Source organism: Microvirga sp. M2 (genome assembly GCF_047497095.1).
Lineage (GTDB): Bacteria > Pseudomonadota > Alphaproteobacteria > Rhizobiales > Beijerinckiaceae > Microvirga.
Genome location: NZ_CP134064.1, coordinates 447501 through 832500, shown reverse-complemented (window position 1 = coordinate 832500; position 385000 = coordinate 447501). Strand labels below are relative to the sequence as shown.

Below are 385000 nucleotides of genomic sequence, written 5' to 3'. Positions count from 1 at the left end.
GATTGCACGTGTCCCGCCCTACTCATATCCAACCATCTCACTGACTCGTACGGGGCTATCACCCGTCATGCCTGCTTTTCCAAACAGTTCCGATGACGATCAGGTTGGCATTGGCCTGGTCCGCGTTCGCTCGCCACTACTAACGGAGTCTCAATTGATGTCCTTTCCTCCAGGTACTTAGATGTTTCAGTTCCCTGGGTTCGCTTTAAACCCCTATGAATTCAGGGCCTAATACCTTCATCTGACCCTCCGTAGTGCAACGCCACCCAAAAGATGCCGTCACAATACAAAGGGTCGAAGGTGGGTTTCCCCATTCGGAAATTCCTGGATCAAAGCTCGTTCGCAGCTCCCCAAGACTTATCGCAGCGTACCACGTCCTTCATCGCCTCTCAGCGCCAAGGCATCCACCAGATGCTCTTACGACACTTGATTACTCTCATGATCGATGCCCGCTCGGCAGCGGCCATCGACCCAAAAGAAAGACCTGCCTTCGGATCTCTCCGAAGACATGTTTTGCTTGCCAAAGCATATCCGGCGCACCTGGCTGCGGGCCAGGGCTGGTTCGCGGGACTAGGTTGCCCGCTGGCCGAATATGCCGCCTCTTTACGATTTCAAACATCCGCGCCGCTCACCCCCAAGAGGGGAGGGCGCGAATCCGACAAGATCCCGCACGCCAAGCGCGCAGAATTCCAGAAAAACCCCCAGCACCAAAGAATGGTGGAGCCTGTCGGGATCGAACCGACGACCTGAAGCTTGCAAAGCTACCGCTCTCCCAGCTGAGCTAAGGCCCCGTTGCGCAGGACCCTCGGACCGCAAGGTCCGCAAGCCCGACCGGGCGCCGCGCCGCGTGGCGCGGACAGCCAAGGCCACGGAGGTGGCCGCCGGCGTCTGAGGCCCCAGAATAATGGTGGGCCTGGGACGACTCGAACGTCCGACCTCACCCTTATCAGGGGTGTGCGCTCTAACCACCTGAGCTACAGGCCCGATCCGCCGCACGACACGGCAGGGTTTTCCGGAGAAGAAGAAGCGAAGACGGCAGCGTCCCGCAAGAAGGGTCTGACTTGACCCTGTTTGTTCCAAGAGATCCGAGAAGACCGGCAGATGCCGACCTTGAGGGATCATCCTTAGAAAGGAGGTGATCCAGCCGCAGGTTCCCCTACGGCTACCTTGTTACGACTTCACCCCAGTCGCTGACCCTACCGTGGTCGCCTGCCTCCTTGCGGTTGGCGCAGCGCCGTCGGGTAAGACCAACTCCCATGGTGTGACGGGCGGTGTGTACAAGGCCCGGGAACGTATTCACCGTGGCGTTCTGATCCACGATTACTAGCGATTCCGCCTTCATGCACTCGAGTTGCAGAGTGCAATCCGAACTGAGACGGCTTTTTGGGATTAGCTCCCCCTCGCGGGTTCGCTGCCCATTGTCACCGCCATTGTAGCACGTGTGTAGCCCAGCCCGTAAGGGCCATGAGGACTTGACGTCATCCCCACCTTCCTCGCGGCTTATCACCGGCAGTCCCCCTAGAGTGCCCAACTCAATGATGGCAACTAGGGGCGAGGGTTGCGCTCGTTGCGGGACTTAACCCAACATCTCACGACACGAGCTGACGACAGCCATGCAGCACCTGTGTTCCGGCCAGCCGAACTGAAGAGGAATGTCTCCACTCCCCATACCGGACATGTCAAAGGCTGGTAAGGTTCTGCGCGTTGCTTCGAATTAAACCACATGCTCCACCGCTTGTGCGGGCCCCCGTCAATTCCTTTGAGTTTTAATCTTGCGACCGTACTCCCCAGGCGGAATGCTTAAAGCGTTAGCTGCGCCACTGACGAGCAAGCTCGCCAACGGCTGGCATTCATCGTTTACGGCGTGGACTACCAGGGTATCTAATCCTGTTTGCTCCCCACGCTTTCGCGCCTCAGCGTCAGATCCGGACCAGTCAGCCGCCTTCGCCACTGGTGTTCTTGCGAATATCTACGAATTTCACCTCTACACTCGCAGTTCCACTAACCTCTTCCGGTCTCAAGCCTTGCAGTATCGAAGGCAATTCTGTGGTTGAGCCACAGGCTTTCACCCCCGACTGACAAAGCCGCCTACGCGCCCTTTACGCCCAGTGATTCCGAACAACGCTAGCCCCCTTCGTATTACCGCGGCTGCTGGCACGAAGTTAGCCGGGGCTTCTTCTGCGGGTACCGTCATTATCGTCCCCGCCGAAAGAGCTTTACAACCCTAAGGCCGTCATCACTCACGCGGCATGGCTGGATCAGGCTTGCGCCCATTGTCCAATATTCCCCACTGCTGCCTCCCGTAGGAGTTTGGGCCGTGTCTCAGTCCCAATGTGGCTGATCATCCTCTCAGACCAGCTACTGATCGTCGCCTTGGTGGGCCATTACCCCACCAACCAGCTAATCAGACGCGGGCCGATCCTTCAGCGATAAATCTTTCTGCTCTCGCACGTATCCGGTATTAGCCCAAGTTTCCCTGGGTTATTCCGAACTGAAGGGCACGTTCCCACGCGTTACTCACCCGTCTGCCACTGACCCCGAAGGGCCCGTTCGACTTGCATGTGTTAAGCCTGCCGCCAGCGTTCGTTCTGAGCCAGGATCAAACTCTCAAGTTGAACTTCAGAATTCGATCTCGACTGTTCGTCTTAAAACGCAAAATTGACAGAGCACCTCTCACTCCGGCCAAAACCGGAGCGGTGTACTCACCAAAAGCGCAAGACCTGGTCGATGTCTTGTTCAAAGCAGCCCCAAAGGGCCGCCGCAAGGACACCGCCGCCTGCGCTTCTTCTTCCTTCTTCACTTGTCAAAGAGCAAAACCCCGGTCCGAAGACCAGTCCCGGTCCGAAGACCGGAGCGAAACGCCCCGAAAGGCCGCCTCGCCGACGCGGCAGTCCCGAAGGCCGCCGCCGATGAAGAGCTGTCTAATCGAACATTCCGCCGCCGTCAACCGGCATCTGCAAAGAAAGTCGAAAGATCTTCGCAGTGTTCGTCCGGCACGTCATCGAACAGGCCAAGCAAAACCGCGCCCGGACAACGCAGGTCGCCCAGGCCGAACCGTCGAACGCCCCGAAGGACCTCGACCGATACTCAGGATTTGCCTCCAGAGGAGCCAGCCGTCCCGCGGAACACGCCGCAAAACCACAAGGCTCATGGATCAGGCCGGCAACGAGGGACCCCGTCGCCGGTTCCGGCACGCCCACGTCCGCTCCGGGCATCGCTGCCCGGCCCGGCCGCCGTGTGATCCGGAAAAAAACAAGCGCGAGGCCGAAAGGGCGTCGCGCCGGGTTGGGCCGATATAAGCAATCCGCAGCGTTATGCAAGCGAAGAATCACGGTCCCCAGAACCCGGCGCCGGCACGCCGAACCAGGCTTGGTGCGCACGCACCGCCGGACAATCGTAACAGAGACGGGGCGGTGATTGAGCTTCGCTATACGTTCTGTGTCGGGGGGCTGGCCTCCTCGACGGGTCTTGCTGGTGCCCTGCGAAATCGTCGGACCCGCGTCTTTGTGAGTTTGCGAGATTCGGTGATGAGCGCATAACTCATGTGTTCGATCCGGTCGGGAGGGAAGGATGCTCCTCGGAAAGCCGTTCCGGTCCTTCGCTCTAGCCAGCCTTGCCGCCGCGGGCCTGGTCTCGTCGCCATGCCTCGGCCAGACTGTGCGCTCCCTGTCGGGGACCCGCGTCGAGGTCTTCGCCCATGTGCCGGCCGCCCGTGCCATGGCCGTTTGCGGCGACGCGCTTTATGTCGGCACGAAAGGTAATGGAGTCTATGGCGTTCCGCTCACAGGTGCGCCTGCGGTGCGGGCTGCTTCCGGTCTCGCCGCCCCGAATGGTGTCGCCTGCCTTGGGAATAGGCTCTACGTTGCATCGCGCGACCGTATCTCGTCCTTTACGCCGATATCTGGCGGCGGACTTGCGAATCGGGCGGATCTGCCGGTCAGGTTGCCGAACTTGGCCCACCACGGCTTGCGCTACATTCGGGCGGGGCCGGACGGCCGGCTGTACATTTCGATCGGTTCACCCTGCAATATTTGCCAGCCCGAGGGTCTGCAGGGGACGATTGTCAGTATGAGTCCAACCGGCGGAGAATTCCGGCGTGTGGCTTGGGGCATCCGCAATTCCGTCGGGTTCGATTGGGACGGTGGGGTCATGTACTTTACCGATAATGGCGCCGACGGGATGGGAGACGACACTCCGCCCGACGAGCTCAACGAGCTGCAGCCGGGGGCCTTCTATGGTTTTCCTTACTTCGGCGGTCGGGTGCGCTTGCGCGGCTTCGAGGCGGCGGCCCCGCCCGCACCGCAAGTTCCACCCGCATATGAGTTCCAGGCCCATGTCGCCACACTGGGGATCCACTTCTATCGCGGCACCATGTTCCCCGAACTGCGGGGCGAGGCGCTCATTGCCGAACACGGGAGCTGGAATCGCAGCATTCCCGTCGGGTATCAGGTTGTGCGGCTGCGGATCGGCAGCAGCCGCTCCGGCAACGGACAGAGTTTCCTGAGCGGTGTTGGGCGTCCGGTCGACGTCCAGGAACTGCCGGATGGGTCAATCGTCGTGTCGGATGATACGGGGGGCCGGATCTGGCGCGTCAGTCGCTGATCCAGGCACAATAAAGCGAAACACGACCGGTGCATCGAAAGACCCGGAGACGCCTCCGAAACTGCCTGCGGCAGATCTTATCAGGAAGAAAGCCTCGGCCGACCGCTCTCCGAAGCGGCCCACGCGGTTCCGTCCCTTCAAGTCGTCCTCTATCCTCTCGGAGTACTGACACAGAGTAGTGTCAACTACCCCATAAGCACACGGCGCGTCGATTGTCGCCTGAACGACCGAAACGGTATTCTGCTTGCAAGAATCAAAATATCAGCAGGGTATCATGTCGGACAAACGCTCTTTTCTGGCGCAGCCCCCCTTCAACAAATCGCGTTCAGAGAGAATGATAACTGAACGCGACCTAAAGATACTCTGGATATCACGCACCTTAACAAACATGGACTACCAGTGCTGCGAGGAGATCCTGAGCCTCGACCGCTACGATCTCGAAATCGAGCAGAAGAACTTTATCAAGGCTCAATTGCTCCGAAGGTATCGGGAGCGGCGCGCTCCCTACCAAAAGCTCCTGGAGAGCCTCTAATACCAATTCCCGCTGATCATCATTGGTGCGCCCACTCGCGCAAGCCGATCGACATGATGGTCCAAGGCTGATCGATCAGCTTGTTCCAAGCCGCACAGCAGTGGTCGAGAATGTCCGTGTAGGACGTGAAGATCCGGTTGGAGATCCAGTTCTCCCTTATGAACTGCCAGATGTTCTCCACGGGGTTCAGCTCAGGCGCCATTGCCGGCAGCGGCACCAGAGTGATGTTGGGCGGCACCTTCAGCTTCCTCGAGACGTGCCATCCAGCTTGGTCGAGCAGCAGCACAGCATGCGCGCCAGGCGCCACCGCCTGCGAGATCTCGGCCAGATGCAGGGACATCGCCTCGGTCGTGCAGCGGGGCAAGACCAGGCCGGCGGCTTTGCCTTGGGCCGGGCAGATCGCCCCAAAGATGTAAGCAGACGCAGTCCGCAGATCGCGTGGGGCGGAGGGACGGGTGCCGCGCTTGGCCCAGCGCCGGGTGATCTTGTTCTTCTGGCCGATGCGGGCCTCATCGGCAAACCAGATCTCTATGGGCCGGCCGCCGGCCTCGTTGGTCGCGATCTCCTCCAGACGCGTGGGGAAGTCTTTTTAAAAGCAGCCACGGCCGCGTCGCTCCTGGCGTGATGACGCGGGCGAGCCGACAGCTTACGGAAGCTCAGAGACCGCAGCTCACGGCTGAGCGTCTGCTTCGAGATCCGGATCCGGTACTCCTCCCAGAGCCACTGCATCAGGTCGGCCAGGCGCCAGCGCACTACCCCGTGGACGGCTGGGATCGGGCCGCTCTCGATCATCTCGCTCAGGCGCTGCCGATGCGCGTCGCTCAGGATCGAAGGCTGTCCCGGCGCCTTCCCGTCCAGAAGCCCATCGGGCCCATGGGCATTGAAGCGCAGGACCCAGTCACGCACCGTCTGCAGGCTGACCCCGCCGATCTCGGCCGCTTGGGTGCGCGAGCCCCCCTCGTAGATCACCGCCAGGGCCAGCAAGCGGCGGGTCTGCGGGGCATCCTTGCTCCGGCGGGCAAGTTGGCGCAGACGAACGGCATCGTAATCGGGCCGGAGGGCGACGGGAATGGACATGGCAAACCTCCTCGCTTGCCATGTTGAATCACATCTCAGGCGCTTTGACGCTGCGACGAGTCGCTCTCACCAGGACGTGGTATAAAGCATCGGATGTAAGATCAAACTCAGGCTGGCGCTCTCTTCCCTCGTAAGCGCCCCTTCGGGGACCCGAAGAACCGTGTCTGCGGAAACCGGATCCGGCAGGAAGGGAGCATCGGATGCAATCCCAGAAATGGCTTCCACTTCCCGCGTCCGATACTCTAGCCACCCATGGCTGCATAGCTTCCGAGGCTCAATGTCTGGGAAAACGGGCGGTTCGCACCACCGACCAAGCTCAGGACAGCGTTATTGCCGTCGAGTGTGAAGAGAGCGAAGGGGCCGTGACGCTCGTTCACCATCGCATAGCCTTCGAACGCCGGATAGTCGTCCGCCATGCCTGTGACGGTAAGAGTGGCGGTCTGCAGGTCGAGTTCGATGTGGGCCTTCCAGTCAATGAACGGCGCGACTGGAACGAGAGGATCCGCCGCTGCTCCGACATAGTCAACCGAGACTGGCCCCGTTGCCGGCACGATCACCGTTCCCGGATTTGCAGCCGGCGGGTAGGGCTCGTTCCAATTTTAGACTTCAGCGCCCGGGTAGCGGAAGTTATAGAAGCGCATGCCGTCGATTGGGGCGCGGGCCGAGGCGACGGGCTGACCGGAATCGCATTTGACCTGCCTGGTAAGTCCGCAGCTATGGTTCTGCGTCATGGTTGGACGAGGCGTATGGAGATCCTGAAGAAAGACTTCTGAATGCATGCGCGCCGGAGCATTGCGATCCGAGGAGTATCCACGATTGTCGCCGAGAAAGCAGTCAAAGCCGGGAGGCCCGGAAAGCATCTCCTGCGGGATGAACGCCTTGAACCAAATTCGTACGCTGCTCAGGGGATTGCCGTCGGCGGCGGGCTTCTCCACGACACCGATGGCGCGGCCGGCTGCCCGCAACGAGGCGTCGATCCCGTAGGCGACGGCCTTGAGCGCCGGCCCGATGACAAGCTGGTCGATTCCTTGGCTGTCACCCATGATCGTCCGGCTCCCGAGGTCCCTCCGCATCCTCCTTTCGGCGTCTGCCGGTGAGGCGCTCCGCCCGCTCGACCGCCGCATCGTCACCCTCGGCGATTGCCTGGTTGACAAGTCTGATCTGAGCCGCCTTCGCCTCGAGGCTCTGGACCTCCGCCCTGCGCCGGCCTGCCTCGAGGAGCTGCATTTCGATGGCATAGCCGTCAAGTGCGTCCCCATTGCCGAGGAGGGCTTCCACGATCACACCCTCGGTCCGCATCACGAGTTCCCCGTGCTGCAGGAGCACTCCGGGTACAGAGAATATGCGTCCGCGATCGTCCGAGATAGAGGCGTTCAGCTTCGGGTCGAACTGATGGAAGGCGTCGCTCGGGCTTAGCTGAACCTCGCTGACGACGTTGACGAGCGATCCGTCGTACGCGCGCACTGCGGATAACTGCTCAAGAATGGAAGTCCGCACCATGGCACGCTTATCGTCTCGCACGACCTCCTCAAGCAGGTCATCGAGCCGCGAAATCGGCACCTCACGACGAGAGCTGCGATCCCCGTTGAAGAACGCGATCCGGACGTCTGTGAGGTGGAGCATCGTGATGAACTTCTGGTTCATTTGTCGAAAGACGAAGTTCAAGGTCCGGCTCAAATTGATGTTCTCGATCTGGCGCTCGGTCGCAAGCTCCTCTTCGGACTTAACCGTTTCCTCGTAGCTCGTGTTCACCTCGACATCGCGCTTGGCGGAAGCCCGCGCCGTATGCTTTTCGGTGGCATTCGCGATGTTCTTGACCAACTCTTCTCGCGCTGCATTGGAGCTGCCTTTTGCGCCCGCCTTGACTTTGGCGCTGCCCCAGCCCCACTTGGCGCTCGCCTCACCCTCTGCATAATACTCCTTGGTGGACTCGTATTTGCTCTGGTCCGATTGTTCGCTGGTCACGGACGTCTCGAGATCGGCGGCGCTTTCCTCCGTGAGGGAGTCCAGCACGCTCGAGGCCGACTTGCGGGTGGTCTCCCGTTGCAGGAAGGTTCGAATGCTGATCTTGGTTTTCTCGCCCGGCAGAAGGGAGAAGGTCTTTACGATTCGCCCGGCACCATAGTCGCCAAGGAACGACGTCAGCTTGATCGACTCGACCAGATAGAGATGCGGGTCAGGGGTGTTTGGAACGGGGACGGGATCGACCGTCGGTGTTCCGTCGACTCGTACGCCTTTCACGTAACGCTTGCCGCCGAGAATGTCGGCGATGAGGTCGTTTATTTGACCCTTGTCCGGCTCAACGGGCGGAGGGGGCAGCGGTTCGGTGGGGGATGGCCGCGGCGGAGAGATGCCGGTGGTACCGAGGTCGGCTGCCGAAGGGCCGCGAGCCAGGCGGGCGCTCGGCACACGCATTCCTCGTACGGCCGCCCGCTCCGAGACGCCGGTGCGAAGGTATGTCTCAAGCTCGGCGCGGAGCACGTTCTCGGGCAGCTGCTGGAGTTCGCGAAACGCCGTGCTGGACGGCATCTCGGACGCAACCGGAAGAAAAATATCATCTTCGAACGAGAGGGCGATGAAGTTCTTGCCTTCGTAAGATGTCGGCTCCGGTATGTCGTACCGGAGGACTGGCGCTGTACCGCCCGGCTCAAGCTGAATAAGCGGCGGGTTGCTAGCCATGGTAACCCCCGACACGTAGAATTAATACGAGCTAAAGTAATCCGAATCGAGACTACTGTCATCAGGTCCCAAATTAGGTACTTAATGAATGCCCGCTATGGATAACAATTCCACTTTGAATGCATCACCTTCGACATCGGCGCCCCGCGTTTTCCGACAAGCGGCCTGATTCCGCTTTTTGCCGGGAGTGGATCCTTACTCCGCAGCTGGCTCGTTATTCCAGGAACGTGATGCGGCCGTTGGCGACGTCATGCATCGCGGCAACGATCTTGAGTTCATTCTGAGTGGCGAGATCGCGAAGAACCTGGCTGTCCCGCCGAAGATCCTGAACGGCCAACCTGGCATTCGTCGTCGCAACCCGCTGCACGAATTCCTTGTTCTTCGCGGTGTGCTCGCCCGGGGCATCCCGATTGGCTTCGATCGCAGGCTTGATGCGCTGAAGAAGATGAGTGAGTTTTCCAAGCTCCACGCCATCGATGGCGCCCTTGATCGCGCCGCACTCGCTGTGGCCCAGCACGACGATCAACTTCGCACCAGCCAGCTTGGTGGCAAACTCGGCGCTGCCAACGATATCGTCCTCGGCAACATTGCCGGCAATGCGGGCACTGAAGATGTCGCCGATGCGCTGGTCGAACACCAACTCAGGCGGCACGCGGGAATCGATGCAGCCGACGACGACCGCGAAGGGATATTGCCCGCCGGCCGTCGCCCTGACCTGTCCGAGGAGGTCGCAGTTGCGCATGTTCTGCGCCAGGAAGCGCTCATTGCCGGCCTTGAGCTCCTTCAGGGCGTCATCGGGGCTCGTGGCGGCTTGCCGCTCCTGCGTCGGCGCCGCGCATTGATCGGCCGCAAAGGCTCTGCCGAGGGATACCGTGGCGGCGGTCAGGGCTCCAGCGCAGCAGAAGTGTCGCCTCGATAACATCTTAATCTCCCTTGGCTCGACCGGCTCTAGACCGGCCCAGATCGTCCCTGCCCTCGCTTGCAACGGTCTTCGGAATCCGTCACGGCGGCCCGGTCTGCCGCTTCGAACAGCTTGGCGGACAGGGCTCCGGACAACGACCGGAGCCCTTGCGAAGGTTAGAGCATCGAACGCAAAAGTGGGAACCGGCTTTACGTGAAAAGGTGCTCAAGACCATGGACTTACAGCCGTATTGCGCCGGGAATGAGGTGATCGGACAAGCCCGCTTGACCAGAGAGGACGCCTGAAGCCGGTGCGTCGCGAGGCGCGGGCCACCCGTCGGAAGCCGGAGGGCATTGGGCCAGAGCTGGGGCGAAATCGCTTCACATCGAACACGGTGCCTGGCTAAATTCCGAGCAGGTGCCGAGCGCTTCCGAACGCAATGACGTGAGCCCAAGCCGATGACATCCGATTTCATCTTCATGTTGACTTACGCCGACCTCACCATTCCGGATGCCTGTGACCGAGTTCCCGAGGTTCTGAGCGCCGGCGTGCACCATATCGGCTTCAAGGATGTTGGACTTCCATTCGCCGGCTTGCGCTCCGTCGCGGACGCGATCCGGGCAGCCGGTGCGACGCTCTACCTGGAGGTCGTCAGCCTGGACGCGCAGAGCGAGGAAGCGTCAGCCCACACTGCAGTCGATCTTGGGGTTGATGTCCTGATGGGCGGAACGCGTCCCCATATGGTCGTGCCTATTCTCGCTGGTACAGGCATCCGCTACTACCCCTTCCCGGGCAAGGTCGTCGGACACCCGAGCGTCCTTACGGGAACGATCGAGACCATCGTCGAAAGCGCCTATCGTCTGGCGGCGCTGGATGGCGTACACGGCCTCGACCTTCTCGCCTACCGCTTCCAAGGTGATGTGCCGGATCTGATGGGCCGGGTCTGCCGCGCGGCCGCCACGAAGCCGGTGCTGGTGGCCGGCTCCATCGATCGGCCAGAGCGGATTGCTGCCGTCATCGAGGCTGGCGCAGCTGGCTTTACCATCGGCACGGCAGCGCTGGACGCGGCCTTCCCGGCGCGTTCTTCTGCACTTGCCGACCAGCTGGAGTTCATCATCCAATACGCATCGTCCCAATCGAAGCCGCTTGGTCGGGCCTGACCCGGGTCCGTTGCCCGAAGTGACAACGGATCGGATCCCGGTCGCCTCCTCTGCTCTCGGGACTGAACGCGGCCTTGCTGATGATCATCCCAGCCGCACTCTTGCTTCAAGGCATCACTCGCACTGAGCAACGGAGGTACTCATATCCCTCTATCGGAATTCTTGCTCAACGCGAAAATCGGCCTAGCATGGAAGCCCTCGCATGGAAGCCCTGGCATGGAAGCCCTTGATGGGGCGGAAACGCCAATCCCGATGATGGCTGCTGTCCATGCTGGCTCCGTTCACGGAGGCGATCTTGTCTATTGCTGACGGGGCGGACGATCGGATCGGTTCTGCAGTCAGCGCCTTGGCCATGCGAGGCGTGAGCAAGGCGTTTGGAAGGATCGATGTCCTGCGTAACATCGAATTCACGCTTGGGGTCGGCGAGATCCACGCTCTCATGGGTGAGAATGGCGCAGGCAAGTCCACACTCATGAAGATCGCGGGTGGGATCTACCACGACTATCGGGGCGAGATGGCGGTCTTTGGCATGCCGGTGCGGTTCGCGAGCCCACGGGATGCCTCTCGGGCCGGGATTGCGGTCATCCACCAGGAGCTCAATCTCGTCCCGACCATGACGGTCTCCGAGAATATCTTCCTCGGAAACGAGAAGGTCCGGGGCCTGTCGTTCCTTATCGATCGAAATGCACAGGCGCGCGCCGCTGCCCGTCTGCTCGATCCGCTCAACTTTCAGGCTTCGCCGCACGCTCCCGTCAGCGATCTGCGCATCGGCGAACAGCAGCTCGTCGAGGTCGCCAAGGCGCTGGCGCAGAACGCGCGCATTCTCATCATGGACGAACCAACCTCTGCGTTGTCCGTCACGGAGGCGGAACGCCTGCACGCCATCATCCGCCGCCTTTCTCTGGAGGGGGTTAGCGTCATCTACATCTCGCACCGCATGGAAGAGGTGTTCGACCTCGCGCAGAGAGTGACTGTCCTGCGCGATGGCTCGGTCGCAGGGACCCTCCCGGCAGCCGACATGTCCCGTCGCGACCTGATCCGCCTTATGGTAGGCCGTGACGTTCAGGAGCTTCTGATGCTTCGGCATGAAGAGCCTGCGCGAGAGGCGGGCCCGATCGGGAAGCCTCCCGCCCTATCCGTGCGCGATCTCTGGCTCGCGCATCCGAAACCCACCGCGAGCCGGTCTCGGCTCGTGGACAGGGTATCCTTCGATGTCACCGGAGGAGAGGTCCTCGGGCTTGCCGGACTGATGGGCGCTGGTCGGAGCGAGGTGCTCGAAACCATCTTTGGCGCGCAGACAGCGGACTCAGGCGGCCAAGTCGTGATCGATGGCCTGCCTGTCACGATCCGCTCCCCCGCCGAGGCAAAGCAAGCCGGCCTCGCCCTGGTCACGGAGGATCGGAAGCGCGACGGCCTCGTGCTTGGTGCGGGCGTCGATTTCAACTTGGCTCTGCCGGTGATGCAACGGCTCGCATCCGGGCCATTCGTTTCGCGCAGGTCCGAAAGGGATGTCGCCGAACGGCAGATACAGTCCCTCGGGATCCGGGTCCGGAGCCAACGTCAACCGGCCGGGACCCTGAGTGGAGGCAATCAACAGAAAGTTGTCCTGGGCAAGTGGCTCGAAACCTGCCCAAGCGTGCTCCTCCTCGACGAGCCGACCCGCGGAATCGACGTCGGCGCAAAAGCCGAGATCTATCGCCTGATCAATGACCTGAAAGCGCAAGGGATTGCAATCGTGTTGGCAAGCTCGGAGTTGCCGGAACTGATGGCGCTGAGCGACCGCATCCTAGTGCTTCGGGAGGGGCAACCCACCGCATTATTACAAAAGAGCGAGTTTTCGCCCGACCTCATCCTGGACTACGCATCGCCCGGCGGGGCGGTGCAGGAAATCTTCCAAAGAGGAACCGGGATCATCCTTGAGGTCGAAGGAGAAACTTGAATTGCAACCGGCCGCAGAGCCGGATCCGAACAAGAACACTCCGAACAAGAATGCTTGGAGGAGCCCTTGGTCACGCGCGTATCCGCAGAAACGCTCAGCGCCTTCCTGCTCAGGACGAAGCTCTACTGGAGCCTCCTCATCCTGCTTGCCGTGGGAATCGTCACATCGCCCGTGTCATCCAAGGGCGTCAATATTTTCCTGAGCGCCGGCAATCTTTCCGATGTCTTGCGGCAAGTATCGAATAACGGGATCGTTGCGATCGGCATGACCCTTGTGATCCTCACCGGAGGAATCGACCTCTCGGTCGGATCGATCATGGCACTCGGATCGGTGCTCTGCGCCATGCTGCTCACCTATGATGAGCGAACCAGCGCCACTCTGCTGTCCTTTCCAATCCTGGCCCTGGTTTGTGCGTCGTTTGCAGCGTGGGGGGCCGCACAGCTGATCGGACTACGGGATCGCATCGTCGGCACGAACAAGCCTTCTCCCCACCGAATCTTCGCCGGACTGATCGGGCTGGCGGCAGCGATCACGGCATGGTGGCTTGCGGCCTCGCAGGTGCCGGCCAAGTTCGGCGTCCTCGGCATTCTCATCGTCGTACCGGCGGTAGGCCTCGCCTTCGGATGGCTCAACGGGCTCATCATCACCAAGGGTCGCCTGCAGCCCTTTATCGTAACGCTCGCGATGATGGTCGGCGTGCTTGGGATCGCTCGAATCGTCGCGGGCCAAGACGCAGCGGTGCATCCCGTCTATACGGGCACCAACGCGACGGAGGACTTCGACCTCCTCCGCGCACTGCTCTACCGCGTCGTGCCTGTGCCGGGCCTGTTCTTCCTTGCCGTCGTTATTCTCTCGGCTTTGCTGCTGCGGGCCACGACTTTCGGGCGCTATGTCTACGCCATCGGGGGCAACGAGCAGGCAGCCCGCCTGTCGGGAGTTGCGGTCGACCAGGTTAAAATCGCCGTTTATGCGATCTCGGGGTTTCTCGCGAGCCTGGCCGGCGTCCTGTATACTGCACAGTACAGACAGGGAAAGCCCGACGCCGGCGTCGGCATGGAGCTCGATGCCATCGCGGCCGTCGTGATCGGTGGCACGAGCCTTATGGGCGGCAGGGGATCCATCGCCGGAACCTTCGTCGGCGTGCTGATCTTCGGATTCCTCGGCAACATCCTCCAGCTCAACAATATCGACAGCAACACGCAGCTCGTGCTGAAAGGCGGCATCATTCTTGCCGCCGTACTCGTGCAGGAGCGCTCTCTCGGCGACCTCTTCAGCCTCAGGAAGCTATTCGCCGGAGCGGCTCGCCGTTCAGATGCCGTGCAACCTGGCTCTTCTTCCATCCCTCACGCCGAAGTGACTGCATCTGCAGCAGAGGCGCGATTGGCCGATCATCAATAAGACAAGGAGGACCAGGCGATAATCCGACGCAGCCTTATGAGCTCTTATGAAGACGAGATACAATCAACGGGAGGAAACCATGGAACGCAGAACTTTTCTTAAGACCACAGGTGCAGGTCTCATCGTGGCCGCTTCACCGCTTCGCTCGGTATTTGCACAGGGGAAAAAATACCGCTTCGGTTTTTCGCAGTCGACCACTCTTGAGCCCTGGCGCGTTCAGTTCAACAAGGACATGAAGCGCGAATCCGACATGCATCCCGAAGTCGAGCTGCTGATTTCGGACGGTCAGGACAAAACCGAGAAACAGGTCGCGGACGTGGAGAACTTCATTCGGCAGGGCGTGGACGTGCTCCTGATATCGCCGAAGGAATCCGCAGGCCTCACGGGCGTGACCTTGAAAGCAATCGAGGCCGGAATCCCGGTCATCGTCCTCGACCGCAACGTGGATACGGACAAGTACACCCAGTTCATCGGCGGCGACAATGTGGTGATCGGCCGTGCCGCGGGGGAATATGCCGTGAAGGTCTTGGGCGGCGCGGGCCAGGCCAAGGGCAATATCGTAGAGATCTGGGGCGGCTTCGGGACTCAGGCGTCGCATGACCGCTCGAATGGGTTTCACGAAATCGCCGACAAGGAAAAAGGCATCAAGCTCGTGAACGAGAAGATCGATTGCGACTGGAAGCAGAACAAGGCCTACGATTTGATGGCCAACCTGCTCAAGGCCAACGAGCAGATCGATCTGGTCTACGGGCACAACGATCCCATGGCCTATGGTGCATTCCTCGCGGCCAAGGATGTCGGACGTGAAAAGGACATTAAATTTCTTGGGGTCGATGCGATCCCGAACGAAGGCGTGCAATGGGTGAACAAGGATCAGCTGACAGCGACGTTTCTTTATGCCACCCCGGGCGCCGAAGGCGTCCGCCAGGCACTCAAGATCGTCAAGGGCGAGACGGTGCCGAAGACCATCACTCTCCCGACCATGACGGTCGACAAGAGCAACGCCCTTCAGATCCTCAAGGAGAACGGTCTTGCCTGATCAAGCGCTCACCGGCGCGGGCCGCGCCCGCGCCGGTGGACCTTATAGTGCCCGCATCCCGATCACGTCCCGACGGAATGCCAGCACGATGAGAGGATGACATCCATCTCTCGGAAGCACCGCGACCATCGATGCGACCGTGACAGGGCGGGCCGACCAAGCCGCCTTCGTCAATGGCGGACTTTCTCGATTCCGGGCCATTCGGCCGGCGTCGCCCAGGCGTAGGGCCCGGGATACCGGACCGTTCCACCCAGACGATGAGCGGCGTGCCAGCCCCAGCGCGGATCATCGAGAAAAGCACGGCCGATCGCCACCTGATCCGCCTGCCCTCTCGCGACGATGTCGTTCGCCTCGACCGGGTTCACGATCAATCCGACGGCACGGGTGACGATTCCCGTCTCCGCCCTAATGGTGGCGGCCAGAGGAATTTGTGCGGTGTCGGGGTCTGTTACGGTCGAGTCGGGACTGGGGATGCCGCTCGATGTCACGCATACATAGTTCAGCCCCGTGTCCCTGAGAGCTTTCGCAAGCATCACCGCGTCGTGGAGCTCCAAACCGCCACGAGCCCAGTCGCTGCCTGTCATCCGTGCCCCCACCACGCATGAAGGCACCGCTTCCCGAACCGCGCGGGCAACGGCGAGCGGCAGAGCCATGCGACGCTCGGCGTCCCCACCCCATCGATCGTTTCTGCGGTTCGACAGGGGCGAATGGAACTGGTGCAGCAGATACCCATGGGCCATATGCACCTCGATCACCTTGATGCCGATGCGCACGGCTCGCAGAGCGGCGTGAACGAAGGCCCCGACGATCCGCTCGATATCGGCGTCGTCAGCCTGAGACGGAACATGCCAGCCTTCCCGATGCGGAATTGCCGATGGAGCGAGGGTAGGCCAGGATTCTGCGTTCGGCAGCGCGCTACCACCTTCCCATGGGCGCTGAGCCGATCCCTTGCGGCCTGCATGCGAAAGTTGGATTCCGAACTGCGTGCCCGGTGCGGCAACCGCCATGGCTTCACGCAAGACCTGTGCGAGCGCCCGCTCGTTCTCGTCGGAGTAAAGACCGAGGCAGCCATGCGTGATGCGGCCCTTTCGTTCCACCGCGGTCGCCTCGAGCATCACGAGGCCGGCACCCGACATGGCAAGATTCATGAGGTGCTGGAGGTGCCAGGCTGACGCGCAGCCGTCATGAGCCGAGTACTGAAACATGGGGGCGACGGCAATTCTGTTCGGCAGATCGATCGGGCCGAGTTCGAGCGGCGAGAAGAGTGCAGGAGGGTTGGACATTGTCGATCCCGAAGACTACGAGGCGTTCATTCCCAGGCAGGGCATCGCAGCGTGCACCCGGCACAAGATCCGGGCGCACGCTGCCGAGCCCTCGAAGTGTCAGACGTTGAACTGGAACCCGTCGACGACGAATGTCTGGCCGGTGATGAAACACGGCTCCGATGTCGCCAGGAAGGTCACGAGGCGTGCGACGTCGTCGGCACACCCGAGGCGGCCTAGGGCAATGCCCTTCACGATCTCTGCCTCTCGTGCCGTGACGTCGGTCCCGATCTCGGTCAGGATGACCCCGGGGCAGATGGCGTTGATCGCGATCGTCGGCCCTAGTTCCTTGGCAAGGGCACGCGTCATGCCCAATATGCCGGCTTTTGCGGCGGCATAGGCGAATTTGCTGACTGCGGCAGTGACACCGCCCGAAAGCGCGTTGAGCGACGACATGGATACGATTCGCCCACCGCCCTGCTCCAGCATGAGCGGGGCCGCGTGATGGATATAGTTGAAGCAGCTCTTCAAGTTGATCGCGATGCCGCGGTCGAATTCCTCCTCGCTGGTTTCGAGGATTCCCTTGGGCTGGGATTGCCCGGCATTGTTGAGCAGAAAGTCGATTCGTCCGAAGGCCGAATGAACATCGCGCACGATCTCGCCTGCCCGGTCGTGAACGGCCACGTCCGCCTGGTAGGTACGGACGTCACGGCCAAGGGCGCGGATATCCGCCGCCGTCGCCGCCATCTCGCTGTCGAGCAGATCGACAAGCCCGATATCGAAGCCCTTCCGCGCCAGGTCCAGTGCGCATGCGCGCCCGATCCCTCTTGCTCCTCCAGTAACGATTGCAACCTGATTCACTTCAGCCTCTCATCGATCTGCTAACGGGTTTCGCTTGACAGGAGAAGTGTTCCTGATCGATCCTCGTTCGACAAGGAGAACATGGTTCATATATATGAACGAGAAGGCAGCCTTTGAAGTGAAATCGGCGGTGCGGGTCCTGGAGCTGCTGGAGCTACTCGCCCGCTCGACGGATCCAATGAGTCTCAAGGACATCGTGCTCGAGCTCGGCTATCCGAAAAGTAGCGCCCACAGCCTGCTCGCAACGCTGGTCTCGCGGGGCTATGTCACCCGTGAGGAGCCTGAGTATTACCGCCTGCACGAGGCCTGCCGGCTCGGTCCGGGATGGAGCAGCGGGCGCGAGGCTCAGCTCGTCGCCGTTGCGCAGCCGATCATGGACAACCTGCGCGATACAGAGGGCGAGACGGTCTTCCTCGGTGTGCGCAAGCGCGACGGACGCGTGAAGTCCATTGCCAGAAGCATCAGCCGTCAGGTCATCAGATTCGAGGCGGACCTATCCGGCTCGGATCCGGCCTACTGCACGGCCATGGGCCGCGTGCTGCTGGCGTTCTGGGATCCGCACCGCGTGGATGACTATCTTGGCCGGGAGCGTCTCATCCGGCACACGCAGTTCACCATCACCGACCGGCTCGAGATCAGGCGCACTCTCGAGACTGTGCGCCGGGACGGTTACGCCATCTGCGATCAGGAAGCCTATCTGGGCGGCTCCGGCGTCGCCGCGCCGGTGCGCGATGCCTCCGGCGAGGTGATCGCGGCCCTCAACGTGGCAACCATTACTCAGCGCTTCGAGAACTCCAAGGCGCGCATGATCGACGCGATCCAGCGCCACACACATCTTCTCAGCTCGAAACTCGGGTTCAAGGGCGCTTAGCTTTAGGAAAAGACATGGATATCTACTTCGAAGGCCGGACGGTGCTGGTAACGGGGGCCGCCCGAGGGATCGGCCGAGGCATTGTCGAGGGTTTCGCCTCCCGCGGCGCAAAGGTCTATGCAACGGACATTCTCGAGGCGGAGCTGGCCGAGCTTAAGGCCTCGTCCCGGGCCGAGCGCGGCGGCGAGATCGTGGTGCGCAGGCTCGACGTCACCGATTCCGACGACGTCTCTAACTCTATTCGCGAGATGGAGGCACAATGCGGTGGCTTCGATGTGCTCGTCCATGTCGCGGGCGGCGTCAGAGGTCAGACCAGAAAGCCCGTCGAACAGGTGACGCCGCATGAATGGGATGACATTTACGACGTCAATGTCAGGGGAGCATTCCTTGTCGCCAGCGCCGTCGTGCCCGGCATGAAGGCAAGACGCAGCGGAAAGATCGTGATGATCTCCAGTGGCGCCGGACTTGGAATCAGCCTCACGGGCATCCAGGCCTATGCAAGCGCCAAGGCGGGGCAACTCGGGTTGATGCGGCAGCTCGGCTACGAGCTCGGCCCCTTCGGGATCAACGTGAACGCCATTGCACCGGGCTTTCTTCGGACGAGTCCCGATTACGAGCGGCAGTGGGCGTCCTACGGCCCGGAGGGCCAGAAGGCGATGATCGACAGCATCCCCTTACGCCGCCTCGGAGAACCTCAGGATATTGCTCACGCCGTTCTGTTCCTCGCCTCCGATTACGCGAGCTGGATCACAGGTCAGGTTCTGCCCGTCAGCGGCGGCCCGAATTAATGGAGAATAGGTATGGATGAACCAGGCAAGCCGGCCATGGAGCCCTGGCAGTGGCCGGAGGAGCAGTGGCGCCGCGTCGTCAACGGAGTCCGGGCAGGCCGCTCGCTGCGTCCGGAGGCATGGCCGAACAATGCCCGCTGCGCCGTCGCGCTCTCTTTCGACTCGGACCATGAGACCGCGGATTTGCGGGATGGCGGACGCTCGACGAGCGTCATGTCTCAAGGGCAGTATGGACCGCGCCAGGGCGTACCGCGCATTCGCACGCTCCTGAACAGGTTCGACGTCAAGGCAACCTTCTTCGTGCCTGCGGTCGCAGCCTTGCTCTACCCTGACGAGCAGCGCCAGCTCGCCGACGAAGGGCACGAGATTGCGCTCCATGGCTGGATCCATGAGCGCAACACGCTCCTCCCGGAGCAGGCCGAGCGGGATCTTCAAATGCGCTCGTCCGATACGCTCGAACGGATCACGGGGACCCGACCCGTCGGCATCCGCACTCCTTCGTGGGATTTCAGCCCCAACACGCTGAAGATCACAAAGGAGATGGGCCTCCTCTACGATTCGTCGCTGATGGCTGACAACGATTGCTATGAGCTGGTCATGGACGGCGAGCCGACAGGCGTCATCGAGCTGCCGGTGGAATGGATCCGGGACGATGCCGCCTATCTCCATATGGATCGCTGGTCCGGCCTGAGGCCCTACATCGGGCCGGCTGACGTCCTAAGCATTTTCGCAAAGGAATTCGAACTTGCCTATTCCGAAGGCGGGATCTTTCAGCTGACGATGCATCCCGATATCATCGGGCATCGGTCGCGCATCTGGATTCTGGAAGAGCTGATCAGGACCATCAAGGCACGGTCCGATGTATGGTTCGGCACCCATGCGGACGTCGTCCGTCATGCGAAAGCGGCAGGATAGCGGTGTCGCATCCCTAGAGCCTTTTCCGCAAAAGTGGATGCCGGTTTTGCGTGGAAAGACGCTCAAGATCAAAATGTTAGAGCGGTCGGACGTGATTCCGATTTCACGTCCGACGCTGGAGAGAATGCGGGTCCGGGGGCCATCGAAGTCCCCGGACCCGGTCCCGTTACTTCGGGCTCACATCCGTCTTGAACCACTTCATCGATAGATTGCGGAGCGTACCGTCAGCCGCGGCCGATTGAATGGCCTTGTCCAGGATCTCTTTCAGTTCCGGCTCATTCTTCCGGATCCCGATGCAAACGTTCGTCGCCATGATGCCGCCGGTCAGGAGCGGCCCCGATGCCACGAGGGTGCCATTGCTCTTCTCGACCATGCTCGTCACAAAGACGATATTGTCGAACTGGGCGTCGATCCGGCCCGCATTGAGGTCGAGCTGAGCCTGCTCGGACGACTTGTACGCTTTCACGTCGGCATCGTTCTTGAAGTTCTCTTCCATGAACTGCTGCTGGCTGGTCGACAGGGCGACGCCGACCGTCTTCCCCTTCAGCTTCGCGCGGATGGCATCCAAAACTTCCTTCGAACTTCCATCGTTGACGGAAATATCCTTCCCTGCCCCGGGAAGGTTCGCGAGCGGGCCGCTCTTCTCGACCAGGAAAGTATTCGGGGTAATGGCGTAGGGCGTGGTAAAATCGATGACTTCACGGCGCTTCGGATTCGGCCCCATCGTCAGCACGGCGTCGAACTTGCTGGCGAGAAGCGCCGGAATCTGGCTGTCCCAGTCCTGTGCGACGAAAGTGCACTTCAGGCTGGCGCGCTTGCAGACCTCCTTGGCGACATCCATGTCGAAGCCGTCCAGCGTTCCGTCCGCCGAGATCAGGTTGAAGGGCGGGAACGCACCCTCGACACCGACTGTGATCTCCTTCCACTCCTTGGCAGAGACAGGCGCAACGGATGCGCCGAGCAACGCGGCGAATGCAACTCCTATACCAATCGCTCTGATGTTTCTCATCGACTTACCCTCAACTAGCGAGAATCTGGTTTTGCGAGTGCTTTTCATTGAACTCGGTAGGTCGCTCGCATCCTGAGCGGACACGATTTCATCGAAAAGTTCTTCGATCCTAGTCTAACGGGCGGCTCGTATTCTTAAAGCGGAATGACGTTCTCATATATGAACGATCGACGGATCGATGCGGAGCGGAACAGGGCTGACGCACAGACACGACTGCCCGGACCTCCCGACTATATACCACTCCCGAAGAACCGGCTCGCCCGTGACTTTCGGCGTTGAGGCTATCGCGGCCCGTGCGGGGCTCGCCTCTCGGCCTGGCCTGCCGTCTGCCGGCTTCGTCAAGAACCGCTTGCCGGTGACGACGCGCCCGGGCGCCGTGTGGGGCTTGGCAGAATCGTCGGCCCAGACTGGAGTTGCGGCCTATCCTTCCGGCCCGCTGCTGGAACGACCAGGATGATCGTTCGCTATCTCGCGCGAGGCCGAACGTACGACGGCGTCGAGGCATATGCCCAATCACAGTGACATTTTACTTGCATCCGAAGGGGCATGCACACACGATCCATGTCATCGGTGCGTCAACCTGCCGCCTCACATTCAACCGGAGGGATTGCCGTGGACCTTGGACTGAAGGACTTGCGCGCCATTGTCACGGGCGGCAGCAAGGGCATCGGCCGTCGATGCGCCGACATTTTCGCCGACGAGGGGGCGCATGTCTCCATCTGCGCACGGGACCAGGCGGAGGTCGACGAGACCGTTGCGGCGCTGCGCGCCAAGGGCGTCACCGCTTTCGGCAAGGCGCTGGACGTCGCCGACAAAGCGGCCTTGGAATCCTGGGTGAAGGAGAGCGCCGCCGCGCTCGGCGGCATTGACATCGTGGTCGCCAACGTCTCGGCACTGGCTGTGGAGGACAACGAGGATGCCTGGAAGAAGGGCTTCGAGGTCGACATGATGCATACGGTTCGCGTCGTGAACGCGGCGATGCCCCACCTCGAAGCCTCGAAGGCGCCCTCGATGACGTTCCTGTCGAGCGTCTCGGGACGTGAGGTGGACTTCACCGGCCCGGCCTACGGCGCATTCAAGGCCGCGCTCGTCCATTATGCCCAGGGGCTCGCCCACAAGCTCGCCGGCAAGATGATCCGCGTGAACACGGTCTCGCCCGGCAATACCTACTTCGACGGCGGTATCTGGCAGAACATTGAGAAGAACGTTCCCGACCTGTTCAAGGAAGCCCTTTCGCTCAACCCGACCGGCCGGATGGCCACCCCTGAGGAGATCGCACGCGGCGTCGTGTTCCTGGCGAGCCCGGCCTCATCCTTCACGACAGGAACAAACCTGGTGATCGACGGCGCGCTGACCAAGGGCATTCAGCTCTGACCGCGCAGACCAGTCCTGGCTGGCCTTCAGTGGCACGGCATGCAAAGCGCGTCGTGGTCATTATGGTGAAGCGTCTTCGATCGCTGCTGCCAAGCTCGCGCAGTAGGAAAGCCAAATGACTCCGATGCTCAAGGTTTCCCAATACTGACGGACAGCCTCGGTTAGCATTGCAACCGGCACATCTGACAGACGAGTCCTGCTCTTGAAACTTGACAGGCTCGAGGAGATGGGTGAGTATTTGCATGAGCAACGTAGCTCGCGTCTCTCAACAGAACGTTCGCGTCCCCCATAAGTTTTAGTTTCGGCAACGGAGCCCGCACCACCCGGTGACGGGCTATTATTGTTGGAGCAGCCATTGTGGGCAATCACGCCGTAGTCCGCATCGGCCTACTCTTCTCGACGACGGGACCATACGAGACGATTGGCCGGTCGATGCAGAGCGGTGCATGCCTCGCGATCGAAGAAATCGCATCGGATCCGCGGTTCGACTTCCGTTTCGAGGCAATATCGATCGATCCAGGCGGACGCGGTGATGAATACGCACAAGGAGCCCAGTGCCTTCTTGCCAAGGAGCGGGTGACGCATGTCATCGGATGCTATACGTCCTCAAGCCGCAAGGAGGTGCTCCCCTGCTTCGAGAAGTATGACGGAGTCCTCTGGTACCCGTCGCATTACGAAGGTTTCGAGACAAGCGACAACGTCGTCTATACCGGTGCCTCCCCGAACCAGCATATCGTTCCGCTGACCGGCTACCTGCTGCGCAAATGCGGGAAGACCGCGTTCTGCGTCGGCTCGAATTATGTCTGGGCCTGGGAGAACAATCGCATCCTGCGGGAGGCGGTTCATGCGCATGGCGGCAAGATTCTCGCCGAGCGCTACTTTCAGGTCGGCGAAGTGGACTTCGCCTCCGTGATCCACCAGATCATCGAGCTTCGCCCGAACTTCATCTTCAATACCCTTATCGGCGTTTCGTCCTACGCGTTCTTCCGGGAACTGCATAGGGCCACCCGAGCACGGGGCATCGACCAGCCGCGAATGCTTCCCGTGGCGAGCTGCTCGCTGTCGGAACCCGAACTCCAGGAAATCGGTCCGGAGGCATGCAGCGGTCACATAAGCTCGAGCGTTTATTTCGAAAGCATCGACAGCGAACGCAACATGAGCTTTGTCGGCCGCTACCGCACGCGATTCCCGAATGCGGGCCCGACATCGGCCGATGCCGAAGCTCCATACGTTGCCGTGCATCTTCTGGCACGCGCCATCCGCCAGGCGGGTTCGCCCGACATGGGTCCGGTTCTCGCAGCGCTCCCTTCCGTCGCCATGGAGGCGCCCCAAGGAAAGGTGCGGATCGATCCTGGAAACCGTCACTGTTACCTGACCCCCCGAATCGGAATCTCGAATGGGAACGGGGGTTTCGACATCATCTACGAGTCACCCCATCCCGTCCGTCCAGACCCGTACCTCGTCTGGCAAGACCTCACGAGCAGCGAGATGCCGCAGCTAAGGATCGTGTCGTGACACCGCACCTCATCAAGAACTTCCGGGGCATGCGGGTTGCCGTCGTCCATATGCCGGATCGCAACCGGCAGATCATCGTCGAGATCCTGACGAGGCTCGGGCTCGTCACAACGGTCATCGACCCGCAAGACGAACCCGTCGACGCATGCAGCATCGCTCACTCTACCGATATCGTGTTCTTCGATGCGGACGCCCCCGACTGCTCCTTCGCGGTCGGGGCAGGCGGAGAGATGCCGATCCCGACCGTCGCGGTGCTGGGCCTCGAGACACCCAGTCGCCTGGAGAGAACACTCAATCTCCAGCCCACCGCATTGGTGTACAAGCCGATACGGGCAACGGGCATCTATACGGCGGTGTTCTTTGCCGCCAACCAATTCAGGCGCTTCCACGAGCTGAGGGTCCGCCTGGCCGATCTCGAGGCGCGCCACGGTGCCCGTCGCTTCGTCATCAAAGCCATCGTGGCGCTCATCGAACAATATGGAATCGACGATGAACAGGCATACCGGATCCTGAGGCGGGAAAGCATGAAGCGCCGCCTCACGGTGGAGGAATTCTCAGAGACACTTATCGCGGCCGGGCCATCGGCTCTCCGGCACGATGCCCTAGCAGCACGATAATGGAGGATCGTGGCATGACCGACGAAACGACCCAGAGCGAACACTCAAATCAGGACACGGTGACGCCGAGCGGCCTCGAAACGGACCGGCGCGCACTTCTGAAGGGGGCGGCCGCCGTCGGCGGCCTCCTGGCCGGATTCACGGGACCGACGTATCTTCGGGACTTCAATTTCACCCAGACGGCGCGCGCGCAGGGGAGCGGACCGGTGAAGCTCGGCTTCATCGAAGACGAGTCCGGCAACCTTGCCGTCTACGGACTCCAGAAGGTCCATGCGGCCCAACTCGCCGTCAAGGAAATCAACGAGGGCAAGACACTCAGGGGTGCGCCCAATATAGGCGCGGGCTTCATGGCCAGTTCCGGGGACATCGCCGGCAAGCCGCCCGTCATCAGCAAGGAGGGAACCAATCTGGACCTCGTTGGGGATCCCGGCGAGAAACACCAGTCCGCGCTGCTCTACGAGGAGGTCGCGGACATCCTCGTGGATTCCAAGGACAAGGGAATCCTCGGCCGTGAGATCAGCCTCGTGTCGGCCGACGGTCAGAGCAACAATACCGTCTGGCAACAGCTCGCGCGCCGCATGATCCAGCAGGACAAGGTCGACGTTCTCGTCGCGGGCTTCGCAAGCGCCGAACGGGAGGCGATCCGCCCGATCGTCGACCAGTCCCGCCAGCTCTACTTCTACACGAACCAGTACGAGGGCGGCGTCGCGGATGCGAACACCTTCTGCACTGGACCGGTCTGCGAGCAGCAGGTCATCCCGACAGTCCAGTACATGGTCGAGAAGTTCGGGCCGCGCTGCTATACGATCGCTGCCGACTACAATTTCGGGCAACTGACGGCGGCCTGGACGAAGGCCTTCATCCCATTGGTCGGCGGGCAGATCATCGCAGAGGAGTTCATCCCGCTCTCGGTCTCGGAGTTCAGCCAGGTCATCCAGAGGGTCCAGGCCGCCAAACCCGACTGGGTGATGACCCTTCTCGTGGGATCGAACCATCACAACTACTATCCGCAGGCCGCCGCGGCGGGCCTCAAGTTCCCGATGGCCTCGACCGTCAACATGGCGCAGGGCTACGAGCACAAGCGCTTCCCGCCCCCGTCGCTGGCAAACATGCACAACGCCATCCAGTACCAGATGGAAGTTCCCAGTGCCCGAAACCGCGCCTTCGTAAAGCGCTGGATGGAGATGTTCCCGCAAGATCAGTACATCGGCGAGATGGCGCAGAACACATACTTCACGATCCATCTCTACGCCAAGGCGGCCCGCCTCGCGGGCACGACCGATCAGGCAACGGTGAAGAAGGCCCTGGAACTCGGATGGAACATTGAGGCGCCGGAGGGATCCGTCTTCCTCGAGCCCGGCACCCACCACTGTGCCCATCCGATACGCCTCGCCGTCTGCGACGAAAACCACAACGTCAGCTTCGTGCGTGACTGGCCCTTGATCGAGGCATGGTGGCTCCAGCGTCTCGGCGTGAACCTGATCCGCCATCCGGAGTACAAGCAATACACGCCGGCGGAGGATCCCTACTTCACGATGTTCGGCAAGGCCTGAACCTTACGACCGCGCGGCGTCCCCTCCCCGGGACGCCGCGTCCACGAGTGCGAGACGTCCCCGGGGCCGGATCATGGACAGCCTGGCGGTTGCCTTCAGTATTCTCTATCAACTCGCGACGAATGCCTCCTTTCTCCTGCTCGCCGGGCTGGGGCTCATCGTGATCCTCGGCATGATGAACATCATCAACCTCGCCCATGGGGAACTGATGATGCTCGGGGCTTACACGGCCACCATGCTGTATCATCGCGGAATTCCGTTCCCGATCACGGTCGTCGCGGCCTTCTTCGTCGTCGCCCTCGCGGGAGCCGTGCTCGAGCGGCTCGTCGTCAGGTGGTTCTATGGTGAAAGACTGGGGGCTCTCGTCGTGACATGGGGGATCAGCCTGGTCCTTTCCCAGGGAACGCTCATGGTGCTCGGTCCCTTCATGCCCTCGATCCCCATCCCCGGCGGCTCCGTGGCCGTCGGCCAGTATTCCTTCTCCGTCTATTGGTTGATCCTGGTGACGGTGACCGTGCTTCTCCTCTTCGGGCTGGGATTGCTCTACAACCGGACGAGCTTCGGTCTGCATGCGCGGGCAACCATGCAGAAGCCCGAGATCGCCCGTGCGCTCGGCGTCGATACGGACCGGATCTATCTTCTCACCTTCAGTCTCGGTGCGGGTCTCGCCGGCCTCAGCGGAGCACTCCTGGCCCCGACCGTCTCCATAGCGCCGTTCATGGGCCAACAGTTCGTGGCCCCGGCCTTCATCACCGTCGTCGTGGGAGGGGTGACCAACGTCATCGCGGGCGCGCTGGGGGCGAGCAGCCTCCTGTCGCTTGTCAAGACACCGGTCGGCTTCTGGCTCGGAGCATTTCTCGGCAACGTCGCCCTGCTTCTCGCCGCGCTGGTGATCATCAGGCTCATGCCCGATGGGATTTCGGCCACCTTCCAGCGCTGGCAGGACCGGCGTTCACGAATGGCGTGAACCATGCGCGGACCCATCACCACCCTCACGGGGACAAACGATATCGGCCACTCGCCCGTCTTCTGGGCAGGCTTCGCGCTGGTCCTCGCCGCCCTTGCAATCTATCCGGGCACGGCCACCGAGTTCGAAGCGAACAACGTCGCCTTCTATCTCCTGAACATCCCGCTTGCACTCGGTCTCTGTCTCCTGTGGGGATATGGCGGCGTCCTCAGCTTCGGACAGGTCGCCTATTTCGGAATCGCGGCCTATGTCTACGGCATCGTCGCCGGGAACATGAACGGGAGCCAGTGGGGCTCCTTGATCGGCATGGTCGGTGGGCTGGCCGCGAGCGCCGTCGCGGCCGGCGTCTTCGGCTACTTCGTCTTCTATGCCAGGGTCCAAAACTGGATCGTGCCGATCCTCACGCTGGTCCTCACCCTGCTTCTGGAGACATTTCTCGGTCAAACGGCCGGCTATCAATGGCGGGTCGGACAGGTTCAGCTCGGCGGGTACAACGGCATGACAGGTATCCCGCCGTTCCAGCTCGGGGATCTGATGTTCTTCGGCTCCTATTTCTACTACTATGTCCTGGTCGTGGTGGTCCTGTCCTACATCGGTTGCAGGATGCTCGTGAACGCGAATGCCGGCGAGGTTCTCCTGGCGATCCGGGAGGATCCGCTGCGAACCGAGCTGCTCGGTTACGACATCCGTGCCCGGCAGTGGTCGATCTTCGTTCTCGCCAGCATGTTGGCTGGATTGAGCGGCGTCCTCTACGTCCAATGGGGAAATTACATCACGCCGACGCAGGTCGGCCTCGCACAGGCCTCCCTCCCGGTCATCTGGGTCGCCGTCGGAGGACGTGACAGCCTGCTGGCCTGCGCGATCAGCACATACGCGCTGAACTGGCTGACCTATACCCTGTCGTCCGCCGGCTACCAGTCGGCGCTCGTGATCATCGGCTTCCTCCTCATCATCGTGATGCTGTTCTTCCCGCGAGGAGTCGTCGTCACCATCGCGCGGGCCACCATCTGGAGGCGCAAGGAAAGGAGGGGCGTCGACGATGTCGGATACGATCCTCGCCACTGAAAGGCTCGTGAAGCGCTTCGGCGGCGTCACGGCCGCAGACGCCGTGAGCCTGTCCGTCAAGCGCGGCGAGCTGCGTTGCCTCATCGGACCCAACGGGGCAGGAAAGTCGACGCTGTTCGCACTTCTTTGCGGCATCTACCGGCCCGACTCCGGGCTGGTGTGGTTCAATGGGCGGGACGTCACGTCGCTTCATGCCTTCCAGCGCGTGAGACGGGGATTGGGCCTCACTTTCCAGACCAACCGTACGTACCATGCTCTTTCGGTTCGCCAGAACCTCGAGACCGCACTGGGCGCCCCGAGGGGAGATCGGCCGGAAGGAGCCGAGGCGCGGTACCGACATGTCCTTGGTCGGTTTGGACTGGAAAGGGATCTCGACAGGCCGGCGCGGGAGCTTCCTCACCACCAGCTTCAATGGCTCGAGATCGCCATGGCCCTGGCCGGCGGCCCGGACGTTCTTCTCCTGGACGAACCGACCGCAGGAATGTCCCCAGACGAAACTCTCCAGACGGCACGCGTCTTGAAGCATCTGAACGGAGAGGGGCTCACCATCATCGTCGTGGAACACGACATCGCCTTCGTGCGGGAGCTGGCCCAGCTGGTGACCGTACTCCACCAAGGCCGCGTCTTCGCGGAGGGAACGGTCGCCGAGATCACTCAGCATCAGGACGTGCGCCGTATCTATTTAGGCAGGACCTGACCGATGAACCCGACCCTAACGACCAACGGCCTGCGCTCGGGATACGGAACCGGAGACGTTCTGCAGGGCGTCTCCATCGAGGTGAATCCGGGCGAAATCGTCGGCGTGCTCGGACGGAACGGTATGGGCAAGAGCACGCTGATGCGTACCGTGATCGGACTGCTTCCGGCCCGCGCCGGCAGCATCATGTTCGGGGGAGCGGACATAACCCGGGAGCGTGCGGACCTGCGAGCGCGCCGCGGCATCGGCTACGTCCCCCAGGGACGCGAGATATTCCCGCACCTCACCGTCCTCGAGAACTTGCAAATGGGACATCTCGTCAATGCCGGGCGTGGACACTCCGCACTGGACGAGGTTTACGGCTGGTTTCCGTTCCTTCACGAAAGGGAGCGTCAGAGGGGCGGCACTCTGTCCGGAGGGCAGCAGGAGATGCTCGCGATCGCCCGTGCCCTCGTGAACGGTCCTAGCCTCCTGCTGCTGGACGAGCCGAGCGACGGCGTGCAGCCGAGCATCGTCCAGCAGATCGGCACGTTCATCGTCGAACTCGTCGCCAGAAAGGCGACTGCGGTGCTTCTCGTGGAACAGAACATCGATCTGATCCAAACCGCAGCCCACCGGGCCTACGTGCTCGAGAAGGGCCGCGTCGTAACGAGCCTGGAGCACAGCGACATACGCGATACTGAGAGGTTGACCGAGTTCCTTTCGGTCTAAGCAGGGAGTGGAACCATGAGCTGGCTAGAGAACTCGTACATGGCCCGCAAGGGCATGGCTCGCGGCAAGTCCGGGGAGACCCATCAATTGAACGGTGAAAAACAGGGCAAGTACCACTACGTCTACGGCCCCTATGCCGAACCCGTGCTGAGGATCCAGCCCGGAGACGTCGTCGTCGCCGAGACCCAGGATGCCTTCGAGGGAGCCATCAAGACCGAGTCCGATTCTCCCTCGGAAATCTTGCATATGCCGTTCCTCAACCCGCAATGCGGCCCCATCGAAGTCGAGGGCGCCGAAAAGGGGGATGTCCTGTGCGTTCACATCCATTCCATCAAGCCGCGCGGGCCGCAACCCGTCGGGACGACGGCTTTGATCACTGAATTCGGCGGGCTTGTCGGCACCACCAACACCGCCCTGCTGAACAAGCCGCTCCCGGAGAAAGTCAAGAAAATGGAAGTGACGGAAGCCGGAGTGAAGTTCAACGACAGGGTCACGCTCCCATACGAACCGTTCATAGGCACGCTTGGCGTGTCGCCGGAGATCGAGGCCGTCAGTTCGTTGCAACCGGACTACTGGGGCGGAAACATGGATCTTCCCGACGTTGCGCCCGGCGCGATCGCCTACTTTCCGGTGCACCACAAGGGCGCCTATCTCTATCTTGGCGACTGCCATGCGAGGCAGGGGGATGGGGAACTCTGCGGCGTAGCGGTTGAGATACCGTCGACAACGACGGTTCAGGTTGATCTGATCAAGGGATGGTCGATCGCCTGGCCCCGCCTTGAGAACGAGGAATTCATCATGTCCATCGGCAGCTCGCGGCCGATGGAGGATGCCGCCCGCATCGCCTATCGCGAGCTTCTGCGCTGGCTTTGCGCTGATTACGGTTACGACGAGGTGGAGGCCTATTTCCTTCTTACGCAAGCCGGGCGCGTTCGCCTGGGCAATATGGTCGATCCCAAGTACACATTGGGAGCCTCAATTCTGAAACGATATCTGACGTAACTGCCCTTGCACGCAGCAAGGACCGAAGTGGGAGGCCTTCCGGGAAGCCCTCTCGCCGGAAGCGGTCGGAGCACCGATTGGGCCCAGCCGACAGCATCGGACGTGGAACCGGACCCACATCCGATGCTGTAGTGAATTCAAGTCATCAGCCACACCGAGTGATTAAGCTTCACAAGGGCAGATTTCGCAGAAAGATCTGTGCGGATCGCGCGATTCTGCGACTCGACCGCCGCGTCAGAGGCTCAAGAGCCGTTGGCCGCCCGCCAGTCGTGTTCGAATCTTTCGATGTAGAACATATATCAAAATATCCGAGAGCGCTTACTTGCCTCTGCTGTAACTTGAATGTTTCATGAGATAACTTCTTATGACTCGCGATGCACCCCGATCTTGTGAAATGTATTTACCCGCTTTACCCGCATTAGTATCTCCCACCGTATGGGCCCCACTTATGACTTTGGCTGCTGACCCTAGGTCCGGGATCGGAATGCCGGTCTCCGAGAACGCAGGTTTAGAGGCGCTTGCCGATCTTGGGATGTCGCCGTCATCATCCTCCCGGTTACGTCTGAAATCGGTGTCGATATGGGGAAGATACACCCTATCGTCGAGGCTGATACACCGACGAAGATGAGAGATCTCCAGGTCATCAAGATCACATCGGCTCTTCATTGCTCGCAATGAGTCGGCCAAGACCAGCCGTTTCCGATGCTCATCTCACCGACAGACAATACAGGATTTCCCCTTTCCAGCGTGCCCTGCGAGTACGGGCCGAGGGAATTGCCCTCGCGAAACCGCCATACCGGAAGACATCGGCGTACGGGAGCGCTCCGTGCCCGCATCGTCAATCATAAGGAAGCGATTAGAGAACTTCTATGAACACCGACCTGATGAAGATCCCGGACCTTCTCGCTGACTTCGCGAGCAAAGACATCACAGTCTGGGTGGATGGCGACCGCCTGCATTGCAATGCGCCCGCGGGCGCGCTCACGCCGGAGTTTCGCGACCAGCTGCGAGACCGCAAAGGCGAGATCATCAGGTTCCTGAACATGGCCGCAGCGACGGACCGGCAACAGCCCGCCATCGTGCCGCTCCAGCCCCACGGGACGCAAACACCCATCTATGCCGTGCCTGGGCACGATGGAGCTGCCGTGGCGTACTCGGATCTTTCGAGGCATCTGGGCGAGGATCAGCCGTTCTTCGCGCTCGAACCGCCGGGCCTCGACGGTCGAACCGAGCCGAAGGAGAGCATCGAGGCTATCGCCGAATACTTCGCCGACCAGATCCTTGAGTTCCAGCCGAGGGGCCCGTACGTCCTTGCCGGCTATTGCTCCGGCGCCGCGGTCGCTCTCGAACTGGCGCAGCGCCTCGTTCAGCGCGGGGCGGAGGTTCGGTGCGTGGCATTCTTCGGCCCTCTTCATCCGAGTACATATCGGACTCTGCCCCGCCTGCTGCTGTTTTATGCGATCCGCCAGGTCAGCGCAGTCGCCATGCACCTGCGACAGCTGGCGAAGCTACCGTCGCTTGAAGAGCGCACCTGGTATATTACCAATCGCCTTCGAAAGCGCCGGGAAGGTAACCAGGCACGTCAGGCCGAGAGCCCCACCGGTGAGGGGCCAGCAAAGGACGATCCGGTGCTGGCGCGCCGGGATCGCCTCAAAGTCGCGATCCTCGCGGCGTTTCGGCGGTATGCACCCACCCCTTATTCGGGCCGTGTGTGCCTGTTCCTTCCCAATAAGGCCTATCTGCGATCGGGGACGGGGCCGCTCCGGTGGCTTCGCGTGGCGCCCCATGCCGAGGTCTACTACGGACCCAAGCACTGTTATGGTCCTCACATGCTCCAGGAGCCATATGTGCCAGCCATCGCCGAGCTGTATCGTCAGTCGGTCCGGAAATCCGAAAGGGCATTTTTCTGAACGAGATTCTTTTCACGCAAAACCGGTTCCCACTTTTGCGTCCGATGCTCTAGGCCCCTGACGACGAGACCCGGACCATCCAGATGCCGACGGCGAGGATCAAGCCCACCGCGACAATGAAGCCGACGAAGCCCACCGGAAGGCCCTCCCACTTATCGTGAGCAGGATCGGGTGCCCAATTGCCTCCGATCCAGCGTTCGACCGTCTCATGATAGCGGGCCAGCGCAATCCGGAACGGAGTTGGCGGCGTGTCGGCGGCCTCATCATCGGTGCCGAGCGGGGCTCCGCTGGGATCGAACATGGGGTTCTTGTCCCCGGTTAGGCCGCTATCGATGTCGCCCTGGAGCATCGCCACGGTCGGTCGGACGGAGGGTGGGGGCGGATCCATCCGCTTGATGGTGTGGGCCGGAGGGATGTCAGAGCGATTCGTCAAGCGCTCCTCCTGGATTATGGGCCGGCTGCGCCACAAACACGGCATTCACCCAGCGTGCGATCGCACATGCTGTGCCTGTCTGCTCCGCGGCCATTCCTGACTGGGCTGCGCAAGATCGACGAGGGACCTGGTGGTGTGCCCTCAGAATTGGCCCTGAACACCTTCCTCCGATTGTCCTTCATGTCAACTACGCGCCAGCCCTTTCGCGCAGCCAGGATGGAAACCGACACGCGCAAGCTGCCTTATCCCGATGAATTTGCTACGATGCTCCCGTCGTCGCGAACAGGCCCGAATGGTTCGACGGACGCTTACCTCGCCCGTCATCGGTCCAATGACGAGACAACGGTGCCGGTCCTGCCGGCCGGCTAGTGGCAAGGGATTCTATCCCCATGACTTACATCACCACCAAAGACGGCACCCGGATCTTCTACAAGGATTGGGGCCCCAGGGACGCTCAGCCGATCGTGTTCCACCATGGCTGGCCCCTGAGTGCCGATGACTGGGACAACCAGATGATGTTCTTCCTGGCGGAGGGATTTCGCGTGATCGCCCACGACCGGCGAGGCCACGGGCGGTCGGACCAAACCGACGGCGGCAATGACATGGACACCTATGTGGCCGATGTCGCCGAGTTGGTCATGACGCTCAAGCTCGAGAACGCGATCCATATCGGACACTCGACGGGTGGCGGCGAGGTGGCACGTTATGTGGCGCGCGCCGAACCGGGACGGGTGGCCAAGGCCGTGCTCGTCGACGCGGTCCCTCCGGTGATGGTCAAGAAGGATTCCAATCCGGGCGGGACCCCGATCGAAGTGTTCGACGGATACCGTGCCGCGCTTGCCGCCAACCGCGCCCAGCTTTACCTCGAAATTCCGAGCGGTCCCTTCTATGGCTTCAATCGGCCAGGCGCGAAGGTGTCGGAGGGCTTGATCCGCAACTGGTGGCGGCAGGGCATGATGGGGAGCGTCAAGGCGGGGTATGAGTGCATCAAAGCCTTCTCCGAGACCGACTTCACGGAGGATTTGAAGGCGATCGACGTGCCGGTGCTGGTGATCCACAGCGAGGACGACCAGATCGTGCCCTATGCCGATTCAGCGCCGCTGACGGTCAAGCTCCTGAAAAACGGCAAGCTCAAGACCTACAAGGATCTGCCGCATGGCCTGTGCCAGACTCACCCCGAGATCGTGAACCCGGAGATCCTTGGCTTCGTCCGCGGGGAGAATGTGAAGGGAGGCCAGCAATCGGCCGCCGCCGCGCCTGTCACGGTATGAAAGAAGGCGGCGGACCCGGCCATGCGGCCGGGTCCGCCCGAAGTATTCTCATGTTGGCCATGTGGACCGCCGTTGGTTCGTCATCCACCTGACTGCGGATCACCCCTCACGGACAGCCGGGTCGACCAAATTTCCGCGCTTACAGCTGAGGATCTGATCGGGCTTGGCATCGAAAAGCCGCTCGATCTGCCGAATTGCGAGTTCCCTCCGATGCTCGGCAATGCTCAACCCCATCATTCAGCCACAAGGCCGCTTCTTCTCAAGACCGTGAGGAAGGCGAGCGGTAAAACGGTCGTCAGCACGATGGTGACAAAGGCCGCTGCCATGCCGAGGCTCACCGAGCCCTGCTCGAACTGGCGCCAGATAAACGTTCCGATGGTCTGCATTCCTACGGGTGCCAAGACAATCGAGGCGACCAGTTCGCGCGATGCAAGCGCAAAGACGAGCAGCATCGCCGAGGCGAGACTCGGGAACACGAGAGGAAGCAGGATACGCCGAAAAGCCACCGGCGGCGTCGCCCCGAACACTCGGGCCGCCGCCTCCAGGTTATCGCCGACCTGCAGGAGAGCGGCGGTCGCATATCGGGCCGTCTGAGGCAGGAGAATGCAGCAATAGGCCAGGAGAAGAACGAACACGGTATTATATGGCGTGAACGGCAGGCCCGGCATGTTCCAGGCCAGGATCAACCCGACCGCGACGACAATTCCGGGCAGCGCATTCGGAATCACAGTCATCACATCGATCAGCCCGCGCCCGCGAATCCTTGTCTTCACAATGATATAGGCGGCGCAAACACCAACGGCACCCGTGATGACGGCTGTTCCGACACCAAGCATCAGACTGGTGAGGAGTGCGCCGAGCGCCCCCGCGCGATTGCCGAACAATCCTGCAAAATTGGCGATGGTGATATTGTCGAGCGAGAGACCGCCGGAAATCGTGCGCGAGAGCGCCGTCGCGAGGATCGCCAGCATCGGAATGCCGGCCACGGCGAACGCGACGATGGAAAAGCCCGCCAAAACGGGAATGGCCAGAGCACCGAGAGGTCGCTTATCCCCGTTCTGAGGCTTACCGCCAACGGTCTGGTACGATCGGCGCGACAAAACCCAGCGCTGCACGAGAAAAGCGGCCAGCGACAGCAGAACCAACATAAGAGACAGGATCGCAGCCCCCGGTAGATCCACGGGCCAATCACCGACCCGCGCATCGATCCCGGTAACCAGCACCTGAAAGCCCGCCCTGCGTCCGAGGGCCGCCGGCGTCCCGTATTCCTCGATAGCCGCAGCGAACACCAAGAGCAGGCTCGCCGCGAGGCCAGGCGCCGAAAGCGGCAACGTAATGCGATAGAAGGCTTTCGCCGAAGTGGCGCCGAACACCCGCGCCACATCAGCGTAGCGGGCGCCGACCGCCTCGACGGTTCGCGAAACCGCGAAATAGACCACCGGAAAGGTATTGAACGTCATGACGAGCGTCATGCCGAGCGGCGAGAAAAGAAAAGGCGAAAGATTGAAACCGAGAAGCTGCTGCAGATAGCCCCTCGGCTGGAGCGTCATGATCCAGCCGAGCGTGGCGATGTAGGGTGGGATCATGAATGGAACGAGAAGCAGGACGTCCCAGAGAGGCGCGAGAGGAACGCGGTAGAGCGCACGGACGACACCGAGAGGGACCGCGAGCAGCGCCGACGCAATCACCACCCAGAAGCCGAGCAGGACGGTATTGCCGGCCATTCCAATAAGTCGCTCATCCGCAAGTGTCGGCCCAAGCAGGGAAAGGGGCTCTGCAAAGGAGCCCCGTCCAAGCTGAGGGAAAATGGCCTGCAGGACGATGGCCGCAAAGGGCACGGCGACGACGATGAAGAGGCTGAGTCCAGCCGCCCAAGCTGCAGGCGCGGTGCCGCCGATGTCCTTTACACGCATGCGAGAAGGCTCACTTGAAGATGTTGGAGACCTGCTTCAGGATCTCCTCACGCTTCCCGTAGACGGCAGTACTATCGTAGTCGAGAAGCTTCAGGTCGCCGACCAGGGGGCGCGCAGCCGGAATATCGGTTCGGGCCGGCATCAGGAACGTGTCCGCAACCAGCTTCTGACCTTCATCTGACAGCATGTAGTCGATGAACTTCTTCGCGTCGTCCTGGCGCTTGGACCACTTGAGGATCATGGCTGGGCGCGGCGCGATGACCGTGCCCGATGCCGGGAAGATCACGTCGATACTCTCGCCCTTGGCCTTCCCGTCGAACGTGATGTAGTCGACCGCACCGAAAACGGCGGCCTTGGCTCCTTGCAGGACCGGGTTCAGCGCCTCGGCATTCGCGCCCGCGACAATGGCGCCGTTCCCCTTGAGATCCCTGAACAGCTTGTAATCGTCCTTTCCGCCGAGTGCTGCCGTGAGCTCGAAGGACGATCCGGACTGCGCGGGATCGGGGATGTTGACAAGGTCCTTGAACTCGGGTTTCGCGAGATCCGCCCACTCGCTCGGCTTCGGAGTGCCGCTCTTGGTGTTCCATGCGATTCCGAGTGCCGACGCACCTTGGGCAACGGCGGTATCCGTCTTCAGCGAGTCCGGCACCTTTTCAGCATGAGGGCTTGTATAGGGCGCAAGCCATCCACGCTTTGCGAAGTCGGTTGCCGTGTCCCAGGATGCGGAGATCAGTACGTCGACGACCGGATTGGCTGCTTCGGCCTCGATACGGGCCATGACCTTACCGGTGGTTGCCTGAAACACGTTGACCTTGATGCCTGATTGGGCGGTGAACCCTTTGGCAAGCTTGTCGATGAGGCTTTGCGGGCCAGCGGTGTAGACTGTGATATCGGCATGGGCGGCACTGGCTGTCAGCAGGGCTGCCGCGATGGCGGGAGCAGCGCTTTTCAGGAACTTCAACATATCTTTCCCCCTCCTTTTTCGGGGTTTCTTCTCCTACCCGAACCAGTGAATTCGGTCCGGATCGATGGAAAGTCCGACCTCGTCTCCGCGCCGAAGCCGCGTGTGGCTCAGAAGCTGCAACTCGACTCCCGTCAGGCCAATGGGCGCGACCGTCGCCAGATGGCTATCGCCGCGAAACTGTGATCGGAGCACCGTTGCGTGCAGAGCATGGCGTGCGGACGCGGAGATCGACACGGATGCCAGGGGCAGAAGCGCACGGGCAAGACGGACGCCCCGGAAGGGTGCGATCGTCACCGCGTGGTCGCTTCCAGCGAAAAACCACACGCCGTCTCGCCATTCGAGATCGGCTGTGCCGCCCAGACGCAGGAAATCTGCAATCTCGGACGTTGCTGGCCTTTCAATCAATATGTCCGGAGAGGCAAACTGCGCGATTTCTCCTGCTCGCATCACGGCCACCTGGTCGGCCAAGGTGAGTGCCTCGGCGTGATCGTGCGTTACATAGACGGCGGTCAGCTGCAGCGACGCGATGAGCTCCGCCAGTTCGCTGACCATGGTCTCACGAAGTTCGCGATCCAAGTTTGACAACGGCTCATCGAACAGGATCAGTTGCGGCTCGGCGACGATGGCGCGCGCGATCGCCACGCGCTGCTGCTGTCCGCCAGAAAGGTCGCTCGGGCGGCGTTCCATGTAGGGTCCAAGCCCAACGCGCTCCAGCGCGCGCAAGGTCCGGCTCTCCCTTTCCGCCCTTCCGACACCTCGCATCTCGAGGGGGAACGCAACGTTGCCGCCAACCGTCAGGTGTGGCCATAGCGCATAATCCTGGAACACCATGCCGAGATTGCGCTTTTCCGGGGGTAGGAACGTCCTTGTTGCGACATCGGCAACGACCTGCCCTGCGATGGACACGGATCCTCCCGTCGGTGACAGGAGCCCTGCGATGAGACGCAAGAGAGTGGTCTTTCCACAACCGGACGAGCCGAGCAGCGCGAGCGTGCTTCCTTTTGGAAGCGACAAGTCGATTCCTTTGAGGACAGGGGTTTCACCGAAATGCAACTCCAGTCCTCTTGTCGATACGGCGTCCTCGCCACAGTCACGGATTTGGGTCATGAAATGAAGGCTGGAGTTGGAACACCGCGCCCGCTGAACTATTGCGATGTCATGACAGACATGTGACGACGTCGCCGTATCACGCCTGAGTGTGGCGTGATGGCATGAAATATCGACAGACCCTGGACAACATCGCCTTCGATCGGTCTGTCATCGATGATGACGCGACCGCAACGATCTGCAGGTGTGTGGATTGTTCACCGTTTCTCGGAGTTCGATGCGGCGAGCGATGATCCGATGACGCGTGCCGCAGTCGGTGAACAGGACATGTGGCAGCTTCCTCCTGGTGAAAGCTGCGCAGCTCAACCTGCCTGAAGCAAAGACGCGCGTATCCGGCGCGATCCTGTTCGCAAAGGCCTCGGAGAGGCCTGAACGTGTGGGGCTATGGTCCTAAGCGGCGAGATGCTCGAACACCTTTTGGTGCCCAATAAATTCGCTCTTGATCCACATCAGGTCGGTAGCGGATTGTTGCGCCAGGAGAATACCGGGTCGCAAGCCTGGCGGCTGAAATCAGAGGTACAATCAGACGGGATGACTGATGCCTTCATCTGGAATGCGGTCGCGAGCATAGTGGGGATGGCGGCAGGCTGACTGGGATCGAAACCTGCCCGATGTCGATCCTGTGGATTCAATTCGATCCGAATTCAGGTCTCCGGCAGTTGTCCCAAGATGTCCATTCGCTGTCTCGATCTGTCAAGCAAAGGCCTGCGTACCGTCTTATCCTCGGCAGCGACGGGCTGGGGTATCAACCCTGAGCCAGGTGTCAATCACGGTCGCTGTACCGATTGGCACGGGAAAGGACCCCGATGCGAGTGGGAGGAGCCTGTCACATGATCGCATTGTCTCCATCACAGTCTGCGACGGCCGCGCCATTGGTGCCCCCTCTGTTCTTAATGTTGACAGCCGTGGCGGCACTTGCACCGACCTCGGCCCACGCTGGGCCCTGCTCGGCCATGATCGATCAGCTTCAGGCTGTCGTCGATGCACGGATCGACACCACCGCGGGCACTGGCGGGATGGCCCGCGAGAGCACGGAGGTGACGGCGCATCGTCAGCCGACTCCGGAATCCATCGCCCGCGCCGAGAAGGAGCTTGGCGAAGGTGCGGGATATGGACAAGCTCTTTCATTGCTCGGCCAGGCGCGCGCGGCGGACCAGGCAGGCGACGCGGCGACCTGCGGAAAGTTGCTCGACGCCGCGCGCGGTGCACTGAATCGGTAGAAGGTGCGGGCCTAGATTCGCAGTCGGCCGGTACGGAGGCCCCGATGGGACCCGAAGCAGGGTTTGCCGCTATCCGCCACGGGCCGGAATTGTGTGCAACCCCAGAGCATGGGACGTGAAAAGTGAATTGGCACTTTCGGGATCGATCCGATGCTCCCACGATAGACCGGCGCATGGTTCTTGAGAAAAACCGGGGTCCCTTTTTCGCACGATGCGCTAGTGCAGGTCGAACTCCGGCATCATCAAGGCCATGATCCGGAAGGCCGTTCGTCCTGCCACCTCGACCGGAACCTGCTCCGGGGCAAAGAGAGAAGCGATGACGGTCGCACGTCCCACCATATTCTGGATCACGGTCGTCACCATCGCGCTCCTGATGCTGGTGCTGCTGCGTCCGATCCTGCTGCCATTCGCAGTCGGTATGACGCTTGCCTACCTTTTGGCCCCGGTCGTCGACAGATTGGAGCAGGTCGGAATCAATCGCTCGCTCGCAGCCCTGATGCTCGTGCTGCTTCTGGTCGTCGGTTTCGTCGGTCTCGTGCTGGTGATGCTCCCGGCTCTCATCGGGGAACTGCGATTCTTCATCGACGAGTTCCCTCGCTATATCACGCGGGTCCAGGCTCTCATGGCCGACACGAGCCAACCCTGGCTCCATGCTCTCTTGGGTCAGGAACTCCGGATCGAGGACTCGGCCACCCACGCGATGGCAGCGACAGGCAGCGCCTGGCTTGACGACCTCCTCCGCTCGGCATGGTCGGGCGGGAAGGCTCTGTTCTCGCTTCTGTCACTGCTCGTGGTGGTTCCGATCGTCAGCATCTATCTTCTGATCGACTGGGCGCGAATGACGGCGATGATTGACGGCTGGGTATCGGCCAAGCACCGCGAGGAGGTTCGGGCCCTCGGGCGGGAGATCCACGAGACGGTGGCTGGTTTCGTGCGCGGGCAGATCGTTATCTGTCTTATCCTGGCCCTGTTCTACGCCGCTGCCCTGCGGCTGACGGGCCTCAACCATGCCGTTCTGATCGGAATTACGGCCGGCCTGATCAGTTTCGTTCCTTTCCTCGGACTCGGCGTTGGCCTCGCCGTCGCGACCTGTGTCGCCATCGCCCAGTTCTGGCCTGACTGGACACCCCTGGCCGCCGTAGCCGGCACTTTCCTGATCGGGGAAATCCTTGCCGACTACGTCCTGTCGCCACGCATCATCGGGAATCGGGTCAAGCTTAACCCGGTCTGGCTCATATTTGCGCTATTCGCCTTCGGGTATCTGTTCGGCTTCGTCGGCCTGCTGGTTGCAATCCCACTCGCTGCGTCGCTGGGCGTGATTCTGCGGTTCGCCATGCGGAGATCGCTCGCAAGTCCGGATCCGGACGCCATGCCGGCGTCATCCGCATCCGCCGCACCTGCTTCCGCACCGCTATCCCTCGGAGAAGGCGAGATCAGGCGATCCGCCGATGCCAGCCGCATCGTAGGGCGACGGGGCGCAATGGTCATTCGCCCGAATAAAAAGCTCGGGGCCGCCAGGGACACGACGATCACCTAAGCCGATCTGCCTCGCCGCCAAGAACCGGTGGTATCCTGCCCGATGCGGGCTCTCAGGAATTTCGGCCCGGGGGTCGATCTGGTCCTTGATCGTGACCGTGTGAAGGCCTGCCCTCCCGCTGGCTGCGATCGATGCCCGTCGGATCGCTCACTGCCTCTTGCCTCCGGCATCGGACGTGGAATCGAACCCAGATCCGATGCTGTCGGCCTATGGTCTCGAGCCTCTTTTCACGTCCGATGCTTTGGTCAGACCGGTGGCAGCCGCTGCCGAATAATGGCTGCGTGAAAACGCGCGCCATAGAGCAACCCTTCATCGTTGAAGTCATAGGCCGGGTTGTGCAGAGGCGCTGAGGCCTTGCCGTTACCGACGAAGGCGAAGCAACCGGGGACGTGCTCCAGGAAACGAGCGAAATCCTCCGATCCCGTCATCGGCTCGCGGGCGGTCACGACGTGATCCGGTTCGAACACGGTCCGAGCGGCCGCGAAGGCCTCGTCCACCAGGGCGGCATCGTTCAGGAGCGGCACGAACTCGCGCGTGTAGACGACTTCGGCGGCGACATTGTAGGTCGCGGCCGTGCCCTCGGCGATGACGCGCATCTGCTTCTCGATCTCGGCGCTAACCTCCGGCCGGAAGCTGCGGGCATCGCCGAGGATGCGGGCGAGCCCCGGCAAGGCGTTGCGCGTGCCGTCGGTGATCAACTCCGTGACCGACACGACACCGATGTCGGTCGGGCTCAGGCGGCGGGACACGATGGTCTGGAGGTTCATCACCGTCGCACAGGCGGCGACCAGCACCTCGTTACCCCAGTGCGGACGAGCCGCATGCCCGCCAACGCCTTTCAGGACGATCTCGAAATTATCCTCGGCCGACATGATTGGCCCGACGCGGGTCTGGAAATGCCCGACCGGAAGTCCCGGCATATTGTGCAGGCCGTAGATCTCGTCGAACGGGTAGCGCTCCATCAGTCCGTCGGCCAGCATGGCGAGCGCGCCCTTGCCCCATTCCTCGGCGGGCTGGAAGACGAAGCGCACGGTGCCGTCGAAACCGCCTTCCTCCGCGAGAAGCTTGGCGGCGCCGAGCAGCATGGTGGTGTGCCCGTCATGGCCGCAGGCATGCATCGTGCCCGGGTTCTGCGAGCGATAGTCCTGCACGCCCTGTTCGGTGATGCGCAGAGCGTCCATGTCGGCCCGGAGTGCGATGGCTCGATTGCCGGTGCCCCGTTTGAGGGTGCCGACGACGCCGGTGCCGCCGACGCCCTCGGCGACGTCATCGAGGCCGAACTCCCGTAACTTGGCAGCCACGAAGGCGCCCGTTCGCTTCTCCTCGAAACCGAATTCGGGGTGGGCGTGCAGATCGCGCCTCCACGCGGTCATTTCCCGTTCGAGGGCATCCATATCCATGGTCATGGCTTCTCCTTATCGGAGCGCGAGGCGGGTGACGACGTCGAGCAGGATGTTGGCACCCGCGACAAGGTCGTCAGGGGGCGTGTGCTCGCGTGGATTGTGGCTGATGCCTCCGATGCTGGGTACGAAGATCATCGCGGATGGCGCGATCCGGGCGATCATCTGGGCATCGTGGCCCGCTCCCGATGTCATCCGCTTCGAGGGCAGCTCGCGCCTTCGAGCGGCATCCTCCACCAACTCCAGGATCCTTTTGTCGAACGTCACCGGCTCGAACCGTGCCAGTCGCTCGACCGAGATCCCGACGTCCTCGGCAGCCGCCAGTTCCCTCAGGTATGCGGCAAGGGCTGCTTCCTCCGCCTGGAGGCGCTGCTCGTCGGGATCCCGCAGATCGACCGTGAAGGTGGCGCGCGAGGGGATCACGTTGATTGCGTTCGGCTCGAAGCTTATGCAGCCGACCGTCGCGACGGTCGGCGTACTCGCATTGCGGGCCCGGTCGCGCAGGAAGGTGACCACGCGCGCCGCGGCGTGACCGGCATCCCGGCGCATCGACATGGGGGTGGTGCCGGCATGATTGGCGTCGCCCTCGATCGTGACACGCTGCCAGGAAATACCCTGGAGATTCTCGACGGCGCCTATCGGCACACGTTCCCTTTCCAGCACCGGTCCCTGCTCGATGTGCAGTTCGACATAGGCGTGAGGCTTGAGGAAGCCCGGTTCCACAGAACCGGCATAACCGATCCGCTGCAGCTCAGCGCCGAGAACGGCGCCATCGGTGCCGACCGTTGCCAATGCCTCCTCAACCGAGAGTCCGCCGGCATAGACGAGGGAACCCATCATGTCGGGGGCATAGCGCACGCCCTCCTCGTTGGTGAAGGCGGCGACTGCGATGGGGCGGGTCGCGGTGAACCCGGTCGCCTTCAGGGTCTCGATCACCTCCAGGCCCGAGAGCACGCCATAACAGCCGTCATAGATACCGGCATCGATCACGGTGTCGATGTGGGAACCGATCATGACGGGAGCCTCGTCCGCATTCGCGGCATTCTTCCAGATCCCGAAGATATTACCGATGCGGTCGACGACGACATCGAGGTCAGTCCGGTGCATCCAGGCGACGAGTGTGTCGCGTCCGGCCTTGTCGCTATCGGACGCGGCGAGCCGGACCAGTCTGCCATCTCCATCGCGGCCAATCTGCCCCAGGTCACGAATACGACCAAGCAGGCGCTCCGCATCGATCGAGAGCGCGGTCATGCGTGCACCCCTTCAGTCCGACATGCGGAATTGGCCAGGACGGCGTCGGGTGGAATGCCGACCAGCTCCGCGTAGCGGTCCGGATCCGTGGCCCCTTCGGTGTTGATGACGAACACGCGGGACGCCTCATCGAGGTGGAGCGCCGCCCTGATCTTAGGATCCGCCGCCGAACGGATGAGGCCCGCAAGGCCCACCCCGCCACTCTCGCCCGCCACGATGGCCGGGTCGTTCCCGGCGGGCCGGGCCAAGCGGTTCATCATCGCGACCGCATCTCCCTCATCGACGGTCATGAAGGCATCGGCAGCGCGGGACAGCACCCGCCAGGCGATCGGTGATGGCTCGTAGCACTCGAGCATCGCCATGACCGTCGGCTCGCCGTGCTCGATCTTGACCGGATGTCCCGCCCGCGCGGTCTCGAAGAGGCAGGCCGCCCGTGCCGGATCGACGACGACGAAGGTGGGCCGTCGTTCGCCGAGCACGAGGGCAAGATGACCCGCCACGGCAGCGGCGACGCCGCCCACCCCTGCCTGCACGAACACATGGGTCGGTGGTTCGGGAAGCTGGCGCAGGGCCTCGCGGACCATGGCGGTGTAGCCCTGCATCACCAGCCCTGGAATGCGCTCATAGCCCGGCCATGATGTATCGGAGACGACTGTCCAGCCATTCTCGGCTGCGACACGTGCGGCCTCGGCGACAGAGTCGTCGTAGGTGCCCTCGACCCGGACCATCTGCGCGCCGAAGCGGGCGATGGCCGCAACACGCTCGTTGCTCACGCCCGAGTGAACGAAGATGGCGGCCCTGGCGCCGACAAGTTGCGCGCCATGAGCCACCGAGCGTCCATGATTGCCGTCGGTGGCACAGGCGACCGTCATCCCGGCGGCGATGGCCCGAACCTCGGACGTGTGCAGCTCGGCGATGTCGACCGGGCGTCCGAACTGGTGACTGGCTTCCTCCAGGACGAGCCGGATGACCGCGTAGGAGCCGCCCAGGGCCTTGAAGCTGCCGAGGCCCAATCGGAAGCTCTCGTCTTTGAGATGGATCGCGCCGACGCCGAGTTCGGCGGCAATGGCCGGAAGAGCGTGCAGAGGCGTGACGGTGTGGTTATCGCGATAGGTAAGATACCGCTCGACCTCGTCGACAGCCTTCGGCCCCAACGTCTCGGCATCGATGGGATCGAGGGGCTTGCGGTAGTCGGGGTGCTGGTTGAGCAGAAACATTGCCGTCCTTCCTGGCTATCACGCCTGGCCATCACGGCGAGAAGATATTGCACTTCACGCGAGAAAAGCGCTCTATCTGGACCGACTGAATGCAAGATTTTTTCGCGTGAGTGTGCCTGTGGCGTCCAAGTCTTCATCCTCGACCACCCTGGACAACTTCGATCTCGCTATTCTGAACATCCTCCAGCGGGACAACTCGACCCCGCAACGGGTGATCGGCGAAGCCGTCAATTTGTCGGCACCGGCGGTGCAGCGCCGCATCCGGCGCATGGAGGAGGCCGGGGTCATCCAGGCCAATGTCGCCATCATCGATCCGGCCCGGGTCGGGCAGCCGATTACCATCTTCGTCGAGGTCGAGGTGATCAGCGAGACGGCGGAACTGATCGATGCCGCCAAGCGGGAGTTCGCGGCGGTTCCAGAGGTACAACAGTGCTACTATGTCACCGGAGAGGCCGATTTCGTGCTGATGGTCGTGGTGCCGACGATGACGGCCTACGAGGCGCTCACGCGGCGCCTGTTCTTTGGCAACAACAATGTCAAGAGGTTCCGCACCTTCGTTGCCATGGACCGGGTCAAGGTTGGACTGGCGGTTCCCCTGCCTGAATGACAGAGTCCTGTGAGTCCAGCCGAGATCTGAGCGCCATAGGGGCATCGTTGGTGGCACGGAACGAATGATCTCCCGCCCCGCCTCCGCCTGAATGTTCGTTCGCCATGGAATGAATTCCCCCGGATCGTCGGCTGGGTATTGGAATCATATTCGCGCCGTCCACGCGAGAACGCACGCTTCCAGATCGGAAGACAGGGCCATCGTCGACGGTCCGGTCACTCGCCGCGAGTCGAACCATGCCTTATGGGTTATCATCTATCCGTTTCAATGATCCTGTCAGTCATCGGGGTCATATTTCAGCCCTCATGAGAGCCAACCATTCTGAATAGGCTGCATATGTTTCAGCTGGCACCTTGAAGCGGAGACTCGAATGCTGGATCTGGTGATTGCCGCCAGACGGAAGGATCTCGGCGGCTTCGAGGTCGGCCGCGTGCTGCCCTTCATGAGGCGGCGCATGGTCGGGCCCTTCATTTTCTTCGATCATATGGGCCCCGTGGACCTGCCACCGAACGTGCCTCGGACAACCGATGTGCGCCCTCACCCCCATATTGGACTTTCGACCGTCACCTACCTGTTCGACGGCGAGATCGTGCACCGGGACAGCACGGGAGCGCAGCAGGCCATTCGGCCCGGCGCCGTGAACTGGATGACGGCCGGCAGCGGCATCAGCCACTCCGAACGGTTCGACGGCCCCATCCGGCAGAGCGGCGGGCGAGTGCATGGCATCCAGGCCTGGGTGGCCCTTCCCGAGTCGCAGGAGGAGACGGAGCCGAGCTTCGTCCATCATGGCGCTGACGAGCTGCCGGTGTTCGGAGAACCAGGTGTGTCGGCGCGGCTGATCGCCGGACGAGCCTTTGGGCTGTCCAACCTGGTCAGGACCCAATCACCCCTCTTCTATATCCATGCCGACCTGCACCCGGGAGCCCGGATCGGCCTCCCCGGCGAGTATCCGGAGCGGGCCGCTTACATCGTGTCAGGGCGGGTAGACGCGGATGGGCAGGAATATGCGGCGGGACAAATGTTGGTCTTCACCGGCAGTTCGGATCCGGTCCTGACGGCGCTCGACGCCTCAACGGTCATGCTGCTGGGCGGCGAACCCTTGGGACCGCGGCACATCTGGTGGAATTTCGTATCATCACGCCAAGACAGGATCGAGCAGGCCAAGGCAGATTGGCAGAGCGGTCGCATTCACTTGCCCCTGAACGATGATCAGGAGTTCATCCCGTTGCCGGAAGATCCGAAGCCGGCGCCCGAACCGATGTCGTAAGCCGGATGACCTCCGAACCTGCGACAACGCCGATCGTCCTGGACCTCTTTGAGCCTTGCCGTCCCCGCCCGAGAATGAGCGCATCGTTGCGATTCGCTAGAGCATCGGACGCAAAAGTGGGAACCGGTTTTGCGTGAAAAGATGCTCAAAAGCATCAACTGACAGCATCGGATGCGGGTCCGATGTCACGTCCGATGCGCTAGGCAGCCGCTAGCCACTCGCGCAGCTTGGTCCATCGCCGCTTCATCTGTCCGCCCCTCACGGCCATGGCGGCGGCCTTCTTCTGTCCCACCAGCACGACGAGACGCTTGCCTCGGGTGACCCCGGTGTAGAGCAGGTTGCGCGCCAGCATCGTGTAGTGCTGTGTCACGACCGGAATGATCACGGCAGGATACTCGGAGCCTTGTGACTTGTGGATCGTGGTCGCGTACGCGGGCACCAAGGTGTCGAGCTCGCCGAACGGGTAGGACACCTCCCGACCGTCGAACGAGGCGATCAGGGCTCCTCCCTCGTCATCGATCCTGACGACCGTCCCGAGGTCGCCGTTGAACACCTCCCGGTCATAATCGTTCTGGGTTTCCATCACCCGGTCTCCCGGCGAGAAGCGCCAGCCGAACCGTTCGATCCTGGCGGGAGGGTTCGGGTTGAGCACCTCCTGAAGCTGGATGTTGAGGTTGCAGGCACCGAGCACGCCCCGGTTCATCGGGCAGAGCACCTGAATGTCCTTCATCGGGTCGAGCCCGAACCGGCGCGGCATGCGCTCCCTGATCATCTGGATGATCTTCGGCACGCCCTGCTCAGGATCGGCGATCTCCACGAAGTAGAAGTCGCTCTCTTCTCCAGGCTTCGGCGGCTCGGGCAGCTGGCCCTTGTTGATGCGGTGCGCGTTCACGACGATCCGACTTTCCGCAGCTTGCCGGAAGATCTCGGTCAGGCGGGCCACGGGAATGCGGCCCGAAGCTATGATATCGGCCAGCACCTGCCCCGAGCCGACCGACGGCAACTGGTCCACGTCGCCGACCAACAGCAAACCTGCATGCGGAGGGACCGCCTTGGTCAGCGCGTTCATCAGCGGCACGTCCACCATCGAGGTCTCATCCACCACCAGCAGATCGCAGTCGAGCGGGTTCTCCTCATTGCGCGAGAAGCCGCCATGCTTGGGATCGATCTCCAGCAGCCGGTGAAGGGTCTTCGCCTCCAGCCCGGTCTGCTCGGTCATGCGCTTGGCCGCGCGTCCGGTGGGAGCTCCCAACGCCACCCGAACACCTTTCGCGACGAGCACGCGCAGAATGGTATCGAGCAACGTCGTCTTGCCGACACCCGGACCGCCCGTGACCACGGACAAGTTCGACCCGAGCACCAGTTTCAGAGCCTCGCGCTGCGAGGCCGCCAGGGTCTTGCCCGTGCGGTTCTCCACCCAGGGAATCGCCTTCTCCAGATCGACCTCAGGCCAAGGTGGCGGCCTGGATGCCCGCTCGATCAACCGGGATGCAATGGCCTGCTCCGCCAGATACAGTCCTTTGAGAAACAGGCATGTCTCGTCGCCAATGACGTCCGAGACGATCTCTCCTTTCGCAAGCTCGTCAACAATCGCTGCGCGGATCAGTTCTCCGCCCACTTCGAGCAGCTGCTCGGCCAAGCGGGCCAACGCCTCGACCGGCAAAGCACAGTGGCCCTCGTCCATGGCGGTCTGAAGGGCAAACGAGATACCGGCCCGGATCCGCTGAGGCGCGGTCTTCTCCATTCCGAGCTTGGCGGCAATCGCATCCGCCGTCCGGAAGCCGATGCCGCGGATCTCCCTGGCCAGCCGGTACGGATCCTCGGTCATGACTTGGATGGCCTCGTGGCCATAGGTCCTGAAGATGCGCACCGCTCGTGCGGTGCCGACCCCATGCGCGTGCAGGAACACCATGATCTCCCGCACCGCCTTCTGCTCCGCCCAGCCCGCCACGATGCGGGACGCCCGCAGCGGGCCGATACCCTGCACTTCGGTCAGACGTTCCGGCTGAGCTTCAATGATCTCGAAGGTATCGCCCCCGAACGCCGTCACGATCCGCTTCGCCATGGCGGGGCCGATCCCCCGCATTTGGCCCGAGGCAAGATACTTCTCGATGCCCTCCACACCGGTCGGCGGTGTGGTCTTCAGAATCTCGGCCTTGAACTGAAGTCCATGCGTTCGATCGCTGATCCATACGCCACTGGCGGTGATCCATTCGCCTGCGGATACGCTGGGGGTATGCCCGACCACCGTCACAAGGTCCCGCTTGCCCCGCGCATGCACCTTCAGAACCGCGAAGCCGTTCTCGGGGTTGTGAAAGGTGACGCGCTCCACCGATCCCGCGAGGGTTTCGAGAACGGGCCTCTGATCAGCCTGTGGCGATCGGAACATCTGGTTCATGCTGTCTGCCGGGGAACTCCCGGCCTCTTCGACTTTCTCGCTCGATGGCCCGGCCCATGAGGTATGGCTCCTCTGCTGCCGGTCACTCCATCCGAGCCTCACTGGTGCCAGCCTCACGGCCGACTCAGAGCAAGCTCGAAAGGAGCCGGAGAAGGTGAAACGTGACTTGACCTTGGTGTATGTTCTATATGTGTTCTTTTCGAGGTCTCGATCAAGAGAAGCCGACGAGAATCGGGCTGGAAACGGATCGAACCCGGTGTGTCCTGCCCGATGTTTCCTGCCCGATGTTTCCTGCCAATAGCCGAAGGATATGAATTTTATCTCCTTCCCCTGTCGTCGCCGCGCTACAACGGTGAGACCATTTTTCCGCAAAGGAGCCGATCATGTGGCCGGATCACCGCATTCAAGACCTCTTCGAGATCGAATTGCCGATCATCCAGGCTCCCATGGCGGGATCGGTCGGGGCCGAGATGGTGATCGCCGTTTCCGAGGCGGGAGGACTAGGCTCCCTGCCCTGTGCGATGCTCAATCCGGAGCAGATGAAAGCCGAGATCGGGATTGTTCGCCAGAGGACCTCCCGGCCCATCAATCTCAACTTCTTCTGTCATCGCCCCCCACAGGCCGATGCGGCTCGCGAGGGGGCCTGGAAGAAGCGGCTGGAGGGCTATTACCGCGAACTCGGACTTGATCCACGAGCGCCCGTTCCGGCAGCGGCCCGCGCCCCCTTCGACAACGCTATGTGTGACCTTGTTCAGGAGTTCACGCCCAAAGTCGTCAGCTTCCACTTCGGACTGCCCGAGCGCGCGCTCCTGGACCGCGTAAGAGCGACCGGTGCGAAGATCATCTCGTCGGCCACGACAGCGGATGAAGCACGGTGGCTGGAGGACCAAGGGTGCGATGCCATCATCGCCCAGGGCTACGAGGCCGGCGGTCATCGTGGCGTCTTCCTGAACGGAGACATCTCGACCCAAGCGGGCACTATGGCATTGGTACCGCAGGTCGTAGATGCCGTGAAGGTGCCCGTGATCGCCGCCGGTGGCATTGCGGATGCGCGAGGCATCGTTGCGGCTTTTGCCCTTGGAGCCTCGGCGGTCCAAATCGGAACGGCTTACCTGTTCTGCCCCGAAGCCAAAATCAGTCCGCTTCATCGTGACGCCCTCAAGAGAGCGAAGGATAACGACACCGTTCTCACGAACGTGTTCACGGGCCGGCCCGCCCGTGGACTCGTCAACCGCATCGTCCGAGAGGTCGGCCCCATGTCCGACCTCGCACCGGAGTTCCCCCTTGGAGCTGGAGCGTTGGCGCCGCTGCGGGCCACAGCGGAGGCCGCAGGATCAGGAGACTTCTCTCCCTTGTGGTCCGGACAGGCTGCGGTCTTCGGTCGAGAGATGCCCGCCGGCGACCTGACGCGGCAGCTTGGAACAGAGGCGCTTGCCTATCTGTCCGGGCTGGCTCCCGCTCATTCACCTCGGCCGGCTTGAGATGGGATCGGCATCAGGCATCGCATCCGCCAATGAACATTATGGGGCTCCATCGACGTAGCGCTTTTACCGGCTCCTTCGTTGCATAGATCCGGAGCTGAGCACATCGTGCCAATAAGTTAGCGCATCGTGTGAAAACGTGGACCCGGTTTTTCGCAAGAACGATGCGCCCTTTTCAAGAAGGGAGCGGCTCGCGGTTCTCGTCCGAGCACCAGTTTTTCCGAACTATACTTCGTGGGTATACTCCGGCCGACTGTAAACGGTTACACAAATATTTGCTTTGACAGTCCCGCGGGGCCTACCCAGCAACCACTGGTGCCAATCGTCGCTGGGCGGACGCTGCTTGATCGAGCGAGGAGCAGGGCCATGAATATGATCGAGAGTCTCGAGATCGACCGCTGGTCAGGCCCATTCCCGGCGGAGGCGCAAAAGAGCGCTCTGGACGCCCTCGAAAGCGGCAAGGTCGTGTTCTGTCCCAATCTGGCATTCACCCTGAGCGACGAGGAAACGACATTGCTGTCGTCCGACTTCGCAAGCGGAAAGGCCAAGAATATCAGCCTCGACCCGTCCAAGGGAGAGATTCGCGGCACGGCCGAGCACAGCGAGACAGAGCGGCTGCACGGGATGTTGAGGCGCTTCTCCAAAGGCACCGCGCAGCTCGTGGCGGGCCTCTTCCCCGGTTACGGACGAGGGATCGAGCAGGCGCGGACGAGCTATCGCCCGGTCGAGATCGTGGGCCGCCAGACATCGCCCCGCAAAGACGACAAGCTGCTGCATGTGGACGCCTTTCCGTCACGTCCAACACACGGCCGCCGCATCCTGCGGGTCTTCTCGAACATCAATCCGGCCGGGAAGGCCCGCGTCTGGCACGTGGGCGAGCCCTTCGAGGATTTTGCCCGCAAGTATGTTTCCGCGGTGCGTCGTCCCTATCCGTTGGAGCCCTCGCTGCTGGCGGCTCTCGGGATCACAAAGGGCAAGCGGAGCGCCTATGACCAGATCATGCTGGGCTTGCATGACAAAGGCAAACTCGATGCCCGCTACCAGAGGGAAGCGCCGCAGACCGAATTCGCGTTTCCACCCGGCACCACATGGCTCTGCTATACGGACCAGGTGCTCCATGCTGCCGTCGCCGGTCAGTTCGCTCTGGAGCAGACGTTCCACGTTGACATTGCCGCCATGGGGAACTCGGAGCGAGCACCGCTCAAAGTGCTCGAGAAGATCATGGGACGGTCTTTGGTCTAGCGCTGCGCACGACAGCCGGAGCAATCAGAGCTCGGTATTCAGGACGGGAGAGACGACTGTTGGCATCGCCATCAATTGCCGATCCCCTGAACGTTCCGTTGACCCGCCGCGGCATCTTTGCGGCACCGACAAGGCCTGAGCACGCGTGCTGACTCGATTTCTGAGCCCTGAGGTTCGCCGGGCACGCCGGATGGCACGGATCGCCCGCTGGAGCCGGCCGATCGCCGGGCCGGTGAGCCGGCTCAGGGCGTGGACCAACATGCTCATCATTGACCACGGGATTTTTCGGCTTGCCTACCTCAACCGGCACCAAGTGTCGGACCGTCTCTGGCGCTCGGCGCAGCCCATGCCACATCAGATCGCCTGGTTTGCGGCCCAAGGCGTGCGCACCGTCGTCAATCTTCGCGGCGGGCGCGAGTACGGATCCTGGCCGCTGGAACAGGAAGCCTGCGAGCGGTATGGGATCTCCCTTGTCGAGTTCGTCCTGCGCTCGCGCGAGCCTCCCGACCGCGATACTCTCCTGAGCGCAAAAAAGCTTTTTCTCAATCTGCAGTACCCGGTTCTCGTGCACTGCAAGTCGGGAGCCGACCGGGCAGGGCTGTTCGCTGCCCTTTACCTTCTCGGGCACGAGGGCTGCAGTGCCGGCGCGGCCATGAGACAGCTCGCGCTGCGCTATGGCCACCTCCGTTATGCCAAGACGGGCATTCTCGATGCTTTTCTGGAGCTTTACCGTACGGAAGGCGAAGCCAGAGGACTTTCCTTTTTCGAATGGGTCGAACGGATCTATGATCCGCAGGCCCTTCGGCACAGCTTCAAGCCCGGCTTCTGGTCGAACGCGATTGTCAAAGAGGTCCAGCGTCGTGAATAGCCGCTCTCGAACTCGCGCCGCGTCCGGACCAAGAATCGCCGGCCGCGACCATGAGCGACCTGGACCTTTGGCGGTTCGTACAATCAGGAGTCTCATCCGAGGGACCATGCCCAACGCCTGGAAAGAATGCGAGGACATCGCCAGGATTGATGAGGAGATTGCCGCGGGCCAAAAGCGTGTGGCCGAGAGGATCCATCTCATTCAGTGGCTGATGGAGAACGGTCATGACACCGCCGAGGTCAGGAAGCAGCTTCAGGATGACGAGCAGGCCCTCAGAAATTGGCGCGAGCATCGACTAGATCTCCTGGAGGAGGTCGCACGCCAAGAAGAGCCCGAACTTTGATGCTTCTCTTCTTCGTCAACGGAATCATTTCGGGACTGCTGCGGTCAAAATTGCCCAGTGTCTCATGCGGGGCCGTATCCCTTGGATGCGCTGAAGCCCGCCTTTCGATAAATCGCGGCCCGGGCTGGGCAATCAATCCAAAGCCCCTTTCCGGAAATGTCGAGGAAGACGCCTGATCGGAGGGCCGGAAGCGGAACCGTGCCCGCCATGCGTCGTTTCACTGCTGCGGAGTTCCCGGGAGACGAACGATGGGCAAAGGAAGCGAGAAGCACCGCAGCACCGTGAAGCGGAACAAGCTGCGCGAGAAGGCAAAGAGGTTGATCGGCGAGGGGAAGAAGGTGACAGGCCGGCTTCTGAGATACGATCATCGGGGTAAAACGGCCTGACCGACACGCGGGAGCGGTTCCGGGAAGCACATTTCCGCTGCGGGCGTGGGTCGGGCCTCAACCGTTCGCCAGACTTCTGTGTTGATAAGGCATGCAATTCCTCTGCGACGCCCCTGGGCAAACAAGCTGGTTCCGGATCGAGACCGAGGGTGAAGCGATCCTCGAGTCGCAGATCATGGGCCACGCGGTCGAGAAGCATTTTCGCCAAGCCTGGGATGCGGCAACCGCGACCTACCGCTCCACCGCGAGTCGCTTCATCGAGCAGAACATCGGCCTCAAGTCCTACGTGCAGCGGACCATGCCGGTCTTTCTCACCTTGCGGGACGCGGAGGGCAATGGCCTGGCAACAGCCATGCTTCCGCCAAGCGGACGCAACGACCCCTCCTTCAAGATCATTATCGTCGGCCCTCAGAACCGGGACCCCTACCCGGATCATGGCGAGGCCATTCGCAAATTGGGAGAGCATTTCGGTCTCGCCCTCGACCATAACCGGTGCTATCCCTACTCGCTCACCAGACCCTCCTGAACAGCCCTCATAGGGAAGCCTGAGCACGTGAAGCAAGCCTGTCTGCAATCGTGTCGAAACGCCTGAAGGCATTTGCGTAGGACCGCCTCATGAAGAAGATCGGCTTTCTCTCGTTCGGACACTGGTCACCCTCACCGCAATCCCAGACGCGGTCGGCCCGTGATGCCCTCCTTCAATCGATCGACCTTGCCGTAGCGGCCGAGGAGCTCGGCGCGGACGGCGCCTATTTCCGCGTTCATCACTTCGCGCGGCAGCTCGCCTCCCCCTTTCCGCTGCTGGCGGCGATCGGCGCGAAGACGAGCCGTATCGAGATCGGCACCGCCGTCATCGACATGCGCTACGAGAATCCTCTCTACATGGCCGAGGATGCAGGCGCGGCCGACCTGATCGGCGGCGGGCGTCTCCAACTCGGCATCAGCCGCGGTTCGCCCGAGCAGGTGATCGATGGCTGGCGCTATTTCGGCTATGAGCCCGAAGAAGGCCGGAGCGACTCCGACATGGCCCGGCATCACACAGAAGTGTTTCTGAACGTCCTCGAGGGCAAGGGCTTTGCCGAGCCGAACCCACGCCCGATGTTTCCCAATCCGCCCGGCCTGCTTCGCCCCGAACCCCATTCGGAGGGCCTGCGCGAGCGCATCTGGTGGGGGTCCGCCTCCAATTCCACAGCGGTGTGGGCCGCGCAGCAGGGCATGAACCTCCAAAGTTCGACCCTGAAGGAGGACGAGACGGGCGAGCCCTTCCACGTCCAGCAGGCCAAGCAGATCCGCCGCTACAGGGCCGCATGGAAGGAAGCGGGACATGACCGCGAGCCCCGCGTCTCCGTCTCACGCTCGATCTTCGCGCTCGTGAACGATCTCGACCGCGCCTATTTCGGGCACGGCAAGGACAGCGACCAGGTCGGCATCATCGACAACATGCGCGCGATCTTCGGCCGCTCCTATGCCGCGGAGCCGGATAGGCTCATCGATGAACTCAGGGCGGACGAGGCGGTCGCGGAGGCCGACACGCTGCTTCTGACGGTGCCGAACCAACTCGGCGTCGCGTACAATGCCCATGTGATCGAGGCCATCCTGAAGCATGTCGCTCCAGGGCTGGGCTGGCGATGACGATGGCGCTTTGGATCAGCCCCGAAGGCTGAGCGGCAAGAGCCGAGGCGCCAAGAGTCGAGGCGCCAAGAGCCGAGACCTGCCGCTGCCGCGGGCACGTCGAATTGCTTGACCTCCTGCTCACGGACAGGAGGGCCGAAGCGTCCGAGTGCATGCTCCGGCATCTGTCGGAACCCAGCACCGTCAAGCCGGTCGCGCGGCACGAGGATCCGGAAGCGACAGGCGACGGCCGCTCCATCCCCAGCAACCGATCGGCCTTTGCGTGAGGGCCGTCTTGCGTGCGGTGAGCCGTTCGCTTCGATGCATCGCGACCGGCTCTTGAAGGCATCAGTCCTCTGCTTGAATGCCACGGTAGCGCACGGCGTTGCTCCACACCTGCTCGAAACGCCTGAGCGTGCGGAAGGTTACTTCGAGATCCCGGACCTCGTCCTCGTCCCGCGTCACGAGTTTATGATAGGTCCGGTCCATCTGCCTGATCCTGTCGCAAAGCTGGCGGCCCTTTTCGGACAGACGGATGCGCGCGGAGCGACGGTCCCTCTCCGAAGCGGTACGAATGACGTATTCCGTTTCGACAAGGCGCTTGAGGCTGTAGGAGGCGTTCGATCCCAGATAGTACCCGCGCTCGATCAGATCGCGCACCGACAGCTCGCTCCGACCGATCGTGAAAAGCATCATCACCTGGGATGGGCTGAGCTCGTCGATTCCCGCCTGGAGCAGATCCGCCCGGATGAGATCGAGCGAGCGGCGATGCAGTCGCTCGATGACACGCACAATTTCAATATGCGTGATGCCGATTGGCTCCGGGCTCGGCCGATCGGCATCGTCCCGGAGCATCTGGAATGCGCTTTCTTCATCCTGGCGCTCGTTTTGTGAGGCATCCATCTCAATCACTGCTTCTTTCCACACTGCTCTTTATGGCAGATAATATGCGTCTTATTGCATAATATTCCCACCATTGCAGCGAATAATTTAGTTCGAAATTCGAATTAAAGTACAAACATTTACGAATCGTATGTCATACATCAGCATAAAATCGCCAAAGTTCTAAAGCTTTATTGATATTCTTCCTTAAACGACCTCAGTTTTATTATGACGATCAGACTTTATGGGTAGACGCTATACCAAAATCGAGCGATAACTCCCTTCCAATAACTTTGGGGCAAAATTTGGGTATGTCTACGAAAAGCCACCTTTGGAGGCTGTCCGCATGAAGAAGACGGCGAACCTCGAAGCCGCCGAACTCATTCACCAGGGGCGCAAAGCGTTTGTCACAGGTTTGGCCTATGCCGCGGCTCTCAGCGCGATCATCAATGTCCTTCAGCTGACCGTTCCGCTCTTCATGCTGCAAGTGCATGACCGTGTTGTGAACAGTCAGAGCACCGACACGCTGATCATGCTGATCATCGTCGCGACGATCGGGCTGGCGCTCTTTTGCATCCTCGACTACGTGCGGGCGCTCACCTACCAGGTGATGGCCAGCAAGTTGGTCCGGAAACTGAACCTTCCTGTCCTTCAGGCGGCGGTATCGGCTTCGGTCGCGCATGGCGTCTCGCAATCGGGCCAAGCCATTCGCGAGCTCAACGACATCCGGGCATTCGTGGTCGGAAACGCCATCAGCGTTCCACTCGAGGCTCTCTGGGCGCCCATCTTCCTGGCCGTTCTCTTCGCGCTCCACTGGCTCTACGGCCTCGTGGCCCTGGTGTCCGCGATCATTATCCTTTCTCTGAGCCTGCTCTCCGACTTCCTGACACGACGCGCCACGAAGCGGGCCAACGAAGCATCCGTCCGCAACATCGCTGAAATCAGCGGCAGTCTTCGTCATGCGGAGGCCATCGAAGCGATGGGCATGCTGCCGGCCCTTGCCCGCCGGTGGCGCAGGAACCAGCTTCAGACGCAGGACCTGCTCGACGTCACCACCCGCCGCAGCCGCGCGCTCTCGTCCGTCACGCGCACCTGCCGGTATCTGATGCAGATCGCGATTCTGTCGACCGGCGCGGTCCTGGTGATCAATCAGGAAGTCAGCGCCGGATCGATGGTGGCCTCGAGCATCATCATGGGGCGCATGCTTCTGCCGTTCGATTCCATGGTCGACGGCTGGCGCCAATGGGTCCTCGCCATGACCGCCTGGAAGAATGTGCAGGATCTTCTCGAAAACCAGGCGCCGAAGCGCGAAACCACGCCGACCCCCCGCACCCAAGGAGAGTTGACGGTCGATCGTCTCGTCTATGCTCCGCCCGGCTCGGACGTGCCGGTGCTCAAGGGCCTGACCTTCGCGCTGTCTCCCGGCGAAGTGCTCGGCATCGCCGGTCCGTCGGGCGCAGGCAAGTCCACCCTCGCCCGCCTCCTCATCGGCGTGACGAAGCCGACGACGGGCGGCGTCTACCTCGACGGCAACAATGTGTTTCTGTGGGAACGGGATTCGTTCGGCGACATGGTCGGCTACCTGCCTCAGAGCGTCTCGCTGCTCGACGGGACGATTCGGAGCAACATCGCCCGCATGCGGGACGCCGATCCCCGGCTCGTTCTGGAGGCGTCCCGTCTCGCCGACGTTCACGACATCATCGGGCGCCTGCCCCTCGGATACGACACTCATATCGGTGACGGCGGCTATGTCCTTTCGGGCGGACAGCGGCAGCGGATCGGGCTCGCTCGGGCGCTTTACGGAAGACCCCGTCTGATCGTTCTCGACGAACCGAACTCCAACCTGGATACGGACGGTGAGCGGGCCCTGATCCGCGCCATCGAAGCCATGCGGGCCGACGGAGCGATCGTCATCCTGATCGCCCATCGCCCTTCCGTCATGCAGGCCGCCGACAAGATCATGGTCCTGCAGGAAGGCAAGATTACCCAGTTCGGGCCCCGCAATGCGATCGCCGGCATCATCACTCCCGGCGAGAAGCCCGCGCAGGCCGTGACTGCCCTTAGGGGGAATACATGACGAAAGCGGTCGATATCATCAGGAACCCCGTGGCCCTTGCCGCACCGAACGTGCCTGTCGAACTGAAGCCGTGGATGGAGGCATTCCGTGAGGAGGAGCCGCGCGAACCGTCCTATCGCATTCCGGTGGTCGCCGGTCTCGCCACGATCTTCCTCGGCATCGGCGGCCTGCTGACCTGGGGCTTTGCGGCCCATCTCGACAGCGCCGCGGTCGCCAATGCGACCGTCGTTGTGGATTCCAAACGGAAGACGATCAGCCACCTGGAAGGCGGCATCCTGAAGGCGCTGATCGCCCACGAGGGACAGGTCGTGAAGGGCGGCGAAGCTCTGCTCCGGCTGGACGACACCCGCGCCAAGGCCGAACTCGAACAGCTGCGTTCCAGGCGGATTGGTTTGGAGGCGCGCCTCGTTCGTCTGCGGGCCGAGCAGTCGGGCGCCGATGATCTGACCTTCTCGGAGAATCTGCAGGCGTCCGGTGGGCCGACGGCGGCGGACATTCTCGCCGCCGAGCGCCGGTTCTTCATTGCCCGACGCGAGATGTTCGATCGCAAGGTGGATATCCAGCGCAAGACGATCGCGCAGCAGGTCGCGGAACTTGAGGCCGTGAAGGCGCAGACCGATGCCAATGCCCGGCAGTCCGAACTGCTCGATCGCGAGCTCAAGGCCATCGCGAGCCTGGTCGAGAAAGGCTATGCGCCACGGCCCCGCCTGACCGAGATGCAGACCCGCGAGAGCCAGCTGGTCGGGCAAGCCGGAGAGCTCGCCTCGCGCAAAGCGAAGGCGGAGCAGGCCAAGGCGCAGGCGGAACTCGAGATCCTGTCCCTGGGCAACGATTTCCAGCAGCAGGTTGCCGCCGACATTCAGACCGCTCAACTCGATCTCGCCGATACGACGGAGCGGATGACCGCCGCAAGCGATGTGCTGCGCCGGATCGAGGTGGTCTCACCCGAGAACGGCATCGTGACGAATATCCGTTTCCATACCCCTGGGAGCGTGATTACGGCGGGACAGCCGATTCTCGATATCGTGCCCGAGAACGAACCGCTGATCGTCGAGGCGAAGGTGGGCCTGCGCGATATCGATTCCGTTCATGTCGGAGCTCCGGTTCAAATCCGATTGACGGCCTACAACAATCGCAGCACGGCGCCGCTTGCCGGCAAGCTGACCTATCTGTCAGCCGACCAGCAGATGGACGATCGCACGAGCTATCCCTACTACGTCGCCCGCGCCGAGATTCTGCCGGAGAGCATCAAGTCCAATCCGGCGACCTCTCTCTATCCGGGAATGCCTGCCGAGATTCTCATCATCAACCGGCCGCGCCGGGCCATCGAATATCTGCTCGAACCCATCACCGACAGTTTCAATCGCGCGTTCCGGGAAGAATAGACGGCGCCCGTTACAGTCACCCGGCGCGTGCCGCCCATCCGTGACGGCAGGCGCCGCCTTACCGGCCACTCGAATAAGTTCCTGTTTTTAGCACCGGGAAAGCCATGTCCGGGCCATTTCGATAAAAAGTAGTTCGAAATTAGAAATATTACCTGATTTTTATACTGATGTTTTTCAATAATTTCCTGAGAACTTGCCTATTTATTGCCATCATTTAGCTGGTTTAACTAAAAATATTCTCAGCATTATTTACAAGGATGTGATTTCACTTTACGTATTCTACCGTCGAGCGCGGCGCTGGGCAGTTCGCGGCGCGCCTGATTCCTCGTTGCGCGGCTAGCGCTTCATTTCGGTTGAACGACACGGACGGGCGGAGTCCGTTCGTCCGGTTCAGACAATAAGGATGACTGATATGGCAACCATCGGAGGCGGAGCCTTCAACGACCACCTGCACGGCACGAACGGCCCCGACGTAATTTTCGGGAATGGTGGCGACGACCTGATCTTCGGCGGCAATGACAGCGACGCGCTCCATGGCGGCGAGGGCAACGACACCCTCTTCGGCGGCAATGGCGACGACTGGCTGTCGGGCGGCGAAGGTCACGACATTCTGTTCGGCGGCAACGGCAATGACGTTATGCAAGGCGGCAACGGCGACGACGTTCTGTTCGGCAATAACGGCGACGACATCCTCCAGGGGAATGCCGGCGACGATTACCTTCGTGGCGGCAACGGCGACGACATCCTGATGGGTGGCGACGGCAACGACATCCTCGAGGGCGGCAACGGCGACGACATCCTGATGGGTGGCGCCGGCGACGACGTGCTCCGCGGCGGTAACGGCAATGACGTCCTCATCGGCGGCGCCGGCGACGACATCCTTCACGGCGGCAACGGCAGCGACACCTTCGTGTTCACCGGCGGCGGCGGCAACGACATCGTGCTCGACTTCAAGGTCGGTCAGGACATCCTGCAGATCTCGAAGGGCATCAACGGCACGGACATCGCGACCGCCGAGGATCTCGCCAGCCGCGTTCACCAGATCGGCCACGACACGTTCATCGATCTCGGCAACGGCGACTCGATCACGCTCCGCAATGTCGATGCCGACGACATCACCCATAATCCGTCGGACGTCTTCAACGTTCAGTAAGACGTGCGACTCGGCCGGGTAATCATGGATGCCGCGGTCTTAAAGCCGCGGCATCCCCATTTACGCACCAGATTGGCAGAGCCACACATGTATGAGGCCACAGAAGCGATGCCGTCGGCGGAACGGATCGCACATCCGACAATCTCCAGCCTCGGGCGCGATGTGATCCTGCTTGCATGGGATGTCGCGCAGGCCGTCCGCTTCTCCTCTCCCAAGCTGAGCGCGGAGGGCGAGGCGATTTCACCCCTGGCGTCGTTGCGCCTGCCCCTCTCTCGCGGCGGCGTCCGGCTTTTGTGGGTCCTGCGACGCCCCGGCGAGGGTGAGCGCGAGCTGGAGCTGATGACCGGCCCGCTCGGCGTCAGGACGGCGGCGACGATCGACGCCGACACCGCGCTCCCTGCCGTCGATGCGCACGGCCTGCTCGAGGGCATCGCTACGTCGGGCCGCGTCGCCCTCGTTTCCGCGCTCTTCAACGTCTGGAGCGTGATGTTCCGTCTGAAGCGGAGCAAGACGTTCATCCGAATTCTGCGGGATATCCTCGCGCAGATCTCGCCCGATCCCGGCCCCGCGACGACGGTCGCCCAGGTTTCCGGCGACCTGGTTCTGCTCAGGACCGCGATCTCCGCCGCCTTCGACAAGATCGATGCGATCTATGCGCTCGGTGGCGACGGGCCGACCCGGATCGTCGAACGCCCCTACAAGGTCGCGATTCGGGGAGGCGAACGAGAAATCGTCCACCTCCTGACCGACGGCACGGCGGTTCCGTCAGGCGAGTCCCTTCTTGTCCTGATCGGTCCCAAGGGCGTGTCGGTCCGCAAGCTGATCCGGCCGGAGACGGATCTCCCGTCGATCGAGCGCTGGTTCCGCGAGCAGGCCCAGACGGCCCCCGGTCTGCGCGAGCATCTTCTGATCGACATCGCCGAACGGTCCGCAGCCGGGCATGCTCTCGCCCTCGAAACACAGCTGCGCGCGCCTCTACGGCCGAAGCGGGCCTCAAGCCGCCTGTCGACGCCATCGGCCGAGATCGTCTGTGCTCTCTCGACACCGGCCGGCACGCTCGTGACGGGATGGTATCGCGATCCGGTCGATCTTTTCGCCGGCATCGACGCGCTCGGACCCTCGGAAGGAGCGTGGGACCTCACGCAGCACCTGCATCGCTTTCCGGTGGAGGTCGCAGGCCCGACCAGGGAGACCCGGGTTCCGGCGACGGGCTTTGCCGTTCTGGCTCCGGCGAGGGCCGCGTCGGCTCCGATCCTTCAGCCACGCTTTCGGCTGCGTCTGAAATCGGGAGCCCATCATCCCCTGATTCCGCATCTCCAGCCGGCCGATCCGGTGGACGCGAGGGCGGCCGCCCTGCGATCCGTGCCGCCCCAGCACGTCGACGAGGCGGTGCTGTCGAACGTTCTCGCACCGGTGATCGCGGACCTGCACGATCAGGCGCGGCGGCGCGTGGGGTCTCCGACCGTTCAGACGATCGGCAAACAGATCCTGCGGCCGAAGGTTTCGGTGATCGTTCCGCTCTACAAGGCTTTGGACTTTCTCCGCTTCCAGATCGCATCCTTCGCGACCGATCCGTGGTTCCGGGCCAATGCGGAGCTGATCTACGTCCTCGATTCTCCGGAGCAGGCCCAGGAGGTCGAGCACCTCCTCGGAGGCTTCCATCTGATCTACGGCCTTCCCATGATCCTCGCCGTCATGGAACGCAACGGCGGCTATGCGCGCGCGAACAATGTCGGCGTCTCGCTGGCCCGCGGCGATGTCCTGGCTCTGGTCAATTCCGACATCATTCCCACTGCGCCCGGCTGGCTTCAGACTCTGGCGGCGCGTGTCAGCGGGCGCCGCCGCGGAATCGGCGCCGTCGGCCCCAAACTTCTGTTCGAGGACGGCTCGATCCAGCACGCCGGGATGTACTTCTCGAAAGACCATCGCGGCCGCTGGCTCAACCAGCATTTCCATAAGGGCATGCCGCGCGATTACGCGCCGGCCTGCGAGGATCGCATCGTTCCCGCCGTAACGGGTGCGTGCCTCGTCACGCCGAAATCCGTCTTTGAAGCCGTGGGCGGCTTCACCGAGGATTATGTCATCGGAGATTACGAGGACAGCGATCTGTGCCTCAAAATCACCATGACAGACCGTAAGATCGCGTACTCGCCCGACATCGAGCTCTATCATCTCGAGCGCAAGTCGATGTCCCTCAGCAGCGAATACATGCGTGGAATCGCCTGGCAGTACAACTGCGCGCTCCACACGGAGCGCTGGAGCGATCTCATGACGTCGATCATGCAGGCCGGACGGCCGCGCAGAACAAGGAACGCAGCGATATGAATGCCCAGTTCGACCTCAGCGCCAACGAAATCACTCCCGTCGCGGAATCGGATGAGCGCCTGTCTCGGCTGATGGACGAGATCGCGCGCAACGAAGCTCTGCCGGCGCCGTCGCCGGAGAACGTCTTCGTCGGCGATGGCGACTATCGGGCGATCGGTCTCGAATATCTCGGGCATTACGTTCGCATCGGCGGCCTCAAACCGACGCACCGGGTTCTCGATATCGGATGCGGGATCGGCCGCATGGCCGTGCCGTTGACGCAGTTCCTCGATCCGCGGACCGCCTTCTACGAAGGCGTCGATCCGGTCAACGAAGGCATTCAATGGTGCGTTCAGAACATCGGCTCCGCCTATCCCAATTTCCGCTTCTGCCGCGTGGATGTCGCGCATGAGCTCTACAACCCGGGCGGCGCCATCAGCGGCGACAAGGTCGTCCTGCCCTTCCCGAATGCCCATTTCGACTTCGTCACCATGGTGTCGGTCGCAACCCATCTGCCGGCGGCCGAGATCGCGGCCTATGCCAGCGAGATCATGCGGCTCCTGGCCCCCGGCGGCCGCCTCTTCCTGACGGCCTTTCTCGTCGATGAGGCCGACCTTTCCCGTCCGGACGCCCGTCCCAAATTCCTCAAGGGCGAGGCTCCCGGCACCTGGATCGCCGATCCGGCCGCTCCGCTGGGAGCCATCGGGTTCGACAACGGCATCGTTCAGGACATCCTCAAAAAATCGGGGCTCGCGATCCAACGGGTCAGCTTCGGCCACTGGCGCGGCGTCGAGAGCGCCCACTACCAGGACGTCATCATCGCCACGAGGCCGGAGTAAAGCGCTTGACGATGCGGGTCCTTGTCGTTGCTCACAATCATCCCGATTTTCATCCCGGCGGGACGGAGATCTTCGCGCATGATCTGTTTCGCGAGTATCGCTCGCGCCCGGATGTCGAGACTCTGTTCCTAGCCGCCACGAACCATCTTCACCGCGAGCAGCGTCCGGGCACCAGCTTCCAGTCGGTCGGAGACGCGCCGGACGAAGTGATCATGTGGAGCGGGCACTTCGACCGCTTCTACTTGAGCCAGATCGACAGCTATGGCGTCGTGCCTCACCTGGTGAACCTGCTCGAGGAATTCCGTCCGGACGTCGTGCATATCCATCACGTTCTCCTGCTCGGGGTCGAGTTCATCGCGCTCGTCCGGCGCATCCTGCCGAACGCCAGGATCGTGATGACGCTTCACGATTACTACGCCATCTGCGCCCATGACGGCCTGATGATGCGCACGAAAAACCGGGAGCGCTGCGATCGCGCGACTCCGGGCCGGTGCAGCAGCTGCTTTCCGGATATTGCCGCGGACCGGTTTCTCCTGCGGGAGCAGTTCGTCAAGACCCTGTTCGGGCAGGTGGACCGTTTCATCGCGCCGAGCCGCTTCATCAAGGACCGCTTCGTCGCCTGGGGGCTTCCGGCCGACGAGATCGAGGTGGTCGCCAACGGCAGGCCCGCCGTCGACCCGGCGCCGCACCGTCTCTCTCAGGACGGCCGTCGTCCGGTCTTCGGGTATTTCGGCAATCTCAATCCGTGGAAGGGCGTCGTGAGCCTTCTCAAGGCATCGCAGCGGCTGATCTCGACCGGTGTCGTGGATTTCGAGCTGCGCCTCCATGGCGGCGCGCCGTTCCAGTCGCCGGAATTCATCGAGGAACTCGACTCTCTCGTCGAAGAGACGGACCCCCATGTTGTCCGTCTCGGCCCCTACCGCCGCGAGGAGCTTCCCACGCTGATCTCGGCCGTCGACTGGGTCGTCGTGCCGTCGATCTGGTGGGAGAACGCGCCCCTCGTCATCCAGGAGGCCTTCCTGCACCACCGGCCGGTCATCGCGAGCAATATCGGCGGCATGGCCGAGGCGGTGCGTGACGGAATCGATGGATTGCACGTGCGGGCCGACGATCCGGTTTCGCTGGCGAATGCCATGCGCAGGGCCATGGAGACTCCGGGCCTCTGGGATCGGCTGGTCGCCGGGATACAGCCGCCGGCGGACATCCGCGAAGTCGCCGAGAGACATCTTTCCGTCTATCGCGCGATCGGACAACCGGCTGAGATCATCGAACTGGAGGCCGATGCGGCATGAGCACAGGACAAGTCGACAGGGCGGTTGCGGTCACCCAGGCCCCGGCCGCCGCACAGATTCAGGGACGGCTGGATGCGATCGAGGGCCGCCGTCTGTTCGGATGGGTTTGGGATCGGAATCGCCCGAACGAGCGCATCCAGATCCGCATTCTCCTCGAAGGCCGCACGGTTCTCTCCGCAACCGCCGACATGCCTCGCATCGATCTGCGGCGCAACGGCATCGGCGACGGCGTGCATGCGTTCGAGGTCGAACTTCCGGAAGCGATCGCAAGCGTCTCGGACAAGCTCGCCGTCGTGGCGGTCTCGCCCAGCACGGGCGAAGAAGTCGTCCTGCAGGCTCCGAGCCAGGATGAAAGGGCCGCGGAAGCCGCGGTCAGCGGGCCCCTCAATCGCGTGCTCGACCGCGTCGAGCTGTTGATCGAGGCGCAGCGTCGCTCCCAGATGATGCAGCGTGAGGTCGTCGATGCCTTGCGGAGCACCTCGAAGCAGGTCGACGAGATCGTGGGGCAGGAGGACGGGATCGCGGCGGCCCTCGATGTCGTGCGCACCAACCAGACGGAGCTGGCGGAAAAGATTTCCGGCATCGAAGTTTTTCATCTGCGCTTCGACAAGGTCCTGGCGGATTTCGACAAGCGTATTCAGGAACTGACGACGGCGGCCGACCGTCCCATGCGCCGGGCCGTGGCGCTGCTGATCGCATTCGGCGGCCTTTCCGCCGTGAGCGCGCTGATCACATTGGTGACCGTTTTGCGTCACGGCCTCCGGTAAGCGGCACCGTCAAAAAAAGGAATCGATGAGATCGTACGAAGCGATCCGAGAACAAGCATGACAGGGCAGATCACGTGAAAGACAAACTGAATCTTCCGGTGGACGGCGAGACGGCACTTGCGACACCGATCGGAGACGATCTCGCATTGATCAGCGGCGTCGCCGACACAATGCCGGATACCATCGAAGTCTTGCTCAACGGCGATCCTTCCATGACGATGAAGGCCGGTGTCGTCAGCTGGCAGCGGAAGAATGCTCCGGCCGATGCGGCGACCGGCTTTGTCGCCGTCGTTCCGATCCGCCTCGCCGCCAAGGTTCGCCTGCGGTCGATCGTCGTGCGCCGGAACGGGCCTCCTATTCGCTATGACCTGGTTCGCCCCGCCGCCTCGGTTCAGGATCTGATGGAGATTCTTTTCGTCGATACGGCGGAGCGCTTCACCGACGTCACGGACGGGATCACCCAAACCCTGATAGAAGGTCAGGGCAATGCGAAACGCCTGGCCGCCGCCTTGTCGGTCCTGACCGCTGCCGCGAAAAACGACGGCTGGATCGAGGTCATGGGGCCGCTCGATACGGGCGAGCTCCTCCTTCAGGGATGGGCTCATACCCTGCCGTCGGACGAACTGCGCGTGCTTGTGGCGCAAGACGGTCTTCTCGTCGGTGAGGTCAAGGCGGCTTCGGTCCAACGCGACGATCTCGGCGGGAACGGCGTCGGCTTCATCGGCCTGCTCGATACCGGACCGGTTTCCGTGGAGCCGGAGAGCCTCCAGCGGATATTCTTCCGCACGAAGGACGGCTGGCGCACGCTCGACGTCTACGAAAAGCGCGTTCTCTTGCCGACGACGGACGTTCCGGCCCATATCCGCGACGGCCTGGCCCGGGCGTCGGCCCACCCTGACACGATGCAGGTTCTTCGCCGCGCCGGCGAGCGCTTCGACGGACGCGACACGGTCTCGAGCCTGCAGCAGCCTGTCAGGATCGGCATGGACATGGTGGCCGAAGTGCCTGGCGGCGGCCTGCTCGTCGCCGGATGGATGCTCGATCCGGAGGGGCATGCGGACACGATCCTGCTCAGGGCGGGATCCGACTTCGCGCGGATTGACGATGCCTGGACGCGTCTGCCGCGCCCGGACGTGTCGGCGGCCTTCCAGCATAACGAGCTTTTCGCAGGACGCCTCGATCCCCGCAGGCTCGACCATGGCTTTCTGGCCTTCGTTCCCGGCCTCTCCTGCGCGGGGGATACGCCGGTCTATTTCGAGCTCATGGTCGGCGACAGCGTGGCGTTCTATCCTTTGAAGCCCATGCGGAACCTCTCCCGTCAGGGGCTGGAACGGCTGGTCTCGCCGCTCGATCCGCGCACGGCAGCCGCGGGCGCAGCGATCGATCTCCATATCGGACCGATGATGCAGGCGCTTGCCGCACCGGCTCCCCGCGTGGTCGAGACCCGCGACTTCGGTTTCGATGGCTCCGGCGCCCCGAAGGCGCTGGTGGTCGGCGCCGGCCATGACGTGGAGGAGTTGAGCGCCGCTCTCGTCCTGCTGGCGCTCGACGCGGAAGCCCGCAACACTCCCATGATCGTCTCGGCTCCCATCGAGGCCTTCGGAAGCCTCGCGCCCGAAGCCGAGCGGCTCGCCCGCTTCTATGGCCTCAGGCTCCGTATCATCGGGTCCGAGGAGGTGCAGGATGCCTGCGACGCCTTCGAGGCGGCCATTCAGGCAACGGATGCCGAGGCTCTCGTGCTCCTGGCGGCCAGCGTTCTTCCGCGCCAGTCGGGATGGCTGTCCTCGCTCGAGCGGGCCTATCGCAAGCGCGGCGGCAAGGCGCTCGTGAGCCCGACCATCGTGTACGAGGACGATTCCATCCGGTTCGCCGGCACGTGGTTCGACGCCGACGAGCAGAAGCTCGTCGACCGGTACATCGGGTATCCGCGCGACGTCGTTCACGGCTCCGAGCCGGCCGAAGTCATGGCAGGGTCGACCGCGTGCTGCATGGTCGCCCGCTCGGCCATCGAAGCGGCAGGCGGCTTCACCCGCTCCTATCTGGGAACCAGCGACAAGGGGCGCGACCTCTGCCTCAAGATGAGGCTCTGCGGAACGATGTCGGTGTGGACGCCCGATGTCGAGATGATCTCGGCCGAGGACGACGCAGGCGCAACCGGTCCGGCCATCCGTCGCCTCGCCCAGCGGATCGACCGCTGGAGCTTCGATCGCAAATGGTCCCTTCTCGTCAACAACATGCGGTGATGACAATGACCGAACATTCTCCACGCGTCCTGATCGTCTCCCATGGTCACCCGAGCTTCTCGCTCGGAGGCGCTGAAATCGCCGCGCACAATCTTCACAAGGGCCTCAACAAGGTCGGAGGTGCGGAGTCCCGTTTTCTCGCGCGCGTCGGGCATCCGGTCGTCCGCCACAGCGGCACGGCCCTCATGAGCCTGCGCCAGAAGGGTGGCGACATCCTCTATCACGCGGACGATTACGACCATTTCCTGGTCTCGAACCGCAACACCGAGGAACTCGATCGCGATTTCCTGCGCGTCCTGCGGGACCTGAGGCCGGATGTGGTCCATTTCCATCACTTCATCGGCCTGGGCCTGGAGACCCTCTACGCCGTTCGCCGCGCTCTGCCGGACTGCGTGATCGTGATCACGTTCCACGAGTTCCTCTCCATCTGCCACCACCACGGCCAGATGGTGAAGACCGGAGGAACGAAGCTCTGCCACCGGGCTTCCCCGGCGGATTGCAACGCCTGCTTCCCGGAGATATCCCCGGCCCGCTTCCTGCGCCGGGAGCATTTCGTCCGGGGCCTCCTCCAGGTCGCCGACTACTTCGTCTCGCCGAGCCAGTTCCTTGTCGACCGCTACGTCGAATGGGGCCTCGATCCCTCGCGCTTCATCGTGATCGAGAACGGCCTCGACATCGCGGAACCGGTTCCCCCGCGCGAATTGCTGACCGCCGGGCGCAACAGGAGGGGGCGCCGCTCCCGTTTCGCCTATTTCGGACAGATCACCCAGTTCAAAGGCGTCGACGTCCTTCTCGACGCCGTGGCACGGATTCCGGACAAGATCTGGGGCGACGACGCCCAGCTGATGATCTTCGGCGGCAACCTTGAGCGGCAGCCCAAGCCGTTCCAGCAGAAGATCGAGACGCTCGTGGAGCGCGCCGGAAACCGCGTCCGCTTCTACGGCGCCTACCAGAACAGCGAGATGCCGCGCCTGATGCGATCGATCGACTGGACGATCATTCCCTCCATCTGGTGGGAGAACTCTCCGATCGTCATTCAGGAATCCTTCTTTCACGGCCGCCCGATGATCTGTTCGAACATCGGCGGCATGGCGGAGAAGATCACCGACGGCGTCGACGGCCTGCACTTCCGGGTCGGCTCGTCCGAGGACCTCGTCGACCGCATGACCGAGGCCCTGACGAACCCGCGCCTCTGGGAGCAGCTGCGCGCCGGGATCAAGCGTCCGATCAGCTACGAGGACTGCGCCCGACGGCACCTCGACCTCTATCAGCAGCTTGCCGCCGAGAAGGCGACGAAAAAGGTTCCGGCCGCCGCGCTGACCGCGTGAGATCGTCCGACAGGCAACACACTGGCATGTCCAGGAGAGATTTTCTATGAAACGTATCCTCGTCATCAGCCCCTCGGGCGAAGTCTATGACCACGACAACGTTCGCTGGTACAATTACAAGGACGTCCAGGGCAGCATCGGCCACTACCACAATATCGGCGACGCCTTCGTGTTCGACTCGTCGCTGAAGCTTCTGAATTACGACCGGCTCGATGCACTCGAGATCGCCAAACCCAATATGGCCGATCTCGACCGCATCAACGCGGAATACGACTACGTCTTCCTGCGCGGCTCCAATTACATCCATAGCGAGATGAATTGGGAAAAGGCGATCGAGGTTCTGAAGAAGCTGCGGATCCCGGTGATCGCCTGGGGCATCGGCGCCCAGGCCCCGGTCAAGGGCAAGCTCGAGCTGTCCGAGCAGACCAAGACGGTCCTGCGCCTGATGGCCGATTCCACGACATCCATCGGGGTGCGCGGCGCCTACTCGGCCCAGGTCCTCTGGGATCTCGGCATCAAGAACGTACGCATCGTCGGCTGCCCGACGGCGTTCCGCCGCAACAATCCCGACCTCGAGATCAAGCTGCCCCCGCTCGACACGATCAAGACGGCCGGCATCACGGTCCGCCGGGAGGTGTCCAGGACCTACGCCCGGAACGTCGAGCGGTACCTGACCTTCCATCGCGACATGGTGAAGGAGATGGCCTCCCGCTTCGACGTGGTTCTGATGGCCCAGGGCGAGGTCGAGGAAAAGAAGATGGTCTTCGGCACTCCCGCGCAGAGGGAGGAGGCGTTCGCGACCTTGAAAGCCAATGCCTGGGTCGGCCAATGGTATCTCGACGAGACGATGGAAAAGCTCCATCGCGAGCGTCTGTTCTATTCGGATGTCGTGGCGGATTACGAAGATCTCGTCCAGCAAAAGGATATGGTCCTCGGCTACCGCCTGCACGGGAACCTGATGGCGCTCGCCAACGGCACCCCGTCGATCTACTTCACCTATGACAGCCGGACCGTGGAATTCGCCGAGACCTATCAGATCCCGAGCTACGACGTGTTCTCGGGCAAGACGTTCTCGCTCGAGGAGTACTGGGACCAGTCGCTCTTCGACAAATTCAACCGCGCCTATCGGTTCATGTATCGCGAGATGCGCCAGTTCCTGGTCGAGAACGGCGCCGACACGAAGATGGTCGACGTGATGAGGAAGCCCGAAAAAGAGCAGCTGAAGGCCGCATAAGGCTAATCCGCCGAGAATGACGTAGCAGCGCGTTGCAAAGGGAAGAGAATATGACCGTATTGGTAACAGGTGGTGCCGGTTACATCGGCAGCCATATGGTGCTGGCCCTGGTGGATGCGGGCCAAGAGGTGGTCGTCCTGGATGACCTGAGCACCGGATTCCGGGGGCAGGTCCACCCGAAGGCTCACTTCGTGCAGGGAGACATCGCGGATGAAAGCCTCGTCGCTGACATCATCCGCAAGCATGGCGTTGACGCGATCGTCCATTTTGCGGGGTCGATCGTGGTGCCGGACTCCGTGGCCGATCCGCTGGGCTACTACTTCAACAATACGGTGAAGTCCCGCGCCCTGATCAGCGCGGCGGTTCAGAACAAGATCGAAAACTTCATCTTCTCCTCAACAGCCGCCATTTATGGCGATGCCAAGGAGAGCCCCATCGCCGAGACGGCCCCGCTCAACCCGGTTTCTCCCTACGGCACGTCGAAGCTGATGACGGAGCTGATGCTCCGCGACACCGCCGTCGCTCACCCGTTGAGATACGTGGCGCTCCGTTACTTCAACGTCGCCGGTGCCGACCCGCAGTGCCGCTCTGGCCAGTCGAGCCGCCGCGCCACCCATCTGATCAAGGTTGCGACACAGGCAGCCCTGGGCGAACGGAACGGCATCGACGTCTTCGGGACGGATTATCCGACCCCGGACGGAACCTGCCTGCGCGACTATATCCACGTCTCGGACCTGGCGAGTGCTCATATGCTCGCTCTCGATTACCTCCGGGCCGGCGGGAAAAGCACGGCCATGAATTGCGGCTATGGCCGCGGATACTCCGTCCTGGAGGTCGTCGAGGCCGTGAAGCGCGTGTCCGGCGTCGCATTCGATGTCCGGCTGACGGACCGGCGTGCCGGCGATCCCGCGGCCCTGATTGCCGGGGCGGATCGCATCCGGGAGACCCTTGGCTGGAAGCCCGCTCTCGAAGAGCTCGAGACCATCATCGCCCATGCCCTCGCGTGGGAAGAAAACCTCAAGAACAAGGCGGCAGCGGCTTAATCCGCCAGCCTACGGACGCTAAGGCAAAATCAAATGCTCGACACCATCATCCGACAAGCTTCCTCCGATCAACGGATGCCGAAGGCGGGGCAAGGATCCCAGCCCTTGCGGGTCGCGATCCTCTGGAAGTTTCCCTCACTCGGCTTGTATTCCAATTCCGCCTTCGACGATCTCTTCAACGCGATCGGGCACAACAACGGTAACCTGGCCTTCGTTCATGCCATCGCCAGCCAGATCACGAACCCCGTCACGTTCTTCGGCTGGACGACCTCGGCGGAGGACCTGAAGGCGAATGCCGATATCATCGTCATTCCCTGCGCCAATCAGCTCGGCAAGCATACCGATTTTGGCGATATGGCCGGGCGACTGGAGGCATCCGGCCTCCCGATCGTCGCGATCGGACTCGGCGCTCAGGCCGACAGCTACGACCATGATATCGAGCTGAAGGAAGGGACAGTGCGCTGGGCCCAGGTCATCGGGGGGGCCAGGGTTTCGCCGACGGCCTCGAACATCTACACCCGCGGCGCCTATACAAGCGGCCAGCTCGACAAGCTCGGGATCACGGGATCGCTGCCCGGCGGATGCCCGTCGCATTTCATCAACCAGCAGAAAGGCCTCGGCCACAAAATTCACAAGAACTGGACCGGGATCGGCCTGCCGCGGGCCATTACGGTCGCGGCCGGCCATCAGGCCTGGATGAAGACGCGGGAGATCGAGCATCAGCTTGTCAGCCTGATGATGGACCCGGCCGCTCCGGGCCAATACGTCGTCCAGTCCATGGCCGAAATGGTCAAGGTCTCCCGCGGGATCTTCGATGGGATCGAGGAACACGCCCTGAAGGGGATCCATAACCACACGGTTCCGCACTATACCTTCGACGAGTTCAAGGCATGGTGCCGCAACTACGTGCGCTCGTTCTACGACGTGCCCGCCTGGATGGATTCGCTTCGCCGGTACGATCTGACGATCGGGTGCCGCTACCACGGCGTGGCCCTTGCCCTCCAGGCCGAGCGGATGGGCCTCACAGTCACGATCGACTCGCGGACCCGGGAGCTCTGTGAGAACACAGGCGTTCCTCATATCGCGGCCGAGGACCTGACGGCGCCGATCACCCGGTTCAATCTCAAGAAGCTGATCAAGTTCGACCCGACCGCTTATGACAAGCACCGGAGCGAGGCGGCAGCGAAATATCTCGACTTCCTCGTGGCGAACCGTCTTGAGCCCGCCCCGTTTCTGAAGCGGATCGCGGAGCGAGGATAAGGCCATCTCGCATCGATCGTCGTCTCTGCCGCCTGCCCGCGGACGGCTCGATGGACCAACCGGAGATCACCGCCGATGAAGACGCTTGCCCCGTCATCCTGGACCTGCGTGGCCCGAATTCTGCCGGCATGGTCGGCCGCTCTCACTGTCCTGAGTGCATGTGCGGCACATGCCGGGGAAGCGCCCATGTTCTCCGTCTCACCCGTCCCGGAAGTCGTGTACAGCTACCGGTCTCAGCAGTGCGACTGGCGCACGATCCCGGATTCGCCGGCGAGGTCCTACAGGCGGGAGGACGGTTCCCTTGTCCTGATCGCCTCGCACTTTCGGAACAGGATCTTCGAGGGCCGCAACTTCGACGACCTTCGTCCGAATTGCGGCGTCGTCTCGCAAGGCGCGGAATCGGTCGATCCCTCCGAGTTCGACGACCGCTACTGGATCCAAAGCCTCATTCCGCTCGGCAATGGCCGGATCCTCGCATTGGCCAGCGAGGAGTATTCCGGGCTGCGGCACGATGGCGTCTGCTCCAAGGGTCGCGACAAACCGGCCTGCTGGTATCTCTCGATCGTCGGGCTGGAAGCGAACGATCGTGACTTCTCCTTCAAGCTTCTGCCGCGGGACCGGCGCCTGATCGCCGGATCCAACCGGAGGTTCGACACGTCCGTCAACGCGGCCGGCTTCCTCACTGTCACGAACGCCGTCTTCGAGGGTGATTACGCCTATTTCATCGCCTGGACGGAGGATGCCGCCGAACCGGGGCGGCGCGGAAACTGCCTGTTCCGTGCGCCTCGAAGCGATTTGGTGAACGGCTGGCAGGTCATGAGCAAGGGCCGGTTCGTCGCGCCGCCCGACCCTTATCCGGGTGACGGCCGCCGCCCTGTTCAAACCACATGCGACCGCCTGGGCGGGGAGGACATGTCGGGCAAGGCACGGTCGCTGGTCTGGCTCGAAACCAGGCAGATGTGGATGGTCGTCTGGTCGACGCGGGTCAATGGGGTCGGCGGGGTCTATTACGCCACCTCGCCCGACCTGAAAAATTGGTCGTCGTCGGCCGTGCTCGCGCCCCTCGAACCGTTCTGGGGCACCGAGAAGACCGGGGCGTTCTACGACTACCCATCACTCATCGACCATGCCAGCACGTCGCCGATCTTTCAGTCGGCAGGTGACGAATTCTATCTGTACCTGACCCGTCTCAACTGGCAGCAGAAGCGCAATACGATGGACCGCGACCTCGTCCGCTTCAGGGTGACCATCGATTGAGATGGTGCGGTTGCCATCTGGCTTGGCCGGTCGAGCATCCGCACCAAAGGTTTTCCGGCTTCACTCGCACCCTGAACGCCCTACCGGAACACGATCGTCTTGTTCCCGTTCAGAAGCACCCGGTGCTCGATGTGGAACTTGACTGCGCGAGAGAGTGCCAGGCACTCGACATCGCGGCCGATGGCGGTCATGTCGTCCGGTGAATGCTCATGGCTCACGCGCTGCACTTCCTGCTCGATGATCGGTCCTTCGTCGAGCTCCGGTGTCACATAATGAGCGGTCGCGCCGATGAGCTTGACCCCACGGGTATACGCCTGGGTGTAGGGGGCAGCCCCCTTGAAGCTCGGCAGGAACGAGTGGTGGATATTGATCGCCCGGCCCGACAGGTATTGGCACATCTCGTCGGACAGCACCTGCATGTAGCGGGCCAGCACGACCAGATCGGCCCCCGTCGTCTCGATGACGTCCCGAAGGCGGGCCTCCTGCTGCGCCTTCGTCTCCTTCGTGACCGGCAGATGGTGAAACGGGATCCTGCGATTTGTTCCGAGATCCTCGAAGTCGCGGTGATTGGAGACGATCCCGACCACGTCCATGTTCAGGGCGCCGATACGCTGGCGATAGAGAAGATCGTTCAAACAATGCCCGAAGCGCGACACCATGAGCAGCACTTTGGCCGGAGTGCCGGTCTCATGGAGGCTCCAGTCCATGCCGTAGCGCTCGGCGATCGGCTTGAAGAGGCCCTCGAGAGCCGAGCGCTCCGTCCGCGGATCGACAGGCGTGAACGCGACGCGCATGAAGAAGCGCTCCGTCTCTCGGTCGCCGAACTGCGAGCTGGTGATGATATTGCATCCGTTGTTGACCAGAAAACTCGAAATCGCCTGGATGATGCCGATCGTGTCGTAGCACGAGAATTTCAGAACATAGCGTGGATCTTCGAGCTTCATGATCTGTCGTTTCGATCTGATGTTGGGCTTTCGATGTCGGCCCGGCCTCGAGGCGGCGCAGGTTGCCCCCGCCGCCTTCCGTCATGACCGATGGCGTCCGTTATCCGTTACCCATAGATCGGGAATCGGCCGCAGAGCGCTTTGACCTCTTGGCGGACCCGCTTCTCGGTTGCGCTGTTGGCCGTCTCGCCGTTCTCGGCGAGCCCAATCAGCACCTGAGCGATCCAGTCGGCAACCTGCTCGAATTCCTGAATGCCAAACCCGCGAGAGGTGGCGGCCGGCGTGCCCAGACGGATGCCCGAAGTCACCGCCGGTTTCTCGGGATCGAACGGAATGCCATTCTTGTTACAGGTCAGCCCGGCCCTCTCAAGGGCTGCTTCGGCGGCTTTGCCGGTCACGCCGAAGGGGCGCAGATCAACCAGGACGACATGGCTGTCCGTGCCGCCGGATACGATAGCGGCGCCGCGCTCGACCAGTCGGGCGGCCAGCGCGCGGGCGTTCTCCACCACGGCGGCCGCATAGGTCCTGAACTCGGGTTGCAGCGCCTCACCGAAGGCGACCGCTTTAGCGGCAATCACGTGCATCAGCGGGCCGCCCTGCATGCCGGGGAACACCGCAGAATTGAGCTTCTTGGCGATAGCCTCGTCGTTGGTGAGGAGCATGCCGCCGCGCGGGCCACGGAGGGTTTTGTGGGTCGTGGTCGAAACCACGTGGGCATGCGGGAACGGCGATGGATAGACACCCGCGGCCACAAGCCCGGCGAAGTGAGCCATGTCCACGAACAAATAGGCGCCCACTGAATCCGCAATCGAGCGGAAGCGTGCGAAGTCGATGATGCGCGGATAGCTGGAACCGCCGGCAATGATCAGCTTGGGCAGGTGCTCCTGCGCCAGCCTTTCGACCTCCGCATAATCGATCTGCGCATCCTCCTGGCGAACGCCGTAGCCGACCGCCTTGAACCACTTGCCCGACATGGTCGGCGGGGCGCCATGCGTCAGATGCCCGCCGGCGGACAGGGCCATGCCCAGGATTGTGTCGCCGGGCTGCAGCAGGGCCATGAACACGGCGCCGTTGGCTTGAGCGCCGGAGTGCGGTTGCACGTTGGCGAAAGTGCATCCGAATAGCTTGCAGGCGCGATCGATCGCAAGCGCCTCGACTGTATCGGAGTGCTCACAACCGCCGTAATAGCGCCGGCCTGGATAGCCTTCGGCGTACTTGTTGGTGAAGACGGAGCCCTGGGCCTTGAGAACGGCTTCCGACACGATGTTCTCGGACGCGATCAGCTCGATCTGATCCTGCTGCCGGTGCAGCTCAGCCTGTATTGCGTCGAAAACCTCTCGATCGTACGGCCCTGCGCTCGACAGGTCGCCGTTCGCAAGTGGAGCAGCAAGCGGATGCGTAGACATTGTGTCCTCCCTTAACATTCGGCAACATTGACGGCGAGGCCGCCGAGAGACGTCTCCTTGTACTTCGTCTGCATGTCGGAACCGGTCTGGCGCATCGTCTCGATCACCTGATCGAGCGAAACGCGGTGGGTTCCGTCCCCGCGAAGCGCCAGCGAAGCGGCCGCAATGGCTTTGTTCGCGCCGAATGCGTTTCTCTCGATGCAAGGGATCTGCACCAATCCTCCGATGGGATCGCACGTCATGCCAAGATGGTGCTCAATCGCGATTTCCGCCGCGTTCTCCACCTGAGACGGCGTGGCGCCCAGCACCGCCGCCAGCCCCGCAGACGCCATGGAAGCCGCCGATCCCACTTCCCCCTGACAGCCGACCTCGGCTCCCGAGATGGAGGCATTGCGCTTGATCAGACTGCCGATTGCGGCGGCCGTCAGCAGGAACGTGTGACTGCCCTCCCGCGTGTACTCGGCACAGAAATCGCGGTAGTAGCGCAGGACGGCCGGGACGATACCGGCTGCCCCATTCGTAGGGGCCGTGACGACCCGGCCTCCGGAGGCATTCTCCTCGTTGACCGCGATCGCGTAGGTGCTCACCCAGTCCATCACCTCATGGGCGACGCGATGGTTCCTGCTGCGCCCTTTCTGCAGTTCCTCGAAGAGGCCCTTTGCCCGGCGCTTGACTCGAAGGTTTCCGGGCAGTTCGCCCTCCATGCGCAGCCCTCGGTCGATGCAGGCGAACATGGCTTCGCGGATGGCGTCCAGACGCTGCTCGACCTCCTCGCGGGTGTGAACCGCCAGCTCGTTGGCGAGCTGTACCTCGCCCATCGTCACGTTCTCGTTCGTGCAGATGCGCAGCAGTTCCTCGGCCGTACGGAACGGGTATGGCACGGGCGCGTCCCTGCCGTCCGCAACCTCCCCGTCCGACACGACGAACCCGCCGCCGATCGAGTAATAGATTCTCTGGGCGATGATGGTGCCATCCATCCCGAAAGCCGAAAAGCGCATGCCGTTCGAGTGGCCCGGCAACACATCCTTCATGTTGAAGACGATGTCCCGGGCCGGATCGAAATCGGCCCAGACATCGCCACCGACGGGAACCCGTGTTCTCTCCTGAAGATCCTGGACCAGGTCCGCGACCCTGTTCGGATCGACCGTGTCCGGATCCTGGCCGAGCAGGCCAAGGCAAATCGCCGTGTCGGTTCCGTGCCCGCGACCCGTCCAGGCCAGCGATCCGTAAAGCTCGGCCGTGATCCGGCCCGGATGGTGGCCGTCACGCGTCAGCTCGCCGATGAAGCGCTTTGCAGCCACCATGGGGCCTACCGTATGCGAACTCGATGGCCCGATACCGATCTTGAAGAGTTCAAAAGCGCTGGTCACGGGAGCCTCGCTTGCCGATCAGGCAATGGACGGTTCGAACTCACGGGCTGCTTCGATCAGGTAGTCGCGCACATAGGCGGAGAACGATCTCCAGCACTCCACCTGATAGGTCGGCATGTCATCGAGCCTCATGAGCACGATCTCGGCCTTGCCCATCAGCGTGCGGGTCGCCATGCCGGCCGGAAAGGCAGCGTCGGCAAGATCCAAGGGACAGCCGCTATTGAGCACCTCGGCCGCGCGGCGGCCGGAGACCGTAAACCCGACGTTGCGGTGACTGACGTCCACGAGGGTGTAGAAGCGGGTGCCGAGCGCCGTGTCGACCTCTCCCGCAATCATGGCCGCATCAGCGTAGGGCCCTGTCAGAAGCCACTCGTTCGGGCCAAGGCGGATCGACGACCGTCCTGCCGATCCCGAGCGGGTGTTGATCGGAATATCGAGGCTGAACCCCGCAACCGTCCCGGCGCTTGTCACCTCGGCCTCGTTCAGCCGAAGCGCGTAGCGAGCCCGGGCCGGGAGAGGTCGGATGACGACCTGTACCGCATCGTCGGGCCCCACGACGGCTTTCTCGACCGGCAGCGACGTGTCATGGCGGACGGCATGGCTTGTCTTAAGCATTGATGCGCTCCCCTGCAGGATCGAAGAACACGGGCTCACAGACTTTCGCGCTCGTGAAGCCCGTCGGATTCGTGACATAGATGCGGCTGCCGATGCGCGTCCGTCCGCCGGACAGCAGAGCGAGCGCAATCGAGCGGCCACAATTCGAACTCCAGTAGCTGGAGGTCACGTGTCCCATCATGCGCATGGGGATCGCCTGGTGAGGATCCGTCACGATCTGAGCCCCCTCTTCGAGCACCTCACCCGGATCGTCGGTCATGAGCCCCACGAGCTGCTTGCGCCCGGCGCTGAGGATGTCGGGCCGCGAAAGGGAGCGCTTGCCGACGAAGTCGGGTTTGGTTTTCGCGACAAGTCCCGACAATCCGAGATCGTCCGGAGTTACGGTGCCGTCCGTTTCCTGACCGACGATGATGAAGCCCTTCTCGGCGCGCAACACGTGCATGGTCTCGGTGCCGTAGGGTGTGATGCCAAAGGTCCGCCCGCCCTCGAAGAGCGCCTCCCAGACCGATTGCCCATAGTCGGACGGCACGTTGACCTCGAAGCCGAGCTCACCCGTAAACGACACCCGGAACAGGCGGCAGGGAACGCCGCAGATGGAACCGGTGCGCACCGACATGTGAGGAAATGCCTCGGGCGACAGGTCGATGTCGGACACCAGCGGCTCAAGCACCTCGCGCGCCTTCGGCCCCTGGAGGGCGATGACCGCGTACTGCTCCGTGATCGAGGTCAGAAAGACCTTGAGGTCCGGCCATTCGGTCTGGAGATAATCCTCCATGTGAGCCAGCACTCTCGGCGCCCCGCCCGTGGTCGTGGTCACGTGGAAGCGGTCGGGGGCAAGGCGCGCGACGACGCCGTCATCCATGATGTAGCCGTCTTCCTTCAGCATGAGGCCGTAGCGGCACTTGCCGGGTTCGAGCTTCAGCCATGCATTGGTGTAGATGCGGTTCATGAACTCGGCGGCATCCGGGCCCACGACCTCGATCTTGCCGAGCGTCGAGGCATCGAAGATGCCGACGCCCGTACGCGCGGCCTTGCACTCGCGCGCCACCGCGGCATGCCTGTCCTCGCCCGGTTTCGGATAATACCAGGCCCGCTTCCAGAGCCCGACATTCTCAAACTCGGCGCCCTGGGCAACGGCCCATTCGTGGATCGGCGTCGTACGGACCGGATCGAACAGGTGATGACGGCTCGGGCCGACGAACGCCCCGAAGGTGGTCGGGGTATAGGGAAGCCGGAACGTGGTGGTACCGACGGCCGGGACGGGCCGGTCGAGGATGCCGGCCACCAGGCCGAGCGCGTTCATGTTCGACGTCTTGCCCTGGTCCGTCGCCATGCCGGTCGTGGTGTAGCGTTTGACGTGCTCGATGGACTCGAAGCCCTCACGGACCGCGAGCCTGATGTCCTTCGCCGTCACGTCGTTCTGGAAGTCGATGAAGGCGCGCGCACGCTTTGGATCGGTGCTCGTCGGCAGCACCCGCACCGGTTTGAAGCCGACAAGACTGTTCGTGGCCCCGAAGGTCCGCTCGGATGCGTGCTCCGCCGCCTCGGCACCGGCCGCCCAACCCTGGGACAGGCATTCCCAAAGCTGGTACGTTCCTTTGGCCGCGCCGGCCGAGCGCTCGGCCTGCACCGACGTGCCCGGCACGAAGGCGTCGATCGACGATTCGTAGCGAGCCTTGCCGCGTGATTGGGAGAACAGGTGAATGGCGGGTGTCCAGCCGCCGGACATGCCCACGCAATCGCAGGGCAGCGTGCGAGGCGAGCCGACGCGTCCGTCGCTATCGACGGGAGCCACGATGAGGCCGGTGACGCGCTTGCGCCCGCGGGAACCGACCACCGTATGCCCGGTCAGCACCTCGCAGCCCATGGACCGCAGGTGTCCGGTCTCCGGCCCGCATTCGTCCTCGCTCCGGACATCGACCATGGTGACCGCCAGTCCCGCCGCTCTGGCATCGGCAGCCGCCGTATAAGCGGAGGCGCCGTTGGTGGCGAACACGATCTGCCGTCCGGGCGCGACACCATAGCGGTTGATGTAGGCCCGGACGCTTTCCGCCATCATGATGCCCGGCCTGTCATTGTCGGCGAATACAAGCGGGCGCTCATGGGAGCCGGTGGCGAGCACGACCTGCTTGGCGCGCACCTGCCAGAGCCGCTCGCGCGGCAGATTGGATGACGGGTCGGCGAGATGATCCGTCACGCGCTCCGCAAGGGCTATGTGGTTATGGTTGTAATACCCGACGGCCGTCGTGCGCGGCAGGATCACCACATTGGTGCAAGCATCCAGCGTGTCGAGCGCCGTCCGCACCCAGTCCTGGGCCGTGACACCATCGATCAGCGAAGTCACGTCGTTGAGCAGCGAACCACCGAGCTCCGGCTGCTCGTCCACGAGGACGACGCGCTTGCCGCTTTCGGAGGCCGCCAGCGCCGCGGCAAGCCCCGCCGGGCCGGAACCGACGACGAGCACGTCGCAATGGGCATGGCGATATTGATAGCGATCCGGGTCAGGAATTTCAGGCGCACGACCGAGACCGGCGGCGGCGCGGATGCGCGGCTCGTAGACTTTGGTCCAGAACGATCGGGGCCACATGAAGGTTTTGTAATAGAAACCGGAAACGATCACCGGCGAGAGGAGATCATTGACCTCGCCCACATCGAAATCGAGCGATGGCCAGTGGTTCTGCGACCCGACGGTCAGGCCGTCGAAGATCTCCGCCACCGTGGCGCGATTGTTCGGATCGGCACGTCCCCTCCCCCTATCGACGTCGAGGAGCGCATTCGGCTCGTCCGATCCGTGGCTGACGATGCCCCGCGGACGGTGATATTTGAAGGAACGGGCGACGAGATGAATCCCGCCGGCGAGCAGAGCGGAAGCGACGGTGTCGCCCGCATATCCCTGAACGGGCTTTCCGTTGAAGCTGAACGAGACAGGCTTCGTGCGATCGATGCGGCCGCCCTTGGGGAGTCGGTAAGCCTGGGCCATCAGAGCCTCTCCTGCCCGGGTGCGCGGTCGGGCCGCTTTTCACCCGTTTTGTACGTTTGAACGAACCGGTCGCTCGCCGTGTCACGCAGGGCATTGAACCAGCGCTGGCAGCCATGGGCATGGTTCCAGCGCTCGGCGAAGATGCCCTTCGGGTTGGTGCGAACGAACAAGTACTCCGCCCATTCCTTGTCGCTGAGTTTCGAAGGCTCGGCTGGGCGTGCGATATGGGCCTCGCCTCCACACCGGAACTCGATCTCCGGGCGCGGGCCGCAATAGGGACAGGTCACAAGCAGCATGGTGAGCCTCAATGTGCAACGGCTGCAGCCGCGGCCTCGTCGATAAGCCGGCCGGTGCGGAAGCGGTCCAGGGTGAAGGGCGCGGCGATCGGATGCGGCTCGCCTTTCGCGATCGTGTGCGCGAAGACGTGGCCGGAGCCCGGCGTTGCCTTGAAGCCGCCCGTTCCCCACCCGCAATTGACGAACAGGCCGGGCACGGGCGTCTTGCCGATGATGGGTGATCGGTCCGGCGTCACGTCGACGATGCCGCCCCAGTTGCGCAGCATGCGCATCCGGGTGAATTGCGGGAACAGCTCGCAGATCGCGTCGAGTGTGTGCGTCGCAATGTGGATGCCGCCTTGCTGGCTGTAGGATACATACTGGTCCGTGCCTGCCCCGATGACGAGTTCACCTTTGTCCGACTGCGAGATGTATGCATGCACCGCGTTGGACATGACGACGCAGGGGAAGACCGGCTTGACCGGCTCGGAGACCAGCGCCTGGAGCGGAAAGCTCTCCAGCGGCATCCGGACGCCGGCCTTTTCCATGATCACGCTGGTATGCCCCGCCGCGACGACGCCGATGCGCGGAGTGCGGATGAAGCCTTTCGTCGTCTCCACGCCTTCGACCGCGCCGCTGAGACCGCGGCGAATGCCTGTCACCTCGCAGTTCTGGATGATGTCGACGCCGAGCGCGTCAGCCCCGCGGGCGTAGCCCCAGGCGACCGCATCATGGCGGGCGGTGCCGCCGCGGCGCTGCAGGGCGGCCCCCATGACCGGGTAGCGCAGGCTCTTTGAGATGTTCAGAGGCGGGCAGAATGCCCGGGCTTCTTCCGGCGTCAACCACTCGTTGTCGATGCCGTTGAGGCGGTTCGCGTAGACGTGGCGCTTGAAGCTCTGCACATCATGCACGTTATGGGCCAGCATCATGACGCCGCGGGCCGAATACATGACGTTGTAGTTCAGCTCCTGGGACAGGCCCTCCCAGAGCTTGAGCGCATGCTCGTAAATCGCCGCACTCTCGTCATAGAGGTAGTTGGAGCGGATAATGGTGGTGTTGCGCCCGGTATTGCCGCCGCCGATCCACCCCTTCTCGAGCACGGCGATGTTTCGCATGCCGTGTTCCTTCGCCAGATAATAGGCCGTGGCGAGACCGTGCCCGCCTCCGCCGACGATGACGGCGTCGTAGCCGACCTTGGGCTCCGGAGCACGCCACTGACGCTCCCATCCCTGGTGGGCATTCGCTGCCTCCTTCAGAAGCGTGAAAAGCGAAAATCGGCGCATCGGTACACCCTCGTGCTGTCCGACAGTTATGCCGTACATTGGCCACCGGGCTTCGCATCGGCGCGACACTGGGATAGAATGGATGCGACAGGGGATGAAAGAAAATGGCGCAACCCGGCCCCAAGCTGAAAGTGGGCTTCGTGCTCATGCCGCGGTTCACCCTGACGGCCTTCTCGACCTTCCTGGACGTGCTGCGCCTAGCGGGCGATGAGGGCGATCTCAGCCGACCGATCGCCTGTGCCTGGGAGGTCATGAACCCGCAGCGCAGGCCGGTCCGGTCCAGCTGCGGGATCGACATTCAGCCATCCTCGGACTTCATCGACCCGAAGGCTTTCGATTACCTCGTGATCGTCGGAGGGCTTCTGCATGGCGCCCACGGGATCCCTCCCGAGATTGCTCATTACCTGAGATCCGCAGCCCGGGCCGGCGTGAAGCTCATCGGAGTCTGCACGGGCAGCTTCGTCCTATGCCGCCTGGGCTTGATGGACGATCGCAAATGCTGCGTCAGCTGGTATCATTACCGGGACTTTCTGGAGGAGTTTCCGGACCTCGTCCCCATCGCCGATCGCCTCTACGTGATCGATCGTGATCGGATCACGTGCTCCGGCGGGGCCGGCGTGGCCGATCTCGCGGCTCGTCTGGTCAGCGACCATTTGGGGGCGGCTCAGGCTTACAAGGCTCTGCACATCCTTCTCGTCGAACGGCCCCGTTCAGGAGACGCAGCACAGCCCGCGCCGTTCCTGGCCGCCACGAGGGACGATCACCTGGTCTCGCGGGCCCTGCTCCTCATGGAGCAGAACCTCATGGAACCTCTCTCCATTCAGGATCTTGCCGGGGCGCTCGCCTTGAGCGTGCGGCAGCTCGAGCGTCATTTCCGCAAGCACTTGGGCGAGAGCCCTCAGGAAAGCTACATGGCCCTGCGCCTCAAGCATGCGCGGTGGATGCTCGAACACAGCGCTCTTCCGGCCGTGCTGATCGCTGCCGAGCTGGGATTTTCCGACAGCTCGCATTTCGGCCGGAGCTTCAAGGCGCGCTATGGCATGACCCCCGCCCATTTCCGCCAGATCAGCCGTCAGGAGGCCAGACCACCGGCCGCCCGGCCAGCGGCGGGGGAGTACGACGGCACGAATGCCGACCGCCGGGTCTTCGACCAGGATCATGCGCCGGAGTCATAAGCGAAGAAACGAGCGTGTGCCCGCATCTTCGCCGAGGACACACCCGTTCAGGCGGCTTTGCGCCGCTGGAAGGGCCCATGCGGAATTTCCGGTGGGGCGAAGCTCTCGGCCTTCGCCCGATCCCACCGTCCATACCAATCGGCCAGTTCGGGGATTTCCTGGCCCGAAACAAGGAATCCTTCCGGCAGGTACGGATAGGCCTCGTTGCCGTCGAGGAACTCGTTTTCCTTTTGCCGGAACATGAAGTGATACGGCATGAAATCGCTGGGATTGCTCAAGCCGGCAGCCCCTGCAATCTCGCCCAATGCCTGCATCGTATTGCGGTGAAAGCGCGCCACCCGGTCGCTCTTGTCGCCGACATCGATCGCGCGCTGGCGGATGGGATCCTGCGTCGCGATGCCGACAGGGCATTTGTTGGTATGGCAGGACTGCGCCTGGATGCAGCCTATGGCGAACATGTAGCCGCGCGCGGCATTGCACCAGTCGGCGCCAAGCGCCAGGGTGCGGGCAATATCGAAGGCCGAGACGATCTTGCCGGCGGCGCCGATCTTGACTTCGTGCCGTATCCCGGCGCCGCGCAGCGTATTGTGCACGAACGTGAGCCCCTCGAGCATCGGCATGCCGACGCGATTGGCGAATTCCACTGGCGCGGCGCCCGTTCCGCCCTCGGCCCCGTCGACGACGATGAAATCGGGGATGATGCCGGTTTTGAGCATGGCCTTGACCATGCTCATGAATTCGCGGCGATGCCCGATACACAGCTTGAAGCCGACCGGTTTGCCGCCGGAAAGCTCCCGCAATTGGCCGATAAACCTCATGAGGCCGATCGGTGTCGAGAAGGTGCTGTGGGCCGCCGGCGAGACGCAGTCCATGCCCATCGGGATCCCGCGCGCTTCGGCGATCTCCTGGGAGATTTTCGAAGCCGGGAGCATGCCGCCATGGCCGGGCTTCGCCCCTTGGCTCAGCTTCAGCTCGATCATCTTGATCTGCGGATCGGCGGCGAGTTCGGCGAATTTCTCGGGCGAGAAGCTGCCATCGTCGTTGCGGCAGCCGAAATAGCCGGAAGCCACCTGGTAGATCAGGTCGCCGCCGCCCTGCCGGTGATAGCGGCTGATCCCGCCCTCGCCCGTATCGTGGGCGAAACCACCCTTTCTCGCACCGGTGTTGAGCGCCAGAATGGCGTTGGCCGACAACGACCCGAAGCTCATCGCCGAAATATTGTACAAACTGGCATTGTACGGCCGTTTACAGGCGGAGCCGCCGATGCGGACCCGAAAATCCATATCGGCAATCGTCACGGGCGTGGCCGAGTGGGTGAGCCACGCATAGCCGGAGCTATAGACATTCTCGATCGTCCCGAAGGGGCGCTTGTCTTCGACGCCCTTCGCCCGCTGGTAGACGAGGCCGCGGTCCTGACGGCTGAACGGCACCTCGTCACGATCGCTCTCGATAATGTATTGCCTGATCTCCGGCCGGAAGCTCTCGAGCAGGAAGCGCAGGTGCCCGACCGTCGGATAGTTGCGCAATATCGAATGGCGGCGCTGACGCAGATCGTGAATGCCTAAAGCGAACAACGCCCCTGAAACCGCCGCAACGATGAACAGCCATTGGCTGTAGACCGTTGCCCCGACGAGCGAGGCGAGCGTCACGAGGCCGGCAGCCGCAAAAACGGCATAGCGCTGGTATGAGAGGATAGTCTTCACCATTTTGGGATTGTTTCGAAGCGTCCGTAGGCGGCAGATAGGGGAGCTCTTATCTTGGCCGGTCCGGAACGGATAAGCAATGGTGGGCGAACCGTTCCGGTGATGGATCTCCTGGCTGCCGCCTTGGCACGTTATAGGATCGCGCAGCGCCGATTGAGCAGGCAGCCTCGAAACTTAGCCGATCTTGGCGGCGCCGCACATCCTCGCAGGACAAACCGCAACTGAATCAGACTGGAGCCCGAGGTTCGGACGGCTCATGGCCGTTCGTGCGATCCGGCATTCCCTCCGGAGTCAGTGTGCGGACGATACTGTCATCCAGAGCCTCGTAGTCGTGATAGGCAATCGTCCGGTAGAGGTCCTTACGGGTCTGCATGCGCTCCAGCATGTTCTGCGTGCCGCCATCACGGACAATGGCTTCGTACAGGTCTTCGTGCGCCTTTGCCGCCACTCGGAGGGCGCTGACAGGCCAGATAACCATACGATATCCCATGTCCTGGAACTCGTTCGCGCTGAAGAACGGCGTTTTTCCAAACTCGGTCATGTTCGCCAGCAGCGGGGCGTTCACGCGTCTTGCGAACTCCCGAAACATTTCGGCATCGTGAAGGGCCTCGGGGAAGATCGCGTCGGCGCCGGCCTCGAGATAGAGCTTTGCGCGCGCGACAGCGCCCTCAAGCCCTTCGCTCGCAGCCGCATCCGTCCGCGCGATGATATGGAGATGGCGGCGCGCTTTCGCGGCGGCGGCGACTTTTGCAGCCATGTCCTGCGGTGAAGCCAGCTTCTTGTCGTTCAGATGCCCGCATTTCTTGGGCAGAATCTGATCCTCGATATGGACCGCGGCGGCGCCCGCATCCTCGAAACTGCGGACCATATGCATGACGTTGAGGACCTCGCCATACCCCGTGTCGCCGTCCACGAGGATCGGCAGACCGGACGAACGGGCGATCTGCCGGATGAAGAAGCAGACCTCGTCGACCGTAATGATGCCCAGATCCGGCAGCCCCATCGATGCACTCATCGCCGCCCCCGACAGATAGAGCGCGCCAAATCCCGCTGCCTTGGCCTGGAGCGCCGCCAGACCGTTGTAGGCTCCCGGGATCTGCAGGATTTCGGGGCGGCCCAGCAACTCACGGAACCGGTCTCCGGCGCTGGTCGTGGGAAGGTCTTTTGCAACGAGATACGGCATCGTGGAACCCTTCTTCATTCTCTTGTGACTTAAGCAATGTCGGATGGCCCGGCCTCAACGGCCGTGGCTTTCACGCAAGGACTGGTTTCGCTCAGGCGCCGGGGCCATCAGCCGGCTTGGGCACGAGGCGACTCGGGACGAGCACGGCCCCTTCCATGAGGCGCCGAGCCGTCCTGTAGACGACGGCCTCCTGGGCGAAGGCTTCTCCATCCTTCGCCCCTACCACGGACGCGACGGGGATAACCCCGGACGGGTGGGCGACCCGGATATCGGCCTCGGAACCGGGATCCGAGGAGGCCAGCCGGCTCGCGACCGTGCCTGGAATTCTCACGGCCACCGCCAGGCACATGGCGGCGGTCAGCGGGGTCGCGCGGTGAGGCTGCCCGGCCGAGATCATGCGGGTCATGATGTCCATGTCGGCCGCAGACAAGCGGCTTCCTTTCAAAGTGGTGGCTTCCCCCGGGGCTGCGAGAAGCGACACGATGGGAAGATTTCGCGTGCGTGTCCGCGCCTCATCCTCGTCCGCGACGATCCCCATTCTCACGGCGGCCGCCACCCGGAGCGCCTCGAACAGCGCGAGCGCCTTCGGGTTGCCCGCCAGCTCGTCCGGATGTTCAGAGCCCGTGAAGCCCAAGGCCGCGGCTTCCACGAACACGGTGGGATTGGCCGCGTCGACCAGAGACACGGCAATCCGTCCGACGCCCTCGATATCGAGAAGGTCCTGCGCATGCCCGGTCGGCAGCAGCCGACCGGTCGCCGCCCCGCCGGGCTCCAGGAAGGACAACCGGATCGGAGCCCCCGTCCCGGCCACTCCGTCCAAATGGAAATCGCCTTCGACGGCGGCCCTCCCGTCGACAACCGGGAACTGGGCGACAATGATCTTGCCCGTATTCGTATTATGAATCCGGACTTTTGCGACCGAGCCGTCGGGCCGGACCAGCCCTTCGTCGACCGCGAAGGGCCCGATGGCGGAGGAGATGTTTCCGCAATTCGCCCTGTACTGGACCAACGGCTCTCCGACCGCGACTTGCGCGAAGGTATAGTCCACGTCCGCATCGGGCCTCGTCGACGGGCCCACGACGGCGACTTTCGACAGGGATGAAATCCCGCCTCCCAGCCCATCGAGCTGACGTCCGTTCGGATCCGGGCTCCCGATCGCGGCGAGAAAGATGGGATCCCAATCGGCTTTGTCGTTGGGAAGATCCTCGGGCCTGAAGACGATCGCGCGGCTGGTCCCGCCCCGCATGTAGACGGCTCGAACTGGAATCTGTGGCATATCGGGTGACCTTGTCGACGGGTTCGGTCTCAGGATTGTCCGTTGTGGCTCTGCAGGCGGCGAAGCACGAAGGGCAGGATTCCTCCCGCACGCCAGACCTGGACGTCGCTCTCGCTGTCCAACCGGCACGTCAACGGCACGGTGGTCGCCGAGCCGTCCGTCCGGATGATCCGGCACTCCACGACGGCTCCGCGCTGCGCCTGGCCGGCCATATCGTCGATCTCGAATCTCTCGGTGCCGTCCAGTCCGAGCGTCGTCCGCGTCACCCCGTTCAGGAACTGGAGAGGCAGAACGCCCATGCTCGCAAGGTTGGCCCGGTGAATCCGCTCGAAGCTCTCCGCGATCACGACGCGGACCCCGAGGAGCCTCGTTCCTTTCGCGGCCCAGTCGCGGGACGAGCCCGTTCCGTATTCCTTGCCGGCGATCACCACGAGGGGGGTTTCATCGGATGCGTAGCGGGCGGCCGCCTCGAAAACAGGCATGACGTCGCCGCTCGGCTGATGCCGCGTGAAGCCGCCCTCGATTCCGGGAACCATCTCGTTGCGAAGGCGGATATTGGCGAACGCGCCCCGGACCATCACCTCGTGGTTGGCTCGCCGCGCTCCATAGGCATTGAAGTCGCGGACAGACACCCCCTGCTCCGTCAGGTAGCGCCCCGCGGGTGAATGGGCGGGAATGTCGGAGACGGGCGAGATGTGATCGGTCGTGATGCTGTCCCCCAGGAGCAGGAGCGGACGGGCGCCCACCAGGCTGTGCGAGGATTGCGGCTGCCCGGTCGTCTCCCCATCGAAATAGGGGGGGCAGCGAATATAGGTGCTTTCCTGATCCCATGGAAACAAGCTCCCCGTGCTCCCGCTGAGAGCGGTCCATTCACCCTCTCCGGCGAAGAGCTCGGCATAGGAGCGGCGGAACAGATCGGGCGACAGGGTGCGACCGAGCACTTCGGCGATCTCCGCGGATGTCGGCCAGATCTCTTGAAGCAGGACCGGACGGCCTTCGGGCGTGGTTCCGACAGGCTCCCGGGTCAAGTCGACCGTCACGCGTCCTGTCAGGGCATAGGCGACGACCAAAGGCGGCGACATCAGATAATTCGCGCGGGCCAGAGGATGAATGCGGGCCTCGAAGTTCCGGTTTCCCGAAAGCACGGAGCACACCACGAGATTCTTGTCGCGGACCGCCTCGTCGACCCAGGGGGCGAGCTGCCCGGAATTGCCGCCACAGGTGGCGCAGCCGTAGCCGGCGACCTGAAATCCGAGCCGATCGAGATCAGCCTGAAGACCGCTCTCCTCGAGGTAGCCGCCCACGACCCTGGAGCCGGGCGTCAAGGAGGTCTTGACCCAGGGCTTGACCTCGAGCCCCAGCGCGACCGCCTTCCTGGCCACGAGACCGGCCGCGATCATGACGGCCGGGTTGGAGGTGTTCGTGCAGCTCGTGATGGCCGCGATCACGACGGCGCCATCCCCGACTTCGTCATCGGCCTCCGGAGGCGCGGGAACCTGCATTTCGGTCCGGAAGTTCTCCGGCACCCGGTGGAGCGGCACGCGATCCTGCGGTCGCCGCGGACCCGCGGCGCAGGGCTCCACATCGCCGAGATCGAACGGGATGATCGTGTTGAAATCCGGCTCCTGCGCTCCGGCCTCGCGCCAGAGCCCCTGAACCTGGCAATAGGCCTCGATGAGCGCGACTTGGCTCTCCTCGCGCCCCGTCAGACGGAGATAGTCCAGGGTCGCCCGATCGATGGGGAAGAAAGCGCAGGTCGATCCATATTCGGGCGCCATGTTGGCGATCGTCGCCCGGTCGGCCACGGCAAGATCGTCGAGGGCCGGCCCGGTGAACTCGATCAGCTTGTCGACGACGCCGACGGAGCGCAGGCGCTGGGTGAGCGTGAGAACGAGGTCGGTCGCCGTCACCCCAGGCCGGAGCCGGCCCGTGAGCCTCACCCCCACAACATCCTGAAAGGACACCGCGAGAGGAAGCCCGAGCATGGCCGCCTCGGCCTCGATGCCGCCGACACCCCAGCCGAGAACGCCCAGGGCATTGATCATCGTGCTGTGGCTGTCCGTGCCGACCATCGTGTCGGGAAAGGCGACGATTGCGTCGTCATGCCGCTCGACGCGGATCACGGAAGCGACGTGCTCGAGATTGACCTGATGGAGGATGCCGGAGCCCGGCGGCACCACACGCAACGTGTTGAAGGCTTGCTGGGCCCATTTCAGGAAGCGGTACCGCTCCGTGTTGCGCTGGTATTCATAAGCGAGATTCCTGTTGAAGGCGCCGGCATGGCCGGCCTCGTCGACGATCAGGGAATGATCGACGACAAGATCGACGGGAATCAGCGGATTGACGCGGCTCGCATCGTCCCCGAGGCCCTGCATCGCGCTCCGCATGGCCGCGAGATCGACGAGGCCCGGCACTCCGGTATAATCCTGCATCAGCACGCGCGCCGGATGAAACGCGACTTCGGCCTGTTGTCCGGACCGAGGCTTCCAGTTGGCGAGCGCCAGCACGTCCTGGTCCGAGATCCCGTTTCGGCCGGAATTGCGGACCATGTTCTCGAGCAGGATCTTGAGGCAGAACGGCATCCGCCCAATGTGGGCAAGGTCGTTCCGCTCGAGCGCTTTCAGGGAAAAATACGCGATTGGCTGCCCGCCGACATCGAGGGTCCGACGGATGCTTGCTTTCAGGGACATCATGAAATCCGTGTTCGAAACGACGACATTATCGCTGCAGCTTGTGCTTCGACGTGCTTGAGGACGCGCCCGGGACCGCCCCGGGCGCGGCACCGACCGACAAGCCCGCCCTCGCGGCGGCGATGTGACGACGCATGGTCAGCTCGGCCAGCTCCGCGTCGCGATCCGCCAGGGCGTCCGCAATCCGGCGGTGTTCGACGAAGGCGCGCCGCACGCGCCCGGCAATTCGCCTCTGCCGACGGCGGCACAGACGGATGAGATTGTAATACTCGCCGCAGAGGAGATTGATGAGGGTCTCGTTGCGGCTGCACTTGACGATGAAAAGATGAAAATCGTCGTCGGGATCGCCCTGAAGATCCTCGATGTTGAAGGTGCTTTCGTCGAGATGGGCCTCATGCCGGGCCAGGATGAGCCGCAGCTGCTCGATTTCGGCGTCGCTGATCCGGATTGCCGCTTCCCGCGCGGCCATTCCTTCGAGCGCCTCGCGCACCACGAAGATCTCCTGGATCTTCTCGGGCGTCAGCTCGATCACACGGGCGCCGACATGCGGGGCGCGCGTCACGAGCTTCCGCTCCTCCAGACGGCTGATGGCCTCCCTCAGAGGAGCCCTGCTGGTCCCGAGCTGTCGCGCCAGCTCCGGCTCGCTCAGCTTCTCACCCGGCTGGAGCTGCCCCCGCAAGATGGCATCGCTGAGCTGGTTCAGGATGCGGTCGGCCGTGGTCAGCCTCTCATCCGCATCGTTTGATGGCTCTCCTGACATTCGGCGTCTCCTCACCCAGGTCTCTACACTCCTCTCGGCTCAATCGTCAAGAAGTGTCGACAATATTTGGATTATTTGGCCATATCTTGTCACAATAGCCGTGCCAGAGAGCGCAATTGTCGACATCCATGCTTGACAATCCATCGGCTCCGGGATCGAATGAGAGACATGCAGCGTGCAATATCGATCCGCTGCCAACAACAAGCCGCCCAACTGCGTGGAGAAGGCGGCCGTCAATCGATGAACCCAAGCAGCACGCCGCTGCCAGAGGCATCTCTGTAAAAAACGCTCCGGAGGAACCATGCCCTACTCTCGCAGAACAATCCTGCACACCGCCGTTGCAACTGTCTTCGCAACGATCCTTTCGACTGCCGCCATTGCCCAAGACAAGGACTTCAAGATCCTGATCCCGAGCGGTCCGGGCGGAGGCTGGGATCAGACGGCGCGCGCCATGCAGCAGGCCATGACGCAATCAGGCGTCGCCAAGGGCGTGCAGGTCACGAACGTTCCGGGCGCCGCCGGAGCCATCGGCCTCGCTCAATTCGTGAACAACACGAAAGGCGATCCCAGCCAGCTCATAATGAGCGGATCGGCCATGGTGAGCGGAATCCTGACGAACAACGCACCGGTCAAACTCGATCAGGTGACGCCGATCGCTCGCTTGATGGCGGAATACCTCGCCGTCGTGGTACCGCCGGATTCTCCGATCAAGACGGCGAAGGACCTGATGGATCGCGTGAAGGCCGATCCCGCCAAAGTCACCTGGGGCGGCGGAGCGGCAGGCGGGATCGATCATGTCGCCGTAGGCCTGTTCACGAAACTGGCCGGAGCGGATCCGGCAAAAATGAATTATGTCGCCTTCTCGGGCGGTGGTGAGGCCCTCGCGGCGATCCTCGGCGGCAAGGTGACGGCCGGCATCTCCGGCTACGGCGAGTTCGAAAGCCAGATCAAGGCCGGCAAGCTGCGCCTGATTGGGATCACGTCGGCCAGCCGCATTCCCGAGATCGATGCTCCGACTTTCAAGGAACAGGGAGTCGATCTCGAGGTGTTGAACTGGCGCTCGGTGATGGCGGCGCCCGGCATTACGCCCGAACAGAAAAAGGACATCATGACGACCATCGAGGCGATGGCGAAATCGAAGGAATGGCAGGAGATTCTCAAGCAGAAGAACTGGGCCGATTCCTACCTGCCGGGCGACGCCTTCGCCAAATTCCTGGCGGAGGATCAGGCGCGCACCAAGGAGGTTCTGACCTCCCTGGGACTTGTCAAATCATAGGCGGACGTCTCCGCGCTCTCCGACAAACGCCGCGCCTTCGCGCGGCGTTTCCTTATCTCGCGCCATTCTCGGCGGCGTGGCTCCGGTTCGCCGTCCGACGATGCAACACAGCGCCGATGCCGGTCAGTTCGGCGCCGCGCAGTCCCGGTGTGAGATCGGGAACCAAACGGCGACAGTGTCCGTTGGTCGCCCTGGCTCTCGGTGTCGGAGCAGCCGGTTTGCGGTCGTTGCTTTGGTTTGGAGTTTCCTTCATGCGACAAGCCCCGAAATCATCTCGATACGCGCAGGACGAAAGGGCCCGGCCGGCCATCGAAACCTTTCCGGTCGCGTGAAGGTGTCCGATGCGGGACAACCAGCACAGCGTCGGGGAAGAGCATAAAGGCACGCGATCGGCCCCCGTCCATGCCTATCTGTACGACGCGGACGGCCATGATCGCGAGGTGGCGCTCGACGGGCTGTGCATCCGGGATCTCGGCTGGCGCAACCTGCTCTGGGTCGATGTGGGCACCCGGGACCGTCAGGTCCTCGAGCCCCTGGTCGGGCTGTTCGATCTCAAGAGGGATTCACTTCGCGAGTTGCTGCGCCCGCAGGACGACCTCTATCTCGACAATTATGGAGAATATTTCCAGTTCGACGTCATGGCGCTCAGCCCGGCAGGCGAGAGCGGACACGAGGCATTGCTGCCGAGGCACCGGGCCGTGCACCTGGAATTTCTCGTCGGGCCGCGATGGATCATGACCGTCCATGACGCGGACCTGCCGTTCCTGAGAGCCTTTCGCGAACAGGACAAGGGCGAAACCCTGATCGGCGCCTTGAGCCCGCCGGCCCTTGTGGCGTCGCTCCTCGATTGGCATCTCACCGCCTATTTCGATGCCCTGGCGGCCCTTGAGGCCTTCCTCGACCGCCTGGATGAGACCATGCTGACCCGCGCCGCCAAGCGCAGCCTGCTGCCGGGCGTCGTCGAGGTGCGCCGGCGCGTGTCGCGGCTCCGGCGGCTGCTCGCGTCGCACCGTCTCGTGTTCTATGGCCTGTCCCGGCCCGATTTCGCCCACGTGGTGGAATCGGACGCATCCTCGCATTATCGCTCCTTGGAGCGGCGTTTCGAGCGAGCGGTGGACGCGGTCGATCATGCCCGGGATCTCGTCAACGGGTCCTTCGACCTCCTTACAACACGCACGGCCGAGGCGACCAACGACTTGGTGCGCCGCCTCACCTTCGTCACCCTCCTGCTGGGCGTGTTCAGCGCCATTGCCGGCATTTTCGGGATGAATTTCGAGATCCCGTATTGGCATTGGGGAGCGGAGGGCTTCTGGGGCGTGATCTCGGCCCTGGTGGCCGTGAGCATCGGCGTGACCGTGATCGCCCGGCGCAGAAACTGGATCTAGAGCATCGGACGCGGGAAGTGGGAACCGGTTTTGCGTGCAAAGATGCTCAAAAGCATCAACTGACAGCATCGGATGTGGGTTCGAACCCACATCCGATGCTGTGGAGCTGATCCCACTGGCGTGGAATCGGCTCATTTCTTTGGTGTACCGCATCCTTGACGGCGAACCGAAGCCCCTTCGCCGAAGAAGGCTCCGGGCCTTGACGTTCAGATGGCCTTGACGTTCAGATGGCCTGGACGAGCTGATCGATGCTGGCCTTGGCGTCGCCGTAGAACATGCGGGTATTGTCCTTGTAGAAGAGCGGGTTTTCGATTCCGGAATAGCCCGTCCCCTGGCCGCGCTTCGACACGAAGACCTGCTTGGCCTTCCAGACCTCGAGAACCGGCATCCCGGCGATCGGGCTGTTCGGATCCTCCTGGGCCGCCGGGTTCACGATATCGTTCGAGCCGATGACGATGACCACGTCCGTCGCGGCAAAGTCCTCATTGATCTCGTCCATTTCCAGCACGATGTCATAAGGAACCTTGGCCTCCGCGAGCAGCACGTTCATGTGCCCCGGCAGGCGGCCGGCGACCGGATGAATGGCGAACCGCACCTCTTTGCCCTTGGCGCGCAGCCGCCGCGTCAGTTCCGACACCGATTGCTGGGCCTGCGCCACAGCCATGCCGTAGCCCGGCACGATCACGATGCTGTCCGCCTCCTCGAGCGCCGCCGCCACGCCGTCGGCATCGATGGCGATCTGCTCGCCGGCGATCGCCATGACCGGACCGGCGGTGGTGCCGAACCCGCCGAGGATCACGCTGATGAAGCTGCGGTTCATCGCCTTGCACATGATGTAGCTCAGGATGGCACCCGAGGAGCCGACCAGCGCGCCCGTGACGATCAGAAGATCGTTGCCGAGGGTGAACCCGATGGCTGCGGCCGCCCAGCCCGAATAGCTGTTGAGCATCGAGACCACCACGGGCATGTCGGCCCCGCCGATTCCCATGATCAGATGATAGCCGATGAAGAACGCCAGAAGCGTCATCGCCACCAGCGTCCAGATGCCGGCCCCGTTCACGTACATCACGCCAAGCGCCAGCGAGAGCAGCGCCGCGCCGGCATTGAGCCCATGCCCGCCGGGCAGCTTCTTCGCCTTGCCGCTGACCTGGCCGGCGAGCTTGCCGAAGGCGATCACAGAGCCGGTGAACGTCACCGCGCCGATGAACACGCCCAGAAACACCTCGACCTTGAGGATCGCGATCTCGACCCCGGTCTTGTGCGCGAGCACCCCGGCAAAGCCCGTGAGCGCCTGCCGCGCGGCCTCGTCCAGGGCGAGCACGCGGGTGAGTTCGAGTTCGGCATTGAAGCCGATGAACACGGCCGCGAGACCCACGAAGGAGTGCAGCGCCGCCACCAGCTGCGGCATCTCGGTCATCTCGACCCGTTTCGCCACGTACCAGCCCAGGCCCGAGCCGATCACCAGCATGACGGCGATGACGGCATAATGGCCGACGCCGGGGCCGAACACGGTCGCGCCCACCGCCAGCGCCATGCCGGCCATGCCGTACCAGACGGCGCGCTTGGCGCTCTCCTGGCCCGACAGGCCGCCGAGCGACAGGATGAACAGGATGGCGGCCGCCACATAGGCCGCGGAGACGATTCCAACGCTCATCGGACGATCCTACTTCAAGACTTCTGGAACATGGCGAGCATCCGGCGCGTGACCAGGAAGCCGCCCACGATGTTGATCGTGGCGATCAGGACCGACAGCGCGGCGAGAGCCATCACGAGCCAGTGGCTCGACCCCACCTGCAGCAACGCGCCCAGGATCACGATACCGGAAATGGCGTTGGTCACGGCCATCAGCGGCGTGTGCAGCGCATGGCTCACGTTCCAGATCACCTGGAAGCCGACGAAGCAGGCGAGCGCGAAGACGATGAAATGGGCCATGAAGCTCGCCGGGGCGTAGGCTCCCATCAGGGCGACCAGGAGGCCGCCCAGGACCAGCAGCCCGACCTGTGCCCTGGTCTGGCTCCGGAAGGCTGCCACCTCCTGCGCGCGCTTCTCCGCGGGGGTGAGCTCCTTCGGCTTTTCCTTCGGTTTGGCGGCGGCGATCGCCCGCACCTTGGGCGGCGGCGGCGGATAGGTGATGGCCGCCTCGTGCGTCACGGTCGCCCCGCGGATCACGTCGTCGTCCATGTCGTGGACGATGGCGCCATCCTTCTTCGGCGTCAGATCGGCCACGAAGTGGCGGATGTTGTTGGCATAGAGGGTCGAGGCCTGAGCGGCCATGCGGCTCGGGAAATCGGTGTAGCCGACGATGGTGACGCCGTTCTCGGTCACGATCTTCTCGTCGGGCACGGTCAGGTCGCAGTTGCCGCCGCGCTCGGCCGCGAGATCGACGATCACGGAGCCGGGCTTCATGGCCTCGACCATGTCGTGGGTCCACAGCTTCGGGGCCGGCCGTCCGGGAATCAGCGCGGTCGTGATGACGATGTCGACCTCGGGCGCGAGCTCGCGGAACTTGGCGAGCTGCTTCTCGCGGAACTCGGGGCTGGAGGGCGCGGCATAGCCGCCGGTGGCGGCGCCGTCCTGCGCCTCCTCGAACTCCAGGAACACGAATTGGGCGCCCATGGACTCGATCTGCTCGGCGACCTCGGGGCGCACGTCGAACGCATAGGTGATCGCGCCGAGCGAGGTCGCCGTTCCGATGGCGGCGAGCCCCGCGACGCCGGCGCCGACGACGAGCACCTTGGCGGGCGGGATCTTGCCGGCCGCCGTGACCTGGCCGGTGAAGAAGCGGCCGAAATGGTTACCGGCCTCGATCACGGCGCGGTAGCCGGCGATATTGGCCATCGAGGAGAGCGCGTCCATCTTCTGGGCGCGGGAGATGCGCGGCACCATGTCCATGGCGATGAGGGTGACGCCTTGCGCCCTCGCCAGTTCCAGGAGCTCGGCATTCTGCGCCGGCCAGAAGAACGAGATCAGCGTCTGGCCGGGACGCAGCTGCGCGACCTCGGCCGCGACAGGCGGCTGGACCTTCGCCACCACCTCCACGGCGGCGAGCAGGGATGCGGCATCCGGCACGACGGTCACGCCGGCCTGAGCGTAGGCCGCATCCGACAGTCCCGCGCTCGCCCCGGCCCCGGCCTCGACAAAGCACGCATGTCCGAGCTTCTGCATCTGACGCGCGGATTCCGGCGTCAGAGCGACACGCCTCTCGCCAGGAGAGATCTCCTTGAGTGCCCCTATCTTCATCGTCTGAGATCCTTAGAAACGTCGGTGAGCCCGGCCGATCATGCCGTCGCGGAACATCGCCGGCAAGCGGGTCGGCCGAGCCGTTGAGGCGGGCGGCCCGCCGGGACGAGACCCGGCGGGATTGGAATATGGGCTTCTAGAGTATCGGACGCGAAAAGTGGATTCCACTTTTCGCTAGCACGGCTCCCTGGGGTCCGCACGATGGGCCGGCGTTCAACGTTGCGCGAGCCTAATGCGAGACAAGAACGCCCTTGGACTCGAAGATATCGCGAATCTGCCGGACATAGCCGTGATAGGCCTTGTCCTCGTGCGTCCGCGTCCATTGGCGGGGGCGTGGCATGTCGATCTTGAGGTCGAGATCGACACGGCCGGGGCGCGGCGACATGACGAGCACGCGATCGGCCAGGAACACGGCTTCGTCGATGCCATGGGTGATGAACAACACGGTATTTCGAACCCGCAGCCACATCGATTGCAGATCCATGATCATCTGCTCGCGCGTCAGGGCATCGAGGGCGCCGAAGGGCTCGTCCATGAGGAGCAGACCCGGCTCCTGGATCAGCGCCCGGCAGATCGCAACGCGCTGACGCATGCCGCCCGAGAGTTCGGAGGGATATTTATTGCCGAAGCCTTTGAGGCCGACCTGCGCGAGTAGCTCCTCGGCCCGCGCGCGGTATTTGGCAAGATCCAGGTGCTTGATCTCGATGGGAAGCAGGATGTTGTCGAGGACCGTGCGCCAGTAGAGAAGAAGATCCGATTGAAAGACCACCCCGGTCTTGGGGTGGGGCCGGTTGACCTTTTCGCCGTCGATCGCGATGTTGCCGGTCGAAGCAGGTGTCAGACCCGCGAGCAGCGAGAGCAACGTGCTCTTGCCGCACCCGCTCGGTCCGACCACCGCCACGAAGCTTCCCGGCTCGATGTGGAGATCGATTTTGTCGAGGGCGAGGACGTCGTCGTCCTCTCGCGTCTGGTAGCTTTTCGAGAGCCTCGATATGTCGACTGCGGCCCCGCTGGTCTGGCTAGAGATACCCATTGAACTGCCTCACTGTACGTCCCTTGATGTGACCGAACGCCATTCGCGTGTCTCACTTGCACCTGTCTTACTTGGCAGCATCGCGCTTGTAGGTGACGCGAGACTCCACCATATCGACGACGAAGTACAGCAGAACGCCGATCGCCGAGATCGTCACGACCGTTGCGAAGTTGAGCGTGGTGTCGAACAGCGAGTTCGCCTGAAGCTGCAGATATCCGAGGCCCCGTTCGGCGGAAACGTATTCGCCGATGACCGCTCCGATCACGGCCAGAGAGACCGCCACCTTGAAGCCCCCGAAGATGTTCGGCAGCGCCGCGGGAAGGCGGATCTTGAAGAAGATCTGCCATTCGTTCGCCCCCATGGAGCGGGCCAGGTTCACGAGATTCTTGTCGAGGGACTGCAGGCCGACGACGGTCGAGATCACGATCGGAAAGAAGGAGATCAGGAACGCGAGCGTGATCTTCGGTGCCCAGCCGTAGCCGAGATACAGGACGAGGATGGGCGCGAGGGCGACCTTCGGCACCGTCTGCAGCGCAACGAGGATCGGGTAGATCGCCCGCTCGAAGGGCTTGGAATAGAAGATCGACAAGGCCAGCGGAATGCCGATCGCCGCTCCGAAGGTGAATCCCGCGATGACCTCGAAAAGCGTGACGTAGGAATGGGCCGCGAGCAGCGGAATTTCGCTGACGATGCGCTTTGCGATCGCCAGCGGCGTCGGCAGAACGAACTCGGAGAGGCCCAACAGCGGAACCAGGGCCTGCCAGGTCCCGATCAGGACAGCCGCCAGGATGAGCGCCGAGTAGCGCTCCATCCATGTGCTCCGTGCCTTTTTCTTGCGCTTCATGCTCTTCGACTGCTTCCCCAGCGCCTGACCGACGCCGACAATATCTGTGCTCGCCACCGTAGCCTCACTGCTTCAGAAGTTCGTTGGTGTAGAAGGAGGACAACGGCTTGACGCTGCCGATATCCTCGTCGAGCTTGATGAGCTCGATCGCATTGGAGATGACTTTCTCGTCGATCCAGCCCATGGGCTTGCCGTCCGGACTCGGCATCGACGCGGAAGTCGCCTCGATCTGCTTCTGGATGACCTTGTCGGACGGACCGCCCTGCCAGACCCCCTTCAGGACCGCCGTCGCGCCGGCGGGATCGGCTCGGGTCGCATCGATCGCTTTTGCGTTCGCCGTGAGGAACTTTCTGAGTGTCGCTCCCTTCTTCTCGATGCCTGAATTGCTGGCCACAAGGGCCAATCCAGGCACTCCCAGCCCGTATTCCGGCAGGTCGAGGGTCGGGAACGTGGTTCCGGTTCGCTCCTCCAGCACGGGAAGGTCGTTGGTCCGGTAGACGCTGACCACGTCGACCTGCTTCTGCAGGAATTGAGGAACCCGCGACTGCGCATCCATCTGGATCTTCTTGACCTTGCTGCAATCGACCTTGTTGATGTCGCAGAAGGCGCTGAGGTAGGAGGTGCCCGTCTCGCCGACGGCATGGGCGACCGTCTTGCCCTCGAGATCCTTCGGCGTCTTGACCGGTTTGTCTGGATGCGAAATGAGCGCGATGGGCGTCGTGGGCTGATACAGGGCGATGATCTTGACGGGCATCCCTTTCTGAATGGCCGAAATCGCGAAGATCCCTGGGAGCACGACGACATCTTCCTGGCCCTGGATCAGGGCGCCGAGCGCGGCCTGTGCGCCCGCCCCTTCGCCGAGCTTCGGTGTCAGGCCCGCGTCCTTGTACAGCCCTTTCTGCTCTCCCAGATAGAAAAAGCCGTATTCGCCCTTCAGCTTCCAGCTGAACCGGACATTGATGTCCTCGGCCATCGCGCTTTGACTTGCCAGGGTGGCGGCGATGACAGCACTCGCCGTTAGCGCAACCCTTCGAACGAGACCTGCGGCATGAGACATTCTTCCCTCCCGAATACGACGCCCTGTGGCGCCATCTTTCTCTGAGCGGCCTGCCCTCTTCTATGGTGAGCGTGGAGGCATTTACGAACCGCAGACTTGATCTCATGTTGTGATCACAAATTGACGGTGTCAAGGGCAAGTTTCAGTCGTCTGTCGTTCGAAACGAACTCTCCCGCGAAAGACATCTGCGGCCTGCCGTGATGCTATAGCGTGGGTGAAAGAGACTTGTCGTCACGGCGGTCGGCGGCCCGGAGCATCGGACGTGACAAGTGGATTTGCACTTTTGGGATCGATGCGATGCTCCCTTCCTGGAAAGAGCGCATCGTTCCGGCGAAAAACCGGGTCCACATTCTCGCACGATGCGCTCGCGAAACCGACGGGGCCGATCGGGATTGCCGGACCAAACCTTCCTTCGAAGGACGGGGAGCAGCGCTCCCGCCCAACGGGTCTCGAGGAGCATGCCGGCATCGACCGCAAAAATGGGAACCGGTGTTGCGGGCAAGGTTGCACGCCAGGGCAATCGACGGCAAGGGCCTGCCCGGCGAGATCGCAAATCGGCATCCGCGCTTTCCGGAGGCTTCTTGGCGGAGGCTTCTTGGCGGAGGCTTCTTGGCGAGGAGAATTCGTTTCGCCGGCAGAAAAATCATGCGGCAAACCAAGGGGCGGAATGCCGATCCCGCCCCGTTGGAATCAACTTGGGTGCGTGGACGCGAAGGTGCTGGGCAGCGATTTCAGGATGGCGCTTTTGCTGAGATTGCGCGCGATGAAGACCAGCCATCCCTTTCGCCTGCCGTCGGGCCAGGCGGGCAGATATTCCGGGGGATAAACGACGTGCTGCACGCCGTGGATCACGAGGGGGCGCGGATCGCCTGCGACCGGCAAGAGTCCTTTCACGCGCAGGACGCTCCGGCCGCGGTTGACGAGGAGCAGCTCCAGCCATTCCACGAAAGACGGCCAGTCGACTTCGCATGCGACATCGACCGTGAATGTCTCGATCCCGTCGCTGTGCCGGCCGACCGGCAGCGTGGTCGACATCTGGGCATAGCCCGGCTCCCAACTCTCCCGCTCTTCGAAGATATCCTGTGCGCGCGGTATCGCGTTCTTGCGTGAGACGAGCGGGCTGACGCGCGGATTGATCCTGGAAATACCGAGCCTGACGGCATCGAGCTGCCATGGCTCGACGATGTCCGACTTCGTGATGAGGATGGTATCGGCCAGGGCGACCTGCTGGCTCGCCTCCGCGAACCGCCCGATGCTGTCGAGGCCGCTGACGGCGTCCACGGCCGTGACGATGCGCCCTGCCCGGTAGCCGCGCCGCAGGCGAAGGTCGCTCATCACCGCATGCATGATGGGGGCGGGATCGGCAAGACCCGTGGTCTCGACGACGACCTGGCGAAAGCGCACCGCGTCTCCGCGCTGCGCCATCGCCAGGAGGTCCACCAGGGTCGATACGAGATCGTCGCGGACCGCGCAGCACAGGCACCCGGACGAGAGCAGCACGGCATCTGCCGAAACTTCCCGCACGAGAAGATGATCGAGCCCGACCTCGCCGAACTCGTTGATGACGACGGCCGTATCGGCCAGGTCGGGTTGACCGAGGAGGTGCGTGAGAAACGTGGTCTTGCCGCTTCCGAGAAATCCCGTCAGCACATGAACCGGTATTCTCTGATCGGTTTCGGAGGACGACGTCCGCACGGTCAGGCGACCTCGAATATCGCATCCACCTCGACGGCGACGTTGCGCGGCAGGGAGCTGCAGCCGACCGCCGCGCGGGCATGACGCCCCGCCTCGCCGAAGACCGCCACCATCAGGTCGGACGCGCCGTTGATGACCTTGGGATGATCCTCGAAGGCCGGATCGGCATTGACGAAGCCTCCGAGGCGCACGACCCCCACGACCCTGTCGAGATCGCCGTTCAGGGCATGCCGAAGCTGTGCCAGGATGTTGACCGCGCAAAGGCGGGCCGCGGCTTGGCCCTCTTCGATGGATATGCCCGCGCCGAGCTTGCCGGTGAACTTGTCCTGGCCCCCTTCCCGAGGCACCTGCCCGGACACATACACCATGTTGCCCACGCGCCGCGCCGGCACATAGTTCGCAGCCGGAGCGACCGCGTCGGGCAGGCTGATGCCCAGCTCGGCCAACTTATGCTCGTATCGTCCCCCCATCACACACTCTCCTCAAGATACCTTGCGGGCCAAAAAGTCGAATTGCAGCTCCTGCCCCATCGTGAAGGGCAGCTCGATGCCCTGCGATCCGGCGACGCTGAGCAGCGCCCGGCAGGTCGTCCGGATGTCATGGATCACCCCGCGCTTCGCGGCCGTGGCGTTTCCCGCCTTCAGGGCCGTCAGGATGGCCTCGTGGTCGGATGCGTTCCACGGCATGGAGGGGATCAGCAGCGACATGTACATCGTCGGCCCGAACTGCAGCCAGAGAGACTCGATGAGCGGACTCAGCACTTCGGATTCGGCGGCGTTGTAGAGCGTGAAGTGGAATTCCTGATTGATCGAAAGGCAGTTCATGATGTCGCGCCGTTCGATCGCCGCGAGCAGGTGCTTGTTGATCTTGGCAAGCTCGGTCATCAGGCCCGGCGTCGTCTTTTCGACCGCGAGCTCGGTTGCCATGCCCTCCAGCAGCTCCCTCACGGCGAAGAGATGGCTCAGCTTTTCGGGGTTGAGGCGCGGCACGCGGACCGAGCCGCCCTTCGTCTCCTCAAGGGCATTCGCCGCGACGAGCCGGCTCAACACCTCCCGGACGGGCATCGGGCTGGTTCCCAAAGCCTCGGCGAGCTTGCGCAGGCTCATCACCTGACCGGGCAGAAAAGCGCCGACCATAAGGCCGCGCCGCATGTAGTTCAGAACATGCTCATGGACATGGCCGCGCTCGGGCTTGGTCTGCGCGGGTTTTTCGGTCTTTGATTTGTCGCTCATCGCTGATCCATATTCCGCGCCTTCCGTCTCTTGTCCGAGGCTCTCTGGCTTCGCGGCACGCGGCCCTGAAAGAGTCCTTCAGGCGCCCTCCCCGAAGCGGGATCTCGGCGGTGGAGAGTTGACGGCGCCGGGTTTGTGATCTCATAGTGTGATCAATATTCCAAACCATGCGCGATGGCAACCTGTATTCCCATCCCGCCCTCAAGCGGCCTCACAGCGCGGCCAACGCGGACGCCACGATGCATCATAACACCGCCCTCATCGACAGTCATGGAACGGCTTCCGGCTCTGCCGCCCGGCCGGCGGTTCCCCGAGAACTCTCCAGGTCATGACGAGCCGCGGCATGCCGATGCCGGCTCTCACTCAGGCGATCCTCCGGGAGACGGTTGCCGCCCATGCGGCGCGGGGGCGCTACGTCCTCGGCAATGTGCGCCTCGATCCTTCCACGATGGAGGGATGCCTCACGCCGGCCGCAGGCGCGGATTTCGTCCTCGCCGACCTGACCGTCGAGGCCGGAAAGATCGCCAGGATCGCTGCCGCGCGCCCTGCATCCGGACGCTCCGGCCAGGATGACGCCCCTGTCGTCGATATCGGCGGACAGGTGGCGCTTCCCCTGTTCGTCGACTGCCACACTCATCTCGACAAGGGCCACATCCTGCCCCGGACGGGAGACGTCGATGGCGCCTTCGCGACAGCGTTGTCCGCCGCCAAAGCGGACCGGGAGGCGAACTGGTCGTCCGACGATCTGTTGCGCCGCATGGATTTCTCCTTGCGCTGCGCCCATCACTACGGGACGAGAGCCCTCCGGACGCATCTCGACTCGCAGCCGCCGCAGGACGCGGTTTCGTGGCCGGTCTTCCGGGAGCTTCGGGAGCAATGGCGCGGTCGTATCGACCTGCAGGGCTCCTGTCTTTTCGGCATCGATTTCGCCCGCGACGAGGCGTTCCTCGCGCGTATTTCACAAGTGGTCGCCGCCAGCGGCGGCGTGCTCGGCGCGGTCGCCTATCCTGTCCCCGATCTCGACAGGCTTCTCGACAGGATGTTCGCGGCCGCAGGACGCTACGGCCTCGATCTCGATTTTCATGCCGACGAAACGGCAGACCCGTCGTCGGATTGCCTGCGGCGCATCGCTCTTGCCGCCCTTCGGGCCAAGCCGCGTGGAAACGTGCTGGTCGGACATTGCTGTTCCCTCGCCGGCCAGCCCGCATCGGCGGTCGACGACACGCTCGGCCTCGTGGCCGAGTCCGGCATCGCGGTCGTGTCGTTGCCCACCTGCAACCTTTATCTGCAGGACCGACGGCACGACGGCACGACGCCCCGGTGGCGCGGCGTCACGCTTCTGCACGAGATGAGGCGCCGCGGCATTCCTGTCGTGCTCGGTTCGGACAATACCCGGGATCCGTTCCACGCCTATGGCGATCTCGACATGCTCGAGACCTATCGCCTCGGCACGCGCGTTCTTCATCTCGACAACCCGACCGGGACCTGGCCGACGACCGTTTCGACGATCCCGGCGGCCATCATGGGGCTCGACCGGACCGGAGCAATCCGCGAAGGGCAGAGGGCCGACTTCATTCTGTTCGAGGGCCGTTCCTGGTCCGAGATCCTGTCGCGCCCGGAAAGCAACCGCGTCGTCATCCGCGACGGCTGCCCGCAACCCTCGTCCCTGCCGTCCTATGCAGAGCTCGACGGGCTCGCCGGCCTGGCTCCGGATTGACCCCGACAACAGTTTCGCCCGCCGAGGGAACGGCGGGCGAGCGCATCCAGAAGGAAGCATCGGATTCGATCCCAAACGTGGAATCCACGTTTCACGTCCGATGATCGAGAACGACGGGAAGACGATACCGTCGTCAAACGGCAGCGCCGACCTGATACAGCTCGACCTTGGTTCCGTCCGGATCGGCGATGTAGATCGTCAACCCGTAAGGGCCGTTGTGGAGTTCGTTGTAATAGCGCACACCGGCTTTCTTGAGCTTGGCGTCGAGCGACCGGACGTCATTGACCTCGAACGCGATGTGGTCGAGCTGACGATGACCGGCCTCGCGGCCGTTAATGAGCGCGATGCCCTGATGGAAGGCGGTGAACGGCCGTCCATCGGCGAGCGGCTTGGCCGGCCTGATCGTGAACCCGAGCAGGTCGGTGTAGAAGTCGACCGACTTCTCGATGTCGGACACCATGATCAGCTGATGACCGTAATTCGTCACGCGGGGCTTTATCTGGTCGCCGATCCAGTCGAGAACCTCCGACGAGGAGGCCACCTCGCAGAAATACTGCTTCCAGACCTGCTTGGCCGTGGCTTCCCAATCCGAATTGACGCCGGAAATGCAGTCGTCGACGGCGACGACGTCGAGATCGCGGAGATAGGCTTCACGAATGCTCGTCTCCACGCACGCATTGGTCGTGGCCCCCGTGACGAAGAGGTGCTGCGTGCCGAGCATCTTCAGCATCATCTCGAGGCGTGTCTCGTAGAAGGCTCCGAAACGGTGCTTGCGGATGACGAAGGACGGATCGAACGCGGCCAGGGGCTTGAGCTCGTCGATGATCTCCTCGTCCCAGCTGCCTGCCAGGGCCGAGACCTGCTTGCGGCGCGCCGTATGGCCCAGAAGCTTCTTCTTGGCGCGATTGTGGTCGAGGGCGAAATGCTCCTGCATCGTCCAGATCACCGGGATCCCGACATCCTGGCATCGCTCGATGAGCCGGGCGAGCGGCGGAACGATCGACGCCAGGCGCTTCGTGTCGACCCCGGAGATGCCGAGGGTGCCCTTTTCATGGATGAAGGCGTTCTGCAGGTCGATGACCAGCAGCGCCGACTTGCGGTAGTCGAGGACTTCCAAGCTCATCTGTGTTCCTCCGGCTTGTCGTTCTTGTTCTCGGCCATGTCGATGCCGAGAACGCCGCCGCGCCCCCAGCTGTCCTTGGCGGTCTCATGGATGACGACGTGCAGATGATCGGGCTTGCAGGCGGCCTCTTCCACCATGGCCTTCGTGATGGCCCTGACGAGGTTGCGCTTCTGCTCGACGGAGCGCCCCTCCCACATCTCGACGATGACGAACGGCATGTCTCTCCCCTTCCTTCTCTCTGGATGTTGTTCTAGCCGGCCCAAACCGGCGCGGCCGGTGCGAAGCCGGTGACGAAGTCGTTGTCGCCTTTGTCGCTTCCGCTGATGAGCCAAAGCGGACGGTTGGCGTAGTTGATCAGGACCTGCTCCTCCATGCAGAGGCTGTGGGCAGGATGCTGCGGGTCGCGATCGAAGCGGCTGGTCGCCGGCATGATCCTGACGACGAAGAGCGGCTCCGACGGCTTGAACTCATCGAGCGCCTCCGGTCCGACCGCATGGATCCCGACGGCTTTGGGATGCGGCCGAGCGGATCCGACCGGGAGCAGCACCACGGCCCCGGAAAGCGGCGACACCGGCCAGTAGCGCCCCTCCCTGCCGTCTTGGAGGAACGCGGCGTAGCGGCCCGCCTCCACGAACAATTCGCTGTCCCAGAGGATGAGATCCGGTCCGAGGATCGCCCGTGCGGCGTCGATCACGGGCTGGCTCTCGCACAGTTCGAGGAAGCACCAGGGATCGGTCAGCCCGATCCCATGGCCCCATGGGTTGTGGATGCCCGACAGTCTTTCCTGACGGATCGTACCCTTGCCGGCGACGATCGCCGCCACCGCCCCGAGGACCGACAGTCGCCCGGGCATCAGCGGGTCCCGGCCCGCAAGATCCGGCTGGAAAGACGGAGTCGCTGTCATGACGGCAGCGTCACGCATCGGCCGCGGCCGTAATGCCTTTCGGCGACGGCGCCCTGCTCGTAGACGACCTCGCCGCGCGCGACCGTCATGACGGGCCAGCCTTTCAGCGTCCAGCCTTCATAGATGCAGGTGCCCTTCCCGGTGTGATTCACGGTGCGCTCCTCGTCGAGGTCGACGAGCACGAGGTCGGCGTCGAAGCCGACATCGATGTGGCCCTTGCGAGGCCAGAGGCCGAAGCGGCGCGCGGGATTGAACGAGTTCATCTCGACGAGACGGGTGAGCGGGAGTCCCCGCTGATGCACCCCGAAATGGAGCATCAGGGACAGCTCCCAGGGGAAGGACACGACACCCGGGAACTCCGTCCACAGATCCTCGCCCTTCTTGGGCAGGAAGGGCACGTGATCGGTCCCCAAGCTGTAGACCGAACCGTTCAGCATGCCCTTCCAGAGACCCTCGAGTTCATTCCGATCCCGCAGCGGCGGCGAGATCTTGGCCCGCATGTCGAGATCCTCGTCGTAGCAGGTCCGCGTGAGATAATGCGGGCAGGTCTCGACCGTCACGTGAACGCCGCGGGCTTGCGCCTCCGCCGCGAGCACCGGTCCCATGCCGACCGAGGTGTGGACCAGATGCAGAGAGCACCCGGTCTTCTCGGCGAGGAAAATCATGCGGCGGATGGTCTCCACCTCGCAGAAGGCAGGACGCGATTCCGTGTAGGCGCCGAGATCCTGGCGGCCCGACGCAGCGATTTCCTTCTTGATCCAGGAAGCGATCTGCGTGTTCTCGCAGTGAACGTTGATCACGCCTCCCGGGACCTTGGACAGGATGCGCATGGCGGCATAGACCCAGCCGTCGGTCGCCGGCACGATGCCGATCGGATTGTCCGGCTCGTAGCCGAAATAGCATTTGAACGATTTGACGCCCGTCTTGGCGATGATCTCCGGAATCTCGGCGATATGTTCCTCGCGCTGGATGCCGAAATGAAAGCCGAAATCGACGACGGAGTTTTCCTCTCCGATCGCCTTCCGCTCCTCATAGAAGGGCAGATAGGATTCCTTGAGGTTGCGAATGTAGAGCAGGACCGTCGTCACGCCGCCCGATGCGGCGGCCGCCGTCTCGGTCCGCATGTCCTCGGCGAAGGGAAACTTCACGCCGAGATGGCAGTGCGGGTCGATGAGGCCCGGCATCAGGACGCGCCCTTCGGCGTCGATCGTCCGGGTGGCATCCGGCAGAACCGCGTCGGCTCCCGTGAGGACGATCTTGCCTCCCTGAACCGCCACACCCCCATGGAACTCGCCGTCGTGACGAACGACGCGGGCATTCTTGATGACCAAATCCGCTTTCATTGCCTTTGCTCCAGAATCCCTTCAATCCGACGACGAATGCCGCTCCACTGGCTGCGACCGACGGTGATGGGAGCCCGCGCCCCCATGCCGCGCGCCCAGATGGCCTTGAGTCCCCTCGCGGCCGCCGCCTCCCGGTCGATGGTTCCCGGAGGTGCCGCCACGTCGACGAGGAGCGCGTGTTTCGGCAGGAGAGCGAGCTGCTCTGCACCGATCAGCGGCTTGGGAACCGTCCCGATGACGATGTCCATCTCAGGCAGGATCTGGGAAAGCTGCTCCAGCGTGAAGGATTCCGCGCCGGCCGCATAAGCGGCTGCCCGCTGCACGGGGTTGCGCGCCGCCACATGGACCTTCGCGCCGAGAGCGACGAGCGTGCTCGTCAGGAGCGACCCGATCGTGCCTTGGCCCACCAGGCAGATATTGGACTTGTGGATGGTGATCTGCGTGTTCTCGATGATGACCTTGAGCACGCCCTCGACGATCGCGGGGCCGCGCAGCAGCATCAGGTCGACATCCCATTCGTACTCGTGCAGCGTGATGCCGAGCGCCTCGCAATGAGCCTTCAGGTTCGCGTCGGCCCAACCGAGAATGATGTGCCCGGGTGTTCTCATGCCCGCCAGCATGTCCCGCGTCGGGACGATCTTGCCCGGAGCCTTCGGGGCGAACAGCGCGCCTTCCGCCGAGATGCCCGGAATGGGAAAGAGGGCGATGTCGGCGCCTGTCAGAGCGTCCGCGGCGTCGCGGGCATGATAGACCCCTTCGATGCCCTCTTCGGGCCATGGAAAACCATAAGCCCGGACGGCGGCTCCGGCCTGAACGGCGCAGCGTGCGATCTCCTGCTCCCGCGCGTCGCCCGCCACGATGGCGATCACTGTATCGTGCCAGCTCATCACATTCTTACCTTTTCAATGACCTGCTGCTTGGACAGCCCGGCAATTCCCATCGCTTCCGCCGTGCGCCCGCCCTCGCGGTAGTCGGTTCCGACGGCAATCTGAGCCAGGCGATAGAGTGCCTCCGCGACCGGAGCTTCGACCTTCGCGATCCGGGCGAATTCCAGGAAAGGCAGCAGGCCGTGACCGAAATCCTCTTTGTAGTAGCGGTTCTGCAGCGAATCCGGCCCCTTGATGCGGCTGTTGGCCGTGCCCCCCGAAATCGCCGCGCGATAATCGGCGGTATCCGTCACGTCGGGTTCGACCGTGCCGAGGAGCTTCATCTCCTCGATGAGATTCGGGAGCTTGTGCCCGAAGGCTTCGGCGACCGCGAGGCGCTCCCGGTCGAGCTGCTGCATGACGCGGGCCACGCCAGGCGTCATGGCATCGACATAGAACGTGAAGTCGCCGCCCGTGGCTTCCACCCAGGCGGCCGCCAGAACGGCGCCCGGCGGATGCAGGATCATGTTGACGTTGGAAAGATCGGACGCAATCACGTCCTCGACCGGGACAAGACCGGGATAAAGCGTCGCGGCGACCTCGATGGCACGGGCGCCGCCCTTGAGGCTTGCAGCCTTCAGGTGCTTTGCGCGTCCGCTGATCGTGACGCCGTCAGGGCGGTATTTCCGCGCCACGTAGGTCATCGTCGAGAATTCGACCACGGGAGGCGCCGCCCGGCCGCTCCGGGAGAACGTCTCGGCGAATTCGAGCGCTCCGCCGGTATGCCCGGGATTGAGCACCACGAGCTTGTCGGAGGGCCAGCCGGCGGCGGCCAGGGCGGCCGCCATCGCGGAATGCGTGAATGTCGGCAGCACGACGACCGCCACGTCGACGCCGGAGATCGCCGCCTTGAGATCGGTGGTGATCAGGGCCGGTTTCGCGACGCCTTCGCCGAGCTTGCCGTCGTAAGCGATTCCGCCGAGCCGGACATGGGGCTCCAGAGTGTCGGCCGAGCGTGCCCAGAAGTGGACATCGTGGCCTGCTTGAATGAGCTCGACGACAGATGCCGCGCCGCCTGCTCCTGCGCCCAGTACTGCTGCTTTCATGTCGTTCCTCCGAGGGCGGAAGCGCAGTCGTATCGCCCGGTCCCGTGAGGCACCGCCGACTCTGCCTTCTCGTCTCCCTGACTTGGCCTTATTATTTGATCACAGTTTATGATCACATACGTGCTTGTCAAGCACGAGAACGAAATTTTGCCGTCGTCGCGCATGGGTCGAAACCACTGCGGGCGCCCGGCGAATATCGCCAGCCGGAGATGGCGCAGGAACGAGGACACGCGCAGGATGACAGAGCCTGGGCGCTCCGGAATGCTCCATAAGGACGAGGCGGCCGAAGAAGAGACGAATGTCGCGTTCGTCCCTCCCCGGTCGAGAGCGCTTTTTTCGAAAGAGATCCGCTTCGGCGAAAAACCGGGTCCCCTTTTCGCTAGCGCGTCCCGCCGGGTCCGCACGGTGCGCTAGGCGACCGCCGGGACGGCGCTTCGCTCCGGCGCGCGGAACTCCTGCTCGATGCACTGAGCCACCATTTGCGCCGTCGCGGCGGACAGCGTCCAGCCCAGATGGCCATGGCCCGTATTGTAGAAGACTCCCGGCAACCGCCCCTTTCCGACACGCGGCATCATGTTGGGCATCATCGGGCGCAACCCGGCCCAGGGAACGACCCGGCTGGTGCCGACAGCCGGAAACAGCATCCGGGTCCACTCCACGAGAGGCTTGACCCGATCATCGCGGATATCGCGGTTCATGCCGTTGAATTCGGCCGTCCCCGCCACCCGGAAGCGGCCGTTGCCCAGCCGACTGGTGACGATCTTGGCGCGGTCGTCGAGAAGGCTTACCCACGGGGCTCCTCTCTGGCTCTGCTCGTCGTCCAGATGCACGGTGATGGAATAGCCCTTGACGGGATAGATGTTGACCCGGTCGCCGAGCATGCCGGCGAAATTCCGGCTGGCCGCGCCCGCGCATATCACCACGACGTCGGCCTCGATGGTGCGGCGGGACGTGTCTCCGCCATCAGACGGCGAGCCGAGCGAATAGCCGATGCTGTAGGTCTCGTTTCGGGCGATGTCTTCGACCGCTGCATCGTAGATGAAGCGGACACCCCGCCGCTGGCAGGCCCTGGCGAGACCGGACGTGAACTTATGGATATCGCCCGTCGAGTCCGACGGCGTATGAAAGCCGCCATAGAAGTCGCCGTGCAGGGCCGGCTCGATCGATTTCACTTCGGCCGCGGTAACAGGCCTGCGATCCAGTCCCCCTTCGCTCAGCAGGGAGTTGACCTTGAGCGCGTGCTCGAAGCTCGGCTTGTCCCAGTAGATGTGCAGGATGCCGCGCCGGACGTGATCGAAGTCGATTTTCTCCCGCTCGGCGATGGCGAACAGATATTCGCGCGCGGATATCGCCAGCCGGGTGGTGTCCACCGTGTTCCTGCGATAGTGGGCGATGTTCGAGACGAACTCCGCCAGCCAGGAGTATTTGTGCCAGCTCGGAAGCGGGTTGAGCAGCAATGGAGCGTCGGTCTTGAGCATCCATTTGATGCCCTTCAACACCGTCGATCCGTGATTCCACACCTCCGCGTTGCTGGCGGAGAGCTGCCCGCCGTTGGCGAAGGATGTTTCCATCGCCGCATAACGCTGGCGCTCGATCACCGTCACGGAGTAACCGCGCTCGAGCAGGGCATAGGCCGTGGTGACGCCGGTCACGCCGGCGCCGATAATGACAACATGGGACATGGGATCCTCCAGGACCGAAGTGAAAGCGGATCAGAAAATCCGCCGCTGTCCCCAATCTGTCCCTGTACCTGAGAGCTTGGCCGCAGCCAGGAAGCGGCTGCGGGTTTCCCCTTCGGTGGGCACGCGCAGTGCCTCTCTCCAGATCGTTCAGCAGCATGGTCACCCTTGCCTGAGAGTTTCCTGGGGGGTTGCTCCGTCGGCGCCGGCGGTGCGCGACGCGCCCCCCGATCTCTCCCATGCAGCCTCTTGAACGCAGTTGTCTCCGCCGATGAAGTGACCCGCGCTCGCCGCGGGCCGCGCTTCGTCAGTTGCCTTCGTCGTACAGAGTCGTCGTCGTCTCGACATCCTCCTTGTGCAGGCCGGCCCGTTCCACTGCGGCCGCCGCTAGGGTGCGCGCCATCCGGCGAATTTCGGCTTCGTCGACGCCCTGCACCTTGCCGTCCGCGTACAGAACCCGTCCGTCGACCCAGGTCTGGGTGATCGAGGCCGTGGACGCGGAGAACACCAGTGCCTGCAAGGGATCGTAGAACGGGGTCCATTCGACGTGATCGAGATCGAACAGGATGAAGTCCGCCTTCTTGCCGACCTCCAGCGAGCCGATCTCATCGTCCCACATCAGCGCCCTGGCGCCTTCGATGGTGGCGGCCCGAAGCGCCTGCCTGGCCGTGAAGACATCCGGCTTCAGACGGGCATCCTTGAACATGCCGGCGACGACCAGCATCTGCCGCATCAGGTTCATGTTGCCCGCGGCCGAGACGCCGTCGGTGCCGAGGCCGACCTTGACGCCGGCCTTGACCATCTCCGGATACTTGCCGATGGCCGTCGCACCCTTGCCCAGCTTGAAGGACGAGCAAGGGCAGAACGCGACGCTCGCGCCCCGCTGGGCGAGCAGGCGAACCTCCTCGTCGGACACCGCTGCGCCATGGGCGATCACCAGGTTCCGGCCAATGCCTCCCGCCCGATCGATGCGGGTGATCGGCCAGCAGCCATATTTGCTCTCGCACACCTTCGCCTCCTCGATCGAGGTGGCGAGGTGATATGTCGTGCCGACACCGAGCCTCTCCGCGAGCTTGACGGCCCCCACATGGAGCTCGAGACTGCAGGGCTCCTTGCCTTCGATGTTCACCCAGCAGCGCGCGCGCCCGTCCAGCGCTCCGTTGTAGCGTCTGACGCAATCCTCCAGGACCTCGAGCGCGGCTTCGGCATTCGGGAAGAAATGGTGATCGGCCATTTCCTGGGTCCAGCCGCGCGGTAGCTCCGCGGGCGGGTTATCGGCCGCATGGCGTCCGGTGATGCCCCGGATTCCGGTCTTCTCCATGGCCCGGACGACGATGCCGGGATCGTATTGGGATCCCATGTCGAGGAAGCAGGTCGTGCCGCAGCGAAGCATCTCGGTGATCCCGAGAAGCGCCCCCCAATACTCGTCCTCCTCGGTGATGTGCGCGTAGAAAGGCTTGGCCCAATGGAACACCCAGGCGCGGGTGTTGAGGTTGTCCGGGAAGACGGCTCGCGAGAGCGTCTCCGAGAGATGGACATGGCTGTCGACGAAGCCGGGGCACATGCCCAGCATGGCGCCGTCGATGACCCGGTCGAAACTCTCCACGTCGTGACGGGAGGCGACCTCGTCCGCCGGACCGATATCGGCGATGCGGTCGCCGGCGACGACCACGCTGGCGTTGCGCAAGACGGAATCGTTCTTGTCGACCGTGAAAACGAAGTTCAAGTTTCGGATGAGCGTGCGCATATGTGTATCCACCTGAAACTGTACAGCCGCGGATAGGCACTGCCCTGCGGGTTCCAGCAGCAAAAGGCTCTTGTAGGGATGCAGCCGGACGCTTGGGCCGCCTGACTGCATCCTGATCGGCGGGAGCGTCGGTCAGGCCAGGACGGCTTCCCGCGTCGTTTCCTGCCGTTTCGCCGTACCAGTGAGGATGAGGCGGTCGGTGTCGGCGTAGTCGGAGAGGAGCTCCGATCCGTTGGCGGTGACCAGCAGCATGTCCTTGTTCTGCATGCCGAAGCCATACCCGGTATCGTAGCATAGCGGCTCGAAGCCGAGAACCATGTTCTCCTCCAGGACCGCGTCGCTTCCCGGCCTGCCGAGCACGGGCGTCAGGCCGAGATACGGATCCTCGTGGAGGTGGAGACCGATACCGTGGCCGACGAAGGAGATCGGCGGCAGGTTCATCTTCGCGAGCTTTGCGATGAAGGCATCGTAGATCTCCCGGCAGCTCGCCCCCGGCTTCACCTTTTCCATGATCTCGTATTTGCACTCGACGAGATGCGCCCAGATCTCGTCCGCCATCGGCGGCGCTTCGCCCACGACGGCGGTGCGGCAGACCCCGGCCTGATAGCCGTTGATGACCGAGAAGATCTCCACGCGGCACACATCCCCGCGCTTCAGGATGCGCTCGGACGGCCCGACATTCGGAAGAACGCTGCGTTCGCCGGTCGCAACGATCAGCAGCTTGAAATGGTCCGCGCCCAGCGCATAGACGTTGCGCGTCAGGTGGCCTGCGATGTCCATCTCCGAATCGCCCTCGTCGACGACCGCGAGCGTGTCGGTGATCGCCCGATCGGCGATGCGCGACAGCCTGCGCAGCAGCGCGATCTCCTCGGCGGTCTTGATCTGACGCAGCCGCGCCAGGATCGCCTCCGCACGCTCGAACCTCGCCTGCGGCATGGCGGCCACGAGCCGGCTGAAGTCGCCTGCCGGGAGATAATCCATTTCGAGGCCGATGCGCGCCTTGGCAAGTCCGAGCTGGGAAAGCTGATCCGCCAGCACGAGCATCGGATCGTCGGAAAACTCGGCCCAGATCCGCGTCGGCACGTCGGGCAGCCGGCGCCTGATCGTCGACGCCTCCATGTCGACGCCGAACAGCGCCGTTCCGCCATCCGCCGTGACGATCGTCATGGCGTGGCGATGGCGGATGAGAGGCTGGGACGGAACCACGAATCCCGTCGTGTAGGCAAAGTTTTCAGGCGAAGAGCAAATGATGGCATCGAGACCGTTATCGGCCATGGCCTTGATCTGTTTGGCGACGATTTCTTCACGCATTCTGTCGTTCCTCCCTCGTTTTTTCTGCAGGTCCTCAGTCGCGAACCCGATATTTTTCGACCTTGTCGATGCTGACATCGATGCCCATGCCGGGGCCGGACGGCACGACGATCGCGCCGTCGACGAACTGCATCGGCTCGACGAGCAGGTCGTCCTTGTAGTAAATTCCACCGACCTGGCCGTGCTGCGCTTCGGCGGGTGTCGAAACCGGAATGACGCAGGACAGGGTGACGGCCGGGCACGCCGCGGCCAGTTGGACATTGGCCAGATTGCCGATCCCCGTTTCGATGGAACCGTTCACGTTGCACACGATCCCGGCGGCGCGGCATACGGCGCCGACCTCCATGGCCTTGTACAGGCCGCCGGCCTTGGTGGTGTAGATCGAGACGATCTGGATCCCGCCGGAGCGGATGATCTGGATCGAGTCGTGCGCGTTCCAGGCCGACTCGTCCGCCATGACCGGAGCATCGATGCGGCGGCCGACTTCGGCGATCCGATCGATGCCCATGACCGGCTGCTCGACGTATTTGAGCCGGTTCTTCTCCATCCGGCGCACGATCTGGACCGCCTCGCCCGGCGTCTTGTAGCCTTCGTTGGCGTCGACGCAGATCTCGACGGCATCGCCCGCGACCTCGCGCACCGCATCGACCATTGCGACATCGCGCTCCGGATCGACGCCGATCTTGACCTTGATGGTCCTGACCCCTTCCCTGACCAGTTTCGCGACCTCGCCGCGGGCTTCCTCGATCGGGATCAGGCCGATCGAATGAGTCACGGGGACGCGCTCGCGCGCCTTGCCGCCCAGCAACATGTGCACCGGAACGCCGAGCCACCGGCCGGTCAGGTCGTAGGCGGCGAATTCCACGGCGGCTTTCGAATAGGGATAGCCGCGGATGACGGCGTCCATCCGGGCATGCATCTCGGCGAAGTTGCCGAGTTCGACTCCGATCAGGGCCGGCGCCAGGTATGTGTCGATCACGCCGCGGGTGATCTGCGCGGATTCCCCGAAGTAGCGGCCGAATTCGCCGCCCCAATCCTTGAGAGCCGGGGCCTCGCCCCAGCCGATCCTGCCGTCGCTGTCGGTCATCCTGACGATGACATAGCGGCCGATGACTTCGGTGAGGCCCGCCCATTTATGCTCCCGTCGGGTCGGCAAATGAACAAGCAGGGTTTCGACGGATGTGATCTTGGGCAATGTCGTGCACCTTTTTCCTTGTCACCGCATGACCGATGCGTTAGCTTGCGATCATCGAATGTGATCACACACTATGATCAAATTCGAACGGCCGTCAAGCGCCTCCGGACCGGGTTTGCTTCGGGGAGGCGCCGACCGGTACTGTCTGCCGATAGTCGTCGAATAGAGCAGAGGACCAACGATGATCGTAGAGGCAACCAATTACTTCGCGAAGGAGGGCCGCGCGGAAGATGTCTTGAAGCAACGGCGCAGGGCGACCGAGATCCGGCGGCAGCTTGGTCTTGCGCCGGGACGGATTCTCGTCCGAACCGAGGGGGACGGCCCGGATGTCCGTTGGGAATGCAGCTTCGAGACCCGCGCGGATTACGAGGCCGACATGGCCGCCAGGAAGGCCTCGACGGATTTCACGGAGGCCCGGCAGACCATGCACACGCTGCTCTCCCGCTTCGAGCGGCATCTCTACGAGGTCGACCAATGACCTTCGCGGGGTTTAGTTCTCTGAACAGGGCCGCATCCGTTAAGACCGGGCTCTGAACCATGTCCGGCACCGCCCTGCCCCGCACCCCCTCATTCCGGCTCGACGGCCGGCGCGCGTTGGTCACGGGCGCCGGACGCGGCATCGGCCTGGCGGCCGCGGCGGCGCTCGCCGAAGCCGGTGCATCCGTTCTGCTGTGCGCCCGCACAGAACACGAGGTTCAGTCCGCGGCCGCCGCCATCAGGGCGAAGGGCGGGGCCGCCGACGCGATCGCTCTCGACATCACCGACATCGAGAGAGCCGGACGGGTCGTGGCCGCCATGGAGCCGTTCGACATTCTCGTCAACAACGCTGGGATCAACCGGCCGAAGCCGTTGCGGGACGTCGGTCCCGATGATTTCGATGCAGTGTTCGGGCTGAATGTCAGGGCAACGTATTTCCTGACGCAGAATGTCGCGTCGACGCTCATGGCGGCGGGCCGGGCCGGATCCATCATTCACATCTCCTCCCAGCTCGGACATGTCGGCGCAGCCGACCGCTCGCTTTACGTGGCCTCCAAGTTCGCGGTCGAAGGCCTCACGAAAGCCCTCGCGGTCGAGCTCGGTCCCCACAACATCCGCGTCAACGCCGTCGCGCCGACCTTTACCGACACGCCCCTCACGCGCTCCTACGGATTGGGACAGGCGGCCTTGGAAGGGATCAAGGCGAAGATCAAATTGGGACGCATCGGCGCGGTCGAGGATCTGATGGGAGCCATCGTCTTTCTGGCGTCCGACGCCGCCGCGCTCGTCACCGGGACCTCTCTCGTCGTGGACGGAGGCTGGACGGCGGATTGATGCGGCGCGGATCGCAGGCAGGTTTGCGGCGACGATAACGAAGAAGGGAATTGAACATGATCGGGCCCTTTCAATCCTGGCTCCAGCCCATGAGCGAGCTTTTGGACGAGATCAAGAGCGGCTATATTCTCGTCTGCTGCGCGGGCGAAGCCGTGGTCGTCACGTTCCCGCCTTGTGCCGAAGGTCGCCCGACCCTGTCAGACCAGGCGTCGCGCGCGATGGATCGCGACGCTCCGGGGCGGAGCGCCGTCGACCGAGGTGGCATGCATGCCGGCATAAGCCTGCGGTAGGCGGCCGTCACCGCGGCCGGTCGCAAGTCCGCGCCGGCTCCCGGGCCCAGGCTTGACATTTGTACCCCGGTGGCCGACCTTGCGGCGCCATGCTCACGATCAAAGCCCTTTCAGCCATGCGCGCGGGCCGTCTGAAGACGGGATTCTGAGCCCCGGACACAGTCTCTGGTCCGGGGATTGATGGCCCATGCGCCAACGCGACGAGCCCATCGTGCGAAAAAGCGGATCCGGTTTTTCGCAAGGACGATGCGCTCTTCTGGGAGTGAGCATCGGATTCGATCCCAAAAGGGCAAATCCACTTTTGGGTCCGATGCTCGAGGCGAGCATCGAAGGCAGCCGTTTCGCTTCCGAAGCATGAATCCTTTCCCATCCGATCACGAAGGCCGTCTGCGCGTGCAGAACGGCGGGACGTGATGATGTGAACCGTTCGGACCCAGGGCCGACGGCGCGGTCGACCGCGTGGATTCCGCTTCGCCTTAATCCCATCGCTCGCTTCGGAATCATGCAACGCAGGAGAAACGCAATGAACATCGATCACATCATTCGAGCACGCTGGAAGGAGCAGGCCCGCTCGTGCCGGTATGGTGACTTCGACAGCATCATCACCTTGGCGACCGAGGTGGCGAACAGCTCCCACTCGACGCTGGGCATGCGAACCGCTGCTCACAAGACGCGCTCCACTGCGGACGTCGCGCGTACGCCGCGCGCCACCGAAGCTGAAAGGCGGGGAGCGACCGATAGTTTCATCCACCTGAAGGGAGAGCTCGGGGCTCTCTGGGATCTCATCTAGAGCCATTTTCGGCAACGCAATGAGAGAGCAGTTTCCACACAAGCGGAGACTGCTCGGGAAACAACTCGAAGAACCGCGGCGGATCGGCTTTGACCTCCTTCATACCCCCACACATGCGTGAAACCGGCAAGCGCCCCATGCGCGCCGGAGATGTGGGCGCGTGGGCCCCTGTTCCGGGCCTGCAGACCCTCGAACGATCGCTTACGTTTTTTGCCGCGGAGCACCGGCTCTGCATGAAGCCCGTCAGGCTGGCGACGAACCAGGCGCTGTTCTCGGCGGGCGAGGCATGTCATTCGCTCTATCTTCTCGCATCCGGGCTGGTGCGCGTGTTCGACACACTGGCCGACGGCCGGCGGCACATCACCGACTTTGCCAGGCCGGGCGATCTTCTGCCGATGCTCGACGAAGGGGCCTATTGGCAGAATGCGGAGGCCGTCGTGCCATCCAGGGCCTATGCGGTCTCGCGACAGCATTTCCGCGAACTCGTCGAGCGACATCCGAGTCTCGCCTGTCAGCTGAACGGGATGATCCGGGCCTCTCTTCATGCGGCGAACCGGCGGCAGGTGCTGCTCGGATGCCTGTCGGCTCTGGAACGGGTCGCGTGCTTCCTGATCATGGCGGCTCGGCACTCCGCCGGCCGGGGCGGGCCGGGGAACACGGTCGAATTGCTCATGAGCCGCTACGATATCGCGGATTATCTCGGGCTCACCGTCGAGACCGTCAGCCGCACTCTGACGCGGCTGAAGCAGCATGGGCAGATCCGGCTGCCGACTCCGCAGGAGATCGAGATCGTGGACAAGGCCGGCCTCATGCGGTTGGCCGGATTGCCGGGCATCGCCGGGGCGGCCCATCGGCAGCACCTGTCGTAGGACAGCCCGGACGAGAATGGGTCCACAAACATGCGGCCCGGCGAGTGCATGTCTCGCCGGGCCGCCTACGATCTTGATGCCTGTAGGGGGCTTCCCCTTGTCCTCTACAAGGGTCGCTTCAGCCGTGATGCGACGAAGCCGACGATTCCTTCCCGGAAGAGGAGCACGCAGACGACGAAGACACCGCCCTGGATCACGGTGACCCAATCGCCGAAGGACGCGAGATAGTTCTGTAGAAGAACCACGAGCGCCGCGCCGACGATGGGACCGAAGAACGTATACATTCCCCCGATCAGGGTCATGAGGACGACCTCTCCGGACATGGTCCAGTGGACGTCCGTCAAGGTCGCCAGCTGAAACACGATCGCCTTGGTGCCTCCCGCGACACCCGCCAATCCGGCCGAGATCACGAAGGCCACCAACTTATACTGATTGACCCGGTATCCCAGCGAGATGGCGCGCGCCTCGTTGTCCCGGATCGCCTTCAGGACCTGCCCGAAGGGCGAATGAACGATGCGGTAGAGCGCGAACAGGCAGGCCAGGAAGACGACGACGACGAAAAAGTACAGTGTCTTGTCGTCGGACAAGGGGATAAGCCCGAACAGCGCGCCCCGCGGCACCTTCTGAATGCCGTCCTCGCCTCCCGTGAAGGGAGCCTGAAGCGCGAAGAAATAGACCATCTGGGCGAAGGCCAGCGTGACCATCGCGAAGTAGATGCCCTGGCGCCTGATGGCGAGCGCGCCGAAAACGCAGCCCATCAGGACCGCGACCCCTGCCCCACACAGGATGGCGAGCTCCGGAGAAAGACCCCACACCTTCGCCGCGTGGGCCGCGACGTAGCTCGACATGCCGAAATACGCCGCGTGTCCGAACGACAGGAGACCCACATAGCCCAGCAGCAGATTGACCGAGCAGGCGAACAGGGCGAAGCAGAGGATCTTGATCACCAGGATCGGATAAAGCAGGGACGGCGCCACGAGAAGCACGGCGCCCAGCCCGAGCATGACGAACAGGTGGTAGCGCGGCATGCCCAGTTTCTGGAACGAGGCCGCGGCGGGCACATGGCTGTGAGACGACATGTTAGGAGCTTCTCCCGAAAAGGCCTGCGGGCTTTGCCATGAGAACGATGGCCATGATCACGAAGATGACGGTCGCCGAGGCTTCCGGCCAAAACACCTTGGTCAGGCCCTCGACGAGCCCCAGCGAGAAACCCGTGACGATCGATCCGAGGATCGAGCCCATGCCGCCGATGACGACAACCGCGAAGACGACGATGATGAGGTCGGAGCCCATCGTCGGATTGACAGAGTAGATCGGGGCCGCGAGCACGCCGGCAAAACCGGCGAGCGCGACGCCGAAGCCGTAGGTCATGGTGACCAGGAGCGACACGTTGATGCCGAAGGCCTCGGTCAGGGCCGGGTTCTCGGTCGCCGCCCGCAGATAGGAGCCGAGCCGCGTCTTTTCGATGACGAACCAGGTCGACAGACAGACGATGAGCGACGTGACGATCACGAAGGCGCGCGAGTTCGGAAGGAACATGAACCCGAGATTGTGCCCGCCGGTCAGAAGGGGCGGCAGCGTATAGGGCATGCCGGTGGCGCCGTAGAAGTTCCGGAAGAGACCGGTGATCATCAGCGCGAGGCCGAATGTCAGGATCATCCCGTAGAGATGGTCGAGGTCGTAGAGCCAGCGCAGCAGCAGACGCTCGATGAGCACGCCGAACGCGCCCACCAGAAGGGGCGAGAGGATCAGCGCCCACCAATAGCCGACGCCCAGATAGTTGAGCAGCATCCAGGCCCCGAACGCGCCCATCATATAGAGTGCGCCGTGGGCGAAATTGACGATGTTCAGGAGACCGAAGATCACCGCGAGCCCGAGGCTCAGCATGGCGTAGAACGCGCCGTTGATGAGCCCCAGCAGCAGCTGGCTGAAGAACACCTGAGGAGGAATACCAAGCAGTTCGAACATGAAATCCCCCTTCTACACGCCCAGATAGCGGCTGAGCTTTTCGGCGCTCGCTCCGAGATCGGCATTGGTCATCATGTCGACGATCTGCCCGTGCTCCATGACGTAGTGGCGGTCGGCGACAGTCGAGGCGAAATGAAAATTCTGCTCCACGAGCACGATCGTGTAGCCGCGTTCCTTCAGCTGCGTGATCGTCCGGCCGATCTGCTGCACGATGACGGGGGCAAGACCCTCCGTCGGCTCGTCGAGGAGCAGCAGCTTGGCGCCGGTCCTGAGGATGCGCCCGATCGCGAGCATCTGCTGCTCGCCGCCCGAAAGCTTCGTGCCCTGGCTTTTCAGGCGCTCGCGGAGATTGGGAAACATGTCGAGGATTTCCTCGACCGAGAGGCCGCCGTCCCGGACGACGGGCGGAAGCCGCAGGTTTTCTTCGACGTTCAGGCTCGAATAGATTCCGCGGTCCTCCGGGCAGAAGGCGATCCCGCATTTCGCGATGGCCCGCGCGCTCAGGCCGATGGTCTCCTGCCCGGCATGGCGAATGGAGCCTTTTCGCCGGCGCATGATCCCGATGATGGCCTTCAGCGTCGTGCTCTTGCCGGCGCCGTTGCGCCCGAGCAGCGTGACGACCTCCCCGGCCGGAACATCGAACGTCACGCCGTGGAGAACATGGCTTTCGCCATACCAGGCCTCGAGCCCCCGTACGGCGAGCAGCGGCTTGGATCCGCTGGCTTCGGTGGAAACCCTATGCATGAGGCACCCCGATATAGGCTTCGATGACGCGGGGATCCTTGGACACGGTGGCGTAGTCGCCTTCGGCGAGAACCTTCCCGCGTGTCAGGACGGTGATCCGGTCGGACAGCGAGGCCACGACCGAGAGATTGTGTTCCACCATCAGGATCGTGCGGTTCTGCGAGATCTTCCTGATGAGCGTGGAGACGCGCTCGACGTCCTCCTGGGTCATGCCCGCCATGGGCTCGTCCAGGAGAAGCATCTCGGGATCGAGCGCCAGAGTCGTTGCGATCTCCAAGGCGCGCTTGCGCCCATAGGACAATTCGCGGGCCGGAACCAGGGCGAACTCGTCGAGCCCGACCGCCGAAATCAGCGCCCAGGCCTCGTCGTGAAGCGACGCGAGGACGCGCTCCGAGCGCCAGAAGTCGAACGAATCGCCCCGGATCCGACGCTGAAGGGCGATCCGGATATTCTCGAGCGCCGTCATGTGGCCGAACACCGCCGAGATCTGGAACGACCTCACGAGCCCGAGCCGGGCGACATTGGCCGGCGACATCCCGGTGATGTCGCGGCCGTTATAGACGATGCGTCCGCTCGTCGGGCTCAGCACCTTGGTGAGGAGATTGAAGCAGGTCGTCTTCCCGGCTCCGTTGGGACCGATGAGGGCGTGAATCGTGCCGCGCCGGACGGCGAGCTTGACCCCGTCCACGGCGACAAAGCCCTTGAACTCCTTGGTGAGCTCCGATGCGCTCAGAATGATATCGTCCGCCATGGCTCCACAGACATCGTTCGATGGCGCGCGCCCGAAGGCACGCGCCAGTTTCATGTTGGAAGGGTCGAAATCCGCCTTTGACGGCGCTCGGCTATTTGACCAGCGGGCAATCGCTCTCGGACAGAGGACGGAAAGCCTCGTCGCCGGGAACCGTGCGCAGGATCTTGTAGTAGTCCCACGGAGCCTTCGACTCGGCGGGCGTCTTCACCTGCGCCAGATACATGTCGTGCACCATGCGGCCGTCGGCCCGGATCTTGCCGTTCTTCGCGAAGAAATCGTTGACGGGCGTTTCCTTCATCCGGGCCACCACCTTCTCGGCGGAATCGGTTCCGGCGGCTTCGATCGACTTCAGGTAGTGCGTGACGGCCGAGTAGACGCCGGCCTGGGACATGGTCGGCATCGCGCCATGCCGCTTGAAGAAGCGCTGCGACCATTCGCGGGTTTCGTCGTTGCGGTCCCAGTAGAATCCGGTCGTCAGATAGAGGCCCTGCGCGGTCTGGAGGCCGATCGAGTGAACGTCGGTCAGGAAGATTGCGAGCCCGGCGATCTTGGCCTTTTGGGTGAGGCCGAATTCCTGCGCCTGCTTCAGGGAGTTGATGGTATCGCTGCCGCCGTTGGCGAGCGCGATCACGTCGGCGTTCGTGCTCGGGATCCGCATCAGGAACGAGGAGAAGTCGGAGGTGTTGAGCGGATGCTGCACCGCCCCGACGACCTTTCCGCCCGTCGCCTCGACGACGCGTGAGACGTCGGCCTTCATGGTGTGGCCGAACGCGTAGTCGGCCGTCAGGAAGTACCAGGACTTGCCGCCCTCCTGCACGATCGCCTTCGCGGTGCTCACGGCCGCCGCATAGGTATCCCAGGTCCAGTGAATGCCGTTCGGCGAGCAGGCCTTGTTGGTCAGATCGGCCGTTCCGGCGCCGGAGACGATCAGGACGCGGTTCTTCTCGCGCGCCAGTTCCTGAACCGCGAGCACGACGGAGGAGTTGGGCACGTCGATGATCATGTCGACGCCTTCCGCGTCGAACCAGCGGCGGGCGATCTGGGTGCCCACATCGGCCTTGTTCTGGTGATCGGCGCTCACGAGCTCGACCTTCTTGCCGCCGATCTTGGTGCCGAAGTCCTCGACCGCCATCTCGGCGGCGACGACCGAACCCTTGCCGGCGAGCGAGGAGAAGACGCCGGTCTGATCGGTCAGCACACCGATCTTGACGGTGTTGTCCGATACCTGTGCAGAGGCCGCCGTGATGGAACAGGCAGCGCCGATGAGCCCGAGACAGAGTTTTTTCATGAGAGTCCTCCCGACTTTTTATGACAGTGACGGCGTTCTTGACGCCTTGTTGCTTTGACCGGAGCTTGCCAGAAAACCGCTACCGATCAGCAAAAATGTATTCCGCTGTGCGGAAAGATGGGGCTGTTGTGGGGCCGGGGAGCCCGAAAGCTCCCCGAGCCGGTGAAACGTGCGCCGACGCCGAGCCGGCGACGCATCGTCCGCAGGCTCTTTTCTCGCGTCGCCGCCTTTAGATTTTCTCTCAGAGGAGGCCGCGGATAAGACCTCCGTCGACCGCGATGTTCTGCGCCGTGATGTAATCCGCGTGACGCGAGCACAGGAAGGCGCACAACGGACCGAAATCCTCCGCCGTGCCGAGGCGGGCCGCAGGCACCGATGCCGCCATCCGGGCGGACGCTTCCTGCTCGGTGATCGAATCCCGCGCCGCGCGGGCCCGGATGACGCGGTCGAGCGCGCCGGTCGCCATGAGGCCCGGCAGGATGTTGTTGACCGTGACTCCCTTGCCGGCGACTTCGCGCGCGAGCGTCGCCATCGCGCCCGTCAATCCGGCCCGGACGCCGTTGGCGAGAGCCATGTTCGGATACGGTTCCTTGACGGCGAAGGACGTGATGTTCACGATCCGGCCGTAGCGGGCCTCGATCATGCCCGGCAGCAGAATCTGCGCCGCCTGGATGGCCGACAGCATGTTGACCTCGAGTGCCCGGCGCCAGGTCTCGATCGCGTGATCCGTGAACTCGCCGGTCGGAGGCCCGCCCGCATTCGTGACCAGGATATGAATCGGTCCGAGCTGGCTTTGGGCTTCCTCGATGAGACGCGCCGGCTGATCCGGATCGGCGAGATCGCCCTGCACGAAGATCGCCTTGTCGCCGAGAAGCGTGAGCGCCTGAGCGCCCTCTTCGGCATTGCGCCCGTTGATCGCCACCCGGACGCCGGCCTCGGCGAGTTCACGGGCGCAGGCGAAGCCCAGCCCCTTCGTTCCGCCCAGCACCAGCGCGGTTTCGCCGCTTATTCTGAGATCCATCTTGTGCCCTTTCCCCGAAACGTCGTCAGTTCGGACATTCTTCGCACGATTGCCGTTCACGCCCCTTACGAAGGCGTGACGGCGAAGTCACGCCCCGGTGTAGTTGGGAGCGCGTTTTTCCAGGAACGCCCGCATGCCTTCGTTCTTGTCGCTGGTCGCGAAGAGAACCTGAAGAGCCTTGCGCTCCAGAGCCAGCGCCGCGCCGAGCGATGCATCCTGACCGTAGAGAATGACCTCCTTGATCTGCGCGAGCGCAATCGGCGGGAGCTTGGCCATCTGCTCGGCCATCGTCATCGCGGTGTCGAAAACGGCCTCGTCCGCGACGAGCTTGCTGACGAGCCCCATGGCGAACGCCTCTTCGGCATCGATGATCTCGCCCGTCAGGCACAGGCGCATCGCCTTGAACTTGCCGATCGCCCGCGTGAGGCGCTGGGTTCCGCCCGCGCCCGGCATGATGCCGACGCGCACTTCGGGCTGCCCGAGCTTCGCGCTGCGTCCGGCCACGATGATGTCCGCATGCATGGCGAGCTCGAGCCCGCCGCCGAGCGCGAATCCGTTCACCGCCGCGATCACGGGCTGCGGGCAGCGGCCGATCGCCTCCCAGAGTCGCTCGTTGTGGCGCAGATACATGTCCACGGCGCTGATCTCGGCCATGTCCTGAATATCGGCGCCGGCCGCGAAGCTCGTCTCGTCGCCGGTCAGGACCACGCAGCGCAGCGCCGTGTCGTCCACGAAGCTCTCGAAGATTTCCGCCAGCCTGCGGCGCACCGGCATGTTGAGGGCGTTGCGCACCTTCGGCCGGTTGATGCGAACCACCGCGATGGTGTCGCTCCTGCGGTCGAGAATGACTTCCGGATTCTCTACGCTGTCCATCATGCCTTCTCCAACACGAGGGCGATGCCCTGTCCCACGCCGATGCACATGCTGCACAGGGCGCGTTTCGCGTCGCGCTCCTGCATCTCCAGCGCCGCCGTGAGGGCGAGGCGCGCTCCGGACATGCCGAGGGGGTGGCCCAGGGCGATGGCGCCGCCATTGGGATTCACGTGCTCCGCGTCGTCCGGCAGGCCGAGCTGACGCAGGCAGGCCAGCGCCTGGGCCGCGAAGGCTTCGTTGAGCTCGATCACGTCCATGTCGGCAATCGTCAGACCCAGGCGGGCCATCAGCTTCCGGCTGGCCGGCACGGGCCCGATGCCCATGATCCGCGGCTCGACGCCGGCGGTCGCAAGGCCCGCGACGCGCGCCAGGGGCGTCAGGCCGTACTTCGCGACCGCTTCGCCCGAGGCGACGATGAGCGCCGCGGCGCCGTCGTTGACGCCCGAGGCGTTGCCGGCCGTCACGCTGCCGCCCTTGCGGAACGGCGTGGGCAATTGGGCGAGCTTCTCCACGGTGGTCTCGCGCGGATGCTCGTCGCGCTCGACGATGATCGGATCGCCCTTGCGCTGAGGAATCCTGACGGCCACGATCTCGCGGCCGAGGCGGCCCGATTGCTGCGCGCGCGCGGCGCGCTGCTGGCTGCGCACGGCAAACGCGTCCTGGTCCTGGCGGGAGACCTGGAACTGCTCGGCGACGTTCTCGGCCGTCTCGGGCATGGAGTCGATGCCGAAGCGCTCCTTCAGGATCGGATTGACGAAGCGCCATCCGATCGTCGTGTCGAAGATCTCGGCCGAGCGCGAGAAGGCGGTCTCCGCCTTGCCCATCACGAAGGGCGCCCGCGTCATCGACTCGACGCCGCCCGCGATGAAGACCTCGCCCTCCCCGGCCCGGATCGCGCGCGCCGCCTGGCCAACGGCGTCGAGGCCGGAACCGCAGAGGCGGTTGATCGTCGTTCCGGGCACCGTGTCGGGCAGGCCCGACAACAGCACCGCCATGCGGGCGACGTTGCGGTTGTCCTCGCCGGCCTGATTGGCGCAGCCCATGATGACGTCGTCGATGGCCTCAGCCGGAAGCTGGGGCGCGCGCGCCATCAATTCGCGCAGGACGAGGCCTGCCATGTCGTCGGCGCGGACGGACGCGAGGGCGCCGCCGAAGCGCCCGACCGGAGTCCGCACGCCCGCGCAGATATATGCTTCCGCCATCATGCGGTCTCCTTAAAGGGGGCAGTCTTTGGTGAAGTTCGGACGGCGCTTCTCGCGCAGGGAGGCGAGCCCCTCCTGAACGTCCGGACCCTTGAAGCCCATGAACTCGAGCGCCAGGGACGTGTCGAAGGTCGGCCCGGCCATGCGCAGCCAGTTGTTCAGCGCGTACTTGGTCCAGCGGATGGCGGTCGGCGATCCGGCGGCGAGCTTCTTGGCCACCTCGAGAGCCTTGTCGTGAAGCTGCGCGTCGTCGACGCAGAGCGACACGAGGCCGATGCGCTCCGCCTCCTCGCCGGTCACCGGCTCGCAGAGGAGAAGATAATATTTCGACTTGGCGAGACCGCACAGAAGCGGCCAGACGATCGCGGCGTGGTCGCCGGCTGCGACGCCCAGGCGCGTGTGCCCGTCGATGATGCGCGCCGAGCGCGACGCGATCGACACATCCGCCAGGAGACCGGCCACGAGACCGGCGCCGACGGCCGGGCCCTGCATGGCGGACACGATCGGCTTCGAGCAGTTGACCAGGTTGTAGACGAGATCCCGGGCTTCCTTCCACACCCGCGTGAGGGTGTGGAAATCCTCCGTCATCTCCTTCACGAGGTCGAGATCCCCGCCGGACGAGAAGGCCTCGCCCGCGCCGCGGATAATGACCGCCGAAACGTTCGGATCGGAATCGATGTCGCGCCAGATGCGAACCAGCTCGCCATGCATGATCTCGTCGGCCGAATTGAGCCGTCCGGGATTCTCCATCGTGATCCGCAGGACACGGTCTTCCGGCCAATCGAACTTCAACCGGCGATAGCTGTCATAGGGGCCGCTCATATCTTCTTCTCCCGATCTTTCCAGTAGGGCTCTCGCAGGATGTTCTTCTGAATCTTTCCGATCGGAGTCTTCGGAAACTCCGCCACGAACTTCACGACGCGGGGCCGCTTGAAGCGGGCAAGGCGCTCCGCGCAATGGGTCACGAGGTCGTCCTCGCTCACGTCCATGCCGGCCTTGATCTGGACATAGGCCGCCGGCACTTCGCCCCATTTGTCGTCGGGGATTCCGAAGACCGCGCATTCGGACACCGCGTCGTGCTCATAGAGCACGTTCTCGATCTCCTTGGGATAGACGTTTTCGCCGCCGGAGATGATCATGTCCTTCGAGCGGTCGACGAGCGTGACGAATCCCTCCTCGTCCACCGTGGCGAGATCGCCCGTCCAGCCCCAGCCCTTCCGGAAGAAGTTCGCGGTCTGGTCGGGCTCCTTGTAGTATTCGAGCATCACGTTCTCGCCGCGCGAGACCAGTTCGCCGATCTCTCCCGCCTTCACCGGGTTGCCGTCGCGGTCCACGACCGCGACATCCACATTGTAGGCCTGGCGGCCGACGGTGCCGAGCTTGGCGGGCAGATACCAGTGCCGGAGCACCGTCAGAACGCCCACCTCGGACTGGCCGTAGATCTGCGTCAGCTTCACGTCCGGAAGCTTTTCCAGCATCTCGCGCTGCACCCAGTCGGGCATCGGCGCGCCCGCGAAGGAGAGCTTCGTCCAGGTCTTGAAGTTGGCGGCGTCGAAATTCGGATCGCTGACGACCATGCTGGCCTGGGTCGGCACCATGAAGGCCGCCGTCATGCCGCTCTCGCGCGCCATGGCGGCGAAATCGGCAACGTTCCATTTGGACAGGAACGTGGAGGTCGCGCCGGCGAGGACCGCGGGCTGGAACATGATGTTGAGCGCGGCGACATGGAAGAGCGGGGTCACGATTCCGACGACGTCGCGCTCGTCGATGGCCTCTTCGACCATGACCGTGTGAGCCGTGATCATGCGGTTGCGGTGACTTGTCAGAACGCCCTTCGGGCGCCCCGTCGTGCCGCCCGTATAGGTCATGCTGAACGGGTCGTCTTCATCGATTTCGACGGTTGGGTAAGCCTCGGACCCTCGCGCGAGAACATCGTCGAACGGCACCGCGCCCTCGACCGCCCCGCCGACGCTGATGAACGTCCTGATCTTGGTCAGGTTGGCGCGGATCGCCGCAACCTTCTCGGCGAAGACGTGCTCGAAGATCAGGATTTCGACATCCGCCTTGTCGAGCACGTATTGCAGCTCTTCGGGCGCATAGAGAACCGAGACGTTGACCAGGACGCCGCCGGAACGCGCGGCGCCGAAAAAGGTGATGCCGTATTCCGTCCGGTTGCGGCTGACGATTCCGACCTTGGCGCCCTTCTCGACCCCCAGGTCGATCAAGGCGTTCGCGAGCCGGTTGGCCGCGAGATTGAGATCCCGGTAGCTCAGCGACGTGCCCTGCCAGAGGATGGCGGGCTTCGACGGAAAACGCTCGGCCGAGCGACGCAACATGTCACCAGTCAGCATCCAGTTCCTCCCTTGTTCTGCCTTGAATAACGTTCCGCTTCTGTCGGGGCGGGCGCGTGGACTTTCTCCGAGAGCAGTGTTATTCGCAATGTGTATTTGCGAAAAGCCTTTCCGCACAGCGGAAGAATGGGGGAGCGGCGATGGACCGTGAGGACCGACAATTCGTGGATGCTTTTGCCCGGGGACTGGCCATTCTCGAGGCCCTGTCCCGGGTGCAGCGTCCGTTGAGCAACGGCGAGCTCTCGCGGGCGACCGGTCTTCCGCCCTCTACCGTCAGCCGGCTCACGCATACGGCGATGGAACTGGGCTATCTCCGCTTCAGCCAATCCAAGCGCGCCTACGAGCTGACCCCCAAGAACCTGACGCTCGGCTATCCCGTGCTCGCGGGGATGACGATGCTCGACCGCGCGAAGCCGCTGCTGAAGCAGCTGTCCGAAAAGACCGGCGAGACGGTGGGCCTCACCATTCGCGACGGGCTTCACGTGACCTTCGTCGAAGTCGTGCAAGGGTCCGAACTCGTGGCGGTGCGGCTCGCGACGGGCGGCCGGCTGCCCATCGCGGTGTCGGCTGCGGGAATCGCGATGCTCGCGGCGATGCCGGAGCGGGATCGCCGTCTCATCGCCACGCGCGTTTCATCCCATCTTTCCAAGCGCGGCGGCAATGTCGACGCCTTCAAGGCGAATCTGGCGGAGGCCTGTGAGCTTGGCATCTCGTTCGTGCGCGACGCCTGGCGCCGCGGCATCGGCGGCATCGCCATCGGGTTCGAGGACAACGGCGAGATGGGAGCCATCACCATCCCGATCGCCACCGGCAGCGTGAGCGAGGCGGACATGCGCGGCCGCCTCGCCGATGCGCTGAAGGACACCGTCGGGTCCCTGTGGGGACCGACGGTCTGAGTTCACTCGGTCCAGACCGCGACGTCGAGCGCCGCGCGGCGGCGCAGCCACTGGCTGGGGCGGTAGCGGTCGTCGCCCGTCAGCGACTGCATGGCCCTCAGCACGGACAGGACGTTGCTCGGGCCCACCGACTGAGCGAATTCGAGCGGGCCCTTCGGATAATTGAGGCCGAGGCGCATCGCCTTGTCGATGTCGTGGGGAGCCGCCAGCCCCATCTGGGCCATCTCGCAGCCGAGATTGGCCACCATGGCGACGATTCTCTGCGCGATGAAGCCGGGCGAATCCGCGATCGCGGTCACGGCACGGCCGCTCCCGATCAGGGCATCCACGACCGACTGGCGGATCGCAGGATCGAAGCCGGGAGCCGTCATGAGGGTGATCCGCACGGAGGTGTCGAAGCTCAGATCCAAAGCCACGAGCCGGCGGGCGTCGCTTTTCGTGCGCGTGGCGAAGGCGGTCGCGTCCTCTCCGAGCGGCGCCGCCAGCAGCGGCGCGACGCCGTCGTCCTTGTCGAGAAGGGTCAGTCCCAGTTCGGCGGCCAGGGCCTTGAGCCGTTCGCCCGGCTCGACCAGGACGACCGCCTTGGCGGCGGCGTCCGTTCCCGCCGCATCGGCGGACGGCTTCTGCGCGCCCGCGCCGTAATCATAGAAGCCGCGTCCCGTCTTCCGGCCGAGCTGTCCGGTTTCGAGAAGGTAGCGATGGAAGGGCGTCGAACGCAGGCGCGGATCGCCGAAGAAGCTCTCGTGGACGAAGCGCGTGACGGGAAAGTTCACGTCGATTCCGGTCAGGTCCATCAGTTCGAACGGCCCCATGCGGAAGCCGCAGCAATCGCGCATGACGGCATCGATCTGCGCAGGCGTCGCGACATTCTCGTTCAGGATGGCGAGCGCCTCGGTTGTGTAGGCGCGGCCGCCGAGATTGACCAGGAAGCCGGGCGTATCGCGCACGACGACCGGGTCCCGGCCGAAGCGGCTGCCGAGCGCCACGAGCGTATCGATCACCGCGTCGGTCGTCTCCGGGCCGGGGATCACCTCCACGAGCCGCATCAGGGGAACCGGGTTGAAGAAATGCAGGCCTGCGATTCGCTGGCGATGCTTCAGTCCGGCCGCGATGGCTCCGATCGGCAGGGACGAGGTATTGGACGCAAGAATGGCGTCTTCCCGGACGATCTCCTCGAGCTTCTGGAACAGGGCGCGCTTGACGTCGAGATCCTCGACGATGGCCTCCACGACCACGTCGCAATCGCCGAGGCCTTCGATCCGGTCGGTCACGTTCAGGCAGGCGACGGTGGCTTCAGCGTCCTCGGCCTTGAGCTTGCCTTCGTCGACCCGCTTCTGCAGGCGCTTTGCGATGTCGTTCCGGCTCTTCGCCGCGGCATCCGCCCGCGTATCGAAGATCATCACCCGGACGCCGGCGGTCGCCGCAACTTGCGCGATGCCGGTGCCCATGGCGCCGGCTCCGACGATGCCCAGGGTGATTTGGGATTCGTTGGTGGTGCCCATTGTTCTTGTCCTTTTCCTGCCTTGGGCAAACCCGTATCCCACAGCGGGCCTCGCTGCTGCCGGAGCAGCAGGGACCGGCGCGTGAACGGCTTGCGGAATGGCGTTCCCGAATGGCCCCTAAAAGAGCGTCGGGCAGCATTACGGTCAAGCGAAATTGCGGAAAACTATTCCGCAGTGCGGAACACTTTCCGCCGTTTTCGCGCTCCCGCTCCGCTAGAGTGACGGCGCCCGACCGGGCTGTCATCGTGTCCACCTACCGAGCTCGAAACTGCTGATGTCGAACGACATTCCCGACCTGACCGGCCCGCAGGCCACGCCTGTCCTGATGGAACGAGGCGAGGGCTATCGCATCCTGACCCTCAACCGGCCCGCACGCCTGAACGCCTTCAACATCGCCATGCACGAAGCATTGATGAAGGCCCTGGACGAAGCCGATGCGGATGCGGAGTGCCGGGCCGTGATTCTCACGGGCGCGGGGCGCGGCTTCTCGACGGGCCAGGATCTCGCGGACCGGATTCGCCCCGACGGATCGGCGCCCGATCTCGGCGACAGCCTCGAGCGATATTACAACCCGCTCGTGCGCCGTCTCCGCGCGTTCCGCTGCCCCGTCATCGCCGCCGTCAACGGCGTCGCCGCCGGCGCGGGCGCCAATATCGCGCTGGCCTGCGATATCGTCATCGCGGCGCGTTCAGCGCGCTTTCTCGAACTGTTTTCCAACCTCGGCCTGGTTCCCGATTGCGGCGGAACCTGGTTCCTTCCGCGGACGATCGGGCCGGCCCGCGCCAAAGCCCTGGCGCTCCTCGCAGAGCCGCTCTCGGCCCAGCAGGCGGAAGAATGGGGGCTCATCTGGCGGATCTGCGAGGACGAGGCTCTGCTGACCGAGGCAAGAGCGATGGCCGCGCGCCTCGCAGCGAAGCCGATCCTCGGCCTGACATTGATCAAGCAGGCGCTGGAGGCTTCCGCCACCAACGACCTGAATGACCAGCTCGACCTCGAGCGCGATCTGCAGCGTGAAGCGGGAAAGGACCCCGGCTACATCGAGCGGGTGCATGCGTTCATGGCAAAGCGCTGAGATTCAGCGTGGAGTTCGCCCTTCCTGGGTCCGGTCCGGGATGAGCGGGAGAAGCCGTGGCCTGGACGTCGATCAAAGCTGAGCAAGAACACATCGTCGAAGCGCATTTATCGGTCAATGGCGTTTATCGATGGAGCGGCGAAGAGCACGCCATTCGCATGTCCCGATCGACGGGGACCGCCTCGGGCGTTCCGGCCTGAAGCCCGAAGGCACCGTGGAACCGCTGTCGACGACCCGGCTATCCGTCACGGGGAGATCCGCGGTGTCGTCCTGATGGATGCCCGTCCGCCAGTGATGTCCATGACCATCCGGGCGATGGCCGGGGCGTTCGCTTCAGGCAAGTCCACCGTGAGCGTTGCGCCGGATTCGGTGAAGCTCTCCTGACGGATCCGGACGTCAGGCGTGCCCGTCAGCCGCGCCTTCACCAAAGCAAGGTCGGAAAACACCACGACGATGATGGCTTCCTGAACGGGCACGATGTCGACCAATGGCCCCGCCCGCAGACAGGCCGCAGCCGTTCCGCCATAGGCCCTGACGAGACCGCCGCTCCCGAGGAGAATGCCCCCGAACCAACGGGTGACGACAACCGCGACATTGTCGAGGATCAGCCGGTCGATCGCCTGCAGGATCGGCTTGCCGGCGGTGCCGCTCGGCTCACCGTCATCGCTGCATCGGTAGCTCTGGCCGACCCGCCAAGCCCAGCAATTATGGTTGGCCTCCCTGTCCGAGTGCGCGGCAATGAAGTCCCTGGCATCCTGCTCGCCCGCAATCGGTCCGGCCGTCGCGACGAACCTGCTCTTCTTGATGATCTGTTCGAGCGAGGTGAGGCGTTCCAGGGTCAGCATGCGGTGCAGGAAGGGTCGGGCCGACTTGGCAATGTCGGCGACAGATGTGAGTGTTGGTCTTCGTTCATATCGATCCGATGCACGAATGTCTTGCAGGCGATCAAGCGGACGGTCGGTGTGCGATCCTCACATGGGTGCATCCTACACGATCCCCCATGCGCGGTAGCGGGTGCGGCCGGTGAGCTCGCGGGGCAGCGCGCCGCCGAGCTGCGCCAGCATGAGATCCACGGCCTTCGGCGTGACCTTCATCAGCTTGGCGGCGAGCGGCACCGTCACCAGCGGGCGCGACAGGAACAACTCGACCAGTTCCGGCAGCTTGGAGTTCGAGCGGCACTCCTTGGTGACCCGCTGCATCAGTTCGCGGGCGAGGATGAGCCGGTCGAGGTCCCTGTTGCCGATGACGATCGCCTCCTCCACGACCGAGCAGAAGCCCTGGAGTTTCTCGAGTGCCCCTTCGCGGCCCTGTGGCCGGAATTTGGATTGCTTGAATCCGGCCGCGAGGGGAAGCAGATGGCTGGTCAGGCCCCGCGCTCGCAGGATGGCTCCGGCCATGATGAGGCCGAGCCATGGCAGGCGGGCATAGAGGTTGAGATCGAGCCAGGCGTTCCAGGCAATGGCCGCGGCAGCGATCGCGGGCCAATGGGTGGTCCGTTTCACGACATCGAGCCATAGGTCTTCGTTTTCGGTTTCGTCGAGGTCAGGATCGTAGACCAGGTGCGACCGGGTTTTCGGCAGCGGGGTTTCGCCGGCCAGCACCTTGTCGGTGCGTTCGAGCAGAGCATCGATCTCGGCGAAATGCGCTTTCCACGGATCGGCATCGTTGGCGAAAGGCAGATAGGCCTCGTCGTCTTCCGGATCCGGCGTGCCCTTTGGCCGTTTGTGATTGCCCTCCCCTCTCTCGGGCCCGATGCCACGCAGGGCCGCCAGGCCGTCGATCGAGAGCGGCCAGGGAGCCGGACGTGCGAGCGCGGTTCGGCGGGCTCTCAGGGTCGTGGCGGCGCGTGTGAGCTCGTGGGTCGGATGGCGGATGTCCATGCCGGCATCGTGGAGCACCAGATCGCCGATCTCGACGAGCTGTCCGTCAAGCATCAGCGCCCGCACGGCCTCCGTCATGTCGCAGCGCGACTGCCAGCCGGCGGACAACCCGCTTGCTTCCAGGCGGGCGTCGAAGCGAAGGATGCCGATCGTCAGCTGCTCAAGCCGACCGGCTATCGTCTCCCAGGGCAGTTCCGGAAGATCGTAGGAGCGGGCAACCGACCATTCTTCATCATCGAAGTCACTTCCTCTGCCGATGAGAGCCACGCTTGTATCCTGCACCTAAGTTATTGATGCTGCGAGATATAGCTTGAACGGACGAAGCTAAGCAAGCCATCACTACGATGACGGATGCTTGGAGACGATCCTTTGAAGCCGGATTCGACCCGTCATAGGAAGCTCTGTCGGTTCCGATCGGCGAAGGATCTCATTCACGACGGATCTGAAAATGGATCTGGTCAAGGGTTCGCTGTTCGAGAGGACAATCGTCATCTCGCTCAGATGCGAGCCCCGGGGAGCGTTCCTGCGGCTAGCTCATTCTCCTCCGGCGCATGGCTTGGAGCTCTCCTTCGAGATCGAGCTTTCCGATCTTCATCATCCGAACGAGAGCCCGGAAGTAGCCGCCTGGGTTCCGAATCCGGGATTCGCCGGCCGATACGTCGTCATCGTAGAGTTGCAGGACATAGATCACAGCCGCTGCCGCATTGACAGGACCGATTTCTGCGACGGCTTCGTTCCATGCACTTTCATGGGCGCCGAGCGATGCCCGCAGATAGCGCCCTGCCCCGACGAGATCAGGGAGATCACGGATTGGTTTTCCGAAATCGGCCGTAATGGGGCAAGCCTCGACGATCAATCCCGGTGTCGGTTGCGCAGTCGATCGTCCCTTCGATGGAGGAGCCTCGATTTCCTTGAGAGAGGTGTTTGTACAAGACTCTCTGGGAGATTCTTTTTCTGTTTCTATGTGTCGGCCCCAGAGTCCGCCATTGCCGGTCTGATCGAATGCTTCTTCGACGAGATTCCTTAGGTTCTGCCAGTCTTGCAGCAGGTCCGCGGGAAGCTCTTCCGTCGATCGGGCCGGGGTGCGGCTCAGAAGCTCGCTGTAGCGCCTTTCGAGGGTGGAGCGATCCACGGTCGGGGCATGCTGAGCGAGGGCGCTGATGGCCTCCTCCGTGGCTCGCCTGGCGATCGTGACCTCGTCATAGGTTCTCTTGCGGATTTCGCGCGTGATCTTCTGTTCGGCCAGCATCGCGGTCCATTCTCCCCGCCTGGCGTAAACCGGAGTGAGATCGAAGCCATAGGCATCGATGACGTCGCCCGCCATGTTGCGGATCGCGTACCTCTTCCCGTTCGGCGAATCCTTCGCCACGATCAGCTTGAGGTCCGTGAGCTGCGCCAGGATACGCCGGATCGAGCGGTCGTTGAGCCCCGTGCGGCTTGCCAGGTGATCGTTGGACGGCCACACCAGCAGCTTCTCCCATTCCTGCTCGCCCCAGCAGGCGACGAGTTCGGAGAGCACCAGACGCTGTGCGGGGCGTAAGGCAAGCGCCTTCTCGGCATCTCGGGTCGCGGCCGAGAGTTCCTTCCGTGTCACCATGCAGCCCGCCGCCAGGGCGAGCTTCTTCGCGACCAGAGCGGCATGAACCAGCCGCCGGCCTCCTGTCGATGCAATTTGCACCACACCCTCCTTATCGAGGGCAAAGCGAGATCGTTCACCGCCTCGGTGTCTTGACACTCGATTCGTCTGGGTGGATAAGAATGGTGTGACTTATCCTTGCCACCCAGTGGTGAGATCCAAAGGCCCCGAGGTCGCCAAACCTTGGGGCCTTTTGCTTTGCCGCGGTTACATCACGAAGTCCCCTCCTCCCTCGCCTCGGCATAGGCTTCGGCCAGGACTGGAAGCTGTTCGACGAGGTATGCCGCGAATTCCGCGTCAAAACCCTTGTCGAGACTGATCCTCAGATCGCGGCCGGCATGACTGACCTTGGCGACCTTCCGACCAGAAGCAGTTGAAATCATCCGAGCCCCTCCCCTTCCGGAGGAGGCGCCTTCGACGACCGGCTTCTTCGTGGCGACCGAGAGCACACGGGAGAAGCGGGTGTCGGTATCGAGGCTTGCGAATGCCGGCTCGGCGATCGCGTTCTCGGCCGCCCTCCGGCCCGGTGCGGTCGCCAGCGCATCCGCGAGCGCGATCCAACGCGCCCTACCCGCTTTCGGGGCCGGCCCGATGGCGCTTGCGATGGCTTCGGGGATCGATTTCGCGACCGCGATGTAGCGGCTCAGATCCGCCTTGTCGGTAGACAGCGCCTGCATGATGACGGCTCGGTCGAAATCGAGAGCCTCGAGATGGAGTGCGAAGAACGCCTTCTCGATAAACGAAAGATCTCGCCGGTCGAGGTTCTCCTTACCCTGGGCGACGACGAGCTCCTGGTCGGTCAGGTCGCGCACGACGGCCCTGACCTTGATCCCGAGCCGCCGGGCCGCCCCCACCCTTCGGTGTCCGAACGCGATCTGGTAGCGGTCCTTGGCGGCGGGATGCGGGCGCACCAGAATCGGCACCTGCTGGCCGCTTTCCCGGATGCTTTCCGCCAGGGCATCGAGGCTCGCATCGGTCGCGTCGGCCATGCGGTCCGACACGAAGGACCCGTCGAGCAGGATGGGATCCAGCTCGATGATCGCGGATCCTGCCTCCACCTGATCGCGGATGTCCGTCAGTTGCTGCAGCGAGGCCCCCATGGCGGCAATCGCGCCGCTGCGGATGCGTGGCGCAGGCGCCGGTTGAGGAGCCGCGTTGGGAGCTCCCAACTTATCGGAGGGTTTGGCCGACGCCGAAAAGATGGCGTCCATTGCTGTCTTTCGGCTCATGCTGCGCGACCCCACGCTTTGCGGACCATTGCCTCGACCTCTCCATTCACGGCATCGAGGGCCTCGACGGCGCGGTCATATGTTTGACGGTTCATGGATTCGCGGCCGACCTCGTAGAGGGTCTGCTTGGTGAGGCCGGCGTCCGACACGGCCGACGACTTCACCATGGGGCTGGTGAGAACCGCTTCGCCGAAAAGGTTGCGCAACAGAGCGGTGATGCGGGTTTGCGGTCCGTCCTGAGGCTCGTAGCGCGTGATCAGATACCGCAGCGCGTCGTAGCGGATCACGCCTCCTGCCCCGCGGACAACCTCGAGAAGGTCGTCCGTCATGGCGAGAAACTGGGACATGGACGCGACGTCGAGCATCTGCGGATGAACGGTGATGAGCAGCGAGGTTGCCGCGCACAGAGCCGAGAGCGTCAGGAAGCCGAGCTGCGGCGGGCAGTCGATCACGACCACATCGTAATTGTCGGCGACGGAATCGAGCGCCTTCGCGACCCGTTCGAAGAAGAGCTGATCGCGCTGGCGCGACGTGAGGGCCTTGGGGGTCTCGTGCTCGAACTCCATGAGCTCAAGATTGCCGGGCACGATGTCGAGGCCGGTGAAGTAGGTCGGCCGGATGATTTCGGACAGCGGGCGCCGCTCCTCGCCGTAGCGGATCGCGCCGTACAGGGTTTCGCCAGGCCCGACGTCGATTTCGGGCTGGACGCCGTGCAGGGCCGACAGGCTGGCCTGCGGGTCGAGATCGACGGCGAGGACGCGATACCCCTTGAGGACGAGATACTGGGCGAGATGCGCCGAAGTCGTGGTCTTGCCCGATCCACCCTTGAAGTTGACGACGGAAATGACCTGGAGATGCTCATCGCCCTGGCGCCGCGGTGAGAATTTCCGGCCCGATTTGGTGGTCTCGTCGAAGAATTCGCGCAGCGCATGGATGTCGGCCAGCGAATACGACCTCCGGCCATACTGGGTGATTTCGGGTTGCGGGCCCTGGCCTTCGATGGAAAGCTGCCGGAGCCTGCTGTCGGAGATCCCGAGAATCTTTGCGGCCTCGCCAGAGGAAAACCGGCGCAAAACCTTCTCGGCGCTGGGAGGATAAAAGGCAGCTGCCATCGCTTGCAGCTGCGAGCGTAGGATCGCAGCGTGCTCACCGATGGCGGAGCCCGATTCGGGAGACGGCATTGCAGCGTCTGGTCGCACAGCTTGCTGTTTCACGGCGGTCCTTTCATTTACGGCAAATCGACAAATACACGCCTAATACCGTAAGGGTTAATGGATTCTGCGATTCGGTTCGAGAGTCGAGTCCGTTGGGAGGTCCCAACGGCATTTAGCTGTTGAGAACCGAGGCCTGAAAAGGGCATGAATCCGTTGCTGCGCAACCGATTCTGCCTTCAGGACGGATCCGATTCGGGGTCGGCGCGACAGTGCCGCACGTCTCAAGGCGCACTTCAATACCTCTTTCAGGACCGCCGCGACCTGATCGCAGTGCGGTCTGCCTCAACGGATTGTCGCTCCTGAAGCTTGTTCGGCAGCGCCACGCCTCTCCGCCGACGGGATGCGCCATCGCGACCGGGCACCGCAGGATCGAGCCGCCGGAGAGCATCGAAACGGCCGCCGAGGCTGTGATGGAGAGGGTCCTGGGGCAAACGGCTGCGCGGCCGCCGGCTCAGAGGGGCAGGGCATCGCACTTTGAAGCCGGGCAGCGTGCCGTTACTTCCTGCATGGGCGAATGCACCGGTTGAAGGCGTGGGAGCTCATTGGGGGAATCTCCATTTCCGCCGCAAAGGGTAGGCTCATGAAGAGGTCTGAGTTTAACATGGAGAGGGCTGCGATCTGGATGTCGGTGTGCCGGTGAGTGCGGCATCGGGATCTGCACTGTGGCAATCGGCCCAATGCGCCTGCACCGTTCCCGGCCATTCGGTGCAAGGAATGCGATAGTCACCCTTCGGTAACGAGACCTCGATCGGCGCCGGAAAGCCTTATTGCCGTTTGATCCCGACCTTCGGGCATGGGGTGAATGACTGAGGGCGCAAGGCCCGATCCAATGCGATGCGAAAGAATTGGATTGCAGGTTGCAGGGATAGGAGCTGCGCCCGCCGCCTCTCGATGGTGCTCTGCCTTTGGCATGTGTCCTTGGAGTTGGGAGCTCCCAACGCGCAAAACGATGCGAGCCTGATCCGCCTCGGCGCCGATGAGATAGGCCACCAAATCGGTCGCATGGCCTCTGTCCAGGCCACTGCTGCGTATCGCGGGCCCAGCGGGCTCACACGTCATGTTCCCGTTTCCCTCAGCCGATCGAGCGGCGTCTTCGAAAGCCAGAAGCGCGATGCTCCCCTAAGATACCGGGTCGCACAGCATTCCCTTGTTCCCGGAAGACCGCCAAAGATCGCCGCGCCAAAGCCGGGGAGGTGCTGGGAAGTGGATGAAAAGGCGCCCCCGCAACCCTTGCTCGATACCCATGTAAGAGGGCAGGGGACGACATGCCCCGATACGGGTGGCCACGATGCTCTTTGCGGGGCCATCCTCAAACCGCCCGCTCACATCCAATCCGTGGGACGCGCGCAAGAGCGATGCGGGCCGATGGAACGCCGATACGAACCCGGGTCTGTTGCTCTCGGCTCCTGCGCCGATGAGTTTCGAGGCGAGCCGCCGTGTCGCTGACCTGCTGGAGCCATGGATCGGCCCTTGGCGCGAGCCTGGACATGGCGGCTCAGAGTCAAATCGGGAGGGGGAGGGGGAGGGGATTCTTGGCCGGTTCGCCCGTTGGTCGGAAACGGGCGCGTGTGAAATGATGTTCCGGCGAGGTCTGTCGCCTGTCTCGCCACGGCCCGTCGCGCGCGATCCCCGACTCCGGTCGAGTGCCGTGGGCCCGGCCTGACTGCCGCGGGGAGGCGGTTGCCCCATTCGATGATCCCCGCAATGCTTTGGTACGCAAGCCCGGTCAGTCCTTGCGTTCACGCTGCGCGGACGGGCCCTGAGGGGGCGGAACCGGATGGAGTTTGCGGTCGCTCCACCTTGGCGAACGCCTCTCCCCCGCTTCTAAGGACACCTTTTTGTCCTCCCGCTAAGTCATTGATGATACGAGAAGCATTTCGACATGAGGAAGCTAGGCAAGGCATTGCTACGATGACATGTGGGCGGGCTCCGGCATCCGGGAGAAACGTCGATCCCTGTCGCAAGCGGTCCTGGCAGCTTGCCCTGTGGGACCGCGCGTTGCCGTATGCTGGAGGCTCGGGTGCACCTTGTTGAACCCCATCAGCCTGCTTCTGAAAAGCCCTCGTCTCATCATGAGGTTAACACGAGGCGCCCGAAACCATCTCCAGGCAAACCGCCATTTCCTCCTTTCGCAGCCCGGGAACTCCTGCGCAGCATCGGACGTGAAACATGCAAATCCACCTTTCACGCACGATGCTCTACCCCAGGCGTCGATCAGGTTGTCTTCGACGCCGCTCCCGGGCCGGGGCCGCCGTATGCCTCGCCGAAGCTGTCGAATCCCGTTCGATCAGGCGGCAGGCGAGCTCTGTCCGGCGTACGACGCGTTGTCCCCGCGTGGAGAGCTCGATGAGCATCTCGACCGCCGCCTCGCCCAGTTCACGGGCCGGAATGTGCATCGTCGTGAGACGTGGTGTGAGGAGGTCCGAGATCGGCAGATTGTCGATCCCCATGATTGAAATCTCTTTCGGACAGTCGATCTGGCGGGCCGCCAAGGCCGCGAGGGCTCCGAGCGCAAGGCTGTCGGCGGCGCAGAGAAGCGCCGTCATAGGCAGCATTCCCTTGTCGAGCCGCTCGCCGATCGCGCGTTCGGCGCATTCCGGTGTCCAGTCCTCGACGCTGATGACATTTTCGTCGGGGTAGGGCAGCCCGTGCTCGGACAGGGCATCCCGCCAACCTTCGAGGCGCCGCCGAATCGTGGGGCGGCCGGGACGCATGACGAAACCGATATTCTTATGCCCCAGGCCGATGAGATAGTCGCAAGCCATGCGTGTCGCAGAGCGGTTGCAGGGGCTGACGCTCGAAATGCGCATGAGCGGATCGTCGCCGTTGATCAGAACCGCTGCCTTGCCGCTCTCATGGATGCGCTGCATGACCTGACCGTCATCGATCGTCAGAAGGAGCACCCCGAGGAAGTCCTCTCCATCGAGCGCGTCGATGAGGGGGGCATGGCTTTCTTCCGGATCGGGAAGAGGCACGAGAGAGATGTCGATTTCCCGTAATGCGGCGGCGGACTTCAGGCCCTCCAGCACATGCCAGGTAAATTGGGTGCGGCTGTAATCGGTCATCGCAGCCTTGCTGGCGAGAACCGCAATTCGGGCGCCCTGAATCGTATTGGGCAGGGGATAGCCCGCGTTTCTCGCCGCCTGAAAGATTTTCTGGCGCACATTCTCTCGAACGCCCTTCTGGCCCGTCAGGGCGCGGGACACCGTGCTGATGGAAACGTCACAGGCCATGGCGATATCGCGAAGGCGGCTACGGACGACGGTTTTCGGGGAGGGGAGTGGCTTTTGCGACATGGCAAGCACACTGCAAAAAATTTTCATGTTGCGCAATTCGCCCCGGTGATGAAAAATCATTTCAATAACAATCGATGCCCGGGAGGCAGCGCATATGAGGGAGGGAGGGCGTCTCATGCACCAACTCGACCGTCTGGTCGCAGGCATGGTGGCCTTGCGTCACGACGGAGCGTTCGACGAACCGAATCTTGACGGCACTCCTGGCGATTACATCAGCTTTGACGGGTGGGAATGGCCTCAGGGTGTCGGTCTCTACGGTCTGGTCCGCTACTGGGAGTTCACCGGAAGCGACGAGCACCGCCGTCTGATCGAGGCTTGGTACGAGCGCCAGCTCGGCAAGGGCCTCCCAGGGCTCAATGTCAATACAACCGCCCCCATGCTCGGTCTGTCCATGCTCTGGGACAAGACCAGGGACGAGCGCTGGCGCGCGCCGCTCGAGCATTGGGCGCGTCTCGTGATGAACGAGCTTCCCCGCACCGAACAAGGCGGCTTCCAGCACATCGTTTCAGACGGCGTGAACCCGGGCGAGCTGTGGGACGATACGCTCTTCATGGTGTGCCTGTTCCTGGCGAATTACGGTCGCGCCGCAGGCCGCGACGATCTCGTTCAGGAATCCATCCGGCAGTTTCTGCTCCATACGCATTACCTGACCGATACCGAAACCGGCCTCTGGTTCCATGGCTGGACCTTCGAGGGGCGGCACAATTTCGCACGCGCGCGATGGGCGCGCGGCAATGCCTGGATCACGGCGGGTCTTCTCGACTTCATCGAGCTGGGCGGCATCGCCGGCGGTGTAAGGGACTATCTCCTCGGCTGCCTGCGGACGCAGGCCAGGTCCCTTCTGAACCATCAGGATCGCACCGGGGCCTGGCATACCCTGATCGACGACCCGTCGTCCTACCTCGAGGCATCCGCAACGGCAGGCTTCGGCTACGGACTCCTGAAAGGCGCACGCCTCGGCGCATTGGGCGAGGAGGCACGGCAGGCCGGACTTCGCGCCTTGAACTACGTGCTCGCCCATATCGATGAGGACGGCACGCTGCAGAATGTCTCCTACGGCACCCGCATGGGACGCGATCTGCAATTCTACCACGACATTCCCATTCAGCCGACGGCTTACGGTCAGGCACTGGCCATCCTGCTTCTGGCGGAGGCCGTCCGTCACATGAACGACGCTCAACAGGAGTCCGCGGCATGATCGAGGTCCGCTACGGTGCAGCACCCGAAACCATCGGCACCATGTCGACCGAGGACCTGCGCTCGACCTTTCTCGTCGAGCACCTGTTCCCCGAGGACGATATCCGTCTCGTCTATACCCACATCGACCGCATGATTCTCGGCGGCGCCGTTCCCGTCGGGAAAAGCGTCACGTTCGGCGAAGGCACCGCCATCGGCACGCCCCATCTCCTGTCGTATCGCGAGATGGGTATCGCCAATCTCGGCGGAAGCGGTCGCGTCGAGGTGGATAGAAGGACCTTCGATCTCGAGAACCGCGATATCCTCTATGTGGGACGTGGCGCGCAGCGACTGACCCTGTCGAGCGCCGACGGCGTCAATCCGGCGCGGTTCTACATGACCTCCGTGCCCTCGCAGGTGGATTATCCGCACCGGCTGATCACCCGCGCCGAGGCGAAGCCTTTGGAGCTCGGAGAGGAGAAACGCTCGAACAGGCGTTCGCTGCGCATGTACATCCATCCCGAGGTCTCGCCCTCCGGGCTTCTCCTCATGGGCATCACCGATCTTTCTCACGGGAGCGTCTGGAACACCATGCCGCCGCATCTGCATGAGCGGCGCATGGAAGCGTATGTCTATTTCGATCTGGCGCCTGAAGACCGCGTCATCCACCTGATGGGCCGCCCGGACGACACCCGTCACCTCGTCGTGGCGGATGGCGAGGCGATCCTCTCCCCGGCCTGGTCGATCCATATGGGCGCCGGCACAGGTCCTTACGCCTTCGTGTGGAGCATGACCGGCGAAAATCAGGAGTACACCGATGTGGACCCGGTGCCGGTAAGCGCCCTGCGGTGAGAATAGCCATGGCGAGAGAAATGTACCTGACCCATTCCCTGGAACCCGGCCAGGCTGTCGGCCACTGGCAACTCGGCGACATTCACGAGGAGCGCTACGACGTTCCGGACCGTACCATGGAAGGGAAGATGGACGCCTTCTTCTTCCTGACCAAGGACCGCAACTTCATCCCCCATCAATATCCGTGCCGCACGGATTTCATCGAGCAGTATCGTGGCAAGGCCCCTCGGCCGATCACGCGCTTCGAGCCGACCCGCGTCTGGCTGCCTTTCGGGTCTCCGCGCGTAGACCTGTCGGGCTTCTGGTTCCGCGCAACCCGGGTCGAATGCTGGGCGCGCACGACAATCGACAGCCCGTGCGATCAGGTGGCGCGGTTCAGCTTCGCAACATGCGGCGGCGCTTTCCTGGAGGTGAACGGCAGACGCGTGGTGGAGCTTACCCGGTATCAGCGCAATTTCGAGGAACGCATCGAGATCGAAGTGCCGTTGGAGGCGGGCAGGAATGAATGGCGGGTCTGGTTTGCCGATCTCTGCGAACGCGATGCACGCTACTACTTCACTCTCGAGCTGATCGCGGGCGAAGGGCTATCGGTCGGCATGCCGAGCGCTGTCGACGGAGCGCGCGCTCTCGCCATCGAGAACATGCTCGAAGGCATGCGCTTCGAAAGGCCGTCCTATGGGCGAGGCGAGGTCGCCATCGTGTTCGACAATCCCGCCGCCGTTGCGCTCGACGTCCATGTGGAAGTGCGGGGCGACTTCATGTCGACGGAGGGGACCCTCGAATTTCACAGGAAGCTCCCGGTTGGCGCGAACCGCGTCGTTGTCGCCGATGCGGGCGAATTGCCGGCCGACTTCAGACATTTCGACATCACGCTGCGGGATGGCGACTTCCTGGCGACGCGCGTCCTGGGCGTCGAGATCTGTCATCTGGACGAGCAGCCTCCCGCTTCCGCCGATATCAAGGTGAGGATTCAGGCCGTTCTCGACCATGTGGCCGAGCGCGGCGAGCGCGACATGGTGGCGGTGTTGGCGCGGCTCGCCGTGAACAATGGTGGCCCGGAGACGGATCGCATCATCGAAGCCTGCCTGCCGATCATCGGCGATTGTCACGATTGTGCGGATTTCCTCCTCGTCCCGCTCCTGTGGTCGCGCATTGCCTGGCCGGATCGCATCGCGCCGGAGACCCGGGCGCGCATGGACGAGGTGATCCTGCGCTTTCGCTACTGGATGGACGAGCCCGGCAACGACGTCATGTGGTACTTCAGCGAGAACCATGCGCTGCTGTTTCACACCGCCTGTCATCTCGCCGGCACGCTCTTCCCGGATGCGACCTTCACGCGTTCAGGACGCAAGGGCCGTGAGCAGGCCGAGATCGGCCGGCGCCGCCTCCTCGAATGGCTGACGCATTTCGAGGCCTGCGAGATGGCCGAGTGGAACTCGGCGCCGTACTTCCCGATCGATTTGAAGGGCCTGTGCGCCCTTTATGCGCTTTCGCCCGACGCCGCCATTCGCGAACGCTCCGGTGCCGCCATCCGCCGCCTTCTCGAGATCATGTCCCTGTCGAGCCACCACGGCATGATGACAGCCTCCCAGGGCCGCAGCTACGAGCATACGCTCCGGCCGGGACGTACGCTCGAACTGTCGGGCATCTCCTATCTCGCCTTCGGCACGGGATCGCTCGGCCGCCGCTTCCATGCGCTGCCGCAGCTCGCTTTGTGCTTTGCCGAACATGGCTTGACCGTCGATCCGGATCTCGCCGCCATCGCCGATCTCAAAAGCGCCGGAGCCTATGAATGGCGCTACAAGCAGGGCGAGAACGGCATTGCCTCGCTCTATCACTTCAAGTCGAAGGATTATGCCCTGGGCAGCATCGCGGCCTATCGCTGGGGCGAATGGGGTTATCAGGAGACCGTCCTGCATCTGCGCCTCGGCGAGCGCCCGGAATCGCAGATCTGGATCAACCATCCGGGCGAGGTGATCCATAGCGGCTATGGCCGTCCTTCCTATTGGGGCGGGTGTGGAACGGTTCCGCGCGTTCACCAGTATCGTTCTCTCGCGGTCATGGAATTCGATGCTCATCCGATGCAACCGGACTTCACCCATGCATGGTTGCCGGAAGCCGAGATGGATGAGGTCCTTCGTGAGGGAAGCCGCATCCTGGTGCGGTCCGGCCATGGGCTCTGCCTTCTCGTCGCAAGCGCTCCTCTTGATCCGGTGACGAGAGGGCCGACCGCAGGATGCGAAGTGCGCCTGCCCGGACATGTCGGACGCTGGATCGTGCGCCTTTCCGACGTCGCGACGGAAGGCAGCCTTGAAGCCTTCGGACGACGGTTTGCCGGCTTGGCGGCGGAAAAGCGGGACAATGACATCACCGTCGTTCACGACCCCGATTTCGGCACCGTGGCGTGTAGCCCCGATGGGGTCGTGCGCACGGAGAGGGAAGCCATCGACCCGAAGACCTGGACGTTGTCGGGAGAGTTGAAAGCCTTGCCGGAAGGAAGGCGCGTGACGCTGCCTTCCCGGCACAAAAAAGAAGAGCAACTCAAGATTGCCTGAAACACATTCATCATGGGAGGAAAGTGATGAAGGGACTTAAAAGTCTGACCTACGGGGCCCTGGCCCTCGCGCTCAGCGCGGCCGCCGCCCAGGCGGCCACGGAAGTGCGCATCATGTGGTACTCGGACGGGAACGAAGGCGAGGTCCTGCAGGATCTCGTAAAGCGGTTCGAGGCCCAGAACCCCGACATCAAGGTCGTGGTCGACAATGTCGCCTTCGGCGTCGTCAAGGAACAACTGCCTGTGCAGTTGGAAGCCGGACGCGGACCCGACATCGTGCGTGTGGTCGAGCTGAAGTCGCCCGCCAAGCACTGGCTCGATTTGCGTCCTTATCTCAAGGACGCCGCGACCTTCGAGAAGAGCTTCAGCAACACGCTCGACTGGATGCGCGAGGACGGCAGCAATGCGCTGCCCGGCTTCATGACCCAGCTCACCATCACCGGTCCCCTGGTGAATACCACGCTCTTCGAGCAGGCAAGCGTTCCGGTTCCGGGCGAGAAGGCAACATGGGACGAGTGGGCGGCGGCTGCCAAAAAGGTTGCCGACAGCCAGAAAATTCCGATCGCCCTCGCCTTCGATCGCTCCGGCCACCGCTTCATGGGGCCGGCGATCTCGATGGGTGCGAAGATCATCGGTCCGGATGGCAAGCCGGCGGTGGTGGACGAAGGCTTCAAGGCCATGGCCCAGCGCATTGCCGACTGGCACAAGAACGGCATCATGCCGCGTGAGATCTGGGGCGGTGTCGCCGGAACGACCTATAAGGGTGCGAACGACGAGTTCGTGAACGGCCAGGTCGCCGTGTACTTCTCGGGCTCCTGGCAGGTCGCCCAGTTCTCGCAGAAGATCAAGGATAACTTCGACTGGTCCGCCGTGCCCGAGCCCTGCGGGCCTGCTGCCTGCACCGGTATGCCGGGCGGTGCCGGCCTCGTTGCGGTAAAGTACACGACCCACCCGCAGGAGGTGGCGCGCGTGATGGAATATCTCGCAAGCGAGCCCGTGGTGCGCGAATTCTCCGAGCGCACCCTGTTCCTGCCGGCACACCAGGCGGTCGCCGCGAAGGGTGTGGACTTCAAGACGAGCGATCCGAACGTGAAGAAGTCCCTGAGCATCTTCCTCAAAGCAACCCAGACCGCCGATCCGCTCGCGCTCAAGATGCAGAGCTACAGGTGGTCGGGCCCGATCTACGCCGCCGTCGTCAGCCGGCTCGGACAGGTCGTTGCCGGCGAGGCGCAGCTCTCCGATGCTTATGCCCGCATCGAGGATGACATCAAGCAGAAGGTCAGCGAGGCCTCCCGCTAAAGCCGAGAGGTGCTGCAATGAGCACCACGACCCCCGAAATGCGAGGACAGGCGTTCAGCCTGTCCTCCGTACTGGTTGTGCCGTTCCGCTTTCTCATGGGCCTGCTGAACGCTCCCATGAGCGCCGTGCAGCGTCGGTTCGGGATCGGCGGAGTGGGGGCCGCGTTCCTGGCCCCGAACATGCTGATCTTCGGCATCTTCGTGCTCATTCCCGTTGCCATCAATGCTGCGTACTCCCTCACTGGCGGCACCGCGATCTTCTTTGACGGGCGCTATTTCGCCGGTTTGGACCAGTATCGGACGCTGCTCTCCTGCAACGACTACACGGTCCCGTCCACCTGTCTCCAGGACGCCTTCTGGCAGAGCGTGCACAACACGGCATTCTTCGTGATCGTGCAAGTGACGGTGCTCGTGCTCGCTTCGTTGGGAACGGCACTTGTCCTCAACCGTGAGATGCGGGCACGCGGCTTCTGGCGCAGCGTCTTCTTCTTTCCCGTCCTGCTTTCGCCGGTCGTGGTCGGCTTGATCTGGAAATGGATCCTGCAGCGTGACGGGCTGCTCAACGCGCTCCTCCTGGATTTCGGGCTTGAGCGGACGTTGTGGCTTGCGGAGCGCAACTGGGCCATGTTCTGGGCCGTTTTCGTGTCCGTCTGGGCGCATCTCGGCTTCTATGCGCTCATCCTCCTGGCCGGCCTCCAGGCGATTCCGCGCGATCTGTACGAGGCTGCGATGATGGACGGAACAGGGCGCCTGCGCACCTTCCGGCGCATCACCTTGCCGCTCCTGTGGCCCAACCTGCTCGTCGTCATCATCCTGGCGCTCATCCGCGCCGTTCAAATCTTCGACGAAGCCTTCGTCCTGACGGGCGGCGGCCCGGGCACCAGCACCATGTTCATCACCCAATACATCTATGAGACGGGCTTTGCCCATGTTCTGCGCAATCTGGGGCTCGCATCGGCAGCGTCCATTCTCATGGGCGTCGTCCTGGTCGGCCTTACGGCTCTGCAGCTCGTGGTCTCGAACAGGCGCGCCAGAAAGGAAGCGGCATGACCGCACTCGCGACCTTCATTCTGCGCCGGCGTGGCGGCGCCGGCTGGCATTGGACCGATGTGCTGGCCTATATCTGGCTGGCTCTGGGCCTCGTCCTGATGTTCGGCCCGGTCCTCTGGCTCGTGGTCTCGTCCTTCAAGACGCCGGGGGCTCTCGCGGAATTTCCGCCGACCTTTCTGCCGCTCGGCACGCAGGTCGCGACGGTTCAAGGCTATGATAACCCGCTGCCGCTCTATCGGGTAGCGCAGGGCGACGGCACCGAGCGGATCCTTGCCCAGGTGCGGCGGGTCGGCATCATGGCGCAGATGGTCGATCCGCAGAATCCCGATACCGTCATCCGCGTGCCGATCGACAAGCGCGTGCCGGTTCGCGAGGTCAGCCTAGCCACCACGAACTACAGCGAGCCGCTGCAGCAGTTCGACTTCATGCGCTATTTTCAGAACTCACTCTTCGTGACCATCACGGCAACCCTCATAACGCTCGTGGTGAACTCCATGGCGGCCTATGCCCTCTCGAAATACGAGTTCAAGGGTCGAACAGCCGTGCTCGGCATCATTCTCGCAACCTTGATGGTGCCCCTGTCCGTCATCGTCGTGCCGCTCTATCTCGTGGTGAATTCCCTCAACCTGTTCGATACGCTCTGGGGCGTGATCCTGCCGACGGTGGCGACGCCGACCGGCGTGTTCCTACTACGGCAATACATGCTCACGATCCCTGACGAGCTGCTCGATGCGGCGCGGATGGACAAGGCGTCGGAGTGGCAGATCTACTGGCGCATCATCCTGCCGCTCGCAGCTCCGGCATTGGCCGTCCTCGCCATCTTCTCCGTGATGTGGCGGTGGAACGACTTCCTTTGGCCGCTGATCGTTCTATCCCGCAAGGAGAACTATACCTTGCAGGTCGGCCTCAATGCCTTCTCGGGCGAATTGAACGTGCAATGGCATTACGTGCTGGCCATGACGGTTCTGTCGATCATTCCAGTCGCCCTCATCTTCCTGTTCCTCCAGCGCTACATCACGGCAGGCATCGCCAATACGGGTCTGAAATGATGTGCGCCGAATTCAGAAAGAGCATGTCGTGAGTCACCTCGTTCTTCGCCAGGTCACAAAGGAGTACGGCGCCGTGCGGGTGCTGCACGGCATCGATCTCGAAGTCAGGGACGGCGAATTCGTGGTCTTCGTCGGCCCGTCGGGCTGCGGAAAATCCACATTGCTGCGGACGATCGCGGGGCTCGAGCGTACAAGCTCGGGCGAGATCAGGCTCGACGACCGGCTCGTCAACGATGTTTCGGCCGCCGACCGGGGCCTCGCCATGGTGTTCCAGTCCTATGCGCTCTACCCGCACATGAGCGTGCGCCAGAATCTGGCATTCGGGCTGGAGAACAGCCGAATGCCACGGGATGAGATCGACAGGCGCGTGTCCGAGGCCGCCAAGATGCTGCTGATCGAGCCGCTTCTGAACCGCAAGCCACGCCAGCTCTCCGGCGGTCAGCGCCAGCGGGTCGCGATCGGTCGCGCGATCGTGCGCCGGCCCGGGATCTTTCTCCTCGACGAACCCCTGTCCAATCTCGATGCGGAGCTGCGCGTGGTGATGCGTGCAGAGCTCGCTGCGCTCCATAAGCGCCTTGGCGCCACGATGATCTATGTCACGCACGATCAGACGGAGGCGATGACTCTTGCCGATCGCATCGTCGTTCTGCGCGACGGAAAGATCGAGCAGATCGGCACGCCGCTCGAGCTCTACAACAATCCCGCCAACCGTTTCGTGGCTGGATTCATCGGTTCGCCGCGCATGAATTTCATCGAGGCCGAGATCATTCCCGTTTCTGGCGGGGTCGGAATCCGGGTCAGCGGGAGGCAGCAGAGATTGCCATCTCTCGACCTCGCGCCCGGCTCCCGGATCGTCCTCGGCATCCGGCCGCACGCCGCAACCGTTACGGAAAGCGATCAGGGCGCCATTCCGCTCGAGCTAACCCTTGTCGAGCAGCTCGGTGCGGAAACGATCCTGCACGGCAGGACGGATCGTGGTGAAACATTCACGGTATCGGCGCCGGGACAGCGGCGCTTTTCCATAGGGGAAAGGATCGGCATCGAGGTCGTCCCCGAGGCGCTGCATGTTTTCGATGCAGAAGGCAAAGCTCTGCCGTGCGTTCAACAGGGCGTCTGAGAGCTCGGACCCTGCTGCCCTTTGCAGACAACGGCGGCGGCGCCGATAAACGCTATCGTGATTTCAAGGTGCAACCATCATGTCAGTTTCTTTCGATCTGCAGGGCAAAAGGGCAGTCGTTACGGGAGCCAATACGGGCATCGGACAGGCGATTGCCGTTGCTCTGGCCGAGGCCGGCGCCTCCATTGTCGGAGTCGGCCGCTCGCCGATGGATGAGACGGAGGCGCGAGTTCTCGCAGCGGGTTCGACATTTCGCTCCGTCAGATCCGATCTTTCGAGCCTCGAGCCGATCGAGACAGTGATGAGTGCCGCTATGGACGGCGGCGGGCGGATCGATATTCTCGTCAACAATGCCGGGATCATCCGACGTGCGGACGCGATCGACTTCACCGAAGCCGATTGGGATGACGTGATGAACGTCAACCTCAAGACCGTATTCTTCCTGTCTCAGGCGGCGGCCCGACACATGCTGGCCGACGCAAAGGGCGGCAGAATCATCAACATTGCTTCGCTTCTCTCCTTCCAGGGAGGCATTCGCATTCCCTCCTATACGGCAAGCAAGAGCGGACTCGCCGGCCTCACGCGCCTTCTGTCGAACGAGTGGGCGGCCAAGGGAATCAATGTCAATGCCATCGCGCCGGGTTATATCGAGACCAACAACACCGAAGCGTTGCGGCAGGACCAGAAGCGCAGCGCCGAGATCCTTGGGCGCATTCCGGCCGGGCGCTGGGGTCGGCCGGAGGATATCGGCGGAGCGGCAGTCTTCCTGGCCTCACCGGCAGCGAACTATGTGCACGGTGTCATCCTGCCGGTCGATGGAGGGTGGCTGGCCCGCTAAGGCATCGGACGTGAAAAGTGGGAACCGGCTTTGCGTGAAAAGATGCTCGAGAGCAGAGACTGACTGCATCGGATCGAGGTTCGATTCCATGTCCGATGCGCTAACGCACCAAAGCAGAAGCGACCGGGAGCAGCCCCGCACCGAGGGTCTATCCGTTTCGACGATGTGGAGGACCGGCGCCGGTCAGGAGAACTCGGCGCTGGGACGAAATGAATAGCCCTCGATGCGAGGGAGGGATCTGTCGCTGCGAGGGGGCACAGGATCGCAACAGATCCAAGCGGGAATGCGCTTACGGGAAGGACGCCTCGTCAGGCCGGGGGAGAAGGCCATTGAGAAGAAGATCCACAGCGATCTCGAAATGCCGTTCCATGTCGATGGGACGGCGATCCGAGAACAGAAGCATCGAAATGTTCAGGGACAGAGCAGGCGCGAGCAGAAGTTCGGGGAACTCCAAAATGGCGGATGAGCGGATCTCGCCTTTTTTTGATCCAGCCTCGAGGCTTTGGCGCAGGCGTTTGACCACCGGACCCATGAAGTTCTGATGGTGCTCGTCGATCAATTCCGGGAACCGGCTTGCCTCGGCAATCAGGAGCCGGAAGATCTCCCGACTCCGTGGATCGGTGGATAGGATCCGATACAGATAGCAAAGGTAGGCACGCAGGAATTCCGGTGCGGTGGACGAACTGCTTGCAGCGAATTCTTCGGCCTGGACATGGAGTGGCCGTGAGAACTCCCGGACCATCGCGACGAAGACCTGCTCCTTGCTCTCGAAATAGAAGTAGATCGTACCTTTGGTGACGCCGGCACGCGCCGCGACATCCTCAAGACGCGTGGCGGCATAACCCTTCTGGACGAATTCCTCGAAGGCTGCCTCCAGGATCTCCCCGGGACGTTCTGCCTTGCGGCGGGCTCTGACACCTCCGGACATACGATAGCTCTCCACCTCCCCTTGCCGAACGCAGGCGCCCATGGGTTTTCCCAGCACGATCATTCGGGAGAGGCAGCGGGGTAACGCGCGACAGGCACCCTTCTGCTTCCGCCATCTTGCTGGCCCACCAAGGTCTACAACTGACTGACCCGCAGGTCAATAAATGTTGACTAACCCGTAAGTCAATGAATATATGCGGCGCACAATCAATCAACCGAGTTTCCCGATGATCCGCCCCTTGATGTCGGCAGTCCGTCTCCTTTTGTCCGCAGCACTGCTCCTCACAGCCCTCTCGGCTGCCGGCGCGCAGCAGCCCGGAGGCGCACAAATGCCGCCCCCGCAGGTGACCGTGACCAAGGTCGAGGCGAAGGAAGTCCCCGTCACCTACGAGTATGCGGCCCGGATCTCGGCCCATCGCGAAGTCCAGGTCAGGGCGCGTGTCGGCGGGATCCTGCTCAAGCGCAACTTCAACGAAGGCGCAAGCGTCAAGGCCGGGCAAGTCCTGTTCGAGATCGATCCCGCTCCCTTCGAGGCGGAGCTTGCCCGTGCCAAGGCACAGCTTCAACAAGCCCAGGCGCAATACAACCAGGCCGTCCGGGATGCGGAACGCGCCCTGCAGCTCTATGCAAAGGGCGCAGGCAGCGAGAAGGCCCGCGATGACGCGATCTCCGCCAAGGAGCTTGGCGCCGCCGCCGTCGCGGCTGCAGACGCACAGGTGCGTACGGCCCAGCTCAACCTCGACTACACCAAGGTCAGGGCGCCCATCAGCGGCATCACGAGCCTGGAGCAGGTACCGGAAGGCAGCCTGATCGGCACCAGCGGGGACAGCAGCCTGCTGACCTCGATCACCGAGCTCGACCCCGTCTACGTGAACTTCTCGTTCGCCGATCGGGAAGGCAGCGAGATCCGGCGCCTCCTCGATACCCAATCCTCGAACGCATCTCCGGCCAAGATCCTCAAGGTCAAAATCACCTTCGGCGACGGACAGACCTACGATCAGGACGGCACCATCGACTTCACATCCAGCAGCATCGACACCGAAACCGGAACTCTGCAGGCCCGCGCCGTCGTCAGGAACTCCGATCGCCGTCTTGTCCCCGGCCAGTTCGTGCGCGCGACCGTGACCGGTCTGACCCTCAACGATGCCATCGTGGTGCCCGAGGCGGCCGTGATGCAGGGTCCGCAGGGGCAGTTCGTCTATGCCGTGAACGACAGCGGTCATGCGGAGGTGCGACCGGTTCAGCTCCGCCGGCAGGTCGAGGGCGGCTGGATCGTCGCCTCGGGCCTGAGATCGGGCGACAAGGTCGTCACCGAGGGCGTCATCAAGGTCCGTCCCGGCGCGCCGGTGACGGCCTCGGTCGCGTCCAACGACACCAACGTGGTGGTAAAGCAGTGAACCCGCGCTTCTTCATCGACCGGCCGGTCTTCGCCGCCGTCATCTCCATCGTCATCGTTCTCGCCGGAGCCCTGGCCATCCGGGTGTTGCCGATCGCGCAATATCCCGAGCTGACGCCACCTCAGGTGGTCGTCAGCGCCACCTATCCCGGCGCGAGCGCCGAGACGGTCGCCCAGACGGTGGCCGCACCCCTGGAGCAGCAGATCAACGGCGTGGAGGGCATGCTCTACATGCAGTCCTCGAACTCGAGCGCCGGGACGATGCAGCTGACCGTGACCTTCGCTCTCGGCACGGATCCGGATCAGGCCACCATCGACGTCAACAATCGCGTGCAGCGCGCGACCCCGCTTCTGCCCTCCGAGGTGACACGCCAGGGCGTCACCGTGGCCAAGCGCTCGACCTCGATCCTCGGCATGGTCGCGATGTTCTCGAAGGATCCGCGCTACGACCGGACTTATGTCGGCAACTATGCGCTCCTGAACGTCATCGACGAGCTCAAGCGCATCCCGGGCGTCGGTGACGCTTCGGCCCTCGGTTCGCTCGATTACTCGATGCGCATCTGGCTGCGCCCGGACAAGCTCGCCCAATACAAGCTGACGCCGACCGACGTCGCTGCCGCAATCCGTGAACAGAATGCCCAGTTCGCCGCCGGCCGCTTCGGCGACGAGCCGACCGACAAGTCGGTCGCCTTCACGTATTCGGCTACGACCATGGGCCGCCTGCCCGACAGGGAGGCGTTCGAGAACATCATCCTGCGCTCGGACGCAAACGCCGCGGCGCTGCGCCTCAAGGACGTGGCCCGTGTGGAGCTCGGCGCACAGAGCTACACGGTCACGGCCGAGCTCAACGGGACACCCGCCGTCCCCATTGCCGTGTATCTCCAGCCCGGAGCCAACGCGCTCGCCACCATGGAGGCGCTCACCGCCCGCATGGAGGAGCTGAAGCAGGCCTTCCCGGAGGGGATCGATTACCAAATTCCGTTCGACACGACCAAGTTCATCAAGGTTTCGGTCGAGGAGGTCATCCATACCTTCATCGAGGCCATCGTGCTGGTCGTCGCCGTCGTGTTCCTGTTCCTGCAGAACTGGCGCGCGACCCTGATCCCGGTCATTGCGGTGCCGATCTCGATCATCGGGACCTTCGCGGGCATGTATCTGTTCGGCTTCTCCATCAACCTGCTGACCCTGTTCGGTCTGGTGCTGGCCATCGGCATCGTGGTGGACGACGCCATCGTGGTCCTGGAGAACGTCGAGCGCATCATGACGACGGAGCACTTGCCGCCGCGTCAGGCCGCCATCAAGGCCATGGGCGAGGTCACCGGCCCGGTCATCGCCATCGTGCTGGTGCTGTGCGCCGTGTTCGTGCCCGTCACGTTCATGGGTGGACTGGCCGGCGAGATGTACAAGCAGTTCGCCGTCACCATCGCGATCTCCGTGACGATCTCCGGCATTGTCGCGCTCACGCTGACGCCCGCTCTCTGTGCGCTGATCCTCAAGCCCGGTCACCGGGAGCCGGCTCTGCCGTTCCGATTGTTCAACCGCGCCTTCGACCGGCTCACCGCCGGCTATACGGCCGGGGTGCGCTTCCTCGTGCGCCGCGTCGTCGTCGGCCTGTTGATCTCGGCGGGTGTCGTCGGCGCGACCGGATACCTCTTCATGACCATCCCGGGTTCGCTCGTGCCGGACGAGGACCAGGGCGTTCTGTTCAGCATTGCCATTCTGCCGCCTGCGGCTTCGCTGAGCCGCACCCAGGCGGTCGTGGACACGGCCAGCCAGAACTTCCGGAACCATCCGGCCGTGGAGAACGTCTTCGCGGTATCGGGCTTCGACCTGCTCTCCGGGAGCATGAAGACCAGCGCAGGCACCTCCTTCGTGTCGCTGAAGGATTGGGCCGAGCGGGTGGCGCCGGAGCTCGATGCCCGCAAGCTGGCGGGACCGTTCATCGGCATGAACGCCGGCATCAAGGACGGCATGGTGCTCGCCTTCAATCCTCCGCCCATCATGGGTCTGAGCACAACGGGCGGCTTTGAGCTCTATCTGCAGGATCGTACGGGTGGTGGCGTCGCGAGCCTCAACGCGGCGACCGCGAAACTGGTCGAAGCCGCGTCCAAGCGTCCGGAGCTCGCCGGCGTAAGGACGACCTTCGATACGAGCGTCCCGCAATACAGGATCGATCTCGACCGGGAGAAGGCGAAGGCCCTGAATGTGCCGATCAACTCGGTCTTCGAGGCCATGCAGAGCACGTTCGGCAACCTTTACGTGAACGACTTCACGCTGTTCGGCCGCAACTACCGCGTGATGCTGCAATCGGAATCGAATTTCCGTCAGACCCCGGACGATCTCAGACACGTCTTCGTCAAGGCGGGTTCGGGCAGCATGATCCCGCTCAGCACACTCGTGACGGTCGAGCGGGTCATCGGACCCGATCAGCTGGAGCGCTTCAACGCCTTCAATGCCGCCAAGGTGACGGGCAATCCTGCTCCTGGCTACACCTCGGGCCAAGCCATCGCGGCGATGCAGGAGGTGGCCCGGGAGGCGCTGCCGGAGGGCTTTCAGATTGCCTGGACCGGCTCCGCCTATCAGGAACTGGAGACGGGCGGTACCGGATCCCAGGCGATGATCTTCGGCCTCGTCATGGTGTTCCTGATCCTGGCGGCGCAATACGAGAGGTGGAGTCTGCCGCTGGCGGTCATCACGGCGGTGCCCTTCGCCTTGTTCGGCGCTCTCCTGGCCATCTGGCTCCGCGGGCTGACCAACGACGTGTACTTCCAGATCGGACTGGTCACGCTCATTGGCCTCGCGGCCAAGAACGCGATTCTGATCGTGGAGTTTGCCGTCCTTCGACGGCAGGAAGGCGCGAATGCGATCGACGCGGCCATCGACGCGGCGCGTCTGCGCTTCCGTCCCATCGTGATGACGTCGCTCGCCTTCATTCTCGGCGTCGTTCCGCTCGCGGTCTCGACAGGCGCGGGCTCCGCGAGCCGCCACTCCATCGGGACGGGCGTCATCGGCGGCATGCTGGCCGCGACCTTCATCGCGACCTTCCTGATCCCGATGTTCTACCGCCTGATCGCATGGCGACAGCCGAAACCCAGGGACGACGAGGAAGCTCTGCCGATCGCAACGCCGTCCGAGGTCTCGTAACCTGACAGGAATGGTCTGGTCGCTCTTCCGTCAGCGGAGCGGCCAGACCGAGTGAATCCATCATCCTTGCACCATGACAGTACAAACCGATCGTTCGTCCATCCCGGCCCGTGATCGCATCCTGGACGCAGCCGAGGATCTGATCTGCACCGGTGGGATCGCCGGATTCACGCTCGATGCCGTTGCTCTTGCGGCAGGGCTCAGCAAAGGCGGTCTCCTGTACCACTTCAGCTCCAAGGACAGTCTGATCTCGGGCCTGCAGCACCGCATGGCCCTGCGGCTCGAGCAGACGCTCCGGGACGCGGAGCGCCAGCGGGAGCCGATCCTGGAGGCGTTCATCCGCGAACTGCGCCAGGATTATGAAACGGGTGGGCGTCGTTTTGCGCCGCTGCTGCTGGCGCGTGAGCAACAGAATCCGTGCTATGAACTGCAAGCCCTGATGACCTGTCTTGTGCAGCGGAGTGGTCAGGGAGGCAAGGAAGCAACCCTGCTCCTGTTGGCATCCCTTGGGATGGTGCTCACCAGTCTGGCCCGGCTGCCCTGCATCGATCCGCAGCAGGCCGCAGAGCTTTTTGACGAGATGCTGGCAACCCGTGCCAAGCATCCATAGAGAAATCGGTTTAGACCGCAACACTGCCGAGAGCGATTTTGTGATCCGAACTGGAGAGGCGGTGTTCCGTGACGCGCCCGATGGAGGCAAGGCTGGCGGGCGTTTCCGCGGTGGTCTCTCGAACATCGCCTTGCGATGCAGGGATCGGGCTTTAGATAAAGGCGCTGTGCGCCAGATCTGCGGGGATCCGATCGTTCGATGACCGGCGAGGCCGGCCGCCCTGGCGGTCCCTTGGGCCGGTTGCAGACTGCGAACCATGACCGCAACGGATGTTCCCAAGGGTGATCGACTGGCGCCAAGTCGAATATCGAGCGCGCTTGTGCAGATATGAGGTGTCATGCGGCTCTTCATCGGACTCCTCCTCACGGCTGTGGCAGGCTGGGTGGATGCCATCGGATTTCTGCAACTCAGTGGGCTCTATACGTCCTTCATGAGCGGAAACACCACGCAACTCGGTGTCAGCCTCGGAACGACGGGCGGATTCGCCCGCATTCTGCCATTGGCCCTTGTCGCTGCGTTCTTCACCGGAGCTTTTACGGGCAACCTGTTGGCCTTGCTGTCGGGCCGCTGGTGCCTGCCGACAGTTCTCGGGATGGTCTCCTGCCTCCTCGGCCTCGCTTTCTGGATCTTCGGCTCAGGTGAAACGGTTCATGGCGTGTCTCTGCTTCTATCAGGAGCCATGGGAGCTCAAAACGCAGCCTTGCGGCAGGTGAAAGGCGTTCACGCAGGGACAACCTACGTGACCGGCACCCTCTTCAGCGCGGGGCGGGATCTCGCTGCGGCTGTTCTGGGGAAGGGGCCCCGCTGGAGATGGCTTCTTCACGTCGCGGTCTGGCTCTTCCTGATGGCTGGCGCGGCAGGCGGAGCCGCCACGTTCGGCCACGCCGGTCGATGGTCCCTCGGCCTCCCGGCGATCCTATTGGCTTTGCTGACGAGCACGGCATCGATCTGGGTGTGGCGCGCGAATCCAAAAGCGGAGAATTGAATTGTTCCACCCGATGTCCATGAACTTCCACGCAAGGAATTTCGACGCCAGCGCTGAAGCCCGACGCCACAGAATGCAAGCCCGATTTAGGCGGGACTGACAAGACGCGCGGCAACGGCGCGGACTGGCAACCGCGGCAGGACAGCGGGAGCGAAACCGGCCAAAAGGACGCGAGACTTCTCGCTCCCGGAACGCATCCACGCGCCTCTCGTTGCCCGGTTGGCTGTCCAGGACGGCAGCCGACTGGTGTCGATCGACGAGGAGCCGCGCCATGGCCGATAACGACCGTTGGAGGAACGAGCAGGAGCACCACAGCTATCGTGACGATGATCGCGAGCGCTGGCGTGATGAAGATTACCGTCGCGGTGGCGGCGGGGGTGCTTACCGTGGCGGCTATGGCCGCGGCCGTGGATCGGATGCAGGCCCAAATGCCCAGCGGGGCTCAGACGCCGGGAGTGCCGGATATGACCGGAATCAGGCTCGCGGCGGCTATCGCGGCGACCAGGACGCGGAAAGCATGAGCGACCTGTATGGTCGCGGTGCCTATGGCAGCGTCTATCGCGGCCGCGATAGGGCCGATCCGCGCAGCAGGCCGAACCGTGACTTTGGAGGCAACGACTACAATCGCGGTTTCTACGGTGCCGACCAGGGGCGGAGTGGCCGCGTGCATGGACCTCATCAGGACAGCTGGGGCTATCGCGGCGAGCGAAGCGGCTGGGATCGCTTCAGCGATGAGGTATCGTCCTGGTTCGGCGACGATGAAGCGGCACGTCGCCGTGAACAGGATGCCCGCCAGGGCGATCAAGGTGCCCAGCATCACCGTGGCCGTGGTCCCAAGGGCTATATCCGTTCCGATGAGCGTATCCGTGAGGACGTCAGCGACCGTCTGACGGACGATCCTTTCGTGGATGCCTCCGAGATCGAGGTCGGCGTTTCGAGCTGCGAAGTGACCCTGTCCGGTACCGTCGACAGCCGGGAGGCCAAGCACAGGGCTGAAGACTGTGCGGAGCGTGTATCGGGCGTGCGGCACGTCCAGAACAACCTGCGGGTTCAGCCGTCGGGCATGGGGCAGGGCACGGCTGAGGGCGCCGCTTGACTGCGCCACCCTCTCACCATGAGCCTCTTTGGAGATCGCCATGACCACAATGAAGGCAGTCCGCATTCATCGCTTCGGTGGGCCCGAGGTGTTGATGCTCGATGATGTACCCTGGCCGCAGCCGAAGGATGACGAGGTTCTCGTACGAGTCCATGCGGCCAGTGTGAATCCCGTCGACTACAAAATCCGAGCCGGCTCCTACACCGTCACGGATGATCAGCTTCCGTATACTCTCGGGCGTGATCTCTCGGGAACGGTCGAGCTCCTGGGAACGCGCGCCCACACACTCAAGGCCGGCGATCCGATCTTTGCGTTCATCGGCGTGGATCGAGGAACCTATGCCGAGTACGTCGTGGTCAAAGCCATGGAGATGGCCGCCAAACCCGCGACGATCGACCACGTGCAGGCGGCCGCCGTGCCTCTCGCCGGCCTGACGGCTTGGCAGGGCCTGTTCGATCATGGCCAGTTGCGGGCGGGGCAACGGGTTCTCGTTCATGGTGGAGCAGGGGGCGTCGGTCATTTCGCCATCCAGTTTGCCAAGGCGAAGGGTGCGACTGTTCTGACCACCGCGTCAGGCTCCGATCTCGATTTCGTGCGCGAACTCGGTGCGGACGAGGCCATCGATTACAAAGCCGACCGTTTTGAAGATCGCGCCCGCGACATCGACGTGGTGTTCGATCTGGTTGGCGGCGGAACCCAGGAACGCTCCTGGAGTGTGTTGAAGGAGGGCGGCATTCTGGTCTCGACATTGGGCGCGCCTCCAGCCGAGGCAGCAATCCGGCACAAGGCTCGTGCCGCAGGGTATCGCGCACGGCCTAACCCGGCGCAGCTGAGCGAGATCGGACAGCTGATCGACAATGGTCAGGTGCGGGTCGCCGTCGCCCGGACGTTCGCGCTCGCGGATGCAGGTGCAGCGCAGAAATATCTGGAACAGGAACATGTGCGCGGAAAGGTCGTCCTGCAGGTTGCCGACAAGACCTGACGAGGCTCCCGGCAGATGCCGATGAATGGTTCGGTCAGCCAGGAACGGCACCGCTCATGGAGATCAAGCAACTCCGCACGAGTGGCCAAGCGATCCGATGCTCCGTTCTGGGAAAGAGCGCATCGTTCCTGCGAAAAACCGGGGCCGCACTTTCGCACGATGCGCTAGCCCCGGGTGTCTCCGTGAGACCCAAATGGGCTTGCAGAGGTGAACATTACCAGGCGCGAGCAGTTCTCGACCGAGCAGCTCGCCTCACCGCTGCAGAAAAGGAATGTGGAATGAGCGATCACTCCTGGGTACTTGATCACACGGGCGGCACCTCTCTACCCCCACGCAGAGCAATCTTAGCCGGTGGGATCGCGACAGCGGCCTTCGCGGGCGCGGCTGCCGCGCAGTCACCGGAGAACGCTCCCACTGCAGGTCCTGTCACGCCTGGGCGCGGCTCGCAGCTTACGGGCAAGATCGCCGTGGTAACCGGGGCAGCCCGCGGGATCGGACGGGCCATTGCCATCGAGTTCGCCGCCAATGGAGCTGACGTCGCAGCCATCGACATCTGCGGCTTTGTCTCGCCCGCATCCAATGCCGCTCCCGCCACGCCGGAGGATCTTGCGGAGACACTACGGCAGGTCCAGGCAGCCGGCCGGCGCGCGCTCGCCATCCAGGCCGATATCCGCCATATCGAAGCGCTTCGGGCAGCGGCTGATCGCGTTGAGGCTGAGCTTGGAAAGATCGACGTGGTGGTGGCCAACGCGGCCATTCAGCGCTGGAAGCCGCTCCTCGAGATGGATGACTCGGATTGGCGCGACGTGATCGACAACAATCTGAATGGCACGGCCAACACCATCCGGGCCTTCGCGCCCAAGATGGTGGCTCGGAAGTCCGGTCGGATCATCGTGCTGTCGTCAATGCAGGGCAAGCACGGGACCAAGGATGCGAGCTCTTATTCGGCATCGAAATGGGGCATTCTCGGACTCATGAAGAGTGCCGCAATAGAACTCGGCCCACATGGCATCACCGTCAATGCGCTGATCCCGGGCCTCGTCGACACGCCGCTGACCCGTTATGAAACCCGCTACCGGGAAGCGATTGCCGAAACCCAGCCCAATCCGCCCGAGCATCCCACTCCCGAGCAAGCCTGGGACGCAAGAAAGGTCCAGGTACCACTGAAAGTGGGTTGGCTGCGCCCTGAGGATGTCTCGCCGGCTGCTGTCTTTCTGGCCTCCGACGCCGCCGCGATGGTCACTGGTGCCGGGTACGAGGTCACAGGCGGAGACAGCGCGCATAACATGTAGGGGCGCACAGGCCCATTATCCGGACGCTTACCGCATCGGACGTGACATCGAACCCGCATCCGATGCTGTCAGTCCCTGTTCTCGGGCATCTATTCACGCAAAACCGGTTCCCGCTTTTGCATTCTATGCGTCGCATCTATCTTTCAGGGACGATGCGCTCTTTCCTGGCAGGGAGCATAGGGTGAAATCCCAAACGTGCACAGCTGCCTCTCATGCCCGATGTGCCGGGTCAGAAAACGGCCAGTGTAACCCATTGGGCAACCAAGGCAGGTTTGTCGTTGTCTGCGATTTCGACCGTCGCCGTATGACGCAGGCGAATTTCATTGTCGGCACGGTGCACGAACTCGTCGAGGACGAAGCGGCCGCGGATGCGGGCGCCACTGCGGACCGGTGTGATGAACCGAACTTTGTCGAGACCGTAGTTGACGCCGATCGTCTTGCCTTTGAGATGGGGAAGAGCCTCGTCTGCGAGGGACGGCAGGAGTGAAAGGGTGAGGAAGCCGTGCGCGATCGTGCCGCCGAATATCGTGCTCTTTGCTCTGTCGGGATCGATATGAATGAACTGATAATCACCCGTTGCCTTGGCGAAGCGGTCGATCTGTTCCTGGCTGATGCTGCGCCAGGGAGAGACTCCGATCTCTTGGCCGACCAGCGCCGGGAGGCTGTCGGGATGGAGCTCGTGCGCTTGGGTGATGCTCATTCGATGGTCCTTTCAAGAGTTGCGATGCGGCCTGCCTTCTTCACTCTCTTCATTGCAGCAGGACGGGAGAATGCCGTGGGAGAGCTATCGGTCAGGATGATCGGAGCCGGATTCTTTGTTGAAGAAGGCTTCATATCAGGCGGGAGGCCCGCCACTTGGACGGTTCCCGTGAACCTGACCCATACCCTCTTCGCGGTTTGGGAAGACGTTCACAATGTCAGGAGGGTTCTGCCAGCGCAGCTCCGCTCCTGTGATCGCACCTGCGAGATTTCGCAGTCACCGGCTCGGATGAACACCGAATGGCATTCTCCACGAACTCGGCGATCACCTGAACGTACTGCTCCGGCGAGATGCCGCGGCGGCGGTACTTGCTGCGCTTGACATACCAATCCTGCAGGAGCGGTTTGATCAGAGAGGCCGTCATCTCGACGTCTCGAATGCGGAAGACACCGCTTTTGACACCGTCGGTCAGCGCGTCAGCAATCAACTTTTCTGTCGAAAGCTCGCTCTTCGTGGCTTTCTCGCGCCCTTCCCTGGGAAAAGCCTTCGCCTCCATGTAGGCGAAGGCGAACCAGGGCTGCATGACCTCCGTGAGGTAGACATGCGTCTCCAGGAGCCAATGCAGACGTTCGGCCGGATTGCCTAACACGCTCTCGGGCGGAGATCCGAGTGCCTCCGACACGGCGGAGGAGACCTCGCCGAGGATCATCATCAGGAGCGTATCCTTGGTATCGAAGTAGGTATAGAGCGCCCCCATGCTCAGGCCCGACTCGGTCGCGAGATCACGCAGGCTCATCGAGTGGAAGCCCTTCCGGTTCGCGAGCGTCAAGGTCGTTTGAATGATCAGCATCAGTTTCGCGACCGCGACATGCTGTTTCTGTGTGCGGATCGTGGCACGGTGCCGTTCCACCATGCGGGCGCAGATTGCCTTGAGGGAAAAGTCAAAATCCGCCTGAAAGGATTTCAGCGTGCGCTGCCGCGGCTTCCACTCGGGAGTGGCGAGCTCGCCGGCCGGCGCTGGTCGAACAGGCAACCCGTCCGCCTTGTGAGATTGGGTCCGCTTCATGGTTCAAGGATTAATCGACGTGGTTCGCCAAATCAATCGCAGCTTGTTGTTGCGCGGCGGGAAATTTCGTTTTAAAAAACGAGCGCTCGCTCTTTTTATGGCGGGCATGACCGCCGCAGAAGGGGGGCTCGATGGGCTTTGACATTGATCTGAGCGGACGCTCCGCACTTGTTACGGGGGCATCCAGCGGGCTTGGGCGGCATTTTGCCAAGGTTCTCGCTCGGGCGGGTGCAAAGGTCATCGTCGCCGCGCGCCGGGTCGGCGCGCTGGAGGATGTCTGCAATGAAATCTCCGAACTGGGCGGGGCTGCCCGCGCCGTGCCGCTCGACGTGAACGACCAGGCCTCGGTCGAGAAGGCGATCGAGGCCGCGGCTTCTTCCAGCAGGCTCGACATTCTGGTCAACAACGCCGGCGTGACCGTGACAAAATCGGTCCTCGACGTCTCCGAAGAGGAGTGGGACCGTGTCGTCGACACGAACCTCAAAGGAAACTTCCTCGTCGCACAGGCCGCTGCCCGCATAATGAAGTCCCAGGGGAGCGGGGGCGCGATTATCAATATCGCGTCGATTCTCGGATTGCGGGCCGCAGGCCACGTTTCTCCTTACATGGCGTCGAAAGCGGGCGTCGTTCATCTGACCAAAGCCATGGCACTTGAACTTGCGCGATATAACATTCGGGTCAATGCGCTCTGTCCCGGCTATATCGAAACGGAGCTGAACCAGGACTTCTTCGCGAGCGAAGCCGGCCAGGCGCTCATCCGACGCATTCCGCAGCGCCGCCTCGGCAGCCCTTCTGATCTCGACGGGGCTCTCCTGCTCCTCTGCTCGGACGCAGGCTCGTACATCACGGGCTCCGCCCTCGCCGTCGATGGCGGTCACCTCGTCTCCAGCCTCTAGGATATCCCATGGACTTTCGTATCTCGCCGCAGATCGAAGACTACCGCTCGCGCATTGCCACTTTCGTTGAGCGCGAGATCCTCCCCCTTGAGGTTGACCCTTCCTCCTATGACGAGCACGAGAACATCGCTCACGCTGCGCTTGAGGCGGTGCGCGCAAAAGCGAAGGCCGAGGGTCTCTGGTGTCTCCAGCTGAAGCCGGAGACGGGTGGCGCCGGTCTTGGCAAGGTCGGAATGGCTGCGTGCTACGAGGCCATGAACCGCTCGATCTTCGGGCCTGTGGTATTCAATTCAGCAGCGCCGGATGACGGCAACATGATGGTCCTCGAGGCCACGGGTACGCCTGAGCAGAAAGAGCGCTGGCTCGACCCGATCGTCCGTGGCGATGTACGCTCCGCCTTCGCGATGACCGAACCGCATCCCGGTGGGGGCTCCGATCCCAGTATGATTCAGACCCGTGCGGAGAAGCGTGGGGACACGTATGTCGTGCACGGCCGCAAGTGGTTCATCACCGGCGCCGGCGAGGCCAGTCACTTCATCCTGATTGCCCGCACGTCCGACGATCCTCGCCATGGTCTCACGGCGTTCCTGTTTCACAAGGACCAGCCCGGCTGGCGCATTCTGCGCCGCATCCCGATCATGGGCCCGGAGGAACACGGCGGTCATTGCGAGATCGAGTTCGATGGCCTGGAAATCCCGAAGGAGAACGTCCTTCTGGGGGAAGGACAGGGGCTGAAGGTCACGCAGATTCGTCTGGGGCCGGCGCGGCTGACGCATTGCATGCGCTGGCTCGGCCTCTCCAAGCGCTGCGTCGAGATCGCACAGGCCTATGCGGCGGAGCGAACCGGATTCGGCCAGCGCCTTGCCGACCGGGAGAGCATCCAGCTGATGCTGGGCGATCTCACCCTCAAGATCGAGATCGGGCGGCTGCTTGTCATGAAGGCCGCATGGGCTCTCGACCAGGGCAGCTTCGCGCGCAAGGAGATATCCATGGCGAAGATCCACGTCGCCAACCTGCTGCATCAGGCCGCCGACACCGGTATCCAGATCAATGGAGCGCGCGGCTATTCGAAGGATACCGTACTGGAGTGGATATACCGCTACGCCCGTCAAGCCAGGCTGGTGGATGGAGCCGATGAGGTTCATCGCATGGTGCTCAACCGCTTCCTTATCTCCGAGGGCTCGGCCTTCTGGAGCTGGCCGGTTGCCGACGGCAGCCCGTTCACGAATCCGGCGTGAGGTCGAAAGACTCATCGGACCACGATAGAAGCCGCACGGATCTTGACCGCCGACGGCTCTCCGATTCGACTTCCGGGCGGTGCTGCGAGCCGTGCGGAAGTCATGACAATTCTTTCTCTTGCAGATCAGGAGATTGCCGATGGCCGACGATCCTTTGACCACCCACGCCCATCCGCCGGAGTTCGACGTCAACGGGCTCGATCGCTTCCTGCGCGCCGCTATCCGGGATCTTGGCGGTCCCATGACCTTGGAGCGGATCGCGGGCGGACAATCCAACCCGACCTTCTTCGTCAACTACGAGACGAGGCGGCTCGTTCTCCGCAAGCAGCCCCCTGGCGAACTGCTCCCTTCGGCGCACGCGATTGATCGTGAGTACCGGGTCATGGGCGCTTTGAGGAAGGCCGGCGTTCCCGTTCCCGACGTCGTTCTCTATTGCGACGACAGAGAGATCCTCGGAACACCCTTCTACATCATGGATCGTCTCGATGGGCGCGTCTTTCACGACGGCGCTCTTCCCGGCGTGTCGAGCGACGAGCGTCGCCTCATGTATCGTTCTCATGCCCAGGCTCTGGCGGCTCTTCATAATGTCGATCCGGCAAGCGTCGGCCTCTCGGATTACGGAAAGAGCGGCAACTATTTCGCCCGTCAGATAGGGCGCTGGACGAGACAGTGGGAACTTTCCCGCACCCGCACGGATGCCAATATCGATCGGCTGATCGATTGGCTGCCGAAGAACATTCCCGAGGACGATGCGACCGTCGTGACGCATGGCGATTTCCGGATCGGAAACGTCATGTTCCATCCTCGGGAGCCCCGGGTGATCGCAATCCTCGACTGGGAATTGTCCACACTGGGGCACCCTCTGGCGGATCTGGCTCATGCCTGCATGGGGTGGCATTCCGCACCGCACGAGTATGGCGGGTTGATCGGCCTGGACCTGGCTGCTCTTGGCATTCCGCGTGAGACCGAGTTCACCGAAGCCTACTATGAGGCGGCCCGTCACGGGCTCAGGATGACCCGCTTTCACATGGCCTTCGCGCTTTTCCGCTTTGCCGTCATCTTCGAGGGAATTGCGGCGCGCGCGAAGGCCGGCAATGCCGCCGATGCGAGTGCCGCAGCCGTCGGCCCTCTCGCGGCCAGCTTCGCGCAGCATGCCGTTGATGCTCTGAGTCGCGACCCCTAGAGCATCGGACCCAAAAGTGGGTCCACTTTTGGGTCCGATGCTCCACTCCTTAAATGGCGCATCGTTCGGAGCGAAAAGCCGGGTCCACTTTTCCGCACGATGCGCTAGAGCCTTTTCCGCAAAAGTGGATGCCGGTTTTGCGAAGAAAAGGCGTCTTTCTCAAACAACAGGAGCCTTTTCCATGAACCGAAGTTCATGGAAAAGGCTCTAGTCGTGGCCCAGCAGACTCGCCTCGCACATCGCTTGCGGTCAAAAGCTACGATCGAATGTCCTTGAGTTGGTATGGCACGATGTTTCGGCTGTCAGGATTGACATCGATGCCCTTGTCGAAGGGCGGTATCGCACGCTGAGGGCAATCTGCCCTGTCGCAAAGCCTGCAGCTGATACCGATTTTGACGACTGCCGCAGGGTTGCGCGCGTCGATAACGTCCGAATAGACGAACTCGTTCGCGTGTGCCAGTTCGCATCCAAATCCGACCGCGTAGCGAAGGCGAACTGCGTCGAAACGCCCTCCTCCCTTCGTAATCGCATGAGCAACCGACAGATACTGATCGCCGTCCGGCATCTCGGCAATCTGGACCAGGAAGCGATCCGGCGTTTCGAACGCCTCATGGATGTTCCAGATCGGGCAGGCACCGCCATAGCGCGCAAACTGAAGTCGCGTTGCACTATGGCGCTTCGTAATGTTTCCGGCGCGATCCACCCGCAGGAAATACATCGGAACGCCTTCGTTCCCGGGCCGCTGAAGAGTCGAGAGCCGATGACAAACCTGCTCTATGCTGACACCGAACCGGGCCGCGAGGCGCTCCACGTCATGCCTCGTCCGGCGGGCCTCTTCGGCAAATCGGGCATACGGCATCAGCAAGGCGCCGGCGAAATAGTTCGCCAAGGCTGCGGTGCAGACGGCACCGGCATCCGTCCCCTGAAATGAGGCGTCGGCCACAACCGCGTCGATGGCGTCAGAGAAGGCAAGGATCGCCAGATGGCGCGCGACGGCGAAAGCGAGTGTCGCTCGAGGCAGGGTGTCGTTCAGAAGCAGCACCCTGCGAGCGCGGTCCAAGTCGCTGACGAAGGATGTGCCCTCGGACGGCGAAATGCATGACACCGATATGTGGTAGTTCGTCTCAAGATAGCACGAGAGGCGATTCAGCAAGCTGTCCGGGCCTTCAGCAATCCGGGACGAGAGGGTCTCGGCGGCTCGATCAAGGGAATCGACGTAATTGCCGATAAAGTGGAAGAAATCCCTGACCTCTTCGAAAGCGGATTGCCGGCTGCCGAAATTGCCTTCGGTAGCCCGTAGAGCGTCATCCAGCGAACGGTACTTTTCCTCGACCTTTCGATAGACCCTGTGAAGGTCGATCAGGGCCCGTCCCAGCTTTGGCGCATGAAGCGCGGCGCTTCTGAGTTCCTGCAGCGGAATATCGAGGCCGCTGAAGATCGGATCACCGAGCACTTCCCGTAGCGTCGCAGCCAATCGAATGTTGTCGTCACTGGAAAAGGCCGAGACGTCGACCCGCAGGACGCGCGCCAGTTCGACGATTACTGTCCCGGAGAGACTTCGCTGGTTCGTCTCGATCTGGCTCATGTAGCTGGACGAGACGCCGATCCGCTTGGCCAGGTCGATCTGCGTGAGCCCGCGCGCCTCCCGCAGATCACGGATCGCCGCGCCAGCATAGATCTTTCGCTTCATGCAAACCTGCAAACTTTACTCTTTTGCATATTCACATGAAAAATGTTGTCTCCGCAAGCCGTATTGAGGAGAGAACATCACAACGCACGTTTACTTCATCGCTGCTTCTCGGGCTCGCCGAGGAAAGGTCCAATCATGCTAGGTGTTCTCGAACGGCTTGAAGAGCGGCGGGCGCAGGCCCGTCTTGGCGGGGGCGAGAGGCGCATTCAGGCGCAGCATGGGCGCGGCAAGCTCACGGCGCGCGAGCGCCTCGAGCTGTTGCTCGACACGGGCTCGTTCGAGGAGTTCGACATGTTCGTCGAGCACCGCTCGGCGGATTTCGGCATGGACAAGGCCAAGATCCCGGGCGACGGCGTCGTCACCGGCTGGGGCACGGTCAACGGCCGCACGGTGTTCGTGTTCGCCAAGGATTTCACCGTGTTCGGCGGCTCGCTGTCCGAGGCGCATGCCCAGAAGATCACCAAGATCCAGGACATGGCCCTGAAGATGCGCGCCCCGATCGTCGGCCTGTTCGATGCCGGCGGCGCCCGCATCCAGGAGGGCGTGGCGGCGCTCGGCGGCTACGGCGAGGTGTTCAAGCGCAACGTGATCGCCTCCGGGGTGATCCCGCAGATCTCGGTCATCATGGGCCCGTGCGCGGGCGGCGACGTCTATTCGCCGGCCATGACCGACTTCATCTTCATGGTGCGCGACCGCTCGTACATGTTCGTGACCGGCCCCGACGTGGTCAAGACCGTCACCAACGAGACCGTCACGGCCGAGGAGCTCGGCGGCGCCAAGGTCCACACCACCCGCTCCTCGGTGGCCGACGGCGCCTTCGACAACGACGTCGAGGCGCTGCTGCAGGTGCGCCGCCTGATCGACTTCCTGCCGGCCAACAACCTCGACGGCGTGCCGGAATTCCCGAGCTTCGACGATCCGAGCCGCACCGACGCCAGCCTCGACACCCTGATCCCGGACCATCCGAACAAGCCCTACGACATGAAGGAGCTGATCCTGAAGGTCGTCGACGAGGGCGACTTCTTCGAGCTCCAGGAGGCCTATGCCAAGAACATCATCACCGGCTTCGGGCGCCTCGAGGGCCGCACGGTCGGCTTCGTGGCCAACCAGCCGATGGTGCTGGCCGGCGTGCTCGATGCGGACGCCTCGCGCAAGGCGGCGCGGTTCGTGCGCTTTTGCGACGCGTTCAACATCCCGATCGTCACCTTCGAGGACGTGCCGGGGTTTCTGCCCGGCACGGCGCAGGAATATGGCGGGCTGATCAAGCACGGCGCGAAGCTGCTGTTCGCCTATGCGCAGGCGACGGTGCCGCTGGTGACGGTGATCACCCGCAAGGCCTTCGGCGGGGCCTATGACGTGATGGCGTCAAAACATATCGGCGGCGACATCAACTATGCCTGGCCTTCCGCGCAGATCGCCGTGATGGGGGCCAAGGGCGCGGTCGAGATCATCTTCCGCCAGGATCTGGGCGATGCGGCGAAGATCGCGGCGCGGACCCAGGAATACGAGGACCGCTTCATGTCGCCGTTCGTGGCGGCCGAGCGCGGCTATATCGACGAGGTGATCATGCCGCATTCGACCCGGCGGCGGATCGCCCGGGCGCTCGCCATGCTGCGCCACAAGGAAACCGAGCAGCCCTGGAAGAAGCACGACAACATCCCGTTGTAGAGGAGGGGAGCATGAGTGACGGCAGAAATGAAGCTCCAGACGTCTCCCTCGACGAGGTCGCCAAACTCCTGTGGGATGTTGGTGAGCCCGGCAACGGCAGAGATGATGCGCATAACCGTATCGACGAGATGTCCCGGCTCCTTTGGGCCATCAGTGAACGAAATGCGGACGAGCACACGGCCGCCCCTTCAACGTTCTCGAGCTGACCTCACAAAGTATGGCGCACGGACTGGCCCTTGAACCCCCCGTCCGCCTCATCGTTCCCCCTTCCCTTGGACAGATCTGATTCATGTTCGACAAGATCCTGATTGCGAACCGCGGCGAGATCGCGTGCCGGGTGATCAAGACCGCCCGGCGCATGGGCATCAAGACGGTGGCGGTCTATTCCGAATCCGACCGGGACGCGCTCCATGTCGAGATGGCCGACGAGGCCGTCCCGATCGGCCCGGCCGCGGCAGCAGGGTCCTATCTCGCGATCGACAAGATCGTCGCGGCCTGCCGGGCCACCGGCGCCCAGGCGGTCCATCCCGGCTACGGCTTCCTGTCCGAGCGCGAGGCGTTTCCGCAGGCGCTGGCCGCGGCCGGCATCGTGTTCATCGGGCCGCATCCCGGCGCGATCGCCGCCATGGGCGACAAGATCGCCTCGAAGAAGGCCGCCGCCGCCGCCGGGGTCTCGACCGTGCCGGGCTATCTCGGCGTGATCGCGAGCCCCGAGCAGGCGGTCACCATCGCCGACGCGATCGGCTATCCGGTGATGATCAAGGCCTCGGCCGGCGGCGGCGGCAAGGGCATGCGCATCGCCCATGCCGCCGACGAGGTCGCCGAGGGCTTCGCGCGCGCCACATCCGAGGCGGCGAGTTCCTTCGGCGACGACCGCGTCTTCATCGAGAAGTTCATCACCGATCCGCGCCACATCGAGATCCAGGTGCTCGGCGACAAGCACGGTAACGTGATCTATCTCGGCGAGCGCGAATGCTCGATCCAGCGCCGCAACCAGAAGGTCATCGAGGAGGCGCCCTCGCCGCTGCTCGACGCGGCCACCCGCCGCCGCATGGGCGAGCAGGCGGTGGCGCTCGCCCGGGCGGTCGGCTACGACTCCGCCGGCACCGTCGAGTTCGTCGCCGGCCAGGACAGGTCGTTCTACTTCCTCGAGATGAACACCCGCCTGCAGGTCGAGCATCCGGTGACCGAGATGATCACCGGCATCGACCTCGTCGAGGAGATGATCCGGGTCGCGGCCGGCGAGCCCCTGCGGCTGAGCCAGGCCGACGTGCGGCTCACCGGCTGGGCGGTGGAAAGCCGCATCTATGCCGAGGATCCGGTGCGCAACTTCCTGCCCTCGACCGGGCGGCTGGTGACCTACCGGCCGCCGCCGGAGGGCACGGCGGCCGGGGTCAGCGTGCGCACCGACACCGGCGTCTTCGAGGGCGGCGAGATCTCGATCCATTACGATCCGATGATCGCCAAGCTGGTGACCCATGCGCCGACCCGCGAGGAGGCCATTCAGGCCCAGGCGAGCGCGCTCGATGCCTTCGCGATCGCCGGCATCCGCCACAACATCCCGTTCCTGGCAACGCTGATGCAGCACCCGCGCTGGCAGGCGGGCCGGCTCTCGACCGGGTTCATCGCCGAGGAGTTCCCGCACGGCTTTGCGGTGCCGGCGCCGGAGGGCGCGGTGGCGCGCCGGCTGGTCGCGGTCGGGGCGGCGATCGATCATCTTCTGAACGAGCGCAAGCGCCGGATCTCGGGCCAGCTGCGCCCGGCCGCCTCGCTCCGGTTCGAGCGCGAGCGGGTGGTGCTGCTCGGCTCGGTGCGCCACGACGTGGTGATCGAGGACATCGACGGCGGCATCGCGGTGGTGCTCGACGGGGAGGCGTGGCCGGTGATGTCGGCCTGGGCGCCGGGCGAACCGGTCTGGACCGGCACGGTCGGCGGTGAGGCGATCGCCGTGCAGGTGCGGCCGATCCTCAACGGGGTGGCGCTGGCGCATGCGGGCGCGGCCGCCGAGGTGCGGGTCTATACCCGGCGCGAGGCGGAGCTGGCCGCGCTGATGCCGGCGCGCCAGGAGGCGGATACCGGCAAGACGCTGCTGTGCCCGATGCCCGGCCTGGTGAAGGCGATCAGCGTCAGCCCCGGCCAGGAGGTCAAGGCGGGCGAGCCCTTGTGCATCGTCGAGGCGATGAAGATGGAAAACGTGCTGCGCGCCGAGCGCGACGGCATCATCGCCCACATCCACGCCAAGGAAGGCGATAGCCTCGCCGTCGACGCCACCATCATGGAGTTCGCGTGATGGCGGCGATGGACGATGTGTCGTTTGCCGCCGATTTTCCTGAGGCCACCCGCGAGCAGTGGCTTGCGCGGGTCGCGGGCGTGCTGAAGGGGGCGGATTTCGCCAAGACGCTGGTCGCGCGCAGCCAGGACGGGCTGGCGATCGGGCCGCTTTATCCCAAGGCCGAGGGCGCGGCCGGGATCGCACGTGCGCAGGCCGGGCGCTGGCTGGTGGCGCAGCGCATGGACCATCCCGATCCCGATGCGGCCCGCGACCTCGCCCTGCGCGATCTCGACGGCGGCGCGGATGCGCTCACCCTGGTCACCCGCCGGGCCCCGGCCGCACGCGGCTTCGGCGTGACCGTCGCGACGGTCGAGGATCTCGACCGGGCGCTCGCCGGCGTGATGCTCGACCTCATCCATCTGCGCCTCGATGCCGGCGGCCAGGGCCGGGTCATGGCCGAGCGCCTCATCGCCCTTGCCGAACGGCGCGGCCACACGCTGGCGGAGCTGTCGCTCGATCTCGGCCTCGATCCGATCGGCGCCCTGGCCTCCCAGGGAAGCCTTGCGGTCGCGTGGAACGAAGTCTCGGCCCGCATGGGCGCGGTGCTCGCGGATCTGAGCGCGAAAGGCTTTGCCGGCCGCGTCTTCCTGGCCGACGGGCGCGCCTATCACGAGGCGGGCGCGAGCGAGGCGCAGGAGCTGGCGGCGGTGTGCTCGCAACGGGCGTCAGCTATCTGCGGGCGCTCGCGGCGCAGGGCCACGCCCTCGAGGCCGCGCGCCACAGCCTGTCGTTCCTGCTGGTGGCGGATGCGGACGAGTTCCTGACGGTCGCGAAAGTTCCGGGCGCTGCGCCGGCTCTGGGCCCGGATCGAGCAGGCCTGCGGCCTGGAGCCGCGCCCGCTGCGGCTGCACGCGGAGACCGCCTGGCGCATGACCACGCGGCGCGATCCGTGGGTGAACCTGCTGCGCGCCACGGTGGCCACCTTCGCGGCCGGGATCGGCGGCGCGGATGCGATCACGGTCGTGCCGTTCACGGCGGCGCTGGGCCTGCCGGATGGGTTGGCGCGCCGGCTGGCGCGCAACACGCAGCTGATCCTGCTCGAGGAAGCCCAGCTCTGGCGCGTGGCCGATCCGGCTGCCGGGGCCGGCGGCTTCGAGGCGCTCACCGAGGGCTTGTGCGAGACCGCTTGGGGCCTGTTCCAGGCGCTCGAGCGCGAGGGCGGCCTCGTCGAGAGCCTGCGGCAGGGCGCGCTGCAGGGCCGGATCGCGGCCGTGCGCGCCCGGCGGGACAAGGCCGTTGCCACCGGCCAAGAGCCGATCACCGGCACGAGCGCGTTTCCGAACCTTGCCGAGGCGCCCGTGACGGTGCTGCTGCCGGCCGTGCGGGAGGCGCCGCCGGAGCCCGGCCCGGCCGCCGTGGCGGTCACGCCGCTGCCGTCGCTGCGCACGGCCGAAGGCTTCGAGCGCCTGCGCGACCGGTCGGACGCGCATCTGGCCCGGACGGGCGCGCGCCCGCGGGTGTTCCTGGCCAATCTCGGCCCGGTCTCCGCCTTCACGGCGCGGGCGACCTTTGCCAAGAACTTCTTCGAAGCCGGCGGGATCGAAGCCCTGATGAACGATGGCTTCACGGCTCCTCATGCCCTGACAGCTGCCTTTGCTGCATCGGGCACTGAGATCGTCTGCCTCTGTTCATCGGATGAGGTCTATTTTGGACCAGCCGAGGCCGCAATCACGCCAAACGAGACAGCCGCTGAAGAGACCGCTCGAAACCTGAAGAGGGCAGGGGCCTCGCTCGTGTATATGGCTGGCCGTCCGGTCCTCCGCGAGGACGCACTGCGCTTGGCGGGGATTCACGATTTCATCCACAACGGATGCGATCTGCCGGCCGTGGTCGCCTCCATCCATTCAGCCGTTGATGGTTCCACCTCGGATCGAGGGGAGGTCAGAGTTCCATGACACGCATACCGGATTTTTCGCAGCTTGGCTGGGCGGGCGCCCCCGAAGTCTCGAGCGTCCTGCCGCCCGCCGGCGAGCCCGAGCCGTGGCTGACGCCGGAGGGCATCGCCGTGAAGGGCTCGTACGGCCCCGCCGACCGGGCCGGGCTCGACTGTCTCGACACCTTTCCGGGGCTCGCGCCGTATCTGCGCGGACCCTACCCGACCATGTACGTCACCCAGCCCTGGACCGTGCGCCAGTATGCCGGCTTCTCCACCGCCGAGGCCTCCAACGCCTTCTACCGCCGCAACCTCGCGGCCGGCCAGAAGGGCCTCTCGGTCGCCTTCGACCTCGCCACCCATCGCGGCTACGATTCCGACCATCCCCGCGTCGCCGGCGATGTCGGCATGGCCGGCGTCGCGATCGACTCGCTCTACGACATGCGCACCCTGTTCGCCGGCATCCCGCTCGACCGGATGAGCGTGTCGATGACCATGAACGGCGCCGTGCTGCCGATCCTGGCGCTCTTCATCGTGGCGGCCGAAGAACAGGGCGTGCCGGCCGCCAAGCTCTCCGGCACGATCCAGAACGACATCCTCAAAGAGTTCATGGTGCGCAACACCTACATCTACCCGCCGCACGGGTCGATGCGCATCATCGCGGACATCTTCGCCTATACCGCGGCCCACATGCCCAAGTTCAACTCGATCTCGATCTCCGGCTACCACATGCAGGAGGCCGGCGCGACCCAGGACCTCGAGCTCGCCTACACGCTCGCCGACGGCGTCGAGTACATCCGCGCCGGGCTCGCGGCCGGGCTGGCCATCGACCAGTTCGCGCCGCGGCTGTCGTTCTTCTGGGCGATCGGCATGAACTTCTTCATGGAGGTCGCCAAGCTGCGCGCCGCGCGCCTGCTCTGGGCCAAGCTCGTCGCGGGCTTTGCGCCCACGAGCGAGAAGTCGCTTGCCTTGCGCACGCACAGCCAGACCTCGGGCTGGTCGCTGACCGCCCAGGACGTGTTCAACAACGTCACCCGGACCTGCCTCGAGGCGATGGCGGCGACCCAAGGCCACACCCAGTCGCTGCACACCAACGCGCTCGACGAGGCGCTCGCCTTGCCGACCGACTTCTCGGCCCGGATCGCCCGCAACACCCAGCTGTTCCTGGCCCAGGAGAGCGGCGCCACCCGGATCATCGACCCGTGGGGCGGCTCGTATTACGTCGAGCGCCTGACGCACGAGCTCGCCGGGACGGCCTGGCGCCATATCCAGGAGGTCGAGGCGCTCGGCGGCATGGCCAAGGCGATCGAGGCCGGCATCCCCAAGCTCAAGATCGAGGAGGCCGCCGCGCGCACCCAGGCGCGCATCGATTCCGGCCAGCAGAAGATCATCGGGGTCAACGCCTATCGCCCGCACGACGAAGCCGCGATCGAGATCCTGAAGGTCGACAACGCGGCCGTGCGGGCGAGCCAGATCGCCCAGCTCGAGCGGCTGCGCGCCGAGCGCCGCCAGGCCGATGTGGACGCGGCCCTCGCGGCCTTGTCGGCGGGCGCGGCCGGCACCGGCAACCTGCTCGCTCTGGCCGTGCAGGCCGCGCGCGCCAAGGCGACGGTGGGCGAGATCTCGGCCGCGCTGGAAAAGGTCTGGGGCCGCCACCGGGCCGAGATCCGGGCGATTGCAGGCGTGTACAAGCGCGAGGTCGGCCTGGCGTCGCCCGCCGTCGAGACGGTGCGCCGGCTGGTCGAGGCGTTCGAACGCGACGACGGCCGCCGGCCGCGCATTCTGGTCGCCAAGATGGGCCAGGACGGGCACGACCGCGGCCAGAAGGTGATCGCCTCGGCGTTCGCCGATCTCGGCTTCGACGTCGATATCGGGCCGCTGTTCGCCACCCCGGCGGAAGCCGCGCGCCAGGCGGTCGAGAACGACGTGCACATCGTCGGGGTGTCGTCGCTCGCGGCCGGGCACCTGACCCTGGTGCCGGAGCTGAAGCGCGAACTGGCGAAGTTCGGGCGCGAGGACATCATGATTGTGGTCGGCGGCGTGATCCCGCCGCAGGATTTTGCGGCGCTCACCGAGGCCGGCGCCGCGGCGATCTTCCCGCCCGGCACAGTGATCGCGGACGCCGCCGCCGGCCTCATCGACGACCTCAACCGCCGCCTCGGATACGGCCCCAAACACGCCGCTGAGTGAGCTGAACAAACGGAGTTTCGACCGTCCGGTCGTCCCGCCCGTGAAACGATGGAATGCGGCGTCGTGATCACCGGCGCCGGCCGAAGCGGGCGCGGAGCTATCCGTGGTGGTGGTCGAGAAGGCCTCCGAGGTCGGTGCCCGCATTTCCTCCGGTCCCGAAGCATCACCTGACACGACACAAGGAAATCAAACGCGATAAGTTGATTTCGAAATCAAATTCGGTAAAGTGCCCATGACGAGCCGGGCGTGGTTTTCTGGGTGGAGAGATCCCTAAATTGCCGCACGGTCACATTCATGGAGATGCTTGTGCAGCACGGTGGGTCTGAGGTCTTGTCGTGGCAGATCCGCAGGGATCGCTTCGGGGACGTCTATCGTGCGACAGGCAAGTGGCGGGACCAGACCATCGCCACGATGGCGTCGCGGCAGCTTCCGGAGCGAGGCGACCACATCGCGATATACGATGGCAGTTTGGCCGTTTCATATGGGCGCCTCGTAGGGGAAGCACGGGCGCTTGCCGCTTATCTGAGGGCGCTGGGTCTCACGGCAGGCGACGTCATCTCGTATCAGCTGCCGAATTGGTATGAGGCCGCGGTCATCAACTTGGCTGCGGCGATCGGCGGTTTCGTGGTCAATCCGCTGGTCCCGATTTATCGGGATGCCGAGGTTGGTTTCATGCTGGCGGACTGCAAAAGCCGCGTTCTCTTCGTTCCGGAACGGTTCCGCAGTTTCAGCTATCTGGACATGGTTCGGCGTCTCCGGCCGAATCTGCCACATCTGACGAGCGTCATCGTTGTGCGCAGCCATGAGCCCAACGAGTTCACGACATTCGAGCAGACCCTCTCGACGAGCGGTACGCATTGCGATCCGGCCGCAGTCGATCCGGATGCGATCAAGCTCATTCTCTACACGAGCGGGACGACAGGCCGCGCGAAGGGTGTGCTTCACACCCACAACACGATCATGGCGGCGATCGACGCATTCGGCGAATTCTGGGACGTCAGGCCTCACGACGTCACCTTCATGGCTTCTCCGGTCAGCCACATCACCGGCTATCTCTATGCTCTGGAGCAGCCGTTCGTTCTCGGCACTCCCGCAGTGTTGATGGATGTCTGGCAGGCGGACGTTGCCGTCCAGCTGATACGTCAACGCCAATGCACGATCGCCTTCGGGGCAACGCCTTTCCTGAAGGAATTGGCTGAGGCGGTCGAGCGCAGCGGCGAGCCCTTGTCGAGCCTGCGGCTTTTCCCGTGCGGAGGCGCGCCTGTGCCTCCGGAGCTTGCCTACAAGGCCGCACGTGCGCTGAAGCCTTGCACCGTCTGCCGAATCTACGGCGCATCCGAACTGGCAGGCCCGATCGCTTTCGGTGTCAGGAACGGCAATGCGAAGCTGGCTGCCGAGACCGACGGCGAAATCTGGAATTCCGAAGTGCGTATCTGCGATCCTGTGACGGGACAGGATCTCGGTCAGGGCGCCGAGGGTGAGATTCTCGCGAGAGGCCCCCAAGTCTCCGTCGGTTACCTCGACCCAAGTGATGATGCGAAGGCGTTCGACGAGCAGGGCTTCTTCCGGACAGGCGACCTCGGCAAGGTCGACCCCCCCGGCTATATCGTCACGACCGGGCGATCGAAGGATCTGATCATTCGGGGCGGCGAGAATCTCAGTCCGCGCGAAATCGAAGATCAACTCTTGGAACATCCTGCCATTCGCGAGGCTGCCGTTGTCGGTATGCCGGATGCGCGGCTCGGTGAGGCAGTCTGCGGATTTGTCGTGTGCGATAGCGGCAGGTCGGTCGATCAGGCGGAAGTGGCCAATTTTCTCGTTGAGCGCCATCTCGCCAAGCAGAAGATTCCCGTTCGCATCGAGGAGCTTGAAGAGCTTCCGAAAACTCCCTCCGGAAAGATCCGGAAGGATCTTTTAAGAAAGATGGCGGCCGATCTGGTTCAACCATAGAGGGCGCATCCGTCGCCGATGCGTCAGCGTGCTGAGCCTATCCCCAACGGACCCATCACGCTCGTTTGACCCTCGCCCGATCGTAGCCGCCGGACCAGCGCCGGGGCTATAGGGCCGAAACGCTGGTTGCCTTCGCTTGAGATCTCTTCCGGGGCGCCTTTGCCTTGGCGGCGGTGTCGCTTTTGCGGCTTTCCGACTTCGGCAATTCCGACGGAACAGGACCTATGCCCTCGAACAGGATCGTTGCCGCCTGCTGAGCAATCTCGTCCGGGGTGAGGCGGCCCGGCTTATACCACTCGACAGACCAGTTCATCATGCCGAGCAGCAGAAGCCGTAGAACCGATATATCCAAGTCGCTTCGAATCTGACCCGTTTCCTGAGCTTCCTTGAAGAGCACACGCCAGACCTGGGCGTTCTCATCGAGAACTCTCAGAAAGTGATCGCGTAGCTTGGCTGGAATCTGGTCGAAGATGCGCATATGAGCGGACACATAGTCATCGCCCGAAAGAGTGATCGCGAAGTGGCCGCGAATCGCGGCCGTGATCCGCTCGCGAACGCTTGAGTCCTCGGGAACCTCTTCCAGGGCCTTTCGAACGAAGATCGCCGTGCGCTCATTCGCGATGGCGAGAACTTCGGCGACAATGGCCTCGCGGGATTCGAAGTAGTAATAGATGCTGCTGGTCTGGGTCCGGGCCTTCTTCGAGATGTCGGAGAGGCGCGCGAGAGCATACCCCTTACGCCGGAAGACAAAAGCGGCTGCATCCAAAATGCGCGCACGCGTCACCTCCGACTTCTTGGGTGCTCTTTCTGTAGATGCCATCTTCTTCAACCGGACTTGTTTTGTTGCCACCTGTATAAATCTTCCCTGATACGTACCTCAGGTCAAGGATGATAGCGCCCACCCGCGCTTTCGTCATCCAGACTGCACTACTGTATAACGCCGATTGCGGCTAGCTTTTCTTTATCGCTCCGTCCAGACCGACGGAACGGGCCGACTGAAAGGCTTCGGACTGATGCGAAAGCTGGTGAGTATCGAAGTGCGCCGCCAGGGCAACGCTGAAGCCTTGCGCGTCCAAGGTCCGGTTCAGGGAGCGCTTCAGGATGCGCAATGCGAAAGGAGGTGCCTCGGCGATCTTCTCCGCCATGGCGAGCGTCGTTGCCTCAAGCTCCTCGCGAGGCACAACACGATTGATCATCCCCAGCTTTTCCGCCTCTGCGGCACTCAGGCGCCCGCCTGTATAAAGCAGCTCCCGTGCCTTTCTCTGCCCCAGTACCCAAGGGTGGATGAGCACCTCAACGGCAGCCGCTCCAAGCGTATGCACGACCGGATCTGCAAAGAACGCGTCCTCCGATGCGATAATGATGTCGCACATGTTGGCGACCATCAGTCCGCCTGCGATGCAGGCACCCTGAACCTGAGCGATGATCGGTTTGGGGGCGTTCAGTATGCGCAGGCAGTAGTCAAAATAGCGCCTTTCCTCATACATCCAGCGTTGCTCAACCGAGAAGCCGGAGCGCTCGCGCTGCGCCTCCTTGAGATCATGCCCCGCAGAGAAATGGTCGCCCTTGCCCGCCAGGACGATGACGCGCACAGCATCGTCCTCAACAGCCGTGGTTATGGCCTGGTCGAGCTCATCCAACAATTCGCGGCTCTCCGCGTTGCGAAACTCCGGCCGGTTGTGACTGATGCGCTGCACGGGACCGAAGCACTCGACCGCAATGGACCGGAAGTTCATCGCACAGCCTCCTCGAAACTGCGCCTGAGAGCGCCAAGGCGCTTCAGTCTGCCGGCTTCCGGGGGCATCGGCACTTGCGCGTGCACGGCTTGAATCCGTTCGAGCCGTGCTCGGAGATCGGCCGGCATTGCGCAGGATTTCGGTGGCGGACCCAGGGCGACATGGATCGTAAGATACTGAGCGAGCGCCGCGAGATAGCCCTCCCGCTCGTTGATGATCTCGAAGAGCAGATGCAGGCGCTTGTCGTCCAATTCAAGGATCCTTGTCGTCACCACGACCCTGTCCCCGAGAAGGAGCTCCCGAATGTGCACGACCTGGGACTCCAGAACGAAGTTCGACTGACCTGATCGCGCCCGGAACTCAATCCCATAGTCCCATTCGTTGTGGGCGGCGATGGCGGGATCCTTTACCGCGGCAAGATAGTAGCAAGCATTGACATGCCTGTTGTCGTCGATCCACTCTGGAGGAACCGTCATCTCATGTCGTGGCAGGCGCGCATCAGCTCGATAGTACAATCACAACTCCGAACGTGACTTTTTAGACCATAAGCTCCGCTATTGCGGATGGGGTGCGACTTTCCAGACTTGAGGTCCGGCGCGGCTTCTGTTCCCACGAAAAACTAGGTTCACGCGTGCTGGAGGTCAAGTATTTTGAATTGAAATTAAATTTTTATAATGTCCCATGACGTGCCTCGGAGCGGGCTCGGACATCGGGACAAGACGCCTATAAACTAAAGGATACAAGCTAGATCCCGCCCAGGATGTCGTAGGCGAGGCGCGTCTAATTTTAAAGTCGAATACGATTTCGAAAAATGTTGACGCGTTCGCGGCCCGATGATTAACTTCCAAACAACGGCCACGGCGGATCATTCCGGACGGTGAGGGCCGGCCGAACAAGAATTGGGAGTGGCGACCGGCCATCCGGAAGTTCGCCGCGGAGGACGCGATGACAACACAGGTTTCTCGACGAACAGTTCTGACCGGTGCCGCGGCGCTAGGAGCCATCGCGGTCGGCCGGCCTTACGGGTCTCTTGCGCAGACAAGCGGTCCCGTCAAGATCGGGGTTCTGCTGCCTCTGACCGGATCGCAGGCGAGCTACGCTCCGGATTGCCAGCTCTCCGCCCAGATCGCGGTCGATCAGATCAACGCGGCCGGCGGAGTGCTCGGGCGCAAGCTCGAAATCGTATTCCGGGACGACAAATCCAATCCGAACGCGGCTCTCGCCGCGGCACGGGAGCTGATGGGAGAGGGCATCAACCTCTTCATTGGCGGGCTCAACACGCCATCGGCGCTCGCCATCGCGGGGATCATGCCGGACGCCAAAAGTGTCCTGATCACGATCGGTTCGGTGGCCGATTCTCTGACGCACGAATCCTTCAACCGGAACTTCTTTCGCATCACGGACAGCGCTTACAGCCGCGCGCAGGCTCAGGCGCGACTTGCGGCTGAGAAATACCCCGATATCACGAAGTGGAGCGGGATTCTCCCCGATGTGGAGTTCGGGCATGCTCTTTGGAGGTCCTATTCCAGCGGGCTCAAAAAGTTCTATCCCCAGATGGCAAGCAAGCCAGCCGAGATTTCCGATCCTATCCTGCAGAAGTTCGGGGCCATCGACTTCAAGAACCAGATCTCGAGCCTCATGCGCCAACCGGCCGAGGGCGTCTATCAGTCTCTGACGGGTGAAGATTTCTTGACGATGATCACCCAGGCCCGTCCGTTCGGGCTGACGAGAAAGATCAAGGTCTTCATGGATCTGAGCGGCGAACTGGTCTTTGCAAAGACACTCAAGCAGAACCTGCCGGAAAACTTCTGGTCGGGCAGCCACTGGTATTACGGCTCGTATCAGAACATCGCAGCGGGCCGCGCCCTCTACGAGGAGTACGTCAAGCGTACCGGCGACAAATATCCGACCGGCTATATCGGCCCGGCCCATATGGCGCTATACGCCTATGTCAATGCCATCAAGGCGGCAGGAACGACCGACACGGATGCGGTCATCAATGCGCTCGAAGGAACCAAGTTCGAGAGCGCGAAGGGTGTGATCTCGTTCCGGAAAGAAGACCATCAGGTGATCTCGGACATCAATCTGATCAAGATCAATCCAAAGAACGATGACATGGGCTGGGTCGTTGCCGACGAAGCCAAGATTCCGGGTGGCAACCTCCTGGGACCGGCGACGCCTGGAAAGCCGCTCGTCATTCAGGACTAGCATGTGCGGGATCCTCCTCCCTCAAAGAGGTGGGGAGCTTCTCCCGTCGATCGCCAAGGCACCTTTGCGGCCTGCACCGCAAAGGCATGGGATTTGCTGAACATTCCTGGTGAAGTTGAATGAGCTTACGTGGGCTTGAAGGAAAGGTCGCTCTCGTCACGGGGGGCGCGGGGGCAATCGGGGCGGGAATCGTCGCGCGGCTGCTCGACGAGGGGTGCAATATCGTCGCGGTGGATCGCGACAACGCGGCTCTTGAGAAACTTACACAGGCTGCAGGCGCTGACCGCGTCCAGATATTGACGGCCGATCTGGCGACCCAGGAGGGTGCGCAGCTCGGAGTTCAGCGTGCCGTGGAAGTCTTCGGCAGCATTGATCTGGTTGCGAATGCCGTTGGTATTCTTGGCAAGTCGGGACCGATTACGGAACTGACCGTCGAGGATTTCGATCTCGTCTATGCGGTCAATGTGCGGGGGATATTTCTCACGCTGCAGGCCGCGCTCCGGCAGATGATCGCTCAGGGACGGGGCGGATCCATCGTGAACTTTGCCTCCATCGCGGCCCTGAAGGCACGTGCCGACCGGTCGTTGTACGGCGCTTCGAAGAGGGCGGTCGTCGCGCTGAGCCTGTCAGCCGCCATCGAGAACGGACAATACGGAATTCGCGTCAATGCCGTATGTCCGGGGGCGATCGATTCTCCAATGGTGGCGCGGCTCGCCCAGGAGGCCGGCATGGGGCCTTGGGGCAGTAGCGGCCGTGCCATCGAACGCAATGGCCGGCCGGACGAAGTTGCAAACCTGGTCGCGTATCTTCTCAGCGACGAGGCCAGCTACAGCACCGGGGGCGTCTACACGGTCGACGGCGGCTCGACCGCCTGACGCGGGGCCCGCGCCCTCATCGATCATAAGATGTTAGGAGAACGGAAATGGCGGCTGAAGCTGCAACGACAACCGATTTGACTGGACGATTGGCGGTGGTCACCGGCGCGGCGAATGGGATTGGTCAGGCATCTGCCGTCCATTTGGCACGCAACGGCGCGGATGTCGTACTGATCGATATCGATTCGCAGGGTCTCGAGAGGACCCGCGAAGCGGTCGAAGAGCAGGGACGCAAAGCGATGCCCCTGGTTGTCGACTGCAACGAGTTGGAGCAGATCGTCGAGGCATTCAAGAAAATCGAGGCCGATTATGGGAATGTCGAAATCCTCCTCAATAATGTCGGTCAGAGCGCACGCGAGCGCGCTTCCGAGTTCTGGTGCTCCGAGCCCGAGACATGGGATTTCATCCTGAAGCTGAATCTCTACAGCACCCTTGCGTGCTCGAGGCAGGTTGTCCCTGGAATGCGGGAAAGGCGTAGCGGCAAGATCATCTCGATCGCATCGGAGGCGGCCTATATGGGCTCGATCGGGGTTGCCGACTATGCAGCCGCGAAAGCAGGCGTGATCGGAATAACCCGTTCGCTGGCGCGGGAGCTCGCTCCCTTTCATGTGAATGTAAACGCCATTTGCCCTGGCCCCATCAGGACGGCTGCCGCTGATCGCCTCCCGATCTGGGAGCAATATCTCAAGGAAACCCCCATGGGGTTTGCGGGAGAGCCGCAAGATATCGCCAATGTCGTCGTGTTCTTCGCAAGCGACCAGAGCCGGTACGTCACGGGACAATCCCTGATCGTCAACGGCGGACGTTGGTGGAGCTAGAGCATCGAACGCAAAAGTGGGCACCGGTTTTGCGTGAAAAGATGCTCAAGCAAGGAGAGCATCGAACGCGGGAAGTGGGAACCGGTTTTGCGTGAAAAGATGCTCAAGGTCAAATGGCAAAGGGCCGGACGCGAAATCGAACTCACGTCCGACGCTTTAAGTAACAGAAAAAGCGCAACATAATGCAGAGGGAGGAAACATGGGCACGCGAGTTACAAGACGCACAATTCTTACCGGCGTGGCAGGAGCGAGTCTTCTCGCCGGCCTCGGACTGCCGCTATCCCGAGCCTTCGCACAAAGCGGGCCCCTCAAGCTCGGATTTGTCGGCCCGCTGAGCGGAGCACAGGAGATCTTCGGGGCTCCGATGCTGCTCGGTGCCCAGATCGCCGCCGAGCAGATCAACGCGGCCGGCGGCGTCAACGGCCGGAAAATTGAGATCGTCGCTCGCGATGACAAAGCTGCGGGTCCCGAGGCGGTCAAGCAGGCCCAGGGCCTCGTCGGAGAGGGGGTTCACCTGCTCTTCGGAGCCATTCAGACGGCGGTTGCGTTGGCCATCGGGCCGCTGCTTCAGCCATCCGACGCCGTTCTGATATCCTGCGCGGCGATCGCCGATAGCCTTACGCATGAGAGCTTCAATCCGCATTACTTCCGCATCAGTGACAACTCCTACATGCGATATCGCGCCCTCGCGCGCGTGATGGCTGAAAAGCATCCCGAAATAACAAAGTGGACGGGCATCTTTCCGGACGCGGCATACGGACATCAATCATGGGACGGCTTCGTCGACGGGTTGAAGGAATACTATCCCAGCATCGCCAAGAAGGATGTCGAAATCATCGAGCCCGTCCTGACAAAGTTCGGTGCGACAGACTTCAAGCCGCAGCTCACAACCTTGATGAGGTCTCCGGCGGAGGGTCTCTTCAATAATACAAATGGAGCGGACGCCGTCACGCTGATCGCCCAAGGGGCCAATTTCGGTCTGGCGCGAAAGTTCAAGGCGATCGCGGACGGGGCGAACGAATTCAATGTCCCCCGGGCCCTCAACAAGCGCATGGTCCCGAATTTCTGGACCGCCATGCATTGGTACTATGGGGGGTACCAGGACACCGAGATGGGCAAGAGGCTCTATGAGGACTATGTCGCCAAGACGGGAGACAAGAGTCCCATCGGATACGTCGAGCAGGGCCATGCAGCCGTCTATGCCTACGCGAATGCGGTGCGCGCGGCCGGTTCTTCCGAAGCAGCTGCAGTCGTGAAGGCCCTCGAAGGAATGAGCTTCGACACGGCCAAGGGGCGCAGAACGTTCCGGCGGGAAGATCACCAGGCCATTCTCGATGTGAATTTCATCACCTTCGACGTCAAGGACACCGACCCGGGATGGGAAGTGTCCGACTTCGTTCGAATTCCGGGAGCCGAGGTCATCGAGCCGCCTACTCCCGGAAAGGAAATTCAGTTCCGCTTCAAGTAGCAGCAGAGGAAACCTGAATGAGACAGGATGTCAGTGGCTGGCAAGTTCGCTGGGATGACGAGCGCGCTCACGCATTCAAGGCCGAAGGCGCTTGGGCGAACAAGACGATCGCCGACTATGCTGACGAGATGATGCGTAAAGACCCGGACCGGGTTCTGGTGATCGACAGGGAGCGTGAGTTCACGCTCCGGCAGATATACAGCGAGGCTCGGACGCTCGCCCGGGCTCTCGTCCGTCGGGGATACCGGCCAGGCGATACGATCTCGTTCCAGCTTCCCAACTGGTACGAGGCGGTCGTCATCAACCTTGCCGCCGCCATGTCGGGTCTCGTCGTGCATCCCCTCGTGCCGATCTACCGGGACATGGAAATCAGTTTCATGCTGCAGGACTGCCGCAGCAAACTGATCTTCATTCCCGGCTCCTTCCGCAAATACGACTATCGGGAGATGATGCGGCGCATCGCACCGAACCTTGCGAACTCCGTCGAAGTCGTCATTGTCCGCGACAGTTCCGACGGGTTCCTCGCCTATGCCGATCTCCTCGCCGAGGCCGACGAGACGACGGAGTTGCCGAGAGCCGATCCCGACGCGATCAAGATGATCATGTATACGTCCGGTACCACGGGCCGGGCGAAGGGCGTCCTGCACAGCCACAATACCCTTCAGGCAGAAAACCGTGGGCGACTCACGCACCTGAATCTTACCCCTCAGGACGTGATGTTCAATCCTTCGCCGGTCACGCATGTAACCGGAGCGCTCTATTCTCTATGCCTGCCGTTCACGGTTGGAGTCACGACCGTGATGCTGGATGTCTGGGACCCGGAGGTGGCCTTCGACATGATGCGCCGGCGTCGGGTCAACGGCATCGTTGCGGCGACGATCTTCCTGCAAGGCCTCGTCGACGAAGCCAAGAAGAAGGGAGATACTCTGCCCGAACTCCGCTTCTTCCTTTGCGGAGGGGCCCAAGTTCCGCCGGATCTCGTCCGGGAGGCCGCCCGAGTATTCCCCAACTGCGTCGCTTCCCGGATCTATGGGTCCACTGAAGTTCCCTGCATCACCGCAGGAGTTAACAGCAAGACGCAGCAGGATCTCGGAGCGGATACGGACGGCCAGGTATGGCTCGCCGAAGCTGTCGTCGCGGATCCAGTGACCGGCGTGCTCCTGCAGGAGGGGCAGGAAGGCGAAATACTCGCGAAAGCGCCTCAGCAGTTCCTCGGATATGTGCATGTCGAGGACAACGCCGATGCCTTCGACGAGCAGGGGTATTTTCGCATGGGCGATCTCGGCCGCCTGGTTCATGGCGACTTCATCGTTGTGACGGGGCGGAAAAAGGATCTCATCATTCGGGCGGGAGAGAACATCAGCCCGAAGGAAATCGAAGACATTCTCTTCAACCATCCCGCGGTTTCCGACATCGCGATCGTCGCCATGCCCAATGCGCGGACCGGCGAGGCCGCGTGTGCCTTCGTCATTCCACGGAACGGCCAGCACATCGACCTTCCTGAAATCAAGCGCTATCTCATGGACCGCGGCACCGCGATGCAGAAAATTCCGGAACGCCTGGAGATCGTGCGCGAACTGCCTCGAACGTCGGTGGGCAAGGTTCGAAAAGACGTTCTCAGGCAGGTGGCAAGAGAGCTCGTGGAGCGGGAACTGCAATGAGCGCCAATGAGACAGGAGCCCTTTCCGGGCGGCGGATCGTCGTAACCGGCGCGGCATCGGGGATCGGACGCGCCACGGCGCAGCTGTTCTCCCAGGAGGGAGCGCAAGTCGCGCTTCTGGACCGCGACGGTGCCAAGTTGGCAGACCTCTCCGGTACCGCGATCGAGGTCGATGTTTCTCAAGAGACGTCCGTTTCGGAAGCCATCGCGAAAGCTGCCGCCGCCATGGGGGGCATCGACGGTCTCGTGAACGTCGCCGGCGTCTTTCCAGTCGCGCGACTGGAGGACACAAGCCTTCAGGACTGGGAGAGAACAATCGCCGTCAATCTGACAGGGCCTTTCCTCGTCACACGTGCGGCGCTTCCGCATCTCCGCCAGGCCGATTCGGCAACCATTGTGAATCTGGGATCAGGCTCCGCGATTCTGCCTTATCCGGACTTGTCCGCCTACGGAGCCACGAAGGGCGGCATTGCCGTTCTGACAAAGGTGTGGGCGGCAGAACTTGCGCCGCGCATTCGTGTCAACGTGGTCTGTCCCGGCATGACGCGGACCCGCATGGTCTCGGATTGGCACCCCGATCCGCAGGCTCTCACGCAGAAGGCCAAGGAAGTCTACGCACTCCAGCGGATCGCCGAACCCGAAGAGATTGCGCGCAGCATACTGTTTTTGACCTCCGACGCGTCGAGCTTCGTGACTGGCGCAACCTTGGCTGTCGACGGCGGCCGCACTTTTCACTAAACAGAAAACGAATTCGAATTCGAAAATAATTGACGCTGTGCAAACCTATGCGTAGACTGCTCGTCCAATGATAGCGGCAAACGAAAGGCCGCCCGAGCCCAGCGGCGGCGCAGCGTATTTCTCGGCGGCAGGTGCGAAATGGATCTGAAATTTTCCAAAGAAGACGATGCTTTTCGAATGATGGTGAGGGAGTTCGTGCGTGCTGCAGTTCCCGCCGATATGGCGGTGCGGACGCGGCAGGGGTTCCACTCGACAAAGGAAGATCTTCAGACCTGGAACCGCATTCTCTTCGAAAGGGGATGGGCCGCGCCCCATTGGCCAAAGGAGTACGGGGGCACCGGCTGGACGCCTCTGCAGATCTACATTTTCGAAGAGGAATGCGCGGCAGCCGATGCCCCCTTTCTGAGCTATTTCGGGCTCCGGCTGCTCGGGCCTCTGATTTACACGTTCGGCACGGATGAGCAGAAGTCCGCGCTTCTTCCGCCTATTCTCAGCGGTGAGACATTCTGGTGCCAGGGTTTCTCCGAGCCAGCGGCCGGCTCGGACCTCGCATCCGTCAAAACGACGGCCGTTCGCGACGGGAATGAATGGGTGATCAATGGCCAGAAGATCTGGACGACGGAGGCCCACTACGCGGATCGAATGTTCTGCCTGGCCCGCACCGATTCGACCGTTCCGCCGCAAAAAGGCGGACTGTCGATGTTCATGTTCGATATGAACACACCCGGCATCTCCGTGCGTCCTATCATCACGATCGACGAGGGGCACTCCGTCAATGAAGTCTTCCTCGAGGATGTTCGCATTCCGGCCGACGCCGTGCTCGGGCGTGCCGGTGATGGGTGGACGCAGGCGAAGTTCCTCCTGAGCCATGAGCGCGTGTCGAATGCGCAGGTCCCGCGCTCCAAGCGGGACCTGGAGTTGCTCAAGCAGATTGCGGCACAGGAGAGGGTAGGGGAGCAGCGCGTCATCGACCTCCCCGAGGTCCGCCTGCGCATAGCGGAACTCGAGATCGACCTGTACGGCCTCGAATGGTCCGTTCTGCGGGAGCTCTTCAACGGCCATGGCGCAAAGAGCCAGCCGATCGCGTCGGGTCTCAAGATTCTCGGAAGCGAAATTCAGCAAAGACTCTCGACGCTCCTGACCGACATCATCGGCCCGAAAGGAGTCGTCCTTTATGACGAAAGAGAGAGCGGCGTAGGCGGCCTTCCGGGGAATGCACCAGACTACGTTGTCGGCTCCACGGCCAGGCAGCTCTTTCTGCGGGCAGCTTCGATCTACGCGGGAGCCAACGAGATTCAGAGAACGATCATCGCCAAGCAGGTCTTCAGTCTCTCGAGCTAGCCCGTTTGCCGCCGTTTGATCGGCGCAGATCTTCCTGACCGAATGACACCTTAAACCAACCGAACTAGGGAAGCGGCTTTGGAATTCTCACTGACAGATGAACAAAACCTCCTACGCGATAGCGTGAAACGCTTCGTCTCCGAAGAGCACGATCTGAACAAGCAACAGGAAATCTTCCGCACGGACCCGCGGTTCTCCGCAGCGCACTGGAGCATGTTCGCGGAGCTCGGTTGGCTTTGCCTCATCGTTCCTGAACAAGCGGGAGGCCTGGGCGGGTCCGCAGAAGATGCCGCCGTCATTGCCGAAGAGCTTGGCCGAGGTCTCGTGGGGGCTCCCTTTCTGTCCACGGGGATCCTGGGAGCGGAGTTGATCAGCCAAGGCGAGCCAACGTCCCGGCGTGACGAGCTCCTCGGGGCCATCATGGAAGGGAAGCGCCGGCTGGCGCTTGCGCTCGAAGAGAGCGCCTCCCGCTACGGGATGGATACGATCTCGACGACGGCACAGGTCTCCCGGAGCGGCGAAATCGTGCTGAACGGCCAGAAGATCCTCGTTCAGGACGGAGCCGATGCGGATGCGTATATCGTCAGCGCCATAGAGGCCTCCCCCGACGGCAGCAGGAACCTCGCTCTGTATATTGTTCCAATCGATGCAGAAGGCGTGGAGATCAGGCGTTACCGCATGATCGACGGACGTTGGGCAGCCGACGTGAAACTCACCAGTGTTCACCTCCCAAGCTCAGCCCTTCTCATTCCCTCGGATCGGGCCAGCGACGTTCTGGAGCGGGCACTCGATCACGCGCGCATCATCCTGGCGTCCGAAGCCCTCGGGGCTATGGAGGGAGCTCTTGAGATGACGGCAGATTATCTCAAAGGGCGCACACAGTTCGGCCGCGCGTTGGCGAGCTTCCAGTCGCTGCAGCATCGGCTTTCCGACATGTTCGTCAAGGTCGAGAATGCCCGTTCCATGCTGTACCGTGGCCTATCAATGCTCGACGCGGACCCGCAACAACGGGCCGCAGCCGTTTCAGCGACAATGATCACGTTCAATCAAGCTTCTGAATTTGTGGGGAGCCAAGCCATTCAGCTTCACGGCGGCATGGGCATGGCCGAAGAGTATCCGATAGGTCACTTCTATAAGCGGCTTCGGGTCATCGGCAAGTCGTACGGCGACCTGAGCTGGCACATGAACCGATACACGCAAACGACTCGGATGTCCGAGATTCAGGGGGCCGCATGAAGTACCAGGATTTCGAGAGGCTGTCCGTCACGACCAAGGACCGCGTCGCCACGATCACACTCCAGCGGCCCGATACGTTGAATGCCGTGGATGCCAGACTCCATACGGAGTTGAGGCATGTCTTTCGCCTTGTCGCAGATGATCCGGAGTCGGATATCGTCGTTCTGACCGGGACCGGACGAGCGTTCTCGGCGGGCGGCGATCTTGCCTGGCTCCAGTCCATGATCGACGATCCGAGCCGCTTCACCGGGATCATCGAGGAAGCCAAGCAGATCGTCTTCTCGATGCTTGAGTTGCCCAAGCCGATGATCTGCCGAATGAACGGCGATGCAATCGGTCTCGGCGCAACACTGGCCCTGTGCTGCGACATCATCGTGGCATCCGAGACGGCCCGTTTCGGCGATACGCATGTTCGAGCCGGCCTCGTGGCGGGCGATGGCGCGGCCGTGATCCTGCCTTACGTCGTCGGCTTCATGCGCGCCAAGGAGCTTCTGCTGACCGGACAGTTGCTGAGTGCAGCAGAAGCTCATCAGATGGGGTTGATCAACCATGTCGTCCCTGCGGACCAGCTCGACGCCAAGGTCGGTGAGATATCCGAGAGACTGGTGCGTGGGGCGACGCAGGCCATCCGATATACCAAGATTGCGGTCAACCGGGGGCTTCGCAAGCTCGCCCAGGACCAGATGGACGTGCTGATGACTTACGAGGCGTTGTCGAGCCAGTCAGCGGATCATGCTGAAGCGGTGCGCGCCTTTCGGGAAAAGCGCAAGCCGCAGTTTACAGGACGCTGAGGATTCCATGGCCGAGCGCATCAGACTTCGCCAGATTTGCCTTCTCACTGAGCGGCTCGAGCCGATCATCGATACGTTAATCGCGGTTTTTGGCCTTCAGGTCTGCCATGGCAAGGCGGATCTCACGCGATACGGTGTTCCTTATGAGGAGCCTCCTGCGCATTCGGCCGCCTTTTTCTCCAAGCACGGGTTGGCCAGCGCACAGCTTCCGATCGGCGATACGTTCCTGGAACTGGTCAGTCCGACACGCCATGACACACCGGCGAGCCGATATCTCAGTCGCCGCGGTGGAGGCGGCTACATGGTGATTGCCGAGGTCGAACACCCGGATCCCTTCCTCGAACGCGCTGAAGTCAACGGCGTCAGGCTCGCCGGAACGGTCGATTATCCCACTTATCACGAGCTTCAGCTAGACCCGCGCGATATTGGGGCGTCGATTCTTTCATTGTCCAGCCATAAGGAGGGCGCGCCCTTCGATGGCCAATGGTACCCGGCGGGTGCACATTGGCGCGAGAAGGTCCAACCCGGGTACAAGGCGATCCGCTGTGCGGAACTCGCCTGCTCGGACCCCGCGCGAACGGCGCGGCAATGGGCGGCGGTGATCGGCACCGACCCGATCGCTGTCGGGGATGCGTGGCGTATTCCGCTCGAGCGTTCGGAGATCAGGTTCGTCCATGACCGGGAAGGCCGAGGCGATCGTCTCGATGCGATCTATATTGAAGGCGGCAATTTTCCGTCGGCTATAGATGCTGCGAAACAGGCAGGTCTCGCCGCGGCCGGCCGTTCGATCAATATTGGAGGTCTCAAGTTCAAGGAGGTGTCTTCCGATGGCGCCAATTGATCTTCTCTTTACGGTTATCAATGGCCTCTCAACCGGAATGGCAGTGTTCCTCGTTGCGGCCGGTCTGACATTGATCTTTGGTATTCTGAAGATCCTCAACTTCGCCCATGGCGCGTTCTTCATGATCGGCGCCTATGTGGCCTACACGATCACAGGCAGCAATCCGTCGTCCTTGTGGATCTTTATCCTCGCCGCACTCGTCGCAGGGGTGGTCGTTGCGGCTCTTGGTCTTATTGCGGACCGGGTCGTTCTGCGCCGCCTGAGAAACGTGGACGAGGCCTATATGCTGATTGCGACGTTCGCCGTCGTTCTCATCTGCTCGGGCGTCGTCAAACTGATCTGGGGCGTGAACTACGCATCGGTCAACCCGCCCCCGCTCCTCGACGGAGCCGTCTCGGCCGGTCCTCTCTTTATTCCGAGCTACTCGCTGTTCGTCATCGTCGCTGGGTTCGTCGTCTATCTTGCCCTCGATATCGCAATTCACCGGACGTGGATCGGAAAGCTGCTCCAGTCTGTCGCGAACGACGGCTGGATGTCCGGTCTGCTCGGCATCAACGTACCGTTTGCGCTGACAAGCACGGTGATCGCGAGCTTCATGCTGGCGGGGCTTGCCGGCGGTCTCCTGCTCGCCAACCAAACGCTCTCTCCCATCCTCGGAGAAAGCTACCTTCTGCTGGCGTTCATGGCCGTGATCATCGGCGGCCTCGGGAATGTGCGGGGCGCCTTTCTGGCATCCGTGCTGCTCGGCGTCATCGAGAGTGGGAGCTCGCTGCTCATCCCGAACATGCCCGGCATGGCGACTTACGTGTTCGTCATCCTGTTCCTGCTCGCAAAGCCACAAGGACTCCTGGGAGGACATCGCATATGAAAGTCGTCAACGCCATGCTCCTCGTCATAGGCCTTGCGGTGATGTTCACCATCCCCCTATGGGCCGATCAGGGCATCCTCTTCATTGCGGGCCTGGTTCTCGTCGAAGTGGTTTTTGCCCTGTCGTGGAATCTGCTCTTCGGATTCACCGGGCTCGCCAGCTTCGGGCATGCGGCATTCTTCGCCATCGGTGCCTATCTCTGCGGCTATGCCCTCCGAGCGGGGTTCGAGGCGCCGTTCCTTCTCCTGATCCTCGCCGCAGGCGCAGCCGGCGCGGTGGCGGCCGTCCTCACCGGAACCGTGCTGCTGCGGCGGACCACCGGAATTCATCTGGCGATCTTCACACTCGCCTTGGCCGAAGTTCTGCGTATCCTGGTGGGTTACAGCACTGCTCTCGGACGCGAGGATGGGCTCGCGTCGATTCCGCGCCCAACCCTCGGTCTCGGGTTCACGAGCTTCGACTTGACCTCGGGCGAGGCCTATTACTGGTTCCTGTGTATTGCTGTCGCCGCCATAGCTGGTTTCCTGTGGCTCATTGCCCATGGACCATTCGGTCGAATCCTGGTCAGCATCCGACAGGACGCCGAGCGGACCGCGTTCATGGGCATCAATGTTCCGGCCTACCGGCTCGCGGCTTTCACGATCTCGGGTGCAACATCGGGAATGGCCGGCGCGCTCTACGCTCCTTGGGCGCAAATCGTGACACCGGAATCCGCGCATTGGCTTCATTCCACCCAGCCCATGCTCGCCTCTCTCCTTGGTGGCGCTCAATCGTTCTGGGGGCCCGTCGTCGGCACCGTTCTGTTCTCGATCATCAACTATTCGACCCGAAATCTCGTCGGGCTCTCCGAACTGGTCATCGGGGCGATACTTCTCGTGATCGTGCTGGCGGCCCCGAGCGGCGTGGTCGGTCTCGTGCGTGAGTTGAGACGCCAAGTGTCGAGGCATGGCTCTCCGGTCAAGAATGGAGCGGAAGGCCAGGCTGAATCGAAAGGCAAGCTCGCCCAGGAGGCAGCATGACGACCCTGTTGAGCGTAGATAATATCTATAAAAGCTACGGCAGCCTGCCTGTTCTCAAGGGTATCTCCCTAACGGTACAGGAAAAGGAGACCTTTGCCATCATCGGCCCGAACGGCGCCGGCAAGACGACACTCTTCCGGGTGATGACGGGCGAAGTGCTGTCGGAGCGGGGAAAGATTACCTATGCCGGCCATGACGTGACCGCCAAACCGGCGCATGACCGCGTCACGCTCGGTATGGGACGGACATTTCAGGTCGCCCGGGTCTTTCCTGAGTTCAGCGTCGAGGAAAACATTGTCGTGGCCATCGAGGCGCGACTTCGGAGCCGCGCTGAAAGCCCGCTTCCGTGGTACAAACCATGGCCGAGGAGCAGCGTGCGAGAGGAGGCCGGAGTTCTTCTGCAGGACCTGGATCTCTGGGGCAAGAGGGCGACGGAGGCGAAATTCCTTTCGCATGGCGATAAGAAGCGCCTTGAACTTGGAATCGCACTCGCGGGTAAGCCGCGAATCCTGATGCTCGACGAGCCGACGGCGGGGATGTCGCCATCGGACCGCATCGCGACGACCGAATTGATTATTCGGCTGAGAGCCGCCAACGCGATGACGGTCGTCATGACCGAGCATGACATGGATGTCATCTTCGGCCTCGCGAACCGTATCCTCGTGATGAATCAAGGCGAGATGATCGCGATCGGGACGATCGACGAGGTGCGTGCCAACCCGATCGTCCGCGAGGTTTACCTAGGCAAGGAAATGTACGGTGCTGACGGTTGAAAAATTGACGGCCTTCTACGGCGACAGCCAGATTCTGCACGACGTGTCACTCGCAGTCGAGAACGGCGGACGTGTGGCCATCGTCGGTCGAAACGGTGCGGGAAAGTCGACACTTTTCAAGAGCATCATGAATGCAGGACCACGAGCAGACGGAAAGATTGTGTGGAACGGCGCCGATCTCGGCAATATGCCAAGCTACAAACGCGTCCGTGCAGGTTTGGCCCTGGTGCCTGAAGACCGACGCATCTTCACGCATGTGACGGTCCTGGAAAACATCGCCATGTCGCAGTACGGCGTTCCAGCTGGCGAGAAGGCACTTGACCCCGCGTCGGTGGTTCAACGCTTTCCGATGCTTGTTCCGCTCAAGGACAGGCTCGGCGGGCAGCTGAGTGGGGGCCAGCAACAGATGGTGGCCATCGCACGAGCCATCGCGGCACGACCGAAGCTGATGATGCTGGATGAGCCGACAGAGGGTCTCGCACCCGTCATCATCGAGCAGCTCGCAAAGGATGTGGTTGCCGTTTGCAAGGAGAACAAGGCCGGTCTTCTCCTGAGCGAACAGAACCTGTGGTTCGCAAAGCAATGCACGGACCGGGTCTATGTGATCGACACCGGACGGATCGTCTTCGAAGGCGACTGGGCTACGCTCGACGAGAACGCGGATATCAAGCAACGCTACTTGGCGGTGTGAGTCGACTGAGGTGGTAGGATTGTGACACACGGAACAACGGACAGCAGCATTTACGACTACGTCATCGTCGGCGCCGGGTCGGCAGGCTGCGTGCTCGCCAACCGCCTCTCTAGGGATCCCGGGAACTCCGTCTGCGTCCTGGAGGCCGGAGGCAAGGATAACTGGATCTGGTTTCACATTCCGGTGGGCTATCTCTTCGCCATCGGCAATCCACGTGCCGATTGGATGTTCAAGACGGAGGCCGAGCCGGGGCTCAACGGCCGCATTCTCAATTATCCGCGCGGGAAGGTCCTGGGCGGTTCTTCGGCGATCAATGCCATGATCTACATGCGCGGTCAGCGCGAGGATTACGAGAATTGGCGGCAGATGGGTCTCCCGGGCTGGGGCTGGGATGACGTGAAATCGGTCTTCCGCCGGCATGTCGATCATTGTCTCGGGGTGAGCGAGCACCATGGCATCGGCGGCGAATGGCGTGTCGAGGAGCCACGGATGCGATGGGATCTACTCGACACCTTCATCGAAGCGGCTGTCGAGGCTGGCATCCCCCGCGTCAGCGATTTCAATACGGGCGACAACGAGGGTATCTCGTATTTCCACGTCAATCAGAAGAACGGGAGGCGTTGGTCTGCGGCCCGCGGCTTCCTGAAGCCCGCCCTCTCGCGCCGCAATCTGCGGCTCGAGACGAACACTCATGCCACACGCATCCTGTTCGAGGGCAAGCGCGCCATCGGGGTTGAGATTCTGCAGAACGGTTCCTTGCGCCGCATCATGGCCCGCAGGGAGGTGATCCTGTCGGCGGGAGCGATTGCTTCGCCCCAACTCCTGCAATTGTCCGGAATCGGTGACGGCGCTTTCCTGCAACACCATGGCATCGACGTGGTGCAGCACTTGCCGGGTGTCGGGGAGAACCTGCAGGACCATCTGCAGCTGCGCCCGATCTACAAGGTTCAGGGCGTGCGAACGCTCAACGAGGATTACCGGTCCTTCGTCAAGAAAGTGCAGATGGGCGTCGAATATGCGCTGTTCCGCCGGGGTCCGCTGACGATGGCGCCCTCTCAGCTCGGGGCCTTCGCCCGCTCGTCGCGTGAATACGCCACCCCGAACCTCCAGTTTCACATCCAGCCGCTGTCTCTGGACAAGTTCGGCGATGAACCGCATCGCTTCCCGGCCTTCACCGCGAGCGTCTGCAACCTCCGCCCCACCAGCCGCGGCGCGGTCAGGATCCGGAGCGCACGACCGGCGGAGCCTCCCTCCATCCGTCCCAACTATCTCTCGACGGAGGATGACCAGAGAGTAGCCATCGACGCTTTGCGACTGGTACGACGCATCGTCTCCATGCCGGCTCTCCGTCGATATCATCCGGAGGAGTACAAGCCCGGTGCGCATTTAGCGACGGACGATGAACTGCTGAACGGCGCCCGCGAGACCGGCACCACCATCTTCCACCCGGTCGGTACGGCCAAGATGGGCGTCGAGACCGATCCCATGGCTGTCACCGATGCCCGGCTGCGTGTCCGCGGAATCACGGGACTTCGCGTGATCGACGCATCCATCATGCCGACGATTACGAGCGGCAACACCAACTCACCGACCTTGATGATCGCCGAGAAAGGGGCCGCCATGATCCTGGAAGATCAGGCGCGTGCCTCCACTCCCATGCTGGCACGTGCCTGAGACACGTGTCGGCGCCCGGTTGACCGATACCATCCGTTGCTCGTCGAGGCGATTGACCAAGCCGCCAGGGCATGGAGGCGCTCCCAGGCGCGCAGAGAGCCAGGAGTGCGGATCGGCTGTCGATACGACAGTAACCTAATTCTGTGCGGAGGCCGCATGAACACATTATTCCGTCTTCCCCACGCTCAGCAAACGGCCGCCAGCGGCATAGACCGCGTGGCGGTGATCGGCGCGGGCTCCATGGGAGCTGGAATCGCAGCACAGTTCGCCAATGCGGGCGTCGTCGTCGATCTTCTCGACATTGCCGGTTCGGAGGCCAGCCGGCGCAACGGCCCTGCGGAAACGGGTGTCGCCGGGCAATTGAAGTCAAATGGCTTCATGCATCCGGATGCGGCCCGGCTTGTCCGGGCCGGAAATGTGGAGGACCACCTCGATCGCCTGTCCGAGGCCGACTGGATCATCGAGGCGGTGGTCGAGCGTCTCGATGTGAAGCGGGAACTCTATCGAAAGATCGATGCGGTTCGCAGACCCGGATCCATCGTATCGTCCAATACCTCGACGATCCCGCGCGCAGCGCTCCTCGAGGATGCAGAGCCGACCTTCAGGGCCGATTTTCTCATCACGCACTTCTTCAATCCGCCACGCATGATGCGGCTCGTCGAGATCGTCGCCACGCCCGAGAACGCCCCGGACCTGGTTCTGCGTGCAAAGGCCGCCTGCGAAAACCTGCTCGGAAAAACGGTCGTCGATTGCCGCGATACGCCGGGCTTCATCGCCAACCGGATCGGGTGCTATTGGATCGCTGTCGGAATTCTCGAGGCCAAGCGCCTCGGGCTGACCATCGAGGAAGCGGATGCCGCCATGGTGGCGCTCGGGATCCCCAAGACGGGCGTGTTCGGACTGCTCGACCTGATTGGGGTCGATCTCGTGCCTCACATCTGGGGTAGCCTGGGTCGGGCACTGGACCGCCACGACGACTTCCATCGCTTTGACCTGATCGGAGATCCGCTGATCCTCTCCATGATCGAGCGAGGCCTGTTCGGGCGCAAGGCCAAAGCCGGCTTCTACAGGTTGGCCGCCGACAAATCTCGCGAGGTCCTGGATCTTGCCACGGGGGAGTATCGCAGGGAGCGGCCTGTTTCCCCCTCCGCCTTTCCTGTCGGCGCCGGTAGAGCGCGGGCGTTGGTCTCGCGAGATGATCGCCTCGGCCGATATGCTGCATCCGTATTGGCCAACGTCATCGCCTATGCAGCTCAGGTCGGAGCCGAAGTTGCCTCCGATGTGGGAGCCATCGATGTGGCGATGACCCTGGGCTATGCGTGGAAGACGGGACCTTTCGCGCTTGCAGACGAGGTCGGACGGAAGAGGATCGCAGCGACACTGTCCGAACACGGCAGGCAGGTCCCCCAGCTGCTCGCTCAAGACGCCGCGTTCTTCGACGCTGCCGGCAATGCGCTTTCCATGGATGGCATGTCGCGGAGCTCGACCGCCAACCCCACGCCGCTCGCACGAGCAAAGGCCATGGGAGCGCCGCTTCTCGGCAACGATGCCGCTTCGGTGTGGGATCTCGGCGACGGCGTCGCGTGCTTCGAGATCCATACGAAGATGAACAGCATCTCACCGGCGGTTCTTGAGATTCTGTCCGAAACGATACGGGCGGGTGGTGCTCTCTTCCAAGCACTGGTGATCGGGAATGACGAGCCGCGCGCATTCTCCGCTGGCGCCGATCTCTCCTGCATCGCCGGACTGGCGCGCGATCGAAAGTGGGATGCGGTGGAGAGCGTCCTTGTTGCCGGGCAAGAGGCATTTCTCGCCCTAAAGTATGCTCCTTTCCCGGTCGTGGCGGCTGCCCATGGTCTGACGCTCGGCGGCGGCTGCGAACTGATGCTGCACGCCGACAGGGTGGTGGCCCATGCGGAGCTGAACGCCGGCCTCCCTGAAGCAAAGGTCGGTATGGTGCCGGGGTGGGGCGGCTGTACCCAGCTTCTCGTCAGGGAGCAGCGGCGGATAGGTTGTCATGATCCGCGCGCAGCGGCGAAGCGCGCGTTCGACATCATCTTCGGGGCACAGCCGTCGACATCGGCCCTCGATGCATCCGCAAAAGGCTTATTGCGTCCGGGCGACGCTATGGTGATGCACCGGGACCACGTGACCGGCGCCGCCAAGGCCCTTGCATTGGCTCTCTTGAACGAAGGATACCGAGCGCCGGAGCCTGCATCGCTTGTGCTTGCCGGTCCGGATCTTAAGTCCGAAATTCTGAGCGGTGTCCGCGATCGGCACGCGGCAGGTTATCTGACCGACCACGACATGGTGATCGGCGAGGCGCTGGCGACGGTTTTGACAGGTGGAGCAGGACCTGCACTCCGTCTTGGCGAACGAGAGGTCATGGCGCTGGAACGGCAGGCTGTCATGTCGCTGGTGAAGCGGCCGGAAACCCAGGATCGAATGGCTCATATCCTCTCGACCGGAAAGCCGCTGCGTAACTAGAGCGTTTTTTGCGCCATGGAGCTGGCTCCATGTTGGTGGGATTGGCTCTAATCGTTCCGATCGCTGTCGCGCGGGTCTAGCGCCACTATGGAAGGTTCGTCCCGACACACGAGGTGAGCCAGGTCAAAGGTCCGAATAACGTCCCCGGTCGTTCGGACGTCGCCGGCTGAGAGTAGTGTCCCGATCCGAAGCAGAAGGATGATGAGAATGAAGCTTCTTGTGTGTGTGAAGCGGGTGGTTGATTACAACGTGAAGATCCGGGTGAAGTCGGACGGGTCCGGGGTGGAACTCGCCAACGTGAAGATGTCGATGAACCCGTTCGACGAGATCGCGGTCGAGGAGGCGGTGCGCCTCAAGGAACAGGGCAAGGCCAGCGAGATCGTCGCCGTCTCGATCGGCCCGCAGCAGGCCGGTGAGACCATCCGCACGGCGCTCGCCATGGGGGCCGACCGCGGCCTCCTGGTCAAGACCGACGCTTCCGTCGAGCCGCTTTCCGTCGCCAAGATCCTCAAGGGCGTGATCGCCCAGGAGCAGCCCGATCTGGTGATCATGGGCAAGCAGGCCATCGACGACGATGCCAACCAGACCGGCCAGATGCTCGCCGCCCTCTTGGGCTGGCCGCAGGGCACCTTCGCGTTCAAGGTCTCGTTAAGCGAGGGCGCGGTCGACGTGACCCGCGAGGTCGATGGCGGCCTGCAGACGGTGGGCTTGAAGCTGCCGGCGATCGTGACCACGGACCTGCGCCTCAACGAGCCGCGCTATGCCAGCCTGCCCAACATCATGAAGGCCAAGAAGAAGCCCCTCGCCGAGACCACGCCCGAGGCGCTCGGCGTCGATGTCGCGCCGCGCCTGAAGGTGCTCAAGACCGCCGAGCCCGGCGGCCGCAAGGCCGGCGTCAAGGTGGCCTCGGTGGCCGAACTCGTCGCCAAGCTCAAGACCGAAGCCGGCGTGCTCTAAGGGAGACCAGGAATGACCACGTTGCTGATTGCCGAGCACGACAACGCTCGGCTCAAAGATGCCACCCACAAGGCGCTCTCGGCCGCCCTGGCGCTCGGCGCGCCGGTGCATGTGCTGGTCGCCGGCGCCAACGCCCGCGCGGCGGCGGAAGCCGCGTCCCGGCTTGCGGGCGTCGACAAGGTGCTTTTGGCCGATGCTCCCGCTTACGAGCACCAGCTCGCCGAGCCGCTCGCGGCGCTGATCGTGGCGCTGGCCGGCCCCTATGCCGCCCTGGTGGCGGCCTCGACCTCGACCGGCAAGAACACCATGCCGCGGGTCGCGGCGCTGCTCGACGTGATGCAGGTCTCCGACATCACCAAGGTGGTGGCGCCCGACACCTTCGAGCGCCCGATCTATGCCGGCAACGCGATCCAGACCGTGCAGACGAGCGACCCGAAGACCGGTGCTCACGGTGCGCACCGCCGCGTTCCCGGCGGCCGGAGAGGGCGGTTCGGCCGCCATCGAGACGGTGAGCGCGGCTGAGGATCCGCAGCTGTCGACGTTCAAGGGCGAGGAGATCGCCAAAACCGACCGGCCCGAGCTGACTTCGGCCAAGATCATCATCTCGGGCGGGCGCTCGCTCGGCTCGGCCGAGAACTTCAAGACCTACATCGAGCCGATCGCCGACCGGCTCGGCGCGGCGATGGGGGCCTCGCGGGCGGCGGTCGATGCCGGCTATGCGCCCAACGACTGGCAGGTCGGCCAGACCGGCAAGGTGGTGGCGCCCGATCTCTACATCGCGGTGGGGATTTCAGGGGCCATTCAGCATCTCGCCGGCATGAAGGATTCCAAGGTCATCGTGGCGATCAACAAGGACGAGGAAGCCCCGATCTTCCAGGTCGCCGATTACGGCCTCGTCGGCGACCTCTTCTCGATCCTGCCCGAACTCAAGGACGCTCTTGGCGCTGCCTGACTGACATGTAGCACCTGAGATACATGCGGCATGCCGCTGCCCGCGTGCGCGCATATTCGGGCCGAAACCGCTGCACGCATTTCCCTTGTGCGTTCGGGAGTGGGTCATCCCGAACGGGAACCGGGCTTGCTGACTGCCAGCCCGTGCCTTTCGCAAGGAGGTTGGTCCTGAGCCGATCGTCATGGTCGACCGTGTCTCTGCGATCCACTGCGTGATCTCGCGTCCGGAGATGTCACATCCGCGCCTGTCAGACGGCGGGGGAGCGCCATCGTCAAGTGCATTGATCGGCGCCATCCTCGGGGATGTCGGACTCGGTACCGGATGGCGGTCGTTCCGACGCAGAGATGGAACTTCCAGCGTTCAGGCTTGTTCCGAACTGAGCCGCGTCAGTCCATGAGCACAACCGTCGTAGGGGGACCCGATGAGCAAGCCCGAGGAAACCGTGCAGCGTCCGGACACGCCCCATTACGAGGACGCCACCGGCGGCTGGGGCTCACTCAAGGGAGTCGGTCGCATCCTTGCCGACCAGAAGCCGACCTTCGGGGCCTTCCGCACGCTGATGCGCCAGAACAAGCCGGGCGGGCACATGTGCACCTCCTGCGCCTGGACCAAGCCTGCGCATCCCCACCTCTTCGAGTTCTGCGAGAACGGCGCCAAGGCGACGATCTGGGATCTCACGCGCGACCGCTGCACGCCCGACTTCTTCGCCGCCCACAGCGTGACCGAGCTGCGCAGCCTGTCGGATCACGCGTTGGAGGAGACGGGACGGCTCACCCATCCGATGCGCTACGACACCGCTTCGGACCGCTACGTCGAGACGACCTGGGACGAGGCTTTCGAGGGGATCGGGGCGAAGCTCAGAGAACTCGACCCGAAATCGACCGTCTTCTACATGTCCGGCAAGGCCAGCCTGGAGACCGCTTATCTCTACGCGCTGTTCGCGCGGCTCTACGGACATAACAACCTGCCCGACAGCTCCAACATGTGCCACGAGACCACGAGCGTGGGACTTGAAAAGGTGATCGGGATCGGAGTGGGCACCTGCGTGCTGTCGGACTTCGACCATTGCGACCTGATCCTGTTCTTCGGACAGAACACCGGAACCAACTCGCCCCGTTTCCTCCATACGCTCAAGGCCGCGAAGGAGAGGGGCTGCAGGATCGTCACCTTCAACCCGATCCGCGAGAGAGGCCTCGTCGAGTTCGCGGATCCCCAGAACCCCGCCCAGATGACGGTGAAGCCCGCGACCCGGATCTCCGACATCTACCTCCAGGTCCGCCCCGGGGGCGACATCGCGGCGCTCGCGGGGATGTGCAAGCGCGTGCTGGAGCTTGACGCCGAAAGAGGAGGGGGGATTCTCGACCGAGCCTTCATCGAGGCGAACACCACAGGATTGGAAGAACTCACGACGCGGCTCGGCGAGGTGTCCTGGGAGGAGATCGAAAGGGAATCCGGCCTGCGCCGCGAGGAGCTCGACGAGGTGGCCGAGATCTATGCCACATCGAAGAACACGATCGGCATCTACGGGATGGGACTGACCCAGCACGTCAGGGGGTGGCTCAATCTCGCCATGCTCGTGAACCTGCTCCTGCTGCGCGGCAACATCGGACGGGAGGGGGCCGGCATCTCGCCCGTGCGGGGGCATTCCAACGTGCAGGGCCAGCGCACCGTGGGGATCAGCGAGAAGCCCAAGAACGTGCCGATGGACAAGCTCAAAGAGCTTTTCGGTTTCGAGCCGCCGCAGGAGGAAGGGCGCTCCACCGTGAATCTGGTCGAGGGGCTGCTCGATGGCTCCGTGCGGGGCTTCATCTCTCTGGGCGGCAATCTTGCCCGCGCCATCCCCGACCGGGAGCGCGCCGAGGAGGCCTGGCGCGGTCTCGACCTCAACGTGTACGTCGCGACCAAGCTCAACCGTTCGCATCTGCTGCCGGGGCGGGCCAGCTGGCTGCTGCCCTGCCTGGTGCGCGCCGAGGAGGACATGCAGGCGACGGGGCCGCAGGCCGTGACGATGGAGGACAGCCTGAGCATGATCCACGGCTCGCTGGGCAAGCGCAGTCCCGCCTCGCCGCATCTGAAGTCCGAAGTCGCCATCGTGGCGGGGATCGCCAAGGCGACGCTGCCGCCGAATCCCAAGGTGAAATGGGACGAGTGGACGGGTGATTATGGGCAGATCCGCGACCTGATCGAGGCCACCTACCCGGACAAATTCGGCGACTTCAACGGACGGCTCTTCACGCCGGGCGGGTTCTATCGGGGCAACTCCGCGCGCGAGCGCGAGTGGAAGACGGAGAGCGGGAAGGCCCAGTTCACCGCACCCGAGGTGCTGACTTCCCTGGGCAAGCCGCCCGAGGGCGAGGAGATCACTCTGATCACGCTGCGCTCGAACGACCAGTTCAACACCACGATCTATGGCTTTTCCGACCGCTTGCGGGGGCTGTCCGGGCCGCGCGACATCCTCCTCATCAACCCCGAGGAGATGGGACGGCGGGGCCTCTCGGAGGGGCAGAGGGTGACGCTCGAATGTGCGGTGGAGGATGGCACCGAGCGGGTCGTGCGGGGGCTGAAGGTCGTACCCTACGACCTGCCGGACGCTTGCGTCGCGGCCTATTATCCCGAGGCCAATCCCCTGATCCCCGTGGGCTATCACGACGAGTTGTCCAAGACGCCTGCCTACAAGGGCGTGCCGGTGCGCATCCGTCATGATGAGGGACATGCGTGAAGAGGCGCCGGAAGGAACCTGTTGCGGCCCGGCGCTCCGCAGGCGGCTTGCGTTATAAACATTGATGCGGGTCGAGCCGGAGCCGGGCGGGGTCGCAGCCATGAACAAAATTCGACGCTGGAAGTCTATGGTCTCGAGCATCTTTCCACGCAAAACCGGTTCCCATTTCTGCGTTCGGTTCTCTCGCGTCCGTGACCCCGTTCCGTAGCTTTTTTAATGGACGGCCAAGCGCGACGCTGCCCAGCTTCGACGCCCACGTGCTCGTGTCTGCAAAGGTGGAGCCGATCACCTGTGGCATCAGCGCAACGCCCCGCCCGTTTTGATCTTACGTCATGCAGATTGAGACGCTGAGCGATTCCTTGTGAGACGCTGAGGCAATCGCCCTTGGGAATCCTATGCTATGGGGTTCGTCAAATCGGAAGGAGTGCATTGGCTCCTCAATAAGCGCGAAGAGGGGCAGCATGCGTCATCGAACCAGCCATTCCGGCGTCAGAGCATTGACCCCTCGCCGCAGAAACTCAGCGCAGTTGCTGGCCTCGACATCAGTCGTTGCGGTGAGCCTTCTCCTGGACAGCGCGCAGTCCTTCGAGCTGGTCGAGGTCACCGACGTCACGGTCTCGGGAGCCGTGGGCTCCCCATGGCTGATCGACGGGCTGCTTGTCGTCGGGGGCACGCGCGCCGGCAACCTGCGGATCGAGAATGGCGGGGTTGTGGAGAACCGTACCAGCGGTACGGAAAGAGCCGATGGCATAATCGGCAGGGAATTCTCCGGTTCGGGCACCGTGACCGTCACGGGCCCTGGCTCTCAATGGAAAGGCCCTGTCTTCATTGCGGTCGGCCGTGCCGGGAAGGGCATCCTCAACATCGATGATTTCGGCGCGGTTCAGACGACAGGGCTCAATCTCGGGACATTCGCCCAGGGTTCAGGAGACATGTCGATCTTCGGAGGCGGCAAGCTGACGACCGATACGGCCCGGATCGCTGATGCCATCTTGTCGAAGGGCAACGTCACGATTCGCGGGCTGGGTTCGGAGTGGATCAACCGATACTTCATAGTGGTTGGATCTATCGGGACCGGTACGCTCTCCATCGAAGACGGAGCAAGGGTGCGCACGGATTCGGTGCCCATCGCCAGCGATGCCCGGGCGTCGGGCAGAGTCACGATCAAGGGCACCGCCGGAAGCCGCGGCGTTTTGGAAGCGCAGAAAATCTCCAAGGGAAGCGGCACGGCGAATCTGCTCATCGATGGCGGCATCCTTCGGGCGAGAGGGTCTGAAGGTCAGTTCCTCAGCGGCTTTCCCTCCGGTTCGGTCGTGATCGGCGATGGCGGCGCCTTCATCGATACCGGCATCTATGATATCGGCATCCCGGTTGCTCTCGCCGGAACCGGCAGCGGAACCGATAAGCTGGTCAAGCAAGGCTCCGGCACCCTGACCCTCAGCGGCTACAACGCGTATTCGGGCGGTACCGTTATCGAGGCGGGAACGCTCGTCGCGACGGCTAACGCCAATCTCGGCTCCGGTCAGGTCACCAACAACGGCATCCTGACTTTTCAGAACACCGGGTGGAATTTCGATCCGGCGATCAGCGGCTCGGGTGCGCTTCGTAAGGAAGGCACGGGGGCTCTCACCCTGAACGGTGTGAACCTGTATACGGGCGGGACGGTGATTACGGGGCTGGGGGCGATCCACACCCATGCGGCGGGTCTCGGGAGCGGCGGGGTGACGATCGGCTCCAGCAGCTATCTGCGCGTCGACGCCGGCACGGATGCAACGTTCACGGCCGGGCCGCTTCAGGGCGCAGGGCGCTTCCTCAAGGGCGGCGCCGGCACGCTCACCCTCAGCCGGGCGAACCCTTACAGCGGCGCCATCACGGTCCTGACCGGCACGCTGGCGCTGGGAGGGACCGGATCGATCAGCGGATCGGCGCTGCAGCTGGACGCCGGCACGGCCTTCGACGTTTCCGCGGCCGCCGGCACCTCCACGCTCAAGGGCCTGACCGGAGGTCCGACCGCGACGCTGCGACTCGGCGGGCGCGCCCTCGCCCTCGACTTGGCGGGGATCAATGCCTTCGAGGGTACCGTCACGGGTGACGGCGGGCAGCTGATCAAGCGAGGCGCCGGCACCCTCACGCTCACCGGCAGCAACGATTATTCGGGCGGCACCAGCCTCGAACAGGGTGTCATCCTCACCCATGCGTTCGGCCTCGGCACCGGCGCCGTGAGCCTGGGCCGCAACACCCTGCTCACGCTCACGGGAACCGGCGACGAGGTGTTCGCAGGCGGCCCCCTCATCGGAGAGGGCCACCTCGAGAAGACCGGCGGCGGCACGCTCGCGCTGCACCAGGTCAACTCGTATAGCGGCGGCACCAGCCTGCAGGCCGGCACGATCGTTACCCATGCCGCCGGCCTGGGCAGCGGCGCCATCGTCAACAATGGCACGCTCGAGATCTGGCAGGATGCGGGCGCCGACGCGACGTTTACGGGCGGGCCGATCTCCGGCTCCGGCGCGCTCATCAAGCGGCGCGCCGGCACGCTGACGCTCGACACGGTGAACACTTATACCGGAGACACCACCGTCGCGGACGGCACCCTGGCGCTGGCCGGCGCGGGATCGATCGCCGCCTCCGGGCTGACGCTGGCGGGCGGCGTCTTCGACATTGCGGGCGCGTCCGGCGATCGGATCGTGGCCGGCCTGAGTGGGACCGGGACGGGCAACGCCATTCGGCTCGGCGCCAACACGCTCATCGTCGATGAACGGGGCGTCGGCACGTATCGCGGCACCATCGACGGCAGCGGGGGCCTGACCAAACGCGGTGCCGGCACCCTCACGCTCGGGGGCCTGAACACCTATGCGGGCGAGACCCTGATCGAGGCCGGCACGCTTCAGGTCGACGGTACGGTGACCCACGATGCGCGCGTCGCGGCGGGCGCGACCCTGTCCGGCAGCGGCCAGATCCAGGGGACCGTGACCGTCGCTGACGGCGGCACACTGGCGGGCGGCGGCGACCTCCTGCGCATGGGCGCGCTGCAGCTCGGGGCGGGGGCCCTGACCGACGCGATCCTGGCCGACGCGAGCACGCCCGCCTTTCAGGTCGCCGGCGACCTGACCCTGGCCGGCGCGTTGCGGATCAACCCGGCCTCGGCCCTATCCTATGGCAGCTTCCGGCTGTTCGACTACGGCGGGGGGCTGACCGATCACGGCATGGCGCTGGCAGCCGTGCCGGCCGGCTTCCAGCCCGGCAGCTTCTCACTCGCGGCCGGTGCCGGGGCCGTCGATCTCGTCGTCTCGGCGGTCGCCGGCGACCAGACCTGGCGCGGCGGCGCCGGCACCTGGTCCACCGGGGCCGACTGGACCCAGCCGGGCAGCAGCCTGGCGACCCCATGGGGCGGCAACACCGCGATTTTCGGTGGCCCGGCGGGCACGGTCACGGTCACGGGCCGGCAGAGCTTCGCCAATCTGCGCTTCGAGAGCGACGGCTATCGCCTCACCGCCGGTGCGGGCGGGGAGCTCGCGCTGGCGGGCAGCGAGGCCGGCGTGTTCATCAATCCCGGCCTGACGGCGAGCCTCCTGCTGCCGCTCACCGGTCCGGGCCGGCTCGCCAAGAGTGGCGCCGGCACGCTGGTTCTGGCCGACGTCAACACCTATGCCGGCGGTACCCGCATCGAGGCCGGCACCCTCGTCGGCACGGCCGCGAGTTTCGGCTCGGGCGACATCGAGAACCACGGGATCCTGCACGTCGATCAGCCGATGGATGGTGTGCTCGCCGCCGTCATCTCGGGGAGCGGCGAGCTGCGCAAGACCGGCCCCGGCACCCTTACGCTGTCCGGCACCAACACCTATAGCGGCGGCACCGTCATCAGCGGGGGGCTCAAGGCCGCGGCCGACGCCAATCTCGGCGCGCCGACGGGCGACCTCGCCTTCAACGACGGCACCTTGGTGCTGGGCGCATCCTTCGATCTCGCGGCGGGGCGGACACTGGTGCTCGATCACGGCTCGGGCACCATCGACACCAACGGCCACGCCATGACGGTGCAGGCCGGGCTGACCGGAACGGCCACCTTCGTCAAAGACGGCCTCGGCACGCTGACGCTGCGGGGGCCGAGCACCTTCACGGGCACGACGATCATCGCCCAGGGCACGCTGGTGGCCCAGGCGGACAGTCTCGGGAGCGGCCCCATCGACAACCGGTCCGCACTGGTCATCGATCAAGGAACCGATTCCATGTTCACTCCGGCGATCGATGGCAGCGGCACCCTGGTTAAGCGGGGTCTCGGGCGCCTCGACCTGACGGGCACGAGCGGACTGACGGGCGACACTTTCGTGCGTGAGGGCAACCTCGCCGTGAACGGCTCGCTCGGGCAGTCTCATGTGACCGTGGGGGCGAGCGCGATGCTGTCCGGTATTGGCACGGTCGGCGGGCTTGCGGCCCAGCGCGGCGGCACCGTGGCGCCGGGCAACTCGATCGGCACACTGACGGTCGAGGGCGACGTCGCATTCGGTGCGGGATCCGTGTACCAGGCGGAGGTCGACGCCGCGGGCGCGAGCGATCGCATCACCGCCAGCGGTATGGCCACCCTGACCGGCGGCACGGTCGAAGTCCGGGCGGCGAGCGGCCGCCATGCCCCCGGTACCTCTTACACGATCCTGACGGCCGCCGGCGGCGTCAGGGGCGCCTTCGCGGGCGTGGCCGCGAACTTCGCCTATCTCGATCCCACGCTCAGCTATGGCGCCACCGATGTGCGGCTGCTCCTGACGCGCAAGACCGACCCGACCGATCCGGGGGCGCCTCATCCTGTCGCCTTCCACTCGGTCGCCGTCTCGGCCAACCAGTACCGCGTGGCCGATGCGGTCGAGGCACTCGGTGAAGGCCACCGCCTGTTCGACACCGTGATCGGCGCCAGTGCCGGCGGCGCCCGCCAGGCCTTCGACGCCCTTTCGGGTGAGGCCCATGCTTCGACCGCAACAATCGCAGTGGCGGACGTCCAGCGGGTGCAGGACAGCATCCTGAGCCATCTGCGCAACGAGGCAGAGACCGCTCCGGCGAACGTGGCCGACCCGACCCTCGACCCGCATCGGATCACCTTCTGGGGTGAGGGCTTCGGCTCGTGGGGGCAGGTGCGCTCCAATGGCAACGCCGCTGGCATGGACGCCTCCACCGGAGGTTTCATTCTCGGGGCCGAGACGAAGATCGATGAGAGCTACCGCCTCGGCATCGCCGGCGGCTTCATGAGCACGTCCTTCGACATCGACAAGCGCCTGTCGTCGGGCACCAACGAGACCGTATTCGGATCCGTCTACGGGGCTGCCAAGTGGGATGCGATCAATGTCCGCCTCGGCGTGCTCTATGGCCGCAACGACGTGGACGTGAACCGTACCATTGCCTTCCCGGGGTTCGGCGACCGGGCGAGTGCCTCCTACACCGGTTCGACCCTGGCGGCGTTCGGCGAGGTCGGCTACGGGTTCGATCTCGGCCAGGCGAAGGTCGAGCCGTTCCTCGGGGCCTCGGTGATGCGCCTGCACCTGGACGGCTTCCGCGAGGACGGCGGTCCCGCAGCGCTGTTCGGCTATGACCGCACCTACGACCTCGGCACCACGACACTCGGGATCCGCGCGGAGACGCGGCTCGGCACCGATCTCCCACTCACCCTTCACGGCTTGGCGGGATGGCGGCACGCCTTCGGGAACGTGAACCCGTCAGCCCTGCTGGCCTTTGCGGACAGCGCCTCCGCGTTCACCGTCGCAGGCATCCCGGTCGATCGGGATGCCCTGGTGGCCGAGGCTGGCCTCGACTGGCAGATCACCCCGGCCATGACGCTGGGCGTGTCCTATGCCGGCCAGATCGGCCGAAGGGCGCAGGACCATGCCCTTAAAGGCACCTTCAACTGGCGCTTTTGACGGAGCGTTGCCGGAGCGAATAACCGTCGCATGGAACTGAGGCTGGCAGCCGAGGTCCCGCGTGAGGGGCTCTTCATAGCGGCATCTGCACTTGGAGCATGGTACGCAAAAGGAATTCCACTTTTGGGATCAATTCGATGTTGCCAATTGCTGCCGGGCATTATGGGTTTGGGTCCTTCACCTCAAAACGGCTCGATTAACGTCGCGTTAACCATGGAAACGCGAGATAAGCCAATGCGAAAGATCCATCCCGGCTTCATAGCGCTCGCCATTATAGCGGGACCAGCCTCCCTTATCCTCGCGCACCAAAAACTCGCCGACGTGCAGGAACTCCATCGCCCGTCCGACATCTCCGCCGCAATCCGGCAGGCCTATTCGAAATGCACGGAAGCCGAGCGGTCATCGAGGCCGCCTCGGTGCGACGAATACATCAGACTCTTCGACCACTGCGCCGCACAGCATGCCTCATGCGATCCCCGCTCGGTCTATGATGTTCTTGTCGAGCTGAACGTCGCACTCCGAAACCCCGGATCCGGACCGACGGCAAAGCCGTTGTGACGGCCATCAAATTATGCGGCATTCGTCGCCGGATGATGCGCATACCGCGTGACCGCATCGCAGGGCGCCGGCCGCGCAAATGCAGCGGTCTTCCACCAGCCCCCACCTCCTCTCATCCATTCTCGGCAGCGTCCGTTCCGGACCTGTCCTGCGCTGTCCATCCTTCCATCCAGGGGAATGCCTTCACTGCGCCCGAGTCAGGCGCTTCGGGTCTATTGCGTTTTCCGCATCAATTCAGCTCATCACAAAAGGTTTGACCCCATCCATGGCTCCGGGTTCCACTGAGCCCGTGATCAGGAGAATCTGGAGTGGTCATGGTTATACCTGACGCGTCGACGATCTCGGCACGGTCATCTTGGCGATGATCGGTGTCGGGTGCTGTCCGGACGGTGGAACCATGCTCTTTGCGATTGCTCCGATTTGCTCAATGTAATCATGACAAGCGGGGAACTTATGTCAGAGTCTTTGCGCTCATTGGAGAGCGGGTCGAAAAACGGCACGCGGACCGGCGATTATCTTGATCGAGCAGAGATACGGGAAGCCTACCTCGAAGAGCTTATCGACTTCCTGAGGATGCCGACCGTTTCGGCGCGAGGCGACATGGAGCCGATGCAGGCCGCCGCAGATTGGCTGGTCCGGCGGCTTCAATCCCTGGGGGCGGAAACGCGGCTGCTCGAAAGCTCCGGCTTTCCCATCGTCTATGGCGAGATCAAGGGAGACAGTCCTCGCAGCATCCTGTTCTACAACCATTACGATGTGCAGCCGCCCGAGCCCTACGAAGCCTGGAGCAGCGATCCGTTCGAACCGGCGATCAGGGACGGCTACCTTTTCGCCCGGGGCTCCGACGACAACAAGGGCTCCTTGATGTCACGGATCCACGCCGTTGAATCCGTGCTCAAGGAGAGAGGCAGCCTTCCCGTAACGGTGAAATTCCTCTTCGAGGGGGAAGAAGAATCCGGTTCCACCAGCCTTCCAGGAACAGTTCAGCGCTATCAGGACCTTCTTGCGGCGGACGCGTGTATTTGGGAAAATGCCCGTCGCGATGATGCCGGCAATCCGAGTGTCGCCCTCGGGAACAAGGGAATGCACTCGTTCGAGTTGCGGGTTCGGACGGCGAATACGGATTCGCACTCGGGAAAAGCCAATATCTATCCCAACGCGATCTGGCGTCTGATCTGGGCGCTCGCGAGTCTGCGGAGTTCCGACGGTGCTATTCTCGTCGACGGCTTCTACGACGGCGTTCCACCTCTCTCCCCGGCCGATGAGGAGCTGTGTCGCAACACGCCCGCCAATGGAGAGGCTCAGGCGCGCAAGCTCGGCCTGACGGAGCTGATGTCGGGCAATGACAATCTCTCGGTCAATCGCGCTCTCTACTACACACCGTCATTCAATATCCAAGGCATCAGCGGTGGTTATACGGGGCCTGGGCACAAAACCGTCATTCCTTCTGAAGCGTTTGCCCGGATCGAGTGCCGCCTGGTCGGTGACCAGGACCCGGACGACATCGCGGCGAAGATCGCTCTCCAGTTGCAGAAGAACGGCTACGGCGATGTGGAGATCGTCAGCAAGAAGGCGGGGGCTTGGCCTTACCGGACTGCGGTCGACCATCCCTTCGTGCAGTTGGTGAGCCGAACCGGCGCGGAGGTCTACGGGCGGCCGATCGTGCTCATGCCGAGCTCACCGGGAACCGGACCGCGTTACGTGTTCAAATACGTGCCGGAAATGCCGATCGTCGCGTTGGGAGTCGGGCACGCGAACAGCCGGGCTCACGCACCGAACGAGAACATCGCCATTGAGGATCAGTTCCTGACCACGAAGCATGTGGCCAGCATTCTGCGCCAGTTCGCGGGTGTGTAGACGCAAGAGACTATAGAGCCATAATAACCGACAAGAGGGTCCAGAAATGAAGCGAAAGTGGTTTGCGGGCATCATGCCGAAAGTGGCGGCTGCGATGCTGATCTCCGCCGGGCTGAACTCGGCGCAAGGGAAGGATCTGGTCATTGCGCAGGGGATCGATGTCCCCGGCTTTGACATTCACAATCACAGCACGACCGCGGTCGAGGCCGTTTTCGTGAACCTCTTCGACTATCTGATTATGCGCGACGGCAAAGGCGAGCTGCAGCCCGCTCTCGCAACCAGCTGGGAGCAGGTTTCCGATACGGCGATGCGGTTCAAGCTCCGTGAGGGTGTTCTGTTCCATGACGGTCAGGAGCTGAAGGCCGAGGACGTGAAGTTCTCGATCGAACGTCCGGCCCTCGACAAGGGGCTCATGCAGAATTCCTTCTACAATACGATCAAGGAAGTGGAGGTCGTCAACGATCGCGAGGTGATCGTCCATACCAAGGAGCCGGATCCCATCCTCCTGAACCGACTCAGCCGGATCGGATCGGGAATCGTACCGAAGCACTATGTCGACAAAGTCGGCTGGACCGGGTTTGCGACGAAGCCGATCGGCACCGGGCCCTTTCGCTTCGTCGAATGGAAGCGCGACGACCGTGTCGTCATGGAGGCGTTCGACAAGCACTGGCGCGGACGCCCGGCCTGGGACAGGCTCATTCACCGCACAATTCCGGAGGATTCCACGAGGGTCGGTGAACTGCTGAGCGGGGGCATCGACATTGCGACCAATATCCCGAGCCAGGACGTGGAGCGGGTCAAGGCTTCGGGAAAGGCCGTCACCAAGCCTTGGCCGAGCTTCCGGGTCATGACTCTGTTCGCCAACATGAAGGAAGGATCTCCGCTGGCCGATCCCCGGGTGCGTGAGGCCGTGGACCTCGCCATCGACGAGAAAGCGCTCATCGATACGGCGATGAGCGGGCTGGGCATTCCTGTGCGCGGGGCAGTGGCTCCAGGGCTCAGCGCCGTACCGATGGATCTGCATAACACGTCCCTCTATGATCCGGACAAAGCGGTGAAGCTCCTGGCCGCCGCCGGTTATGGGCCGGGCCAGCTGTCGCTCAAGCTGCAGGGGCCCAGCGGCCGATATGCGCTCGACGTGGAGATGATGGAGGTCATCGCCGTCATGTTGGAGACCGTCGGTATCAAGGTCGAGATCGAAGCGCTGGAATGGAGTGCCTATCAGAGCCGCGTTTGGGAACCGAACAAGATCGAAGGACTGGCCTTGATTGGTCACAGCAACTCCCTGCAGGATGGTTTTCATGCCGTCCAGCGTGCGCGCTGCGGATATGAATTCAGCAAGAAGACCAGTTGGTGCGACAAGCGGTTCGACGAACTTGTGAACCTGTCGGCGGTCACGGTCGATCCGAAGAAGCGCGACGAGTATCTGTCGGAGGCATTCCATCGCTTGACGGACTCACGTTCGATCCTCTTCCTGTTCCAGGTGCAGAACATCATCGGTATCAACAAGGCCGTTGATTGGGAGCCGAGCCCGGACGAGCAACTTTGGATGTTCGACGCAAAGCCTGCGAGCAATTGAGAGAGCCCCCGGGCATGTCTAGAGCATCGAACGCAAGAGTGGGAACCGGTTTTGCGTGAAAAGATGCTCGATAACAGAGACTTGCTGCATCGGATGTGGGTTCGATTCCACACGCGATGCAGGAGACGCGAGCGAAGAGGACGGCATCGGTCATGATCAACTACGTCATTTGGCGAATACTCCAGATGATCCCGATATTGCTGGGTGTCACTCTCATCGTCTTCGTGTTGCTGCGCGTGTCCGGGGATCCCGTTCTGCTGATGCTTGGCGAGGATGCCCAGCCTGAACAGGCCGAAGCGCTCAGGCTGGCGTTGGGATTGGACCGCCCTCTCTATCAGCAATACCTGATGTATATGGCCGATCTCCTGACGGGAGATTTCGGAAACTCATTGCGATATAACGGCCAACCGGCACTGCAGGTCGTCCTCGAACGGCTCCCTGCGACCGCCAGTCTCGCGGCCATGGGACTGTTCTTTGCAATTGTGATCTCGCTTCCGGCAGGGATCATCGCGGCTCTGAACCAACACAGAATACCGGATCACATCGCCTCGTTCTTTTCCATTCTTGGACAGGCCATGCCGAATTTTTGGCTCGGGATCATGCTGATCCTGATCTTCGCCGTGACGCTCGGCTGGTTTCCCGTGTCAGGAAGCGACAAACCTTTCTCGGTTATCCTGCCGGGTCTCACACTCGGCTCGGGCCTCGCCGCGATCCTGACCCGGATGCTAAGATCGTCCCTGCTCGAGGTCATGCGGCAGGATTATATCCGGACGGCTCGGGCGAAGGGATTGCCGCAACGGGCAATCGTCGTTCGGCACGCCCTTCGCAATGCCGCGCTGTCCTATCTGACCGTGATCGGTCTCGAAGCCTCGGCACTCATGGCGGGCGCCGTCGTAACGGAGCAGGTCTTCGCCTGGCCGGGTATCGGTCTTCTGGCCATTCAGGCCATCAGCTCGAGGGACATGGCCGTGGTTCAGACCATCGTCATTCTCTCATCGGTCATCGTCATGAGCATGAATCTCCTCGTCGACATTCTTTATTCCGTTGTTGATCCGAGGATCCAGCATGGCTGACACCGAAACGCTTCAAAGCTTGAGCTCGCCGCTTGCCGTGTCCGGCCGTGTACTGCGTCTCAGCCCTCTCGCGACATTCGGCCTGGGGATGCTGGCGATCTTCGTCCTGATGGCCGTCTTCGCGCCCCTTCTGGCGCCTTATGATCCAACCGCTCCAAATCTCCGCGCGCGTCTCGTGCCGCCGATGTGGCTCGCCAAGGGAAGCATGGATCATATCCTTGGAACGGATCATCTCGGGCGGGATATGCTGTCGCGACTCATCTATGGCAGCAGAATTGCTCTCAGCGTCGGATTTCTCGGCGTCGCACTTGCTTCATCCATCGGAATATCGGTCGGGCTGATTGCGGGCTTTTGGCGAGGTCGGCTCGATTCCATCCTGATGGGCGTGGTCAACATCCTGCTGGCGATCCCGAATACGCTGTTGTACCTGACAGTGCTGGCGGTGTTTGGCCAGAGCCTCTTGCTGATGATTATCGTGATCGGCTGCATCAACTGGACGACTTTTGCCCGCGTGGTGAGAGGCGAGGTCCTCAGCCTCAAAGAACGCGAGTTCATAGAAGCCAGTCGTTCGATTGGCCAACACCCCGTGATCATCCTCCTGCGGCATGTTCTTCCGAACGTTCTGGGGCCCATCATCGTGATTGCCACATTGAACGTGGCAACCCTCATCATTCTTGAGGCATCACTCTCCTTCCTCGGGTTCGGCGTGCAGCCTCCGACCGTGACTTGGGGCAGAATGCTGGCCGACGGCCGCAACTATATCGCTACCGCTTGGTGGCTCGCCGCCATTCCGGGCCTGATGATCACCGTTCTCACCCTGTCTCTGATCTTTATCGGGGATTGGCTGCGTGACCGGCTGGATCCACGGAACGCCTCATGAGGGGTCGGGTTCGCCGACGGCCGGGAGGTCGGACAAACGATTCTTGGGGGAGAGCCACATGACGGACACACGCGAGCGATCGGAGGCCCCGGTTCTATCCGTGAAGAACCTGACGACATCCTTCCGCATGAAGGATGGTGAGTTTCGCAGGATCGTCAAGGATGTCTCGTTCGATGTCGGGCCGAGGGAAACCGTCGCCATCGTCGGAGAGTCGGGCTCTGGAAAGAGTGTCACGGCTCTTTCGATCATGCGATTGGTCGCGGCGTCCAGCAGCCGTATCCAAGGCAGCGTCTGTCTTTGCGGAACCGAGCTACTGTCACTGCCGGAGCAGAAGATGCAGGCTGTTCGCGGCAACGAGATCGCTATGATCTTTCAGGAGCCGATGACCAGCCTCAACCCTGTCCTTCCAATCGGGTATCAGATCGCGGAGGTCTTGATCCGTCATCGGGGAATGTCCAAATCCGCCGCGCAGGCGGAGGCGATCCGGCTTCTCGACAAAGTCAGGATCCCGGAGGCGAGATCCCGCTTCAAGGAGTACCCGCATCGCCTTTCGGGCGGCATGCGGCAGCGCGTGATGATCGCGATGGCGTTGGCATGTCGACCCAAGCTGCTCATCGCGGATGAGCCCACGACCGCTCTCGACGTCACGATTCAGGCGCAGACACTTGCCTTGATCAAGGCTCTCCAGGAAGAGGACGGCATGTCGGTTCTCTTTATTACCCACGACATGGGCGTCGTGGCCGAGATCGCCGACCGTACCGTCGTAATGTATAAGGGAGAGGCCGCGGAGATCGGGCAGACCGAAGACATTTTCGATCGGCCGAGACATCCCTATTCCCGCAATCTTCTGTCCTCGGTGCCGAGACTCGGATCAATGACCGGGTCCACGAAACCCATGCGCTTGCCTGTCTTCGAGACCGGCGACAGCACAGCCGATATGCTGCTGCCGCGGCAGGCGACGAAGCCCGGTCCCAGTCAGCCGATTCTATCCGTCCGAAATCTGACGACCCGGTTCGATATCCGTTCCGGCCTTCTCCGCAGGGTCGGAGGGCGCGTCCATGCCGTCGAGAATGTGTCCTTCGATATCCTGCCGGGAGAAACGTTGTCTCTTGTCGGGGAATCCGGTTGCGGCAAGTCAACCACAGGCCGCTCCGTGGCCCGCCTTGTCGATCCCGTGAGCGGTGAGATCTTTCTCGACGGGACCAACATCATGGAACTCGACCGCAGGTCGCTTCGCGCCATGCGGCGCAAGATTCAGATGATCTTTCAAGATCCCTTTGCCAGCCTGGACCCTCGCATGACGGTCGGCGCTGCCGTCGCTGAACCGATTCTGACCCATGGCGCGCAAACAGGACCGATGGTGAGGGAGAAGGTCGCCGACTTGCTCAGGCGTGTCGGTCTGAGCGCCGATATGGCAAGCCGGTATCCTCACGAATTTTCCGGGGGGCAAAGGCAGCGGATCTGCATCGCCCGTGCGCTCTCGTTGGAGCCGAAGCTGATCGTCGCCGATGAAGCCGTTTCCGCGCTCGACGTGTCGATCAAGGCGCAGGTCATGAATCTGCTGCTCGATCTCCAGGAAACGCTGGGCCTGTCGTATCTCTTCATCTCGCACGATATGGCAGTGGTCGAACGCGTCAGTCATCGCGTGGCCGTCATGTATCTCGGCGAGATCGTCGAGATTGGCCCCCGATCGGCAGTGTTCGAGAACCCTCAACATCCCTATACGAGGAAGCTCATCGCGGCGGTTCCCATTCCGGACCCTGCACGGCGGGGCATGAAACGCCTGATTTCGAGCGACGAGATCCGCAGCCCTATTCGACCGCCGGATTATCAGCCGCCCATTCGTGTGTATCGTCAGATTTCAGAAGGGCATTTTGTCCAGGAATGGGGTGAGGAGTGGCGGAGCGCGGCATAAACCCGGCCAAGCCTGAAACACCGAGCCCATATGCCATGGAGCGGCATGGCATATGCCAATATCGTCGTTCGGGACGGGTGGAAATTTAGATGCGCATCATCGTTCTGAAGTGATTTTCGACCGCTCGCTTGAAGCTGAGCGCTGCAGGCGTCAGCGAGCGGGACCTGAGATAAATCGTTGAAAGGCGAGATGTGATCCGGGGTGGATCGATGGGGCGTGCCGAAAAGAAGTCATCGGCTCTGCACTGAATGCTAGCGCCGCTCTGAATGGAAATGCCTTCTCCGCGCTGTACGAGCTCATAGATCATTTGGGGCGTGTTGACAGTGATGAAATGATTGAGCCTGAAGCCCTCTCGGGCCGCCGCGCCATCGAAGATTTGGCGAATGACCGATGTCGGAGGAAATGAGATCATCGGCTGGTCGCGCAGCGCAGTGAGACTTATCCTTTCCTTCGCGGCAAAGGGATGGTCCTTCCTGACGATGATATGATAGGTCGTTTCGCACAATTCCTCGACCACGAGATCCTCGCTCGCCTGCATGAACGAAGCCAGGGCAAAATCTGCAACCCCGGCGCGGATCTGGTTGACGACTTCGCCCCGCAGGGCCTCCCGGATGTCGATGACGACCTTCGGATATTGCTTCCGATAGGACGAAATGATCTCGGCGATGAGACCATTCGCAAGGGACAGGGGGCAGGCCACGACAACGTGGCCGCCTGTTTCGTTCTGAAGTGACGAGAGGGCCTCGGCAGCGATATCGAACTCGCATAGAATGCGGTCAACGCTCGGAAGAAAGCCGGCCCCTGCAGACGTCAACGTGACGTTACGGGTGTCCCGATGGAAGAGCTTGAAGCCCAGTTTCTCTTCCACGGACCTGATGACGCGCGAGAGACCGGGCTGCGACATGCGGAGCTCTGCGGATGCGGCAATGAAGCTCGAGTACTTGGCAACCGTCTGTACGGCCCGCAGTTGCTTGGAACTCAGATCGGGAAGCGTTGGAGCCATTCTGAATCCTCCTGGAGGAACGATCCGCCATGGAGCGGGAAAGGTGTCGACAGTTTGCAACCATCCTTCATCAAAAGCCTTTGGGGGGCAAGGGCTGGAGACAGCTTGAGCCGGTGCGGTGCTCTTGATGGAACGTTACATAAGGTCATAGGTCGATATTCCTGCGATGACCATCTCCGGCTTCACGAGCACCGTCACTGTGGTCTCGAGGCCCATACTGGGATTTCGCGAGACTGGTTCCAGACGGCGCCGAGACGCCATTGAGACTTCACGCAGCCACACGACGTGCTTGAACGGGTCAGTCCCCGGCGATCTGGGGCCTCACATCCGGGTTTCCGGCGAGGATCCGGGCAGACGCTCGGAAAGGAGAGGCGCTTTGGCGTTGAACGACGCCGAACTCGACCGAATGCCGGCCGAACAGGACAGGTTCCCGGGGGAGGACGACATCGATCCGGTCGCTTCTGACGCTGCCTTGAAGCGCGCGTAACGAACCTCCTGAACGGATTGCACAGGCGGCGACAACCCGGATGGCCACGGATGCTGTGCTCATGGATGAAACTGGCCCCGGCGCATCGTGCGGGCCGAGTTCCAGCATCGGATGGGGGCGATGTCACATCCGATGCTCTCGTATCATGCCGGGTCCGGTCGCGGCGGGAGGCATAGGGCCAAACTGGCCGCCATAAGATTAATGGCTGGTCAACGCCTATCGGGCATCTTGCTCATGCACCTTGAGACTGTGGACAGGGGCTGCGCAATTGACAATGAATCCCATGAAGTGGTCGATCTGACATGTCGGGCTGGCGAGACGAGAGAAACGAGAAGGCGCGAGCCCGACTGAAGAGGCGCCTGTCGGAGCACTTTCCCGCATGCGTTCTGTCGCATGCGCACAGGCAGCCGTTGATTCCGCCCACGCAACGGCGCGCCATGGAGTCGTATTGGCGTCACCGTCCGCTCCTGGCCGATCGGTTGGCTCGGGCACTCGCGGCCAAGAGCGGGCAACCCGCTGGCTGGCAGTGGCGTCTCGGTTCCGGCAAGGAGGAAGGGTTGCCGATGTCGTTCCGCACGCCGCCATCTCCGTACCGCGAGCCTGCCTTCTCGCTTGGATCAGGGCATTGCTGCGTCTGTGGGCAGCCTGTCTATCGCTTAGGATGGCACCGTGATGTCTGGGGTGACGGCACATCCAACAAGAACGCCACCTGGCATACCGCTTGTGTCGTCGCGTGGCAGCTTTGGACCGCGCCCGCGGATCATCTGAGGATGCTCAAGCTGCGCCAGAACAGGAAATGCGCGACCACCGGACGTCGTCTGCTGCGGACCGCCGAGGTGGACCATCGTGTTCCGCTCTTCGCCGTCTGGTCCCAACATCGTGCAAGACCCTGGCCGGACGTGCTTGCCTTCTGGGGCGTTCCCAATCTCCAGGTCATCAACCGGGCGGCTCATGTCGAGAAATGTGCCGTAGAGGCTGCGCAGCGATCGGAACGACGGAGAGTTCCACCGAGCGACGAACCGGTTTACGGCTGACCTCCGTGGCGCATAAGACGTGCAACTCATCACAGTCTCGGACGCCTTGGAGGAAGACGGGATTCCCACCGCAGCATTGTCCCGGCGGGGGATCCAATCCGATGCTCCACTCCTTGAATAGCGCATCGCTCAGAGCGGACCCGAAGGGCCACGTTCGTGAAAACCGGGTCCACTTTTCGCTCGCGCGGCCCGCCGGGTCCGCACGATGCGCCAAGGTATCGGACGTGTCGGCGAACTCACGTCCGTTGTTCAAGAATTAGGTCTCTTAACACAACGGCATCATTGTGCGCTTCATCGTGGGCTGAATACACCAACGTGACCGGCCCGCGCCGTGCGAGGGATTGCAGCCGATCGAGAAGGTCAGGCCTCTGGCGCACCTCCTTCGCATAGCGACCGCGGAATTCCTCCCAACGCTCGGGAGCATGTCCGAACCATTTGCGAAGATCGGCACTGGGCGCGATATCCTTCATCCAATCATCCAGAGCAGCGGATTCTTTGGAGACCCCACGAGGCCAAAGCCGGTCGACGAGGATGCGGGTGCCATCCTGGGCAGCAGGTGGCTCATAGGCCCGCTTGAGCCTGACATTTGCCGCTGGAACCTTTGTGCTCATTCGGAACGACCTGAATGTTGCGGAGTGATCGGGGAACACATTCTTTATGGGTCACGCGCGCCTTGCGACACCGCTCGAACCCTACTGGGAAAGCATGAAACTCCACGGCGCAGTCGGCCGGATGACCGAGATCCGTCAGACGGTCGACCGTGCCGTCAATCGTTGTTCGATCCGACACGAACCACGTCCCGGTCGGCTCCTTTGGCAGCCGCGCCACAACTCCTCATGCTTACCTTCAGCCTCAAGCTCCCGTTGGCGGTCAGCTTTTGCCCTCACCTGGCCTGCTGACTCATATGGCCCTCGAAATGGCCCATGAAAGTCATCCTTTCTCTGCCGGCATACCTCGCAACGAGGGAGCGGCATCATTGGGACTTGCTCGGGTCATCGGACGGGTTCACATACTTGATAACAAATGGGCCATCCGAGTCGATCTGGATGACGGTCTCAGGACTTGCGAAGGCAAAATGATTCATGTTCGCCGGAAGATCGACGAACCCGCCATCACCAAGTTTATCGGCTTTGGCCTCATCCAGTTTGTCACCCATGCCGAAGTTGAATTCACCGGAGATCACCGTCACGCGCTCAGCCGTGGGGTGGCTGTGGGCGGGAATTCTGTAGCCTGCGGGCAGCTTCAGCCGCATCGTGAATGGACCCGTTTTGGCAGGATCGCCAGACAGCACAGACATCTGGGCACCTTTGGGCACGATGGGCGGTGTGGGCTCCCATTGGAGTTGATCAGCCCTCATGGCGTGACCAGCTTTCTGGTCTTGGGCCATAACGTCGCCGGTCGCAGCGATGAGGAGGACTGTCATCAGGATGAGCGGGCGCATGGCGAACCTCTCTGGGTGTTGGTGGGCTCTCTCGGCTCGATGCCGATGGACAAGGCCGAGAGGGTCGCAAGCGGAGCAATTCCTGACTGCTGCGGCTTCAGAGGCCGCTCCCGGTCCGCGGTCCCTCGATGTCCGCTAGGCTAAGGCCGGTCCGGGTGCCTCAGTGGTCATCGCGGTTGGAGTTCGAAGGCGGTTCCATGCTGAACCTCCTTTCCAGGATGCACCGATCTTCCGAGGGTTGGCGCGCTGCACGACGGCAGCCGAGAAAGGGTCCGCCTCTCGTATGGTAATGTCAAGAACGAACATGCCGGCTGCCTGATCGACCTGCCCGTAGCCTAAATGCAAGACCGGACACAGACCGTCCCATGGGCGCCGTCATCCCAGGAGCAGGACATCGCCGGAGCCTTCAGAACATTGCGTCCGGTTCATCTGCTCCAGGGACATCGTTCGCGAAGCGGGGAGTATCGGCCGTCGAAGCGGAGTTGAACCGCCCGCGCAGGACCCCATTCCTGTCGACCCACCCGCCCTTATCCTCGCGGGGGTCGCGCCTGGTCTTCCGAGGTTGCTTGGCCACTTATGCGGCACCGGTATTGAAAGCCAGGCAGGCATCCTTGCCCTGACCCTCGGCACCTCCTTCGCGAAATGAGCCTACGCCGCGTTCAGGCCTCCGTCGCAAACTCGGCTGTTCCCTGGCAGGATTCGCAAGGTGATGCTGCGCGGTTGCAAAATCAACGACTTGACGCCGCCGTCGTGACGGAAAGCGGTGCCGGAGAAGCTTGTGCTTCAAGTTTGCGACATGTGTGGGCGCCCGGCACAGCGAGGCCGCCGTGGCGCCGCTTCATCGGAAACAGTCCCATCAAGTCGGCTGGTCACGAACCTTCGGAAGTGTGGGCGAGGGGGCTGCAATCTGAGAGGATGGACCCCAACCGGCACGTGCTCGCTCCTCGAGCCTTCGAACGAACAACGCTGCCGGATAACTGACTGCAAAATAAAGGAGTCCTGTCACCGTATAGATAGTGAAGTACTGATAACTCCTGGCCGATATGATCTGTCCCGTAAACATGAGTTCTTGAACAGTAACAACCGATGCAAGCGCCGTATCTTTGAAGAGCGCAATGAGATAGTTTCCCAGTGCCGGCAGCACTATCCTGAAAGCCTGCGGCAGCACGATCAGCCTAAACGCGAGGAGCGGAGACAGAGCGAGGGAGTTCGCGGCTTCGATTTGACCGCGCGGGACGGCTTGGATCCCGCTGCGATAGACCTCGCTCATGTAGGCGGTGTAGTTTGCGGTTAGGCCGATGACCGCGGCTGTCAATGGTTCAAGGCGGATCCCGACGCTCGGAAGAACGTAATAAATGTAGAGGAGCTGAAGGATCAGTGGCGTTCCCCGGATGAATTCCACATAGAGATTGGCCGGTAGGCGGATCCAGCGCGTTCGGGCCAATCTCGCGAGGGCCACCGGAATGCCGAGGAACCCGGCTAGGACGATGACGATAAGGGTCAGCAGGACCGTGGTCAGCAGTCCCTTGAGAAGGGCGTCGCCATAGTCCCGAACGACTGAAAGATTTAGAAGGTCCATACTGGCTTCCCGATCCTGCCTGCCCCAGAGGGGCAGGCAGCCCTATGCTGAGTCAGAGCGGGAAGAAGAACAGATTGCGGTTGGACAGGCCGTATTTCTTGAGAATGGCTGAAACCGCGCCGTTGCCGCGAACTTCGGCAAGTCCTTGCGTGAACGCCGCACGCAGGCTGCAGTCCTCCTTCCGAAGGGCGTAGCGTGCGTAGCCGTAGCCGTATTTGAAGATCAGTTCGTCCGGAACCTTGACGTTGTTGACGATTTCGATCGGCGCCGACCCGTTGGCCTTGAGGAATTCCAAAACCTTGACATCGTCCTCGACAATAGCGGGAACGCGCCCGGTCGAGATCGCGGCAAACTCTTCGGCATCCGTCTGGAAGGCAACGACATCCGCGCCGATTTTCCGCAAGTACTCGTCGGCAGCCGAACCAGCGATCGCCCCGATCTTCTTGCCTTTCAGCATGTCGAAAGAGGTCAGATTCTCCGGATTCCCTTTCTGAGTGACAATAGCTGGCCCGTACCACCACGCCGGTCCAGTGAACGAAACGACCTTCAGCCGATCCGGAGTGATGTGGATGTTGGACGATACCGCGTCGATCCGTTTCGCCAGCATGGCAGGAATGAGTTGCCCGAAAGGCGCAACCTCATATCGGATCTTCGTGACCCCCATCCATGCAAGGGCAGCCTCATTGATCTCAACATCAAGGCCGCTTGCTTTGCCCGTCGCGGGATCAAGGGAGGTATAGGGAGGGGAGGGCGAGATGCCCAGAGTGATGCCGTCCTTGACGGCCTTCTGGTATGAGCCGTCGCCGCAAGCGTCGAAGAGCGGCGATGCCTCGTGCTGAAATTCCTCCGCACTGGCGGTCGTGATGAAGAGGCTCAAGGCGAGTCCGATGGCTGTTCTCAACATAGTCCGTTCCTCCCAGGTTTCGAATGACCGTTTTCCGGCTTCTTGTCTTGATCTATGGCTGTTGCGCCCTTCGGCTGAACATTCAAATCGAACCGGCGCCTCATGGCGAGACACCGGGGCTGGTTCACGTTCAGGGCATCCGGCCTAACCCTTTAGAAATAGCTTCCTTTGTCTCGGAATAGCTCTCTGCATGTTCAGAGAAACAGCGGCGAAGGATCCGGAACGAACTTTCGGATCTTGTCACGATCGATCTCCACGCCTAGGCCAGGCCGTTCAGGAATCGACAGATAGCCTTCGTCGTTGAGCTCGAAGGGCTTCACGAGAATGCCATCGACATAAGGGCTTCCGCCGATGAATTCCACGAGGTCCGCATCCGGGAAGGCGGATGCCATCTGCAGATCGGCGGCAACGCCAAGCGCGGTATTCCAGCCGTGGCCGATATATTTGACGCCGAATTCGGCCGCCATCCAGGCGATCCGCCGCTGTTCGCTGATGCCGCCGACCTTTGTGACATCCGGCTGAACGATGTCGAAGGCACCCCGGGTCAGCCATGGAACGAAGGCTTGGCGTCGGGTGAGAACTTCGCCTCCGGCGATCGGAACCGGGCTGACCCGCCGGAGGTGGCAGAAGTCATCGAGCGCATCAGGCTTGAGCGCCTCCTCGAACCAGCCGACATCGTAGTCGTTCAGCATCTCGGCCGTCCGTATGGCCCACTTGAGCCCATGCGGCCAGTATGCGTCACTCGCGCCCGCATCCACGAGCAACTTGTTGTCGTGTCCGGCCGCTTCGCGTGCGGCCCGAACGATGGCTTCATCAAGCTTCGTGTCCAGCGCCCGACCGAACGGTCCCCAGCCGATCTTGAACGCGCGGAAGCCCTTTTCACGGTATTCGGCGATGACATCGCCCATCCGGGCTGGCTCTTCCATGAGAAGAGAGCAGTAAGGCTGAACCCGGCGCCGATAGGTGCCGCCAAGCAAGCGTCCGACCGGCATTCCGGTGGCCTGGCCCAAAATATCCCAGAGCGCGATATCAATGCCGCTGATGGCATGGGTGAGTGTTCCACCCCTGCCCATCCAGAAGGTGTTCTGATGGAGTTTTTCGGTCACGCGCTCCGGTTCAAGCGCATTTTCCCCGGCATAGAGCGGCTCGAGAACTTTCAGTCCGGCCTGAACGAGGCGACCGTCGGTGAATGCGCTGCCGAAGCCCGTGATGCCTGCATCCGTATGGACGGCGATGATCGCATGAATCGAGTCTTCCGGCTTGATCTCCGCTGACCATCCGCCTTTCGGACTCTCACCGAAGAGGGGCGCTGCCTCGATCGACCGTATCCTGATGGGCGGAATCGCCGTTGCATGTCGAGTGTGGCCGGGCACTGTCTCTGCCATGTGAAGTACCTTATTCTGGAGAGTGAAGGGAAAACCAGAAGGGAGATCAACTATTGTCGGCCGATGCCCGCTCGGACCGTCGTCGGGCAATGAGGCCGATGAAATCGACAGCGTGGGTCTGAATGTTGATGTGGTCGTCGAGAGCCTTGGTCATCGCCTTCAGGTCGCCGGCCTCGAAAACGCGCACAAGTGTCCGGTGCTCTTGAACGATATCGGCCATGTTCTTTCCGAGGGTCGACAGACCGACAATGATGGTGAGCTGCCGGGACAGCATTTCCCACAGATCGCAGATCACCTCGTTCCCGCTGAACCGGCACAAGGCGCGATGAAAGGCGGTATCGGCGTTTGCGAGCCCGTAGGCGTCTCCACGCGCTCCCATCAGCTCGAGTTCGTCGATGTGGTGATGCAGGAGCTGCACCTCCTGCTTGCCGTTGCGCCTGGCCATGATGGCCCGCGTCGCGGCAGCCGTCTCCAGGGCGACCCGCGCTTCGATCAGGTGGTCGATCCGCTCCTGCGTAACGGTGCGCAGGCGGATCCCCTTATAAGGCTCGTTGACGACAAGGCCCTGGCTCTCGAGGATCCGCAGCGCCTCCCGCACGGGGACCCGGCTGATGCCTAGACCCTGCGCGAGCTCGGCTTCGACGATCCTGTCTCCGGGAAGAATGCGGCTCGATGCAGCTGCCGCAACGATCTCATCGATGACCATGTCGACCAGCGTCCGGGGTTTCAATGGCCGCCACCCGTTCTGTGGTGCGGCTTCGGCACGCTGCTGACGCGGCGCTTCTCTTAAACTGGTTTTCGTCCTGGTCATCAATCGGTCACTCAAGATTTCTGGCTGGTCCGAGAGCCGCTACCGAACGCGCTGGACCAGCTGGCCGCCGATCCCGTGGTCTCCCGCCTCGAAGAGCCGCGACCGGATCAGGATGGCCATTGACATGTCGTAGAATCGTATACCAACATACGATTAGCAAAACAAGATCGCATGGGGAATGAGGCAATGGCCGGTGACGAGTCCAAAAGTCGAATTCAGCATGGGGTGGATTTCGACAGGGCCGGGCGCCAGGCCGGCTACCTGCGGGCGCCTCTATCTCGCAACTCGTCGGGATGGGGCACGGTGGAGATCCCCATCGTTTGCGTGAAAAACGGCTCCGGTCCGACGGTATTGTTGACCGGCGGCGTCCATGGGGATGAATACGAGGGGCAGATCGCGGTCTCGGACCTCGCCCGCACGCTGGACCCCATGGCCATCCAGGGACGTGTCATCATGCTTCCCGCGGTCAATGTGCCGGCCGTCTTGAACGATACGCGCCTGTCGCCTGTCGACCATCGCGACCTGAACCGCTGCTTCCCGGGGAATTCCCGCGGCACGTTCTCGGAGATACTGGCCCACTTCATCGACACGGTCGTGCTGCCGCGGGTGGACGTCTCGATAGACGTTCATACCGCCGGGCATTCCATGGAGTCGGCCCTTTCGACCAATATGCATTATCTGCCTGATCCACAGATGCGCCAGCGCACCATGGATGCGGCAGCAGCCTTCGGGGCGCCCTTCAACGTGGTGTTCTGGGGTGTCGACGAGGGAGCGACCCTGACCTCCTCCGTCGAGCGTCGTGGCATCCTGTCGCTTGGAACGGAACTCGGGGGGTGGGGCCGCGTCAACGTCGAAGGCGTGTGCATCGGCAAGCGGGGCCTGACCAACGTCCTCAAGCACCTCGGCGTCATGGAGGGCAGACCGGACACGTCTCAGCGCGACGGGGCGCCCGGAACGCGCCACATGATGGTGCGCGATCAGGATTGCTACCTCTTCGCCCCCGCCGGCGGCGTCTTCGAGCCGCGGCATCTGGCGGGAGTGCCCGTCGAAGAGAACGATATCGCAGGCTACGTTCATTTCGTCGAGGACATCGACCACGCCCCGATCGAGATCCGCTACCGTCGATCGGGCGTGCTCTGGATGGCATCGGGACCGGGCCGCGTGCAACGCGGCGATGTCGTCGCCGTGGTGATGAACGACTACGACGAGGCGCTCGCAGGCGCATGAGGGTTAGCCGCACTGACGCGGGATATGAACCGTATCAGCCCGAAAGACGCGCGGCCGGCGGAAATCACAGAACAGAACAAGGCGAGGGTTCGACGCCTGGAGTCTTGCAAGAGGGTATACGGCCAAGACAACGGAGGACGAGATGAATCACTGCAAAGGCTTTGGCATAGCCGTGTTGGGTGCGGCCATGCTGTTGACGGTCCCGGGAGCGGCTTTTGCTCAAAACAAGGGGGGTGATGTTGTCATTGGCATCGTCCAGGCTCCCCCATCCCTCGATGCTCATGTGACCACGGCGCAGGCGGCCAGGAACGTCACGCTGCACATTTACGAAACGCTGTTTGCGCGAGACGAGAATGCAAAGCCCGTTCCGGAACTGGCGGAAGGCGTGAAAATCTCCGAAGACGGAAAGACCTACGTCTTCCCGATCCGCCAGGGAGTAAAGTTCCACAACGGCAAGGAGCTCGATGCGAACGATGTCGTTGCATCGCTTGAACGGTATCGTAAGATCGGCGCCTCCGCCCCTCTGCTGAACGCGGTCGACACGGTCCGTGCGACCGGTCCGCGGGAGGTCACGATCACGCTCAAGGAGATCCAGTCCACTTTCCTCGACAACCTATCATCGCCGCGTGCGCCGATAGCGATCTATCCAGCCGAGGAGGCTGCCAAGCCAGCGAACCAGATCAACTACATCGGCACGGGTCCATACCGGTTCGTCGAGTACAAGCCCGACAGCCACGTGAAGATCGCACGGTTCGACGGATACGTGACGAACCCCAACGCCAAGGGCCGTGACGGCCTGGCCGGCAAGAAAGAGGTCTTTCTCGATTCTGTAACCTTCCGGTTCATGCCCGAAGCCGGCGCTCGCAATGCCGCACTGGAGGCGGGCGAGGTGCAATTTCTGGAAACGGTCGATGGGCCGACTGCGAAACGTCTACAGGGCGACAAGAAGTACGCCGTTTACAAGGTCCTTCCCTTCGCCTTCCAGGTGATCAAGTTCAACCATGCCCAACCACCCACGAGCGACGTGAACTTCCGTCTCGCCGTACAGGCCGCCCTCGACATGGAAGAGGTCATGGCGATCTCCTATCCTGATATCTATCAGATGGATGGAGCGTGGCTCTACCCGGGCGCCGCCTTCTACACGAAGTCCAATACGGAGAAGTACAACCAATCCGATCTGGCGGCCGCGAAGGACCTGCTCGCAAAGTCGGGCTACAAGGGCGAGAAGCTCACCTTCATTGTCGACAACCTGCGCGCCAACACGGATACGGCAACGGTCGTGCAGCAGAGGCTGAAGGATATCGGGGTCAACATCGAACTCTCGGTAGCGGACTGGCCAACCGTTTCAAAGGTCGGCTTCACGCCGGCGGGCTGGAACTTCTGGGCGCACGGTTACGGAATCGAGCCCTACGAGGGTCCTGCCTCGGTCATGGCGCCTTGGGTCAACGGCACCTCGCAGCAAAAGAAGGACGAGAAAATCGATGAGCTCTACGCCGCCCTGACGACAGCCATGGACGAAGGAAAGCGCCAACAGATCTTCGCGGATTTCCAGAAGCACATGTACGACAACGCCGTCGCAATGAAGGCTGGCAATTACGGCCTGTTCCAGGTGTCGAGCGCGAAACTGAAGAACTTCGAGCCCTCCCGGATCCCACGCATGTGGGGCGTGTGGCTGGAGCGGAACTGACGATGCCGGGCGGGTAGGGGATGTCTCTACCCGCCTCGAAAGGAGGGATGATGGCGCGGTTTCTGACTAAACGGCTTGCTGGCGCATTCGTCGTCCTGGCGCTCGTGTCGCTGATGTCGTTCGCGATTATCTGGCTCGTGCCGGGCGATCCGACTGCGGCTTTTCTCGATACCAGCGCCACGCCGGATCAGGTGGAACGGCTGCGCCGCGACCTTGGCCTCGACCAGCCTATCGTCATCCAGATGTTCGATTGGTATGGGCGCATCCTGCAGGGTGATCTCGGGCATTCCATTCTTCTCAACCGCAGCGTTACAGCCGCCATCCTTGAACGCCTTCCGGTAACGCTCTCGCTTGCCGGCATCGCGCTCGTGCTTGCTCTCGTGGCCGGCATCTCGGCCGGTATCGTGGCTGCGGTCAACCACAACCGCTGGCCGGATCAGGTCGTCATGACGGTTGCCCTGTTCGGGCTGTCGGTTCCAGATTTCTGGCTCGGGATCATGTTGATCCTGCTATTTGCCGTGAAACTCGGCTTCTTCCCGACCGGCGGGTACGTCCCTCTCGGCGAGAATCCTCTCGGCTGGCTGGGCAGCATCGTCATGCCAGCCATGACGTTGGCCGTCATTCAGGTTGGCTTCATCGCACGCATGACCCGCGCATCGATGCTGGAAATCCTGAATCAGGACTTCATCCGGACGGCCGACGCCAAGGGACTGAAGCGCACTCATATAATGCTGCGCCACGGCCTCCCGAATGCGCTTGTCCCTGTTCTCACAGTCGCCGGGATCGTCGCGGGCGCTCTTCTCGGCGGCGCCGTCATCATTGAGCAGGTCTTCTCCATTCCGGGGGTCGGGCGCCTCATCATCGGAGGCATTCTGTCGCGAGACTACCCGGTGATCCAGGGCGGCCTGCTGTTTCTGGCCGTGATCTATCTCGCCGTAAACCTTGTCGTTGACATCCTCTATGCCTTTGTCGATCCGCGAGTTCGTCTGGAATGAGTACTGTCGTATCCGGCTTGAAAGCATCCGGCCAAAGTCCCACTTGGCGGGCCGCGACGCGGCTCCTGCACAATCGTTCTTTTTTGATCGGCGCCGGGCTGGTGCTTGCGATAGCCCTGATGGCCCTTTTCGCCGATGCGCTGGCTCCCTTCGATCCGCTGCGCAACAGTTTTCGGACACGGCTTCTTGCCCCGGATGAGCGCTATTGGTTCGGCACGGACCATTTCGGCCGGGATATCCTCTCACGCGTGATCTTCGGTGCGCGGATCTCGCTCACGATCGGCATTCTCACGGCACTCCTGACGGGTATTGCGGGGACGCTGATCGGGGCGACGGCGGGGTTCTTCCGGCCGCTGGACAACCCCGTGATGCGCCTGATGGATGCCCTGATGGCATTTCCGGCGATCCTCCTCGCCATCGCGGTCGCGGCCGTTCTCGGCGCGTCAGTGACGAATGTCATCATCGCTCTGGCCATCGCGACGACGCCGCATACGGCTCGCATCGTGCGAGCGTCGGTGCTCGTCGTGCGCGAACAGGAGTTCGTCCTGGCCGCGCGGGCGCTTGGCGCCTCGGAAACGAGGCTTCTTTTCCGGCACGTGCTGCCCAATGCTCTCGGCCCGCTGATCGTACGCCTGACCTATGTGTTCGCCACAGCTATCCTGGCGGAGGCGGCCCTGTCGTTCATCGGAGTCGGCCCGCCGCCCCCGGCACCATCTTTCGGCAGCATCATCGCGCAGGGGCGGGACTTCATCGCGGAAGCACCCTGGATCACGATCTTCCCTGGCCTGGCCATCATCATATCGGTCTTAGGACTGAACCTCCTCGGTGACGGGCTGCGCGATGTCCTCGACCCGCGGATGAGGTCCTGAGGTGACGAAGATGACGCGCCCTATTCTCGAAATCCAAGGCCTCACGACGGCTCTGGCCAATAGCAAGGCCACGATCCTCGAAGATGTCTCCTTCTCCCTGCAACCGGGCGAAGTCCTTGGCGTCGTGGGCGAGTCCGGAAGCGGAAAGAGCATGCTAGCGCTTTCCGTGATGGGCCTCGTCCCTAAGGTGATCCGGCGAACCGCCGGATCGATCACCCTCGATGGTGAGGATCTGACCGGCTCGTCGCCCGAGCATTGGCGGGAAAAGCGCGGGCGAGACCTCGCGATGATCTTCCAGGAACCAATGACTGCGCTCAACCCCGTCATGCGGGTCGGAGACCAGGTTGCGGAGGTTCTGCGCCGCCGAGGCGCGCCTGCCGCGAAGGCGCGACAGGCGGCAATCGATCTCTTCATGCAGGTCGAGATTCCCTCTCCTGAGCAACGCGTGAGAGCCTACCCGCACGAATTGTCGGGCGGCATGCGCCAGCGGGTCATGATTGCCATCGCGCTTGCGGCGGACCCAAAGGTTCTCATCGCGGACGAGCCGACAACCGCGCTCGATGTCACCGTCCAGGCGCAGATCCTAGACCTTTTGCGCAGGCTGCAGAGAGAAAGGGGATTATCCCTTCTCTTCATCACGCACGATCTTGGCGTCATCGCAGAGATCGCCGACCGGGTTTTGGTTCTGTATGCCGGGCGTGTTGCGGAACTTGCTTCCGTCCGGAAGCTCTTCGACAGCCCACGGCACCCTTACACGCGCGCCCTGTTAGCTTCCATCCCGGATACCAAAGGGCCGCGTGGACGGCTCGTGACCATAGAGGGAGCGGTGCCATCCATCGGCACCATGCCCAAAGGATGTCGTTATGCGCCGCGTTGCACGTTCCGGCGCGACATCTGCGATAAGGAGCCACCCCGCTTAGGCATTGTCGGGCCCGGCCAGGCCGCAGCATGTCTACAGCCCTTTGGCTTCGAGCAGCCGAAGAAGAGGCTCTGGCATGACGTCCGAAACAGTCATTGAAGCGCGCGGCTTGACCAAGGTCTTTGGCGATCGGAGCGGGCTCTTCAAGGAGCGCTCCTCAGGGACGCGGGCCGTGGACGGAATCGATCTCGCCGTGCGCTTAGGCGAAACCCTCGGCCTCGTCGGCGAATCCGGTTGCGGCAAGTCGACCACGGGTCGCCTCCTGCTTCGTCTGACCGAGCCCACGTCCGGATCCGTCTTCTTCAATGGACGCGACCTGACGGAACTGTCCAAGGCGGAACTGCGCCGCAGTCGACGGGAAATGCAGATCATCTTTCAGGACCCCTACGGCTCCCTCAATCCGCGGATGACGGTCGGCGATGCGATCGCCGAAGCCTACGTGATCCACGGCATCGGCGATGACGCCAAACGGCAGCGCTCGGTCCGTGAAATGTTGGATTTGGTGCGCCTTCCCCATTCGGCGGCCGCGCGTTATCCGCATGAATTCTCCGGTGGCCAGCGCCAGCGCATCGGCATCGCCCGTGCCCTTGCGCTGAGACCACGATTCGTGGTGTGCGACGAGGCGGTCTCGGCCCTGGACGTCTCCGTCCAAGCCCAGATTATCAACCTCTTGCAAGATTTGCAGCGTGAACTGAACCTGACCTACCTGTTCATTTCGCACAATCTGTCGGTTGTACGCCATATTTCCGACCGGGTGGCGGTGATGTACCTCGGACGCATCGTTGAGCTTGCCAAGGCCGACGCCCTGTTCGCGAACCCGGCCCATCCGTATACCCGGGCACTTCTCTCGGCCACCCCGCGATCTCATCCGGACGAACCCCGCCACCGCCACCGGCTGAGCGGGGAACTGCCAAGTGCGCTCGCCATACCGCAGGGCTGCCGGTTCGCTTCTCGCTGCCCCTTCGCGCAGGAGCGCTGCCGGACCGTCGATCCGCCGCTCGGCTCCCTGCCCGATCACCGTCTTGTCGCTTGCCACCGCGCCGCCGATGGCACGCTCCCCGTCGATCAATTGAATGCCTGAGGAAACACGATGCCCAAAGTTCTCATCGTCGAGTGCATGCAGGAGATCTCCTCCTTCAATCCGCTTCCATCCGAATACGAGAATTTCCATATCGAACGGGGTGAGGAGCTTTATGCCCAGCGAGGGCTCAATACGGCCATTGGCGGAGCCCTGTCGGTGTTCGAGGCAAATCCCGACATTTCTCTCGTTCCAGCGATCGGAGCGCGGGCGGGCAGCGCCGGATTGCTGTCGGAGCGTGGGTGGCAAAGGCTTTCGACGGAAATCCTGGACGCGATCAAGGCACGCATGGACAATGTGGACGGCATCTATGTCTCGCTCCACGGAGCCATGGGGGCCGACGGCGAACTTGACCCAGAGGGATATCTTCTGTCCGAGATCCGCCGATTGGCGGGACCTGACGTGCCCATCGTGATATCGCTCGATCTGCACGGAATCCTGACAGACAGGATGCTGCGCCAGATCGACGGGCTGGCGATCTATCACACATATCCGCATGTCGATTTCGCGGATACGGGTGAGCGTGCCGCCCGGCTTCTTCTGACACGGCTCCGGAGCGGCAGGAGGCCGGTGATCGCCCGTGCGGTCATTCCCGCTCTGGTGCGTGGAGACGAACTGATCACCCGAACCGGCTGCTATGGCGATCTTATCCGTGAGTGCCAGCGCATCGAGAGGGATGGCACCGCGATGGCGGCCGGGATCATGATCGGCAATCCCTTCACCGATGTCCCGGAACTCTGCACCCAGGTGCTGGTGATGACCGACGGAGATGAAGGCGTTGCTCGCCGCGAGGCCGAGCGCCTGGCGCGGGAATTCTGGCCGCAGAGGTTCCGGATGCAGGGCAAATTGATCCCCCTCGACCGGTCCATCGCCCAGGCGAGCACGATCGATGGCCCTGTCGTCTTCACGGATGCTGCGGACGCCACATCGTCAGGAGCGACCGGCGATTCCAATATTATCCTCAAAGCCCTGCGGGATGCAGGATACGGGAAGCGCGTCCTGGCGCAGATCGTCGACCCTTCGGCGGCTTCCGAGGCCCACAAAGCGGGGGTCGGAGCGACGGTCGAGGTCACCCTCGGCGGTTTCTATGACAAGAAGCGTTTCGAGCCGATGCCCGTGCACGCCGAGATCCAGTCCCTGTCGAACGGGCGCTCTCAGCTCGAGACCATGAAAATCGGCCTGGACGCGGGCCCGACTGCGGTCCTGACCTTCGACAACTTCACGGTGGTGGTGCTGAGCCGAACCGTCAGCCTCTTTGATCGGGCCATGTACTATTCCAATGGGCTTGATCCGCAGGATTTCGACCTCATCGTCGTCAAGTCGCCTCATACGGAACACCACATGTATGACGGCTGGGTCGAGAAGAATTTCAATATCGACGCGCCGGGCGCAACTTCGGCGAACCTGAAGAGCCTGGGACACACGATCTGCGCCCGGCCGATGTATCCGTTGGACGAGATCGTCGAGTTCATCCCGACATCCAGCATCTATGCGCGCTGACATCCATCAACCCCTCATCCGCGAGTGGCTACTCCTATGAAGATTGAATCGGTCGACTTCTTCTACTTGGCGATGCCCGAGATCACGACGGAGGCCGACGGCAGCCAGGATGCGCTTCTGGTGCGTGTCACAGCAGGCGGGCACTCCGGCTGGGGCGAGTGCGAGGCCTCGCCTCTTGTCTCCATCGCGGGTTTCGTCTGCCCCATGTCCCACGGGGTCTGTCGACCCGTCGGGGCCTCCGTCCTGGGCCGAAACATCGATTCTCCTGATGACATCGCGCTCATCGCGGCAGAGGTCGAGTACAACAGCATGGATCTCCTGCAGGCCGCGCACACGTTCTCCGGGGTGGAAATGGCGCTGTGGGATCTGCTCGGAAAGGTGAGGGGTGAGCCTGTCTGGAAGCTTCTTGGTTACGATGCGTCCCACAAAAAGACACCTTACGCGTCTCAGCTTTTTGGCGATACGCCGCATGAGACGTACCAAGGCGCAGTGAAGGCCCGGAAGGAGGGCTTCAGGGCCGTCAAGTTCGGCTGGGGGCCAATCGGGCAGGGCCGGGTCGAGAGTGATGAAGAACACTTTCATGCTGCGCGCGAGGGATTGGGGCCCGATGGCATCCTCCTGGTCGATGTCGGACAGATCTGGGGCGAGGATGTGGAAGCCGCGGCGGCAAGGCTGCCTGCGCTGGAGGCGACGGGTGCCACCTGGCTGGAGGAGCCTTTCCACGCCAGTGCGCTTGAAGCCTATGGTGCGCTCGCCCGCCGCAGTGGCAAGGTGAGGATCGCTGGCGGGGAGGGGGCGCACAACGTTTCCATGGCGCGACATCTCATCGATTACGGTCGTGTCGGGTTCATTCAGATCGATTGCGGCCGCATCGGCGGCATCGGACCGGCCAAGAAGGTCGCGGACTACGCCGCAGCCCGTCATGTCACATTCGTGAATCATACGTTCACGTCCCATCTGGCCTTGAGTGCGTCATTGCAGCCTTATGCCGGTCTCGCAGACCACACGATCTGTGAGTTTCCGTTCGCACCGAAGCCGATCGCCCGCGAATTCACCGCCAATGCTCTGCAGCGGGACGAAAACGGTGAGATTGCGGCCCCCGATGCTCCAGGACTCGGGATTGAAATCGATCGGGAAGGCGTCCGGAAGTATCTTCTCGACGTCGAGATCAAGGTGTCAGGACGCACGCTTTATGTGACACCGGAGCTGGCATAAGCGAAGAATCCGGTACCGTTGTTCACGGTGCCGACGGCTTCTCCAGATCGGGAACCGGATATGTCAGGTGTTGCTGTCGGCGCGGTATTGCTCGTCGCCTCGAGCCTCCTCTCGACCATGGAGGTGATCTGCGTCCGCCTTCTCGACGGGCACGCCAGCAATGGTCAGATCCTTTTGTTCCGAGCCGGCGGACAGCTGGCTTTGGCGAGTGCGAGCCTTGCGTTCGTCGGCGGCCTTCCCCTTCTCCGGACGAAGCGGCTCCGTGTCCACCTGATCCGCGCCGGCCTCTCTGCCGGGTCATGGTGGCTGTATTATGCGAGCTTCCAGACTCTCGATCTCGCACTCGCCACGACGCTGAGCTTCTCCAGCCAGATCTTTGTCGTCATTCTGGCGGCGCTGTGCCTGGGCGAGCGCCTGACTCCGCGCAGGCTCGGCGCGACGCTCCTCGGACTCTTTGGAATTGCCATCGCGGTGCGGCTCTGGGGCGTTCAGTCCATCGACGGCCGGGCCTTGTACGGTCTTGCCAGCGCTTTCCTTGGTGCGGTGATGCTCGTCATCACGCGCTCGCTGTCGCAGACCGAGCGGACGCAAACGATCATGTTCTATATCGGAGTGATCGTGTTTTTGGCCGCAGTCCCTCAGGCGGCTCTCGACTGGAGGTCCCTTACGGGCCGCGATACAGGGCTTCTCCTGGCCATGGGGCTTCTTGGTACCAGCGCCATGTGGCTTATGGTGGAGGCATATCGGTACGCGGAAGCCTCTTCCCTGGCACCATTCCCTTACTTCCGCCTGATCTTCTCGGCAGTGGCCGGATCTGTCTTCTTCAGCGAAGTCGTGCGGCTGGAAACCTTGGTCGGTGCCGGCCTGATCGTCGGGAGTGCGCTCCTTATTATCTCCGAGGCGGGGAAACAAGCCGATCATCCTCGTGGAACCCGACCACGAATGATCTTTCAATGGAAGAAAAGGGTAGGCAATGAGCAGCAATAGACGATTTGAAGGACGCAAAGCCATCGTCACCGGGGGCGCCTCGGGCATAGGCCTCGGCGTCGTGACGAGGCTCGTGTCCGAAGGAGCGCAGGTGGCGATCTGGGATATGAGCCCGGGCGCACCTGACGAGGCACGCGACACGATCGGCAGTCACCTGACCGGCATCCGCGTCGACATCACGGATCCGGATGGAGTGCATGCCGCTCGGCAGGAAACGCTCGCTGCCTTAGGGGGCATCGACATTCTGGTTGCATGCGCCGGCATCACGGGACCGAACGCGACGACCTGGGAATATCCCATCGACGCCTGGCGGAAGGTCATCGATGTCAACCTCAACGGCTTGTTCTATTGTAACCGCGCCGTCGTTCCTTCGATGCTGGAGGGCGGTTATGGCCGCATCGTCAACGTGGCCTCTGTCGCCGGCAAGGAAGGCAACCCGAACGCCTCGGCCTACAGCGCCTCGAAGGCTGCCGTGATCGGTCTGACGAAATCGCTCGGCAAGGAGCTTGCCACGAACAGCATCACGGTGAACTGCGTCACGCCGGCAGCGGTCCGCACTCCGATCTTCGACCAGATGAGCCAGACCCATATCGACTACATGCTGTCGAAGATCCCCATGGGGCGCTTCGGTGAGATCGAGGAGGTGACTGCCTTGATCTGCTGGCTCGCGAGCGAGGAGTGCTCCTTCACGACGGGCGGTGTCTTCGACATCTCGGGCGGGCGCGCAACCTATTGAAATGGCTCGTTTCTGGGTTCCGCCACAAACTTGATGCATAGCGGTTCCCCGTTTGCGGCCCATGTCTAGAGCCTTTTCCATGAACTTCGGTTCATGGAAAAGGCTCCTGTTATTTGAGAAAGACGCCTTTTCTTCGCAAAACCGGCATCCACTTTTGCGGAAAAGGCTCTAGCGACCAAAGAATCGTGCGTCCTGACTGCGGCGAAGCCTGAGCAGGGGCGATTCTTCCGGGAGTTCCAGCTTGCCGATGCAGATTTTCTCACCTTTGCGAACCGGGGCCGCCAGCCTGCAATCGGCCGCGAGGTAGAACGGAGCCGGTGCGTCGGCCGTCAGCGGTCCGGCAGGCCCGAACTCGGCGGTGACTCCGGAGATCGTGTGATGATGGCCTCCCATGGCCAGAAGCGTTCCAGCGGGGAGATCCTCTGTCGCGACAGCGATCAGGTCGTAGCGCGGCCGGTAATCGGACCCGTACCCGGAGACGCGGTGAACCGCCGCCTCGAGGATACTTGAGGCGGCTTCGAGCCCCAGAAGGTGGCGGGGCAGGTAAACCATCGCCGTTTCTCCGGTCCGGCTGACAATGTGCCCCTTTTGAGCGAGCATGTCCCAGCTCTTGGCATCCTCGCAGCGGATGACTGCAAAGACGCCGCCTGCGAAGCTGACCTCATCCGGCTTGCGGAGACAGTGGAACACATCGAGGCGCCGTCCACCAGCGAGAAGCCCGCCACTCTCACGCCGTGAAAAGATCGTTGGCACTTCGCTGATACGGGCGAGAGGAGCATGGAGGTCCATGCGGTCGGGTTGCAGTCCGGTCGCATTCGCAACGACCATGAGTTCGCAAAGGTCGGGAACGGCGCGCTGCGGAAAGGTCGCGATGGCAGCGTGCCGTTCTCTCAGGATTTCATCGACCGCACGCTCGCCCAGGTCCCAATGAGGGGCAAGATTCACATCGTCCGCCACCCGCCCGTTGCTGCTCACCTGCCGTGTGGACGGATCGACGACGAAGTCGTACTCACTCGACTTCCCGGCCGCGATGATGTCGAAGCCCATCACCTCCGCCCAGGTCACCAGACCGATAAGAAGGCTCGGCTGATCGCCGTCGACGGTCGTGACGATCAGGTCACGGTCCGCGGCAAGAGCCTTGAGCCCTGGCCCGATGACGCTGTCCAGTTCCTTCGTCACGAGCGCAAGATGCTTCCCGGCTTCCATCGCGATGAGCGCGTGCCTGGCTGCCGCGACAGGCTGTCCTGTCGCCTCGACAACGACGTCGACCGGAAGTTCGGCCACGACCGCAAGATCGGCGGCTGCGATGTAATCGCCTCGATCCCAAGCGGCCCTGGCATCCCTTGCCGATGTGCAGATGTGAATGTTTCGTGGCGCGATACCGGCGGCCCTCAGCCCCGATGCCGCGCTCTCCGCCGTCAGATCGACGGCGATGCGTGCGTTCATCAGCGGGACGCGCTGAGCCTGGCCGAGAAAGCTCTGCCCGAAGCCGCCTGTTCCGACGACGCAGGTCTCGACAGGGCGCTCGGCTTTCGAAAAATAGGCATGGTAGTTCATGGCGGATTCCTCCCAACCGATATGCTCGGTGGCACTCGGACTGTTTTCGTTGAGCGGTCGGACGGGCCATCTGCCCGCGCGGAGCGTTACCGGAGCATGCCCCATGCCTTCAGGAAGAAGTCCGGAGCGCCGAAATTGCCGGACTTGAGCGCGAGTGCCAGGTCGGTTCCCGCAAGCGTCCGCGTCCACGGAACGCCCGGATCGATCTCCGGCCCGATCGTGAGGGCCCGCACGCCAAGTGCGTTGACGACAGCGCCCGACGTTTCGCCGCCGGCCACGATCAGGCGCGTGAAGCCGCGAGCGGGTAGCGAGCGCGCGATCTCGGCCAGGGTCCGCTCCACGATCTCGCCTGCTTCCATGCGGCCGAGCTGCTGCTGCACCTCCTGCACCGCTTCCGGTTTCGCCGTCGAGTAGATGAGGACGGGACCGCCCGTCTCCTGGGTCGAAAGCCAATCGAGAACGGTCGCCGCCGTCATGGTGCCGGATGCGAGGGCTGTGGGATCGAGGCGAAAGGCCGGAACGCCTCGCTCCATCGCAATTTCGACCTGCCGGTTGGTTGCGCTCGAGCAGGATCCGGCCAGGATGATCTCGCGTCCTCCGGGGGCATCGAACCTGTCGGCAGGGGCCTTTCGGCTGACGCTCTCGCCTGCGCGGTAGGCCGCAGGCAGGCCCATGGCAACACCCGATCCGCCGGTGATCAGCGGAAAATCAGCCGCCGAGGCGCCGATCGAGCGCAGATGCCGATCGGTCAGGGCGTCGACGATCACGATCTGATGGCCGGCTTTCTGTTCCCGCTCGAAGGCGGCCCGGATCGCATCGGGACCCGCCTCGACATCTTCGAATGTCACGAGGCCGACGGAGAGCTTCGTCTGCCGCTGGAGAACCCGCACGAGATTGGCGTCCCGCATGGGCGTCAGCGGATGATCCTTCATGCTGCTCTCATGCAGCGGCACGCCATTGACGAAGAGATACCCCTTATAGATCGTGCGGCCGGTGGCCGGGAAGGCGGGGCACGCGAGGGTGACGTTGCCGCCCGTGAAACCGAGAAGTGCTTCAGTGACCGGCCCGATATTGCCTTCGTCCGTGGAGTCGAAGGTGGAGCAGTACTTGAAGAAGTAGTGCTGCGCTCCTGCCCGCCGCAGGGCCTCGGCCGCGGACAGGGAGAGTGCGACAGCCTCCGTCGCCGCGATGGTTCTGGACTTCAGGGCGACAACGACGGCGTCAGCTCCGGAGAGGTCCACATCCGGTCCCGGCACTCCGATGGTCTGAACGGTCCTGAGCCCTTCGCGGGCGAGCATGAGCGCGAGGTCGGTCGCTCCCGTCAGATCGTCTGCGATGCATCCGAGTTTCATGCCTGATCGCTCCCTCCAGAAGACGAGTTGCAGCCGCCCGACCAAGCCGAGAGCCAGCCAAGCCCATCCTCGGTGCGTCCGCGCGGCCTGTACTCGGCACCCACCCAGCCGTCATATCCCATCCCGTCGAGGGCACGGCAAATCCCGGCATAGTCGATCTCGCCCTCGTCCGGTTCCGCACGGCTGGGCACGGCCGCGATCTGAACATGCCCGAGGAGCTTGAGATGGGTTTCGAGACGGCGGATCAGGTCGCCCTGCATGATCTGGGTATGATAGCAGTCGAACATGATCTTCACGTTCGAGCGCGCCACCTGCTCGATGATCCCTGCCGCCTGCTCGACGCGAGAGAGAAAGTAGCCGGGCTTGTCACGGTGGTTGATGGGCTCGATCAGGACCGTCATGCCGGCCCGGCCCGCCTTGTCGGCTGCAACCTTCAGGTTCTCGATGAAGGCGCGCTCGGCAGCCTCGAAGGCATCGGGCGATACCACCCCGGCCATGCAATGGACGGCGCTTGCGCCGATCTGGGAGCCGTACGACACAGCCACATCCACGGTCTGCTGGAATTCGCCCTCTCGTCCCGGCACCGCGCCCAGGCCGAAATCACCCCCGTCCGCGTTGCCGACCGGCGTGTTCAATCCCAGCATCGTCAGGCCGTTCCGCTGCAGTTCCTCGCGCATCGCCGAAGCGGGCACGTGATAGGGCCAGTGCATTTCGACAGCCCTGAATCCGCTGGCGGCAGCCGCGGCGACCCGATCCAGCTCGGAGCGTTCGGTGAAGAGAAAGCCAAGATTGGCCGCGAAGCGGGGCATCGGTTCATCCGCATGTGTTGGAGTGGATGTGAGGCTCGGTGCATGAGCCGTGGCTCTCTTCCGGATCATCTGAGCCGGTCGCCTGATCGAGCTTGAAATGGGTCACGAGATCGCGAACCTGCGCGCGCGTCAGCAGCCGCGGGTTGAGGCCGTGCAGCAGAAGATGGAGCTTCGCGGTCTCTTCCAGTTCCTCGGTCGCGTAAACGGCCGCCTCGAGATCCTTGCCGGCCACGACCGGACCGTGATTGGCAAGAAGAACCGCGCTGTAGCGCCCGGCAAGGCCACGGATGGCGTCCGCGACGGCGGGGTCGCCCGGACGGTAATAGGGCACGAGCGCGGTGCGCCCGACCCGCATCACATAATAGGCTGTCATCGGCGGAAGCACATCGTGCGGGTTCACTTCCGGGAGCATCGATACGGCGACGGAATGGGTCGAATGCAGATGAACGACGGCGCCCGCATCCTGGCGCGTTGCGTACAGCGCCGAGTGAAGGGGCAGCTCCTTGGTCGGCGCATCGCCCGAGAGAAGGCGACCCTCGGAGTCGAGGCGGCTCAGCCGGGCCGGATCGAGGAAACCGAGCGAGCTGTTGGTCGGCGTCGTCAGCCACCCTCCATCGTCAAGACGAATGGAAATGTTTCCCGATGAACCGGCCGTCAGTCCGCGCTCGAACAGGGACCGACCGAACCGGCAAATGGCCTCTCGAAGCTCGCTCTCGGTGCTCACGTCACGGCTCCTGGAGATGCTCGACCATGGGGAGCAAATGGAATGGCGGTGATACGGTCAGATCTCAGACGGCATTCTTCACGCGCTGCCATGTCTTCTCCATGTGAGCAGTCAGCACCGCGCACAGGCGATCCGCATCCCGCGCCTCTAACGCGCGGATGATCTCTTCATGATCGGCAACGGCTCCGGCCCACTTCTCCGGCCCTTCATTGCCGATATACCGGATCCGCCGCAGGCGGGCCTGCAGAATACCGTGCACATAGGCCAGAGCTTCGTTCTTGGAAAGGCGCAGGATGGCCGAATGAATGTTCTGGTTCAACTTGAAGTAGGGCAGGCGATCCTGCTTCTCGTACATGTCGATCATGCGGTCATGCAGCGCGCGCACCTCTTTGATCTCGTCGTCCGACGCGTGCTCACAGGCGAGGCGGCCGGCCAGGCCTTCCATGTTGCCGAGGACCACGAGGCTGTCGTGGACGTCTTTAGCGCTGAACTGCCGCACGACCGCACCGCGCCCCGGCGACAGCTCGACAAGTCCCTCACTTGCGAGGAACTTGAGCGCTTCCCGCAAAGGGGTGCGAGACACTCCAAGCGTCTTGCCGAGGTTGCCTTCGTGGATCCGGCCCCCGGCCGGAAGCTCGCCCTCGATGATCATGTCACGGACCCGCGTCACGATGGCATCGTGAAGGCTGGGGCGGGCGATAGGGCCGCGGATATCAAGGTCTTCATCGAGCAGGACTGATGTTCCCGTTGTCATTGTTCGATCCGATTCCAGCCACTCAAACGCACAGAAAATGAAGCTTTGTTCCATATAGACTTTATTCTGAGCGCACGCAAACAAAATGCTGTATGCAGAATGCTTGTGCACCCACAGTTTCGCTGCTAGCGTCCTTATCTCATCTCAGGAAGGGGTTGCTGTGAGCTCGCATTCTTCAACGTCAAGTTCAGCTAAGCCGACGATTGCCTTTGCCATGGGCGATCCGGCCGGCATCAGCCCGGAACTGGCCGCCAAGCTCATTGCGTCCGACGAGTTTCGGAGCCGGGCCGACCTGCTCGTCTTTGGCGATCTGCGGATACTGGAAGGCGGCGCCAAGGTAGCCGGCGTCGCCATGGACGTAGACGTTGTGACAAGCGAGGACGTTCTTCCCGATCACATCGATCGTCCGGTGTTTATCGACCTGAAGAATCTCAACCCGGACCAAGTCGTTCCCGCCACAGCAACTCTGGAAGGCGGCCTGTTCGCCACGGAGAACTTCCGGCGCGCGCTCCTTCTGGCCCAGTCGGGACGCGCCGACGGTGTGTTCTTCACGCCTTTCAACAAGAAGGCCATGCGCCTTGCCTATGACGGCTACGACGACGAGATCCGCTTCGTTCGTGACGTGCTCAAAACATCGGTCGACGCAAGCGAGTTCAACGTGCTGGGCAAACTCTGGAATGCCCGCGTCACCTCGCACATTCCATTGTCACAGGTATCCTCCGCCATTTCGGAGCCATCGATCCTCAGATCTCTGAGCCTTGCGGACCAGTGCATGCGCGCCGCCGGGTTCAACCCGCCACGGATCGCGGTTGCCGGCCTCAATCCTCACGCGGGCGACGGGGGCAACTTCGGCCGCGAGGAGATCGACGTGATCGAGCCGGCTGTCCGCCAGGCCGTCGCCAAAGGCTTTGCCGTCGAGGGGCCGTTCCCGTCTGACACCGTGTTCCTGCGCGCCAAGAACGGCGATTTCGATGCCGTTCTGACGATGTATCACGATCAAGGGCAGATCGCGATGAAGCTCATGGGCTTTGATAGGGGTGTCACGCTCATCGGCGGATTCCCGTTCCCAATCTGCACCCCCGCGCACGGAACGGCCTACGAGATCGCAGGTCGCGGAATCGCCAATCTCGGCGCAAGTCGCGAGGCGCTCTCTTTGGCGATCCGCATGGGATCGGAAGCGCGGACCCGCCGAGCCGGTTGCGAAGCCGCAACGAACGTCGCTGCGGCCGTCAATCCCTAAGAGCAAGATCAGCGCAAAAGCTGACGCTGTCGGATGGAAACGTTCAAAAAGGAGGAAATGAGTAATGCTCAAGAAAACGTCATGGCTGATTGCGACCGCGATTGCGGTCACGTTCGCAGGGGGAGCCCAAGCCGACTGGAAACCGACGAAGACGGTCGAGTTCGTCGTCACTTCAAGCCCGGGCGGCGGCACGGACAACTTCGCCCGTGTCGTGCAGTCGATCATCTCCAAGTACAAGTTGATGGACCAATCCGTCATCGTCACCAATAAGGGTGGCGGCAGCGGCGCAGAGGGATTTGTCTATACGAAAGTCGCTGCGGGCGATCCCTACAAGCTGACTTTCGGGACCAACAACGCCTATCTGCTGCCGTATGTGGCGAAACTCGCCTACAAAGCAGACGATTTGACGCCGGTCGCAGCCATGGCCCTCGATGAGTTCCTGCTCTGGGTCAATGCGGAATCGCCCTACAAGGATGCCAAGAGTTACATCGAGGCCGTGAAGGCGAAGCCGGAGACCTTCAAGATGGGCGGCAGCCAATCGAAGGACACGGATCAGACGCTTACAAGCCTCATCCAGGATGCGGTGGGTGCTAAGTTCATCTACGTTCCCTTCCAAGGGGGCGGTGCGGCCGGCGTGCAGCTTGCCGGCGGTCACATCGACTCGAACACCAATAACCCCAACGAGAATGTCGGGCAGTGGAAGGCCGGGACCGTAACCCCCCTCTGCGTGTTCAGTCCGACGCGCCTGCCGGAGGGCCCGAAAGTCACTGCCGCGATGGGCTGGTCCGACATTCCGACCTGCAAAGAGGCCGGAATTCCGATCGATCAGTTCCAGATGCCGCGCACCGTGTGGCTGCCGGGTGGCGTTCCCCCTGAGGCAGTCGCGTTCTATGCCGACGTCCTGAAGAAGGCGAGCGAGACACCGGAGTGGAAGGAGTACATCGAGCGTACCTCTCAAACCGGTCGCTTCCTGGCCGGTGCGGAGTTGAAGAGCTTCATCAGTTCGGATGATGCCAAGAACCGCAAGGTCTTCGAGAAGGAAGGCTGGATCGTCCGCTAACCGTGACGTTCCCGATAGCCGGCGTGGACTTGTCTGCGCCGGCTAACCCCGCGCGGCATCGTCTAGCAGGATGAGCACCATGATTTCTCGTTTTACGGCTGAGATCGGAACCGCACTGCTCACGGCAGGCTTAGGCCTCGCTGCCGTGGTCGGCGCTCTCGAATTCGGTATCGGTTGGGGCGATGCGGGGCCGGAGCCTGGCGCATTTCCCTTCTATGTCGGCCTTCTCGTGGTCGCTGCAAGCGTCGGCACCCTGATACGATCGTCCATCGGCCGCCAGAGTTTGCAATCGGTCTTTCTGGACCACGAGCAGGCGAGGCGCGTCGCCTCGTTCTTCATTCCGACCGCCATCTTCGTGGTCGTTTCACTCCTGCTCGGGCTTTATGTGGCAGCGGCGCTCTACCTCGCTTTCGTCATGCGAGTGCAAGGCCGCTACCGGCTCTTCATATCCGCCGCCTCCGGTATCGCCGCAGCAGTCGCATTCTACCTCATGCTCGAAGTCGCATTTCAGGTCCCCCTGCTGAAAGGACCTCTCGAAGCCGCTCTGGGCCTCTACTAGCCTCCAGCCCCAACGGAGACAGGCCGTGGAAAACTTTGCATCCCTTCTTCATGGTTTCGGCGTTGCGCTATCGACGTATCATATCGCTCTGATGATCGTCGGCGTTCTGCTGGGCATCCTCGTCGGCGTTCTGCCGGGCCTCGGCGCACCGAATGGCGTTTCGCTGCTGCTGCCACTGACGTTCACAATGGATCCGGTCGCGGCGATCATTCTGCTCACCAGCATGTACTGGGGCGCATTGTTCGGCGGATCCACGACCTCCATTCTGTTCAACATCCCGGGCGAGCCTTCATCCGTCGCAACGACATTCGACGGCTATCCGATGGCCCGGCAGGGGCAGGCTACGCAAGCCCTGACGCTTGCATTCCTGTCGGCGGGATTCGGAGCTTTGGTGGGCGTTATCCTCATCACGGTTCTCTCGACCTGGGTGGCGAAATTCGCGCTCCGGTTCAGCTCGCCTGAGTATTTCGCGGTCTACGTCGTGGCTTTTGCCAGCTTCGTCGGCCTCGGTGGCGCGTCCCCATTCAAGACCGTCGCCTCTATGGGGCTGGGCTTTGCCTTTGCGTCCGTCGGCATGGACACGGTCTCGGGCGGACTGCGCCTCACCTACGGTTTCAGCGAGCTCATGTCCGGCATCAGCTTCCTTACCGCGGTCATTGGCCTCTTCGGTATCGGCGAACTCATGCTCACCATGGAGGAAGGGCTTCGTTTCGATGGTATCAGGGCCCGCGTCAGGATCGGAGATGTCCTTAAGACCATCGCGACGCTGCCGCGCTACTGGGTGACGCTCCTGCGCAGCAGTGCCATTGGCTGCTGGATGGGCATCACACCCGGCGGCCCGACTGCGGCCTCCTTCATGAGCTATGGATTGGCCAAGCGCTTCTCCCGCCGCAAGGAGGCCTTTGGAAAAGGCACGCCGGAAGGTATCGTCGCTCCGGAGACGGCGGACCATGCCGCTGGCAGCAGCGCGATCCTGCCGATGCTGGCCCTGGGCGTCCCCGGGTCGGCGACTGCCGCCGTGATGATGGGTGGCCTGATGATCTGGGGTCTCAATCCCGGGCCCATGCTGTTTATCGAACGGCCGGATTTCGTCTGGGGTCTGATCGCCAGCATGTATCTTGGCAATGTCGTGGCTGTGCTCTTGGTGCTGATGACGATCCCGCTCTTTGCCTCGATCCTGCGCATTCCTTTCTCCATCATCGGCCCGGTGATCGTCATCGTGTGCTTCATCGGTGCCTACACCGTTGCGGGGCGACCTTTCGATCTCTGGTTGGCGCTGGCCTTTGGTGTCGTAGGGTACCTGTTCAAGAAGCTGGACTATCCAATCGCCCCGCTCGTTCTGGCGATGGTGATTGGAGACAAGGCCGAAGATGCCTTCCGGCAGTCGATGATCATGTCCAAGGGATCCGTGTCGATCTTCTGGTCGAATGGCCTCGTCGCAACGCTCATGGCGATTGGTCTCGCGCTTGCCTTCAGTCCTGCTCTCGCCGCCCTGCTGGGCAAGCTGATGCGGCGGAAGACATCTGCCGCGACGGCATGAGTGCAATGTCAAGAGGATCGCACGGTACCCGGGCGAGACCGTATGAAGGAGGATTCAGTGACGCCGTCTAGTTCCGTTGCCGTGGCGTTCCTCGGGATCGGCCTTATGGGGTCTCGCCAGGCACGGCGATTACTTGAGGCAGGCTATGACGTGACCGCCTGGAACCGGTCACGTGAGAAAGCCGAAACGCTCATCCCGTTCGGGGCGCGCGTCGCCGAGACCGCCTCCCAGGCGGTTCGGAATGCGGACATCGCCGTTCTCATGCTCGAGAACGGAGGCATTGTAAGCGACGTGCTGTTTTCGCAAGGGGTTGCCGAGACCTTGCGACCGGGCAGCATCGTCGTCGACATGAGCTCCATCAAGCCGGCGGAGGCTCAAGATCATGCCCGGCACCTGGCCGAGCGTGAGGTCGACCACATCGATGCACCGGTTTCGGGTGGAACGGTGGGGGCGGAGCAGGGGACGCTGGCGATCATGGCTGGCGGCGACGAGCAGGTTTTCTCCCGCGTGAAGCCGATCCTGGACGTCATGGGCCGTCCCGTTCATGTCGGCCCGCACGGGGCCGGCCAGCTCGCGAAGCTCGCCAATCAGATCATCGTTGGCGTCACCATCGGTGCCGTCGCCGAGGCGCTGCTCTTGGCGCAGCGCGGTGGAGCGGATCCGGCCAGGGTTCGCGAGGCTCTTCGCGGCGGGTTTGCCGAGAGCCGCATTCTTGACCTCCATGGTCAGCGGATGGTGGAGCGGGACTTCATCACCAAGGGGCGGTCTGTCACGCACCTTAAGGATCTCGACAATGCCCTCGATGCGGCGGAGCGGCTCGCCCTGGACGCCATCCCCTACACCGCACTCACGGCCGATCTCTTCCGCGGTCTCATCGCGAACACGGGCGACCTCGACCATAGCGGACTCCTCGTCGAGCTCGAACGCCGGAATGGCGTCGCCGTCTGACGGCGTTTTAGGAGACATATGAAATGACTGAGAAGAAGGGCCTGCGCAGCCAAGCCTGGTTCGGGCGCCAGGACAAGATGGGGTTCTATTACCGCTCCTTTCTGAAGAACAGCGGGTTCCCGCAGGATCAGTTCGAAGGGCGTCCGGTGATCGGGATCTGCAACACCTGGTCCGAGCTGACGCCGTGCAACGCGCATTTCCGCACGCTTGCGGAGCACGTGCGCTACGGGGTGCTGGATGCCGGCGGCTTTCCGCTCGAGTTTCCGGTCTCGTCGCTCGGCGAGGTCACCATGCGGCCGACCGCGATGCTCTTTCGCAACCTCGCGGCGATGGACGTGGAGGAGGCGATCCGGGCCCACCCGCTCGACGGCGTGGTCCTGCTCATGGGCTGCGACAAGACCACCCCGGCCCTCCTGATGGGCGCGGCCTCCGCCGACCTGCCGACCATCGGCGTGTCCGGCGGCCCGCAGCTGCGCGGCGTCTATCGCGGCAAGAGCATCGGCTCGGGCACCAACATCATCTCGATGAGCGAGCAGCTGCGCGCCGGGGACGTCACCCTCGCCGAGTTCCACGAGGCCGAAGGCGCCATGAACCGCTCGGCCGGGCATTGCATGACCATGGGCACGGGCTCGACCATGGCCGCGATGGTCGAGGCGCTCGGCGTCGGCCTGCCGGAGAATGCCGCCATCCCGGCCGCCGATGCCCGCCGCAATCACCTCGCCCGCATGGCCGGCCGGCGCATCGTCGAAATGGTGCGGGAGGATCTGGTCCTCTCGAAGCTCCTGACCCGCCAGGCCTTCGAGAACGCCATCCGCACGCTCGCCGCCATCGGCGGCTCGACCAACGCGGTCGTGCATCTGCTTGCGATCGCAGGCCGGGCCGGGATCGACCTGACCCTGGACGATTTCGACCGGCTCGGCCGGGACGTCCACTGCCTCGTCGACCTCATGCCGTCCGGCCGCTTCCTGATGGAGGATTTCTATTATGCGGGCGGCCTGCCGGTGGTGCTGCGCAGCCTCGGCGAGCGCGGCCTGCTCCACAAGGAGGCGCCGACCGTGAACGGCCGGCCGATCTGGGAGAACGTGAAGGACGCCCCCTGCTGGAACCGCGAGGTGATCACCCCGTTCGAGGAGCCGTTCAAGCCGGACGCGGGCATCGCGATCCTGCGCGGCAATCTCGCGCCCGACGGCGCCGTCATCAAGCCGTCGGCGGCCTCGCCCGCGCTGATGCAGCATACGGGCCGGGCGGTGGTGTTCGAGACCATCGAGGAGCTGCACGCGCGGATCGACGACGACAGCCTCGACATCGACGAGAGCTGCGTCATGGTGCTGAAGAACTGCGGCCCGAAGGGTTACCCCGGCATGGCGGAGGTCGGCAACATGCCGCTGCCCCAGAAGCTGCTCAAAAAGGGCGTGCGCGACATGATCCGCATCTCGGATGCGCGCATGTCGGGCACGGCCTACGGCACGGTGGTTCTGCACGTGGCGCCCGAAGCGGCCGCGGGCGGTCCGCTGGCCCTCGTCCGCACCGGCGATCTGATCACGCTCGATGTTGCGGCGCGCAGCCTGCATCTTCATGTGGACGCTCAGGAACTGGAGCGCCGCCGCGCCGCCTGGACGCCGCCGGCGCCCCATGCCTCCCGCGGCTACGTGAAGATGTATGTCGATCACGTCATGCAGGCGGACAAGGGCGTCGACCTCGACTTCCTCGTGGGGCGGACCGGCTCGCCCGTTCCGCGCGACAATCACTGAGACAACGACCAACGGAGCATCGAAGGGTGTCCGGATGCGAGACACCCCTCGGCATGAGCGACGACCTGGAGGGCTTGCGGAAGCAGCCCGGATCGGGTGGCCAAGCACCTCGGCCTGCCGCTGGCCAGCGTGGGCGAGGTGCTCAACAGCCCCGCTTAGATCCCTAAGCGACGGGCGCACGAGAAGGGCCGGGGCAGGTATCGCTGAGGGACAGGACGGACGGATCTCACGGTGATTGGTCTTTGGCTTGATCAAATCATCGCCGGAAGCGAAGATTGTCTCATGCTGAAACTCCTCCATCGCATCCGACGCTGGTTTCGCCGGCAACCTCCCGCCCCAGAGCTCACGGTCATCGAATACGAGGCCGTGTCTCTGATTGCATACGAAGGCAGGGCCGCTTACGAGCGGGCCCGCGAGCAGGCGGAGTACTGCCTCAGCCGCGGAAGCGAGGCAGGTTGCCGGTTCTGGTCGGATGTCGCCGTTGAGGTTGGCCGGCGGACAGGGATGACGAATACGAAGAAGACGCGGGAGCAGCCGAGGTGAGGAAACCTCGTCCGCATGAGTTCACCGGGCGTCATCTGCCCGCCCCCTGGCTCCGGGCTCTATCCAAGGCGCTGTTGCATTGGAGCATCGGACCAAAAGGTGGATTTGCACTTTCTGGGATCAAGTCGATGCTCCCGCTATGGAACAGCGCATCGTGCGGAAAACCGGGTTCGCTTTTCGCTCGCGCGGCCCGCCGGGTCCGCACGATGCGCCAGGGGAATGCAACGGTGCCCCGCGCGGGCGCTTTCGTTTCTTGGCGCTATCCTGCTGGAGCTGCGGTGGGGGGATAATGTGGGCTGACCTGACGGCGGTGTTGCCATCGGCAGCGCCAATTTGACAGCACCCTCGGAAGCAAGTCCTGCGAGTGCCAAGAGCTTCGAAGCCCGGGGCCGACGTGAGGGCACTATCACTTTCTGGGAATGCTCTCCGGGACAAATGCCTCAAAAAGGTGAGGCGGATAATCCATTTCCGCCAGCGACGGGCCGCGAGCGCCCTCTATGGTTGAATTCAGATCCCGTCTCGGCCGGACATCTCTGCGAAGTCCATTGCCGGAACGGGCTGAAAGCAAAGACCTGGTTCGTTTCGAAATCGAAGTGCGTCTCTACAAGCCGCAAGGCCAAAGATGGAAAAGAATAACATTTTGGGGGTGGTGGACGGACGGAGGGCTCGAAACCTCCACCACATTGTCGACTGGAGCATCGTCTCCTGGCCCGCGAGCCGAATGATCGCGCTTGGCCGCCTGTTTATGGTGAACGTTGCGATCACCGCCATCTATGTCGACCCGCCTCACCCCACCGAGAACGTCCACGCCATCTATGGGCTCCTGGGAATCTATTTCGCCTTCGCGATTCTGTGTGTGGTGATGGTGTACTGGCGTTCGCCGAACCAGCGCGAACAGATCCTCAGCCACGCCTTCGATATCGCGGTCATATCGTGCCTGATCTATCTGAGCGAGCGGCCATCTAGCCCCTTCTTCGTGTTTTTTACCTTCATACTGCTGTCCAGCACTTTGCGCTGGAGCTGGCAAGGCGTCGTCGCAACAACCATCATTCTGACGAGCGCCTTCTTCGTTCTCTTCGTCCTTCTGGTGATCCTTGACGAGCTGCCGCCGGGTGGTCCCAACGAGGTCGGTCGGGTTATCGTGCGCGCAGGCTATCTCGTGATGGCCGGAATTATGCTGGCCTATGTAAGCGCCTACCGCGAACGGACCCGCCGCCGCTTGACCCAGCTTGCCAGATGGCCTGGTCCGGACGGGGAGGAAAGGCATCCGCTCCCGATCAAGGGCGCCCTGACACATGTGGCGCAACTCATGGACGTTTCGCGGATCCTGATCGTGTGGGAGGAAGCGGAGGAGCCGTTCACGCAGGTCGCTCTTTGGACCCCCGACGATCTCCAGGTCAGCCGCGAGCCTCCCGATCGTTTCAATTCGCTTGTCGCGCCTGCCCTGGTCGGCCAGACCTTCGAAGTGGTGTCGCGTAGCGAGGATGATGGTCCAAAAGAGTCCTCGCCCGATTCCCATGATCCCTTGGCGGTTGACCAACTTCTGCGCGAGACGTTTGAAATCGACTGTGCAATCACGGCCCCGTTCAATCAGCCGCATTGCCGGGGGCGTGTGTTCCTGCTCGATCAGCCGAAGAAAGGGGATGATGATCTGGTTATCGCGGAACTGGTCTCCACACGCATCGGGATGGACCTGGAGCACCGGATCCTGCGGGATCAGGTGGAGAGCATGGCGGCCTATGCGGAGCGTGTTCGCCTCGCACGAGATCTGCATGACGGCATTCTGCAAAGTCTCGCGGCGGCGAACATCCGCCTTCAGCTCTTGAGCAAGCAATCCGACAGTGCCGTCGGCGACCGGCTGGAGCAGATCCGCCATGATCTGGTCGATGAACAGCGCCGCGTTCGCGATTTTGTCGAGATGAACCGGCTGAATCCGAGTGACCGTACAGCAAGGGTCGTACTGGTTCACGGGCTTCAGGATCAGTTTGCCAAGCTCATGCAGCAATGGGACTTGAACGGCACACTGACCGTTCTCCCGCCGGATCTGGCTGTGCCCTCCATGCTGGCCCACCATGTCAGGCACCTTCTGAAGGAAGCCGTATCGAATGCGGTTCGCCACGGGAAGGCCTCTCGCATTTCGGTTCTGGCGGCATTGGATCGAGGCTGCCTTTTACAGCTCCACATCGAGGACGACGGGAAAGGCTTCGAGCATCTTGAAGGACAATACGACGACAACGCGCTGTCGACCTTTGATATCAGTCCGCGTTCGCTCCGGGCGCGGGTCAAGGAATTGGGTGGGGCCCTGGAGCTGGAGACCTCACCTGCCGGCACCATACTCAAGATGCGGGTGCCCTTAAGATGAGCGACCGACAGACGCTGCGAGTGGTCCTCGCGGACGATCATCCGATCTTCCTCGACGGTCTGGCCAACCTGATTGGGACTTCGCGGATGTTCGAAATCGTCGCGCTCTGCAATGACGGCGCCTGCGCGCTCCAAGCCATTCGGGAGAATAAACCCGACCTTGCGGTACTCGATATCGCGATGCCTCATCTCACAGGCCTTGAGGTGCTGGACACGGTCAGGTCCGAGCACCTCGACGCCAGGGTCGTCTTTCTAACCGCTTCCGCAACCGACGAGCAGCTCCTCGGCGCAATCGAGAAGGGCGCGGCCGGGATTCTGTTGAAGGATACGGTTGCGACCACGCTCCTGGAATGCCTCGTAGCGGTTTCGTCCGGCGGAACATGGCAGTTGCCGCTCTCCCTCGGGGAGGCCGCCGAGCGCGAGACGCAGAGGCGCAGGAAGGTCGAGCGTCTGAACAGAATCCTCACTCCCCGGGAACTTGAAGTCATCATGCTCGTGGCCGAAGGTCTGTCGAACAAGGAGATCGCCCGACGGACGAACGTGACGGAAGGAACCATCAAGCTCCATCTGCACAACATCTATGGAAAGCTCGGCGTCGCCAACCGCACTGCCCTGACGCGCATCGCCCTTACCTTAGCCGACAGGGCCTGAGAGCCTGCCCTCGACCCGCCTCTCTCGAGCGGGAGCATCGAACGCAGAAGTGGGCACCGGTTTTGCGTGAAAAGATGCTCAAGATCATGATGTTGAAGCGTCGGACGTGAGTGCGATTTCACGTCCGATGCTGTAGGGAACTCACGAGCGCTTCAAGCTGAATGTGAACAGCTTGTGGCCGGCGCTGAGCGGAATGAACCATAGACCTAGGAAGAAGGCGAGGTGCCGCAGGCGAGGGCTTCCCAGGGCGAAGGCCGATCGAAGAATCGTCAAGAACGCCTCTCGGTCCTGAACCCGACGTGCCTTTGCTCCAACTTTTGTAAGGAGGAAGGACGCATAGGCCATTCGCGTCATCATGGCGCGGTATGTCTGCGCCCAGTCGTAGGAGACCCGCCACTCGTTGCGGTGGCTGCGCGACGTGAGCGTGTCGGAGATCTTGACCGCGACGAGAGGCTCCCACACGAAATGCAGCTTGGCATGCGCATCGTGGGCCAGACGCAGCAACCAACTCCAGTCCTCATGATCTCCATCGTTCTGGAATGGGAAGCGAAGAGCAAGGCTGCGCTTGAGCATAATCGTCGGTGTCGCGACATATCCCGGCCTGGCGAGCAGGTTCGGACGGTCGATCAGGTACTCGCTGATGTGCTGGGACTCGGCAGGCGGCCGCGCGGGCCACACCGCCCGGTTCGAGCCGAATTCCGCATAGACCCGACAGGTCATGATAGAGTTTTCCTGCCTAGGGAGTTGCTGGGCGGCCCGCACTTGGAGCTCCAGTTTGTTGGGCAGCCACTCATCGTCATCATCCAGGAACGCGATCCAGAAGCCGGCCGCGGCTCGGATGCCGGTGTTGCGGGCTGGACCTGGACCCATGTTGCGCCCGTGCGAGATGACCTTGATCCTGTTGTCGTTCAGGGCCACCAGGTTCTCAACCGTCTGAGGATCGTGGCCGTCGATCACGACCAGGATCTCAATATTCTGGTAAGTTTGCGACTGCACACTCGCAACCGCGCGGCAGACAACCTGCGGCCGGTTCAAGGTCGGAATGACGACGCTCACAAGGGGCGCTTCCGACTGCGAGGGCCGGCCGAGGTCGTACGGGGATGGATCACGGGGCGGGGCTGCTTCGGAATCGGTCATCACGGGCGTCCTTCGTCTGTCGGGTGACGGCTGCCGCTCTTCCAGCATCGGCAGAGCATCATGGCCGATGGGCAGAGCGACGATGGCTCTTGTTTTGCTTGGCGGTGGTGCAAAATATTCTAGAGCCTTGTTCGGCCTCCCCCGGGTGGTGCTGCGCCAAGGTGGTGGAGGTTTGAACTTTGATGGCAATGATTCTGTTTGCAGCCATGTTTCTGGGCGGTGCAATTCTTGGTGCGCGGCTGAGATACGTATTTCTGATCATTGCCGTTCTGTCCTATTGCGTCCTGAGTTTGATCAGCTATTTCACGATAGCGGGCGGATTCGGCTTCTGGGGCCTGGTCATCGGCGGCGTCGCCCTTCAGCTCGGCTACCTTGCCGGAGCACTGATCCCCTCGCGTTCGCCCAAGAAGCGCACTGGGAGGCGCTAGCTCGCTTTCGAAGCCGTCCCTATCACCGTCGCCTCACGGCCTCATCAGCGCATGGCGACCGGGTCGGTATCGACGACGACCTCCAGTACGTCGCCGGGCTCCAGTTCCGTGTCTGCCGTCGACGGGATGCTGCGGAGGCCATCATCGGACTTGCGGTGGATGATGAACTCAGGCCCGGATGCCCCTGTGCGCAGCTGCGCCTTGAGCCGCCCCGCAACAAGGAGCTTCTCACTGGCACTTCCGATCTGGGACTGGATCTTTCCGACCAGGATCGAGGTTTGCTGAAGCTCCTGGCTGAGGCGGACCTGACGCTCGTCCTTCGACTTTTCCAGATTGTGCTGCAGGTCGCGCAGTTCCTTTTGACCCTGCGCTGCCCTGGCCTCCGCTTCCGTCTGCTGCCCCTTCAAATACGCCATGGTGCGACTTTCCTCGTCGACACGCATTTGAGAAGAGACGCCGCGCGCCAGGTTGCCGGCCACGCGCTCGATGATCTCTTCCTGACGCCTGACGAATGCCGTCTGCTGCTCGACGGATGACGCCAGGACTCCGGCGCGCTCCTGCGTCGCTCCGATCGCGCTATTCAGGAATGCGACTTCCTTGCGGTAGACGGAAAGGCGGTCCCGCAGGTTCCTCCGCTCGAGGTCGACAATCCTATTGACGAGGGTCTGGTTGACGGGTGCGTTCGACAAGACGCTGAAGTCGGCATCCTCGGTATCGTTCACCTCTGCCTGCAGGCTGATGAGCCGGGCCTGGGATTTGACGAGCTCGAGCCAAGCGGACGAATGCTCCGACTCGAGGTCCGGGGCTAACAGCATGGGATTACCCGAATGGAAGCGCACCGCGTCGACGCCGCCCGCGAGGGCAACGGCGTGGCGAACAGTGAGGCCGGGGAGGTACGGATGAGCGCCGGGCTTCGCCACGTCTCCGCTGATGTAGAACGGCCGGTGCTCGACGAGCTCGATGGTGACTTGCGGATTCCGGACAGCGCCGCTGGATTCCAGACTTTTGGCCAAGGCGGCGCGCAGTTCGGGAAGCGACAGGCCGAAAGCATGCAGCTCGCCCACGAACGGCACGGAGATATCTCCGTCGACATTCACCGTGACGCGCCGGTTGTAGTCGGTCAGGCCGAAGACGGCTATCTGGAGGACGTCTCCTGCGCCGAGCCGGTAGGCGGCCGAAGCAGCAGTCGGGACGAACTGGGCACTCAGCAGCATCGTCGCAAGAAGCGCCCATCGGGCCTTCAGAACACGCATGCTCATCGTATGGTCTCCTTGTCATGCTTTTCGGTCGGGGGCGTAAAGGCCCGCACGTAGTCGATGGCGAATTCCGCCGGGAATGCCGTTGTGTGGTCCGGAGCGCCGGGCCATTCGCCTCCCACCGCAAGGTTGACGACGATGTACATGGGCTTGTGCATGTTGACGGGCGTCGGAGCCTGGGCGACGGCCTTGCCGTCGAAGAACCACGTCACATCCTTGGCGGTCCATTTCACGCCGAACATGTGGAAGTCGGCCGCGAGGTCCGGCGTCCGCACGAGGGTCGTCGACTTGTCGGGGCGAGCCTTTGGCCCACCGTACAATGTCGCCCAGTATTCGCCCGTCCGGTGGCCCAGAGTTTCCATGATGTCGATTTCGGGCGGCCACGACTGGTCGAGCGGAATGAGCCACAAGGCAGGCCAGAGGCCCTGTCCCGCAGGTATCCGGGCGCGGATTTCCACGTAGCCGTACTGGAACGCGAAGGAGCGCGCGGTCGTCAGCAGGCCCGAGGAATAGGGCTGGCCCTGAGCCGCCGCACGGTGAGCCGCCGGGACAGGATTGGCCCGGATCAGAAGCTTGCCGTCGTCGATGCTGAAGGGGCCGAGCGCAGTGAGGCTGGCGGGATCCTTGCCGGGCCGCGGATCGACGTAGAATTCAAGTTCCTTGTTGTTGGTGCGCGCTCCCCAGGGATAGTGAGGCTCCCAAGTGCCCGACCGGTAAGGGCCTGACCGGTCGTTCGAGAGATCCAGTTCGTCGAATTCGTCGCTGAAGGCGAGGCTCCATCCGTCAGGCGGCATGCTCTCGCTCGCTGCCGCTCCGTGCACCGGGCGGGCGGCGCACACCGCCGCGATGCCAACGCCGGCCAACGGGAAGGCTGCCTTGAGGAGAATTACCGAGGCGGGATCCTGAAGAACTCCGATCCTGCGCATGTACCGGAGGAGCATCGCAGCCAGAAGGCTCGATGCCGCGGCGACAGCCCAGGCCTGGCCCACGATTCCATCGATGGCGTTGCCCACCACCATTCCGGCAACGACGGCCGCGAGTGCAGGTCCGAAAAGCCTGCAGCTGTCGCGCATGGGGCGTGGTGAGAAAGCCACGGCGACCGGCAGGATCCAGGCCGCTACTCCGAGGGGAATGCAGGATGCGGCGGTTGCAACTGCCGCCGCATAGGCGTCGACGAAAGCTGGAAACGCAAAGGCCAGAACCGTCCTGCCGCATAGGGCTGCGGCCACGACCGCAAGGGTCAGCACGCCGGCGAGCCAGGTGATGTCCCTGACCAGAAGCTGCGGGGCTGTCTCGGGCGAGTGATGGAACGCCCGGATGATCGCCGGATAGCGCACCTGGGCAACCGTGCCGAGCAGCCCGATGGCCACGAAGCTGAAGCTGGACCCGAATGCAAACAGGCCGAAATCGTGCGGGCTCGATAGGGTCGCGGAGATCCAGCGACTGGCGAAGGTATAGGCCAGCCAGAATCCACTGAAAGCAAAGAGCGGAAGACCGCGGCGGAGCAGATCCACGGCTGTGCGGGCTTGCTCGCGCGTCAGCCGGCGCGGCTTCGCCATGGCGACGGCGCAAGCTCCATACCAGAGCACGAGAACCGCGAAGCAGCCGCTCACGCCGGCCAGGAGGAGGCCGGCAAGCCGGGGGAGGGTCAGTCCGGCCTGTAGGATCAGGGCCGAGGTCGTGAACGCCCTGATCTGGGATGCGGTGCGGAAAGCCACGACCCGCCCGTTCGCAATCATCATCGCAAGGCCTGCCACGATCGCCAGCGCCGCGTCCCAGCCGGTGAACAGCCCGCCGACGAACGCGGCGAGCGCAACGGCCGGGAACAGGACGACGCCCATCCCGAGGGCGATCAGCCAGCGTGTCTGGATCAGGTCCTCGACCGTGTCCTGCGCCAGGGTTCCGTCCTTGGCCAGGATCCTGTCACCCAGCGGGGCAAGACCGAGGTCGCACAGGCTGGAGCATTGGCATATCACCGACAGCAGCACGAAGGCCCCGAAGGAGGCGGGATCCAGCAGCATGGGGGCCAGCAGGGTGGTGCCGGCTCCCAACGCGCTGAGGACAGGCGCGCCGACCGCGTAAGTTGCGGGCCGCTCGAGAAAGCTCCGGGACGACGTCTCACGATCCGAAGACAAGGCGTGGTGCAGCGCGCGGTCCCCCGTATCAGAGATGAGAGACATGATCGGTGCTCAGCTCGGTGCGGTAGGCAGCCGGAGGATAGGTCTGTAGAGCCCGGTTCATGGGATCTGTGTCGGGCACCGCGTGATCCGGAATGTTCCGGCCCATGGTGGAGGAGCCATGGTAGAATCTGAACAACGTTACGAGAGACCGCCAGGCCAACAGAAAGCCCACCATGATGGCGACCAGAAGGCTCCCGAAGGCCGTCAGCGTCACCTGCGGGTAGGCAGGCTGCAATGGCTCTTCGGCATCGGTGACGATCTCGGCATCGGGCATGACGGCGTTGACCCGCGCTTGCTGGGCCAGCATCTGCGTGACGGCCCTGTCGTAAGCCTCCTTGGTGAACGCTGCGCGGCTCTTCAATTCTTCCAGACGAAGCTCGTTCTGCCGACGCAGGATCAGCTTCTCGCTCAGCGTCTCGATCTCGGCCTGCATGATGTCCTCACGCTGCCGCCAGCCGGCGAGTTCGATCTCCGCGGCTTTCACGATGCGCTCCGCTTCCTCCGTGATCCTGGCCGTGATGGCCTGGGTCTCCGGTCCCAGGACGGCAGTCTTTGAAAGAGCGGCCGCCAGAGCCTCCTTAAGCTGTCGCACGGTGGGCGAGGCGAGAATTTCCGGCGCATTGTCGAGCGCACCTGCAGCCTTCGCGTCCCGCAGAGTCTTCAGCCGGATGGAGGCTTCAATGGCTCGGGCATGGGCCTGCGCGGCCTCCGTACTGAGCACCGCCAGTCGTTGGTCGAGTGCGACCTGGCTGCCGGTATCGGCGAGGCCGGACGTCATGAGCAGGTTCTCGACCGCCGCCTCCGCGGCGCGATGCGCAGAGCCGCGCAGTTCCGCCTCGGCCCGCGTCAACATCGCGGCGCGTGTGACGAGCTCACGCTTCCTGATCATCTGCTCGTCGAGGTAGGCGGCCAGAAGGGTCCTGGTCATGGCTGCGGCCTTGGCCGCGTCGCCCGACCAGAACCCGAGCTTGATCGTATAGGACTTGCGATCCCGCTGGACGGAGAAATGGTCCGCCAGCCGCCGCCGCACCTCCGCCTCGGAGATTGGTGCGGGGGCTGCCGCGCCGAGCCACGAGCGAATACCTGACAGATGGGACGGGGAGGCAAATTCCGGGTCCTTGAGCAGGTTGTGCTTCCTGATCACGATGTCCGTCAGTTTGGGAGACGTGATGCGATCGATTTCGGACTGGATCGCACCCTCGTCCAGGGTTTGCCGCCATGGCTGGGTGTCCTCGGCCGATGCGGTGTCGGCCGGACGCAGCACAATCATTGCAGAGGCCACATAGCGGCGCGGGATGTAGGGCCAGGCGATGGCGGTGAGGATCACAATTGGAATGAAGCCCCATAGGAACCGTCGCGTAAAAGCGCGCCAGGTATGGCTGATCGCCGTCCGGCCGGATTTCGCCGCATCGTTCGCATGCGCGCCCGGCCGCTGCGCCGGGGCTATGCGCAGCGAGCGATCGGTGAGTTCGGACCTCCGGGTGGAGGAGGGGGAAAGCGAAGCGGGTGTAGCGTCCATGATCATCTGCGAGCTATGCTGTAAGCGCGGCGACGGAATACAGCCGCCGTTGATCGGAAGAGCAGGTACATCGTGGTCGTGGCGATGAACTGCCCTGTGCTGAGAAATCCCTGGCGGAAGCACTCGGTGCGGAACCTGACCTCGTGCATGCAGTACGAAAGTCCTCCCCGCCGCGAGCGCTGTTCGATGCTGGAGCGCATTCGCACCAGAACCTTGGGAATCGCGTGGAAACGTGCGCCCGACTGGGCAAGTCGAACGAAGAGGTCGTAGTCCTCGAGCTTGCCGAACTTCGCCCTGTATCCGCCGATGTCCCGAAGCGTGTCGGCCTTGATCATCAAGGCCGGGTGGGTCAGGACATTACGCCACCGGAGAGCACCGATAATAGCCTCGTGATCCACCGGGCAGATCTTGAGCTGCGTGGCCGCACCATCCTCGAAGAACTCCTCGCACCATGAGGAGAGAACGTCGGTGTCCGGATGATCGCCGAAATAGGCAAGCTGAATCGCAAGGCGATCCGGCGTACTGATATCGTCACTGTCCATGCGCACGACATACGTGCCTTTGCAGAGCTGGAGGCCGGCGTTGAGTGCCCGCGCCAGACCCTGCTGCATGGGGAGCCTCAGCACATCGGTGCGGCTGATGCGCCGATCCCGCCGATACGCTTCGATGATGGCCTCCTGGTCGTGGCCGACGGACCCGTCCAGTACCAGAACCATCTGATCCGGCGGGACAGTCTGGCTGTACATGCTCTCGAGGGCCTCCTTAAGGTTGGAAGCCTTCTCGGCGGCATAAGTAGACATCAACACGCTCGTGTTCATGATTCAGCTCATTGAATCGAGAGAGGTCTGGACAGCTCAGTTCGCACCGACGCGGTGCAGGACCACCCAGGGTGTGCGCAGAAGGATCCGCGCGTCGAGGAGAAGATGCCAGTTCTCGACGTATTCCACGTCCAGCACGACGCGCTTGTCGTAGGAGAGGTCACTGCGCCCGCTGACCTGCCACAGGCCCGTTATCCCCGGCCGGACGGCCTTGTAATGTGCGAGATGGCTGCCGTAACGGGCGAGTTCGGACTCGGTAATCGGCCTGGGACCCACAAGACTCATTTCGCCCTTGAGAACATTGAAGAGCTGCGGAAGCTCGTCGAGGCTCGTTTGCCGAAGAGCCCTGCCGATGGTGGTGACGCGAGGATCGAACGTGAGCTTCTGGTCCCGTGCCCACTCCTCCGCAGCCTCGGGATGATGAGAAAGATATTCCCTGAGCAGGGGCTCAGCGCCAACCACCATCGTGCGGAACTTCAGGCAGCCGAAACTCTTGCCGCCGTGGCCGATGCGCCTGTGTCGGAAGTAGACCGGTCCGCCGTCCGTGGCGACCAGGGCGGCAACCGCCGCAAATAAGGGAAGCAGCAGGACGAGTAGAATAAAAGCCGCAACGACGTCGAAAGCACGTTTCAGACCTTGGGCGGTGTGTTGTCCTGTTGCAACCTTACTCTGCACCGGCTGGCTGGTTCCCTGGCTACGCGCGCCCACTATGGGCGGCGTATGCACATCATGAAACTGATCGATGTCGATAGTCATTGCCGCTTCCTGCTATCCGTAAGTATTAGGATTTCTCGAAAGTGGTACAAGAGCAGCTTTAACGCGCCCCGGTCCCGTCAGGCTGTGCTGAGTGGGCCAATGACTACAGAGTGTCTCGAAATATTTCTATATACCTTACGATATATATAAGTATTGCTCATACTCGAATAAAAAGTTCACTCTCGAGAAATGGCTGCAAAGGTATCGCCTGGACAAGGTTCATCTATGTTGAATTATACTTAGTCCTGCTGATCAGAACCCGTGCGCCCAATCTCGCAAGCCGATGGACATGATGGTCCAAGGTCGGTCGACGAGCTTGCTCCAGGCAGCGCAGCAGTGGGTCTATGCTGATGGAGCCATACTTAGTTGTTGATCAGGAGCTGCGCTGGTCTGTAATCCGATTTCTGGCCGATGGTCCTATGCCTCTCGGCCGATCCGTCGCCGGAGCATGGTCGTGGACACGCATCATCGTGCACAGCCAGTCGACGGCTTCAAGCAATGCTCCCCGGATAGGAACTGGCGCATAGCCGAGTTCCAGACGCGCCTTGCAGCAGTCCAGCAATGCGGACCGACACGCCACACGAACCCCCTCCCGTGTTGCCGGTGGCCTCCGACCCGTGACATGATCGGCGAGCCACTCAGCCAAGGCAGCTGTCATGAAGGCAACCGGCCTGGGAATGCTGTGCCGTGGCATGCGGTGTCCCGATGCGTCTTCGAGCAGGTGCAGGAGCGCGCGCAGGCGGATATTCTCCCCGCCCAGAACATAGCGCTCTCCCGTGCGTCCGCGCTCGGCCGCCAGGATGATGCCGGTCGCGACATCGCGCACATCGACCAGGTTGAGCTCACAGTCGAGGAAAAAGGGCAAGCGGCCGGCCAGGAACAGCGAGAGCATGGCCGTCGGCGGGGTCATGTTGCGGTCATCAGCTCCAATCGGCACCGCCGGGCTGACGATGACCACATCCTGCCCATTCCGCACGGCTTCCAGCGCCGCCTGCTCGGCCTCGTGCTTCGACCGGGTGTAGGGGCCTGCCATGTCTCTCAAGGGCGGCAGGACGTTCTCGTCGATCGGCCGCCGCCGAATGGAGTGCTTGGGCAGCAGAATGGCCTCTGTGGAGCAGTGAACAACCCTGCCGACTTTCATGTCCGCCGCGGCCTGCAGAACCGCTTGCGTACCGCGGCCATTGATCACGCCGAAATCTTCCCTTCTCGGCATCCAGAAATGGGCTGCTCCAGCCAGGTGAAACACGCAGCCGATGCCGTCCATGGCTTGCCTCAGGCGTGCGCCATCGAGAATCGAGCCATGCAGGAATTCGATGTCCGGCGGAAGATCGGACGGACAGGCGAGGTCGAGCACTCGAACGTGGTGACCGCAGGCACGAAGAGCGGAGACGAGATATCGGCCAATGAACCCGCAGCCACCCGTCACCAATGTTGCGCTCATCTCGGTCTCTGGCTATCGGCACCAGCCCCTGGTCTAGTATGAACGGCGTTTCATGGTCGAAAACGACAAGTCCATGAAGGTTCCCGATGAGCACGGAAGATATGATGAGCTCACCGCCTCGAATTCGCATCCTCCTCTCTGAGGGCGCGAGCACTTCGGCCCGCGAGGCGATCACTGCGCTAACCCTCAAGGGTTACCATGTCGAGATCTGTGATCCGGATGCTCATTGCCTCGGGCGCTTCTCGTGGCTCATTGAGAAATTTCATCGCTGTCCCGGTCTGGGCATCGATCCAGAGAAGTACCTCGAGTTCATCCTCGATCAGATCTCGACCGGGCGTTTCGATGTCCTCCTGCCCATCCATGAACAGGGCTTTCTGTTCGCGCGCATCCGTGAACAGATCGCGGCTCATGTCGCAATCGCTTTGCCAAGCTTCGAAAGTTACGCCCGCGTTCACAGCAAAGTCGGGTTCAGCCGCCTGCTGACAGAGCTCGGATTACCGCAGCCCAATACGCGGTTCCTGGAGAACAGCCGGGACCTGGCCTCGATCGACGAATTCCCGGTTGTCCTGAAAACCTCCCTCGGAACAGCCAGCCGTGGCACCTGGATCATTCGCGATGCGACCGATCTTGAGCGTGCCGTTGACGGCATCCAGGCCGCGATGGCTCCCGACGAGCCGCTCCTGGTGCAGGAACTGGTCCAAGGCTATGTCGAGCATGCCCAGGGCGTCTTCTGCGACGGACGCCTCATCGGCATTCACGTGGTTCGACAACTTGCTGGAGGCGCGGGTGGCGGTCCCGCCCGCAAGGAGAGCATTCGCCGCCCGGAGGTTCGCACGCATCTGATGCAGCTCGGAGCATGGCTGCGCTGGTCCGGGGCGCTGTCGGTGGACTATATTTTCGAAGAGAAACGCCAGATTCCCCTCTATATCGACTGCAACCCTAGGCTCGTGGAGCCCATGAGCGCTTGGTTCGCCAACCTTGATCTGGCGGATCTGCTGGTGCGGGTTTCCTTGGGCGATGTGCCGTCCGGCATCCTTGAAAGCCACGAAGGAGTTCGCACGCATCTGGCGCTTCAGGCGTTGCTCGGCTGTGCGCTCCGGAGCGGTTCGCGACGGGAGATCCTGCGCGAGTGCTGGCGTCTTCTGACCCGGAGCCCCCCTTATGCCGATAGTCGTGAGGAGTTGACGCCCGTCGCGTTGGACTGGCTGAGTGCAATTCCCGTGATCGCGACGGCTTTATGGCTTCTGACGGCTCCGGGAGCCGCGCGTGACCTGTCCCGAAAGGGCTGGGGCTCCCATTTGCTTACGCCGTCGAGCGATCGATACATCCGGACGCGAATGGACGGCCCGTCGTAGAATGGTCCAAACATGCTTGAGCTTTGGAATCACCCTGTGCTCACGAACCCCGATCCCGAAGAGGCGTCCGACAGCCGCGGTCGAAAGCGACTCCGTCAGGCCGATCCGCCTCAAGTCATCGAGAGCGGCCCTGTAGGCACGCACGGCCTCGGCCAAGCCCCTGGCGTCCTCTCGGGTTTGCCGGCCGAACAGCATCGGGCCGATTTGCCTCAAGGTTATGGCGCCGTTCCCCGCAGCGCATCGCCAGGCGACCCTTGCCGGAGGCCAGCGCTTCGAGTTGCCGGGCCATCAGGTTTGCGATTTCGGCGGCTGCCTCGAGAACCAAGCGGGACGCCTGGGCCGGCACGATGAGAACCGAGACCCACCGAAAGTACGGGGAACCTCGGTTCCTGACCCTGGTTGTGTAAAAACGCCGGCGGCGGAACAAGGCTGGCGTTTTCTCAAGTTGCCTCGAGCAAGCCCGTCAGGGACGGGAATGGCTGTTCTCCAGGGTGAGGGCGCAGCCACGCGGGGACCTCATGCGGGTTGACCCTTGGCGGCCCAAAGATTCGCGACGGGTGAGGGTGCGAAATCCACGTGCGATGCGCTCTCTCGGCAGCCTTGACGTACATCAAGGTCCGTTGACTTCACGGGGATGTAGGGGAGACTTCCCCGACAGTCCTGGGTCTTGGGCGAGGGGGGCGAGGGGTGGTGGATGATGCAGAAACCAAACCGGTGGCTGTTCAGAATAGCGGCGGTGATAGCGGCGGTCGCTGTCCTGTACGGGCTGTGGCAGTTCCTCCAGCCCAAGGGCCTGCCCGCTGGCCTGGCCAGCGGCAACGGACGCATCGAGGCGGTCGAAATCGACATCGCCACGAAGACGGCCGGTCGGGTCGAAGACATTCTGGTCAACGAGGGTGATTTCGTCACGGCGGGTCAGGTGCTCGCCCAGATGGACACAGACGTGCTTCAGGCCCAGCTCAAGCAGGCCGAGGCGCAGAAGCAGCAGGCCGTCGTCGGCGTCGAGACCGCCCGCCATCAGGTGGTGCAGCGCCAGGCCGAGAAACAGGCGGCGGTCTCCCTCGTCGCTCAGCGCGAGGCCGAGAGGGATGCCGCCCAGAAGCAGTTTGCCAGGTCCCAGGAGCTCGCATCGCGCGGGACCACGTCGCAACAGGTTCTCGATACCGACCGGGCCCAGTTCGAGAGTGCAAACGCAGCCGTCAGCGCGGCCCAGGCCCAGGTCGCGGCGGCCGAAGCCGCCATCGCGACAGCCGAGGCTCAGGTCATCAACGCCCAGGCCGCGGTCGATGCCGCCGCAGCCACCATCGAGAGCATTCAGGCCAACATCCGGGACAGCACCCTCCGGTCCCCCCGGGACGGGCGTGTCCAGTTCCGGGTGGCACAGCCGGGTGAGGTGCTCGGCGCGGGCGGCCGGGTGTTGAACATGGTCGATCTGAGCGACGTCTACATGACCTTCTTCCTGCCGACCGAAGCCGCCGGGCGCGTGAGGATCGGGACCGAGGTGAGGATCGTCCTCGATGCGCTGCCGCAATACGTCATTCCAGCCAAGGCGACGTTCGTGGCCGATGTCGCCCAGTTCACCCCCAAGACGGTCGAGACGGCCAGCGAACGCCAGAAGCTGATGTTCCGGATCAAGGCACAGATCCCGCCTGAATTGCTGAAGAAGTACATCCGTGATGTGAAGACCGGTCTGCCGGGCATGGCCTATGTCAGGATCAGCCCGGATGCCGCGTGGCCCGCCAACCTGCAGAACCTGGTGCCATGACGGGTCCGATGGGAAGCGCCGCAGCGACTCCCGTAGCCCGCTTGAGGGGCATTTCGCTCGTTTATCGCAAGACGCGGGCCCTCGATGCGGTGACCCTCGACTTTCCTGCCGGTTGCATGGTGGGGCTGATCGGTCCCGATGGGGTCGGCAAGTCGAGCCTCCTGTCCCTTGTGGCAGGCGCCCGGGCCATCCAGGCGGGCCATGTCGAGGTGCTCGGTGGCGATATGGCCAAGGCGTTGCACCGCCAGGATGTGTGCCCCCGCATCGCCTACATGCCGCAGGGCCTCGGCAAGAATCTCTATCCAACCCTCTCGGTGTTCGAGAACCTCGAGTTCTTCGGGCGCCTGTTCGGCCAGGACCGGGCCGAGCGTGAGCGCCGGATCGCCGATCTGACGGAGAGCACCGGCCTGGCGCCGTTCGTCGGCCGGCCGGCCGGTAAGCTCTCCGGCGGCATGAAGCAGAAGCTGGGCCTCTGCTGCGCCCTCATCCACGATCCGGACCTGCTGATCCTCGACGAGCCGACCACGGGCGTGGACCCTCTCTCGCGGAGGCAGTTCTGGGAGCTGATCGATCGGATCCGGGCAGACCGGCCCGGGATGAGCGTGATGGTGGCGACCGCCTACATGGAGGAGGCGGCGGGTTTCGACTGGCTCGTGGCCATGGACGACGGGCGCGTGCTGGCTACCGGCCCGACCGGCGAACTGCTCGGCCGCACCGGGACTGCCACGCTCGAGGAGGCGTTCATCGCCCTGATGCCCGAAGAGAAGCGTCGCGGGCACAAGGCTGTCGAGATTGTGCCCCGGCAGGAGGACGAGGCGGAGATTGCCATCGAGGCCAAGGGCTTGACGATGCGTTTCGGCGACTTCGTGGCGGTCGACCATGTCAGCTTCCAGATCCCGCGCGGCGAGATCTTCGGCTTTCTCGGCTCCAACGGCTGCGGCAAGACGACCACGATGAAGATGCTGACGGGTCTTCTGCAGCCGAGCGAGGGAGAGGCCTGGCTGTTCGGGAAGCCCGTCGATGCTCAGGACATCGAGACGAGGCGGCATGTCGGCTACATGTCGCAGGCGTTCTCGCTCTACACGGAGCTGACCGTCCGTCAGAACCTGGAGCTGCATGCCCGCCTGTTCCAGGTTCCCGAGGATCTCGTCCCGAGCCGGATCGACACGATGGTCAGCCGCTTCGGCCTGGCCGATGTCATGGATGCGCTGCCGGACAGGCTGCCGCTCGGACAACGCCAGAGGTTGTCCCTCGCGGTCGCGATGATCCACGAGCCGGCAATCCTCATCCTCGACGAGCCGACGTCCGGCGTGGACCCGATCGCCCGTGATGCCTTTTGGCAGATCATGGTCGACCTCGCCCGCCAGGACAGGGTCACGATCTTCATCTCGACCCACTTCATGAACGAAGCCGAGCGTTGCGACCGGATCTCGCTGATGCATGCCGGACGCGTTCTCGTCAGCGACACGCCGAAAGGCCTGGTCGAGAAGCGTGGGGCGAGGACGCTGGAGGAGGCGTTCATCGGCTATCTTGCGGATGCCGTCGCCGAAAGCCAGGCCGGCGCTGCGCCGGAGGAGGAGGGAAAGCCGCAAGGGGCCCGGACCACAGGGCGCGCGGATGAACTCCCCTCCGGCCCGTCCGGAGAACGCGCCAAGGGCCGCTTCTTCAACCCGCGGCGCATGGTCAGCTATACCATCCTGGAGGCGCTCGAGCTGCGGCGCGATCCGATCCGCGCCACCTTGGCCCTCGTCGGCAGCATCCTGCTGCTGTTCATCATGGGCTACGGCATCAGCATGGATGTCGAGGATCTGACCTTCGCGGTTCTGGATCGCGATCAAACCTCGGTGAGCCGCGAGTACACGCTCGATCTGGCCGGCTCCCGCTACTTTGTCGAAAAGGCGCCGATCATCGACTACGAGGATCTCGACCGGCGCATGCGGGCGGGCGAGCTCTCCCTGGCGCTCGAGATCCCGCCGGGCTTCGGGCGCGACGTTGCCAGGGGACGGGAGGTTCAGATCGGGGCCTGGATCGACGGCTCCATGCCGCAAAGGGCGGAGACGATCCGCGGTTATGTCCAAGGGATGCACGCCCAGTGGCTCGCCTCTCAGACCGGGGCGGCGAGTCTCGCCACCATCGAGACCCGCTTCCGCTATAACCCGGACGTGGAGAGCCTGAAGGCCATTGTGCCCGCCGTCATTCCGATCCTGCTGCTGCTGATCCCGGCCATGCTGGCGGCGCTCAGCGTCGTGCGGGAAAAGGAGCTTGGCTCGATCGTGAATCTCTACGTCACGCCGGTCACCAAGCTGGAGTTCCTGCTCGGCAAGCAGCTGCCCTATGTCGGGATCGCCCTGCTCAACTTCATACTGATGACCCTTCTTGCAGTGACGGTGTTCGGCGTGCCGATCACGGGGAGTTTCCCGGCGCTCGCCGCCGGCGCGGTGCTTTATACCTTCTCGGCGACCGCCCTGGGTCTCCTGATGTCCTCCTTCATGCGCAGCCAGATTGCGGCCATCTTCGGCACGGCGATCGCCACGATGATCCCTGCCACCCAGTATTCCGGCATGCTCGATCCGGTCTCGTCTCTGGAGGGGGCAGGGGCCTTCATCGGAAACATCTATCCGGCGACCTACTTCCTGACCATTTCCCGGGGCGTCTTCTCCAAAGCCTTGGATTTCGGCGACCTCCGCGCCTCGTTTATCCCGCTGCTGATCGCGATGCCGGTCCTGATCGGCTTGAGCGTGATGCTCCTGAGGAAGCAGGAGACCTGATCGATGCGTGCGTCCAACATCCTGAACCTCGGCATCAAGGAGCTGCGCAGCCTCGCCCGGGACCCGATGCTGCTGGTTCTCATCGTCTACTCTTTCACGCTCGCGATCTATACCGCCGCGACGGCCATGCCGGAGACGCTTAACAAAGCGCCGATCGCCATCGTCGATGAAGACCGCTCCCCACTGTCGGCCCGCATCGTCGGCGCCTTCTATCCGCCCTCTTTCATCGCCCCGGTCCTGATCACGCCGGCCGAGATGGACGCGCGCATGGATGCCGGGCTCGATACCTTCGCTCTCGATATCCCGCCCAATTTCCAGCGGGACGTCCTCGCCGGCCGGCAACCCACCATTCAGCTCAATGTCGACGCAACCCGCATGAGCCAGGCCTTTACCGGGAGCGGCTACATCCAGCAGATCGTCAGCGGCGAGGTCAACGGGTTCGTGCAACGGTATCGCGCCGTACAAACCCTACCGGTGGATCTTGCCCTGCGGGCTCGGTTCAACCCCGAACTGAACAAGGGCTGGTTCGGTGCCGTCATCCAGGTCATCAATCAGGTCACGATGCTGTCGATCATCCTGACCGGAGCCGCCCTGATCCGGGAGCGTGAACATGGCACGATCGAACATCTTCTTGTGATGCCGGTGACCCCCTTCGAGATCATGACCGGCAAGATCTGGTCCATGGCCCTGGTGGTGCTCGTGGCCTGTGCATTCTCCCTCACATTTGTCGTGCAGGGCCTGCTGGCGGTTCCGATCGAAGGCTCTGTGGCGTTGTTTCTGGTGGGGGCGGCCTTGAATCTGTTCGCAACGACGGCGATGGGCATCTTCCTGGGCACCGTAGCCCGGTCCATGCCGCAGTTCGGGATGCTGTTTATTCTGATCATCGTGCCGCTGCAGATGCTGTCGGGCGGGATGACACCGCGCGAGAGCATGCCGGACCTCGTTCAGACCATCATGCTCGCGGCTCCGACGACACACTTCGTCATGCTGGCGCAGGCCATTCTGTATCGCGGCGCCGGCATCGAGGTGGTGTGGCCGCAATTTCTTGCGCTCTTGGCCATAGGCATGGTCCTGTTCAGCCTCTCTCTAGCGAGATTCCGCAGGACGCTTAGCCAAATGACTTAGCGCAAGCGAGGTTTCTCAACGGCAAAGAGATCGCCAAGGCGATCGCTATGAGCATCGAGGGAAAGTTGCCCTTGTGACGGGAGCCGGGCAGGGGATCGGCCGTGGGATTGCCTTGCGGCCGGCGCAAGACGGCGCCGTCATCGCCCTTGTGGACATCGATCAGGACCAGATGAACGCTGTCGCCGAGCGGTGGTCGATCATGCCGAGAAGGAGCTCGGCGGGTTTGACATCATCGTCAACAATGCCGGAATGGCCCAGGTTCAGCCCCTTCTCGACGTGACGCCGGAGGAGGTCAACAGGATCCTGAACATTAATCTTCAGGGGGGTGCTCTGGGGCATCCAAGCCGCAGCGAAAGAGTTCGCCGGCGATGGCGTCACGGTCAACGCATACCGCATAGCGGCCACTTTCGACTGGATCAAGCGCTCACAGGCCGTACGCTTACCCAGCCGATGTTACCACCTCGTATATCCATCCAACAAAACGACATTCAGTCCATAAGGACCGTGTTGCCGTAACGCAACAAGAAGTTAAGAAAGGTAATTGACGGGCAGTTAGGACTAGACTGATAGGCAAATTCTCTTAATTCTGCGCCCCGCATAGTAGCTAAGTCGGTCATTGTGAACGTTGCGTGCGCCATTGGGCTCTCAGCCATGGCCGTATTCGCAACGTTTTAGTTCGACTTCCGTCGCGTGGAAAATCGTGTCGCCGACAAGACGCGAGTTCATCTGCGATGAGCCGCTATCGATCATAGAAGATAAAGAACGATCGTTGCGTCAGGATCAAAAGCGCATCGATGCATGGGGGACGTAGTTTACATGACGACCGAAACACTTGTTGGCGGCGATCTCACCAACTATACCTCAGGTACATGGGCTTCCAATCGCGTGGTCACTGGCGCTGACGGCAAGTTTTACCTCGCCAACTTCGTCAACGGAACCAGCGTCAACGTTCAGCAGTGGGATGGGAGCCAGTGGCTTCCCTATGCGTCCTTTACGACTGCACAGGTGGGTGCGGTCTCGTTCGGCGACGAGATGGACCTTGCCGTCGACGCGGACGGTCATCTTCACATCGTCATGGAGAGCTATTACGGCTCGGGAGTCTCGGGCGAGCGCGGGATCACGCACGGCGAGTTTTCCGGCTCCGCCTGGAGCTTCAGCAAAGTCCAAACCTCAACTCACAGCAACGGCTGGCTCAATTATGACAGCCCGAGCGTGATCGTCGACCAGGCGGGGGCGGCCCATGTGGTATATGTGTTCAAGGACGCGGCCACTCATACCGACTATATTCGCTACGCGACAAAGACGGAATCGGGCTGGAGCATCGACACCCTGGTGACCGGGACCAGTGGCGGCGGCACCGACGAGATGTTCTATCCCTGGATCGGCATCGGCCCGGACGGCGCCATTCATGTGACCTATACCCGCGAGGACAATCAGAACGACGTCTGGGGCAATCTTTATCACACCACCAAGACTGGAACTGGCGCCTGGAGCGCTCACGAGAAGCTGATCGACGGCGTCGCCGAGGGTAAGGACTACTTCTACGAAAGCAGCCTCGACAGCGACGGAGTGCTGCATGTCATCGTCACCGAAAGCATAATGACCCCCGACTGGACCGTCGGGCAAAGCACTGTCTACGAGTATGTGAAGGGACAGGGCAAGGCCGTCCTGTTCTCCAATGCTTCCGGCTCGCTCTATGCCACCGGATATCAGGAACTTGGTGGCGTCGAGTATATGCTGGTGGCCAAGTTTGCCAGTGACGGAACCCCGCAGGGCGCCAACATCTACACCCGCCACTCTGGCGGGGTTTGGGTGCAGGGCAACGCGGTTGACGTCCCCGACAGCTACGAGCTCACCCTGGCTGTCAACCAGGACGGCAAGGTCATGGTCGTCTCGCTTGATACAAACTTGGCGGGGTTGACCTACGACACCGGCAACGCCGGCGGCATTCCGCCATCCCCGAATCCGGTCGTCACAACCGGAAGTGGCTCCACCGCCTATGTCGAGAACGGTACGCAGGCCGTGGATCCCGATCTGACGCTGACGGATGCCGACAGTGCCTCCCTGGCTTCGGCGACTGTCGCCATCACAGACAACTTCATGGCCGGGCAGGATGTCCTCGCCTTTGTCAATACCAGCGCTGCCATATACGGCAACATCGTTGCCTCCTACAATGCGTCCGCGGGCGTGTTGACGCTCGTCTCCTCCGGCGGCATGGCGACGCTGAGTCAGTGGCAGGCTGCACTGCGCGCCGTGACCTATACCAACTTGTCCGACACTCCCGACGTCGCCGACCGCACGGTTTCGTTTACGGCTAATGACGGAACCCACACCAGCAATATCGCGGCTAAGGTGGTCACGGTCCAAGCGGTCAATGATAGCCCGGGCTTCACTGGGCTCGATGATACACCGTCCTATGTGGAGAATGGCCCGGCGGTCGTCCTCGACAGCAACGTCAGCCTTTTTGATGCGGAACTCGATGCCGCCAACAGCTGGGCCGGTGCGACGCTGACGCTGGAGCGCCAGGGCGGAGCCGACGCCAGTGACCAGTTCCTGGGCTCGGGCGTGCTGACGCTGACCGGATCTGGGGACGTGGTGGTCAGCGGAACGACTGTCGGAACGTGGTCGTCTGCAATCGCGGGCAGGCTGCAGATCACTTTCAACGCCAACGCCACCCCGGCCCTGGTCGATCAGGTGGCGCAAAGCATCGCTTACCAATACGCGGGAGACGCTCCTCCGAGCTCCGTCTTGATCGGGTGGACGGTCAACGACGGCGCTTCCCAGTCCGGCACAGGTTCGGTCAGGGTGAACCTGATCGCCGTCAACGATGCACCGACTGCCACGAACATGACCCAGACGCATACGTTCCTGGAGGATAGCGCGCCCGTTGCCCTCGGCGACATCGTGGTCACCGAGGTCGATACCGGCGACACCATCATCGCGACCCTGACTCTCAGCAATCCCGCCGCCGGCACCCTCACCACCGCCACGTTCGGCTCCGCGACGGTGACCTTCGACGCCGGCACCGGCGTATGGACCGCCACCGGATCGGTTGCGGATGTGAATGCCGCGCTTGCTGCAGTCACCTTCGCGCCCACCGCCAACTGGGACCAGAATGTCACGATCACGACCCGGATCAGGGACGCAGCCGGCACGGGACCGGCGGACGGAACCATCACGCTCAACGTCACCCCGGTGGACGACCCGCCGACGGTCTCCGTGCCGGACGGCATGACGGTCGCCGAGGACGGCACGATCGCCCTGACAGGAATCGCCATCGGCGATGTCGACGGCGACGCGGGCACGTTCACCCTCGACCTGGTCACCGGCGAGGGCGATTTCTCGGTCGCGGCCCATCCGGGCCTTACCGTCACCATCTCGGTCCCGGGCCATATCACCATCCAGGGCAGCATGACGGATCTCAAGGCTCTCATCTCGAGCGGCGGGATCACCCTCACGCCCAACGCCAATTTCCACGGCACCCTGAACCTGACCGTGAGTTTCAGCGATGGTGCATACCTGAGCACCGATACGACCTCGATTGCCGTCACTCCGGTCGCGGACACCCCGACCGTAACCTTCACGACCGTGGCAGAGGACGACATGAGCGCCCCCGGCCTCATCATCTCCCCGGCCGGCGTCGATGGCGCCGAGGTGACCCACTTCCTGATCACCGGGATCACGGGCGGTACCCTCTACCTCGCCGATGGCATGAGACAGATCGTCGACGGGGATTACATCACCGTCGCGCAAGGCGCGGCCGGCCTGAGGTTCAAGCCTGCGGCGGATCAGAACGGCAGCAGCGGATTCGGCTTCGATGTCCAAGCTTCGGTCGGCGCGGACGGCACGAAGCTGAGTCCGGCCGTGCCGGCGAGCGTCATCGTGACGGAGGTCAATGATGCGCCCACCGCCGTGGACGACGTGCTGCCCTCAGTGGCCGAGGACAGCGGCGCGATCGTGATCCCGTTTGCGGATCTCCTCGCCAACGACAGCGCAGGTCCTCTGGAGTCTGGTCAGACGCTGACGATCACGGCGGTGTCCGACGCGATCGGCGGTACGGTGCAGATCGTCGGGGACAGTATCGTCTTCACGCCCGCTCCCGATTTTTACGGTCAGGCCTCCTTCAAGTACACGGTGACGGATAACGGCACCACGAACGGCGCTGCCGATCCGAAGTCCGCAACGGCCGCCGTATCGTTCAGCGTGACGCCTGGCGCGGATACGCCCATGGTGATGAGCGTCACGACGAACGAGGATACTCAGAGCGGAGCCATTGTCGTCAGCCGCTCGCCGGTCGACGGCTCTGAGGTGACGCATTTCAAGATTACGGGAATTACCGGAGGCACCCTCTATCTCAATGATGGCGTGACGATCGTTGCCAACGGCTCCTTCATCACCGCCGCACAGGCTCATGCCGGGCTGAAGTTCACGCCAGCTCCGAACTCCACGGACCAGGGCAGCTTCCAGGTTCAGGCAAGCACCAGCGCCTCGGACGCCGGCCTCGGCGGCGGCACGGTGACGGCGACCATCGACATCAATCCCGTCAATGATGCTCCGACCTCGACCGATGGCCGGGTGACGCTGGACGAGGACGGCTCGTACACTTTTGGAGCATCGGATTTCGCGTTTGCGGACCCGAACGATGCGGCCGCGCCGAACGCGCTCATGTCCGTCGTGATCGACAGCCTCCCGGTTCGCGGAGTCCTCAAACTGAACGGCATCGCCGTGTCTGCGGGACAGGAGATCGCTCTCGCTGACATCATCGGCGGCAAACTGGTCTATACGCCCGGCCCCGACGAGAATGGAAACGGGTACGCCAGTTTCACGTTCCGGGTGAAGGACGATGGCGGCAAGGCCGACGGCGGTGCCGATACGTCGGCTCAGCACGAGATTTCCATCGATGTCACCCCCGTGAACGATGCTGCCGTCATCGCTGGTGATCTCACCGGATCTGTGAAGGAGGATGACGTCACCACGGTCTCGGGAAGCCTCACGGTCACGGATATCGAGGCCGGCGAGGCCTTCTTCCAACCCATGGCGGCTGTGGAGGGTGCTTACGGCACCTTCTCGTTCGATCACTTGACGGGGATGTGGACCTACGTGCTCGACAATGCGAGCCGCCAAGTCCAGGACTTGCGCGAGGGCGAGACGAAACACGAGACGTTCACGGTCAGGTCGCTTGACGGGACCGAAAAGGCCGTGACCGTCACGGTCGTCGGCACCAAGGATGCCGAGGTGATCGACGGCGTGGACGTGGAGAGAGAGGAGATCGTCCATGGGGACGGCTCGGTATCGCAGGTGGTCACGATCCCGGTGGTGACGGCGGGCCGGAGCGAGACCGACGGCAGCGCCCTGTATGCCGACATTCCGCTGGTGACGGCGGGCGGGCGCCCCGTGCTCACGGTGCAGGTCGGGGTCGGGCTCGGCCTGACCGCGTCGGGCTTTGCGGCGCCGAAGGCCGCCGGCGCCTCGCTCGCCGACCTGATCCGCGAGATCCAGGCCCATGCCGGCGCGGCCGACCGCACCACGCTGAGCGGCGGCGGCGCGGGCTTCCTGGCCGGCCTGCCGGCGAGCACGCCGCTCCTCGTCCAGGCGCTCACGCTCACCCAGGCCGGCGCGGTGGCGGGCGTGCCGCTCGTCATCAGCGGCGACAGCAGCGCGCAGGCGCCGGCGACCGCGCTCGTGATCGACGCGCGCGGGCTGTCGGCCGGCACCGTGATCGCGCTCGACAACGTCGCGTTCGCGACGATCCTCGGCGCCGTGCGGGTCACCGGCGGGGCCGGCTCGCAGGTGGTGTATGGCGACGGCGCGGCCCAGCACATCGTGCTCGGGGCCGACGACGACACCCTGCACGGCGGCGGCGGCAACGATTACATCGGCTCCAAGGGCGGCAACGACTGGCTCTACGGCGATGCCGGCAACGACACCGTCGCCGGCGGCATCGGCGACGACCATCTCTATGGCGGCACCGGCCATGACCGGCTCCTCGGCGAGGCCGGCCATGACCGCCTCGAGGGCGGGTCCGGCAACGACACCCTGCTCGGCGGCTCCGGCCACGACACCCTGGCGGGCGGCACCGGCCACGACCGGCTCTACGGCGATGCCGGCAACGACCGGCTCTATGGCGGGTCCGGCCACGACCGCCTCGACGGCGGCAGCGGCCATGACCGGCTCGACGGCGGCGCCGGCAACGACACGCTGCTCGGCGGGACCGGCAACGACACCCTGGTGGGCGGGCTCGGCCGGGACCAGCTGTGGGGCGGCGCCGGCCGCGACGTCTTCGTCTTCACGACGGTCGCGGAGAGCCGGGTCGGGGCGCAGCGCGACGTCATCCATGACTTCCAGAGCGGCCACGACCGGATCGACCTGCGCGGCATCGACGCCAACACCCGGCTCGCCGGCAACCAGGCGTTCAGCTGGACCGGCGCAGACGGCCCGTTCCTGCACCCGCAGGAGAGCGCGGCCTTCCTGGCCACGGGCTTTACCGGCCGGGCGGGCGAGCTGCGCTTTGCCAACGGCCTCCTGATGGGCGACGTCGACGGCGACGGCCGGGCCGATTTCGAGATCCGGATCGTCGGCCCTCTCGCGGCCGGCGACGTGATCCTGTAAGCCCCCGGGCCGGGCGCGACCTGCGCCGCCCGGCCCGCCCTGCCATGAGCGGCTTTGACCGCCATCCGTGCTCGCATCCGCCCCCCTTCCGGAGATCCTCATGAAACGCCTCCTGCTGTCCCTGTCCGTCCTGCTCGCCGCCGGCCGGCCGTAGCCTCGGCCGCCGACCTGCCGCCGCGGGCCGCGCCCGTGCTTCCGCTGCCGGCGGCGCCCGCCGTGAGCTGGAGCGGCTGGTATCTGGGCGCGCACGGCGCCTGGCTCGGCGACAGCGGCGAGGCGGTCCGCACCGACGCGGCAGGTGTCGCGCCGGCGGCGCTGCCGGCCCGGGCGGGCTTGCGCGCCAGCGGGCTCGGCGGCGGTGCGCAGGTCGGCTATCTGTGGCAGGTCGGCGAGGTGGTCGCCGGCCTCGAGGCGGATCTGAGCGCGCTCGATGTGGGCCAGGGCCGCAGCAGCCTCGGCGTGGACGGCCCGTTCGCGCTGCGCACCGACCTGAGTTCGCAGCTGCGCTGGTTCGGCACGCTCAAGGGCCGGGTCGGGCTCGTGCTGCCGAGCCTGGCGCCCTTCGTCGCGTCGTCGCTGGTCTATGTCACGGGCGGCCTGGCCACGGCGCAGATCGAACACCAGGGCGCGATCACGGTGGTGCCGCCGGGCGTCGGCCCGGCAGCGCGCCGCACCGGCTGGCGCCCGGGCTTCGTGGTCGGCGCCGGCGCCGAGCACCGGCTGACGCCGAGCCTGTCGCTCACGAGCGAGACGCTGTACTACAAGCTCGCCGACGAGACCCTGACGCTGGCGCGCGCCGGCGATCGGGTCGGCTACCGGTTCAAGAACGACGGCTGGATCAGCCGCATCGGCCTCAACGTCCGCTTCTGAGACCGGCCGGCTCCAGCGCATTGCGCGGACCCGGCTTTTCACGTCCGATGCTCTCGTCTGCAGCAGGCGCTGTCCGCGTAGTGCCTGGCAGAGACTGGGTTTGGTCGCGCCATCGCGTGACGAGAGGCTCAGCGAGTCGGCGCTTCGTTCGTTAAACTGGTGCTCTCAACTTTCTTGAAACGCTTCCTCGCGCCTGCTGCGGATGGCTGGCAGGGCCACGGCGAGGATGAGGACAGCGGTAGCTGCCAGGAGAATCGCCGAAATAGGACGATGAATGAAGATCGAGAAATCTCCCTTGGAGATCACCATGGCTCGCCGGAAATTCTCCTCGATCATCGGGCCAAGCACGAAGCCGAGCAGCAACGGTGCCGGTTCGCATTCAAGCTTCTTCAGAGCGTAGCCGAAGAATCCGAAGCCGACCGCGAGGAACAGGTCGAAGACTGAATTCTGCACCGAATAGACGCCGACGCAGCAAAACAGCAGAATCGCCGGATAGAGCACTTTGTAGGGGACCGTGAGAAGCTTCACCCAGATGCCGACGAGCGGTAGGTTCAGGATCACCAGCATCAGATTGCCGATCCACATGGAGGCGATCAAACCCCAGAACAGGGAAGGGTTGCTGGTCATGACCTGGGGGCCAGGCTGGATGTTGTGAACGATCATCGCTCCCAGCATCAGCGCCATGGTCGCGCTTCCGGGAATTCCCAAGGTGAGCGTCGGAATGAATGCCGTTTGCGCCGCAGCATTATTGGCCGCTTCAGGGCCTGCAACGCCCTCAATCGCGCCTTTTCCGAACCTCTCGGGCGTCTTTGAAACTTTCTTCTCCAGGCTGTAGGCAAAGAAGGAGGACAGCGACAGGCCCGCTCCGGGGAGTACGCCAACAGCCGCACCGATGGCGCTGCCGCGCATCACAGCCGGCATCATCTGCTTGAAGTCGGAAAGAGACGGCCAGAGGTTAGTGATCTTGCCCGTGTAAGCCTCTCGAACTTCTTTGTGCTCCAAGCTGGCGATGATCTCGCCGAAGGCGAAGATGCCGACCGCGATCACAATGAAGTCCACTCCCTCCCAGAGTTGCGGCAGTCCGAAGGTGAAGCGCATCACGCCCGAGGCAACGTCCGTTCCTACGAGACCGAGCAGCAACCCGAGCACGATCATTCCGATTGCCTTGAGGAGCGGTCCCGATGCGAGGGAGACCGCACCAACCAGGCCCATGGTCATGAGCGAGAAATACTCCGCCGGACCGAATGCGAATGCAAACTCCGTGAGAGGCTTCGCAAAGGCTGCCAGGATCAGCGTTCCAACACAGCCGGCGAAGAATGAACCGAGAGCAGCGGTCGACAGCGCAACGCCCGCGCGCCCCTGCCGTGCCATCTGGTATCCATCGAGCACCGTGACCACTGAAGAGGTTTCACCCGGCAGATTGACCAAGATAGCCGTTGTGGATCCGCCGTACGCTGCACCGTAATAAATTCCGGATAGCATGATCAATGCGGATAGAGGCTCCAGTCCGAATGTGAAGGGCAGGAGCATCGAGATCGTGGCCAGCGGGCCCAGTCCGGGCAGCACCCCGATCAGAGTTCCCAGAAAACAGCCAACGAAGGCATAAAACAGGTTCTGCAGTGTCAGGGCGCTCGCAAACCCGAGCATCAGATTGTCGAATAATTCCATTGTAACCTCCTCAGCCCGCGATGAATGTCGGCCAAACTGGGAACTGGAGGTTCAGCGCATAAACGAAAACGACCAGAGAGAAGACGATCAGGACGAGTGTGTTGATGAGTGTCGCTCGCCACGTAAATTCGTGGCTGGCGAGACTTGACCCGATGATCAGGGCAACCGTCGACAGGACGAGACCAAGGGTGCCGAGCAACAGACCGAACACGAGCACCGAAGCGAGGATGATGAACAGAGGTCTGAGCGCCCAGTGCTCCATCTTCTGAGGCTCTGCATGGAGCCGAATGGCACCGAAGGCTACCATGATACCGATTATGGCCATGAGGACGCCGAGCCAGAATGGAAAGTAGCCGGGGCCCATCCGGGACGCAGTGCCCATCCGATATCCATAGGAAGCGACGGCAAAAGCGACCCCGAGTATGATGTACAGGAGGCCAGAGGCGAAGTCTTTCTGACGCACGATTTTCATTGCATTATCCAAAGACGCATGGTCGTCCTCTCCGCTCTTGGAAAAGCAGGCGAGGGCCGTGTGCAGCACAGCCTTGGCGTGCCGCACACTCACAGTTCCGCAGGCTGGATTTGCGCTGCTTCTTATTGAGCCTGGATGTTGGCCTTCTCAGCGATTGTACGCCACTTTTGGAGCTCGTCTTGAATGAGCTTGCCGAAGGCTTCCGCGGACATCGGTGTCGGTCGGGCAGCATCGCGAGCAAGGAATTCCTTGGTCGCCTCTGTTCCCAGGACCTTGTTGATGTCGGCATTGATCTTATTGATGATCCCATCAGGGGTGCCGGCTGGCGCGAGAATTCCCCACCATTGCTCGACATCGACGCCCTTGACGCCAGCCTCCGCGGCTGTCGGGATTTCAGGAGCGACGCTGGCGCGCTGATCGCTGGTAACGACCAGCCCTCGCAGCTGACCGCCACGGATGAGCGGTAGGGCTTGAGTCATGCTGCTCATGAAGAGGTCCGAATGACCGCCGATCACGTCGGTCATGGCTTCCGAGCCGCCCTTGTAGTGGACCGGCACCATCTTGATTCCGGCGCTCTGCGCGAAGAGTTCGGCTCCGAACTGGTTGACAGTGCCGACGCCGGACGTGGCGTAGGTCAATTCCTTGGCCTTCGCCGTTTCCAGGAACTCCTGAACGTTCTTGGCCGGTACGGCTTTTCCAACCACCATAACCAGCGGGACCTTGCCGATCATGGCGACCGGCTTGAAGCCCTTGACCGGATCGAACGGCAGATTCTGCTGCACGGCCGGATTCATCGTGAAGGTCACGGACGCGATCAACAGCGTATGCCCGTCCGGAGACGCCTTGGATACATGGGCGGATCCGATCGCAGCCCCGGCGCCCGGCATATTCGATACAACGACCGGCTGCCCCCACATCTTGCCGAGATTGTCTCCCAAGTGGCGCGCCAGGATGTCGTTCGATCCGCCCGCAGCGAATGGAACGACCAGGGTAACGGGCTTTGTCGGGAATTGCTGTGCAAAAGCCGTGGTCGCGAATGTCATTGCCGCTGCTGTAAGAGCGTATCTGACGAATTTCATGGACTCCCTCCGAAATGATCATGTGATATTTTATTGCGAACGCTGCTTTTGCATTGTGCAGGGCTCGCCGATGTCTTCGCATCGATTCAAAGGCTTTGCGGGACGGAGGTATATCGTCCCTCTATGCCAATGGCGGTATGAGAAGCTGATGGAGACGGCCTGTCGAATAAAAAATCCACCATCAGCCATAAAGCCGGCTTCTACAGATGCTCTTCCCGGACCGTCTGTTTGAGATGATCGATAAAGTCATTCACGACGACCGATTGAGGGGCGGCCTTGGGTCGGATGAGCAGGGTTTTGGCCTCGATGCGAGGGTTCAGGTTTCGGACGACAAGGCCTGGAATTCCCATCGTGCCCACCAGAAGGGGGTCGACGAGTGCAACGCCGGCACCAAAGCGCGCGAGCATGATGCCGGTCAAGGAGACGCTCACCTGGACAACGATGTTAGGCGCAATCCCGGCTTCGCTGAGCGCACGGTCGACATAGGGGCGGAAGACGATTTGGGGCAGGTAGGTGATGATGGGATAGGGGGCGAGATCCTTGATATTGATCTCGTCGAGTTCGGCCAAAGGATGATCTTCCGGCATGACACAGGCAATGCTCCAACTCATGAGCACCTCCGTGTCCACCGCCGAACTGACGATCGGCTCGTGCGCGATTCCGATCTCGACCTCGCGGTTGATCACCCGGTCGAGAACTTGCGGAGACGTGAGCGACTGGAGGGTGCACTGCACCCGCGGCCTCTTTGCCACGAAGGTTGCGACAGCCTTTGCCAGATATCCGTTGGCAATGGGAAAAGCCGCCGCGACGGGAAGAGTGCCGAGCCGGCCGCCTACCAGGTCCTGGGTAAGCCGTCCCACGGCCTCGATTCGACCGAAGATCTCGGCGACGTCCGGGAAGATGGCCTGGGCCTCGTCGGTCGGCTGCAGCCGGCCGCCGACTCTGTTGAAGAGCTTCATCTTCAACCGGCTTTCACAGTGCTTCAGCACGGTGCTGATGGCAGGCTGCGTCACATTGAGCAGTTGCGCGGCTCCCGTGACCGAACCGGTTACCATGATGGCGTAGAAGACCTCCATCTGTCGAAGGTTCATCATCCTCGCTGCTTCCTCCCGTCGAATTCACCCTTAGCAGGGGCATTATTAGAATTTATGTTTGTGCTCGGATAAGTGATTAGACATTGATATGGATCGGGCAAATGATCAACCGCCCGGAGCTCCGGCATGGATGCGCCAGGCCCATGCCGGATGCATTGTCTTTCGTCGGGGCTGCGAGATACCCGGTGCGGAGGAGGGTAGCCGTACAGAATGGATATGAAGAGCAGCAAGCTGAGGCTCAATGACGAGGGGATGGTGCAGGGCTCACCGGAATCGAGGGTCAGCGTCCGTGAACTGTTCTGGGCCTTTCTGCTGGTCGGACTCTCGGGCTTCGGCGGCGTTCTCCCCTTTGTCCGCCATATGCTCGTCGACAAACGCCGCTGGCTCACTCCTGCCGAATTCACGGAGGTGCTGGGACTTTCCCAGCTGCTTCCAGGCCCGAACGTCGTGAACATCAGTATCTATGTCGGGGCGCGCTTCGCGGGTGCTGTCGGCGCTTCGGCCGCTTTCCTGGGGATGATGGTGGCCCCCATCGCAATTGTCCTCTGCCTCGGCGCCGCCTATACCCGTTATGGCGACCTTCCGGCTGTCGCGAACGCTTTCCGCGGGGTTGCCTCCGCGGCTGCCGGGCTCGTCGTCGCAATGGCGATCAAGATTGCCTGGCCGGTGCTCCGCTCCGGGCGCGCCATCGTCAGCGCCGCTCTTGTCGTCGGTGCGATCGTGGTGATCAAACTACCACTCGTCTGGACACTCGCCATCATGGCGCCGGTCAGTGTCCTCTGGATCTGGTGGAAAGCGCCATGAGCGACAATGACAGCCTGTGGGGATTCGTTCTCCACCTCTCGCTCCTGTCTCTAATAGCCATAGGCGGGGTGAATTCCGTCCTCCCCGAGCTTCATCGCTTCGTCGTCCTTGATCATCCATGGATGACGAACGAGCAGTTCACCGCTCTTTTCGCGCTCGCCCAGGCGGCTCCGGGCCCGAACGTGATCTTCGTCACCCTGATCGGCTGGCAGGTTGCCGGCCTGGTCGGCGCCCTTGCGGCGACGATCGCAATTTGCGGTCCGGCAACGATCATCGCGTATGTGGGCACACGCCTGTCGACTCAGTGGCAGCATCTCAAATGGTTCAGAATGCTGCGGAGCGGGCTTGTCCCCCTGACGACAGGATTGATGATCGCCAGTGCGTGGCTTCTCACGGTCGCATCCGCTCAGAATGTTTTCAGCTACGTCATTACAGCCGTAACAGCTTTCGTGATGCTGACGACGCGGATCAATCCGCTGTGGCTCCTCGCGCTCGCAGGGGGAGCTGGCGCTGCAGGGTTCCTCTGAGCGACCCTCGTTCGTCATAAATCGAATTAATGAGCAGCTGCGACTTAATGATTGGACGTTGATCCTCATCGATTGAATGCTCCAGGCCAATCATCCACCTGATGCAGGGGCCTGAATAATGACGACGGTGACAATCGGCATCATCGACCCGTTCCACCAAAAGAGCATCGAGACAATCGAGGCTGCAATCCCGGCCGAATGGCGACTCAGCATCGCCAAAGGACAGAATATCGACGAGAAGGCGCGAGCACTTGGTGAGGCGGATATCGTCTTCGTGATGGCTGCGCCGATGCCTGCCTCGCTCATCGATGCGGCACCGCGCCTGAGGTTCATTCAGAAGCTCGGGGCCGGTATCGACCGGATCGATCTCGACCAATGTGCTGCACGCGGAATTGGCTTGGCGCGCCTCCAGGCCGGGAACTCGATACCCGTGGCAGAGCATACCCTTCTCCTGATGCTCGCCGCGTGCCGGCGTCTTCCGCTGCTCGATCGGCAGACGCGCGCGGGCGGATGGGACAAGGAGGCAGCGCGCGGAGTGAGCCGGCAGATCAACGGCAAGACTGTCGGGATTGTCGGCTTCGGCGCGATCGGACAGGCTGTCGCCAAGCTGCTCACGGGCTTCGGTGCGAACATCCTCTACTACGATCCACGGCGGGCCGGTTCCGAGCTCGAGAGGGAATTGCAGGTGACTTACGTATCCCTCGACGAGTTGACCGCGCAGTCGGACATCGTGTCCCTCCATCTCCCGCTGATGAAGGAGACGGCTAAGGTTTTCGACGCAGGACGTCTTGCCGCAATGAAGCCTGGATCGATCCTGATCAACTGCGCCCGCGGCGGTCTCGTCGACGAGACCGCTCTGCACGATGCGCTCGTCGGAGGACACATTTTTTCGGCCGGAATCGACGCCTTCGAGCAGGAGCCGCCGGTCGGGAGCCCGTTGCTCCTTCTCGATCAGACCATCGTCACTCCGCACACCGCCGGTGGCACGATCGACAATTTCAAGCCCGTCGTGGAGCGGGCGGTGCGCAACACCCAGCTCTTCCTCTCCGGAGAGGATATCCTTGCACAGGATTTGGTGCTGGCCCCGCGCCGGTCGGCAGCGTGACGTCATGACGATGGAAGGCTCCACGGTGGTCAAGAGGAAAAACGGCATGGGTCTGCATCCCTTCATGATCGGCAACCGGTGGCGTGAAGGCCAGGGGACGCCGTTCGCCACGGTGAATCCCAGCGACGGGACCGAGGTTGCCCGGATTGCCGGTGCGGCCCCTGCGGATATCGATGACGCTGTGAAGGCGGCACGCGCGGCTTTGAACGACCCGGCCTGGGCCGGGTTGAGACACCATGAGCGTGCTGCCCTGCTCTACCGCATGGCGGACCTTGTGGCCGCGAACGCCGGGCATCTTGCACGCGTGCAGATGGAAGACAACGGCAAGACTTTTGCGGAGTGTCTGTCCCAGGCGAAGAGCGCCGCCGCCACGTTCCGCTACTACGGCGCGGCCTGCGAGACTTTCGAAGGCGAACTCACGACCCAGCGTGGCCCCAGTGTCACGATGACCGTCTACGAGCCTGTCGGAGTGATCGCTGCGATCACGCCCTGGAACTCGCCGCTGACGCTTGAAGCGCAGAAGCTCGCTCCCATTCTTGCCGCCGGAAACACCGTCGTTCTCAAACCATCGGAGGTGACGCCCCGCATCGCGCTCGAGTATGCGCGGCTTGCCATCGAGGCCGGGTTCCCGTCGGGCGTCATGAATGTCGTGACCGGCGCAGCCGATGTGGGGCGCGCCATGGTCGAGCATACCGGCATTGACATGGTGAGTTTCACCGGAGGAACGGCCGCCGGACGTGCCATCGCGGCGGCGGCTGGACAGCGGCTCAAGCCGGTTGTGCTCGAACTCGGCGGCAAGTCGCCTCACATCGTCTTTGCCGATGCGGATCTCAAGAAGGCGCCGAAGGGCGTGGCCGACGGGATCTTCTCGGGCGGAGGCCAATCCTGCATCGCCGGATCCCGCGTTTTCGTGGAAGCATCGATCTTCCAGACCTTCATGGAGGCCTTCCAGACGGCCGCCCGGGACTACACGCTGGGGGCACCCGACAACCCTTCGACCCGAATGGGCCCGATGGTGAGCTTCAACCATCGTGAACACGTCGCCCGGGCTGTTGAACTCGCCCGCGAGGAGGGGGCGCAGATCCTCGTCGGCGGCGATCTGCCGACCGGGGAGGCATTCAAGAACGGCGCTTACTATCCGGCGACCGTCATCAGCGGCGTCACAAACCAGTCACGGGTCTGCCAGCAGGAGATTTTCGGGCCCGTCGCCGTCGTCCTGCCGTTCGAGAGCGAGAGCGATCTGATCGAGCAGGCCAACGACACGGAATTCGGTCTCGCAGCCGGCCTCTGGACGAGTGACTTCGCGAAAGCCTGGCGCGTGGCGCGGGCGATTCAGGCCGGAACGGTCTGGATCAACACCTACAAGGAAACATCGATTTCGACTCCCTTCGGCGGCTTCAAGCAGAGCGGGCTTGGTCGCGAGAAGGGGCTCGACGGCATGCGAACCTACATGGAGCCGAAAGGCCTCTATTGGCACGTGGGCTGATGCAGCCGGCCTGCCGGTCACAAAAAATCTTACACATCTGCCCGCTTGAGGAAGCGGGGCGCAAAATTTCGGGAGGATTATGAATGTCGACGACCGTTGAAGTCATGGCCGATGCTTTCAAGGAAGCCGGCACGCCATTTCTCGTAGGTCATCCGGGTGGCGAGTCCGTCGAGCTGATGGAGGCTGCGCGCCAGCGCGACATGCGCTTCATCCTGATGAAGCAGGAAACGGCCGGCGCGATGCTCGCGGCGACCTGGGGCGAGATCACGGGCTCTCCGGGCGTCTGCCTCTCGACGCGCGGCCCCGGCGCGGCGAACATGGTGAACGGCGCCGCACACGCGTTTCTCGACCGTGCTCCTCTCATCCTTCTCACGGACCGCTATTCGCAGCCCGCTCACGAAGTCGGTCTGCGGCAGCGCATCGACCAACTCGCAGTCTATGCGCCCCTCGTCAAATGGGGAACGACGGTCGATGCGCGGACGATCCGCCAGCAGCTTCGCCGTGCGATGCGCACGGCGACGGCGCCCGCCCCTGGGCCGGTGCAGTTCGACATTCCTCAAAGCGAGACAACCAAGGAGGCCACGCCGCTCCTGGCCGAGCCGCCATTGATGCCGAACCTTCTTTATCCGGAGCCGGATGCGGCAGCCCTGAAGCCGATCGTCGATCGGGTGCGGGCTGCCCGCAAGCCGATCATCCTCGCAGGTCTCGGGATACTGTGGGACAGAGCGTCGGGCGAACTCGTCGCGCTCGCCGAGCAACTCGGTGCGCCGGTTCTCGTCACGTCCAAGTGCAAGGGGGCCATCCCGGAGGATCATCCTCTGCGCGCCGGCTGCATCATCGGCGGCCTGATCGAGCGCAAGCTCGTGAGCGAAGCGGACCTGATCATCACGGTCGGTCTGGACGGCGTCGAGTTGCAGCCCAAGGCCTGGCCCTACACGACACCTCTCGTGGCCCTGTCCAGCACTCCGTCTCTTGACGCACTCGTCCCGGCCGAGATCGAGGCGATCGGTGACCTGAAGGTTCTCCTGAACAAGATCACCGACCTATGCGCGGGTGGAAGCAACTGGGGCGAGCGGGCCGCGTCCGTTTTCCGCCAGGATGTCACCGATGCTCTCAATACCCCGAGCAGGGGGTTGTCGCCGCAACGGGCGATGGAGGTTGCGCGCGCCATCCTGCCGCGTGACACCATCGCGACCTGCGACGCCGGTGCAAGCCGTCTCCTGGTCGTGCAGAAATGGCAATCCTACGGACCGCGCGAGTTCCTGACCTCCAACGGCCTCGGCTCGATGGGATATGCGGTTCCCGGCGCATTGGCCGCGCGCCTTGCTCATCCGAACCGCCCGGTCGTCGCCTTCACCGGAGACGGTGGTTTCCTGATGGCCGTCGCCGAGCTCCAGACGGCAGTTCGCGAAAACCTGCCCATCATCGTCGTCGTTCTCGACGATCAGCAGATCGGGTTGATCCGCGTGAAGCAGGAAATCAAGGGCCTTCCGCTGCACGGTGTCGGGGTCGGCGGCTGCGATTGGGAGAAGGTGGCCCAGGGCTTCGGAGCGGACGGTGTCACGGTCGATACGGAGAACGGCTTGCAGGATGCGCTCGGTGCCGCCCTGAAAACCGGCCGGACGACGGTGATCGGCGTCAGGATCGACGGCTCCGGCTATGTCGAACAGTTCAACGCCCTGCGCGAGCTCTGATCGGCGATGCTGATCGATCTCACCGGCAGAACCGCAATCGTCACCGGGGGCAGCGAAGGTCTCGGCAAGGCGATTGCGGCCCGTCTCGCGAGGTCGGGCGCACACGTGGTCGTCCTGGCCCGGCGCGAGGACGTGGTGAATATCGCCGTCCAGGACATGCGCCGGGAGGCGGTCGGTCAGGTCGTAGGGCATGCCTGCGACGTGACCGACGACCGCCGCGTGGAGGAGGTTGTCGCCGCAACCGTTGCCGAGTTCGGCGCGGTCGACATCCTCGTCAACAACGCGGGCAGCTCAAGCCGCAGCCCTTTCGAGGGGCTGAGCCGAGACGGCATGATCGCCGACATGGACCTGAAGCTCTTCGCGGCCGTCAACCTCGCCCAGAAGGTCGTGCCGGGCATGAAGGAGAGGCGCTGGGGGCGGATCATCAACGTGGTCAGCGCCAACGGAAAAGCTCCGAAGGCCGCCAGTGCTCCGACCACCTTGAGCCGATCCGCCGGAATGACCCTGACGAAGGTCATGTCCCAGGAGCTCGCGCCCTGGAACATCCTCGTCAACGCTCTCTGCGTCGGCATCATCAAGAGCGGGCAGTGGGAGCGTCGGCACAGGCGCGATGCACCGGACATGCCTTTCGAAAAATACCTTGAGCCGCATGCGCGACCGGTGCCGCTCGGACGGTTCGGGGAGCCTGAGGAGTTCGCCAATGTGGCCTGTTTCCTCGCATCGGATGCCGCATCCTACGTGACCGGGACAGCCATCAATGTCGATGGCGGCCTATGTCCGGTCACCTGAACATTCAAACAAAGGGGGATCATGTCGTCATGAATTTCGAACTCACCGCCGAGCAGCGCAGCATCGTCGGCACCATTCGTGAGGTCACGCAGGGCGAGTTCAAGGGGCGAGCCCAGCGTTATATGGACGGCAGCTTCCCGTGGGAGAATATCCGCCGCCTGGCGGAAATCGGGGTTCTCGGCATGGCGGTGCCCGAGGAATACGGCGGCTCGGGCATGAACGTCTTCGATACGGCGCTGGTGCTCGAGGAAATCGCCAAGGGATGTTACGTCACCGCGATGGCGGTCCTCGGCGAAGTGGGGTCGCAGACCCGCATCATCGCGACATATGCTCCCGAAGCGTTCAAACGGCGCATCCTGCCGGCCGTTTGCAGCGGCGACGCGATCCTGGCGATCTGCATGACCGAGCCGCACGCGGGAACGGACGTCGCCAACTATCGCACCAACACCACCATCAAGGGTGACAAGGCCATCGTGAAGGGCGTGAAGACGCTCATCAGCCGCGTGGATGAGGCCGCCGCGTTCGTCATTTTCAGCCGTATCGACAATCAGCCAGGACGCGAGGGCATCGGCTGCGTCCTCATCGAGAAAGGCACCCCGGGACTTGAGATCACGGCCCGCTATCACACGATGGGCGGCGAGAACCTGGCGGAAGTGCAGTTCAACGATTGCGAGATCCCTCTCGAGAACGTGGTGATCCGGGAGGATGGCTTCCGCAAGCTTCTCTCCGCCTTCAACACGCAGCGCTGCCTCAACCCCAGCATCTCGCTCGGACTGGCCGAGGGTGCGTTCGAGGAATCGGTGCGCTATGTCCGGGAGCGTACGGCCTTCGGTCGGCGGATCGGCGACTTCCAGGGAATGCGCTGGAAGCTTGCCGAGATGTATCGTGACATCGAGGTCGGGCGCAGCGTCCTCTACCGGGCCTGTGCCAGCGCGAACCCGTTTCCGGATCCGCACCAGGCTGCACTTGCCAAGATGTATTGCAACGAGATGTCCATCCGCGTGACCAGCGAGGCCATCCAGGTCCATGGCGGATACGGCTTCACGGACGAGTACGCGGTATCGAGACTCTATCGCGGCGCGCGTTACGGCACTCTCGGCGGGGGCACGACGGAAACGCTCAAGGATCTCGTCGGCAAGAGGATCATGGCCGATTTCGATGAGGTAGACGGTTTTCTGGGAATGGGAACGTTCTGATGAGCATGGCACACGGCAATGCTGGAGTCGAGGCCCAAGCGTCGGCGGTGCCGGCTCACCAGGGCTATCCCTTCTCCGGTCTGGTGGTCCTCGATCTGTCCCACATCTACAATGGCCCTTACGCCACCTTCCTCATGGCGATGGCCGGAGCCGAGGTCATCAAGATCGAGCCGCATGGCGGCGAGCATCTCCGGGTGCGCGCCGCTCTCGGCGGAGCGGCTCTGCCGTTCGCCATGCTGAACGGCAACAAGAAATCGGTGACGCTCGATCTGAAGTCGAAGCGCGGACGCGAGCTTTTTCTGCAGATGATCCGCTCAGCGGATGTGCTCGTGGAGAATTTCGCTCCGGGCGTGACAGAGCGGCTCGGCATCGGCCCCGAGGTGCTGCGGGCCGAAAACCCAAGCCTGATCTACGCCTCCAGCACCGGCTACGGGCGCTCGGGGCCCTATCGCGATTATCCGGCGATGGACATTACCGTGCAGGCGATGTCCGGCATCATGAGCATCACCGGCTTTCCTGACAGCCCGCCGGTGAAGTCCGGTCCTGCGCTCTGCGACTTCTTCGCCGGCATCCATCTCTATGCCGGTATCGCCACGGCGTTGTATGAGCGGGAAAAGACCGGGCGTGGGCGCCTCGTCGAGGTTTCGATGCAGGAGGCCGTCTATGCGTCGTTGAGCTCCAATCTTGCGCTCTATCACGGTAGCGGCGGCGAGGTGCCGGTGCGCACCGGCAACCGGCATGGAGGATTGGCGGAGGCTCCTTACAACGTCTACCCGACCAGTGACGGACATGTCGCCATCATCTGCAACAACAACCGTCACTTTCATGCGCTGCTCAACGCGATGGGCCGCGAGGATCTGCAAGACGATCCCCGTTTCCAGGATCTCAAGTCGCGAGTGGCGCATATCGACGAAATCGATGAGCTCGTCGCCGATTGGACGCGGCGGCACACGAAGACCGAGCTTGTCGAGCGGCTCCTCGCCCATCGTGTTCCTCACGCGCCGGTTCGCGACCTGAGTGAGGTCGTCAACGATCCGCACATGCACGCCCGTGGGAGCCTGCAATGGATCAATCATCCGCAATACGGCCGCATGGTCGTGCAGAACAGCCCGATCCGGTACGAGGGAGTGACGCCCATGCCTCTCGAGCCGAGCAGCGCGCTTGGGGCCCAGAACAGCGAGGTCTTCCGCGAGAGGCTGGGTCTGTCGGAACAGGAATTCGAAGAGCTTCGCCGTGAGGGCGTGATCTGATCTCGGAGTTCGGGAAGAAGCTTCCATAGGGAGGGGTGGCGACACATCGTCACCACCCCTTCATCGTCATGCTCAAAGTTCTACAGGGCCATCAACGACCAAGAGGGGAGGCTGCCCGGCCTTGGCGGCCTCCTTCTGAAGCGCCGCGATGTCGATGGCGTTGTAGGGAATGCCTGTGCGCTCGCGCGTGGCTTCGAGGCGGGATTCCATTTCGCCCGGCATCAGGATCTCGTCGAAACCTTCAGCCTTGGGGCAATCGTGCACGCGCCGGACGAGCGTATCCATCCGATGGCGGAACTCCTCCCGAGTGACGAACAGGTCCGGTTTGATCGCGAGGAAGAAGTGACCGACATCCTGGGGGCGGTCGAACACCTCGAACTGATTGGCGACGTCTCCGGCATAGGCGGCTCCGGACAGGACCCCGCCGAGGACGTCCATCAGCATGGATAGGGCCGAGCCCTTCGGGCCGCCGATCGGCAGCACGACCCCGCCGTTGAGGGCCGCGTTGGGATCGGTCGTCGCGCGGCCGTCGGCATCGAGGGCGTAGCCGAGAGGGATTTCCTGACCGAGCTTCGCCGCACGCCGGATCTTGCCGCGGGCAGCGACGGCCGGCGACATGTCGAGAACATACGGCACCTCGGATCCACCCGGAACGCCGGCGGCAAGAGGGCTGGTGCCGAGCAGGGCCTGACGGCCACCCCAGGGCGGCATGGCCGGCGAAGCATTCGTAAAGACGAGCGAGATGAACCCGGCCTCGACCGCCTGCAACACGTAGCAGGCGGCCATCCCGAAATGGGTGCTGCGTCGCGCGGAAACGAGGCCGATGCCGAACTCCCGCGCCATCTCGATCGCTTCGGCCATCGCGCGGGAGGCGACCACGAACCCGAAGGCATTCTGGCCGTCGAGAAGGCCCGCAACAGGGGTCACCTTCTGCAGGGAAAGCGACGGCTTCGCATTGATCAGCCCACTGCGCACACGCTTGAGGTAGTGGGGGAGGTATTGCAGTCCATGGGTATCGACGCCGCGCAGGTCGGCCCTGACGAGGCAGTCCGCGACTGTTCTCGCATCCTCCTCAGGCAAACCATTGGCCACCAGAATGCGCGCCGCGAAGGCTCTCGCATCATCGGCCTTCGCATAGAGCCGGCCGGGGTGCGGATTGGTCTGCGTCGCTGCGGCGGTTGTCATGGCATGTCTCTCTCGTTGGCTAAAGTGCGGGGAACTGGCGCTAGAACCCGTAGAGGCGGGCAGGGTTCTCGACGAGAATCCGCCTCATCAGATCGGCGTCGCCCATCCAGGCGTTGAGCCTGTTCAAGGCGAGGCCGTCGTCATCGGTATGAAACGGCTCCATGCGGTTCGGATCCCGTGCGATCCCCGGTCTCGCGCCGGGATGAGGCCAGTCGCTCCCCCACAGGAGACGTTCGGGATTCGCGCTTGCCAGGATCTTTGCGATCTCGCCGGCATCCGCATGGTCCGGCAGGTCGGAAATGCGGCGCGGCGCCGAGAGTTTCACATAGGCTTTCCCCGAATGCATCAGGGAAAGCAGAGCTGCGAGGTGCGGCTGGTCCGGGCCCTTCGCGCCCCTGATCCGTGCGAAGTGATCGAACACAACCGGCACGGGAAGACCGGAGATGACGTCGTGCAAGGCAGCGATGACGCCCAGATCGGCATAGATCTGGATATGCCAGCCCAAGGGGGCCGCCTGCGCAGCGGTCTCCTCGAGATGTCTGCGCGCCGCTAGAGGGTCGGTCACGCCTGCCGTCTCGAGGTTGATCCGAAGACCGCGGATACCCGCCTCCTGCAAGTCGTGCAGCGTTTCCGCCGAAGCCCTGGCATCGACGACTGCCACACCTCGGGCCTTGCCGCCCAGCTGGCGCAGGGCGTCGAGCATACAGGAGTTGTCGGTCCCATAGGGACTCGGCTGCACGATCACGACGCGATCAAGCCCTAACGTCCGCTGATGGGCAATCAAATCCGCGAGAAGGGCTGCCCCCGGCATGTAGAGCCGGTCATGAGACAGGCGGAAGCGGTCATGGGGGCCAAAGACATGGACATGGCAGTCGCATGCGCCTGCCGGAACATCGAAGTCAGGCCTGGTATGCTCCACCCCGAGCACGGGACCGGTCGCAGTATTGGGCAATGCGCTCACGGCTGGAGTTCCGCGACCTGGCGTGCGCGCTGCGTCGCCGCTCCAAGCAGGAAAGCCAGGTCCGTGCCCGTCGACACATATCTGGCGCCCATCTGCACGAATTCGGCCACAAGATCCTGGCGCGACGAGAGGCCTCCGACGCCTGCATGCTTGCCGTGCTTGCGGCAGGCGGCGATGGTCCGCTCGTATGCCTCGCGGACCTTGGGGTGATCGAACTGGCCCGCCACATCCATGTCGGCCATCAGGTCGTTGGTCCCGATCAGGACGAGATCCACCCCCGCGACCGCCATGATCTCCTCCGCATTCAGAACTGCCTCGGCGGACTCGAACTGCACGATGACCATGGTAGCCTCGTTCATGGCCGCGAAGGCCTGGGCCGCCGGGAAGGAGCGGAACTGGAGATGCGGCAATCCTCCCGAAACGCCGCGCTGACCCAGCGGAGGGAACTTTGCGGCATTGACAATGGCGCGGGCCTCGTCGGCGGTCCTAACGTCCGGCGCGATCACGCCCATTGCACCGCCGTCCAGGGCACGGGCGATGTATTCGGGCCTATTGGCGGGAAGTCGCACGAAGGGAGCGATCCCCGCTTCGAGCGCCATCATGCAGATCTGGCCGGTGGTGTCGAAGCTGAAGCTCGAATGTTCGAGATCGACATAAATCGCGTCGAAGCCTGCGGTCTTCGCGATTCGGACGATCTCGACCCCCCTGACCAGACGCGCGGTCATCGAGGAGACCACCTCGCCGCGGGCCAGTTTGCTTCTGAAGTTATTGTGCAGGATGCTTGCAAGATCGGCCGTCATGACATTCTCCCCGAGGCAGGTTTCATTATCGCAAGAAGTGAACCTCTGTCCGGAAACAGGTCCAATCATATCCTCGGGTGAAACTATAAACGGCTTTTATGTGGTCGTGTCGGGGGCTCTTCGTTGATGAACTGGGATTTTATCCCGCTTTACGAAAGCACCAGTTCTCCATCACGAGAGGTTATGCTCTCTGTTCATTTTCTTATTGGACCGTGTTGGAAGTCGGGGGAACACTTCCCGGCAAGAGCCGGAGCCACCGGTACAATTCGGCCGGAGGGAGGATGGAGATGTCTCGAGGGACGTTCGACCTGCATCTGCACGAGGGACAGGGAGCGAGGAGGGCTCAGGCAGCATGTTTCCGGGGAGAGGCTTCTGCCTGATCGGAGCGAGAACCATTGTGCGCCGGAGCTTGCAGCCGTAGCGAAGGTCCCTGCAGAGATCTGTCAAGAGAAAGACAAGAGGAAGAGAGATGATACGCCGCCGCGAATTGATCCTTGGAGCCCTGAGTCTTCCGGCGCTGTCCAAGACCTCCCTCGCTCAAGAAGTGTCAAAGATCACCATCGTGATGCAGCACGGGCTGCCGTATCTGCCGCTGATGGTCATGGACAGCATGAAGCTCGTCGAAAAGAACGTCGGAAAGGCGGGTCTTGCCAATCTCCATATCGACTACAGGACCTTGGGCGGAACCTCGTCACTGATCGATGCGCTTATCAGCGGTCAGATGCAGTTCGGCGTCACGGGTGTCCCGGGATTGGCGACATTGTGGGATAAAACCGTGGGTACCGCCCACGAGGTCCGGGCCCTGTGCGCAGCGCAGTCGATGCCTTACATCCTCGTGACGAACAACTCTGCCGTGAAGTCGGTCGGGGATTTCACCGACAAGGACAAGATCGCTGTTCCGAGCATCAAGGTTTCGGCCCAGGCAGTCTGCCTGCAGATGGCAGCAGCGAAGGAATGGGGCCAAGACCACTATGCGAAGCTCGATCCACTGACGATCACCCGCTCGCACCCGGATGCGGCAATGGCAGTGATGTCGAAATCGAGCGAGATTAACAGCCATTATGCGGCGGCGCCCTTCTACTATCATGAACTCGATACACCAGGCATCCACAGGGTGCTCAGCTCCTACGACACGCTGGGCGGAGCGACGACGAACGGCGTCGTGCTGACGTCGAAAAAATTCTGCGAGGCAAATCCCAAGATAACAGCTGCTGTGTATGAGGCCTTCGCGGAGGCGAATGCCTTCATCAACGCGAACCATGACGCTGCTGCGGAACTCTACATCAAGATGACGAATGAGAAGCGCGCGGTGAAGGACGATATCGTCAAAATGATCGCCGACAAGGATAACGTTTGGACGACGGTGCCGCAGAACTGCATGAAATTCGTCGAATTCATGCGCTCCGTCGGTACGCTCAAGAACACGCCGTCGTCCTGGAAGGACCTGTTCATGCCCAACGCCCATGAGCTTGCAGGAACCTGATGCTAGAGCCTTTCCCATGAACTTCGGTTCATGGAAAAGGCCCCTGTTGTTTGAGAAAGACGCCTTTTCTTCGCAAAACCGGCATCCACTTTTGCCGAAATGGCTCTAGCGCATCGTGCGGGCCCGGCGGGCCGCGCGAGCGAAAAGTGGACCCGGTTTTCACGAACGTGGCCTTCCGGGTCCGCTTAATTATCGACCCGGAAGAGCGATACAGCAACAGACCATTGGCCTGGGCCTATACCGCTAGGATTGTCGATCCGGTCGTTTTGCGTGCCTGTAGATCTCGATGTGCCTCGGCGGCATCCTTCAATGGATAGACCTGGTTAACCTCGATCTTGACCGCACCCGAGAGAACCGCATTGAACAGCTCTTGAGCCATCGCCAGAAGGTCGGAGCGCTTGTCGGTGTACGTTTTCAGAGTAGGGCGTGTGACGTAAAGCGAACCTTTTTGCGCGAGCATGTTGAGATCGACGGGGGCGACGGGTCCGGATGACTGTCCGAACAGCACCATGAGACCGCGCGGCCTGAGGCAGTCGAGCGAGGCCATGAAGGTATCCTTTCCGACGGAGTCATAGACCACCGGCACCATCTCGTTCCCTGTAATCTGCCTCAGCCTCTCAACGAAATTCTCGCGTGTATAGACGATCGGGTAATCGCAGCCGTGGGCTTTCGCGAGTTCAGCTTTCTCATCGCTCCCGACCGTGCCGATAACGGTGGCACCCAGTGATTTCGCCCATTGACAGGCAATCAGGCCGACTCCTCCCGCCGCAGCGTGGAATAGAATCGTATCTCCCGGCTTGACCTGATAGGTCTGCCGGATCAGGTACTGGGCTGTCATTCCCTTGAGCATCATGGCGGCAGCCTGCCCGTCCGAAATGCCGTCCGGCAACACGATCAAGCGGTCTGCCGGCATGATACGCTCCTCGGAATAAGCCCCGAGAGGCCCGCCCGAATACGCGACCCGATCGCCCACCTTCACTTCGGTAACGCCTGGGCCGATGTCCTCGACGAGGCCGACCGCTTCGGTGCCGAGTCCGCTCGGCAGGGGAGCCGGGTTCAGGCCGGAGCGTACATAAATGTCGAGGTAATTTACCCCGACGGCGCGATGCCTGAGCCGCACCTCGCCCGGGCCGGGCTGGCCGACCTCGATCTCCTCCCAGACGAGAACGTCCGTTCCGCCTGTCTGATGGAAGCGAATAGCGTGAGCCATGATGATTTTCCCTTTGGGTTCGACGTTCGGGCTATGCCGGAAACAGGTTGATGGGCTGCGCAATGTTCACGCCGCTCTCTTCGGTGACGCCCGCATGGACAATGAGGCCGTTCAGGCCCCGTCGCAGCGGCGGGGACCTTGGAGGAGAGGAGGGTCTTTTACGGGGAGAGACGTCGGGGGCGTCCATTATTGCGCTCCAATGCGATTCATGTCCCGGCGCCACGCCAGGTAGTCGGCAAATGCTTCCGCCTCCCGATATCGCACTTCGTATCCAAGGTCCGCCTGGAGCCTCTTGATCGAGAACGGCGGCCGCGGGACCGGAGCCTGCCTGCCGACGTTCGCTTCGTCCGGGCGATCGACGACCTCGTAAGAAAAGAATGGGTAGATGTGCCGCAGCCGTTCGCACCACGTGATTGCGGACCAACGCTGACCGCTGCCAACGTGATAAAGCGGCTGCGGAACGGAAGGAGCATTCAGAAGGCGGATGACCGCGTCGGCCACGTCGCACGCGTAGACCCAGTCGGCGGGAAGCGTCCTGCCGAAGGCGGCATGCCCACCCGCCTCTGCAAGCTGCATGAGCACCAGGGGGATGCTCAACGTATCGCGAACGCTGGTGTCGTATTCCCAGCGCCCGAAGACCACGCCGAGCCTCGCGACGACGACATCCAGGCCGCGCGTCGCGCGGTAACGAAGGGCTGCCCGCTCCGCCGCGTATTTCGTGATCCCGTAAAGGGAATCCGGGACCGGAACATCGGCGTCCTCGTCCAGCGAGCCTTCCTGTTTCACACTCGCCCCGTAGACCGAGCCGCTCCCGAGCTGCACAACCCGCTCTGCGCCGCACTGCAACGCCGCTTCCAGAACTCCGATGGTTCCACCGAAATTGACAGCCGCGATCAGGGAGGCCTGCTGGGCTTCCCGGCCGAGGGCCGCCGTGATGGCGGCGCCGTGAACGACGCGCCGCACCCGGTGTTCCCGCATCGTCTCCACCAAGGCGTCCCTGTCCCGCACGTCGCCGATCTTCACCGCCATGCGGCCGGGAAGGGCCCCCAGCCGGTCCATGGCCCAGGCCGGCGGAGCCTGCAGGCCATACGAGACCACCGATGCGCCCGCCGTGAGCAATTGCTCGGCGATGTTCAGGCCGAGGAAGCCGGCCCCGCCCGTGATGAGAACCGTCATTGGCGCACGGCGTCCGCATGGGCCGACATGCCGGTGATGCTGTCGCCCGAATTCCGCGCCTGCCGAACCGGCCAGCGCCCGCTCTCCGCCTGCACCAGGAAATCCCCGACCACGCGGTTGAACGCGTCCGCGGCCTCCAGGTTGATCGTGTGCCCGCAATTCGGGATCACGCTCAGGGCCGCCGATGGAATCGTGGCTTTCAGCATGAGGCCGGGGGCAAGGCAGGGATAATCCTCATCGCCATTGAGGATGAGGGTCGGGACCGTTAGGGTCCGAAGCTCCTCCGGGAGCGAATACAGGCTCGGCCTCTCACGCTGCACGCCGAGCTGCGTGTTGGCCGAGCCGAGAGCCGAATGCTCGGCAAGTTGACGGCGGAATTCCTCGAAGCCGCGCGGGTCGCCGTTCTTGAACGGCAATCTCGTCGGGCCCACCGCATATCTGTCCGCGAAGGCTTCCATGCCATGCTCGAGCAGGAAAGCGGCCGCCACTTCCGATTCATGCCGGAAAAGCGCCTGCCGCTCCGGCTCCGCGCCATACCCGACGCCTGCGACGCACAGGGAACGCGCGCGGCCGGGATGCCGCAGGCCGAGATGGAGGGCAGCGAAGCCGCCCATCGAGAGCCCCACGATATGCGCGCGATCGATGCCGGCATGATCCATGACCGTAAGAATGTCGGCGACCGCGCGCTGCTGGGAATACGAGGCCGCATCCGGAGGCACCGCGGACGGCGGGTATCCGCGGGCGTTGAAGGCCACGCAGCGATACCACTTGCCGAAATGCCGCATCTGGTACTCCCAGCTGCGCATGTCTCCCGCGAACTCGTGCACGAACACGATGGGTGTGCCGCCGCCCGTCTCTTCGTAATAGAGATCGACGCCGTCGTCTGTCCTGGCGATCGTCATTCATTCCTCCAAAAGCGTGCTGAGTAATGTGGAGCTGTCCGAAAGGAGATCGTCCAGGCGACGTCCGGGCAGCTGGTCGGCGAATAGTTCGAGTTCAATGGGAACGGTGGGAAAAGCTCTCCTCACGGCGCGGACATGGCTGACCCACGGGACAAAGCCTTCGCCGAGAGGAACACGGCGCGGTACGCTTTCCCCATCGGGGATGGCCACGTCGCAGATTTGGAAGAGGCCGATGGGAACGCTGTCGCCGCTGAGCAGCCGCTCGAGGTCAGGATCCCACCAGAGGTGATACAGATCCGCATTCAGCATGAGATCGGGAACGCGGTCGAACAGGATCTCCATCTGCCCGATCGTATTGAAGCAGCTTTTGGTGCGAACGTTGAGAAAGTGCAAGGGCTCCACCACCAGCTGAACGCCGGCCCTCCGCGCCTCGCGGGCGAAAGCCGCCAGCCCACTCGCCGCCGCTTCGCGGGCGTCCGGAAGATCGAGCGCCGTACTGCCGCCGACAATGATGTTCAGCGCGCTCCCCGCACAGCCTGCCGCCTGCTCCAGGAGCCAGGCATTGCGCCGCTCCTGTTCCCGCGCAGCGTCGCCCTCCTGCAGGAAGAACCCTGCGGTATTGATGGACGAGACGCGCAGCCCACGCGCCTTGAGCATGGCAAGCAGCGCGGGCGGAGGCTGCGCCCGCAGGGCCGACTCCGTCAGGCCGACGGCCTCGAACCCGGAGTTCCGGGCTTTGTCGAGAAATTCCTGGAGGCTCATGCCTCCAGGACTCACGTAATGGTTCACCGAAAACGGAACGCGCGCCATGTCGGGGCTCCCGCGCTCACAGGAGCCTGAACAGGGACTCGACGCCCGGAACGAAGGCGAGGGCGGCAATGAAGAGGAGAAGGATCGCCACGAACGGCAGGCAGCCCCGGAACACCGTCATGACGGGCATGCCGGAAATCGCGCTGATGGTGAACAGGTTCAGCCCGATCGGCGGGGTGATGACCGCAATCTCCATGTTGAGAACCACAAGGACCGCGAAGAAGATGGCATTGATCTCGAAGCTTCCAAGCAGCGGCATTAAGATCGGCATGCAGATGAGGATGATGGAGATCACCTCGAGGAACATGCCGATGATCAGGAAGAAGATCATCACGCAGGCGACGAACGCGGTTCTGGACAGGCCCATTCCGGTGATGAGCTCGAACATGGCGTTCGGGATCCGCTCGTTCGTCACCACATAGCCGAACAGCTGCGCGCCCGCGAGGATCATCATGATCACCGACGCGATCGTTGCCGATCCCGACAGCAGCGGAAGCAGTTCCTTGCCGCGATAGCCGTACATCACCGCCAGGAACATCGCATAGACCGCGCTGACCGCGGCAGCCTCCGTTGGCGTGAAAAAGCCGCCGTAGATGCCGCCCAGAACGATCACCGGCGAGAGCAGGACGCCCGCAGAATCCTTGAAAGCCGTCGCAAGCTCGTCTCGCGTGGCGCGCGGCCTGGGCGCAACGCCGGAACACGCGCCATACACATAGGCGACGACGCCGAGAATAAAGGTCAGCACCACGCCGACGATTGCGCCGGCGGCAAACAGCTTGCCGATGGAGGTCTCTGTGACCATCCCGTAAACGACGAGCGGCACGGATGGCGGGATGAGGATGCCGAGGCCGCCAGCCGTGGCAATCAGACCGGCGCTCACTCTCGGATTGTAGCCGCGCTCCTTCAGCTCCGGCAACAGTACCGTTCCGATGGCCGCGGCTGTCGCCACCGAGCTGCCGCAGATCGACGAGAAGAGCGCCGTCGCGATCACGGCGATGACCGGCATGCCGCCGCGCGTGTGCCGCATCAACGTGTCGATGAGCGCGATCAGGCGCATGGTGGCGCCGCTCCGGCTCATGATCTCCGCCGCGAGGATGAAGAAGGGAATCGCCATCAGGCTGGACGAGCTCAGAGAGCTGAAGAGCTGCGAGGCGAGGGCTGCCGGCGCTGCGTCCTGCGACAGGAGGTAGATCAGGCCGCCGGCGCCGAGAGCGAACGCCACGGGCATGCCGCTGAAGAGCGCGGCCAGGAAGGAGGAGAAGATCGCTGCCACGGGAATGCCTCAGATGGAGTGATTATCTGCAAGAACGGCAGGCGCGATGCCTTCAGCCGGAGTGGTGAGAAGCGATACGAGCCTTTGAGCGAGCCGCACCGTCAGCAGGAACCCGCCGATAGGAACGATGAGGTGAGGAATCCAGAGGGGCAGATGGAGCATCGTCATCGTGACCTCGCCGAGAATCCAGCTTTCCTCCACCAGCGCCAGGCCCGACCAGGTCAGATAGGCAGTGAACAGAATGGAAAACGCCGTGCCGATCGCATCGACGTACTTTGCCAGGGAGGGAGGGATGATCGTAAAGATCACGTCGATTCGGACATGGATGTTCTTTTTCACCGCCATGGAGGCGGTGAAAAAGACGCTCCAGATAACCGCGTAAGCGGCAATTTCGTCGGAGCCGACCATGGAGTACGACAGGAGATGGCGGCTCAGGATCTCGCCGACTACCAAGAGAACCGACAGGCTCAGGAACAAGCCGCCGATAAACAGCTCGACCTGATCCCACGCTCGTCCCAATGCACGAAGCACTCGCATGGTCGCTCTCCGTTCTTACTTCTTGCTTTGAACGCGCTTGATCAACTCGCGCACTTCCGCCGGCTGCCTCTCGTAGATCGGCGTCATCAACGTGCGCCACTCGGCCAGCTCCTCGGCGCTCAGGTCGGCCAGGGTCACGCCGTTATCCACCAGCAGCTTCTCGGATGCGGCGATGTTGTCGACGGATTGGTCATAATTCCATTTCTCGGCATCTTTCATCGCACGCTGCAGCGCGTCCTTGTGCTCGGGGCTGAGCTTGTCCCAGCGGTTCTTGTTGATTGCAACGCCGTAGCCGCCGACGAACATGGTCATGCGGGTTGCGCCCTTGACGACCTCGTACCAGCGCGACGGAGCCGCGAAGGTCACGGCCGAGATCACGCCCTCGATCATGCCTTGCTGGAGCCCGAGATACACGTCCGGCGCCGGCACTGAGACCGGAATGCCTCCCGCGGCCCGCACGCCCTCTTCCAGGGGAGCGGACGGGAAGAGACGGATCTTGCGGCCCTTCAGATCTTCGGGCTTCGTGGGCGGCTTGTCCTTGAGGTAGACGTAGCCGGGGCCATCATGCCAGATGCCCATTCCCTTGAGGCCCACCTTGTCGAGAGTGCCGAGAAGCTCGCGGCCGAGATCTCCTGCCAGCGTATCCATGCCTTCCTTGGCCGAGTTGAACAGCAACGGCTGATAGAAGACGTCCCACGCAGCGTTGAAGGGAGTATAGTAGCTCGTCTGCGGAGCGATGATGTCCACCTGGCCGCGGATCACGGCTCGGACCTCGTCCTTCGTCGGGATCAGGGAGGCGCTGGGGAACACTTCCACGCGAAGCGTGCCGTTGCTGTATTCCTTCACCTTCTCGGCGAAGTAGAGGGCGGTGCGTCCCTTGATCTGTGTCTCGGGCGCTTCGTGCGACAACTTCAGCACGACGGACTCTTGCGCTCGCGCTGCCCCGGCGGCGACCAAGCCGAAGGCCAGTGCGGCGAGAAAGGACGATCGGGTGGGTTTCATGTTTGCTCTCCGGCTTTCTTACTCTGGAAGGATGGGGTGCATGCCCGTGAACACGTCGGGGCACAAATCTGAAGGAGGATCAGTAGGTGGCGAAGATGCGTTCCAGCTCACTCCTTTCGTTGGAAACGGTCAACGCAAGCGCCAGCAGGATGCGCGCCTTCTGCGGATTGAGATTGTCTGCGGAAATCATCCCCATTTCCTGCAGCCTTCGGTCCAGCATCGCGCGCCCGGAACCGGCGCGCGTGGACAGGACAATGGCCACATTCTCGTCGAGCGCACGGGTGCATGCCTGCAGCTGGGCGGGGGACAGGCGCCCTCCGGGGAAGGCTGCGACGACGATTCCCTTTGCGCCTAATGCGACGAGCGCGTCGACGACCGCACCATCCTCGCCGACATAGGAATAAACGATGTCCACGCGCGGGAGCGCCGTCAGATCGCGGAGATCGAACTCGGTGTCGGGCGCTCCTTTCCGCAGGGGGCGGCGGTAAAGATTGACGCCATCGTTATCGACCTGGCCGAGAATTCCGAAGTCCGGCGTGCGGAAGGTATGCAGGCGGCTCGTCGAGAACTTGGTGACTTCCCGGGCGGCTTGAATCTCGTCGTTCAGGCACACGAGCACGCCCATGTCCCTCGCTTGCGGACTGCATGCGACCCGCACGGCGTTGACGAAATTGCCCGCCGCGTCCGAGGACAATGCATTCAGCGGCCGTTGCGAACCGACGAACACGACAGGAAGCGGCGTCTTCAGCGTCAGCTGAAGCATGTAGGCCGTTTCCTCCATGGTGGCCGTGCCGTGCAGAATGACGACGCCCGCAACATCCGGGCGATCCAAGGCAAGTCTGTCGACCGTGAGCGCCAGCTCTCTCCAATCGTCAAAGCCGAGCGCGGTCGAGGAAACCGCGCGGAAGCGCAGCGGGATGAGTTCGGCGAATTCGGCTGCCTCGGGAATGGTCCGGATCAGCTCGTCCACATGGAGGGTCGTGCCGCTGACCATATAATCCACAAAGTCCAGCGATCCTTGCGAACTGATTGTGCTGATCGTGCCTCCGGTCCCGATCACGGCGACCCTCGGTTTGCTCATGAGCATCAGGAGCACCTCACGTCGGCCGTGGCATTGCGGACGTGATCCCGGGAGGGCTGCCGGTCTCTGCAGCAGGGGCCGTCCCAACGCCGTGGCCCCTGCCGGCGGCGGGGCCCGGTGCCCGTAGAGGGCAACCCGGACAGATCCTGGCGGCTGTCCGAGCGCGCTCCCGCGCTCTTGCAGGACGTTCGGCCAGGAAAGGGAGGGTAGCGCAATAAATGGTACATGAGGCGATGGGTCTGCCGCTTTCGAAGTGGTAGATTACGGAGCGTCATGTTAACGGTCGCCCCTAAAGTGTCAACAATTGGAACGTAAACTGTCGACACATGCGACTAAAGTGTGAGCACATCGTGCGGAAATGTTAAGCTTTATGGGCCCAATGAGGACACAGACCACAGACCCGGAGAATCGCGTGAGCGAAACGCTCTCTATGCAGATTGCAGAGCAGCTGAAGCAGCTGATCTATTCAGGTGAGTTCCAGCCTGGGGATCGCCTGAACGAGGCAGCGTTGGCACTGCGGATGAACACCAGCCGCGGGCCGATCCGCGAGGCCATTCGGATCCTGTCCGGCTTCGGCCTGGTCACAGCGGTGCCGCGCCGGGGGGTATTCGTGCGCCAGATGTCCGTGAGGGAAATGGTCGAAGTTTCCGACCTGCGGGCGCTGGTGTTCGGGTTTGCCGCCGGACTTGCTGCGGAACAGCGTACCGACAAGGATTGCGCCCGGCTCGAGGAGATCGTCGACGGGATGGATCGCGCCGCCGAGGCCGGAGACAAGGACCTTTATTACAGGCTCAATCTCGAGTTCCACCACGTGGTCGTCAGCCTCGCGCGCAGCGAGCGCGCCGAACGCCTCTATCATGACTTCGTGAAGGAGTTGCATCTCTTCCGTCGCCGGGACTTCGACAACACCGGCAACATGCGCAAGTCCAATGCCGAGCACCGGCTGATCTACGACGCCATCGTCGCTGGCAATAAGGCCGATGCCGTGAAGCATGCTGAACAGCATATCTTCGCAGGCTGCCAGCGAATGCTCCGCACGATGGGGACACCCTACGCAGGCCATGGGATGCAGCGTTAACGGAAACTCCCTTTCATGCCTCGCAAGGCCCGAGGTCATGATGCCCATGGGATCGCCAGGGTTCGCGTCCTCGCGGGAGCCTTCGGCTCCGAGCGCATGGAGAGCCTCCCGGTAGTCGTTCACCCGAACGGCGAAGGGGATGTCATTGATATCCATCCCTTTGGTGCCCCGGAACGTTGCCTGCCGATCTCCGACAACCGCATGCAGTTCCTGGCGATCGCGGATCCCGAATCACGACATCGGGAACAGGCCGGAATTCTCAGCTCCGCTCTCGACCTCTGTCGACCCGAGAGGGTGGGGTTCGATCCGCCAACTTGACTTTCCAAATCGTTTTGGGAATCAATCTTCAACCTACGGGAGATCGTCCCTTTGTCGAACCTGAAGCTTCTCGCGCAATCGCTCGGCCTGTCGACCACGACAGTTTCGAGGGCTCTCGACGGCTACTCCGACGTAGCCCTGGCCACCCGCGAACGCGTTCAGGCGGCTGCCCTGGCCATGAATTACCGGCCGAATCCGGCCGCCCGCAGCCTGCGGCGGCGCAAGGCCGAAGCGGTGGCCGTGACCCTGCCCACGGAACCGGGCCGGTTCGGGCCTCCGCTCTTCCTGAACATGCTGGCGGCCTGCGGGCAGCGTCTTGCCGAGGAGGGCCTGGACCTGATGCTGCTACCGACCGCCGGCCGGGCGGGAGAGATGGACACCTACCGGCGGCTTCTGGACGGCAGGCGCGCCGATGCGGTGATCGTGGTGCGCACGAGGCTCAAGGATGAGCGCGTCGCCTTCCTGAAGGAACGCGGCATCCCTTTCGTGACCCATGGAAGGACCGCCCGTTCGGAGGAGCACGCCTTCATCGACGGCGACGGCGAGGCCGGGTTCAGGGAAGCCGCACGGAAGCTCGCGTCATTGGGTCATCAGCGCATCGCCCATATCGCCGCGCCGCAGGACCTGACCTTCGCTCACCTTCGCCGCAAGGGCTGGCTCGCGGCGCTCGAACACATCGGCTCCCCAGAGGCGCCCGAATACACGGCGCAACCCACGGAAGCCGGCGGCTATGAGGCCGCGCAATGGCTCCTCCAGCAGAGCGCGCCTCCCACGGCGCTGCTGTGCGCGACCGACAGCATGGCGATCGGCGCCCTGAGCGCGCTCAAGGAGCACGGCCTTGCCGCCGGGCGCGATATCGCGGTGATCGGCCACGACAATCTGCCCACCGCGGCTTTCACCGACCCGCCTCTGTCGAGCATGGAAATCGCCGCTCCCGATGTGGGCCGGCAATTGGCCGAGATGCTGATCGCCCGGCTCGGCGGACGCGACGCCCGCGAGCTGCAAACCATTCTGCCGGTTCGGCAGGTTCCGAGGGCCACCCACGGACCGGCATACTGAGTCTGAAGCCCTCGATCTTCCGGCCCCGGATCGAGAAGCACCAAGAAGGGACCGATGGAGGAAGGAAATGAAGCATCCGGTATCGCTTCGCGCCATCGCCGCCGCGGCAGCCCTTTTCGGAGGGCTCACGGTCGCTCAGGCGCAGGAAACGATCTTTTACTCGACGCAGCTTCGTCCCATCGAGGAAGCGACGAAAGTCCGTGAAGTCCTGCTGAAAGGCATTCCGGGCAAGACCACCTATGTCGTGGATGAGCCGCCCGCCTTCGCGGTCCGCATGAAGGCGGAGACACAGGCCGGCAAGCGCACGGCGAGCGTCGTCGGCGCGCTGCACGGCGAATTGCAGCCGCACGTCCCGGCCGATCTCCAGCCCGTCGACGACGTCGCCGCGAAGCTGGCCGACCGTGGCATTCCGGCGAGCCTGATGGATCTCGGCAAGCTCGGCACGGCCCAGCAGCAATACATCCCGTGGATGCAGGCCACCTACGTGATGGTCGCCAACAAGCAGGCGCTGCAATACCTGCCGCCCGGCGCGAATGTGAACACGCTCACTTATGCGCAGCTTCAGCAATGGGGCAAGAACATCGTCGACAAGACGGGCCAGCGCCGCCTTGGCCTCCCGGCCGGTCCGACAGGGCTCCTGCCCCGGTTCTTCCAGGGCTATTTCTATCCCTCCTTCACCGGCGGCGTGATCACGACCTTCAAGTCGTCCGATGCGGAAGCCGGATGGAACGCGCTGAAGGACCTGTGGGCAGTGTCGAATCCCAACTCGACCAACTACAACTTCATGCAGGAGCCGCTGCTCTCCGGCGAGGTGTGGATCGCGTGGGATCACATCGCCCGCGTGAAGGAAGCGCTCACCCTGCAGCCCGATCAGTTCGTCGCCTTCCCGGCCCCGGCCGGCCCGAAGGGGCGCGGCTACATGCCGGTGATCGCCGGCCTCGCCATCCCGAAGGATACGCCGAACCGCGCGGGCGCCGTGGCGGTGATCGAGCACCTGACCAAGCCTGAGACACAGCTGGCGACGGCCGCCGAAGTCGGCTTCTTCCCGGTCGTGAAGGCGGAACTGCCGGCGGATCTCGCGCCCGGCATCAAGGCGCTCGCCGGCGCGGTGGCCGCGACGCAGAACGCCAAGGACGCGCTCGTGTCGCTCCTGCCCGTGGGCCTCGGCGCCAAGGGCGGTGAGTTCAACAAGGTCTACATGGACAGCTTCCAGCGCATCGTGCTGCGCAACGAGCCGGTCAAGGACGTGCTCGAAGACCAGGCGAAGGTTCTCGACGCGCTCATGAAGGAAACCGGCGCGCCCTGCTGGGCTCCGGACAAGCCGAGCCAGGGCGCCTGCCCGGTCCAGTAACCTGATGCTAGAGCCCGGCGAAGACGACGTCGCCGGGCTCATCCCCTCGCGAGTGGAGCGGCTTCATGCCTGCGCGCACATCCTGGATTCCCTATGCGCTGATCGCGCCATCGGTCGTCTTCTTAGGCGCGCTGTTTCTCGTGCCGCTCATCCAGACGATCTGGCTGTCGTTTTCCGCAGGCGAAGGCCTGTCGCTCGATAACTACCAGCGCATGGCCGGCGACCTGAATTTCGCGCTCGCCGTCAAGAACACGTTCCTGCTTACCCTCGTGGTCGTGCCGCTCCAGGTCGTTCTGGCGCTCGGCATGGCCACCATGGTGACGAAACTCGACAAGGGCCGCGATCTGGTCCTGTGGGTGCTCACCATTCCCCTCGGAATCTCGGACCTCGCAGCCGGTCTCGCCTGGCTCGCCCTGCTCCAGAACACGGGCTATCTGAACTCCGCGCTTTACGCTCTCGGCCTCATCCAGGGTCCAACCGGATGGCTCTCGCAGGAAACGCCCGTCGCCCTGTTCTTCGCCATCGTGCTCGCGGAACTCTGGCGCGCCACCGCCATCGTCCTGGTGATCCTGATCGCGGGCCTGCAGCTCATCCCGAAGGAATTCGCGGAAGCAGCCGAGATCTTCGGGGCCAAGCCCTGGACGCGCTTCACCAGGATCACCCTGCCGCTTCTGAAGCCCAGCCTGCAATCGGCCCTGATCCTGCGCACGGTTCTCGCCTTCGAGGTCTTCGCCGTCGTCTATGCGCTCGGCGGCCGCAACTTCCCCGTTCTCGCCGGCGAGGCCTATGTCTGGCAGAACGACAACCAGAATTACGGCGTCGCCGCCGCCTACGCGGTGCTCATCATGGCAATCTCTCTCGCCGCAACGGCCCTTTACCTGCGCGTGCTGAGAACGCGTCCGGAGCAGCTCCCATGACGACCAGCGCCGCAGAACTCGAACCTGCCTCCGTGAGCCGCGGCATCGCTCTTCCCTCGGCGCGGCGCCTGCTCCTCTGGGCAGGTCTTGCGGTGCTGATCGCCTGGGTGCTGGTGCCGATCTATCTCGTGGCGCTCGGCGCCTTCGGCGGCAGGCTGGGCGTGTTCCGCTGGCCGAAATCGATCTGGCCTTCGGACCTGTCCTTCGCGGCCATGAGCCAGTTCCTCGCCATCGAGGGCGTGTTCAACGCCCTCGTCAATTCGCTGATCGCCGCCGGGCTGACCGTGGTATTCTCCATCGCGCTCGGCGCTCCCGCCGGCTATGCGCTGGCGCGCTATACCTTCCGCGGGCAAAATGCTTATCGCCTGCTCGTTCTCCTCACCCGCGCCTTCCCGCTCGCGATCCTGGCGCTGCCGCTCACCGTCTCGTTCATCCGCCTCGGCCTCTACGACACGCCCTTCGGCGTGTCGCTGATCCATACGGTGCTGGCGCTGCCCTTCGCGGCCCTCGTGACGCAGAGCCTTTTCATGGGCATTCCCCGCGAATACGAGGAGGCGGCCTGGGTGTTCGGCTGCACGCGCTTCCAGGCCTTCATGAAGGTGGTCCTGCCACTGGCCCTGCCGGGCCTCGCCGCAACCGCGATCTTCGCCTTCGTGATCTCGTGGAACGAGGTGTTCGCCGCCTCGATCCTCACCGTGCGTGAGCGGACGCTCACCGCCTATCTGCTCCGGATCCTGGCCGAGAGCCCTCTTCATTACCGCTTCGCCGGCGGCTTCATCCTCATCATCCCCTCCGTGCTCTTCATCTTCGCCGTGAGACGATACCTCTTCGCGGTGTGGGGCATTGCCAGCAAGTAACGGATCACCTCATGGCTGACATCGTCATCGACCGGGTCGTCAAGGAATTCGGCTCCTTCCGGGCCCTGCAGGAAGTCTCGCTTACCGTCAACGACGGCGAGTTCGTGGCCCTCCTCGGCCCCTCGGGCTGCGGCAAGACCACGCTCCTGCGCATCATCGCCGGCCTTGAGGCGCAAACCTCCGGGCGCGTGGTCATCGGCGGACAGGACGTGAGCGATCTCGCTCCTCGCAAACGCGGGCTGGCGATGGTGTTCCAGAACTACGCCGTCTTCCCGCACATGACGGTATTCGAGAACGTCGCCTTTGGCCTGCGCATGCAGAAGGCCTCGCAAGCGGACGTGAAGCGCAAGGTCGAACGCGCAGCCGCCCTGCTCCACATCGAAGCCCATCTCGACCGCTATCCGGCGAAACTCTCGGGTGGTCAGCGTCAGCGCGTGGCGGTGGCCCGTGCGCTGGCTGTCGAGCCGGCGGTGCTGCTCATGGACGAGCCGCTCTCCAATCTCGACGCGCTGCTGCGGCTCGAGATGCGCACGGAGCTGAAGGCGGTTCTGCGCGAAGCCGGGACCACGACGATCTATGTGACGCACGACCAGACCGAGGCCATGGGCCTCGCCGACCGCATTGCCGTGATGCATGGCGGCAAGATCGACCAGATCGGCTCGCCGCTCGAAATCTACGCCACGCCCGCTACCCGCTTCGTCGGCGGCTTCATCGGCTCGCCACCCATGAACTTCATCAGAGTCCAGTGCAGCCACGGCATCGCGAAGATCGGAGATGCCACGCTGCCCTGCCCGTCGACGGCGCAGAACCTGGAGCTTGGCTTGCGCGGCGAGGATGCGAGCCTGAGCCCCAGCGGCTCGGGCATCCCCTTCGACGTGCGCGTCGTGGAGCCGATGGGCTCGCACCTGCTCCTCACGGGCTCCATCGACGGCCAGCTCGCCCGCATCGTCGCGCCGCCGACCGCAAAGGTGAATACAGGCGAGCGCGTCGGTTTGACCGTCGATCCTGCGCGCGTGACATGGATCGACAACACCACCGGACGTGCCCTTGCCCGGGCCCGGATTGCGAATTGAAGGACATTCGATATGGACATGCCTCCGAAGGAAGAAGCCGCACGCGCCATTCTCGCACGCAATGATCGTGGCGGTTACACGGTGCCCACCGACCGGCTTTATCCGTTCCAGTGGAATTGGGATTCTGCCTTCGTGGCCATGGGTTTTGCGATCTTCGACGTAGACCGAGCCTACCGCGAGCTGGAGCGTCTGGCCGAAGGCCAGTGGGATGACGGCATGATCCCGCACATTGTGTTCCACGCGCCAAGCGATACCTATTTTCCCGGCCCGGATGTATGGGGCACGCGCCACCGCATTCCGACATCGGGCATTACGCAGCCGCCGGTCTTCGGCATGGCCCTGCGCCACGTTCACGAGGCCGCTCTCGCAAGTGGCGCGGCCGGCGCAACGGATCGCACGAAAATGCTGTTCCAGGCTGCGTTGCGCTCACATCGCTGGTGGCTGAGCGCGCGCGATCCGGAAGGGCTCGGCCTCGTGTCGATCCTTCACCCCTGGGAAAGCGGCAGCGACAACTCGCCGGCTTGGGATGAGGCGCTGGCCCGCGTGCCGACCACCACGACCACGACGATCCGCCGCAAGGACACGGGCCACGTGGACGCCTCCATGCGCCCGCGGGACGAGGATTACCAGCGCTTCATCCATCTCGTCGACATTTATCGGGATTGCGGCTGGGATCCGAAGCGGCAATGGGCGGTCGCTCCCTTCAAGGTGGCCGACGTGCAGATGACCGGAATCCTGGCGCGCGCGACGGCCGATCTCATTCATTTGGCCGGAACCTTTGGGACTGACGAGGAGAGGGCCGAGCTCTCGCGCATGCATGAGACGTTGCTCAATGGCCTCGCCCGCCGCTGGCGCCCGGAGCTTTCGCGCTTCGTCTCTCTCGACCTGATCTCGGGGCGTGACATCGAAACGCCAACCCAGGCCGCCTTCATTCCGCTCGTCGCCCTGAAGCTGGACGAGGCTCAGCGTGATGCTGTCGCGGCGGAGATCGAGCGCTGGCTCGATGGCATGGTCGTCGGCGTTCCCTCTGCGCCGTCCTTCTCGCCGTCCTTTGAACCGAAGCGCTATTGGCGCGGCCCGGTCTGGGCCGTCGTCAACTGGCTCATCTCGGACGGCTTACGCCTGAACGGATCGGAGGGGCTCGCCCGCCGGATCGAGCAGACGACCGTTCGGGCCATCGAGAACGCCGGCTTCTGTGAATATTTCGATCCGACGACAGGCGAGGGCCTGGGCGGGGATGCCTTCACCTGGACGGCTGCCGCTTATCTTGTTCTCAGAGGCCGCAAGTAGCTTCACGGAAGGCAGCGCATTCACCCTTTCGACCGTGTTTCATAGGGCTGGTTCCACGAACGGCGCGGCTCTCTTCTCGCGTAAGACCGGATCATGGGGGGCGATAGCATGTCGGAGCCTCGAGTTGGTGAACATAACGTTCGAGGATGATCCAAACGGAACTCTCGCTGATGAGGTTGAGCGCAAGCTCCTCGACGCACTGCGACAGAACGTTCCCCCAAGCGATGGGAAGCCACTCGCGCTGATCGCCCGGGACCTGCAGGGAAGCATGGTTGCCGGCCTCATCGGCTCGACATCCTATGGCTGGCTTCTTGTAAAGATGCTCTGGGTTTCGGAGGAGCTTCGGGGCCAGGGGGTTGGATCGAGGCTCATGGCGGAAGCCGAGACCATCGCCCGGTCGCGCGGCTGTCATGGGGCATGGCTCGATACATCCAGCGCAGGAGCTGAACGGTTCTACGTCAAGCTCGGTTACAAGCCATTCGGAGTTTTGACGAATGGTCCTGCTGAGCAGCCCCGAGGGCATCGTCGCGCCTTTCTCGCCAAGCGCCTGACCGAGGAATGGCCCGCCATACCTGGGATCCTGTCGTAAGCGGCCTTTGAATTTCCATCCCGACAAGAGGGCGGTCTATCGTGAGAGGAGGCGTGGCCCAGAATGTCTCCTTCTGGCGCTCCCCGGAATCTGCTGGCTTGGCGGGTGGCCGATCCATCCCGCTCAAGCGGCTAGAGCCTTTTCCATGACCTTCGGTTCATGGAAAAGGCTCTTGTTGTTTGAGAAAGACGCCTTTTCTTCGCAAAACCGGCATCCACTTTTGCGGAAAAGGCTCTAGAGCGTCGGAGGATGCGCACGCTCGGCGAGCCGGTGAGTCCTTGAGTTTGCCGTCTTTACCCGCAGAATAGGAAGCCGAGGTCGTCCGGCTCTCCAGCCCTTATGGCGGCGGTTTCCATCTCCGTCGCGATGAAGCAGAGTGCATGATCAGACGAAGGGGATGTGTTTAGGTTTATCCAGGGCAACCTTTCGGGAGGTTGGTTATGGAAATGCATCAGGTGCGGTATTTCCTGGCCCTGTGCGAGGACCTGAACTTCACCCATGCGGCCGAGCGCTGCCATGTGGCTCAACCCTCCCTGACACGGGCGATACGGCAACTGGAGCAGGAACTCGGAGGTGTGCTCTTCCATCGCGAGCGCGCCCACACGCACCTGTCGGAACTCGGCCGGATCGTCCGCCCGCATCTGGAGCAGGTCTATCGCGAGATGCAGGAGGCCAAGCGTCGGGCGGGGGATTTTGCTAAGCTGACACATACGCCCCTTAAGCTCGGCATCATGTGCACCATCGCTCCCGATCAGATCGTCGATCTCGTCAGTGCTGTAAGGACACGGCATGAAGGGGTTGAGCTGAAGATGGCCGATGCCAATGCCTGGGAACTGGAGGAACGGCTCCTCCAGGGGGATTTGGAGGTGGCCATCTATTGCATTCCCGGCAAGGAGCCGGACGAGCGGCTCCATGTCCTTCCGCTGTTCCGGGAGCAAATCGTGGCGGCGCTCGGATCTCGCCACCGCCTGGCGAGTCGAAACGCCGTCCGGGTAAAGGACCTTGACGGGGAGTGCTATATCCATCGCACGAATTGTGAGTTTGCAGGCTACGCCGATCCGGTGTTCCAGGCGCAGAACGTCAATTGCACCGCCGTCTATTGGAGCGAGCGGGACGACTGGACGTTGGCCATGGTCGCAGCAGGTCTGGGCTGGGCCTTCATGCCGGAGAACTCGGTCCATCATTCGGCCGTGGTCGGCCGGCCGATCATCGAGCCGGAGTTCTGGCGCGAGGTGAACCTTGTGACCGTGAGGGGCCGGCCCCACTCGCCGGCTGTCGGGGCGCTGGTCCGTGAGGCAACGCGCATGCGGTGGTTCGGGAAGCAGGCTTTGGCGGTGGAGCGCTCCCGCGACATGCCGGAAACAGCCGACCTGCCCATCCCGAGCTGATGGATCCGCAGAGTTCGAGCGGTCCTGCGTGGCCATCGGCTGACATGTGTCACCCGGCTCGAACCGACGTCTGTGCCGGCGGTACTCAGGTTCCCGATTTTGTGACCAGGACGGGGTCGTCGCGATACAGCGCCGGGAACAGCCGTCTCAGGTCGGCGACCTTCGGGAGATCGTTGATAACGATGTAGGGCTGATGGGGGTGCAGGGTCAGAAAATCCTGATGGTAGGCTTCAGCCGGATAGAACCCGGTCTGCCGATCCGCCGTGGTGACGATCGGCCTTGGAAAGACCCGGGCCCGATTCAGCTGGTCGATGTAAGCCCGTGCGACCTCGCGTTGGGCGTCGTTGTCGGCAAAGATCGCGGAGCGATATTGGGATCCGACATCCGGCCCCTGCCGATCGAGCTCCGTCGGGTCGTGCACCACCGAGAAATAGATCTGCAGGATCTGGCCCAAACTGACCTGGTGAGGATCAAACGTCACTTTGACGGATTCCGCATGATGGGTCCGGCCTGAGCTGACGGTCTCGTAATGCGCCGTGCCCGAGGTTCCGCCGGAATAGCCGGAGACGGCGCTCGTCACGCCTTTCACATGCTGGAAAACGCCCTGGACGCCCCAGAAGCAGCCGCCCGCCAGGACGATGGTTTCGGAGTTCGCGCTGATAGGCTCGTCGACCGCCGGCGGCGGGAGAGCGGCCGCTGCGCTGGCAGACCAGTCAAACAGGCGCCAGAGACCCAATCCGATCGCGGCAGCCACCAGGAGTGGTCCGCCGACATTCGTCTTCAGGTGCTGCCGAAGAGCTGCGGTGAGCCGGCTGACGGTTGCGTCGGATGACATCGGTTGCTCCTCCAAACCCGAACGACGATTGGCCAGAATGACGGCGGGTGACGAGAATACGAAGAAGGGTCGATCAGATGCCCGCGTACCACTCATAGCCGCGGTCCTCCCAGAAGCCGCCGCGGCCAGAACCGATTCCGGCAAGGCTCTCCACGAGTTCGACCCTCATGATGTACTTCGCCATCTTGTAGCCGAGCTGACGCTCCACCCGCAGCCGCAGCGGCGCCCCGTGCGGGACCGGCAGCGGATGGCCGTTCATGTCGTAGGCCAGGATCGTCTGCGGATGATAGGCGTCCTCGAAGCCGAGACTCTCATAGTATTGCCCATCGACACCCGCGCCCGGCTCCAGCGCGTCGGCGCAGCGGAAGACGACATAGCGTGCCCGGGGCCGTGCCCCGGCCTGTTCCAGCACATGCGCCAGCGGGACGCCCGTCCACTTGCCGATGCAGCTCCAGCCTTCGACGCAATCATGCCGCGTGATCTGCGTGCGCGCGGGCATCGCCCGGAGCTCGGCGAGAGAGAGCTGTTGCGGGCGCTCGACCAGTCCGCCGACTTCGAGGCGCCAATCGACGAAGCCCTTCTCGGCGAGGGTCTGGTAATCGAAATCGTCGATCGAGGTCGAGCCATTCGCCCTGAACTCCGGCGAGAGATCCGCCTCCGTGTATTCGCGGGCAAGCGGGCCCGAGCCCAGAAGAAATCGTTGTGCCCGCAAGGTGGCGCTCTCGGCGCTTTCCAGGATCTGCCGGAACCACGGCGTTTCGGAGAGGCGATCGCAGCCACCGAGCGCCAGCGTTCCCGCCAACGCGGCGCTACGTTTGAGAAAGCTGCGTCGCTCAGGATCAGTTCGCATGAGCGCCTCCTGGGAGGACGTAGGTTCCGGTGATCATCGAGCGCAGGTTGTTCCAGGCACCCGACAGCAGGACCATGGCCACATGCACGACGACGAAGAGCACCAGCCCGGAGGCGACCAGGAAGTGGATCGTGCGGGCGGACTGTCGGCCTCCAAAGAGCGTGAGGAGCTCCGGAAAGGCGGCATCCATCCCGGGCGACATGGTCAGGCCGGTGAGAACCATGAGCGGCAGCAGCACCAAAGCGACGGCCAGATAGGTCAATTTCTGAAGCACGTTGTAGTGCCGGGCCTCGTCACCGCGTGGGAACCGCAGGAGGAGGTGCTCCCGGACGGTATGTCCGATTGTCCCGAGTTGCAGGCGGGACGGCAGGAGGTCGCGGCGCAAATGGCCGCTGGCGAGACTGTAGAGAAGATAAGCGGTGCCGTTGAGAACGAGCAGCCAGGCGAAGAAGAAGTGCCACCGCCTTCCCGTCGACAGGTCCTGATAACTCGGAATTGTCAGCCAGGACGGAAAGCCGCGCACCCAGACCTGTCCTCCGGGCCCGGTCGAGGCGCCGAGAAAGCCCGTGGTGGTAAACGCATGTCCGAAGATCTGCGTGATGCCCCTGATTCCCGCCTCGTCGCTGCCGGTTGCCGTCAGGGCGAGGATCGGGCGACCGAAGGCAGATGCCTGCCCCCAGTAGAGCGCCGGATGGGCGTTGAAGATCTGGAGGCCGCTCATCAGCAGGACCAGCAGGCAGACGGCATTGATCCAATGGGTCACGCGGACCGCGATGGAGTGCCGGCGGATGGAAGCCGTGGGCTGTTCGACCATAGTCGTCTCCCGTTGCAGGGGCTCCATGCGGTGGTGACGGTACACCCGATCAGGATGCGCGGATGCTCGGACCTCAACACGATTGTGTGACCGCAGGAACCATGGTGCCTCTATCCAGGATGTGCCGGTGTCTCCTCAATGAGCCGTCCAGCCGCCGTCGACCGGCAGGGCGGCGCCCGTGATCGAGGCGGCGGCGTCGCTTGCCGGGGTGGCTTGCCGGGGTCGCTTGCCGGGGTCGTTTGCCAGAGTCGCTTGCCAGAGTCGCTTGCCAGGACAGTTGCGAGCGGCCCGATTTCCTCGACCGTGGCGAAGCACTTGCTCGGCTGCTCCCCCGCAAGGGGATCGTTGATCTTCTTGGGCTTGCCGAAACCGTTGATGACCACCGACGCTCCGGCTGACGCAAAGGCGTGACGATGCCAGGAGGCGTGGACGATGCCAGGACCGATGCCGCTGGCGGAGCCCGTGACAAGCGCCACCTTGCCGTCGAGGATCCTGGCGGTGCCGACCGCCGGCTGAGGGAGGGGGATGGTCATGATACTTCTCCTGCGAGACCTTATCCCGCCGTCATCATCGTGCCGGGTCGGGTCTCATGCAGGATGAAGCCCTCGACGGGATCGAAGTCGCCCGACCAGGGCGCCAGCTCGAGAACGCGGCTCGTGTCGGCATAGCCGGCCTCCCAGCGGCGGCGAATGCCCTGCGGGCTGAAGTCGATGTCCTTGGTGTGGTCATCTCCCTCGAAAGGCGGCGCCAGTAACCGAATAACATGCATGCGGGTCAGGCAGCCGTAAGCAGCCAGCTCCCGCACGGCCTCGGTCCTCTGCTCCCTCTCCGGCAACCGGCGCACGAGTTCGGCGATCACGTGGCGCAGCCGATGGATCTGCTTCTGCCGGGCGATATGGCTGACCGCGCGGCTGCAATACTGGATGTCCTTCTGCCGGCTCATCACCTGCCAGATCGTGTCCGGCTCAGGTCCCTGCGGGTTCCAGATATGGACCGCGAAGATGATCGAGTTTTTCCGCGGGTTGTCGTCGAACACGGCCTCGACCGGCGTGTTCGACAGGATGCCGCCGTCCCAATAGAGATCGCCGTCGATGCGCACCGCCGGAAAGGCCGGGGGAAGAGCGCCGGACGCCATCACGTGCCGGACATCGAGGTCCATGTCGCGGCTGTCGAAATAGCGCATCTCGCTGGTGCGCACATTGGCCGCCCCGACCGTCAGCCGTGTCTCCCGGCCGTTGATCCGGCCGAAATCGACGAGTTCGGACAGGGTCCGCGCGAGAGGGGACGTATCGTAATAGCCGGCAGTCTCCGATCCGAGAGGCACCTGAAGTCCAAGGAATGCCGGCAGGTTCGGCCGGAAGAAGGCCGGAATGCCCTGAGTGACGGTGGTCAGGTTCGTGGCCATCGGCCCCACAAGGGGCCACGCGCCCAGGAGCTCCACCCAGGGGCTGTGCCGCATGCGGCTCCAGAACTCCTGCAGTCGCTCCATCCGGTCCTCGGGCGCATTGCCGGCGATCAGGCTGGCGTTGATGGCACCAATCGACGTGCCGATCACCCAGTCGGGCTCGACCCCGGCGTCGTGCAGGGCCTGATAGGCGCCGACCTGGTAAGCTCCGAGTGCGCCGCCGCCCTGCAGCACGAGAACGATCTGGCCCAACTCCTTCGGGATGCGCCGCCGGCGGGCCGGTACGATGTCCGGGAGCCGTTGCTCGGTGATCGCTTCAGGCGGCGTTCCCGTCCGCTCGAGTTCGCTGAGCACGGCTTCGTCTGAGTCCTTGTCCGTCCCGAGGGTGTCAGGTGTGACATGTTTGAACATGGGGTCCTCCTCTCTCCGAAGCCCTACGCCGAGCCGACGGTTGCCGGAGATGGAGTGGAGACATCTCGCTCCGCCTCGGGCAACAGCCTCTCGGATGCGGGGCGCAGACGGATGGCGAGGAGTGCGGCGACCAAGAGCGAGATCCCGACTCCGATGACACATGCGGCCCAGCCATACCGGTCGAACACCTGCCCCAGAATCGCACTCCCCACCAGCCCGCCCGAGAAGTAGGACGCAAGGTAGAGCCCACTCGCCGAGCCCCGATCCGTCGTGGCCGTCTGGCTGACGAACCCCGTGGCGATCGCCTGGGCAAAGAAGGTGCCGACGCCCACAAGCATCAAGCCGGTCAGGATCGCCGGGAGACTCGGCACGACCAGGAGGGGCAGGCCGAGACCTGCGACGGCCAGCGATCCCCAGAAGGCGGGCCGGGTTCCGAACCGCTGCACCGTGCGACCGGCCAACAGGGTCGTGACGATGGAAGGCGTGAAGACGAAGTAGACGAACCCGAGGCTCATCTGACCGATGGCGATCGGCTCGCGAACGAGCACGAAGTTCACGTAAGTGAAGGTGCCGATGAAGGCGAACAGGATGCAGAAGCCGATGGCGAAGCTGGGCCGCAGGAGCGGGTTGTGCAGATGTTCGGCCCAGATCGAGAATGGCGATGCGCCGGGTTCGTCTTGAGCGGTCATCCTCGCAGGTTGCGTGAGCCAGACATAGACGATTCCGGCGCCGAGCAGGTTCAGGCCCGCCAGGGACAGGAAGGTCGCCGGCAGGCCGAGATGGTCGGCGAGCCCCGCTGCCAAAAGCCGGCCGAAGAGGTTGCTGGCGACGTTGCCGGTGATGTAGGCCGCGAAGGCACCGCCGGCATCCATGGCGCTGCAATGCTCGCCGAGATAGGCGAGGGTGAGCGTGAAAGCCGACGCCATGCACAGCCCCTGGGCGATCCGCAGCGCCGTGAACGTCGCGAGGTTTGGTGCGACCGCCAGCAGGGCTGTCGGGATCGCCAGCACCGTGAGGCTGATCAGGATACCGCGCCGACGATCGATGCGATGGCTGAAGCAGGCGACGGCCAGGCAGGCGATCGCCATGCCTATGGTGGTCGCGTTTACGGCAAAGCCCATCGCGGCCGGCGTCACGCCGTAGCTTCGGGCCAACGCCGGCAGGATCGCCTGAGTGCCGAACAGATCGACCACTGTGAGGAAGGCAATCAGGCCGATCAGAAGAGTCCGCTCGACCGTGCCGGCATGGTGGCCCTGCATCGACATGGCTTGGTTTTGGCTGAACGCTGTCATCATCGTCTCCTGTCGCAGGAGGGGGCTGGCGCTCGGTTCGAGAAGCCGAGCACCCGCCAACGTGGCCGCGCCCGTCACATCATGTGAGGGTCCGCCTTGGGCATGTCGTGGAACACGTCGGAGGACAGCAGCACGACCGGGGCCTTGCTGGTGTTCTTCCACCAATGCTGAACCCCGCTCTTCTCGACCGAAACTTCGCCGGCCTTATGCACGATCGGCACGGAGCAGTTGCTGGCGTATTCCTCGATCGTGCCCGAGACGATGTAGATCAGGGCCGGACGGTCCTCATGGCTGTGCCAGGGCACGACGCCGCCGGGCTGGATGACCAGCTTCCGCGTCCGCAACTGGTGATCGGGGAGATCGACCTTCTCCTTGGAAAGGTCGACCGATGCCAGGATCGTATCCGTAACACCCTTGGGCTGTAGTTCGCCCTGCGTGCGGACGCCAGCCTTCATCTTGTCCGCGGGGCATTCGCCGGCACGTGCAGGAGCGGCCAGAACAGCGCCCGTCAGGAGAGCGACGACGCAAAGTCCGGGCCGGAGCGTAAGGCGGCCCTGAATTCGGTTCAGCATATCCATGTCTCCTCTGTTCCGCTGCGCCCAGATGGAGGCAACCGAGTGGAGCCGGCGCGATGCGGTAGCGTCATGGTCGGTCAGGCCAGGACCGATTGGAAATGCTCCGTGAGCCTCGATTCCATAGCCAGAAGCTATCACCGCAGCGAGTTGATCGGCGGTAGCAAGACTCATCTCGAGCAGGTCTATGCCCAGGCAGAGGCAGCCAAACGGCAGGCCTTCGACCTGGCCAAGCTGAAGATCCCACGATTCCCTCCCGTTCGGTTCCAGCAGCCGGGAGATATTGATCCGATCGCCCGGACCATGAGCTTCGTCCCTGCTTGCGCCGCCGCCGGTTGGGACGTGATCCCGAAAATGGCCGGGTTGGTGAAATACCGTTGAACAATGGAGCCGATAGCGGATGGGTATCGATTTGGGAGCCACTCGGTATTTCAACGGGCAGCCTGCCTTCTCCATGATGCTGCCATGGCTCGCGCACGGTGCGTGAGCGGCGACACGGAGGAGTGCCCGATGACGACCCGCATTGCAGGTTTGTGTGCCGCTGCCCTGGTCCCCTTCGCGCTCGCCCTTTCGCCCGTCCCGACCAGGGCGGAGGATCCTGGCCGGCAGATGTTCGAGAACGGCATCGTGCGCGTGAAAAGCGCTTACCCGTTCAATGAAACCATCGATCGAATCAAGCAAGACGTGGCGGCAAAGGGCATCCTGTTCTTCTTCGCGGTCGATCAGTCCAAGCTTGCTTCTGATGCAGGAATCAGACTGAGACCCTCGACCCTTCTGGTATTCGGCAATCCGGCGCTTGGATCACAGTTCATCACCTCGAACCCGAATGCGGGCCTCGATTGGCCGGTGCGCCTGCTGGTCTCGGAGGATGAGACCGGCGCGGTGTGGACGGCGTATAACGATTTCCAGTACGTCGCCCGCCGGCATGGCATCACGGACCGGGATGCCGCCTTCCAGAAGGCATCCGAGGTGATTACGTCCGTCACCTCGAGCATTGCCAAGTAGAGCAGGGGTAACGGCTGCCGCGCACTCACTGGAACGCCACATCGTGGGGTGCTGCCCTTTAATCGGGCCATGCCGGATCGCAGGAATGTCTGGCATCCGGAAGGGTGATGCCATGCTGGAAGTTCCGCCTGCCCCGAACACGGGGTCTCCATGCGTCGTTTAGATCGCGCTTATCACGCTGGCTCTGCCGTGCATCACGGAAGGCATGATGCGGATCCTCATCACATGGATCTGTCGCAAGTTCAGACATGACCCCCTCCCGGTTGGTTTGGCCGCCGTCGATCAGGATCCGCTCGGGCCGGCCGTGCCACTTCAGAGCCTTGCGCAGAAACCGTCTGGCAGCGGTGAGGTTTCGCCGCTCGCCGAACCGGAACTCAGTCCTATCGCCATTGCTGTCGATGGCTCGATATATGGAGCGCCGCCGGCCTCGAACTTTCACGCCGGTCCCGTCCATGCGTCATCCGCCTGTGACAGCCCGCCGGCGCCGGCTGAAGCGCTCCAGCAGTTCGTGTGAATAGCGGATAACCCAGCTGTGCACTGTCGCGCGGCCAACGGAAATGCCGCGGTCATCCATCGTCTCCTCGAGACTGCGTGGACTCATACTATGAGTGGGATACCACCGGACGCAGAGCGGGATCATCGATCTGTCGAAATGCCTGCCCTTGAATACCGTACCCTTCGCAATCGTAGCTTCGGTCACAGTAGCTGAAACCCTGGAACAAACCTCCTGCTCGATTCTGCGACACAACCTCGAATCCGAGCCAACTCAGAGTCTTGAACTACTCACGGTACAGCATGTAGTAGCCGCTATCTTGCTTGCCAGGTCCGACCGTCACATAGATGTCCTTGAGCAAACGCATGCCCCAATCCCGACTTGACTTGGCGGCCGCGCGGAAAGACCCAAGGTCGATGTCCAAATGACGTGAGCCAAACCGCCCGACCTCAGCCCTCAGACCTTCGCCTCTTGCGAGCGCCGCAACGGCCTTCAGGGAAAACGAATTCACATGCTCCAGAGGAATGATCGTGCTGTAATCCGTGTATTCCCGCCGTTTATAACCCTCCTCATAAGGAGACCAATCAATCATACCATGCTTGCGTAAGAGTTTGCGTATTCTCCCTTGCTTGGGCATCGCCATCTTGAAGACACCTCCTTCTGCCAGGCACGCCGCGAGTTCGGCAAAGACCCCACGAGGATCGGCAAGATGCTCAAAGACTTGCTCCGTATGAACGACGTCGAAGCGAAAGGACGGCAGCTCGCTCTGAGTGATGATCTTGACGCCGATCGATTGAGCAAACGCGATCTTGTCGGGTGAAATTTCAGTCGCGAACACCTCCGCGCCCATGGCAACTGCGACACGGGCCCAGCGACCGTATCCGAAACCGAAATCCAGCATTCGTATGTCTCTCGGTTGCTTTCCTATGGTTTCAAAAAGATCCGATAAGCGGCGCCCGATTTCGCGGAAGTTCTCCAAAGTCAGACGAGAAAGCTCCAGTTCCTTCAGGCGCTTGGGATCGATGAACTGGTCATACAGAACGGCCAGCATCTCATTGATTGGAGCCATCTTCTGGAAGATCAGCGAACATTCGGAGCATTCCTGGATAGTGTAGTCGACACCTTCAAGAAGATCGAACGATACAGTTCCCTGGGTGCGGTAATGACTGAGGAGAAGGCTCCTGAGCCTTGGATCACTGTAGGGCGCACTGAAGAGGGTCGACACTTGCGGTGAACTGCATACCGGACAGATTCGCCTCTCCAGAAAGAGCTCTCGACTGCATAGATCTGCTTCCATCTGAGACAAATCTCCAAAGGACGAGTTAAGCTTGATTGGCTACTTACATGACTGCTCTGGTTACCAAGCAGGTCTCAGGGCCGAAAAACCGCGGTAATCCCTCAAAGAGATCCGTCTTGCCACAAGCACGCGGGCCACTGCCGATCTGATAATCGAGCCCCGCCGCCGCAATAGTCTCTCCCGGCACAGATTTGCACTCACCGATCCAGACTAAGCGGATAATACATTTTCGAAGCGAACCTGGGATGGTGCATAAGTGTGAGGAGACTTGCTTTCGAACGGATTTACGCAATCTATTGTGAAGCTTTGCTCTTCCTCAGCCGAGCAACCTGCCGCCTGAACCCGCGAACGTCAAGGATAGAACACGTCAATCTGTTTCTGGCGCCGCTCATGCGTGGATCATGACGCTATCAATCGTTTAAGCGACAGGGGCCGAGCGGACTTTCAAGATCATCGAATATGTCCGCCTAAACGACAACCTTTCGAGGCGCTTCTTTAAATTTCACCATGCATCCTTCCTTAGGGCTATAGGATCTTTACTTAAGAGAAATTGTGATCATGCGCGAGTATGCTGTTCATGTCTGGGAACTTCAAAGCGTTCAACGAAGACACCTATTTGCCCGGGAGATCGATCGAAGTGAAAGCGCGAGGAGATTATGGAACTCGGCCTGATTAATGTAGTGCGAAAAAAAATAGAGGAGTTGGTCCCGGTCGCGCCAATCAGCATTTCGCTGGATCAGCCTTTAATGAGTGTCACCTTTGATGACTTTCCCCGTAGTGCCTGGCTGGAGACGAAGGATCTCCTTCATGATTGCGAGGTTAAGGCCACATTCTATGTCAGTGGCTCATTCGTAGGCCGCACTATCGATAGTATCGACTTCTACAAGGAGGAGGATCTCGCCGAGGTCGACGAGAACGGTCATGAAATAGGCTGCCATACTTACTATCATGAAAGTTGCGTCCTTCATTCACTCGGTAGACTCGGGGAATCCGTCGAGAAAAATATCGAGTATGTTCGGGACGTCATCGGCAGGTACGAACCCACCGCCTTCGCCTATCCATATGGACATTCGCTCCTCGCATCGCGCCATATGCTCAGTCGGAGATTCCTCACGTGCCGTGGGGTCAGCAGGCAGTGGGACACCAGGGTCTATGATCGATCGCTTGTACCGAGCATCGGCCTTGAAAAGCGTAGAAGACATCTGAACGACTGGAATACGATCTTGGAATCGGTCGCGCATCACAGGGGCTGGCTCACGATCTTCACGCATGACGTCAGTGCTCATCCATCGGAGTACGGATGCACGCAGAGCGAACTTCATCGGCTGATTCAACTCGCAAGATCTTACGGTTATGGCTTTGCTACGATGACTGAAGCGTACAGGTTGTTGGCAGGAAATAGAAGCATGTGACATTTCCATTGTCGGGTCCTGTTCATCGCGACGGTCACGAGAGAGTTTCCCCTCTATGTCCCGGCAGGATCTCCAGCCATGAGGCGGTTTGGGCCTGCCGCTCGGTTGATATGCGACGCAGATCTCGATACGGAACGGGAATTCTGCAACGCGAGTGCGTCGAGCGCGATCGCCAAGAAGGCCACTAATGTCAGGAGAAACGGGTTCGATGCGATGTGAACTTCCGTGATGCCGACAATCGTCAGGTATGGCGTGACGTAGGAGGCGAGAGATTGCCGACGGGCGAACCATCGATAGACAAGAATGACATAGGCCGCAATCAGCGGAAATGTTCCAACGAATCCAACGGTCAGAAGAGCCTGGAGGAATGTGTTGTGGGCATTATACCCTGCATCGGGATTTCCGTACCAATTTTGCGCCAGAACGGCTTCTGCGCTGTTGAAGCCATAGCCGAAGAACGGGCGCCTCATGATCGTGTCCCAAACGAAGGACCAGAGCTCGGTTCGGCCTGTCATCGTCAGGATCTCACCCGCGTCTCCGGTACGGCTTGCCGGACTGACAAGCTCGTCGAGTCCAGGCATCAGACCCAAGCCGGCTGCAAGTGCAAATGCAACGCCACAAACCGATATCAGGACAAGGAACGGCAGTCCCCAGCCCCGTGCTCTTATTTGAGCGGCTGCCGCGGCAAGCACCAGTGCAAGTGCGGATGTCCGGCTTCCCGTGTTCAGGATCGTGATCGCAGCCAAAAGACCGATCGCCCACGCCCATTTCTTGCTCAAGTGTCCACGCGATACCGCTGTCAGCATGATACAAAGGAGGCAAGATACCTCCACCGCGAGCATGTTGGGATGGGATGATAGCCCAAAAAGACGATAGATCTCCCGGTCTCCATAAGGTGGGAGGAATGCCTGATCGGGAAACAGCAGAGCATAAAGCCATGTGGCTAAGAAGTACCCTGCCATGCAGAACGTAAGCGTTCGGAGAATTGTCCGCTCAGCGACGTTGGCCGCGATGAAGCAGGCAAAGAGCAGATATCCCGCGACACCGAGTGCACAAACAGCAGAGTACAGTGGGACGGGCGAATACAAACTGGAGATCAATCCGAAACTGATGAAGCTTAAGAAGCCCAGGATCACGCTATCTTTGAGCAGGTCCCCATATGACCTGATTTTGACGATGCATATTCCGAGAAGTAAAAACCAGAGTACGAGCTTGATCCCATTCTGCCAGTCGAGGCCAATGGTTCCGATTTCACGACTCCGGAAGCTGAGTGCCGGAACGATGACCACGAACCCGAGGAACGCCAGGATGGCCCACTGCCTGTCCGTCAGGAGCGCAAGTATGCAGGTAACCCCGGTGACAACACCAAGAATGGTAAGCGGCAATAGATAAATCAGGGAGGGCTGAAGACCAGCGGCGAGAGACGAGATCCAGGATGCCGTTATGAGAGCGGCGCAGGCGCAGCGCCACCAGTCGACCGAATTCATGCGATAGCACCATTCATGTGACAGCACCCCAGCGGCATGACCCTGCTGCAAATCCTGGGCATTGTGATCCGTCAGCGCGCCGTCGGAAGATGCCATTTCAGTATTTCCGCTGATGTTTCCACTGTATCCGCTTCCCTGATGGCTCCTGGCTGACGACTGCAGTCACTGAGCAGACTCCCTGTCCCTTTGCCTGACGGTAGTCGGTCTATCAGACCTCCATCTGCGAACTGCGGCAGCCCGGCGACCGAATCTGAAGGACGCGAAGGGCCGATCGGATGGTCCGCCGAGGTCATACGCTCGCGAACAGCAGACACGCTTCTCAAAGACCAATGCAGCCAAGTTCTCCTCGAACAATGAAAGGCCAAACCCCCGGCGCTTCCTCAATGATGCGTTCTTATTTCAAGACAATGGATACTTGAATATATCGTAAGGTATATAGCGAGTTGCTGTTTCACTAAGTCGTTGTCGCCAATCGCCGCGGCCTGAGCACAAGGGGGGGCGCTGCAACGCTCCTCCTGTACTACTTTCGAGAAAGTATATGCTTTTGGGTGATAGGAGGCGGCAATGATCGCCGACGGGTACTGTCAACTTGACGCTGATGATGGCAACACCGCCGTCAGGTCGGTCCACGTTATCCTCTCAACGCAGCTTCAGTTGCTCTGTTGCATTGCCAAGCGGATGCCGTCCAGCAATGGGGGTGCCAACGTGAGCCCATCGAGGCCCCATCTTCCCCTTAAAAGGTGTAGCCCACCTTCAGGCCAAAATTGGTGAGCCCACGATTGTTCGAGCACAAACCGGCGTTCGAGAGGTGTTCCACGGTCGCCATCACGGTCCAGTTTTCCGTCACACGCATGCCGACCGAACCAGACTCGCGGAACAGAGCAGTGCAGCCGAGTGCGTTGTGATGGTCGTCGATCGGGTCGGTTTCGCCATTGTGAACGGCGCCGCCAAAGCTCCCTTCCACAAAAATGGCCTGCGTTATGTCGAAGGTCCATGTCAGGCCGGCATAGGCGAAGCTGGTGTTCCCGGCGAGGTTGAGGCTGCCTCCCACATGGATGCGGGGAATTAACAAATTGAGGACCGGGTCGGCTGCAGCGAATGGCCGAACCGACAGAATCTCACCGGTCAAATTGGCCGATCCGCTTTCCGGTCCGGTTGGGTCCTGCGCCGTCACGCCGAAGCGGATTTCCGAGATAAAGCTCGGGGCCGAGCGCGGCAGGGGAGGGAGCGGCGCCGCACCTTGCGGCAGAAGGTCCGCCGCACGGACTGCCGTCCCGCCGGCAGCCAAAGCCAGCGCCGCAACGAGAAGCCGCTTCATGGATGCGCCCCCAACGATCTTGCACTTGCTTGTTCATACCCTATGAGGGGCGCCTTCGCACGAGCAGCAAAGTGGGTAGCCGATCAGAAATCGCCGGTGCTGGATCCTGGTGATAGGGGGGCGTCGAGCCGCGTGGATTTTTCGCTCCAGGCACGAGTGCCGATGGGCATCGGTGCATGAAGAGCGAAGGCGCTGGGCGGATCGGGTAGGGCGTTTTGCCTCCCACTGGGAACATCTATTCCTATGGGCATGAGCAAACCCGGCTGCTACAGGCGCTTTCAGGCGAGATGCCGGATCCTGTTTCGGATGGATATAACGTGAAACGGCATCGCGGGTGGCGCTCCTGCCCCAAGGTGCTCCTGTCCCAAGGTGCTCCTGTCCCAAGGTGCTCCTGTCCCAAGGTGCTCCTGCCCCAAGCTGCATGCCGGGAATTGCCCCCACCTTGTGCGTCTCGATGCGCGGGCGCACCCTGGCCCTGTACCGGTCGGCACGGCAATGGAAGCACTCGGTGTTCCGCGCCGCGATACCGAGATTGACGGGTACGCCCAGCGTATCGACCGCTTTCCAGCACGGCGATGAAGAGGCCCGGAACCTCAAAATCGGACGGTGCCCTGCACGGCTGAAGGTGCAGCCCTAAGGCTGAACGTCCTTTTTCGGCACGGCCCCTTGACAAGGCATTCCCCATCACTCCTGATGTGCCAATCCGATAATTCGGACGCGTGTCCAAAATATTGGACACGTCGAGAGCTAGAGGGAACATCATGACCACTTCACTTCGTGCCGGCCTGATGCTGGCCGCCGCCGCCCTCCTCGGGTCCACTCCTGCCTTGGCCCAGACCAGCAAGCTCGATGAGGTGCTGAAGCGCGGCACTCTCGTCCTCGGGACCGGCAGCACCAACGCGCCTTGGCATTTCAAAAGTGCGGACGACAAGCTTCAGGGCTTCGACATCGACATGGGCCGCATCATCGCGAAGGCGCTCTTCGGCGATCCCAACAAGATCGAGTTCGTGAACCAGTCCTCCGACGCCCGTATCCCGAACATCACGACGAACAAGGTCGACATCACCTGCCAGTTCATGACCGTGACGGGCGAGCGCGCGCAGCAGGTCGCCTTTACGATTCCCTATTACCGCGAAGGTGTCGGCTTGATGCTGAAGGCCGACGGCAAATATGCCGATTACGCAGCTCTCAAGGCGGCCGGCTCGTCGGTCACCATTTCAGTTCTCCAGAACGTCTATGCCGAGTCCATGGTGCATGCTGCCCTGCCGCAAGCGACCGTCGACCAGTATGATTCCGTCGACCTGATCTATCAGGCGCTGGAATCCGGCCGTGCCGATGCCGTGGCCACCGATCAGTCGTCGCTCGCCTGGTACATGACGCAGAACCCGGGCCGCTACAAGGATGCAGGTTACGGCTGGAACCCGCAGACCTATGCCTGCGCTGTCAAGCGCGGCGATCAGGACTGGCTGAACTTCGTCAACACCGCCTTGCACGAAGCCATGACGGGCGTGGAGTTCGATACCTATGCCAAGTCCTTCAAGACCTGGTTCGGCAAGGATCTGCCCCCGCCGCAGATCGGCTTCCCGGTCGAATACAAGTAATGGCCGTGCGGAACGGGAGTTCCTCCCGTTCCGCCAGTCTGAAAAGGGCGGCTCGCCATGGGTTACACGCTGAATTTCAGCGCCGTCTGGCGCAACTTCGACTTCCTGCTGAGCGGCCTGATGCTCAGTCTCGGTCTTGCGGTGGTCTCGATCCTGATCGGGGCGGCAATCGGCCTTGTCCTGGCCTTTGCGCTGACGTCGAAGAAGCGATTGGCGGCAGCACCCGCACAACTCTATGTCACGGTGCTCCGCAACCTGCCGATCCTCGTCCTCGTGCTCTTCGCCTACTTCGCGCTGCCTCAGTTGGGCCTCCGGCTCGACAAGATCAAAAGTTTTGTTCTGGTGCTGTCGCTCTACTCGGGCGCGTATCTGGCCGAGGTGTTCCGCGCCGGACTTCTGTCGATCCCGAAGGGCCTGACGGAAGCTGGTCTCGCCATCGGCCTGACGTCGATGCAAATCCGCACCTCCATCATAGCGCCGTTGATGATGCGCAACGTGCTGCCATCATTGTCCTCGACCGTGATCTCGCTCTTCAAGGATACGTCCCTCGCCGCCGCTATCGCCGTGCCGGAACTGACTTTTGCCGCGCGCAAGATCAATGTCGAGAGCTTCCGGGTTATCGAGACTTGGATGATCACGTCCGCGCTTTACGTCGCGACCTGTTTCCTCATCGCCGCCTTGATGCGCTTCGTCGAGCGCCGACTGGCTCTGCCGAGGTAAGCCGATGTCCCATTCCTTTCTCGATCAACTCTGGATCGCACGCTACGTTATCCTCAGCGGTCTCGGCATGTCGGTGTCGATCTCGCTGCTGGCTATTCTCGCGGGCTCCGTGCTCGGCGTCTTCGTCGGTATGGCGCTGGTCTATGGCGGTGGCGCGCTGCGCCTTGTGGTGAGGGCTTACACCGACATCATCCGTGGTACGCCGGTCCTCGTGCTCGTGCTCGCGAGCTACTACGTCTCCTCTGCCGTCGGCATCAATCTCGGACCGTTCGCAGCCGGTGTCCTCGCGTTGGCGATCTTCTGCTCCTCTCATGTGGGCGAGATCGTGCGTGGTGCGCTTCAGGCCATCCCCAAGGGGCAGACGGAAGCCGCCAAGGCGATCGGTCTGACCTTCGCCCAGACCTTCACATCGGTGCTCTGGCCACAGGCGATGCGCCAGTTCCTGCCGGCCTGGGTGAATACGGCCGCCGAGATGGTGAAGGCTTCGACACTGTTGTCCGTCATCGGCGTCGCGGAACTGCTGTTGCGGACGCAGGAGATCATCTCTCGCAACTTCCTGAGCCTCCAGTTCTATTTCCTGGCGGGCGCCCTCTATTTCATCGTCAACTACGGTATCGAGCGCTTCGGCAAGTATGTCGAGCGCAAGACCGCCTTGCCGTCCTGAGGAGATCGTACCGATGGCCAAGACCATTCTCGACATCAAGGGCCTGCGCAAGACATACGGGCAGCACGAAGTCCTCAAGGGTATCGACTGTGCCGTACAGGAAGGCGAGGTCATTTCCATCATCGGCTCATCCGGCTCCGGCAAGACGACCATGCTTCGCTGCATCAACATGCTGGAGGATTTCCAGGGAGGCACGATCAAACTCGACGGCGAGGAAATCGGCTACCATGTCGAGGGCGCGACGCGCCGCCGCAAAAGCGAGAAGGAGATCGCCCGCCAGCGCGCTCTGACGGGAATGGCATTCCAGCAGTTCAACCTTTTCCCTCACATGACGGCCGCAGAGAACGTCATGCTCGGGCTCATCAAAGTCAAGAAGATGTCAAAGCCCGAGGCACGAGCCATCGCCGAGACCTGGCTCGACCGAGTCGGTCTCTCCGCCCGGGCAGACCATTATCCCGGCCAATTGTCGGGTGGCCAGCAGCAACGCGTCGCGATTGCCCGTGCCATTGCCATGGCGCCGCGATTGATGCTGTTCGACGAGGTGACCTCGGCACTCGACCCCGAACTGGTGGGCGAGGTGCTCCAGGTCATCAAGGGGCTTGCCGCCGACGGCATGACCATGCTGCTCGTGACCCACGAGATGCGCTTCGCCTATGAAGTCTCGTCGCGCGTCATCTTCATGAACCAGGGTGTCATCTGCGAGGAAGGCAACCCCAAGGAAATGTTCGTGCGGCCGAGGACCGAACGGCTCGCCGAGTTCCTCAAGACATCCAGCTTCAACTAGAAAGAAAGAGAACCCTCATGACGATCAAGCGTTACGGTGCCGGGCAAACCGGCGCGGGCGGACAGCCGCTGCCCTTCGCTCGTGCCACCGAGGCCAACGGCTGGCTTTATGTGTCCGGTCAAGTGCCGATGGAAAATGGTGAGATCGTGCCTGGCGGCATCATCGCCCAGAGCCGCAAGGCCATCGAGAACATGATCGCGATCCTCAAGGAGGCTGGCTACGGCCTGGAGGATATCGTGCGCGTCGGCGTCTGGATCGACGATCCGCGCGACTTCTGGAGCTTTAACGGCGTCTACACGGAATACTTCGGGGCGAACCCGCCCGCCCGTGCTTGCGTTCAGTCGCGTATGATGGTCGATTGCAAGGTGGAAATCGATTGCGTGGCCTACCGCGCCGATCGCGCCTGAGAGGCGAGCTGGAGACGAGCAAGCATGGCCGAGGCCGCAAGCGACGGTGTAACCCGACGGACGCGGGGACTGGATCGCGCATTCGAGATCCTGGAATTCCTGCGCATGAAGCGTCAGCCCATGCGGCCCAACGAGATCGCCGCCGAGATCGGCGCTCCGCGCTCCTCGGTCTACGAGCTCGTCAATCTGTTACTCAGCCACGGCATGCTTGACTATCAGGGGGGTGACGGGCGGATTTTCCTCGGCCGCCGCCTCTATTTCCTCGGCACGGCTTATGCCGAGCAGTTCGATCTCATGCGCGAATGCGACCGCATGCTGATCCAGCTCGCCGAGGAGACCCGCGAAACGGCGCAGATGTGTCTGCTCGAAGGCAACAAGTACACGGTAGCCATGATGCGCGAGGGGATCCGTCCGTTTCGCATCTCCTCGAATGTCGGCGAACCCGTCGCCATTCCGTGGACGGCTTCGGGGCGCCTTCTCGTCTGCCATCTTTCGGACCACGAAATCCTCGATCTCATCCCGCCGGAGGACTTCGTCCTGCCGAATGGGAGGACGCTGGATCCCGCGGATTTCATCGCCCAGGTGCGGGCTGCCGCGCGCGATGGTTACTTCACCTTCAACAGCGAGGTGGAGACCTTCACCCATTGCTTCGCTGTCCCGATCTATCAGGCTGACGGCACCTGCATCGCCACTCTCTGCCTGGTCGCACCGCGTGAGGACGGGTTGCGTCACCGCACCGCCTATCTCGATAGCCTGCTGAACGCGGCGCATGAGATCTCGGAAAAGCTTGGTTTTACTTCGCTTCCGAGACGAGTATCCTCATCGCGGGTTTGAGCCGAAACGACTTTTGCCGCCATCGTCTCAGCCTTGGGTCGCTGGCCACAACGGCCTTGCTCTCCACGGATTCCCGGCTTGATGGTCGTGAGGTTTGCGGCAAGTTCGCGAACCCGGCACAAGGACAAGCCGGCCGATGGCACATCGGCGAAGTTGACCAAATGCCGGCTTTACAGCCTCGGACGTGGAATCGAACCCACATCCGATGCTGTAGGCCGAGAACGCATCATTGGCGTCTGATCCGGCCAACCGGCACCAGGTCAATTTGAGCTGGGTTGGGCCTGTGATCCAGCATGGCCCCGTTTGCGGCATCTAGGACGAGGCCAACCGATCCGCCAGGGAGGATCGCGTTTCCAAGCATGCCCGGTGCGGCTTGGTCGGTGAGGACCGGTTTCACGAGCAGGGACCCTGGTTTGTATCCTCTGGCTTCCGCGTAGGCGGTGAACTCCGCCTTTCGATTGACCTTTACGACGCACGGGGAACGGGGGCATTCGTGCCCGAGAGATGTCCAGATCCGCGCAGACGCCGGGCTGGTGGTGATGGTCACCATCTCCTCGATCCCGCGCGTTACCGTGTTGCAGGCGGCGAGGGACAGAGCCGCCCCCGCCGCACATCCCAAAACTCTCGTTCGCATGGATTGCCCTTCCCGCTCATGTGAGCTCGTACGGCCCCGCCCTCATCAGCAGGTAACGCTCGCGGTTCAGTTGGCCAGTGCAGCAATCATTGAGACGAGATGGCCATCAGCAACGCGGATCCCGCAATCCGGGCGTGGCGCTTGTATCTCCAAGGGCTTGGAGCATCGTGCTGACCCAGCGGGCGCGCGAGCGAAAAAGTGGGCCCGGTTTTCACGAACGCGGTCTTCGGGTCGCTGGCGCGGCCCTCCGGGTCCGCTCAAACGATGCGCTCTTCCAGGAGGGAGCATCGGATTCAATCCCAAAAGTGCAAATCCACTTGTCACGTTCGATGCTCTAGAATCGGCTGAAGGGGTATGCTGATGACCCGCCCGACATTCCCTTCAATCATGGCCGTTTGGATTGATCAGTGAACAGATTGGCTCTGTCTGCTTGCCCCTGCGACCATTTCGACAGCCATTGCCAGCTCTTGCTCGTCGAATTCGAAGAGCCCGCAGCTATCGATGACGGAGCGATCCGCTTGCGAGTAGACCTCCATCCAGAACAACGGCATGTCAGGGGGCAAATCACACGCCGGGACCTCGGTCAGCCGCACCTCGAGTTGCCCGAGCCGGGTCACGGACACGGTTCGGGAGCCGCCCATGTCCTGTTCCGTGCACGCAAGCTGCACATAGGCCCGGATGATCCGCTGCTCGATCTCGTCCGCATCCATCATCGCCGTCGAGGTATTCGCAGGCTCAAAGTGCTGCAGGTACATTGGCTTTTCTCCAAAGGCTGTCCGTTCCCTGGGACACGTGAGGCTCCTCATCGCTTCTTTCGCTCGATGATTGCCGTCTCAAGCCGGGCAACGGCCCTCCAGGGATTGGGCGCGCGCTTCAGGTTCGACGAAGTGCCATCGCTGTCCCGGCCAAGCCGAACGCCATCACTCGCGGCCTGCTACGGGACAAGGCGGACATCCTCCTGGACCGGAAGTGGTCGGGAAAGCAGAGGCGCCGGATGGGACCGTTATCGGCGTCACCAAACAACGGCGCCAGCCGGATTGAAATCAGGCGAGGACCTGGGAAGGGACTAGGGATATTGCTGAGAGGAGAAGCCGATGCTCACGGCTCGACCAGCTTGTTGCGAACCGCGTAGAGGGCGAGCTCGACCCCGGAGCGCAGGTTGAGCTTGCGCATGGCCGAGGTGCGGTGGCTCTCGACCGTCTTGACGCTGACGGACCAGCGCTCGGCGATCTCCCTGTTGGTCTGGCCCTCGGCGACAAGCTGGATGACCTCCCGCTCTCGCGAGGTCAGGGTGTCGGACGTCACGACCTTGTCCCCCGCCAGGAAGGTGTCGAGCAGCGTCTCGGAAACCTGTGGAGAGAAGTACGGCTTCTTCAGCAGGAGGGCCTGAACGGCCCTGATGATCTCGGCATCATCCTCGGTCTTGAGCAGATATCCCCGTGCCCCGGCTTTCAGCACGTCGCGGATCACGTCCTCGTTGTTGTGCATCGTGTAGACCAGCACTTCGGTCTTCGGGCAGGCCTGCCGGATCTGGCGGGTTGCCTCAAGGCCGTTGAGCACCGGCAGCGAATAATCGAGGATCGCCACGTCCGGCGGGCTGACGGTGGCCAACTCGACGGCCAGCCGGCCGTTCTCGGCTTCGCCGCAGACCTCCCAGCCCGGCTGCGCCTCGATGAGCGCGCGGAGGCCACGGCGGACGATGGAATGGTCATCGGTGATCAGGATCCTTACGGTCATAGGCCTCCCTCCGTGTCGGGAGATGTAGGGCCTTCCGGCCTCCCGCCGATAGGGGATGCACCTGTCCTGCCTCTCAGGTTTTTCCTGTAGGGTCGCCCGGGCCGGTCCGGGGAGGGACATCCTGTGGAGCGGACAACTGAACTCCACCGGCATCCCCGGATTGGCCGCGCGGCACCGTCGGAAACAGAAGATGGACCGTCGTCCCATGTCCTTCCTCGCTCTCGAGACGCACCTCCCCACTGCTCTGCTGGACGAAGCCGAGCACCTGGCTGAGGCCGAGCCCATTGCCTTGTCCCTTCGTGGTGAAGAACGGATCGAAGGCTTGTTCGACGACCGCAGGAGCCATGCCGATCCCCTGGTCGATGACGGAAAGCCGCAGCCACGCTTGGCTGGCCCGCTCGGCACCCTCGGCGCCCGAGGCGGTCGGGAGGGGGCGGGGCGGGGCGGAAAGCCCGGTCTCCACCGTGACGGTGCCGCCGTCGGGCATGGCGTCCCGCGAGTTGAGCACGAGATTGAGCAGTGTCGCCTCGAGCTGCACCGGGTCCAGGAGACAGATCGCACCATCGCTTGCCAGCGAGATCTCGAGCATGATCCGGGGACCTGCGGCCTGCTTCAGGATCATGGCGAAGCCCGAAACCAAGTCGTCGACGACTGTGAGGCGGGGCCGGAGGTCCTGTCGCCTCGCGAAGGCGAGAAGGCTCTCCGTCATGCTCTTTGCACTCCTGAGGACGTGCTCCGTGTCCTCGACCAGTGAGCGGGCATCGGGATCGTTCTTCAGCGAAGGTTTGAGAAGCGTGCAGGCTGTTTGGACGATGCGGATCGTATTGCCGAAATCGTGCGCGATGCCGCCGGCGATGCGTCCGAGGGACTCCATTCGTTGAACACGCGTGAGGCGGGCCTGCTCCTCCCGCTCGCGCCGGCGGCTCCTGGACAGGCTGTATACGAGCGCCGCCAAGAGGGCGAGGAGCACCGCCATGGCGCCGATCACCACGGCAGCGTGCCTGCGCCAAGGGCGCAGCACGGATCGCTGCGCCATGCCGACGAGCACGAGGGCGGGAACATTGTCCAGGGTACTGTATCCGATGACCCTGTCCATGCGGTCTATGGGGCTCGTTCCCCAGAAGACGCCGGACGGATCGCGAGGCAGGTGCTCGAAGGCCGTGCCTGGGACCGCCAGCGACTTTCCTATGGCCTCGTCGGCAGCCGGGGTGCGCACCAGGAGGGTTCCGTCACTGAGGGCGATCTCGATGAACCCACCATCGGCTATCCGGAGCCTGCGGTAGAAGGTCTCGTAGAACCGGAGGTCGACTGCAGCCACGACGATGCCGCCAAAGCTGCCATCAGGCCGGTCTATCCTCCGACTCAGGGTGACCAACCACGCGTTGTCGACCTTGCTCCGCCGCGGGTGCCCGACCCGCAGGCCGAGCCCGGGAGTGTCCCTGAGCGCCCGGAAGGCGGCGCTGTCGACGGCATCCGCTCCCAATACGTCGGGGTAACCTGAGGATTGACTGGGGGTGCCGTCGGTGCCGATCACGTAGATGGCACTTACGTAGGGGAGGGAGCTGACCCGGTTCCTCAACATCTCCTCGAAGGTCGCATCCTGCTTGGGCACGTCGGATGTCGAGAGGACGTCACGGATCGAGAGAAGGGTAAGGTCGACCGCCTGGAAGGTACGCTCGGTCTGCTCGGCCAGCAGGAGTACGAGGTTGCTGACGACCCCTTCGCCACGCTCGATTGCGTCGTTGTAGCTATACCATAAATCCAGAGTGCCGATCAGCACGATGGCTGCAGCAAGCACGCCCGCTAGGGCCAGGAAGCTGGTGAACCCAAGGGCTCTGAACCTCACGCGAGCGATCTTCCTCAGCTGGGGAATGGCCGGGACACTCCCTGAGAGATAGCTCCGTCGCGCTCATAATCCATTGCATGCACCTGTGTGCAACGACAATTTTCATGTCCGGGTAGCGTCAACTACGATGACCGACTTTTTCGTGTGGGCTTAGGCTGGTGCAGGCGGCGCCGGACATTGGGCTTGAGGGCGTTCCTGACGTCCTTGTCGGTGAGCGCCAGATCGAACCACTCCGGATCGAAGTGGCCGCCGCACCAGATCCGGGTCTCAGTGTGCTCAAGATCGTTCGGGTCGGCCATGATGGCGAGAAAGCGCTCATAGCTACTCACGCCACCCACGTCCTCCGGCGGTCTGGCACGGGCTCCTGCGATGCAGGCCCCCAAACGAGGAGGCGCATCGAGAGCCAGCAGCTTCTCGATCTCCACGGTGTGCAGCCAGCTGTCCCCGAAGTCATAGAGATAGCTAAAGCAGGTGCCCGGCTCCCGGTCGAAGTCGCGCAACCGCACCTCACGCTCGTCGAACACCCGCGCGTCATCCTCGAAAGCCCCGTCCTCGAGCAGCTCCGGATCGCCATAGCGCAGGCCACCAATGCGGAACTCGTGCAGGTGATAATCCCACCAGTTGAACGCCGCCTGGATCGCAAGGTGCAACTGCCCCAGGTGCCAGGTCCACGGCACCACCAGCCGCCGCCACACGGGCGGGTCGATCTCGGCCAGCGTGATCTTGATCTGGAGGGCGTTGGGATCTTTCCAGGACATGCCCCAGTGGACCTGTCACCGGGGGCGGCGTCAACTAGCCGGACGCGTCCGACGACAATTAGACAGCGGCGCTCTTGGCCTCCGTCGCGGTTCGGCGCCGGTAGCTCTCGGTGTTGAGTTCCAGAATGGTGGCGTGGTGGACCAAACGGTCGATCGCCGCGACCGTCATGGCGGGATCCGGGAAGATCTGATTCCAGGTGCTGAAGGGCTGATTGCAGGTTGTGATCAGAGAGCGTCGTTCATAACGCTCGGCGATCAGCTCGAACAGGACGCTCGTTTCCGCCTGATCTTTACGCACGTAGCCGAGGTCATCGAGGATCAGGCAATCGAAGCGGTCGAGTTTGGCCAGGGTCGCCGGCAGGCTCAGATCGCGCCGGGCGGCCTGCAGCTTCTGGACCAGGTCGGTGGTGCGCGTGAACAACACCCGTTGGCCGGCCTCGATCAGGGCCGTGCCGATCGCCGCGGCGAGGTGCGTCTTGCCGGTCCCAGAGGGGCCGAACAGCAAAATGTTGGCGCCCTGATCGAGCCAGGCATCCCCGTCCGCCAGAGCCAGGACCTGCGCCTTGCGCAGGCTCGGCACCGCGGCGAAGTCGAAGGTCGCAAAGGTCTTGCCGGGGGGCAGGTCGGCCTCGGCGAGATGGCGGGCAATGCGTCGACTGTGTCGCTCATGGATCTCGTGCTCGCACAGGGCCGCCAGGAAGCGAGCCGATCCCCAGCCCTCCGCATCGGCCCGGGCACCGATCTCCTGCCAGAGCCGCGAGATGGTCGGCAGACGCAAGGTGGTGAGCAGGACCGGCAACTTCGCCGTGTCGACCGGCGGCGCGGCGGATGAGGATCGGGTCATGGTGCGGCCCCTTCTGAAGCGGCGATGGGATCGACAGGGATCAGGCAGTCATAGACGCTCGGATCCGGCGCCCTCACATGAACCACCGGCGCCTGGACGTTCAACGGCCCGGCCACGAGGGCCCGGGCCTGATCGAGATCCGGGAGCCCGCCGCCGGCGAGGACGCTCGCGAGATGATCGGCCAGCTGGGCCTCGCAGGCGTGCGTGGCGGCCAGATGCAGCAGGCCGACATAGACCCGGCACGCCTGTCTTGGATCGAGCCTGGCATCAAGCACCTCCCAGGCCCGTCGGAAGGCAGTCTGCGGGAACAGATCCTCCCGGAATACCGAGTGCCGGAAGGCCTGCGGCTTCTTCACGAGAGCATGGACCAGATGGCGGTAATCGACGACGCGGACACCGGGACCGCCGCGTTTGAAGTAGCGGCGGGGGACGGTCAGCACCGGGCTCAGGCCGAGATGGCAGACAAGACGATCATCGTAGATATGCACCTTGAGCCGACAGCCGACGAGGCGCGAGGGCACGGTGTAAAGGACATTGCGCACCGAGATCGTGCCGGAGCGTGTGACGGTGACCGTCGCCACCGAGTAGTCGCTGGTGCGAAAGCGCGGCAGAGGAGCCAGCGCCTTGCGCTCGATGGCAAGCGCCGCCTGCACGGCTGCGTTCTTGCGCATGGCGAAGTCCTGCAGAAAGGCCTGGTAGGCCTCCAGGTCCGAGAAGTCTTTCGAGCCGCGCAAGTCGAGAGCTTCGCGCAGCCCGAGCTTGAGATGGCCATGGGCGGCTTCGACCGATCCGTTCTCGTGGGCGATGCCGGCATTGTTGCGGGTGGGCTGCAGACCATAATGGTTGCAGAACGCGGCATAGGCCTTGGCCTCGTCCTCGCGATCAATGAGATTGCGGTAGGCGGCCGAGAGCCGGTCGGTGCGATGCTCGCGCGGGACGCCGCCGAGCTGCCAGAGCGCCTCCTGCAGGCCTTCGGTGAGAGCCGTGAAGCTCTCGCCGCCGCAGATGGCTTTGATGAAGCGCCAGCCGGAATAGGCGAGCCAGAAATGATAGAGCAGATGGGGAAAGGGTCGGCCGGCGATGGTCACGCCGAGCTTGGCGCCATTGGTAAAATCCGAGAGGGCCTGCCGACCGGGCGGATGCTCCTGTCGGAAGATCAGCTCACGCTCCGGTCCCTCGGTGGCGCGCCAATGGGCCACCCGGCGCTGCAGCGAGCGCAGATGGCCGTCGCCATAGCGCCCTGGATGCAGCCGTTGCAACTCTTCCAGCAAAGTGGTGGCCCGGATCTGGGGCGCGGCCTCCAGCATCGGCACGAGTTCGTCGCGCCAGACTTCGGCGAACGGATCCGGACGCGTCCGGTAGCGCCGGCCCTCGCGCTGGCTGGGAAGAACCGGGTCGGCTTCGATGCGCCGACCGGTGCGCTCGCTGAAGCCGGCCCGTGCCGCCGCGGCGGCCTGAGAATATCCGTCCTTGCGTGAACTCATATAGCGCCTGACCTGGCGGTCGGTGACGTGCATGCCCGGCATCAACCTTCTCCCGCAATCGCGGGAAAGATTGATGCATCTCACACCTAACCGGCCATCTCTGTCGTCATCAGGCGGCCATCATAGTTGGCGTCGTACACACCTGTGTCGTTTCGGCAGGGGGCATGCGCATACAGGCGCGAGGACAGCTCCGGGCCCTTTAACGATGGCTTGCAACGACGGCTTGGCGATCAAGGTGACGGCAACGGCCAAGGTTTAGCCGTATTGGCCCGGTAGCCCAGGACAATGTCGAACGAGAACAAACAACCCCTTGAGGAAGCCGTCGAGGAGACGATCGAACTGGCCCATCAGGCCATCCAGCAGACCCGGGCCGAAATCGCGCGCTCGCAGGCCTTGAGCCAGGCCGAGGCTGATCTTGCGCAATCGATCAACCAGATCGGCAAGAACCAGGACGATCTTGCTATTGCATCGGACATGAAACCGAATCCAGATCCGGTACTTTAACAGTTTGGCTTTGAGCATCGAACGCAAGACCGGTACCCACCTTTTGCGTTCGATGCTCTAATCGATCACTGATGGCCCGCCCTGCTCCGCTGAACATGTCCGATCAGGTTGAATCGAGTCTAGGAATCGCCGGTTTTAGCTGCTGTGATCGGCCCGCCCTCTTGGGTGCCTTACGAGGTTATCGTGCAATCGCGCTTTCCAAATTCACATCTCAGCGGACGTGCGGCGTGAGGTTTTACATGGACAACCTCTTTCATCATGTAGCAGGTCCCAGCAACCTAGCCCGATCCCAGAGGATATGAATTGCTATGCCGGTTGTGCTTACAACATGAAACTAGATGCCGTAATGGGCCTGCCGCTCACGAGGTAGCGGAACGGGTGGCTGTCCCTCAGAGTGATGTGTGTTGAACCGGGGTCCGAGTGATCGGCCCCAAGCATCATGAGGGACAGCCATGGACTACTATGCTGGAATTGACGTGTCTTTGGAACTCAGCAGCGTCTGCATCCTCGATGCCTCCGGGCAGATCATCCGCGAGGCGAAGGTCGCCAGTGAGCCTGAGGCGCTCGCTACCTTCCTCGCCAGCCTGGACCTGCCACTCACCCGCGTCGGCCTGGAGGCCGGGCCGCTCTCGCAGTGGCTGCATGCCGGCCTTCTGCACGCCGGGTTCGAGGTCGTGCTGCTGGAGACCCGGCATGTGAAGGCGGCGCTCTCGGCCATGATCGTCAAGACCGACCGGCGCGATGCCCGCGGCATCGCCCAGCTGCTGCGCATGGGCTGGTTCCGGCCCGTCCACTGCAAGTCGCCGCCGGCGCAGGAGGTCCGGGCCCTGCTCATGGCCCGCAAGCAGCTGCAGGCCAAGATGCGCGATATCGAACTCAGCCTGCGTGGGTTGTTGCGCGGCTTCGGCCTGAAGATCGGCGCGATCAGCAAGGGCCAGTTCGCCACGCGGGTGCGCACCCTCACGGCAGGTCATGAGATGCTGGAGAAGATCGCCGAGGCCATGTTACGGGCCCGAGAGGCTCTGCAGACGGAGTTTGCCCGGTTGCATCGCGCCATGCTGGCGATCGCCCGGGAGAACGAGGTCTGCCGGCGGTTGATGAGCGTGCCAGGCGTCGGAGCGCTGATTGCAGTCACCTTCACCTCCGCGGTGGACGATCCCGAGCGCTTCTCGCGCTCGCGGGCGGTGGGAGCGCACTTTGGCCTGACCCCTAAGAAGTATCAGTCAGTCAGGCGAGACGGATATCACGGGAGCGGTGAGCCGGGTGGGTGACCCGATGGTGCGCACGGCGCTGTATGAGGGCGCCCACATCCTGCTGACGCGGGCCGTGCGCTTCTCGGCGCTCAAGCGCTGGGCGCTCGAGGTGGCCAAGCGGCGCGGCATGCGGCGGGCCAAGGTGGCGCTGGCCCGGAAACTTGCGGTCATTCTGCATCGCATCTGGATCGACGGCACCACCTTCCGCTGGAGCCGGCAGGGTGTTGCCGCATAGGAGGAGCAAGCATTCGGAACAGGGCGGCTCTCGTCCTGTTCCCCTGAGGTCCCGTCGCCGGGACGATGGAGGCGGTCAAGCCGTAAGTAGTGCCGTGAGCACCCATCGGGTGGAACACGCGTCCTAGATGGGCTGACCGCATCCTCTCTGATGGCATGGTGGGGCGGCCTCGCGCCGACCCCGAACAGAAGCAAGACTTCGGCGACAGGACTATCACTCAGGGGATTGACACCAAACGGCCCATTACAGAAGCACTATTTTGGCACTGCCATTGTTGGGTCCAGTGTGAAGCGGGCGCGACAGAATGGGCACGCAGGCGCATGGCGGAGCCCCCCGCCACGACCGACCCTCGAAGTGATCAAGCCCAAGTTCTTCCTTCAACTGCTGGCGCGCCTGCTCACACACCCAGCGCGCCTTGATGAACGATGCCAACTGCTTCAGTGAGGCACCGGGTGGTAAGTTGGAGAAATAGTATTTGCACTCGTCTGACAATCAGCGTTCGCCCATCAGTCAGAGCTCATCTCTGGGTAGATGCTGAGTGGCCTGCCTGCCCAGCTGGACGGCCGGTCCATCGGCCACCCGCACGCGCGAGGCAGCAAATCTCGCCAGCAGTGGCCCTTTTGTGCCGCGCCGCCACGTGATCCGGCGCCACCGGGCCTTCGCTAGCAGATTTCGGCGGCCATTGCCTCTTGATCCGAGATCAGCGTCTTGCGAGGGCGTCAGCGCCTGGTCGCCGAGGCGATCATCTGCACATCAGCTGGATAGACCTTCTGAATGCGGACGGTTCCAACCGCCCGCCGTGGGTCTAGAGCGGTGAGTGTCTGTCGAAAGGAGCCACTGACGCCATAGCCGGCATTGGTCAGCACCGCCCGAAGCTCTCACCCGCTTGCATGACCCGCTGGAGTTCCGCCAATGCGATCTCGGGCTTGGAGCGCTCCGTCCAGAACACCTCGGGCACACCGGCGTGCTGCAGGCGTTCCGGATCATTAATCCACGTCTCCGGCAGAAGCAGCCGCAAGACAATCGGGATCGGCACCTCGCTCCTGGCCAGCGTGAGCGAGACTAGGGTCTGGCAGATCGCTTTCTTGCCGACGAACCCAGCATACTGTGGACCAGTACCAACGAGTGAGTGCCCTTCTTGAGCAGGGCGGTATCATCGATCATCAGGATGGCGTCGGGCCCGCCGACGAGTCGGTTGGCCTTGTCGAGGAGTTCGGCTTCCAGCGGCGCCTCGTCCCAGGGCCCCACCGCCGCAAAATGATGCGGTTGATCGTAATCGGCAGGCGCCACCGCGCAGCCATCGGCTGCATGGCTCTTGGCGCGTGCCGGGACTGATCAGCCCGGCCACATAGAGCTGGCACATGCGCCAGCGGGGTGTGAGGAACGGTTCCAGCTAGGACTGAAGTTTGTCTTCCCACGCTACTGAGGTGCTCATGACGACCTCCCGCGGACAATCCTTCAGGGGCAGAAGTCGGCAGCGCTCACTCAGTTCCTCTGACCTGCCAAAGTAGTGCTAAAGAGCCCCGGGTTCGTTCGGGATAAGAAGAGCACTGAGCCGCCCGCATCTCGCAATGTCGGTCCATGGCTCTGGTGCACACCTTGGAAATACGAAAGGCCGGAGCGGACGATGCCAGGAGGGAAGAGGTGGCTCATCGGATGGCCGGGCCCCAGGGTCGGGCCGCTTTCATCGTCAACGGACAGCGCCCTGCCGTTCTCAAACAGGCTGCAAGTGAGAACTGGGCCGCTATCTCCTTCACCGCCACGGCTTCCGGCTCACGCGGTAACGAAGGCTCCCAATCTTCTCGGCGACACAATCAGTCGTAAAAACCCATTAAAGTACCTCTTCTGGAACGTGTGCTTCATAAAGAAACAGGACTATAATTGCTCCGTATTCCTTAATTTTGTCAGAGGTTAGCTACCATGCCGAAGGAATATAAGCAGAGCTTAGGCTCGCCTAACGGAAGAGCGATCTCTCTAGCGGCAATTGCCATATGCGCCCTGACAGACGGGTTCCATGCGAACAGGACCCCAGATCCGGTAAGCCGCATGCCAAGCCACGTGCAGGAGCTGTCGGCCCGTGTCGATAATCTCGTCAACCGAATCCGCCAAGCGGACCCGGCATTGGCACGCGATCTACCGTCCGCTGCAAAAGTCGTACAATGGCGAAATGGTTGAAAGTTCGGCATTGCCTCCTGTCAGGGCGAGGGGCATCGACGGTGTGAGCCGAACGGCCGGTGGGCGGCTGAGGCTCCTGGTTCTTCAGCCAACCCCGTTCTGCAATATAGATTGCTCCTACTGCTATCTCAGTACCCGCAATTCGAAGGCGCGAATGACTCTCGATACGCTTGCCAAGGCGTGCCGATGCGTCTTCGACGGCTCGAATCTCGACGAGGCCCTTGAGATCGCTTGGCATGGGGGCGAACCTCTGACGGTTCCATTGCAATGGTACAAGGACGCCGTCGCTCTGATAAGCGACCTGCGGCCGGTTGGCCTTAACCTGAAGTATCGGTTCCAGACCAATGGTCTCCTGCTCAACGCCGAGTGGGTAGATTTTCTTGAGACCATTGGCGCAGTCGTCGGACTAAGCATCGACGGGCCCGCAGACCTCCACGATGCGAGAAGGCGCAGCCGTGGCGGTCTCGGAACTCACGAGAAGGCGATGGATGCCGTTCGCCTGCTGCACGGACGCGGACTACCGTTTCACGTTATCACGGTCCTTACGTCCTCGACGCTCGCCAGTCCGGACCAGCTCTTTGAATTCTATCGCTCAAATGGCATCGCGGAGGTGGGATTCAACGTTGAAGAGATTGAGGGGGACAATCGAAGTTCGTCCCTGTCCGGCAGTAACACGGACATGAGGTTCCGGAAATTCATCCGTCGCTTCTTCGACCTCTGCATCGAAAACCCCGGAGCTATCCTGTTAAGGGAGCTTGAAGCCACCGTTAGCCTGCTCCTAGCTGAGGATCAGGCCGAAGACGAGCAGAACATCCCGTTCCGTATCATCAGCGTCGGGCATGATGGCGCCATTTCGACGTTCTCGCCTGAGCTTTTGGGCTCTCATCACGACCGATTCGAGAGCTTCGTGTTCGGCCATGTCGAGAACGGGCAAATCAGCAAGATCCTATACGACGACAACTTCAAGCAAGTTCATGCCGAGATACAACAAGGCGTCGATGCGTGCAGGCGCATCTGCTCCTACTTCAAATGGTGCGGTGGCGGAGCACCTGCGAATAAACTTTTCGAACTTGGCCGCTTCGATACAACGGAAACATTGCATTGCAGATTATCGCGACAAATCATTCTTGATGAGACAGTCGCTCTACTGGAGAGAAGCAGCCGGCATCAAGTAGGACAATGTGAAGGGGCTGCCGGTGTGATTTGAGACAGGCCAACCCGATGGATGACTGCGATGGGTGATCAAACAGAAATGGTCCACTCTTTTGCGGAGTACTGGTCTATCGTGGCGGGCTGTGTGGTCGTTCTCACATATGCAAAACGGCGCTTCAATGAGCCATCGGGGACCAACAGCAAAGCATTACCGCAAGCAGTCGAGCCTCTCCGCTATTTGTATCTCAAGTCCCAGTACAAAACAGCGCGTGCTGTCTACGTTTTGGCGTCTGTCGTTCTATATCTTCTGCTCCTGCTGCCGGGTCCCTTGATCATGTCTGTGTCCAACATAGACCCGAAGATCTTTCCTCCGCAGGCATGGGCATTGCTCGTTGCCCTCGTGCTGGTCGGATTCGTGCCGAACACGGCGAATTTCAGATGGGTTCTGACGATCGAAGAGGAGCTTCGACGGTTCGTTCACGAGCGATACTTCGTTCCCAGGCGCGTTGAGGAGACCATCTCGCTCCTCCAGGACGTCAGCTACGATCCGCCGAGCGCACAGACGGAAATGCTCCCTGCGCCGCTTCGCGCGGCGATCTTCGATGGATTGAAGGCACCTACGAACTCACTTGCGTACCGGTGGGCTCGAACGAGAATGCTCATGGCCTCCCTAAGCCAAATCGGCACGGGCACCTCCAGTCTGTTGACAAGAGCGGACTTCGAGCCATTCGAGAAAGACTTCGAGTACATTCAGGAGAAGTACGATGAACTGTCGGGCAAGATAGAAAGAGTGATCGACAGTGACCTAGAAGTTGAAACGGAACGAAAGCTGAAGGCAGCTGTCGATGCTCTGCTTGACAAGATCTATGCCTACATAACTTGGGGTGTGCGGCAGAGAGCGAGCACGGAAGGAGAAATCAACGAAACCTTGCTGACGCTTGGGTTCGATATTCCGCCTGAGAACGACATTTCATTGTTCAACGTTGTGTTTCCGGCAGTTCTGTCGGTCGGAGGCGTAGCCTTCGTGTTTTCCTGCCTGATCGATGTTCTGCAAGCAGCATTCGGCAATTTCGAGGGCAAAATTGCGACGACCGTCGTAGCCGCCTTCGCCTCAGCAATGGCTGCAAGCGTAATGTACTGGGCCGCCGTCCACCTCGCACTCAGCGGGCGGAAAGATCAAATCAGGCGAAAGGTATGGCACGAACGGTCGCCCATCTGCCTTGTACCTATCGGCATCAAGGCGGGCCTTGTGACGTGGGCTGTCATCGTCGTCTCCACCATCGTCTGGCACCCGATACTGACATGGGATTCGATGTATAGCTCCTGGAGAGCTCTGAAGTTGTCGGTGGTCGGATCGGGAGGTTTGCCGTTCTCGGAATGGAACTACGTGTTTCTGAAGGCCGCGTCGGCGCTGCCGTGGCTTTTCGCAGGGCTGATGGTCAGCTCCGTCATCGCCTGGCGGTTGGGAGGCGATGTGCGCAAGAGCGATCGCTCCAGCCAGCTCAGGGATGCGTTGTGGTTGGGATGCTGGCTTGGCGTCACAGCAAGCTTGGCTAGTCTTCTGCAGACCTCCGAGGTCGAATATCTCAGGTCGGTCGGCGTAACGACCGCCACGGACAGCAATGCAATTCCACTTACGCCGTCCGAGATCGTGTGGCTCACCTTTTCATCCGGGCTCGCCGGCTTCGTGTGCGGCACGATCCTCGGACTGAAGGTGCCTGCAACCTATAAAATGGAGCTTCAAAGACCTACCGGGAAGGTCGGCAGCAAGGCACTCCGGGATCTGTTGACTCTGGCCGAGCGGACGACCGGAACAAGAGCCGCCGCGGAAGAGTGGGTCTTCAGCCCGAATGAAGAACTCAATGGCCTCACTCCCGCTGAAGGTGTGCGCTATCGTGAACTTACGACCGGAGTGCGCAGGCTCATTCAAACGGCATATCGTCCCGTGCGATCCATGCCATCTGTGATCGAGGGGGGACTTGCTTCCTAAAGCCTCGTCCGCCTCGGAGCCCCGGATGAACAGCCATAAGAATGCCCGCATGACGCCCTTCGGTCGAGCCCTTTTGGTCCGCCGCGTGCGCGGGGAGGGCTGGCGCGTGGCCGACGCCGCCCAGGCGGCCGGAGTGTCCGCCCGCACGGCCTACAAATGGCTGGCGCGCTTCCGCATCGGCGGGGAAGGCGGGCTGCAGGACGCCAGCTCGGCTCCCTTACGTCCGGCCCATCGCCTGTCTCCGGATTGGATTGCAGGCATCGCCGCCCTGCGGCACCAGCGCCTGTCCGGTCCGGCGATCGCCCGCATCCTCGGCCTGCCGCGCTCCACGGTCGGCGCCGTGCTGCGCCGGCTCGGCCTCAACCGCCTGAGCGCCTTGACCCCACGCGAGCCGGTGCAGCGTTACGAGCGTCAGCATCCAGGCGAGTTGATCCACGCTGTAAGGGTCTGACGGGCTGATTCTATGAGGCTCTGCGAGGTTAGCCTATTAATCTGACGATGCCGTTTCGGCGATCGGTATGCGTGGATACGGTACTGCGACACGGGAATTTGGAGTAGCGCACACACGCGTCAGTCATACCACTTTCGTGTAATGAGTAACAATGGATGGCGGAGATACTACCGCTTCGAGTTATTGTCGGAAGGCCTCCGACGACAGTATTGTTGCGCTTGATGCGGAGGCGCAGCCATGCCGCCGGATGAGACCACCGAATACTATTCCTTCTACGAGGTCTTCACGAAGGAGGCCAAGGTCATCAACGCCCGGCGGTTCGCCGTGGCTGAGGGGCGGCTCGCGACGGACCGGGGCGCCACCTTGGAGGGGCTCCCGCCTCTGACCGACGATCGGAGAAGGGAGATCAAGGTCCAAATCATGGAGCGTACCGCCAAGATCCCTGACGAGACCGATGCCGGGCGGGACGAGCGCTGCCGCAGGGTACCTCGCCCAAGTCAGGGCCATAACCTCACGGGGCTGGCCCTCTCCGGCGGCGGCATCAGATCAGCATCCTTCTGCCTCGGCGTCCTCCAGGCCATCGATGCGTTGAGGGAGAACCACGAGCCCCAGGTACTCGACCAGATTGATTACCTGTCGACCGTCTCTGGTGGGGGGTACACGGGAACATCCCTCGTCAGCGGACTAATGCAGGCCCAGGGACGCTTCCCCTTCGCAAGCAAGCTCGATCAGGAGGAGACGATCGAGGTCCAGCACATCCGGGACTACTCGAACTTCCTAGCGCCTCAGGGCCTGCGAGACTACCTCCTCGGCTTCATCGCAGTGTCGAGGGGCCTGCTAGTCAACGCCATGGTCTTCCTTGGCGTCCTGCTCCTGCTCGCTGCTTTCACCATCTATCTCAATCCGGACATCGAGGAACTCAACCAGGGCGCCGGTGGACTGGAGCTGTTCGGCCTGACCCTGATCACCTTCGGCCTCTTCCTGCTGGCGCAGATGATCTTCGCGCTCTACTCGTCGCATCGCAAGGCCAACCGACAGACGCTGACCTTCAGGGAGAAGTGGGCCAAATGGCTTGCAAGGGCTTTCATGGTCGCGCTGGTGATCGCCTTCGCCGAGGCGCAGGCCTTCGTGATTGCCCGCCTCGTCGACAAGGACCTGACCCACTGGCTTGGGGAGCTGCTTCCCAAGGTCTGGGCGGCACTCCTGCCGGTCGCGATTGCCCTCGGTGCATCCGCCGGGAAACTGACCACGATCGTGCGAACGACCCTCGGGGACAAATCGTGGAAGGGATCGTTCAAGCGATGGACTAGCCAGGCCGCACTCTACCTCGCCGCGGCGGTCGTCCCGTTTCTGCTCTGGTGCGTCTACATTCTCCTCTGCTATTGGGGGGTCCGCGCCAACATGACGGGTCCGAGGCCATATCATCCGGGGGTGCCCGATTGGCTGACGCAGCTATCAGGGTGGTTCCCGGTCAAGCACAGCTTCGCACGTCTCTATTCCGCCGTCGGGCTGGTCCTCCTGTTCCTGTCCCTCTTCGTGAAGCCGAACGCCGGATCGCTCAATGGCTATTACCGCGATCGTTTGAGTCGCGCGTTCCTCTGGCGACTGGACAAGCTGAGGAAGCAGGCACAGGAAAGGTGGGACGCGGACGCGCCCGATCCTCTAGACGATCACGATTGCGCCGCGGTTGGCAAGCACGTCGAGAAGGCACAAGGCAAAGAGGGTGCGGGCAAGGCCGCCATCACAGAGAATAGGAAGAAGGAGAAGCCGGAGATCGATGTCGACAGGTTCACGTTCTCTTCCCTGAAGAAGAGGAAAAAATGGCGGAGAAACAAGAAGTTGAAGGTCGACGGCATCCACTGGGAGGAGGATGTCCGCTTCTCGCCATACCTTCTGGTCAACACGGCGGTCAACCTGGAGGGATCCGATTACCTCAACCGACGAGGACGGAATGCGGACTCGTTCGTCTTGAGCCCGCTGTATATCGGGAGTGAGGCAACCGGTTATGCCAAAACCCTCACAATGGAGCGCATCGATCGCGGCATCAACCTCGGTACTGCCATGGCCGCCTCCGGCGCGGCGGCCTCCGCGAATATGGGGGCCCAGACAATCAAGCCACTCACCTTCAGCCTCGCCGCACTGAACGTTAGACTCGGCTACTGGATCCCGAACCCTCGGTACGCCAAGACATGGACCGGGTGGAACTCGTACCTTGCGAGCGTTGGCCCGATTTACTACGCTATGGAGACGTTTGGAGCTATGAATGAGGAGAGGCTCAACGTCTACCTCACTGACGGCGGGCACTTCGACAACCTCGGAATTTACGAGCTGCTCAAGCGGCGGTGCAGCCTGATCATCGCGGTGGATGCGGAAGCCGACCCCGGCATGCATTTCGAATCGTTCGTCCGAGTGCAACGATATGCGCGCATCGACCTCGGCACCCGCATCGACCTACCGTGGGAGGCCGTGCACAGGTCGGCACTGGCCATTTCCAAAGAAGGATGGCGAAAGCCGCTTCTGCCTGACGGGCATCAGGGGCCGCACGTGGCTGTGGGCAGGATCGATTACGGGTACGGCGAGCGGGGAGTCCTCATCTACGTCAAATCGTCCATGTCAGGTGACGAGAGCGATCTCATCTGCGACTACAAGAGGCGCAACGAGGCCTTCCCGCACGAGACGACGGCGGACCAGTTCTTCAGTGAGGAACAGTTCGAAGTGTATCGGGCGCTCGGCTTCCACGCGACCAAGGGTTTTCTCGAAGGCAACGATGCATTCGGCATGTTCCCAGCGGGTAGGCATGAGGGTTGGCTCGAACTTCTGGATCACGCTTTGAAGCATCTCAACTTACCAGAAAAGTCGCGACGGAAAATCCTTGCTCGGGCGTCAAATGGTAGTGTGGGCGCTGGGAAAGAGCAGAGTACGTCGCGTTCGGATAAGGCGCCTATAGTCATCGGAGTCGCACAACCAGAAGCCTCATAGAGATCGGCGGTGCTGCAATGACGAATTTGAGCCGTGGATCCCGCGAGCCGGAGCGGCAGATATTCTCCGGGATCGGAATGTCGACGGACGTCTCAACGGCAAAACATCGAGACGACGCCGAAGGAACGGAGCCGGCGTCCTTCCGCTACAACAATCCTGGGGCTCAATATCCGAGCGCAGACGCCGCGCGGTTCGGCCAAACCGGATATGGCCTCATTGGAGGCGGGCACAAGATCGCGCGATTTCCTTCACCGGTGAATGGAGCTGCTGCCAATTTTGATCTGCTGTTTCGAAAGTATACAGGGATGACGATTGGTGCGGTTGGAAAGAAATGGACAGGTGAGAATGGATTCGGCGTCCCGGGTTATGATTCGAATGCTATTTTGACGAAGCAAATGTTGGATGATCCGGAGCAGGCGATTGCGCTACTGAAGGCGATTGCGGGGCGCGAGTCGGGCCGTGGCAACAACCTCACTGAAGATCAGTGGCGCCAAGCGCACCGCATGTTCAAGGTCGGAAGTGCTGATGGATATCTGAGTGGAGTAATAGCTGATTCTCAGATCTACGTTCCGCCGGGAACGGCGACCGGAGCGGGATTGCTGAGGCGAGCGCAACGGCACATTGGCGAAGATTACCGCAATGTTCGAGTGCCCAAAGACAATCCCAATTGGGATGGTCCTTGGGACTGCGCGGAGTTTATGTCCTGGCTGGTGTTCCAGGAGGCAGGTGTCCTCTATGGCTGCGTCGACAACGAGCTAGCACCATCCCAAGCGGAAGCTTACACAGGAGCCTGGAAGAGAGATGCCGAGCTGCGCGGTATCCGCGTGTCTGTCGAAGAGGCGGCTGCGACAGTCGGCGGCATCCTGCTTCGCTATCCGCCTGCGCCGGGCAGGATGGGCCACCTTGCCCTGTGCGACGGAAAGGGTGGCACCGTCGAGGCAAAGGGCGAGCGATACGGTGTCATCGCCGACACGGTTCATGGCCGCGAGTGGCACTGTGGTATCCTGGTCCCCGAGATCGCCTACGGGTCTGCCCCTGCGATGAGAGTTTCCGCGCCTGCATTCCATTACGCACCGGATGTCCCAAACATGAAGAGAGAGATCATCGCGGAGATCCAGAGAACCCTAGAGTCGAAAGGCTTCGACCCAGGTCCGATCGATGGTGAATTCGGACCCAACACGCAGGCGGCCGTAGCGCGTTTCCAGGTAGCTCAAGGTTTAGTCGTTGATGGCGCCGTTGGGCCTGAAACGGCGGCGGCGCTAGGCGTGTCACTAATCGACGAAACGCCTGCAACTTCGGGGGCCGCTACGCTTTCTGGACATGCCTGGACTGAAGTGCGCAAGCGGATCAGCCACGAACCTTCCAGCCATAGCATCGGATCCTCGCCGCGCGAAGCCGAAGGGATCGATCTCTTGCAGATGCTTGTCCTCGCGATGCTTTCAAAGGAAAGATCGATGTTCCAAGATGCTGCTAAGCCGGGGCAAAGCATGGGCCAAATAGGTCTCTTATTGCCCCTCCTGCTGCAGTCAGCATTGACGGGCAAGCGACTTGACACGACTGAGCTCGTGAGCGTGCTGCTGGCTGGGAAGCCAACCGCACCGCTGGCATTGCAGGCGCTGGAAACCCCGCACGCTCAGTCATCCAAATCGCAGACGGTCGACACAATGACGACGCTGTTGCCGTTGCTGTATCAGAATCTAACAGGACAGCCTTGGCCAAGAGTACACTCGACAATGCCCGACGCAGTCGCGGATCAGCCGAGGGAACCAGCACAACCCGCCACCTCGCGACCCAGCGTGCAACTCAGTGCTGCCGGCCTCGGGATAACGGCAATTCTGCAAGCCCTGGGAATTGTCGGAACACCTTTTGGCACAGGATCTGAGCCGACGCAGATCGGGACCCTTGCGACGCTCATTCCGATCATCACCGGCGTGTTTGGCGCCACAGGTGGTTTCGGTGCATTGTTGAGTGCCGGAAGCACACTATTCCGCGGCGTGACGAGCGTCGCCGCAAAGGCCTCAAAATAATCAGCTGTCATGTTCTACTAAAAAAATTTTCGGCGAAGTAGATCAGGTGCGCTGTCTGAAAAATGCGGCAACGGGAATTACAGAACTAGGGGACTCAACTGGTAAGAGAAGCTAAGAATGCAACGGCTTTGGAGGAGGTAAGCCGCAAAGAGGCGAAATTAAGCGCCCTGTTGAGATTGCCTCGCTTTAGCAGATACAGTTTTATAGGGCGGCATAAAGGCACAAGTTTCAAATTTTACAAAGGCTAAATCTCTTAGTTGATCCATTTGATATTTAGAGATGAGGTTATTTATAATACAATTATAAACTATCTGAAGGCAATAGCAACATGAGGTCAAATCAATATTTCAATAAAAGTTCTGTATTTTAGGTTTGGCGGCTTTCGGTTGCCGCTTCGAAAATCTTGTCTGCTAGAGTATCCGTGTTGATCAAGCGGTTTTTGGGGCCCATTTTCGCTGATCTCGCAAGAGCGCATTGGCCAGGACGATGAGCTTTCGCATGATGGCCGTGAGAGCGACTTTGGCGGGCTTTCCGGCCGCGATCAGGGCTTGGTATTTGGCTTTCAGGTCCGGGTTGAAGCGGGCCGCCACCAGGGCTGGCATGTACAGCGCCTGGCGCAGACGGGCGCGCCCGATCCGTATCGGTCTGCATCGGAACGACCCGTCCCCTCTCACCGCCAGCGAGTTCGCGACCCGCTGGCGGTGTCCCCATCTTGCTCGATCAGGACGGAAAAACCATAAGACAAGCATCGGATCGATCCGATGCTCACTTCTTAGAGAGCGCATCGTTTTCGCGGACCCGGAGGGCCACGTTCGTGAAAACCGGGCCCACTTTTCCGCACGATGCGTAAGGTAGGGGACTCACCTAAGCCAATGAGTCGCTGTCGCGACGAGGACAATGGCGGCGAGCCAATTAGCTGTCTGGATGCGAGACCTCCTGGGCATGAGCGACGACTTGGAGGGCTCGTGGCAAAGCATCTGGATCGGGCGGCTTCGCGTTCCGGGATCGGCCAACCGCGGCTCGGCGGCGCAAGCCGTCAAAGCGCTAAGCTTACTCCTCAATCGCGCACCCCCCTGATCCCGACAACGCTCTGCCACCAAACAGTCCCCTTATACCAATTCCCGCTGATCATCATTGGTGCGCCCACTCGCGCAAGCCGATCGACATGATGGTCCAAGGCTGATCGATCAGCTTGTTCCAAGCCGCACAGCAGTGGTCGAGAATGTCCGTGTAGGACGTGAAGATCCGGTTGGAGATCCAGTTCTCCCTTATGAACTGCCAGATGTTCTCCACGGGGTTCAGCTCAGGCGCCATTGCCGGCAGCGGCACCAGAGTGATGTTGGGCGGCACCTTCAGCTTCCTCGAGACGTGCCATCCAGCTTGGTCGAGCAGCAGCACAGCATGCGCGCCAGGCGCCACCGCCTGCGAGATCTCGGCCAGATGCAGGGACATCGCCTCGGTCGTGCAGCGGGGCAAGACCAGGCCGGCGGCTTTGCCTTGGGCCGGGCAGATCGCCCCAAAGATGTAAGCAGACGCAGTCCGCAGATCGCGTGGGGCGGAGGGACGGGTGCCGCGCTTGGCCCAGCGCCGGGTGATCTTGTTCTTCTGGCCGATGCGGGCCTCATCGGCAAACCAGATCTCTATGGGCCGGCCGCCGGCCTCGTTGGTCGCGATCTCCTCCAGACGCGTGGGGAAGTCTTTTTAAAAGCAGCCACGGCCGCGTCGCTCCTGGCGTGATGACGCGGGCGAGCCGACAGCTTACGGAAGCTCAGAGACCGCAGCTCACGGCTGAGCGTCTGCTTCGAGATCCGGATCCGGTACTCCTCCCAGAGCCACTGCATCAGGTCGGCCAGGCGCCAGCGCACTACCCCGTGGACGGCTGGGATCGGGCCGCTCTCGATCATCTCGCTCAGGCGCTGCCGATGCGCGTCGCTCAGGATCGAAGGCTGTCCCGGCGCCTTCCCGTCCAGAAGCCCATCGGGCCCATGGGCATTGAAGCGCAGGACCCAGTCACGCACCGTCTGCAGGCTGACCCCGCCGATCTCGGCCGCTTGGGTGCGCAAGCCGCCCTCGTAGATCACCGCCAGGGCCAGCAAGCGGCGGGTCTGCGGGGCATCCTTGCTCCGGCGGGCAAGTTGGCGCAGACGAACGGCATCGTAATCGGGCCGGAGGGCGACGGGAATGGACATGGCAAACCTCCTCGCTTGCCATGTTGAATCACATCTCAGGCGCTTTGACGCTGCGACGAGTCGCTCTCACCAGGACGTGGTATTAGTTTCGTGACATGTCCAAGGGCGGCTCGACGCCTTCGCGCAGCGGGCTCACATAGGGTGTCTCACGGGTTCTCTCTGCGAGATCGGCCTTGGCCGCCGCGATCAGGGACGGATCGGTCATCGCGGCCATGCCGGTTGCAGCCATGGCTTTGGCGACATGCACCATCGCCTTGTGTGCGGCCGGCATCTTGCCCTGGGCGACAACCTGCCATGTGTGAAACGGCGTGCCGATCGCCACTGTCGGAGCGTGGGCCTGCACAGTCGGCACCACCCAGCTCACGTCGCCGATATCGGTCGAGCCGACCATCGGCTTGCGCGGCGAGGCGAGAGGCACCAGGAAGTCGGCGAGAGGCGCGTCGGATTTCGGCTGGCCGATGGCCCGGTAGACGGAGGCAATCTCCTGCTCGGACAGCGTTGCGCGGATCTTCCTCGCGAAATCACGGTCCGTGTCGTCGAAGGGAGGAGGTCCGAGTTCTTCCATCGCATTGTGCAGTGCGTGCTCCAAGGGCGTATTGCCGAGGGTGTTCGACACGGCACTGACGATCCGCATCTCGACACTTGTCTCCGTCATGAGCGCAGCACCCTGCGCGATCTTGTGCACGCGCTCGACCAGATCGAGCATGCCGCCAAGATCCATGGCGCGTATGGAATAGCGCACGCGGGCATAGGCCTGCACCACGTTGGGGGCGATGCCGCCCGTGTCGAGAAGGGCATAATGCACGCGCGCGTCGGAGGGCATGTGCTCGCGCATGTAGTTCACGCCCACATTCATGAGCTCCACCGCGTCGAGCGCACTGCGGCCCAGATGGGGAGCTGCGGCGGCGTGGGCTGCTCGTCCCGTAAAGGCGAAATCAGCGCGGGTATTGGCGAGCGACAAGGCCGGCGCGACTTCCCAGAAGCTGTAGGGATGCCAGGAAATTGCGATATCGGCATCGTCGAAAGCGCCCGCACGCACCATAAAGGCCTTGGCCGCGCCGCCCTCCTCCGCGGGGCAGCCGTAATACCGGACGCGGCCCGGAATGCCCTTTTCGGCAAGCCAGGTCTTCAGGGCGACCGCCGCCAGCATTGCGCCGGATCCCAGAAGGTTATGGCCGCATCCGTGTCCATGCCCGCCGGACTCGATAGGCTTATGCTCGGCGACACCGGATTCCTGGCTCAAGCCCGGGAGAGCATCGTACTCGCCCAGGAAGGCGATCACGGGCCCGCCTTCGCCTGCTTCGGCGATGACGGCGGTGGGAATGCCTGCGACGCCTTCCGTGACGCGAAAGCCCTGATGCCGCAACTCGGCGGCGTGCTCGGCCGAGGAGCGCACTTCGGTGTAGCAGACCTCGGGCATTCCCCAGACCCTGTCGCTCAAGGTGATGAGGCGGTCCTTGGCGGCGTCCACATGCTGCCAGATTTCATTTCGAACGTTCATGATCTTGCTCCGAATTCGGCTGGGCGAGGGCGCTCGAACAGCTTCTAAAGGGCGCCTGCTTCCGCGGACACCAGTTCGTCGGCGGCTGGAATGCGTCCCTCGAACCAATAGGCGGCGGCGGCACGCGACATGGCCGCGCCGTCATGGCCCACGCCCGCGATGCGGATCAGCGTCCAGTTGAACGGCAGGCCAAGACGCTCGGCTTCCCGGCGGGCGAAGTCGTAGACGAAATGCGCGCGCGCATAGCGATGCGGCCCCTGACCCAGGGCCTCGGCTTGGGCGGGCAGGTTGGGATCGTCCGTGCTGGTGTCCTGATCTCCCGCGAAGATATGCATGGGATAGGCGAACCAGCGTGCGATGGCGGAATCATCGAGGCCGAGCCGGCCGAGACCCTCGGGGAAGCTGCGCTGCAGGGTCGGCAGGGTATACCAGCCCGGATTCGCTGCAGCCACAGCCTCGAAAGGGTCATGGCTCTGGGTGGCCAGCAGGCGGTGGGCGAATTGCCCGCCGGCGGAATGGCCGAACAGGTGAGCCTTCGTGCGGCGCGTCACGCCGCCGTTCCGCAAGGCCGCAAGAACGCGGGCCGGGACGGCATAGAGCCACTTCTCTACGGGCTGGACGCTTCCATCGCCTTCGACGATCAATCCGTTGTTATAGGATTCCGCATTGGGAAAATGCTCATTGGAAAAGGTCGGCGCAGCGATCAGGAGGCGGTGCTTCTCCGCGGCCGGAATCCAGAAGTCCCTGTATTCGTCACCATTGCGCAGCATGCCGTGCTGGACGATGACCACCGGATCATCAGGTCCGTGATCCGCCGGGCGGTAGACGTTCACGTTCAGCGGCCGGTCGGGATGAAACGGATCGACGAAAGGAAGCGTGCTGCGGCCGATCTCGGGGGTGAGCGTGGTCGTGGTCATGGAGTGTCCGAATGGTGTAAATGACAGGCGGCACTGCGGCCGGGGGCGATCTCCCGCAGGGCCGGGCGGACCTCACGGCATTTCGCCATGGCGTGCTCGCAGCGGGGATGGAATGGGCAGCCGCTGGGCGGTGCGAGAGGTGAGGGCAGTTCGCCCTTGAGCGGCTGGAACGTGCGTCTGCGCCGCGCCGTCGACGGGCTCGCGGCGATGAGCGCGGCGCTGTAGGGATGGGCCGGCTCGGCGAAAACAGCGGAAGCCGCGCCGATCTCGACGATGCGTCCGAGATACATGATCGCGACCCTGTCGCTGATATGCCGGACGACACCCAGATCGTGGCTGACGAAGAGATAGGTCAGTCCGTGTTTCTCACGGACATCCATGAACAGGTTGATCACCTGAGCCTGGATCGAGACATCGAGGGCCGAGACCGGCTCATCGCAGACCAGGAAGTCCGGCTTCACCGCGAGTGCACGGGCAATGCCGATGCGCTGTCGCTGTCCGCCGGAGAACTGGTGCGGATAGCGAGTGCGATAGGCGAGATCGAGCCCGACCTCGGTCAGGGCCTTGTCCACCGCTGCGTCGATCTCGCTTTTCGGCAAAAGGCGATGAACCCGCAGAGCTTCGCCGACGATCTTGTGGACCTGCATACGTGGATCGAGCGACGCGTAAGGGTCCTGAAAAACCATCTGGACCTTGAGCAGATAGTTCAGGCGCTCCTTTCCCCGGAGCTTCGCGGCGGATCTGCCCTCGAAGGCGACGTCGCCCGCACTGGGCTTGGAAATACCCGTCGCGATCCGTGCAAGCGTGGACTTGCCGCAGCCGGACTCGCCGACGAGGCCCAGCACCTCGCCGCGCGTCACGCTGAGATCCACGCCATCGACCGCTTTCAGGACCGGCGGCGGCGGAGCGTTGCCGGTTGCGGCAAGGAGGCGCTGCGCGAATGTCTGCTTGCCGCGAAAGTGCTTCTTCACATCTCGCAGCTCGAAGAAGGGGGCGTTCATGGGGCGCTGCCCTCGGGTACGGGGTTGTGGCAGCGGTAACTGTGCCCGTTCGCCAGAGTCTGCGACGAGGGGTTTAGCTCCGCGCAGAGAGGAAGGGCACGCCCGCATCGCGGGCGGAAGGGGCAGCCGCTCGGACGCGCATCGATGCTGGGTGCGGCTCCGTCGATCTGCTTCAGGCGCTCGCCCGGAGCAACGGTCGCGGCGGACGAGCCGAGCAATCCAAGCGTGTAGGGATGGCAGGGCCGATCCAGAACGTCATCGACGGTTCCGGTCTCCACGATCTGCCCGGCATACATGACGGCAACGCGGTCGGCGAGTTCCGCGACGACGGCGAGATCGTGGGTGATCCAGAGGACGGCGGTGCCCGTCTCGCGGCTGAGTTTCTGCACCTCGAACAGGATCTGACTTTGGATCGTCACGTCGAGCGCCGTTGTCGGCTCGTCGGCGATGATCAGGTCGGGCTCGTTCAGCAAAGCTGTCGCGATCGCGACCCGCTGGCGCATTCCGCCCGAGAACTCGTGCGGATACTGCCCCAGCCGCGCATCGGGCGAGGGGATGCCCACCCGCGACAGGGCACGCGAGGCCTCCGCCATCGCCTCTTCACGGCTGCAGGCGCGATGCTCCAGGATGGCCTCGCACATCTGCTCGCCGATGGTGAGGACCGGATTGAGCGTCATCAGCGGGTCCTGGAAGATCATCGCGATGCGGTCGCCCCGCAGGCTGCGCAGACGCTCCTCGGAGGCCTGCCGCAAGTCCTCACCCTTGAACAGCACATCGCCGGTCACGATCTCGCCGGGCGGATCGATGAGCTGGACCAGCGAGAAGCCGGTCACGGACTTGCCCGAGCCGGATTCGCCGACGAGGCCCACGATCTCTCCCGCCTGCACGGAGAGATCGACCCCATTGACGGCGGGCCAGGCTCCCGCGAGGTCATGAAACACGGTCTTGAGCCCGCGGACGTCCAGCAGCGGCGATGTCATGAGCCCCTCACGTTGAAGCTGCGGCGGAGGCGTTCGCCCACGAGGTTGAGCGACATGATCAAGAGCACGAGCGCGATGCCGGGAAAGGCCGCGATCCAGTATTCTCCCGACAGCAGGAACTCGAAGCCGTTGGCAATCAGCAGGCCGAGCGAAGGTTGGGTCACGGGAACGCCGACGCCAAGGAAGGAGAGGGTGGCTTCCAGCGTGATCGCACTCGCGATGTTGATGGTGGTGACCACGAGCACCGCACCGACGGAGTTCGGCAGCAGGTGTGCCAGCATGATGTGGCGCGTCGGGAGGCCGAAATTGACGGCGGCCTCGATATATTCCTTGCGCCGCTCCACCAGGGCGGCCGCACGCATCAGCCGGGCATATTGCGCCCATTGCACCAGGATGATCGCGAGAATCACCTTATCGACGCCCCGCCCGATCGACGCGAGCAGGACGAGGGCGATCAGGATCGACGGAAAGCCGAGCATGAAGTCGACGACGCGCATGATCGCCGCGTCGACGGCACCGCCGAATTGCGCAGCGACAAGGCCCGCAAGGATGCCGATGGCGAGGGCGCCCGCGGTCGATGTCAGGCCCACGAGCAGGCTGGTACGAAGGCCGTAGAGGATCGCGCTCAGCATGTCGCGGCCCTGAGCGTCGGTGCCGAGCCAATAGGTGATGCCGCTCATGCCCTGCGAGCCGGGCTCCAGGCGGTTGTCCATCACGCTTAAGGTGGCGAGGTCGTACGGGTTCTGCGGCGCGATGAAGGGGGCGAGCAGGGCCACGAGCAGGAGGAGGCCGAGGAGGATCACCGCGCCGCGCGTGGTGGGACGATTGCCGATCCGGCGCAGCACTTTTCGGCGCGTTGGCGTGTTGGCGTCGTCGGGCACGGCGGCGGCCGCAGAATTCAGCGGCTTCATGCCATTTCTCCGGTCAGCTTCACGCGGGGATCGAGCGCCGCGTAGAGAACGTCGACCAGGAAATTCACGGCCACGAACAGCAAGGTCGCGAGCATCACGTAGGCGACGACTACGGGACGGTCGAGATGATAGATGCTGTCGATCAGGAGCTTGCCCATGCCCGGCCAGGCGAACACGGTCTCGGTGATCGTCGAGAAGGCGACGAGGCTGCCGAATTCCATGCCCGCCACCGTGACGACGGGGATCAGGATGTTGCGCAGGATGTGGCGTCCGACGATACGCTTCCGGCGCACGCCCTTGGCGCGAGCATATTTCACGTAATCCTGTGTCGTCGCTTCCGTCGTTCCGGCCGCAACGAGGCGGATCATCAGGGCCATGTTCGGAACGGCGAGATTGAGCGCCGGCAGGGCGAGATGCTTGAGGCCGTCGAGCGTCAGCAGGCTTGTCGGGACGCCGAGAACGGAAACCGTCTCACCGCGTCCGGCTGTCGGCAGCCATCCGAGAAAGACGCTGAAGAGCAGGATGAGCATCATGCCCTTCCAGAAGCTCGGAAGGGAGAAACCGAGAATCGTCCCGGCCATGATCGCGCGGCTCGGGCGGCTCTCGGGGTTGAGGCCGGCCAGAAGGCCGAGCGGCACGCCGATGGCGGCGGCCCCGCTCATCGCCAGAAGCACCAGCTCGAAGGTGGCCGGGAGCCTGCCCACGATCAGGTCGACCGCGGGAATGCCGTGCACGAAGGAGCGGCCGAGATCGCCCTTCAGAGCATTGCCGAGGAAGGACAGATATTGTTGCCAGATGGGCAGATCGAGACCGAGGCGGCGGACCATCGCCATGCGTTCCGCGGCGCTGACCTGCGGAGGAACCAGAAGTTCGATCGGATCCCCGATGCCGTAGACGGCGAGGAAGACTACGATGGAAACCGCGAGCAGAACCAGGACACTCTGGATCAGACGCTGCAAGATGTAAGCAGTCATGTCAGGCGTTCCGGTCTGCTCGCGGTTACGTTTCAGGAGGCTTATTTCGCCGGTTTCACCTGCATGGCCATCGTGAACTGGTCGGCGCGGCCGACATAGGTCAGGTTCGACTTGTAGGCCCAGACGGTGCTTTCGAAATGCAGCGGGATGAATGCGCCGCCTTCGAGAACCTTCAGGCCGGCCTGATTGAGAAGCTCGGACCGCTTCGCGTCGTCGAGAGTGACGATGGCCGTGCGGATGAGCTTGTCGAACTCGGGATCCGAATAGCCGCCGTAGTTTGATCCGCCGATGGTCTTTGCCTCATCCGGCGTCGCAGGCCACTGACGCAGGAAGGACGAAGCCTCGCCGCTCGTGGAGCCCCAGCCGCCGAGCGCCACGCTGAACTCCTTCTTGGAGCGGCGCGGGAAGTAGATGGCGCGCGCCATCGCGTCCACCTCGGCGCGGATGCCGACCTGGGTCAGGTACTGCGCTACGGCCTGCGTGATCTGGCTGTCGTTGATGTAGCGGTCGTTCGTGGTCGCGAGCGTTACCTGAAATCCGTTGGGATACCCCGCCTCGGCCAGGAGCTTCTTCGCCTGGGCCGGATCGTAGGCGAGCTTGGGCGGGTTCGGCAGGGCGCCGAACATCCCGGCGGGCAGGAACTGGTAGGCGGGTTCGGCCGCGCCGTCCATGATGCGCTTGACGATGGCGTCGCGGTCGATGGCGAGCGACATCGCCTTGCGCACGCGCGGATCCTTCAGCGGGTTCTTGCCGTTGTCGGCCTTCACGAACGGGCTCGGCTCGCGCTCCACATCGAGCTGGAAGTAGATCACGCGCGTCGACGGCGTGATCACATAGCCGAAGCGCTTGTCGTCCTTGATACGGCTGACGTCACGCGCGGCCGGGTTCTCGATCACATCGTAGTCCCCTGCCAGCAGTCCGGCCAGACGGGGACCGGCATTGGGAACCGGCACGAAGGTAACATTGGCCCAAGGTTCGGCAGGGCCCCAGTATTTCTCGTTGCGCTCGAGCTCGACGCTCGTCCCCTTCGTGTAGCTCTTGAACTTGTAGGGACCCGTGCCGATGGCGAGCTTGCCGTCGTTGAAGTCGCCGACGACGGGCCATGCACCGGTCACTCCGCAGTTCTTTGCGACGTCGAAGGTCAGCTTGTCATGCGGAAGAATGGAAGAGCTCAGGATGGCCACGGCAGACAGGAAGTTCGGCAGCAGCGGATCCGGCGCCTTCGTGGTAATGATGACGGTGTGCGGATCGGGGGCTTCGACCGCCGTGAAGTTGCCGGTAATGTCGGCGAAGGAGCCGGCGATCGCGGTCTCGTTCTTCAAGGTCCGGCAGAAGCTGAAGATCACGTCGTCGGCGGTGAACGGCTTGCCGTTGGAGAACGTCACGCCCTGACGGAGCTTGAACGTCCAGCGATTTTGTCCGTCGTTCTCCCACGACGTCGCGAGGCTGGGCAGAACCGTCTGCTTCTCGTCCTGCTTGGTGAGCCCGTCGAAGATGTGCGCCGCGAGGGCGTTGTTCGGCGTCAGATCGTGATAATGTGGATCGATGGCGGTCGGCTCGGAGCTGAGCGCGACCTTGAGGGACTGGGCCCACGCGGGAGCGCCGAGCAGGCATGTGCCGGCGACGAAGGCAGATATAAGTGGACGATGCATGGAATTTCTTCTCCGTTCCCTGGACGCTGTCTTTTGACAGATTTATTTTCAGAAATTAGAAAACATGAAAATGAACTGACGTCAATCTGGGTGGAGCGTCCATGTCACATGTTCTGAAGCCGACGACGGACCTCGCCAACCGCATTTCTTTCAACTATCCCTCGCTCACCGGCGCTCCGCGCCGTGCAGCGGATTTCGTGCTGCAGAATCCGCTCGAGACGGCGACGATGACCATCGAAGGCTTCGCCGAGCGCAGCGGAACGTCCGCTGCAACCGTCACCCGTTTCGTCCGCATTCTCGGATATGGCGGCTATGGCGAGTTCAGAGCAGCGCTCGCGGAAGCGCTGCGGGTGGCGATGGCGCCCATCGACAGCCTCGCGGGCGCGCACAGCGTGGAAGGCTCTGCCTTCTCGACCCTCGTCACCGTCCTCAAGGACCAGACCGCCAACCTGAACGAGACGATCTCGGCTCTCGACGAGGAAGTCTCCTCCCGCGCCATGAAGGCTCTTCTGGAAGCGCGCCGGATCTTCATCGTCGGCTCTGGCGCGAGCCATCATGTGGCAGCTCATCTCGAGGAAGGATTGGCGCTTTATCTCGATGCCAATGTCACCTTTGCGTCGTCTCGCGGCGGACCCGAGCAGGCGATCCGCCACATCATGACCATCGGTGGGGCGGACGAGGTCATGATAGCCATCTCCATTCCTCGGTACTCCCGTGGAACCGTCGATCTCGCGAGCCTTGCCAAGAAGCGCGGGGCGACCGTGCTGGCGCTGACGGATGCACCCAGCTCACCGCTCGTGCCGATCGCCGACATGACGCTGTTCGCTCCGGCGCGAAACCGCCTGCTGCCGAATTCGCCGACAGCCGCCTTCGCACTCGCGGACGCCATTATCACGGCCGTGGCCCGGGAGCGGCCCGATGCGGTCGAGACCCTGAAGGAGCTGAGCGAAAGTCTTCTCTGGACGTTCTATCAGTGAGTGTACGAAGGCGGACCTCTTTGGCGTGACGCCCCGGTCGTGTTCCCGCGCAGGGGCGTGGTGCAAGAGCAGGGATCTCCGGTGGAGGTCTTCGGTCCCCCAAGGAGTTTAGCGCTTATGGATCTTGAGCTCCTGGAGGAAGCGCTCGAGAACGGGGTTCATGTCCTTGCGAGCCTTGAAAATCACGTCCATTGGGGTCTGCACGGTAAAGTGGTCCGGCCGGATCGAACGGATCGCTCCGGAGGCCTCCAGGGGATGGCTGACATGAGCCGGCAGAAAGCCCAGCAATTGCCCCGTCAGTAGCAACATGGCGGTCCCTTCGACGTTGCGCGCAATCGCAGACGTTCGAACCTGTGTCATCCCGTTTCCGAGAACCTCGATGAGCCGTTCGCTTTCATTATGGCTTGGCGAGATATAGCGCTGATGCCGGAGGTCGTCGCGCTCGATGCTGACATGCGTGAATAGCGGGTGCGCTTTACCGCAATAGAGCCCGCTGGTTTCGCTATACAGAGGGCTGTAAACGAGCTGCTCTCTGAACGTCGGCCGACGGGGCAGCACACCGATATGGATGCGATCATCCAACAACGCGGCCTCCATCACGGACGAGGACATGATGGAGAGAGTGATTTCGACGGCTGGTGACTGTATCAAGAGCCTGCGCATGGCTCCGATGATCGGGTTGGCGGGGTCATGCAAAGTGCTGTCGACCACCGCAAGATGGAGGCTGCCGATGAGTTCCGTATGAAGCCTGTTGATCCGGTTGCGAAATTCATCGAGGGACCGCAGCGCCTGTTCGGCTCCTTCGTACACGTCCCTCCCATGATCGGTTAACTCAAAACCGCCCCTTCCGCGCCGGCACAGTTTCAAACCGAGCCGTGCTTCCAGCTCGGCCATATGTTTGCTGATCGCGGACCTGCTGATCCCCAAAGGGACCTCCGCCGCACTGAACCCACCCGAATCCGCAACTGTGAGGAATACGCGCAGGAGGCGAATATCGACATCATTGATGGGGCTCTTGAAGCCTTTTGAAATACCGTCGCCCTCCTTGTCGGCCGTTAGTTGAGTAAACATTCACGTGAATGCGCGCAATACGAGATTTAAGTGTAGCGATGGCGCTCGTATAGCTCGTTTAGAATGCACCCCCTGTTCGTCTGACGAAAAGGAAGCAGCGGATCCGGACCACTGGAAAGGGTATTTCGTGGGTTGCATGCAGCAAAGATAAGATAGGGGAGCCGTTGAGATGAACAGAAGACCGCTTTTTACTGCGATCGCCCTTGCTTCTGCCATGCTGTCGACGAACAGCCTGGCCCAGGACAAGCCTATCCGGATTGCAACCGAAGGTGCTTATGCGCCTTGGAACTTCACAGTGGCCGGTGGAAAGCTCGAAGGCTTCGAAATCGACCTTGCAAATGATCTCTGCACACGGATGAAGTCTCGTTGCGAGATCGTTGCCCAGGATTGGGACGGCATGATTCCGGCCCTGAACGCAGGCAAGATCGACGTCATCATGGCGGCCATGAGCGTGACGGAGGAGCGCAAAAAGGCTCTTGCCTTTTCCGACATCTACGCGCCGACGTCCTCGACCTTTATTGCGGCCAAGTCCGAGGCTCTTGCCGCTCTGCCCGAACGCGGCATTCTCGTTAATCTCGACAAGAACGGACCAGATGCCGAGCGGCTGATCCAAGAGCTGCGGGGCGTGCTCAAGGGCAAGATCATTGGCGTTCAGGGATCGACGACCAATACCAATTTTATCCAGAAGTATTTCGCCGATGCGGTCCAAATCCGCGAATACAAGACGACCGAAGCGCATGACCTCGATCTGTCGTCAGGCCGAATCGATGCCGTCTTCGCCACGATCACGGTTGCCAAAGCGACTTTGGAAAAACCCGATTTGGCCGACTTCAGGACGTCCGGACCGATCTTCAGCGGAGGTGTTTTCGGTCCAGGCGTCGCTGCCGCGATGCGCCAATCCGACACGTCCCTGCTTGGGACGTACAATGCCGCGCTCAAGTCGGCAATTGCCGACGGGACACTTGGAAAGTTGACCACGAAGTGGTTTGGCGCCGATCTCACGCCGAAGTGAGACTTTCGTCCGAGGTGAATCCGCAAACCCGCTGTTTGCGCGCGTTCAGAAGACATGCTTACAGCCATGAGCAGGCCTCACGCCCGTTTCGCGTGAGGCCTTTGCTCAGCTCGCCTTAGACCTTTCGAGAATTCATGAGATGACGGCTCGCTCCTCTTTGTCCGATCTACCTATTGACGATTGCTCATGGTGGTTGCGTGAGGCGATGGCGCGCCGTCGAGGGGACCCGTCGTTACCGCCTCTCGCCACAGATATCAGTGCCGACGTCGTGATCGTCGGTGGCGGCTTCACCGGGCTGTGGACCGCGATCGCACTGCGTCAACGCAAACCCGATCTGAAGATCGTCCTGATCGAGGCACAGGTGTGCGGCGCTGGCGCAAGCGGCAAGAATGGCGGACTGGTCAGTGGCTATTGGGGATCGCTTCCCGGCATCGCAAAGGGCCTGGGTGCCAACGCGGCTCTCGAGATCGCCCGCGCCGGGGCCAAAGCCCAAGATGCCTTAAGGGCGTTCGTTCAAAACACGGAGGTCGATCTTTGGTGGCGAGAGGCCGGATTGGTGATGGTTTCGGCGTCGCCCGCCCAGGATCTCAGCATTCAACATGCTGCTCAAGAGGCGGCACGCCTCGGCGTGCCGCATACAGCGCAGCAGCTCACACCACAGCAGGTTCAGAGCATTTGCGGCGCATCCCCCTTTCGCGGTGGGATTTACTATCCGGAAGGTGCGACCGTCCACCCTGGCAGACTGGTGAGGGCGCTGCGGGCCCATGCAAACAGGCTCGGGGTCGCGATCTTCGAGAACACGCCGATGACCGCGCTCGAACGCGGAACACCCAACCGGATCGTCACCCCGTCCGGCGCAATCGTCGCGAGAGATGTCGTTCTGGCCACCAATGTGGAGCTGATCAAGCTCAGGGAAGTTGCTCCCTACGTCACGCTCTTCTCGAGTTACGCCGGTATGACCGAACCTGCCGAGGAACCGCTCAGATCGACGCGCTGGCTCGGCGACCAGGGCCTGACCGATGCCCGCATGTTCGTGCACTACTTCAGGAAAACTCCGGACCACCGCGTGCTGATGGGCTCGGGGTCCGGCCCGATCGCATTCGGCGCACAGACGACGTCACCGCTTCTGTTCAGAGATCAGGCCAGTGCAGGGCGCGTTCTTGCGGGAGTCAGGCGTCTGCTGCCGGAGCTGGCCCGCGTGCGGATGGCCGGGATCTGGGGCGGGCCTATCGATGTCGCCACGGACCGCCTGCCATACTTTGCGACGATCCCGAGAACCCGGGTTCATTACGCGGCCGGCTATTCCGGCCATGGAGTGAACCCGACCTATATCGGCGGGCAATGTCTGGCATCCCTCGTGCTCGATGAGAAAGACTACTGGGCGCAACTGCCGTTCTGCACCCGCCAGCGCCCGACATTCCCACCCGAGCCACTCCGCTTCATCGGCGGCCGCGCGATAAGGTGGGGTATTCTGGCCTGCGAGGACGCTGAGGACATGGAGCGGAAAGCAGGCCTTTGCGCGCGCGCACTGGCAACCTTGCCGGAGCTGTTCGGCCTGCGTGTCGGAACGCGTTAAACAAGCCATCGGCGTGACGGCGGGCAACGGCCGAATTCCCATCTTGACCGCTGATCATCTGTTCCGGTTTCAGAAGGCCGATATGGTATGGAGTCTTCCGGTCGGCGACCAATCGGCAGGGTTCCATGCCGCCTGACTTCGGCGCTTCGGATTTTCAGCCGAGAACGGGGAACTCTCGCGCGGTTGCCATTCACCTTGAGCCGCGAGAAGCATGAAGCCCATCGATGCTCGATCTTTCATCAACAGGACGGAGACGACATGACAAATATCACCTTCTTCAAGCTCGATGACCTTGGCGAAGCCCGTGACGGAAAGCCCATACCGGAGCGGCTGGTGGACGGCGATCCAAGGTTCAAGACCTGGGATATCGAGACGTCACCGGACGGTCGCGTCAGCGCGGGAGTGTGGGAGGCGACGCCTGGCGCCTATCGGTCCATCAAAGGAAACACTTGGGAGTTCTGCTCCATCTTGTCTGGTGTTTCCGAACTGACCGAAGACGGGAAGCCGGCCGTGCGCCTTCAGGCCGGCGATACATTCGTGATGAAGCCCGGATTCGAAGGCACATGGCGCGTGATCGAGACAACGCGCAAGCTCTGGGTTGCCCAAGACTGAAGGCCATGAGCTTCGTCCGTAAAGACGATCCGGTGCGTGGAAGGACGCGGCAAGCCTAGTCGCGCGACGCACCGGACATCTCTATCCAAGTGCGGCCCGAAACCGGGCCGCATGAGGCCTCGGGCGGTTGCCAGCGCGCATCGTTTGAGCGGATCCGAACGGCCACGTTCGTCAAAACCGGGTCCACTGTTCGCTCGCGCGGCCCGCTGGGTCCGCACGATGCGCTAGAACATTTGCGCGATGGATCGAATGTCGACTCAGGTGGGGAGTTCCTGCAATAGTTGTGACAGCATAGGATGACGGCCCATCTGATGCCCAGCCCCAATCTCCTCCCGACCCGTCAGGTGACTTAGTCCAAAACGAAAGGAATATGCGGCATTTTATTGACGGCGCGAAATGCCTCCAGGCGTTCCACCGCCTTTATCCCGCTCTCGACCAGGTGAGAGCTCAAGGCTGCAGCGGCAGAATCGCCGTCACCCCTCTTGAGCGCGCGGATAACCGCTAAATGCTCGTCCATAAAAGGGTCGATCTGCGGATGCTTCGCCAGCGCCGCCTGAATGTGTTTTCCGACGACCAGCGAGCAGCGTGTACGCTTCAGCGCCTCGATGATCTCAAGGTTTCGGCCGTAGCTCAAACATTGCACATGGAGATCGTTCTCCAATTCGTCCAGCTGGTTCACGGTTGCTGTCGACATTGAGCTTGCAACCGAATGGAGCCGGCGCTCCATGGCGTTCAGTTCCTCGCCGGGGATGCGTGTCACGGCGCTCTTGACCAGAAGCGGCTCAAGCACGATTCGAAGCTCGTACAAGTCTCGAACACGGTTGTCGGTGAGTGCGACGATGTACCAATGTGCATTGTCTTCTTTGCTCAGGAGGCCCGCGGCCTGAGCTCGGATGAGGAGATTACGGGCAACGGTGCGGCCGACTCCGTAATGCCGCGCGAGTGCCAGCTCATTGACCCTCGCGCGTCCGAAAACCGAGCGATGGATGATACTCCGCTCGAGGTCATAGTAGAGGTTCTCCCACGCATCGCTGCGCACGACTTCCGACGGGTCCGGGCCCAGGTCGAACATCGCCGCAGTGATTTCCAGGCGCATTGGTGAGCTGTCGGCACCGCCAACGACGACGCCACGTCCGTCGAAGCGGCGCACAACTCCTTCATGCTCGAGTTCCGCAAGGGCCTGCCGCACCGGCGATCGGCTGGCGCGGAAAATCGACGCGAGGGCACTTTCGGAGAGAACCGCCCCCACCGGCACGCGTCCGGCTTCGATCCCCGCTTGCAGGGTCTGCTTGATCAACAGATAGGCCGGCCGCTTACGCTCGATCATTGCATTCTTGCTCAATTCGGGATTTTGGCGCTGGCGCCTCGTGCCGACTATGTGACTGCCCCAAGAGGCCACGGCACGAACTCGTTGTCACCATAGTCGAACGTTTCGCTCAACGATTGTTCACCGGACGCGACGGCGATGACCTTCTCAAAGATCCGTTTGCCGGCTTCCTCGATGCTGTCTTCGCCCGTGACGATACCGCCGCAATTGATGTCCATGTCTTCCTCCATGTGCTCGTACATGGTGGTGTTTGTCGCGATCTTAATGCAGGGCGCCGGCTTGAAGCCCGAGACCGAACCGCGCCCGGTCGTGAAGCAGATAATATTACAGCCGCCCGCAACCTGGCCCGTTACGGCTACCGGGTCATATCCGGGGGTATCCATAAACACGAAACCCGTTCGATCGATCGGCTCGGCGTATTCATACACCGCCTCGAGCGGCATTGTCCCGCCCTTCGCAACGGCACCAAGCGACTTCTCGAGGATGGTCGTCAGCCCACCGGCCTTGTTGCCATGAGACGGATTATTGTTGAGCTCGGCATCGTTGCTGGCCGTGTATGCGCGCCACCAATCGATCCGGTCCATCAACTTGCGCGCCACCTCCGGCGCCGTCGCCCGGCGCGTCAGGAGGTGTTCGGCCCCATAAATCTCGGGCGTTTCGGAGAGAACCGCCGTTCCCCCATGGCGAACCAGCAGGTCCGCCGCGTAGCCGAGAGCCGGGTTCGCCGAAATCCCTGAATAGCCATCCGACCCACCGCACTGCAGGGCCAACTTCAACTCGGAGAGAGGCTGTGGGGTGCGCTGCACGGCATTGACGGCGTCCAGCATCTCGTTGATCGCCGCCTTGGCGGCTTCAATGGACTTCCGGGTCCCGCCCATCCGCTGGATCGTCATCGTTCGGAGGAATGCGCCCTCGGTCAGGCCCGAGCGTTCCAGGAGCATTTCGATCTGATTGGTTTCGCACCCGAGGCCGATCATGAGAATGCCGCCGAAATTCGGGTTCCGCGCATACCCGCTCAACGTCCGGACCAGGTAGCGATACCCCTCCGACGCCGTGTTGATCGCGCATCCGCCGCCATGCGTGAGGGCGACAATCCCGTCGATGTTTGAATGGTTCGCCAAGCCGCCGCCGCGATTGAAATAGTCAGCGGTTGCCTTCGCGACAGTGGCTGAGCAGTTCACGGAGCTTACGATGCCGATATAGTTTCGCGTTCCCACCATCCCATTCGGGCGACGAAAGCCTTGGAACGTACGGCGCTCGCCCTCCGGCAGCAGGGGGGTGGGGCGAGCGTCGGCGCAGAACTCATGCGCGACGTTGCTTTCCTGCATCGCCATATTCTGCAGGTGAACATGCTCGCCCGTCCGGATCGGCTGCGTGGCGAACCCGATGACCTGTCCATACTTTAGTATAGCATCGCCGGTTTGAATCGGACGAAGCGCCAACTTGTGGCCGCGCGGAATATCACCCGTCGAAACCACGTCATCAAGGCCGATCGGGCTTCCATCCGCGATCTTGTCGCGCGCGACGGCCACATTATCGGCTGCGTTCAGCACGATGACTCGGGCCTCTTTCGGCAGGGCGATGGCGGGCATTGGTGCTTTCCTCTCAGGGTCGACAGATCGGTCGCCTGTCGAAAATGGCTATTGCACGCAATGTACCACCATGCTACCAAAAAAATGTCAATAGCACCGTGAGAGTGTAGAGCGGAGGAAATGCGATGATCGAGCGTAATGTCATTAGTGCGAGACGTTCATTAAGAGTTTAGCGGCGGTATTGTGCGACTTGATTCTACATTAGTAGTGCCGTAAGTGACGGTTAAACCCTCCTAGGGGCGCCATCGATAAAATGATCTATGAATTCGACTTCAGTTTCCTGAATGAATACGGTCCTGATCTCTGGAATGGCACTCTTTTAACGCTCTGGATGACGGCCATATCCATCATTCCAGGGTTCATCCTTGGGACCGCTTGCGCCGTTGGGCGCCTATACGGGCCACCCTGGCTTCAGCGCGCAACGACCGTGTATGTGGAGGCCATCCGCAACACACCGCTGGTCATTCAAGTCTTCTGGTTATTCTTTGGTCTTGCCGTTCTTTCGATACGCATCGATGCCTTCTACGCGGCTGTTATTGCGCTCGTCATCAATGTGGGGGCTTACACCGCCGAAATCATGCGCGCAGGCTTCGAGAGCATCCCGAAGGGTCAGGTCGAGGCGGCTTCGTGCCTCGCACTCTCGCGCTGGCAGATGCTCCTTTATGTGCAGTTGCCTCAGGCGGTCGAGCGCGTTTACCCGGCTCTCGTGAGCCAGTTCATTCTGATGATGCTCGCGACCTCGATCATGTCGCAGATCTCTGCTCCCGAACTCACTGGCGTCGCCTATCAAATTCAGTCGTTCACGTTCCGCGGCTTCGAAGTCTACGTCGTTATCGCCGTTGTCTACCTCGCGCTCGTCACGCTCCTCCGGGCCGTTCTGCTGGGCCTTGCGACCGTGGCGTTTCCCCGGCGCCGGCGCCTTGGCACTCCCCTGTAAGGCTGCATCATGCTTGGTCTGACTGTCGATCACCTTCTCTATATCGTGCGCGGTGCTGGCTGGACCCTCGTTCTGTCCCTGATGGGATTCGTAGGCGGCACCATCATCGGATTGCCGATCGCGCTGGCGCGCTCGTCGCGCGTGTGGGCACTGCGCGCGGTTTCGAGCGTCTTTGTTCAGCTGGTGCAGGGAATACCGCTGCCTGTGATCATGTTCGTCGTGTATTTCGGGTTGAGCATCAGCGGCTTCGAGCTGCCGGCCTTGGTGGCTGCCGGCCTTGCCATGACTGCGTACTCGGGCGCCTATCTCGGCGAGATCTGGAAGGGCTGCATCGAGGCCGTGCCGAAGACCCAATGGGAGGCTGCCGAGTGCCTGGCTCTGACTCCGATGCAGCGACTGGCGGACGTCATTCTCCCTCAGGCCATGCGCATCGCCATTCCGCCGACGGTCGGGTTCCTGGTCCAGATCGTCAAGAACACCTCGTATTCGGTCGTGATCGGTTTCTTCGATCTGACCTACTCGGCAAAAGTCATCAACAACTCAACCTACAAGCCGTTCACCGTATTCACCATCGCGGCGGTTCTCTATTTCATCATCTGCTACCCGATGTCTGTGATGAGCCGGCGGTTCGAGCGCAAGCTGAAGCGCGCATAGGAGAACTTCCCAATGGAGCCGATGGTTCATTTCAAGGACGTCCGTAAGTCTTTTGGTGCCCTGGACGTGCTAAAGGATGTCTCGCTCGAGATCAAACGGGGCACGGTGACCGCACTGATCGGCCGCAGCGGATCTGGTAAGAGTACGGCGCTTCGCTGCATCAACGCCTTGGAGCAGATCAATAGCGGTGAGCTCTACGTGTGCGGCAGGGCCCTCCATAAAGGAGAGTTCGATCTCCGGGCGCTACGCCAGGACGTCGGGATCGTCTTTCAGAGCTACAACCTGTTCCCGCATCTGACCGTCACGGAGAACATTACCCTCGCTCCGCGTCGGGTGAAGAAGATCGGTGCTGCCGAAGCCAAGGACCTCGCCCGAGAGGTGCTTCTGCAGGTCGGCCTTAGCGACAAGGCCGATAGCTATCCGGAACAACTGTCCGGAGGACAGCAGCAGCGCGTCGCGATTGCCCGTTCGCTCGCGATGAAGCCGAAGCTGATGCTGTTCGATGAGGTGACCTCGGCGCTCGATCCCGAACTGACCGGGGAGGTCTTGAAGGTGATCGAGAAGCTCGCTCAAAGCGGCATGACGATGGTTCTGGTGACGCATGAAATGAACTTCGCCGAACGCGTCGCCAGCCAGCTCGTCTTCATGCACCACGGAAAGGTCTGGGAAACCGGCCCGGGCGACATCCTTCGCAACCCGAAGACCCCGGAACTTCAGCAATTCGTTGGCAACGGACTTTAGCCAACAACACGAGCCGCTTTCACGGCAATCACACGACTAGGGAGGACCCGAGATGTCAAAAACCAACTTCACCCGCCGAACCGCCATCGGACTTGGACTGGCCGTTGCGCTGCTGCCCGCATCCGTCCAGGCAGATACGCTCGACACGATCAAGCAGCGCGGCAAGATCCTCATTGCGATCGATGTCAGCCATCCGCCCTACGGCATGCTTGACGATAAGGCGAAGGAGACCGGCTCGGACGTTGAAACGGCCAATCTTCTCGCAAAGGATCTCGGAGTTCCGCTGGAGATCGTCCAGGTCTCCGGCGCCAACCGCGTTCCCTTCCTGTTGTCCGGAAAGGCCGACATCGTCATCGCGTCTTTCTCCATCACCGAAGAGCGTAAGAAGGTCATTGACTACTCGCGGCCTTACGGCGTCATCCCGGTCGTCATCGCGGGTCCTACTAACGAGAAGATCAAACAGGCGAACGATCTCGATGGCAAGACCATCGCCGTCGCACGCGGCACCACGGCAGACATCGAGCTGACCAAGGTGCTGAAGCCGGTCAGCGGCGCCCGGATCGTACGCTATGAGGATGAGGCCACGACCAACACGGCCGTAGCGACGGGCCAGCAGAACATCTTTGCTGCGGCGCTTTCCACCGCCAACGAGGTGCGTGACGCCAACCCCGCCAAAAACCTCGAGGTCAAGATGACCATGGCGGCCTATCCGATGGCCATTGGCCTGCGCAAGAAAGATGATGCGCTTCGCGACTGGGTCGACAACTGGGTGACGGCCAACCTCAAGAACGGCAAGCTGAACGAGATCTACAAGAAGTACTTCAAGTCGGATCTGCCGGCCGAGATGATGGAATAAGGATGAAGCGTTCCCCTCGTAAAGAGGGGAATGGCTCTCGCAATTTTCGTTCACTCACTCTCTAACACCCTGAACCCGGACGGCGCCGTTGCGCGCCGTCCGCACGAGATTTTTTTTTGCAGGTGGCAAGAATGAACCGACTGTATCGCGGCGTATATCCGGTGGCTCCGACCATATTCGACGACGCTGGTCGCCTCGATCCCGAGGGGCAGAAGCGCTGCATCGATTTCATGATCGACGCGGGCTCGGATGGTCTCTGCATCCTGGCCAACTATTCCGAGCAGTTCCTGCTCAGCGACAGCGAACGCGAGAGCGTGACCCGCACCGTTCTGGATCATGTGGCGGGACGGGTTCCGGTCATCGTCACGACGAGCCATTTCTCGACCGACATCTGCGCCGACCGCTCGAAGCGGGCGCAGGAGGCGGGCGCCGCGATGGTGATGATCATGCCGCCGTTCTTCGGTGCGACGCTGCGCGTCTCGGAAGCGGGCATCTACGAGTTCTTCCGCCGCGTGTCGGATGCCATCGACATCCCGATCATGATCCAGGACGCGCCCATGGCCGGAACCTCCCTGTCGCCGGCCTTCCTGGCCCGGATGGCCAGGGAGATCGCCCATGTCTCCTATTTCAAGATCGAGGTCGCCGGCACCGCCGGCAAGCTGCGCGAACTCATCGCGCTCGGCGGCGAGGCCATCGAAGGGCCCTGGGACGGCGAGGAGGCGATCACCCTGATGGCCGACCTCGACGCCGGCGCGACCGGCGCGATGACGGGCGGGGGCTACCCCGACGGCATCCGCCAGATCATCGATCCCTACTTTGCCGGCAACCGCGAGGCGGCGCTCGTGGCCTATGAGCGCTGGCTGCCTCTGATCAACTACGAGAACCGCCAGTGCGGCCTCTTAGCCGCCAAGGCGCTGATGAAGGAAGGCGGCGTGATCCGGTCGGACTTCGTGCGCCATCCGCTCCAGCCGCTGCATCCCGAAACCCGCAAGGGCCTCATCGAGGTCGCCCGCCGCCTCGATCCGCTCGTGCTGCGCTGGGGGCTATGACGGGGAGGCTTCGACGCATGGCCTTGTCTCGACCGGGCGGTTCTCCTGCTTGATGGGAGCTCTTGCTCTATCGCGCAGAGGAAGAGCCGCCAGTCGGGCTGAGGATCGGCGGTGGCGATCTAAGCCGACCCGTCTTACCGTAGCGACCGCATCGGGTGTGACATCGAACCTCATCCGATGCGGTCAGTCTCCGGTCTTGAGCATCGTTTCACGCAAAACCGGTGCCCACTTCCCGCGTTCGATGCTCTCGCTCATGACGGATGCCACGACGGCGTCCCGGTTGAGGTCGGGCCGATCCGGATTGGGGAGGGCGCTCGATCGTCAAGGGTCAGGATCGAGCTCACCTCCTCGTGAGCGGCCTCCGGGTTCGCCCTGAAGAGGTTCGAATGATCGTCCGCCTGTCAGGTCCGGTCGACCTCGCAGGCTCCGAGGAAAGGATTTGTGATGAACTCCGTTAAAAGAATCGGCTTTGTCGGTCTCGGTTTGATGGGAACCGGAATGGCGAAGAATATCCGTGCCAAGGGATTTCCCTTGACGGTATTGGCCCATCGCAACCGGCAGCCAGTTGACGATCTGGTCTCCCGGGGGGCCAAGGAGGCGGCCACGGCCGCAGACCTGGCGCGGGAATCCGACGTGGTCATCCTTTGCGTGACGGGCTCGCCTCAGGTCGAGGATGTCCTCAACCGCCCGGGCGGTCTTCTGGAGGGAATGCATCCTGGCCTCGTCGTGGTCGACAGCAGCACCGGCGATCCTGATTTCGCGGTGCGCGCCGAGGCCGCCGTTCGGGCACGGGGGGGAATTTATATCGATGCTCCCGTGAACCGCACTCCCAAGGAAGCCGAGGAAGGCCGCCTCAACGTCCTTGTCGGTGGCGATGCCGCTGTCGTCGAAGACCTTCGGCCCGTGCTGGCGTCCTACTCCGAAACCATTCATCACCTTGGCCCCATCGGGTCGGGCCACAAGGCAAAGCTCATTCATAACTTCATCGCGCAGGGAAATGCGGTCATTCTGGCTGAGGCGTTCGCGGCGGCGGCGAAAGTTGGCCTCGATCTCCGCTCCTTCGCCGACCTGTGCCGCTTGAGTGGCGCTCATAGCCGGACCTTCGACCGCCTCATCCCCTTTGTTCTCGAGGGGGACGACTCCAATCAGAAGTTCGCGCTGCGCAACGCTGTAAAAGATATGCGGTCGTATACCCATCTCGCAGAGATGGCGCCGGCGACCGCCTTCGTCGCACAGGCCGTCCACCAGACCTTCGTTCTTGCGACCGCCTTGGGACATGGGGACAAGTACATCGCACACCTGTTCGACGTGATGGGCGAGATCAACGGTACCCACGTCCGTGCCGATTAAAGCGACACGAGTGGAGGCCGACAATAATCACGCTGCATGAAAGGTGTCGAGGATGAGTGCAAAAGCGACGACCGCAAGCGACATCCTGCCGGTTGACGGCTATCGGGGGGCGCTGGCGGGCCGTGTCTGGCGGCCGGGTCTCGGCCCCTGTGTCGTGGCGATCCGGGAGGAGGGGGTGATCGACATCTCCGCCACCTGCGCCACGATGAGCGAGCTCGCCGCCGGGGCGGATCCGGCGCGCACGCTCAGCGGCGCCGCGGGCGAGCGGATCGGGTCGCTGGCCGAGCTCGTGGCCAATACGCCCCCCGACGGCCGCGACGGATCAAAGCCCTGGCTGCTGGCGCCGATCGACCTGCAGGTGATCAAGGCGGCCGGCGTCACGTTCGCGGTGTCGATGCTCGAGCGCGTCATCGAGGAGCGGGCCCGCGGCGATGCCGGGGCGGCGGCCGCGATCCGGGCCGAGGTCCTGCGCCTGGTCGGGGACGATCTCAGCCGGCTCCGGCCCGGCTCGCCCGAGGCCTTGGCCCTCAAGCAGGTGCTCGTCGCGCAAGGCGCCTGGAGCCAGTATCTCGAGGTCGGCATCGGGCCCGACGCCGAGGTCTTCACCAAGGCCCCGACCTTGTCGGCGGTCGGGCCGTTCATGGATGCTGGCCTGCACCCGAAATCGACCTGGAACAATCCCGAGCCGGAGGTGGTGATCGTGGTCACGGCCGACGGCCGGATCGTCGGGGCGACGACGCTCGGCAACGACGTGAACCTGCGCGACTTCGAGGGCCGCTCGGCGCTGCTGCTGTCGAAGGCCAAGGACAACAACGCCTCCTGTGCGCTGGGCCCGTTCCTGCGGTTCTTCGACGAAACCTTCTCGCTCGATGACGTGCGCCGGACCACCGTGACGCTGAGCGTCGAGGGCGAGGACGGGTTCCGGCTCGAAGGGTCATCATCGCTGACGAAGATCAGCCGCGATCCGGCGGATCTGGTCGCGCAGACGCTGGGCCCGCACCATCAGTACCCGGACGGGTTCGTGCTGTTTCTCGGCACCATGTTCGCGCCGACGCAGGATCGCGACGAGCCCGGCATGGGCTTCACGCACAAGCGCGGCGACATCGTCACCATCGCGGCGCCCGAACTCGGCGCGCTCGTCAACCGGATCCGGCCGAGTTCGGATTGCGAGCCCTGGGCCTTCGGCTTGGGCGCCCTCATGCGCAACCTCGCAGCGCGCGGTCTCATCACTACGAACCAGGCAGATTGAAGATGACGAAGAACTACATTGCAGGCGAATGGGTTGGGGCCACGGAAGCCTCGGCCAACCTCAATCCGTCCGACACCCGGGACGTGATCGGCGAGTTCGCCCGGGCGTCGGCCGCCGAGGCGCAGGCCGCCATCGACGCCGCCTACGACGCCTTCCCGGCCTGGGCGCATTCCTCCATCCAGACCCGCCACGACATTCTCAAGGCCGTCGGCGACGAGATCCTCGCCCGCAAGGACGAGCTCGGCCGCCTGCTCTCGCGCGAGGAGGGCAAGACCCTGCCCGAGGGCATCGGCGAGGTCACCCGCGCCGGCCAGATCTTCCACTTCTTCGCCGGCGAGTGCCTGCGGCTGGCCGGCGACAAGCTGGCCTCCGTGCGCCCGGCCGTCGATGTCGAGATCACGCGCGAGCCGGTCGGCGTGGTCGGCCTGATCACGCCCTGGAACTTCCCGATCGCGATCCCGGCCTGGAAGATCGCGCCGGCGCTCGCCTACGGCAACACGGTGGTGTTCAAGCCGGCCGAGCTGGTGCCGGCCTCGGCCCATGCGCTGTCCGAGATCATCATCCGGGCCGGCGTGCCGGCGGGCGTGTTCAACCTGGTGATGGGCAAGGGCTCGGTGGTCGGCGAGGCCATGCTGCAGAGCCCGAAGGTTGCCGCGATCTCGTTCACCGGCTCGGTGCCGACGGGCCGGCGGGTCGCCCAGACCTGCATCACGGCCGACCCGATGAAGAAGGTCCAGCTCGAGATGGGCGGCAAGAACCCGATGGTGGTGCTCGACGATGCCGACCTCGCCGTGGCGGTCGAGTGCGCGATCAACTCGGCGTTCTTCTCGACCGGCCAGCGCTGCACCGCGTCCTCGCGCCTGATCGTGACCGCCGGCATCCACGACCGGTTCGTGGCCGCCATGCAGGCGCGCATGCAGGGGCTGGTGATCGACGATGCGCTCAAGAGCGGCACCCAGATCGGCCCGGTGGTCGACCAGAGCCAGCTCGATCAGGATCTGAAGTACATCAAGATCGGCCAGGACGAGGGCGCCCGGCTGGTGGCCGGCGGCGAGCTGCTGAAGCGCGAGGCGCCCGGGTTCTATCTCGCGCCGGCCTTGTTCACCGAGGTCGACAACCGGATGCGGGTGGCGCGCGAGGAGATCTTCGGGCCGGTGGCGACGGTGATCAGGGCCCGGGATTATGACGAGGCGCTGGCGATCGCCAACGACACGCCGTTCGGGCTGTCGTCGGGCATCTGCACCACGAGCCTGAAGCATGCCGGCCACTTCAAGCGCCATGCCGAGGCCGGCATGGTGATGGTCAACCTGCCGACCGCGGGCGTCGACTATCACGTGCCGTTCGGCGGCCGCAAAGGTTCGAGCTACGGGCCGCGCGAGCAGGGCCGCTACGCCCAGGAGTTCTACACCACGGTCAAGACCGCCTACACCTTCGACGGCAACGGACCTTACGTGCCCAAGACCAAGGGAAGCGAATAGAGCGTTCCTGGGGCCCAAGAAGCGAGGCACGCGCGGGTGTGCCTCGCAAAGCGTCTGGCGCTAAGCCTGCCTGAAACGTTCTTCGAGCGCTGCTCTAGCGGCTATGCAGCCGCTCCGCTCCCGCTGTTCTGCCTTTGCTTTCCACCTTCGCCGACTCGATGCTCACGGCGATGGCGCAACGGTGTATCATCAGGCTGGATTTCGTAAGCCCGAACGGACGGGTTGAAATGGAGATCGACACGCAAAGCCCTCTCGAACTCTGCGCGTGTGACCACGACTTGCTTGTCACACTATGGTTTTCCAATTAGCTTGCCCGCGTTCTCAGGGCGGGGTGGAAGTCCCTACCGGCGGTATGCAGTGAAATCTGCGAGCCCGCGAGCGCCTTCCTCCGGAAGGGTCAGCAGATCAGGTGAGAGGCCTGAGCCGACGGTCATAGTCCGGATGAGAGAGAACGTGCCAACCGTGCAAGCCTCAGGCTGCGCGGTTGCTCGGGATCGCCTTGGGTGACGTGTCAATGCACTATCAAGGAGATCACCATGACACACGCCCGCTATGCCTTCATCAAAGCCAACTGGCATGCCGATATCGTCAATCGGGCCCTCGAAGGGTTCTACGAACTCATTCCGTCCGAACAGGTTGATGTGTTCGACGTTCCGGGCGCATTCGAGATGCCGCTGTTGGCTCGCGATCTTGCCGCATCGGGCCAATATGCTGCCGTTGCAGCGGCCGCATTCGTCGTCGACGGGGGCATTTACCGCCATGAGTTCGTGGCGCAAGCGGTGGTGGACGGCCTGATGCGGGCCGGCATGGACACCGGCGTGCCCGTTCTTTCCGTCTCCCTTACGCCCCATCAGTATCAAGAGACCGAGCACCATTCGCAGATCTATCGCGCCCATTTTGTCGAGAAAGGCCGCGAGGCTGCGAAGGCGGCGCTGATGATGACCAGGACACGCGCTGCTTTGGGTGCCCAAAGAGCGGCAGCCGAGTGACCAACGCCGTCGAAGGCTCGATCTTCAGCCATTGATCCTGCGACCGCCGCGCCGGCTCGTCGAAGAGAGCCGGCCGCGGGTGCAGCCTCCTGGAGCACGGGAAGCGCTATCGACGGTGTGCATCCTCGCCGGTGCCGCGGCGCAACCAGGGCGCCCGGCCCGTCGGTGGATATCGATTGAAGAGTTTCCGATCCTCCGGTCGTTCACGATCGGGAGGCATCGCCGTTAGGGATGCGTTTACGCCTCGCTGCGTAACGTTGTTCATCATTGATGGGAGAACGACATGTTGCGTGCGATGCTGGCGACGGCGGTAATTGCCTCTGGTACGATGTTCGCGATGGGGGCCCATGCCCAGGTCCAGGAACTGGTTCCCTGTGCGCAGGAGGGCGGTTTCTGTCGCGTGCCTTATCCGACCCGCGTCATCTACGGGGTGCCCGGGCGAAGTGTCGAACGCTTCGTGCGTGGCGGAGGGGTCCCATGTTCGAACAGCGTCTTCGGCGATCCGGCCTATGGAGTGCCGAAGCGTTGCGCCTTCGTTGCTCGCAGGCACGATAGAGGGCCCGGGCGATGGGATGGCGGCCGCCCTGTCCCGCCTCCTTATTGGGAGCATGGGCCCAGACATCAAGACGGTTATGGTCGGCCGTATCGTACCTATTACCGAACCTATTGATCAGGCAGAACCACGCAGGCTCCGCTTACGGACCCCGCGATGCTCCGAGAGGACCGGCCGCGCCCCGGAATGGCACGCAGCCGGCCTGCCTGAAAAAGCTCGCTACCCTGACACCCCGGCTCCCGAGAATCCCCGCGGCGATCGAATCCGCACGGCAGCCAGAATCGCATGCCGATCGACGCCGGACCGCTCCGACCTTGTGGTCCGGTGGGCTCCTCCTCCACAGCCGGCGGAAAATGCAGCCTTTGCGAGACGGGGTGTTGACAAAGCGCCGGCTAATCGACATATCCGCAGCCCCGCCGGATTTCAGATCCAGGCAGGCTTCATCGCAGACCGCATCGGCAAGGTTCCTCGTGAACCGCACCGGCTGGCGGCCGAACGGGAACGCAAGTTTCCGTTCAACGGCACGAGCCGAGACTGTCGTAATGACAAGTCAACACGGCTCCTCTGACGGACAGCAGAAGTTTTCAGGTCACAAAAGCGACTTGAGACAAAGCAAACGCAAAGACAAGTCGATCTTTGCGAACGATGAAGTTTGCCCTGAATACTGAAAGCCGCTGGGATCGAAAATCGCTCCGACAAAAAACTTCATAATTGTAGTTGACCTTCGGAAAGGCTTTCGCTAAATACCTCTTCATCGGCGGCGGCCTTCGGGACTGCCGCGTCGGCGAGGGTCCTTCGGGGCGTTTCGCTCCGGTCTTCGGACCGGGACTGGTCTTCGGACCGGGGTTTTGCTCTTTGACAAGTGAAGAAGGAAGAAGAAGCGCAGGCGGCGGTGTCCTTGCGGCGGCCCTTTGGGGCTGCTTTGAACAAGACATCGACCAGGTCTTGCGCTTTTGGTGAGTACACCGCTCCGGTTTTGGCCGGAGTGAGAGGTGCTCTGTCAATTTTGCGTTTTAAGACGAACAGTCGAGATCGAATTCTGAAGTTCAACTTGAGAGTTTGATCCTGGCTCAGAACGAACGCTGGCGGCAGGCTTAACACATGCAAGTCGAACGGGCCCTTCGGGGTCAGTGGCAGACGGGTGAGTAACGCGTGGGAACGTGCCCTTCAGTTCGGAATAACCCAGGGAAACTTGGGCTAATACCGGATACGTGCGAGAGCAGAAAGATTTATCGCTGAAGGATCGGCCCGCGTCTGATTAGCTGGTTGGTGGGGTAATGGCCCACCAAGGCGACGATCAGTAGCTGGTCTGAGAGGATGATCAGCCACATTGGGACTGAGACACGGCCCAAACTCCTACGGGAGGCAGCAGTGGGGAATATTGGACAATGGGCGCAAGCCTGATCCAGCCATGCCGCGTGAGTGATGACGGCCTTAGGGTTGTAAAGCTCTTTCGGCGGGGACGATAATGACGGTACCCGCAGAAGAAGCCCCGGCTAACTTCGTGCCAGCAGCCGCGGTAATACGAAGGGGGCTAGCGTTGTTCGGAATCACTGGGCGTAAAGGGCGCGTAGGCGGCTTTGTCAGTCGGGGGTGAAAGCCTGTGGCTCAACCACAGAATTGCCTTCGATACTGCAAGGCTTGAGACCGGAAGAGGTTAGTGGAACTGCGAGTGTAGAGGTGAAATTCGTAGATATTCGCAAGAACACCAGTGGCGAAGGCGGCTGACTGGTCCGGATCTGACGCTGAGGCGCGAAAGCGTGGGGAGCAAACAGGATTAGATACCCTGGTAGTCCACGCCGTAAACGATGAATGCCAGCCGTTGGCGACTTGCTCGTCAGTGGCGCAGCTAACGCTTTAAGCATTCCGCCTGGGGAGTACGGTCGCAAGATTAAAACTCAAAGGAATTGACGGGGGCCCGCACAAGCGGTGGAGCATGTGGTTTAATTCGAAGCAACGCGCAGAACCTTACCAGCCTTTGACATGTCCGGTATGGGGAGTGGAGACATTCCTCTTCAGTTCGGCTGGCCGGAACACAGGTGCTGCATGGCTGTCGTCAGCTCGTGTCGTGAGATGTTGGGTTAAGTCCCGCAACGAGCGCAACCCTCGCCCCTAGTTGCCATCATTGAGTTGGGCACTCTAGGGGGACTGCCGGTGATAAGCCGCGAGGAAGGTGGGGATGACGTCAAGTCCTCATGGCCCTTACGGGCTGGGCTACACACGTGCTACAATGGCGGTGACAATGGGCAGCGAACCCGCGAGGGGGAGCTAATCCCAAAAAGCCGTCTCAGTTCGGATTGCACTCTGCAACTCGAGTGCATGAAGGCGGAATCGCTAGTAATCGTGGATCAGAACGCCACGGTGAATACGTTCCCGGGCCTTGTACACACCGCCCGTCACACCATGGGAGTTGGTCTTACCCGACGGCGCTGCGCCAACCGCAAGGAGGCAGGCGACCACGGTAGGGTCAGCGACTGGGGTGAAGTCGTAACAAGGTAGCCGTAGGGGAACCTGCGGCTGGATCACCTCCTTTCTAAGGATGATCCCTCAAGGTCGGCATCTGCCGGTCTTCTCGGATCTCTTGGAACAAACAGGGTCAAGTCAGACCCTTCTTGCGGGACGCTGCCGTCTTCGCTTCTTCTTCTCCGGAAAACCCTGCCGTGTCGTGCGGCGGATCGGGCCTGTAGCTCAGGTGGTTAGAGCGCACCCCTGATAAGGGTGAGGTCGGACGTTCGAGTCGTCCCAGGCCCACCATTATTCTGGGGCCTCAGACGCCGGCGGCCACCTCCGTGGCCTTGGCTGTCCGCGCCACGCGGCGCGGCGCCCGGTCGGGCTTGCGGACCTTGCGGTCCGAGGGTCCTGCGCAACGGGGCCTTAGCTCAGCTGGGAGAGCGGTAGCTTTGCAAGCTTCAGGTCGTCGGTTCGATCCCGACAGGCTCCACCATTCTTTGGTGCTGGGGGTTTTTCTGGAATTCTGCGCGCTTGGCGTGCGGGATCTTGTCGGATTCGCGCCCTCCCCTCTTGGGGGTGAGCGGCGCGGATGTTTGAAATCGTAAAGAGGCGGCATATTCGGCCAGCGGGCAACCTAGTCCCGCGAACCAGCCCTGGCCCGCAGCCAGGTGCGCCGGATATGCTTTGGCAAGCAAAACATGTCTTCGGAGAGATCCGAAGGCAGGTCTTTCTTTTGGGTCGATGGCCGCTGCCGAGCGGGCATCGATCATGAGAGTAATCAAGTGTCGTAAGAGCATCTGGTGGATGCCTTGGCGCTGAGAGGCGATGAAGGACGTGGTACGCTGCGATAAGTCTTGGGGAGCTGCGAACGAGCTTTGATCCAGGAATTTCCGAATGGGGAAACCCACCTTCGACCCTTTGTATTGTGACGGCATCTTTTGGGTGGCGTTGCACTACGGAGGGTCAGATGAAGGTATTAGGCCCTGAATTCATAGGGGTTTAAAGCGAACCCAGGGAACTGAAACATCTAAGTACCTGGAGGAAAGGACATCAATTGAGACTCCGTTAGTAGTGGCGAGCGAACGCGGACCAGGCCAATGCCAACCTGATCGTCATCGGAACTGTTTGGAAAAGCAGGCATGACGGGTGATAGCCCCGTACGAGTCAGTGAGATGGTTGGATATGAGTAGGGCGGGACACGTGCAATCCTGTCTGAACATGGGGGGACCACCCTCCAAGCCTAAGTACTCCTCAGCGACCGATAGTGAACCAGTACCGTGAGGGAAAGGTGAAAAGCACCCCGACGAGGGGAGTGAAACAGTACCTGAAACCGGATGCTTACAAACAGTCGGAGCCCAAGGTTCGTCCTGGGTGACGGCGTACCTTTTGTATAATGGGTCAGCGACTTAAAGTAACGAGCAAGCTTAAGCCGGTAGGTGGAGGCGCAGCGAAAGCGAGTCTGAACAGGGCGTTTTTAAGTTCGTTGCTTTAGACCCGAAACCGGGTGATCT

At 62.7% G+C, this 385000-nt stretch carries 311 protein-coding genes, 4 tRNA genes, 4 rRNA genes, 8 pseudogenes and 2 riboswitches (2 of these 329 only partly in view); of the genes and pseudogenes, 187 read left to right on the top strand and 140 right to left on the bottom strand.

The window, feature by feature from the left end; all coding sequences use genetic code 11:
* Positions 1-432: ribosomal RNA gene (locus tag RE429_RS23430) — 23S ribosomal RNA — on the bottom strand; it reaches 2375 nt to the left of the window's first position.
* Between the two features lie 6 nt (positions 433-438).
* Here RE429_RS23430 and RE429_RS23425 point away from each other — a divergent pair.
* Positions 439-750, top strand: coding sequence for a hypothetical protein (locus tag RE429_RS23425; RefSeq protein ID WP_414475432.1), 312 nt, complete (start codon positions 439-441; stop codon positions 748-750).
* Here the strand turns inward: RE429_RS23425 and RE429_RS23420 are convergent.
* The 3 genes from RE429_RS23420 to RE429_RS23410 all read right to left on the bottom strand — a co-directional run bounded on the left by RE429_RS23420 (position 716) and on the right by RE429_RS23410 (position 2615).
* A tRNA-Ala gene (locus RE429_RS23420) sits at positions 716-791 on the bottom strand. The two genes, RE429_RS23425 and RE429_RS23420, sit on opposite strands and share 35 nt — an antisense overlap.
* A gap of 114 nt (positions 792-905) precedes the next feature.
* Positions 906-984 (bottom strand) — tRNA-Ile (locus RE429_RS23415).
* Between the two features lie 144 nt (positions 985-1128).
* Positions 1129-2615, bottom strand: a 16S ribosomal RNA gene (locus tag RE429_RS23410).
* A gap of 955 nt (positions 2616-3570) precedes the next feature.
* Here RE429_RS23410 and RE429_RS23405 point away from each other — a divergent pair.
* Entirely contained in the window at positions 3571-4602 is a 1032-nt protein-coding gene (locus RE429_RS23405) for a PQQ-dependent sugar dehydrogenase (RefSeq protein ID WP_414475740.1), read from the top strand.
* 388 nt (positions 4603-4990) lie between these two features.
* On the top strand, positions 4991-5134 hold the full coding sequence (locus RE429_RS23400) for a hypothetical protein (protein WP_414475739.1): 144 nt from the start codon (positions 4991-4993) through the stop codon (positions 5132-5134).
* 19 nt (positions 5135-5153) lie between these two features.
* On the opposite strand, the gene RE429_RS23395 is transcribed toward RE429_RS23400, so the two are convergent.
* The 5 genes from RE429_RS23395 to RE429_RS23375 form a co-directional block, all read right to left on the bottom strand.
* Positions 5154-6211 (bottom strand): IS630 family transposase gene (locus tag RE429_RS23395; protein ID WP_414475215.1). Its coding sequence is split into 2 segments (ribosomal slippage): positions 5154-5675 and positions 5678-6211, totalling 1056 coding nucleotides; the frame shifts between segments, so codons are not numbered across the junction.
* A gap of 242 nt (positions 6212-6453) precedes the next feature.
* Entirely contained in the window at positions 6454-6762 is a 309-nt protein-coding gene (locus RE429_RS23390; protein ID WP_414475738.1) for a hypothetical protein, read from the bottom strand.
* A 48-nt stretch (positions 6763-6810) separates the two neighbouring features.
* The gene (locus RE429_RS23385; RefSeq protein WP_414475737.1) at positions 6811-7254 is read right to left on the bottom strand and encodes a hypothetical protein; all 444 of its coding nucleotides are present in this window, start codon (positions 7252-7254) and stop codon (positions 6811-6813) included.
* The gene (locus tag RE429_RS23380; protein WP_414475736.1) at positions 7247-8890 is read right to left on the bottom strand and encodes a hypothetical protein; all 1644 of its coding nucleotides are present in this window, start codon (positions 8888-8890) and stop codon (positions 7247-7249) included. Before RE429_RS23380 ends, RE429_RS23385 begins: the two co-directional genes overlap by 8 nt.
* 214 nt (positions 8891-9104) lie before the next feature.
* Entirely contained in the window at positions 9105-9812 is a 708-nt protein-coding gene (locus tag RE429_RS23375; RefSeq protein ID WP_414475735.1) for a carbonic anhydrase family protein, read from the bottom strand.
* Positions 9813-10249: 437 nt separating this feature from the next.
* Between RE429_RS23375 and RE429_RS23370 the strand changes: the two genes are divergently transcribed.
* The 4 genes from RE429_RS23370 to RE429_RS23355 all read left to right on the top strand — a co-directional run bounded on the left by RE429_RS23370 (position 10250) and on the right by RE429_RS23355 (position 15327).
* The gene (locus RE429_RS23370; protein ID WP_414475734.1) at positions 10250-10951 is read left to right on the top strand and encodes a 4-hydroxythreonine-4-phosphate dehydrogenase; all 702 of its coding nucleotides are present in this window, start codon (positions 10250-10252) and stop codon (positions 10949-10951) included.
* A gap of 352 nt (positions 10952-11303) precedes the next feature.
* Positions 11304-12890, top strand: a complete 1587-nt coding sequence (locus RE429_RS23365; protein WP_414475897.1) for a sugar ABC transporter ATP-binding protein — start codon at positions 11304-11306, stop codon at positions 12888-12890.
* 66 nt (positions 12891-12956) lie between these two features.
* Positions 12957-14288: an ABC transporter permease gene (locus RE429_RS23360; RefSeq protein WP_414475733.1), complete on the top strand. Its 1332-nt coding sequence runs from the start codon at positions 12957-12959 to the stop codon at positions 14286-14288.
* A gap of 79 nt (positions 14289-14367) precedes the next feature.
* Entirely contained in the window at positions 14368-15327 is a 960-nt protein-coding gene (locus RE429_RS23355; RefSeq protein WP_414475732.1) for a substrate-binding domain-containing protein, read from the top strand.
* 170 nt (positions 15328-15497) lie between these two features.
* On the opposite strand, the gene RE429_RS23350 is transcribed toward RE429_RS23355, so the two are convergent.
* On the bottom strand, positions 15498-16610 hold the full coding sequence (locus RE429_RS23350; protein WP_414475731.1) for an oxidoreductase: 1113 nt from the start codon (positions 16608-16610) through the stop codon (positions 15498-15500).
* Between the two features lie 99 nt (positions 16611-16709).
* Complete coding sequence (locus tag RE429_RS23345; RefSeq protein WP_414475730.1) at positions 16710-17450, bottom strand: SDR family NAD(P)-dependent oxidoreductase; 741 nt, start codon at positions 17448-17450, stop codon at positions 16710-16712.
* Positions 17451-17544: 94 nt separating this feature from the next.
* Here RE429_RS23345 and RE429_RS23340 point away from each other — a divergent pair, with 94 nt between their 5' ends.
* From RE429_RS23340 to RE429_RS23330, 3 genes are read left to right on the top strand one after another with little or no spacing between them, the layout of a single operon-like run.
* Positions 17545-18321 (top strand): IclR family transcriptional regulator, encoded by a 777-nt coding sequence (locus tag RE429_RS23340; RefSeq protein WP_414475729.1) that lies wholly within the window; start codon positions 17545-17547, stop codon positions 18319-18321.
* 14 nt (positions 18322-18335) lie between these two features.
* Positions 18336-19109 (top strand): SDR family NAD(P)-dependent oxidoreductase, encoded by a 774-nt coding sequence (locus tag RE429_RS23335; protein ID WP_414475728.1) that lies wholly within the window; start codon positions 18336-18338, stop codon positions 19107-19109.
* A gap of 12 nt (positions 19110-19121) precedes the next feature.
* Complete coding sequence (locus RE429_RS23330; RefSeq protein WP_414475727.1) at positions 19122-20024, top strand: polysaccharide deacetylase family protein; 903 nt, start codon at positions 19122-19124, stop codon at positions 20022-20024.
* A 166-nt stretch (positions 20025-20190) separates the two neighbouring features.
* Here the strand turns inward: RE429_RS23330 and RE429_RS23325 are convergent, their stop codons facing one another.
* Positions 20191-21033, bottom strand: coding sequence for a transporter substrate-binding domain-containing protein (locus RE429_RS23325; protein ID WP_414475726.1), 843 nt, complete (start codon positions 21031-21033; stop codon positions 20191-20193).
* Positions 21034-21645: 612 nt separating this feature from the next.
* Between RE429_RS23325 and RE429_RS23320 the strand changes: the two genes are divergently transcribed.
* The 10 genes from RE429_RS23320 (at position 21646) to RE429_RS23275 (ending at position 32444) form a co-directional block, all read left to right on the top strand.
* Positions 21646-22407, top strand: coding sequence for an SDR family NAD(P)-dependent oxidoreductase (locus tag RE429_RS23320; RefSeq protein WP_414475725.1), 762 nt, complete (start codon positions 21646-21648; stop codon positions 22405-22407).
* Between the two features lie 432 nt (positions 22408-22839).
* Positions 22840-23922, top strand: a complete 1083-nt coding sequence (locus tag RE429_RS23315) for a transporter substrate-binding domain-containing protein (protein WP_414475724.1) — start codon at positions 22840-22842, stop codon at positions 23920-23922.
* The gene (locus RE429_RS23310) at positions 23919-24539 is read left to right on the top strand and encodes an ANTAR domain-containing response regulator (protein ID WP_414475723.1); all 621 of its coding nucleotides are present in this window, start codon (positions 23919-23921) and stop codon (positions 24537-24539) included. The genes RE429_RS23315 and RE429_RS23310 overlap by 4 nt, the downstream gene beginning before the upstream one ends.
* 14 nt (positions 24540-24553) lie before the next feature.
* Entirely contained in the window at positions 24554-26092 is a 1539-nt protein-coding gene (locus RE429_RS23305; RefSeq protein ID WP_414475722.1) for an ABC transporter substrate-binding protein, read from the top strand.
* A gap of 73 nt (positions 26093-26165) precedes the next feature.
* Positions 26166-27059, top strand: coding sequence for an ABC transporter permease subunit (locus RE429_RS23300; RefSeq protein ID WP_414475721.1), 894 nt, complete (start codon positions 26166-26168; stop codon positions 27057-27059).
* A gap of 3 nt (positions 27060-27062) precedes the next feature.
* Positions 27063-28124, top strand: a complete 1062-nt coding sequence (locus RE429_RS23295; protein ID WP_414475720.1) for a branched-chain amino acid ABC transporter permease — start codon at positions 27063-27065, stop codon at positions 28122-28124.
* A complete protein-coding gene (locus tag RE429_RS23290; RefSeq protein ID WP_414475719.1) occupies positions 28099-28821 on the top strand; it encodes an ABC transporter ATP-binding protein in 723 nt (240 codons plus the stop codon). The genes RE429_RS23295 and RE429_RS23290 overlap by 26 nt, the downstream gene beginning before the upstream one ends.
* Positions 28822-28824: 3 nt before the next feature.
* Positions 28825-29532 carry an ABC transporter ATP-binding protein gene (locus RE429_RS23285; RefSeq protein ID WP_414475718.1) on the top strand — a complete coding sequence of 236 codons (708 nt, stop codon included), beginning with the start codon at positions 28825-28827 and terminating at the stop codon, positions 29530-29532.
* Positions 29533-29547: 15 nt separating this feature from the next.
* Positions 29548-30534: an acetamidase/formamidase family protein gene (locus RE429_RS23280; protein ID WP_414475717.1), complete on the top strand. Its 987-nt coding sequence runs from the start codon at positions 29548-29550 to the stop codon at positions 30532-30534.
* Positions 30535-31403: 869 nt separating this feature from the next.
* On the top strand, positions 31404-32444 hold the full coding sequence (locus RE429_RS23275) for an alpha/beta fold hydrolase (protein WP_414475716.1): 1041 nt from the start codon (positions 31404-31406) through the stop codon (positions 32442-32444).
* A gap of 49 nt (positions 32445-32493) precedes the next feature.
* On the opposite strand, the gene RE429_RS23270 is transcribed toward RE429_RS23275, so the two are convergent.
* A complete protein-coding gene (locus RE429_RS23270; RefSeq protein ID WP_414475715.1) occupies positions 32494-32877 on the bottom strand; it encodes a hypothetical protein in 384 nt (127 codons plus the stop codon).
* Between the two features lie 389 nt (positions 32878-33266).
* On the opposite strand from RE429_RS23270, the gene RE429_RS23265 reads away from it, so the two are divergent.
* Positions 33267-34148 carry an alpha/beta fold hydrolase gene (locus RE429_RS23265; RefSeq protein WP_414475714.1) on the top strand — a complete coding sequence of 294 codons (882 nt, stop codon included), beginning with the start codon at positions 33267-33269 and terminating at the stop codon, positions 34146-34148.
* A 233-nt stretch (positions 34149-34381) separates the two neighbouring features.
* On the opposite strand, the gene RE429_RS23260 is transcribed toward RE429_RS23265, so the two are convergent.
* Genes RE429_RS23260 through RE429_RS23250 form a run of 3 tightly spaced genes read right to left on the bottom strand, consistent with a single transcriptional unit; the run spans position 34382 to position 38132 of the window.
* Positions 34382-36061: an ABC transporter permease gene (locus tag RE429_RS23260; RefSeq protein ID WP_414475713.1), complete on the bottom strand. Its 1680-nt coding sequence runs from the start codon at positions 36059-36061 to the stop codon at positions 34382-34384.
* A 10-nt stretch (positions 36062-36071) separates the two neighbouring features.
* Positions 36072-37025, bottom strand: a complete 954-nt coding sequence (locus RE429_RS23255; RefSeq protein ID WP_414475712.1) for an ABC transporter substrate-binding protein — start codon at positions 37023-37025, stop codon at positions 36072-36074.
* 33 nt (positions 37026-37058) lie between these two features.
* Complete coding sequence (locus RE429_RS23250; protein ID WP_414475711.1) at positions 37059-38132, bottom strand: ABC transporter ATP-binding protein; 1074 nt, start codon at positions 38130-38132, stop codon at positions 37059-37061.
* A gap of 905 nt (positions 38133-39037) precedes the next feature.
* Between RE429_RS23250 and RE429_RS23245 the strand changes: the two genes are divergently transcribed.
* Both RE429_RS23245 and RE429_RS23240 read left to right on the top strand, forming a co-directional pair.
* Positions 39038-39352: a hypothetical protein gene (locus RE429_RS23245; protein WP_414475710.1), complete on the top strand. Its 315-nt coding sequence runs from the start codon at positions 39038-39040 to the stop codon at positions 39350-39352.
* A gap of 316 nt (positions 39353-39668) precedes the next feature.
* Positions 39669-40889, top strand: a complete 1221-nt coding sequence (locus RE429_RS23240) for an AI-2E family transporter (RefSeq protein ID WP_414475709.1) — start codon at positions 39669-39671, stop codon at positions 40887-40889.
* A gap of 245 nt (positions 40890-41134) precedes the next feature.
* Here RE429_RS23240 and RE429_RS23235 read toward each other — a convergent pair whose 3' ends face one another.
* Genes RE429_RS23235 through RE429_RS23225 form a run of 3 tightly spaced genes read right to left on the bottom strand, consistent with a single transcriptional unit; the run spans position 41135 to position 44757 of the window.
* Positions 41135-42295 (bottom strand): M20 aminoacylase family protein, encoded by a 1161-nt coding sequence (locus RE429_RS23235; protein ID WP_414475708.1) that lies wholly within the window; start codon positions 42293-42295, stop codon positions 41135-41137.
* A gap of 9 nt (positions 42296-42304) precedes the next feature.
* Positions 42305-43540: a Zn-dependent hydrolase gene (locus tag RE429_RS23230; RefSeq protein WP_414475707.1), complete on the bottom strand. Its 1236-nt coding sequence runs from the start codon at positions 43538-43540 to the stop codon at positions 42305-42307.
* Positions 43537-44757: a diaminopropionate ammonia-lyase gene (locus RE429_RS23225; RefSeq protein ID WP_414475706.1), complete on the bottom strand. Its 1221-nt coding sequence runs from the start codon at positions 44755-44757 to the stop codon at positions 43537-43539. Before RE429_RS23225 ends, RE429_RS23230 begins: the two co-directional genes overlap by 4 nt.
* A gap of 106 nt (positions 44758-44863) precedes the next feature.
* On the opposite strand from RE429_RS23225, the gene RE429_RS23220 reads away from it, so the two are divergent.
* Together RE429_RS23220 and RE429_RS23215 are read left to right on the top strand one after the other, a co-directional pair.
* On the top strand, positions 44864-45364 hold the full coding sequence (locus RE429_RS23220) for an Lrp/AsnC family transcriptional regulator (RefSeq protein WP_414475705.1): 501 nt from the start codon (positions 44864-44866) through the stop codon (positions 45362-45364).
* A gap of 370 nt (positions 45365-45734) precedes the next feature.
* On the top strand, positions 45735-46631 hold the full coding sequence (locus RE429_RS23215) for a pirin family protein (RefSeq protein ID WP_414475703.1): 897 nt from the start codon (positions 45735-45737) through the stop codon (positions 46629-46631).
* Between the two features lie 199 nt (positions 46632-46830).
* Here the strand turns inward: RE429_RS23215 and RE429_RS23210 are convergent, their stop codons facing one another.
* Positions 46831-49029, bottom strand: coding sequence for an ATP-dependent RecD-like DNA helicase (locus RE429_RS23210; protein ID WP_414475702.1), 2199 nt, complete (start codon positions 49027-49029; stop codon positions 46831-46833).
* A 383-nt stretch (positions 49030-49412) separates the two neighbouring features.
* Here RE429_RS23210 and RE429_RS23205 point away from each other — a divergent pair, with 383 nt between their 5' ends.
* The 7 genes from RE429_RS23205 (at position 49413) to RE429_RS23175 (ending at position 54981) form a co-directional block, all read left to right on the top strand.
* A complete protein-coding gene (locus RE429_RS23205; RefSeq protein WP_414475701.1) occupies positions 49413-50510 on the top strand; it encodes an NAD(P)H-dependent flavin oxidoreductase in 1098 nt (365 codons plus the stop codon).
* 366 nt (positions 50511-50876) lie between these two features.
* Positions 50877-51752, top strand: coding sequence for a Kdo hydroxylase family protein (locus tag RE429_RS23200; protein ID WP_414475700.1), 876 nt, complete (start codon positions 50877-50879; stop codon positions 51750-51752).
* 145 nt (positions 51753-51897) lie between these two features.
* Positions 51898-52620: a fused DSP-PTPase phosphatase/NAD kinase-like protein gene (locus tag RE429_RS23195; RefSeq protein ID WP_414475699.1), complete on the top strand. Its 723-nt coding sequence runs from the start codon at positions 51898-51900 to the stop codon at positions 52618-52620.
* Positions 52621-52726: 106 nt separating this feature from the next.
* Complete coding sequence (locus tag RE429_RS23190) at positions 52727-52963, top strand: hypothetical protein (RefSeq protein ID WP_414475698.1); 237 nt, start codon at positions 52727-52729, stop codon at positions 52961-52963.
* Positions 52964-53211: 248 nt separating this feature from the next.
* A complete protein-coding gene (locus RE429_RS23185) occupies positions 53212-53349 on the top strand; it encodes a hypothetical protein (protein ID WP_414475697.1) in 138 nt (45 codons plus the stop codon).
* A 91-nt stretch (positions 53350-53440) separates the two neighbouring features.
* Complete coding sequence (locus tag RE429_RS23180; RefSeq protein ID WP_414475696.1) at positions 53441-53875, top strand: hypothetical protein; 435 nt, start codon at positions 53441-53443, stop codon at positions 53873-53875.
* 89 nt (positions 53876-53964) lie between these two features.
* Positions 53965-54981, top strand: a complete 1017-nt coding sequence (locus RE429_RS23175) for an LLM class flavin-dependent oxidoreductase (RefSeq protein ID WP_414475695.1) — start codon at positions 53965-53967, stop codon at positions 54979-54981.
* A 327-nt stretch (positions 54982-55308) separates the two neighbouring features.
* On the opposite strand, the gene RE429_RS23170 is transcribed toward RE429_RS23175, so the two are convergent.
* Complete coding sequence (locus RE429_RS23170) at positions 55309-55863, bottom strand: winged helix DNA-binding protein (protein ID WP_414475694.1); 555 nt, start codon at positions 55861-55863, stop codon at positions 55309-55311.
* Positions 55864-56188: 325 nt separating this feature from the next.
* On the opposite strand from RE429_RS23170, the gene RE429_RS23165 reads away from it, so the two are divergent.
* The 13 genes from RE429_RS23165 (at position 56189) to RE429_RS23105 (ending at position 74024) form a co-directional block, all read left to right on the top strand.
* The gene (locus RE429_RS23165; protein WP_414475693.1) at positions 56189-57919 is read left to right on the top strand and encodes a type I secretion system permease/ATPase; all 1731 of its coding nucleotides are present in this window, start codon (positions 56189-56191) and stop codon (positions 57917-57919) included.
* Positions 57916-59304, top strand: a complete 1389-nt coding sequence (locus RE429_RS23160) for an HlyD family type I secretion periplasmic adaptor subunit (RefSeq protein WP_414475692.1) — start codon at positions 57916-57918, stop codon at positions 59302-59304. The genes RE429_RS23165 and RE429_RS23160 overlap by 4 nt, the downstream gene beginning before the upstream one ends.
* A gap of 412 nt (positions 59305-59716) precedes the next feature.
* A complete protein-coding gene (locus RE429_RS23155) occupies positions 59717-60457 on the top strand; it encodes a calcium-binding protein (RefSeq protein ID WP_414475691.1) in 741 nt (246 codons plus the stop codon).
* Positions 60458-60544: 87 nt separating this feature from the next.
* Positions 60545-62782, top strand: coding sequence for a glycosyltransferase family 2 protein (locus tag RE429_RS23150; protein WP_414475690.1), 2238 nt, complete (start codon positions 60545-60547; stop codon positions 62780-62782).
* On the top strand, positions 62779-63600 hold the full coding sequence (locus RE429_RS23145) for a methyltransferase domain-containing protein (protein WP_414475689.1): 822 nt from the start codon (positions 62779-62781) through the stop codon (positions 63598-63600). The genes RE429_RS23150 and RE429_RS23145 overlap by 4 nt, the downstream gene beginning before the upstream one ends.
* Positions 63601-63605: 5 nt before the next feature.
* Entirely contained in the window at positions 63606-64892 is a 1287-nt protein-coding gene (locus tag RE429_RS23140; RefSeq protein WP_414475688.1) for a glycosyltransferase family 4 protein, read from the top strand.
* On the top strand, positions 64889-65659 hold the full coding sequence (locus tag RE429_RS23135; RefSeq protein ID WP_414475687.1) for a hypothetical protein: 771 nt from the start codon (positions 64889-64891) through the stop codon (positions 65657-65659). Before RE429_RS23140 ends, RE429_RS23135 begins: the two co-directional genes overlap by 4 nt.
* A 74-nt stretch (positions 65660-65733) precedes the next feature.
* Positions 65734-67902 carry a glycosyltransferase family 2 protein gene (locus tag RE429_RS23130; RefSeq protein WP_414475686.1) on the top strand — a complete coding sequence of 723 codons (2169 nt, stop codon included), beginning with the start codon at positions 65734-65736 and terminating at the stop codon, positions 67900-67902.
* A 5-nt stretch (positions 67903-67907) separates the two neighbouring features.
* Positions 67908-69230, top strand: a complete 1323-nt coding sequence (locus RE429_RS23125) for a glycosyltransferase family 4 protein (protein WP_414475685.1) — start codon at positions 67908-67910, stop codon at positions 69228-69230.
* Positions 69231-69276: 46 nt separating this feature from the next.
* Entirely contained in the window at positions 69277-70464 is a 1188-nt protein-coding gene (locus RE429_RS23120) for a polysaccharide pyruvyl transferase family protein (RefSeq protein ID WP_414475684.1), read from the top strand.
* Between the two features lie 50 nt (positions 70465-70514).
* Positions 70515-71507, top strand: a complete 993-nt coding sequence (gene galE, locus RE429_RS23115; protein WP_414475683.1) for a UDP-glucose 4-epimerase GalE — start codon at positions 70515-70517, stop codon at positions 71505-71507.
* 105 nt (positions 71508-71612) lie between these two features.
* On the top strand, positions 71613-72767 hold the full coding sequence (locus tag RE429_RS23110) for a polysaccharide pyruvyl transferase family protein (RefSeq protein WP_414475682.1): 1155 nt from the start codon (positions 71613-71615) through the stop codon (positions 72765-72767).
* A gap of 75 nt (positions 72768-72842) precedes the next feature.
* On the top strand, positions 72843-74024 hold the full coding sequence (locus RE429_RS23105) for a hypothetical protein (protein WP_414475681.1): 1182 nt from the start codon (positions 72843-72845) through the stop codon (positions 74022-74024).
* 80 nt (positions 74025-74104) lie between these two features.
* On the opposite strand, the gene purU is transcribed toward RE429_RS23105, so the two are convergent.
* From purU to RE429_RS23070, 7 genes are all read right to left on the bottom strand, one after another.
* On the bottom strand, positions 74105-74968 hold the full coding sequence (purU, locus tag RE429_RS23100; RefSeq protein ID WP_414475680.1) for a formyltetrahydrofolate deformylase: 864 nt from the start codon (positions 74966-74968) through the stop codon (positions 74105-74107).
* 107 nt (positions 74969-75075) lie between these two features.
* On the bottom strand, positions 75076-76374 hold the full coding sequence (gene glyA / locus RE429_RS23095) for a serine hydroxymethyltransferase (RefSeq protein WP_414475679.1): 1299 nt from the start codon (positions 76372-76374) through the stop codon (positions 75076-75078).
* A gap of 11 nt (positions 76375-76385) precedes the next feature.
* Positions 76386-77744, bottom strand: coding sequence for an L-serine ammonia-lyase (locus tag RE429_RS23090; protein ID WP_414475678.1), 1359 nt, complete (start codon positions 77742-77744; stop codon positions 76386-76388).
* An 18-nt stretch (positions 77745-77762) separates the two neighbouring features.
* Positions 77763-78359, bottom strand: coding sequence for a sarcosine oxidase subunit gamma (locus RE429_RS23085; RefSeq protein ID WP_414475677.1), 597 nt, complete (start codon positions 78357-78359; stop codon positions 77763-77765).
* On the bottom strand, positions 78352-81339 hold the full coding sequence (locus RE429_RS23080; protein WP_414475676.1) for a sarcosine oxidase subunit alpha family protein: 2988 nt from the start codon (positions 81337-81339) through the stop codon (positions 78352-78354). Before RE429_RS23080 ends, RE429_RS23085 begins: the two co-directional genes overlap by 8 nt.
* The gene (locus RE429_RS23075; protein WP_414475675.1) at positions 81339-81635 is read right to left on the bottom strand and encodes a sarcosine oxidase subunit delta; all 297 of its coding nucleotides are present in this window, start codon (positions 81633-81635) and stop codon (positions 81339-81341) included. The genes RE429_RS23080 and RE429_RS23075 overlap by 1 nt, the downstream gene beginning before the upstream one ends.
* A gap of 8 nt (positions 81636-81643) precedes the next feature.
* Positions 81644-82897: a sarcosine oxidase subunit beta family protein gene (locus RE429_RS23070; RefSeq protein ID WP_414475674.1), complete on the bottom strand. Its 1254-nt coding sequence runs from the start codon at positions 82895-82897 to the stop codon at positions 81644-81646.
* Between the two features lie 104 nt (positions 82898-83001).
* Between RE429_RS23070 and RE429_RS23065 the strand changes: the two genes are divergently transcribed.
* The gene (locus tag RE429_RS23065) at positions 83002-84072 is read left to right on the top strand and encodes a GlxA family transcriptional regulator (protein WP_414475673.1); all 1071 of its coding nucleotides are present in this window, start codon (positions 83002-83004) and stop codon (positions 84070-84072) included.
* Between the two features lie 47 nt (positions 84073-84119).
* Here the strand turns inward: RE429_RS23065 and RE429_RS23060 are convergent, their stop codons facing one another.
* The 5 genes from RE429_RS23060 to RE429_RS23040 form a co-directional block, all read right to left on the bottom strand.
* Positions 84120-85778, bottom strand: a complete 1659-nt coding sequence (locus tag RE429_RS23060) for an FMN-binding glutamate synthase family protein (RefSeq protein WP_414475672.1) — start codon at positions 85776-85778, stop codon at positions 84120-84122.
* Positions 85779-86001: 223 nt separating this feature from the next.
* On the bottom strand, positions 86002-86958 hold the full coding sequence (gene prpB / locus RE429_RS23055) for a methylisocitrate lyase (RefSeq protein ID WP_414475671.1): 957 nt from the start codon (positions 86956-86958) through the stop codon (positions 86002-86004).
* A 91-nt stretch (positions 86959-87049) separates the two neighbouring features.
* The gene (locus RE429_RS23050; RefSeq protein WP_414475670.1) at positions 87050-88234 is read right to left on the bottom strand and encodes a 2-methylaconitate cis-trans isomerase PrpF family protein; all 1185 of its coding nucleotides are present in this window, start codon (positions 88232-88234) and stop codon (positions 87050-87052) included.
* 29 nt (positions 88235-88263) lie between these two features.
* Positions 88264-90924, bottom strand: coding sequence for an aconitate hydratase AcnA (gene acnA, locus RE429_RS23045; RefSeq protein ID WP_414475896.1), 2661 nt, complete (start codon positions 90922-90924; stop codon positions 88264-88266).
* Positions 90925-90952: 28 nt separating this feature from the next.
* Positions 90953-91684, bottom strand: a complete 732-nt coding sequence (locus tag RE429_RS23040; RefSeq protein ID WP_414475669.1) for a GntR family transcriptional regulator — start codon at positions 91682-91684, stop codon at positions 90953-90955.
* 301 nt (positions 91685-91985) lie between these two features.
* Here RE429_RS23040 and RE429_RS23035 point away from each other — a divergent pair, with 301 nt between their 5' ends.
* Positions 91986-92960 (top strand): Bug family tripartite tricarboxylate transporter substrate binding protein, encoded by a 975-nt coding sequence (locus RE429_RS23035; protein ID WP_414475668.1) that lies wholly within the window; start codon positions 91986-91988, stop codon positions 92958-92960.
* 341 nt (positions 92961-93301) lie between these two features.
* On the top strand, positions 93302-94345 hold the full coding sequence (locus RE429_RS23030) for a magnesium transporter CorA family protein (RefSeq protein ID WP_414475667.1): 1044 nt from the start codon (positions 93302-93304) through the stop codon (positions 94343-94345).
* A gap of 223 nt (positions 94346-94568) precedes the next feature.
* Here the strand turns inward: RE429_RS23030 and RE429_RS23025 are convergent, their stop codons facing one another.
* The 8 genes from RE429_RS23025 to RE429_RS22990 all read right to left on the bottom strand — a co-directional run bounded on the left by RE429_RS23025 (position 94569) and on the right by RE429_RS22990 (position 103446).
* Complete coding sequence (locus RE429_RS23025) at positions 94569-95999, bottom strand: NAD(P)(+) transhydrogenase (Re/Si-specific) subunit beta (RefSeq protein ID WP_414475666.1); 1431 nt, start codon at positions 95997-95999, stop codon at positions 94569-94571.
* Between the two features lie 14 nt (positions 96000-96013).
* Positions 96014-97585 carry a Re/Si-specific NAD(P)(+) transhydrogenase subunit alpha gene (locus RE429_RS23020; RefSeq protein WP_414475665.1) on the bottom strand — a complete coding sequence of 524 codons (1572 nt, stop codon included), beginning with the start codon at positions 97583-97585 and terminating at the stop codon, positions 96014-96016.
* Positions 97586-97814: 229 nt separating this feature from the next.
* On the bottom strand, positions 97815-98618 hold the full coding sequence (locus RE429_RS23015; protein WP_414475664.1) for an ABC transporter ATP-binding protein: 804 nt from the start codon (positions 98616-98618) through the stop codon (positions 97815-97817).
* 67 nt (positions 98619-98685) lie between these two features.
* Positions 98686-99519, bottom strand: a complete 834-nt coding sequence (locus RE429_RS23010; RefSeq protein ID WP_414475663.1) for an ABC transporter permease — start codon at positions 99517-99519, stop codon at positions 98686-98688.
* Between the two features lie 7 nt (positions 99520-99526).
* Positions 99527-100519, bottom strand: a complete 993-nt coding sequence (locus tag RE429_RS23005) for an ABC transporter substrate-binding protein (RefSeq protein WP_414475662.1) — start codon at positions 100517-100519, stop codon at positions 99527-99529.
* A 690-nt stretch (positions 100520-101209) separates the two neighbouring features.
* Complete coding sequence (locus tag RE429_RS23000) at positions 101210-102214, bottom strand: CobW family GTP-binding protein (RefSeq protein ID WP_414475661.1); 1005 nt, start codon at positions 102212-102214, stop codon at positions 101210-101212.
* Between the two features lie 2 nt (positions 102215-102216).
* The gene (locus RE429_RS22995) at positions 102217-102684 is read right to left on the bottom strand and encodes a RidA family protein (protein ID WP_414475660.1); all 468 of its coding nucleotides are present in this window, start codon (positions 102682-102684) and stop codon (positions 102217-102219) included.
* Positions 102685-102696: 12 nt separating this feature from the next.
* On the bottom strand, positions 102697-103446 hold the full coding sequence (locus RE429_RS22990; protein WP_414475659.1) for a GntR family transcriptional regulator: 750 nt from the start codon (positions 103444-103446) through the stop codon (positions 102697-102699).
* Between the two features lie 349 nt (positions 103447-103795).
* Between RE429_RS22990 and RE429_RS22985 the strand changes: the two genes are divergently transcribed.
* On the top strand, positions 103796-105163 hold the full coding sequence (locus tag RE429_RS22985; protein ID WP_414475895.1) for a cytosine deaminase: 1368 nt from the start codon (positions 103796-103798) through the stop codon (positions 105161-105163).
* 133 nt (positions 105164-105296) lie between these two features.
* Here RE429_RS22985 and RE429_RS22980 read toward each other — a convergent pair whose 3' ends face one another.
* The 10 genes from RE429_RS22980 to RE429_RS22935 all read right to left on the bottom strand — a co-directional run bounded on the left by RE429_RS22980 (position 105297) and on the right by RE429_RS22935 (position 116437).
* A complete protein-coding gene (locus tag RE429_RS22980) occupies positions 105297-106286 on the bottom strand; it encodes an isochorismatase family protein (RefSeq protein ID WP_414475658.1) in 990 nt (329 codons plus the stop codon).
* Positions 106283-106504: a 2-hydroxymuconate tautomerase gene (locus tag RE429_RS22975; protein ID WP_370435472.1), complete on the bottom strand. Its 222-nt coding sequence runs from the start codon at positions 106502-106504 to the stop codon at positions 106283-106285. Before RE429_RS22975 ends, RE429_RS22980 begins: the two co-directional genes overlap by 4 nt.
* Positions 106505-106536: 32 nt before the next feature.
* Positions 106537-107190, bottom strand: coding sequence for a resolvase (locus RE429_RS22970; protein WP_414475657.1), 654 nt, complete (start codon positions 107188-107190; stop codon positions 106537-106539).
* On the bottom strand, positions 107187-108533 hold the full coding sequence (locus RE429_RS22965; protein WP_414475656.1) for a dihydroorotase: 1347 nt from the start codon (positions 108531-108533) through the stop codon (positions 107187-107189). Before RE429_RS22965 ends, RE429_RS22970 begins: the two co-directional genes overlap by 4 nt.
* Positions 108530-109420: a dipicolinate synthase subunit DpsA gene (locus RE429_RS22960; RefSeq protein WP_414475655.1), complete on the bottom strand. Its 891-nt coding sequence runs from the start codon at positions 109418-109420 to the stop codon at positions 108530-108532. Before RE429_RS22960 ends, RE429_RS22965 begins: the two co-directional genes overlap by 4 nt.
* A complete protein-coding gene (locus RE429_RS22955; RefSeq protein ID WP_414475654.1) occupies positions 109420-110505 on the bottom strand; it encodes an NAD/NADP octopine/nopaline dehydrogenase family protein in 1086 nt (361 codons plus the stop codon). The genes RE429_RS22960 and RE429_RS22955 overlap by 1 nt, the downstream gene beginning before the upstream one ends.
* 410 nt (positions 110506-110915) lie before the next feature.
* A complete protein-coding gene (locus RE429_RS22950) occupies positions 110916-112187 on the bottom strand; it encodes a D-amino acid dehydrogenase (protein ID WP_414475653.1) in 1272 nt (423 codons plus the stop codon).
* Between the two features lie 46 nt (positions 112188-112233).
* A riboswitch (glycine riboswitch) is annotated at positions 112234-112339 on the bottom strand.
* 152 nt (positions 112340-112491) lie between these two features.
* Positions 112492-113931 carry an amidohydrolase family protein gene (locus RE429_RS22945; protein ID WP_414475652.1) on the bottom strand — a complete coding sequence of 480 codons (1440 nt, stop codon included), beginning with the start codon at positions 113929-113931 and terminating at the stop codon, positions 112492-112494.
* A gap of 132 nt (positions 113932-114063) precedes the next feature.
* Positions 114064-115242: a M24 family metallopeptidase gene (locus RE429_RS22940; RefSeq protein WP_414475651.1), complete on the bottom strand. Its 1179-nt coding sequence runs from the start codon at positions 115240-115242 to the stop codon at positions 114064-114066.
* A 34-nt stretch (positions 115243-115276) separates the two neighbouring features.
* A complete protein-coding gene (locus RE429_RS22935; RefSeq protein WP_414475650.1) occupies positions 115277-116437 on the bottom strand; it encodes a mandelate racemase/muconate lactonizing enzyme family protein in 1161 nt (386 codons plus the stop codon).
* A 181-nt stretch (positions 116438-116618) separates the two neighbouring features.
* Here RE429_RS22935 and RE429_RS22930 point away from each other — a divergent pair, with 181 nt between their 5' ends.
* From RE429_RS22930 to RE429_RS22910, 5 genes are all read left to right on the top strand, one after another.
* Positions 116619-116915, top strand: coding sequence for a hypothetical protein (locus tag RE429_RS22930; RefSeq protein ID WP_414475649.1), 297 nt, complete (start codon positions 116619-116621; stop codon positions 116913-116915).
* A gap of 59 nt (positions 116916-116974) precedes the next feature.
* A complete protein-coding gene (locus RE429_RS22925) occupies positions 116975-117748 on the top strand; it encodes an SDR family NAD(P)-dependent oxidoreductase (RefSeq protein ID WP_414475648.1) in 774 nt (257 codons plus the stop codon).
* Between the two features lie 56 nt (positions 117749-117804).
* Positions 117805-118038 carry a hypothetical protein gene (locus RE429_RS22920; RefSeq protein WP_414475647.1) on the top strand — a complete coding sequence of 78 codons (234 nt, stop codon included), beginning with the start codon at positions 117805-117807 and terminating at the stop codon, positions 118036-118038.
* A 523-nt stretch (positions 118039-118561) separates the two neighbouring features.
* The gene (locus tag RE429_RS22915; protein ID WP_414475646.1) at positions 118562-118828 is read left to right on the top strand and encodes a hypothetical protein; all 267 of its coding nucleotides are present in this window, start codon (positions 118562-118564) and stop codon (positions 118826-118828) included.
* Between the two features lie 113 nt (positions 118829-118941).
* On the top strand, positions 118942-119697 hold the full coding sequence (locus RE429_RS22910; protein ID WP_414475645.1) for a Crp/Fnr family transcriptional regulator: 756 nt from the start codon (positions 118942-118944) through the stop codon (positions 119695-119697).
* Between the two features lie 104 nt (positions 119698-119801).
* Here RE429_RS22910 and RE429_RS22905 read toward each other — a convergent pair whose 3' ends face one another.
* From RE429_RS22905 to RE429_RS22860, 10 genes are all read right to left on the bottom strand, one after another.
* The gene (locus RE429_RS22905) at positions 119802-120725 is read right to left on the bottom strand and encodes a branched-chain amino acid ABC transporter permease (protein WP_414475894.1); all 924 of its coding nucleotides are present in this window, start codon (positions 120723-120725) and stop codon (positions 119802-119804) included.
* A gap of 52 nt (positions 120726-120777) precedes the next feature.
* A complete protein-coding gene (locus tag RE429_RS22900; RefSeq protein ID WP_414475644.1) occupies positions 120778-121665 on the bottom strand; it encodes a branched-chain amino acid ABC transporter permease in 888 nt (295 codons plus the stop codon).
* A 12-nt stretch (positions 121666-121677) separates the two neighbouring features.
* Positions 121678-122409: an ABC transporter ATP-binding protein gene (locus RE429_RS22895; RefSeq protein WP_414475642.1), complete on the bottom strand. Its 732-nt coding sequence runs from the start codon at positions 122407-122409 to the stop codon at positions 121678-121680.
* Complete coding sequence (locus RE429_RS22890) at positions 122402-123160, bottom strand: ABC transporter ATP-binding protein (RefSeq protein WP_414475893.1); 759 nt, start codon at positions 123158-123160, stop codon at positions 122402-122404. The genes RE429_RS22895 and RE429_RS22890 overlap by 8 nt, the downstream gene beginning before the upstream one ends.
* Positions 123161-123251: 91 nt before the next feature.
* Positions 123252-124448 (bottom strand): ABC transporter substrate-binding protein, encoded by a 1197-nt coding sequence (locus RE429_RS22885; protein ID WP_414475641.1) that lies wholly within the window; start codon positions 124446-124448, stop codon positions 123252-123254.
* A 241-nt stretch (positions 124449-124689) separates the two neighbouring features.
* Entirely contained in the window at positions 124690-125469 is a 780-nt protein-coding gene (locus RE429_RS22880; protein WP_414475640.1) for an SDR family oxidoreductase, read from the bottom strand.
* Between the two features lie 87 nt (positions 125470-125556).
* The gene (locus RE429_RS22875; RefSeq protein ID WP_414475892.1) at positions 125557-126342 is read right to left on the bottom strand and encodes an enoyl-CoA hydratase-related protein; all 786 of its coding nucleotides are present in this window, start codon (positions 126340-126342) and stop codon (positions 125557-125559) included.
* Positions 126342-127544 (bottom strand): 3-oxoadipyl-CoA thiolase, encoded by a 1203-nt coding sequence (gene pcaF / locus RE429_RS22870; RefSeq protein ID WP_414475891.1) that lies wholly within the window; start codon positions 127542-127544, stop codon positions 126342-126344. Before pcaF ends, RE429_RS22875 begins: the two co-directional genes overlap by 1 nt.
* A gap of 12 nt (positions 127545-127556) precedes the next feature.
* Positions 127557-128366 carry an enoyl-CoA hydratase/isomerase family protein gene (locus tag RE429_RS22865; RefSeq protein ID WP_414475638.1) on the bottom strand — a complete coding sequence of 270 codons (810 nt, stop codon included), beginning with the start codon at positions 128364-128366 and terminating at the stop codon, positions 127557-127559.
* Positions 128363-129895 (bottom strand): class I adenylate-forming enzyme family protein, encoded by a 1533-nt coding sequence (locus tag RE429_RS22860; protein ID WP_414475637.1) that lies wholly within the window; start codon positions 129893-129895, stop codon positions 128363-128365. The genes RE429_RS22865 and RE429_RS22860 overlap by 4 nt, the downstream gene beginning before the upstream one ends.
* 140 nt (positions 129896-130035) lie before the next feature.
* Here RE429_RS22860 and RE429_RS22855 point away from each other — a divergent pair, with 140 nt between their 5' ends.
* Positions 130036-130791, top strand: coding sequence for an IclR family transcriptional regulator (locus RE429_RS22855; RefSeq protein ID WP_414475636.1), 756 nt, complete (start codon positions 130036-130038; stop codon positions 130789-130791).
* A gap of 2 nt (positions 130792-130793) precedes the next feature.
* On the opposite strand, the gene RE429_RS22850 is transcribed toward RE429_RS22855, so the two are convergent.
* Complete coding sequence (locus RE429_RS22850; protein ID WP_414475635.1) at positions 130794-132293, bottom strand: 3-hydroxyacyl-CoA dehydrogenase; 1500 nt, start codon at positions 132291-132293, stop codon at positions 130794-130796.
* A gap of 274 nt (positions 132294-132567) precedes the next feature.
* Here RE429_RS22850 and paaG point away from each other — a divergent pair, with 274 nt between their 5' ends.
* Positions 132568-133365, top strand: coding sequence for a 2-(1,2-epoxy-1,2-dihydrophenyl)acetyl-CoA isomerase PaaG (gene paaG, locus RE429_RS22845; protein WP_414475634.1), 798 nt, complete (start codon positions 132568-132570; stop codon positions 133363-133365).
* A 56-nt stretch (positions 133366-133421) separates the two neighbouring features.
* A complete protein-coding gene (locus tag RE429_RS22840) occupies positions 133422-133565 on the top strand; it encodes a hypothetical protein (protein ID WP_414475633.1) in 144 nt (47 codons plus the stop codon).
* Between the two features lie 45 nt (positions 133566-133610).
* Here RE429_RS22840 and RE429_RS22835 read toward each other — a convergent pair whose 3' ends face one another.
* From RE429_RS22835 to RE429_RS22810, 6 genes are all read right to left on the bottom strand, one after another.
* Positions 133611-134210 carry an IMPACT family protein gene (locus RE429_RS22835; protein ID WP_414475632.1) on the bottom strand — a complete coding sequence of 200 codons (600 nt, stop codon included), beginning with the start codon at positions 134208-134210 and terminating at the stop codon, positions 133611-133613.
* 141 nt (positions 134211-134351) lie between these two features.
* On the bottom strand, positions 134352-135512 hold the full coding sequence (locus RE429_RS22830) for an RHE_PE00001 family protein (RefSeq protein ID WP_414475631.1): 1161 nt from the start codon (positions 135510-135512) through the stop codon (positions 134352-134354).
* Between the two features lie 262 nt (positions 135513-135774).
* A complete protein-coding gene (gene repC / locus RE429_RS22825) occupies positions 135775-136923 on the bottom strand; it encodes a plasmid replication protein RepC (protein WP_414475630.1) in 1149 nt (382 codons plus the stop codon).
* Between the two features lie 170 nt (positions 136924-137093).
* Complete coding sequence (gene repB, locus RE429_RS22820) at positions 137094-138092, bottom strand: plasmid partitioning protein RepB (protein ID WP_414475629.1); 999 nt, start codon at positions 138090-138092, stop codon at positions 137094-137096.
* 14 nt (positions 138093-138106) lie between these two features.
* A complete protein-coding gene (gene repA / locus RE429_RS22815; protein WP_414475628.1) occupies positions 138107-139291 on the bottom strand; it encodes a plasmid partitioning protein RepA in 1185 nt (394 codons plus the stop codon).
* 2231 nt (positions 139292-141522) lie between these two features.
* Entirely contained in the window at positions 141523-142557 is a 1035-nt protein-coding gene (locus RE429_RS22810) for a LacI family DNA-binding transcriptional regulator (protein WP_414475627.1), read from the bottom strand.
* Between the two features lie 178 nt (positions 142558-142735).
* On the opposite strand from RE429_RS22810, the gene RE429_RS22805 reads away from it, so the two are divergent.
* The 8 genes from RE429_RS22805 (at position 142736) to kduD (ending at position 152554) form a co-directional block, all read left to right on the top strand.
* Complete coding sequence (locus tag RE429_RS22805; RefSeq protein WP_414475626.1) at positions 142736-143818, top strand: glycoside hydrolase family 88/105 protein; 1083 nt, start codon at positions 142736-142738, stop codon at positions 143816-143818.
* Positions 143815-144648: a 5-dehydro-4-deoxy-D-glucuronate isomerase gene (gene kduI, locus RE429_RS22800; RefSeq protein ID WP_414475625.1), complete on the top strand. Its 834-nt coding sequence runs from the start codon at positions 143815-143817 to the stop codon at positions 144646-144648. Before RE429_RS22805 ends, kduI begins: the two co-directional genes overlap by 4 nt.
* Positions 144649-144656: 8 nt before the next feature.
* Positions 144657-147203, top strand: a complete 2547-nt coding sequence (locus tag RE429_RS22795) for a hypothetical protein (protein ID WP_414475624.1) — start codon at positions 144657-144659, stop codon at positions 147201-147203.
* Between the two features lie 26 nt (positions 147204-147229).
* The gene (locus RE429_RS22790) at positions 147230-148501 is read left to right on the top strand and encodes an ABC transporter substrate-binding protein (protein WP_414475623.1); all 1272 of its coding nucleotides are present in this window, start codon (positions 147230-147232) and stop codon (positions 148499-148501) included.
* A 17-nt stretch (positions 148502-148518) separates the two neighbouring features.
* Positions 148519-149550 (top strand): carbohydrate ABC transporter permease, encoded by a 1032-nt coding sequence (locus RE429_RS22785; RefSeq protein WP_414475622.1) that lies wholly within the window; start codon positions 148519-148521, stop codon positions 149548-149550.
* Positions 149547-150599: a carbohydrate ABC transporter permease gene (locus RE429_RS22780; protein WP_414475621.1), complete on the top strand. Its 1053-nt coding sequence runs from the start codon at positions 149547-149549 to the stop codon at positions 150597-150599. The genes RE429_RS22785 and RE429_RS22780 overlap by 4 nt, the downstream gene beginning before the upstream one ends.
* A 28-nt stretch (positions 150600-150627) precedes the next feature.
* Positions 150628-151716 (top strand): ABC transporter ATP-binding protein, encoded by a 1089-nt coding sequence (locus RE429_RS22775; RefSeq protein WP_414475620.1) that lies wholly within the window; start codon positions 150628-150630, stop codon positions 151714-151716.
* Between the two features lie 79 nt (positions 151717-151795).
* Positions 151796-152554: a 2-dehydro-3-deoxy-D-gluconate 5-dehydrogenase KduD gene (gene kduD / locus RE429_RS22770; RefSeq protein ID WP_414475619.1), complete on the top strand. Its 759-nt coding sequence runs from the start codon at positions 151796-151798 to the stop codon at positions 152552-152554.
* 289 nt (positions 152555-152843) lie between these two features.
* Here kduD and RE429_RS22765 read toward each other — a convergent pair whose 3' ends face one another.
* Entirely contained in the window at positions 152844-153482 is a 639-nt protein-coding gene (locus tag RE429_RS22765; RefSeq protein ID WP_414475617.1) for a TetR/AcrR family transcriptional regulator, read from the bottom strand.
* A gap of 241 nt (positions 153483-153723) precedes the next feature.
* Here RE429_RS22765 and RE429_RS22760 point away from each other — a divergent pair, with 241 nt between their 5' ends.
* From RE429_RS22760 to RE429_RS22730, 7 genes are all read left to right on the top strand, one after another.
* Entirely contained in the window at positions 153724-154878 is a 1155-nt protein-coding gene (locus tag RE429_RS22760) for an efflux RND transporter periplasmic adaptor subunit (RefSeq protein WP_414475616.1), read from the top strand.
* On the top strand, positions 154875-158021 hold the full coding sequence (locus RE429_RS22755) for an efflux RND transporter permease subunit (RefSeq protein ID WP_414475615.1): 3147 nt from the start codon (positions 154875-154877) through the stop codon (positions 158019-158021). Before RE429_RS22760 ends, RE429_RS22755 begins: the two co-directional genes overlap by 4 nt.
* Before the next feature lie 73 nt (positions 158022-158094).
* A complete protein-coding gene (locus RE429_RS22750; RefSeq protein ID WP_414475614.1) occupies positions 158095-158631 on the top strand; it encodes a TetR/AcrR family transcriptional regulator in 537 nt (178 codons plus the stop codon).
* A 337-nt stretch (positions 158632-158968) separates the two neighbouring features.
* A complete protein-coding gene (locus RE429_RS22745; RefSeq protein WP_414475613.1) occupies positions 158969-159616 on the top strand; it encodes a YoaK family protein in 648 nt (215 codons plus the stop codon).
* A gap of 271 nt (positions 159617-159887) precedes the next feature.
* On the top strand, positions 159888-160712 hold the full coding sequence (locus RE429_RS22740; protein ID WP_414475612.1) for a BON domain-containing protein: 825 nt from the start codon (positions 159888-159890) through the stop codon (positions 160710-160712).
* 40 nt (positions 160713-160752) lie between these two features.
* Positions 160753-161694 carry an NADP-dependent oxidoreductase gene (locus RE429_RS22735; RefSeq protein WP_414475611.1) on the top strand — a complete coding sequence of 314 codons (942 nt, stop codon included), beginning with the start codon at positions 160753-160755 and terminating at the stop codon, positions 161692-161694.
* Between the two features lie 278 nt (positions 161695-161972).
* Positions 161973-162986 carry an SDR family NAD(P)-dependent oxidoreductase gene (locus tag RE429_RS22730; protein ID WP_414475610.1) on the top strand — a complete coding sequence of 338 codons (1014 nt, stop codon included), beginning with the start codon at positions 161973-161975 and terminating at the stop codon, positions 162984-162986.
* Between the two features lie 229 nt (positions 162987-163215).
* Here RE429_RS22730 and RE429_RS22725 read toward each other — a convergent pair whose 3' ends face one another.
* Together RE429_RS22725 and RE429_RS22720 are read right to left on the bottom strand one after the other, a co-directional pair.
* On the bottom strand, positions 163216-163686 hold the full coding sequence (locus tag RE429_RS22725; RefSeq protein WP_414475609.1) for a MaoC family dehydratase: 471 nt from the start codon (positions 163684-163686) through the stop codon (positions 163216-163218).
* A gap of 217 nt (positions 163687-163903) precedes the next feature.
* Entirely contained in the window at positions 163904-164719 is an 816-nt protein-coding gene (locus RE429_RS22720) for a TetR/AcrR family transcriptional regulator (RefSeq protein WP_414475608.1), read from the bottom strand.
* Positions 164720-164750: 31 nt separating this feature from the next.
* Here RE429_RS22720 and RE429_RS22715 point away from each other — a divergent pair, with 31 nt between their 5' ends.
* The 4 genes from RE429_RS22715 to RE429_RS22700 all read left to right on the top strand — a co-directional run bounded on the left by RE429_RS22715 (position 164751) and on the right by RE429_RS22700 (position 168069).
* Positions 164751-164894 (top strand): hypothetical protein, encoded by a 144-nt coding sequence (locus tag RE429_RS22715; RefSeq protein WP_414475607.1) that lies wholly within the window; start codon positions 164751-164753, stop codon positions 164892-164894.
* A complete protein-coding gene (locus tag RE429_RS22710; RefSeq protein ID WP_414475606.1) occupies positions 164884-165648 on the top strand; it encodes an SDR family NAD(P)-dependent oxidoreductase in 765 nt (254 codons plus the stop codon). The genes RE429_RS22715 and RE429_RS22710 overlap by 11 nt, the downstream gene beginning before the upstream one ends.
* 8 nt (positions 165649-165656) lie before the next feature.
* A complete protein-coding gene (locus RE429_RS22705; protein ID WP_414475605.1) occupies positions 165657-166886 on the top strand; it encodes an acyl-CoA dehydrogenase family protein in 1230 nt (409 codons plus the stop codon).
* Between the two features lie 139 nt (positions 166887-167025).
* A complete protein-coding gene (locus RE429_RS22700) occupies positions 167026-168069 on the top strand; it encodes a phosphotransferase family protein (protein WP_414475603.1) in 1044 nt (347 codons plus the stop codon).
* Positions 168070-168325: 256 nt separating this feature from the next.
* Here the strand turns inward: RE429_RS22700 and RE429_RS22695 are convergent, their stop codons facing one another.
* On the bottom strand, positions 168326-169759 hold the full coding sequence (locus RE429_RS22695; protein ID WP_414475601.1) for a helix-turn-helix domain-containing protein: 1434 nt from the start codon (positions 169757-169759) through the stop codon (positions 168326-168328).
* Between the two features lie 135 nt (positions 169760-169894).
* On the opposite strand from RE429_RS22695, the gene RE429_RS22690 reads away from it, so the two are divergent.
* The 7 genes and pseudogenes from RE429_RS22690 to RE429_RS22660 all read left to right on the top strand — a co-directional run bounded on the left by RE429_RS22690 (position 169895) and on the right by RE429_RS22660 (position 179772).
* Positions 169895-171427, top strand: coding sequence for an acyl-CoA carboxylase subunit beta (locus RE429_RS22690; RefSeq protein WP_414475600.1), 1533 nt, complete (start codon positions 169895-169897; stop codon positions 171425-171427).
* 11 nt (positions 171428-171438) lie between these two features.
* Positions 171439-171633 carry a hypothetical protein gene (locus RE429_RS22685; protein WP_414475599.1) on the top strand — a complete coding sequence of 65 codons (195 nt, stop codon included), beginning with the start codon at positions 171439-171441 and terminating at the stop codon, positions 171631-171633.
* A gap of 83 nt (positions 171634-171716) precedes the next feature.
* Positions 171717-173426, top strand: a pseudogene (locus tag RE429_RS22680) (acetyl-CoA carboxylase biotin carboxylase subunit); the annotation flags it as partial.
* 51 nt (positions 173427-173477) lie between these two features.
* Entirely contained in the window at positions 173478-173717 is a 240-nt protein-coding gene (locus RE429_RS22675) for an acetyl-CoA carboxylase biotin carboxyl carrier protein subunit (protein ID WP_414475890.1), read from the top strand.
* Positions 173717-175654, top strand: a pseudogene (locus tag RE429_RS22670) (methylmalonyl-CoA mutase family protein). Before RE429_RS22675 ends, RE429_RS22670 begins: the two are co-directional and overlap by 1 nt.
* Positions 175651-177822, top strand: a complete 2172-nt coding sequence (gene scpA / locus RE429_RS22665) for a methylmalonyl-CoA mutase (RefSeq protein ID WP_414475598.1) — start codon at positions 175651-175653, stop codon at positions 177820-177822. Before RE429_RS22670 ends, scpA begins: the two are co-directional and overlap by 4 nt.
* A gap of 330 nt (positions 177823-178152) precedes the next feature.
* The gene (locus tag RE429_RS22660; protein ID WP_414475596.1) at positions 178153-179772 is read left to right on the top strand and encodes an AMP-binding protein; all 1620 of its coding nucleotides are present in this window, start codon (positions 178153-178155) and stop codon (positions 179770-179772) included.
* Positions 179773-179878: 106 nt separating this feature from the next.
* On the opposite strand, the gene RE429_RS22655 is transcribed toward RE429_RS22660, so the two are convergent.
* The 3 genes from RE429_RS22655 to RE429_RS22645 all read right to left on the bottom strand — a co-directional run bounded on the left by RE429_RS22655 (position 179879) and on the right by RE429_RS22645 (position 181984).
* Positions 179879-180622, bottom strand: a complete 744-nt coding sequence (locus RE429_RS22655) for a TetR/AcrR family transcriptional regulator (RefSeq protein ID WP_414475594.1) — start codon at positions 180620-180622, stop codon at positions 179879-179881.
* Positions 180623-180722: 100 nt separating this feature from the next.
* The gene (locus tag RE429_RS22650; protein ID WP_414475593.1) at positions 180723-181508 is read right to left on the bottom strand and encodes an enoyl-CoA hydratase; all 786 of its coding nucleotides are present in this window, start codon (positions 181506-181508) and stop codon (positions 180723-180725) included.
* Entirely contained in the window at positions 181505-181984 is a 480-nt protein-coding gene (locus tag RE429_RS22645; protein ID WP_414475591.1) for a thioesterase family protein, read from the bottom strand. Before RE429_RS22645 ends, RE429_RS22650 begins: the two co-directional genes overlap by 4 nt.
* 469 nt (positions 181985-182453) lie before the next feature.
* Here RE429_RS22645 and RE429_RS22640 point away from each other — a divergent pair, with 469 nt between their 5' ends.
* The 25 genes and pseudogenes from RE429_RS22640 to RE429_RS22520 all read left to right on the top strand — a co-directional run bounded on the left by RE429_RS22640 (position 182454) and on the right by RE429_RS22520 (position 219383).
* The gene (locus tag RE429_RS22640) at positions 182454-183716 is read left to right on the top strand and encodes an ABC transporter substrate-binding protein (RefSeq protein WP_414475589.1); all 1263 of its coding nucleotides are present in this window, start codon (positions 182454-182456) and stop codon (positions 183714-183716) included.
* Between the two features lie 119 nt (positions 183717-183835).
* Positions 183836-184591, top strand: coding sequence for an SDR family NAD(P)-dependent oxidoreductase (locus RE429_RS22635; RefSeq protein WP_414475587.1), 756 nt, complete (start codon positions 183836-183838; stop codon positions 184589-184591).
* Positions 184592-184638: 47 nt separating this feature from the next.
* A complete protein-coding gene (locus RE429_RS22630; protein WP_414475585.1) occupies positions 184639-185409 on the top strand; it encodes an SDR family NAD(P)-dependent oxidoreductase in 771 nt (256 codons plus the stop codon).
* 199 nt (positions 185410-185608) lie between these two features.
* Entirely contained in the window at positions 185609-186877 is a 1269-nt protein-coding gene (locus RE429_RS22625; protein WP_414475583.1) for an ABC transporter substrate-binding protein, read from the top strand.
* A 17-nt stretch (positions 186878-186894) separates the two neighbouring features.
* Positions 186895-188538, top strand: a complete 1644-nt coding sequence (locus RE429_RS22620; RefSeq protein WP_414475582.1) for an AMP-binding protein — start codon at positions 186895-186897, stop codon at positions 188536-188538.
* Positions 188535-189275 (top strand): SDR family NAD(P)-dependent oxidoreductase, encoded by a 741-nt coding sequence (locus RE429_RS22615; protein WP_414475581.1) that lies wholly within the window; start codon positions 188535-188537, stop codon positions 189273-189275. The genes RE429_RS22620 and RE429_RS22615 overlap by 4 nt, the downstream gene beginning before the upstream one ends.
* A 195-nt stretch (positions 189276-189470) precedes the next feature.
* Complete coding sequence (locus RE429_RS22610) at positions 189471-190616, top strand: acyl-CoA dehydrogenase family protein (protein ID WP_414475579.1); 1146 nt, start codon at positions 189471-189473, stop codon at positions 190614-190616.
* Positions 190617-190694: 78 nt separating this feature from the next.
* On the top strand, positions 190695-191852 hold the full coding sequence (locus tag RE429_RS22605) for an acyl-CoA dehydrogenase family protein (protein WP_414475577.1): 1158 nt from the start codon (positions 190695-190697) through the stop codon (positions 191850-191852).
* Positions 191849-192643 (top strand): enoyl-CoA hydratase/isomerase family protein, encoded by a 795-nt coding sequence (locus RE429_RS22600; RefSeq protein ID WP_414475575.1) that lies wholly within the window; start codon positions 191849-191851, stop codon positions 192641-192643. The genes RE429_RS22605 and RE429_RS22600 overlap by 4 nt, the downstream gene beginning before the upstream one ends.
* Positions 192644-192650: 7 nt before the next feature.
* Positions 192651-193484 (top strand): hypothetical protein, encoded by an 834-nt coding sequence (locus tag RE429_RS22595; protein ID WP_414475573.1) that lies wholly within the window; start codon positions 192651-192653, stop codon positions 193482-193484.
* Entirely contained in the window at positions 193471-194352 is an 882-nt protein-coding gene (locus RE429_RS22590; RefSeq protein WP_414475571.1) for a branched-chain amino acid ABC transporter permease, read from the top strand. Before RE429_RS22595 ends, RE429_RS22590 begins: the two co-directional genes overlap by 14 nt.
* On the top strand, positions 194349-195371 hold the full coding sequence (locus tag RE429_RS22585) for a branched-chain amino acid ABC transporter permease (protein ID WP_414475570.1): 1023 nt from the start codon (positions 194349-194351) through the stop codon (positions 195369-195371). The genes RE429_RS22590 and RE429_RS22585 overlap by 4 nt, the downstream gene beginning before the upstream one ends.
* A complete protein-coding gene (locus tag RE429_RS22580) occupies positions 195368-196144 on the top strand; it encodes an ABC transporter ATP-binding protein (RefSeq protein WP_414475568.1) in 777 nt (258 codons plus the stop codon). The genes RE429_RS22585 and RE429_RS22580 overlap by 4 nt, the downstream gene beginning before the upstream one ends.
* A 73-nt stretch (positions 196145-196217) precedes the next feature.
* On the top strand, positions 196218-196835 hold the full coding sequence (locus tag RE429_RS22575) for an ABC transporter ATP-binding protein (RefSeq protein ID WP_414475567.1): 618 nt from the start codon (positions 196218-196220) through the stop codon (positions 196833-196835).
* Positions 196836-196856: 21 nt separating this feature from the next.
* On the top strand, positions 196857-198509 hold the full coding sequence (locus RE429_RS22570; RefSeq protein ID WP_414475566.1) for a GMC family oxidoreductase: 1653 nt from the start codon (positions 196857-196859) through the stop codon (positions 198507-198509).
* Positions 198510-198665: 156 nt separating this feature from the next.
* Positions 198666-200996: a 3-hydroxyacyl-CoA dehydrogenase NAD-binding domain-containing protein gene (locus tag RE429_RS22565; protein WP_414475565.1), complete on the top strand. Its 2331-nt coding sequence runs from the start codon at positions 198666-198668 to the stop codon at positions 200994-200996.
* 207 nt (positions 200997-201203) lie between these two features.
* On the top strand, positions 201204-201953 hold the full coding sequence (locus RE429_RS22560) for an electron transfer flavoprotein subunit beta/FixA family protein (RefSeq protein WP_414472101.1): 750 nt from the start codon (positions 201204-201206) through the stop codon (positions 201951-201953).
* Between the two features lie 12 nt (positions 201954-201965).
* Positions 201966-202905, top strand: a pseudogene (locus RE429_RS22555) (electron transfer flavoprotein subunit alpha/FixB family protein).
* A gap of 421 nt (positions 202906-203326) precedes the next feature.
* Positions 203327-205624, top strand: coding sequence for an FdhF/YdeP family oxidoreductase (locus RE429_RS22550; RefSeq protein WP_414475564.1), 2298 nt, complete (start codon positions 203327-203329; stop codon positions 205622-205624).
* Between the two features lie 461 nt (positions 205625-206085).
* Positions 206086-211521: an autotransporter-associated beta strand repeat-containing protein gene (locus RE429_RS22545; protein WP_414475563.1), complete on the top strand. Its 5436-nt coding sequence runs from the start codon at positions 206086-206088 to the stop codon at positions 211519-211521.
* 1131 nt (positions 211522-212652) lie between these two features.
* The gene (locus RE429_RS22540; RefSeq protein ID WP_414475562.1) at positions 212653-213936 is read left to right on the top strand and encodes a M20/M25/M40 family metallo-hydrolase; all 1284 of its coding nucleotides are present in this window, start codon (positions 212653-212655) and stop codon (positions 213934-213936) included.
* Positions 213937-213982: 46 nt separating this feature from the next.
* Positions 213983-215515, top strand: a complete 1533-nt coding sequence (locus RE429_RS22535) for an ABC transporter substrate-binding protein (protein WP_414475561.1) — start codon at positions 213983-213985, stop codon at positions 215513-215515.
* Positions 215516-215667: 152 nt separating this feature from the next.
* Positions 215668-216588 (top strand): ABC transporter permease, encoded by a 921-nt coding sequence (locus RE429_RS22530; RefSeq protein ID WP_414475560.1) that lies wholly within the window; start codon positions 215668-215670, stop codon positions 216586-216588.
* Complete coding sequence (locus RE429_RS22525; RefSeq protein ID WP_414475559.1) at positions 216581-217468, top strand: ABC transporter permease; 888 nt, start codon at positions 216581-216583, stop codon at positions 217466-217468. The genes RE429_RS22530 and RE429_RS22525 overlap by 8 nt, the downstream gene beginning before the upstream one ends.
* Before the next feature lie 58 nt (positions 217469-217526).
* Positions 217527-219383 (top strand): ABC transporter ATP-binding protein, encoded by a 1857-nt coding sequence (locus RE429_RS22520; RefSeq protein WP_414475558.1) that lies wholly within the window; start codon positions 217527-217529, stop codon positions 219381-219383.
* An 85-nt stretch (positions 219384-219468) separates the two neighbouring features.
* On the opposite strand, the gene RE429_RS22515 is transcribed toward RE429_RS22520, so the two are convergent.
* Entirely contained in the window at positions 219469-220386 is a 918-nt protein-coding gene (locus RE429_RS22515; protein ID WP_414475557.1) for a LysR family transcriptional regulator, read from the bottom strand.
* 789 nt (positions 220387-221175) lie between these two features.
* Between RE429_RS22515 and RE429_RS22510 the strand changes: the two genes are divergently transcribed.
* Complete coding sequence (locus RE429_RS22510; protein WP_414475555.1) at positions 221176-221907, top strand: hypothetical protein; 732 nt, start codon at positions 221176-221178, stop codon at positions 221905-221907.
* A 236-nt stretch (positions 221908-222143) separates the two neighbouring features.
* Here RE429_RS22510 and RE429_RS22505 read toward each other — a convergent pair whose 3' ends face one another.
* The 6 genes from RE429_RS22505 to RE429_RS22480 all read right to left on the bottom strand — a co-directional run bounded on the left by RE429_RS22505 (position 222144) and on the right by RE429_RS22480 (position 227946).
* Positions 222144-222518, bottom strand: coding sequence for a DUF488 domain-containing protein (locus RE429_RS22505; protein WP_414475554.1), 375 nt, complete (start codon positions 222516-222518; stop codon positions 222144-222146).
* A gap of 362 nt (positions 222519-222880) precedes the next feature.
* Positions 222881-223348 carry a cupin domain-containing protein gene (locus tag RE429_RS22500; protein ID WP_414475553.1) on the bottom strand — a complete coding sequence of 156 codons (468 nt, stop codon included), beginning with the start codon at positions 223346-223348 and terminating at the stop codon, positions 222881-222883.
* 856 nt (positions 223349-224204) lie between these two features.
* Positions 224205-224927 carry an amino acid ABC transporter permease gene (locus RE429_RS22495; RefSeq protein ID WP_414475552.1) on the bottom strand — a complete coding sequence of 241 codons (723 nt, stop codon included), beginning with the start codon at positions 224925-224927 and terminating at the stop codon, positions 224205-224207.
* A 52-nt stretch (positions 224928-224979) separates the two neighbouring features.
* Positions 224980-225831 (bottom strand): transporter substrate-binding domain-containing protein, encoded by an 852-nt coding sequence (locus tag RE429_RS22490; RefSeq protein ID WP_414475551.1) that lies wholly within the window; start codon positions 225829-225831, stop codon positions 224980-224982.
* Between the two features lie 194 nt (positions 225832-226025).
* On the bottom strand, positions 226026-227216 hold the full coding sequence (locus RE429_RS22485) for a mandelate racemase/muconate lactonizing enzyme family protein (protein ID WP_414475550.1): 1191 nt from the start codon (positions 227214-227216) through the stop codon (positions 226026-226028).
* 46 nt (positions 227217-227262) lie between these two features.
* Positions 227263-227946 (bottom strand): GntR family transcriptional regulator, encoded by a 684-nt coding sequence (locus RE429_RS22480; RefSeq protein WP_414475549.1) that lies wholly within the window; start codon positions 227944-227946, stop codon positions 227263-227265.
* Between the two features lie 267 nt (positions 227947-228213).
* On the opposite strand from RE429_RS22480, the gene RE429_RS22475 reads away from it, so the two are divergent.
* The 10 genes from RE429_RS22475 (at position 228214) to RE429_RS22430 (ending at position 239240) form a co-directional block, all read left to right on the top strand.
* On the top strand, positions 228214-229254 hold the full coding sequence (locus RE429_RS22475; protein ID WP_414475548.1) for a succinylglutamate desuccinylase/aspartoacylase family protein: 1041 nt from the start codon (positions 228214-228216) through the stop codon (positions 229252-229254).
* A gap of 142 nt (positions 229255-229396) precedes the next feature.
* Positions 229397-230941, top strand: coding sequence for an ABC transporter substrate-binding protein (locus RE429_RS22470; protein WP_414475547.1), 1545 nt, complete (start codon positions 229397-229399; stop codon positions 230939-230941).
* Between the two features lie 47 nt (positions 230942-230988).
* A complete protein-coding gene (locus tag RE429_RS22465; protein WP_414475546.1) occupies positions 230989-231936 on the top strand; it encodes an ABC transporter permease in 948 nt (315 codons plus the stop codon).
* A complete protein-coding gene (locus tag RE429_RS22460) occupies positions 231933-232805 on the top strand; it encodes an ABC transporter permease (RefSeq protein WP_414475545.1) in 873 nt (290 codons plus the stop codon). The genes RE429_RS22465 and RE429_RS22460 overlap by 4 nt, the downstream gene beginning before the upstream one ends.
* A gap of 10 nt (positions 232806-232815) precedes the next feature.
* Positions 232816-233823 (top strand): ABC transporter ATP-binding protein, encoded by a 1008-nt coding sequence (locus tag RE429_RS22455; protein ID WP_414475544.1) that lies wholly within the window; start codon positions 232816-232818, stop codon positions 233821-233823.
* Positions 233801-234805: an ABC transporter ATP-binding protein gene (locus tag RE429_RS22450; protein WP_414475889.1), complete on the top strand. Its 1005-nt coding sequence runs from the start codon at positions 233801-233803 to the stop codon at positions 234803-234805. The genes RE429_RS22455 and RE429_RS22450 overlap by 23 nt, the downstream gene beginning before the upstream one ends.
* 9 nt (positions 234806-234814) lie before the next feature.
* Positions 234815-236302 carry a M81 family metallopeptidase gene (locus RE429_RS22445; protein WP_414475543.1) on the top strand — a complete coding sequence of 496 codons (1488 nt, stop codon included), beginning with the start codon at positions 234815-234817 and terminating at the stop codon, positions 236300-236302.
* A 36-nt stretch (positions 236303-236338) separates the two neighbouring features.
* The gene (locus RE429_RS22440) at positions 236339-237517 is read left to right on the top strand and encodes a mandelate racemase/muconate lactonizing enzyme family protein (protein ID WP_414475542.1); all 1179 of its coding nucleotides are present in this window, start codon (positions 236339-236341) and stop codon (positions 237515-237517) included.
* A gap of 60 nt (positions 237518-237577) precedes the next feature.
* Positions 237578-238504, top strand: coding sequence for a DMT family transporter (locus tag RE429_RS22435; protein ID WP_414475540.1), 927 nt, complete (start codon positions 237578-237580; stop codon positions 238502-238504).
* Positions 238491-239240, top strand: a complete 750-nt coding sequence (locus tag RE429_RS22430; RefSeq protein ID WP_414475539.1) for an SDR family NAD(P)-dependent oxidoreductase — start codon at positions 238491-238493, stop codon at positions 239238-239240. Before RE429_RS22435 ends, RE429_RS22430 begins: the two co-directional genes overlap by 14 nt.
* 168 nt (positions 239241-239408) lie before the next feature.
* On the opposite strand, the gene RE429_RS22425 is transcribed toward RE429_RS22430, so the two are convergent.
* The 5 genes from RE429_RS22425 to RE429_RS22405 all read right to left on the bottom strand — a co-directional run bounded on the left by RE429_RS22425 (position 239409) and on the right by RE429_RS22405 (position 244436).
* On the bottom strand, positions 239409-240797 hold the full coding sequence (locus tag RE429_RS22425) for an NAD(P)H-dependent oxidoreductase (RefSeq protein WP_414475538.1): 1389 nt from the start codon (positions 240795-240797) through the stop codon (positions 239409-239411).
* An 86-nt stretch (positions 240798-240883) separates the two neighbouring features.
* Entirely contained in the window at positions 240884-242149 is a 1266-nt protein-coding gene (gene otnK, locus RE429_RS22420) for a 3-oxo-tetronate kinase (RefSeq protein ID WP_414475537.1), read from the bottom strand.
* Complete coding sequence (locus tag RE429_RS22415) at positions 242146-242958, bottom strand: hydroxypyruvate isomerase family protein (protein WP_414475536.1); 813 nt, start codon at positions 242956-242958, stop codon at positions 242146-242148. Before RE429_RS22415 ends, otnK begins: the two co-directional genes overlap by 4 nt.
* 4 nt (positions 242959-242962) lie before the next feature.
* Positions 242963-243682: a 3-oxo-tetronate 4-phosphate decarboxylase gene (otnC, locus tag RE429_RS22410; protein ID WP_414475535.1), complete on the bottom strand. Its 720-nt coding sequence runs from the start codon at positions 243680-243682 to the stop codon at positions 242963-242965.
* A 64-nt stretch (positions 243683-243746) separates the two neighbouring features.
* Complete coding sequence (locus RE429_RS22405) at positions 243747-244436, bottom strand: GntR family transcriptional regulator (RefSeq protein WP_414475888.1); 690 nt, start codon at positions 244434-244436, stop codon at positions 243747-243749.
* A 214-nt stretch (positions 244437-244650) separates the two neighbouring features.
* On the opposite strand from RE429_RS22405, the gene RE429_RS22400 reads away from it, so the two are divergent.
* The 9 genes from RE429_RS22400 to RE429_RS22360 all read left to right on the top strand — a co-directional run bounded on the left by RE429_RS22400 (position 244651) and on the right by RE429_RS22360 (position 255089).
* A complete protein-coding gene (locus RE429_RS22400) occupies positions 244651-245676 on the top strand; it encodes a 4-hydroxythreonine-4-phosphate dehydrogenase PdxA (RefSeq protein WP_414475534.1) in 1026 nt (341 codons plus the stop codon).
* Between the two features lie 64 nt (positions 245677-245740).
* Positions 245741-246736: a Bug family tripartite tricarboxylate transporter substrate binding protein gene (locus tag RE429_RS22395; protein WP_414475533.1), complete on the top strand. Its 996-nt coding sequence runs from the start codon at positions 245741-245743 to the stop codon at positions 246734-246736.
* A gap of 79 nt (positions 246737-246815) precedes the next feature.
* Positions 246816-247295, top strand: coding sequence for a tripartite tricarboxylate transporter TctB family protein (locus RE429_RS22390; RefSeq protein WP_414475532.1), 480 nt, complete (start codon positions 246816-246818; stop codon positions 247293-247295).
* A gap of 25 nt (positions 247296-247320) precedes the next feature.
* Positions 247321-248835: a tripartite tricarboxylate transporter permease gene (locus tag RE429_RS22385; protein WP_414475531.1), complete on the top strand. Its 1515-nt coding sequence runs from the start codon at positions 247321-247323 to the stop codon at positions 248833-248835.
* Positions 248836-248877: 42 nt separating this feature from the next.
* The gene (locus RE429_RS22380; protein ID WP_414475530.1) at positions 248878-249783 is read left to right on the top strand and encodes an NAD(P)-dependent oxidoreductase; all 906 of its coding nucleotides are present in this window, start codon (positions 248878-248880) and stop codon (positions 249781-249783) included.
* Between the two features lie 23 nt (positions 249784-249806).
* A complete protein-coding gene (locus RE429_RS22375; RefSeq protein WP_414475529.1) occupies positions 249807-251534 on the top strand; it encodes an IlvD/Edd family dehydratase in 1728 nt (575 codons plus the stop codon).
* A gap of 282 nt (positions 251535-251816) precedes the next feature.
* Complete coding sequence (locus RE429_RS22370; RefSeq protein WP_414475528.1) at positions 251817-252077, top strand: hypothetical protein; 261 nt, start codon at positions 251817-251819, stop codon at positions 252075-252077.
* A gap of 622 nt (positions 252078-252699) precedes the next feature.
* Complete coding sequence (locus RE429_RS22365) at positions 252700-254439, top strand: sensor histidine kinase (protein WP_414475527.1); 1740 nt, start codon at positions 252700-252702, stop codon at positions 254437-254439.
* A complete protein-coding gene (locus tag RE429_RS22360) occupies positions 254436-255089 on the top strand; it encodes a response regulator (RefSeq protein WP_414475526.1) in 654 nt (217 codons plus the stop codon). The genes RE429_RS22365 and RE429_RS22360 overlap by 4 nt, the downstream gene beginning before the upstream one ends.
* Before the next feature lie 141 nt (positions 255090-255230).
* Here the strand turns inward: RE429_RS22360 and RE429_RS22355 are convergent, their stop codons facing one another.
* Positions 255231-256226, bottom strand: a complete 996-nt coding sequence (locus tag RE429_RS22355) for a glycosyltransferase family 2 protein (protein ID WP_414475525.1) — start codon at positions 256224-256226, stop codon at positions 255231-255233.
* Positions 256227-256408: 182 nt separating this feature from the next.
* On the opposite strand from RE429_RS22355, the gene RE429_RS22350 reads away from it, so the two are divergent.
* Entirely contained in the window at positions 256409-256654 is a 246-nt protein-coding gene (locus tag RE429_RS22350; protein ID WP_414475524.1) for a hypothetical protein, read from the top strand.
* 44 nt (positions 256655-256698) lie between these two features.
* On the opposite strand, the gene RE429_RS22345 is transcribed toward RE429_RS22350, so the two are convergent.
* The 6 genes from RE429_RS22345 to RE429_RS22320 all read right to left on the bottom strand — a co-directional run bounded on the left by RE429_RS22345 (position 256699) and on the right by RE429_RS22320 (position 264624).
* Entirely contained in the window at positions 256699-257913 is a 1215-nt protein-coding gene (locus tag RE429_RS22345; RefSeq protein WP_414475523.1) for a polysaccharide biosynthesis/export family protein, read from the bottom strand.
* The gene (locus tag RE429_RS22340; protein ID WP_414475522.1) at positions 257910-260090 is read right to left on the bottom strand and encodes a family 16 glycosylhydrolase; all 2181 of its coding nucleotides are present in this window, start codon (positions 260088-260090) and stop codon (positions 257910-257912) included. Before RE429_RS22340 ends, RE429_RS22345 begins: the two co-directional genes overlap by 4 nt.
* On the bottom strand, positions 260074-261609 hold the full coding sequence (locus RE429_RS22335; RefSeq protein ID WP_414475520.1) for a GumC family protein: 1536 nt from the start codon (positions 261607-261609) through the stop codon (positions 260074-260076). The genes RE429_RS22340 and RE429_RS22335 overlap by 17 nt, the downstream gene beginning before the upstream one ends.
* 2 nt (positions 261610-261611) lie before the next feature.
* Positions 261612-262409, bottom strand: coding sequence for a glycosyltransferase (locus tag RE429_RS22330; protein WP_414475519.1), 798 nt, complete (start codon positions 262407-262409; stop codon positions 261612-261614).
* Between the two features lie 54 nt (positions 262410-262463).
* Complete coding sequence (locus RE429_RS22325; RefSeq protein WP_414475518.1) at positions 262464-263183, bottom strand: sugar transferase; 720 nt, start codon at positions 263181-263183, stop codon at positions 262464-262466.
* Between the two features lie 373 nt (positions 263184-263556).
* Complete coding sequence (locus tag RE429_RS22320) at positions 263557-264624, bottom strand: NAD-dependent epimerase/dehydratase family protein (protein WP_414475517.1); 1068 nt, start codon at positions 264622-264624, stop codon at positions 263557-263559.
* Between the two features lie 86 nt (positions 264625-264710).
* Between RE429_RS22320 and RE429_RS22315 the strand changes: the two genes are divergently transcribed.
* The 7 genes and pseudogenes from RE429_RS22315 to RE429_RS22285 all read left to right on the top strand — a co-directional run bounded on the left by RE429_RS22315 (position 264711) and on the right by RE429_RS22285 (position 279116).
* A complete protein-coding gene (locus RE429_RS22315) occupies positions 264711-265979 on the top strand; it encodes a hypothetical protein (protein WP_414475516.1) in 1269 nt (422 codons plus the stop codon).
* Between the two features lie 694 nt (positions 265980-266673).
* The gene (locus RE429_RS22310; protein ID WP_414475515.1) at positions 266674-267744 is read left to right on the top strand and encodes an HlyD family secretion protein; all 1071 of its coding nucleotides are present in this window, start codon (positions 266674-266676) and stop codon (positions 267742-267744) included.
* Positions 267741-270512: a ribosome-associated ATPase/putative transporter RbbA gene (gene rbbA, locus RE429_RS22305; RefSeq protein WP_414475514.1), complete on the top strand. Its 2772-nt coding sequence runs from the start codon at positions 267741-267743 to the stop codon at positions 270510-270512. The genes RE429_RS22310 and rbbA overlap by 4 nt, the downstream gene beginning before the upstream one ends.
* 3 nt (positions 270513-270515) lie before the next feature.
* Positions 270516-271637, top strand: a complete 1122-nt coding sequence (locus RE429_RS22300) for an ABC transporter permease (RefSeq protein WP_414475513.1) — start codon at positions 270516-270518, stop codon at positions 271635-271637.
* Between the two features lie 73 nt (positions 271638-271710).
* Positions 271711-272037, top strand: a pseudogene (locus RE429_RS22295) (SDR family NAD(P)-dependent oxidoreductase); the annotation flags it as partial.
* Between the two features lie 416 nt (positions 272038-272453).
* Positions 272454-278246, top strand: a complete 5793-nt coding sequence (locus RE429_RS22290) for a tandem-95 repeat protein (protein ID WP_414475512.1) — start codon at positions 272454-272456, stop codon at positions 278244-278246.
* A gap of 216 nt (positions 278247-278462) precedes the next feature.
* Positions 278463-279116, top strand: a complete 654-nt coding sequence (locus tag RE429_RS22285) for an outer membrane protein (protein ID WP_414475511.1) — start codon at positions 278463-278465, stop codon at positions 279114-279116.
* A 165-nt stretch (positions 279117-279281) separates the two neighbouring features.
* Here RE429_RS22285 and RE429_RS22280 read toward each other — a convergent pair whose 3' ends face one another.
* The 4 genes from RE429_RS22280 to RE429_RS22265 form a co-directional block, all read right to left on the bottom strand.
* Entirely contained in the window at positions 279282-280784 is a 1503-nt protein-coding gene (locus RE429_RS22280) for a tripartite tricarboxylate transporter permease (RefSeq protein ID WP_414475510.1), read from the bottom strand.
* A gap of 10 nt (positions 280785-280794) precedes the next feature.
* Positions 280795-281256 (bottom strand): tripartite tricarboxylate transporter TctB family protein, encoded by a 462-nt coding sequence (locus tag RE429_RS22275; protein ID WP_414475887.1) that lies wholly within the window; start codon positions 281254-281256, stop codon positions 280795-280797.
* A gap of 122 nt (positions 281257-281378) precedes the next feature.
* The gene (locus RE429_RS22270; protein WP_414475509.1) at positions 281379-282335 is read right to left on the bottom strand and encodes a Bug family tripartite tricarboxylate transporter substrate binding protein; all 957 of its coding nucleotides are present in this window, start codon (positions 282333-282335) and stop codon (positions 281379-281381) included.
* A gap of 200 nt (positions 282336-282535) precedes the next feature.
* Positions 282536-283429 (bottom strand): LysR family transcriptional regulator, encoded by an 894-nt coding sequence (locus RE429_RS22265; RefSeq protein WP_414475508.1) that lies wholly within the window; start codon positions 283427-283429, stop codon positions 282536-282538.
* Between the two features lie 210 nt (positions 283430-283639).
* Here RE429_RS22265 and RE429_RS22260 point away from each other — a divergent pair, with 210 nt between their 5' ends.
* The 8 genes from RE429_RS22260 (at position 283640) to RE429_RS22225 (ending at position 292280) form a co-directional block, all read left to right on the top strand.
* On the top strand, positions 283640-284233 hold the full coding sequence (locus RE429_RS22260; protein ID WP_414475507.1) for a chromate transporter: 594 nt from the start codon (positions 283640-283642) through the stop codon (positions 284231-284233).
* Positions 284230-284760, top strand: coding sequence for a chromate transporter (locus RE429_RS22255; RefSeq protein WP_414475506.1), 531 nt, complete (start codon positions 284230-284232; stop codon positions 284758-284760). Before RE429_RS22260 ends, RE429_RS22255 begins: the two co-directional genes overlap by 4 nt.
* 118 nt (positions 284761-284878) lie before the next feature.
* A complete protein-coding gene (locus tag RE429_RS22250; RefSeq protein ID WP_414475504.1) occupies positions 284879-285865 on the top strand; it encodes a 2-hydroxyacid dehydrogenase in 987 nt (328 codons plus the stop codon).
* Between the two features lie 46 nt (positions 285866-285911).
* Complete coding sequence (locus RE429_RS22245) at positions 285912-287351, top strand: aldehyde dehydrogenase (protein ID WP_414475503.1); 1440 nt, start codon at positions 285912-285914, stop codon at positions 287349-287351.
* 83 nt (positions 287352-287434) lie between these two features.
* Positions 287435-289045 (top strand): thiamine pyrophosphate-binding protein, encoded by a 1611-nt coding sequence (locus RE429_RS22240; RefSeq protein ID WP_414475502.1) that lies wholly within the window; start codon positions 287435-287437, stop codon positions 289043-289045.
* A 6-nt stretch (positions 289046-289051) separates the two neighbouring features.
* On the top strand, positions 289052-289834 hold the full coding sequence (locus RE429_RS22235) for an SDR family NAD(P)-dependent oxidoreductase (protein ID WP_414475501.1): 783 nt from the start codon (positions 289052-289054) through the stop codon (positions 289832-289834).
* A gap of 29 nt (positions 289835-289863) precedes the next feature.
* Complete coding sequence (locus RE429_RS22230) at positions 289864-291030, top strand: acyl-CoA dehydrogenase family protein (RefSeq protein WP_414475500.1); 1167 nt, start codon at positions 289864-289866, stop codon at positions 291028-291030.
* A gap of 5 nt (positions 291031-291035) precedes the next feature.
* A complete protein-coding gene (locus RE429_RS22225) occupies positions 291036-292280 on the top strand; it encodes a CaiB/BaiF CoA transferase family protein (RefSeq protein WP_414475885.1) in 1245 nt (414 codons plus the stop codon).
* A 72-nt stretch (positions 292281-292352) separates the two neighbouring features.
* On the opposite strand, the gene RE429_RS22220 is transcribed toward RE429_RS22225, so the two are convergent.
* Genes RE429_RS22220 through RE429_RS22210 form a run of 3 tightly spaced genes read right to left on the bottom strand, consistent with a single transcriptional unit; the run spans position 292353 to position 295226 of the window.
* Positions 292353-293465 carry an Ldh family oxidoreductase gene (locus tag RE429_RS22220; protein ID WP_414475499.1) on the bottom strand — a complete coding sequence of 371 codons (1113 nt, stop codon included), beginning with the start codon at positions 293463-293465 and terminating at the stop codon, positions 292353-292355.
* Between the two features lie 40 nt (positions 293466-293505).
* Positions 293506-294426, bottom strand: a complete 921-nt coding sequence (locus tag RE429_RS22215; RefSeq protein ID WP_414475498.1) for an amidohydrolase family protein — start codon at positions 294424-294426, stop codon at positions 293506-293508.
* Positions 294423-295226, bottom strand: coding sequence for an HpcH/HpaI aldolase family protein (locus RE429_RS22210; RefSeq protein ID WP_414475497.1), 804 nt, complete (start codon positions 295224-295226; stop codon positions 294423-294425). Before RE429_RS22210 ends, RE429_RS22215 begins: the two co-directional genes overlap by 4 nt.
* A gap of 469 nt (positions 295227-295695) precedes the next feature.
* Here RE429_RS22210 and RE429_RS22205 point away from each other — a divergent pair, with 469 nt between their 5' ends.
* On the top strand, positions 295696-296709 hold the full coding sequence (locus RE429_RS22205; RefSeq protein WP_414475496.1) for an ABC transporter substrate-binding protein: 1014 nt from the start codon (positions 295696-295698) through the stop codon (positions 296707-296709).
* A gap of 235 nt (positions 296710-296944) precedes the next feature.
* Here RE429_RS22205 and RE429_RS22200 read toward each other — a convergent pair whose 3' ends face one another.
* From RE429_RS22200 to RE429_RS22165, 8 genes are all read right to left on the bottom strand, one after another.
* Complete coding sequence (locus RE429_RS22200; protein WP_414475495.1) at positions 296945-297919, bottom strand: quinone oxidoreductase family protein; 975 nt, start codon at positions 297917-297919, stop codon at positions 296945-296947.
* A 186-nt stretch (positions 297920-298105) separates the two neighbouring features.
* On the bottom strand, positions 298106-299095 hold the full coding sequence (locus RE429_RS22195) for an NAD-dependent epimerase/dehydratase family protein (RefSeq protein ID WP_414475494.1): 990 nt from the start codon (positions 299093-299095) through the stop codon (positions 298106-298108).
* Positions 299092-299997 (bottom strand): alpha/beta fold hydrolase, encoded by a 906-nt coding sequence (locus tag RE429_RS22190; protein ID WP_414475493.1) that lies wholly within the window; start codon positions 299995-299997, stop codon positions 299092-299094. Before RE429_RS22190 ends, RE429_RS22195 begins: the two co-directional genes overlap by 4 nt.
* Positions 299998-300807, bottom strand: coding sequence for a sugar phosphate isomerase/epimerase family protein (locus RE429_RS22185; protein WP_414475492.1), 810 nt, complete (start codon positions 300805-300807; stop codon positions 299998-300000). It abuts the gene before it with no gap.
* Between the two features lie 16 nt (positions 300808-300823).
* A complete protein-coding gene (locus tag RE429_RS22180) occupies positions 300824-302080 on the bottom strand; it encodes a TRAP transporter large permease (protein WP_414475491.1) in 1257 nt (418 codons plus the stop codon).
* 9 nt (positions 302081-302089) lie between these two features.
* Positions 302090-302617 (bottom strand): TRAP transporter small permease, encoded by a 528-nt coding sequence (locus tag RE429_RS22175; protein WP_414475490.1) that lies wholly within the window; start codon positions 302615-302617, stop codon positions 302090-302092.
* 15 nt (positions 302618-302632) lie between these two features.
* Entirely contained in the window at positions 302633-303619 is a 987-nt protein-coding gene (locus RE429_RS22170) for a TRAP transporter substrate-binding protein (protein ID WP_414475489.1), read from the bottom strand.
* A 79-nt stretch (positions 303620-303698) separates the two neighbouring features.
* Entirely contained in the window at positions 303699-304700 is a 1002-nt protein-coding gene (locus tag RE429_RS22165) for an asparaginase (RefSeq protein WP_414475488.1), read from the bottom strand.
* Positions 304701-305112: 412 nt separating this feature from the next.
* On the opposite strand from RE429_RS22165, the gene RE429_RS22160 reads away from it, so the two are divergent.
* The 9 genes from RE429_RS22160 to RE429_RS22120 all read left to right on the top strand — a co-directional run bounded on the left by RE429_RS22160 (position 305113) and on the right by RE429_RS22120 (position 314620).
* Entirely contained in the window at positions 305113-305778 is a 666-nt protein-coding gene (locus tag RE429_RS22160; RefSeq protein WP_414475487.1) for a GntR family transcriptional regulator, read from the top strand.
* Positions 305779-306147: 369 nt separating this feature from the next.
* The gene (locus RE429_RS22155) at positions 306148-307155 is read left to right on the top strand and encodes a LacI family DNA-binding transcriptional regulator (protein ID WP_414475486.1); all 1008 of its coding nucleotides are present in this window, start codon (positions 306148-306150) and stop codon (positions 307153-307155) included.
* A 67-nt stretch (positions 307156-307222) separates the two neighbouring features.
* Positions 307223-308506 (top strand): extracellular solute-binding protein, encoded by a 1284-nt coding sequence (locus RE429_RS22150; protein WP_414475485.1) that lies wholly within the window; start codon positions 307223-307225, stop codon positions 308504-308506.
* A 65-nt stretch (positions 308507-308571) separates the two neighbouring features.
* On the top strand, positions 308572-309423 hold the full coding sequence (locus tag RE429_RS22145) for a carbohydrate ABC transporter permease (protein ID WP_414475484.1): 852 nt from the start codon (positions 308572-308574) through the stop codon (positions 309421-309423).
* The gene (locus RE429_RS22140; protein ID WP_414475483.1) at positions 309420-310280 is read left to right on the top strand and encodes a carbohydrate ABC transporter permease; all 861 of its coding nucleotides are present in this window, start codon (positions 309420-309422) and stop codon (positions 310278-310280) included. The genes RE429_RS22145 and RE429_RS22140 overlap by 4 nt, the downstream gene beginning before the upstream one ends.
* Positions 310281-310291: 11 nt before the next feature.
* Positions 310292-311353: an ABC transporter ATP-binding protein gene (locus RE429_RS22135; protein WP_414475482.1), complete on the top strand. Its 1062-nt coding sequence runs from the start codon at positions 310292-310294 to the stop codon at positions 311351-311353.
* 12 nt (positions 311354-311365) lie between these two features.
* Complete coding sequence (locus RE429_RS22130) at positions 311366-312643, top strand: MGH1-like glycoside hydrolase domain-containing protein (protein WP_414475481.1); 1278 nt, start codon at positions 311366-311368, stop codon at positions 312641-312643.
* 127 nt (positions 312644-312770) lie between these two features.
* Positions 312771-313232, top strand: a complete 462-nt coding sequence (locus tag RE429_RS22125) for a GNAT family N-acetyltransferase (protein WP_414475884.1) — start codon at positions 312771-312773, stop codon at positions 313230-313232.
* A gap of 440 nt (positions 313233-313672) precedes the next feature.
* Positions 313673-314620 carry a LysR family transcriptional regulator gene (locus RE429_RS22120; RefSeq protein ID WP_414475480.1) on the top strand — a complete coding sequence of 316 codons (948 nt, stop codon included), beginning with the start codon at positions 313673-313675 and terminating at the stop codon, positions 314618-314620.
* An 85-nt stretch (positions 314621-314705) separates the two neighbouring features.
* Here the strand turns inward: RE429_RS22120 and msrA are convergent, their stop codons facing one another.
* The 7 genes from msrA to RE429_RS22085 form a co-directional block, all read right to left on the bottom strand.
* Positions 314706-315455 (bottom strand): peptide-methionine (S)-S-oxide reductase MsrA, encoded by a 750-nt coding sequence (gene msrA, locus RE429_RS22115; protein ID WP_414475479.1) that lies wholly within the window; start codon positions 315453-315455, stop codon positions 314706-314708.
* A gap of 73 nt (positions 315456-315528) precedes the next feature.
* Positions 315529-316305 (bottom strand): molybdopterin-dependent oxidoreductase, encoded by a 777-nt coding sequence (locus RE429_RS22110; protein ID WP_414475478.1) that lies wholly within the window; start codon positions 316303-316305, stop codon positions 315529-315531.
* Positions 316295-317119, bottom strand: a complete 825-nt coding sequence (locus RE429_RS22105; protein WP_414475477.1) for a cytochrome b/b6 domain-containing protein — start codon at positions 317117-317119, stop codon at positions 316295-316297. The genes RE429_RS22110 and RE429_RS22105 overlap by 11 nt, the downstream gene beginning before the upstream one ends.
* A 110-nt stretch (positions 317120-317229) precedes the next feature.
* A complete protein-coding gene (locus RE429_RS22100; RefSeq protein WP_414475476.1) occupies positions 317230-317652 on the bottom strand; it encodes a hypothetical protein in 423 nt (140 codons plus the stop codon).
* 20 nt (positions 317653-317672) lie between these two features.
* Entirely contained in the window at positions 317673-318935 is a 1263-nt protein-coding gene (locus RE429_RS22095) for a patatin-like phospholipase family protein (protein ID WP_414475475.1), read from the bottom strand.
* A 23-nt stretch (positions 318936-318958) separates the two neighbouring features.
* Positions 318959-320227, bottom strand: a complete 1269-nt coding sequence (locus tag RE429_RS22090; protein ID WP_414475883.1) for an MFS transporter — start codon at positions 320225-320227, stop codon at positions 318959-318961.
* 74 nt (positions 320228-320301) lie between these two features.
* A complete protein-coding gene (locus tag RE429_RS22085; RefSeq protein ID WP_414475474.1) occupies positions 320302-320799 on the bottom strand; it encodes a cupin domain-containing protein in 498 nt (165 codons plus the stop codon).
* A gap of 108 nt (positions 320800-320907) precedes the next feature.
* Between RE429_RS22085 and RE429_RS22080 the strand changes: the two genes are divergently transcribed.
* Together RE429_RS22080 and RE429_RS22075 are read left to right on the top strand one after the other, a co-directional pair.
* Entirely contained in the window at positions 320908-321180 is a 273-nt protein-coding gene (locus RE429_RS22080) for a hypothetical protein (RefSeq protein ID WP_414475473.1), read from the top strand.
* Positions 321181-321309: 129 nt separating this feature from the next.
* Entirely contained in the window at positions 321310-321804 is a 495-nt protein-coding gene (locus RE429_RS22075) for a DUF302 domain-containing protein (protein ID WP_414475472.1), read from the top strand.
* A gap of 184 nt (positions 321805-321988) precedes the next feature.
* Here RE429_RS22075 and RE429_RS22070 read toward each other — a convergent pair.
* Positions 321989-322444: pseudogene (locus RE429_RS22070) on the bottom strand (DDE-type integrase/transposase/recombinase); the annotation flags it as partial.
* Positions 322445-322583: 139 nt separating this feature from the next.
* A complete protein-coding gene (locus tag RE429_RS22065; protein WP_414475471.1) occupies positions 322584-323522 on the bottom strand; it encodes a class I SAM-dependent methyltransferase in 939 nt (312 codons plus the stop codon).
* A gap of 728 nt (positions 323523-324250) precedes the next feature.
* Here RE429_RS22065 and RE429_RS22060 point away from each other — a divergent pair.
* Positions 324251-325006, top strand: coding sequence for a polysaccharide deacetylase family protein (locus RE429_RS22060; protein WP_414475470.1), 756 nt, complete (start codon positions 324251-324253; stop codon positions 325004-325006).
* Between the two features lie 53 nt (positions 325007-325059).
* On the opposite strand, the gene RE429_RS22055 is transcribed toward RE429_RS22060, so the two are convergent.
* On the bottom strand, positions 325060-326589 hold the full coding sequence (locus RE429_RS22055; RefSeq protein WP_414475469.1) for an O-antigen ligase family protein: 1530 nt from the start codon (positions 326587-326589) through the stop codon (positions 325060-325062).
* Between the two features lie 637 nt (positions 326590-327226).
* A complete protein-coding gene (locus tag RE429_RS22050; protein ID WP_414475468.1) occupies positions 327227-327811 on the bottom strand; it encodes an acyloxyacyl hydrolase in 585 nt (194 codons plus the stop codon).
* A 761-nt stretch (positions 327812-328572) separates the two neighbouring features.
* Here RE429_RS22050 and RE429_RS22045 point away from each other — a divergent pair.
* Genes RE429_RS22045 through RE429_RS22020 form a run of 6 tightly spaced genes read left to right on the top strand, consistent with a single transcriptional unit; the run spans position 328573 to position 332821 of the window.
* Positions 328573-329412: a transporter substrate-binding domain-containing protein gene (locus tag RE429_RS22045; RefSeq protein ID WP_414475467.1), complete on the top strand. Its 840-nt coding sequence runs from the start codon at positions 328573-328575 to the stop codon at positions 329410-329412.
* 57 nt (positions 329413-329469) lie between these two features.
* Positions 329470-330132, top strand: a complete 663-nt coding sequence (locus RE429_RS22040) for an amino acid ABC transporter permease (protein ID WP_414475466.1) — start codon at positions 329470-329472, stop codon at positions 330130-330132.
* Positions 330133-330136: 4 nt separating this feature from the next.
* Positions 330137-330796: an amino acid ABC transporter permease gene (locus tag RE429_RS22035; protein WP_414475465.1), complete on the top strand. Its 660-nt coding sequence runs from the start codon at positions 330137-330139 to the stop codon at positions 330794-330796.
* Between the two features lie 13 nt (positions 330797-330809).
* Positions 330810-331580, top strand: a complete 771-nt coding sequence (locus tag RE429_RS22030) for an amino acid ABC transporter ATP-binding protein (RefSeq protein WP_414475464.1) — start codon at positions 330810-330812, stop codon at positions 331578-331580.
* A gap of 17 nt (positions 331581-331597) precedes the next feature.
* Positions 331598-331987, top strand: coding sequence for a RidA family protein (locus RE429_RS22025; protein ID WP_414475463.1), 390 nt, complete (start codon positions 331598-331600; stop codon positions 331985-331987).
* Between the two features lie 24 nt (positions 331988-332011).
* Positions 332012-332821, top strand: coding sequence for an IclR family transcriptional regulator (locus RE429_RS22020; RefSeq protein ID WP_414475462.1), 810 nt, complete (start codon positions 332012-332014; stop codon positions 332819-332821).
* A 1038-nt stretch (positions 332822-333859) separates the two neighbouring features.
* Here the strand turns inward: RE429_RS22020 and RE429_RS22015 are convergent.
* The 6 genes from RE429_RS22015 to istA form a co-directional block, all read right to left on the bottom strand.
* Positions 333860-334210, bottom strand: coding sequence for a hypothetical protein (locus RE429_RS22015; RefSeq protein ID WP_414475461.1), 351 nt, complete (start codon positions 334208-334210; stop codon positions 333860-333862).
* Positions 334211-334553: 343 nt separating this feature from the next.
* Positions 334554-335192: a response regulator gene (locus tag RE429_RS22010; protein ID WP_414475460.1), complete on the bottom strand. Its 639-nt coding sequence runs from the start codon at positions 335190-335192 to the stop codon at positions 334554-334556.
* A 73-nt stretch (positions 335193-335265) separates the two neighbouring features.
* Positions 335266-337038, bottom strand: coding sequence for an ATP-binding protein (locus RE429_RS22005; protein ID WP_414475459.1), 1773 nt, complete (start codon positions 337036-337038; stop codon positions 335266-335268).
* 122 nt (positions 337039-337160) lie between these two features.
* Positions 337161-337796 carry a plasmid pRiA4b ORF-3 family protein gene (locus tag RE429_RS22000; protein WP_414471407.1) on the bottom strand — a complete coding sequence of 212 codons (636 nt, stop codon included), beginning with the start codon at positions 337794-337796 and terminating at the stop codon, positions 337161-337163.
* A gap of 58 nt (positions 337797-337854) precedes the next feature.
* A complete protein-coding gene (gene istB / locus RE429_RS21995; protein ID WP_414471408.1) occupies positions 337855-338640 on the bottom strand; it encodes an IS21-like element helper ATPase IstB in 786 nt (261 codons plus the stop codon).
* Positions 338637-340166, bottom strand: a complete 1530-nt coding sequence (gene istA / locus RE429_RS21990) for an IS21 family transposase (protein ID WP_414471409.1) — start codon at positions 340164-340166, stop codon at positions 338637-338639. Before istA ends, istB begins: the two co-directional genes overlap by 4 nt.
* A 243-nt stretch (positions 340167-340409) precedes the next feature.
* Between istA and RE429_RS21985 the strand changes: the two genes are divergently transcribed.
* Both RE429_RS21985 and RE429_RS21980 read left to right on the top strand, forming a co-directional pair.
* The gene (locus RE429_RS21985; protein WP_414475458.1) at positions 340410-340628 is read left to right on the top strand and encodes a hypothetical protein; all 219 of its coding nucleotides are present in this window, start codon (positions 340410-340412) and stop codon (positions 340626-340628) included.
* A gap of 452 nt (positions 340629-341080) precedes the next feature.
* Positions 341081-342116, top strand: a pseudogene (locus tag RE429_RS21980) (IS110 family transposase).
* A 330-nt stretch (positions 342117-342446) separates the two neighbouring features.
* On the opposite strand, the pseudogene RE429_RS21975 reads toward RE429_RS21980, so the two are convergent.
* Positions 342447-343509: pseudogene (locus RE429_RS21975) on the bottom strand (IS701 family transposase); the annotation flags it as partial.
* Between the two features lie 774 nt (positions 343510-344283).
* On the opposite strand from RE429_RS21975, the gene grrM reads away from it, so the two are divergent.
* The 5 genes from grrM to RE429_RS21950 all read left to right on the top strand — a co-directional run bounded on the left by grrM (position 344284) and on the right by RE429_RS21950 (position 352890).
* Positions 344284-345498, top strand: a complete 1215-nt coding sequence (gene grrM / locus RE429_RS21970) for a cyclophane-forming radical SAM/SPASM peptide maturase GrrM/OscB (RefSeq protein ID WP_414475882.1) — start codon at positions 344284-344286, stop codon at positions 345496-345498.
* Positions 345499-345525: 27 nt separating this feature from the next.
* Positions 345526-347433, top strand: a complete 1908-nt coding sequence (locus RE429_RS21965; RefSeq protein WP_414475457.1) for a hypothetical protein — start codon at positions 345526-345528, stop codon at positions 347431-347433.
* Positions 347434-347458: 25 nt separating this feature from the next.
* Positions 347459-347884 carry a leucine zipper domain-containing protein gene (locus tag RE429_RS21960; RefSeq protein WP_414475456.1) on the top strand — a complete coding sequence of 142 codons (426 nt, stop codon included), beginning with the start codon at positions 347459-347461 and terminating at the stop codon, positions 347882-347884.
* A 237-nt stretch (positions 347885-348121) separates the two neighbouring features.
* Complete coding sequence (locus RE429_RS21955; protein WP_414475455.1) at positions 348122-350863, top strand: patatin-like phospholipase family protein; 2742 nt, start codon at positions 348122-348124, stop codon at positions 350861-350863.
* A 17-nt stretch (positions 350864-350880) separates the two neighbouring features.
* Complete coding sequence (locus tag RE429_RS21950; RefSeq protein WP_414475454.1) at positions 350881-352890, top strand: peptidoglycan-binding domain-containing protein; 2010 nt, start codon at positions 350881-350883, stop codon at positions 352888-352890.
* Positions 352891-353318: 428 nt separating this feature from the next.
* Here the strand turns inward: RE429_RS21950 and RE429_RS21945 are convergent.
* The 9 genes and pseudogenes from RE429_RS21945 to RE429_RS21905 all read right to left on the bottom strand — a co-directional run.
* Positions 353319-353522, bottom strand: a pseudogene (locus RE429_RS21945) (transposase); the annotation flags it as partial.
* Positions 353523-354021: 499 nt separating this feature from the next.
* Positions 354022-355079 (bottom strand): IS630 family transposase gene (locus RE429_RS21940; RefSeq protein WP_414474987.1). Its coding sequence is split into 2 segments (ribosomal slippage): positions 354022-354543 and positions 354546-355079, totalling 1056 coding nucleotides; the frame shifts between segments, so codons are not numbered across the junction.
* 82 nt (positions 355080-355161) lie between these two features.
* A complete protein-coding gene (locus tag RE429_RS21935; RefSeq protein ID WP_414475453.1) occupies positions 355162-356580 on the bottom strand; it encodes a M20 family metallopeptidase in 1419 nt (472 codons plus the stop codon).
* Positions 356581-356624: 44 nt separating this feature from the next.
* On the bottom strand, positions 356625-357497 hold the full coding sequence (locus RE429_RS21930) for an alpha/beta hydrolase (protein ID WP_414475452.1): 873 nt from the start codon (positions 357495-357497) through the stop codon (positions 356625-356627).
* The gene (locus RE429_RS21925) at positions 357494-358498 is read right to left on the bottom strand and encodes an ABC transporter ATP-binding protein (RefSeq protein ID WP_414475451.1); all 1005 of its coding nucleotides are present in this window, start codon (positions 358496-358498) and stop codon (positions 357494-357496) included. Before RE429_RS21925 ends, RE429_RS21930 begins: the two co-directional genes overlap by 4 nt.
* On the bottom strand, positions 358495-359478 hold the full coding sequence (locus RE429_RS21920; RefSeq protein WP_414475450.1) for an ABC transporter ATP-binding protein: 984 nt from the start codon (positions 359476-359478) through the stop codon (positions 358495-358497). The genes RE429_RS21925 and RE429_RS21920 overlap by 4 nt, the downstream gene beginning before the upstream one ends.
* Positions 359475-360389, bottom strand: coding sequence for an ABC transporter permease (locus RE429_RS21915; protein ID WP_414475449.1), 915 nt, complete (start codon positions 360387-360389; stop codon positions 359475-359477). Before RE429_RS21915 ends, RE429_RS21920 begins: the two co-directional genes overlap by 4 nt.
* A complete protein-coding gene (locus tag RE429_RS21910; RefSeq protein WP_414475448.1) occupies positions 360386-361363 on the bottom strand; it encodes an ABC transporter permease in 978 nt (325 codons plus the stop codon). The genes RE429_RS21915 and RE429_RS21910 overlap by 4 nt, the downstream gene beginning before the upstream one ends.
* Positions 361364-361404: 41 nt before the next feature.
* Positions 361405-363015: an ABC transporter substrate-binding protein gene (locus tag RE429_RS21905; RefSeq protein ID WP_414475447.1), complete on the bottom strand. Its 1611-nt coding sequence runs from the start codon at positions 363013-363015 to the stop codon at positions 361405-361407.
* Positions 363016-363116: 101 nt separating this feature from the next.
* On the opposite strand from RE429_RS21905, the gene RE429_RS21900 reads away from it, so the two are divergent.
* A complete protein-coding gene (locus tag RE429_RS21900) occupies positions 363117-363992 on the top strand; it encodes a MurR/RpiR family transcriptional regulator (RefSeq protein ID WP_414475446.1) in 876 nt (291 codons plus the stop codon).
* 108 nt (positions 363993-364100) lie between these two features.
* Here RE429_RS21900 and RE429_RS21895 read toward each other — a convergent pair whose 3' ends face one another.
* A complete protein-coding gene (locus tag RE429_RS21895) occupies positions 364101-365063 on the bottom strand; it encodes a LysR family transcriptional regulator (RefSeq protein WP_414475445.1) in 963 nt (320 codons plus the stop codon).
* A gap of 169 nt (positions 365064-365232) precedes the next feature.
* Here RE429_RS21895 and RE429_RS21890 point away from each other — a divergent pair, with 169 nt between their 5' ends.
* The 3 genes from RE429_RS21890 (at position 365233) to RE429_RS21880 (ending at position 368263) form a co-directional block, all read left to right on the top strand.
* Complete coding sequence (locus tag RE429_RS21890; protein WP_414475444.1) at positions 365233-366075, top strand: transporter substrate-binding domain-containing protein; 843 nt, start codon at positions 365233-365235, stop codon at positions 366073-366075.
* Positions 366076-366280: 205 nt separating this feature from the next.
* Entirely contained in the window at positions 366281-367651 is a 1371-nt protein-coding gene (locus RE429_RS21885; protein ID WP_414475443.1) for an NAD(P)/FAD-dependent oxidoreductase, read from the top strand.
* Positions 367652-367909: 258 nt separating this feature from the next.
* Positions 367910-368263, top strand: a complete 354-nt coding sequence (locus RE429_RS21880) for a cupin domain-containing protein (protein ID WP_414475880.1) — start codon at positions 367910-367912, stop codon at positions 368261-368263.
* A gap of 349 nt (positions 368264-368612) precedes the next feature.
* On the opposite strand, the gene RE429_RS21875 is transcribed toward RE429_RS21880, so the two are convergent.
* Entirely contained in the window at positions 368613-369590 is a 978-nt protein-coding gene (locus RE429_RS21875; protein WP_414475442.1) for a GntR family transcriptional regulator, read from the bottom strand.
* 47 nt (positions 369591-369637) lie between these two features.
* Positions 369638-371182, bottom strand: coding sequence for a UxaA family hydrolase (locus RE429_RS21870; RefSeq protein ID WP_414475441.1), 1545 nt, complete (start codon positions 371180-371182; stop codon positions 369638-369640).
* Positions 371183-371435: 253 nt separating this feature from the next.
* Between RE429_RS21870 and RE429_RS21865 the strand changes: the two genes are divergently transcribed.
* From RE429_RS21865 to RE429_RS21810, 12 genes are all read left to right on the top strand, one after another.
* The gene (locus RE429_RS21865; RefSeq protein WP_414475440.1) at positions 371436-372119 is read left to right on the top strand and encodes an amino acid ABC transporter permease; all 684 of its coding nucleotides are present in this window, start codon (positions 371436-371438) and stop codon (positions 372117-372119) included.
* A gap of 9 nt (positions 372120-372128) precedes the next feature.
* Entirely contained in the window at positions 372129-372773 is a 645-nt protein-coding gene (locus RE429_RS21860; protein WP_414475439.1) for an amino acid ABC transporter permease, read from the top strand.
* Positions 372774-372785: 12 nt separating this feature from the next.
* Positions 372786-373514, top strand: coding sequence for an amino acid ABC transporter ATP-binding protein (locus RE429_RS21855; RefSeq protein ID WP_414475438.1), 729 nt, complete (start codon positions 372786-372788; stop codon positions 373512-373514).
* A 52-nt stretch (positions 373515-373566) separates the two neighbouring features.
* Positions 373567-374370, top strand: a complete 804-nt coding sequence (locus RE429_RS21850; RefSeq protein WP_414475437.1) for a transporter substrate-binding domain-containing protein — start codon at positions 373567-373569, stop codon at positions 374368-374370.
* A gap of 131 nt (positions 374371-374501) precedes the next feature.
* Positions 374502-375419, top strand: coding sequence for a dihydrodipicolinate synthase family protein (locus tag RE429_RS21845; protein WP_414475436.1), 918 nt, complete (start codon positions 374502-374504; stop codon positions 375417-375419).
* Between the two features lie 498 nt (positions 375420-375917).
* On the top strand, positions 375918-376769 hold the full coding sequence (locus RE429_RS21840; protein ID WP_414475435.1) for an NAD(P)-dependent oxidoreductase: 852 nt from the start codon (positions 375918-375920) through the stop codon (positions 376767-376769).
* A gap of 52 nt (positions 376770-376821) precedes the next feature.
* Positions 376822-378018 (top strand): fumarylacetoacetate hydrolase family protein, encoded by a 1197-nt coding sequence (locus RE429_RS21835; protein ID WP_414475434.1) that lies wholly within the window; start codon positions 376822-376824, stop codon positions 378016-378018.
* Between the two features lie 2 nt (positions 378019-378020).
* A complete protein-coding gene (locus RE429_RS21830) occupies positions 378021-379496 on the top strand; it encodes an aldehyde dehydrogenase family protein (protein WP_414471087.1) in 1476 nt (491 codons plus the stop codon).
* A 313-nt stretch (positions 379497-379809) separates the two neighbouring features.
* A riboswitch (FMN riboswitch) is annotated at positions 379810-379953 on the top strand.
* Positions 379954-380032: 79 nt separating this feature from the next.
* Positions 380033-380485 (top strand): 6,7-dimethyl-8-ribityllumazine synthase, encoded by a 453-nt coding sequence (locus RE429_RS21825; RefSeq protein ID WP_414475433.1) that lies wholly within the window; start codon positions 380033-380035, stop codon positions 380483-380485.
* A 1600-nt stretch (positions 380486-382085) separates the two neighbouring features.
* Positions 382086-383571: ribosomal RNA gene (locus tag RE429_RS21820) — 16S ribosomal RNA — on the top strand.
* A 144-nt stretch (positions 383572-383715) separates the two neighbouring features.
* Positions 383716-383792: transfer RNA gene (locus RE429_RS21815), tRNA-Ile, on the top strand.
* A gap of 114 nt (positions 383793-383906) precedes the next feature.
* Positions 383907-383982 (top strand) — tRNA-Ala (locus RE429_RS21810).
* Here RE429_RS21810 and RE429_RS21805 read toward each other — a convergent pair.
* Positions 383948-384259 carry a hypothetical protein gene (locus RE429_RS21805; RefSeq protein ID WP_414475432.1) on the bottom strand — a complete coding sequence of 104 codons (312 nt, stop codon included), beginning with the start codon at positions 384257-384259 and terminating at the stop codon, positions 383948-383950. The two genes, RE429_RS21810 and RE429_RS21805, sit on opposite strands and share 35 nt — an antisense overlap.
* Before the next feature lie 6 nt (positions 384260-384265).
* On the opposite strand from RE429_RS21805, the gene RE429_RS21800 reads away from it, so the two are divergent.
* Positions 384266-385000, top strand: a 23S ribosomal RNA gene (locus tag RE429_RS21800) (it continues 2073 nt past the right edge of the window).

Excerpts from the sequence above, each read along its gene's own strand:
- RE429_RS22875 (WP_414475892.1), bottom strand. The coding sequence starts at position 126,342 with ATGGACAGCGTAGAGAATCCGGAAGTCATTCTCGACCGCAGGAGCGAC.
- RE429_RS22025 (WP_414475463.1), top strand. The coding sequence starts at position 331,598 with ATGACGATCAAGCGTTACGGTGCCGGGCAAACCGGCGCGGGCGGACAG.
- RE429_RS22925 (WP_414475648.1), top strand. The coding sequence starts at position 116,975 with ATGTCCGGCACCGCCCTGCCCCGCACCCCCTCATTCCGGCTCGACGGC.
- RE429_RS23060 (WP_414475672.1), bottom strand. The coding sequence starts at position 85,778 with ATGGTGAAGACTATCCTCTCATACCAGCGCTATGCCGTTTTTGCGGCT.
- RE429_RS22270 (WP_414475509.1), bottom strand. The coding sequence starts at position 282,335 with ATGAAATTCGTCAGATACGCTCTTACAGCAGCGGCAATGACATTCGCG.
- RE429_RS22695 (WP_414475601.1), bottom strand. The coding sequence starts at position 169,759 with ATGAAGCGAAAGATCTATGCTGGCGCGGCGATCCGTGATCTGCGGGAG.
- paaG (WP_414475634.1), top strand. The coding sequence starts at position 132,568 with ATGTCGAACGACATTCCCGACCTGACCGGCCCGCAGGCCACGCCTGTC.
- RE429_RS23380 (WP_414475736.1), bottom strand. The coding sequence starts at position 8,890 with ATGGCTAGCAACCCGCCGCTTATTCAGCTTGAGCCGGGCGGTACAGCG.
- RE429_RS22675 (WP_414475890.1), top strand. The coding sequence starts at position 173,478 with ATGCCGGCGCGCCAGGAGGCGGATACCGGCAAGACGCTGCTGTGCCCG.
- RE429_RS22140 (WP_414475483.1), top strand. The coding sequence starts at position 309,420 with ATGACGACCAGCGCCGCAGAACTCGAACCTGCCTCCGTGAGCCGCGGC.
- RE429_RS22505 (WP_414475554.1), bottom strand. The coding sequence starts at position 222,518 with ATGAGCACAAAGGTTCCAGCGGCAAATGTCAGGCTCAAGCGGGCCTAT.
- RE429_RS22200 (WP_414475495.1), bottom strand. The coding sequence starts at position 297,919 with ATGGCTCACGCTATTCGCTTCCATCAGACAGGCGGAACGGACGTTCTC.
- RE429_RS23335 (WP_414475728.1), top strand. The coding sequence starts at position 18,336 with ATGGATATCTACTTCGAAGGCCGGACGGTGCTGGTAACGGGGGCCGCC.
- RE429_RS22735 (WP_414475611.1), top strand. The coding sequence starts at position 160,753 with ATGACCACAATGAAGGCAGTCCGCATTCATCGCTTCGGTGGGCCCGAG.
- RE429_RS22450 (WP_414475889.1), top strand. The coding sequence starts at position 233,801 with ATGACGTCCGAAACAGTCATTGAAGCGCGCGGCTTGACCAAGGTCTTT.
- RE429_RS22960 (WP_414475655.1), bottom strand. The coding sequence starts at position 109,420 with ATGAGCTGGCACGATACAGTGATCGCCATCGTGGCGGGCGACGCGCGG.
- RE429_RS22435 (WP_414475540.1), top strand. The coding sequence starts at position 237,578 with ATGTCAGGTGTTGCTGTCGGCGCGGTATTGCTCGTCGCCTCGAGCCTC.
- RE429_RS22855 (WP_414475636.1), top strand. The coding sequence starts at position 130,036 with ATGGACCGTGAGGACCGACAATTCGTGGATGCTTTTGCCCGGGGACTG.
- RE429_RS22550 (WP_414475564.1), top strand. The coding sequence starts at position 203,327 with ATGAGCAAGCCCGAGGAAACCGTGCAGCGTCCGGACACGCCCCATTAC.
- RE429_RS22175 (WP_414475490.1), bottom strand. The coding sequence starts at position 302,617 with ATGCGAGTGCTTCGTGCATTGGGACGAGCGTGGGATCAGGTCGAGCTG.
- RE429_RS23025 (WP_414475666.1), bottom strand. The coding sequence starts at position 95,999 with ATGAGCGTTGGAATCGTCTCCGCGGCCTATGTGGCGGCCGCCATCCTG.
- RE429_RS23235 (WP_414475708.1), bottom strand. The coding sequence starts at position 42,295 with ATGACCATGGATATGGATGCCCTCGAACGGGAAATGACCGCGTGGAGG.
- RE429_RS21845 (WP_414475436.1), top strand. The coding sequence starts at position 374,502 with ATGAACCGACTGTATCGCGGCGTATATCCGGTGGCTCCGACCATATTC.
- RE429_RS23215 (WP_414475703.1), top strand. The coding sequence starts at position 45,735 with ATGCTGGATCTGGTGATTGCCGCCAGACGGAAGGATCTCGGCGGCTTC.
- RE429_RS22475 (WP_414475548.1), top strand. The coding sequence starts at position 228,214 with ATGGCCGGTGACGAGTCCAAAAGTCGAATTCAGCATGGGGTGGATTTC.
- RE429_RS22330 (WP_414475519.1), bottom strand. The coding sequence starts at position 262,409 with ATGTCTACTTATGCCGCCGAGAAGGCTTCCAACCTTAAGGAGGCCCTC.
- RE429_RS23250 (WP_414475711.1), bottom strand. The coding sequence starts at position 38,132 with ATGACCCAAATCCGTGACTGTGGCGAGGACGCCGTATCGACAAGAGGA.
- RE429_RS22620 (WP_414475582.1), top strand. The coding sequence starts at position 186,895 with ATGAGACAGGATGTCAGTGGCTGGCAAGTTCGCTGGGATGACGAGCGC.
- RE429_RS22810 (WP_414475627.1), bottom strand. The coding sequence starts at position 142,557 with ATGGCCTGTGACGTTTCCATCAGCACGGTGTCCCGCGCCCTGACGGGC.
- RE429_RS23210 (WP_414475702.1), bottom strand. The coding sequence starts at position 49,029 with ATGAACCAGATGTTCCGATCGCCACAGGCTGATCAGAGGCCCGTTCTC.
- RE429_RS23300 (WP_414475721.1), top strand. The coding sequence starts at position 26,166 with ATGGACAGCCTGGCGGTTGCCTTCAGTATTCTCTATCAACTCGCGACG.
- RE429_RS22255 (WP_414475506.1), top strand. The coding sequence starts at position 284,230 with ATGAGCGACAATGACAGCCTGTGGGGATTCGTTCTCCACCTCTCGCTC.
- RE429_RS22230 (WP_414475500.1), top strand. The coding sequence starts at position 289,864 with ATGAATTTCGAACTCACCGCCGAGCAGCGCAGCATCGTCGGCACCATT.
- RE429_RS22335 (WP_414475520.1), bottom strand. The coding sequence starts at position 261,609 with ATGGACGCTACACCCGCTTCGCTTTCCCCCTCCTCCACCCGGAGGTCC.
- RE429_RS23385 (WP_414475737.1), bottom strand. The coding sequence starts at position 7,254 with ATGGGTGACAGCCAAGGAATCGACCAGCTTGTCATCGGGCCGGCGCTC.
- RE429_RS23255 (WP_414475712.1), bottom strand. The coding sequence starts at position 37,025 with ATGTTGAAGTTCCTGAAAAGCGCTGCTCCCGCCATCGCGGCAGCCCTG.
- RE429_RS22790 (WP_414475623.1), top strand. The coding sequence starts at position 147,230 with ATGAAGGGACTTAAAAGTCTGACCTACGGGGCCCTGGCCCTCGCGCTC.
- RE429_RS22280 (WP_414475510.1), bottom strand. The coding sequence starts at position 280,784 with ATGGAATTATTCGACAATCTGATGCTCGGGTTTGCGAGCGCCCTGACA.
- RE429_RS22145 (WP_414475484.1), top strand. The coding sequence starts at position 308,572 with ATGCCTGCGCGCACATCCTGGATTCCCTATGCGCTGATCGCGCCATCG.
- RE429_RS21930 (WP_414475452.1), bottom strand. The coding sequence starts at position 357,497 with ATGACCACGACCACGCTCACCCCCGAGATCGGCCGCAGCACGCTTCCT.
- RE429_RS22020 (WP_414475462.1), top strand. The coding sequence starts at position 332,012 with ATGGCCGAGGCCGCAAGCGACGGTGTAACCCGACGGACGCGGGGACTG.
- RE429_RS22625 (WP_414475583.1), top strand. The coding sequence starts at position 185,609 with ATGGGCACGCGAGTTACAAGACGCACAATTCTTACCGGCGTGGCAGGA.
- RE429_RS22380 (WP_414475530.1), top strand. The coding sequence starts at position 248,878 with ATGAAGGAGGATTCAGTGACGCCGTCTAGTTCCGTTGCCGTGGCGTTC.
- RE429_RS23400 (WP_414475739.1), top strand. The coding sequence starts at position 4,991 with ATGGACTACCAGTGCTGCGAGGAGATCCTGAGCCTCGACCGCTACGAT.
- RE429_RS22430 (WP_414475539.1), top strand. The coding sequence starts at position 238,491 with ATGAGCAGCAATAGACGATTTGAAGGACGCAAAGCCATCGTCACCGGG.
- RE429_RS21910 (WP_414475448.1), bottom strand. The coding sequence starts at position 361,363 with ATGACTGCTTACATCTTGCAGCGTCTGATCCAGAGTGTCCTGGTTCTG.
- RE429_RS22000 (WP_414471407.1), bottom strand. The coding sequence starts at position 337,796 with ATGTCCTGGAAAGATCCCAACGCCCTCCAGATCAAGATCACGCTGGCC.
- RE429_RS22975 (WP_370435472.1), bottom strand. The coding sequence starts at position 106,504 with ATGCCGTTCGTCATCGTCGAGATGTGGGAGGGGCGCTCCGTCGAGCAG.
- RE429_RS22150 (WP_414475485.1), top strand. The coding sequence starts at position 307,223 with ATGAAGCATCCGGTATCGCTTCGCGCCATCGCCGCCGCGGCAGCCCTT.
- RE429_RS21985 (WP_414475458.1), top strand. The coding sequence starts at position 340,410 with ATGTCGAACGAGAACAAACAACCCCTTGAGGAAGCCGTCGAGGAGACG.
- RE429_RS22245 (WP_414475503.1), top strand. The coding sequence starts at position 285,912 with ATGGGTCTGCATCCCTTCATGATCGGCAACCGGTGGCGTGAAGGCCAG.
- RE429_RS22560 (WP_414472101.1), top strand. The coding sequence starts at position 201,204 with ATGAAGCTTCTTGTGTGTGTGAAGCGGGTGGTTGATTACAACGTGAAG.
- RE429_RS23330 (WP_414475727.1), top strand. The coding sequence starts at position 19,122 with ATGGATGAACCAGGCAAGCCGGCCATGGAGCCCTGGCAGTGGCCGGAG.
- RE429_RS22530 (WP_414475560.1), top strand. The coding sequence starts at position 215,668 with ATGATCAACTACGTCATTTGGCGAATACTCCAGATGATCCCGATATTG.
- RE429_RS23315 (WP_414475724.1), top strand. The coding sequence starts at position 22,840 with ATGCAGAGCGGTGCATGCCTCGCGATCGAAGAAATCGCATCGGATCCG.
- RE429_RS22940 (WP_414475651.1), bottom strand. The coding sequence starts at position 115,242 with ATGCGTGAAGAAATCGTCGCCAAACAGATCAAGGCCATGGCCGATAAC.
- RE429_RS22760 (WP_414475616.1), top strand. The coding sequence starts at position 153,724 with ATGTCGGCAGTCCGTCTCCTTTTGTCCGCAGCACTGCTCCTCACAGCC.
- RE429_RS22780 (WP_414475621.1), top strand. The coding sequence starts at position 149,547 with ATGACCGCACTCGCGACCTTCATTCTGCGCCGGCGTGGCGGCGCCGGC.
- RE429_RS22495 (WP_414475552.1), bottom strand. The coding sequence starts at position 224,927 with ATGGACCTTCTAAATCTTTCAGTCGTTCGGGACTATGGCGACGCCCTT.
- RE429_RS22455 (WP_414475544.1), top strand. The coding sequence starts at position 232,816 with ATGACGCGCCCTATTCTCGAAATCCAAGGCCTCACGACGGCTCTGGCC.
- RE429_RS23050 (WP_414475670.1), bottom strand. The coding sequence starts at position 88,234 with ATGCCACAGATTCCAGTTCGAGCCGTCTACATGCGGGGCGGGACCAGC.
- RE429_RS23150 (WP_414475690.1), top strand. The coding sequence starts at position 60,545 with ATGTATGAGGCCACAGAAGCGATGCCGTCGGCGGAACGGATCGCACAT.
- RE429_RS22965 (WP_414475656.1), bottom strand. The coding sequence starts at position 108,533 with ATGAAAGCGGATTTGGTCATCAAGAATGCCCGCGTCGTTCGTCACGAC.
- RE429_RS22970 (WP_414475657.1), bottom strand. The coding sequence starts at position 107,190 with ATGACAGCGACTCCGTCTTTCCAGCCGGATCTTGCGGGCCGGGACCCG.
- RE429_RS23075 (WP_414475675.1), bottom strand. The coding sequence starts at position 81,635 with ATGCTGCTTGTGACCTGTCCCTATTGCGGCCCGCGCCCGGAGATCGAG.
- RE429_RS23260 (WP_414475713.1), bottom strand. The coding sequence starts at position 36,061 with ATGCGTGTAAAGGACATCGGCGGCACCGCGCCTGCAGCTTGGGCGGCT.
- RE429_RS22405 (WP_414475888.1), bottom strand. The coding sequence starts at position 244,436 with ATGACAACGGGAACATCAGTCCTGCTCGATGAAGACCTTGATATCCGC.
- RE429_RS22590 (WP_414475571.1), top strand. The coding sequence starts at position 193,471 with ATGGCGCCAATTGATCTTCTCTTTACGGTTATCAATGGCCTCTCAACC.
- RE429_RS22500 (WP_414475553.1), bottom strand. The coding sequence starts at position 223,348 with ATGCGCCCGCTCATCCTGATGACAGTCCTCCTCATCGCTGCGACCGGC.
- RE429_RS22510 (WP_414475555.1), top strand. The coding sequence starts at position 221,176 with ATGTCGGGCTGGCGAGACGAGAGAAACGAGAAGGCGCGAGCCCGACTG.
- RE429_RS22320 (WP_414475517.1), bottom strand. The coding sequence starts at position 264,624 with ATGAGCGCAACATTGGTGACGGGTGGCTGCGGGTTCATTGGCCGATAT.
- RE429_RS22220 (WP_414475499.1), bottom strand. The coding sequence starts at position 293,465 with ATGACAACCGCCGCAGCGACGCAGACCAATCCGCACCCCGGCCGGCTC.
- RE429_RS23375 (WP_414475735.1), bottom strand. The coding sequence starts at position 9,812 with ATGTTATCGAGGCGACACTTCTGCTGCGCTGGAGCCCTGACCGCCGCC.
- RE429_RS22740 (WP_414475612.1), top strand. The coding sequence starts at position 159,888 with ATGGCCGATAACGACCGTTGGAGGAACGAGCAGGAGCACCACAGCTAT.
- pcaF (WP_414475891.1), bottom strand. The coding sequence starts at position 127,544 with ATGGCGGAAGCATATATCTGCGCGGGCGTGCGGACTCCGGTCGGGCGC.
- RE429_RS22635 (WP_414475587.1), top strand. The coding sequence starts at position 183,836 with ATGAGCTTACGTGGGCTTGAAGGAAAGGTCGCTCTCGTCACGGGGGGC.
- RE429_RS22585 (WP_414475570.1), top strand. The coding sequence starts at position 194,349 with ATGAAAGTCGTCAACGCCATGCTCCTCGTCATAGGCCTTGCGGTGATG.
- RE429_RS23200 (WP_414475700.1), top strand. The coding sequence starts at position 50,877 with ATGAATATGATCGAGAGTCTCGAGATCGACCGCTGGTCAGGCCCATTC.
- RE429_RS22095 (WP_414475475.1), bottom strand. The coding sequence starts at position 318,935 with ATGTTCAAACATGTCACACCTGACACCCTCGGGACGGACAAGGACTCA.
- RE429_RS21840 (WP_414475435.1), top strand. The coding sequence starts at position 375,918 with ATGGCGAAGAATATCCGTGCCAAGGGATTTCCCTTGACGGTATTGGCC.
- RE429_RS22260 (WP_414475507.1), top strand. The coding sequence starts at position 283,640 with ATGGATATGAAGAGCAGCAAGCTGAGGCTCAATGACGAGGGGATGGTG.
- RE429_RS23085 (WP_414475677.1), bottom strand. The coding sequence starts at position 78,359 with ATGCTTAAGACAAGCCATGCCGTCCGCCATGACACGTCGCTGCCGGTC.
- RE429_RS23030 (WP_414475667.1), top strand. The coding sequence starts at position 93,302 with ATGCGGGACAACCAGCACAGCGTCGGGGAAGAGCATAAAGGCACGCGA.
- RE429_RS22895 (WP_414475642.1), bottom strand. The coding sequence starts at position 122,409 with ATGCATAGGGTTTCCACCGAAGCCAGCGGATCCAAGCCGCTGCTCGCC.
- RE429_RS22565 (WP_414475565.1), top strand. The coding sequence starts at position 198,666 with ATGAACACATTATTCCGTCTTCCCCACGCTCAGCAAACGGCCGCCAGC.
- RE429_RS23170 (WP_414475694.1), bottom strand. The coding sequence starts at position 55,863 with ATGGATGCCTCACAAAACGAGCGCCAGGATGAAGAAAGCGCATTCCAG.
- RE429_RS22990 (WP_414475659.1), bottom strand. The coding sequence starts at position 103,446 with ATGAGCGACAAATCAAAGACCGAAAAACCCGCGCAGACCAAGCCCGAG.
- RE429_RS22710 (WP_414475606.1), top strand. The coding sequence starts at position 164,884 with ATGGGCTTTGACATTGATCTGAGCGGACGCTCCGCACTTGTTACGGGG.
- RE429_RS22950 (WP_414475653.1), bottom strand. The coding sequence starts at position 112,187 with ATGTCCCATGTTGTCATTATCGGCGCCGGCGTGACCGGCGTCACCACG.
- RE429_RS23145 (WP_414475689.1), top strand. The coding sequence starts at position 62,779 with ATGAATGCCCAGTTCGACCTCAGCGCCAACGAAATCACTCCCGTCGCG.
- RE429_RS22030 (WP_414475464.1), top strand. The coding sequence starts at position 330,810 with ATGGCCAAGACCATTCTCGACATCAAGGGCCTGCGCAAGACATACGGG.
- RE429_RS22955 (WP_414475654.1), bottom strand. The coding sequence starts at position 110,505 with ATGAAAGCAGCAGTACTGGGCGCAGGAGCAGGCGGCGCGGCATCTGTC.
- RE429_RS22185 (WP_414475492.1), bottom strand. The coding sequence starts at position 300,807 with ATGGCGCGCGTTCCGTTTTCGGTGAACCATTACGTGAGTCCTGGAGGC.
- RE429_RS22765 (WP_414475617.1), bottom strand. The coding sequence starts at position 153,482 with ATGTCCGGAGGTGTCAGAGCCCGCCGCAAGGCAGAACGTCCCGGGGAG.
- RE429_RS23275 (WP_414475716.1), top strand. The coding sequence starts at position 31,404 with ATGAACACCGACCTGATGAAGATCCCGGACCTTCTCGCTGACTTCGCG.
- RE429_RS23180 (WP_414475696.1), top strand. The coding sequence starts at position 53,441 with ATGCAATTCCTCTGCGACGCCCCTGGGCAAACAAGCTGGTTCCGGATC.
- RE429_RS22540 (WP_414475562.1), top strand. The coding sequence starts at position 212,653 with ATGCCGACCGTTTCGGCGCGAGGCGACATGGAGCCGATGCAGGCCGCC.
- RE429_RS22100 (WP_414475476.1), bottom strand. The coding sequence starts at position 317,652 with ATGACCATCCCCCTCCCTCAGCCGGCGGTCGGCACCGCCAGGATCCTC.
- RE429_RS22910 (WP_414475645.1), top strand. The coding sequence starts at position 118,942 with ATGCGTGAAACCGGCAAGCGCCCCATGCGCGCCGGAGATGTGGGCGCG.
- RE429_RS22705 (WP_414475605.1), top strand. The coding sequence starts at position 165,657 with ATGGACTTTCGTATCTCGCCGCAGATCGAAGACTACCGCTCGCGCATT.
- RE429_RS23405 (WP_414475740.1), top strand. The coding sequence starts at position 3,571 with ATGCTCCTCGGAAAGCCGTTCCGGTCCTTCGCTCTAGCCAGCCTTGCC.
- RE429_RS23020 (WP_414475665.1), bottom strand. The coding sequence starts at position 97,585 with ATGAAGATAGGGGCACTCAAGGAGATCTCTCCTGGCGAGAGGCGTGTC.
- kduI (WP_414475625.1), top strand. The coding sequence starts at position 143,815 with ATGATCGAGGTCCGCTACGGTGCAGCACCCGAAACCATCGGCACCATG.
- RE429_RS21825 (WP_414475433.1), top strand. The coding sequence starts at position 380,033 with ATGACACACGCCCGCTATGCCTTCATCAAAGCCAACTGGCATGCCGAT.
- RE429_RS23190 (WP_414475698.1), top strand. The coding sequence starts at position 52,727 with ATGCCCAACGCCTGGAAAGAATGCGAGGACATCGCCAGGATTGATGAG.
- RE429_RS22055 (WP_414475469.1), bottom strand. The coding sequence starts at position 326,589 with ATGGCATCTTCCGACGGCGCGCTGACGGATCACAATGCCCAGGATTTG.
- RE429_RS23370 (WP_414475734.1), top strand. The coding sequence starts at position 10,250 with ATGACATCCGATTTCATCTTCATGTTGACTTACGCCGACCTCACCATT.
- RE429_RS21835 (WP_414475434.1), top strand. The coding sequence starts at position 376,822 with ATGAGTGCAAAAGCGACGACCGCAAGCGACATCCTGCCGGTTGACGGC.
- RE429_RS22885 (WP_414475641.1), bottom strand. The coding sequence starts at position 124,448 with ATGAAAAAACTCTGTCTCGGGCTCATCGGCGCTGCCTGTTCCATCACG.
- RE429_RS22725 (WP_414475609.1), bottom strand. The coding sequence starts at position 163,686 with ATGAGCATCACCCAAGCGCACGAGCTCCATCCCGACAGCCTCCCGGCG.
- RE429_RS22995 (WP_414475660.1), bottom strand. The coding sequence starts at position 102,684 with ATGGGGGGACGATACGAGCATAAGTTGGCCGAGCTGGGCATCAGCCTG.
- purU (WP_414475680.1), bottom strand. The coding sequence starts at position 74,968 with ATGAAGCTCGAAGATCCACGCTATGTTCTGAAATTCTCGTGCTACGAC.
- RE429_RS22395 (WP_414475533.1), top strand. The coding sequence starts at position 245,741 with ATGCTCAAGAAAACGTCATGGCTGATTGCGACCGCGATTGCGGTCACG.
- RE429_RS22375 (WP_414475529.1), top strand. The coding sequence starts at position 249,807 with ATGACTGAGAAGAAGGGCCTGCGCAGCCAAGCCTGGTTCGGGCGCCAG.
- RE429_RS23135 (WP_414475687.1), top strand. The coding sequence starts at position 64,889 with ATGAGCACAGGACAAGTCGACAGGGCGGTTGCGGTCACCCAGGCCCCG.
- RE429_RS22315 (WP_414475516.1), top strand. The coding sequence starts at position 264,711 with ATGAGCACGGAAGATATGATGAGCTCACCGCCTCGAATTCGCATCCTC.
- RE429_RS23205 (WP_414475701.1), top strand. The coding sequence starts at position 49,413 with ATGTGGCCGGATCACCGCATTCAAGACCTCTTCGAGATCGAATTGCCG.
- otnK (WP_414475537.1), bottom strand. The coding sequence starts at position 242,149 with ATGAAACTCGGATGCATCGCAGACGATCTGACGGGAGCGACCGACCTC.
- RE429_RS21900 (WP_414475446.1), top strand. The coding sequence starts at position 363,117 with ATGTCACATGTTCTGAAGCCGACGACGGACCTCGCCAACCGCATTTCT.
- RE429_RS22275 (WP_414475887.1), bottom strand. The coding sequence starts at position 281,256 with ATGAAAATCGTGCGTCAGAAAGACTTCGCCTCTGGCCTCCTGTACATC.
- RE429_RS23325 (WP_414475726.1), bottom strand. The coding sequence starts at position 21,033 with ATGAGAAACATCAGAGCGATTGGTATAGGAGTTGCATTCGCCGCGTTG.
- RE429_RS22805 (WP_414475626.1), top strand. The coding sequence starts at position 142,736 with ATGCACCAACTCGACCGTCTGGTCGCAGGCATGGTGGCCTTGCGTCAC.
- RE429_RS22460 (WP_414475545.1), top strand. The coding sequence starts at position 231,933 with ATGAGTACTGTCGTATCCGGCTTGAAAGCATCCGGCCAAAGTCCCACT.
- RE429_RS22750 (WP_414475614.1), top strand. The coding sequence starts at position 158,095 with ATGACAGTACAAACCGATCGTTCGTCCATCCCGGCCCGTGATCGCATC.
- RE429_RS23005 (WP_414475662.1), bottom strand. The coding sequence starts at position 100,519 with ATGTCTCATGCCGCAGGTCTCGTTCGAAGGGTTGCGCTAACGGCGAGT.
- RE429_RS22360 (WP_414475526.1), top strand. The coding sequence starts at position 254,436 with ATGAGCGACCGACAGACGCTGCGAGTGGTCCTCGCGGACGATCATCCG.
- RE429_RS22240 (WP_414475502.1), top strand. The coding sequence starts at position 287,435 with ATGTCGACGACCGTTGAAGTCATGGCCGATGCTTTCAAGGAAGCCGGC.
- RE429_RS21905 (WP_414475447.1), bottom strand. The coding sequence starts at position 363,015 with ATGCATCGTCCACTTATATCTGCCTTCGTCGCCGGCACATGCCTGCTC.
- RE429_RS22515 (WP_414475557.1), bottom strand. The coding sequence starts at position 220,386 with ATGGCTCCAACGCTTCCCGATCTGAGTTCCAAGCAACTGCGGGCCGTA.
- acnA (WP_414475896.1), bottom strand. The coding sequence starts at position 90,924 with ATGTCCCTGAAAGCAAGCATCCGTCGGACCCTCGATGTCGGCGGGCAG.
- RE429_RS22045 (WP_414475467.1), top strand. The coding sequence starts at position 328,573 with ATGACCACTTCACTTCGTGCCGGCCTGATGCTGGCCGCCGCCGCCCTC.
- RE429_RS22630 (WP_414475585.1), top strand. The coding sequence starts at position 184,639 with ATGGCGGCTGAAGCTGCAACGACAACCGATTTGACTGGACGATTGGCG.
- RE429_RS22730 (WP_414475610.1), top strand. The coding sequence starts at position 161,973 with ATGAGCGATCACTCCTGGGTACTTGATCACACGGGCGGCACCTCTCTA.
- kduD (WP_414475619.1), top strand. The coding sequence starts at position 151,796 with ATGTCAGTTTCTTTCGATCTGCAGGGCAAAAGGGCAGTCGTTACGGGA.
- RE429_RS22485 (WP_414475550.1), bottom strand. The coding sequence starts at position 227,216 with ATGGCAGAGACAGTGCCCGGCCACACTCGACATGCAACGGCGATTCCG.
- RE429_RS21965 (WP_414475457.1), top strand. The coding sequence starts at position 345,526 with ATGGGTGATCAAACAGAAATGGTCCACTCTTTTGCGGAGTACTGGTCT.
- RE429_RS21935 (WP_414475453.1), bottom strand. The coding sequence starts at position 356,580 with ATGAACGTTCGAAATGAAATCTGGCAGCATGTGGACGCCGCCAAGGAC.
- RE429_RS23155 (WP_414475691.1), top strand. The coding sequence starts at position 59,717 with ATGGCAACCATCGGAGGCGGAGCCTTCAACGACCACCTGCACGGCACG.
- RE429_RS21960 (WP_414475456.1), top strand. The coding sequence starts at position 347,459 with ATGAACAGCCATAAGAATGCCCGCATGACGCCCTTCGGTCGAGCCCTT.
- RE429_RS22945 (WP_414475652.1), bottom strand. The coding sequence starts at position 113,931 with ATGCGCACGCTCATCCGAAACTTGAACTTCGTTTTCACGGTCGACAAG.
- RE429_RS22205 (WP_414475496.1), top strand. The coding sequence starts at position 295,696 with ATGATACGCCGCCGCGAATTGATCCTTGGAGCCCTGAGTCTTCCGGCG.
- RE429_RS22135 (WP_414475482.1), top strand. The coding sequence starts at position 310,292 with ATGGCTGACATCGTCATCGACCGGGTCGTCAAGGAATTCGGCTCCTTC.
- RE429_RS22120 (WP_414475480.1), top strand. The coding sequence starts at position 313,673 with ATGGAAATGCATCAGGTGCGGTATTTCCTGGCCCTGTGCGAGGACCTG.
- galE (WP_414475683.1), top strand. The coding sequence starts at position 70,515 with ATGACCGTATTGGTAACAGGTGGTGCCGGTTACATCGGCAGCCATATG.
- RE429_RS22190 (WP_414475493.1), bottom strand. The coding sequence starts at position 299,997 with ATGACGATCGCCAGGACAGACGACGGCGTCGATCTCTATTACGAAGAG.
- RE429_RS22880 (WP_414475640.1), bottom strand. The coding sequence starts at position 125,469 with ATGGATCTCAGAATAAGCGGCGAAACCGCGCTGGTGCTGGGCGGAACG.
- RE429_RS22580 (WP_414475568.1), top strand. The coding sequence starts at position 195,368 with ATGACGACCCTGTTGAGCGTAGATAATATCTATAAAAGCTACGGCAGC.
- RE429_RS23225 (WP_414475706.1), bottom strand. The coding sequence starts at position 44,757 with ATGTTTCTGCTCAACCAGCACCCCGACTACCGCAAGCCCCTCGATCCC.
- RE429_RS22400 (WP_414475534.1), top strand. The coding sequence starts at position 244,651 with ATGGGCGATCCGGCCGGCATCAGCCCGGAACTGGCCGCCAAGCTCATT.
- RE429_RS21915 (WP_414475449.1), bottom strand. The coding sequence starts at position 360,389 with ATGAAGCCGCTGAATTCTGCGGCCGCCGCCGTGCCCGACGACGCCAAC.
- RE429_RS22470 (WP_414475547.1), top strand. The coding sequence starts at position 229,397 with ATGAATCACTGCAAAGGCTTTGGCATAGCCGTGTTGGGTGCGGCCATG.
- RE429_RS23280 (WP_414475717.1), top strand. The coding sequence starts at position 29,548 with ATGAGCTGGCTAGAGAACTCGTACATGGCCCGCAAGGGCATGGCTCGC.
- RE429_RS22345 (WP_414475523.1), bottom strand. The coding sequence starts at position 257,913 with ATGAGCATGCGTGTTCTGAAGGCCCGATGGGCGCTTCTTGCGACGATG.
- RE429_RS22170 (WP_414475489.1), bottom strand. The coding sequence starts at position 303,619 with ATGAAACCCACCCGATCGTCCTTTCTCGCCGCACTGGCCTTCGGCTTG.
- RE429_RS22090 (WP_414475883.1), bottom strand. The coding sequence starts at position 320,227 with ATGACAGCGTTCAGCCAAAACCAAGCCATGTCGATGCAGGGCCACCAT.
- RE429_RS22915 (WP_414475646.1), top strand. The coding sequence starts at position 118,562 with ATGAACATCGATCACATCATTCGAGCACGCTGGAAGGAGCAGGCCCGC.
- RE429_RS22445 (WP_414475543.1), top strand. The coding sequence starts at position 234,815 with ATGCCCAAAGTTCTCATCGTCGAGTGCATGCAGGAGATCTCCTCCTTC.
- RE429_RS22265 (WP_414475508.1), bottom strand. The coding sequence starts at position 283,429 with ATGATGAACCTTCGACAGATGGAGGTCTTCTACGCCATCATGGTAACC.
- RE429_RS22075 (WP_414475472.1), top strand. The coding sequence starts at position 321,310 with ATGACGACCCGCATTGCAGGTTTGTGTGCCGCTGCCCTGGTCCCCTTC.
- RE429_RS23185 (WP_414475697.1), top strand. The coding sequence starts at position 53,212 with ATGGGCAAAGGAAGCGAGAAGCACCGCAGCACCGTGAAGCGGAACAAG.
- RE429_RS21890 (WP_414475444.1), top strand. The coding sequence starts at position 365,233 with ATGAACAGAAGACCGCTTTTTACTGCGATCGCCCTTGCTTCTGCCATG.
- RE429_RS23165 (WP_414475693.1), top strand. The coding sequence starts at position 56,189 with ATGAAGAAGACGGCGAACCTCGAAGCCGCCGAACTCATTCACCAGGGG.
- RE429_RS22900 (WP_414475644.1), bottom strand. The coding sequence starts at position 121,665 with ATGTTCGAACTGCTTGGTATTCCTCCTCAGGTGTTCTTCAGCCAGCTG.
- RE429_RS22905 (WP_414475894.1), bottom strand. The coding sequence starts at position 120,725 with ATGCCGCGCTACCACCTGTTCGTCATGCTCGGGCTGGGCGCCGTGCTT.
- RE429_RS21870 (WP_414475441.1), bottom strand. The coding sequence starts at position 371,182 with ATGCCCGCCATCGCCCTGCCGAAAGAGGCCCGAGTCATCGTGCTGAAC.
- RE429_RS22310 (WP_414475515.1), top strand. The coding sequence starts at position 266,674 with ATGATGCAGAAACCAAACCGGTGGCTGTTCAGAATAGCGGCGGTGATA.
- RE429_RS22535 (WP_414475561.1), top strand. The coding sequence starts at position 213,983 with ATGAAGCGAAAGTGGTTTGCGGGCATCATGCCGAAAGTGGCGGCTGCG.
- RE429_RS22015 (WP_414475461.1), bottom strand. The coding sequence starts at position 334,210 with ATGTACCTGCAGCACTTTGAGCCTGCGAATACCTCGACGGCGATGATG.
- RE429_RS22425 (WP_414475538.1), bottom strand. The coding sequence starts at position 240,797 with ATGAACTACCATGCCTATTTTTCGAAAGCCGAGCGCCCTGTCGAGACC.
- RE429_RS21880 (WP_414475880.1), top strand. The coding sequence starts at position 367,910 with ATGACAAATATCACCTTCTTCAAGCTCGATGACCTTGGCGAAGCCCGT.
- RE429_RS21955 (WP_414475455.1), top strand. The coding sequence starts at position 348,122 with ATGCCGCCGGATGAGACCACCGAATACTATTCCTTCTACGAGGTCTTC.
- RE429_RS22835 (WP_414475632.1), bottom strand. The coding sequence starts at position 134,210 with ATGCTGACCCTGGAACGCCTCACCTCGCTCGAACAGATCATCAAGAAG.
- RE429_RS23160 (WP_414475692.1), top strand. The coding sequence starts at position 57,916 with ATGACGAAAGCGGTCGATATCATCAGGAACCCCGTGGCCCTTGCCGCA.
- RE429_RS22525 (WP_414475559.1), top strand. The coding sequence starts at position 216,581 with ATGGCTGACACCGAAACGCTTCAAAGCTTGAGCTCGCCGCTTGCCGTG.
- RE429_RS22980 (WP_414475658.1), bottom strand. The coding sequence starts at position 106,286 with ATGAGCTTGGAAGTCCTCGACTACCGCAAGTCGGCGCTGCTGGTCATC.
- RE429_RS22985 (WP_414475895.1), top strand. The coding sequence starts at position 103,796 with ATGCCGGCTCTCACTCAGGCGATCCTCCGGGAGACGGTTGCCGCCCAT.
- RE429_RS22850 (WP_414475635.1), bottom strand. The coding sequence starts at position 132,293 with ATGGGCACCACCAACGAATCCCAAATCACCCTGGGCATCGTCGGAGCC.
- RE429_RS23175 (WP_414475695.1), top strand. The coding sequence starts at position 53,965 with ATGAAGAAGATCGGCTTTCTCTCGTTCGGACACTGGTCACCCTCACCG.
- RE429_RS23425 (WP_414475432.1), top strand. The coding sequence starts at position 439 with ATGATCGATGCCCGCTCGGCAGCGGCCATCGACCCAAAAGAAAGACCT.
- RE429_RS23035 (WP_414475668.1), top strand. The coding sequence starts at position 91,986 with ATGCCCTACTCTCGCAGAACAATCCTGCACACCGCCGTTGCAACTGTC.
- RE429_RS21850 (WP_414475437.1), top strand. The coding sequence starts at position 373,567 with ATGTCAAAAACCAACTTCACCCGCCGAACCGCCATCGGACTTGGACTG.
- RE429_RS21875 (WP_414475442.1), bottom strand. The coding sequence starts at position 369,590 with ATGATCGAGCGTAAGCGGCCGGCCTATCTGTTGATCAAGCAGACCCTG.
- RE429_RS21925 (WP_414475451.1), bottom strand. The coding sequence starts at position 358,498 with ATGAACGCCCCCTTCTTCGAGCTGCGAGATGTGAAGAAGCACTTTCGC.
- RE429_RS23120 (WP_414475684.1), top strand. The coding sequence starts at position 69,277 with ATGAAACGTATCCTCGTCATCAGCCCCTCGGGCGAAGTCTATGACCAC.
- RE429_RS23295 (WP_414475720.1), top strand. The coding sequence starts at position 27,063 with ATGCGCGGACCCATCACCACCCTCACGGGGACAAACGATATCGGCCAC.
- RE429_RS23340 (WP_414475729.1), top strand. The coding sequence starts at position 17,545 with ATGAACGAGAAGGCAGCCTTTGAAGTGAAATCGGCGGTGCGGGTCCTG.
- RE429_RS22165 (WP_414475488.1), bottom strand. The coding sequence starts at position 304,700 with ATGAGCAAACCGAGGGTCGCCGTGATCGGGACCGGAGGCACGATCAGC.
- RE429_RS22795 (WP_414475624.1), top strand. The coding sequence starts at position 144,657 with ATGGCGAGAGAAATGTACCTGACCCATTCCCTGGAACCCGGCCAGGCT.
- RE429_RS22685 (WP_414475599.1), top strand. The coding sequence starts at position 171,439 with ATGAGTGACGGCAGAAATGAAGCTCCAGACGTCTCCCTCGACGAGGTC.
- RE429_RS22085 (WP_414475474.1), bottom strand. The coding sequence starts at position 320,799 with ATGCTGAACCGAATTCAGGGCCGCCTTACGCTCCGGCCCGGACTTTGC.
- RE429_RS22340 (WP_414475522.1), bottom strand. The coding sequence starts at position 260,090 with ATGTCTCTCATCTCTGATACGGGGGACCGCGCGCTGCACCACGCCTTG.
- RE429_RS23240 (WP_414475709.1), top strand. The coding sequence starts at position 39,669 with ATGACGGTCGCACGTCCCACCATATTCTGGATCACGGTCGTCACCATC.
- RE429_RS23040 (WP_414475669.1), bottom strand. The coding sequence starts at position 91,684 with ATGTCAGGAGAGCCATCAAACGATGCGGATGAGAGGCTGACCACGGCC.
- RE429_RS23355 (WP_414475732.1), top strand. The coding sequence starts at position 14,368 with ATGGAACGCAGAACTTTTCTTAAGACCACAGGTGCAGGTCTCATCGTG.
- glyA (WP_414475679.1), bottom strand. The coding sequence starts at position 76,374 with ATGTCTACGCATCCGCTTGCTGCTCCACTTGCGAACGGCGACCTGTCG.
- RE429_RS22105 (WP_414475477.1), bottom strand. The coding sequence starts at position 317,119 with ATGGTCGAACAGCCCACGGCTTCCATCCGCCGGCACTCCATCGCGGTC.
- istA (WP_414471409.1), bottom strand. The coding sequence starts at position 340,166 with ATGCCGGGCATGCACGTCACCGACCGCCAGGTCAGGCGCTATATGAGT.
- RE429_RS22130 (WP_414475481.1), top strand. The coding sequence starts at position 311,366 with ATGGACATGCCTCCGAAGGAAGAAGCCGCACGCGCCATTCTCGCACGC.
- RE429_RS23105 (WP_414475681.1), top strand. The coding sequence starts at position 72,843 with ATGAAGACGCTTGCCCCGTCATCCTGGACCTGCGTGGCCCGAATTCTG.
- RE429_RS22615 (WP_414475581.1), top strand. The coding sequence starts at position 188,535 with ATGAGCGCCAATGAGACAGGAGCCCTTTCCGGGCGGCGGATCGTCGTA.
- RE429_RS22325 (WP_414475518.1), bottom strand. The coding sequence starts at position 263,183 with ATGACTATCGACATCGATCAGTTTCATGATGTGCATACGCCGCCCATA.
- RE429_RS22745 (WP_414475613.1), top strand. The coding sequence starts at position 158,969 with ATGCGGCTCTTCATCGGACTCCTCCTCACGGCTGTGGCAGGCTGGGTG.
- RE429_RS22110 (WP_414475478.1), bottom strand. The coding sequence starts at position 316,305 with ATGCGAACTGATCCTGAGCGACGCAGCTTTCTCAAACGTAGCGCCGCG.
- scpA (WP_414475598.1), top strand. The coding sequence starts at position 175,651 with ATGACACGCATACCGGATTTTTCGCAGCTTGGCTGGGCGGGCGCCCCC.
- RE429_RS21895 (WP_414475445.1), bottom strand. The coding sequence starts at position 365,063 with ATGTTTACTCAACTAACGGCCGACAAGGAGGGCGACGGTATTTCAAAA.
- RE429_RS22600 (WP_414475575.1), top strand. The coding sequence starts at position 191,849 with ATGAAGTACCAGGATTTCGAGAGGCTGTCCGTCACGACCAAGGACCGC.
- RE429_RS22890 (WP_414475893.1), bottom strand. The coding sequence starts at position 123,160 with ATGGCGGACGATATCATTCTGAGCGCATCGGAGCTCACCAAGGAGTTC.
- RE429_RS22650 (WP_414475593.1), bottom strand. The coding sequence starts at position 181,508 with ATGAACTTCCGGTCCATTGCGGTCGAGTGCTTCGGTCCCGTGCAGCGC.
- RE429_RS22465 (WP_414475546.1), top strand. The coding sequence starts at position 230,989 with ATGATGGCGCGGTTTCTGACTAAACGGCTTGCTGGCGCATTCGTCGTC.
- RE429_RS21805 (WP_414475432.1), bottom strand. The coding sequence starts at position 384,259 with ATGATCGATGCCCGCTCGGCAGCGGCCATCGACCCAAAAGAAAGACCT.
- RE429_RS22440 (WP_414475542.1), top strand. The coding sequence starts at position 236,339 with ATGAAGATTGAATCGGTCGACTTCTTCTACTTGGCGATGCCCGAGATC.
- RE429_RS22365 (WP_414475527.1), top strand. The coding sequence starts at position 252,700 with ATGGAAAAGAATAACATTTTGGGGGTGGTGGACGGACGGAGGGCTCGA.
- RE429_RS22700 (WP_414475603.1), top strand. The coding sequence starts at position 167,026 with ATGGCCGACGATCCTTTGACCACCCACGCCCATCCGCCGGAGTTCGAC.
- RE429_RS22785 (WP_414475622.1), top strand. The coding sequence starts at position 148,519 with ATGAGCACCACGACCCCCGAAATGCGAGGACAGGCGTTCAGCCTGTCC.
- RE429_RS22195 (WP_414475494.1), bottom strand. The coding sequence starts at position 299,095 with ATGACGGTTCTCATCACGGGCGGGGCCGGCTTCCTCGGCCTGAACATC.
- RE429_RS22595 (WP_414475573.1), top strand. The coding sequence starts at position 192,651 with ATGGCCGAGCGCATCAGACTTCGCCAGATTTGCCTTCTCACTGAGCGG.
- msrA (WP_414475479.1), bottom strand. The coding sequence starts at position 315,455 with ATGTCATCCGACGCAACCGTCAGCCGGCTCACCGCAGCTCTTCGGCAG.
- RE429_RS22415 (WP_414475536.1), bottom strand. The coding sequence starts at position 242,958 with ATGCCCCGCTTCGCGGCCAATCTTGGCTTTCTCTTCACCGAACGCTCC.
- RE429_RS22690 (WP_414475600.1), top strand. The coding sequence starts at position 169,895 with ATGCTAGGTGTTCTCGAACGGCTTGAAGAGCGGCGGGCGCAGGCCCGT.
- RE429_RS22225 (WP_414475885.1), top strand. The coding sequence starts at position 291,036 with ATGGCACACGGCAATGCTGGAGTCGAGGCCCAAGCGTCGGCGGTGCCG.
- RE429_RS22860 (WP_414475637.1), bottom strand. The coding sequence starts at position 129,895 with ATGCTGACTGGTGACATGTTGCGTCGCTCGGCCGAGCGTTTTCCGTCG.
- RE429_RS23125 (WP_414475685.1), top strand. The coding sequence starts at position 67,908 with ATGACCGAACATTCTCCACGCGTCCTGATCGTCTCCCATGGTCACCCG.
- repA (WP_414475628.1), bottom strand. The coding sequence starts at position 139,291 with ATGCCGTCTCCCGAATCGGGCTCCGCCATCGGTGAGCACGCTGCGATC.
- RE429_RS22010 (WP_414475460.1), bottom strand. The coding sequence starts at position 335,192 with ATGACCGTAAGGATCCTGATCACCGATGACCATTCCATCGTCCGCCGT.
- RE429_RS21855 (WP_414475438.1), top strand. The coding sequence starts at position 372,786 with ATGGAGCCGATGGTTCATTTCAAGGACGTCCGTAAGTCTTTTGGTGCC.
- RE429_RS22250 (WP_414475504.1), top strand. The coding sequence starts at position 284,879 with ATGACGACGGTGACAATCGGCATCATCGACCCGTTCCACCAAAAGAGC.
- RE429_RS21950 (WP_414475454.1), top strand. The coding sequence starts at position 350,881 with ATGACGAATTTGAGCCGTGGATCCCGCGAGCCGGAGCGGCAGATATTC.
- istB (WP_414471408.1), bottom strand. The coding sequence starts at position 338,640 with ATGACCCGATCCTCATCCGCCGCGCCGCCGGTCGACACGGCGAAGTTG.
- RE429_RS22645 (WP_414475591.1), bottom strand. The coding sequence starts at position 181,984 with ATGACGGTTCCTCCAGAGTGGATCGACGACAACAGGCATGTCAATGCT.
- RE429_RS22040 (WP_414475466.1), top strand. The coding sequence starts at position 329,470 with ATGGGTTACACGCTGAATTTCAGCGCCGTCTGGCGCAACTTCGACTTC.
- RE429_RS22035 (WP_414475465.1), top strand. The coding sequence starts at position 330,137 with ATGTCCCATTCCTTTCTCGATCAACTCTGGATCGCACGCTACGTTATC.
- RE429_RS22210 (WP_414475497.1), bottom strand. The coding sequence starts at position 295,226 with ATGACGGCCGATCTTGCAAGCATCCTGCACAATAACTTCAGAAGCAAA.
- RE429_RS22490 (WP_414475551.1), bottom strand. The coding sequence starts at position 225,831 with ATGTTGAGAACAGCCATCGGACTCGCCTTGAGCCTCTTCATCACGACC.
- RE429_RS22050 (WP_414475468.1), bottom strand. The coding sequence starts at position 327,811 with ATGAAGCGGCTTCTCGTTGCGGCGCTGGCTTTGGCTGCCGGCGGGACG.
- RE429_RS22865 (WP_414475638.1), bottom strand. The coding sequence starts at position 128,366 with ATGAGCGGCCCCTATGACAGCTATCGCCGGTTGAAGTTCGATTGGCCG.
- RE429_RS23285 (WP_414475718.1), top strand. The coding sequence starts at position 28,825 with ATGAACCCGACCCTAACGACCAACGGCCTGCGCTCGGGATACGGAACC.
- repB (WP_414475629.1), bottom strand. The coding sequence starts at position 138,092 with ATGGACGCCATCTTTTCGGCGTCGGCCAAACCCTCCGATAAGTTGGGA.
- grrM (WP_414475882.1), top strand. The coding sequence starts at position 344,284 with ATGGTTGAAAGTTCGGCATTGCCTCCTGTCAGGGCGAGGGGCATCGAC.
- RE429_RS23350 (WP_414475731.1), bottom strand. The coding sequence starts at position 16,610 with ATGTCCAACCCTCCTGCACTCTTCTCGCCGCTCGAACTCGGCCCGATC.
- RE429_RS23070 (WP_414475674.1), bottom strand. The coding sequence starts at position 82,897 with ATGCGCCGATTTTCGCTTTTCACGCTTCTGAAGGAGGCAGCGAATGCC.
- RE429_RS22920 (WP_414475647.1), top strand. The coding sequence starts at position 117,805 with ATGATCGGGCCCTTTCAATCCTGGCTCCAGCCCATGAGCGAGCTTTTG.
- RE429_RS22930 (WP_414475649.1), top strand. The coding sequence starts at position 116,619 with ATGATCGTAGAGGCAACCAATTACTTCGCGAAGGAGGGCCGCGCGGAA.
- RE429_RS22390 (WP_414475532.1), top strand. The coding sequence starts at position 246,816 with ATGATTTCTCGTTTTACGGCTGAGATCGGAACCGCACTGCTCACGGCA.
- RE429_RS21830 (WP_414471087.1), top strand. The coding sequence starts at position 378,021 with ATGACGAAGAACTACATTGCAGGCGAATGGGTTGGGGCCACGGAAGCC.
- RE429_RS23230 (WP_414475707.1), bottom strand. The coding sequence starts at position 43,540 with ATGACCGCGCTCTCGATCGATGCGGAGCGCCTGCTTGGTCGTATTCGT.
- RE429_RS22545 (WP_414475563.1), top strand. The coding sequence starts at position 206,086 with ATGCGTCATCGAACCAGCCATTCCGGCGTCAGAGCATTGACCCCTCGC.
- RE429_RS21865 (WP_414475440.1), top strand. The coding sequence starts at position 371,436 with ATGATCTATGAATTCGACTTCAGTTTCCTGAATGAATACGGTCCTGAT.
- RE429_RS22640 (WP_414475589.1), top strand. The coding sequence starts at position 182,454 with ATGACAACACAGGTTTCTCGACGAACAGTTCTGACCGGTGCCGCGGCG.
- RE429_RS21920 (WP_414475450.1), bottom strand. The coding sequence starts at position 359,478 with ATGACATCGCCGCTGCTGGACGTCCGCGGGCTCAAGACCGTGTTTCAT.
- RE429_RS21885 (WP_414475443.1), top strand. The coding sequence starts at position 366,281 with ATGGCGCGCCGTCGAGGGGACCCGTCGTTACCGCCTCTCGCCACAGAT.
- RE429_RS22290 (WP_414475512.1), top strand. The coding sequence starts at position 272,454 with ATGACGACCGAAACACTTGTTGGCGGCGATCTCACCAACTATACCTCA.
- rbbA (WP_414475514.1), top strand. The coding sequence starts at position 267,741 with ATGACGGGTCCGATGGGAAGCGCCGCAGCGACTCCCGTAGCCCGCTTG.
- RE429_RS23065 (WP_414475673.1), top strand. The coding sequence starts at position 83,002 with ATGGCGCAACCCGGCCCCAAGCTGAAAGTGGGCTTCGTGCTCATGCCG.
- RE429_RS23080 (WP_414475676.1), bottom strand. The coding sequence starts at position 81,339 with ATGGCCCAGGCTTACCGACTCCCCAAGGGCGGCCGCATCGATCGCACG.
- RE429_RS23015 (WP_414475664.1), bottom strand. The coding sequence starts at position 98,618 with ATGGGTATCTCTAGCCAGACCAGCGGGGCCGCAGTCGACATATCGAGG.
- RE429_RS22300 (WP_414475513.1), top strand. The coding sequence starts at position 270,516 with ATGCGTGCGTCCAACATCCTGAACCTCGGCATCAAGGAGCTGCGCAGC.
- RE429_RS22350 (WP_414475524.1), top strand. The coding sequence starts at position 256,409 with ATGGCAATGATTCTGTTTGCAGCCATGTTTCTGGGCGGTGCAATTCTT.
- RE429_RS22355 (WP_414475525.1), bottom strand. The coding sequence starts at position 256,226 with ATGACCGATTCCGAAGCAGCCCCGCCCCGTGATCCATCCCCGTACGAC.
- RE429_RS23305 (WP_414475722.1), top strand. The coding sequence starts at position 24,554 with ATGACCGACGAAACGACCCAGAGCGAACACTCAAATCAGGACACGGTG.
- RE429_RS21860 (WP_414475439.1), top strand. The coding sequence starts at position 372,129 with ATGCTTGGTCTGACTGTCGATCACCTTCTCTATATCGTGCGCGGTGCT.
- RE429_RS23365 (WP_414475897.1), top strand. The coding sequence starts at position 11,304 with ATGCGAGGCGTGAGCAAGGCGTTTGGAAGGATCGATGTCCTGCGTAAC.
- prpB (WP_414475671.1), bottom strand. The coding sequence starts at position 86,958 with ATGCCGTATCTCGTTGCAAAAGACCTTCCCACGACCAGCGCCGGAGAC.
- RE429_RS22715 (WP_414475607.1), top strand. The coding sequence starts at position 164,751 with ATGGTTCAAGGATTAATCGACGTGGTTCGCCAAATCAATCGCAGCTTG.
- RE429_RS22520 (WP_414475558.1), top strand. The coding sequence starts at position 217,527 with ATGACGGACACACGCGAGCGATCGGAGGCCCCGGTTCTATCCGTGAAG.
- RE429_RS22235 (WP_414475501.1), top strand. The coding sequence starts at position 289,052 with ATGCTGATCGATCTCACCGGCAGAACCGCAATCGTCACCGGGGGCAGC.
- RE429_RS23265 (WP_414475714.1), top strand. The coding sequence starts at position 33,267 with ATGACTTACATCACCACCAAAGACGGCACCCGGATCTTCTACAAGGAT.
- RE429_RS22060 (WP_414475470.1), top strand. The coding sequence starts at position 324,251 with ATGGAACTCGGCCTGATTAATGTAGTGCGAAAAAAAATAGAGGAGTTG.
- RE429_RS23290 (WP_414475719.1), top strand. The coding sequence starts at position 28,099 with ATGTCGGATACGATCCTCGCCACTGAAAGGCTCGTGAAGCGCTTCGGC.
- RE429_RS22370 (WP_414475528.1), top strand. The coding sequence starts at position 251,817 with ATGCTGAAACTCCTCCATCGCATCCGACGCTGGTTTCGCCGGCAACCT.